This window comes from Segatella copri, from assembly GCF_015074785.1.
Taxonomy (GTDB): Bacteria; Bacteroidota; Bacteroidia; order Bacteroidales; family Bacteroidaceae; genus Prevotella.
The window spans coordinates 1,499,459-1,960,831 of the sequence record NZ_CP042464.1; the positions used below are offsets into that span (position 1 = coordinate 1,499,459).

Consider the following 461,373-nt stretch of genomic DNA (forward strand, 5'->3'; position numbering starts at 1 on the left):
CCGACCCGCAACGGCCGCAACGCCATGCTCTTCACCTATCAGGGCACGATGAATATGCGCAACAAGAAGTGGGAGAAAGATTTCAGTCCGGTAGATCCAGACGGCTGCGACATCGACCTCGTAACCACGAAGGCCTACCTCCACCACCTCTTCAAGGCCCAGGAGCTGCTGGCGATGCAGATAGCCAGCATCCACAACCTCTCTTTCTATCTGCGCCTCGTGACCGATGCCCGCCATCATATCGAGCAGGGCGATTTCGTGGCATGGAAGAATTCCATCATCGACCAGCTTGGCCGAAGAATTTAAGTAAGCAAGCATCATGAAAGATTTTAAGAAAATAAGAAAACACCGCCGGCTCTACCGCACCGGCCGATGGGCTTCCCGCAAGTTCGGGTGGCTCATCAGGGCTGTGCGCTGGCTGGCTCACAAGCTCCGGTTCCTGCGCATATTCCGGTTTCTTAACCCGTTCAGGTACATCAAGAAGCTCGACTGGTACATTATCAAGAAGTTTCTGGGCTACTATTTCTTCTCCATCGCCCTGATCATCTCCATCGCCATCGTCTTCGACTTCAACGAGAACCTGTCAAAATTCACAGAGCACCATGCACCGGCGCGCGCAATCATCTTCGATTACTACGCCAACTTCGTGCCCTATTTTGCCAACCTCTTCAGTGCGCTGTTCGTGTTCGTGGCGGTCATTCTCTTCACCACCAAGCTGGCAAGCAATTCCGAAATCATCGCCATCCTGGCGTCGGGAGTATCCTTCAAGCGTCTCCTTCGCCCATACATGATTACCTGCGTGCTGCTCTCAGCCCTCTCCTTCGGGCTCTCAGCCTACGTCATTCCCCACGGAACCGTCATCAGGCAGAACTTCGAGACGATGTACAAGAACAAGAAGAAGAATACCAGTGCCGAGAATGTACAGCTGCAGGTAGACAAGGGAGTGATTGCCTATATGCAGCATTACGACAACAGCATGAAACGCGGCTACGGATTCTGCCTCGACAAGTTCCAGGACAAGAAACTCGTAAGCCACCTTACAGCGATGGACATCCAGTACGACACCATTTCCGACAGCAAGTATCACTGGAAGCTGAGCAACTGGAAAATCCGCAAGCTCCAGGGCATGAAGGAGCATATTACGAGCGGAGCCCAGAAGGACACCATCATCGCGATGGAACCTACCGACCTGGTCTATTCCAAGGGTCAGCAGGAAACCTTCACCAGTCCTGAGCTCCGCGATTACATCTCCAAGCAGATCAACCGCGGTTCGGGCAACGTAGTGCAGTACAAGGTAGAATACCACAAGCGCATCGCCGCTTCCTTCGCCTCGTTCATCCTCACCATCATCGGCGTCTCCCTCTCAGCCCGCAAGCGCAAGGGCGGCATGGGAGCAGCATTGGGCGTTGGTCTTGCGCTGAGTTTCGGCTACATCATGCTGCAGACGGTTTCTGCCACCTTCGCCATCCAGGCCAACTTCCCGCCTGTTCTGGCAGCGTGGCTTCCAAACTTCCTCTTCGCCATCGTAGCCTACTTCTGCTACCGCAAGGCACCGAGGTAATTATCAATTAATAATTAAGAGTTTATAGTTTATAGCAGCCGTGCCCCCCCTATAAACTATAAACCGTAAACTATAAACTATAGAAGAATGTATTTCGACGAATTAGATTTAAACGACAACGTGCTCGACGCATTATATGACATGCGCTTCGACACATGCACTCCAGTACAGGAAAAGTGCATTCCAGAGATATTAGAAGGTAACGATGTCTTGGGCGTAGCCCAGACCGGAACCGGCAAAACCGCAGCCTATCTGCTCCCAGTATTGAGCAAACTCGATGACGGCGGTTATCCTAAAGACGCCATCAACTGCGTCATCATGTCACCAACCCGCGAACTCGCCCAGCAGATAGACCAGGCGATGCAAGGCTTCGGCTATTACCTGCAGGGCGTGAGCAGCGTAGCCGTATACGGCGGCAACGACGGCAACCGTTACGATCAGGAGTTGCGCAGCCTCCGCATGGGCGCCGATGTAGTCATCGCCACCCCGGGCCGTCTCATCTCCCATATCTCTCTGGGCAATGTAGACCTCAGCAAGGTAAGCTTCTTCATCCTCGACGAGGCCGACCGCATGCTTGACATGGGTTTCTCTGACGACATCAAGACCATCGCGGCAAAACTGCCAAAGACCTGCCAGACCATCATGTTCTCGGCAACCATGCCTGAGAAGATAGAAGAACTGGCTAAGACCCTGCTCAAGAATCCGGTAGAAATCAAACTTGCCGTCAGCAAGCCAGCCGAGAAAATCAAGCAGGAAGCATACGTATGCTACGAAACCCAGAAGATGACCATCATCAAGGATATCTTCAAGGCGGGCGACCTGAAGCGTGTCATCGTCTTCAGCGGCAGCAAATTCAAGGTGAAGCAACTCGCAGCTTCCCTCCAGCAGATTGGAGTAAACTGCGGAGCCATGCACAGTGACCTGGAACAGGCTGAACGCGATGATGTGATGTTCAAGTTCAAGAGCGGACAGTATGATGTTCTCGTAGCTACCGACATTGTGGCGCGCGGAATCGACATCGATGATATTGAGATGGTCATCAATTACGATGTTCCTCACGATACAGAAGATTACGTTCACCGCATCGGCCGTACAGCCCGTGCCAACCGCGATGGTAGAGCCATCACCTTCGTAAGCGAAGAAGACCAGTACTGGTTCCAGCAGATAGAGAAGTTCCTGGAGAAGGTGGTAGACAAGATGCCTCTCCCTGAAGGATGCGGCGAAGGTCCTGAATACATCAAGCTCAACAAGCCGAAGAAGAAAGGCGCAAACGGAAGAAACAACAGACGCGGTAACGGCGGAAACGGCGAGGCCGGAAAGAACAGCGCCAAGAACCGCCGACAGAAAGACCGCGACCAGACTTCTCACAAGCGCAAGCCGAACAAGCCAAACGAGCGTCAGGAAAAAGCGCCACGCAACAACGAGCAGCAGCCTCAGCAGGGCAACAGGCAGCAGAACGCAAAGCAGCAGCCTCAGCAGGGCAACAAGCAGCAGAACGCAAAGCAGCAGCCACAGCAGGGCAACAGGCAGCAGAACGCAAAGCAGCAGAACAGAAAGCCAGCCCAGCCAGGCGAGCAGCCAAAGAACAGCAACAGCCAGAAGCACCGCAATAACAGCAATAACAGCAACCAGCAGCGCCCAGGCACCGAGAACAATGTTCGTCCGGGCAGCAACGGCCGTGGCAGAGGCGTAGCCCAGAAAAAGGGCGACAAGCCGGCTGCACGCAAGCACACCCCTATCGTAAATCCACAGAAGAAAGAAAACGCTGTGAAGACATTCATCAAGCGCATCTTCGGATTCAAGAAATAGGAAATAAATTATCTTTTAAAAGGAAAGAGGAATGATGAAAGAGCTACCCCTCACCCCGCTCATGACCATCAGCCTCACACTGACGATCGGAATCATCATAGCCAAATGGGGCTATGATGATTTCAACATGCGCTTCTGGCTCATCATCTCCATCATTTCATGCGCCCTTGGCAGCATCATCTTTTTCCTTACTGAGTTCTTAAGCCAAAAAACTTACTTCAGTAGGAGCCACCAGTTTCTCATCTTCTCCCAATGCGTGATGATTCATTTATGCATTCTGAGCCTTGGGGCTTTTCTTACCTGTAAGCAAATAGCTGATTCCCAAACCTCTACACAACTGAAAAACTGGCAGGAACTGTCTTACCTCACACGGGCAAAAATCAATACCGAACGCTATAAAAGCAATATTGAAAGCAAACTGGTTTCCCTTCACGTAAAACAGCAAGACTATGCAGTCATCGCAGCCATGGCGCTGGGCGACAAGAGCGCACTCGACTCGAACACCCGAAACAGTTACTCCATTTCCGGAGCCAGTCACATCCTGGCAGTAAGCGGACTTCATATAGGCATAATCTTCCAGCTTTTCATCTTTCTGCTAGGCGGCAGAAAGTACTCAGTTTACACCATCATCCTGTCCCTCATCTCCATCTGGACCTACGTTTTTCTCATAGGATTGCCGGCAAGTGCAGTCCGTTCAGCCATCATGCTTTCAGCCTACAGCTTAAGTTTAGCTTTCCATCGTACCGGTCTGCCGCTCAACACCTTAGCCTCAGCTTATATATTGATGCTCTTCATCAGTCCGCTCTACCTTTTCGAGTTGAGTTTCCAGCTTTCGTTCCTTGCCGTAGCCTCCATTCTGCTGTTCTTCTCACCCCTTTACTCCCTCCTCCCCATCCGCAGCCGTTTCATCCGTTGGGCATGGGGACTCCTTTGCGTTTCACTGGCAGCCCAGATAGGAACCCTTCCGGTCATCGTCTACACCTTCGGCAGAATATCGTGCTATTCACTTCTCACCAATTACATCGCCATTCCCGCAGCAACCCTCATCCTATATCTTGGAGCAGCATTAATCCTGTTCTCCCCACTCACGTTATGGGCGCCCATAGCACCGGTTGTCGCCCCACTCATCAGCCTTACATCAGGCGCCCTTACCAGCATCACCCAGTTTCTGAATACAGCCATAAAACTAATCAGCATGCTGCCTGGAGCAAGCATCGAAAACGTAAGAATCAGCCTGCCTCAGGTAATCGGTCTCTACGCTATCATCCTGCTCATTTATGCCCTATGGCGCAGGATAGATAAACAGAAGTCGTCAGAATGCAAAATTCCCAAAACAGAAATAAAGGCTTAACCCCGAAAAACGGCTCTTATATAATAAGGTGTGCGTACACAAAAGCGCTACAAAACGTGGCTAAAAATGTTAAAAAATGACTTTTTTCTACTTTTTCTGCATTTTTTCTTTCTTTTTGTTGGTGTTTTCAAGAAAAACATGTACCTTTGCAAGCAGAAATAAAAAATAAGAATTTAAACACAATAAAAGATTAAAGATTATGAAAGCATCTGAAGTAATCGCGAATCTCCAAAGAAGATTCCCAAACGAGCCTGAGTACATTCAGGCAGTTAGTCAGGTTCTCGGTACTATCGAGGAAGAGTACAACAAGCACCCAGAGTTTGAGAAGGCAAACCTCATCGAGCGTCTCTGCATTCCAGACCGCATCATCCAGTTCCGCGTATCTTGGGTAGATGATAAGGGCAACATACAGACTAACATGGGTTACCGCGTACAGCACAACAACGCGATTGGCCCTTACAAGGGAGGTCTTCGCTACCACAAGTCAGTAAACTTGGGTATTTTGAAGTTCTTGGCTTTCGAGCAGACATTCAAGAACTCTCTTACTACTCTCCCAATGGGTGGTGCTAAGGGTGGTTCCGACTTCTCTCCACGTGGCAAGAGCAACAACGAGGTAATGCGTTTCTGCCAGGCTTTCATGACAGAGCTTTACCGTCACATGGGTCCAGACGAGGATGTTCCAGCTGGTGACATCGGTGTAGGTGGCCGTGAGGTAGGTTACCTCTTCGGAATGTACAAGAAGTTGACACACCAGTTCCAGGGCGTCTTGACCGGTAAGGGTCAGGAGTTCGGCGGTTCATTGATCCGTCCTGAGGCTACAGGTTACGGTAACGTATACTTCCTCTGCAACATGCTCGCTACCAAGGGTATTGACATCAAGGGCAAGACCGTTTTGGTTTCAGGTTCAGGTAATGTAGCCCAGTACACTATGGAGAAGTTGCTCCAGTTGGGTGCTAAGCCAGTTACATGTTCAGATTCAGACGGTTACATCTACGACCCAGACGGAATCGACCGCGAGAAGCTCGATTACATCATGGAGCTCAAGAACGTAGAGCGTGGTCGTATCAAGGAGTATGCAGAGAAGTATGGTGTAAAATATGTTGCAGGTGCTAAGCCTTGGTTTGAGAAGGCAGACATCGCTCTCCCATCAGCTACTCAGAACGAAATCAACGAGGAGGCAGCCAAGGCTCTCATCGCCAACGGCGTAATCGCAGTAAGCGAGGGTGCCAACATGCCTACTACTCCAGAGGCTATCAAGGTATTCCAGGATGCTAAGATTCTCTACTCTCCAGGTAAGGCAGCCAACGCAGGTGGTGTTGCCGTATCAGGTCTTGAGATGAGCCAGAACTCAGAGCGTCTGAAGTGGTCTCGTGAGGAGGTTGATGCTAAGCTCCACGACATCATGAACGATATTCACGCTAACTGCGTGAAGTATGGTACTGAGCCAGATGGTTACGTAAATTACGTAAAGGGTGCAAACGTAGCCGGCTTCCTGAAGGTAGCTAAGGCTATGATGGCTCAGGGCATTGTATAAGGCAAGAAAATTAACAATAAACATTGTTTAAAAATTTTAAATGATAGGAAATAGCGGGTCTGTGACAGATCCGCTATTTTTGTGTTTACTCCTTCCCCCACTCCTTCTTTACATTAAAGCAGGGACAGGCTTTGTTGGCAAATTCATTATGACCATGAATCGTGGCTAATGGATATTCCTCCTTCAGCTGCTCGATGAGCGAGCGCATTGCCGCTTTCTGGTCTCGGGTTCTTGTATCCTTCGGCTTACCTTTCTTTGATAAGCCGCCGATGTAGCAAATGCCTATACTGATGGAATTATGGCCCTTGCAATGGGCGCCGACCTCCTCTATCGCACGACCTACATGAATGCTGCCGTCACGATAAATCACGAAATGATAACCTATGCAGCGCAGTCCGCGCTCCCGGTGCCAGCGGTCAATATCCGCTACGGTGAAGTTGCGACCTTCCTTGGTCGCACTGCAATGAATGATGATTTCCTTTATCTTACGCATGATATTGAATATTAATTATTGAAAAATAAGCAGATAATTAAGGGGGATTTCGTCAACACCCCAATCCCTGATAAACAGATTGATTCTGCACGGTAGATGCTTTTTCTTCATCCTCTTGAATTCCTCATCCAACAACTGGCAAAATTCATTATAGCATTCTTCTGATTGCGTAACGATTCCGGTATAATGAGACTTGCCCAGAATGATACTCTTGTTTCTCAGACGTAGCGGACCGTTGCCAGGCACGAAGCGAGCTCTGCGCCTAACAGTACGAGGCACGTAATGGGATCTTAACAGAATAACAGGCTTGATAACAATTTCATATTTTCCTCTTTCATACTTATTTTTCTTCTTTGTCTCCGACACCTTCTTTTGCTTGGTAGGAATGAGAGAAATCTTATAACGTCCTGCTGGCAAATGACGGTTAGGACGTTCTAAGGTGTCACAGAAAATCTTGCCACCTATAACCATTGTGCCATCCACACTCCATGGAGTGAAGCGACGGCGGAATATATTGATGTTCATGATAATTTACAATTAATAATTGATAATGAATAATTGGGTCAAGGCCGGCCATTAAGCCTGATTTAAGCACCGAAAAACTTAATGACACTTAGTGACCTTGACCCTTAATAACCCCCAAAAATTATATGGTAGGCGAAACTTTCTGATAATGTCTGTCTGGCAATACGCTGATTAAACCCTGGCGTTTCCAGTTTTTCAGCATCTGTTTCACTGATTCATGAGTGGCACTTGCCCCCTTAACAGCAACGCTCTGCTGCTCAGCCTGTTCGAAGGTGAAGGTTACGTCCAGACGTTCGAAGATGGAATCATTCTTACCCCGACGACATCGGTCCCAAGCAGATTGGCAGCAATAATCCTTTGATGAGAAAGCCTCTTCGATTCGGCTACGAAAGAAGTAGAGCGCATTATCCAACTGATAATCAGCCAGCACATCAAAGACATTCAGCATAGCTGGTGTCTGCGTCTTTACGAGCATTCCCTTCCACAAATCAGGCGACTCCTTCAGCTGTTTCTCGGCTCCATTGAAACCATGCTTCTGAATCAGCGTTTCCAGAACCTTGCAGAGCATGATGCAGGTCATCATTCTCATGGTGGTTGGACAGATACGGAAACGCTGGCGGGCTTTCACCTTGTCGTCATTTTTCATCGTCTCCAGTCTGATCTGTTCCAGCCATTCCCTACCCTTATCCTCCAGCTTCGGCAGAACCACCTCACCGGTCAGCAAAGGCAGAAGATGAGCAATCTGAATAATGCGGTCGCGCTGACGTTCGTTCATCACATACATGTTGTCAGAAAGAGGAGTGAAGGTATTATCGGGCGTTTTTGCCACGATGATACGGCTTTGGAAACCATCCGTATAATTGCTTACCACACGATAGAGCGCATCAGGCGTTCCACACATCACAACGTTCCATAACAGTCTGTCTATATGAACATTCACTGCATCCGCACTTCTTGCTTCACGCTCATAGCTTGTTCCGTCGTAAGCCTGTCTCAACATGACTGAAAAGTCGCTCATTGCCGATTTCCACTTCTGCGCTACGGTGTCAGCTTCCGGAGTAAACGAGAAGGCATGCTTGCCTTCTGTGTTCGCCAGTCGTTCAGCCAGATTTGCCACCGTATTGTTCAGTGTCAAGCATCTTACAGGCAGTTTCGGCTCTTCCGGCTGCTCCTTCTTGTTCTTGGCTGCACGTTTCTTGGCTCGCCATTCATCCTCCTTCTGCTGATACATTTTGTCCATTTCCTTCACTTCCGAAGTCCATGCGTCAATCACGGGGTCAATACTACCCTTGCCAGATGCAAAATCTCCGGCGATGTAGGAGATGAGGTTCAGCGAGTTCATCTTGCCATGAACGGAAACCTTCACGCCCGTTGCGAGCATTCCGATGGCAGGACAGATGGCTGTGATTACAGGCAGTGCCAGTGCCGGACCTACTGCGATGATGGAATCCCGAATGCCTTGCGGCAACTTAGGCAGCGCATTATAATAGAACAGATCATCCTTGGCGTTAGCTTCGTCCAGCGCATTTACCAGCGCCTCATTGTCAGCCGCCGAACCACCACCTGCATTTCCTTGCTTCATACGTTCCTGACGGATGGCAGAGAGCACATCCTTCAGTCGCTTAGGCATTTGCGTGATTTTCTCGTTCAATGCCGAGTTGATGCAAGCCATCTTTTCCTGCTCGGGAAAACCATCGTAGCAGGGAATAATCTGAGCCAGCAGATTGCGGTCAAAACCACAGATGTGGCGCAGGTTCACAGCCAGTTCAAAAGTCAGCGTATTGCGGTTAGAGCGCATCGGCTCCTGCCCATCATTATACAGTTGCCACCACTTCTTAATGATTTCCCCATAAGGAATCCCAAGATAATTGTCCTGAGCAGCAGAAGTGGATGAAGCAGCAGAAGTTGAAGCAGCAGAAGTAGAATTTCTCGAATTCTTAAATTCCTGACCCTTAAAAACCCCTTGAGAATCCTTCTTGAATTCTTCCTTCCAGGGCTCATAATGCTTGTTTGCCTTGTGCGCCCCTTCCGGCAGTTCCTCCTGTCCGTATCTTTCACGTTCTTCCAGGACCTTCCCTTCAGCAGCCACAGCAGCCTCATCATATTCATCCTTGAAGAGTCGTGGCGAAAGGAATAGCAGATCTTCGTCATCCGATGTGGTCGTGAAATAAACCCGGTTAATGTCGTGAGCCGAAGTATCCATTTCACACTTGAGCATCGTAGCAATCCTCACCTGATTCTCCAGAACCGTCTTTCCCTTTTCGCGTTCAAACACCGCATGTCCGCCTTGTCGTGCACTGCGTTCCAGCATCAGAAGTCCGTACTTGTCCGGTTCCTTCAGCAGTAGCTTGGCAGCCTTGGCAAAAGCCTCCGGCTCATCCATATCAAATCCGAAAGCACCGCTTGGCAGTTTCATTCCCTTCACTACCCCTTGCGGATAGTGGCCGGAGTAGTTAAACTGTACCAGTCTCCGTTTCGCAGCATCGTTTCCAGCACGAGCCAGGCGAAGATTCGCCTTCTGCTCGTTGCTTCCACGCAGCTGCTTATACTCCTCTTCCGAGGTGATGGAGCGGGCAACCTTGTGCCCGTTCTCCACCTTAATTAAATAACAACTCATCTATCTGTTTCTACTTATCGTTTTAAGTTGAATACAAAAATCCTAATGTTTCAGTTGGTAGTCCAATACCGCCTCAGCCCCTTCTTCTGCCTCAACAGCCAGCGTTTGGGCGATGTTGATTCCCTCATGGCAAAACACCTTCAAGGTGAGCTGAATAGCACCGTCCTTGGTCTTGCTCACACGACCATGAGCCAGTTTCTTAATCAGTTCCGACTGAGTTCTGAGGCGGTGCTGAACCACGAAATCAAACGTTCCGTCTGGCATTTGCTGAGCCACGCCCATCGAACGGAATCGAGGAACCTTATTCACCCCCGATTCCTGAGGACTGAAGAGGAAATACTGCTTAGCATCATAGTAAGCCATTCCACCCAACTGCACATGCTGGCAGTCATTATTATTCACCTGCTGGTTCTGAACATTATTCTGAGCATTGTTCTGAACCTTGTTTACTTTCTTAACCATAATCTGAATTGAATTTTTAGGAGAAGAAACATCCGGATTGTTGCGCGCTTTACCATGGAAAATCCTCCTCTGTTTCAACTCAGTTAATAACTAAGAATCTCCGCAATAAGTCTCCAAGCGAAGCCTCCCTTTTTACCTTTTTACTTTTTTACCCTTTATGGTAACGTGATTGCAAAGGGTTAAGGTTCTTTTTACCTTTTTACCCTTTTACCTTTTTACCTTTAAAAAGCTTTTTCAATGTCCGTAACCAGAATATCCTGATAAACCTGACCATTGTGCTCATGGGTAGTAAAGCGGAGCGTAACCGCCACCAGCTCGCCCGGAGCATACTTACATTGCGCCATATTGCCCAACATTGCCGCAGCGTACTGGTTCTCATACTTGCCGCCCATCTCCTGGAGAACGATGTTGCATTTCATCATCTGTCCGTTCTCACTTTTCTGACTCTGCACAGCGAAAGTCTCGCCCTGCTGCACTACTCTCATAATCTGAGTATACATAATATATAATGTACGAAGAGGTTTTCAAGAGCACCAAACCATTTCAGCGTTGTCTTGTTTCTTCGACGCTGCAAAAGTACTGCGAAAACAAAGGCAAAACAATCCCTTTCCCACAACTCCCCCGAAAAAACCACGTATTTGGGAAAAATCGGGCATTTCTTGGGAAAAAGTAAGAAGAAGAAGAAAACGAGAGCCAAAAGTAAAGAAAAAGAGAAAATCATTCCCCTTTTCCTAATAAAAAAAACTCATTTTTCCCATCGTTGGGAAAAATCGTAGGAATCTTGGGAAAAATCACCCCCACAACCAACATTTTAACACTCCAAATATTTATAATTCGAAAAAAATGCTTATTTTTGCACTACAATTCAGTTAAACGTTTTAATAGGAAATGGATATGAAACGGATAGAAGAACGTTATATTAGCTTGCTTACCGATTTTGGTTTGAAGGCGTATCGTGATGTCAAGAACTCTATAGATACGGCTTTGGAAAAAGGGCGTGAGGAAGGTAAAAACTCGAAAGCTCTCCAAATAGCAAAAAAGATGTTGGATGCTGGCATGGATATAGAAACAGTTATGCAAATAACAGATTTGCCAAAAAATAAGATTGATAAACTAAAATGATAAATCTCTATTCATACTTGAATTGATAAACTGAGTCCGAAATGCTTATTTTGCATTCATTATAGCTTTCACTTCATGTTGATGCTATTATACAACTAACAAGAACGACGTATAGGGAAACTCTCCCAATCATCACACTTGGAGTTGGAAAACGAAAATAATAATATAACAAGGTATGAATTATGAAAAAGCTAGATATTAAAAGAACATTGGCTGATCATAATATGACCCAAGTTCAACTTGGCGAAAAATTAAACGTCTTTCCTCAAAGTTTGACATCAATAATAAAAGGCAATCCTACCGTGAAAAAGCTGGAGGATATTGCGGTGGCCATCGGCTGCGACATTACAGATCTTTTCTATTCTGAAACAGAAGACACTGCAGAAGAATTACCGGCAAATGATAATAAAGCTGAACCAATACAAGAGGTTGAGTTGGAGAACCCTATCATTCAAACAGAAACTTTCTGCCCACATTGTGGTAAAAGAGTGAAGGTTGGAGTCGTATTGATGGCAGAATAATAATCCTGCCATCATTTAAATTTTCCCTTCAATAGAGGTAAAAAGAAAATAGCCAAGCCTATAAACAATATTCCAAGAAAAGCAATTAGAACTGAAACGACAATCAGAATAGTTAATGCCAACAAAGTATTTTTAGAGAATACTTCCTTCTTAAAAAGCCCCCATGTTGTTAACTCATCTTTTTCTTTTGCCCTCTTGAGACAATCCACAAAAGTAACAATCAACCATGTTATTATAGCCAATACTATCCCCGTAACCAAACTACTTGTAAAGACGGTTTCCATAGGCAACTTTTCATGAATGCTTTCATAGCCGTCATGCACAGCTTCTTCGTAACTACCTATCCCAATGCAGGAAATAAAAAATACTATAGTACCGACTGCTGAAGAAATTTCAAATTTTCTATCGTCATCCATATTAAAATACGTTTATTTACAATTGCAACCTTATGTTGTAGAAATTTTAAAAATTAACCGATTGAAAGCTCTAGAAGCAGTTAATAAACCACCCTACAAAGCTCACTGCAAAGGTAATTCATTTTTTGAAAATCAAGCTAGTTTGATAGAAAAAATGTTCCATAACGTTTCAACTTAACATTATTAAACACAGACTAGTTATAATGTAACTACCCATAAAAAGCCACACAAAATAGCATAAGCATATAAATAAAGTTAAAATGCATTGATAACGACGCTATCATTTGCATTGTTGTGGATTTTTTATATATCTTTGCAAGCAAATAATTATCTTTGATAAAATAAAAAATATAGAGATATGGCAAGAAAGTGGACAAGGGAAAATGTATTTGAAGAAAGCAAAAAGTATTCTTCTAGATCAGAATTCAAAAAGGGGAGTTCTGGCGCATTCCATATTGCATATATAAATGGTTGGTTAGACGAAATGACTTGGTTGGTTCACCCTGCACCAAAACCAAACAAATGGACGAAAGATGCAGTTTTTGAAGAATCAAAAAAATATTCGTTCTTTAGTGATTTCAACCGCAAAAATGCGTCAGCATATGCAGTTGCAAGAAAAAAAGGGTGGCTTGACGAAATGACTTGGCTTAAAAGAACAAGGGTTGTACGTGGTTTTTGGCAATCAAGAGAGAATATCTTTAATGAATCTCATAAGTATAAAACTTTAAAAGAATTCAGAGAAGCATGTTATACTGCTTATAATTTAGCTAAGGAAAACGGATGGCTGGATGAAATGACTTGGCTTGCGAAAGCAGAACGCAAACCTGATGGATATTGGAAAATCAAAGAAAATGTCTTTGAGGAATCCCATAATTATGAATCAGTAAAAGAGTTTTGTGATGCAAATTACCTTGCCTACAAGACAGCAAGCGATAACAATTGGCTAGATCAAATGACTTGGCTAAAGAAAGCAAATCGTATAAAAAAAGGGCATTGGAAAAATAAGGAGACAGTCTTCAAAGAAGCCAAAAAATATAAGTATAAAAGTGATTTTCGCCGTAAGGCTCCTTCTGCTTATGCTACCGCATGGAAAAACGGGTGGCTTATAGAAATGACGTGGTTCCAGCCAAAGGGGTATGAACGTGCCATACAAGGACCTATACATAAGATTTATGTTTATATTGATGAGGACCAGAAATATGCTTATGTAGGAGCCACCAACAATATTGACCGCAGGGATTACGAACACAGAAATAATAGTAATGATTCTGTGTTTAAATATTTCGCAAACGAAGGTAAAGATGTCCCTAAATATAAAATATTGAGAGAAGGACTTACTATCATAGAAAGACAGCGTGAAGAGCGAATACAATCCCTTTATTACAGAGATATTCTCCATTATACATTGCTTAATAATATCAATGCTACTGGTGAGAACATTGGCTCTTTGGGCAGTCTCGTATATAAGTGGACAAGAAACAAAGTAATAAAAGAAGCAGAAAAATATAAAACGCCTACAGAATTTTTTACAAAAGCTGCAGGTGCTTATGATGCAGCTCTTAAATACAAGATGATGAATGAAGAAACTTTTCCTTGGTTCTACAGCAAAAGAAAACCGCCTCGTTGGTGGAATGTAAAAGAACATGTCTTTGAAGAATCGAAGAAATATAAAACTTGGAATGAATTCTTTTGGAAGTCATCTGCTGCTCATTATTCTGCAAGGAAACATAAATGGGAATCTGAAATGACATGGCTAGCTCATGATCAAGCCGTTCAAGGTTATTGGCAAAATGAAGAACATGTCATAGAAGAATCTAAAAAGTATTCAACGAGAACTGATTTCCGCAAAGGTTGTCATGCTGCGTATGATTATGCATTAAAACACAATCTATGGGAAAAAATGCCTTGGACCTCAAATCCGCAACCTATAGGGTTTAGTGGGATTTTGCTTGCAAAGCGACAAAATTCATTTTATTGTACATATTTCTTGCACAACAGAAATGTCGCAGACACAAAATCCCCTTACCCCATAAAGCGACTTGAGGTAATACGCTGGTTTAACCAGAAAAGCATGGTCTTTAACCAAAGTCTGTCTTGAACAGGTTGGCATAAGCATTGTTGTCTGAGTAAATGTTCAATACATGCCTACGTGATGTCTTAATCCATTTCGCAGGAACAGAGATGAACTTGAAAACAAAGGTCTTGATTCTGCTGGTGGCACGCAATCCAAATTCATGGGTTTTCAATCTCTGCATAATAGCTTTGTAGAAGTTTCTGATGAGAGCTGTCATAAGCAGGAATACAGTATTCTGTGCCATGAACGATTTTGGCAATCGATTCCAGCCAAAGCCATTGTTCATGTCATCGAAGATGCGTTCCTTGCCACCACGAAGATTGTAGAATTCCACGATGTCTCTTGCACTCGACTTGTAATCGTTAGTCAGTATACATCTGTAGGTATATTCGCCTTCCCAAATGTCAAGGTCTCCATCTATTCGCCTTTGTCTCTGTATGACAAGACGATACGGTTTTCCTTTCCATTTCTCAACAAGGATAGAATTCAACTCAAACTCAATACCGTTGATTTCAACAGTTTTCCATCCAGTTAAGGCAAACATGGAATCGTAGAAAGAAGAGCATCTGTTGGCACGAATATAAAAATGCCTGCAATGAGCCTCTACCATATCTACGATTTCCTCCGAACATGAGCCGCAATCCATGCGGGCACGAGAAATATATATTTCCGAAGCCTCCAATCGCTTGAAGATTCTTTCCAAAGTTTCTTTTTGGTTGAAGCGTACGTTTGTGTTGCCGTCTCTATTTTCAATACCAACAATCATGTCGTTAATGACAGCTACGCCTGGACTATAGCCCAAGAACTTCTTGTAGGTTGGTTTTGCATCATACTTCTCTGTTTCAATGAACTGATGGTCAAAGTCAAAATCATACTCTTGACCGGATTTCAATTGACCAGTAGCAAGCAGGGCATTGACCAGTAAGCAGTTCATCTTGTCTGCAGTATTGAAATCATAGGATTTGCCAGAAGCAGACTTATAGGTGATGCTCTTAAAAGTCAGTTCTTCGATAGCACGTAATATGGTGTCTGCGCTGCAAGTGCGAAGAGTTGGATGAAGAGACAAATGTTTCATCAGGTGAGTTGTAACATCCTCAATGCATGAGCCACCACAAAGATATACGCACATCAGAGAGCGTAGAATCTCGCTATATTGATAACCAAACATAGTGCATCTCAATCCCAAGGTGGAATCTATGGTTTGAGCTAAAAGAGCATCAAATTGCTCCATAATCGAAAAAATTCCCCCAAAAGGAGTGAGTTTCTCAGATTTTATTTGTATCTTTGCCATGTCATATTAGAGTTTTGCTTGTCTTCTTTTCGCAACACTAAGGTAAGTGAAAATTCTGACATGGCAAAATCCTGGGTAACTTTTTTGTTGCTCAGGCACTTATAAATAATATTAAACTATAGTGTTGCGGAATTAAGGTTGGATAAAAACTAAAGTGAGAGAACAAGGCTATTGGACAAAAGAACGTGTATTCGAAGAAGGTGCCAAATATTCAACTAAAATGGAATTTAAAAAGATGGCGCCAACTGCATATTCAAAAGCTGTAAAATACAAATGGATAGAAGAGATGAATTGGTTCGTTTCTAATGTAAAGCCTAAGGGCTATTGGCAAAATAAGCAGAATACATTGAATGAATCTCATAAATACTCTTCACGCAGCGAGTTCAGATGGGGGAATTCTGGTGCCTATAGGGCTTCTATAGATAATGGGTGGATAGAAGAAATGACATGGCTAAAGCGCCCAAAGAGCTATAATTATAAATGGTCACGTGAAAATGTATTCATAGAATCACATAAGTATGAGTCTCGTGGTGCTTTTAAAAGGGGTTGCCCTGGTGCATACAAAGTTGCATCACAGAATGGATGGTTAGCAATAATGGTGTGGCTTAAAAAGTAAGAGTCCTATATATAGAAAGATTTTATCATTATGTATAATCATAGCTAATTAATGGTTAACATAATACAATAGTTCGTTAAAATTTGAGATAATGGCTAAGCAGCTTTACGTTGCCAGCCAAAGAGTTCTTTGATAGTATGACTAATTAACTTTCGGTTCGGTATTCTCCGACACTTGTTGAAAATTAATTTAGCGATGTATGTGCTTGCCATAATCTCCTTGAAAGAAGCCATGGAATACGGCAATTCATTTTCCTTCATCATCACTTTCGCAACATTCTGTGATGCGAATGATGCATTATAGGAAAAGTCCAACTGGTTCTTGTGTCTTGCTTGGCAATGCGTAAGACCAGTATATTGCTTTGCATCGCGAAAACAAAACTCTATTTGGAATCTTGAGCGGTATGTGCGCAACACTTCCTCACCCGACATGGATGTCTTTGTTGAGAAGAAAAGCTTGTGTTTTCCGTTCGGCATAACCCAAATGACAAGGCGCACTTTCTGCTTCAATGCCTTTGAATAGGCTATGAGTGTGTAGGCTGTGCCTTCAAGTCCTTCAATATGCAACTCTGCCATACGTGTGAGGTCAAGTTTCTTGTAGTTGATTTTTCCGTCAAGTGTCTTGGGACGTCCAGGCTTATTGGAACGAGGTCCCGTATACACATAATATAGGCTCGCAGTATCCCTGAAGCGGCTGACAAGATGGAAACCGCACTCTTTGATTCCGTCCACAAACGGACGGATAGAGAAGAAAGCGTCAGCGACAACAATATCGGTGACCTTCAACAAATCCTTCTTATAACGCTTGATGACCGCTATGTAATGTTGCACGAGAGTCATGTTACGCATTTTCAATTCTCCAGTAGATGGAGTCTGATGGGCGCGCAGCATCATGCAACTGTTGGCATGGACATCGACAAGTGCAAGCCCCATGATTTCAAGCCCATGCTTCATGGAACTTGCACAACCGGACCAGAAAGTACCGATATGCGGAGTCTTCTTACCCGACTTGCTGATGTAGCTCGGATCGATGGCTATAGCCAATAGACCATCCATATTCAAGTAACGTCGGCATAGGGCAAGGTTGAACTTCACCCAGTCTATGCATTTAGCACGACCACGGTTGAAGTTCGTTCTGTAGGTCTGCTCACAATGGGTGCCGTAACGCTCCATTTGAGTGAAATTTATCTTTCTTTGTATCGTCATGTACAATAAAAGTATTTCCAAGAGTAGACTCTCGAAAGTTTTGCTTAACTTTGCAGATGAACTTTTGATAGCATCTCTGCATATTTCCGTATATTGGTTGAGTGGTTCTGATGTCATATAACTTTGAGCTTAGAGAACTATAAAGTTACTGATAATCAGCCACTTAACCAAATTTTATTAGTTGTATTACGTTAATTAACTCTCTCATTTTCAATCGATTACATAAGAATTAACAGAGTATTGATAATAAGTATAAATAATATTTTAAATTAATAATTTACAATGGAATACAAACTGAAATGGCCTGATGTAAAAGGCCGCAAAGAGATTAAAGCTATTGACGTTAAATATGGTGACGTAGTGGCAGTTGCTGAATTTTGTAGAAACTCGTTTACAAACGGAATTGAGTTTGGAAGAACAGGCTTAGCCGTTATGGAAAGTCCTGATTGGGCAATATGGTACATTAACCTATGCAAAGAAGAAGGGCGAGAATGGGTTAATGACCCACTTCCAGACGATGTAATGTTATTTGAACCAACCGAAGAAGAAGAATATTTCGGTAAATTAATTTTGTTACAAGAATTATTTAATACATATTCAAATCCATATTTTAATGGTCAAGTAATAACAGATGCGACTATAGATAAATATCTAAAACTAGAATTTTCTAGTGTAATCGAATACATAAAAAAATATTCTGAAAAATGGGGATATAGATTTTGGGATGATGCTATTGACGCTATTGCTGAAGCTAAAAAAGAGAGAACGGCACAATTAGCAAATCTAAAATTAATCAAGAAGAGGGTGTAACTGCACACTATAATGAAATGACTATCTCTAAATGAGGATAGCGTAATGTAATAAGAATTAGTTTAGATTACGTTTCCATTGGAGAGAGGTTGGGGAATGCCCCACCTCTCTCTAAGTAAGATAGTCTTCCCCTCTCTCAAATACTTCTCATATAACCATCCCTTTTCGCCAGCTTATAATACAGATCCTGGGCGGTATGATAATCGGGATCGGAGCCTTCAAGCCACTCCGAGAAATGGTGGTTGTGGTTCTTCTGCGTTTCCTGCTTGCGAGACGACTCCACAACGCACTACTTTCCCCAATATCTTTCAGCCATAGGCTGCAACCTTTCCTTTATTACTTCCATAACAGTCTTGAAATCAAGAGATTCTTTCCATTGAATCTTTTTCAGAAATGCTTTCCAGCGAACTATACGTGCTGCGTCTGTCGCAAAACTTTCTGTAAACAACTGCAATTCGGGATTGTATGTAAGTCCCCTATTGTCGAAAGTCGCCTTGATTGCATCATATAATGTGTCATCAGACAAGTCTCTCTTTGTCAGGAGTAGGTAACAGTCGAAGAAATCTTTCATGCGACTGTTAAGCACATCACGGTCTATCATCGTATGGAATTTCTCGGCAACAACAGTTTCCAAGGAATATGCCTGTATGTTCACAGATGGAATGTCAGGCAAAAGCAATGGGAAGTCAATAGTTGTTGGATTCGGAGTTACAACATCACCAAAGCCAATGTCAACAGACATGTTGTAAGAGATAGTATCCATGTGGGCCGTAAAGTAAAATCTTGTGCCAGGATACTTCTTTTCAACAGTTATAGGCTCCAACTTAATGCTGTTAACATCAAACGATACTCCATCCTCATCGCATACAATGCCCAAAATTTCCTGGAACACGTGCGCAAGGAAATCCCTATCACGGCTAATTCTATCTGCCATGAAATCAACATCTACTGTAGGACGTGCCTCAAGTCCGTTCATAGCATAAAGCAAAGAGCCACCTTTCAGCAAAAAATTGTCCTTATATTGGCTTACAGATACTCTGTAAAGCAACCTCTCGTTGAAATATCTTGCCAAGAGATACATATATTTATAGCCTGTCTCATTCATCAGATTGAGCAAGCGGGTCTTAACAGACTTACCGTAGTTTTTCTTTCCCATCTTATTCTATAGCTATTTCAACATAATTTTTCAATGTATTGTACACTCTGAGGCGTTTGGCGTAATCCTGCAAAAGAGTGAGATTGCGATTGGGCTTTCTCAGATAAGATCGAATCACTTCCGCACAAACATCCAGCCCCAATTTGTTTCTGTATTTCACTGCATCACAAACACTTCGCTCCAAGTCGGTTATGCGAACATGAAAACCGGATATTTCTGCTTCCATAATGCCAAACTCCAGATTCTCCTTCTTCCAATAATACAATTCTATCGGAAGCGTTTCAGGAATCTCTACTTTCCTTTTATTGGCGATGGCAATGCAAAAAGCTGGTGGAACAGTTGTCGAAAGCTGATGATAAGCCCAGGCATTGTATAGACACACAACACCTTTAGGTACAATCCGCTCCACATCTATCATTGTATTCAGCAGGGCTTCCGGAACAGCATAAATGCCCTGGCGCAACTTGATCAAGTCGCCACGTTCCTTAGCTCTCAACAATCGCTTATACTCTGCCATATGAGGAATATCAGTAGTAGAGATTGTGCCTCCTAGTGCTTCCACTTTACAAACTATATTGTCCATATCACATTTATATTAATATCATTTCGCTGCAAAAATACAATATTTTTTTGAAAAGCGGTAATATTCTACGGAATATTTTCAAAAACGCCGTAGAATATTACCGGATTTATCCTTGTTTTTATACCCGGGGACGATAGTTATCTCTAAATCTTCCTCTCTACTTTCCTATACAAACTCAAATACTTCTCATATAACCATCCCTTTTCGCCAGCTTATAATACAGATCCTGGGCGGTATGATAATCGGGATCGGAGCCTTCAAGCCACTCCGAAAAATGGTGGTTGTGGTTCTTCTGCGTTTCCTGCTTGCGGAACGACTCCACCACACATTTCTTTTCTGCATCCGGAAACATCAGGTTCATGCGGGCGGCAAAGGCTGCCTTGTCCTGATTATCACGCACCATGTGGAACGTATATTTCATCAGGCACCAGACTATGTACCAACTTTGCTGAGACGTAATGTTGCCTTTTATCCAGAACTTCAACTTCTCCTCCAACTTTATGGAATCTACCCAGTTCACAAAGAACGAGTCGCTGTTACGCTCAAAATCATCAGCCCTGGCAATTTCTGCCTCCCACAACTTATGCTCACCCTGATACTTGAACAGCGTTTCAAAATCCTCGGGCGAAGCCTGCTCCCTGACTAGCGTACGGACAAGTTCTTCTTCCTCATCCTCCTCTCGCTCAAACCAGTCAGAACAAAGCGTATAATTGTTGTATTTATCCTCAACCCCATCCATCACTTTCTGTAAGCTGTCGTTGGTAATGGCTATTCTCCTGCTTTCCATGCGATGCTTCTTTACCTTTACCTCATGTTTCAGATGGTCAGGTAGCGTGCGCTCGTCGAAAATTCGCTTGATATAATGGTAAATAATCACAGCCTCATGGTCGGTGCGGAAAAGGCGGGTTCTGTATAAGGCTAGGAAATCGGCACAAATAGTACTTACTGTGGAGATGGTTTCAGCCAAAGACATCTGCAAACCGGTAGAGACAAAGTTTCTGTAATGGGAATCAAACTGTGGGAAATCGTCTCCGGCAGGAACTTTAAGCTTCTCGCATTGCTCGAAAATAGCCTTGGCATAGGGAATCTGACCATACTCCTCTTCCTTATCGAGCAAATAGTCTGAATGCTTCCGGGCGATGGTCTGAATTTCCTGGAGCACCTTCTCTAAAACATCAGTATAAATCCCCATGAATTCATCATCATAGCTCTTGTAAATGGAAATGTAGACTTTCTTATGGAGCGTATGAATATATTTAAGAAAATCTGTCAACTGCTCGGCAAGGTTCTGGTAAATATGAAAATAACAGGTAAGACCTTTATGCTTTCCTGCATTCCATCTAAATACATCTTTAGCATGCTGAATCTCCTTATACAAATGTTCTGCCTCTCTCTTAAACTGACCCACATCAGTAGTTGTTACTGGAGTGTATTTCTTGACTCCTGTTACTTCATCTTCCACAAAAAGATCTTCTTCTGATGAAATCTTCAGAAGAGAATTGTAGTTATTGTCAGTATTTGGTATTTCCTCTGTCTGCATATTACTTTTCTAGGTTTGTTTGTTATGTTGTTTAAATAAGCGGCATGGGGTTCCCTGTAAGTACCAGTATTAAGGTACCTGCAAGAACCTACGACAAGGTACAAACAAGTACTGCCCACGCCGTAGAGGAGTGGACGCCTTGCTGTCACCTTCTTCTTACCGAATTTCTGAATTGCAGGTTCTGAATACCGTAGAAGTGTCAGATAATCAGCGTCTATATTCTATATGTTATATTCTATTTTACTATCTGTTTCTTATTATTCTATTTTAAAGACTCGGGGGCACTTTTAAAAGTGACTTCGATTCTAATTAAACAAATGTCTTGGCTGACAACCAGCCTTGACGATAACTAACACCTGCACATTAAATGCAAAATTGCCCCAAAATTATAAAATAATTGCGAAAACATCTATATTTTATTGCAAATATTAACAGAAAATAGCAGAAAACTCAGTAAAAAGGGATTTTAAACCTCTAGACAACGAGATGGGGAAAAAGCTGATTATGTAAATAATGGTTACCATACTACGGGCTGAAGGTCCCAAAGTTCCTAGCCCAGGGCATCGATCTGGGTATGATAGCAATCAGCAAGGCGCCCTGTAGGGGCAAAAGCTTTGTAAGCTGAAAAATGTAAATCTTCCTTACTCTTATATGCAGGAAATGAAAATCAGCAGTTTTTGAGTTTTAGAAGATAAGAAGCAAAAATTAGAGGGTTAGGAAGGAGTCTTACCCCCTCTACTAGGGGTGAAAAATGCCCCTCCTCAGACATAAATCTGTCTCAGACTTGACGTATTTTTGACAAATTCGAGGGGTAAATAAGGGGTAGAATGAGGTAAAGAGAGGAGAAAAAGCAATGCAAGAACTCATTTCCGGCACTAGAGGATGTAGATTATACTTATACATAAAAACATTAATAGCAACTTTAATATACTGGTATAAATGTTTAATAAACAACTAATTACGATGCGTTACCTTATTTACTGCAAGTCTTTAAAACAGAAATATTCTATCCGGTCATTAAGGTCAAGGTCATTAAGGTCATTAAGGTTTCGGGGAAAAAACATTTTCCTATAGTATATATATAAATAATATTTATATATACTATAGCTCAAAATGACCGATTCCCATTTTCTTAATGACCTTAATGACCTTGACCTTAATGACCGCTTTTCACGGTTCTTCGGCTACCTTCAATGCGTATTTTCCTGTTTTACTATGTTTCTGCAATAAACTTCTGATAGAAAACGATAGAAAGTATTATCTATCAGCTACTTACGTCATTTTCAGCATAGAAAGTTAGGGTAAAAGCTTGCATTCTGTCCCGAAATGTTGTATCTTTGCACCGGCAATCGAAAGAACAGCCTTTTGTGCCTTGCTCGGGTCTTCTATTAAGACCAACACGGGTCATAAATGATGGCAGGCGCCGGTCATCAATGAAGACCCCGAAAACAGCAGGAACGGGGCGTTCTGGGGAGTTGCAAAACAAAGGACTCTAAACATACTACAAACAACTATGATTAATTACAGCATCGTAATGCGTAGCGTGAACGCAAATCTTCTGGAAATCAACCAGGCGAAGTCACGCATCAACCAGGCTAAGAAGGAGGGCAAGACCTCTGACCCAAAGGACCTGGAACTCGTGAAGACCGAGAAGCAGAACGCTTTCGCCATCTCGCAGTACACCGACATCATGACCATCGAGAAGTTTGCCAAGCACATCACCTCTCATGGTAGTGTTTATTCGAGAGCTGACATCAGCGCCATCCTCTACATCGCCGTAGACTGCATGCGAGAGATGTTGCTTGAGGGCAAGAAAATCCGTCTGGGCGATCTTGGTGATTTCTCTCTCCTTCTCACCTCGAAGGGTGCCGAGGATGCTGACAAGTTCACCGCTCAGAACATCACCGGTGTGAAGGTTCAGTGGGAGCCTGGTCAGGAGTTTAAGAACCTTCGCGATGACGCCGAGTTCAACCTCGTAGCCAGCCGCAGCGCTCAGGCAGCCGTTATCAAGGCGATTAAGGAGGGTAAGACCAACGTTGACCTCAACGCGCCAACTACTCCGGATAATACGCCAGGCGGTTCTACCCCAGGCGGTTCAAACACCGGTCAGACCGGCAGCGATGGCCAAGGCTCTGAATCAGGCGGCGGCACTACCGGCAAGGACGATACTGGCGACGGCCTTGAATAGCCCAAGGATAGACTGGCTAGGGTGCTAGCCCCTAGCCCAACCTATCCGCCCACAAAAAATTCAACATTCAACACTCAACATTCAACATTCAACATTCAAAAAAAATGAAAGCGAACACTTGGAAAACAATTCTTCAGATAGCCATCAGCATACTGACCGCTATCGCTACTACGCTCGGAGTAACGAGCTGCATGGGATAAAAACAAAAGAATGTGTCATAAGTCTAAATAATGGTAGCCGAAGACGGGCTGAAAGCCCAAAAGCTCCTAGCCCAGGGCAGCGCCCTGGGTTTTTAAATAGATACAACAAAGTCGCCCTGTAAGGGCAAAAGCCTTCAATTTCAAAGCTTTTGCCCTTACAGGGCGACTTGTTTGCGTCCGTATTTACCCAGGGTGCTACCCTGGGCTAGGAGCTTCTGCCCCTTCAGGGCGTGTGGGGCAAAACATGTTAAAGTTTAGCTACTACTGTAGCCGGTCATGAAGGGTCAAAGTCATTAAGGGTCATTTTCATTTTCTTATGCCTTGCCCCTAGAGAAAAATCAAACCGGTGTATCGGTGGCTGAATCCTTGAAGAGGTCATCGGCTGATGGAATCTCATCTTCATCAAACCACTTCTTCAACTTGTCCTGAGCCTTTGACTTTACATCATCTGAAACCTCACCCCAAACTTTCTTGAGCACAAACAGCAATACGGCCAGGTCATCGCCCAAACCGGCAATAGGGATGGCGTCTGGAATCACATCGAGCGGACTGATGAGATAACCCAAGGCTCCTACGATCAGAGCCTTGTCCTTCAGCGAAACCTTGTCACTCTCTAACGTATAATAGAGAATGAGCGCTGTATAAACCATCTTGGCACCGGCACGTTTGGCAACATGCGAAATCTTCTCGACAAATGCACGCTGGGTGAACTTGTCCTTATAGTCCATAAAGTCTGGTAATGTCATACTACTTATAGTTTATAGTTTATAGTTTATTATTTATAGTTTACAGTTACGACCGCTTCTCGTAGAAGAGGACTGCCTTGATGTAGGTCTCCATCTTAGGCTCCTTATGATGGTTCACGCGATAGGCGATGATCATCTGGAGAAGTGCCTTGACAAAACACGCCAGCAGCAGACCGATGATGACGGCTATGACCGTGGCGAGCATCTTGCCGTTGTCGTAGACGGGTGACTTATCCGGGAAACAGGACAGCACCAGTACGGGGAGGACGGTGATGAAACCGCCGATGGTGAGCTGGCTGCGCTTGGAACCACCCATGTCGAGTATCGACTGCTTATCGAAAAGATAATCATCCAGCTCCATACGGGTAATGCCGTAGTTCTCAAACTTTGGGAAATCGGGTTCATTGCCATATTTCGCTATCTTGCCCGTTACCTTATGTTCGAAATCATCTAATATCTGCTTTTCCGGTTCTCTGAGTTTCATAATCTTGCTAGTTTTTAAAATCGTTTAAAAATGAATGCATCTTATACCTTATTATATATAGCGGCTGCGATGCTGAAAAAAAGAAAGCAGTGCCCCTGTAAGCCGAGTTCTGTGTTCCTATATCAGATATGCTGTTATGCTGTGTTCATATCAGATATAAGAATGTCTGTCATTTATCTAGTCCCAAAGTCACCCTTGGGCTCAAGCACTCTACCCTCCACAGCAGCCCTAAGGCAATCGGACGAGCCGCCCTCAATCTGCGGTATACATGAGCTTACAGCTCCCAGATGGCACAGCCTGGCGATCACCCGCCAGCTGGTGGTCTCTTACGCCACCTTCTCACCCTTACTCTCACCACCCCAGACTGGACAAACGGGATAAGTGAAAGCGGTTATTTTCTTCTACCGACACCTACTGTCACCAATAGCTTCTAGTTTCGGAAGTGGGATGCTCTATGCTGCCCGGACTTTCCTCTCGCACCTGAAAGATGCCAGCGACAGACCGGAGCACTGCTTTCGACATGCAAAAGTACAAAAAACTTTTGATACTATCGCACGATTCCCCACTTTTTTATACATCATTAACTGAGCTTTCGCATATCGGGAAGTTAAAGGAGTTAAGGAGTTAAAGGAGTTAAGACGTATGTCTTGCTGCTTAAAAACTACGCCAAAAGACTATTGTCTTAACTCCTCAGCGACCGTAGGGAGCGATAACTCCTTAACTCCTTATTGTTTTAACAGATATTTACCAATTAGCAAAAGATAGTTACGTATACAAAACTAAGATTTTCGTGCTTACATTCAAATATTTGTGAATTTAGGGCATTTCTTGTTTAATAGCCGTTAAAGTGTTAATTTGAAATGTTAAAACGGAATAAATTTATGCAGAGAATGAAGCGTATCTCAAAAAATGACCCTATATTTGCAACCGGAAAACAGAGCGGTGCATGACAAGCTGACTTTTGGCATGATATTAGCTGCTGCCGTTCCAAGGAAAAGAAAAGTAAACAATAAAAATAAAGAAACATGAAAAAATTAAGTAATTATGTTGTGGCTGTGCTCTGCGTTGGTTCGCTCGCATTTTCAGCCGGTGCTTTCATGAAAGTAAATGCTACACCTGCAGTTACCGCTGCGCCAGCAGGTCAGCCTGTAGACTTAACCTATGCTGCCGAGAAGGCGCTGCCTGCAGTAGTACATATTAAATACGTACAGAACTCGAAGGTGAAGACGGTAGATGTGCAGGACGACCCATTCGGAGGATTCTTCGACCCGTTCGGCTTCTTCGGCAACCCGGGACAGGGCAACGGAGGAACACGCAAGCAGAAGGTGCAGACTCCGAAGAGAGAGGCTACAGGTTCGGGCGTCATCATCAGTCAGGACGGTTACATCGTTACCAACAACCACGTGGTAGAAGGTGCTGACGAGCTGACCGTAACACTGAACGACAACCGTGAATTCTCCGCTCGCATCATCGGAACCGACAAGAGTACCGACCTCGCCCTCATCAAGGTAGACGGCAAGAACCTGCCTACCCTGCCTATCGCCGACAGCGACAAGGTGAAGGTGGGTGAATGGGTCATCGCAGTGGGCAACCCATTCGGACTGAACAATACGGTTACAGCCGGCATTATCTCTGCCAAGGCACGTTCACTCGGTGCCAACGGCGTAGAGAGCTTCATCCAGACCGATGCTGCCATCAACGCAGGTAACTCGGGCGGTGCACTCGTCAACACCCAGGGCGAACTGGTAGGCATCAACGCCATGCTCTATTCCCAGACCGGTTCTTACTCCGGCTACGGTTTCGCCATCCCTACCTCTATCATGAACAAGGTGGTAGACGACCTGAAGAAATACGGCAGCGTACAGCGCGTGATGCTGAGCATACAGGGAAGCGATGTGCTGAACTATATCAACGCCCAGAAGGAGAACGGCAAGGATGTGAACCTGGGAACCAACGAGGGTGTTTACATTGCCAAGGTAGATGAAGACGGCAACGGTGCTGAGGCAGGACTGAAGGAAGGTGACGTGATTACCAAGGTTGACGGCAAGAAGGTGACCAAGATGGCTGAGCTGCAGGAAATCCTGAACGGCAAGCGCCCTGGCGACAAGATGAGCATCACCTACCTGCGCAACAAGAAGGCAAGCACCAAGACCATCACGCTGAAGAATGCCCAGGGTAATACTTCGGTTATCAAGAGTGCAGACCTCGACGTGCTCGGCGGCAGCTTCCGCCCTATTACTGAGAGCCAGAAGAACCAGCTCAACATCAAGTATGGTGTAGAGGTAATGAAGGTGAACAGCGGCGCCCTGAAGGATGGTGGCATTTCACGCGGTTTCATCATCCAGCGCATCAACGACAACAACATCACATCGCTCGACGACCTGCAGAAGGCTGTAAAGAGTGCTTCTACCAGCAAGGACCCAGTGCTCTACATCCAGGGTATATGGCCAACAGGCAAGAAGGCTTACTTCGCTGTTCCGCTGCAGAAAGACTAAGGGTAAGCGTTTGAAGAGAAACGTCTCATGATTGAGTAGTGAAAAGGCTTTTTTACTGCCAAAAAACTCAAGAAACAGACAAAAATCAATAAAATAGTAGGTATTTCTGAAAAATATCTACTATTTTTTTTGGTATTTAAACAAAAAAGTGTATTTTTGCAACTACTTAAAATTTGATGCCAGCATGAGACAATTAAAAATTACTCAGTCAATTACGAATCGCGCAAGCGCATCGTTGGAAAAATATCTTCAAGATATTGCTCATGAGGAGCTGCTCTCTACAGATGAGGAGGTGGAGCTCGCTCAGCGTATAAGAAAAGGTGACCGTAGGGCATTGGAGAGATTAACAAAAGCCAATCTCCGTTTCGTGGTGTCTGTTGCCAAACAGTACCAGAACCAGGGGCTCAGCTTGCCTGATCTTATCAACGAAGGAAACGTGGGGCTTATCAAAGCCGCACAGAAGTTTGATGAAACCCGAGGCTTTAAGTTCATCTCTTACGCCGTATGGTGGATTCGCCAGAGCATTCTGCAGGCAATAGCCGAGCAGAGCAGAATTGTGCGCCTTCCGCTCAACCAGGTGGGAAGCGTTAACAAGCTTAACAGAGAGATGAGTAAGTTCGAACAGGAATTTGAACGCAAACCGAGTGTAGACGAAATGGTTGACCGCGTAGACTTGCCGGAAGACAAGATTCAGGACGCCATGAAGGCTACGTCAACAAGCCGCCACCTGAGCGTGGATGCTCCTTTTTCTGATGATGAAGAAGGCAGCATGCTCGACCTGCTGGCCAATTCGGATGATCCGACCGACAATGAACTGCTGACAGAGTCGCTGAGAGTTGAAATAGAAAGACTGCTCGGCACGCTGCCGGACAAAGACCAGAAAATCATTGCTGCCTTCTATGGCATAGGAACACCGGAACTGACGCTCGAAGAAATCGGAACCAAGTATCATCTCACCAGGGAAAGAGTACGCCAGATCAAGGAAAAAACGATCAGGCGACTCCGGAACAAAACGACAGATAAACTGCTGAAGTCCTATCTGGGATAAGGAAAGATCCTGCATGACTGATGGGGCAGACAGCACAAAACAAAATAAGACAGAAAAAGAAATGAAAATTACAAAAATTGCATTAGCATCTATTGCATTAGCATGTTTCAGCTCGCTCTCTGCATCAGCCAAGAACGAAGTTAAGACTGCATACATCTTTGGATTTGCCTCGTCGTTTAATGACTCTACAGTCTATTTCACAGACGTTCAGAAGGTTGATTCTGCCTATTTCACCCGCAAGAACAAGTTTCTGATAAGCCGCGAGAACTATTCATACCAGTTGCGCGACTATCTGGAGCAGAAAGGTGCCGGCAACCGCACGTGTATCGTGATGTTTGACTTCAACCAGAAGAAGGCTGAAAAGAAATGGAACAAGCTCTATGCAAGATACATTCAGAAGCCAAAGGCTAAGAAGGCAAAGAACGGACAGCAGATGAACGATGCGCCTAGCCCTTATCAGGTGAAGACCATCAACTCTACAGATTTTCATTTTTCATCTGTTCAGCCAAACGATGAAGAGGTTGAAGAGGTAAAAGTGAAGAAGGCCAAAAAAGCCAAGAAAGAAAAGCGCAGAAAAGGCGCTAAAAATGAATAAGAAATCAAACATTCCTTACTCTACAAAGTAAATAAGTTAATACTTAAATTAAGAAGCCATTCCCGTTTCAACCGGGAATGGCTTCACTTTTTTATATCATATCATTTTCTACTTCAGATTCTGCTTGAACCAGTTTGCTATCTGGCGAAGCAGATGGTTGCGGGTATTGCCACCCGAAATGCCATGATTGCGGTTCGTGTACCACAGGGTCTTGAAGTCCTTGTCTGCCTGAACCAAAGCCTCAGCATATTCGAAGGTATTCTGCGGATGCACATTGTCATCTGCCAATCCGTGACAGATAAGCAACGCACCATGCTGTTGCTTTACACGCTCGATAGGGTTCACCTTGTAACCCTCTTCGTTCTCCTTAGGAGTGCGCATGTAGCGCTCAGTATAAACCGAATCATAGAAGCGGTAGCAGGTAGGAGGAGCCACAGCCACACCTGCCTTGAACACAGGACGACCCTCGCTCATACTCATCAGCGTATTGAAACCACCATAGCTCCAGCCCCAAATGCCGATATTATCCTTGTCTACATAAGGCAGAGAACCCATGTAGAGAGCTGTCTCAACCTGATCTTTCGACTCTAAATCGCCCAGACGGAGATAGGTAGACTTCTCAAACTCAGCTCCTCTACCGCCTGTTCCACGACCATCTACGCAGGCAATGATGAATCCTTCCTGTGCAAGATAATAATCGAAAGCACCGCCATTGCCCATACTGCCCGTACTCCATGAATCGAGCACCTGCTGGTTGCCCGGACCGGAATACTGGAAGAGGATGACAGGATATTTCTTGCTGGCGTCGAAATCTACAGGCTTCACCATCCAGCCGTCCAGTTTCACACCTTCGGAAGTGGTGAAAGAGAAAGTCTCGCGCTTGCCCCAATTATACTTCCGGGTCTTTTCGAGCAGCTGCTTGTTGTCTTCCAATGTCTTGATGAGCTTGCCCTTGTTGCTGCGTACGGTGAAGACATAAGGATGGCTGTAGCTGCTCCAGGTATTGACGAAATAGCGGTAATCGCCCGAGAAGTAAGCCGAGTTGGAACCAGCCGCATCGGTAAGGCGCTCCACCTTTCCGTTCTTATGAGCCACGTAAACCTGGCGGTCGTGCGCATTGAGCTTGGCAGCCTGGAAATAAACATCGCCCGTCTTCTCATCCATTCCGTAGATAGAGGTAACATCATAGTTGCCCTTCTCTACCTGGCGCAGGAGCTTGCCGTTCATATCATAGAGATAGAGATGCATGAAGCCGTCGCGGTCGCTAGGCAGCAGGATGTTCTTCTTGCCCACGATGCTGTTTTCAATCACCTCTTCCTTTACAAACTTAGGCACACTCTCCTTGATGAGCATCCTGCTCTTGCCGGTGAAAGGATTGACTGCATAGAGGCGCATGTCGTCCTGATGGCGGTTCATCGTATAAACAATCAGACTGTTGGCGTCTGGCGATGTCTTGATGCGTGGATAATAGCCGTCGGAATCTACAGGCACATCGAGCGCCACGGTCTTGCCGTTCTTCATATCATAGCTCCAGAGGCTCACCTTAGAGTTGTCCTGTCCTGCCTTAGGATATTTATAGGAATACTCTCCCGGATAGTCGTGATACTCGCTACGGGTAGGATGAGAACCTTCGAACATCTGCAGAGAATAAGTCTTTACGTGCGATTCGTCGAAGCGTATCCAGCCGATGGCAGTTCCATCCGCATTCCATGCAAAGGCGCGGTTAAAGCTGAACTCCTCTTCGTAAACCCAATCAGGAATACCATTGATTACCTCGTTGAACTTACCGTCGCGGGTAATCTGGGTTTCCTTATCTCCATCGGTAACAAAGAGATTGTTATCCTTTACGAAGGCGATGTGGCGTGAATCAGGCGACCAGGTAGCCACCTGCTGGTTAACGCCCTGAGAAAGTTTCTTCAAACTCTTCTTAGCAATATCATATATGAAATACTCTGCCTTGAACGAGCGGCGGTAGATAGCCTCGCGATGGGTCATGATAAGCAATTTCTTGCCATCAGGACTGATTACATAACCCTCAATCTGTTCGAAGGGAGCCTTGGCTGCGTTCACATCGAAGAGGATGCTCATCTGCTTGCCCGTCTTGAACGAATAACTGATAACCTGCTTGCCATCATTGCTGACAGAAGCGTACAAATCGGTGCCATCAATAGGGTTAATACCGGTAACATAAGAGGCAGCAAACTCGCCGGAGGTAATGGCCTTCAGGTCGAGTTTATCTGCAGCTTGCATTGCTGAAACCATCATGACAGTTGCAATAAAAACTGGAAATCTTTTCATGTGTTAATCTTTATGTAATGCCTCAATAGGCGAATAATCTTCGTCCTTGAGCAGTTGTTCTACTGTTACTTTAGGGTTGCGCTTTACATAAGCGTTGATTGTATTCACATACTTGGTCTTGAAAATCTCCTTGCCCATCGCCTTGTTTACAGCCCACATAATCTTGCCCATGTGCAGATCGCGGTCGAGCTGCGGACGGGTGTCGAACTGATCCATCGGATAGATGCTCAGCAGATAGAAGGTAAGGCAATCAGGCACAATATACTGGCGCGACATGGTGCTGCGCTGCTGCGGTGTATAGAATTTCTTGTAGAGCGGATAGTTTTCGCCCATGTATTTATCGAGCGAAATTCCTACTGAGTGCTGTCCTACCACGATGCTCTGGTCGAGAGCACCAATCTGGGCATAGAAACAAGGCTGCTGGAGCTCCGGAATCCAACTGTTCAGACGTGAGAAGGCAGATTTCAGCTGCTCGTTGATGTCTTCCATATTGGCAAATTCTGCCTCAGCATCGGCAATAAGTGACTGCAGGGTAGAATCCTGATAGAACATGAGGAAACGGTTGCTGATATTGGCGTCGGTAATGGTGCCAAGCTGGAGCATTTTCTCTATCAGCGTACGGGTTTCTATCGGGTAATCGGTGTTCATCTGCTGCAGGGCTGAGAAATCACCGGTAGTAAGATATCTGCTTTCCAATCGGTCGTAACGCTGTACTGACAGGGGCACAGCCTCTCCTTCCTCGTTCGGCTTGAACTTAAACTCGCAGGCCGAACAGAGAAGCACGATTGCTAATATGACTATATAATTAAAAAACCTTTTCACGATAATTTACAAATCTTCGAGTTACGACTGCAAAAATACTAAAAATTATTTAAATTACCAAGCTTTTTTGCTAAAAAATCATACGCATTCGCAAAAAAAATGGGTTTTTCTCTTAAATTTGTTTGCAAAATAGCCAGCAATGAGCAAAACGTAAGGCTTTTTTGCTCATTACTGGCTATTTGCGCAGTTTTTCTGCTTATCGGATGATAAAAAAGAAACTGCTTATCGGATAATGACAGAAACTGAAACCTGAACCGGCTCTTCTATCTGCTTCTTCCAGGCTTTCAACCACTCATACCACTCCTTCTCGCCCTTGAAGCCATAGGTTTCGTTGGCACTAGTATAAGCAAGCTTATAACTGAGCTGGCTGCCTGCAGGTTTCACCACCTGAGTATAGCAATCCTTATTGGCTGGCTGCTGACTTACCAGGGCTGACTGTGGCACATAAATGCCCAAGCCTACGGTCTCCAGCTTGTGCTTTCCATCGTCCTTGCCTGTTGGCCAGTCGCTGCCGTAACAGCCTCGCAATCCCTTGCCATCAGCAAATTCGCTGGAACCCTTTACGTTGATGAGTCCTGTAGCAAACTGATAATCAGAAACATCCTTGTTGAAGAATACATCTACATCGAAATCGCGATGACCGGCATAGATGGTGTAACGGATGGTGGCATTGACAGGCTGCAAGCCCGGAGCCGGAACCCAACCCTTATCCACAACTTCGACGATGGCACGGAGCGGACCTTCTGAAATGACGCGCTGCTCCTGGTATTTCACGTTGTTGAACAGCACCTGGTCTTTACCATCCCAGCCACGGAGCGCACCCAGTCCGTAGGTATTGCCTACCCAGAGGCAATCATCGCCCGAACCAGCCTGAATCTGCTCTTCTGAAGGATAGAACTGCGTATCCTGAACCACCAGTCCCTTGTTGATTTTTCCATAAAGGTCGATGGTCTGACGATGGTCGAAATAAACACGCATGGCAATCAGTTCACTTTCGAAGCAGATGCCATGAGAATGGACGTAGTGATAAGGGTCCTTGGTCTTCTTATCAAACGAGATGCTGCGCAGATAAATATCCTGCCTATTCTTAGCCAGCTTCCTGTTTCTGCTAGGCAGACAGAGTTCGGCAAAGGTACGAGCCGGATACTGTGCCTGCTCGCCCTCACGATAGAGATGCACCTGATAGGTCTTGGTTTCTTTCTTGCCCAAATCAGCAAGGAAACAGAGTTCATCGTTGGTACAATCGCGGTTGGTGTCGTCGAGCTGGGAAGGAATCTCCTTGCCGTCAACGGTTACTACAGCGCGCTGAATGTTGCCGATTGCGCCCAACTTACTGAGATCTACCACCACCGGAGCATCGGTTCTTGCCACCTTGGAAGGATTGGAAACCGACACCTGGAAATTAGCCTGCGCCTGGGCTGACAGAACCATCAGCGAAACCAGCGCCATCATCATTTGTTTTTTCTTCATAGATTTTTATTTTTAAGTTTTGTTCTATTATTGTCTACAACTGCGAGAAGAGTTTCTTGCCCTTGGCGTAATATTGCCAGATGATAGAGAGATTGTAAACCTGCGGAATCTCCTCCTTCACCCTACTCGCCTGTATCTTTCTGCGATCTTCGTCAAACTCATGTTTCCATGCCTTGAAAGCCCTGCGCGCCTTGAAGATGGCCTTGAAGTCGCCCCAGTTGCGTTTCAGAACCAATGTTTCGAAAGCAGCAAGATAATCCAGGAATCTGCGCATACGCATTACATGAGTCAACTCCGTATCACTCAGATTCTTATAAAGCATGGTTAAATTATTTCTGAAATTCAGATAAGTCTTCATCGGATTGCTTTTCGGCAGGGTTCCACCACCCACATGATAAACCTCACTCTCAGGAATGCAATAGATTTTTCTGCCCATCAGACGCAAGCGCCAGCAAAGATCTATCTCTTCATTATGAGCAAAGAAACGACCGTCTAAACCGCCGGCAGTCCAATAATCCTTTGAGCGGATCATCATACAGGCACCCGTAGCCCACAAGATTTCCTGCTGGTAATCATACTGCCCGTTATCGCGCTCTACCGTATCAAAGATGCGGCCGCGACAGAACGGATAACCGTATTTGTCGAGGAATCCGCCGCAAGCACCAGCATACTCAAAACTGTCCTTATCGTATTCCGCAAGCAGCTTAGGCTGACAGGCCGCCACCTGCTGATGCGAATCCATAAACTCGATGAGCGGTGTAAGCCAATGATGCGAAACCTCCACATCGCTATTCAGGAGCACGTAATATTCTGCATCTATCTGCTTCAAGGCACGGTTATAGCCTTCTGCAAAGCCGAAATTCTGCTCCAGCACGATGGTCTTCACCTGAGGAAACTGAGTCTCCAGAAGGTGCATCGAACCATCAGAAGAAGAATTGTCTGCCACCCAGATTTCAGCATCCTGACGGGAATATTCGATGACATTCGGAAGATACTTTGCCAGCATCTTCTGACCATTCCAGTTTAATATAACGATTGCTACTTTTGCCATATTTATTGTAAACTCTTTAATCTGTTATTCAGGAGATTGGTAAACTCATAGTTCTTGAGTCCCCATTTGGGAGCAATCAGCAGTTCTTTGGGCGACTGACTGACGAAGCGCTCCAGCACCAAATCCTTTCTGAGCAGACGGATGTATTTCACGATGACATCAATATATTCCTCTACCGTGTAAACATGGAAGGGATGCTCAGCATATTCCTGTGCCAGCCGGGTGCCCCTGATAATCTGCATCTGATGAATCTTGAGAATATCAAGCGGCAAGGAAGAGATGAGAGGAGCCTGGCGCAGACTTTCTTCCGCATCTTCTCCCGGCAAACCGATGATGATGTGGCCGCCCGTAAGGATTCCCCTGGCATGAGTACGCTCCACGGCACTACGGCAACAGGCAAAATCATGTCCGCGGTTGATGCGCTTCAAGGTTTCATCATTGGCACTCTCAATGCCGTATTCCACCAGCACGAAGGTGCGGCGGTTCAGTTCTTCCAGATAATCGAGCAATTCATCGCTCACACAATCCGGACGGGTTCCGATAACGATTCCCACCACATCTTCCACCTCAAGAGCCTCTTCATACATCTGCCTCAGTTGCTCCACCCTGGCGTATGTATTGGTATAAGCCTGGAAATAAGCCAGATATTTCATATCAGGATACTTCCTGCTGAAGAAAGCCTTTCCCTCCTCCAGCTGTTCAGTAATCGACTTTTTCCGGTCGCAATAGCTGGGATTGAAGGTGCGGTTGTCGCAATACGTACATCCGCCACTCGAAATCCTCCCATCTCTGTTAGGACAGGAGAATCCCGCGTCTATCGAAATCTTCTGAACACGGAAATCAGGAAACTGCTTCCGAATCCATGTTCCAAAATCGTTGTAATACATTGGACTTTGAACTTTGAGCTTTGAACTTTGAACTTTATGATTAGCCCTTTTTACTATAAACTATAAACTATTAACTATCAACTAAAGAAGCTCTGCCTTCAGCGCCGTCTTATCGTGATTGAAATCACCGAGGCGAACCTTGATAAGCTGGTTGTCGTATTCTTCCTTGGCGAGAGCCGGCGAAAGTTCTACGCGGATATAGTTCTTGGTGAATCCATGCATTGCCTTGCCTCTTGGCGCCTTTTCGAAGAGAACCTCAGCCTCTGTACCGATGTATTGAGCATAGAATTCCTGCGTCTTCTGATCGCTCAACTCCAACAGTCGCTTGGAGCGCTTCTTCTTCTCCTTCTCGTCAACCACATACGGAATCTTCAAGGCAGCCGTGCCCGGACGCTCAGAATAAGGGAAGACGTGAAGCTGGGTAACAGGCAGACTCTTCAGGAACTCATAGCATTCTTCAAAACACTCCGGAGTTTCGCCGCGACAGCCCACCATCACATCAACACCGATAAACGCATCAGGCATCTTCTCCTTGATAAGATTCACCTTGTGGGCGAAGAGCGCCTTGTCGTAACGGCGGTGCATCAGCTTGAGCACCTCATCGCTTCCGCTCTGCAGAGGAATGTGGAAATGAGGCATAAAGGCACGGCTCTGGGCACAATACTCTATGAGATCATCATCGCAGAGATCAGGCTCCAGACTCGAGATGCGGTAACGCTTGATTCCTTCTACCTGATCCATCGCCTTGACAAGGTCGATGAATCGCTCGTGGGTAGTCTGACCGAAATCACCGATATTCACACCGGTAATGACGATTTCCTTACCGCCTTCTGCAGCCGCCTGCTCACATTGAGCCACAAGCGACTGGATGCTCGGGTTGCGCGAATTGCCTCGGGCAAATGGAATGGTACAATAGGTGCAATAATAATTGCAGCCGTCCTGCACCTTCAGGAAATAACGGGTACGGTTGCCACGCGAGCAAGAAGGCTGGAAGGTCTTGATTTCCTTCGTCTTCACGCTATAATGCTGATGAAGAGCCGCAGCATCGCCGTTCTGAGGAGCCAGAGCAGTCAATCCGTTTTCCTGAGCAAATTTCTGCGCCCATGCATCGCTGAGATATTGAATCAAGTGCGCCTTCTCATTAGCACCCAACACGAGGTCTACACCCTCTATCTTGCTGACATTCTCAGATTCGAGCTGCGCATAACAGCCCGTCACGATAACGAATGCGCCCGGATTGTTTCTCACCATCCGGTGGATAGCCTGACGGCATTTATGATCGGCAACTTCTGTTACCGAGCAGGTGTTAATAAGACAAATATCAGCTTTCTCCCCCTTTTTAGCAGTAATGACGCCCATGTCTTCGAGCATTTTGCCAAAAGTGGAAGTTTCAGAGAAGTTGAGTTTGCAGCCTAGCGTATAGTAAGCTGCCTTTTTACCTTGAAAGGCACTTGAATCTATCATAAATTATCTTTTCTAATATTCTAAAAGGTAACCTAAAAAAATGAAACATAGTCTCTATAAAACGAAAAAGCCGCTAGACCGAAGTCCAGCGGTTGTTTCTCTCATTTTTTCGTTCGCAAGTAATTTCAAATTACTTAGCAGAATCAGCAGCAGCTGTATCAGCAGCAGCAGTGTCAGCAGCAGTTGTATCTACCTGAGCTGTGTCAGAATCAGCAGAAGCTGTGTTCTGAGCTGTTTTGTTACCACATGATGCGAAAGAGATAGCTGCGATAGCTACGAACATAAAAACTAATTTCTTCATTTTCTTTGCTTTTTTAAAATCTGTAAAACAATCATTTGTTCTTTTGAACGATGCAAAGGTAAGCATTTTTTTGATACGTTGTTCTTTTTTTTGCGACTTTTTTTTAGGTGATTTTGTAACAAAATTACAAATTGCTATAAATCAGCTACTTACAAAGTGCTAACAAAGGTTAAAGTTTTTGATGTGCTCGGAAACAGCCTAATTTTAACACTTTTCGGTGTTTTTTAGCGTAACAAGGGTGCGCGCCAACACCTCTTCAGAGCAGCACTATATACATATAATAAGGTACGCGCGCGAGGGAAAGAACAGAAAGTTTTTCTGCCTGAGGAAGAAGATTTTCCCAAGAAATCGTCCCCAAAAACTTTGATTGCCGGGAATTTTTTCGTAACTTTGCACTCAAAACAAAGAAACAAACAGACAGAAAATGATACAGCTAAAAGAAAATCAGGGCATTCCCCGCAGCATTCTCCTGATGATGGCTATCGTCGCAGGACTCACCGTAGCCAACTGCTACTACAATCAGCCGCTTCTCGAACTCATCCGCCACGACCTGGATATTACCGAGCAGAAGGCTAACCTCATCACCGTCATTACCCAGATAGGTTATGCGCTGGGCTTATTCTTCCTCATCCCCTTGGGCGACATGCTTTCGCGCAAGAAACTCATCCTTGTCAATATGACCATTGCTGCATTGATGGCAATTGTGATGGCTGCAGCGCAAAACGTATGGATGCTCTGGGGAGCTTCACTGCTGATTGGCGCCTGTTCGGTGATTCCGCAGTTCTTCATTCCGATAGCCGGACAGTTTTCGGAGCCCAAGAACAAGAGCAGGAATATGGGCATTGTACTCTCCGGACTGCTGACGGGCATTCTTGCCTCACGAGTAATCAGCGGTTACATCGGCGAATGGCTGGGATGGCGGGAGATGTTTATCATAGCTGCCTTCGTGATGGTGGTTTGCATGGGAATCATGCTGCTGATGATGCCTGAAATGAAGCGCAACTATGTAGGAACCTACAGAGGGCTGATGACCACGATAGCAGAAATTTTCGTTTTCCATCCTTCTATCCGCATCTATTCCATCCGTGCAGCCTTCGGGTTCGGCAGTATGATGGCAATATGGTCTTGTCTGGCGTTCCATCTGGCGCAGCCACCTTTCAGCGCAGGAAGTGATATGGTAGGAATGCTCGGACTTTGCGGAATCATGGGAGCCGTTGCTGCCAGTGGTGTGGGAAAACTAGTTCCTAGGTTTGGCATTCGAAAATTCAATCTGTTCGGCGCAGGAATGCAGATCATCGCATGGGCAATAGCCTTGCTTTTCGGCGACACTTACGCCGGACTCATCGCAGCCATCATCCTGGTTGACATCGGTCTGCAATGTCAGCAGCTCAGCAATCAGAGTGGTTGTCTGCAGGAGGTTCCGCAGGCAGCCAACCGCGCCAACACCATCTTCATGACCAGCTATTTCATCGGTGGTTCGCTAGGCACTTTCTGTGCCGGTTACGTCTGGAAGCAAGCCGACTGGCTCGGTGTCTGCATCGTAGGAATCGCCTTCGCCATGATTTCCCTGCTTATCACGCTAAGCAGCAAGAAATAAACATCTACATCTTTTCATCACCATACATTTCCGTCCACCAGGAAGCATCGTCCTGCAACCACTTGGCAAACCAGGCAAAGATGGTGTTCTGTCATTTCAGTCGCTTCTCGTAGTCGATGATGTGATGATCCTGACCATCTACCAATACCATCGCCGTAGGACGGCCAAGGAGTTTCAGCGCTGTATAGAGCTGGATGCTCTCGCCCACAGGCACATTATTATCTGCCGTGCCGTGAACAAACAGCAGCGGAGTATGAATCTTGTCGGCATTATAGAGCGGACTCTGATCTACAAAGAGATGCTTGTTGGTCCAAGGATATTCGTTCGCCATAGAAACTTCGCTGTAGCTGTAGCCCCAATAGCCCTCACCCCAATAGCTGGTGTGGTCGCTGATGCCTGCATGCGAGATGGCAGCTGCAAAGAGGTCGGTCTTGGTCTGAAGATACTGAGTCATGAATCCGCCGTAGCTGGCGCCGATGCAGCCTATCTTCTTGCGGTTTACGAAAGCATGCTCATCGCAGAAAGCCTGGGTGCTGGAGATGATGTCTTCAGCCACTCCCTCGCCTGCCGTATCTACATGGCGGGCAGAGAATTTCTGACCGAATCCGGTGGCTCCACTAGGATTCACAACCAGCACTACATAGCCCATTGCCGCATAAACATGATGAGGATAACGGCTCTGGAACATGCGGCTCGTAGGACTGCATCCGCCATAATAATTCACAACCATCGGATACTTCTTGGCAGCATCAAAATGAGGTGGCAGATAGTAACGGCAACAAAGGGTGTCGCCCCTTGAATTGACATAATTCCAAGCCTTGCATTCGCCCAGTTCAACATCCTTCAGTTCGCGCGCACTCAAATCGTCAACCAATTGCGATTTCAGCGCCTTTGTATTCATCTTATAGAGTCGGTCGGCATTGGATGCACTCTGACCGGAGAAAGCCATTTCTGCTGCCGAAGATGCAAGCGAGAAACTCTTGATGTACTCTTCAGGAGTCTTGAGAAGCGTAAACTTGCCCGATTTCGGATTGAGTTGGAAGAGGTGCACGCAGTCTTTATCTTCGGCTGTAAAATAGATGTTTCCATCTGCCTTACTCCAATTCACACTCTGCACGTTCGGATTGAAATCCTTGGTCAGCGGACGAACCTTCTTATCCGACAAGGTCATCAGATAGAGCTGGGTGTCAATCATGCTAGGTGTCTGTCCTTCTTCCACATTCTTTCCAATGCCGTTGAAAGCTTCAGGCGAAGCACTCACGAGAATGCTCTTGCCATCAGGTGAGAACTGGGCGCTGTTCAGAAATTCGCCCTTTTCTATCAGGGTTTCTACCTTTGGCGTTGTGGCTCCAGATGCATTCATACTGCCCAAATCCAGGCGATAGAATGAAGTCAGGGTTGTAGGACGCTTGGTGAGTCGCTCCTCTCCCTTTCCTATCAGCAGATAACGCGAATCGGCAGAAATATCCATCAGATAGATGTTGTGGTAACCGAAGGTAAGCGGCTGGAGAATGCCCGATGCAAGGTCGTATTTGGCGAGATTGCTGCGCTCGCGCCAACCAGGCTGTCTGTCTTCCGGTTCTTTTACATCATAAACTTGCGGATCCTTTTTTCTGCCTTCAGTAGTGAGCGTATAGATGAGCGTTTTTTCATCGGGTGTAAACTGGAACCAGCCTTCAGGAAGATGGCTTGCCAGCACTTCGCGCTCCATCGTCAGCGGATTGATGGTGATGAGCTGCAATGTGCCATCCTGCTTTTCTTCGCCAGCGATACTGCTATCGCTCGCCTTCTGGGTGAAATACAGTTTATTGCTTGAAGGCATCCATTTTACACTCTCCTCAAATGTAGCCATCACTCTGTTAGTCTGAGCGTTGCGCAATTCACTAATGCTATGGTTATTACCTTTTCTATCTACCCAGGTTTTCCGAACAACGATAAACTTTCCGTTTGGCGAGATAGAAACACTCGGATAGTTGGGCGCACAAATCACATCATAGATGTTATAGGCGCGCTTGGCTGCCGCATCGCCTACAGAAAGCGGAGCGCCGTTGGCTGCGGTTACGGTCAACTTGATAGATTTCTTATCAGAAGATGCATTCTTCCGGGTAAGATATTTGATGACAACTGTATGCTGTGAAGGAGTCAGGATGGTTTCAGCCTTATCGCCGTTCACCGCTACCTGTTCGCCATCAACGAACAGGCGGTATTGCTCCAATCCTTCTACCGCGATGGTTGCTTTAGTGCGCTGGGTGTTAGATACGCAGAAAGAAGCCAGATGGAGCGCATCCTGCTTGTCGGCAAGGAGTTGGGCTGCACTCACCTCCTTACCCTTATTTAATAAGGTGAAAGACAGCGGCGAATCGAGCAGCTGCTTAAGGTCGAACGCTTCGCCCTTGATGTTCACACTGTCAGCCATCCAAGGCTGTGCTACGGCATAGGGGCCTGCATATTTCAGCGTTTTCACCTCTATGGTTTCGGCACTGGCAGAGATTGAAGCCATCAGGGCAGCTGCCAGCAGTCCACTTTTTGTTGTTTTCAGAATCAGTTTATTCATAAATATCCTTTTTTTGATTTTGGTGCGAAATTACAAATAAAATTCGAGATAAACGAATGTTTGTATTACAAATTGCTCTTTTTACTGCATTTTTGCCATACAAATGTTATCTTTAAGTTAATCGGATGAGCCAGTAGGTTATTGTTGGGTTAACCCCCTCTCCAACGAGTTGCAATGCATAAAAAGCATTCGCAACTCGTTTTTTTCTATGCGATTTATTGTCTATTTGATTTCTTTTTTGTACTTTTGCACGCAAAATATCACATAAAATAACAGAATAATGAAGAAACAGACTCAAGCTATTCATTTGGAATATGAGCGCCGCGATGCATACGACTCGCTGAGCGTGCCAGTATATAACACCCTTGCCTACGAATTCGACAATGCTGCCGTCATGGCTGAAGCATTCACCGACAAGATCAAGGCTCCAGATTATTCGCGCGTAGAGAACCCTACGGTGACCAACCTGGAGCGCCGTGTGGCAGCCCTTACCGATGCTGCTCATGCCACCGCCTTCAACTCAGGAATGGCGGCCATCAGCAACACCCTCATGGCGCTGGCAGCACAAGGCAAAAATATTGTTACATCCAAGCATCTCTTCGGCAATACTTACGCCCTGCTCGTAGCCACTCTGCGCCGTTTTGGTGTAAAGGTGCGTTTGCGCGATTTGACCAATATCGAAGCCGTGCGCGAAGCCATTGATGATGACACCTGCTGCGTATTTCTCGAAATCCTGACCAATCCGCAGCTGGAGGTTGCCGATCTGAAAGCCATTTCGGAAGTGGCTCACGAAAAGAATGTTCCGCTGGTAGTGGATTCTACCGTGATTCCTTTCACACAGTTCTCGGCTAAGAGTCTGGGAGTAGATATTGAGGTGGTTTCCAGCTCTAAATATGTAAGCGGCGGTGCTACTTCGCTCGGCGGTCTGGTTATCGACTACGGTACTCCTTACAACGGCGATTTCGCCAAGCGTCTTTATGGAGAAATGCTCTTCAATTTCGGAGCCTATATGACCCCACAGGTAGCTTATATGCAAACCATCGGACTTGAAACGCTCGATGCTCGCTATCGTGTGCAGAGCAGCAATGCCCTGGAGCTTGCCAAGAAACTGCGCTCTCTGCCTCAGATAAAATATGTAAACTATGTTGGTCTGGAGGATAATCCTTATCACGAGTTGGCGCAGCGCCAGTTTGGAAAAACTGCGGGAGCCATGCTCTGCATCGACCTGGAGAGCAAGGAAGCCTGCTTCAGTTTTCTGAACAATCTGAAGCTCATCCATCGCGCTACCAACCTCTTCGACAACCGTTCGCTCGCCATCCATCCGGCAAGCACCATCTTCGGAGCATTCTCTGAGAGCATGCGCAAGTCGATGGACGTGAAAGACACCACAATCCGATTGAGCATCGGCTTGGAAGATGTGGATGATCTCTTCGAAGACATCAAGCAGGCGGTTGATAGTTTATAAAGGACTAATCATAAAGTTCAATGTTCAAAGTTCAAAGTAAAATGTACAATTTCGATAAAGTCATAGACCGTTCGGGCAGCGACGACCTGAAGCATGGCGCCCTGTTGCCTCGTTGGGGGCGAGATGATTTGCTGCCACTCTGGGTAGCTGATATGGATTTCGAGACCCCTTCTTTCATTACAGATGCCCTCAAGGCACGTCTGGAACACTCTCTTTTCGGCTACACGATGGAGCCGGAAGATTACCTACCTAGCATCATCGACTGGGTTCGCGACCACCACCAGTGGGATGTGAAGCGAGAGTGGATAAGATTCATTCCTGGTATTGTTAAAGGCATCGGACTCGTGGTGAATGTCTTCACCCAGCCTGACGAAAAAGTCATCATCCAGCCTCCCGTTTATCACCCATTCCGCCTCACCCCAGAGGGTAATGGCAGAGAGGTGGTCTTCAATCCGCTGAAGATGAGGGAAGACGGATATTACGAGATGGATTTCGAAAACCTCGAGAAGGTTTGCGATGAGAAATGCAAGATTCTCATTCTCTGCAATCCCCATAATCCGGGCGGTATTACCTGGAGCAAGGAAACTCTGCAGCAGCTTGCCGACTTCTGCTATGAGCACCATCTGCTCGTTATCAGCGATGAGATTCACGCGGATATGGCGCTCTTCGGACACAAGCACATCCCGTTTGCTTCGGTTTCAGACAAGGCACGCAACATCAGCATCACCTTCCAGGCTCCTTCCAAGACCTTCAATATAGCTGGAATTGTGAGCAGCTACGCCATTATTCCAAACGAAGAAATTCGCAGGAAATTCTATCCTTGGCTGAGTGCCAACGAACTGGATGAGCCAACCCTCTTCGCTCCAATCGCCACCATCGCCGCTTTCCGCAAGGGTGAGGAATGGAGAAAGAAGATGCTTGCCTATATTGAGGACAATATCCGATTCGTAGAGGATTACTGCCGCGAGCATATTCCGGGCATTCGTCCGTTGCGTCCACAGGCTTCCTTCCTCGTATGGCTCAACTGCCGTGATCTGCATCTTTCTCACGATGCACTTCTCGACCTATTCATCGACAAGGCGCATCTGGCATTGAATGATGGAGAGATGTTCGGTCCTGGCGGAGAAGGATTCATGCGATTGAATGTGGCTGCCCCAAGAAGTATTATCAAACAGGCTTTGCAGCAGCTGGAAGAGGCTGTGAGCCAACTCTAGATATTTTTAAAAAAAATAGCCGTAACTACTGCAAATATAGTTACGGCTATTATTATAATATGGTGAAAGAATGCTTTATTCCCCCTCCATCAAATCATGAACCAGTTTGATTTCGTAATATTCAATACCAGCTCCCAAAGCTTCCTTTATTTCGCTAAAATGCTCCAATTCAGGATGAGCCTTCATGAAATCACGGATTTTCTTTTCATGGGCACTTGAAATCAGCGCCCGCAGTCCAATCTTTCCTTCTTTCACATAAGGAGTAAGATGACCAATAATGGTACCTTTGGTATAACCCCGCTTAGCAGCAATCTGATCTACCGTCATTCCCTGCATATAGAAATCATAACTTACCTCCTTCGAAGCGACTTTCGGCATCTTCGGTTCATTCGGTTTCTTCTGTCTCCTTGACTTTCTGCCCGAACCGCTATCTGATGAGGCATCTGCATCCAACAGCAAGAACTGCGCCTTCTTTTTCAGATAATCTGTTACCGTGAATTCTGCACTACATTCATACTTCAAAAGCCGTTCTTTTAATTTTACATCCTCTGAGAAAACAGAGAAGCGGTCTTCAAACTGTTTCCTAGCCACCTTGTTGTCTGTATCAAGATTCGACTTTCTGATTAAATCACTCAGAATGCCGATTTTGTCAAGAAAATACATAGCTCCCTTATGAATACGGTCTTGCAGCTCATCCTGTCTTACATCAGGATTTCGGGCAAGCATACCCGTATACTGCACACGGAATTTATCCGACACGGCTATCAGACTCTTCAACACCACCTGCAGCTTCTGATACTCGCTTACCACGCGCGGATATTTACCATTAAAAAACTCTACCAGGCAACGCATCAGATGCTCATAGCTGGCTCTGATGGAATAAAAATCGAAGAGTTCGCTGATGCAATAAATGATGTATTGCAGCTCCAGACTGCTGATTTGCTCCTGACTAGGCGCAGCAAGCTGGCTGGTGAATGCATCCACCGTCTGACTGCTGATAATGGCTCCGCGAGAAAGCGGTTCGCTGAGCACCATACCCTCCAAAGTCTTGCAGCGGCTCAGCGCCACATAGGTCTGACCATGGGTAAAAGAATGAGAAGCATCGATGATGGCATGTTCGAAAGTAAGTCCCTGACTCTTGTGGATAGTTATTGCCCACGCCAGACGCAGAGGATACTGCATGAATTTTCCTTCCACCGTCTCCTCTATCTCCTTGGTTTTCTCGTTCAGCGTATATTTCGCATTGGTCCACTCCATTTTCTCCAGGTCAAACTCCTCGTCCGAATCCTTACTGCGAACGGTAATCTTGCTGCCGTCTTCATCGGTCCTAACCCCTATTACCTCGCCTATCATACCATTATAAAAACGGTGCTGCGGGTCGTTCTTGATGAACATCACCTGTGCTCCCGGCTTCAATGTGAGCTTGAAATCGGCCGGATAAGATGTTTCAGGGAAATCGCCCTCTATATCTGCTGTAAAAGAAAATGACTGCGCAGGCAAGGCAGCAAGCTGCTGTTCGTTGATATACTGGGCAGGTGCATTATGGGTGGTAAGCCGGATATAATTGCCCTCCTTAGGTGGTACAAAATTTGGAATATAGCGCTGGTTCAGAGCCTGCAGCGTAGCTTCAGAAGCCTTGTTCTCCCTAATCTGGTTGAGCAGCGAGATAAACTGTTCATCCTGCTGCCTGTACACCTTTTTAAGTTCGATGGTGAGATAACCCACCTGCTTCAGAGCGTTGCTGCTGAAGAAGAAAGGAGTATCATAATGCTGCCCTAAAAGATGCTCTTCCTGTGGCGTAACCACGGGTGCCAGCTGCTGCAAATCGCCTATCATCAGGAGCTGCACACCACCGAAAGGCAAATCGTGGCGCTTGCGATACTGGCGAAGCACAGAATCTACAGCATCGAGCAGATCGCTGCGCACCATACTGATTTCGTCGATAACGAGCAGGTCGATACTGCGGATGATATTGCGCTTGAGCTTGCTGAACTGATAGCGTTTCTGTTCGCCGCTGCCAAAGGTCGTGCCCGGCACGTATGGCGAGAAGGGAAGCTGGAAGAACGAATGGATGGTCATTCCTCCGGCGTTGATGGCTGCAATGCCCGTAGGAGCAAGCACAATCATTCGTTTTGGCGACTGTTCTTTCAATCGCTTGAGAAAGGTCGTCTTACCTGTGCCCGCCTTTCCGGTAAGGAAGAGGTTGGCACTTGTCTTTTCTATGATATTCCATGCCAGGATGGATTCTTCGTTCATTTCCATACAGCTTCGTTTTATACCAGTTTTTATACCAGAACTAGATTTCTTCTTATATTCAGATCTAGATTTCTTCCGTGATTTCGCTCATCTCCTTACGCTTTTTCTCAGCGCGTGGACAGTCTTCGGCAATATGACCTACAGGGATGACGACCACCGCCTCATAGCCCTCACGCGGAAAGAACTGCTGCATCTTCGCCGTATCGTAATTGCAGACCCAGCAGGTACCCAGTCCCTTTTCGGTGGCAGCCAGACAGAGATGCTCTGCCGCTATCGCCACATCAATATCGCCATGCGGTTTCTCATCATATCTGCGCACCCAGTTCTCATTCACGTTTTTCATACCTATAATATACATAGGAGCCGTCTTGAACCATTCGCGGTCGTAGCAATCCTGCAGTTTCTTCTTCGCCTTTTCTGAGCGCACAATGAGCCAGCGCCAAGGCTGCCTGTTCACTGCTGATGGTGCCAGTCGCACACACTCCATGATATAGTCCAGTTCCTCCTGGCTAACTGCCTCTGGAGTAAACTTGCGAGCCGAAAAACGCTCCTGGCTCAATGCCAACATGTTATTCTTATCATTCATATCGTTCAGTTTTATGATGTTTCAATACCAGCTTATGACCACAAAGGTAAGAATAAATTACGAAACGACAAAAAACTTGAATGAAAAACTATCTTTTTCGGATTATTTTTTGTATTTTTGCACATCATACCAGGATTTCTGGTGATAACAAGAGGTGTTAATGATAAGATATGATAGGACTGGCAGACTGCAACAACTTCTACTGTTCGTGCGAGCGAGTGTTTCGCCCCGACCTGACAGGAAAGCCCGTGGTTGTATTGAGCAACAATGACGGGTGCGTCATCGCACGCTCTGAAGAAGCCAAGGCATTGGGCTATAAGATGGGCGACCCGTTCTATCAGGTGAAGGAAAAACTGGAGGCTGAAGGAGTGGCTATCTTCTCCAGCAACTATACGCTCTACGGTTCGCTCTCCAACCGCGTGATGTCGATGCTATCCCATTATTCCCCACGCATCGACCAATACTCTATTGATGAGAGTTTCTTCGAGGCAGACGAATCAATTGCGAAAGTTTTCTTTCGGGAGCATGCGGAAGACCATCCTACTTTGTTCAATAAAATGACAATAGACGAGCCATCAGAAAAGCCCGATAGCCTGCTCCATCGCTATGGCTCCAAAATATCGGCAGATGTACTTCGGGCTGTTGGAATCCCGATATCCGTAGGCATTGCAGAAACGAAGACATTGGCGAAAATCGGCTCTAAATTCGCCAAGAAATACAAGGGCTTCCAAGGCTGCTGCCTCATCGACACGGATGAACGGAGACACAAGGCGCTGTCTCTCTTCCCCATAGAAGATATATGGGGAATAGGCAGACAGATAGCCCGAAAGCTCGATTATATGGGCATCAGGACCGCCGCTCAGTTTGCCGACAAGAAAGAAAGTTGGGTCCGCAGCCATTTCAATATCACCACCCTAAGAACATGGAAAGAACTGAATGGCGAAAGCTGCATCAGCATCGAGGAATTGCCACAGAAGAAGAGCATCTGCACCAGCAGGAGTTTTGCCAACGAGGGCATTACCGACAAAAATGTGATAGAAGAAGCCGTGGCTAATTTCGCTGTACGTTGTACAGAAAAATTAAGGAGACAAGGTAGCGTATGTCAGGGCATCACAGTGTTCGCATGGACTTCCCGTTTTAACGAGCATGTGCCTGAATACACCATCCACGATTCCCTTACCCTGCCCATCGCCACTAATGCACAGGAAGAAATAGTAGGTGCTGCCCTCAGCATTCTCCGGGCTAAATACCCGAAACCGATGGCAGACAGCAGGCCCGATCGCCCCGACATGTCGTGTCACTTCAAGAAAGCTGGCGTTATCCTGTGGCAAATCTCACCCGACCATCCTCGCCAGCAAGACCTCTTCGACCCCATCGACCGAAGCAAGCAAAAAAAGCTGATGGAGGCTATCGACGCCATCAACCGGAAGAATGGTTATGGCACCATACGCCAGGCCATACAAGGAACAGACTGCCGATTCGACCTGAAACGCGAGTACATGTCGAAGCAGTTTACCACGAACATCCATGATATTCTGAAAGTAAATACTCAATGAGAGGCAGAATAAGCCCATTCTAAAACAGAATAAGCCCATTTTAAAAATGAGCTCCATAAATTAAGAAATACAAGATGAATAAGAATAACGATAACAAGATAAAACTGACATTTCACCCTGCGGAATTCGGAGCCAAGACGCCTATTCCGCTGGCAGAGCAAAGCGTAAAAGCAGGCTTCCCTTCGCCGGCACAAGACTATATGGAGGGAGAGATAGACCTCAACGATATTCTGGTTCGCCATCGTGAGGCCACCTTCTACGTGCGCATATCTGGCGACAGCATGCAGGATGCAGGCATTCTGGACGGTGATCTCGCTGTAGTTGACCGGCAGATAGAACCCTCAAACGGCAATTTCGTCATCGCCTTCGTAGATGGCGAATTCACCATCAAGCAGTTCAAGATGGATGAGAGCGGCACCTTCGGCTGGCTCATTCCATGGAACAAGAACTTCTCTCCTATCCGGGTAGATGAAACCAACCGATTCATGATTTGGGGCGTGGTTACCTATGTGATTCATCAAATTGCAGAATAATTCATCTTTTTCTACTCATCTTCCTTTGCCACATCATCAAAAAGTTGTACCTTTGCAGTCGAATTTTCAGCAAGAACCAGGCATTACGCCTTATAGAGAACAGAATTTTCAGCAAATATATGTAATTAATATGTAAAAACAGCAGTAGTTATGAGCATTAATATCAAGAGAAATCAGTTGAAGAGAGTAGTTATCGTAGGTGGCGGACTCGGTGGTCTTCGTTTGGCAGAAGACCTCTGCAATTCAAACCTGCAGGTGGTGTTGATCGATAAGAACAATTTCCATCAGTTCCCTCCGCTTATCTATCAGATAGCTTCGGCAGGTATCGACCCAAGTTCCATCTCCTTCCCTTTCCGCCAGATTTTCCGCAAGCGCAAGAACTTCTACTTCCGCATGGCAGAAGCGAGAGCCGTATTCCCAGACAAGAAGATTCTGCAGACTTCCATCGGTAAGATTGAGTACGATTACCTGGTGTTCGCAGCAGGAACCACTACCAATTTCTATGGCAATGCCAACATCGAGAAGTGGGCGATTCCGATGAAGACCGTTTCAGAGGCAATGGGATTGCGCAACGCTGTGCTGAGTAACCTGGAGCGTGCATTGACCTGTGCCACAGAAGAGGAGCGCCAGGAACTCCTGAACGTGGTCATTGTGGGCGGTGGTGCCACAGGTGTGGAGATTGCCGGAGCCCTCTCAGAAATGAAGCGCTACGTGATTCCTTATGATTATCCTGATATGGACTCATCTCTGATGCACATCTATCTCCTGGAAGCTGGCGACAGACTGCTCGCCGGAATGTCACAGGACTCTTCTAAGAAAGCATACGAATTCCTTACCAGTATGGGTGTGGATGTACAGTTTGGCAAAATGGTAACCGACTACAAGGACCACAAGGTTCTGATGAAGGATGGTCAGGAGATTCCTACCCGCACCTTCCTCTGGGTATCCGGTGTAAAGGCACAGCCTATCACAGGTATCGATGGCGACCATCTGGGCCGTGGTTTCCGAATCGTAGTAGATGAATTCAACCGCATCCCTGGCATGGACGGTCTCTTCGCTATCGGCGACCAGTGTATCCAGACCACAGACCCAGTTTATCCTGGCGGTCATCCACAGTTGGCGCAGGTAGCCATTCAGCAGGCAGCACTCCTGGCTAAGAATATCCAGAAGATTGCCGAGGGAGCCACTGATTCCCAGCTCAAGCCTTTCCGCTACAAGAACCTGGGTTCTATGGCTACCATCGGAAGAAACAAGGCAGTGGTAGAACTTGGCAAGTTCCACAGCCAGGGCTTCTTTGCCTGGGTATTGTGGCTGGTAGTTCACCTCCGTTCTATCCTTGGCGTAAAGAACAAGATGATGGTAATGCTCAACTGGCTCTGGAAGTACGTAAGCTATAACGATTCTATCCGAATGATTACCTACGCCACCAAGCCTAAGGAGGTGCGCGATCGATTGAAGCGTGAACAGACCACTCATCTCGGCACCGACTTGCTGGAGAATGAAGAAGAGGAAGAGGAAGCTTAGGATAAGGAGACAGATTAAGTTTAAATGCTTAAGATAACGAGATAGGAAACGGGTGTATCATTCAATAATATAGATGATACACCCGTTTCTTTTATGCAGATTCCAGAAGTCGATACCTTTATTAAGTAGATTCCCTTATCACGGTTTCACCTCTCAATGCTATTTCCTCTATCCTTCTATAACCATCGGCAATATGCTCCAGCAGCAGTCGGCAACTTTCCTGCGCCATTTTCTCAATAGGCTGCTCCACTACCGTCAACTGAGGATGAACCAAGGTAGCCAAGGCTGTACCCGACATGCAGCAGAGCGCCACATCCTCCGGAATGCGCAAGCCACGCTTCTGGATAGCACTCTTGGCTCCCAACACAGCAGTCTCCGTAAAGCCAAAGACCGCATCAAAGGGCACATTCTTCTCCAAGAAACGATCCATCACCCAACTACCCTCTTCAGCCGACAAGGCTGGCGACAAGACATCTTGCGCCTGATACTCTATGTGAAACTTTTCCAGCGCATCCCGATAGCCCCTCAATCGTTCATAGCTGTTTCGGATATAAGCAGGTCCCGGAATATGAATAATATGCTTATACCCCTTGCGCAACAAAGCCTCCACCATGAAAAACGACATGATATAATCGTCCATGTGCACCTGTGAAGCCTTTACCTTCTCCACCGTTCTATCGAAAAACACGATGGGAATGCCCCTTTCTATCACCTTATTATATAGGTCCACATTATGCTCCTTATCGCATGCACTCATCAGGATGCCATCCACACGCAGTTGCTCCATCATCAGAATATTCTCTCTCTCCTGCTCAGGATTCTCGTTAGAGATGGCAATCATCACCTTATATCCCTGCTTGCGCAGGATGGCTTGAGCATCATTGATAAAGGTCATATAGAACGTTGTAACGATTTCGGGGATGATGATGCCGATGTTGTGAGTACTCTGCTGGCGAAAGTTCACAGCCAGTTCGTTGCGATGATAGCCCATCCGCTCGGCAGTCGCCAATATCTTCTGCAAGGTTTCCGCCTTCACATTACCCGTATCTCCCGAAAGAGCACGGGAAACGGTGGACTTGGAAATCCCCAGTTCCCTTGCAATATCCATAATGGTTACATATTTTGCCATATCTCTTTTTCTTTCTTGTTGAATGTGCCTGCAAAGATACTTATTTTCCATGAAAGCAACAACAAAAAACAGAGAAATCTTTTTGGGAACGGTTGCGAAAAATGGGAACGGTTGCGGGAACGGTTGCGAAAAAAGAGTCGTTTTTTTTCTTGATTTTCCAGCAAAATCGTTCTATCTTTGCAGCGTGAAAAGGAAAAACGATTTTTCTAATCGCTCCATTCCTTCGCAAAACAAAGAATAAACAACATTAAGTATCACAATCAAACCTAAGAAAAAAGAATATGGAACAAGATTCTAAATTTCAAGCGAACAATTCGCTAGAGAACAATTCGCAGGGAAAGGTTCCCTTCATCAGTAAGCTCGCCTATGGCATGGGCGATGTGGGCTGCAACTTCAGTTGGATGTTCGTGGGCAACTTCCTTATGATATTCTATACCGATGTGTTCGGAATCAGCATGAGTGCCGTAGCAACCCTGATGCTTGTTTCCCGATTCTGGGATGCCATCAACGACCCCATCATCGGCACACTTACCGATAAGACCCACACCCGATGGGGACGATTCCGCCCATGGCTGCTCTTCGGAGCTCCTATCACGGCACTGGTACTGATACTCACTTTCTGGGCCCATCCGGAATGGAGCCAGACCGCCAAGATTATCTATATGGCAGTAACCTACTGCATCCTGGTGTTGGGATATACCTGCGTGAACCTGCCTTACGGCACACTCTGCGGAGCCATGACACAAGACATTGATGAGAGAGCCAAGCTCAACACCAGCCGTTCGGTGAGCGCCATGATGGCCATCGGAGTAATCAACATCGTAACCGTTCCGCTCATCAGCTGGTTTGGCGCAGGCGATACCAAATATGGTTATCTGGCTGTGGCTGTACTCTACGGCATCATCTTCGCTGCCTGCCATCTGTTCTGCTTCCACAAGACCAAGGAAGTGGTAGAAGTTCCTGTGGGACAGAAGCTCCCTCTAAAGGTGCAGCTTCGCTCCGTGATGAAGAACAAGCCCTATCTGCTCGCCCTCTTAGGACAGTTGCTCTTCGGTTTCATCCATTACGGACGCAACGCCGACATGCTCTACTATTTTACTTATGTAGAAGGTTCGGCAACGCTCTTCTCCTACTATTCCATGGCTATCATCGTGCCAAGCATCATAGGTGCAGCCTGCTTCCCTCTGGTATTCAGAAAAACGGGCAACAAGGGTTTCACGGCAGCCATCTTCGCTTTCCTCACCGGTATTACGATGATAGGTCTGTACTTCTTCAGCCCTAACGGCAGCGCCATCATGTTCTATCTGTTCTCAGCTTTGTCGTGGTTCTTCTTCTCAGGCTTCAATACAGCCATCTATGCCATCATCCCCGACTGTGTGGAGTATGGCGAGTGGAAGACGGGCATCAGAAACGACGGATTCCAATACGCCTTCATCTCGCTGGGCAACAAGATAGGAATGGCACTCGGCACATCGCTTCTCGCCATTGCTCTGGGCAATGCAGGATACGTAAGCAACGCCATGCAGAATCCAGAAGTATTAAGCATCATGCACCACGCCTTCAGCACCATTCCTGGAGTATTGTGGATTATCACCGCAGGATGCCTCTGCTTCTACAAGCTCAACAAGAAGCAATACAAGCAGATTATGGAAGATTTGGAAAACAAAAAGAAATAAAGATAAACCGGGATCTTTTATCCCACCAACATAACAATAACAATTTCAAAACATTATAATTATGAGACAGGCAATATTGGTAGAACCAAAGCATATCGAATTCAAGGAAGTAGCAGAACCAAAGGCAGCAGACTTAACTGCTCATCAGGTTCTCGTCAACATCAAGCGCATCGGCATCTGCGGTAGCGAGATTCACTCTTACCACGGTCTTCACCCAGCCACCTTCTACCCAGTGGTTCAGGGACATGAGTACTCAGGAGTGGTTATGGCTGTAGGCAGCGAAGTTACCGTCTGCAAGCCTGGCGACCATATCACCGCTCGCCCACAGTTGGTTTGCGGCAAGTGCAACCCTTGCAAGCGCGGACAGTATAATGTTTGTGAGCACCTGCGTGTTCAGGCTTTCCAGGCAGACGGTGCTGCACAGGATTTCTTTGTTGTAGATGACGACCGCGTGGCTAAGTTGCCGGAAGGCATGAGCCTTGACTATGGTGCCATGATTGAGCCTTCAGCCGTTGGTGCCCATGCCAGCAACCGCACCGACGTAAAGGGTAAGAATGTAGTAGTGAGCGGTGCAGGAACCATCGGCAACCTCATAGCCCAGTTCTGCATTGCCCGTGGCGCCAAGAATGTACTCATTACCGATGTAAGCGACCTTCGCCTGGCTAAGGCTCGCGAATGCGGCATCAAGCACACCCTCAACATCACCAAGAAGACCTTGAAGGAGGCAGCCCAGGAACTCTTCGGTGAGGAAGGCTATCAGGTAGGTTTCGAGGTAGCAGGTGTAGAAGTTTCCATCCGTTCGCTGATGGAGACCATCGAGAAAGGTAGCGACATCGTGGTTGTGGCAGTCTTTGCCAAGGACCCAGCCCTCAGCATGTTCTATCTGGGCGAACATGAGTTGAGACTCATCGGTTCAATGATGTATCGCCACGAAGATTATCTCACAGCCATCGATTACGTAAGCAAGGGCATCGTCAACCTCAAGCCACTCGTAAGCAACCGTTTTGCCTTCGAAGAATACGATGATGCCTACAAGTTTATCGACGCTCATCGCGAAACAAGCATGAAGGTTCTCATCGATTTCGAACAGAAACCTGGAGAGAAGAAGTAAAGAGATAGAAGAGAAGAAATATACTGCAAACGATTGCAGAAATTGGAAACGATTGCGGGAACGTTTGCAGAAAGTTTAGATGATTTTTCTTTGCGAAGGTAGCTGAAAAATGCTACCTTTGCAACAGAAATCAAGTAACATCTCTAACATTCTTAAAGTAAAAATGACAATGGAAAAGAAACAATCAGTAATAGGTATCGGTGAGGCACTCTTCGATGTGCTTCCAGAAGGAAAGAAGCTAGGTGGTGCTCCAGCCAACTTTGCTTACCACGTTTCGCAGTTCGGACTCGAGAGCTGTGCAGTTAGTGCAATGGGCGATGATGAGCTGGGCAAGGAGCTGGAGAAGGAACTCAACGATCACCATCTCAACTATCAGATAGACAAGGTAGCCTACCCTACAGGCACCGTTCAGGTTTCGCTCGATGCCAACGGCATTCCTTGTTACGACATCAAAGAGGGAGCAGCCTGGGACAACATCCCCTACACGTCAGCCCTGGAGAAGTTGGCAAAGAATTGCACCGCAGCCTGCTTCGGTTCGCTAGCTCAACGCAACGAGGTTTCCCGTAACACCATCTACCGCTTCCTCGATAACATGCCAAAGGAAGAAGGAATCCTCAAAATCTTCGACATCAATCTCCGTCAGGGATTCTATAATAAGGAAATTATCACCGAGAGCATCAAGCGATGCAACATCCTCAAGATCAATGATGAGGAATTGATTACCGTAAGCCGCATCTTCGGCTATCCGGGCATCGACCTGGAGAACAAATGCTGGCTCCTCTTGGGCAAGTACAATCTGAAGATGCTCATCCTTACCTGCGGTGTAAACGGCAGCTACGTATTCACCCCTGGCGAAGTTTCGTTTATAGAGACACCGAAGGTAGAAGTGGCAGACACAGTGGGTGCCGGTGATTCATTCACAGGCGCATTCGTGGCAAGCATCTTGAAGGGTAAGAGCGTAAAGGAAGCTCATGAATTGGCAGTAAAGGTTTCGGCATTCGTCTGTACACAGAACGGAGCCATGCCGATCTTGCCAAAGGAATTTACAAGATAAGCCCTTATTTGCCCAAATTATATGCAAATTATAATTATCAGTAATATATGGTTTAAGTAATTAGTTAACGTTTATAAGGTTCATAGTTAATTAGGTTTATTAGTTTATTTTGTAGTAAAACCATGAAAAGAATTGTAGTTATTGTTTTGATGATGGCTGCTTGCCTGGGAAACGCCCAGGCACAGCTCCATCTGAAAGCCAACGTGCAGAACAATCATCTGTGGCGTGGCATGGAAGTTTCCGACGGCATCGTCCTCCTCACCGACCTGAGCTATACGATGGTCAACGACCACGTTACCGTGGGACTTTGGGGAGGCTGCAACTCGGAAGGCTCCTACAAGGAGTTTAACCATTATCTGAATCTGAAGGCTGGCGGTTGGGGATTCGCCCTGTGGGACACCTACAACTTCTCCCCTGGTGCCACCTATAATAATAAGGAATACTGGAACTATTCTGCCCATACCACCGGCCGATTCCTCGATGCTACATTGAGTTACCGGTTCCAGGACGAGAAGTTTCCACTGCTCCTAAGCTGGTCAACGGTAGTATTCGGACGCGACCGCAACAGCGACAATACCGAGCAGAAATATTCCACCTTCGCCTATGCGGAATACCCTATCTACCAGAAGGATGGCTGGAAGGTTGATGCAGGAGTAGGTGGAGCCTTCGCCCTGAACAGAGCTGGCGAGGATGCCCACTTCTTCGGAACCACGGCAGGCATCGTTCACGTATCGCTGCAAGCCACCCACGACCTCAAGCTCGGCAACTACACCATTCCGGTTTACGCCAAGGGCATGTGGAATCCGCAGAGCAACCAGAGTTATTTCCAGATTGGAGCAGAAATCATCCGCTTCTAAATCTTCAAAAAACACAGAAAGTTTTATCATAACAATCATCTAAACACAAATTCATTATGAAGATTAAAGATTTTACAACAGGCGTGCAGCACATCGGCATTCCTACCAACGACATCAACAAGACCATTGAGTTTTATCATGCCCTGGGCTTCGAGACTGCCCTCCGCACAGTAAACGGCACCGAGGAAGTAGCCTTCCTCCAGCTCCACAATCTCATCATCGAGACCTATCAGAACCATCAGGCTAAGATGGAATATGGAGCCGTTGACCACATCGCCATCGATGTAAAGAACATAGACGATCTCTTCCAGGTTGTGAAGGAAGCCGGAACATTCAAAATGTTGGATCAGCAGGTAAATGGTCTTCCTTTCTGGGAGAATGGTGTAAAGTTCTTCACCATCGAGGGTCCTAACAAGGAGAAAATCGAGTTCTGCGAGAAACTCTAATCCGCAGCTGACTTTTAGATAAACACAGATTAGCATAGCAATACAAGAGAAAGAGATAAAAATGACGAAAGTCCAGCTTGGAGCCTTTCAGAGAGAGACATCCGAGTTGGACTTTCTTTTTACATTTTCCTCAGGAGGAATATGATATGGTTTTCCCTGATACTTCAGGGATATTAATGATGCTCAGGCACAATGGCGAGATACACCAGATCATGGTCGGTGAGGTTCTCCATATAATGAGCATGGTTCATAGGGCAATAATGCACCTGTCCCTGTCGAACCTCCTCCACGGTATCATCATAATGGAAAGTAGCAGTGCCGCTTACCACATAGATAATCTCGCAGTTGCCCTCGTGAGTATGAAGACCAGTTGATGCACCCGGACGCAAGGTAGAATACATAATCTTCACCTTGTCATCCACATAGTTACGGGTGTCGAGTTTACCCTGTCCACCCTTGAAGCCCTCCAAATGAGCCTCAGCAATCTTTTCGAAATCTATTACCATCTTTATAATGTTTATTGTTTAATATCTATTGCTTACAGTCTATTGTCTGCTGTTTACTTGGCTTTTATGAATGAAGCCCTGCAGCTTACTTTGCTTTCGCAAAATACTTCCATAGCGGAGCCGCCATCAGGCTTTGCCAGATTTCTCCCTTCTCCAGCATTTCCATCACTTCTTCTCTTGAGAAGAGGCGAATCTCGATATCCTCAGCCTGGTCTAGATGCTGAACATCCATGCGCTCCACATCCGTAGCCAGATAGCAATGGGTAAGATTGGTATGAGTGCTCGGATTAGCCGAAATCGTCATCCACTTCTGCCAGTTTCCGCCTCCGAATCCAGTCTCTTCCATCAGCTCTCGCTTGGCAGCCGCCATCGGGTCCTCGCCCTTCTCTATCACTCCTGCGCAGAGTTCATTCACCGTCTTACCTATCGCATAGCGATACTGGCGCACAAATACGAACATTCCGTCCTTCGTGATGGCAATGGTGTTCACCCAATCGGGATATTCCAGCACGTAATATTCATCGATAATGGCTCCCGTAGGCAATTCCACCTTATCCACTCGTGCCGTGAGCCAAGGCTTCTCTATCAGATACTTCTGCGAGAGCGTCTTCCATTTCATATCTTTATCAGCCATTTTCTTACTTCATTTAAAAAACTGGATTTTCTTTATTTTAATTGATGGTGCAAAAGTACGAAAAAAGATTGAAAGGATAGAAATATTTCTATGAAAATGACAGTTTTTCATTTTTTTTGCCGTACTGGATATTGACAGCGAACACCTCAGCACCTTCGATGATATTGATAAGAATTGGCTGGAGAAGGTAGCAGAACTGTTCACCTGATTCCTTAATATTCATTTCCCTCTTGCTTGATCACACTCGGACCATCGATGAGTTCAGGCTGAGGGGCATTTCTGTTCACATCACCATATGCTCTGCCCAGATCACTCATCGTAATACTTATGTTGCGGTTCACGGGTCTGTCCTTATCTGAAAGGCTGTGAGAGAAGAGCCACTGATAGGTTTTCTTCAGATAAAACACGCGGGCAGGGGTACCGTGATTGGCACCCTTCCACCAGTCGTATATCAATCGGGTATCCTTGCCATCCTTCACAAGTTTATCAACCACAACCTTCGATTGCTTGACCGGTACTGCCCTATCTGCTGTGCCATGGATAATCCAGAAAGGCAAATTGCCCAATCCACTCACATCCTTATACGAACAGCCGCCACACAGCGCCATGCCGGCAGCTATCCTATCGGGATAAGTAGCACAGACATCCATGGTGCCATAACCGCCCAAACTCATACCCAAGACATAAACCCTATTAGAATCGCATGGGTAATTCTTTTTCACCCAGTCGAGCATATCCATGATTTTCTTCGGATTCCAGGCTCCTCCCGGATTCTGCGGAACGATGGTCAGCGCATCGATATCGCGCCCCTTGACGATGGCATCAAGCGGTCCGTATCTTCTCACCTTATTCAGATTCTTGCCGCAAAGACTGGCACCATGCAGAAAGATGATGACCGGTGTCTGTTCTTGCGAATAAAAATAATCTACCGGCGTATAAACCCAGAAGTTGTAACCTCCCGGAATCTCATCTTTCACAGCTCGCAGAAAGTCGTAAGCCGACATGCTGCATACGGAAAGACAGAATAATATAAACAAAAATATCTTCTTCATTTTCTTCCTTTTTTACCTGTTTAGTATCACGCTCCCTGTTTCATACCATGAACGTTCATCACACAAAAGTAAGTAAATATCAGCATATTACCAAATATCCTCCCTATATTTTTCTTTTTTTTATCCAAAAGAAAGATTCGTTTAAACTTCCAGGTAGAAAGATAAACAACGATTATTTGTGTTAAAAATCATAAGAATCACATCGGTTCGCATTATTTTTATTATCTTTGCATCATAACAAGACGTATAATAAATAAATATAGAATTATGAATGTAGGAGATAAAATACCAGAGATTCTTGGCATTGACCAGGACGGACGTGAGATAAAGGCAAGCGACTACCGTGGTCGCAAGATTGTGCTCTACAGTTATCCGAAGGCTAACACCAGCGGATGCACTGCCGAAGCCTGCTCCCTGCAGGCACATAAGGAGGAACTGGCAGCAGCCGGTTATGAGATTATCGGCGTGAGCAAGGACAAGCAGGCGCTGCAGAAGAAGTTTGCCGAAACCAAGGGTTTGCAGTTCCCTCTTATTGCCGATACCGAGACCACCCTTTTGCAGGAACTCGGCTGCTGGGGCGAGAAGGTAACCTGCGGCAGAAAGTCCATCGGCATCCTCCGCACCACCTATCTTGTCAACGAAGAAGGCGTCATTGAGAAGATCTTCACTCCTAAAGAGATTAAGACCAAGATTCATGCAGAGCAGATTCTGGATTATATTCATCAATAAAGAACAAAACGAACGAAGTGGGAAAAAGAGTATGTTAGAACACATTGCAGATTTCACAGCGTGGCCAATCCTTACTGGAATTTTCATTGGCTATATTGCCAACCGCATCATGAGCGGCGAAGGCAAAGGATGTTGTATGAACCTATTCATAGGTATTGTGGGCAGTTATGCCGGCGCCATCATCAGCAATCTGCTGAACATAGAATTGTTTGGCAAGGGTTATCTTACCAACTTCGTCTTCTGCGTCATTGGCGCCATAGCGGTATTGTGGATTTGGAAGAAACTCTTCGATTAACATCTTAAGCAGATATAAATATTGATTAAAAAAAACATAAAATGATGACAAACAAGGAATTGATACTCGCCCAACTGATGAGGGCGATGATTAAGTACGATGGTGGCGATGCGCCTCGCATCCAGCATTTCGTAAAGGTACACGACTTTGCCCGTATGATTGCGATAGCAGAGGGAATGACCGGAGAAGACCTCTTCGTGCTCGAAGCAGCAGCCATTCTTCACGATGTAGGCATTCACGTTTCAGAAGCCAGATACGGCAACTGCGATGGCAAGCACCAGGAAGAACTGGGTCCTGACGAGGCAAGAAAAGTACTATCAGAAGTAGATGGATTCACAGCCGCACAGATAGAAAGAATCTGCTGGCTCATTGCCCATCATCATACTTATCAAGATGTTACCAGCCTCGACCACCGCATTCTGCTCGAAGCTGATTTCCTGGTGAATTCCTTCGAAGCCCACCTTGCTCCCGAAGGCATCATCACCTTCCGCGACCATGTATTCCGCTCGGAATCAGCTATCAGTATGCTGAATGATATGTGGGGGCTGTAACGAAAGTTACTTTCTTGGAAAGAGCATCATAGAGGGAAGGTGAAAGTACAACAAACTGCTGTTATGTGTTTTAATTAAAATAATACCTTTATTCTATTTCACTTCTGTCAGTTTGCCCGTCTGTGAGTCAATGATATAACCATGAAGATTGACGTCTTTTGGTACGAGAGGGTGTGTACGGATCGTATTGATGGTATTCCTTACAGAATCCTCTGTGTCGTGGAATCCCTCCAGCCAATGGTCGAGGTCGATGCCGCAAAGCCCGATGGTATCGATAACATTCTGATGGATGCCACGTTTGAGCATCAATTTCTTCATCTGCTGTCCGTTCATGTGGCATGCACCGCAGTTGGAGTGGGCGATGACCATGATTTCCTCTACACCCAATTCGTAGATGGCTACAAGGAGACTACGCATGGCTGAGTCGAAAGGGCTGATAACCAGTCCACCGGCGTTCTTGATGAGCTTGGCATCTCCGTTCTTCAGGCCTAAAGCTGCTGGCAGAAGCTCAGTGAGGCGGGTGTCCATACAGGAAAGAATGGCAAGTTTCTTGTCTGGATATTTACTCGTAAGATACTTTTCGTAAGCCTTACTGGCTACGAAGTTTTCATTATACTTGATGATTTCTTCTATAATCATAGTCGTGTAAATTGAAATGTGAAACTAAATTTTCCTATTTTTCAGGGGTTGGCTTGAGGTAAGCCATGAATTTCTCTGGCTGATAGTTGAGAACCAGCTCATCCGGGAACTCTGCTTTTTCTACCAGTGGCATAATGTTGCTGTAGTCGGCAATCATCGCAGAGAAGTGGGCATCACTTCCGAAGATGACTGGAGTTTCATACTTCTTGGCAAGTTCCAGCAGTTCCAGATTATTGGGAGCAGCCACAGTCTTGTGGCGGATGGGAGCCATGGAATGGTTGTTGATTTCAAGCAAGGTATGCGTCTCCCTGGAAACTTTCATGAGTTCCTCGAAATCCAGTTCTGCCGTACCATCGCCGGGATGAGAGATAATCTGCACGAAGGGATTGCGCATGGCATTGATGACACCCTGCGTATTCTCCTCCTTACTTCCTCCCTGCCAGCAAAGGCTATGGATGCCTGCTATTCGGATATCCAGCATACGCCAGTAATCCTCGTCGAGATCGATATCTCCCTTCGTATTGAGGATGTTGAGTTCTGCTCCAAGCATCAGTTTGATTCCATAGAGCTGGCGTGGAACACAATGAAGGTTTCTGAAATAGATAGGATCACAGGTACCCGGGATATTGGGACCGTGCTCTGTGATTCCCAAGATATCCAACCCTTTCTCCTTTGCTGTCAAGGTCATTTCCTGCAAACTGCTGAAGGCATGACCTGATGCTATTGTATGTGTATGAACGTCTAATAATGTTTTCATGGTGCAAAGGTAATGATATTTACTAAGAATGTAAGAGAAACAACTATTAATTAATCAAAATTTGTTTTTACGGATATTTAAATTAATAATAAATCACCATTTTATGTTGGTTTTATTCAGCTTCAAGCTCCAATAGCTTTCTCTTTGCGTCCAATCCTCCGGCAAAACCTGTAAGGGAATGATTGCTTCCGATAACTCGATGGCAGGGAACGAAAATGCTGATGCCATTAGCTCCGATGGCACTTGCCACGGCTCTGATGCCGTTAGGTTTGCCTATACTTATAGCTATTTCCTTATAGCTTCTTGTCTCTCCATAGGGTATTTCGAGCAATGCATGCCATACTTTTTTCTGAAAATCAGTTCCTACAGGATGCAACGGAATATCAAATATCTTGCGGTTACCGGCAAAATATTCATCCAATTGCTTTTTGGTCTGATCCAGGATTGGGGATGTTTCTATCTTGAAATCAGCCTTCATATACCGCAAAAGCCGATGCTTATTGCGCTCTGCACATGGCATTTCATTCCAATCACAAAGGCACAGTTCGTCACCCATCGATGCCAAGATGATTTCTCCGCAAGGCGAATTGTAATATTGAATGTTTACTTGCTTCATTGTCTTAAACTGATATTTTTTGTTCATAAATCATACAGGTAAAAGAGGTATGAGAAAACTGTTTGACGAATCTCATATTTAACCGCCATACTAAGTAGTGTATTATATTGTTCTTTTCACGCAAAGGTAACAAATATTTATAGATTACACAAGAAAAAGTACTATATAATGCTCGTTTTATAAAAAATTTTAATTTTATGGGATTTTTCTTGGCTATTTAGCATTGTATATTGATTTTTTCTTATCTTTGCAAGTACAATTCAAAAGATTGATTATTATGCAGATATTATTGGCAAATGCCAAAATCATGTTTGAGAAGGCAGACAGGAAGCCTATCTCCGTGCCACTATTCCAATCAGTTGCCAATGACTTGGCCAAAGAAATGGCAATGATGAATGTAGAGGAATTGGCTAAGCAACTTGATTGCAGCAGCAAGATTGCTATGACGAACTGGAAGCGATATCATGATTTTATGGCTGCAGAGAAGATGCCTGCTATCCTGGCTTACAATGGTCAGGCATACAAACATTTGCGTGCCAGTTCTTTGAGCGAGGAGTCGTTAGAGTATGCCCAGAAACATCTCTGGATTACCTGCTTCCTTTATGGATTGCTTCGACCGTTGGATGGCATTGTACCTTATCGTATGGAGCATTGCGTATCGCTCGAAGCAACAAACGACAAGCCTATCAATCAGTTCTGGAAAGACAAACTGACAGATGTTCTCATCGATAGTGTGAAAGCTGACGATGGTATACTCATCCATCTTTCTACAGAGGAATATGAACATCTGTTTGATTGGAAGAGAGTATGTAAAGAGATAAAGGTCATTCAGCCACTCTTTTATGTCCGCCAGAAAGACGGCAGATTGAAGATGCAGGCTGTATGGGCTAAATCTTGCCGTGGAGCCATGGTGAGATATATCTTGAATAATCAGCTTCTTACTCCAGAGGAACTGGCAGGCTTCAGTTACGAAGGTTTTGAATATGAGCCAGAATTAGGAGAAGCTGCTTTTCCTCATTTCGTTTGTTGAAATAGAACAAAAGCAAACGAACGTTATAAAAGGAAGATGCTGTATGTTTGGATTGAATGAGAGCACCCAATATATCTCATAGAAGTATCATCATTTTACGATTGTACAACTAAAGAGGTTATTGCTGTACGACTAAAGAGGTTATAGTTGTACGACTAAAGGGTATACTGTTGTACAACTAAACAGGTTATAGCTGTACGACTAAAAAGTGTTGTCACTAGGCTCAGCAGAGGTGCTGACTGCAGTCAGCAGACCTGCTGACTAGGCTCGGCAGAGCTACTGAGCCTAGTGGCAATGTCTGAGAAGGTATATGCTTGTACTCTAAAAGACGCTTGTTCTGACTCCTGGAAACGCTTCTTTTAACTCTCGGATACGCATCCTTCAACGAGAAGAGACGCTTCATTCAAGTTAAGGAAACGATTAATTCAACGAGAAGAGACACTTCATTCAAGTTAAGGAACCGATTCCGTCAACCTAAAGAGCCGTTTCAACAACTACGTCTTAGTTACTCCTTCTTCCACAAACGATAGAGCGTTATTGGACCTTCCTTGGTAGCATACATTCTGGCAGCCGGTTCCTCACAGAGGTCATTCAACACCTTATTGGCGTGATAGCGGGTGACACCGAATTCACGAATCATATCCTTCACCGTGATATAACCCTGCTGCTGACAAATCTCTACAATATCAGCAAACTCCTTATCCGCCTCTTTTGGAGTAGATTTCACACTCCAATACTGTCGGCTGCAACCATTAGAGTGGCGCTTCAGCCTCTCCAGAAACTCCTTCGTGGGCTGAATTTCCAAGCCGCAGATATCCACCTCATTGGCTGGAATCAGATCCCCCTCATGATAGGTCCTTTTCCATTCGATTCCATTCTTGTCCTTATGCTTCACCATCCCCAGCTTAGGCTTGACGATAAACATATCGCCTACCCTCACCTCGTTGCCATCCGCCAGGGCATAAAGCGTCTCATCCTCCAGCGTTTCCAATGCGGAGATAAAGGACGAAACGTTCATCGCACAATGATCGCGAACACGCTTCTCCATCTTCTCCCTGTCAACGACATCCTGTTTCACGAACATCGGATGTATCTGATACTTACCGCTTTCGTCCTTCAAGGGCGTGCGATGCTCCAAATAATTGATTGAACCTGTTGCTCTAGCCATATTCTTAGTTTTTTGATCCTTTAAAAGATTATGCGCAAAAATACTGATTATTAGCGAGATAAGCAATTATTTTGTGTTAACTTTGTTAAAAGATAGAGATATAAATGGGTGTTTTGTGATAAAAGATAGAGTTATAAATGGGCATTTTATGATAAAAGATAGAGTTATAAACCCTATCTTTTACTCTATTTCCTCTATCCTTGCCAACTCCCAGCCCTTGAACTGCATGATAATCTTATGAAGCGTTGTGCCCTGGCGAAGAGACTCAACCCTCGGAGCATCGGCATATCGCCTAATCTGTTCCACAGCATCCAACCATTGCTTCTCCGACTTCTTCATAGGGCAACCATCTTCCTTCAAGACATCCTTCAACTCTTCATCAAACTCTTTTCTGGAGAGAACCTTGAGTTCGAGGATATAGCTGTGCTGACTGGCATAATGGGTATGATCAGGCAACAGGAAGAAATCACAATAGCCATGATTCAGCTCCAATTCGGGAGCCGTGATGTAATAATCGTTGAGGTTCAAGTATGCCATAAAGAAACCTTGCAGATTTCGCTCCGATTCTATTCCGTCACGCACAGAAGAAACCTTAGCGTAGGCATCAGCCATGAAACGCAGTCCTTCCTCCCATACTCCTTCATAAGCCATGTCGTAATAGTAATCCGTCAATCTGTTGGTATCCACATACGACTTTGCCTGATACTCTTCTTCCAAATATCCGTAATACTGCTTGCGAACATTATTATTAGGAATGCCCAAAATCAACTTAGAACCACGTGTACCCTTGATAGTCAACATACCATAATAAAAAAGCAAACTTGGGAAGATTTCAGCCTTCGGTATCTGATAGGCCGAGAACTGTTCCTCCAGCTGGGCAACAATCTGTCCCTCTTCCGCAATTTTACGGATGATACCCTTGCGCTCGCCATCCAACTTATCGAATTGCAAGAGTTTCTTCATCTTGCCATAATCGGTCTTGGTATTCGGGTCTATCATCTGCCGAGGAGAGCGTCCGTAATCCATATAATTGCGAAGATAGTAGAGCACCATATCGCAATTAAACATTCTGACACTCTTATTCAATGCTTCTTCTGCAAAGCAATAGTTGTCGTACCAAGGCTTCATATCGTTGACGATGGCTTCCACATCGCTATCTGCAGGAATGCTTCCCATCTCCTTATAATAAGTGAACATCTCGACTACATCCTTGGTAGAGAAGCCCAGCATCTCGTCGAACTCTGGCTTTACAGAGATATTCCATCCCACATTATACCCACTTGTCACATCATCCAGGGTTACAGGACTGACACCCATCATGAAGATGCGCTCGAAGTTTCCCTTGAACTTCTTGAAGACATCACGATAGAAACCATCGGCATGAGTAATGGCATGATACACTTTCTCACCATGTTCATTGAGCACTACATTAGTAAAATTATCATACTCGTCGATGATAAGATAAAGCTGAAAATGATTTGCCTTGGCTGCATCAAAGATTATCTGCATCTTATCAGCATACTGTGTCTTTGTTTTGATTTCCTGAACCTTCTTATCACCATAATATGCAGCATACTGCTCTGCAAAACTATCCAACTTGATACAGAGATAGGCGTTGAATCTTTCCTCCAAAACTTCTATCTTACCTGTAATTTGAGAAAAATCCAGGAACAGTACCTGGTAAATTCCTTGCAGGGATGTAGGATGCTGGCCTATCCACAAATTACCGAAGAGTTTTTCGAAACTCTCCTTCTGGTTACAGTCATAGTAAGAGTAGAGCATACTAAGAAATATGCTCTTTCCAAAACGCCGGGGACGGATGAAGAAGAGATTGCGAGGCTGCTTCTCCAGCTCTGGCAAAAACATCGTCTTATCGACATAATATAGATTCTGACTCATCACCGTGGCGAAATCAGACACTCCGTATGGTACTTGTTTTACTTGCTGTTTCATCATGCTATGAAATTTAACCAGTTTACATATGCAAAGTTACGGCTTTATTTTGAAACAACCAAAGTTTTCACTGCTTTTTTGTTCAAATAAGAAATCCCTGCCATAGGAAGCCTTTCCTACAGCAGGGATTTTTCTATTTGGGAATCATCAAGAATGACTTAACTGTCAATTCTTAATCACTAATAAATAATCACTAAACATTATTTATACTCTCCCCAAGCCTTGATATCGATATCCTCGAGCTTGGTGGTGCAGAATGCATAGATGAACGCACTCGCCAGACGGCTGTTGGTAATCAATGGCACGTTCAGGTCGATGGCTGCACGGCGAATCTTATAACCATTGCTCAACTCACTGCTGGTCAAGTTCTTTGGAATATTCACTACCATATCAATCTCGTGATTGTGGAGCATCTCCAAAGCCTTTGGTGCACCGCCTTCTGCCTCCTCTGATGGCCAGAGCACACGGGTGTTCTCGATGCCATTCTCGGTGAGGAACTTGCTACTACCACCGGTTGCATACAGCTTGTAACCATGCTTAACCAGCATCTGGGCTGCATCGAGCAAATCTACCTTCTGCTTAGCAGAACCTGTAGAAAGCAGGATGTTCTTGGCTGGAATGCGATGACCCACAGAAAGCATACTCTTCAGAAGTGCGGTAGATGTATCGTCGCCCAAGCAACCTACCTCACCCGTACTGCTCATATCCACACCCAATACTGGGTCTGCCTTCTGCAAACGGTTGAAGCTGAACTGAGATGCCTTGATACCTACATAGTCGAGATCGAAGAGGTTCTTGTGTGGCTTCTCTACTGGCAAACCGAGCATTACGCGGGTAGCCAACTCGATGAGGTTGATCTTCAATACCTTGCTTACGAATGGGAACGAACGGCTGGCACGCAAGTTACACTCGATAACGAGAATATCATTGTCACGAGCCATGAACTGGATGTTGAACGGACCGTTGATGTGCAACTCCTTGGCAATCTGACGACCTACTCGCTTCACACGACGAACTGTCTCAACATACAACTTCTGAGGAGGGAACTGAATGGTAGCATCGCCTGAGTGAACACCGGCAAACTCGATGTGCTCAGAAATCGCATAGGCAATCACCTCGCCATTCTTTGCCACAGCATCCATCTCAATCTCCTTGGCATGTTCGATAAACTTACTTACTACCACTGGGTGATCCTCACTCACGTTGGCAGCCAACTGCAGGAATCGCTTCAGCTCTTCCTCGTTAGAACATACGTTCATCGCAGCACCAGAAAGAACGTAACTTGGACGAACCAATACAGGGAAGCCTACACGCTCGATGAAGTTGTCGATGTCCTCCATAGAGGTCAGGGCGCTCCACTCTGGCTGGTTGATGCCGTTGTTGGTCAACATCTGAGAGAACTTGGCACGGTCCTCAGCGTTATCGATGTCCTTGGCAGCAGTACCCAGGATTGGCACGTTCTGTGCATCCAGGTGCATAGCCAGGTTGTTTGGAATCTGACCACCGGTAGATACGATGACGCCATGAGGCTGCTCCATCTCGATGATATCCATCACACGCTCGAAGGTCAACTCGTCGAAGTAGAGACGGTCGCACATATCGTAGTCGGTAGATACGGTCTCTGGGTTGTAGTTGATCATCACTGAGCGCCAGCCTTCCTTGCGGATGGTGTTCAATGCCTGAACGCCACACCAGTCGAACTCTACGGAAGAACCGATGCGGTAAGCACCCGAACCGAGTACGATGATAGAACGGTGGTCGTTCTCGAAGGTGATGTCGCTCTTCACACCTGCATAAGTTACATAGAGGTAGTTGGTCTGGGCAGGATACTCTGCTGCCAGGGTATCAATCTGCTTTACTACAGGCAGGATGCCATAGCTCTTGCGCTTGTTGCGAACCAGCAGGGCTGCCTTGTGCATGTTGCCCAACTCCTGCTCCAAGCCCACGGCACGAGCAACCTGGAAGTCGGTGAAACCGTAAACCTTAGCAGAACGGAGCAGAGCCTGACCGATGGTATTGATGTTGCACTTCTTCATCGCCTCGTCGATGTCGATGATGTGCTTCAACTTCTCAAGGAACCACTTGTCAATCTTGGTCAAGTCGTGAATCTGATCTACGGTATAACCCTTGTGCATTGCCTTTGAAATCACGAACACACGCTTATCTGTTGGCTCGCGCAAAGCTGCATCGATATCATCGATTTCAAGCTCCTTGTTCTCTACGAAACCGTGCATGCCCTGACCAATCATACGAAGACCCTTCTGGATGGCCTCCTCGAAGTTGCGGCCGATGGCCATTACCTCACCTACTGACTTCATAGATGAACCCAACTCCTTATCTACGCCACGGAACTTAGACAAGTCCCAACGAGGAATCTTACAAACTACGTAGTCCAATGCTGGCTCGAAGAAGGCAGATGTGGTCTTGGTTACTGAGTTCTTCAACTCGAACAGACCGTAGCCCATACCGAGCTTGGCTGCAACGAAGGCAAGAGGATAACCAGTAGCCTTAGATGCCAAGGCTGATGAACGGCTCAAACGGGCATTCACCTCGATTACACGATAATCCTCGCTCTTAGGGTCGAAGGCATACTGCACGTTACACTCACCCACGATTCCGATGTGACGGATAATCTTGATGGCGAGGGCACGGAGCTTATGATACTCAGCATTGCTCAGGGTCTGAGATGGAGCGATGACGATACTCTCACCAGTATGGATTCCCAGTGGGTCGAAGTTCTCCATGTTACAAACTGTGATACAGTTGTCGTAACGGTCGCGAACCACCTCATACTCAATCTCTTTCCAGCCCTTCAAACTCTTCTCTACCAATACCTGTGGAGAGAAAGAGAAAGCCTTCTCAGCGAGTTTGTTCAGCTCCTCCTCGTTGTCTGCGAAACCGGAACCGAGACCACCCAAGGCGTAAGCAGCACGGATGATGACAGGATAACCGAGCTCAGCAGCAGCCTTGCGGGTCTGCTCGATGTTCTCGCAAGCCTCACTCTTGATGGTCTTCACGTTGATTTCATCCAGCTTCTCTACGAAGAGCTCACGGTCCTCAGTATCCATGATAGCCTGTACTGGAGTACCCAATACCTTGACATTATATTTCTCCAGGATGCCCTGGCGATAGAGTTCCACACCACAGTTGAGGGCTGTCTGACCACCGAAGCTGAGGAGGATTCCGTCTGGCTTCTCCTTCTGGATGACACGCTCTACGAAGTATGGCTGCACTGGCAGGAAGTAAATCTGGTCGGCAACACCTTCTGATGTCTGTACGGTTGCGATATTCGGGTTGATGAGCACAGTCTCGATACCTTCCTCGCGCAATGCCTTCAGGGCCTGCGAACCTGAGTAGTCGAACTCACCTGCTTCACCGATCTTCAAGGCTCCAGAACCTAAGAGGAGCACCTTCTTTATATTTTCGTCTTTCATCTTTATTCCTAATTATTTAAGTGTTTCTACAAACTTATCAAACATGAACTCTGTATCCACAGGACCTGAGCAAGCCTCTGGGTGGAACTGGCTTGAGAACCAAGGGTTCACCTTGTGGCGGATACCCTCGTTAGAGCCATCATTCATATTTACAAAAAGCTCCTCCCAGTCGTTGCCCAATGTCTTGGCATCAACGGCATAACCGTGGTTCTGAGAGGTGATGTAGCAATTGTTGGTTCCTACCATGCGCACAGGCTGGTTGTGTGAACGGTGACCATACTTCAACTTGTAGATAGTAGCACCGGCTGCCTTAGAAAGCAACTGGTTACCCATACAGATACCGCAGATAGGCTTGCGGCTCTGACTGATCTGCTTGCGAATAATGTTTACTGCATCCTCACACATATCCGGGTCACCAGGACCATTTGCCAGGAACAGGCCGTCGAAGTCCATATCGGTGTAATCGTAATTCCATGGCACACGGATCACCTCTACGCCTCTGTTGATGAGGCAACGGATGATGTTTGCCTTCACACCGCAGTCAACGAGAACCACCTTCTTGCCGGCACCCTCGTTGTAACGGATAATCTCCTTGCAGCTCACCTGGTCAACGAAGTTTACACCCTCGTAGTTTGCCTCAGGGATGTTGTCTGGTTCATCATCAAAGAGAATCTTACCCATCATCACACCATGCTCACGAAGCACCTTAGTCAACTCACGGGTGTCGATGCCTGTGATTCCTGGCACCTTTTCGCGCTTCAACCAGTCGGCAAGACTCTCCACTGCATTCCAGTGGCTGTACTGCTCGCTGTAATCATTCACGATGATGGCAGAAGCATAAATCTTGTCACTCTCCATGAAGGTTGGCAAACCATTCTCCTCAAAAGTAAATGGTGGCACACCATAGTTGCCCACGAGAGGGAATGTAAGTGTCATCAACTGACCGGCGTAAGAAGGGTCGGTCAAACTCTCTGGATATCCCATCATGGCTGTGTTGAACACAACCTCGCCCGCTACAGGAGCGTCATATCCAAAAGATTTGCCATGGAACTTGGTTCCATCGCTCAAAACTAAGGTTACTTTTTTCATATCTGACATTTGATTCTTTTATTTCATACTTATAAGAGCAAATGAATTCTTCACTCTTCGCTCTTCTCTATTCACTTATTTATGATAAACGTTTTCGATGTAGTTTACAAACGACTGGTTGCAGAGCTTCGTGCCGCCTGGGGTTGGATAATGACCGGTGAAATACCAGTCGCCCTTGTGGTTTGGAATCGCCTCGCGCAAGCCCTCGATGCTTTGGAATACGAGTTGGATAGGAGTAGTCATGCCCTCTGGGCGAAGCATCTCTACTATCTTCTCGTTGATTTCCTCGGTGCTGAATGGCTTATAGATGGAGCGTACCGGATTGATCTGCTCCTCCTTTGGCTTTGCCAGTTCTGCCTTGCAAGCCTCATAGGTCTGCTCGATAAGGTCTTCCATCTTGCGCTCTTTCAAAAGCTGGATGGCAGCACGGAACACGCAGAACTCTTCCAGTCTTGCCATATCGATACCGTAATAATCCGGATAACGGATCTGAGGGGCACTGGAAACCACTACGATCTTTTTAGGATGCAGACGGTCGAGGATGCGGAGAATACTCTCCTTCAGGGTTGTACCGCGCACGATACTATCATCGATAATGACAAGATTATCCACATTCGGCTCAATGCTTCCATAGGTTACATCATACACATGGCTCGCCAGGTCGTTACGACTGTTGCCCTCAGTGATAAAGGTACGGAGTTTGATATCCTTCCATGCTATCTTTTCTGAGCGGACGAAGTCGCCGAGGATTTCGTATAATTCTTCTTTTGAAGGAACATGGTCGAGGTTGGCAATCTGCTCAATCTTGGTCTCATTAAGATACTTCTTGAAACCGCTCAACATGCCATAGTAAGCCACCTCGGCAGTGTTCGGGATATAGCTGAACACGGTGTGGTCTACATCATAATCCACAGCCTTCAGGATAGGCTGGGTCAACTGCTCCCCCAACTGCTTACGCTCCTTATAGATATCCTTGTCGGAACCACGACTGAAGTAGATGCGCTCGAATGAGCAGGCTGAATCGCCCTTCTGCTCCATGATGCGCTCGATGCTGCACTCTCCGTTCTTCTTCACGAGAAGCGCCGTGCCCGGCATCAGTTCCTGCACTTCCTCTGCCTCCAGGTCGAAGGTGGTCTGGAGTACAGGGCGCTCGCTGGCTACTACCACGATTTCATCGTTCTTGTAATAGAACGCAGGACGGATGCCCCAAGGGTCGCGCATAGAGAACATTTCACCCGAACCGGTGATACCGCAAACCACATAACCGCCATCAAAGTTCTTCATCGTGGTCTTGAGTACATTGCTCATCTTCACGTGGTCTTCTATATAGTTGGTGATATCGGTATTCTGCATCTCCATCGCCTTTGCAGCTACGAAGTTGCGCTCCACCTCTCTGTCCAGACGGTGCCCCATCAGTTCAAGCATGATGTAGGTGTCGCTGTAGATGCGAGGACTCTGGCCCTGCTTGGTCAGTTCCTCGAAGATTTCATCTACGTTGGTCATGTTGAAGTTACCACAAAGGCAGAGGTTCTTCGCCTTCCAGTTGTTACGTCGCAGGAATGGGTGCACATACTGAATACCACTCTTTCCGGTGGTACTGTAGCGCAGGTGTCCCATATAAAGTTCGCCTGCAAAAGGCAGTTCCTCTTTAGCGAACTTTGCATCAGCAAGCTGCTCGGGAGTCAGGCTCTTGAAGTTGGCATTCGCCTTGCCGAAGATTTCGGTCACGGCATTCTTGCCCTCTGCACGCTCACGGAACATATACTCATGACCAGGCTTACCGCCCAGTTTGACACAAGCCATACCAGCACCCTCCTGGCCACGGTTGTGCTGCTTCTCCATCATCAGATAGAGTTTGTTGAGTGCGTACATCCAAGTACCATACTTCTGCTGGTAATACTCCAGTGGCTTGAGCAATCTGATCATTGCTACACCACACTCATGTTTCAATGGTTCCATCTCTCTATTATCCTTATCTTATTTAGTTAAATTTGAATATACCTATCCGAGGGATTCCCCTCCAAAAAAAGGGAAACGTCAAGAAATGACGAATCCCTTTATATATTATTCTACAGTAACTGACTTGGCCAAGTTTCTAGGTTGGTCAACGTCCTTGCCCTTACATACAGCTACATGGTAAGCCAAGAGCTGCAAAGGAATGGTAGCCAATAATGGCTCCAAGCACTCCAAGGTCTCAGGGAGTTCAATCACTTCGTCGGCAATCTTGGAAATGATTTCATCGCCATTGCTGACAATAGCAATAACACGACCCTGACGGGCTTTAATCTCCTGAATATTAGACAAGACCTTCTCGTACATGAAGTTGTGGGTAGCAATAACTACCACTGGCATATCGCTGTCAATCAATGCGATAGGACCATGCTTCATCTCCGCTGCAGGATAACCCTCAGCGTGGATGTAGCTAATCTCCTTCAACTTCAATGCACCCTCAAGGGCCACAGGATACTGGAATCCACGGCCCAGATAGATGAAATTGCGAGCGTATGTAAACGTACGGCTCAAGTCAGCTATCTTATTGTTGAGCTTCAACACTTCCTTCATCTTGGCAGGAATGTTCCAAAGCTGTTCTGTAATCTTCTGATATTCATTTTCGCTGATGGTTCCCCTCTCCTTACCGATGGCAAGTGCCAGAAGGATAAGGACGGTAACCTGACCAGTGAACGCCTTGGTAGAGGCAACACCAATCTCCGGACCTACGTGAATATAGGTACCTGTATCTGTTTCTCGGGCAATGGAAGAACCTATCGAGTTACAGATACCATAGATAAACGCACCGCTCTCCTTGGCAAGCTTGATGGCAGCCAGGGTATCAGCGGTTTCACCACTCTGGGAAATGGCGATGACGACATCGTCCTTCGTTACCACAGGATTACGGTAACGGAATTCAGATGCATATTCCACTTCTACAGGGATGCGGCAATAGTTCTCTATCATCTGCTTGCCGATAAGTCCGGCATGCCATGATGTACCACAAGCCACGATGATGATTCGCTTGGCATTGAGAAGCTGCTGGCGATGGTCGGTAATGGAGCTGAGCACGACACCCATCTCTGTCTCCTTCTTGCTGGTTGTATCGTCGCCATCAGTCATTACGCGAGTTTCCACTGTGCGGCTAACTACACGGCCACGCATACAGTTACGAAGGCACTCTGGCTGCTCAAAAATTTCCTTCAACATAAAGTGAGGGAAACCACCCTTCTCTATCTGACCGAGATCAATGTCTACGGTCTGTACTTCAGGGTTGAGTTTAACGTTCTGGATGTTCACCACCTGCAATTCCTCACCGAGGCGCATCACAGCGATGTTACCATCCTCCAGATAAACCACCTTATCTGTATATTCGATGATAGGACTGGCATCAGAACCGAGATAAAACTCACCATCCTTTCCGATACCTACAACCAACGGACTCTGCTTACGGGCAGCAATGATCTGATTAGGGTTACGCTTATCAAGAATAGCGATAGCGTAGGCTCCGATTACCTGACGGAGAGCCACCTGAACGGCAGTCAGCAAGTCGAGATTTTTCTTTATCTGAATATATTCAATCAGCTGAACGAGAACCTCAGTATCCGTCTCGCTCTTAAACTCTACTCCCTTAGCAATGAGATTCTTCTTGATATCGGCATAGTTTTCTATGATTCCATTATGAATCATGGCAAGGTTCTTGCTAGAGGAATAATGCGGGTGAGCATTTACAGCTGAAGGCTCTCCATGGGTAGCCCAACGAGTATGAGCAATACCCACATGTCCCGAAATATCCTTATCAGAGCAGAACGCTTCAAGATCTGCCACCTTACCCTTTGCTTTGTAAACGTTCAAAGCACCATCATTACTGATAAGAGCCACGCCTGCACTATCATATCCACGATATTCCAGACGCTTTAAACCTTTGATAAGAGCAGGATAAGCCTCACCCTTACCTAAATATCCTACAATGCCACACATATATATTATTATTTTTGTAGTATCCTGATTTTACTCCCACCTATTACCTGCTATCGCAAGATATTGACAATCAATGATGCAATAGAAATCAATGTTCCAACGGCAGAGAACCACAATGTAGTAGATGAACCGATAGATGAGTTTTGAGCTTTCACCTTATTTGGTTCTACATAGATAATATCATTCTGCTGCAGATAATAGAATGGTGAATTAATAATATTTGCATCATTCAAGTTCATACGATAAGTATGCTTCTCTCCTGCTGCATCCTGACGAATCAATAATACATTGTCACGCTTACCATAGATGGTTAAGTCGCCACACTGTGCCAAAGCTTCAAGAATACTCATCTTCTCCTGTGGAGCATAAATAATTCCTGGCTTTTCTACTTCACCTAATACAGATACATGGTAACTGCCCATGCGAACCGTAACAATAGGATTTTCTTTTTCTGCCAGATAAGGCTTCACCTTATTCTTGATGAGATCTTCAGCCTGCTTCTTGGTCAAACCACCGACATGCAAGGTTCCAACAACAGGAAACTCAATATTACCATCATTATCAACCAGATATCCTTGCAGGGAACCACTACCATAACTCAGCTGTCCGCCTGTACCCAATGTTTGAGAGACAGAGAGGTTGAAAGGCATGGCAGCCTTTGGATCTGTTGTAATTACTGTAATTGTAAGTTCGTCCTTAGGCATAATCTTGGCTTCATAAAGCATTCTTGAAGCAGCCAAGCTGATAGAATCTGCATTTTGGAAATAAGCTACATTCTTAGTACTTCCACAACTGCCAAGTACTAAGAGTATAGTCAAAGCGACTAAAACTGAACTAACGAGTTTTTTCATTTTCTAAAATTTTCGTTTTAAAATATTGGTGCAAAATTACGGTATTTTTTTGAATACTGCAAATTTTTGCACCAATAATTCTATTTACGTCTATTTTTTTTTGAAATAATAGCCTTTTTTACTTATCTTCGATGCCATTTGATGGCAAATTAAAGCTATAACTGTTATCGAAAATCTTCTTCACTTTATTAATCTCAACGAAGGTTGTGCCTCCCCCCTCTCCAAAGCTACCGCTCAGATAAGCAATTTTATCCTCCTCACCTAAGTAGCCTTTCTGGCGAAGCATACGTACCGCTGCGGTAAACATAGCCTTGGTAGAAACCTGATCCTTCTGATGAATTGGAATAATACCATAGCTCAGATTCAACCAGCGCTGGAGTTTCTCCTTATAGCAGATTGCCAATACCGGATTTGGGCCACGGAAGGCTGCCAGGTCGCGTGCAGTCTGACCAGTCTCACCATCGGTAATAATACCGGCAACACCCAACTTCTTAGTAGCCTCAATGGCAGCATGAGCCAGGAAGAGCTTCTGGTCAATCTTACCATCTTCCATTGGGTCAATATCATTCAGTGGAGACTTATCCTTCTCTGCCTGCTCAGCAATACGGGCCATGGTCTGCACAGCCTCTACAGGATACTTTCCGCTTGCTGTTTCACCAGAAAGCATCAGCGCATCGGTGCGATAGAAGATAGCATTGGCAATATCGGTTACCTCTGCACGGGTAGGACGTGGATTCTTAATCATGGTATGCAACATCTGTGTAGCAACGATTACCGGTTTCTGCGCCTTCACACACTTAGAGATGATGCGGCGCTGGATGCCTGGAATTCTCTCGATTGGCACCTCGATACCCAGGTCACCACGGGCAACCATGATACCATAGCAGGCATCAATAATCTCGTCAATATTATCAACACCTTCCTGATTTTCTATCTTTGAGATAATCTTGATATCACTGTTGTGAGCGTCCAAGATATCCTGAACTGCCTTCACATCGGCTGCATTGCGCACAAAAGAGTGAGCGATGAAATCAATATCCAACTCGATAGCGAGTTCAATATTCCGGCGGTCTTTCTCTGTCAGTGCAGGCAGGTCGATATGCTCTCCCGGCACATTCACGCTCTTGTGAGCCCCGAGCACTCCCTCGTTCTGAACCTCGGCAACCAGCATAGGCCCCTGGCTGTCGATAATCTTCATATCGAGTTCACCATCATCGAAGAGCAAATCATCACCTACCTTAACATCGGCTGCGATGTCAGGATAGCTCACATTCACAATATCATGAGAAGACTCCATTTCCGGACGTCCAAAGATTTTCACTACATCACCAACATTGTAGTGGATAGGTTCCTTCACATCTGTAGTTCGCACCTCAGGACCTTTGGTATCAATCATAATACCAATATGTGGAGACACGGCTCTTACATTCTTTACGATGGTGCGTATACCCTCTTCTGTGGCATGAGCAGTATTCATACGAACAACGTTCATACCGGCGAAAAACAGTTTTCGGATAAAATTCTGATCACATCTACGATCACTGATGGAAGCGACAATCTTTGTTTGTTTCATATTTGTAATTTACCTTATTGAAATTTCAATGTTTGCGGTATTTCTACCATATTTCTTAAATTGCGTGCAAAGATACAAAGAATTTCTGAAATAAAAAGCATCTGAAATACAAAATATATATAAAATATTAAGTTACTTTCAAATTGAAAGCGCATAAAACAGAAAATCTAGCCAATGGGACACTTCTCGTTCCCATTGACTAGATAACAAATCTATTAATCCCGTTGAAAAACAGGATTTTTAATGATCAATTCTAAATTAGATATCCAAGTCTGGCGCCTTCTCAGCTCCTGCAGCTGCCTCAAACTTAGGCATCACATTGAAATTGAAGAGGCCGGCGATAAGGGCACTAGGCATTTTCCTAACCGTCTGGTTATAGTTCTGGACGGCTTCGTTATATTTGCGACGTGCCTCACTGATGCGGTTTTCCGTACCCTCTTCCTGAACCTGAAGAGCCTTGAAGTTCTCGCTGGCTTTCAACTCAGGATATTTCTCGGCTACTACCATCAGTTTGGAGAATGCATTCGCCAACTCGCCCTGTGCTGCAGCATACTTCTTCAGGCTAGCCTCAGTAAGATTATTGGCATCCAGCTTTACCTGACCAACAGCAGCACGAGCCTTGGTTACCTCGGCAAAGGTTTCTTTCTCATGCTTGGCATAAGCCTTTACGATCTTTGCCAACTGTGGCATCATGTCTGCACGACGCTGATACTGAGTCTGAACATTAGCCAACTCTGTGGTAGCCAACTCCTGTTTCTCTACCAATCCGTTATAACCACTGAACATCCATAGTACCAGCACAACTATGATGCCCAGGATAATCCAACTTTTCTTTATACCTCTTTTTGCCGGTTGCATGTTTGAATTCATTGTCTGTTCCATTGTCATTATTATTAATTATTAATTCTAAACTATAAACTATTAACTATCAAAGGCATCACCATCCTCCGCCAGAGCCGCCTCCGCTAAAGGAGCCTCCGCCAAAAGAACCGCCCGAGAAACCGCCGCCGGAAGAACCGCCACCTCCCATAAAGAAAGGAGGTATCCAGTCATCGTCATTGTTTCTCCTACGAGACTGGTTTCTCTGATTGCTCTTCGGTCTTGGCTTCACAATGCCGAGCATCTCCAGAATATACCTGATAAACAGATAGATAGGAATACCGAAGAAGATAAGGAACAGGATAATGACCAGGAACCAGTCCTCTTCGTCATTAACCGAACCTTCATCAACATCCGCAATTCCCGTCCGTCCACTTTTCACCTTATTATATATAGCACGGCTCACAGATGCTACTGCCTCGCCCGGATTGCCTTCACGCATATACTTCACGATGCAAGCCCGGGCAATATCATCGCAGTCCACATCGGTCAACTCCCCCTCCAGTCCACTTCCTGGAGCAATAAAGTACTTATGGTCCTCCACCGCGATGACGATAACCAGTCCTCTCCGGCTCTTCTTGTAACCGATACCATATTGGTTGCCCACATCCTGCGCCATCCGGAAGGCATCCTGGTTGTCAACCTTTCCCACAATGATGAGCACATTCTGTACGCCACACTCCAACTTCAGTTTCTGAAGATAGAAATTGGCAGAATCCTTCTGAGCCTTATCAACATATCCATCCGGGTCGGAAACATATTGCGTAGAATCCCTGAGGAAAGGAATCGGTACATTTTTCGCCGTCCAGACCTCCCCAGCCGTCAACGCCAATGCATGAAAGGCAACCATCATCAAAGCCAAAAAATATCTCTTAAATCTCATAATTTCTCTATTTTGGTGCAAAAATACGCAATAAAAACCTTATATGCAAATACTTAGAGCATTATTTTTGCAAAAAAAGCCTTAAGTATTTTGTTATATCATAAAAAACTTGTATCTTTGCACACCGAAATAAAGATTAACAAGTAAAATTAGTAAAAAATAAAGAAATGACCAAAGCAGATATCATTAATGAGGTAGCTATCGCTACTGGTATGCCTAAGAAAGAAGTAGGTACTGTAGTAGAGGCTTTTATGGAAGAGGTTAAGAAGTGCCTCATCGAAAAGAAGGACAATGTATACTTGCGTGGCTTCGGCAGCTTCAACATCAAGCATCGTGCTGCTAAGACTGCCCGTAACATCTCTAAGAATACAACCATCACCATTCCAGCTCACGACTTGCCAAGCTTCAAGCCATCAAAGAGCTTCATCGAGGAGATGCAGAACGCTCAGTAATACTGCTGGACAGGAAGAGAGAAATATCATTTTTTATAATAACAATATTTTAAAATTTTAAAATCATGCCAAACGGAAAGAAAAAGAAGGGCCACAAGATGGCTACTCACAAGCGTAAAAAGAGATTACGTAAGAACAGACATAAGAGCAAGTAAGCTAGCATTGTAGCTAGTCTACTATAGCTCTCGGTCAGTTCGTGACTGAGGGGGTGTGTCAGTTCAGATATGGAATGACATACCCTTTTTTTGTATTAATTTAAAGTAAAAAGATTATTGAAGATATGACAAGCGAAGTTGTAATTGATGTCCAACAGAAAGACATCTCTATCGCACTCATGGAGGACAAGCAGCTGGTGGAATACCAGAACGAACCTCGTGAAGCATCGTTCTCTGTGGGCAACATCTACATCGCAAAGGTAAAAAAACTGATGCCGGGTCTTAACGCCTGCTTCGTGGATGTAGGTTATGAACGCGACGCCTTTCTTCATTATCTTGACCTAGGAAGTCATTTTAATTCCTACCAGAAGTACCTTAAACAAGTACAGAGCGACAGAAAGAAACTTTTCCCATTCTCTAAAGCCAGCAAAATGCCTGAATTGGAAAAGGACGGCAGCATACAGAATGTACTCAAAGCAGGACAGGAAGTGCTGGTACAAATCGTAAAGGAACCAATCTCTACCAAGGGACCTCGACTCACAGGCGAAATCTCATTCGCGGGCCGATACCTGGTACTCATGCCATTCGGTGATAAAGTTTCTGTCTCGTCGAAAATTAAAAGCGGTGAAGAACGCTCCCGACTCAAACAACTCATTCACAGCATCAAACCAAAGAATTGCGGCGTTATCGTCCGCACTGTGGCTGAGGGTAAGAAGGTCGCTGAGCTCGATGCTGAGCTGAAAGTCCTGGTGAAGCGATGGGAGGATGCTATCGCCAAGGTACAGAAGACCCAGCAGCGCCCGCAACTTGCATTCGAGGAGACCGGAAGAGCCGTTGCTCTCTTGCGTGACTTGTTTAACCCATCTTACGAGAACATCTACGTGAACAACGAAGATGTGATGAACGAGGTGAAGAACTATGTTTCTCTAATAGCCCCTGAAAAGGCGGGCATAGTTAAGCTCTACACCGGTAAGGTGCCTATCTTCGACAATTTCAGCATTACCAAGCAGATTAAAGCTGGCTTTGGTCGTGTTGTTAACTACAAGCATGGTGCTTATCTCATCATCGAGCACACCGAGGCCTTGCATGTTGTCGATGTAAACAGTGGTAACAGAACTCGTGAGAAAGGTCAGGAAGCAAATGCACTGGATGTTAACCTCGGTGCTGCTGATGAGTTGGCTAGACAATTGCGCCTCCGAGATATGGGAGGTATCATTGTTGTCGACTTCATCGACATGAATCTTGCCGAAGACCGACAGTTGCTCTATGAGCGCATGTGTAAGAACATGCAGAAGGACCGTGCCAAGCACAACATCCTGCCATTGAGCAAGTTCGGGCTGATGCAGATTACACGCCAGCGTGTACGTCCGGCTATGGATGTGAATGTAGATGAAACCTGCCCTACCTGTTTCGGTACGGGCAAGATTAAGTCTAGCATCCTCTTTACCGACCAGTTGGAAAGAAAAATCGACCGCCTAGTCAACAAGATCGGCGTCAAGAAATTCACTTTGTATGTGAATCCTTACGTGGCTGCCTTCATCAACAAGGGCTTCATTTCCCTGAAGCGCAGATGGCAGTTTAAGTATGGTTTCGGCTTCAATGTGATTCCTTCCCAGAAACTGGCATTCCTCCAGTACGAATTCTACGACAAGGACAACCAGTATCTGGACATGCAGGAAGAACAGGAAACAAAGTAAGTTTTTAATTATCAGAAAAAAGCTCCATTCGTATCAGTTTGCGAATGGAGCTTTTTTATTTTGGTTTTCTACACCTTATTATATATAGGGCATCTTAGTAATCTATCTCATTATTCACCATTTTCTCTGTGTCCCAAGGTGCAGAAGCACCGCCAAGATAACGATGGAACCAGTCGAGGTGCGCGTTGTAATAGAGCGGCATCGACTTCAGGTTGCTTGGCCAGTGACCATCATACTTCAAGACTATCAGTCGCGAAGGAATGTTCAGGGTCTGCAAAGCTGTGAAATATTGCAAACTCTGGGTATACGGTACACGATAGTCCAGCTCGCCCGTCATCACGAGGGTTGGTGTTGAGAAGTTCTTGATGTATGAGGATGGCGACCACTTCTCGTAAAGATCGGAATTATAAGGCTGTCCCTCTAACTCAAAGTTAGGAAACCATACTTCCTCAGTACTGCCCCACATAGAGCGCAAGTCATATACACCCATCATGGAAGCCAGACACTTGAATCGCTTGGTATGTCCCTGCAGCCAGTTCATCATGTAACCGCCATACGACCATCCCATCGCTCCCATCCTCGTGGAGTCAACATATTCCAGAGTTGCCATCTTATCGGTAACCTTCATCACATCCTCAAATACCTTTCCGCCCCAATCACCGGAAATGGCACGGGTGAAAGCCTGACCATATCCCGTAGAACCGTGAGGATTAGGATAAGCCACCACATAACCGGCAGCAGGATAAACCTGCCAGTCGCCACGGAAGGAATTCATCCACTGCATCTGTGGTCCGCCATGCACATTGATGATAAGCGGATATTTCTTGCTGGCATCAAAGTTGTGTGGCTTCACGATGAATACCTGTACCTTGTCGCCACCAGCACCCTCTACCCAGATACTCTCAGATGGACGGATATCCACCTCATCCTCCAACTTCTGGTTGAGGAAGGTTATCTGCTGTTCCTTGCCGCTGGCTACAGGAGTTCCATTCCACTTCTTCATCTGCTGGCGATAGAGAGCCGATGGCTTGCCTGTCGTGCTATAGGTATAATATACCATACCCTTATTGTCGAAATCAAACTCAGAGATGGCCTTGCCCGTCAATACCGGCGAGATGGTCTTTCTGGCTATATCGAGCTTGTAGAGCGGCTCAGCGCCCTGTACCTGCCCGAGGAAGAAGATACTCTTGCTGTCGGGAGCCCATTTGTAATCATCTACCCAGTTGTCAAACTTCTCTGTCAGGATGGTAGACTTCTTTGCAGCCCGGTCGTAGATAGCAAGACGGAAGCGATCAGACTCATAACCAGGCACTTGCTGCAAGCGGTAAGCGATATACTTGCCGTCAGGCGAATAGGCTGGAGTACCATCCCAAGCCTTGTTCTCCTTCGTGATGCAGACCGGTTCTCCCCCATTCACAGATACCGTCCACAGGTCGGCATTGGTGCTAGCCTCCTGATGCTCATCATGATTGGATACGAAACAGATTTCCTTGCTGTCAGGAGAGAATTGATAGGTGATTCCACCCCCAACCACGAATATCAGCGAATAATTACCCGGAGTCAGATCCTTGTAAGTCTTCGTCTGTGTGTCGAAAAGGATAAGGTGATTGCATCTGCCATCATTATAGCTCGTCCAATGACGGTAGAGCAACTTGTCGGCGATATGCGCCTGCACAGGTCCCTGCTCCTTTTTCTCCATCCGGGCCTTGTTAGCCTTGGCATCAGCTCCCAGGTCGGGATATACTTCTGCGGTAAAGGCAATGTATCGCTCATCCGGAGAGATGACAGGACTACCGATACCCAACTCATAATCTGTTATCTGTTCCGTCTCGCAGGTAGTCAGATCCATGCGAAAGATTTGAGCCGTCCCTTTCTCATAATTAGTAAAAAAGATACTCTTTCCATCCTTGCTCCATACGGCAGAACTGCTCTTTCCATCCTCGGTAAGAGCCTTGGCGTGAGAGCCATCCGCATTCATGATGTAGATGTCGGAGCCAGACTTCTGGTTCTTCAGGTCAGAAGAACTGGCGGTATAGCAAACCGTCTTACCATCAGGCGAAAGGCTCACCGAAGATACGCCCTTCACCCTGTACAAATCCTCGATGGTAAACGCCCTTTTCTGAGCGTTTGCCGAAAGCAGCGCCATCACGAGTGCTGCCGAAAACATCAATCTCTTGTTCATATAACCTATTAATATTTATATTTACGATGCAAAAATAGCAATTATTTTTGGATTTTCTGCAACCTTTTCACTACTTTTATCGTCTAAGCTATAAATAACATTGATAATAACATAAAAAAGAAAGGAAAAGATTATGATTTTAAGTACAACTCCAACCATAGAAGGCCACCCTATCCGTGAATACCGTGGCGTAGTGACCGGCGAAACCATCATCGGTACCAACTTTGTAAAGGATTTCTTTGCCAGTGTCCGTGATGTAATCGGCGGCAGAAGCGGTTCTTACGAAAGCACCCTCCGCGAGGCTAAGGATACAGCCCTCAGAGAGATGGCCGACCGTGCCGCATCCCTGGGCTGCAACGCCATCGTGGGCATCGACCTGGATTACGAAACCGTGGGAAAGAGCGGCTCCATGCTGATGGTAACATGCAGCGGAACGGCGGTGATTATATAAGTTCTGCTACTGTACAAAAGAACAAAACATGCTTGAATTGGGGTGGTAACTACCTAAAAAATCGAGTTACCGCCCCTGTTCAGATATATTTTTATCTATATAGTGTGGTGACATACACCTGATGAAGGTCACCAACTTTCTTCTATTTCATTTATTCTATCACCCAATCCTCTATACTTCGCTGGTTTTCCGAGAAGTTAATACCCACTTTCACAACCTTTCGCTCATCATCGGCAAAAGCCTTGGCATAGTTCTTATCGCTGATTTGCGCCATGGCGATGTCGGCAGACTTCTTATATTTCAACTCAAAGATAAAGATACTCTTATCCGTCTTGAGAACAAGGTCTATTCTTCCATCCGAAGTGGTATGCTCCACCTTTACATCTTCGCCAAGCATGGTGAAGATGGTGAATATCACGGCTTGATAGTGACGCTCATTATTGTTGATAATCGTATATGGGAACTTATCATAGAATGCCTTCAAATGAGGCATAAAAGCTTCCATGTCATCATTGATGAGCACATTCTTGGAATAAGCATACACGATGGCATCATATCTGTTCATGTCTTGCGCAGTATAATACCTGACGAGACTTTTCGAGAAGCCTTGTCTTACTTCTTGATTTGGGAAACAGAGATGATACAATTTTCCCCTTCGCTCATATCCTTTAATGGTAAGATAACCACTCTGGAAAAGAACAGGAATCGGGTCTGTAAGTTTTTCAGTAGGGGTATCAAAACGATCGTCATTAACCCACAGATCATCCAGATTGAGCATATCCAAATTCTTCTGCTGCAACAACTCCACCAGGAACGTAGGCGTACCAGATGTAAACCAATAGCTATTAAACTCCTTATCATCCAAAGCATTGATAATGCTGTAAGGATTGAAGATATCCTCGCTATTGATACTGAAGTGGTAGCCATCATAATGCTGCTTGAGTTGCTGCAAGGTCTCCTCATAAGTGAGTCCATTATGCTCAGCCATCTCCTCGATTCCCTCACGGAAATACTGAGTCAATTCACTCTTGGTAATACCACAACAGCTACTGTATTCATCCTTCAACGTGAGAATCTTGAGATTGTTCAACTCGCTAAAGATGCTGAGCTGGCTAAACTTGGAGATGCCTGTGATGAATACAAAGCGGATGTTTCCCTCTTGCTGCTTCAAGGGGCTGAAGAAATCTCGCATGATATTGCGGATGGTCTTCTGCAAGTCTTCGTCACTGACAGAATCATGCATTGGAGCATCATATTCGTCGATGAGAACAACAACTTGTTTACCTGTTTGAGCAGCTGCTGCAAGCAAGATGTTCTTAAGACGACCTCCAAAAGACTTCTCATCTATTGGATTAACTTTTAAACCATATTTTTTCTCTTCCACTTCTAGTATTCCGTTTAGAATTGAATATGTATTCTCCAAACTATAATATTTACCACAGCTCAGATCCAGGTGGATGACAGGATATGCCGTCCATTCCTTCTCCATCTGTTCGATGGCAAGGCCCTTAAACAGTTCTTTCTTACCCTCGAAATAAGCCTGGAGGGTAGATACAAACAAGGATTTTCCGAATCGACGTGGGCGACTCAGAAAATGAAATTTGGCATAATGAGCCAACTGATAGACGATAGCCGTCTTGTCAGCATAGAAGTAATTCCCCTTCACGATTTCGGAGAACGTTTGTATTCCCAAAGGATATCTCTTTGAAGCCATAATCTTACTCTTAATAATTAATGTACAAAGATACAGATAATATTTCAGAAAACAAGCATTTTTCTGATTATTAACAATATATCACTGCAAAAATAGAACCGCAATTCAACAAAACATGCTTGAAACGGGGCGGTAACGGCCTTAAAAAACGAGTTACCGCCCCTGTTCAAGCATATTTTTATCTAAAATCCTTTACGGTATTCAATATCTTTGTAGCCAATTATCAGAGCCTTAGGGCTAATTGTTATCATAAAATAAGACTTTACAGACTAGACTACCAGAGTCTATTTCAAGAAAATAGGGAACGTTATGAAATATCAACGCTCCCTATTTTTGTATATCAATACCCTGGGTTTTGAGTCAAATTTGGATTCATATCTATTCCATTTTGAGGAATAGGTAAAAGCAACTGATATTTTTCTAATCCGAGTTCTTTCATCGCCAAACCATTTCTTTTCAAGAAAGCAAAATAGTCTTGCAATTTAAGAGACTTCCTCAGTTGTTTAATTCCTTCAACAGAAACACTTGTTCCGGAAATACCATTCACATTATCTACTTCTGAAATATATTTTGAAGACTTTGCATTGTTACCCAAGTGAATTTCGCATTCAGCATATAAAAGCTTGACATCCGTAGTAGTCATAATAGGTACTACCTCTTCAGGACTTCCGTCTACATTTACCCTAGAGGCTCTTGACTCATTGCCAACCTTCAAAGCCAATATCAAATCTTTGCTTTCAGATGTATATTTTGTTGGAACTTTTTCCATAGAGTATATATTTTTGTCAACAACTTGTTGGAGAAGATTACTAGCTGCAGCCCATTTTTGCTGATACATATATACTTTCGCCAAAAGAATACGAGCCACATCCTTCGATACAAACAAAGCATCATTGGCGTTGGTTGCAAAAGCTACACATTTCTTTTCATCCAAATTTCTTATTGCTTCTACCAGTTCTTCTTCCAGCATTTGTAAAATACTAGATTCGGATGTTCTTGGAACATAAGAATCTGCATAACCTTCAAAACCTGCATTAGGCATCACAACTACACCACCCCACCAAATCAACATTTGATAGTAGCACAAATCTCGATAAACATTCAGATAAGGAGAATATACTGCCCTATACATGGCATCTGCTCTATACAACCTTGCAATCATATTCAGCGCTTGGTATGAATCATTCCAACACTTACGGATATTCGGTTCACTGCTACTAATAGGAGCAACAAAACGAAAATCATTTATTATCTTTGTATAACGATAATTCATCCCCGCCTCAAGGTTTACAGCTTCAGACAAACTACTCATAAAATCAGAAACCAAACTGATACCAACACTTCCGAGGCGAGGTACTATGATTTCTGCATTAGGATTAGCTTGCTGAGTTAAGTTCAAGCAAGCTACTTCATTACCCATACCATCATATAAAGGAATTGAAACAGCTTGTTCCTTTCTAAAAGAGGCAGCCTTTACAACCACCTTTAAGATATTATTATTCAATTCTTTAGAATAGTTGATACAAGGTTCACTTCCACTTCCGGTCTCATAAATTTTCATTCCCAAAACAGAAGTCGAATTATCGTATATATCATCACCAGGAATACTTGGTCGCTCTAAGTAAACAGGTACAGTTGTATTTACCTTTACCTCATAGCTTCCACCTTCCATAGGTACATTGATATTATTTGTTTCCAAACTGACAGGATGATTTTCAGGCGCAATTTCATTTCCTGCAGTTCCATCTCCATCCCAATCGAAAAAATAGATAAGATTCTTAACGGCAACCTCTTTACCCATCTCTTGATAGCGTTTCTTGATATTCTCTGCTATTTGAGGCAATTTGCTTTCCAAAGAGAACATATCTTTACGAATTTGTAGTTTGGTAGTTTCTGAGAAATTACCATCCTCAGCAAACTCTTCTGAAAGTTGAGATAAATATTCAGTAATTTGTGCTTCAGAACGATTGTACAGAATTAAAGATGACACGGCAATAAGAGCTGCTGCTTCATCAGTACCAGAAGTAATCGAGAAATGATTAACATCAGTCTTGGCATACTTTTCGAGACCAAAAGTCTTGAGAACTTCTTCTTGTGCCTGATTGTTTGCTTCCTTAAATGACTTACCATCCTTAGCTACCAAATCCATAACTCTCTGATACTTAAGATGTGAAAGAATATTCAAATTCACATCAGCTGCATTTTGAAGATTAGCAACAGCATTTAAAGCCAAGGTTCCTTTAGAAAGTTCGCCAGTTACTTCATTAAAATAATATCCAGAAGCAGACAGTTTTACATAGGGAGACTTTAACAATTTAGATCCAAAAGTAAAAGTACCCTCATTATCTGTAATCGTAGAAGTAAAAGATTCACCTGTTTCATCTAGGTCAGCATCTAAAGGCTGCATTTGAATGGCTGTACCTCTAACAAAAGGACCTTTTTCTACTTTACCAGCTACATTAAAATTAGTAGGAGTGTAACCATCCAGGTCGTCATTACTAGAACAAGACTGTAGCATTGCCATCATTCCTATGGTAACAACCACAACGGCTTTCTTTAAAATTACTTTCATAATCTCATTATTTATTAGTTAAACTTTCATATACAAGAAGCGTGGTCTACATATACCACACCTAACTTTGGAGGTCCTGAGAAAACCCTGAGATACAGATATAGTAATAGTAGCCCACGCTATGCGTGAGAACCACTATGCTACCATTGTATCTCTTTTTGAAAATTTCTCAGGTTTCCAAAGTTACAAGATAAGCATAACGCCTCTTTATATTCTAATATGTCTTGGAGATGGCATACACCAAATCCGCTTCAAAATTACAAAACTTTCCCGACATAGCCACAAGTTTTGGGGGAAAATTTGCATATAAGCCTCACTTTTCTTTCCTTTTTTCTATTTTTAATCACTTTTCTTCTATCTTACCAGAAATTTCGCGACCAAATCTCTGAGCATCGACTCCGAAAGATTGGATACTGAGCGTTGATAGCCGACTCTATGGAACTGATCTATCTATCATCGTTTTGTATGACGTATTCTCTGCGCTTTCTTCTCATCCTTTCTCATCAAATAAGGTGAAGGGGGTAGTTCTGGAAGCACATCATTTATAGCATCAATCTGCCCCACCACCTTCAGTAAGAGGAGAAAAGTGGCTAGCGAAAGATTGCCCGCAGTGCCATTCTCAAACTTATGGATGGTGGTCAAGCCAAGCCCAGTAAGCTCGGCTACCTCTTTCTGGGTGAGATTGCATCGCATTCTATATTCCTTGAATCTCATTCCCAGCAAGCGTACCAACTCAGGAGTAGAATATTCATATAAATCTGCCATAATCTTCTATTAGTTTATCTATCACTATAATGATATTTACCTATCATATCAGCCTTTATCTTCAACATACTGATATTTACGGATGCAAATATAACAAAAAGAAATGAGACAGACAGGCTTTCAAGAGATTATTTTCTAACTTACTATTATTTTTTAGGAAAATGACATGTTTTTCCCTTTTGTTTATTCTCACACATAAAAGTTTTTTCGCGAAAAAAGTCTCAAAGTCTCATTTTTCAGCTAATTTGCCACTTATATTACTGATATACAACACATTACAAGAATGATACTTTTCTGTTTATTTTACAAAGAAGTATCATCGAAGTATCATTATTTTTGTAGAAGTATCATTAAATCACCATGATGCATCATAAAAAACACGAAATTATAGTCAACTAAATATAGAAAAACTACAATTTGCTTGCTCAAAATAGTGCCCCAAAATTACCCCATGAAATGGGCATTCAATGCCCGCAGTACGGGCAATGAGTACCCAACACTTGGTCTATCGATACCCGTCACTTGATCCCTTAGTGCCCGTGTGACGGGCACTAAGAGACCAACCTATGTGCTTATTCCTAACTACAGTTGTCCGTGTTTTCCATCTTATTCCTAGTTAATATTGGCATACTTTATAAACTAGAAAGGTAGACACTATCAATTTTATAAAACGGAAATAGTAGACATTATCAATTCTATAAAACTGAAATACTAGACATTTCTTAGTTTTTGTGCCTGTATTTCTAGACATAAATCCTCAAAAAAGGCTTTTTTGCAAGCAACTTACCTGAATTTTATGATACTTCTATTGAATTTATGATACTTCTATGATACTTCTTTGTAAAATAAACAGAAAAGTCTCATTTTTATAAACCATTACATATCAATCATATACATCGGTTTTAGCCACAAATAATGAGACTTTGATACTTTTTTCGAGAAAAAACTTTTATGTGCACGAAAGAAAAGGAAAGAAGAAAGCAGTAATTATAAAAGAAAAAAGCAGCAATGGCTACTACTCCATTGCTGCTTATTTTATTTACTGAACAATCTTGAAGCGGATACGCAAAGAATGCGCATGCTCATCCCAATTGGTACCAAGCAATACGAACTTGCCAATCTGGGCTGTAGAACGGACATGCTTGCCGATACATGGACAAACATCATAATCACCGATACGAACCAGACGCAAGGTCTCGCTCGCATCATCCGGCAGACGGTCTAACTTGACGTTAGCCGGAATATGGTCACGATCCACAAACTCGTAAGTAACAGGCATATCAAGCTCTATCAGACGATTCATCTCCGTCTCAATCTCCTTCTCCTCCTGACGTGTAGGCTTGTGATCGACTACGAAGGTCATCTTACTCTTCTTGCGCTCAATATGTGCATTGCGGCTGCGCTCACAGCCAAACAGGCGAACCATCAACTGATTGAGCAGATGCTCAGCCGTATGAGCAGGAGGGAACTCCTCCTTATGATGCTCATTCAATATGATATCACTTTCCTCCATCTTGACATTGAATTTATAGATTCTTACTCCGTTAGCATCCATTGATATCGGGAACACGCCATCCTTCTTCAACTCAACCTTCTTCTTACCACCCGAGAACAGTTCTGTTACCAGCACCTCCTCTTCAGCAATATGGAAGAAATCGAAAGCATGACCAGGGATGCAAACCTGCAACTGGCGCGCCTCCTGAGCAAAGTTAAGCACGATGAGCATGGCTTCATCATCCTTCTTGCGAAGGAAGGCGAAATTGGTACGGGGATCGAAATTCTCAGAACCCGGATTCACATACATCAAATCGAAGGTCTCACCCTCGCGGATGGCTTTCTCTTCATTGGCGAAGCGAAGAAGCTGGCGATAAGTGGCTGCCAGATACTTCTGCTCCTGACTCAATGCCGAGTCAGATGAATCCTGATAGGCATGCGCCAGAGTTTCCAGACTCCAATAGTCGAATATCGTGGTACGGCCATCCGTGCCGCTGAATCCTTCCTTATCCATTCCCTTCTCGCCGAATTCCTGACCGCTGTAAAGCATGAAAGGATTCTTCTGGAAGAAGAGACTCATGGCTGCAGCAGGAATCGCCTTCATAGCTGAGCCACAGAAGAAATCGCTGGCGATGCGCTGCTCATCATGATTCTCAAGGAAATAGAGCATGTGATCGCGGATATCATCCACTACCTGCCACTCGTGAGTGATACTGGCTGCCGGACGCTCACCACGAACCACGCCACGCAGGCAATCATACATTCCTACTTTGTCATAAAGATAATCGAAACCAGCCTTTACAAAGTTGCGGTACTGGTTAGGATCGTAAACCTCACCGATAACGACGATATGAGGATACTTCGCCTTCAATATTCCTGTAGCGTATGCCCAGAAGGCCGTTGGCACCATTTCTGCCATATCACAGCGGAAGCCATCTACACCCTTGCTTGCCCAGAAGAGGAGGATACCTGTCATCTTACCCCATGTGTTTGGCACTGGTTCATAATGATAGCTTCTGCCTCCTGCATCACAGTAATCTACACCGTAATTGAGTTTCACGGTCTCATACCAGTCGTTACAGCCAGGATGGTTATCAAACCGATCGTTTCCTGTAGCTTTGGCTGGACTCTCGGTATAGGGTTCATAAATCTTGGCATCTTTCGCAGAAAAAGCCTTGAACTCTGGTTTGGAACGACGGATTTCATTCAAATCCAAATCGCCCCATGCATAATAGAAATTATTCCTAGTAGAGAAGTGCATGTTCGGATCATCATCTTCTCCCAAATCCCGTACACCTGTTGGTTTGCAAATGGAATGATACTCTCGGGCTACATGGTTCGGAACGAAATCCATGATTACTTTCATACCAGCCTTGTGAGTACGCTCTATCAGCTGCTCCCACTCTTTCATTCTCATACTGACATTCACAGCCAAGTCTGGATCGATATCATAGTAGTCGGTAATAGCATATGGCGAACCTGCTTTTCCCTTCACTACCTCTGCATGCTGAGTAGGAATTCCATAAGAAGAGTAGTTTGTCTGAGTGGCATGACGAATCACACCCGTATACCAAATATGTGTAAATCCCATATCGTGGATGCTAGCCAAAACTTTATCAGAGAAATTATTCAGCTTTCCACAACCATTCTCTTCGATGGTACCATTTTCCTTACAGGTTGTATTCTGATTTCCGAAGAGTCGTGGGAGAACCTGGTATATAATAACTTTTTCCTTCACTTAGCGGCTTTACTAAAAAAATGAAACGTTTTACCTTTCCAACAACGCCTTTGCTGAAAAGATAAAACGTTGAATAGTGTCATTGTTGATTAAGCAATACCATGAGCGGCAACATTCTTGTCGATGCGGCCAATCATACCCTGCAATGCCTTGCCAGGGCCACACTCTGTGAAGTCATCAGCACCATCAGCAATCATAGCCTGTACAGATGAAGTCCAACGTACAGAGCTTGTAAGCTGTGCGATGAGGTTCTGCTGAATCTCAGCTGGATCAGTATGAGGCTTACCATCTACATTCTGGTAAACCGGGCACTTAGGAGCTGAGAATGTAGTCTTCTCGATGGCAGCCTGAAGTTCATCCTTAGCTGGCTGCATCAATGGAGAGTGGAAAGCACCACCAACCTTCAAAGGCAATGCACGCTTAGCACCAGCAGCCTTCAGCTTCTCGCAAGCAGCATTGATAGCATCTACGTTACCTGAGATAACGAGCTGACCAGGGCAGTTGTAGTTAGCAGCAACTACCACGTTGCCTTCTGTGCTCACCTCAGCGCAGACTTCCTCAACCTTCTCATCTGGCAAACCGATGATGGCAGCCATGGTACCAGGGTTAGCCTCGCAAGCCTTCTGCATAGCATTGGCACGGGCAGCAACAAGTTTCAAACCATCCTCGAAAGCCATAGCACCGGCAGCAACCAATGCAGAGAACTCACCGAGAGAGTGACCAGCAACCATAGCTGGCTTGAACTCCTCACCCAGGCAAAGAGCAGAGATAACAGAATGGAGGAATACAGCAGGCTGGGTAACCTTGGTTTCCTTCAACTGATCGTCGGTACCGGCGAACATGATATCAGTAATCTTGAAGCCGAGAATCTCGTCGGCCTTATCAAAAAGTTCTTTTGCCAATGCGTTGTTATCGTAGAGATCCTTACCCATACCTACGAACTGAGAACCCTGTCCAGGGAAAACAAATGCTTTCATTTTATCCTTATATTTTTTAGTTTATAAATAATATTCTGTAATAAATATGAATTCTCTGAATTCGACTGCAAAGGTACAATAAAATTCTGAGAATCAGCAGAGAATATTAAAAAATAAAGTTATATATTCTAAATTACTACAAGAATGGTAAAAACTTTCCATTCTGAATGCGGAACAGGCATAAAAAAATCCCTAATGCCTTGCGGCAAAAGGGATCTTTATATTAATTTGCTTTACAGTGCGAAAAATATCGTACTTCATACAAATTGATTGAGCAGGATTATTCAGCTGCTGGAGCCTCTTCCTCAGCTGCAGCCTCAGCAGGTGCCTCAACTGGAGCCTCCTCAGCAGCAGGAGCTGCAACAGGAGCGTTCTCAGCAACAACGTTAACTGGAACCTTAACCTCAACCTCCTTGTGGTAGTGTACAGTAGCCTCGTACTCACCAACCTTCTTAGCATCCTTCATAGTGATGATCTTGCGATCAACCTCGATGCCCTTCTTAGCGAGTTCCTCAGCAACAGTTGCAGCGTTAACTGAGCCATAGAGCTGACCAGTAGCGCTCACCTTAGCAGCGATAGTAAGAACAATGCCCTCGAGAGCCTCGCCCTTCTTAACAGCCTCAGCCTTGATAGCCTCAAGCTTGTGAGCCTGCTGCTTCAAATCCTCAGCCAACTGCTTCTTAGCAGATGGAGATGCGATAACAGCCTTACCTGTAGGGATAAGGAAGTTACGACCATAACCACTCTTTACATTTACGATATCGTTCTTATATCCAAGACCGATAATATCTTGCTTCAAAATAATTTCCATTCTTCTTTATCCTCCTTAAATTACTTCATCAAATCGGTTACGTAAGGAAGCAAAGCGATCTGGCGAGCACGCTTTACAGCCTGTGCTACACGGCGCTGATACTTCAAAGATGTACCTGTGATACGACGTGGAAGGATTTTACCCTGCTCGTTCAAGAACTTCTTCAAGAACTCTGGATCCTTGTAGTCGATGTACTTAATACCGCTCTTCTTGAAACGGCAATACTTCTTCTTCTTTGTGTCGATAGAAGGAGCAGTCAAATAACGGATTTCTGATTTCTGATCTGCCATGATTAAGCCTCCTCTTTTTTACCAAGCTTTGCACGACGCTTCTCTGCGTAAGCGGCAGCATACTTGTCAAGTTTAACAGTCATGTAACGAATTACTTTCTCGTCGCGGCGATAAGCTGTTTCGAGCTTAGCGATAACAGTTGGCTCAGCCTTGAACTCAACCAAGCTGTAGAAGCCTGATGTCTTCTTCTCGATGTTGTAAGCCAACTTCTTCAAACCCCAAGCCTCTTTGTTCAGAATCTCAGCACCATTATCGGTGAGTACCTTCTCGAACTTAGCGACCGTTTCCTTCATCTGTTCATCAGACAAAACGGGAGTCAAAATGAAAACGGTTTCGTATTGATTCATACTACTTTAAATGATTAAATATTAATATAAAAATTCTCATGCAAACCGGAAAATGTGTGCGAAAACACAGCCTTTTCACGAATTGCGGTGCAAAATTACGACTTTTTCTTGAATTAACCAAATATTTTTCGTACTTTTGCACAAAATAATTGTTAATAGTATAAAAACAACCTCTAAATTGTAAAGAATATGGCAAAAATGAATAAGAAACTGATTACTCTGCTCCATACCCTACCATCTATGGGCATGGCTTTCATCGTTTTAGGCGTCCTGCTGATGGTGGCCAGCTTTGCGTTTTCCATTCAGGGAAATAGCGTACTCTTCGCTGGCCTCTTTTTCATTCTGGCGGGAGTAGCCGGATTTGTATATTCATTAAAAAAAGGATAAGCCGGTCATCGACTTATCCTTTTTATATCTTTGGGAATCTTTTCCCAATTACAGAATCATTTAATCTTCGTTAGGAACTATCAGTTTGTATCCCTTACCATGGATATTGATGATTTCAATCTGAGGATCGTCCTTCAAATGCTTACGGAGTTTGGTGATATAAACATCCATTGAGCGTGCATTGAAGTAATTGTCATCAATCCAGATGGTCTTCAAAGCAAAATCGCGCTGCAGAATTTCATTAGAGTGAGCACAGAGCAAAGCAAGAAGTTCATTCTCCTTGGTGGTAAGCTTGGTCTGCTTTTCACCAATGGTAAGAAGCTGCTTCTGTGTATCGAAGGTAAAGTCACCGATGTGATACATGGTAGACTCCTTGCTCTTCTTGCCACGTACGCGGCGGAGAATAGCCTCTACACGGAATACCAATTCTTCCATAGAGAATGGTTTGGTGATATAATCATCAGCACCAATCTTGAAACCTTCAAGGATATCTTCCTTCAATGTCTTGGCTGTAAGGAAGATGATAGGGAGGTCGGCATTGGTCTGACGAATTTCCTGTGCCAGGGTAAAGCCGTCCTTCTTTGGCATCATCACGTCGAGTACTGCAATATCAAACTTATTCTTATTGAATTCCTTATAACCTACCTCGCCATCAGGGCACAGAACTGTGGTAAATCCCTTTGCCTGCAAATATTCGCGAAGCAACATACCTAAATTTTCATCGTCCTCGCAAAGCAAGATTTTAATTTTCTCTTCCATATCTTTATTCTTTAAAATTATTAATATTCTTTTAATTCTTTATTCTGTTTCTTCAAGTCTTAACTGTGAATCACCGGCAACTTGATGGTAAAGGTTGTGCCCTTTCCCAATTCGCTATCTACCTTAATTTCACCATCATGAAGATCTACTATCTTCTTGACATAAGCCAGTCCCAGTCCGAATCCCTTCACATCATGGACATTGCCCGTATGTACGCGGTAGAACTTGTCGAATATCTTCTTCAGATTCTCCTTCTTCATACCCAGACCGGTATCCGTAATCGAGAGATACAGATGTTCTTCATCATTCCAGGTCTTCATCGTAATGTTAAGCGGCTCGTCTGGCTTGCGGTATTTCACTGCATTGTCCATCAGATTGAAGATGACATTCTGGAAATGCACCTCGTCAACATAGAGTCCCGAATCGATGGCTTCGATATCGGTATAGACCTTACCACCTGTATGCTCAACGCGGAGCGAGAAGGAATTGGCAATATTCTCAACCATCTCGTTCAGATCGAGTTCTTTCTTCTTGAACACCGCCTTCTTGCGGTCGAACATACTCATCTGCAATACCTTTTCTACCAGGAAACGAAGACGCTTCGATTCATCGTTGATCACGTTACCCAAATGTTTCTGCATCTGTTCACTCTTTGCCACCGAAGTATCATTGAGCATCTGCGCTGCCAGACTGATACTGGCTATCGGCGTCTTCAGTTCGTGGGTCATATTATTGATGAAGTCGTTCTTTATCTCAGTATATCTCTTTTGTCTGAAGATAACCACAATGGTAAAGATGAAGGTAATCAGCAGTACCAGCGTGAAGATGACACTAGGAATCATGAAGCGCACACTGGAGAAGATATAGCTGTTCATATCCGGAAAATGTACCCTTACCACACCCATCTTCGACTGTGGGTCGTTGCGGAAGAGCACCTGTGAGTAGCTGTATTCCTCACCCTCGTCCGTATAGTCTGGACAGCGGTAAACCTCTCGTCCATCCTGGGTAGTCACGGTGAAATGATAAGGTATGTTGATACCATTATTCATCATCTCAGCCTTGAGGTCCTGATCGAGCTGCTTGAAGTTGATTCTCTCCTTCAGCGGCTTGTCTGATGCCGAATAAAGGATAGAATATACCACCTCATCCAGCAACGCTTTCTGATAGACATAGCGGTTCTTCACGATTTCCTGAAGCGACTTCTGTGTTTCTGTCAGCGAATTCTTATCGCTACGCAGTATCATCGCCTTCGGCATATTGCCAGGATGTGTGGCATTTGTCTTCAGCTCGAAAGTTGAATAAACTGCCGTTCCCTTGTTCTTATCTTTATTGGCCTTACGTTCTGTCTCGTTGACATTCTTTTCGAGATAGCGCAGAGTTTCATTAAGCTCCAAATTTCTTGAAGCTTGATACAGGGCTCTATTGACCGACTCGTCAAACTGTTCCTTCTTCATGTTTACCATCTCCTGGATGTAACTGAGCTGCAAGTACAGCAGCGCAAGGAACGAAAAGCCCATGATAATGGCTATGGTCCAAATCGTTTTCTTCTTCATGGGGGCAAAGATAAGAAATTTCTTAATCAGTTAACTTAAAATCGTTAATTAATTATTCACTCTTTCTAGTTTTTAACATTTTTCGGTATTTTTAGTTTCGTATATAAAACTATATTTTCGTTTTCCATAAAAAAAGAGAGGAAGTATACATATCACATGCACACTTCCCCATATTGGTCATATCAACATAAAATTTTAATTTATATAAGAGAGATTTTTCTCTAACCTAACAATTGCTATTCAGCATCCTTCTCCAATTCTGCCTCATGATCCGCAATCAGCTTACTCTGAATGTCGGAAGGAACCAACTCGTAGCTGGCAAACTTGGTAGTGAATGAAGCACGTCCACCTGTCAATGAACTCAGAGAGATGGAATAGCTGGCAAGTTCCTTCAGAGGAATCTTGGCACTCAACTTCTGGTAACCGGCCTCGCTGTCCATACCCATAATGAGAGCACGACGTCCCTGGAGATCACTCATCACATCACCCATGAAATCAGCAGGCACATAAACCTCAAGATCATAGATAGGCTCCAGAATCTTCGGACCAGCCTGTTTGAAGGCATCGCTGAACGCATGGCGGGCAGCAAGCATGAACGAAAGTTCATTACTATCTACTGGGTGCATCTTACCATCATAAACGATGACACGTACATCACGTGCATAACTGCCCGTCAACGGACCATGTTCCATACAGTCCATAACACCCTTCAGAATAGCTGGCATGAAGCGGGCATCAATGGCACCACCAACCACAGAGTTGAGGAATACCAGCTTACCACCCCATGGCAAACTAACCTCTTCACGGCTCTTGATATTCATCTTGAACTCCTGACCGTTGAAGGTAAATGACGTAGGATCAGGCATACCTTCTGCGTATGGTTCAACAATGAGATGCACCTCACCAAACTGACCAGAGCCACCACTCTGTTTCTTATGGCGGTAGTCAGCACGAGCCTTCTTGGTAATAGTCTCACGATAAGGAATACGTGGCTCTTCGAAAGTCACATTGAGTTTTTCGTTGTTTTCCAGACGCCACTTCAGCGTGCGGAGATGGAACTCACCCTGTCCTCTTACGATTACCTGGCGCAATTCCTTGCTCTGATCAACAATCCAAGTAGGGTCTTCCTGGCGCATCTTCAGGAGTGCAGCCATCAGTTTCTCTGTATCCTGAACATTGGCAGCCTTGATAGCACGTGAATACTTAGGATTAGGATATTTAATGAAGTCGAAACGCCACTCAGCCCCCTTACCATTAAGGGTATTGCCGGTCTTCACGTCCTTCATCTTCACGGTACAGCCAATATCACCGGCATTCAACTGTTCTACAGGCACACGGTTGGCACCCGCACAGGCATAAATCTGTCCGATACGCTCCTTGGAGCCACGATCTGCATTAGTCAGGTCGTCACCATTCTTGATAGAGCCGCTCATCACCTTGAAGTAGCTTACCTCACCGATATGAGGTTCCATACCAGTCTTGAAGAAATAAACACTCTCAGGACCATTGCTGTCTGGCGTAATTTCCTCACCACGTGTATTATGCAGTTTCGGCATCTCGCTTACGAAAGGAACCACATTGCCCAGGAATTCCATCAGGCGGTGAACGCCCATCGACTTACCTGCACAAACGCAGAACACAGGGAAGATGCTACGGCTAACCAATCCCTTGCGGATGCCCTCGCGAAGTTCATCTTCTGTCAGACTCTCGCTCTCGAAGAATTTCTCCATCAGTCCCTCATCGTTCTCGGCTGCAGCCTCAACAAGAGCCGTATGAAGTTCCATGGCTTTCTCCATTTCCTCTTCTGGAATATCTTCAATAATAGGAGCACCGCCCTCAGGCTTCCAAGAATATTTTTTCATCAATAAGACGTCAATGAGAGCATTGAAGCCTGAACCGGTCTCGATAGGATATTGTATCTGCACACACTTAGAACCGTAAATGTCCTTCATGGTGGCTATGATATTATCAAAGTCGCACTTGTCTGAGTCGAGCTGGTTTACCAGAAAGATGACAGGTTTGCCCAACTTCTCTGTATAACGGAAGTTGTTCTGTGTACCTACTTCTGGACCATACTGACCATTGATAAGGATAACTGCCTGATCGGTAACATTGAGAGATGTAATGGCACCTCCCACGAAATCATCGCTACCTGGGCAATCTATAATGTTAAGCTTCTTGTTGTTCCACTCTACATGAAAAACTGTAGGGAACACAGAGTAGCCGTATTCCAACTCAACTGGGAAGTAGTCGCTCACCGTATTTTTCGCTTCTACAGAGCCTTTACGCTTGATAACGCCTGCTTCAAATAACATACTCTCGGCAAGTGTAGTCTTGCCGCTACCCGCACTGCCCAACAGCGCAATGTTTTTAATCTCATTTGTCTGATAAACTCTCATGACGCTTATAGATTTTTAAGGGTTATACTTAAATTTGCTAGTTGAAATCCACAGTCAAACCACCGGTTTTTCTGTTTCATGCTACTAAAGTACAAAAAAAATCGCACTTTGCCAAAAGTTTTGGGCAAAAAACTTCTGTTTTTTAAAACATATTAGTACTTTTGCACTTTGTTTAGACATGTTTTTGTCTTTACACCTTATTATATATAGAAAAAGAAGTTCAGAAATATGGCAGGACTATACATACATATCCCCTTTTGTGAAAGCCGGTGCATCTACTGCGGTTTTTACAGTACCACCTCCCTCAAGTTAAGGGATGATTACACTGATGCTCTCTGCCGGGAGATGCAGATGCGCCCGGCAAAAGCCGCTCTCGGAAGCAATGAAACTATCGAAACCATCTATCTGGGCGGTGGAACCCCGAGTCAGCTCAACGGCTCCCAACTCAACCAGATTTTCTCTGCTATCAGAAAAAACTATACGCTGGCAGAGAATATGGAGATCACGATGGAATGCAATCCGGACGATGTAACCGGTGATTTCTGTGAAACGCTGAAGCAACTCCCCATCAACCGCATCAGCATGGGGGCACAGACCTTCTGTAACGAGCGTTTACGCTTTCTGCATCGCCGTCATAATGCCGGAGAGGTAGAAGAAGCCGTCACCCGACTCCGTAACATCGGCATCCGCAATATCAGTATCGACCTGATGTTCGGATTCCCCGAAGAATCTCTTTCCCAATGGATGAGCGATATCAGGCACGCCATACAGCTGGATGTGGAACACATATCTGCTTACAGTCTGATGTACGAAGAGGGAACTCCCCTCTACCATATGCTGAAACAGGGAAAGATTAGCGAAATAGATGAAGAAACCAGTCGCAAGATGTATGAAGCCCTGATAGACCAGCTTACTGGAGCAGGCTACGAACATTATGAAATCAGCAATTTTGCCCGTCCGGGGTTCCGTTCACGCCACAACAGCAGTTACTGGCACGAGGTACCATATATCGGAATAGGAGCAGCCGCCCACTCCTACAATAGGAAGCAGCGCAGCTGGAATATCGAAAATATCCAGACTTATATTCGAAGCATCGGCGATGGCATTCTGCCTTCTGAGAGTGAACAGCTAGATATTTTCACCCGATACAACGATCTGATAACAACCGCCTTGCGAACAAGCGACGGAATAAACCTCATGAAGATGGAGCAGGAATTCGGAAAAGAACTGGCAGACAGACTGCTCCAGGAAGCCCAGTCGCATATCAGCCGGGGGCTGATGAAAATAAAGAACGGCAGGCTCTCCCTCACTCGGGAAGGTCTTTACATATCGGATGATGTGATGAGTGATTTCATGATTATATAATGGTTTCAACAAACAAAAAAGCCTTGGAATCTAATTCCAAGGCTCTAATTTCTTTAAACCATTTTTCTTGTATACTTCATAATAAAAAGCTTTAATGCTCTTGACCACTTGTATGGTAGATTTCTTTTTCTGCAACATAGGCTTAACCAGCTGCATCACAGCAAAACAAACTACCACAATAAGCAATACTACTGCCCAAGAGAGAATCTCACTCTGAATATTCAAAATTGGCTGGAGGCCAATGCCCAAAGCCACAGGCAGGATAAAACAGACCCAATCTATCGGGCTGTCAAGCTTGGTTGATTCGAAATATTCATCGCGTAATGCTTTTGGAGCATTCAAGATTACCTTAATTCCGCAACACTATAGTTTAATATTATTTATAAGTGCCTGAGCAACAAAAAAGTTACCCAGGATTTTGCCATGTCAGAATTTTCACTTACCTTAGTGTTGCGAAAAGAAGACAAGCAAAACTCTAATATGACATGGCAAAGATACAAATAAAATCTGAGAAACTCACTCCTTTTGGGGGAATTTTTTCGATTATGGAGCAATTTGATGCTCTTTTAGCTCAAACCATAGATTCCACCTTGGGATTGAGATGCACTATGTTTGGTTATCAATATAGCGAGATTCTACGCTCTCTGATGTGCGTATATCTTTGTGGTGGCTCATGCATTGAGGATGTTACAACTCACCTGATGAAACATTTGTCTCTTCATCCAACTCTTCGCACTTGCAGCGCAGACACCATATTACGTGCTATCGAAGAACTGACTTTTAAGAGCATCACCTATAAGTCTGCTTCTGGCAAATCCTATGATTTCAATACTGCAGACAAGATGAACTGCTTACTGGTCAATGCCCTGCTTGCTACTGGTCAATTGAAATCCGGTCAAGAGTATGATTTTGACTTTGACCATCAGTTCATTGAAACAGAGAAGTATGATGCAAAACCAACCTACAAGAAGTTCCTGGGCTATAGTCCAGGTGTGGCAGTCATTAACGACATGATTGTCGGTATTGAAAATAGAGACGGCAACACAAACGTGCGCTTCAACCAAAGAGAGACTTTGGAAAGAATCTTCAAGCGACTGGAGGCATCAGAAGTATATATATCCCGTGCCCGCATGGATTGCGGCTCATGCTCGGAGGAAATCGTAGATATGGTAGAGGCTCATTGCAGGCATTTTTATATTCGTGCCAACAGATGCTCTTCCTTCTACGATTCCATGTTTGCCTTGACTGGATGGAAAACTGTTGAAATCAACGGTATTGAATTTGAGCTGAATTCCATCCTTGTTGAGAAATGGAAAGGAAAACCGTATCGTCTTGTCATACAGAGACAAAGGCGAATAGATGGAGACCTTGACATTTGGGAAGGCGAATATACCTACAGATGTATACTGACTAACGATTACAAGTCGAGTGCAAGAGACATCGTGGAATTCTACAATCTTCGTGGTGGCAAGGAACGCATCTTCGATGACATGAACAATGGCTTTGGCTGGAATCGATTGCCAAAATCGTTCATGGCACAGAATACTGTATTCCTGCTTATGACAGCTCTCATCAGAAACTTCTACAAAGCTATTATGCAGAGATTGAAAACCCATGAATTTGGATTGCGTGCCACCAGCAGAATCAAGACCTTTGTTTTCAAGTTCATCTCTGTTCCTGCGAAATGGATTAAGACATCACGTAGGCATGTATTGAACATTTACTCAGACAACAATGCTTATGCCAACCTGTTCAAGACAGACTTTGGTTAAAGACCATGCTTTTCTGGTTAAACCAGCGTATTACCTCAAGTCGCTTTATGGGGTAAGGGGATTTTGTGTCTGCGACATTTCTGTTGTGCAAGAAATATGTACAATAAAATGAATTTTGTCGCTTTGCAAGCAAAATCCCACTAAACCCTATAGGTTGCGGATTTGAGGGATTAATCTTTTCTGGTGCTTATTCCAGTAATCTTCAAATTCTTTTTCCATGCAATCCATTTACTGTTTTGTATTAAAACTAGACGGTTAAAACTTCAATACTTATACTTTTCGTTATACTTTTCGGCTACAAAGATAAGAATAATTATTCATTTCTCCAAAATTACAACATACTACTTTGAATATTTAACGTATATTAGTTCTAATGGTCAAAACAAAAACTTCACTGCATCACTTGACAATAGCCTGCTTGTATATAGACTGGAAAAGGCAACACCCAACGACGGGCATTGCCTTTCTTGTATAATAACAAAGAGGAATTTTATCTCTCATTCAGTGGCTTATATTCCAGTTCGCCAAGAATATTCTTATATGCAGGACGGATAATACGACGGCCTTCGAAATTGAGTTCTTCAATACGATGGGCTGTCCAACCCACGATACGTGCCATGGCGAAAATAGGTGTATAGATTTCCTGTGGCAAACCAATCATTTCATAGATAAAGCCACTGTAGAAATCAAGATTTGCACACGCTGGCTTGCTGCCTCCACGGTGTTCCTGCAGACATTTGATACCTTCCTGCTCTATCAGCTTCAGGAAATTATACTCGTCTTCTCTACCCTTTTCCTTGGCAAGTTCACCTGCCAGGCGCTTCAGTTCAACGGCACGTGGGTCACTCAAAGTATAGACCGCATGACCGATACCATAAATGAGACCTGTCTTGTCATAAGCCTCCTTGTTGAGCATTCGCTTAAGGTAAGTATCAAGTTCAGTTACATTACCCCAATCCTTGATAGCTTCTTTCAAGTGGTGGAACATATTGATAACCTTGATATTGGCACCACCATGCAAAGGACCCTTCAAACTACCGATACCAGCAGCAATAGAACTGTAAGTATCTGTACGGGTAGAAGATGTTACACGTACTGTAAAGGTTGAGTTGTTACCACCACCATGTTCTGCCTGGATAATCAGGAGAAGGTCGAGCATACGGGCATCCAGTTCGGAATAGTTTTCATGCTTCATCATATAAAGAAAGTTCTCTGCAATAGAGAGATTCTCACGAGGATGACGAATATGTAGACTTCTACCCTGAACAGAGTGACGGTAGATATTGTATGCATAAGCAATGATGGTTGGGAACTTGGCAATCAATTCAATACTCTGGCGCATCAGATTGTCACGGCTGATGTCATCCGGATTCGGATCGAAGGTGTACATTTCGAGCACACAACGGGCCAGGATGTTCATGATGTTGCTGCCTTCCAGCTCGATGATATGGGTAATCGTACGATGATCAAGCGGCATATTATCGTTCAGGAGTTCTCTGAAAGCATCCAATTCCTCCTTATCAGGCAACTGGCCCGAGAGCAGCAGGAAGGCTACTTCCTCGAATCCGAAACGCTTCTCCTTCAAGAGAGGAGTTACCAGATCATCAAGTTCATAACCACGATAATAAAGTTTACCTTCTGTAGGAGTCAACTTACCTTCTGCATCGCGCTCATAACCCACTACATTACCGATATTGGTCAGTCCGACCAACACACCAGAGCCATCCTCATTACGAAGTCCACGCTTCACATTGAACTTCTTGAATGCATCCTTATCAATCTTGCATGAGTTTTTTACCTCATCGCTTAATTTATATATTAAATATTCTTTATTCATAACTGTTACTATTTTAGCTGCATGGCTACAACTATTATTTCTTTGCAGCAAAGTTCAATGCAGAACCAGCCTTAAACCATGCAATCTGTGTATCATTATAAGTATGCTCAACCTCGAAACTATCCTCAGAACCATCCTTGTGCTTCAGGGTGACGGTGAGTTTAGAACCTGGCGCAAACTCCTTCAAACCTGTCAAAGAGATGCGGTCGTCCTCCTGCACCTTATTATAATCATCCTTGTTGCAGAATGTGAGGGCAAGCATACCCTGCTTCTTCAGGTTGGTTTCGTGGATGCGGGCGAAACTCTTGGCGAGAATCACCTTCACGTTGAGGAAACGAGGCTCCATAGCTGCATGCTCACGGGAAGAACCTTCACCATAGTTATCCTCTGCCACCACGATGCTGCTGATGCCTTTTGCCTTGTAAGCCTTGGCAGCGGTAGAAACCTCGACATAAGCACCATCCAACTGGTTCTTCACCTTATTGCTCTCACCGTTAAAGACATTAACGGCACCCATTAAAAGGTTGTCGGAGATGTTCTGCAAATGTCCACGGAACTTCAGCCAAGGACCCGCCATAGAGATGTGGTCGGTGGTACATTTGCCCTCGGTTTTGATAAGAAGCGGCATATCTGTCAGGTCTTTTCCATCCCATGGAGCAAACGGAGCAAGTTTCTGGAGTCGGTTGCTGTCAGGCGCAATAACTACCTCTACATTGGCATTTTCTTCGCTTGGAGCAATGAATCCCTTATCCTCTACGGCAAAACCCTTAGGTGGGAAGGTGAAACCTGTAGGCGCATCGAGCATCACGCTGTTGCCCTCCTTATCCAACAAGGTATCGGTAGCCGGATTGAAGTCGAGACGGCCCGCAATGGTGAGAGCCACGGTGAGCTCTGGACTGCCGATGAAGGCAAACGTATTAGGGTTGCCATCAGCACGGCGGCGGAAGTTTCGGTTGAAAGAAGTGACGATGGCATTCTTGCGCGTATTATCATCGGTATGACGCTTCCACTGTCCGATGCAAGGACCGCAGGCATTGGTCATGATGAGGGCTCCAATCTTCTTGAAATCATCAAGGATGCCATCACGCTCGGCTGTATAGCGAATCTGCTCTGAACCCGGGTTGATGATAAGCTGTCCCTTCACCTCAATACCTTTCTCATAAGCCTGACGGGCAATGCTGGCAGCACGGGCCAAGTCCTGATAAGAAGAGTTGGTACAGCTACCTACCAATCCGACTTCTACTACCATCGGATAATCGTTGGCAGGACCTTTTGCCTTCATGTGAGAGATTGGTGTGGCTGCATCTGGAGTGAACGGACCGTTAAGATGAGGTTCAACCTTAGAAAGGTCGATTTCAACAATCTGGTCGTAGAAAGCAGACGGATCTGCCAACACCTCATCATCAGCACGGAGTTCGGCTGCATTCATCTGTGCGAGAGATGCAATTTCTTCACGGCCTGTCTTGCGGAGATACTCGCTGGCATTCTGGTCGAATGGGAAGATAGAGCATGTGGCACCCAATTCGGCTCCCATGTTACAGATGGTAGCCTTGCCGGTAGTCGAGATACTGTCCAATCCCTCGCCGAAGTATTCGAGGATGGCGTTGGTTCCGCCCTTTACGGTAAGAATGCCGAGGATTTCGAGAATCACATCCTTAGGAGTGGCCCAGCCAGAGAGTTTACCTGTGAGATGCACACCAATGAGACGTGGCATCTTGAGTTCCCAAGGCTGACCGGTCAACACATCTACGGCATCAGCACCACCTACACCTACTGCCACCATGCCGAGACCGCCGGCATTAGGAGTATGAGAATCAGTACCCACCATCATACCTCCAGGGAATGCATAGTTTTCGAGCACTACCTGATGGATGATTCCGGCACCAGGTCCCCAGAATCCGATATGATATTTCTGAGAAACAGATTTCAGGAAGTCATATACCTCCTTATTGGTCTTGCAAGCCTCAGGAAGATCTTGTGTTGCGCCCACATCGGCACGAATCAAGTGATCACAATGTACGGAAGCAGGTACGGCCACCTTGTCCTTACCCGCATTCATGAACTGCAAGAGTGCCATTTGCGCAGTCGCATCCTGCATCGCCACGCGATTAGGACGGAAGTCAACATATTCTATACCTCTTTTATATGGTCGCAACTGTGTAGGGTCGAAAAGATGCGCAAAGAGCACCTTCTCGGCATAAGTAAGAGGTCGTTTCACCGTAGCCTTAGCCTGGGCTACACTTTCCGAATACGAAGCGTAAAAGCTTCTCAGCATTTCAATGTCCAATATCATCTTGTTCACAATTTTAATTAATTATACACTCTTTCGAGCAATTCTGTTTGCAAAAATACAACTTTTTCTACAAATAGTAGCATGTTTTATCGAAAATTTATCATTTTGATATGATTTTTCTGTTTTTTGATAATTTTGTTGCATATTTATACGTTAATCACTCTCTTTCTCCAGAAAAGCAGGATTATGATATGAAAAGACAAGAATGGCTACGGAAAGGCAGGAAAACAGAGAAAAAAGAAAGGAAAGTGAAGAAAAGAGAAGTAAAAATGAAAGAAAAAGCAAAAATTTTTGGTGCTCTCCGCATTATTTATTATTTTTGCAGATGTTATGAGAATAGACATTATTACAGTATTACCAGAGATGCTGGAGGGATTCTTCAATGAGTCCATTCTGGCACGTGCGCAGAAGAAGGGGCTAGCGGAGATTCATCTGCACAACCTGCGTGACTACACATTAGATAAATGGAAACGTGTGGACGACTATCCATACGGCGGAAGTGCCGGCATGGTGATGCAATGTGAACCAATAGACCGCTGCATAGCTGCGCTGAAGGCAGAGCACGAGTATGATGACGTGATTTACGTTTCGCCAGATGGTGAAACTTTCAACCAGAAGATAGCCAACGAAATGTCGATGCAGGGTAACCTCATCATCCTCTGCGGTCACTACAAGGGTATTGACCAGCGTGTGCGCGACCATCTCATTACCCGCGAAATCAGTGTAGGTGATTATGTGCTGACGGGTGGCGAACTTGCTGCAGCCATCATCTCAGATGCCGTCATCCGACTGGTTCCGGGTGTTATCAGCGACGAACAGAGTGCACTTTCCGACTGTTTCCAGGACGACATTCTTGCTGCCCCTATCTACACCCGTCCTGCCGACTACAAGGGATGGAAGGTTCCGGAGATTCTGCTCAGTGGCAACGAAGCCAAGATTCGCCAGTGGGAATTCGACCAGGCCATGGAAAGAACAAAGCGCCTGCGCCCTGACCTGCTGAAATAAGAAGAAATCATTGCTGATTACTATCATACCCAGAACGGTGATTTTTAGGCACGGTGTAATCCGTTCCTAAAAATCACCGTTCTACTCATTCTCAAGCCATATACTAAAACTCTACACCTTATTTATCAACTACACCTTATTAATATTATTCTTTTTCTACGCATTTTTCGCAGAAAGCCTCACCCAGCATGAAACCTTCTTCGTAGAGGCGTTCCAGTTTATCGGTATCCTTCTCTATTCTGCCAACTTCCAACGGACGGATTGGACGGATACAGGTAATCTTACCCGCAGCCTCCAGATCATCTACAAGCTGGATCTGTTCGTTATAAGCCCGATGACGGTGACTCAGAGCCACACGCAGGCGAGGATAGTTCTTATATAAATAAGGTATCTTATGGTCTTTGCCCATATCACGCCATCCTTTGTTGCGAGTCAGGACAACCACATTGTGTTGCCACCCCATGTCAATGGCGTGCTGTACCGGAATACTGTCCGCAATACCACCATCCAACATCGGAATGCCATCCACTTCCACAATCTTGCTCACATATGGCAAACTGCTGGAAGCACGCACAACATCCAGTGCACGCTGCCTGTCATGATTCTCGGAAAGATACATAGCCTTGCCCGTAAGACAATTGGTAGTAACCATCTCGAAACCATCGGCATACTTAAAATAGGTATCAAAATCGAAAGGCAAGAGCTGGTTCGGAAACTTATCGTAGAGCAATTTGCGGTCGAAGATACACCCCTGAGTCACCAGATGGCGAATACCGATATACTGGTATCGGGCCAGATAATCGATGTTAGAGATACGGGCACGCCGAGGTTGGCGGCTCATATACGACATGCCATTACATGCCCCAGCCGATACAGCCACCGTATAAGGGAAATGAACATCATGCTTCATGAAGGCATCCAGTACCCCACTGGTGAAGACCCCTCGCATGCCTCCTCCCTCAAGAACCAAACCTGTTGTTTTCAAATTCAATTTCATAACACACTCTCTGCTTTTAAAATTCTGAAAATAATTATATTTTGCTCGCTGCATAGACAATTTTCTTACATTTTGTCTAGCAAAAAGCCGTTTTTATATTAATTATTTATAAATTTACGCGTTTTATTCAATTTTGCTTGCAAAGATACGTATTTTTTGGGAAATAATTGCTAACTTTGCAAGCAAAATAATGTAAAATACTAAAAATATGTTCAGCAAAGAGACTTACATCAGCCGCAGACAGGAGTTGAAGAAGCTTGTGAAAAGCGGCGTAATTATACTTTTCGGAAACAACAATTCACCATGTAATTTCCCTAATAACGGATATTACCCTTTCCGTCAGGACTCGACATTCCTCTATTATTTCGGATTGCAGCGAGACGGTCTGGTAGGTGTGATAGATATAGACAACGATATTGAAACCCTAATTGGCGATGACATCGACCTCGTAGACATCGTATGGTACGGAAGCGTTGACAGTGTTCACGATCTTGCAGCGCAGGTAGGCGTTCACAACTCAGCACCTATGAAAACGCTCAAGACTATCTGCAACGACGCCATGTCGAAGAAGCGCAAGATTCATTTCCTGCCACCTTACCGCTACGACATCAAGCTGCAGGTATTCGACCTTCTGGGCATCCATCCTAACCAGCAGAAAGAAGAGGCCAGCATGGACCTCATCAAGGCTGTTGTGAAGATGCGTTCAACTAAGACCCAGGAAGAAATCGAGGAATTGGAGCGTGCTGCTGTCATCGGATACAAGATGCATACCACAGCGATGAAGCTCGTACGTCCGGGTGTGACAGAAAAATATGTTGCAGGTCAGGTAAGCGGCATTGCCCACTCTTACGGAGCCATGGTCAGTTTCCCAACCATCTTCAGTCAGCACGGTGAAATTCAGCATGGTTATCCATCTATGAATGTACTGGAAGAAGGCAGACTGGCACTCTGTGATGCAGGTGCAGAAACTATGAACAACTACTGTTCAGACAACACCCGCACCATGCCGGTAAGCGGAAAGTTCAGCCAGCGCCAGTTGGAAATCTACTCTATTGTAGAAGAATGCCACGACCATGCACTGGATGTAGCCAAGCCAGGCGTAAAATGGGCTGACGTACACTTCTCTGTTTGCCGCCTGCTCTTCGACCGCATGAAGGAACTCGGACTTGCAAAGGGTGATACAGAAGAGGCTGTAAAGGCTGGAGCACACGCCATGTTCCTGCCTCATGGTTTGGGCCACATGATGGGAATGGATGTTCACGACATGGAAAACCTCGACCAGATTAACGTTGGTTTCGACGAAGAGGTACGCCCTAATCTGGAGCAATTCGGTACCAACTGCCTGCGTATGGGTCGCCGTCTGCAGGAAGGTTTCGTGGTAACCGACGAGCCGGGAGTTTACTTCATCCCTGCCCTCATCGACGACTGGAAGGCATCCGGTCACTGTGCAGAATTCCTCAACTTCGACAAGATTGAGACCTATAAAGATTTCGGTGGTATCCGAATTGAGGACGATGTACTCATCACCAAAGATGGTTGCAGATTCCTGGGCAAAGACCGCATACCTTATCATCCAAAAGATGTTGAGGAGTTCATGGCAGCCAACAAGGAATAAAATTCCTGAAAGAGAAATCATTTCAGAAAAAGGAATCAGAGAGAAGATATAACAAGAACATTAATATAAAGAGAAAAGAATTCATGAAGAAAACTATGATTGTTGCAGCCTTGATGGCTTTGGTAGCCACAGGAGCAAATGCGAAGAAAGCTGCAGACTCTGCAGAAGTAGCAAAGAACAAACCTGTATTTACTGTAGTAAAGCAGAATCCTATCACTAGCATCAAGGACCAGAACCGCAGTGGTACGTGCTGGGCTTACTCTACCCTCAGCTACTTCGAGAGCGAAATCTTGAAGAAGACAGGTAAGACCTACGACCTCAGCGAAATGTTCGTAGCCAACAAGACTTATATGGACCGCGCCACAGTGGCAGTAAGAATGCACGGCGACGTGAGCTTCTCTGAGGGTGGTAGCGCCTACGATGTACTCTATGCTTTGCAGCACTATGGTATTGTACCTGAGTCTGCCATGCCTGCACCAGGTTCATTGACAGGTGACTCTTTGGCTAACTTCGGTGAGTTCTTCAACGTAATGACTCCATACGTAGAGGCAGTAGCAAAGAGCACAGCTAAGAAGCTTTCTCCAGCCTGGAAGAGCGGTCTTCAGGGCATCATCGACTCTTACATCGGTAAGGCTCCTGAGAAGTTTACATACGAGGGCAAGCAGTATACTCCACAGAGTTTCTGCCAGAGCCTCGGTTTGAATCTTGATGATTATGTAACCATTACCAGCTACACCCACCACCCAATGTGGAGCAAGTTTGCTGTTGAGGTACAGGATAACTGGCGCTGGCCTTTGAGTTACAACGTTCCTATGGAAGACATCTGCAAGATCATCGACAACGCTGTAAACAACGGTTACACAGTAGCTTGGGGTGGTGACGTAACAGAAGACGGTTTCACTCGCAAGGGTCTCGGTATCGCTTACGACGTAAAGAAGGTTCGCTCTATGGCCGGTACAGATGCTGACCATTGGTTCAAGCTCTCTAAGGACGAGAAGAAGGAGAAGTTTGATTCTCTCGGCGTAAATGCTCCTGAGATTGTTCCTACACAGGCTATGCGTCAGGAAGCATTCGACAATTGGGAGACAACTGATGACCACGGTATGCACATCTACGGTATCGCTAAGGATCAGAACGGCAAGGAGTACTACATGGTTAAGAACTCTTGGGGCGAGTATGGTGACTACAAGGGAACCTGGTACATGACCAAGGCTTTCGTAGCCTACAAGACTATGGACTTCATGGTTAACAAGAACGCCCTTCCTAAGGACATCCGCAAGAAGCTCGGAATCTAGGAGAGTTTTAATAGTTAAAAGTTATAGTTAACAGTCTATAGGTTTTCTATGGACATTCTCCTAAACAAAAATATTCAAGGGGCAGCAAACCGATGAGTTTGCTGCCTTTTTTGTTGCCAAGAAAATCTCTTATTCACTTATTTTGGGTTGCCAACAAGTCTTATTTTTACTTATTTCTAGGTAATTTAATAAAATTCCTCCCTAAACATTTCCTTTTGTCATTTTATTTTCGTAACTTTGGGGGCAGAAATAAAAAATAATTAAAATGCATTTTAAATGGAATTACGAATCACCAACACCTGAACAGCAAAAAGCAGCTGAAGAATTAGGCGCCAAGCTAAATATGAGCCCAGTTCTTGCCCATTTGCTCATCAAGCGCGAGATTACGACAGAGTCTGCAGCCAAACGGTTCTTCCGTCCACAACTCTCAGATCTCATCAATCCATTCCTGATGAAAGACATGGATATTGCCGTAGACCGCCTGAACGATGCTATGGGTAGAAAGGAACGTATCCTTGTTTACGGAGACTATGACGTAGACGGATGCACCGCCGTTGCCCTGGTGTACAAATTCTTGCAGCAATTCTATTCAAACATCGACTACTACATTCCCGACCGCTACGACGAAGGTTACGGAGTGAGTAAGAAAGGAATAGATTTTGCTCATCAGACTGGTGTAAAACTGATTATTATTCTAGACTGCGGAATCAAGGCTATTCAGGAGATAGAATATGCCAAGAGTCTGGGAATAGACTTCATCATCTGCGACCATCACGTTCCTGACGATGTGATGCCACCTGCTGTGGCCATACTCAATCCGAAGCGTCCTGACGATCCATTCCCATTCAAGCATCTCTGCGGATGCGGTGTAGGATTCAAGTTTATGCAGGCTTTTGCCAAGAACAACAACATTCCGTTCTCCAGGCTCATTCCTCTGCTCGACTTCTGCGCCGTGAGTATTGCTGCCGACATTGTGCCGGTGGTAGATGAGAACAGAATACTCGCCTTCCATGGCCTTAAGTTGCTGAATACCAACCCAAGTATCGGTCTGAAATCCATCATCGACATCTGCGGACTGAACGGACGCGAACTCTCTATGAGCGATATTGTGTTCAAGATTGGTCCCCGCATCAATGCTTCAGGCAGAATGGAGAACGGCAAGCTGAGCGTAGATCTGCTGGTAGAAAGAGACTATTCCTCAGCCCTGCGCATGGCCAGACACATCAATGAGTACAATGAGCAGCGCAAAGACATAGACAAGCAGATGACTGAAGAAGCCAACGGCATCGTATCGCGTCTGGAAAGCATGAAACACAATTCCAGCATAGTGCTCTATGATGAAGGCTGGAAAAAGGGAGTCATTGGCATTGTTGCTTCCCGACTCACCGAAATCTACTTCCGCCCTACCATTGTTCTGACCCGGGATGGTGATATGGCTACAGGTTCAGCACGTAGCGTAACGGGATTTGACATCTACTCAGCCATCAAGAGTTGCCGCGACCTCCTGCTCAATTTCGGTGGTCATACCTATGCTGCCGGACTTACCTTGAAGTGGGATAAGGTTAGAGAGTTCAGAGACAGGTTCCAGCATTATGTAGAAGAGCATATTTCGCCTCAACAGACAGAACCGGTGCTCAACATAGATGCTGAAATAGACTTTAAAGACATTACCAAGCATCTGCAGGCCGACTTGAAGCGCTTCTCTCCTTTCGGTCCATGTAACCAGAAACCTATTTTCTGCACCAACCGGGTATATGATTATGGTACCAGCAAGGTGGTGGGCAGAGAACAGGAACACATCAAGTTGGAACTGGTAGACTCAAAATCGAGCACGGTCTTAAACGGCATCGCTTTCGGTCAGAGTGCAGCTGCCCGCTACATCAAGAGTAAGCGAAGTTTCGACATAGCCTTCACCATAGAAGAGAATATTTTTAAGAAAAACCAAGTTCAACTTCAGATAGAAGACATCCGTCCAAACGAAGGATGAGGTACTTAGCCCTATGCATGGATTAGGCACTGATTACTCGGATTACACGGATTTGTAGAGCAAAATCCGTCAGGACGCAAAAGCATCGAAATCTGCAAGGGCAAAAGTTTCAAAAAATGGCAGATAAATATCAAGAAATACTACGTACATATTGGGGGTATCCTGACTTTCGCGGCATACAACGAGACATCATCGAGAGTATAGCCCGAGGTGAGGATACCCTCGGTCTTATGCCTACAGGTGGCGGTAAATCCATCACCTTCCAGGTTCCAGCCCTTGCCCAAAAGGGCGTCTGTATTGTGGTAACTCCACTCATTGCGCTGATGAAGGATCAGGTACAGCATCTCAAGGCCCGCAACATCCTGGCTGAAGCCATCTACACAGGATTGTCGCGCCAAGAGATTCTCCGAATATTGGAAAATTGTATTTTCGGTGAAATCAAGTTTCTGTATGTTTCACCAGAACGTCTTTCTTCAGAATTGTTCCAAACTAAACTGCGCCACATTCCGGTGAGTTTCATCACGGTAGATGAAGCTCACTGCATCAGCCAGTGGGGTTACGATTTCCGCCCGTCTTATCTCGAAATTGCAAAAATAAGAGATATGAAGCCCGGTGTACCAGTCCTTGCTCTTACGGCTACGGCCACTCCCGATGTAGTAGAAGATATCCAGAACCAGCTTCACTTCAAGAAGCAAAACGTATTTAAAATGAGTTTTGCCCGCAAGAATCTTGCCTATGTGGTGCGCACCACCAACGACAAGTTGACCGAAATGGTTCATATCCTACAGTGTACCCAAGGCTCAGCAATCATTTACGCGAGAAGCCGAAAACGAACCAAGGAGATGGCAGAACTTCTGAACAAACAAGGTATTTCTGCTACATTTTACCATGCCGGACTGGATTCCGACGTGAAGGATATCCGACAGAAGAACTGGCAAAATGACGAGATAAGGGTAATGGTAGCAACCAATGCTTTCGGCATGGGAATAGACAAGTCAGATGTGAGAATGGTAATTCATATAGATTGTCCAGACTCACTGGAAGCCTATTTTCAAGAGGCGGGACGAGGCGGAAGAGACGGCGAAAAGGCTTATGCTGTGCTGCTCTACAACCAGAGCGATGAAAACAAACTCATGAAACGCATAGACGAAACCTTCCCAGACAAAGAATTCATCAAAGACGTTTACGAGCATCTTGCTTACTTTTTCCAGGTGGCAGTTGGAAGCGGAATGGAACAGACTTTCATGTTCGAGATAGAGAAGTTCTGCTTCACCTACAAGTACTTCCCTACTCGCGTAGACTCGGCTCTGCGCATTCTGGAGCGCTCAGGCTATATCCACTACGAGGACAATCCTGACGGAAAAGCAAGAATCAGATTTAACATCAGCCGAAATGATCTCTATCTGCTAGAGAATGTTTCGGAGAAGGAAGAGTCTGTTATTACGGGGCTTCTGCGTAATTACGGCGGTCTGTTTACCGACTATGTTTACATTGATGAGTCGCTGATAGAGCGTGTAAGCGAACTAAACCGTCAGCAGGTATACATGATTCTGAAAAATCTGAGTGCCCGCCACATCATCGACTTCATTCCCCGCCGCAAGACACCTTATATCAGCTACACGCGTCCTAGGGAAGATGGTTTCAGAGTTATCATCCCTGAGGAGGTATGGGAAGTACGCAAGAAACAGTTTACTGCCCACATCAAGAGCATTATCAGTTATGCAAAGAACGACAGCATCTGCCGTTCGCGCCAGCTTCTGAGTTATTTTGGCGAAAAAACGAAAATGAAGGACGACTGCGGGATATGTGATGTCTGCATAGACCACAAAATACCCCAGAAGCAAACTATTATATCAGAAATTCTAGACTTGCTGAAAGACGGAAAGCCACATGACATTACAGAACTAAACCAACTGAAATATGATTCAGAAGATATGGCTGCAGTTCTTGAAGAAATGGTTGCAGAGAATATGTTTTATGTCGAGGGAGACAAAATCGTTCATGACCCATAAATGAAATAGCAGAAAGGTGTATCATAAGTTATACTTTATGAGCCCGCTCCCATATGAAATCACTAAAGCCCCTTATAAACAGAAAAAAGGGAACGACACCTCTCGGGCCATTCCCTTTTCAACATTATGTACGAGAAAAAAATTAGTTATTCTCAGGGCGAAGTTTACGAACTGTAACACCAGCCTGCCACATTTCCTTGTTGCGCATAGCCTCGAGTTCAGCGTTCAACTTCTCGCGGTAATCAGCCTGAGAGTTCTTGTCGATAGAAATCTGAGCCTCGTTACCAGTCTTTACAGAGTAGTACAACCACTCCATTACAGGCTTGATAGCCTCACGGAAACGAGGAGCCCAGTCAAGAGCACCACGCTGAGCTGTTGTTGAACAGTTAGCATACATCCAATCCATACCCTTAGCACCGAAGAGAGGGCCAAGGCTCTGTGTGAGCTCCTCAACAGTCTCGTTGAAAGCCTCAGATGGTGAGTGACCATTCTCGCGGAGCACGTCATACTGTGCCTCCAACAATCCCTCAATTGCACCCATCAATGAGCCACGCTCACCTGTGAGGTCAGAAGTAGCCTCACGCTGGAATGTTGTCTTGAACAAATAACCGGCACCGATACCGATACCGAAGGCAATAGTCTTCTCCTCTGCCTTGCCAGATGCATCCTGATATACAGCGTAAGAGCAGTTCAAACCACGACCCTCGCAGAACATAGTGCGGAGAGAAGTACCAGAACCCTTAGGAGCAACCATGATTACATCAATATCCTTTGGTGGAACAACGCCTGTGCGGTCGCTCCAGTTGATAGCGAAACCATGTGAATAATACAAAGTCTTACCTGCTGTGAGGTGTGGCTTAATCTTTGGCCAGCATGCAATCTGACCGGCATCAGAAAGCAACATACAGATGATAGTACCCTTTTCAGCAGCTTCCTCGATAGAGAACAATGTCTTACCAGGAACCCAACCATCCTTCAGACACTTCTCGTAGGTCTTACCCTGACGCTGTCCGACGATGACGTTGAAACCATTATCGCGAAGGTTACAAGCCTGACCAGGACCCTGGATACCATAACCGATAACTGCGATTGTTTCGTTCTTCAATACTTCACGTGCTTTCTCCAATGAAAATTCATGACTGGTGACAACAGTTTCCATTACGCCACCGAAATTCATTTCTGCCATAATTTTTATTTTTTTTGTGCGGCTTGCCGTTTGTGGAGCCGCGGGTTATACTTGTCCATACGGATGCGAGCTGTATTCTTATCCAAAGAGAGCCTGTTTGATCCGTCCACCCCCTATCCAAGAAGGCGGCTCTGGGTTTATTCTTATTTTCTGAGTGCAAAGGTAAGCAAATAAAATGAAACCACCAAATTTTTCTTTCAATTTTTAATAAATTTAGCCTTACTTCTTACAACTTCCACCTCATTTACGTCATTTTTGTCGGTTTTTGTTATCTTTATGCAGTATTCTTGCATTTTTTCTGCCTCACTTGTTTCTTCCAAATAGAAATGAAGTTGGTCTCCCTGGTGACTTTCTGCTACATAAGCTATCTCAAATCTTTGCAAAAAGTGATTTTTGTAATAATCCAGATCAAAGAGGTCGAGGATATGTTCGATGTATTTCACCGAGTTGATGTGCCCGTTAACATCTACATCATGATAATAGGTGTCAATGGTTCTCACCAGCTTGGCATCCTTGCCCATTTTCACTCTCGAACTTGCCTGGATAGGACAAGGTTTTTCCGAATCAATATATTCTTTGATGAGTCCGTCGTGAATTTCAAAAATATCAACAGGCTGTCGGGTTTCCGTATCAATCATTGCCCACACGCTCTTGCCGTAGCCGTAAACCTTGGCTTCTTCGGATGATGATGTCTTGCCGCAGATTTTGAAATCTCGGGATGTGAAATATTTCATGGCACTCTCGCACCAGGTTTCTACCACAAAGCGGTCGTAAGACTTCGGCATCTCTGTCATCTCAATGGCCAGTCGGCTGAGAACCCATGTCTTGTGTCGGGGCATGAGGTAGTTCATACCGAACCCGCGGTCGTTGCTGTGAAAATCGGCAGCATTGAGCAGATGATTTCCGAGATGCCCCATAAAGAGGTGGCTGCTGAAATCGCAGTGGAAAGGCTCCGATAGGAATTCGTAACGCCCTACCTTATCTAATATTTTCTGTTCCATAATATCTGTCTCGTCCTTTTATCTTGTTGTTTGTCTTGTTGTTTTAAACCGAAAAAGCCCCCTGCTCCGCTAGTTTGAAGCCAGGGGAACAAAGGGCATCAAAATATGAAAGAAATCTAATCTTCTGAATTCTGCTTGAGATAATCAGAGATGGGTTCGTCAAAACTTCTCGTTACAGCGATTCTGCCGCTTCGGGTATACTGAAGCAGGCAGTTGTAGCTGTTGAGCTGCTGGAAGAGGTCGGCGATGTCTTCGGTAAGTCCTGCCAGAAGCACGGTGCTGTAGGTAGGATTCACCTCCATCATGCGGGCATCATGCTTGCGGATGGTGCGCGAAACCTCTGGATTTTCTAGCAATACCGGAGTGGAAATCTTGAAGAGAGCCACTTCATGGATGAAGATCTGGTCGTCGGAGTAGTAATCGCTCTTCACCACGTCAATCTTCTTCTCTATTGCCTTGTTGATTTTCTCAATCTGCTCTTCATCACTCCAAACCGTGATGGTATACTTGTGTATATTCTTGATACTGCTGGCCGAAACATTCAAGCTCTCGATGTTTACCTGTCTGCGAGTAAACACGGCGGTAATCTGATTCAGGATACCGGCAATGTTTTCTGAGTAAACAAGCAATGTATATAATTTCTTTTCGTTGTTATTCTCCATTTTTCCAAATTTTAAAATAATCGGTTACTTTTCGGAGGATGCTTCCTCATGAAGGAATTTACACCTTATTATATATAGCCGAAAGCTTTTAATAATTCAACTCGAGTTGCATCTCATCTACACTCTTGCCCGGCAGCGTCATCGGAACGATGTCTTCATTCTCCTTGATGGCGCACTCCAACAGGTAAGGACCCTTGGTGCTGATCATCTTCTCCACCTTAGCCTGAAGGTCCTTGCGGTCTATTACCACATCGTATGGTATGCCGTAGGCCTTGGCAATCTCTGCATAATGAGGATTCATCATGTGGGTGAAGGAGTGACGGCCGCCGAACATCAGGTCTTGCCACTGGCGAACGTTGCCCAGATAGTTGTTGTTCAGCAGAATCATCTTTACCGGTGCCTGCTGCTCCATGATGGTGCCCAGTTCCTGGATGTTCATCTGGAAACCGCCGTCGCCGAAGAAACAGCAGATGGTGCGATCGGGAGCTCCGAAGGTGGCACCGATGGCTGCCGGAAGGCCGAAGCCCATGGTTCCGAAACCACCACTGGTTACGATGCTCAGCTTCTTGGTAAACTTGAAGTAGCGGCTACTGATCATCTGGTTCTGACCTACGTCGTTTACGAGAACAGCCTCATTATGAGTAGCTTCCGTTACCACGTTGGTCACCTCGCCCATAAGCAGCGGTCCCTCTGTAGGGTGGATATCCTTCTCTATTACCTTTTCCTGTTCCTGCTGGCGGTATTCCTCGAAGGAATCTCTCCACTCGCGGTGAACATTCTTGTTCAGCAGACGGGTAATGGCTGGCAGACTCTGCTTGCAGTCGCCCACCACAGCCACATCTGTCTTGATAACCTTATCAATCTCAGCCTTGTCAATGTCCAGGTGAATAATCTTGGCCTGGGGAGCATACTTAGAAGGCACGCCTGTGATACGGTCGCTGAAACGCATACCGATGGCGATGAGCACATCACACTCCTGGGTCTTCATGTTGGTAGCATAAGAACCGTGCATGCCGAGCATACCCATGTTGAGCGGGTGATTGCTAGGCAGGGCAGAAAGGCCGAGCAGGGTTCTGCCGGCAGGGATATCTGCCTTCTCGAGGAATTCGATGAGTTCATTATGTGCACCGCCAAGCTCTACTCCATGACCCACGAGGGCGAATGGTTTCTTGGCATTGTTGATGAGTTCGGCAGCTTCAGCCACCGCCTTTTCATCTATCGTAGGATAAGGGTTGTAAGATGTAACCTTCTCACATTTCACTGGTTCCCACTCGCATGTAGCCACCTGCGCATTCTTTGTAAAGTCGAGCACCACAGGTCCCGGACGTCCGCTGCGGGCGATGTAGAAAGCACGGCTCACAGCCCATGCCACATCCTCGGCACGGCGTATCTGGTAAGACCACTTGGAGATTGGCTGGGTAACACCCACGAGGTCTACCTCCTGGAAGGCATCGGTACCCAGGGCACCTACGCCTACCTGTCCGGCGATGACTACGATTGGTGTAGAATCCATCATGGCATCAGCGATGCCGGTCAATGTATTTGTAGCTCCAGGACCACTAGTGACAAGAGTGACGCCCACTTCGCCGCTGACTCGGGCATAACCCTGTGCAGCGTGAGCAGCAGCCTGCTCGTGACGTACCAAGATGTGGTCAAACATCTTCTTTTCACCTCTCGTGTAACCGTACAGTGCATCAAACACTGGCATGATGCTGCCGCCCGGATATCCGAAGATGGTTTTAACATCCTCGTTTTTCAGGGAGCGCATCAGTGCTTCGGCTCCTGTTATTACTTCTTTTGCCATTTATATGTTATTATTCTGAATAATTCAAAAACTTTTCTTTTCTCAAAGACTCTAAAAACTGTCTTTTCAAAGACTCTCGAAGATTAGTCGATGATTCTCACACCGCCCTTATCTGCCGAACTTACGCTCTGGGCATAAGCGCGCAGTGCCTTGCTAACCACGCGGTTGCGCTTCAGCGGCTGCTGTGGGCGTGCTGCGAGTTCCTCGTCAGAGAGCTTCACATTGATGGAGCGGCTAGGGATATCAATGACGATGATGTCGCCATCCTTAATCTTGCCGATGTTACCACCTGCTGCAGCCTCAGGACTGATGTGACCGATGCTCAAGCCTGATGTACCGCCTGAGAAGCGGCCGTCGGTGATGAGGGCACATTCCTTGCCCAGGTGACGGCTCTTGATGTAAGAGGTTGGGTAGAGCATCTCCTGCATGCCAGGGCCACCCTTCGGACCCTCGTGGGTGATGACTACGCAGTCGCCTGAGTTAACCTTTCCACCGAGGATGCCTTCGCATGCATCTTCCTGAGAATCAAAGCATACGGCTGGACCCTCAAAATGCCAGAGCACTGGGTCTACGCCGGCTGTCTTTACTACGCAACCGTTCTGGGCGATGTTGCCGAAGAGCACTGCCAGTCCGCCATCCTTGGTGTAGGCATGCTCGAGGTCGCGGATACAACCCTCGGCGCGGTCGGTGTCAAGACTCTCCCACTGAGCGTCCTGACTACCCATCTGGGTAGAGAACTTTCTGCCCGGTGCTGAATGATAGATTCTGTCAGCCTCGGCATCAATCTCTGTGCCGGTAATATCGTATTTCTTCATCTGCTCATCGAGTGTTTTGCCGTCAACACGCTTTACGGCGCCGTTGATCAGACCGCCCTTGTTCAGCTCGTTCAGGATACCGAGGATACCACCTGCGCGGTTGCACTCCTGTACACTGTATTTCTGGGTGTTAGGGCTCAACTTGCAGAGGCAAGGCACCTTGCGGCTCAACTGGTCGATGTCTTCCATCTTGAAGTCTGCGCCAGCTTCCTGAGCTACTGCCAGCAAGTGGAGCACGGTGTTGGTGCTTCCGCCCATGGCGATGTCCAGGGTCATGGCATTGAGGAATGCGTCGCGGGTAGCTATATTGCGTGGCAATACGCTCTCGTCGCCGTCCTCATAATATGCATAAGCGTTCTTAACTATCTGGCGTGCTGCATCTTTAAAAAGTTGGATGCGGTTTTTGTGGGTAGCAAGAATGGTTCCGTTGCCTGGCAAGCTCAGACCGATGGCCTCGGTGAGTGAGTTCATTGAGTTGGCGGTAAACATACCTGAGCAGCTACCGCAACCTGGGCAGGCGCACTGCTCAATCTGCGTCATCTCCTCGTCAGAAACGCTTGTATCAGCACCCTTAATCATAGCTGTAATCAAGTCGGCGTTCTCACCCTTCCAGCGTCCGGCTTCCATAGGTCCACCTGAGCAGAACACTGTAGGAATGTTCAGTCGCATAGATGCCATGAGCATACCTGGGGTTACCTTGTCGCAGTTTGAGATGCAGATCATGGCGTCGGCTTTGTGAGCATTGACCATGTATTCTACAGAGTCGGCAATGATGTCACGGCTTGGGAGGGAATAGAGCATTCCGTCGTGTCCCATTGCGATACCGTCGTCAACGGCGATGGTATTGAATTCGGCTGCGTAGCACCCCATAGCTTCGATTTCCTTCTTGACGATCTGACCGATTTCATGAAGATGGGTATGACCTGGCACAAACTGAGTAAAGCTGTTCACGATAGCAATGATTGGTTTACCAAACTGCTCGTGTTTCATACCTGCAGCTACCCAGAGTGCTCGGGCACCTGCCATTCTTCTGCCTTCAGTGCAGACGCTACTTCTTAATGGATGTTTCATATCTTTTTTTCTTTTATTTCCTTGCTTAAAAGGGCTCTTTCGAGCCCATTTGTTATAATTTGCCTGCAAAGATACAGAGAATTTATGTAATAGCCAACTAATTTCGTATAAAATTTCAGAAAACTTCGTTTTTTTGTTAGAAAAACAAATAAAATGCTTACAATTTATCACGATAGATACTCATTTCTGCTGATTTTGTGCAAAAAAACAAGAAAGAGCTTATTAACCACACTGAACTCTTATCTTATTAAGATAACCTGACGAAAAAGTATAAAGCGAGGCGGCCAGACATGTAAGAAAGGTAAGAAGAAAAAAAATCCTCCTAAACCGAAGTTTAGGAGGACCTGGTCACAAGACCAAATATCTGAAACTACTTATTTCTTTATTCAGCTGCATTGTTATCATTGAATGTAGCAACACGGTTGAACTCAACCTGCTTGAAGAGCTTGTCAGTAGCACCCATACCCTTAGCCTGAAGACGATTTGCGCTAATCTTGTAAGTCTTAACGAGAATGTTCTTTACAGCATTGGCACGAGCCTCAGAAAGTTTCTGGTTAAGTTCCTTAGAACCCTCTGGAGATGCATAACCCTTAATTTCAACCTTAGCATTTGGATGATTCTTCATATACTGAGCAATCATCTCGATGTTTGGCATCTGGCTACGCTCTACTTTTGACTTACCTACAGTAAACAATACTGTTGGCTGCAAATTGGTAGCAGTAGCTGGCTTTACATACTTAGGAGCCTTCTGGCACTCATTGAGCGCATTCTGGAGATCCTTGATCTGCTTGTCCTTAGCTGCGAGTTCAGAATCCTTGCTATTCAAGTCGTTGCGGAGGTTGTTGATCTGACCATTCAAACCATCAATCTCGTTCTGGTCGCGTGGAGTTACGATAGTGAAGTTGTGAGAGTTGTTAGAACCCTTGAACTTGTAGTTAACACCCACCTTAACCTGAAAAGCAGACTTGTTAACATCAAACTGGCAACCATTGCAAGCACTCTTGTTGTCGTGAAGGAACCAATTCATAGATGGCTCTACATATACCTGCCAAGCCTTGTTTGCGCCAAGGTTGAATGCGAAGTCAACACCTGCGTTAGCTGTGAGGGCATTGAGGTTGCCATTATGAAGGTTGAAAGAGTGGTAACCACCGATGCCTGCCAATGGGATGATTTCGAATTTACGTGGCTCACCCTTGTAACCCAAGAAGAGGTTTGTTGCATTGATAGTACCGATGAACTTACCGCTTGCACCACGAACCAAAGTCTTATGTGTAAAAGGCAGGTTGCGGTTACGAGCATAGAGGTCAGCCTCTACAGCAGCACCCCAAACTGGAGTAAACCACTTTCCGAGACGTACACCTACTGAAGGATTTACGTTCTTGAACCATGCATTGTGAGTAGTCTTTGTAGCAGCTCCAACGTTTACACCAAGATACCAATTGTCAAAGAACTTGCTCTCCTGTGTAGTCTGAGCAGATGCAGATACTGCCATTACGGCAGCAGCAAACATTAATACTAACTTTTTCATTTTCTCTCTAAAATTTGATTTTATATAAATTACTTAAAACTTCATTTTCAGGGTGCAAAATAATAAAAAAAATTATTAACTACCAAATTTTTGGCCATATTTTATGCTGTAAAACATAAAAAATGGAGAAAAAGAACATTTTAATATCCTATTTCTCCATTCTATTTTACTCAAAATGAATAATCTGAGCCATTATTGGTTCTATCCGTTTCTATCAGAAAACATCTTCTAAAGAAAGCTAAAGTTCGAAAACCTGAGCGCTTCTGCCTGCGATGGTTACCTGCTTGTTGCCCAAGCCAGAAACCGAGAGTTTCAGCGTGCGAGGCAAGGCATTCACCACTTTAAGCCAGGTTTTGCCCGATTTAGAATCCTTCACTACACTGGTGCCCACATATTTCTTCAGCGCATCCGGCAGACTGAGCACGGATGAAATGTAGAGGTCACCGGCATGCTGACCGAACATCTTCTGCATCTTGTAGCTCTCGCTCGCGCGTACATTATTATTATCAAAGTAAATCATGTCCGGCTGCCAGTTGCTGTATCCGTCCTTACACAAGAGAGGAGCATAGGATGTCATTTCTACCACATCGCCGTTGCGCTCCACATTGCAGAGGTGGATGCCCTCAGCCAGCGCATTGTCTACCGCATTGGCACCGCGAGATGCATATTCGCCCAGATAAACCTTAGGAGCCTTGCGGTCGTAATGGTCGTAATAATCCTGATGGTTCAGGAACCAGCCCGGCTGCTCATAATAATGCTCGTCTACGGCATCAATCCAGCGCTTGTTTTCGCGGGCAATCTTCCAACCCTCAATATAATCGGAAGACGGGAAGTGGAACGGACCTACGGTACCTACCACCTCGAGCTGAGGATACTTCTGCTTCACTGCCTTGCAGATCATCAGGTAGCGCTGCTCGAAATCGGTAGAGATGAGGTCTTCGTTGCCGATGCCTATCATCTTGAGGTTGAACGGAGCCGGATGACCCGCATCGGCTCTCATCTTAGCCCACTTAGAGGTGGCAGGATCGCCATTCGCCCATTCTACCAGGTCTAGCACGTCCTGAATATACTGCGGCATCTCGCTCATCGGGATTCCGCCCTGCTGACCAGCCACTCCGCGCTCATCTGCCACAGAGTTCTGACAAGGAACACCTGCCGCCAATACAGGCAGCGGCTCGGCTCCCATATCCTCGCACCACTGGAAATACTCATAGAAACCCAGCTGGCGGGTCTGATGGTACCCCCAGATGTTGTAGGCTGGCTTGCGATCTTTCTGCGGACCCACGCTCTCCTTCCAGTGGTAAATGTTCTTGAGCCCCTGACCGTGGAGCATGCAGCCGCCCGGGAAGCGCACGAAGCGAGGCTTCAGGTCGGCAATGGCCTCGGCAAGGTCTTTACGCAGTCCATGACCCTTGTAAGTATCTTGTGGTTTGAGACTTACCAAATCTACCGCCACTTTCTGCTCGCCCTTAGGCAAGATGGCAAACCGGATGTTCTTGCCCAGTTTGCCCTCCTTGGTGGTGGCTTCGCTGGCGAGTTCGCCCTCATATTTATCGGTCACGATGAGCTGCGCCTTATATTCCTTCCAGTCTGCGTCCTGCACCTTGATCTTGGTCTGGCATACAGGCAATCCCTCCTGGTTTACGAGCGCCAGGGTGAGGTCTTTCTTCTTGGCATCGATGCAGCGGGCATGCAGGCTCACCTCGTAAATGGCTGGCTGATGCTTACCCTCCTTGCCCTCAACGGCAGCTCCGCGACGTATGGCGATGCCGTCCCAACCTATATTATAAATAGGTGTAGCGCCCAGAACGGCATAATGGGCATTGTTCTGGCTCACCCCGTTTTCGGTGGCGATGCCCTCTTTCTCTACCCCCACCCATGCCGTGGTGGCATTCCACTGGTGGCGGTGGTCTTCCTTGTTATACTCAAAGTCACCGTTCTGCAACATTTCTGCAGAGAGTCCTCCGTCGGCAGCGCGGCTGATGTCTTCGAAGAAGATACCCATCAGCTTGTTGGAGATGCGGTGGGATTTCTGTGGATTGATGCTGAGGTTGGCAGGGATTTCCGAATCTTTCGGCAGGTCGATGTGGTTGTCCTTGGCATAAGCTGCGAGGTCGGCATCGGTCTTCGGTATCGGCTGGGCGTTGAGTTTTGCCTCTTCAGAGAGGGCGTGGAACCAGGAACGGATGTAGTTGAGATGTACGGCCGGCACCTCGAAATCGCAGCCCTGGAAGAGTTTTCCGCCTATGGTTGCGGTGTCGCGCTGCCAGAGTATCTCATCAGCTGAAGCCTCCAGAGTATCTTCCTTGAAGGTACGGAAATCGTTGCTTGCCTGTACGTATCGTTTGCCTTTGGATGTCTTGAGATAGATGTCGAAGTTGCCGTCATCCATCTGATAGGCAGCCACATCCTTCACGCCCTTTTCGCGGATGATGGGATAATCCTGCGGGCGCCAGGTGATGAGGTCTTCAGAATAGGCTACGGCAAACTGCGGTGCATGCTGGTTCACGCTCCAAAGTGCGCGCCATGTGCCGTCGTTAGCTTTTACCACGAAGGGGTTATACATCTTCTTTTCAGCTCCCCACGGACCGTAGTCGCTGGCGCAGAGCTGTCCTACATCCACCCAACGCTCATCGTCGGTGAAATAAGCCAGATGCAAGCCCTGGTTGGGTGCTGGCGAATAGATGAATATCTGGCAGATGGAGTCCTTGCCCTGTATGGTGTATGCAGGGGCATCCTTGTCTATTTGCTTCTGCATCTGCTGACTGCTGACTGCCTGACTGGCACTGGCAGCTGCCACGAGCAGCGCTGATGTAAATATGTACTTTAGTTTTATCATGTTTCTATATTTTTAGATTAATATTGTTTGTTCATTTTACACTATTTCTCTCGGCTTGATAAAAAGGCAGAGTGCATCACTGCACCCTGCCCCACAAATTAGAGAGTTATAAAAAATCAAGTATGCAGTGACTTAAGCACTGCTTCTTTCTGAAATAATTATCTTCTTTCTAGCTGTAATATTCCTTCTTGCCGGCAGCCAGCGTATTCTTCATCAGCGAACAGATGGTCATCGGACCAACGCCTCCCGGAACAGGAGTGATGAAGGAGCACTTCTCTGCCACCTCGTCGAATTTCACATCACCGTTCAGGCGGAAACCACTTTTCTTCGTAGCATCAGGCACGCGGGTGGTACCCACATCAATGACTACGGCTCCCGGCTTCACCATATCGGCTGTCACGAAATCAGGACGGCCTATGGCTGCGATGATGATATCTGCCTCCTGACACTCTTTCTTCAAATTCTTGGAATGGGAGTGGCATACGGTGACGGTAGCATCGCCATACTGCTTCTGCATCATCAGCTGAGCCATTGGCTTGCCTACGATGTTGCTTCTGCCCAGAATGACGCATTTCTTACCACTGGTCTCAATATTGTAATGCTGCAGCAGGGTGAGGATACCGAGCGGAGTGGCAGAGATGAAACAAGGCATGCCGAGCGACATTCTGCCCACGTTTACTGGGTGGAATCCGTCTACATCCTTGCGGTAATCTATTGCCATGGTCACCTTCTGCTCATCGATGTGCTTAGGAAGAGGAAGCTGAACGATGAATCCGTCAACATCATCATCCTGGTTCAACTTGTCTACGCACTGCAGGAGCTCTTCTTCGGTAACATCCTCCTCATAACGGATGAGGGTCGACTTGAATCCACACTTCTCGCAGGCCAGCACCTTGTTTTTCACATAGGTTTCGCTGCCTCCGTCGTGCCCTACGAGCACGGCTACCAGGTGTGGCTGCTTGCCTCCGTCGGCAACAATCTGTGCCACCTCCTGGGCTATCTGTTCCTTGATGGCGGCTGCCGTCGCCTTTCCGTCTATAAGCTGCATTTTTATTCTTATTTTAACGTTTATACTTTTCTTACATGCCCGGCATCTTAGGCATGCCAGGCATACCCTTCATGCGGCTCATCATCTGCGCCATTTTGTTGCCGGTCATCATCTGCATCATCTTGCGGGTCTGGTCAAACTGCTTAATGAGTTTGTTCACCTCCTGGATGTTGGTACCCGAACCCTTAGCGATGCGCTGGCGGCGTGACGTGTTGAGGATGGCCGGATTGGTGCGCTCCTTAGGAGTCATACTCTGGATGATGGCCTCTACGCCCTTGAATGCATCCTCTGGGATATCTACGTCGCGGATTGCCTTGCCCACGCCCGGAATCATCGCTGCCAGATCCTTGATGTTACCCATCTTCTTGATCTGCTGAATCTGGTTGTAGAAATCGTTGAAGTCGAACTGGTTCTTTCTGATCTTCTTCTCCAGTTTCTTGGCCTCTTCCAGGTCGAACTGCTCCTGTGCGCGCTCTACGAGGGATACCACGTCACCCATGCCGAGGATTCGGTCTGCCATACGAGCTGGGTGGAACACGTCAATGGCGTCCATCTTCTCGCCGGTACCTATAAACTTGATTGGCTTGGTTACCACGGTACGGATACTGAGGGCAGCACCACCGCGGGTATCACCGTCGAGCTTGGTGAGAACAACGCCGTTGAAGTCGAGGCGGTCGTTGAATTCCTTGGCTGTGTTTACGGCATCCTGACCGGTCATGGAGTCAACCACGAAGAGGGTTTCGTCTGGACGGAGATGATTCTTGAGATTGCTGATCTCGTTCATCATCTGCTCATCAATGGCGAGACGTCCGGCTGTATCGACGATTACCACATCGTTGCCGTTAGTCTTAGCCTGCTGGATGGCATGGTCGGCGATACTGAGCACATCCTTGTTCTCAGGCTCGCTGTATACCGGAACACCCACCTGCTCACCCACTACATGGAGCTGCTGGATAGCTGCCGGACGGTAAACGTCGCAGGCCACGAGCAATGGCTTCTTGCCTTTCTTGGTCTTGAGCATGTTGGCAAGCTTGCCACTGAAGGTAGTCTTACCCGAACCCTGCAGACCGCTCATGAGGATGACGGCCGGATGACTTTCGAGCTTCAATGGGGCTTCTTCGCCGCCCATGAGTTCTTCCAGTTCATCGTGCACCAACTTGATCATCAACTGTCCCGGCTTTACGGCAGTAAGTACATTCATGCCGAGTGCTTTCTCCTTCACCTTGTTGGTGAATTCCTTAGCCACTTTATAGTTTACGTCGGCGTCGAGGAGTGCACGGCGCACATCCTTCATGGTTTCCGCCACGTTGATTTCTGTAATTTTTCCCTCGCCCTTCAAGATTTTGAACGAGCGTTCCAGTCTATCACTTAAATTTTCAAACATTTTTCTTTCTTTATATTTTTGGCTACAAAGATACGACTTTTTTTCGAGAAAGCCAACTTGTTTATGTTTTTTTTTATCCCGTCGGCTAAAATAGATGTCGCTCTGCCTTTCCCGAGTTCATTTCTTCAGTTTACTCTTGTGCTTATTTTTCAGGATTCTCCTTCTTTTTCGATTTTGATTCAGCATCAGAAGTTGCTTTTTTCTCTTCTGTAGCCATTTCAGAAGGAGGATCTTTCTTAAAAGCCGAGACATCATACGGATTAGTCAATTCATACTTTTTCCCCGTTGCTTTTTCATAAGCAGCTACCACAGGATCCTTATGTTCCATTTTTTCAAATACCTTTTTAGCCTGTTGCAGATGCTTCTTATCACGTTTACCCTGTTTATCCATCCAGCCGAAAGCATCAAACCCGATGCCAGCAGATGAAGTTGGCAAAGAGTTTATCTTCTCCTGAATATCCTCTTCCATGTTTTTGATGCCTTCCTGATTCTTGCCCCAAACTGTCACTTCGCCTAATTGTTTGGCATCCGGCAAGAGAAACAGAGTATCCGGCAGTTCCTTGTACCGGATAGTTGCCTTCATAAAACCAGGTTTCGATACGGTTGCTGAATCAAACTGATAGCGCATCGTCCAATAGCCCCGATAATCTGTTCTTGCCCAATGATTGTTATTGGTATGAATAAGCGCTTCACGAATAGGCACATGATTTTCTGCCGATGCGATGACACACGTTTTCTGCGCATAGGCTACCTGCCCTAACATGGCAAGCAATACTGTTAAAACCAATATGATACGCTTCATGCTTTTTCTCTGATTTATATCTTTTCTTTGTACCAGACAAATTACTTCTTCTTAATATGAATCTGATACAAAAGTAATGATTAAATCTGATACTTCATTAAATTTCCCAAGAAGTTTAAGTTCATTTAAAGAGTAATGTAAAAAAATTAAGCGTCTATAACAGTTGGTTTATTTATATAGTATCATTCAAAGGTATATAGTATCATTCAAAGGAAAGATATGGTGTTTTCAAACTAAGAAATATTTTTATAAGTAAAAGCATATAGCCTTTAGAGTTCTTGCATATAGTCTTTTTAGTCAAAACACATAGTTTCCCAGATATTACCACTAGGCTCAGCAGCTCTGCCGAGCCTAGTCAGCAGGTCTGCCGACTGCAGTCAGCACATCTGCCGAGCCTAGTGACAAATCCCAGTAAAAGCAGTTCCGTTACTGCAGAAATAATTCACTTAATTCAATTGAATTCATTTGATTATTCTACTATTCCACGTTGCTCGATTCTCTTAGCCTCTTCAAGAAGCTTGATGGCATCTACATATTGGGCGATGCCCTGAGCCACCTCCTTGGCAGCCTTCATCGCCAGGACTACAGTCTGCGGACGGTGTACCACATCACCTCCGGCGAACACACCGCGACGGGTGGTCATACCGAACGGACGTTCAACAACTTTAACATATCCCTTCTCATCCACCTCGATTCCGGCTGTGGTAGAAACGATACGGTTGGCTGGTCTTGAACCGATGGCGAGATAGATTCTGTCGAATTTTTCTACCCTTTCACCCTCAGGAGTGTTCAGAACACAGCTTCCCAGACGGCCGTTTTTGCCCTTCAGGAAGGCCTCAACGGTAGTTTTCCACTCAAATTTCACGCCTTCCTTCACCGCATCTTCATATTCGCTCTTGATGGCAGGCATCTCTTCCTGGGTCTTACGGTACAGCACGGTAACGTCGGCACCCAGACGGATAGCAGTACGGGCAGCATCCATGGCCACGTTTCCGCCGCCAATGACACCCACCTTCTCGCCATCGCGCAGCGGAACCATGTCGCGGGTCAAAGCGCCTTCGTTATAGGCATTCACGTTATGCAGAAAGTATGTACTCTGGCTCACACCGTGGAGCTTTGAGCCCGGTGTAGAGTCCATGTTCTGAGGCACGCTGGTACCTGTGCCCATAAAGATGGCGTCGTAGCCTGCACGGAACAGACTGTCGATGGTTACATTGTTCTCGCCCACCATGCAGTTGGTGATAAACTGCACGCCGAGGGCAGCAATCTTAGCCACCTCATCGCGCACTACCGACTTAGGCAAGCGATACTCAGGAATACCATACATCAACACGCCTCCCGGCTCAGCCTGGCCCTCGAAAATGGTGACGTTGAAGCCCTGACGCGCCAGATCGCCGGCTACGGTCAAGCCCGCTGGACCCGAACCGATGACTGCCACACGGCCACGTGTTTTCTGTGGCAACATCTCGCGCGAAAGGTTCATTTTGGTATCAAAATCGGCAATAAACTGCTCCAGTTTGCCAATCTGTACCGGTTTGCCTTTCTTTCCGAGCACGCAGTTGCCCTGACACTGTTTCTCATGAGGGCATACACGGCCGCAGATGGCCGGCAGGTTGCTCTTGGCATTGATGATGCTCATCGCCGCACCCATGTTACCCATAGAGAGTTCGTGTACGAAATCAGGTATGTCGTTGCCTATCGGGCATCCCTTCTTGCACTGCGGAATCTTGCAGTGTAGGCAGCGTTTAGCCTCCTCAATGGCCTCACGGGTAGAAAAACCCTCGTTCACTACCTGGAAGGCAGCAGCATCCGCCTGCTGTTCTGTTGTATCAGCCTGCTTAGCATCCTCATTCTGCTTAGCTGCTGTTTCTGTTGTATTCTGCTCAGGGACCTGCGCCTCAGCAGCATTCTTCATATTCTTTGTTTCTTTCTGTTCGCTCATAATAGAACTGCTCTCTTTTTACTGATTCTACAATCTGTTTATTGATTCTACAATCTTTTTTACTGATTCTACAATCTATCCTTTGATTTGTGGGTGCAAAGGTACAAATAATATTTCAGAAATCGCCCCTATCTCCTTACATATTTTCATTTTGCCCCCTTTTTTCCTTATTATCCACCTGCTGGCGCCTTACCGGGGACGCACGCCTGCCTAATCACTAATCACTAATCATTAATCATTAATCACTAATCGGGGGTGGTCATTAAGGTCATTGGTCATTAAGGTCATTAAGCTTTTCCGCTTCCGGCAACATATAAAAAAGACCCTACATTCACATGCAAGGCCTTTAAACAACTTAAATGTTCTGCATTCACATGCAAAACACCAACAACTGGAGGGGGAACATAATAATAAGGGCTCCCCCATTAAATCAACATTTTTATTTTTCTTTAATCTCAATATCTTCCTTCACATGATTACGTATCTTGGTGAGGAAGAGTTTCATACGCTTCGCATCCTTGTGGTCAATGATGTCGATGAGCTCAGCAAGCTCCTCTCTGATCTGTGCCACCTGACCCGATGTGTATGGGTTGAAGAGGATTTCCTGCAGCAGGTAATCATCTTCGTTGAGCACGCCCTTGGCTATCTGCATGTGGCGCTTGAAGGTGGTGCCCGGAGCATCCTGGTGCTTCATCACTGCTGCAAAGGCAAAGGTGCTCACGAAAGGAATACTCAGCGAGTAGGCCACCGTCTGGTCGTGCTCATCAAATGTATACTCATGCAGACTCAACCCCAACTTCTGGTAGAGGTCCTTGAAGAATATCTTGCCCATGTAGTCACCCTCCTTGATGATGACTGCATTCTCCTCTGAAAGCTGGTTCAGATTGGCAAAGGTCGGGCCGAACATAGGGTGCGTGCTCACGAAGCGGAAACCGCTCTTCTCGTAAAACTCCTGCAGTCCGGTCTTTACCGAAGCTATGTCGCTGATAATGCAGTCGTGAGAGAGATGTGGCAACACCTCTTCGAAGGCTGGTAGCGTATATTTTACCGTCACCGCATTGATAACCAGTTCGGGGCGGAACATCTCTATTTCTTCCATCTTGGTGAAGCGGTAACAGTTGTAGGTGAAGCGCAGTCGCTTGGCATCCTTCTCGTAAACCGCCACCTCGTGGTCGAAACTGAGCAGGTCGATGAAGAAACTTCCCATCTTACCTGCTCCCATAATTAATATTCTCATAGCCAGTATCCTTTACTTCTGGTTTAGGATTTCCAACTGCTGGCGGACACTCTCCTCATGGATGTGCTCGAAAATCTGAGCGGCAAACTCAGGGCTCATGCCGCAGAGGGCTGCCTGGGCTCCACGCTTGTCGAGAATCTCGTTGTAACGGCTGGTCTGAACGATGGTCATGTTGTGCTCCTTCTTGTAGGTACCAATCTCGCGGCAAACGCGCATACGCTTAGCCAGGAGATCCATCAGCTGGTTGTCGCACTCGTCAATCTGACCGCGCAGCTGGTGCAGACCCTCTGTAGAATAATGCTCATCGCGCACTACGAGGAGGCTGAGGATGTAATCCAGCACCTCTGGGGTAACCTGCTGCTTGGCATCGCTCCATGCATCGTCTGGGCTGCAGTGGCTCTCAACGATGAGTCCGTCGAAACCTAAGTCCATTGCCTGCTGGCAGAGAGGGGCGATGAGGTCGCGTCGGCCGCCGATGTGGCTAGGGTCGCAGATGATTGGCAACTGTGGTATGCGGCGGTGCAACTCGATAGGAATCTGCCACATAGGAAGGTTGCGGTAAATCTTCTTATCGAAGCTGGAGAATCCGCGGTGGATGGCACCGAGCTTCTTGATGCCTGCCTGGTTGATGCGCTGCAGGGCACCGATCCAAAGCTCGAGGTCTGGGTTTACCGGGTTCTTAACGAGCACAGGCACGTCTACGCCCTGAAGACTGTCGGCAAGTGCCTGCATGGCGAATGGGTTGGCAGATGTACGTGCACCTACCCAGAGAATGTCGATTCCATATTTCAGTGCGAGCTCTACATGCTCTGGGGTAGCCACCTCAGTAGCTGTCAGCATGCCTGTTTCTTCCTTCACCTGCTTCATCCAAGGCAAGGCTGTTTCACCGTTACCCTCGAAGCCTCCCGGTTTGGTGCGTGGCTTCCACACACCTGCGCGGAACATGTGGCAACCTTTGGCAGCCAACTGCTTAGCGGTAGTCATAACCTGCTCTTCTGTCTCTGCCGAGCAAGGGCCGGCAATGACGCAAGGGCGTTCCTGATCACTAGGAAAATTCAATGGTTCTAATTCTAATTCCATAGTCGTATATTTTTATTTTTTACTTTTTACTTTTTTACTTTTCAAAAACCTTCTTGATTCTCTCCAGGGCCTCTTTCATCTTCTCATCCTTGGCACAGAGGCTGATACGGATGTAACGCTTGCCGTTGGTTCCGAAGATGAAGCCAGGGGTGATAAAGACGCGAGCCTCATGCAGAATCTTCTCTGTCAGGTCTTCTACATCAGCATATTTCTCAGGTATCTTGCCCCAAAGGAACATGCCTACCTGGTTAGGGTCAAACTGGCAGTCGAGCACCTTCATGATCTCCTCGGCAATGTCGCGGCGGCGGCGGTAGTTCTGGATGTTGTTCTCGCGGTGCCATTCATCCGTGTTGTTCAACATCGCCTCGGCAGCTGCCAACTGTATGCCTCGGAAGCTTCCGTTGTCAATGTTGCTCTTCACCTTCAGAATCCATGAGATGAAGGTCTTGTTGCTCGAAATCATCGCCACACGCCAGCCTGGCATGTTGTGGCTCTTGCTCAAGGAATTGAACTCGATGCAGCAGTCCTTAGCTCCCGGCACCTGCATGATGCTCATAGGGTGCTCGTTGAGGATGAGCGAATATGGGTTGTCGTTCACCACCACGATGTTGTGCTTCTGGGCGAATGCCACCAGCTTTTCGTAGGTTTCGCGCTTTGCCACACCGCCTGTCGGCATGTTAGGATAGTTGGTCCACATCAGTTTTACGTGGCTCAGGTCCATCTTCTCCAGGGCGTCGAAATCGGGCTGCCATCCGTTATCCTCTCTCAGATCGTAGTAGGTAATCTTGGTACCCAGAATCTTGTTGATGGCGGTGTAGGTAGGGTATCCCGGGTTCGGGATAAGCACCTCATCGCCAGGGTTGCAGAAGGCGAGCGTTACGTGCAGAATGCCTTCCTTGCTACCTATGAGGGGCTGGATTTCGGTAGCCCAGTCGAGGTCTACATCATACCAGCGCTTATAGAAACCAGCCATTGCTTTGCGCAACTCTGGTATGCCCACCGTAGGCTGATATCCGTGTGCGTTTGGATTGTTGGCTACCTCGCAGAGCTTGTCAATGGTCTGCTTAGAAGGCGGCATGTCTGGACTTCCGATGGCCAGACTGATAATGTCTTTGCCCTCGGCATTAAGCTTAGCCACTTCCTTCAGCTTGCGGCTGAAGTAGTATTCCTGTATTTCCGTTACTCTATTGGCTGGTTGTATCATAATTCTTATTTTTAACTGTTAACTATAAACTATCAACTACTCCTTCTCCTCATATTCGCCCAACACCTTTATTTTCTTCACGAGCGGCGTAATGGCGTCGATGCTCTGGCGGTATCGGGTCAGGTTGTCGAAGGTGAGGTCTACGTAGAAGAGGTATTCCCACTCATGTCCGATGTTTGGCAGCGACTGGATCTTGGTGAGATTGATGTCGTAGAAACTCAGGATGGTGAGCACCTTGGAGAGCGATCCCTTATCGTGAGCCAGACTGAAGACGATGCTCGCCTTGTTGGCCTTTTCGATGGGACGGAGCAGGGCTGCCTTCTGCGGATTGCAGACCACGAGGAATCGGGTGTAGTTGTGCGGATTGTCGTGGATGTCTTCCTGCAGCACCTTCATACCGTACATGTGGGCAGCGTAAGAAGAGCAGATGGCTGCCCATCCCCTTACCTTATGCTGGGCGATGTAGGCTGCCGAGCCTGCGGTATCTTCTGCCTCCACCGCCTTGAGGTCGGGATGGTTGGCTAGGAATTTGCCGCACTGCATGAGGGCTACCGGATGGGAGTGAACCTCCTGCAGGGTGCTCCAGTCGTCTTCTGGCAGACAGCAGATGCTGTGCTCTATATGGAGCTTGTGTTCGCCTACCACGGTGGTTCCGCTCTGCCGGAGCAGTTCGTAATTGTGGAGCAGGCTGCCCGCAATGGTGTTTTCTATGGCGCAGATGCCTACTACAGTAGGGTCACGCTTGATGTTTTCGAACACCTCTTCGAAGGTAGCACAACAGATGATTTCAATCTGTTCGCCCTCGAAATACTGGTGGGCGGTAATGTCGTGGAAAGATCCCAGCTCTCCTTGAATTGCTATTCTCTTCATGTTTCTTTTATCTTGTCTAATGTTACGAAAAACGGTCCTACTCAATAAGAGCGGGACCGTTTCGATGATTTCAAGAATCTAATATCCTAAGTTGAAATTTACACGCAACTTCCCGCTTTACAATTATTTGCAAAGTAAAAGTAATAGCTAAAAAAGAATGCGTTAAACTTCTTCATTGTCTTTACATTTTATATGTTACTCACTTTTGTTCTTTCCGAGCCCGTTTCTCCTTTATTATATAAGGAACTTATCTGTGCTCAGATTTTCCCGAGTTCTTCTCTACACCTCTTTTATATATAAGGAGCAGGCAGTGCTCAGATTTCGAGTCTCGACTTGCTAAAATCTCAACTCGACTGCAAAAGTAACATTTTTCTTTGATATTGCCAAACAATTTGATATATTTTTCTTCATTTTCCTTATATTTTATGCTAAAAAACATATTTTCGCCCGATTTTTATCATCAGAATACGGAAAAATGCAGAAAAATGTACTCAAAAGCCAGGCGCTAGGGAGAGACGCAAACGCCGGAATCCGTGAGGCAAGCCCCTTCCTTTATCTGCAATGTTCTCTGCCTTCAGCCTTGAATTCTCCTGTCAGCTCCCCTACTTTCTCCGGGTTCAGCTCCAGGTAGCGCTTCATGTCCTTTCCGGCACCATCCTTGTCGCCCATCTGCATCAGCAGATTGCCGCGCTTCAGGAGATTCGCGCTCAGAGAGGCTTTTACAGACGAGTGTTCCGCAGAATCCTTCTGTTCTGCCAATTCTTTCTCCTGCTCTACAATCTGCTGCGTCAGCGTAGCAAGCAACAGAACAGGGTTTATCTGATTCAAATCCATAACCTTATATTTTTACGAAAAGTTATTCTGTTGTATATCAAGGAGTTAACCCACTTGACGCCCTAAAACAGGGCGTCAAAGTATGAGCCACTCCTTTTATAATAAGGTGTAATTTACTTGATGGCCCCGATAATCTCAGTCACACTCTTGCATCCGTGAGCATCAAGCCACTCATTGATTCCATCCTTCACCTTCTTCGTAACCGCAGGATCAATGAAGTTGGCCGTACCAATCTCAATGGCCGTAGCACCGCACATCAGGAACTCAATGGCATCCTTGGCAGAAGAAATGCCGCCCAGACCAACAACCGGAATGTTTACGGCATGAGCCACATCCCAAACCATGCGCAGGGCAACAGGCTTAACGCAAGGACCACTCAAACCACCCGTACGGATGCTCAAGAGAGGCTGGCGCTTCTCAATGTCCACCGCCATACCCATCAGCGTGTTGATGAGCGAAACAGAATCGGCGCCCTCAGCCTCCACGGCACGGGCGATGTCGGCAATGCTGGTAACATTAGGCGAAAGCTTCACGATGAGGGTCTTCTTATAAACCTTTCTCACCGCCTTCACCACGCTGGCTGCACCCTCGCAGGTTACACCGAAGGCCATGCCGCCATCCTTCACGTTAGGACAGGAGATGTTCAGCTCTATGGCCGGAATCTTATCCAGCTCGTTGATGCGCGCAGCACACTCAGCATAACTCTCAGGCGAATGTCCGCTCACATTGACAATCATATTGGTATCAATGTCCTTGATCTGAGGATAAATGTGAGAGCAGAAATACTCCACACCCTTGTTCTGCAAACCTACGCAGTTGAGCATGCCCTGAGGCGTTTCAGCCATGCGCGGATAGTCGTTTCCCTCGCGCGGTTCCAGGGTAGTGCCCTTCACGATAATACCGCCAATCTCCTCCAGAGGAACGAAATCGGCAAATTCCAATCCGTAGCCGAAAGTACCCGATGCCGTCATCACAGGGTTCTTCAACTCCAAATCCTTTATCTTTACACTTAAATCAGCCATAATCTTCTGTTTTTACTTAAAAATGTTTTTACAAGAAATTAAATTTCCCAAGTAAGTTTCTTGATGTTGATGACAGGTCCATCCTTGCAGACGCACTGGTTACCCTCGGTAGTTTTCTCTACGCAGCAGAGGCAGGCGCCCACGCCGCACGCCATCTTGTTCTCGAGAGAAACCTCACACTCCACGCCAGCCTTCTTGGCAAAGCGAGCCACGCTCACCATCATCGGCTTAGGTCCGCAGGTAGAAATCATATCAAACTTCTCGTTCTCCAAAACAGAGTGGTTGGTAACGAAACCTACCTCGCCAGCCGAGCCATCCTCGGTAGTGATGCATACCTTTCCGATTTTGGCAAACTCATCCAGTTCGAGCAGATCTGTAGCCTTGCGTGCACCCAGCAGGAAAGTAACTTCAGCCCCGAAATCCTTGATGAGTTTTCCGAAATAGAGGAGCGGAGCCACACCTACGCCACCACCTACGAGCAGATATTTCTGGCTCTTCCCGGTAGGCATGGTGAAGCCGTTGCCGAGAGGCAGCATACAGTTGAGCACGTCGCCCTCCTTGAGCTGTCCGAGCTGACGGGTACCATCGCCCACCATTGCTACGAGCAGCCAGAGCTGATTATTTTCACGATCCACGAAATTGATGGAGATAGGACGGCGAAGCATGGTAGTAGGCGAATGGTCTACTCTTACTTCTACGAATTGGCCAGGCAAGATTTCAGGCAAAGGTTTCTCATCGGTAAGCTTAATCAAAACATGCTTATCGCTAAGCGCCTCTACAGAAACCACCTTGAGGTCGAGAACATATTTTTTCATCTTATTGCTAATTTTTAATATGCTTATTATATAATGTACGTATATTATAAAATAGGTACGCGTAGCTTCCGGTTACGCCCACCTACGTTTCTACGATGCAAAGGTACATCAAAAATCCGAATTTACGAAAAGAAAAGAGATATTTTTTCTTTATCGCCGCTCCTATGTGTTTGTTTTAGGGTTCTCCAATCCCTACTTTATTTCTTAGGAACGAAGGTTTCCCAGGTCTGATCATCGTAGAAAATACGGATTTCGTTGATCTTTCTTTGCGGTTTGTCTACATATTTTACCGCCGCTTGGGCGATATTTTTAGGTGTACGATTTACACCCTGCATTTGAGGCTGGTCAAAGAGCGAAGGAGAAGTAGGGGAGGCTGCGGCTCCTTCGGCTCCAAAATCGAGCATAGGCTCGGCAGAGGCGGCTCCAGAAGGCTGACTGCCCTGCTTCATTCCCTCAGCACCACCGGCTGCTCCATCCGTAATGCCCTGATACATGTCTGCAGCACCCTCTTCGCTGCCACCCTGGGAAGCCTGGTTCTGATACATAGGAGGAGTACCGTAGAGTACCCAATAAACGTTTACCTGAGGAAAACTCTTATGGATGCCATCCACAATGCTGAGCGATGGATTGGTCTTCCCGTTGAAAATATTGCTCAGTGTAGCGGTCGAGATTCCGATCATCTGAGCGAAGTTTTGCTGAGTGAGGTGCTGGTCCTCCATCAGCTGTCTGATTCTATCTTTCATGCTCTAAAAATTTTAGCGTTCATTTTTCTACTGATACGATGTTTTATTTCCGAACAAGCCACTTTTAGGCCCTTTTTCGGTTGATTTTACAAAGATAAAGCAAAAATTTAGAATAACCAAACATTTCTGAATAAATTTAGATTTTTAAACTTTAGGTTTCTGTTTATAAATTTGAATTCTACTCACTCCAGTGTTCGGTTTTTTAGGTTTAGTTTTATAAATATAAACCTATCAATCAAAATATATGACGAACCTTTTCTTTATAGATTTAGGCTAAATCACTGGTTATTCATACCATAAACTGCCTAAATAAAGGCATATAGAGCGGTTTATGCAATGTTTACCCAACACCTATGTAAAAGTCTATGGTTTATAAAACAACTAAAATACATAACTAACTGAGTTTCCGTTACTTACAAATTCAAAATATAGTATGAATATTTATTCATTCATAACCATAAACACCCTGTTTTACCTTTATTTTTATAAATATAAAACATAAATTCGTGTATTTAGTTTTCTTGCATTTATGCTTATAAATCAAAATCACCCGTTTTGATTTGTGAATTTAAAAACATAAACTTAGGAAACATAAACCTTAACAAATGCAAACGACCGATTTCAGACAACAGGAAATGGCTAATTTTTCCATTTCTAGCGTATTCCAGCCCATCGGCAAGGAAACGGGCAAATTCGCGAGTAATGAAGAGGGTTAATTTATGTAAGTTACTGATAACCAATAAAGTTAAGTCTATTTTCAGGCGAAACAGGAAAATGGGCATCTAGCTCGAAAAATCGCTTAAATCCCCCATTTTTGCCCAAAAATCGCCCAAAATGAGCCCAGGAAAGCGCCCTAAAAAGAGCCGAAAATCACCTATTTTGGGCAAATTTATAATGCTAAACGCTAGTTGGCTGCTTTCTGGAAACAGGCGGCAAAGAAGGCCGAAAACGGAAACGAGCTCCTGCCGAGAGAAAACTCTCAGCAGGAGCTCGCCTACTCTCCCCCACCTCGCTCTTCAGCATCAGTGAAGGATAAAAAAGATGAGTTCTTTCATCAGTTCACCCACCGGAGTGGATGGATTATCCAGTCCCTTTATCTTCGCATCCACCTCCTTAAACTTCTCAATAATCGCCATCACTTTCACGCCCGTATAGTTCCTCATTCCTGTAATATATTCGCGCGCCGCCCAAGCTCCGCGCAAATCCAGGAATTTTGCGAGCTCATTTTCGTTCTGCCTGTTGGGTGCATAATAAGCAATCATCAGGTTTTGGAAATAAGTAAAGAGCATCGGGAGAAGCGTGAAGAGAGAACCACTCTTCGGATTGCTGTCAAAATAATTTATTATCTGATTTGCCTTGAACACATCGCGGTTGACGATGGCACTTCTCAGCTCGAAGGCATTGAAGTCTTTGCTCACCCCTATTTCTCGCTCCACAATCTCCGGAGTAACACGCCGGTCATTCTCTGGAAGAGAAATGAGCAGTTTGTCGAGCTCGGAAGTGAGTCGGTGCAAATCTGCTCCCACATGATCAGCCACCATCTGAGTAGCCTTGGGTTCTATGGTTGCCTTGCGGGTCTTGAGATATGTCTCGATGAAGCCCGGCAGATTTCGATCGTAGAGTTTCTTGCTCTCAAAAACCACACCCGCCTTGGCAGCGAGGGCAGAAAACTTTTTACGACTGTCGAGCTTGCCGTTTTTATGACAGAAAACAAGGATGGTTGTTTTTACCGGATTTTCGAGGTACTTCTCGAGCGCTTCCAAATTCCGCAAATTCTGAGCCTCTTTCACAACCACCACTCTATACTCCGCCATCATCGGGTAGCCCTTGCACAAATCTGCCACTTGCGCACCCGTAACATCAGCTCCGAAAACCACCGTCTGATTGAAGTCACGCTCCTCGGGCTGGAGCACATTTTCAGAAATGTAGTCGCAGATCTTATCTATATAAAAAGGTTCCTCGCCCATCAGAACATAGACGGGAGAATACTTCCGAGCCTTCAAATCTTTCATGATTGACTCGTAACTTATTGCACTTTTCTTTTCTACCATTGGATTATTTTTTGTAACTTTGCACCCAGCAAACTCTGGGGGTGCGGACAAGCATTTGCTCCGCCTCCAGGTTCGCAGTTTTCTGAGGTGCAGTTTTCAGCTGCACTTCGACTGCAAAGTTACAAAAAATAAATTGAACTGCCTATATAAAAGAGGTAGTTTTTGAAAATGAGGTATGGTTAAAAGAAGAAAAGAAACCATATCGAAAACAGAAAAGAAAGAAATATAACCCCTATATATAATAAGGTATAGAAAAATGATTCGCTTAAATTTGCCATCTTTCGACATCAAGGTTTCGGGCTCAAAACAGCATCCCCAGATACTGGATGTGTTGCGCCGGAAGTTCATCACGCTCACTCCCGAAGAGTGGGTGCGCCAGCATTTCGTTCATTTTCTCATCGAGCACAAGGGGTATCCTGCCTCGCTGCTCGCCAACGAAATCCAGCTGAAATGTGGCGACAAGGTGCTGCGCGCCGACAGTGTACTCTACTCCCGTGAGCTGCAGCCCCGCATGATTATCGAGTACAAAGCCCCTCACATCCCCATCACGCAGAAAGTGTTCGACCAGATTTCGGTCTACAATCTTCTGCTCCATGTCGACTTTCTGGTGGTGAGCAACGGGCTGGAGCATTACATCTGCAAGATGGATTATAAAAGCCTTAATTCCGCAACACTATAGTTTAATATTATTTATAAGTGCCTGAGCAACAAAAAAGTTACCCAGGATTTTGCCATGTCAGAATTTTCACTTACCTTAGTGTTGCGAAAAGAAGACAAGCAAAACTCTAATATGACATGGCAAAGATACAAATAAAATCTGAGAAACTCACTCCTTTTGGGGGAATTTTTTCGATTATGGAGCAATTTGATGCTCTTTTAGCTCAAACCATAGATTCCACCTTGGGATTGAGATGCACTATGTTTGGTTATCAATATAGCGAGATTCTACGCTCTCTGATGTGCGTATATCTTTGTGGTGGCTCATGCATTGAGGATGTTACAACTCACCTGATGAAACATTTGTCTCTTCATCCAACTCTTCGCACTTGCAGCGCAGACACCATATTACGTGCTATCGAAGAACTGACTTTTAAGAGCATCACCTATAAGTCTGCTTCTGGCAAATCCTATGATTTCAATACTGCAGACAAGATGAACTGCTTACTGGTCAATGCCCTGCTTGCTACTGGTCAATTGAAATCCGGTCAAGAGTATGATTTTGACTTTGACCATCAGTTCATTGAAACAGAGAAGTATGATGCAAAACCAACCTACAAGAAGTTCTTGGGCTATAGTCCAGGCGTAGCTGTCATTAACGACATGATTGTTGGTATTGAAAATAGAGACGGCAACACAAACGTACGCTTCAACCAAAAAGAAACTTTGGAAAGAATCTTCAAGCGATTGGAGGCTTCGGAAATATATATTTCTCGTGCCCGCATGGATTGCGGCTCATGTTCGGAGGAAATCGTAGATATGGTAGAGGCTCATTGCAGGCATTTTTATATTCGTGCCAACAGATGCTCTTCTTTCTACGATTCCATGTTTGCCTTAACTGGATGGAAAACTGTTGAAATCAACGGTATTGAGTTTGAGTTGAATTCTATCCTTGTTGAGAAATGGAAAGGAAAACCGTATCGTCTTGTCATACAGAGACAAAGGCGAATAGATGGAGACCTTGACATTTGGGAAGGCGAATATACCTACAGATGTATACTGACTAACGATTACAAGTCGAGTGCAAGAGACATCGTGGAATTCTACAATCTTCGTGGTGGCAAGGAACGCATCTTCGATGACATGAACAATGGCTTTGGCTGGAATCGATTGCCAAAATCGTTCATGGCACAGAATACTGTATTCCTGCTTATGACAGCTCTCATCAGAAACTTCTACAAAGCTATTATGCAGAGATTGAAAACCCATGAATTTGGATTGCGTGCCACCAGCAGAATCAAGACCTTTGTTTTCAAGTTCATCTCTGTTCCTGCGAAATGGATTAAGACATCACGTAGGCATGTATTGAACATTTACTCAGACAACAATGCTTATGCCAACCTGTTCAAGACAGACTTTGGTTAAAGACCATGCTTTTCTGGTTAAACCAGCGTATTACCTCAAGTCGCTTTATGGGGTAAGGGGATTTTGTGTCTGCGACATTTCTGTTGTGCAAGAAATATGTACAATAAAATGAATTTTGTCGCTTTGCAAGCAAAATCCCACTAAACCCTATAGGTTGCGGATTTGAGGAAAAGTAAAAAATATGTATTTTTAGAGACTATTCCCGATTATTCCGATTTATTGACATTATGAGAGTGTCGGGAGATAGTTCGGAAGTTTTTAAACAGAGTTTCCCCAGCCTTCAAAATTTGCGAATTTCCGCCCAACCGGCCATTCGTTTTAGAATTCGCGAATTTTGGAGGCCTTTTTCTGCCTCCTTTTCCTCTCCCTTTTTGAGTACTCCTTTTCCTCTCCCTTTTTGAGCACTCCTTTTCCTCCCATCCCCTTTCTCGCGTTATTTTTTAATAAAAAAACCATTTTCATTTTGTAGTCTCCTCCTTTTATACTATCTTTGCATAAGATAAGCTGCACTCGGCAATTTGAAAGCAAGCTTTCATTGCTCTCGTTTGCATTATCTTTGCAACTAATATATATATATATTAAGGTATAGACTGCCTAAAAGAACAGAAAGAAATGGAGAATAAAAAGATAAAAATAGCCGTAGCCGGAACAGGATATGTAGGCCTGAGCATCGCTACCCTGCTGAGCCAGCATCATGAGGTGGTGGCCGTAGACGTGATACCCGAAAAGGTGGAGCTCATCAACTCGCGCCGCTCGCCTATCCAGGACGAATACATAGAGAAATATCTGGCTGAAAAGGAACTCAACCTCAAAGCCACAACCGATGGAGAAGAAGCCTATAAGGATGCCGACTTCGTAGTGATTGCCACACCAACCAACTATGATCCGGTGAAAAACTACTTCGATACCTCGCATGTAGAAGAAGTCATCCGTCTGGTGATGCAGGTGAATCCCGATGCCATCATGGTCATCAAGAGCACCATTCCGGTAGGCTACACCGAAAGCATCCGCCAGAAGACGGGCAGCAAGAACATCATCTTCGCTCCTGAATTCCTGCGCGAGAGCAAGGCTCTCTACGACAACCTCTACCCGAGCCGCATCATCGTGGGCAGACCGAACGGTGACGAGCGACTGGACCAGGCAGCCCGCACCTTTGCAGAACTGCTGAAAGAGGGAGCCATCAAGCAAGACATAGAAACCCTGTTCATGGGACTTACCGAGGCAGAGGCGGTGAAACTCTTCGCCAACACCTACCTCGCCCTGCGCGTGAGCTACTTCAACGAGCTGGATACCTACGCCGAAATGAAGGGCCTCGACACCAAGGCGATTATCGACGGAGTGGGTCTGGACCCTCGCATCGGCACCTTCTACAACAACCCTTCCTTCGGATACGGCGGCTACTGTCTGCCGAAAGATACCAAGCAGCTGCTCGCCAACTACGCCGATGTGCCTGAGAACCTGATTCAGGCGATTGTGGAGAGCAACCGCACCCGCAAGGATTTCATCGCCGACCGCGTGCTGAACATGGCCGGCTACTACGATTATGCCAACCAGAACAACTTCAGCGAGGAGGAAGAGAAGCCTTGCACCATCGGCGTATACCGCCTCACGATGAAGAGCAACAGCGACAACTTCCGCCAGAGCAGCATACAGGGCGTGATGAAGCGCATCAAGGCAAAGGGCGCGCAGGTTATCATCTACGAACCTACGCTGAAAGACGGAACCACCTTCTTCGGAAGCCGCATCGTAAACAACCTGGATGCCTTCAAGCAGCAGAGCCAGGCCATCATCGCCAACCGGTATGACAAGTGTCTGGATGATGTAGAAGAGAAGGTTTACACCCGCGATATTTTCAGAAGAGACTGATCTGAACAGAAAGTTAATAGTTAAAAGTTAACAGTTGAAAGCTGAAAGCTGAAGACGGAAAATAGGAAAACAATAATATTTATAATAAAGAGAAAAATAAGAAATGGCAAAATTAGTAATCAATTCCTACGAGGAATTTGCATCTCACCTCGGTGAGAAGTTAGGAGAATCAGACTGGTTGCAGATTGACCAGGACCGTATCAACAAGTTCGCAGACGCTACACTCGACCCACAGTGGATCCACGTAGACGTAGAGCGCGCCAAGGTAGAGAGCCCTTACCACAGCACCATTGCTCACGGTTACCTCACCCTCTCAGTACTCCCATACCTCTGGCAGCAGATTATCGAGGTAAACAACCTCAAGATGCTCGTAAACTACGGCATGGACAAGATGAAGTTCGGTCAGCCAGTCATCACCGGTTCACGCGTGCGCCTGGTAGCCACTCTCCACGACATCCAGAACATCCGTGGCATCTGCAAGACCAGCATCAAGTTTGACATCGAAATAGAAGGTCAGCGCAAGCCAGCCCTCTCAGGCATCGCTTCTTTCCTCTACTATTTCAACAACTAAAAGATGGCAGCAGGTAAATGGATTGGTGGTGTGCTCGGTTTCATCACAGCCGGTCCGCTGGGAGCCCTGGCAGGTTATGCCCTCGGTTCGCTCTTTGAGCACGGACTGGATGCGGTAAACCGCGACGGCGACCACCGTTACAACAACGCCTACGATGCCTACAGCGGCAACCAGAGCTACGGCAACCAGAGCTACGGCAACCAGAGCTACGGCCGCCAGCAGAGCTATGAGGGAGAGCGAAACTCCTTCATGTTTTCGCTGCTGGTGCTCAGCTCCTACATCATCAATGCAGATGGCAAGATCATGCATTCCGAGATGGAGATGGTGCGCCGCTTCCTGCGTCAGAATTTCGGCGAGGCAGCCAAGCAGCAGGGCGAGGAAATCCTCCTCAAACTCTTCGAACAGCAGAAGCAGATGGGCATGCAGCAGTACCGTTCGGTGATACAGGACAGCTGTCATCAGATACGTTCCAACATGATGTATGAGCAGCGCCTGCAGTTGCTCAATTTCCTCGTCATGATAGCCCAGGCCGATGGAGTTGTGAATTCTCAGGAGATTCAGGCGCTCAAGGAGATGGCCATCCACATGGGTCTTTCTGCCGAGGATGTAGACCAGATGTTGAATCTGGAGAGCGGGGCTTCTTCAGCAGGCAGTCTGGATGATGCCTACCGTGTTCTGGGTATCAGTCCTGACGCCTCAAACGATGAGGTGAAGGCCGCATACCGCAAGATGGCACTCAAGCATCATCCTGACAAGGTAGCAGCCCTAGGCGAAGATGTGCGCCGTGCAGCCGAGAAGAAATTCCAGGAAATCAACGACGCCAAAGACCGCATCTACAAGGCAAGAGGAATCTAAAAAAGAGAGGAATCTAGAAAAAAAGACAGATTTCTCATCTGCCTGAAACGGAAAAAAATAAAGGCTCGCCAAGCAATTTTGGCGAGCCTTCATTGTATCTTTTAATCCTCATCCTCAGTCTTTCTTCTGCGGATAGCGCGCTTGCGCTTTGGCTTCTCCTCAGTCTTAGGAGACTCAATCTTAACACCAGCCAATTCTGGGTCGATGAGGATACGGCCACAATACTCACAAGGGATAATCTTCTTGTGCATCTTGATATCGAGCTGGCGCTGAGGTGGAATCTTGTTGAAGCAACCGCCACATGCATCACGCTGCACGTAAACGATACCCAAACCGTTGCGGGCACCATTACGGATGCGCTTGAAGCTCTGGAGCAAACGTGGCTCAATCTTCTTCTCGAGCTCGAATGCCTTCTCCTTCAAATTCTCCTCTTCCTCACGGGTTTCAGCCATGATAGACTCAAGCTCAGAACGCTTCATTACCAAGCCCTTCTCGCGGTCTGCCTTCTGGTCCTCAGCCTTGTGAAGGTCGTACAGGCGCTCGTTGATTGTCTGCTGCGCCTCGCGGATCTTCTTGCTGCAAAGTTCGATTTCCAGCTCCTGGAACTCGATTTCCTTGCTCAAAGTATCATACTCGCGGTTGTTGCTAACCATTTCGAGCTGCTTCTTATAACGCTCCACGCTAGCCTGAGCCTCCTCAATCTCGTGCTGCTTCTGATCGATGGCGCGGTCAAACTGCTCAATATCGGTCTGGATTTTCTCGATACGGGTGGTAAGACCAGCAATATCGTCTTCCAAATCCTGAACTTCGAGAGGCAACTCACCTCTCAACGCACGCTTTTCATCAATTGCAGACAAGGTGGTCTGAAGCTGATAGAGAGCCTTCAACTTCTCTTCCACTGTCAAATCTGTAGGATCTTTCTTTGCCATAACTTTATTTTTTTTAATGTTGAATGTTAAATGTTGAATGTTGAATGAGGCTTGCGCCCTTCCAACCTATAAATACAATATCGGATTCGTATTTATCTCCGAGATGCAGCATTTGGCATCAGGGAAATTCTCCTGGATGATGCTGCGGAAGATTTCGCCCGTAAACTGCTCACTCTGATAGTGGCCGATGACGCAGATCTGAATCTCCTGCTCGTGGCCGAAATACTCGTGATAACTCATCTCGCCCGTGATGAAGGCATCGGCACCTGCCTTGATGGCTGCGTCGAGCAAGAAAGCACCTGCTCCACCGCAGAGTGCCACCTTCCTGATAGGACGTCGAAGCAACTGGTTGCACTGCACGCACTCCACGCCAAACCGCTCCTTGAGCATCAGCACCAAGTCGTCGGCTGCCAGGTCCTCAGCCACCTCTCCGATGACGCCCTCGCCGCCCTTCACGCCGTCCACTTCCTTCTCGCCAGCAAAGAACTGCACGTTTCGCAGTCCCAGTTTCTCGGCAATCTTGAAGTTCACGCCGCCCGCAGCCGCATCCATGTTGGTATGCATTGCCACGATGGTAATATCATTCTTAATCGCCTTGCGCACGGTACGCTGCACGTAGTTCTCGTCCGAGATTCTCGCCAGTTTGCGGAATATCAGCGGATGATGGCTCACGATGAGGTTACATCCCTTCTGGATGGCCTCTTCAACCACAGCTTCAGTAACGTCAAGACACAACAATGCCCCTGACATTTCTACCGCCTCTGTCAATCCAACTTGCAGGCCGGCATTATCATATCCTTCCTGCAAGGGCAGAGGCGCGTAATGTTCAAGGGCATCAACTACCTGTTTAATTTTCACGCTCCTATTCAATATTTTATTTTTAGACTGCAAAGTTACTCATTTTTCCCCGATTTTATCTCCATACAGCCCTCTGTTTAAACTTTTTTAATACAAAGTTTCGCTTTTGCGCAAAATATTTCACAAAAACAGCCGATAGTTGTAGATTTTTTATTAATTTTGCAAGCATACTTCATAAAAGCAGAACGGAGCCCGTCCCCAAGGAAAGGTTCCCGATGAAGAACAGAGTATAATAAATTGGTTTAGAACATCGTATCATAAAAATAGTATAGCTTATGCATCAATCTACATTACCCTGCGATTTCGCACTCCCTGCCGAATGGGAGCCACAGAGCGCCATCATGCTCACCTGGCCACATGCCGGCACCGACTGGAAGCCGTATCTGCCTGAAATTACAGATACTTATCTCGAACTGGCAGATATCATCACGCGCTACGAGCAGCTGCTTGTGGCTACACCTGATGTGCCCGCCACCCGATACCAGCTCAAGAAAAAGCTCTCTGCCGAGCAGATGAGCCGCGTGCTGCTCTACGAGGTAGAAAGCAATGATACCTGGGTGCGCGACCACGGCCCCCTCACCATGGTGCTGCGCAGAAAGCAGAACACCTGGATGGTGCCTTACCGCATACTCGACTTCAAGTTCAACGGCTGGGGCGAAAAGTTCAGATGGGAGAAGGATAATGCCATCACCCTGCAACTATACTATCAGGCAGCCTTCAATGCCGATATAGAGAACCACCAGGGCTTCGTGCTCGAAGGAGGAAGCATCGAGAGCGACGGAAAGGGTACACTCTTCACCACCTCTCAGTGCCTGCAGGCGCCTCACCGCAACCAGCCGCTCGACCACGACAGCATCGACCATCTGCTGCAGACTTTCTTCCAGCTCAAGCGAGTCGTCTGGCTGGATCACGGCAATCTGATAGGCGATGATACCGACGGCCACATCGACACCATCGTGAGAGTGGCTCCACACGACACCTTATTATATGTAGGCTGCGATAATCCGGAAGATGAGCAGTATGAAGACTTCCAGGCGCTGGAAAAGCAGCTCAAGGGCCTCTTCACCTGGGAGGGATACCCTTACCGCTTGCTCAAACTGCCGATGCCCGACCCTATCTATGATGAGGGCGACTGCCTCACCACCAACCCGGAGAGCGAGGGCGACCGCCTGCCTGCCACCTATGCCAACTTCCTGATACTCAACAAGGCTGTGATTTATCCAACCTATAATCAGCCGGAAAAGGACGAGGAGGCACGCAAGCAGATTCAGCTCGCCTTCCCCGACCGCGAAATCATCGGTGTAGATTCGCAGACCATCATCCGCCAGCATGGCAGTATCCACTGCATCACCATGCAGTTGCCCGAGGGAGCCCTCAGAGACTCAACATTCCACATTTAACATTCAACATTTAACATTAAAAGCAAAAAATGAAAGTCGGTTTATTACAACTTCATAATACGGCAGATATCGCCAACAACAAGCAGCGCCTGGCAGAAGGCATCATCGACCTCGCCCATCGCGGCGCAGAGCTCATCGTGCTTCAGGAGCTTCATAACTCCCTCTATTTCTGTCAGGTAGAGGATGTTGACCTCTTCGACCTGGCAGAGCCTATTCCGGGTCCTTCGACCGATTTCTACGGCAAGCTTGCCAAGGATCTCGGCGTCGTCATCGTCACCTCCCTCTTCGAGCGCCGCGCTCCGGGGCTCTACCACAATACGGCGGTAGTGATGGAGAAGGATGGAAGCATTGCCGGAAAATACCGCAAGATGCACATCCCCGACGATCCTGCCTACTACGAGAAGTTCTATTTCACTCCGGGCGACCTCGGTTTTCACCCTATCCAGACCTCTGTAGGCAAGCTCGGCGTGCTGGTTTGCTGGGACCAGTGGTATCCCGAAGCAGCCCGTCTGATGGCGCTGCAGGGAGCCGAAATGCTCATCTATCCTACCGCCATCGGCTATGCCACCTATGATACCGAGGAGGAGCAGCAGCGCCAGCGCGAGGCGTGGACTACCGTGATGCGAGGCCATGCCGTAGCCAACGGATTGCCGGTCATCGCCGTAAACCGCGTAGGTTTCGAGCCTGATCCTAGCGGTCAGACCGAGGGCATCCAGTTCTGGGGCAGCAGTTTCATTGCCGGTCCTCAGGGCGAGCTCTACTACCGTGCCAGCGATCAGGAAGAAGAGAGCCTGGTAGTAGATATCGACCTGAAGCACAGCGAGAATGTGCGCCGCTGGTGGCCATTCCTCCGCGACCGCCGCATCGAGAACTACGGAGATATTACCAGGCGATTTATCGATTAAACCATTTTTTTTGCCGGAAATTCCGAGAGAAAATCGGGATTCCGGCATACATATATATATAAGGTATAGATTTTCAGGATAAATGGAGAATTTGGAAGTGATGGTGATACTTTTCATCATCGTGATTTTAGGTTACGTCGCCTGCAAGTTGGGATATATGGGCGACAAGTTTGACAAGAAGTTATCCAGCATGGTGGTAGATATCACCTGTCCTCTGTTGGTGCTCTCGTCAGTAATGGGCGATGAGCTGCCCGACCGCACGCTCATCCTCCCCCTTCTGGGCGTAGGTTTTCTTACCTACATCCTTTTGCTGGTATTCGGTTTCTGGGTGCCGCGTCTCATCACTCGCAATCATGATGACCAGGGCATGATAGGTTTTGCGCTGATGTTTGCCAACGTAGGTTTCATCGGCTACCCTATCGTTTCGAGCATATTCGGTCCGAAGGCCATTTTTTATGCCGCCTTGCTCAACATGCCGAACACCTTTTTTATTTTTACGGCAGGTGTCATGCTCATCAAGGGCGAGTACAGCGTCAAACAGTTCAATCCTAAGGTACTGTTTTCTCCGGCTCTTCTGGGTGCCTTCGTTGCCGCCCTCCTGGTAGCTTTCGGGGTTCATACGCCGGATATCATTGCGCGTCCGGTAACGATGGTGGGAAATGTTACGGTTCCTGCCGCCCTGATGATTATTGGTTCCTCGATGGCTAAGTTGCCGGTGAAGGAGATTATCGGCAGTCCTAAGGTATACCTCTCCTCGTTCTTGCGTCTTGTGGTAGTTCCTCTGAGCATTTATTTCCTGTTCAAGGTATGTGGTGTAAGCGATCAGGTCAACGACATCAATACGGTTGTCATTGCGATGCCCGTAGCGAGTTTCGGCACGATGTTCTGTCTGAAATACGGCCGCAATCCTTCGCTCATCACCGAGATGACGTTCATCACCACGGTTGGCAGCATCATCACCATCCCGCTCATCACCCTCCTCTTTTCGTAACGAGAAAAAAATCCCCTGATGCCACAAAGTCACCAGGGGATTTTTATATAATTCATTAATCACTAATCACTAATCACTAATCATTAATCACTAATCATTAATCACTAATCACTAATCATTAATCACTAATCATTAATCACTAATCATTATCTCACGCAGAATTTCTTGCCATTCTTGATGTATATACCCTTCTTCATAGCCCCCGTAATGCGGCGGCCGCTCAGGTCATAAATGGCAGCATTGTCTGGCTCCTGATCCGATGTTACAGAATGGATGCCGGTAGACTCCAGGTTGCGGTAAGTCCTTACCTCGAGTTCATAAACCGGTTCAAGACCTCTTACGCTGTTCACGCTTCCAGCACCAAACACGATGTTTTCAGCCAATTTACCATCCACCAGTGCATAATACTTTGATACGCCTTCATCCACCGTCAGATAATAGTAATAAGTGGAGCCGATGACAGGTTTGCCATTATAGAAATTGCGGGAAGGATTATACTGGCTTCCTGCTTCCTCGAATGTTACACCTTCTCCTATTTTGGTTCTCACCTCAAATGTGCGAGGTTCGTATCCGGTTGCCGGCAGACGCAGTCTCTCAAAGTCCTGACCATACAGTTCCATATACTCCTCCGAGCCATTTCTCTTAGCCACAACAGCCAGATAATCACCCGGTTCTGCATCTACAGTACTCAGAACCGTAAAGACCAATTTAGGACAGGGCAAACGCATTAAATTGCGCTGCCCTCCAAAAGTTTTGACAGGTACTCTTCATCCCAGCCTGCCTTCAATCTTTTCAGGTTGAGACTTCCCTTGGTCGTCTTGTCATTTTTCAAGATGGAGAGGACCATTTTGCTTATGGTAGAGAAGTTCCTCGCTGCATTTTTGACTTTCTTACTTTCGTCTTCTCTGAAAGTAATGTCCAATTGCCAATGCAAGTTGTTTTCTATGGACCAATGTTGCCTAATGGCGCTTGCTATCTTTTCGGGGTCTTCATTACTTAAGGAAGTTATATAGTATCTTGTTTCCTCAGATGTTTCACCAGATGTCGCAACAGATCTTCTTGAGGTAATCCCGACAACAGACCTTAACCCAACAAACCTGTTCTTAAACATTCTCTGCATTATGTCCCCATAGCTTACAACAATGCAGGTTCTTTCTTCCTGACGACCATGTCCCTCATTAAAGGAATAATGTTTTGTCACTACATTACAATTGCCTCTATACTCATGCTCGTAAATCATGTCCTTAGCAAATTCGTAACTTTTCTTCTGATTTTCCTTCAAGGCGATAATATAGTCCCCCTTGCCTTCTATGATTTTCTCTGTTATAGAAGTTTGGCATCCCATAGCATCTATTGTCACAATGGCATTTGACACGTCTATAGCACTAAGCAACTTGGGAACGACCGTGATTTCATTTGTTTTTTCACCGACTTTCTCTTGCCCAAGTGATATGCTGTTGTCTGCTGACCAAGCAGATACGATCCATGTGCGGAAGTCAGCTTGACCAATAGTGTGCTCGGCATCACACTTGCTTGATCCACGCATAAGCTTGCCATCAATGGCAACAACACCTTTGACTTCCCCTACAATTTCTCTAACCCAGTTTCTGAAGATCTCTTCAAATCCTTTTGGATCAAAGATAGAAAAGAAACGATTGAAGGTGTCATGGCTTGGAATAGTCTCCAACCCCTGCAAACGCTTTTTGAAGAAGTCTAACTTACTTTTTCCAAACTCTGCAATTTCGTTCCAAGATTGAGCTCCTGCAATTACCGCAGCGATTGTAATGTAAATGATATGTTCCATTTTATGGACAGTTCGACCCGCAACTCGTGGGTCGGCTATTTGTTTAGATAACTTAATAATGCTCATTTTGTACCTTTTATTTGTTAATTATTTCTTTACAAAGGTACAAAAAATATTTCATATATACAAATATATAATGTTAATATTCAGTAAGTTACAACTGCACAACGCAGATGTTAACGAATAAAATATTTAATGCGTCTGCCCTGCAATTTAGGATAGATGTAGCCCCGTCCAAAATCTTTAATCGTCTTGGTGCTGGATGATATAATCTCCCGAATCTCGCCCTTAGCATTCATCAGAGCCATGGCAAGTACTCCGTCAAAGTTCTGTTTTCCTTCATTTTTGATTGGTACTGAAAAGACGATACATTTCTGTCCCTTCTTCACATCAGTAACATTCATATTCATTTCCTGAAGATAGTCAGTCATCTTCGTGAATCTCATATCAGAGATTTTTTCCTTTCCGTCAGATGGCTCCATGCCGAATACTGCCATCTGGCCAACGTTATACCGACTGGCAACTGGCTTTCCTTCTTCGTTTTGCGGATTGAGGGCTCCTATATGGTAGAACCCGTTGCAAAGACCGCCCCAGCCCCAGTTTACGCTGAAGCTATCGTCCTTGTAACCATCTATCACGAAGGCATGACCGCCACCAATAGAGTCGAATGCAGCATAGAGCACAGGACGGTTGGCATCAATCTCTCCGCGCAACTTTTCGTTCCATTCCTCTGCGCTCCCAGCTTCTATTGACATCTGATGCGAAATCTTGCTGTAGCCGAAATACTTCTGCATGGCGGCCACCAGATCGCTTATATACGAACCGCTACCGTCTTCAGCATACTGCATATCCACAGCCACACCGAGGTCTGACATGAGCCTTGCCACGCCGTCGAAGTCAGCAGCGTTGGTTCCGTCATATCGCGCAGGCATGTTTGCCCAATCATATTCGTGCTCGAATTGGGCAGTCAGGGTCTTGCCGTCCCATTTATAGGAATGGCTTCCGGTGCCCTTGGCAGGATAACCGTGATACTGCATCACGATGGCACCAGCCGTAGCCGCACAGCCAACCGGATATTTGTTTGGCGTGTACTTGTTGAATGGAGCCATCTGGTCCCATTTCGCGGTATTGAGCAGCTTTTCGCCGCTGAAACCGGTTCTTGTGGCAGTCTGGTTCGCCTGATTGCTGTTAGCCAGCGCTGCTATCTGCCGTTCATAACTCTTGAGCAGGTCCTTCAATCCGTCGGGCAGATTTCCTGCATCAAATGTTCCTGTTGAGGTATACCCCAAAACTGGCGCTACTGCGTCGTCACCTGCTATAATGACGAATCCGCCTGCGTCATTGTTGAAAACATAATAAGCATCAGAGCGCGATGCGGTATTAGCCGTTCTGCTCTTGGCTCTAGCTTTCTGCGGCATCTGTTTTCCCCAGAAGCTATAAGCCTGCTGCTGTGCCTGCCATTGAGTTATCCGCTTAGCCTCCGAAGGAGAATATACCAGCAGCAGCAACAATGCCAATATGTTTTTAAAGTGTAATTTTCGTTTCATTAGTTCTTGTTGTTTAATAATTTACTAAATATTCTCTATATATCCTAATATATATCCTGATATAAGTTCACTTGTATAAATCCACCTGAATAAGCCCAGCCTGAATATCGGGCTTCTGTAGTTTTTTAAATACTTTGTTCTGCTGCAAATATACGAAAAATATTCGTACCAAACAAGTTTTTTCGCACTTTTTTTCGTCCCTACCCTCATTTTTTATGTATTGCCCCCCTCTTTTTACGTATTAAGCGAAAAAAAATCCCCTGATGCCACAGAAAGCACCAGGGGATTCCTATCTTTTAATTGTAATATTCAACACACAACATTCAACACTCAACACTCAACATTACTTCGCGCTTATTTTCTTTCCATTCTGGATATAGATACCCCTAGATGGAACATTTTGTATTCTGCGGCCATTCAGGTCGTAAATGGCCTTAGGGACGGTATTCTCATCCAACGTTACAGAATGGATGCCGGTAGGCTCCAGATCCTCTACCACATTATCAAAGTATTTAATCCAGTTCTTGGTATACTGATGAGCATCATACTTCGCCTTGCTGCCCGGATAGAGATGCAGCGTGCGATACAACTTACTGCTCTTGCCAGCAAATACACACCAGCTTATCCAGTAAGGTGCCTCTTTATGACGCATATATACATCCTTCAATTCGAAGCAGGCATAGAATGTGTTGCGGCCGAACTCCTCTATCGTCTCAGGCAAATCAATCTCCTTCAGATTGGTTGCCCTGAAAGCATTGAAGCCTAACTCCCTGACGCCGGCTGGCATCTTGAAATGCTCCAGATAAGTGTTGCTGTAGAATGCATAGCCAGGAACCATATCAGCCTTGTAACCTTCATAAGCCACCACCTTGGCACCGCTCAGGTCGATGCTCTTGAAATAATGACTCGCCAGCTCATCAAAGTCGCGCTTGTCTATCTCGCCGTTCACCTTAATATTTCTGTATACTAAATAGTCTGGGGTTTCCTTGGCAAATGTTTCCTTCAGCTGTCCAGCCTTCTCCAGGTTGATTACCAACTCCTTCTCCTGATAGTCGCGATAAGTGTTCACCACGAGGTCATAAACCGGTTCAATACCTCTGAAATAATTCAGCTGGTCAGTACCCGTTTTAACATCATCTATCAGCTTTCCGTTCAATTCTGCGAAATACTTTGAGATGCCTTCATCTACGGTCAGATAATAATAGTACCATGAACCGATAACCGGCTTGCCATTATAGAAATGATTATACCTCGTTTCTGCTTGCTTGAATGTAGCCCCCTCGCCCATTTTCGTGTTTACCTCAAATGTACGAGGCTCATATCCGGTTGCCGGCAGACGCAATCTCTCGAAGCTCTGATCATACAGCTCTATATATTCCGAAGAGCCTTTTTCCTTTGCCACAATAGCCAGATAATCACCCGGTTCTGCATCTACTGTACTCACAAAATTGAAAGACAGAGACGGATAATACGAGCCACTGCTCAAATTATTAAAAGTCTGAGAACTGGATGATACGATTTCCCGCATCTCGCCCTTCGCATTCATCAGCGCTACGGCTACTTCTCCGGTATACGGCTGGTCTCCCGTATTGCCGATTGGCGCACAGAAGATGACACCATTCTGCCCCTTCTTCACATCGGTGATATTCATATTCAACATCTTCAACCCACCTACATTTGTCAAGAATCCCATGCCAGAGATTTTCTCCGTTCCATCGGATGGCTGCAGACCGATTACCGCCGTCTGTCCCAGGTTATATTTATCGCCCGTTGGCTTTCCTGCGCTTTCCGGATTCAGGGCTCCTATCTGGTAGAAGCCATTACAATAGCCGCCCCAGCCCCAGTTTACGCTGAAGCTTTCGTTCTTGTATCCGTCAATGATGAAGGAATGGCCGCCAGCCGAAGCATCGGAAGCGGAATAGAGAATCGGACGGTTGGCATCAATCTCGCCACGCAGTTTCGCATTCCATGCCTCAGCCTCCATATCATCTATTGACTCCAGATGCGTAAGCTTGCTGTAGCCGAAATACGTCTGCAGGGCAGATATCATATCACCGATATACGCACCGCTTCCGTTCTTAGCATACTGCATCTCCACAGCCACACCGAGGTCTGCCATCAGTCTTGCCACGCCGTCGAAAGCAGCATCGTTGGTGCCGTCATATTTAGCAGGCATGCTTGCCCAGTCGTAGGTATGCTCGAAATTGGCTGAGAGGGTCTTGCCGTTCCAGGTATAAGAATGGCTTCCGGTGCCCTTGGCAGGATAGCCGTGGTGCTTCATTACGATGGCACCAGCCGTTGCCACACAGCCTGTTACATAGTTGTTTGGCGTATACTTATTGAATGGATTGCCCTGGTTCCATTTTGCGGTATTGAGCAGGTTTTCGCCTGTAAAACCGGCTCTCGTGGCAGTCTGGTTCGCTACATAGTTGTCGCCCAGCGCCGCAATCTGCCGCTCATAGCTCTTCAGCAGATCCTTCAGTCCATCAGGCAGATTTTCTGCATCAAATGATCCCGTTGAGGTATAGCCCAAGACTGGCGTTACGGCATCATCACCAGCGATAATGACGAATCCGCCTGCGTCGTTATTAAATACATAGTAAGCATCAGAGCGCGATGCGGTAGTAGCCGCCCTGCTCTTCGCCCTTGCCTTCTGCGGCATCTGTTTTCCCCAGAAGCTGTAAGCCTGCTGCTGAGCCTGCCATTGTGTGATTCGCTTAGCTTGCAGAGAAGAGTATCCCAGCGCCAGCAACAATACCAATAGGAATTGAATGTGTAATAGTCGCTTCATAAGTTCTTATCTTTTTAAGGGTTATTATATAATATGTATAGTTCTTAGAAAATTCTTTGTTCTTTTGCAAAGATAATGTTTTTTTTAATACCACGCAAGTTTTACGCCCTCTTTTTTGCCCCGTTCTCCACTTTTTTACGCAATGACACCCCTTTTTACGCATTGAACGAAAAAAAAATCATCCAATTTTCGTTATTCCCCGATTTTTGCCTTATCTTTGCAAGTAAATTTGGCACGAAGCAATCCTTTTTACCAATAATATAAATTAGAAGAAAATGAAGATAAACAACAGTACGAAGAAAAGCCTGCTCGTCATCGCACTCGCGATGGCCAGCACTACTTACCAGACTCAGGCCGCCCCGATAGAACATATCGGCGACAGATACATCATGCATATTCCAGAAATGGAACTCACAGGCGAAGAATCACTCCTCGATGTGCTCATGATGTGCCCGGAAGTCATCTCACTCGACGGCAACAACATCATCGGCGGAGATCCATTCTCCAACCTCTACGGCAAGTTCGTCATCCGTATCGACAACCAGGAATACGGACTCGATTACGCCACCTTCCTCCACCATTTCAAGGCGCGCGAGATTGAAACCATCAAGGTGTGCCAGAACGCCGAAGTGATGAAGGGATGCAGCAGTCTGAAGAAAGTCATCGACATCACACTGCGCAAGAAGGAGAACGGAACTACCGGCAGATGGGGACTCTTCGGTGATACCTACGGCGGCGCAAAAGGCATCGTCAGCGTCATCAGCCAGCAGGATAAACTCCGTGTGCTCAGTCATGTAGAAGGCAACTTCCAGCGCACCTCCAGCAGCGATAAGGATGCCTACCAGGGCTTCTCAGGAACCACCGTGAACCACTACTCCCACGAGGGTGCCAAACTCAATCTGCTCTGGACGCCTACCGCGAAGGATGTGCTCGAAATAGATGCGATGCAGACCTACACCCGCAACCATTTCACCCACACCCCAGCCGATTACGTGCGCGCCTATCATCTGCAGGCCGACTATACCCGCACGCTCGCCGACAACGGCTCCAGCATCCTCTTTACCCTGGGTGCCGAGCATATCAGCGACAACGGCCGTACACAGGAAGAAACCCAGACTGCGCCCTACCAGAACCACTCTACCTACCCCTTCATGGTGGTAGAATACGCCACTCCGGTCATCACCCCTGATCTCTGGATTACGGCAGGTTTCGAGGGCGGACTCTCCATCGAGAAGAACTGCATCGCCGATTACATCAACCATTCCAACTACCAGGATTTCTACGCCCAGCTGGATTACAACATCGGCAAGTGGGGATTCATGGCAGGCGACCGCTTCCGCATCATCAACTTCCGTCCTAAGCAGATTGCGCCGGAAGAGCACTGGAAGCATACCACGCGCAACCATATCTACTCGGCGAGCGCCTATTACAGCTTCACGCCGGGTCATACCCTGCAGGCCACCTACTGCCGCCGCATCTTCAATCCCGAGTTTGGCGATTTCGTTACCGCGGGCGATATGGAGGGCGCCTGGCAGCCGGTATACAGTGCCGATATCGGCAACAGCATGGCGAATGTGGTAGAGCTCAAGCATACCTACAGCCGCCCTGCCTTCGTGCTCAGCACCTCGGTAAAGAACATCCACCAGCACCAGCTCAGCACCATCCACGACAATACGCTCGGCATCGGCTCCACCGCCTTCTGGCACAAGGGCATCCTTCGCCTCACAGCCGGTGTCAACTACTTCTGGCAGCGCAGCGAAACCCCTTCAGAGGAGGCTCAGCAGCGCAATGCAGAATACAACCATTTTGCCGTGTTCAAGTTGGCACCGCAGCTCACAATGGCCGATGGCTGGCGCTTTACGGGCAATCTCATCTGGTGCACCCGCCGCCGCAGCGATGCCTACACCCCGGCTAATCTCTATGCCGAGGTAGGGGTATACAAGAATCTGGGCAAGCACTGGACGCTCGAAGGCCGCTTCCACGATATGGCGAGCCAGCACTTCGGCAACCGCGCTGCCACCATCGGCTGCACGTATTATTTTTAATTGAGCTTTTAACAATCTTTTTCTAAATCAGAAGCAAGATTTCTGTTCCTTTCTTATTTTATTATCAGAAAGTGAAACAATAAAAAGAAAGGAACATTATATATGAGAAAAATTGATTTCAAGAAGATCGGGCTGGCAGCGATGATGCTCCTGTCGGCCCTCACATTCCAGTCGTGCGATAACGATAACGATACCGATTGGGACCGCGTTTTCCCTAACGCACTGGTAACCGTGAAGAAGAGTGGCGATGCCTGCTATCTGCAGCTCGACGACAACACCACGCTGCTCGCCAAGAACCTGAAACCTACCATCTTTGACGGTAAGGAGGTTCGCGCCCTGGTCAACTACACGCAGACCTCGGAGAAGAGCGAGAAGTATAACCAGGTGATTCACGTCAACTGGATAGACAGCATCCTGACCAAGAAGCCAGTTCCTTCGCTCGGTTCTGATACCGAGAACCGCGAGAAGTATGGCGACGACATGGTCGACATCGTGCGCGACTGGGTAACGGTGGCAGAAGATGGCTATCTCACCCTCCGTTTCCGTGCTCTCTGGGGCGGTCAGAAGGTGCATTACATCAACCTCGTTACGGGTGTGAATCCAGAGAATCCTTACGAGGTAGAGCTGCGCCACAATGCCAATGGCGACCCTCAGAACTACTGGCGCGATGCCCTCGTAGCGTTCAATCTGAACGATGCCGTGCCTGATACCGAAGGCAAGACGGTGAAGCTTACCATCCGCTGGCGTTCCAGCCAGGGCTACAAGAAGGTAGATTTCGACTACTGTTCGCGCAAGCCTATCAGCAGCCCGAAGATGCTCGAAGGATACAGCCAGGCAGGAAGAGATATCCGATAAACGAAGAAAAAGCAGATAAAAGCAGATAAAGCAAAAGCCCCGATGCGTGATGCATCGGGGCTTTTTTTTACTTTTTTACCTTTTTACTTTTTTACCTTTAAAAGCTGCTGCAGCTTGTTATACCGAGGGTGGTAGCGATGGCTGTGAGAAATGAGATTGCAATTTGCAAAATTGTTTTCCAGGTACTTGCTTTCATAATGTTGAATGTTGAATGTTGAATGTTGAATGTTGACTTGGTGGGGGTTGGCCTCAGGCGAGGGCTTTATTCAAGCCCGTCGCCGCCTTCCTGAGAGCCGCCGCCGGTAGTTCCGGAGCCGCCCTGGCTGGTACCGCCACCTTGTTCAGTGCCGCCTGAGGTACCACCAGAGGTGCCACCTGAGGTACCGCCTGAAGTACCACCTGAGGTGCCACCCTCGTCGGTGCCAGTATAGCCGCCGTACTCCTGAATCTTGCACTTCTTGCGCAGCTCAGAGTTGCTCCAGCTTTTTGTGTTTCTCACAATCAGGTGTACACCCTCTACGCTGGCAGCCGTTACCTTCTCCTTGGTATCCTCCGCCTTCGAAGTCATACCGATAGAGAACAGACCGAGGTCAGAGAGACGCACGCTCTTGCCGTCGAGAATCAACTCCTGCAGATGGTCGAGTGCATCCATCAGCACACCGTGGATAGTACCTCGGGAGTAAGGCGAACCGTGGTCAGAGATGTGGGATACGAATCCCTCGAAATCCACCTCGCGGTCGGTTACCGCAGTGGCATACCACTTTTTCTTACCAGCGTTCTCGCCGCTCTGTGGTGTACGCTGCAACTTACGATACTTCAATGTTCCTTTCTGTTCCATGATCTTAAATTATTAAAGGGTTAATATAAATGTTGAATGTTGAGTGTTGAATGTTAACTTGGTGGGGTGCGTTTTGTCGAGTGCATCCTTTCTTGAATCACGATGCAAAGAAAGTGCAAACGAGAACAGAGCTAAGCTTGCTTAAGCTTTGTCGAGTGCAGCCTTTCTTCTAACGACAGTGCAAAGGTACGGCAATTTTCTAATACTACCAAATTTCACCCTGCAGAGTTATGTTAAACGGATTTAACACTTCGAACACATCCGGTTAATCTTGCCAACTCATAATTTATCGTGCGAGAAAACTATATTTTGTAAAAAGTTTCTCTATGCTTTCTTACTCCGAAAACAGTAGGAAGCAAGAAATCCATCATCAACAACCGAACCCATTTCCACCTCCCAAGCGTGACAGTTGTGACAGTTGTGACAGTTTTCAGCGCCTACCCCCACCTCCCTCTCTTTAGAGGTAACTTATTATATATATAAATATATATATAATAAGTTAAATATAATAATAACAATTTGAAAGCAGCCCGATTTCATATACCCCTCCCCTGAAAACTGTCACAACTGTCACAACTGTAACAACTGTAACGCCTCTCTCAATCCTTCTCCTCTCCTTCTCCCTCCATCCTTTTTGTAAAGAAAAAAGGAATCACCCTACCCCCCTGGAGGTTATTAGGGAGATACGCTCATGCCCATAGGGGGTGCTGCTGAGTAGATACTTCATTTCATCCTTTAAAATCAGTTAAAAAATGGGTGTTCCCCCATAAAATGTGCAAAAACATGATAGGATTCCCTCATAAAATGTGTATATTTGCAGCGTTATTCCCTCATAAAATGTGGGATAACAAGTGATTATTCCCTCATAAAATGTGATTTTAAGATACGGATTATGGAAAGATTAGCTATCAATGAACTTCTGAAATGGAAGAATAAACAATATCGTAAACCTCTTATTATAGAGGGCGCCAGACAGGTGGGAAAGACTTGGCTGGTGAAGGAGTTTGCCCGCCAGAATTACAAGCAGCTGGCATATGTGAACTTTGAAGAGATGAAGATCCTGCAGAATCTATTTGAACAGGATTTCAGTATTCCTAGAATTCTTACAGCTATTGGGGCTGCAACGAATGTAACCTGCACAGAGGGCGAAACGCTGATATTCCTGGATGAGATTCAGGCTGCCCCTCATGCTGTTACTTCTCTCAAATATTTTGCAGAGAATGCGCCGGGCTATCATGTCATAGCTGCAGGTTCTCTTCTGGGTATCGAACTGCATCAGGGGGAATCTTTTCCTGTGGGTAAGGTGGAATTTCTCTCTCTGTATCCAATGAACTTTATCGAGTTCGTGATGGCTATGGGGGAGAAGAATCTGGCGCAGCTGCTTCAGACGAAGGATTGGAATATGATAACGATGTTTGCTCCCAAGTTTCAGGAACTCTTGAAGTATTATTACTACGTGGGAGGCATGCCTGAAGCCGTATTGAGCTTTAGCCAGAATCGTGACTGGAAAGAGGTGAGAACCATACAGAAGGACATTCTGAACAGTTATCAGAGAGATATGTCGAAGCATGCTCCATCGGAGATTATTCCCCGTATTACTGATTTGTGGAAATCCTTGCCCGCCCAGTTGAGCAAGGAAAACAGGAAGTTTATCTATGGAGTGGTGCGCGAGGGGGCAAGAGCCCGGGAGTATGAGTTGGCCTTGCAGTGGCTGCTGGATGCCGGACTGATATATAAGGTATATAATGTGAAGGCTCCCCGACTGCCGCTTGCCAGTTATGAAGACCGGGCGGCCTTCAAGATCTTTGTCCTGGATGTCGGGCTTCTAGGTGCGATGTCTAATCTCAAGGCTGCGACAATAGTGGCTGGCAACAGTATTTTTACCGAGTTTAAAGGGGCATTGACGGAGCAGTATGTTTTGCAGCAGCTCATTCTCAGGTATGAACCGTATTATTATGCCAAAACCAACAGTACTCAGGAGATTGATTTTCTGCTCCAGGATGAGGAGGATGAGATTGTTCCGCTGGAGGTGAAAGCCGAGACGAATGTCAAGGCAAAGAGCCTGCGCCAGTTTGTTGCAGACAACCAGTCAAAGAAGGCCTATCGCATCTCCATGAATGATTATCTGCAGGAAGATTGGGTTACTAACGTACCGCTCTATGCGGTAAATGGTCTCGAATTTTATTCGATACAAAATTAATCTTTCTCACGAAAACACAAAAGAAATCCCCCAAAAACTTGCAGAAAAGAGAAATATTGCTTATTTTTGCATTATCTTTGCAGGAAAGGACGAAAATATGAAACAAGAAAACAACAGAATACAATTACCCCTAGAAGAAATCAAGCTCGCATTCGCTGCTTCATGCGTTGAGGGAGCTGCAAGAAAGCTCGGGGTACCATATATTGAAATATACGAAAGAATGAGAAAGGTTGATTTAATCAACAAGTTCATTCTGCCCCACTACGATACGCTCCACACCGAAAGTCGAGAGTATCTTATAGAAGATATCATTGAGTGTCTAACTAATTGGGAGAAGAAAGACAGATGAAAATAACTGTTTATCATGGAGCTACAGAAATTATAGAAGCTCCACTTAATCATGTTGTAAGACCAAGGTTAGACTTTGGCCAAGGCTTCTATGTAACCGATTTAAAGAATCAGGCAATCAAATGGGCTAAAACCATAGCCGAAAAAAGAGCAGCACAACCCCTACTCAATATCTACACTCTAGATAGGGATGCTATTCTTGCAGAAGCTCGCTGCAAGATATTTACCGCATACGATAAAGACTGGCTAGACTTCATCGTGGGCAACAGACGGGGCGAAAACCCTGCCAGAGATTACGATTATGTAGAAGGAGGTATCGCTAACGACCGAGTAATCGATACCGTAAACCTATACATGACAGGTTTTTACGATGCAGAATCAGCCCTACAGCAGTTAATATTTCATAAGCCCAACAATCAGATTTGCTTACTCAATCAAACTCTCATCAATAAATACTTAGTATATAATGGAACAGAAAAAATATAAACAGATCAACACAAAGACACCTGAGATTCAAGAAATGATTCTCAGCTATCAGATAGGTGGCGTAGCATACGAACTGTCACAACGCCTGGAAATATCTCCAGCTCTGGCTCTTGATCTTTTCTATCGCAGCAAGACCTGTGCCCAACTCCACGATAAGCGCACCGGCCTGTATCTCATGAGCAATGGCTACATCGCCGATGATTTCATTTACGAGAAGCAGAGAGGGTACTAAGCCGCAGTTTGCGGAACTTTTCTCGGATTCATTGTAAAACCAAAAATCGTCAGCAGGTTGCTGACGATTTCAAATTATTGGTTCCTAACTCAACTTTGTTAATTTTATTGTTCCAATTTCTTAATCTCTTCGATAGATAAGTCGGTGAGATCGGCAATATCATCTAATGGAGTATTGCGCGCTAACAACTTCAAAGCAATCTCTTTGCTTTTCTTTTTGGCTTCTTTTTCCACAGCATGCTTAAATACCGCATAATTGTCCCACATGACCATCATGCTGTTGTCGTATTTCTCCTGTTCCTCTTTGGTCAGAGTCTTGGAGTCGGCGATTTCTGCCAGTCTTTTGAATATCTTATGCTGAGCCTCGAAAGGCATTTTTTCTAAAGTCTCCATATGCTTCAAATTATAAATCCAACAATCTAAAAACGTAGTACACTCTTCCTTATGTACTCACGTTGCAAAGATACGCTTTTCTTTCGTAACTTCCAAGAAATTAACTAAGAAAAATTCTCTAATTCTTGACGAAAAACGAATCAAGCACTTGGTATAATTTTAAGAATCAAGAATTTAAGAATTTAAGAATTTTCATTCTTGCTTGATGAATTTTGAACTGACAAATCATCACCATAACCCGTCAAATACTCGTTTTAATACTAAAAAGAATAAAATAACCAGCTAAATATTTGGAAGTTACAGGAATATTGCTTATTTTTGCAGAAGAAAAGCTGCACTCGGCAATTTGAAAGCAAGCTTTCATTGCGCACGTTTGCATCACAAACATTTTAAATTATATAATTATGTTAGGAATAAATGCACCAAAAGTTTTAGCTAAAGGCAAATACGCACAAGCCGTTCGTAAAGCCGCTCTTGCATCCATCGGTGCAAAAGCAAAGAAAGACGATGCCACAAAAACATCAAATTATCCATATAAATTTGAGTGGAATTTAGAATGAATTTAGAAGAATATAAAATAGAACTTTTATCAGACTTTGAAGAGTTGATAAATTTCTATACAGGAAAAGACAAAATGGATGACTTTCTTCATAATCACTTACAAGATTGTGAAGAGAGTCATTATTGTAAGACATTTTGTGTCCGCTTAAAAGCAAACAACACGATTGTTGCAATTTTCGCCTTAGCATTCGACTCTGTTGACATTGATTCAGATGATTTTGATGATATGCGTATGGGGGCAGCAGGAACCGATTTGCCAGCAGTAAAAGAAACATTCCGAGAACAATTCGAACAAAAATATACTTATCCCGCTTTAGAAATTGCCTACTTAGCTATTGAACAAAAATTTCAAAGTTTACACCTAGGTTCAGCCTTAATTGAAGAAATAGCTTCGATGGCTAGAAACCAAAGATATGCCGGTTGCGTCTTCTTGACTGTAAGAGCTTGGCATACCTCTGATTATAGCGCAGTAGGTTTCTATGAAAAAAATCAATTTGCAAAATTGACTCCAGTTCCCCAAATGGATGTTTGGCCAATGTACAAAACAATTTGGCCGGAGGAATAACCCCCTACACGCCCTGAACCAACGGGCACCGGACGAAGGGAATTGAAAATCACCACAATTTCCAGGCCCACTCCATAGAAGATCTTCCAGAGGATTATCTCCCTACCGAAGATTCTTATTATGAATTTGAGCCAGAAGATGTGAACAAAGAGAACTTATCCATAGCAGAAATGAGCGGCAAGAAACTCGACTGGTTCCGCAAGGTCTGTGCATCGGTACTTTAGATACCTTGCCCCCCTACACGCCCTGAAGGGGCAGAAGCACCTAGCCCAGGGTAACACCCTGGGTATAAGCGCAATCTGCCTTGCGCCCTGTAAGGGCAAAAGCTTTATGTTTTGTCTGGAGTTTTAAAGCTTTTGCCCTTACAGACCGAAAAGATTTGCGTATTTTCCAAGATTTTAGCTAAAAAGATTTGCGTATTTTCCAAGATTTTAGCTAAAAAGATTTGCGTATTTTCTAATATTTTTGTATTTTTGCACCGCCAAAAGGCATAAAATCAAGAAGTTAAAGATTTCGTAAACAATAGAAAATAAATACTCTAAGGTGGTGTCACAACGCTACTTATTGTATACTAAGGATTTGACGAACGATGGCAATACCTTATTGCCGCCATATTGTTGTGGCGCTGTTCTATGGTTAAACGGTCTGACATATTACTCTATCTTTTTTAAAAAGGGATTTCTTCAATCCCATCATAACTTTTCATCCGCAAAATTATTTTTTTCTTATGAACCCCCAAAAAGAAAAAGCCCAAAAACTTGCATAAAAGAGAAATATTGCTTATTTTGTAGAAAAAAAGATGGCAAAGGAAATATAAGCTTATCAGTAATTTCTCATAAATCGTGTAATAATTCATAAAAAAGAAGGCTTTAATTTGGAAGTTTCAGGTTTTTATTTTATCTTTGCAGAAGATAGGCTGCATCTCGGCAAAACATTCAAGCAAGCTTGATGTTCTGCACTCGATTTGCACTATCTTTGCGGTAGAAACAAAAACGATAATTATGAAGTCAAGGGAATATTATATATCACTCATCACTTCTCATGCCGAAGAGCTAAAAAAGAACTTCGGCATTAAATCATTACGCCTTTTCGGTTCTGTGTCTAGAAACGAACAGAAAGAAGGTAGTGACGTTGATATATGCGTAGATATGGAACCGAAAATGTTCCTTGTAGTAAGACTGAAACGTTTTCTAGAAAACCTGCTGGAATGTTCTGTTGACATTGTAAGATTGCACAAGCATATCAATCCATTCCTCCTTAAAGAAATAGAACATGACGGAATATACATCATCAAATAGAATTATTGGAACCTTAATACAAATTAAGGAAGCCATAAAACAATTGCAAGATTGGAACAAAGATGTACAGACTGTTGACGATTACTATTGTACACCAGAAGGAATGAAGAATCTTGCAGCTAGCTGTATGCTTATCGAAGCAATTGGAGAGGGAGTTAAACAAATTGACAGATTAACTCAATCTCGCCTACTAAATGAGCGCCCAGAAATACCATGGCAAGATGTTATTGGCATTCGCAACCATATAGCACATGGCTATTTTGATATTGATGGAGACATCGTGTTCGACGTCATCAAGAATAATCTCGATGACTTACTAGCAGCTATAAATTATTTTATATCAAAATTCTGAGATCTGTGCTGCTCTAGTCACTTCCCCCCTTACGGGCTGAAGGCCCAGAAGCACCTAGCCCAGGGTAACACCCTGGGTATAAGCACAATCCGCCTTGCGCCCTGTAAGGGCAAAAGCCTTAAAAAATCCGTGAAATCCCTGCCTATTCCTCTCGTCTTTCCGCCTCCGGCTCCGCCACCATTTCCGGCACTTCTTCCGGCAATTCATATCTTCTGATATGATGATCTTCCAGATAGATATGGTTCAGCGTAAAGGCGAGCGACTCCAGCGTCTTCTCCCTTACCGCCGGCTTCAGTTCACATTCCCATATCACGATGGTATGCCATCCCATTTCAGCCAGCCGGTGCAGCACCTCATGGTCCCTCTCCCGGTTCCTCCTGATCTTCTCCATCCAGAATCCGGTGTTCGATTTCGGCACCACATAATATTTGCACCCCTCATGTCCGTGCCAGAAGCACCCGTTCACCAGAATACAGGTGCGATATTTCCTCAGCACGATGTCCGGCTTGCCCGGCAACCGCGGGTGATTGAGCCGATACCTGAATCCCCTACTCCACAGAAATTTCCTGACAAGAATCTCCGGTTTGGTATCCCTGCCCCTTATTGCCGCCATATTGTTGTAGCGCTGTTCTATGGTCAAACGGTCCGACATACTCTTTATTTACAAAGACTTCTTTTAACGTAACTTAGAAATAAAAACGAGGTCACACTTACCAGCAACATCGTTCAAATATTAGTTGAGTTTTAAAATATCCTCCTTGGCAAGCCCTGTATATCTTGCGATTTTATCAATAGGCTCGTTTTCCATCAGCATATTCTTAGCTACTTCAATTTTAGCCTCTATGATAGCTCCTTTATAAGCTGCAATATGGTCACGCATCACCTTGATTGCATCATCATATTTCTCTTGATCTTCCTTGCAGAGTGCAGTAATGTCCTCTATCGCAGCAAGTTTCTGGAAGAGTTCATTTCCTGCCAAAGAAGGTATTTTGTCCAATATACTCATATTATTTAATTCTATTAAAAGAAACAATTCTTATATCAATTAACACCATTCATTGGCAAAATTAATCTTTTCTCATGAAAACACAAAAGAAAAAGCCCAAAAACTTGCATAAAGGAGAAATATTTCTTATTTTGCAGAAAAAAAGATGGCAAAGGAAATATAAGCTTATCAGTAATTTCTCATAAATCGTGTAATAATTCATAAAAAAGAAGGTTTTTACTTGGTAGTTTCAGGTTTTTATTTTATCTTTGCAATATGAAGAAGGAACAAGAACTTACATTGACAGCCATCCGTGAATGCCTGGCAAAGAATATGCCACCATACGGGAAAGCGATACTTTTTGGCTCACAAGCTAGAGGTACCGCTAGAGATGATAGCGACTGGGACATTCTTGTTATCTTAGACAAGGAACAGCTTCTTCCTTCTGATTATGACAAAGTTACCTATCCTCTTACCGAACTAGGTTGGGATTTAGGAAAAGAAATAAACCCAGTAATGTATTCCGCTAAGGAGTGGCAGAAATATAAGATTACACCATTTTATAAAAATGTAGAAAAGGAAGGAGTAAGTTTATGGGGCTAACAAACGATGAAAGAAGTTCTTTAGTAGAACTTCGTCTGGAAAAAGCAAAAAGATTTATAGCAGAAGCAGAGCAAATGCTTTCTATGGGATTATGGGATTTGGCAGCTAATAGGTTTTACTATTCTTGTTTCCATGCTGCTCAGGCACTATTAATACATTATGGGCTTTCGGCACATACTCATGCTGGTACTTTAGGCGTATTTGGTATGAATTTCGTTAAGACAGGTAAAATTGACAAAGAACTTGGTGCATTTTTCTCCAGGATGGAACAATTAAGAATGAAAGCTGATTATAACTGTGAATATGATGTTAGTAATTCTGACGTAGAAAATATGCTACACCCCGCTCATGACTTTTTAAATAGCATCATCAAACTTATCAAGGAAAAACAATAGAAGTCAAAACAACATGGAAGATTACGATAAACTTATGGTTGGCGACCAATCTACTGACGGGCGCATTATAATTGCTGATAAAGACAGACTTTGCTATCTGGTAAAATCAGGGAGCAAAGGCAGCTTTAGTATTCGTACCATATCCAAGCAATTGCTGGGAGAATTTATAGACTACTATAGAAAAAACCCCAACAAAAAGGCTGAGGATGCCAGAGTAGAACTCAAAGAACTGTCTGACATTGATAAATATGAATATGGCTACAACGCTACGTTGACAGCGATGGCTAAGATGGTTCTTGACCCAAAGAACGAACTCGTCAGAAAAGGGAATCCAGCAGAATCTTCTCGTGCAGAAAACCATTTGCTTAAGACTACAGGCCTTCAGCAGATTTACTATGGTGCTCCTGGCACAGGCAAATCAAAGACCATCAAGGACTTGACTTTCGGAGAGAGCGTGATTCGTACTACATTCCATCCAGACTCTGATTACGCCTCTTTTGTAGGTACTTATAAACCTATTACAGAAGAAGTTGATCTCCGAGATTGCTATGGGAAAAAGGTCATCGATGACGATACAAAGGAAGTCGTAAAGGAAGAAAGAATTGCCTATAAGTTCATTCCTCAGGCTTTTCTCGAAGCCTATGTTGAAGCGTGGAAGAAACTTGGTAGCAAAAAGAGTGAAAAGAGCGATAAAAGCTATAATAGAATCCACCCAGCACTTCTCGATACTCCAGAAATTTTCACTAAGAATAAGGCATCAAAGAAGCAATTTCTTATTATCGAAGAAATAAACCGAGGCAATTGTGCCCAAATCTTTGGTGATCTGTTCCAATTGCTCGATCGCAACGAATATGGCTTTTCTGATTATCCTATCGTTGCAGATAAGGATATGCAGAAGTATCTCGAAAAGGAATTTGCGGGATGGGAGATTACGAATAAAGACGAAATCAACCAGCTCTATGGCGAAGCCAATATGGTAAACCTCATCATGAAGGGAGAGCGCCTTGTTCTGCCTTCAAACCTCTATATTTGGGCTACAATGAACACCAGCGACCAGAGTCTCTTCCCTATTGACTCAGCCTTTAAGCGCCGCTGGGATTGGAAGTATGTGCCTATTCGTGAAGGTCGTGACAAAGAAACCAACGCTCCTCTCAACTGGTACATCAACACGGGTGATAAGCAATACAATTGGTGGTCATTTATCAGCAAGGTTAATGAGCTGATTGGTTCACTTACCAATTCAGAAGACAAGAAGCTCGGCTATTTCTTCTGCAAGGCAAAGGATGGCGAAATCGATGCCGACTTGTTCGTTAGTAAGGTTATTTTCTATCTCTGGAATGATGTGTTCAAGGACTATGGATTCGATGATAAGGACTTTCAGGATGAAGAAGGCAAGATTCTGTCTTTCGACCGATTCTATGAGGATAAGAACGGCAAAACTAACGTTGATATAGCTATCGTTGAGCAGTTCTTGGCGAATTTGGGAGTGGAGGAATACATTTCAGAAGAAGAAGGAGAAGAAGAGGAAAAAATTGATGCTGTCCCAAGCAACAATGAAACTAAAGGCAACGATAAAACAAAATATAGTTTCAATGGCTCTGAACCGCTTGGCAAAGGTGACTTAGGTATTTCCATCATTAAACAATATCTGAAGGAACATCCCGAGATGAAATATTCTAAAATCAAAGAAACCTTCCCAGACTCGATGCTTGGAAAGGAACTGAAACTCATAGGATTAATAGTCACTCGTCAGGAAATAGAAAACGCTATAGATAGTTACAAGAAAAGAGCCTATGGCTTTTATAAAAAAAGAAAATTCTATTCTTCTGATGGAGTCGAGTTTTATGTAAGCAATTGGTGGAATATAACAAACATTGATTCTATTATCCAATTTGCAAAAGAACAAGGCTGGACAGTAGAACCAACAAAATAAAGACATTATGAGAATCCTCATAGAAGAACATCAGTATCAGGCTGAACAGATTAGGGATGTTCTGCACGGCATCGACGCCATGCAGGACATTGATGGCAACGTCAGCATCAACTACGTTGGGTATTACTACAATACCCAGCTCAACGATTGCGTCTTTATTTTGCCGAAAGTACTGCTCGAAGACACCCCAGAGGGCGAAAGAGTATTCGGCAAATACGCCCCGGAAACCATCGTCAACCTGAACCAGAACAACCCACTCTCTCAACAGGAGAAAGACTTCATCTATGAGTTCTCTGTCTGGATTTACCGCACCATCGAAGTTTACAACAATACCACCAGAAACGGCATTGTCTATCACCAGAAAATAGCGTGCCTCGGTAAAAGTAACAGACAAATCAACAACACATTTCTCGATATTCTGCTGGCTCTCATCGACTTCAACAAGCATAACCAGGATTTCATCTTCTTCATCCTGAAGAACATCCATTCCGGTTACAACCGCATTCATTGGTCAAAGACCATAGCCACCACGAGAGCCATCATCAGCAAAAACAGCCCTGTTTATCCCCATCCTGTCAACAGGAAAAAGCAGATTAATTTTGATGAAGAACTCCTGATTATCTTCTATTCCATACTGAATTATATCAGCGAAAGATACGGCTTCGCCAATCATATCAACTGCAATTTCCAGCTGATAACAGGCTATCGTTTCAAGACCTATCTGGATGGATTAGGGAAGACTAGACTGCTCCAGATTAAGTATAAATACTTCTCAGACAAGGCTTTACACCTCTGGCAACTATGCTATGATTTCTTTGACAACGCCAAGCGCATGAACATCCAGCAGGAACGCAAGGAGTATCTTCTGGTTAAGAGTTTCAATATCGTTTTCGAGGCCATTATTGATGAACTTCTAGGCGAGAAGAACATTCCAGCCGGACTGAAAGAACAGGCTGACGGCAAGCGCATAGACCATTTGTACAGCTACCAGAACCTGATTACAACAAGAAATCAGGAGCCAGTTTATTACATCGGCGACAGCAAATATTACAAGCTAGGTCATTCCATCGGCAAAGAATCTGTGTATAAGCAGTTTACGTACGCCAGAAACATCATCCAGTGGAACCTGAACCTCTTTATGAACGACGATAAGGACGATGAAGAACTGCAATACGACAAGCGTAATTTTGGCAACGTACCCAAGCTTCGCGATGACCTGACGGAAGGCTACAACATCATTCCGAACTTCTTCATCAGCGCAAAGATGGCAGAGAATCTCTCTTTCTCAGACCAGATTTCGTCAACCGACAGGGAACATAAGTGCTTCAACACCCAGCATTTCAACGACCGCCTGTTCGACCGCGACACCCTTCTCGTCTTCCACTACGATGTCAACTTCCTCTATGTAGTATCTCTGTATGCCCGTCATAACGAGCACCAGAAATTCGCCTGGAAAAACCGGGTTCGCAAGATGTTCCGTGATGAAATCCAGAAGATGCTGGACGAAAGATACGACTTCTATCGCCTCACGCCGAAAGAAGATACGCAAGTAGAAGAATTCGTCAGCCGGAATTTCAGAAAGCTTATCGGCAAGATATTCTCGCCAACGAAATCCAATGATTATCTGATACTTGCGTTCGAGAAAGAAGACTCCAACGAGGAGCAGAAAGAAGCTATCATAAACGATGTTAAGGAGAAATTCTATATAGAGGGATTTGCCTTATCGGATGATGACAGGATAGGCTAATATATTATAAGATACTTGCCACTATCCCTACATCCGCTGCAGCCCAGTCGAGCCCTTTCAGCTCTTCTTTGCTGCACCACTTGCTATCAGCGTGCTCACGCCTCCTGAACCCATCAGCATCGCCTTTTGGCGTACACAGAAAGGCAGTCATGGTTATCGAGAAATCGGCTCAGGGGAGATTGTCCGTGGATAGACAACCTCCCCTGAGCCGTAATTTTTCTAATTCCAAATCTACGAATGTATTCAATTTTATATGCGTCCAAAGAAATCCGTATATTCTTCATCGAGAATTTTCCACGAACCATTTATTCTACTTCCTTCTTTCACAATCAGATTTTGTTCTATCAATCGTTTGAGGTATTTTTGTACCTGGCGTGTTGATACGTTTAGTTTTTCTGCTATTTGCGCAGTTGTCACCTTTGGATTAGAAGTGATAAGTTTGTAGATGGCTCTTTTAGCCTTCACGAACTCTTTTCTTTGCTTGACTTCTTTGGCTGTTTCTTTCTTTTCGTTGGCGAACTCTTTGGTGTCGTTGGCGAACTGTTTTTCTGAGTTGGCGAACTCTTTTGTGTCGTTGGCGAACTGTTTTTCTGAGTTGGCGAACTCTTTTGAGTCGTTGGCGAACTGTTTTCCTGAGTTGGCGAACTGTTTCTCGTCATAATTGAGATTCCATAGAGTCACATGAAATTCTCCAGAGTTAGATTTGAATTCTGGTGCTTTGTACCCAGGGAACTTTTCAAAATGTTTGTATTCCTTGACAATCTTCTTCATGCCACTCCCTCTGCGTTCCATCAATTCAAGTCGATTGAAGAAATCTGCAAGGAGAGGATTACGACGTTTAGAAGGTACGTTCATTGGATCAAGATGTTGGATAAGACTTCCGTCCATCATACCACCTGGTGAATATACTTCCATTCGATTATCATATATGTCAATGTGGATTTCACTGCCAAGTTCTAAATAATTGCGATGAATGATGGCGTTACTTATCACTTCTGTTACGGCACGTTCAGGATAGTCTGGAAGTTCTTCTCTGTAAGTAGCTTCTTTCCACCATTTCTTATGCGAGTTATTTCTGACAAATGCTACGGCATCTTGCAATTGTCCAATGACACTTCCTTCAAACTCTGCGTCATCCAAAGCTTCGCCCAATCCACTTGTCATATCAAGCCCATTCCATCTTGTACAGAATATTCTTGATTGACGGATAGGAGAGTCATCTGCTATTAGTGCGCCTGCGTTGGTAAGTTTTCCTTGTGTGTCGATGATACCCCATGATGTGAACTCAGAATCCTCAAAAGAGCGTCCCAAGCGTTTGAAATGTACTGATTTCAATTTGGTAAATGACATATCATCAAATCTGTATGGTGCGGCAAGACTGTCGTAGTTCTTGCCAGTTCCTTTAAGAACAAGATTTCTCAATTGGATGCGGTCTGCTACAACTGATTCGTTTCCTATGCGGATGAAGGCGACACGTTGTTTGTCACCTATATAATAATAAGGAGTCTCATCACCAGAGGCTATATGCAATAAAATCAGTTTTTTCCCCTCAATTTCCTGAAATTCCAAATTGATGGTTGGGATAGGATCCAACTTAGACTTGATGGCTTCGCTGATGAGTTCAGCATCTTGTTCCGCATTTTCAAGTCCTACTACTTGGTCGTCATCAGTAATGCCAAATACAAGCGTGCCACCTTCACCATTAGCAAAGGCAGATACACTTTTGAGCCAACTCTTAGGTCGTTTGGCTTCTATCTGTTGTTTCTTGTCGTAGGCTGTCGCCTCGCCAATCAATGTATGTATGTCAAATCTCATTTCTATTCTTTATTTTAATTAATTGCTACACGACTTGTAAATAGTCTTTGTAATAGCGATATAAAAACATGTCTATTCGTCCTAATAGTGCTAGATGTCATCAAGAACAATCTCGATGACTTGTTAGCTGCCATCGAGTATTTTATAGCAAAATTCTAACTATCCCAACATCCGCTGCAGCCCAGTTGAGCCCTTTCAGCTCATCTTTGCTGCACCACTTGCTACCAGCGTGCTCACGCCTCCTGAACCCATTAGCATCGCCTTTTGGCGTACACAGAAAGGCAGTCATGGTTATCGAGAAATCAGGATACTCGTGATTCACAGTTACCAACTCCTCTCCTACTTCTACCGGATATTCCATCTCCTCCATCAGCTCACGAGCCAGCGCTTGTTGAGGAGTTTCACCAGGCTCTATCTTGCCACCAGGAAATTCCCATTTATAGCTGGTATAATCAAACTTTGTCTTGTCTTTCTGCATGCAGAGATACTTGCCATCATGGCAAACCACGGCTGCTACTACATTATAATGTTTCATTGTTCTTATCTGCTATTAAAATATCATTTACTCCATCCACTGGAAGTCTTCCTGCAATTCCTGCGACAACGGATTGTCCATGTGGATATCATACAATATAGAACCATTCGTCGTTACATTCTTTCTCGGATTCTCCAAATGACCCGTTCCTACATAGGTGTACGGCAGGGTGATACCATTCTCCATATTTACCTTCCTCACAAACACAAAGACTCTCTTAGCGGCTTTCTGTTTAGCTTCGTCCTTGTCTGAAATATCATTAATACTTTCCCACTGGAAAACATCTGGCGACAAGAACTTGTCATTATACTTCAAATGTTCATCCAGCGAGGCATCCTTCTTTAAACCAGCAAATACATACATATTGCCATCCTTATAGTAAGTGCCATACTGATTGTGCTTCGGATTCTCCAGGATTTTCAAGAGCACCTGGTCCTGACGATAATCCTGCCACAACAGGAAATCTTCTTTCGTGTCAGCATATCTTGCCTCATATTGCGTCAAACCATAGTTAAGCAAATCTTGCAGATATGCCTCATATTCTTCTTCTCTTTCGCCACACAAATGCACTTCATCCGCTTCTATCTTCACAGCAAATCCCTCTTGCAGGAATCGCAAAGCGTGCTCCAGTTGCTCATGCTTGAAACCAGGAATCTCCTCCTGGATATTGGCTTCAATACGAGATAAAGAAGACTCTCCGTTCAGTAAATTCTTGATTACCAAATACTCATGCTCTCTTACCAAAGGCAAAAGACTAGACAGATAATTGATACAAGCAATCTGCTCTTCTGAGAATACCGGCAAGCCCTCTTCTTCTATACCCTTCAAGAAACCATAATAAGAATTGGTTTTCTTGGAGCCAATCTTTATCTTCATGAATTTCAAGAGATTAGGAGCATAATCACTATTCATATAATCCATGTGCGATGGATAAGACGGAGTTTTCAGATATGCCTTGAAGTTCTGATAATCCATCTTCAGATAGTTGATGCGGTTGAAATTCTCGCTCTCAATCTTGTCGATGATTTCCTCTTTGGAAAGGTCATCGATGTGTACCTCAACGCCATATTTATCCAAGCCCAAGCTCTTGAAATCATTCCTTACCATGAACTTTAAGAGTTTCTTTTCCAAAATAGAATTGCGGGAAAGACTGCCTAGCGCCAAGGCTATATGAACGCTACGCTTATAGCTGTTGCCAATGAAATCGAGTATCGTAACATAAGGCTTGTTTGTATACTTACGAAGACCTCGACCCAATTGCTGCAAGAAGATGGTACTCGATTCCGTTGGGCGCAGAAAGAGCACCATGTTGACACCAGGAATATCCACACCCTCGTTCAGGATATCTACAGCAAACAAGATTTCCAAATCCCGGTTTTCATCCTGTAAATCATTGTAAGCACGAATACGTTCACCGGTCTTGTTCTTACCGCTCAAGGAAGCTGTATGGTAATAATCACCCAGATTATCAGCCATCATTCTGGCATGCTGGATGTTTCTACAGAAAGCCAGCGCCTTCAGCTTCTGGTCTCCCATTCGATGCTTCTCTATCTGCTGGTGGATAAACTCGCAGTTTTCAGGTGTAGAAATTTGCGAAATCAAACGGCGTTCGCCAGATGCTGTCAACCCATAATCAACCAGTTCGTCACGAATACCATAATAGTGGAAAGGCACAATCAGATCATTGATGATGGCATCACGAAGCCGCAACTCGTATGGGATATTATTGCCGAAAATCTCTACTACATCCTGATTATCCATTCGGTTCTCGGTAGCTGTCAAGCCCAGCAGGAACTCCGGCTCAAAATAGTCGATGATTTTCCGATAACTGTCTGCTACAGCATGGTGACACTCATCGATGATGATATAATTGAATTCCTTCTTATCAAAGAGTTCGAGCGAACGGCACATCGAAACATTGGTAGAGAACAGGAAATCCTCACCTGTTTCCTTTGCCTCCGCATTATACAGACCGCAGGTTTTAGAGCCGCCAAAGACCTTTTGGAATGTCTCCAGGGATTTCTTCAAGATAGAGCCTTCATGTACGATGTAGAGCAATCTGTCGGGGTTAAAATTGAGCGCATCGAATGCTGCCAGATACGTCTTTCCTGAACCTGTGGCAGAAATCACCAAAGCCCTTTCCTGACCGATGGCACGATACCTGTTCAATTCCCTAAGTGCTTTGCGCTGCATATAATTAGGTTTGATTTCAGAATCCGCCATATCATAATCCATATCCCAATGCTCAATAGCAAAACTGAGTTTGGTAGAATATTCTTTAATTCTATCCTGCGATAATTCATACGTCTGATTCCATAGGCTTTCAAACTCATTCATTGCATCAAGATAAGCCTCGGTATCATGCTCGCAATTCACCACCAAATCCCACTCTATGTTTTTCAGCAAAGCATAGCGTGTGATATTAGAAGAACCTACAACCATTTCTATACCATTTTCCAGTTCGAAAATATAGCCTTTAGAATGGAAACCATTAGTAAAATAGTTCTTCTCATCGTGGAAACATTCATCGTCCAGATGACACTCAAAATTAGGATGTTGTGCCAAACTCAAAAAGTAGTTTAACGATTCTACATCGGTAAAATTCTGATAAGTAGAAGTGATAATTCTTCCTTTAGCTCCACGCTCTATAGCAGCACTAATGTCTTTAGCCAAGAGTACCAGGCCGGCTTTCTTGATAAAGCTGACTGAAAAAGCAAATGACTTGCAGCGGCGCAAGTTCATCTGAATGGTAGACAGGAAGGTTGTCTCTGTATAATTGGTCAAGAATCTAGATTCCATAAGTCTTGCATTTCTTTAATTGCGTACAAAAGTACAAAAAAGAATCCATTTACATCATCTTTTCTCCTATTTTTTTCGGCTTATTTATTACAATAGTTCGTTAATAATTCAATAATGTGCTAAGCAGCTATACGCTGTAAGCACGAGAGATCTTTGAAAATCTTGCTAATTAAAGTTCGGTTCGGGGTGTACCCGCTTGCTTTAAAAATTCGTTTCACCAGATAAATGTTGGTCATCAGTGACTTGAATGAAGACATAGAATATTCCATTCCCAGCTCCTTCATAGTTACCTTGGCAACATTTAGTGATGTGAACGAAGCATTGAAAGCAAAATCGAGTTTCCACTTATTGCGAGCCTGGCAGTCCATAAGACCAGTATAGCCTTTGGCGTCACGAAAGCAAAATTCGATCTGGAACCTGGTTCTATAATAAAGAAGTACCTCTTCACCCGAAAGTGAGGGGTCTGTAGAGAAGAATAGTTTCTTCTTGCCATTCGGCATCTGCCAGATGACAAGTCTAACTTTACACCTGAGTGCCTTGGAATAGGCTATCAAAGTATAAGCTGTTCCTTCTATATCTTTCATCTCCATCTTCCCTGTTTACCAAAGAAGCGCTTGGCAAGTGAGACATTAAGTTTGAGCCAGTCAATGCTTTTCGACTTTTTTAAGCCGAATGCGTTGCGATAGGTTTGCTCAACATGCGAGCCATACCTCCCCATTTGGGTGAAATTTATCTTTCTTGGTATTACCATGAACAAAATTATCACCTCGATGAGTATTTTCTCGAAACTTTTTGTTAACTTTGCAGCCGAATCTTCAACTGCATCTTTAAAGATATCCATATATTGGTCAAGTCCTGTATTCATATAATTTTGCGTTTGTCGTGATTTGCAAAGTTACTGAAAATCAGCGACTTGACCAACTTTTTATAGTTAAGCTTTCATAAGCATTTCTCAATATAAGTTATTGATTTACAGACGATTAAATGTTAATTTAACGCAGCATTGTAGAATAATAATATATAAAAAACAAAATAAAAAAAAGAGGAAGACTTTCCGTCTCCCTCTTTTCATTTATTTCTTTACATAGAGCTTGAATGCCTTCACGCTGCCTGGAGCACCCTGCTCGGCACGTGGCAAGTACTCGAAGGCAGAGATGGTAACTTCCTTGCCCATATCCACGATGCCGAGATGTGGGAAGTTGGCACCCTTCTCGGTCTGCCAGTAAGTGCTCTCCTGCAAGTCAAACATCTTGTCGAGTGTTGAGTTGCCCTTCTCGCTGTCGGCATAGAAGGCTACCCAGTTGTTGCGGTCGATGCGGTTGCCCTGTGCATCCTGCAGATAAACCTCGGCGATGGCAATCTGGCTGTCACCGCTCTGGCTGCTTTCTGCCTGGATGGCGAAGTAGCGACCGGTTACAGGCTTGTCGAGCTTGATGGTCTGCCAGCCGTTGCCAGCCTTGAACTCGCCCTTCAATACAGGAGTCTCTGAATTGAGATCCATGCGATGACCTGGCTCGTTATGCTTGTTGCTCTTTTCGAGATTCAGCTTGTCGAGCTCCGGATGATCCTGGCAGAAAGCGGTAGGAGCCACGGTAGAACCTGGCTTTCCTGCTTCACCCTTAGGACCTACAACGTCGAGAACAATCACCTCGTTCTTGCCCTTCTTCAACCAGCAGCCTGGAAGATATAAGGTCTGCTGAGGACCAATCTGCCAGAAGCGACCGAGGGCATGTCCGTTGACGTAAACCTGACCCTTGCCGAATGCCTCCATATTAATAAAGGTGTCGCCCACCTTCTTCAGGTTGAAGTAGCCGCGATAGTAACCCGCCTTGGTCTGGAGACCGCGCATCTTGTTGGTTGGCATGGTGAGTGCCTTGACTGCAGTCTGGTAATCATCAGCAATGCTGCTGTTGTTCCAACGGGTAGAGGTGAGGGCAAGTTCGCAATCCTCTTTCTGTGTAGTGATGGTTACGTTGCCGATGATACCCTTGTAGTCCTTGATAGCACGACCGAAGTTGATTCTTCCCATACCTTCTACTACGATGGTGAGCTGTGCACCCTGTGGCATGGCTGGCAATTCGAGTGATTTCTCATTCTTTACACGGTCAATCTTGCCTACATACTTTCCGTTCACATATACCTGGGCAAAATCGTGGAACTCGCCGGTAAGGGTTGATGTACTTTCGATGGCTGGAACCTGGGTCTCGTAAACCATGGTTCCCCATCCCATATCCATATCCTCGAAGCACTGAGGAGCGTTGCTTTCTTTCTCCTTTCCGATACCATAGCTCAATGGCTTGTATTCGGTAAACTTGAACTCTGGTACCTTGATGATCTGCATCGGAGCCTTAGGTACGGCTGGCAACTTCTTGCCGTCGTTGTATTTCGCCATCATCTTCTGCAGTTCATAGAACTTAGGCGTAGCCAATCCCCATTCGTTGATAGGGGCATCGTAATCATAGCTGGTTACGTCTGGCTGGAAACCAGGAGAGTTGGCACCTGCCCAATGGCCGAAGCTGGTTCCGCCGTGGGTCATATAGAGAGAGAAGCTGATGCCTTTGCTCAGCATCTCGTCCATTCCTTCTACCATATCCTTGGCAGGACGGGTCTCGTGGCGGGCTCCCCACTTGTCGAACCAGCCACTCCAGAACTCTGAACACATCTTGGGAGCATTCGGACGAACCTCGCCGAGACGCTTAAACTGCTGGTCGATGTTGGCACCCGTACCGAAGTTCATGGTCCAAGTCAGGTCATCGAGACCATTGTTCAGGAAGTTGGATGACCAGTCGCATTGGAAGAGGCTTACCTTATCAAATCCGCTCTTGCGGACGATGTCGCGGATGGCACTTACGTATGGCTTGTCCTTGCCGTAAGAACCATATTCGTTCTCCACCTGAACCATGATGATAGGACCACCATTCTGGATGGTGAGTGGAGCCAGCTGCTTGCCCACTTCCTTCTCGAAGATTTCTACTCGCTGCATGAAGTAAGGATCCTGCTCACGCAGACGGATATCCTTCTTCTTGAGGAGCCACCAAGGCAGACCACCCATTTCCCATTCTGCACAAACGTATGGACCCGGGCGAACGATGACATACATGCCGTTCTTCTGAGCGAGGCGGCAGAAAGCAGCCACATCGTTATTGCCAGTGAAGTCGAATTTGCCTTCCTCCTGCTCATGGATATTCCAGAACACATAGAGGCAGACGGTATTCATGCCAAGAGCCTTGCACATCTTGATGCGATGCTCCCAGTAGGCACGAGGAATACGAGGATAGTGTAACTCGGCAGCTTTAACCACGAAAGGTTTGCCATTGAGAAGGAATGTCTTGTCGCCGGTAGTGAAGGTGCCACCTTTTTGTGCCGCCATCATCTGAGCCGGTGCCAGTGCCAATAGTGAGGCAAAGGCTAATGTCTTGATTGAAGTTGTTACTGTCATTATACTTATTTTTTAGTATTCTTGATAAAACATTTGCAAAGATAACGGAAAATCTCCTTTATGAAGGATAAAAATCGTTCAATAAAGGGGATTTTTCGTTAAAAAGGGACTATTTCAATCATTTTTGCATAAAAGTCGTAATGCTTCGTGGAGCCAACTGCGTGGTTCCATCGCAACTTCCAATAGGCGCTAAACTCTCGGAAGAGATGTCACTGGTACGATACATCTGCCAGTTTTTCTGCTCATGATTATCGAGTTGGAAGTTGACAGGCTTCACATCCTCAGAATAGTTGATTGCCACAATCACCCATTTGCCGTTGGCATTCTGATAGGCAGAACACATTACTCCGTAAGGGTCGTTGTAGCCTTCCTCTATCTGCTTTCCGTCGGCAGAAGTTGTAGCGATATCGAAGCGCTGGGCACCTGGACGGATAAAGCGGGAATAGTTGCCGAGTACCCACATCAACTTGGAATCTACTGCCCAGCCGCTCTTCCATCCATCCTTGCTGTATATGCGGATGAGTCCATCGCGGTAGTCACCGCCTGCAGAACGCCACCAGCTCCAGCTCTCGGCATTGGCATATACCAGGTCATGATGGATGACACGAGCCACATAGAGGGCTGTCTTCATCGAGAAGTCGTAAGGAGTTCCGCCGCCAATCTCCTCGTCGTTGCCCATGATGCAGAGTTCTGTTTGCCAGAACTTGATGTTCTTCTGCTTACATGCTTCCCTAATCTTCATTCTGATTTCTCTCATGTATGGGATAGGGGTATTGGTCCAGTAGCTATGAGCACCGATGAGAGGGAGGAGTTGCTTGGTCTTGCCCAGATAGGTCTGCGTACTGTCCTTGGTGAAGAAGGAGTTGATTTCGTAGCCTCGCTGCCAGTCGGCCATGTGGGTGCCAAGCATGCAGCGATAGTCGCTCGACTCATTGATGAGAATCTCGGTGTTGAGCTTGTTTTTTACCAATGCTTTGCTTACCTCCTTTGCCACCTTGGCAAACTCGCGGTTGGTGGCTGGGGTTCCTTCCTGCTTCGGTCCTGTCCAGTTCCAATGTCCATCCGGCTCGTTGATAGGGCTGATGTAGTTGAAGTGGATGCCATCGTGCTCTTCGATGCCTTTGAGAGATGTGGCGATGAACTTTCCGAATTTGCCGTAGCAATCATCCTTCAGATTGATGGTGCCGCCGCGCCCTGTGTTGGTTGCGAGTCCGTTCTTGGTATAGAACACGGGTGCTGAGTTGCAGAAGGCGAGGAAATAAGGCACACCTCTCTGCTTGGCGAGCTTGAGAAACTTGCGCTGTCCAGCCTGTTTGCTCCAGTCGTAGGTGCCGTCAGCATTGAGAAAGCATTGGGTTCTTGTGCCCGGCTGAATCTGCGAAGCCTCTCCCTGTTCCTCGCTTCCGGCTCCCAGATTGAATCGCCAGATAGACAAGCCGATGCCTTTAGGTTTGCCTAAGGCATCATTCTCGGTAGAGAAGAGCCAGTCGGCAATCTGCTCCTGCTGTTTCTCTGACCATAGACCGAGAAACTGCATACTCCATGCATCGCTGGCACCGAAGTGCTGGATGTGCTGCTCCGGGCTTTGGGTAAGGATGGTATAACGGGTTGTTCCTTCCTGTGCTGCCTGCATGTTGATGCTGGCGATGAGCAATGCAGATAAAGCACCGTATTTCATATAATTATGTGCCATAATAGAATTTTATGTTTGATGAGTTGTTCAAAAGCAGATGGATGCCCTTGCTGTTATTTTATCACGAATTTCTTTCCGTTTTGGATATAGATACCCTTGGCGAGTCCTTCTGTAGAATCTGCATGTTTGCGAACCAATTTGCCCTCGATGCTGTAGATGTCATTGCTACCGGCCTTATCTGCCTTGATATGGCTAATGCCAGTATTGATGGCATCTTCGAAATCAATCACGATGGTTACAACGCTCTTGGTTGGGATGGCAATCAGCTTATCCAGACTGAAACTGCTCTTGATGTGCTTCAGGTTTTCTTTCGCAGATGTGCGGTAAACGTTGATATCCTTGGCTGCCTTCTGTCCCTCAATGTTGATGCGTACACTGTTTTGTGATGCCATCATGTTTACATATACTAAAACGATTCGTTTGCCATCTGGAGAAAGATAGGCAGATCCCAGAAGCTTATTGAGATTTTCTTCCTTATTGGTGATATGGTCGATACGCTTGTAACCAGGGCGGATGAAACGGCTGTAGTTGCCGAGTACCCAGAGGTTACTGTTGTCGGTGATGGTACCGCCGTTCTGGATATCACCATAGCTCTCGTTGTTGTTATCGCCCTGGGTATTCATTCGCAAGAGATAGAAGCGGTTCTTCTGTCCCCATTTCTCTTGTGCGAAAGAGGTCCAGTAGCTCCATGATGCCATATTGCCGTAGGTGAGATCGCAGTGGATAAGCTTACCCATATAGAGCGAGATGTCCATATAGCTGGCTGCATCGTAACTGGAAGGGAAACCTGCTGAAGTGGATGGCTCCTTATCGAGCATGCTCCATTCGGTTTGATATACATCGAGATTGTATTCCTGAGCCTTGTTCCATACGTTCTGACGGATGTCCTTCAGGTCGGCATTCGTGCCGAAGGTCCAGTAGCTATGACCAGCGATGGCTCTTTTCAGGTTTTTCAAGTCGCCAATGTAGGTGCTGCTGTTGCTGGTATTGAAGAAAGCCTCTATCTGGTTGTTGGCTCTCTTCTCGGTTCCGTCTTGATAGAGTGCCTTCCATTGGCAGGCTTCCGGCAGGAGTATCTGGGCAGAGAGTCCCTGGTCGGTAATGCTTTTGTCCAACTCTCGGGCGAGCTTGGCGATGCACTCGTTGGTCCATGGTGAACCTTCCTGACCTTCAGTCCAATCGTATTGTGGCTCGTTTACCGGATCAATGAGGGTTATGTTGTAGCCTTTGTCGGTGAAGTGTTTGGTTGTTGTCGTGAGGAATTTGGCAAAGTCGGCATAGTGATTGTCTGCGAGATTGCTTCCGCTCACACCCTTGTTGGCGCATGCCTTGCCGTTTTTGGTAAACTGTACTGGGGCTGAATTGGAGAAGAGCAGAAAATGATCTACTCCATATTTCTTGGCTTGCTGCATGAAGTATTGTTGACCTGCCGACTTGGTCCAGTCGTAGTTGCCATTGGCATCTAGATAGCAGTAGCCACGTCGGGTGATGTCTTCGATGCCGCTTTGGCTGCCTTGTTCTGCTGAACCGGCACCCAGGTTTACGCGCCACATTGAGAGACCGATGCCTTCTGGGTTACCATCGGCATCCATTTCCTGGCTGAAGAGCCATTTCGCCGATTTCTCTTTTTCTGCATCACTGAAATATTTGCCCACAAAATCGGCTGTCCAACAGTCGCTTGATCCGAAGTCTGCTATGGTCTGATAGCAGATGTTGGGGTTTACGGTGACCTTATATGATGATTGCGCATATAAGTTGGCAGTCATCATCAAGGCAGCTGTGAGGCTGAAGATGGATGTTTTTTTCATTTGCTGAGGCTTTATATATAATTAAAGTGTATGGATAACAATATTTTTATGAAAGAAAAGGGGCAGGACAAGAGATTTGTCCTGCCCCTTTGATATTTTAGTTGTAACCTTCGTTCTGCTTGATGGTTCCGTTACTCATGGTAATTTCTGAGTTAGGGATGGCGAAGAGAAGGTCGCGAGGTGCCTGGAAGTTGATACCCTCGTTGCTGTTCTCCTGCTGGTTGGTGGTCTCGTATGGGTCGGTAGATTCCTCCATGTTGTACTTCACGAAAGTACCGTTAGGACCGAATACGTGTTCCATCATTGTCTTTCCATCATCCATCTTCCAGCGGCGCAGGTCGTCGAGGCGGGTCCCCTCAAGTGCCAGCTCCAGACGGCGCTCGGTGCGGATAGCATCACGAAGGGCTGTACCTGTGGCGGTAACTTCTGGAAGTTGAACACGCTGGCGTACCTTGTTGAGTGCCCACTGTGCCTCACTGTCGTGATTGAGAGCATTCTCTGTCTCTGCATACATCAGCAATACCTCTGCATAGCGGAGCAAGCGGATGTTCAATGGATTGTGAGGTGCATCGTATGGACTAGGGCGCCTGTTCACTGGGATGAAGAGCTTCATGTTGCAACGGCCAGACTTATGCTTGCTGGCTGAAATCACGTATGGGTTGTCCTCATTCCATGTTGGGTCACCAGGAACTTCTGTCTGTCCATCGTGAAGGATGGTATAGCGAAGTCGAATCTCGTCTCCTGCATCCTTGAAAGCCTTTTCCAGGTTGCTGGTAGGAAGACCCCATGCCCAACCAGCGTCGTCACGTGAACCAACCAAGACAGAGTAGCGCTCACCCAGAGAATACTGGGTATCATCACTGGTCTGAATCTCGAAGAGACTCTCCTTGCCATTGTTATAGTCGATGTTCCAAACCTGGCTAAAGTCATCCATCAGTTCATATTCCGGTGTTCCGCTGGCATGAGAGCCACGGCAGGTGAGTTCCTGCAGGATAGGCTCAGCTTCAGCATACTTACCCTGGTAGAGATATGCCTTTGCCAACATACCCTTGGCAGCACCGCTGGTAGCACGACCGATGTCGTTGGCAGATAGCTCTGCCTTCTTTGGAAGATCGGCGAGGGCATCCTTGAAGTCCTGCTCAATCTGAGCGTAGGTTTCTGCGCTGGTAGCTCGGGTGATACCCTGAACCTCAGAAGGCATCTTGAGTGACATTACCAATGGTACACCGCCAAAGTTCTTCACCAGTTCGAAGTAGTAGAAACCGCGGAGGAACTTAGCCTCGGCAATCAGTCGCTTCTGATACTTCTCGTCGTTGAATTTCAGTTGTGCAATCTTTTCGATGGCGATGTTGCACTGGGTGATACCCTTGTAGCGATACTGCCAGAAGTTCTGTACAGCATTACCCAAGTCGATGGTGTTGCCGGTAAACATGGCTGCTGCTCTATATTCACCCGGGTCCTGTGTGGTGTTACCCATCCAGCAATCATCGGTGGTAATGTTGCAGAGGTTGTAGAATTTGTAAATCTGCCACCAGTCATCACATGCGATGAAGTTGTAGCAACCGGTAATCTGCTTTTCACATTCTTCCTCGGTGGTGAAGTAGTTCTCCATATCCTGCTGACCGCGGATAGGCTCCTCAAGGAAGTCGGAGCAAGATGTCAAGCCCATAGTCAAGGCAGAAGCCAAGGTCAAACCTATGATATATCTTTTCATAATCTTGTTTCTTATTTTAATGATTACATATATTATAATAATGTATATTCCCTGCGATTAGAAGCTCATGTTCAAACCGAAGAGGAAGGTACGTGGGTTAGGATAACCTGTGTAGTCGATACCTGCCTCTGTTACACTTTTACCCATTGATGCTGCTTCTGGATCTGCACCAGAGTAGTTGGTGATGGTAAAGAGGTTCTGAGCTGAGAATGACAAACGCAAGTTCAGCTTGTTGTTGAACCACTGCTTAGGCAAGGTGTAACCAATCTGGAGCAACTTGCAGCGGAAGTAAGAACCATCCTCTACGAAGAAGTCGCTTACTCGCTTGTAGTTCATGTTGGAATCGTTGACAGAGAGGCGAGGGTATTCTGCACCTGTGTTGTCGGTTCTCCAGGTCTTGTCGTAAGTGCCGGCATATACATTCTGACCGTCGGTTCCTGCATAGCGACCGATGTTCTTGTTGAAGATGTCGTTGCCGAAGGTTCCGTAGAAGTTGGCTACGAGGTCGAAGCCCTTGTATGCCGCATTCAGGTTCAAACCTACCATGAGGTCTGGGAATGGATTACCGATATGAGTCTTATCGTTGCTGTCGATAACGCCATCATTATTCAAATCCACGAAGCGGAGGTCACCTGGCTTGGCATTTGGCTGCAATGACTCGCCATGCTCGTTGGTGTATGACTTCACTTCTGTCTCGTTCTGGAAGATACCTGCTGTCTTGTAACCCCAGAACTGGCTGAGAGATTCGCCCTCGGCATTGCGAACGATGTAGTCGCCACTGAATCCACCTGTCCAGATGTAGTCACCATTCAGTTTCACTGCCTTGTTCTTCACCTGAGAAAGATTCAGACCTACGCCGTAGGTGAAGTCCTGGATTTGGTCGTTCCAATTGATACCAAGTTCCCAACCAGATGCCTTCATTTTACCTACGTTCTCCCACATCTGTCCGTTCCACATTGGGTAACCGAGGATGAGGAGGTTGTCTTTCTTCATCAGCATATCGTGAGATGTCTTCTCGAAGTAATCCGCTGTAATCTTCAGGCGGCTCTGGAGAAGAGCGAGGTCAAGCCCCACGTTCCAGTCCTCCACGGTTTCCCACTTCAGGTTAGTGTTTCCGATACCGCTCACAGTAGAACCGATGATGCGGTTTGGAGTTCCACCGAATACATAGGTTGTTGTACCGATAGAGCTGAGATATGCCGAGTTGTCGATGTTCTGGTTACCAACCTTACCCCAACCAGCACGGATCTTGATGTCATCAAACACCTTCTGGTTCTTCATGAACTCCTCGCTGGTAAGGCGATAAGCTCCAGATACAGATGGGAAGGTAGCCCATTTGTTGTCCTTGGAGAACTTGGAAGAACCATCCACACGGATAGATGCTGTGAGGTAGTACTTCTCTGCGTAGTTGTACATTACACGTCCCAGGTAAGATACCAGCGAAGTGAAGCTGTCGGTACCCGTAGCTGCCGGGTTCTTGGTTCCTGAACTAGGGTAGCGCAGAGACTCATCATTATTTGGAATGTTCTCTGAGTAAGCATTAGCCCAGTAGTCCTGGAAGCGCTCCATAGTGTAACCGCCCATCAAGTTGATGTTGTGTTTCTTGTTGAGGGTTGTCATGTAGTTCACGGTGTTGGTCCAGTTCCAGTCCACCCAGTTCTCCATCTTTCTGGTAGCATTGTTGTTCTGGTTCTGCTCCAGGTTGTCGATGAAGAAGTTAACGTTGAACGAATCGGTTCTGCGGAAGCGGGCGTTCAAGCCGAATGCTGATTTGATGGTCAATCCCTTGATTGGGGTGAGACTTACGTATGGAGTTGCGAGCAATCCATATTCGCTAGCACCAGAGTCCATACGTGCCATAGAAGCCACTGGGTTCCATTCCTGGTTGTTGTGCGAACGGTCATAGTTGCTGTATGGATTGCTGGTCCATTCGCTTTTTGGTCGCATCACTGGAGTAGTTGGATCCATCGCCATGATGGCACTCATCAGTCCTGGGGTGTCATCCCACTGCTCGTAGCGAGGAGTGAAGTCAACACCAGCCTTGACAATCTTATTGAAATTGTATTCGGTAGAGAAACGTGCAGAGAGTTTCTGCCACTGACCTACCTTGTACTGAGAGTCCTGCTTGTAGTAACCGATGCTTCCAGAGTAAATCATCTTGTCGTTACCGCCAGAGAAAGAGATGTCGTAGTTCTGCTGTACGGCTACATCGTTGATACATTCTTTCCACCAGTCTGTATAGGTATCAGCGCTTCCCTTGAAAGGAGAAACGTTGCCATCATTGGTATAACGAGCATCAAACACTTTCTTGTATTCCTGAGAGTCTGCCATATTCTGCTTCTTCAATGTTTGGAGACCTACGGTGGCTGTGACATTGAATTTGGCATCTCCCTTCTTGCCTTTTTTTGTGGTGATCAAAATCACACCATTCGAAGCACGGGTACCATAGATAGCTGATGCAGAGGCATCCTTCAATACCTGCATGCTCTCGATGTCGTTCTGGTTGAGGAAGTTGATGTTGGTACCTACAGGCATACCATCTACAACGTAGAGAGGATCAGAACCATTCACGGTAGTGACACCACGGATGATGACACGAGGAGAAGCACCAGGACCACCGGCGCCACTGATCTGTACACCGTTCACCTGACCCTGAAGGGCGTTCATCACGTTACCGGTAGAGAGCTTTTCCAGCTTGTCGCCCTTGATGGCTGAGATAGAACTGGTGAGGTCGCCCTTCTTTACCTGACCATAACCGATGACAACCACCTCGTTCAAGTCGTTGGCATCGTCCTTCAGCACAAAGTTGATCTGTGAACGGTTGCCAACCTTTTCTTCCTGGTTTGCCATACCTACGTATGAGATAACAAGGGTAGCGTTCTTGTCGGCATCGATGGTATAATGACCATCCAGGTCGGTAACAGCACCTCTGTTGCTACCTTTCACCTTGATGTATGCTCCAATAACTGGTTCGTTGTTGCTGTCCACGACATTACCCGTCACTTTCACGCTCTGAGCGTTCATATTGAGGGCGAAACTGGTTGCCATGGCTGCTATGATATATTTCTTGTTCATATTACAATGTTTCTAATATTCTAGATGACTGTTCTTTCACACGTGTTATACTATTTGATAGGGATGATGCGAGAACGCAAGAGAGCGTAGTCGAACTCGAAGAGATACTTTCCTGTAGCAGGAACCTTTACCTTCTTCATGTTGTCACCGCCGTTGAGCTTGTTGGCCTCGTTCTCATCGGAACCATCGAAGCGCCAGTAAGGCTCTGGCCACCAACCCCACCAGTGAGTCTGGCTGATGGTGAATTCGATTTCATCACCTGCCTTGAGGTTCATTTCGCGATAGAGGCGATATGGGTTGTTCTCGTCCTGATTCAAGATGAATGCACCTGCGTTCTGATTGGTTGTCCATTCGCCGGCTCCCTCTGGCAAGTAACCCTTACCTGCTAGACAAATCTGTGCAGGCTGTGCGCCAGAACCGTCGTTGAAGTCAATCGTGGTAGAACCGTTGAGGGTCATCTTCTTGGTTGTAGGAGTATATTCCTCTACCTTGTATTCACCTGTGATGATATTGAAGTTGATTTCGTAGTAACCCACCTTTTCCAAGATGATAGGCTTTGCATCGCTAGCCTTGCGGGTGAGCAAACCTGTCTTCTCGTCAACACCGAAGCAGAGAGGAACGAAATCGGTCTTCTGTGGAATGAAGCGTATGCCTGTGCCTGGCTTCTGGTTGTAGTAGCGGGCACGATACTGGAATTCGCCCACGTGATCAACCAGCATTGGTACACCATAAACATCGCTTGTCAGTTCTGCTGCAGAGTTGACATCTGCAAGATACATCTTCTCAAAGTCAACCAAGTCGCTGACGATGATGGTGCTCTTCTGCTCGGTCATGTTGTCCATACTGTCATACACCTTGATGCTCATCTCGTAATCGGCATCTTCTGATGGGAATGTATATTCCTCGCTGTATTCGTACTCGGTACCAGAGAGTGTTACCTCGTCGTGCTTGTTGATGCCAGGAATATCAATGACCAACTTCTTCAACGACTTGTTGTCGGATACGGCAACATTGAGCAGGAATGTTGGGTCTTCCTTCATCACGTTCACCTTATTAGATGGTGCTACTGTGAATACCGGGAAGGTAAAGTCGCCGTCACCCTTGATGGTGATGTTGGCTGTTGATACTTTTCCCACCACGTCTTCAACGGTCACTTCCAATGGGAAGCTGGAGTTGTCGGTCCAGTCGTCTGCAGGAGTATAAGCATAGTCGAGATTATACTCATGGAGCAGGGAATCTTTGTAGATGTCGAGCAGGTTGATGGTCTTGTCGAGGAGCATTCCCTCGTTCTTGAGTCGGATAGACTTGATACCGTCGGCATCGCTAATCTTACCTGTGATGTTGAAGGTACGTCCTGGTTCGGCATGAATCAGGTCTGATGTTAATGAAATCGTTGGATTCTGACCATCCACTGTAGGATAATCATCATCGCTACTGCATGCCTGGAATGTGAATCCACCCAAAGCAATTGCAGCCCATAAAAGGGCATTCTTTAGATTAAATGGTTGATGTGCCATAAGACATTCTTTTTAGTTCTTTATATTTTGTTGTTTTGTTTATTATGCGTTAGTTGAGTAACTTTGCGTTAGTTGAACAACTTTCGTGTTGTTTATTCGGTTGCAAATGTACGGCGATTATTGAGAATCAATGGAGAAAAATCATTCAAATGGGGGTATAAATCGTGCACTGAAAGATTTGTGCCGCTGTTTTTGATGTTTTTTAGCTTGTTTCTTGCCTGATTTAAGGAGCTTTTTGCTAATTTTGCAGCAAATTGAAAATTAAAAACCATATACCTTCGATGAATATGATAGAAATAAAAAAGACACTTTGGGTGGTCTTCATCTGTTTGATGGGGCATATTGTTGCCTTGGCTCAGAAGTATCAAGTCAGACCATTGGATTTGGAGCAGGGCTTATCGTGCAATTATGTTGTAAGCATAGCGCAAGATAAATATGGCTTTCTTTGGTTTGCTACCGAAGAAGGCTTGAATCGGTTTGATGGTAATAGCTTCTTTACTTATTACAAGCAAAGAGACAGAAAGGGCATCTCCAGCAGTGAATTGAACTGTGTGATTGATGATGCCAAGGAACCTGTAGTCTGGATTGGAACCAAGAATGATGGTCTCAATTCCTTTAACTATCAAACAGAAGAATGGCATAGCTATAAGCATGACGGCAAGAATCCTTCCAGCATTGCAACGAATGATATTACGCATATCACCCCCTCTGCCAATGGTAAACTCTGGATTACCACCTATTGGAAAGGTGTAGAACTGTTTGATCCCGAAACCGGCAGGTTTGTGCATTTTGATAAAGATAGAGTGCAAGGTTTGCCTGATAACCAATTGTGGTGTGTGCTCGATTTGGGAAATGGCAATCTTTTGGTGGGACATGTCAAGAGTGGATTATCCATCATAGATACCCAACATTTAACTGCCCGGAATTTTAAGCACAACGCCCAAGACATCTACTCTATTTCGGGTAATGAGGTGATTTGTCTGTATCGCGACAAAAAAGGAACGATATGGATCGGTACTAATATGGGTATAGATATTTACGACCCACTTAGCCAGCGATTTCTGCATGTGGCAGATCAAACCATCAAGAATCATCGTATTTTTGATTTCTGTGAATTGCCGAATGGTAATATGCTTGTAGCAACCGAGCAGATGGGTATAGCTGTATTGGATGTTGCCAACAAATCATTTACTGCAAGTACTCAGATTCCATGTTCTTTCATCAGCGAGGGGTTGGAAGATTTTAATCTTACGGGTAATAGTGTGCGAAGCCTATTGCTAGATAAATATAATAATGTATGGGCAGGATTTTATGGTAGCGGCATCAATTTCCTGACTCAATCTGTTGCGTCATTCAGTACCATCCGGGCTGGTGTTCCTGATCAGCTGCAACGACTTACGGAGAAATCTGTGATGGGATTGGTTTTCGATAAGAATGGGCAGCTATGGGTAGGTACTGATGGTAAAGGACTGAATGTCTTCTCGCCAGAAAGAAAACGATTGGCTACCTATGAACATGAAGGTGGCAGTATCGTGACAGCTGCAACTCGAGATAGCAATGGTAATTTGTGGTTTGGATCTTTCTATCAGGGTGCTACCGTAAAGATGGCGGGTGGAGGTTTCCGCAAGGTTTCGCCAGATGCGCATGAAGATGTCAGATGTTTCTATGAAGATGACAAGCAGCAGATGTGGATAGGTACCGCTCATGGCATCTATGTGGTTGATATCAAGCGGATGAAGGTGGTAAATAATTATCATCTTGGCAATGATATGGTACGTGCCATCTGTATGGATGCACAGCATAGAGTCTGGGTGGGCTATTTCGGCATTGGCATTGAGGTGTTTTCGCCTCAAATGAAGCGGATCAAGTCGTTTAATTCAACTAAGGGTGAAAAGGAATATATTCCTTCCAATGCGGTGAATCATCTGATGCGTGATTCCCAAGGTCGTATTTGGGCAGCTACCAACGAGGGAGCCATCTGCTTTGATGTAAAGCATCAGGATAGACACGTGATTTATGACCAGAGACAGGGAATGAGCAATATCCATGTGCGTGCCATTATAGAAGATGAGATGCACAACATCTGGATGAGCACCAATCGTGGTATCAGTTGCTTAAAGGCAGGAAAAGCTGGTAGGTTTATCAATTTTAATGAGAAAGATAATGTCGTTAAGGCTAATTTCAACGATGGTAGTGTGGCTCGTTCCGAACAGGGTATTATCTATTTTGGTTCGGCTCAGGGATTATGCTGTTTCCAGCCAAGACAAGTCTTGTCTGTCAGTCGGGCTCCTGAACCGATAATTACTTCGTTGCGGCTGATTCGTGGTATAGAGCAAACTGATAGTGTCATCAATCTTGCCATACGCAACCATATCTCGTTGGCGTATGATGAAAATTCCTTTGCGGTAAATTTTACCGTACGGAACTTTGCCATGGAGAACCATGTGGAGTATAGCTATATGCTCTCTGGTTTGCAGAATGATTGGATTACTGCTCAGTATGGAACGATTACTTTACGCGATATTCCACCAGGAACCTATCAGTTGCAGGTACGAGCTCGCTTTCATAACCAGCCATGGTCTTCTGAAATAGCCGAGTTTACCATCATCGTTCGGCCTCCGTTCTGGCTTTCATGGTGGGCTAAGTTGTGCTATACCTTATTCGTTTTGGCGATAGTGTATCTGGCTTTGAGAATATATCAGCGTCATCTCCGCTTGAAATTCGAGTTGAAAGCAGAAAAGGTGCACCATGAGAAGGAACAGAAACTTAACGAGGAACGCCTGCGCTTCTTTACCAATATCACTCACGAACTTCGCACGCCACTTACGCTGATTCTCGGTCCGCTCGATGACATCTCGCATTCGTCGGATATTACGAAGGCCGTGAAGCATAAGCTGGCGGTGATACATCAGAGTGCGGTGAGATTGAACGAACTGATTACGCAGATATTGGAATTCAGAAAGACGGAGACCGATAACCGTCAGCTTCGTGTGGTGAAGGCAAACGTGGTGGATGCCGTGCATGAGGTTTCTTTGAAGTACGAGGAATTGGCACAGAAGCCTGACGTCGCCATTAAGTTTGTGGCTCCAGAGAATCCGATCATGATGTATATCGACAAGGAGGTCATCGCCATTATCTTGGATAATCTGGTATCGAATGCTATCAAATATACCGATCAGGGTAATATTGATATCAGTGTGGAGCGTCGTCGCAGCGGGGAACATCATTTGGTGGATATCACGGTGAGTGATACGGGCCATGGCATCTCTGCAAAGGCATTGCCGCATATTTTCGATCGTTATTATCAGGAGAATGGAACCCATCAGGCTTCCGGCACAGGTATTGGTCTCTCGCTGGTCAAGAAGTTAGTGACCCTGCATCATGGTGAGGTGAAGGTAGAAAGCAATCTGGAGCAGGGTACCAGTTTCATCGTCACTCTGGATGAGAATGAAATTTATCCCGATGCCTTGCGAGGTGATGAGAATGCTTCTGCTAAATTGCAGGGTAATGATGCTGCATCTGGTGTCCTCAATTTGGAGGAAGCTGTGCTCAGTGTGGAGAATGGCAAGCCGTTGCTCCTCGTGGTAGAGGACAATAGGGAGATACTCGACTATGTGGCAGAATCGTTTATTGACGAGTTTGATGTGTTGAAGGCTGGTGATGGTCGGGAAGGATTGGCTTTGGCATTGAATAAGGTGCCTGATGTAATCATTTCAGATGTCATGATGCCAAATATGGATGGCAATGCCATGTGCAGGGCCTTGAAGAAAGATATACGCACGAGTCATATTCCTATCATTCTTCTTACGGCGAAGGATTCTTTCGAAGCCAAGGAGAAGGGCTATGACTCGGGTGCCGATTCGTATATCACCAAACCTTTCACGCATTCGCTCTTGCGTAGCCGAATCCTTAACCTCTTGCAGCAGCGTCGGCGTGACAAGATGCTGATACAGGAATCGAAGGAAACCAATTTGGCACAGAAGAAAGAGCAGTTGAGGGAATCGCTCAATAAGGTAGATCAGGAATTCTTTGACAAGTTGAATAAGCTGATAGAAGAGAATATCAGTGGTGATGTGGATGTTAACTTGATTGCCAGTAACTTGGCGGTAAGTACCAGTACGCTCTATCGCAAGATGAAGGCGCTCACGGGTATATCTACCAACGAATATATCCGCAAGTATAAGATGCAGTATGCCGAGCATTTGCTTCTGGAGGGTAAGTATAGCATCAGTGAGATCTCCTTTATGGTAGGTATGAATAGCGTGGCTTATTTCCGCCGGTGTTTCAAGGCTGAATATGGGGAGATTCCTTCTGAATATCTCAAGAAATTGCAGAAAATGTAATATTGGTATAGCAATAGTTCGTTAATAATTCAATAATGTGCTAAGCAGCTATACGCTGTAAGCACGAGAGATCTTTGAAAATCTTGCTAATTAAAGTTCGGTTCGGGGTGTACCCGCTTGCTTTAAAAATTCGTTTCACCAGATAAATGTTGGTCATCAGTGACTTGAATGAAGACATAGAATATTCCATTCCCAGCTCCTTCATAGTTACCTTGGCAACATTTAGTGATGTGAATGAAGCATTGAAAGCAAAATCGAGTTTCCACTTATCGCGAGCCTGGTAGTCCATAAGACCAGTATAGCCTTTGGCGTCACGAAAGCAAAATTCGATATGGAACCTGGTTCTATAATAAAGAAGTACCTCTTCACCCGAAAGTAAGGGGTCTGTAGAGAAGAATAGTTTCTTCTTGCCATTCGGCATCTGCCAGATGACAAGTCTAACTTTACACCTGAGTGCCTTGGAATAGGCTATCAAAGTATAAGCTGTTCCTTCTATATCTTTCATCTCCATCTTCCCTGTTTACCAAAGAAGCGCTTGGCAAGTGAGACATTAAGTTTGAGCCAGTCAATGCTTTTCGACTTTTTTAAGCCGAATGCGTTGCGATAGGTTTGCTCAACATGCGAGCCATACCTCCCCATTTGGGTGAAATTTATCTTTCTTGGTATTACCATGAACAAAATTATCACCTCGATGAGTATTTTCTCGAAACTTTTTGTTAACTTTGCAGCCGAATCTTCAACTGCATCTTTAAAGATATCCATATATTGGTCAAGTCCTGTATTCATATAATTTTGCGTTTGTCGTGATTTGCAAAGTTACTGAAAAATCAGTGACTTGACCAACTTTTTATAGTTAAGTTTTCATAAGTATTTCTTAATATAAGTTATTGATTTACAGACGATTAAATGTTAATTTAACGCTGTATTGTATCATATTCGGGTCGCCATACAAAGCTTTTGCCCCTACAGGGCGCCAGGCGTGGGGACATGAATACCCAGGGCGAATGCCCTGGGCTAGGAGCTTCTGCCCTTTCAGGGCGTGAGGGAAATTGCAGGGGGCGTGAAAGGAATTGCAGGGATGCGTGAGGGAGAATGGCGTTTAATCTGTTAAAAACATCACACGTATTATAATAAACATTAAATTAAAGTGAGCGTCATAACGCTCAATTTTTATTTGGTTATTTGAATGTTTTTTATTACCTTTGCACGAAATTTTGAAATTATGAAAAAAATGAAGCATATTAACAGCAATCACCTCGACTTTATGAAGAAAAGGTGTTTCGGAAGCTTAGGAGAACTCCTAAGCGAGCTGTGGTATGCTATAATTACAAACAATCGGTCGAGATGCCAGGTATCTGCGACCAAGTATCAACTTAATGCCATATCAACAACCAGAAAGTAAACACAACCCTACCCGCCCCCACACCTTACGGATAGTAGGCGCTCGGCAGTTCTCCAGCGGCTTACGCTAAAAACGTTAGCGCAAACACACGTCTCTCTACTAAAATGAGGAGGAAACAGTTAACAATCAACATAAAAACAATAAAAGAAGATGAAACTTTTTTTTTATAGGAAATTTATTCGCTTCGTAATAAAGCACTTTACCATCGTTATCAACAATACCATACAGATGAATGGCGGTCAGTATATCGAACACATGAACAACTATCAGGGAAAGGAGGATGAGAAATGTCTGGACAAAGAATGATCATCATGAACGCTGGTAGCTCGTACTTCGAGCATGTGGAAAACTATTATGGCAGCAATGCCTGTGAGCAAAACTCATGCAGAAATGCTGAGATGCCGGAAGAGCTGAAAACGGAAAAGGCTCAGAGGATAAAGAACAACCTGATAGAGATAGGCTTGGTAACCGAAAATTTCATGCCATCAGGACTGTCTTCATCCGAAGCTGCCATCCTTGCCAACCAGATAGGTATAGAGTTGGAAATCAAGAATATATGGAGCGTATTCGGCAATTATTGGGGTCCTAATCCGAACTCGATGAGAGCCGCCTGCAACCGAGGAATGGATCAGAAGAAAACGACTGCCTTCCTCGAAAAAGTGATGCCTGCTATCAGAGGTTAATCTGGCAGGTAGTACTAGTACGCGTACATAGTACGTACTAGGTAGAAGCGAGAAATTTGCCTTACCTTTGCCCCCGGAATTCAGAACCAATGCGGTCTGAGTTTCGGGGGCTTTTGTGTATCTGCACATCAACCATGGTGGGAGCCTCCAATCTTCTAAATTATTTAAAATGATGGAAGTGAAAGCGTATGTGTTCAGTCCTCCTCCTTACAGACGACTGAGAGTAGTGAAAACGGAAGAGGGCATTACCCCACAAACCAATCTTTTATTAACGAAATAACATGACAGAAACACAACATGTAATTGCACTGAACCCTTACCGCAAGGGCAATAAGGGGAAGGTGTTTTCCAACAGTCTGGCGGTGTATGACAAGGTGATTGCATCGCCGGAAATCAGGAAGATGATTCAGCAGATTAGGGGCGAACTGCCTATCCCGAAGGTGAATGCCAACGATGAGAAGGCGGTGAAGAAGGCGCAGGACAGGCTGAAGAGCGAACTGCCTTTCTTCTGTCCCCACTACGGCATTTTCAAGAACAATGTGCGCAGACAGGAGAATGCCCAGCCTGAGAGCTTCATGTTCCAGACTATCATCGACGTGGATGACAGGGAGTATGTAGACAAGGCTATCGAGAAGGCAAGGGAGCTGAACTGCTCTGACAGCATCTGGAACGGCTCGCTGCTGCACCTCTGCTACAGTGCCCGGAAGAAACTGCACATCGGTATCAGACTGCCGGTGGGAATGACCATCGAGGAGACGCAGAAGGCGTATTGCGAGGCGCTGGGGGTGCCGTATGACGAGAGCTGCATCACACCCGAGAGAATGATTTATCTCACGGATAAGGACTCGGAAATCTACAGGTCGAAGATGTGGTGCGCCGTGCTGAGCGAGAAGGAGATTCTGATGCGAAGGCAGGCGTATCTGGACCGCGGACTGACCGTGGACGGAAGAGGAGATGCAAAAGTTAATAGTTTACAGTTTAAAGTTAATAGCAATAGTAATGACAATGTTGAAAATAATAGACTATCGGGCAACGACGGCAATCCTGCTGTTTCTGCTGGCTCTGCTGTTCAGCCTGCCCAACCTGGTAATAGCCATGGTGCTGATGCTCCTCATATCGGGGATTCTGGAGGCAATCAGGATGCTGGCGGACTGGGAGCCAGGGAGAAGAACCTGATTGCGTTTGACCTCTTTACGCAGGCTGCCGGACTCGGGGGCATGGAGATTGATACCGTGGGGTCGAGACACTCCTCGCTGCTGGCTATCATGAGCGCCGGTGCTTCGAGGGTGATGGAGGAAGAGGAACTGATGAAGGTGGTGAGGGTGAAAATGCCGAGCTACTATCAGGAGAACGACTGCCATCAGCTGATTCATGACTTCTATGCGAAATATGCTGACAATACGAAGCCGATGTCGAGGGAAGTGATGAGGGTGAATGCGCTTGCGGAGCAGAAGGCCAGCCAGCAAGTTAACAGTTTACAGTTGAAAGTTAATAGGGCTGAGCAAGTTAATAATTTACAGTTAACAGTTGATAGGGGTAATCAACAAGTTAATAGTTTACAGTTAACAGGTAATAGGGCTGATGAGGATTATCCTGACCCGCCGGAGATGCCGAAGAAACTGCCGAAGCTGGTGGAGCTGCTGATATCGAGGACGCCGGAAATTTATAAGCCGGCTGTGGCGCACGCTATCTTCCCGCCGCTGGCTACGCATCTCTGGAAGACGAGGTTCCGGTATATTGACAACGTGGAGCACGAGGCGAGACTGATGACGCTGCTGCTTGCGGGTACCGGAGCGGGTAAGAGCAGCGTGAACAGGCCTATCGATTTCATTATGGAGGATATCAGGCTGAGGGATGCTGAAAACCTGAAGCGCGAAAAGGCGTGGAAGGATGAGATGCTGCGCAAGGGTGCCAACAAGGATAAGCGCAAGAGACCTGAAAACCTGATTATCCAGGAGATTGATGCGGATATGACAAACCCGGCTTTCGTGATGAGAACGGCCGAAGCGCAGGAACATTTCCTCTATACTTCGCTCAATGAGCTAGACCAGTTTGATGCGCTCAAGGGTAGCGGAAGTCAGCAGTTCCGCATCATGTGTCTGGCAGCCGACCCGGGTAATAAATATGGACAAACTCGCGTAGGAACGATGAGTGTTACGGAGCGTGTTACCATCCGGTTCAACTGGAATGCATCTACCACCATCCAGAAGGGGCAGCGTTACTTCTCTAAGGTTCTTACCGATGGTCCTATCAGCCGTATCAACTTCTGTACCATCCCCGAAAGGGAAATCGGCGAAGATATGCCTGTTTACGGAACTTATGATGAATCGTACCGTGAGGCGCTCAGGCCTTACATCGAAAATCTGAACAAAGTAACGGGCTTGATTGAGTGTAAGGAGGCGTTTCAGCTTGCCCTCAAACTGAAGGATGAGAATGCTGAGTTTGCCCGGCTGTCGCAGGACAGGACGTTTGAGAATCTCTCGTTCCGTGCCAATGTCATCGCTTATCTGAAGGCGTGTGTGCTGTATGTAGCCAATGGTTGCAAGTGGGAGCCGGAGATTGACGAGTTTATCCGCTGGAGCGAGCAGTATGACCTGTACTGCAAGATGCGGTTCTTCGGCGACATGATTGCGAAGGAGAACTATACGGCGGAGAGGAGTTCGAAGCGTGGGCCTCAGAATCTTTTACAGATACTGCCCGATAACTTTACGGCTGCGCAGTTGCTTGCCATCCGTCTGGAGCATGGACTGGATGCGAAGGGTACCGACATGATGATCAGGCAGTGGCTGCACCGGAATTACATCAGGCGGGCGTATCAGTATACGGGCAAGCGTGACAGTTGTGACAGTTGTGACAGTTTTGAGAAGCTTAAGTACCGCCACGACGGTATGGTTATTAAATCTTAAATTTATTTTGACTTATGCAGATAGTTTTAAAACGTATAGCGAAGAAGAAGACCTACACGATAGGTCGCCTTTACATCCTGAAGGATGAGGATGTAAAGAAGCGCACGATTGAGAGTGTGAACAAGTGCAGGGGGCTGAAGACGGTGTGCGAGGTGCCTGCGGAGAAACTGAATGCGGACTCGTATTTCTGTGATACGATGGAGCCGTGCTGGCGCAACCTTCTGGGTGTGGAGCTAAGTCCTGCCGAGGAGAATGTGCGGTTGGGGCGTGTATCGGGCAAGAAGGCGCAGAAGATGAAGGGCACGACGGCGATACCTGAGGGCACTTATCCGGTGGTGATCAGTAAGTCGCCGAGTTTTAAGATGTGGTTGCCGCTGCTGCTGGGTGTCCCCAATTTTGAGGGCATCCGCATTCATGCCGGCAATTATCCCGATGATACGCAGGGCTGCATCCTGGTGGGTGAGAACCGTGTAAAAGGCATGGTTGTGAACTCCCGCATCTGGCTCCACCGGCTCATCAATGCCATTACCGCTGCGAGAGACAGGGATGAGAGCATTTGGATTACGATTTTGTAATGTTGAATGTTGAGTGTTGAATGTTGAATTAGGCTAGCGCCCTTGAGTCCGTTAGGCAAAAAATCAACATTCAACATTCAACACTCAACATTCAATTTAACATTCAACATTCAACATTAATAATTAAACATTTTTATATCATGGAAAAAAATTATAAAACAAAAAAGGAAGAGATGAAGAATGAAAAGACAGCGGGTAATGCTGTCGTGTTTGAAAACCCTGAATTCGGTAAGATTCTTACTCAGATAGATGAAAACGGGGAACCTTTGTTCTGCGCGAAAGATGTCTGCAATGCGCTGGGGTATAAGAACCTGTGGGCTGCCATTCAGCGACATGTTGATGACCCATACATCGCGAAACGCGATGTATGGGTAGTGACTGGCAAAAAGAAGGATGGAGTTGCTGCAAAACGACTACAGCAGATGCTCTTCGTCAACGAGAGCGGATTCTATGCTTTGGTACTCGGCTCTAAGCTTCCTACGGCGGTGAAGTTCAAAAACTGGGTTACTTCCGAGGTGCTGCCACAGATTCGCAAGACGGGCGGTTATATTCCGGTACAGCAGGGCGAGAGTGATGAGGAGACGATTCGGCATGCTGAAGAGATTCTCAGAGCTACACTCAAGGAGAAGGAGAATCTGCTGAAAAACCAGCAGGTGCAGATTGATCAGCAGAAGAAACTCATCGGAGAACAGGATACGGAGATTCGTCGGCTGAACGGTGTGGTGGACGAACAGGTGGTTTGCATCGCCAAGAACGGTGAGAACATCATCCAGTTGGAGAATCAGGTGGATCATCTTCTGCCGAAGGCGCTCTACACCGACAATGTGCTCAACTCAGTTTCCTGCTATACCACCACGCAGATTGCGAAGGAACTGGGTATCACGGCACAGGAGTTGAACCGCCAGCTCTGTGCCCTTCATATCCAGTACTACCAGAGCGGCCAGTATCTGCTCTATGCTGATTATGCCCACATGGGACTGGCGAAGAGCCGCACCCGCTACTCTACCCACCCCGACCCTCACTGCGATGGGGTACAGGAGAAACTGGGCACCGCCTATACCCACACCTACCTCGTATGGACAGAAAGAGGAAGGAAGTTCATACATCTTTTAAAGGTAAAAAAGTAAAAAGGTAAAAAAGTAAAAAGAAGCTTTAACCCCTTCCTGTCCCCGTTCCCAGCGATTCTATCGCTGGTCCCCTAAAAAAGGTAAAAAGAGCCCCCTAGCTAGCTTGCCCCCGCTAGGCTCTTTTTTACCTTTTTACCCTTTTACCTTTTTACCTTTAAATCCCCCCTAGCTAGCTTACCCCCGCTAGGCTCTTTTTACCTTTTTACTTTTTTACTTTTTTACCTTTTAAAATTTGGTAGTTAGTGAATAAAGCCGTAACTTTGCATGCTCTTAAGCAGAATAAAGGAAATAGATTAGTAATTAAAAGCAAATATGAATAATCATACAACATCAATAACGACGAACAGGAAACATCACTACCGGGAACTGCTGGCTATCGGCATTCCTATCATCATCGGACAGCTGGGTACCATCATCCTGGGATTTGCTGATACGCTGATGATAGGCCATCACAGTACACCCGAACTGGCGGCTGCCGGACTGGTGAACAATATCTTCGGTCTCGTTTTCGTATCCTATATGGGATTCACCTACGGACTCACTCCTATCATCGGACGGCTCTACGGCGAGGAACGGACTGACTGCATCGGACAGAAAGTGCGCAACGCCTTCTGTGCCAACATGCTGACGGGCATCATCTTCACCCTCGCCCTCATTGTGCTCTACCTGAATCTGGGGCACATCGGACAGCCTGAAGAACTGCTCTCGCTCATCCGTCCTTACTTTCTGGTAAACCTCGCCTCGGTGCTCTTCATGGGCATCTTCTTCACGATGAAGCAATTTCTTGACGGACTCGGACAGACCAAGGTGGCGATGTGGGCGATGATTGGCGGCAACGTAATCAATATCCTGGGCAACTGGGTACTGATTTACGGTGTGGCGGGGTTCCCGGAACTGGGTTTGCTGGGAGCCGGTATTTCGACGCTGGTGAGCCGTATTCTGATGGCGCTGGCGATGGTGGGCATGCTGATGACGGGCAAGAATTTCGGGGAATACAGACGCGATATTCTGCACAGTTCTCTGACCAAGGCTGATTTTAAGGAGATGAACCGGTTGGGCTGGCCTGTGGCGCTGCAGCTGGGCATGGAATCGGCTGCCTTCACGCTGAGTTGTGTGATGGTGGGCTGGCTGGGAACCATTCCGCTGGCGGCTCATCAGGTGATGATTACCCTCTCGCAGCTCTTCTATCTCGTGCTTTCGGGCATGGCGGCTGCGCTGGCTATCCGCGTGAGCCATTTTATGGGTCAGAAGGACTACGGGGCTGTTCGCCGCAATGCCTACGACGGATTCCGGCTGAACCTGCTGTTCTCACTGTGTATGGGTTTGCCGGTGTTCCTGCTTCGCCATCAGATAGGTGGCTGGTTTAATGATAATGTGGAGGTGCAGGCGTATGTGGCTACGCTGATTATCCTGTTGATGGTATATCAGTTTGGCGACGGACTGCAGTATACCTTTGCCAATGCGCTGCGTGGCATCGCCTGTGTGAAGCCGATGGTGCTCTATGCCTTCATCGCCTATTTCGTCATCTCCTTGCCTCTGGGCTACACCCTGGGGTTCCCTTGCGGCTTGGGCATTCTGGGCATCTGGTTAGCCTTCCCGTTCGGTCTGACCATAGCGGGAGAAATGTATCGCAGGAGATTTGAAAAGGAACTGAAAAAGATTGAAAAAGAAAAGTAAAAAAAGAAAGAAAAGAGAGAAAGAAGATTGAAAAAGAAATAAATGTACGAAAAAGGCTCCTGCAAGTATTGCAGAAGCCTTTTTTATTGTTATATGCTAACTCTGATAAATGATTCTTATTCAGCAGTTTGCTCAGCACGATCATCTACGTTCTCACCCTCTGTAGGAGCGAGAGTAGCCTTGAAATCGGTGATGCCGTACTTAGCAAGAATGTTGTACCACTGGAGGAGCTTCTTGATATCGCTGTCGTGAACACGGTCGCGATCGTAGTTAGGAAGAACCTCAGCAAAATAAGCGTGGAGCTCAGCAACAGGCGCCTTCTTGTAGTTGAAAGTGCTAGGCTTGCCCTCTTCCTTCTTGCTTACGCTGTCGAGCACTTCCCAGAGTGGCACCTCATCAGCGTCTGTATACATAGCGATGTCACCAAGGCTTGTTACGCGGTCGGTAGCGAAAGCTGGGATACGCTTGTGAGTCTCATCGAGTGTTTCTACGATGAGGTTTCTGTTGCCTCTTGAAACCAATTTATAAAGGCCTGGTTTGCCTGCAATTGAAAGGATTGTTTCCATTGTCTTTTCTATTATTCTTTATTATTAATGATATCTAATAATTTCCTTACCTGTGCATCGATATCCTGCTCGCCATCGTTCACGATTTCGAAATCGGAGCGGGCTGCAAGCTCTTCCTGCGGCATGACGGCATCTATCCACTGCTGTGCCTTCTCTGCCGGGATATGATCACGCTGCATGATGCGCTGGATGCGGACCGGGACGGGAGCCGTTACGCAGACCACGAAATCGAGGTGGATACGGCGGTAGAAACCGCTATCGAAGAGGATGGCACTCTCCATCCACTCATAGCTGCTCTGCTCGAAATCGCGCGCCACAGCCGGATGAACTACATCGTTGACAGCCTGCTTGTTAGCCTCGCCAGCCAGCAGAAACTGAGCCAGCACGGGCTTCTGCAAAACGCCCTCTGCACTGTAAACCTGCTCGCCCACCAGCTTCTTCAAGCCAGCCTGCAAGCGGGCATCGGTACGCATGAGCCGCTTGGCCTCAGCATCGCAGTCGTAGACCCTGATGCCCTGTTTCTCCAATATCCGGCACACATAGCTCTTTCCGCTACCTATACCACCCGTTATCGCTATCTTCATCATAGTAGAAAAACTATCAACTATAAACTATCAATTATCAACTATCATTGCTGTTCCAGCAGATAATCTACCGTTTCCAGGTCGAGATGCGCCTTGCTCACCGAGCGCGGCACGCTGCGCAACTGGAGTTTGCACTTGTCAGAAGGGTTGTTAGCCAGATCGTTATAATCTACTACCACCTTAAACTGGCTCGGCTTGATGGTTCTGAAGAGGCTGGCTCCGATGGTGAATCTTACCGCCACTTTAGATGGGAAGGTACGGAGCACCATGTTATCAGGCATGTTGATGGCCGTAACAGGCACCTCGACCGACTCTTCGGTAAGCACATCAGGATATACCGCCAGACGCACCATCTGAGGCACAATCTTCATGCCACGTATCTTCTTGATAGGTACGTTGCGATGAATGGTATCCTGCAGGTTGCGCATGTTGAACGGCTCGATTTCTACCGATTCCAACTCATCGAGCTGCTTCTTGTTGGCATAAACCGTAACCGTAGACGGCAGGAATTCGGTATGTGCCAGATAATAGCTCTTGCTGGTTGTAATCTTACCTCTGAACACCACAGGCACTCGCTTGGAAGAGCCGTAGGTGAAGAAGAAATCGTATTTTGCCGGCTTGATGGAGAGCAGTTTGGTAGAGCCATAGAGCTGGGATGCCACCTGTTTCTGCACATCAGCCATCGGAATCTGTCCCGTTCCCGTTTCCTCGTCGGCATAATTGGCAAACCGGAATGTGAGCGGATGAATCTTGCCTCCGTAAGCATAGGTAACGAGTGTGAATCCCTTATCGCGCACCGTAATATGCACGGTATCAGGGAGTTCGCCGGTTATCACCGCATTGCGGGGCACGCCCGTTAACTGCACAGGAATATTGAATTCTCTCTCGGTAGTCTCATTGAGCGTCATCATCAGCCAGAAGATGCCGCTGAGAGCGAGAAAGAACAAAAAAATCAGAAACTCCTTATTCAGACCACTGAACAGGAAGTTTCTGACAGCTTTTAATATGCTCTTGATACTATGCATTAGGTGTCTGACTAGCTGCATCAGCAAACACGTAGCCCTTAGCTACAGTGATTACCACGCCACGAGCTATCTCAACATCAACGGTATTAGCCTCGAGGTTAACACGCTTAACAGTGCCGTAAACACCGCCGCCTGTAACCACCTTGGTACCCTCTGCCAAAGCATTCTGGAACTTGCGGATTTCCTTCTGCTTCTTCTGCTGAGGACGGATCATAAAGAACCACATGATAGCGAAGATAGCTACCATCATGATGAGAAAACTCATGCTGCTACCACCGGCAGCTGCTTGCAATACTAAATTTGTCATGTCGTTAAAGTATTATCTATTATTATTTTATGTTCTATATATAAATAAGGTGTGACCTGTAAGAAAGGCCTCCGTTATTTACTCACCCTTGCCCGGAGCGCGATGAATGCGCGGACGATGGCCGGCTGGGTGCTGGTTGTCTGGGCGCTGTTTGCCGGCATGTTCGCCGTGCTGTGCATGCTGATGCTGCTTGCGCTCAGGCATCTCCTTCTGGATGAGGTTGCGGCTGATGAGCTCGCGGCAGATGCTGTCGAGCATACCGTTAACATAACCGCCGCTGCGAGGAGTGCTGTATGCCTTGGCGAGGTCTACATACTCGTTGATAGTGACGGTAGCCGGAATGCCAGGGAAGTTCATCACCTCAGCGATGGCAATCTGCATGATAATCACATCCATATAGGCAAGACGTGAGAAATCCCAGTTGCGCAAAGCCTCGCTCATATAGCGCTGGTAGGTATCGCAGTTGAGGATGGTAGCACGGAAGAGCTTGCGTGCAAACTCTCTGTCTTCAGCATCCTTGTATTCTGGCAGCAATTCCTGCTTGGCCTTAGCTTCTGGGTCGAAACGCTTGATAGTCTTCAATACGAAAGTATCTATGATATCCTTGTCATCGTTCCAGTAGAGGCTCTTCTCCTCGAGGAATGCATCAAGATCTTCATTATTCTGGATGAACTGCTTGTAGATGCGGCGCCATACCTCGCGGTCGCGGCTGTACTCGTCGAGATCGGCGAGTTCCTCATCAATAGCACCGCTGACATAATCAGCATAGAGATCGCTAGACGTAATAGCAGTATACACTTTGCGCACCATTTCGATATCCTCATCCCAGTTGGAATGCTTAACATCTATCCATTCGAGCAGCATCTTGTTCTCTTCGAGCTGCAGAGCGAACTTATTGAATGCGAAACGTGGTGAAGGTTCCTGCTCACCCTCTCTCTTGGCACGAGCTACATCTACATCGTAGCGCTTGCGTGCCTCCTGGGTGATGGCAACGATGAGCTGCAACATGTAGTTGTACAAATCGTATGACTTGGAGAGACTAAACATCAGCTCCTTCTCAGCGTTCTCCATGTTATGATCGCTGTTTTGATAGTATGCGTAGGTTAACTGCACAATCTTACGTCTTATCAAATCCCTATTAATCATTCTCTAATGTTTTTAAAAGATTCATTTATTAAATTACCTAATACGCTTGCAAAAATACACATTAAATAGGTAATAGACAAGAAAACGGGCAAAAATTTCAGTTTATTTAAGCAAAAAATTGTATTTTCCTTAATTTTTCTGCATGTAGGACATGTTTTTCTATAAAAAGTTTGCTCATTCCAAATAATTTTCGTAATTTTGCACCCGCTTTAAGCAAAGCTAATCCGTGTGATGGCGAGTTAAGGCACATTTTTTATTAATAACTTAATTTAGAGTAACACAAAATGAAAGAGATTAATGTAACAGGTCAGAAGCGTACAGACCTTGGCAAGAAAGCTTCTAAGACATTGCGTAAGGAAGGTTTGATTCCATGTAACCTTTATGGTGAGAAGAAGGGCGAGAACGGTGCTCCTGAGGCTTTGTCATTCGCAGTTCCATTCGCTGAGTTGCGTAAAATCATCTACACTCCTCATGTATACGTTATCAACCTCATCATCGACGGTGAGAGCCACACAGCTATCATGAAGGAGATTCAGTTCCACCCAACAACAGACGCTCCTCTGCACGTTGACTTCTACGAGGTTAACGACAAGAAGCCTATCACTATCGGTATTCCAGTTAAGTTGACAGGTCTTGCACAGGGTGTACGTGATGGTGGTCGTATGAACCTCTCTATCCGTAAGATCAACGTTACAGCTCCTTACCAGGTTATCCCTGAGCACCTCGATATCGATGTTACAGAGTTGAAGATCGGTAAGAGCATCAAGGTAGGTGACCTCTCATTCGAGGGTCTCGAGTTGGCTACAAGCAAGGCTGTTGTAGTTTGCTCTATCAAGATGACACGTAACGCTCAGCTCGCAGCTCAGACTGCTGATGATGCAGAGGCTTAATCACTGAGTCATCTAGAGATTTTACGAACCTGAGTAAAGCATTATCAAACATTGGATAAATATTTGATTTGTGGGCTTGGTAACCCTGGCGATGAATACGCCGGCACCAGGCACAACACAGGATTTATGGTATTGGACGCTTTTGCTAAAGCGTCCAATATTCATTTTGAGGATAAGCGATATGGCTTCGTAGCCGAGACTACGCTCAAGGGAAGAAAGATTTTCCTGCTCAAACCTACCACATTCATGAACCTCAGCGGTAATGCGGTAAGATATTGGCTGAATCAGGAAAAGATTGACCAGAGCCGACTGCTCGTTATCAGCGATGAGCTAGCCCTGCCTCTGGGTGCTTTCCGACTGAAGGCGAACGGCAGCAACGGCGGCCATAACGGATTGGGACATATCCAGCAGCTTATCGGTCAGAATTATGCCCGCCTGCGCATGGGCATCGGCAACGATTATCCGCGTGGCGGCCAGATAGACTGGGTGCTGGGCAAATATACTGAGGAAGACATGAAGCAGCTGCAGCCGGCCATCGACCTGGGTGTAGAGATCATCAAGAGCTTCGTATTGGCTGGTATCGACATCACCATGAACCAATACAATAAGCTAGGAAAGAAGTAATCATGAAAGAATCAGCAAGAATAGACAAGTGGCTCTGGGCTGCCCGCATTTACAAGACCCGCAGCATTGCTGCCGATGCCTGTAAGAATGGCCGCGTCATGGTGGGAGGTGTAACGAGAAAGCCTTCCTTCATCATCAAGCGTGGCGATGTGGTGAGCGTAAAGAAAGCCCCTATCACCTACTCTTTCGAGGTTCTCGACTGCATAGAGCAGCGCGTAGGCGCCAAGATGCTGTATGGTGTCTATAAAAACGTAACCGACCCTAAGCAATACGAGCTCCTGGAGATGAGCCGCATCAGCGGATTCGTAGATAGAGCAAGAGGCACTGGTCGCCCTACAAAGAAAGAACGCCGAGCCCTGGACGCCTTCGTAGATCCCGCCATGTTTGGATTTGACGAAGAAGACTGGGACGAGGATGAAGAATAAAATAAAACTCCCCCTACACTTCAAAGAGTATAGGGGGAGTTTTCTTGTGTAGTCATAATTATTTTCCTTTTAAGCCGAAAGGCTTTTTTCTTTCTTTTGCTTCATTGTATCATAGATACCGATTCCTAATCCTACCAAACAAAGCAAGAAAAGGGTTCCTAATATAAGCCAAGTATTAAGTTCATGAGCATCCATATTTATTTTCCTTTCTCTTTTTATTATTATTACTTGATTTCTTTACCAGCCACAATCCGATGCCAAGCATTCCTAACATCAAAACTATAGAAGCTATAATAGTACCTGCGGAATTCATATCCCCCAGAAAAGTCGCAAGCAAGAGCGCCGTCAGTATATATTTGGCAACGTCCATTAACCATTTTCCAAATTCTAATCCCATACGCTATTCATTTTACTTTGCAAAGATACAACTTTTTATGAAACAATGCAAGAAAACGGGGATAAAAAAAATCTAAAAACATTCTATTTGGTAACAATTTCGTATTTTTTCGCCCGATTTTAGCAAATAATCATTAATTTGTTTGGACTCTATTGTAAAAAATCCTATCTTTGCACCCGAAAGATGATGGTAAGGCATGATAAATGGCTACCTCATTTTCAGCTTTATAGTAACATACTATTTCAAAAGCTACGAGAATATTAACAGTTTTAAATTTATAAATTGAAAGAGTTATGAAAAAATTATTCGTTATGGCAGCTATGGTGCTGTCTTCAGTAGGTGCTTTCGCACAGTACAATGCAGGTGACATCACCATTCAGCCTAAGGTAGGTTTGAGCATCGCAGACATGACTGACCTCGATGATTCAAAGACTCGCGCAGGTGTAGTGGCAGGTGCAGAGTTGGAGTATCACGTTTCTCCTATGTTCGGTCTTAGTGCTGGTTTGCTCTACTCTATGCAGGGAACTAAGGGCGATGCAGAAGAAGAGGGTGTTAAAGCTTCAGCAACTATCAAGAACGATTATCTCAACATTCCAATCCTCGCTAATGTTTACGTAGCTCCGGGTTTGGCTCTCAAGGCTGGTCTTCAGCCAGGTTTCAAGGTAAGCAGCAAGGTTACAGCCAAGGCTGGTGGGGTTTCTGTTTCTGAAAACCTCGATGATACATTCAAGTCATTCGACCTCTCAGTTCCTGTAGGTATCTCTTACGAGTACATGAACGTTTGTCTGGATGCTCGCTACAACATCGGTGTAACAAAGGTTATGGACGGCACTGATAGCAAGAACTCTGTATTCCAGGTTACATTGGGTTACAAGTTCAAGCTCTAATCAAGACTCTTGACAAGACAAAATAACAATCCCCGTTCTTCATTACGAAGAGCGGGGATTTCTTTTTTTCTCGTCATACCTATTTGAAATGAGTCTCACGTAAACATTAAGTGAGGCTTACTATCGTTTTAAATGAAGCTTACTTCAAAGGCAAATGAAGCCTGTTTCATACGCAGATGAAGCTTACTTCAATGCCCAATGAAGCTTACTTCGTTTTCAAGAGAAGTTTTCTAGAACATTCTGCCGCCTGGACGACCACCGCCAAAACCGCCATTGAATGGACGGCCATGGAAGTTTGGACGGCCACCAGGACCACCGGGACCACCAGGACCTTCAGGTCCACCCCTACGGGCATCCTTGCCTCCGAAGAGATTCAGACGGTAAATCACGTGCAGCATCGCATAGCTGTTGATGGCGTTATACTCCGTATCCGTACGGGATGTAGCAGAAATGGCACGAGAGAAGGTGCTCTGCTGGCGGAGAATATCGTAGAACTGCAGCATGATAGTAAGAGGCTTGCCCTTCAGGAAACCCTGAGAGAGCTGCGCATTCCATACAAACTCATCCGTATTCATGCTGCTGTCGCTATAACCGCGGCGGCTGCTGATAGAGAGGCTTGAGTTCAAGCTGGTTCCCCAAGGCGCTGTAAGCGTCATGCTAGGACCATAAGAGAACTGCCAGGTATTGAGGTTGCTGTTAGGCTGCAACTTGTTTGTAGCATGGTTATAATTCAATGTTCCATCGAGCGAAAGCTCCAGCCAGTTGTTGCGATAGCTGAAAGAGAGGCGCTCTCTCCAAGTAGTACTGCGGGTGGTATTCTTCTGGGAATCAGACTGCTTGTCGAGACTCAGATAACTTACATAGTTGTTGTAACCCAAGTAGGTATCGGTATTCAAGTTCCATACACCAGCACTATCGATAGAGCAGTTGAACATAAAGGCTCCCATCACATTCCAGTTGCCATTGATATTCTCAGGTCGGGTGATTCTACCACCAGTCTTCTCATCGTAGGTCACCTTGTTGCTGATGCTATTGTTGGTGGTAGAGAAGTGGATGAAGGTCATGACACCCTTGTTATGGTTCTGCACGAAGTTGTTGTAGAACAACCGGAAGTTCTGGGTGAACGATGGCTTCAAGCCAGGGTTACCCTTCGAGATGTTCAGCGGGTCGCTGTTATCTGTGATATCAAGCAACTGAGAGATGCTTGGCTGCGAGGTAGTACCACGATAGTTCACGCGCAGGTTGCTCATCTTTGAGAAGCGATAGCGGAAATCGAGCGTTGGACTCACATTCACCACATTGCGAACGGTATCTACATGCACGCCCTGATAATCCTGAATATACTTCGACTGCTGTGGCTGAACCATCACACCGAAGTTCAAGTTATACTTCTGACGGACGAATCGCATCATCACCTGGATATCGTGATTGTAATTGCGATACTCAGAGAAACGGCTCTGATCATCATCCTTGTAATCTTCGAGATGACCGGCAAACGGATTCAGGTAACTATCCCAACCACGGTACTCCTGATCACCACTCATAGCATACTTGCTGAAATCGTAGGTGCTGCGGTCGCTCTTGGAGTAGCTGTAAGTAAACTTATAGCTGAACTGCAGGAAGGTTGCCTTCCAGAGTGGCTCACTATAGGTCAACTGGCCCGCATAGCTGTAATTCTTCGAAGGAGTCAGGTTATAGCGGTTGGTCTGATAAGTAGAATCCTTACCCTCCGCTGTCTGTACGAGATAGAGTTTGGCATTGTTGAGCGAGATGCTCTTGCTGTCATTATCCGTATATTTGGCATCCACACGGAAGGTGATGTTACGTCCCTTGTTGCCCAACTTGCGGTTCACCTGCAGCATACCCCTGATATTGTTATTATCAGAATAGGTGATTCCGTTAGTCAACTGACTGTTCACCATAGCCTCAGCCTTGTCCAACTCCTCAATACCTTCTTCAGAAAGAGGGTCTTTGGTGGTAATGGTATAAGGATCCTTGTTGTAAGAAGCCGACTGGCTGCCACTCAATCCATCGCTGGTACTCCAGGAGATGGAAGGACGGAAGAGGATATTGGTCATGGAATCAGGCATCCACTCCAAGCGGATGTTACCATTCCAGCTGTTGCTGCGAGAGAAATTCTGAGTCAAGCTGTTGCTGAACGAAGAGCTGCTACCCATGAAGTTCTCGCTGGAACGACGGCTCCAAATATCGCCATCGCTGTGATTCCAGCGAAGTGAAGTATTGAACTTGAATTTATCCTTCAGTTCGTAATTGTAGTTGGCGGCTATCATCTTACTGGCATTCAAACCGTTAGCACCTCCGAAACCTCTGCCAGGGCCACCGCCTCCGAAACCACGGTCGCTGGTGTTATTGGCATTGGCAAAGAGCATGAATCGGTTGTTATCATTGAAATAACCGCCCATGCCACGCATATTGTAGCGGCTCTTGTTGCCCACGCCCAGGTCGATGTTGGAAATCAAACCCTTGTTCATACCCTTCTTCACACCGAAGTCGAGCACGGTCTGCTCCTCACCATCATCAATACCGGTCACCTTAGAGAGATCACTCTTCTCATCGTATGCCTTGATTTTCTCGATGATGCTGGTAGGCAGGTTTTTCAAGGCAGTCTTGGTATCGCCGGTCATAAACTCCTTGCCGTCTACCAGAATCTTCTTTACCTCCTTACCATTAATCTTGATAGTACCATCATCGCTCACCTCTGCACCCGGCAGACGCTTTACGAGTTCCTCTACTACAGAACCTTCCGGTGTGCGATAGGCAGAAGAATTGTACACGAAAGTATCCTCCTTCAGGGTTACCTTCTGAGCCATGGCTGTTACCACTGCGCCTTTCAGCATGATAGCCTCAGCACCCAGCACAATCTTACCCATAGCCAGATTCTTGTTATCAGAAATTTGGATACGCTTCACGGTAGACTTATATCCTACACTCGAAATCTTGAGCAGATATTTGCCATTTGCCGGAGCAGCGACATGAAAGAGTCCGTTCTCATTGCTGATGGCACCAGCTACATACGTGCTGTCGCTCTTAAGCAATTGAACAGTTACCTGCTCAATGGCCTCCTTGGTATCGCGGTCGGTAATCTGACCGGATATCAGTCGCTGTTGAGCAAAGGATGCTATTGCCATCAACAGCAGCAGCATCGTCAGAATCGATTTTTTCATTCTATTTTTAATTTGTTATTATTTCCAACTATGAGTGTTTTCACACATAATCGCTATGATATTCTATTATCATTTTTGTTACTCGATTGTTTTGACGCGTTAAATACACCAAGGTTTAATGCATTCTGAGATAAAAAACGCAAATTTAGCAACTTTTTTTTTGTATTGTCTCCATTTTAGTGTATCTTTGCACAAAAATTAATACGTTAGAATGTTATGGAACAAAGAGTAATCATATCAACCCAACTGGAAAGCGAACTGGTAAGTGCACTTTCTGAGTGTGAGCACGACAAGCTTTTTGTGCTTACAGATACTACGACATTGGAACTATGCATGCCTGTATTGCAGAATTTTTACTGCATGAAGGAAGCCCATATCATCACTATTCCGGCTACCGACAGCCATAAAGACATCGAAAGTCTGATGATGGTATGGAAAGGACTGCAGGAGGGAGGTGCTTCACGCCACTCCTGTATGATTAATCTGGGCGGCGGTATGGTAACCGACCTGGGTGGCTTTGCTGCCAGCACTTTTAAGAGAGGTATCAACTTTATCAATATCCCTACCACCCTGCTGGCTATGGTAGACGCATCGGTAGGTGGAAAGACAGGTATCAACTTCGGCGGACTGAAGAACGAAGTAGGTGTGTTCAACGATTCTAAGTTCGTTATTCTCGATACAGAGTTCCTGAAGACGCTCGATGCAGAAAACATCTGTTCGGGCTATGCAGAGATGTTGAAACACGGTCTGATTTCTACAGAAGCCATGTGGGAAGAACTGGTAAGTTTCGACCTCGACAAGCCTGATTTGAAGCAGTTGCAGCGCATGGTAGGCGACAGCGTGAAGGTAAAGGAGCGCATTGTAGAGCAGGATCCTCACGAGCAGGGCATCCGCAAGGCGCTGAACCTGGGCCATACTTTCGGTCATGCATTCGAGAGCTGGGCTTTGAAGCGCAAGCCTATCCTGCATGGTTACGCGGTGGCATTCGGTCTGATTCCAGAACTCTATCTGAGTGTTGCCAAAACCGGATTCCCTACAGAGAAGATGCGCCAGACCGTAAACTTCATCAAGGAATTCTATGGTACACTGGATATTACCTGCGATGACTATGATGAGCTCATCGAGCTGATGCATCATGACAAGAAGAACCAGAATGGCATCATCAACTTCACGATGCTGGGCGGCATAGGCGATATCCGTATCAACCAGACAGCTACGACAGAAGAGATCAAGGAAGCACTCGATTTCTTCAGAGAAGGATAATTCAGCTAAAGAATCTTTCTTCAGAGAATCCCTTTAAAGAAAGATAGAGCGCTTCGGCTTTCCGGTTTCGGTAAGCGGGAGCTGGTTTACATGAAGGTATTCTCTAGGAATCCAATATTTATGATCAGATAAGAGGCGGCGAACAGTCGCCTCTATTTTTTCCATATCCTCATCTTCCGTCAAGAGGACAGCAATTTCTCCAAACTTCCCGTCTTTCTTCTTGGCTATCATGAAAGGTTTTTCGAGATAAGGCTTCAAAAGGGTTTCAACCTCTTCTATCTGAATCTTGATGCCTCCGCTGCAAATCACATTGTCTTTTCTGCCTTTGATGCGAAAACGGAGTTTTTCCACCTTATTATATATATAGGATTCTATTTCCACAATATCGTTCGTTACCAGGGGTTCAGCACAGACTTGCGGAGCATCTATCACCAGACATTCTTCATCGGTCTGACTGATTTTCACACTATCGAAAGGCTGGTACCATTCGCTGGCCTCATCACCATTAATTCTTCTCAGGGCAATATGCGAGAGCGTTTCGGTCATTCCGTAGGTACTCCAGATGGCAATATCGCCGGGAAGAGCTTTCAGTTTCTGTTCGAGAGCCTCATCTATGGCTCCGCCACCGATAATAAGATGCCTGATACGGCAGAGACGAGCCCGCTCTTCAGGAACCTGTAGGGTGTTATAAACCTGCATCGGGACCATCGCAGCGAAGGTAATCTCTTCATTTACATCTTTCAAAGGATGCCCACTTGGGCAAACAGAAATAAGATGGAGATGGCGCTCTATACTCCGCACCACCACCATCTTACCTGCAATATAATCGAGCGGCATGCACAACAGGGCTCTGTCGCCAGGCTTCAAACCCAAGAAATCACAAGTGATGCGGGCTGAGTTGAGCATTCGCTTCTTCTCTACCATCATCGGCTTGGGCTTTCCCGTGGAGCCACTGGTATGAACAAGCACCCGGTCGCTACCGTTATTCCATTCTGAAAGAAAATCTTCTAAAGTCATTTTACTACAAACAGTTTGTCACCACGAATCTCCAAAGGCATCGGTATATTATCAGTAAAGAGCTGTCCGGTGCCCAAGCCTTGCGGCATCTTGACATTAGGACCATATACTTTAGCTGCATAATGAGCAATAGCATTCAGACCGATATTACTCTCAAGAGCAGAAGTAATCCAACTGCCGATACCACGCTGGTTAGCCAGTTCTATCCACTCGTTGCATCCATAGATTCCACCATGAAGTGAAGGCTTGAGGATGATATACTGAGGACGGACGGTATCGAGCAAAGCCTGCTTCATACTCCGGACATTCACACCAATCAGTTCCTCGTCTAGGGCGATAGGAAGCGGTGTTTCGCGACAAAGTTGAGCCATCTTAGGCCACTGATGCTGCTTGATAGGCTGCTCAATCGAATGAATGTCATATTTAGCCAAAGCCTCCAGCTGGCTCATTGCATTCTCCGGCAAGAAGCCACCATTGGCATCTACACGCAATTCAACCTGCTCCTTGGTATACACATCACGGATGCGCTTGATGAGATCGAGTTCCTTGAAGAAATCGATGGCACCAATCTTCAGTTTCACGCAATGAAAACCCGCCTGGAGTTTTTCCTCCAACCGAGCCAGCATCTCCTCATAGGTTCCCATCCACACCAAACCATTGATTGTGATACCTTCTTCACCTCTTCCGAAAGGAGAATCGAAAAGATTGACAAGATTCTCCATTCCCATAGGAACAGAGACTCCCTCCTCCTTCAGTATTTCGACAGAAGTCTTTCCCTCAGACAGATTCATTGCCCCCAGCTTCTTCTTTGCTGCATCAAAGAACGAAGCGAAGGCGGTTTCGAGGCCGAAAGTGATGCTTGGATAAGCACGAATCATATCGTAAGGAATGCGTCCCATCTGCTCTACCATCTGACAAACCTGTCGCAGGGTCATCTCATATTCCGGTTTGGCATCGCAACTGAGATCAGGGAGCGTAGCACACTCTCCCACTCCCTCTACCCCCGGCATTTCGTCAGAGGTGAGAGTGAGATAATAACTGTGTCTCGTGGTATAAACCCCACGAGACGTGCCTGCCGGCTGCTTGAAGTGGAGCGTGCGCTCCGAGATTTCTATCTTATACACTTTATTTAAATGTTAAGTGTTGAATGTTAAATGTTAAATTTTTCTTGCCACTTACTTCTTCTGTTTCAATTCATACAGATCCTTGCGGCGGTCGCGAAGATTTCTTACAGCACCGTAGGTATGAAGCTCATTCAAGAGGTTCAAGTCAACATCCGATACGAGAATCATCTCGGTATTAGGTGTTGCCTCAGAACGCTTGCCATCGTTAGGGAAAGCAAAGTCGCAAGGGGTGAATACGGCACTCTGGGCATACTGGATATCCATGTTGTGAACACGTGGCAAGTTGCCCACACTACCCGCAATGGCTACATAGCACTCGTTCTCGATAGCACGCGCCTGGGCACAGACTCTTACTCGAGAGTAAGCATTCTGGGTATCGGTCATGAATGGAACGAAGAGAATCTGCATGCCATCCTCAGCCATTAATCTTGACAACTCAGGGAACTCCACATCATAGCAGATAACGATACCAATCTTACCGCAATCGGTATCGAAGGTCTGGATATGGCTACCGCCACTCAATCCCCAGCACTTCTGCTCATCTGGTGTAACATGAATCTTTTCATACATATCCACGCTACCATCTCTGCGGCAGAGGAAGCCCACATTATAGAGGGAATCGTCCTTGAGATAAGGCATACTACCCGTGATGATATTGATGTTGTAACTGATGGCAAGTTCGCGGAAACGGTCACGGATTTCTTCGGTATACTGCGCCATCTTTCGGATGCTCTGCGCCTCACCCAAGTCGTTGAAACGAGCCATCAAAGGCGCATTGAAATACTCAGGGAAGAGAATGAAATCGCTCTTGTAATCGCTCACGGAATCTACGAAGAACTCAACCTGTTCGAAGAGGTCATCCACCGAAGCATATGGGCGCATCTGCCACTGTACCAATCCGATTCTTACGGTTGGCTTGCGGTCTACATAAGAATCCGTAGGTGGCTGATAATAGATGTTATCCCACTGCAAGAGGGTGGCGCAGTGTTCGCTCTCCTCATCGCTAGGAAGATAGTTGCGGATCACACGGCGTACATGGAAGTCGTTGGAAAGCTGGAAGGTAAGAACCGGGTCATAGATTTCACGGTTTCTTACATGCTCGATATACTCCTTAGGGCGCATCTTATCGGCATACTTGTGATAGTTTGGTATACGACCGCCAAACATGATAGCCTTCAAGTTGAGCTTCTCGCAGAGTTCCTTGCGATACTCATACATACGGCGAGCCAGGCGCAAACCACGATAATCAGGGTGGATAAATACCTCGATGCCGTAAAGAATGTTTCCATTAGGATCGTGGGTATTGAAGGTTTCATTACCCGTAACCTGAGCATAGGTATGATCGCCCTTCACCATATTATAATTGACGATGATAGAGAGCGCACAGCCCACAATCTTATCATCAACGATAATAACCACCTGTCCCTCAGGAAAGATAGTAATGAGTTTCTTAATCTGTTCTTTTGTCCAGAATACATCTGAGTCTGCGTAAATACGCTTAAACGACTTGGCAAGCTGATCGTAATCCTCCATGCGAAGGTTGCGCATGCCTACCTTTTCGATTTTTCGAGTTGGTTCCATAACAACTGTATTTTTATTATTATCTAAATCCGGCTGCAAAGATACAGCAAATTATAGATACGACAAAGAGTTTTCGCAAATAATTGACATTTACGAAAACTCTTTTCATGTATTTTACACAAAGAGCGCGTTTACGCTTAAAATCAGATGCTAATATTTGGCATCTTCCTGTGGAATCGCTTCATCATGATCATCCAGATAAAGCAACTTCACAGGATGATACTTCTCACTTGCCACAGAATATTCATCCTGGCGATAACGGGTCAGGATGCCTCCTATCCCCAACATCGTATGAAAAGCCGAAAGACTCGTCTGTACCTGTTGGGTACGATGACCAGACAAAGTTTTCAGTATTCCCGGATATTGTTTTCCATAACCATCTGATGTCCAGATGATGAAAGGAACATGCAGCTCATAATCAGATGCCTTCGGGGCGGCGTGCAGAAAGAGACGACGGTCATCATCAAAGATATTCTCTCCATGGTCGCTGGTATAGAGCATCGCTGATGTAGGTTGGCTATATACCCCATCCGTCCTTGCCTGAGTCTTCTCCCATTTCTGCAGACGTTCTACGATACCATGCAGGATATAATCGGTATACCGGATGGTATTATCGTATGCATTCAGCAGGTCACGCCGGTTCCCCGGCTTCGCTTCGCTCTTACTGTCAGGTTTAAAGAAAGCGAAATTACGGGGATAGCGCTCCTGGTAATTAAAGTGAGAACCATAAGTATGAAGTACCACGAAGAGTTTCCGATAACGGTATTGCTTGGATGAAGAAGCATCTGCCGCAGGCAATATCCCATCCAACTTCTGCAACAAATCACTATCATAATGATTATCTTTTGCAGAAGCACCTTCCTTCAGGAAGTAATGTTCATCAGCCTGTTCGCCAAGGAAATCAATAAAAGAATGATTAGGCAGCTGATTGCTGATAAATACGGTATGAAATCCCGCCTCCCTGAAAGCAGCCAGGATACCTTTCTCATGAAAGAGACGTTCGAAATCCTCTGCTGATGCAGCCGACAGGAGCATAGGAACACTCTTATGCGTAGTATTACTCTGGGTTGTAGCATCGGGAAAAGCTATGATTCCAGGAGTCTTGGAAAGCAAAGGATTGGTATCGCGCGGATAGCCATAGAGACTGAAATTGTGGGCTCTCGCCGTCTCTCCCACCACCATCACATACACCTCGGGAGCCTCAGCATCGTGCTCGCTCCTGGCATCAAACCTGAAATTCCTGCTTGCCTCCCTGTAATTCTCTGAAGCCGCATCACGCTCGAAAGCAAGATAGAGATTATAGCAAACGTTAACAGGATAAAGCTGGTTGCGCAAGCGATAATCATCTACAGCCACATAGCAAGCCAGCAGACAGAATAAACCGACAGCAGCTATCTCCAAAGCCCAACGACGCACTCGATGCTGGAGTTGAACCACTATCATCCCTTTCTTGCTGATATTGACAATAGCCAGAACCAGCAAAGGAAGATAAACCACAAAAACACCCACCACAGCAGGCAACAGATTACCAAGCAGTTCCTTCACCTCGCCAGGATTGGTAGTTACAAGATTCAGAAACATATCTACCGCTATCACTCCCGTCCCGAAGAGATAAAGCAATACCAGTTGGAAGGCAGCGAAAAAAACAAAAAGAAAAGCCCACCAGATCATCTTACCCGGGCATCTGGTTAACGAAAAGAACCACATGTAGAGTGCCAAAGGCAGCAACACATTGGCACCACAAGCCCAAGGAGCCAGACATTCGGTATAGCACAGAGCTATATTAGGCAACAACAATGCTACCACAGCATACCCGTAAAGGAATGCGCCCGATGACACCTTATTATATATAGGCAACACCACCTTATTATATATATCCGTAAAACTGTTCATTCTACTTATTCATTAACACTTTAAAGAGCATTATCAAACTACATAAAGAGCATTATTACTAAAACGCTTCATTGATATTGAAGAGAAAACCAGACTGACCCGACTTACCGAATCCATAATCCAGACGTACATTCACATTCTTCTTAAATTCCCAGCGATAACCTACACCGGCATTCGGCAAAATCTGTTTAGAGCGCAATGCCGAGAATTTTGGGAAGATGGTTCCTGCTCCAACCCACACTACGATGCCATTACGCTTCCATACATGTTGGCGCAACTCAACCGTAGCTTCCAGAGAATGTTTATCGCGATAACGGCCTTCATAATAGCCACGCATGGAATGAGTACCACCCAATTCAGCCATCATTCCCCACGAAGGATTACCAAAGTTGAGGTTAGCCCCAATGTCCTCGGCAAGAACCGTTCCCTTACCCAGTCGCTGATAGGCATCAAAACGAAATGCAGTCGTACTGAAAGCATAATCATTTCCCATAAATCCAGGTCTGAACATCTGATTGATATTCAGATAGATACCACGATGTGGATTTGTAAGATTATCTCTGTTATCATATACCAGAGAAACACCAGCTCCAACATTCCAAGTATGCTGATCCATGCCTTGCAGTAATTCCGGATGCTCAATATGTTTACCTATTACATAGTCATAACTCGCCATCGGTCCGATATAGAAATTATCTGCTACACGAAACAGGAAGCTAACTTCAGCCTGAGCCTGCCAACGCTTCATGTCACTCTTATTGGCATCGTTATCGCCCATCTCATAGCCTATTCCCCAAAAATCAGAGGGAAAAGAATAGAAATAAAGGTGATAATCGATGCGATATCTTCCTTTAGGAGCAATATGGTTACCACGGACACCCAACATATAGAAACCTACAGAACTGACATCACCATAAAGCGAGACATTAGAAGGAGGAAGAATACTGTCATTCGGATCAGTACGGTATAGTCCTGCTGCCACCAATCCCAATCCAAACTTGGTATCAGAGGCATAATGAGGACCACCTATCACACTAAAATCGAAACGCTTATGCTTCTTGTTTTTGTTGGAATCATTAAAGTAGTCAAGAATCCGGTTCACCCATGATTTTCCGGCATGTAAAGCCATCGTATCCACCTTCTCTGCAGATGAGATACTATCGGTTACAGAAGGCTCAGAGGCATAGCTGCCCAATGCCAACATCATAATAAGTATTGTCAGAATATGCTTCATTTTGTCGATTTTATTATTTTAATACACCAATGCTACATTATCAATCCACAAGGTATTGCCTGGAGTTCCGATATAGGCTCCACCATCGGATGAGGAGAACTGAAGAATCAGATGAGTAGGTGTTTCGTTAGCACTCGCCCATCCTACTTCTTTTACCGGCACGCTCTTACCCTTGCTGTTACGGGCATAGTCAGTGGATCGCAGTCCCATAGTAGCAGCCTGATAACCTGCCATGTGGCGGATATCGCCATAATGGATTGTATAGGTAGCATCTTCCACCCATCTATCGGTACTCTTTCCGAATCTGACTACCATCGTACCCACACGTTTAGCTGTTATATTTCCCTTAGCATCTTCATGCCGTTTCTGCAGATAGAGCACAGCTATAGCATGATCTCGACCTGCAACCGTAGAGGCTCCGCTAAATCCATTCTGCTTGATACGATTGGCTGCATTAGGAAAAGAAGTCTTATAATCAAAGCGCAAAGCCTTAGGACGTGCGGTGAATGGTATACCCCAATTGATGGCTTTAGGACCATCCTTAGTACTTGTTATCGGCTCACGAACATCACCCAGAAAGAGAGAACCGGCAGCCAAGACCTTGATATTGATGAGTCCCAGCACTTTTACTTTCTCAATATGGGTTACCAGTTTGGCACAATATCCACTACCATGTTTATCACGAAACACAGAGTTATTCGTCTTATAGATGCCCGATACATGTGCCAGGACATTAGAGGAACCCCAAGGCGAACCACCCTTATTGGTATAAGGAATATTACCATTGATAGTCATATTAGGTCCAACGGCATAAACTTTTTTCTGATTTCCTCCAATAATGCCTGATTCTTTGATATTCCTGATTACCCAGTGGTCCATATTACCATATTTAAAAGGAACCACCTTTTCCTGTCCCTTAACGGGAAGGCACGACAAAGTAGCAACCGCCATAACGATGCCTGATTTTATTATTTTCTTCATATCTGTTTCTTTTATATATCATTAAGGCTGCAAAGATAGAAAAATATTTTCTAGTTTTCAGTTTTCTTCGACATAAAGCATAAAAAATTAAGAAATAATAATATATTTACTGCATTTTAATTGCCATAAAACCAAAAAAGTCCTGCATTTGCTGTTATAAACAAATACAGGACTCCTGATTCAATATACAAAACAGAATCTCTTGCACCGGTTACAATAGAGACATGCACCGGTTACAATAAAAACATGTTCCGATTACTCCAAAAGCTATTATCGGTTTGAATACATATTATCGTAATACTTCTGGTAATCACCCGATGTTACGTTATCCATCCATTCCTGGTTATCGAGATACCATTTCACGGTTTCCTCGATACCCTCCTCAAACTGGAGAGATGGCTCCCAGCCGAGTTCCTTCTGCAACTTTCTAGAGTCGATGGCATAACGCATATCGTGACCCTTTCTGTCTGTTACATAAGTGATGAGATCCATATCCTCGCCTTCCTTTCTGCCGAGCAATCTATCAACAGTCTTGATTACCACCTTGATGATGTCAATGTTCTTCCACTCGTTGAAACCGCCGATGTTATAGGTCTCGGCTATCTTACCCTTGTGAAAAATCATATCGATGGCACGGGCATGATCTACTACATACAACCAGTCGCGCACATTCTCACCCTTACCATATACTGGCAATGGCTTGCGATGACGGATATTGTTGATGAACAACGGAATCAACTTCTCAGGGAACTGGTATGGACCGTAGTTGTTAGAGCAGTTGGTCACGATGGTAGGCATACCGTATGTATCGTGGAAAGCACGGACGAAGTGGTCTGAGCTTGCCTTAGATGCTGAGTATGGAGAGTGAGGATTGTACTTGGTAGTCTCTACGAAGAACTCCTCGCCGTAAGCCTCGTGGTTCTTACCGCTTGATGCCTTGGTGGTGAAAGGAGCAGGAATACCCTCAGGATGAGTCATCTTCAATGCACCGTAAACCTCATCAGTAGAGATGTGGTAGAAGCGCTTGCCCTCGTAAACCTCAGGAAGACTCTCCCAGTAAATCTTGGCAGCCTGGAGCAGAGACAGGGTACCCATCACGTTGGTATGAGCAAAAGTGAATGGATCCTTGATACTTCTATCTACATGGCTCTCGGCAGCGAGATGAATGATGCCATCCACCTTGTAGTCCTGCATCAGTTTCAACATCAGGTCGAAATCGCAGATATCACCCTTAACGAAAGTATAGTTAGGCTTGTCCTCGATGTCCTTGAGGTTAGCCAGGTTGCCTGCGTATGTCAACTTGTCGAGGTTGATGATGTGATACTCAGGATATTTGTTCACGAAAAGTCTTACTACGTGTGAGCCAATGAAACCAGCACCGCCCGTGATAATGATATTCTTCATTTCAATTAATAATTTATAATTTATAATTAATAATTATTTTGCTGCCGCCAATTCAGCGATGCACTTCTTCAAACTGTCAGTCCAGTATGGCACCTTGAATCCGAAAGTCTGCTTCAGCTTACTCTTGTCAAGTACAGAGAAGTGAGGACGCTTCACTGGACTAGGGAACTCCTCGCTGTAGCAAGGCTGTATATCGCAGGTATTTCCGCTCAGTTCGCAGATAATCTTAGCGAAATCAAACCAAGAGCAGACACCCTCATTAGAGAAGTGGTAGATGCCCGTCTTATCCAACTGGTCAGTTTCGATGATATGTGAGATGACAGCAGCCAGGTCGCCAGCGTAAGTTGGAGTACCCACCTGGTCGAAGACCACCTTCAGGGTGTCGTGGCTTGCCGTGAGACTCTGCATGGTCTTCACGAAGTTCTTACCCCACTGCGAGTAGAGCCATGCTGTACGGATGATGATATGCTTGCATCCAGTAGCTTCAATACTCTTTTCGCCTGCAAGTTTCGTTTTACCATATACCCCCAAAGGATTCGTTTCCCAATCTTCACGGCAAGGTATATTCTTATCGCCCTGAAAAACATAGTCGGTAGATACATGAATCAAAGTACCATCTACCTCCTTCATAGCCTGTGCCAAATTTCCCGCAGCAGTGTTGTTGAGCAGATTAGCCAGATCGTAATCTGTTTCAGCCTTATCTACGTTGGTATAAGCAGCGCAGTTAACAATTACCTGAATATCATTCTCCCTCACCTTTTCTCGGATAGCGTCAAGATTGGTGATATCCAGTTTTTCATAGCCTTCAGCCACATCGGTGAAGACAAACTTGTGATTGCTTTTTTGGGCACAGATTTGCATTTCATGTCCCAATTGACCATTAGCGCCTGTTACTAATATATTCATTGTTTTAATATTTTATTCAATATAATATTTTAAAGTCTACTTACCATTTCCCTCTACACATGAAGAAAACTGATATTTTCTCTCGAAATCTATTTCCTACTACCTATATATATAAATCCATTCATCTATATATAAATATGTGGCAAAGGTAAAAAAATAATTTGAGTTGACCAAAGAAAAGAAAAAGAAAAGAGAAGAAACTAACATATATTAAACAAAGACCGCCACACTTTTTCACAAAAGCATGGCGGTTTTCCCTAAAACATAATAGATAAGCTTTGCCTTTAAGGGCAAACTTGAATCATCAAGTAGCCTAGTCTATTACCAATCCTTTTTTCCCTAATATAAACTAAACCTGTTTTCCTATTTAAATCAACATACTAAATCAACAAAAGGAATTTTCTTATCATTAAATACTTTTAGAAGACTTGAAGTGGTAATTAAACCATTAAAACTACTGTTTTCTGATTTCGTTTGCAAAGTTATATCATTTTTTTCAAAGTTGTATATCTAAGTAGTATTTTGGTAAAAAATCAGCCTACCAAAGAAACAGATAACTCATTAAGAATCAGACGCTTTAATATATTAACTATTTTTATCTAAAGTAAATGGCATTATATGAAAGGAAATTTGTATCTTTGCACCACAAAACGGACAAAAGGACAAAAATAACATTTAAAAGACAATTTTATTATAATTATAAAGAAGCATTAAAGATGAAACTACTTATATATTTACTTCTTTTGCTTACTATGCCATTGGCTGCTCAAGGCAAAACGGACGAGAAGACTTTATTGGATCGTATTGACAAGATGATTGAAAACGACCAATATTATCAGGGAATCAAGGAAAAGGAATTGAAACATCTGAAGCGGCAAGCTTATGAAGCTGAAGACAACCAAACCCGACTACTGTTTCTTGACAGCATATATCATGCCTATAGCGCTTACCGCTACGATTCAGCATACGCATATATGAAACAGGGGCTTGAATTGGCAGAAAAATGTCATAACACCTATTATATCTTACGCAACCAGATAAACCAGGCGTCAATACTTTCGGTAAGGGGTTTTTATAGCAAAGCAGAAAACATACTCAAATCTCTCAATCCTGATGAGATGCCATACCAGTTGAAGCTATACTATTACTTCACATACGCCTGGCTCTACAGCTATTGGGAATCATACTCCAAGAACTCAGATTACGCCGAAGAATTCCGTGCCCAGAAGAAACATTATATGACCCTTCTGATACAGAGTTTCAACGAAAACAATAAGCATAACGTCTTCTATCAGTATCTCATGGGCGAATACGCCTATCTCCACAACCCTACCAGCAAGGAATCGCTCAACTATTATCTGAAGGCACTGAAGATGTCGCCAGCCAAATCCCGTATCCATGCCATGTCAGCTTATGGTATAGCCAGATATTACAAAAAAACCGGCAAATTCGACCTTTACGAGGAATTTCTCGTAGAGGCATCCGTGAGCGATGGATTGTGCCAACTCAAAGAAACTGTTGCGCTTCAAAAGCTAGCCTACTACATCTTTAAAAAGGATGCGAGCAACAGTAAGAGAGCTGCCAAATATATCCAGCACACGATGGAAGATGCACAGTTCTTCAACAACCAACTGCGCATGATGGAGATTTCGAACATCCTTCCAGTCATCGCTTCAGCCAACCAGCAGGCTGCCGAGCGCTCTCGTACCCGCTTTCTTTGGGGGTTCATTGGTGTAAGCATAGCGCTGGTCATCATCCTCATTCTCTCCTTAGTCAACAACCGACAGAAGAACAGGCTGAAGAAAAACAAGGCTGAGATTGAAGAACAGAACGAGAAGCAGAAAGAGATGAATGCACAGCTCACCGAACTGAACCAGCAGCTGATAGAGACCAATATCAAGCGAGAGACCTACATGCGCCTCTTTATGGACATCAGTGCGGCTTATATCAGCAAGTTATCAGATTATCGCAAACTGGTAAGCCGTAAGATCAAGGCAAACCAGACCGCCGATTTGCTGAAGAGTCTCAACACCCATAAATTGGAAGAAGAGGAATCACAGATGTTCTACAACCGGTTCGACAAGGCATTCATGGAGTTGTATCCGGGTTTCGTTACTGAGTTGAACAAGCTCCTGCTGCCAGAATGTCAAATGGAAGTTCCTACTACGCACGACCTGACTACTGAGATTCGCATCTTTGCCCTGATGCGACTGGGTGTAACCGACAGCCAGGAGATTGCCACCCTGCTGCATTACTCCACCCAGACCATCTATAACTACAAGTCTGGAATGCGGGCAAAAGCAATCAATCGCGATTCATTCGAATCTGATATCAATCAGCTTTGCCACATCATTAATAATAGTTAATAATTAATAGTTTATAGTTTATAGCATAAACCGCTTTGACAATCTTGTTCAACGGCGCAGCCTCTATAAACTATAAACTATCAACTGTAAACTATAAACTATCAACTGTAAACTATAAACTATCAACTATAAACTAGTCACGGTGTATCACGGTTCCGTTAGCCTGATGCGTAGCAAGAACCAGGACCTCAGCTATTTGCACGTGTTCTGGAGCGCTTGCAGCATAGAAGGCTACATCAGCTATATCATCGCCATTTAGAGGTTCTATACCGCGGTAAACGTTGTCTGCGCGGTTCTGGTCACCATGGAAACGGATGTTAGAGAAGTTGGTTTCAACCAAGCCCGGTTTCACATTGGTAACACGCACTTTCGTATGTGCCACATCAATGCGCAAGCCGTCTGTAATAGCCTTTACAGCCGCTTTGGTAGCACAATATACATTACCTCCCGCATAAGCAGCATCACCCGCCACACTACCTATATTGATTACATGACCATGATTACGCTCCACCATACCAGGTACAATCAGGCGCGTCATGGTTAAGAGTCCCTTGATATTGGTATCAATCATCTGGTCCCAATCTTCAAAATCGCCCTCATATTCAGGTTCCAATCCACGTGCGAGTCCCGCATTATTGATAAGCACATCCACATTGCGCCACTCCTCAGGGATGTAATCCACCGCTTTCTTGGCAGCTTCACGGTTACGCACATCGAAAGCCAAGGCAAGCACCTCAACGCCCTCAGCCTCGAGTTCTTTCTTCAGGATTTCCAACTTTCCCGTGTTTCTACCTGTAAGAATCAGGTTATAGCCGCCACGGGCAAAACGACGTGCACAACCTTCGCCAATACCGCTTGTTGCGCCTGTAATAAGAGCAATTTTATTCATATTCTTTGATACTTTGAATTATACTTAGAACTTTTGATACTTTGAACTTTATGATTAGCGAAGCAATTGAATTCTTCACTCTTCACTTAAAGAATAAGGACTCTGACCTCAGCATTCGCCATTTTCTCTATCTGGTTCATCGGACGTTTATAATAAACACTCTGGATAGCCTTGTTGATGATGCCATGCCCCACAGCAAGAACGGTCTGATCAGGATAAGTAACCTTGAGCCAGGTAAGGAAATTCTGGGCTCTTGATTTCATCTTTTCCAGCGTCTCTATGTTGTCCGGCCAATCCTTTGGATCCTTCGGCAGGTCAGGGATGAATTTACCCGTAAAATCGCCCCAATCACGCTCTCTGAGCAAGGGAGTGGTGACAACGGGATGCGAGCCGGCGATAATTTCACAGGTCTGTATACTGCGATAGAGATCGCTCGATACGAAAACATCGATAGGCGTACCCTCCATTTTCCTGGCCACTTCCTCAGCCTGCTCAATACCTTTCATATTGAGTTTTCCCGGTGTTTGTCCCTGCATAATTTGCGCCTTGTTATCCACCGTTTCACCATGGCGCACCAAATATAATTTTGTCATTGTCTTTACTTTTTCCGTCTATATCAAAAATGAGTTTTTACTTTTCCTAAGTCTATACTCCAGACATAGTTTTTACTTTCACTAAGTCTCTTTCCAAGACATCATGATTCTTATTTTGCTTACAAAATTACGGCTTTCTATCGAGACCAACAAATAATTTGCGTTAAATATAGCAATAATTAGCGTTAAATATAGCAATAATTTAAGTTTATATAAAAAACTTCTTGCTAGTTTCGGATTTCTTTCGTAACTTTGCCCCGAAATAACAAAATCAGTTTTAGTATGAAGGTAATACACAGTTCAATATTCCGCGCAGTATGCGCCATCATCGTAGGAGTCCTGCTCATCCAATATCGTGAGCAGACTGTCACCTGGATAACCATCGCCATCGGTGTTTTGTTTTTCCTTTCAGGTGTCATCTCCCTTGCCAGTTATTGGGCAGCCAAGCGCAATGCAGAGAAGATGCAGGGCCAGATTCTGTCTGATTCCAATGGTAAGCCTATCATGGGCATGATGCCTAAATTCCCGCTTGTGAGCGTAGGCAGTCTTATTCTGGGATTGCTGCTTGCCCTGATGCCTCAGGTGTTTATCGCCTGGCTGATGTTCATCCTGGCGTTCATCCTGATTTTGGGCGCTCTGACCCAGTTTGTCAATCTGGCTTCAGCAGCTAAGATGGGACGCGTAGGCATTCTCTTCTGGCTCTTCCCTTCAGCCCTTCTTCTGCTGGGGCTGCTCGCCATCATCAAGCCTTCAGCCATCGCCTCTGCTCCTCTTTTCATCATCGGTTGGGGTATGCTCATCTATGGAGTAGTAGAGCTTCTCAACGCCTTTAAAATCTCCAATAACAAGAGAATCTGGCTGAAAAACCAGCAGCAGCAGAAACAGGATTCAAAGGAGATTTATGTGGATGTAGAGGAAGTGAAGAACGAAGAGTAAAACAACGAAATCATTATATCATCATATATGAATAAAATTAAGTCTCTCTTTGCCTGGTTATGGCAAAAGTTTCGCGCATTCTGTACCTGGTACAAAGGATTGTATCAGGGCAGGGCGTGGTATACCAAGACCCTCGTTGCCTTGGCAAGTTGTATAGTCGCCTTCATCTTGTATCTGGGCGCAGTAGATATCAACTTCTTATGGCTCTTCGGCAAGTCACCTGGCTATTTCTCAGGCATCCTGGACCCACAGACCTCAGAGGCCTCTGAAATCTATTCGGCTGATGGAAAGCTCATCGGCAAGTATTTCAACGAAAACCGTACTCCGGTAGAATATGATGAGGTAACACCTGATTTCTTCAAGGCACTGGTAGATACCGAGGATGAACGATTCTACAAGCATATCGGTATCGACCCTATCGGTGTGTTTGCTGCTGCCAAGGATGCACTCCTCCATCATAACGGGCGCGGTGCTTCTACCATCACACAGCAGCTGGCGAAGAACATGTTCCGTGTACGTTCGCAATATTCTACCGGTTTGCTGGGCAAGATTCCTGTACTCCGCCTGCTCATCATCAAGAGCAAGGAGTGGATCATCGCGGTAAAACTTGAAACGGTGTTCAGCAAGAAGGAAATCATCACCATGTATGCCAATACGGTAGATTTCGGTAGCAATTCCTATGGTATCAAAACCGCAGCGAAGACCTACTTCAACACCACCCCTAAGGAGTTGACCACCGGTCAGGCTGCCGTGCTCGTAGGCATGCTCAAGGCTACCACCTACTACAACCCACGCACCAACCCGGAGAACAGTCTTGCACGCCGCAACACCGTATTATATAATATGGTGACACATGGCGATCTCTCAAAAGACAGATACAATGAACTGAAAGATGAGCCTATCAAGCTCGATTTCAAGGTAGAAGAAAACTACGACGGACAGGCTAAATACTTCCGTGAGGCAGTAGCCAACTACCTGAAAGACTGGTGTAAAGACGAAGGTTACGACCTCTATACCAGCGGTTTGAAGATTTATACCACCATCGATACCCGCATGCAGAAGTATGCAGAAGATGCAGCCCGCAAGCAGATGAAACAGGTACAGCAGAACTTCAACAATCACTGGAGCATCCGACGTACAAAGGCAGGCAAAGGCAACTGGATGGGTCAGGATCCTTGGCAGGATGAGAATCACAACGTGATACCAAACTTCATCCAGGGCATCGCCGAGCGCCAGCCATTCTACAAGGCATTGATAGCCCGTTTCCCTAACAATCCCGACTCTGTAAACTATTACTATAAGGAATGGGTTCACCCGGTTAAGGTATTCGATTATGACAAGGGCAGCATCACGATGAACATGACATCAGAAGACTCCATCAAGTATATGACCACCTTCATGCACTGCGCCTTTGTAGCCATGGAGCCACAGACCGGAGCAGTAAAGGCATGGGTGGGCGATATCGACTTCGACCACTGGAAGTATGACAAGGTAACAGCCGAGCGCCAGCCTGGTTCTACCTTCAAGCTCTTTGTTTATACCGAGGCGATGAATCAGGGTTTAACCCCTTGTGACAAGCGTCGCGACGAATATATCTCTATGGAGGTATACGATAAGAAGAAGCACGAGATGACCACTTGGCGCCCATCCAACGCCAATGGTTCGTTCTCGGGCGACAGCATCCCATTGAAGAGTGCCTTTGCCAAGAGTATCAACTCTGTGGCTGTAAGATTAGGACAGGAGATGGGCATCAAGCGCATCATCGAGACAGCTAAGAAGATGGGTATCAACAGTCCGCTGGATGACACCCCATCTCTCGCCCTCGGTTCCAGCGATGTCAACCTTCTGGAGATGGCATGCGCCTACAGCACCATTGCCAACAATGGCAAGCACCACGACCCGGTATTGGTTACCAAGATTGTAGACCACGACGGTAAGGTGGTTTACGAGGGTCCTACCGATTCCGAGCAGGTGATACCTTACAAGAGTGCCTTCCTCATGCAGCAGCTCTTACAGGGCGGTATGAAGGAGCCGGGAGGTACATCCCAGAGTCTCTGGGGCTATGTAGGCAACTACCGTGATACTGAGTTCGGTGGCAAGACAGGTACCACCAATAACCACTCCGATGCCTGGTTCATGTGTGTGAGCCCTAAGCTCGTAGTTGGTGCCTGGGTAGGAGGCGAATACCGCTGTCTCCACTTCCGCACCGGAGCCTTGGGTCAGGGATCCAGAACCGCTCTTCCTGTGTGCGGTTACTTCCTCCAGAGTGTCTTTGGCGACCCAGCCTTCCAGCAGTATCACGGCAAGTTTGACAAGCCACAGGACAGCGATATCACCCGCGATATGTACATCTGTGCAAGCTATGCACCAAAGCCAAAGGTAGATACCACCAAGGTAGACAGTACCGCCTTCCAGGAAGAGATCGTTCTCGATGACGAAGGCAACCCTATCATCCGCGAAGTTCCTGCCAAGAAGGCTGAAAGCGAATCTGCCAACGGTACAGCCACCACAGAAGAAAAGAAAGAGAAGAAGAAGGCCAAGCCAACGGAGCAGCCTGTCAACTTCGATGACCTTTAAATTTAGTTAATAATTTATAGTTTATAGCGGCTACACCGTTTAGCAAGAAGGCGATTTAATATGGCTTATGCTATAAACTATAAATTATAAACTATAAATTAAATACAATGATTGATCTCGACAACCCGGAGTTGCAGAATGCACTCCAAATCATACAGTTTACCCGTCGTTCGCTTTTCCTTACCGGAAAGGCGGGGACGGGTAAATCTACTTTTTTACGTTATATAGCCGCCAATACCAAGAAGAAACATATCATTCTTGCCCCAACAGGCATTGCGGCCATCAACGCCGGAGGAAGCACGCTCCACAGCTTTTTCAAGCTTCCTTTCCACCCGCTGCTGCCCAACGACAGCATGTATTCCGTCCGCAACATCCGCAACACCCTGAAGTATAATTCAGAGAAGATAAAGATTATCCGCGAGGTAGAGCTCATCATCATCGATGAGATCAGTATGGTTCGTGCCGATATCATCGATTTCCTGGACAAGGTATTGCGGGTATATTGCCGCAACATGCGAGAGCCTTTCGGGGGCAAGCAGCTGCTTCTGGTGGGCGATATCTTCCAGCTGGAGCCTGTGGTGAGGGAAGACGACCGTCGTCTGCTCAGTCCCTTCTACCGCAGCAGTTTCTTCTTCGATGCCAAGGTGTTCGAATACTTCAAACTCGTGAGCATCGAACTCAAGAAGGTATACCGTCAGAGCGATCCCGTTTTCATCAGCATCCTCGACCATATCCGCACGTCTCAGGTGCCCATGCAGGATCTCCAGCGCCTCAACCAGCGCGTGGGAGCCCAGCTCGATGAGAGCGATTCCAAACTTGCCATCACCCTCTCTACACGCCGCGATACGGTAGATTACATCAACGACAGCCAGCTCCAGTGTCTTCCGGGAGAGCCTTGCCTCTTCCGTGGCCACATACAGGGCGAGTTTCCGGAGAGCAGTCTCCCTACCCCTATCGAGCTTTACCTCAAGACGGGGGCTCAGGTTATCTTCATCAAGAATGATATCGAGCATCAGTGGGTGAATGGCACGCTGGGCACCATCATTGGTTTTGATGAGGATGAGGATGCCAAGATTTATGTGCGCACCGAGGAAGGCAAGGATGTGATGGTGGAGCCTGCGGCATGGAGCAACATGAGATACCATTTCAATGAGATTGAGAAAAAGATTGAGGAGGAAGAGATTGGCAGATACGAGCAGTACCCCATCCGTCTGGCGTGGGCGATAACGGTTCATAAGAGCCAGGGCCTCACCTTCAACCAGGTGAAGATTGATTTCACGGGTGGTGTCTTTGCGGGCGGACAGACGTATGTTGCCTTGTCCCGCTGCACCAGTCTCGAGGGCATCAGTCTTCAGGAGCCGTTGCGTCAGAGTGATGTTTTCGTGCGCAATGATGTCAAGCAGTTTGCCCGTCATTATAACGACCAGAGCACCATCAACACTGCGCTTACCCAGAGTAAGGCCGACAAGCAGTATCATGATGCCGTCAAGGCCTTTGACAGGGGCGATATGCAGTCGGCTCTCGACAACTTCTTCCTTGCCATCCACAGCCGTTATGACATCGAGCAGCCGCTTGCCAAGCGTTTCATCCGCAAAAAGCTGAACAGGGTGAACGAGCTTCAGGCAGAGAACGAGCGGTTGCGCGAAGAAATAAGAAAGAAGGATGAAGAGAAGGAGAAGCAGCAGAAGTTCCTCAAGCGCCTTGCCACGGAGTATGTGATTATGGGGAAGGAGTGCGAAAAAGAGGGCATGAAAGAGGCTGCCATCATGAATTACCGCAAGGCCCTCACCCTTTATCCTGAGCACCCGGAGGCGAAAAAAAGGCTTTTAAAGGTAAAAAAGTAAAAGGGTAAAAAAGTAAAAAAGATAAAACAAAAAAAAACAGGCAAAATGATTTTGCCTGTTTTTTTTATTATCTATAAGCTGAAAAGCTCTATTAACTATAAACTTTCAACTATAAACTATCATCTAGTACCATTGTACAGCGTTCGAATAACCGCTGCGCTTGTCGTATTTCAGCGCATCTGTCAGGGTGGCTGCGTTACAACGGAAGGTGAAGTTGTAGCTCGTATATGGAGCGAGAACCACAGAACAGCTCATGTTAAAACAGTGAAGATCACGAGCCAGACTGGCGGTGGTCATACTGATCTTGTGGTTGTCAAAATCATAACCGGATGAGAAACTGATGTTCCAGCCATCACTGATTCTTACGTTACCACTCATGTTCAGAGTCTGGGTAAACTTGTATGCATAGCGCATCGTCTTCTCATTGAACTTCTCTCTTCGCGTATCCTCGCGCATCGTTACACCATAACCGAAGGTCAGCGACCATGGCATCTTAAACGCCATATAACCATCTGAATCCGTTTCAGCCTTGCCGCCCTTCTTGGCTGCCGTCTTACCCTTCTCCATGCTGTCGTCTACGTTGCTCTCGATGTCGGTATCCAGACCTTCATCGTCATCATCATTGCGCTGGCTGTTCTTCTTGTCGTCCTCATCATCGCCCCCGCCAAAGAGTTTCTTCAGCTTCTCCGGGTTCAGTGTGAACGAGAAGTTCTGCGACATACCCTGGAATCGTCCGAACCTGCCCTTGCCCCACTCCGTATGGGTACCCACATAAACATTGTTCTGGTCGTCCAGCTCGTAGGCATAGGTGGCAAACACAGCGTTCATGTTGAAGGTATAGTTCTTCCACCATTTCAGTCTGAGGTTGATGTTCATATCGCTCCAAGGGCGAACCTTGGCTGCGGTATTGTAACTCATGTTGATGTCGAACGCATCGATGATACTGAGTTTCTTGTATCCGGTAGAGTCCTTATCGCTCTTCACCTTCATCTCGATGTTGTTGCCCAGGGTAAACGAGATATTACCGCTCTTACCCTTGCCCGGCGCACCATAAAGGGCATTGGCATACTTCGAGTAGCTCACCAGCGATACGTTTCCGTCAGCATCGGTCTTCTGGTAGGTGTCCCAGTAGCCGTAGCGTGAAGCTCCGAAGTCTGGGGCATAACTGAAGCTCACCGTAGGCGTAAACACGTGGCGCACAGCCTGTATCTTATCTCCGAAGAGTTTGCGGTTTGGTATGTAGAAACCATAGAGCTTGGTAGAGAGACCTACGCTCATGTTCCAGTTATACACGTTGTTGAAACCGTAGATGGTATCACATTTCTCCGTTTGGCTGGCTTCATCCCATGATCTCTCCACCTTGTTGGTATACATACGGTCGGTGAAATTGAACGATGGGTTCACGTTGAGATATTTGAAGAGCGTGAATGTAGCGCTCACCGGTATCTGATGCTGCCATCCGTTGCGCCAGTCCTTGATGAGTGAACTGTGCATCAGCTTATCCTCTTTGGTATTGATGCTGTTAGAGATGTGTCCCGTATAGCTCATGGCTATCTTCTCGTACCATTTCTCGTCGCCCACCATCTTCTTTCTGCGGAACGGATAGAAGCGCGAGATGCTGATGTTGAGGTCGGGCAGCGTCATGGCGATGGATGAATCGCGCATGTTCTGCGAGAGGTTGGCGGTGGAACTGAGCGTCATACCGATGCTTGAGAACGAGGTGCTCCAGTTGACAGATGAGGTTCGCGTACTCTGCGTCATCGTCTGCGGATTGTAGAGCGAATTGAGGTTGTTGCGTTCGTAGCTCGATGTGGCGAAGTTCACACTTGCCGAAAGCGAACTGTATGGGTTTGCCTTGCTGTCCTGGCGGTGGCTCCATTGCAGTTTGAAGCTCTCCTGCTCGGTAAAGTCTGGCATTCCCTTGTCGCCGTTCTTCGTATCCTGGTAACTGAAGAAGAAGGAACCCGAGTATTTGTATCTCTTTCGGTAGTTGCTGGCTGCCGAGAGTCCCCACGATCCCTTGGTATAAATCTCGCCCAGCAGCTTCAGGTCCCATTTATCGTTCATGGCGAAATAATATCCGCCATCTCTGAGATAGAATCCTCGTGCCGTTTCATCGCCGTAGGTTGGCATGATGAAACCGCTGCTGTAGCTCTTGGTGAACGGGAAGAAGCCGTAAGGGATGGCAAGCGGCATAGGCACATCGCACACCACGAGATAGGCTGGTCCGAATACCACATCCTTGCCCGGCCTTACCTTGGCTCGGGAGAGCGAGATGTAGAAGTCGGGATGCGGATCATCGCAGGTGGTATACCTTCCGTGCTGCAGATAGATGACTCCCGATGAGTCGCGTTTCGACTTCATACCGGTCAGGAATCCGTCTTGCTGTTCTGTATATACATTATTAATAAGGGCCTTCTTGCTCTTGAAGTTGAATTTGATGGTGTCGGTATCATAGGTATCGCTACCCATCTTGAAGACAGGTTTGCCCTTGATGCCTCCCTCCGCCGTACTATCGGGTGTACCCATCGCCTTCACGTTGCTCTTGTCCATATCCATGGAGATGCGGTCGGAACTGAGGTCCATGTTGGTATACTTCACGTTGGAGTTTCCGTAGAGATATGCCACCTTGTTCTTGGCATCGTATACGAGAGAGTCGTCCGCCTGATAGTTAACCGGTGCGTCTACTCCACCCTGTTTCTTTCTGGCGATACTGTCGAGGCGGATACTGTCATCCACCACTTTATTATGTTTCCATATAGCTTTCTGCAGCGAGTCCATCTGCGTGGTGTCGTCAGCCTGTTTCAGTTTGGGATTTATTTCGTTGCCCAGCGAGTCTACGAACACACTGTCACCCACGCTGTCCACGGTTTCCGTCTTCTCCGTTTTCTTCTTTTTCTTTTTCGAATCGGGCGTACCTGGGTTAGCCACCATCATACACGAGATGGCAGCGAGCAGCAGCATAGCTATCGTCGATTGTTTTCTCATTCAATAAATTAGAATTCTATTCAAACATGCGTTCCCATTGCTGGAAGCGTTTTACTCCTTCCTCTCCGAACTTCATGAGACTTTTTTCTGCTTTCTCAATTGTTTTTTCCCGGTCGAGGTGAGTTTTGCTGAAGAATTTATCAGCGTAGCAAATCACCTTCTCTTCCATGGTTTCCGGCAGGAAATCCTGATGTGGCAGGGGCAGGTTCTGTGCTATGATCTGTGCCTCTGTAATGCCTGCACCGGTATGGCGCTCACATACGCGGGCATGTCGCTCATATCCTTCCTTGCGCAGGATTTCTGCTCCCAGTCGTCCATGGCAGATGTAGGGCTGCGAGCCGAAACACTGTATGCCTGGGGCATCGGTCATGAAGATGCCGAGGTCGTGGAGCATAGCTGCTTCTTCGATAAACTGGGCATCGAGTTGCAATTCGGGATGATACGAAACAATCTGTAGCGCTTTTCGCGCTACAGATTGGCTATGTGTGATGAGGATATGCCGAAGCTCATTATCCTCAGGATAATACTTATCAATAATAGCTTGATAATTCATCGTTTTTATAGTTTATAATTTATAGTTTATAGGACATTCCTGCTCCAAGCAAGTTTGCTCAACGGCGCAGCCTCTATAAACTATAAACTTTTAACTATTAACTATTTTCCCGCTCGATGTAAGCGATAACATCGCCCTTGCGCACCTTGCTGCTCTGCTTGGCATTGATTTCTACGAGCTTGCCGCCCAATGCAGCTGGGATGGTTTCAAACTCGCCCCAAGGAGCCTGGATATAGCAGAAGGCATCACCTTCTTTATATTCCTTGCCGATGTATGGCTCTACAGCTGGCTGGCACTCGCCCTCGCCCTGGAATTCCCAGAAGAGCTGGCCGGCTACTGGTGCCACGATGGCATCTGCCTTGGCGTGCTTGAACTCTGCAAGCTGTGCAGGAGTAAGGGTTGTACCGAGCTTGGCATCCTTTGCCTTCTGAAGGTCGGCCAGGAAGTTCTTCTTTGCCTGTCCGCTCTTGTAGTTGCGATACTGCTCTGGGTGCATAGCGAGCTCGAAGAGTTCCTCGTCGTCCTGACCGTAATCCCAACCGTTCTCGTCCATCTCCTTCTTGAAGTCGTCGAGGGCATTAGTAAGCAATGTGTGAGCATCTACGTCGGTAAACTCGCGGCCCTGCTTCTTGGCGAGCTCTACGAGTTCTGGGTCGATAGTTCCAGGAATCTTACCGCTCTTACCGAGAATCATACCCCACATAGAGTCGTCCATCATTACGAAGCGGCCCTTGCCCTGCTCCATGGTGAGGAGGTTCATCAGTGAGATGTTCTTTACATACTGGCTGAATGGGGTTACCAATGGAGGATAACCTACGCGTGGCCATACATACTCTACCTCGTCGAAGAGCTTGATGAGCAGGTCGTCCATAGACAACTCTTCCTCACCCTTCTTCTTGCGGATGTTGTTGATGGTCTGACGCATACCGCCGAGGTCTGCCATCATAGAACCCATCATACCGCCAGGGAGACCGCAACCGAGCAACAATGAAGACATGATCTTGTTACCTGGGTTGATGAAGTAGCCAAGCCACTCGTCGATGAACTCCTGAGTCATAGCACGAGCCTTCATATAAGCACTCATGTTGATTTCAGGTACCTCGAAGCCCTCGTTCTTCAGCATGCTGATAACTGAGATTACGTCTGGGTGAACCTTACCCCATGACAATGGCTCGATGGCTGTATCGATGATGTCGGCACCATTGTTGCAGACCTCGAGGATAGAAGCCATAGAGAGACCAGGACCTGAGTGGCCGTGATACTGGATGATGATCTCAGGATACTTGTCCTTAATCATCTTGGTGAGTTTGCCGAGGAATGCTGGCTGGCCGATACCTGCCATATCCTTCAAGCAGATTTCCTCTGCACCGGCAGCGATGAGCTGGTCGGCGATGTTCATGTAATATTCCAGGGTATGAACAGGAGAGTTGGTGATACAGAGTGCACACTGTGGAGTCATGCCGCCCTCCTTGGCCCACTTGATAGAAGGAATGATGTTGCGCACATCGTTCAGTCCGTCGAAGATACGTGTGATGTTGGTACCCTGCTTAGCCTTTACCTTATACATAAGGGCGCGCACGTCGTCAGGCACAGGATACATACGAAGAGCGTTCAATCCGCGGTCGAGCATGTGAGTCTTGATACCCACCTCGTTGAAAGGTTTGCAGAATGCGCGTACGGCATCGTTAGGGTTTTCACCTGCCAGCAGGTTAACCTGTTCGAAGGCACCGCCGTTAGTCTCTACACGGCTAAAGCATCCCATTTCAATGATAACTGGGGCAATTTTAGCCAACTGATCCTTGCGTGGCTGGAACTTACCAGAGCTCTGCCACATGTCTCGATAAACGAGACTGAACTGAATTTTCTTCTTCATTATTCTTGTTCTTTTTCTTTATATTCGATGTATGAATTAAATTCCAAGGTGCAAAATTAGACAAAAAAATCGAGAAATCGTCCTATTCGCCTCTTTTTTTATATTTATTATGTAATTTACTTCAATATTTCCTTCTTCATCTTACTGTTCAGCTTCTCGGCTGCAGCATGGGCCTTGGCGTTGGCCTTCATCGCATTGAGCGAGCGGTGGAAACCCTGGATGCGGCCCTCACGATCAGAGAGGGCCAGACTGTCGCCCTTCATATATACAAAGGTGAAGGTATCGCGCTTCGTCTTTTCGTTGATCACCACGCCATCCAGCTCGCGGTGGCCCTGCACCAGAATCAGTTTGCCGTTATAGGCATGCCATTCCGTATACTGAGGCACATCAGGATATTCTACCGGGCTGTCGTCGTCCACATCTTTATTTATCATCACCCTGCCCACGGCCATCGCCTCGCTCATTCGCTTCAGGGTGAAGCCATACTGGCGCGGCACCATATAGGTTTCTACGATGCTGTCGGGCATATTGGCAAGGATTCTCGCCTGCTGGCGCTTGCTCAGATGCGATACATCGCGCAGCTTCGGCATCACCGGATAGGTCCAGGTGGCCTTCAGCTGGTCCAGGTCTATCACCATGTCGGCACGGTTCTTCTCATCCTTCTCCTCGCATGGCATCACGCAAACCCAGTCGCCCACCTCTATATCTCCAAACACCTGATGGTTGCGAGTGGCATCCAGAATGTTGTATCTTACGGGGTCGCCGCCTCCGTTGGGCAGCAGCACCAGCGCGGTATCCGAGCAGCCCAGGCAGGCAAGTCCGTAGATAGCCCTGTCGCCCTTTGCCGGTTTCGAGAGGCTGATGGCGAGTTTCGAATTGTCCATACGTGGTGGTTTCTTTCCCCGGTGACATGCTGCGAGGGTTGTGGCGGCCAGCGCCAGTGTGAGTATTGTCTTGACTTTCATCTTTCTATTCATTATTTCAGATGCAAAACTACAACTATTTTTTGGAAGAGCCAAATATTGAATCGTAAAATAATTAAAAAAATAGGTGATATATTTTGTAGTGTCTCGATTTTGCATTACCTTTGCAACCGTTTTTTGGGATCAACATCCCCCTCGTCCTGCCACACACGCCGGATGATGAAAAGAAATAGGACCAACTCAAGAATTATATGCAACAAGAGAATATGACAGACAAGACAAATACACACGCTCTCCCGGCATGGACCGAGGTAGAGTATACCGCATTATGCAAAAACCCGTACCTGTTAACCCCATTCTTCATCCCTAAGGAGGCGAAGTGCTTCACGTGCCGCGAAGATGGCACGAGGGAAGAAGAAAGAATGGTTTTCCTCGTTTTCAAATCTACTGCAGCCCCTGCTGATGCCGAATGGGAAGATGATCCTGTTCCGGGCGAGATGTGGGTGCGCGCGCTGGGCGATGACGATGAGGAGATTGAGCCTGCCAAGGTGATTTACCTGGGTCAGGACATCGAGGATTTCATCCGTGTAGCCGCTGAGGACGACCAGACCATCACCTTCGATTTCTGGTGGCGCCACGGCGAGGTGAAGGTGGAGAAGGCTGAGAAGACGGATGACGGATTCGTATGCCGCAAGGATGATTTCGGCGATGACGGACTGGCTGTTACCCTGATTCCTGAGGACGGCGGCAATCCGGTTGTCCTCCGTCTTCAGATTCCTTACATAGGTTTCTCGCTCTACGATGCCGAGGGCAACAAGGTGCATGGCGAGCTGAGCATTCCGCAGGACAAGGTGGATGACTACACCTACGAATTTGTGGGCGATGACAGCAACGACCGTTTCACCCTTCAGCTCGACAGCAACAGGCTGGTTTACATGTGTGTATTGCGCCATGAGGACCATCAGCTGGTGGTTCGCAACCAGCGCGACCGTCTTTCGGTAGTAGATCAGATTCCTACCGAGGGCAAGCTTTCTGAGTTGCTGATGAACACGAATTCTGCGCTCATCAAGAACAGGAATCACCGTTGGCGCATTCAGATTGAGGGCACCACGCTGTCTCACGAGGTTGAGTTGAATGTGGATGCAGCCTCTCTGGTAGCGTTTGCTGAGGAGCAGATGCAGAAGGGCATGGAGATTGACGAGCTGGGGCAGCATCTGATGGCATTGGAGCAGAAGTATCATTTCCAGTGGTTCTGGCTGAATGAGGATGACTGGAGTCATGACAATCCGGTGTTCGACATGTTCATGAAGCAGCTTTGTGCCTTTTCGTATGTCAGTCAGAATCCTGTTCAGGCAGATGCGTTGATGGCAAGGAACTACAAGCGTAAGATTCGCCGTTACAGCAGTATGCTGAAGGCTCACAAGCGTGGCGAGTTGAATCTTTTTGAGGAGAGTGATGAGGTGCGAGCCGAGTATCTCCGCATCTTCCAGGGTTTCCACCAGCCTTTCGTAGAGGCTTTTGAGAAGGAGGAAGAGGAATAATCTTTAAAGTTTTATCCCTCACATCCCTCACTTTTTCTCTTCTCAAAATGTTAATCATCTGATAATAAGAGAATTATCTATTTAGGAAAGCGTGATGGATGGATAAAATGTTTACAATATCCATCACGCTATCCATCACTAATAGCCTTCATCTATCACGTTTTTCAGCTTATCTTCTTGCAAAAAGCAAGAAGATCTTTGCAGAATATGGTTATGGGACCTGGCGAAAACGGACCACACGTTGTGCTGCGCTGACTCACAGATATTACTGCGTCGGGGTACAGATATTACTGCGTCGGGATACAGATATTACTGCGTCGGGATACAGATATTACTGCGTCGGGATGCAGATATTACTGCGTCGGGGTACAGATATTACTGCGTCGGGGTACGGATATTACTGCGTCGGGGTACGGATATTACTGCGTCGGGGTACGGATATTACTGCGTCGGCTAGCGCAGACGTATCCGTAGGCTTATTGAGACGGCTGAATTCGCTGACTGAACTACTTGAGTTAGCAAACTGAACTACTTGAATAGCCCGACCGGGATAAAAACAAAGCGGGCGGACCTCTTTTCACGAAGAAGGCCGCCCTGTTTCCTAATTAAACTTTGTTTTGCATTAAAGAAATGCAATGCTTGAGCAAAAATATTTTTATTTCTCTATCAGTCCCTCTACATACTTGCAGAGGATACCGATGCCCTTGAGGTTTTCGCCACCCTGAGGAATGATGATGTCAGCATAGCGCTTGGTGGGTTCGATAAACTGCTCGTGCATCGGCTTCAGGACCTTGAGGTATCGGTCTACCACCATCGATACGGTGCGACCCCTGTCGATGGTATCACGCTGAATGTTGCGTATCAGGCGCTCATCAGCATCGGTATCCACGAACACCTTCAGGTCCATCAGGTCTCTCAACTTCTTGTCCACCAGCGTCATGATGCCTTCGATGATCACAACCGGCTTGGGGTCAACGTGAACCGTTTCCGGTTCACGGTTGCATTTGATATAACTATAGGTGGGTTGCTCTATCGCTTTGCCAGCACGCAGATCAGCGAGCTGCTGGTGCAAAAGCTTCCAATCGAATGCCGACGGGTGGTCGAAGTTGATCTGATGACGTTCTTCCTCGGTCATCTGCGAGGTATCGTTATAATATGAATCGAGGGGCACCACAGCCACATAATGAGGCGGCAGCACTTCTACGAGTTTTTTCACCACAGTGGTCTTGCCGGAGCCTGTACCTCCCGCAATGCCAATAACGGTCACTTTATCTTTCATATTCTTTCTTCTTTCTATAAAATTTCATCAAACATCTTGCGGTAAAATTCAGCTTTCTTCTCCACTGCCATAGGATAGGCACGGGAACTGGAGGGCATGCGGTACAGACGGAGTCTGCGGCCCTCGAACTGGAATTCTGCATAGCCTCCCATCTCAGGCTTTTCCTTGATACCGAAGTGTTCTGAAAATACCTTCGTGGCAAGCTGGCCGGCTGTGAGCACCGCCCTGCAATGGGGCAGCTGGCGGAGCATGCCGTCGAGATTGGCGGGCTGCACTATCTGCAGATCCTTATCGGATGCCGTATTCTTGGTGCGTATCACCTGCTGTGCGGTATCATAGATGGCGACGCCCTTCTCCCCGAGAAATTTCTTAATAGCATCGAGGCGGTAGGTCTTCTTCTCTACATCCACGAAATGGAACTTATCCTGGAAGTAGATAATTCCGAATATCCTCCACATATCATTCTGGAAGTTGGGATAATACCAGGGCATGCACCACCGCTTCTCTGCAGGCGGAAACGTGCCGAGCATCAGCAACTTGGCATTGCCCGGCAGCCACGGCTCAAAAGGATGATTCTCAACCATTCAACTGTTAACTATAAACTCTTAACTATCAACTAAATCAAAGCTTTTCCTTCACCAGGTACATCACTACCGGCAGGTGATCGCTGTAGCCGTTAAGCCATCTGCCGCCTGCCTTGGTACGCAAAGGAGCACCCTTGTACTGACCCTCCTGCTGAATGAGGTAATCGCGGCGGAAGATGTGGTTCTTCCAGAACTTCAGAGAACTGTAGTCCTTGTTCTTACTATCCCTGTTCAGGAGATTAGGCGTGATGACAATCTGGTCGAAGAGATTCCATGAACCGCTGTAGAACAGGGTTCCCTTGCCCTCCTTAGCCAGGATGTTGTACCATGGATTGTACATATCATCGGCACCCACCTCGCTGATTTCAGCCTTCGCCTTCAGCACCTTGTGCATGCTGGCGTTGGTAGGATCATCGTTCATATCACCCATCACGAACACTTTCATCGCCGGGTTCAACTTCAGCAAACTGTCTTTTACCACCTTAGTCTGGCGCGCTCCGCTCTCGCGATAGAACGAACTGGAGAAACGGCTTGGCCAGTGGCATACGATAACCGCCACATCCTCGCCCGCCAGCTCACCACGTACGGTGAAGAAACCACGGGTCTTGTAGGCAGAATCCTTGGCGAGTTCCTGTACGTAAGGCACCAATCGGGTATTCTTCACCGTGAAGAGTGCCGGATTATAGAGCAGCGCACAGTCGATGCCTCGCTTATCGGGACCCTCGATATGGCAGAACTGCATATTTCTTGCCTTGAGAGGTGGCTGCGCGGTGAGATCTTTCAGCACGTTGGCATTTTCAACCTCAGACAGACCGATGAAGGCACAGCCCACGTTAGGCAGCACATCGGTACCCATGTCGGCAAGTGCACGCGACATATTCTTGAGTTTATTGGTATATTTCATACCATTCCATCCCTTAGCAGGGAGATACTCATAATCATTCTTACCGGCATCATGACAGGTATCGAAGAGGTTCTCCTGATTGTAGAAACCTACAGCATACACTTGAAACTGCCTGTTGCCTGAAGTCTGCGACTTTTTTTTCTGTGCTGTAGCGCCCAGCCCTATCATGAGGAGGGCAGCCAGCAAGAGCAATTGTTTTCTCATACAATATTAATTATTAATGTATACCTTATTATATATGTATTTCTTAAATTCATAAGGAAATACGCAGCAAAGATACCTAAAAAACCGGAAATATCTCCATAAAAACGAATAATTTTTCAGTTTTCATGCATTTTTAACATAAATAACTTCTCTTTTAAAAAAAATTTTTGTTACTTTGCAGCACTAATAATTATTTTTGATCGGGACAGAAGACACAAGACCAGAAACCATGATAAGTCCCCCTTACAGTTTACCTAAACAAAATCCAACGGGACTATAAATATATCATCACTGCTCAAAGAAATCACTGTTGCCGATCTATTAATATTTAAAACATATAAACTATGCAGAAGAAAGTAAACTTAGCAATGTTAGCGCTCTTCTCGTGTTCATTGGCTATGGCTCAGAACGAAAAGACTGACCAGAACGTAGCACAGGGACTTGACGAGAATGCTTTCACCTTCTCCGAGGCACAGTTGGGCGAGGACGATGACATGTCATCCAATGTCACCATCCTCAATTCTACCAGCAACGTATACGCGAGCCAGGCAGGTTATCTGTTCTCGCCTGCACGTTTCCGCTACCGTGCCTTCAACCAGAAGTACAACGATGTCTATATCAACGGTGCTTCCATGAACGACATGGAGACCGGACAGTTCCGTTTCTCCAACATCGGCGGTTTGAACCGATTCTCCAGGAACGTAGACTTCGCCCTGCCTTTCGAAGCCAACGGCTATTCGATGACGGGCATGGCAGGCTCCAACAACTATGATTTCCGTGCCGGAAGCATGCAGGAAGGACAGTATGCCAGCGTAGGTGTTGCCAACCGCAACTATACCCTGCGCGGACTCTACTCCTACTCCAGCGGTTTCAACGAGAAGGGATGGGCCATTACAGCCGGTCTCACCTACCGCTGGGCTAACCAGGGATACGTAGAGGGAACCATTTACAACGCCCTCTCCTATTTCTTCGGTGTACAGAAGAAGTGGATGAACGGCCACTCGCTGAGCTTCTCTACATGGGGTAACCCGACAGAAAGAAGCACCCAGGGAGCATCTACCGACGAGGCTTACTGGCTGGCAAACGACTACCAGTATAACCCATACTGGGGATACCAGAACGGACACAAGAGAAACTCACGCGTAGTGAACGACTTTGCCCCTTCTGCCATCGCTACATGGGACTGGGAAATCAACGACCAGATGAAGCTCACCACATCGGTGTTCGGAAAATACTCTATGTACAAGAGCACCAAGCTCAACTACAACAACGCAGAGAATCCACAGCCAGACTACTGGAAGAACATGCCATCTGCCAACTACTATGTATGGGGCGACTACAAGAACGGCAACAACATGTATACCTGGGAAAACTGGAACAACGCCGTAAACTACTGGCAGGCAAGCAAGCAGAACCGACAGATTAACTGGGACCGCCTGTACTATGCCAACCAGCAGGCAGCCAAGAACGGACAAGATCTGCTCTACTATGTTCAGGCTAAGCACAACGACAACCTGACCCTGACCCTCTCGTCCGTGCTGAACACCAAGCTGACCAAGAAATCGAACCTGGCTACGGGTATCATGCTCGGAAAGAGTACCAACCAGCACTATCAGACACTGGAAGACATGCTGGGCGGTGCCATCTTCCACAACATCAACACCTATGCCCTGGGCGATTATCCTAAGACCGACCCACGTGTGCAGTACGACCTGAACACAGCCGGTCCTAACAACACAGGCAAGCTGGTTTACGAGGGTGACAAGTTCGGTTACGACTATCGCATCGACGTGAACAAGGCAAACGCATGGAGCACCTATACAGCCGAATTCTACAACATGAAGGCGATGCTGAGCGGACGTATCGGATATACCGGAATGAACCGCCGCGGCTACATGCGCAACGGTATGGCACCGAACAACAGCCAGGGCAAGAGCGGCACAGCCAACTTCCTGGACGGTGGCGTAAAGGGAAGCCTGAACGTGGATATGGGCAGAGGTCATGCCTTCAGCATCGGAGCCGGATACGAGCTGCGTGCGCCGATGGCAAGCACAGCCTTCATCTCGCCTGAAATCAGCAACGACTTCGTGACTAACCTCAAGAACGAGCGCATCTTCAGCTCTGAATTCAGCTACCTGTATCGCAACGCATGGCTGAGTGCCAACGTGAGCGGTTACTACAGCCGACTGGAGAACGTTACGGAATGGCAGAACTTCTACAACGATGATGAGAACTCATTCACCTACGTGAGCATGACCGGACTGAAGAAGGAATACTATGGTGTAGAGGTGGGCGCTAAGTTCAAGCTCACATCATGGCTCGACCTGAAGACTCTGGGCGCTATGAGCGAGGCGAAGAACATCAACAATGTAAACGCCGTATACATGCTCTCAAAGAGTGCTGAGGTTTACCAGGACAAGGCTTACGTGATGAATATGCGCGAGAGTGGCACACCGCTCACAGTGGGAAGCATCGGTCTCGATGCCCACGTAAACGGATGGTTCGTCAACCTCAATGCCAACTACTACGACCGCATCTACCTCTCTTATTCTCCAAGCTACAGATATGAGAAGGTGCTGACCAACCGCCAGGCTGCCTACAAGGCATTCCCTGAAATCTTTGCTCCTACTACACTCGACGGTATGAGCTGGACTGAGGATGCTGTAGCCCAGGAGAAGGGTCACGGAGGATGGATGGTTGACCTGAGCATAGGCAAGAGCGTGAGACTGAAGAAGGGATCTCTCAACTTTAACCTCATGATTACCAACCTGCTGAACAACCAGACCATCGTAACAGGCGGATATGAGCAGAACTCTCGTTCAAGCTATACACTGGATGCTAACGGCAACGTGAAGAATCCACGCCTCTACCAGTTCTCTAAGAATCCTAAGAAGTATTACACCTGGGGTACCAACGGCATGTTCCAGGTATCTTACAGATTCTAAAGAGCAGTTTCTCTATAACAATAAAAAGAAAGAACAATGAAAAAGATAAAATTCATAGCATTGGCATTCCTGGCACTGACCCTGGGGTCGTGTATGGGCGACGGTTATGCTGACCCAGACCTGACCGAGAAGGTGCCTGCAGCTCCATGGGGCAACAACAGCCTGAGGGAGAAGAATGTGATCAGCATAGCAGATTTGAAGACCCAGTTTGCTACGGTTATCAACAGCGACAATGGCTACAAGCAGATTGAGAAGGACATGATGATCAAGGCGGTAGTGACGGGCAATGATGTCAGTGGCAATATCTACAACCAGGTGAGCGTACAGGATGCATCCGGCGCTATCATCATAGCCATCAACGGAAGTGGTCTGTCGGGTTATCTTCCTGTTGGTCAGGAGATTCTCGTAAACCTGAAGGGTCTCTATATCGGAAGTTACAAGAAGTTGCCTCAGATTGGCGGTGTGAATACCAAGCTCTCAGACGGAAGTCTGGGTATGGGAAAGATAGAGCGTGCTATCTGGAACGAGCACTTCAAGATTCTGAACCCTGGCGAGGCTGATGCAAGCACGGTAGTGCCAGAGGAGTTTGACCTGACAAAGCTTACTGATACAGACTATATGAATGCTAACGTGGGCAAGCTGATGACCCTGAAGAAGGTGAAGTTTGCCTCTGCCAACGGTACTAACGTATGGGCACCAGATGATACCAATACAAGCCTGGAACTGATCGATGCCGAAACGGGCAAGAGAATCAGCAGCAGCAATCTGGTAGTGCGCAACTCGGGTTATTCTAAGTTTGCCAACGAGGTGGTTCCACAGGGTGTATTCGATATCACCGGTATCTTCACCCGTTACAATAACACCTGGCAGATTGTGATTCGCAGCACAGATGATCTGAAGGCATCAGAAACAGGCGGTACATTGGAGAAGCCTTACACTGTGGCTCAGGCACTGGAGAAGATCAATGCCGGTACAGCAGGCGATGCTAAGGTTTATGCTACCGGTATCATCGTAAAGGTGAAAGATGTAGATACTGGCACGTATGGTAACGGTACATTCGTTATCTCTGACGACGGTAAGGATACAGAAGGCAAGACTCTCGAGGTATTCCGTTGCTACAACATCGATGGTGCAAAGTGGACAGAGGAAACCAAGAAAATCCTTGTACCAGGCAAGAAGGTGGTTGTATCAGGCACCCTGCTTGATTATAACGGCACCAAAGAGATTAAGGGTGGCAATCTCATCTCTATCAAGTAATTACTGATTATCAAAATAGTAACAATATTTAAAAAGACAATAATATGAAAAAGTATATATTTTCAGTTTTGATGGCGGCTATGGCTGCCTTCACATTCAGCAGCTGCGAGGATGTACCAGAGCCTTACACACAGCCTACCAAGCCTGATGCCGGTGGCACCACAGAGGGCGAGCCAAAGGGTACAGGTACTGCTGCCGACCCATTCAACAGCATTGCAGCTATCAACTATTGCAAGACCCTGGAGGCAGGCGTGGAGTCTGACAAAGAGGTCTATATCAAGGGCAAGGTAGTGAGCATCAAGGAGCAGTTCTCTACCAACTTCGGCAACGGTTCGTTCTACATCGCCGATGACGAGAGCAGCGAGAAGTTCTACATCTTCCGCTCACTCTATCTGGGCAACAAGAAATGGACCGCCAGCGACCCTGAACTCAAGGAAGGCGACGAGGTGGTAGTTTGCGCCAAGGTGATGAACTACATGGGCAACACCCCAGAGACCGTAGCCAACAAAACCTATCTGGTTTCCCTGAACGGCAAGACAGCCGATGGCTCAGGCAGTGGCGACATCACAGGCACGGCAAAGGGCGATGGTTCTGCAGCCAACCCATTCAACAGCGTGGCAGCGCAGAAGTACACCGCAGCCCTGGCATCGGGCGTGGTTTCAGACAAGGAGTTCTACATCAAGGGTAAGGTACAGAGCATCAAGGAGCAGTTCTCTGCAGGCTACGGCAACGGTTCATTCTATATTGCCGATGATGCCAACAGCACCCAGTTCTACATCTTCCGCATCTACTACTTCGGTGGCGAGAAGTGGAAGGAGGGCGATATGACCCTGAAGGAAGGCGATGAGATCGTGGTTTGCGCTAAGCTCATCAACTACATGGGCAACACCCCAGAGACCAACCAGGGCGGTAAGCTCATCTCTGTAAATGGCAAGACCAGCGGCGAGGGCGGCGGCACCGTAACTCCGAAACCAGATCCAAACCCAGGCGAGGTAACAACAGGTGAGAATGGCGGCTTCGAGAACTGGACAGACAGCAAGCCAACCAACTGGAACACCAACTCTGCCGGCAACGCAAGCCTCACCAAGAGCGAGGATGCCCACAGCGGCAAGTACTCAGTGCAGGTAGCTGGAACTAGCAACGCCAACAAGCGTCTCGGTTACAAGGAGATGAGTCTGAAGGCAGGTAAATATACTATCAAGTTCTACGCCAAGGCAGCCACAGCCACAGGTGCATCCGTATGCCCAGGTTATGTAGCCGTTAATGATGGCACCGTAGATTCACAGAACTACAATTATACCAAGCAGTATGTGAAGGTATCCAACACTGAGTGGACTTTGGTAGAGCAGGAAATAACCATAGAGAAAGATGGCACCTACAGCATCGTTATCATGAATGCCAAGAAGCCAGGTGCAGCCGTTCTCATCGACGACTTCACATTCTCACTGGGCAGCACAGCGATTATCAAGTAATTCCCTAAGTAGATATTATGTATTAGAAAAAATACTGATCCCCTCGTCCTCTACGCAAACAGAGGCGATGGGGATTTCTTTTTCTTATCCATCGAAAACATAGTTGGCAGGAGGAAACGCGAACCTACGTATTATGCTCTTTTCCAAAATATTTCTTAAAAAGAAGAAGAAATATTTGGTGGTTTCAGGAAAAAAGCGTAACTTTGCAGCCTGAAATTGATAACAGGCTATAATGGGCATGCCCCGATAAGGGACACGAAATGATGCAACAAGCATCCCCATGACGTCTAATTTTAATAACCCAATAAAAATAAAAAAGAAAAATGAAAAAAGGTATTCATCCAGAGAATTATCGTCCTGTAGTATTCAAGGATATGTCTAACGGCGATATGTTCCTCTCTCAGTCTACATGCAAGACTAACGACACTGTTGAGTTCGAAGGCGAGACTTATCCAGTTGTTAAGATTGAAATCTCTAGCACATCTCACCCATTCTACACAGGTAAGAGCAAGCTCGTTGATACAGCGGGTCGCGTAGACCGCTTCATGAACCGTTACGGCAAATTGAAGAAGTAATAATATACCTTTTTTATAAGGATATATTTATTATCGCAAAGATACTGAGTGCATTCCAGCGTAGTTGCATATACGTAGGAATGCACTTTTTTTCTCTATTCTATCCTCATGCAATCGATTTCTACATACATTATTATATAGAAAGCACTTAATCTTTAACTTCAAAACATTATCGAGAATTATGAAGCATACTAAGTTTTTTATCTTCGCGCTCGTTGCTGCGATGACGTTCTCTGCCTGCGGCACTGACGATACCCTGCAGTTCTATTTTCCTGAAAATGGCGGTAATACGGGTGGCGGTAATACGGGTGGTGGAAGCACGGGTGGCAATACCGGTGGTGAATCAACCGACAAGAACAATACAAACAAGAATGTGGCTACTGCCAACATGCCACAAGTGGTAAGAAACGCTATCGGCGGTCTGGAGTTTCCAAAGCTCAAGAACAATGGCAGCAGCTATGCCATCGTTCACATGGATAATACAACAGGTATGTTGAACTATTCTACAGAATGGGATGACAACATGAAGAGCCAGAGATGGAGCTGCTATACTTTCCATACAGGAAACACAGCATCGAACGTTGACAGATGGAAACCTGGTCAGGGCGAGCGCAAGTATCCATGGGATACGGATCTGAAAGAACAATGGGGAATTACAGATTTTACAGAAGACCCTACTCCTACAGCTCAAGGCTTTGACCATGGTCATATCTGCCCTTCTGCTGACCGCAAACTCAATCTGACACAGCAGAAACAGACATTCTTCATGACCAACATGCAGCCTCAATATGCCAATTTCAACCAGCGTGGAACATGGTATAAAATGGAGGAAGATCTTCGTACCAAAGCTCCAAAGATTGATTCTGACACCCTGTTTATCGTAAAGGGTGGAACTATCGACCCGGTAGGCAGCGAGAGTAATCTCCTGGGCTGGAAGAAGAATGGTGCTTCTAGCGAAACCCAGAAGCCAGGCTATATCCCAATACCAAAGTATTTCTTTGTAGCTGTACTGAAAAAGGAGCTAAACAAGAGCACCAACCAGTATACATACAGCGCTTTCGGCTACTGGTTCCCTCACGAGAACAAGGCATTTGAAAAAGGCGACCAGCTCGGCAACTATGTCGTAAACATCAAGACGCTGGAAGACAAAACCGGTATCGACTTCTTCTGTAATCTCCCTGATGAAATAGAGAAGGAAGTGGAAAACGTAGATGCAGAAGCTCTCAAGAAACTTTGGGGCTTTAAATAAATCAGGCTATATACAAACAAAGAATCCGCTCTCTCAAATCAATGAGAGAGCGGATTCTTGGGTTTATATCATCATCTTCTCGGCAACTTCTTGATAGCATGTGGCATGAATGCCCTGCCGGTAGCCTTACCGAAGCTAGGAGCTACGGAATCGGTTGCAGCAGAACGGGTCTTCTTACGGGCTCCACTCGGATCGTAACGCTCCAAATCGATATACATCACATCACCCTTAGCCTTACCTGTTCCTATCATATAACCATAGAACACATCCTGGCCCTTTTCATCACCCAGATAGAAACCATACTGCTTAGCACCTGCATCCATCACATAGGTAGCACCAGAATCATTATAACGGATATAAATATCACCATTCTTATCGATGTACCAGGTAAACTTCAGAGTCTGGGATTCATTGCTACCATCATCGGCATAATCCACTTCTACACCATTACCACTGAGCGAGTTAACCTTATCACCCGCCTGATAGAACGTCATCTCGGCATTGAAACTGTAGTTATTGCGAGACTGACCGTCCTCAGCAAGTTCAGAGAGCATCACAGAGCCTCTCCAGTCGCCAGTAAGAGTCTGAGCTTCCAACAGCAGGTCATCATCCTGAGAGCCGTTAGAACCGTTGTTCCAGTCGCCCTGGTTCCATCCCCAGCCACCATGATTATAGTCATCATACCAGTAATAATCATCATGCCAGTAATAATCATCATCACATGAGGTAAATGAGAAAGATGCTGCAGCTATCGCCATCCACATCCATATCCTATTAAACTTTTTCATATCTTGTTTCCTTTCTTCAAACTAAATTCCTTATTGCCTTACTTCACTACAAAACGGCGAACAGGCTTCTGATTATCATCTGCCACCTTAACATACTCTACAGAATCCTTAGCTCCGCGAGAAACAATCTGGGTGTTCTCCAAGCCCGAATGCTGCTTGCTGTAGCCCCAGCCATCATCGTAGTCCCAATCGTAGCCCCAGTCATAATCGCGCCAGTTATAGCTGTAAGAATCACGATAAAGTTCGAAATAAGCACGGTTGCCGTTATCAGCCTCTACATATCCAGAGAACTTGCGGTCGCCCAGAGCATAGTCGTAAATCACAACATCGCTACCCTCATCGAGAAGAGAGATATAGATGTTTCTGTTGCGAACTGTCCAGTTAATACGGTTTGCTATATAATTGTTGCCATGCCAGTAATTTCTATCAAAGTAATCGATCCAATAGCCTGTACCGGAATAGATGCCATCATTCTGGTCGAATCGGATTACCGAGTAGAGGGCATTGTGATTACCATATTCTACCAACATATTACCCTTCCATGTACCATCGAGGGTGTATGCAATATCAGAATCATCATCACATGAGGTGAATGAGATACTCATCAAAGCTATGAAAGCCATTGTGAGAAGAGTAGTAAACTTTTTCATATCAATTTATCAGTTAAGTTATTTATATTCTTATATCTTCTAATTATTGAGCTCTCGAAGAACAGCATTCTTTCTTAAACTCGATGCAAAGGTAGTGGATTTTTCGTCTGCATCAAAGGGGAAAAGGATACAAACTGAGGGGGAAATCCCTATTCTTTCAAAAACAACCGCCTTTTTTGATGGTGTTTCTTTCAGTTTTGATGATATTTCTTTCTCTGTATCAAAGATTTAACACCTTCTTAACACATTGTATCGATATTTTTCGTATCTTTGCATCATAAATAAGTAATTATTCAAAGAACATGCTTTTAGCACAAAGCAAATTCTAAGAATGCGCTCACAAAATGAGTTTCAACAGTTTATTAATTATACGTTAAACCTTTAAAATTATTAAGTTATGAACAAATTTTTACGCTATTCATTATCATTGGTTCTGGCGTTCGTAGCTAGCGTTACGTTTGCACAGGAAGTAACTTTTGACTTTGACAATAATTACAAAACACTCTTCCCAGAACTGACAGGTACATCTTCTTCAGATTCTAAAGATGGAGATATCACCAAAGCCATGACATGTACAACTAATGGCATTTCTGTAACAGTTTCTGCAAAAACTTCTGGTTCGAATGAAAACCGAATCTGGAGTACTTCACCACGTCTCAGAATGTACAGTGGAACGCTTACGATTCAAGCACCTGCAGACAAGAAGATTGCTTCTATCGACATTATTAATGGAAAATGGAATGATAAGAACAAAGCTGACGTAGGTACTAACAATAAAGGTTCTTGGACAGGTGATGCAAACAAAGTTGTATTTACAATTGCTGGCAATACCCAAGTCAAGTCTATCAAAGTTACACTCGCTGGTACCAAGATCGAGTACACCGATGCAGCAAGTGTAAAGGAACTCTTGGCTAACAATAAAGACGCTAAGGATTACATCAACCTCAAACTCACAAACGCAAAGGTATTATACGTAAACAGCTACAAGGGAACTGTAAATACTTACGTACGTGAAGGTGACACTGCTATCGAAATGAGAACTTTAGGAATCGATATGCCTGTAAACAGCATCATTAGCGGTACTGTTAAGGTAAATTTGGCTTATGACGCAGGAATTCCTTATCTGTCAGCAAGCAAGGAAACAAACGGCGAAAATCTCAAAATCACAGAGAGCAACGAAGCTGCTGAACCTGTTATTGCAACTGTAAAGGACATCCTTGATGGCAAATACACCAACGACCTTATCAAGATTAAGGAGTTCACATTCAGCAAAGAAGAGTATACTGCAGGTAAATTCAACTACTATGCTAATGATGGTGAAAACAAGATTATGATTTACGATAAGTTTAGCGGTATTGGTGGTGTTTCAAAATTAACAGAAGGAGAGAAATATACCTTAACCGGTATTTTCGGTGTAATATTCAGAAACATCCCTGAAGTTCTCCCTATCAAGGCTGTAGAAAAGTTTGAACCTACCGGCATCACTAACATAACAACAGATGAAGCTGCAAAGAACGCTCCTGTTTACGACCTCGCAGGCCAGAAGGTAACCAAGGCTTACAAGGGTGTAGTCATCAAGAACGGAAAGAAGATGATTCAGAAGTAATCAAATTCAAAACAACATATCCCTACTGCTCCTCCGATATTCATTTATCGGGGGAGTTTTTTGTTAGGCATAACATAAGAAGGAACCACCAGCAAATCAACCAAATATTACCCCTATAACACGAAAAGTGGAATAATTTAATGCAATAACATAAAAAAATACACCTAAAACTACGATATCTCATTTATTTTCACTACCTTTGTTGCGATTAATAAACGTATACGAATAAAAAATGATGAAAAGAAAATTATATATCACCTTATTAGGACTGCTCTCTACTATCATGACAGCAGCAGTACCCTACTGCGATGTGAGAAAATTCTCTATCACAGACGGACTCGCAGCCAATACCATCTCAGACCTGAAACAAGGTAAAGACAACCTCATGTGGTTCAGTACATGGAACGGACTGTCGTTCTATGACGGCTACAGCTTCCATACATTCAGAGATAACCCCGATGATATTGATGTCCTGTCAACCAATCGTATACTGAAAATAGAACCATCCTATAACAACAGCGTATGGTGTATCACATACGACCACCAGCTCTACATATACGATACCCACTTCTGCCAGTTCTTTGCTGTAGGACAGAAATTCAGCGAACTGTTCAACATCGACCTGCGCGTGAGCCAGGTATACCCATTGAAAAACGGAGCTACATGGTTTACTTCAGAAGATGGAAAATACATCATCCGATCAACAGGCAGAACCTTTGATGAACGGAATATAGAACTCATAAAAGAAGGAGAAAAGGGACTCAGAAGCGGAAATGTATGGGACATCCATCGAGATATACACGGAAGAGAATGGGTGCTTACCGACAAAGGCGCATACATATACAACTCGAAATTCCCAAGCCAGCTGCCTTTCAAATGGCTCAGAGGGGTGGGAGAAGATGAGTTCCTGGCAACTGAAGATGGTAAACTGGCAAAATATGACCTGCAGAACCGACTCACCATGATACCAATGCCAGAAGGCGTAACCCGTATCAACCAACTGAAAAATACAGGTTACCAGCTCCTGATAGCAACCAATCTGGGTGTGATCATCTATAACCCGCGCACCTTCAAGTTTGATGTCATCAACGTACAGAGCCCGAGTCAGCCTCTGGCAGAGGTAAAGAAGATTTATACCGATGATTTCGGCATGGTATGGGCATTCACTGACGGCATGGGAGTAACCCTCGTCAATCCGAAGACCGGACAGAAACAGTGGCTCTTTGCCGACCAGGACGACCCGATGGACCGCACAACCTGCGAAAGCAATTTCATCACACAAGATGAACACAAGACCCTCTGGGTAGTGCCAAGAGGAGGAACCTTCAGTTATTTTGACCGCAAGGCAGGAAAACTGGTGCCTTATCTGCTGAAAAGCAATTCATCGGGCAACTACCGCATACCGAAGATTACGAAATATGTACTCTCAGACCAGGGAATCCTCTGGCTGACAGGCTCTCACGACCTGACACAGGTAGTCTTCAAATATCACCCTTACATTATCAACAAGCTGGATGTGGGCGAAGACGAAGTGTTCTCGGTGAATGCATCGCCAGACGGACATATCTGGGCAGGCTATCACAATGGAGTAATCCAGGTACTCAACGCCACCTACCAGCGTATCGGATACCTTTCGCCAAGCGGACAGATTGTGCCACAGCAGGTAAACTTCGCCGAAACGGGCATCTTCGCCATCCACTTCGATATCAAGGGAAGAACATGGATAGGAACCAACGGAAACGGTGTATATCTGATAGACAAAATGCAGGTAAGACACTTTACCTACGATGCAAACAACCCCGCTTCACTGCCATTCGACAAGGTATTCGACATCGTAGCCGACCGCACCGGACGCATCTGGATAGGTACCTATGGTGGCGGTATTGCCCTGGTAAATGAGGCGGCAGACGGCAGTATCAGCTTCATCAGTAAACGAAACGGACTGCCTTGGGAGAAGCAGCATTACGACTGCGTACGCCGCATCTGCTGCACCACTTCGGGAACCATTCTCGTAGGTACTACAGATGGTCTCATCACCTTCAGTGATGCCTTTACAAACGCAAGGAAGATTAATTATTACAAGACCTATTACATACCGAACGATACAACAAGTCTGGCTGCAAACGATGTAAACAGCATCATGGAGCATACCAGCGGCAAGATGTATATCTCGCAACAGGGCGGTATGATGGAAGAGATTGTGAGCAAATCGCTCCTGCAAGACAACCTGAAGATGAAATACTTCCATGCCATCGATGTTAACGAAGGCATCGTACAGGGCATGGTAGAAGACAACCAGGGAAGAATCTGGGTAATCAGAGAATCGAGTATCGACTGCGTAAACCCGAAAACGGGCCAGTGCAACGTGTTCGGACCTAACGACTTCGACTTCAACATGTCGTTCTCGCAAAGCCGCCCTTACCACGATCCGGCAAGCAACAACATATCGGTAGGTAGCCCTATGGGACTGATTACCTTCAATCCGGCTACGCTGAAGAAGAGCAACTACCAGCCTAAAGTCATCTTCAGTTCCCTCCATTATAGCGGAGAGAAGGAGTCGGAACCTATCCTGCACAAGGAAAAAGTGGTGATTCCAGCCAACAAACGAAATCTGACCATCACCTTCGCATCACTCGACTATCAGCGCAAGTATCAGACCAGATACCTCTATCGCATAGATGGTTATACAGCTCCAGGCGAGTGGATATCGAACGGAAGCAGCAATGTCATCGGCTTCAACCGTATCAATCATGGCGATTACGTACTCAAGGTGAGAGCCACCAACTCGCATGGTGTATGGAGCAAGTATGTGGCAGAACTGCCTATCGAAGTGCGCCCTACCTTCTGGGAAAGCATCTGGGGCAAGTTTCTCATGCTGCTCCTGCTCTTCGGTATCGTAGGCGCAATCTTCTATACCTACAACCAGCGCCAACGCGAGAACATAACCCACGAGATGAGCGTGCTGAAGAACGAACTCTACAACGATGCTGCCAACCGTCTGAGAACCCCACTAACGCTCATCGGAGCCCCGGTAAGAACCATTCTGGATACCGAGCCGGGTATCACCCGAAAGGGCAAGGAACTGCTGAGAATGATAGCAGACAATGCTAACGAGATGCTGGTAATGCTGGACAAGGTTCAGAGATACGGCAACAAGGCAGACTTCCATACGAACAGCGGTCTGACCGAGGAAGATTACGACCTGGCAGAAAGAGAAAAAGCGAATGGCCAGATTGACGACCACAATGCATCTGACTATCTGGAAGGAACCAACAAACAGAAAGAAGAAAAGGATGCAGAGGCTGAACGCCTGGAAGAAATGGGCAAGGAACAGGAAACTGCACAGGAAGAAGCGGAACAAAAAGACCAGACGATACTGGTAGTAGAAGACAATGCCGACCTGCGCAAGTTCCTCTACAGCATCCTCTCGCCTACCTATAACGTGCTGCTCGCAGAGAACGGAAAGGCTGGTTTAGTGATGGTCCGCAAGGAGATACCAGACTTTATCCTCACGGACGTTACCATGCCTGTGATGGATGGTTTGTCGATGATTCACGAGATCAAGCAGGATACCACCCTCAACAACATCCCAGTGATGATTCTCTCGGCCAAGGCAAGCGTAGAAGACCAGCAGCGAGGCTTTGATGAAGGTATTGTTGCCTATATCACCAAGCCATTCTCTACCCCTTATCTGCTCGGCAGAATAGAGGCTATCCTCACCCAGCGCCGCAACATTCAGATGGATGTCATCAGAAAACTGAAGGAAACTGGCGATAAAGATGCCATAGCAGCCCTACGAATACTGCCTACAGCAGCTCCTCTGCCTGCTCTTAACCAGGCTGAAACTAGTGCCGAGAACAAAGCGGTTGACCCAAGCAGCGAACTGGCATTTATGGCGGCACAGATTCAAGACAGAACCATGATGCGTGTCTTCTGGTTTGTTGTTGAAAATGCAGGCAACCCGGGACTCAAGATTGATGACATCTCGAACGAAATCGGTATGAGCCGAAGCGTACTATATAATAAGGTGAAAGCAACAACTGGAATGACACCGGTAGACTTCGTTCGCCATATACGTATCAAGAAGGCATGCGAGATGTTGCGCAATACAGACAATACTCTGACCAGTATCTCCTTCGCAGTAGGTTTCACCGACCCTAAGTATTTCTCGAAGGTATTCAAGAAAGAAACGGGTATCGTGCCTACTGAATACCGAAACAGAACGCAGGGATAGCCCGCATAATTACAGATGAAAGCAGTCATCATTACTGATGGCTGCTTTTATCTGTTTTGACAAAAAATAATACATATTACAGAACATATCTTCAGTTGTTGTCGGGCACAGCCTTCTTCGTTATCGTACACAGCAAAACGTTCAAGCAAGGAAAAAAGCAGAATAGTCATAAAATTGAGCCGTTTTGCTTAGTTTTTTGACCGAATATTGCAAAAAAGTATAAAAATGGGGGGGTATTTGATTAATTTTCCCTTTTTACTGAAAAAAAGCTGAGAAAAAGTTTGGTGTTACAAGAAAATGTAGTACCTTTGCAACAAGTTCTTAGAAAAGTTAAATGATAGATTAATCGTAAACCTCTTTTTCTTTGTTTTTTTGAGGAAAAAGAGGTAAAGAAAAAGGAATGCAGGGTTTGTGAAAATCCTGCATTTTTTATTTTTCCATCTTTCATGCAGGCCGTTATGTAGTCTTATAATCTACACACCTTTCTATTCACAAACCCAATTATCTACGGAATCTATATACTCTTAACTGCGATACTATCTACATTATATATATTACGCTCATTCCTTCATCTATGATTTTGTTCGATTTTTAGAATTTTTAAAAAAACTATTGAAGTATTCTAAGAGAAAAGTAGTATCTTTGCACTCTAGATCATATAAGTTGAGATCGGAAATATAGATAACACATACATAAAGATAAAAAAAATGAGAACTGTTTACGAATTTTCTGTTAAAGACAGAAAGGGAAAGGATGTTTCCCTCAAGGAGTATGCCAACGAAGTGCTGCTCATCGTTAACACCGCCACAAAGTGTGGTTTCACACCTCAGTATGAGGAACTGGAGAAACTTTATGAGACCTATCATTCTCAAGGTTTCGAAATACTTGATTTTCCTTGCAACCAGTTTGGTCAGCAAGCCCCTGGTACAGATGAAAGCATTCATCAGTTCTGCAAGCTTACATACGGCACAGAGTTCCAGCGCTACAAGAAGATCAAGGTAAACGGAGACGATGCTGCCCCTCTCTTCAAATTTCTGAAAGAATGTAAGGGCTTTGCTGGTTGGGACGAGAGCCACCCTCTCTACCCTGTTCTCGACAAGATGTTGAGCGAGGCTGATCCTAACTACAAGGAGAGTGCCGATATCAAGTGGAACTTCACCAAGTTCCTCGTTAACAAGAAGGGTCAGGTTGTAGCCCGCTTCGAGCCTACCACAAGCTTCGATGTCATCGCTAAGGCTATCGAAGAGTGGTTGAACTTCTAATGAAAGATAGAAGTCTCGAACTGAGAATAGAATTTCTAAAAAAAGAGAATAGAATCTCTAAATAAAAAGCCAGGTTGCTTTTCGCAGCCTGGCTTCTTTTATATGTGATATCGTTATTTCAATATATCGCAAGGAATAATTGTCAACTGTTTGCTATAAACTATAAACTATTAACTGTTAACTATTAGTCAACCTTTGGCACATCCTTGAGGAACTGCTGGATTTCTTCATCACTTACTGAATAATTGTGCAAATCGCCATTAATATAGCTATCGTAAGACGGCATATCGATAAGACCATGGCCTGAGAGGCAGAACAGGATAACCTTCTCCTTGCCCTCTTCCTTAGCCTTCAGAGCCTCACGTATAGTGGCTGCAATCGCATGACAGCTCTCTGGAGCAGGAATGATACCCTCGGTCTGTGCAAAGAGCATACCCGCCTTGAATGACTCCAGCTGAGGGATATCTACACCATGCAGGTAACCATCCTTCAGAAGCTGGGAGATAATCATGCCCGCACCATGATAACGGAGACCACCTGCATGAATGTTGGCTGGCTTGAAATCATGACCCAAAGTAAACATTGGCAGCAATGGAGTATAACCTGCCTCATCACCGAAATCATACTCAAACTTACCGCGAGTCAGCTTAGGACAGCTCTCCGGCTCTGCAGCAATAAACTCAGTATGGCGCTCGCCTGTGAAGTTGTGACGGAGGAATGGGAAGGCAATACCACCAAAGTTACTACCACCACCGAAACAAGCAATCACCTGATCAGGATACTCACCTGCCATCGCCATCTGCTTCTCTGCCTCTAGACCGATGATGGTCTGGTGAAGTGCCACATGATTGAGCACGGAACCCAGTGTATATTTACAGCCTGGTGTTGTAGTAGCCAGCTCAACAGCCTCACTGATAGCCGTACCGAGCGAACCAGGATGATGAGGATCACGTGTGATGATATTTTTACCGGCACGTGTACTCATGGAAGGAGAACCCTCTACTGTGGCTCCAAACGTACGCATGATGCTGGAACGGTATGGTTTCTGCTGCATGGTAATCTTTACCTGATAAACTGCTGCCTCCAGGCCGTAGAGTTTTGCTGCATAAGAGAGGGCTGCACCCCACTGTCCTGCACCAGTCTCTGTAGTGACGTTGGTATCACCCTCCTGCTTACAGTAGTAGCACTGAGGTATGGCTGAATTGATTTTATGAGAGCCTAACGGATTGGTACTCTCATTCTTGAAGTAGATATGCGCCGGAGTACCGAGTGCCTCCTCAAGGGCATAAGCACGTACAAGAGGGGTTGAACGGTAGAAGGTGTACTTCTCCAGCACATCTTCCGGAATATCAATCCAAGCGTGCTCTGTATCAAGTTCTTGCTTTGAGCACTCCTTATTAAATACGTGTGACAAATCATCAGCATTCATTGGCTGGTGTGTCTGAGGGTTCAATGGTGGCAATGGCTTGTTAGGCATATCTGCCTGAATGTTGTACCACTGAGTAGGAAGTTCCTGCTCGCTTAAGATGTACTTTTTCTGTCTCATGTTTATATATATGTTTAAAATTGTTGTATGCCTGAACAAAGGTACAAATAAAAAATGAAATAAAGAACTTTTTTATGTGTTTTTCCACTATTTTTTATTTTTATCCAATAAAATAGTTCATTCTACAGGTATTATTTGTTACATAAGTGTATTTTCAGTGTCATTTTTATAAATTTAATCAAATATTACCCCACAAAATACCAAATATTACACCCAATATTATAATGAAAAATAGTATCTTTGCAACAGAAAAATTCAACATGCGTTGTGAAACGCTTATCATCATCTTTTACTTATACAAAAAATAAAACATTGGAACTCAATAGGGATATTGGGATTCCAATGTTTTTTTATGCAATAAACTGATTACTTTTCATTACCTAAATCTATCTGCGATATCTGATTCAGCAGGTTTACAGCCTGCCCTACTGTCTTCACATCATTGATGCGAAGCATTCGCTTGTTGAATTTTTCCTTCAGAACACAATCTTGAATATGACTGGTAACGTAAGCGAGTATGCGGTTAAACATCTGACTTCTGTAGAACGGACTGTTTACATTGCTTACAAACTGCATCTGCATATAGCCCTGCTTGAGAATAATCTTCTCGCAACCTAGCTTCTTGCCTACCCTACGCAGACCTACCACATGCATCAGTTCGTCTGCTTCATGAGGCACAGGACCAAAACGGTCTATCATACGCTTGCGGTAAGCTTCTACTTCATCATCGCTCTCCAGGCGGTCCAGTTCACGATAAAGAAGCATGCGCTCACTGTCACCAGGCACATAAGTCTGAGGGAAATACATCTCCAGATCGCTCTCTATGCCACAATCGTCAACGAAATCATCACCCGTAAGCTGGGCACCTTCATCCATCTTCTCCTGATAAAGATCACAGAACTCCTCGTTCTTCAACTCTGTGACAGCCTGAGAGAGAATCTTCTGGTAGGTTTCATAACCCAGATCTTCCATAAAACCGCTCTGCTCAGAGCCCAGCAGATTACCCGCACCGCGGATATCCAGGTCCTGCATGGCGAGATTGAAGCCGCTACCCAGTTCGCTGAACGTCTCCAGCGCCTCCAGACGGCGACGCGCCTCAGGAGTAAGTGCACTCTTAGGTGGCGCCATCAGATAGCAGAAAGCCTTCTTGTTGCTTCTTCCTACGCGTCCACGCATCTGATGCAGGTCACTCAATCCGAAGTGATGAGCATCGCTCACGATAATCGTATTGGCATTGGAAATGTCGATACCATTCTCTACAATAGTGGTAGAAAGCAGTACATCATAATCGTAATTGATAAAGCCCATGATGATTTTCTCCAAATCCTCAGGCTTCATCTGTCCGTGACCGATTGCTACCCTACAGTCTGGGATATGCTTCTCGATGAGCATCTTGAGCTCCGGAAGCTTGGATATTCTGTCGCATACGAAATAAACCTGTCCGTTTCGGCTCATCTCGAAATTGATGGCATCGCAGATAACTTCACTACTAAACGTTACCAGTTCGGTATGAATCGGATAACGGTTAGGTGGCGGAGTGCGCATGATACTCATATCCCGGGCGCCCATCAGAGAGAACTGGAGGGTTCGCGGAATCGGAGTGGCACTCATCGTGAGTGTATCGACATTTACCTTGAGCTGACGGAGTTTCTCTTTGGTAGACACACCGAACTTCTGCTCTTCATCGATGACGAGCAGTCCCAGGTCATGCCATTTCACGGTCTTTGATATCAGCTTATGCGTACCTATGAGGATATCAATCTTACCCCCTTTCAGGGCGTCAAGCACCTCTCTGGTTTCCTTCGTTGTACGGGCTCTACTGAGATAGTCTACCCTTACAGGCATGCCTTCCAGACGCTTTTTGAAAGTCTGATAGTGCTGGAAAGCCAGAACGGTAGTAGGCACCAGCACCGCAACCTGCTTGCTGTCGCACGCTGCCTTGAAGGCTGCACGGATGGCAACCTCAGTCTTGCCGAAGCCCACATCGCCACAAACCAGACGGTCCATCGGTCTGCCGCTCTCCATATCCTTCTTTACCTCCTGAGTAGCCTTATTCTGGTCTGGCGTATCTTCATACAGGAAGGAAGCCTCCAGCGTATGCTGCAGATAATTGTCGGCACTGAAGGCGAATCCCTTCTCCCGTCGGCGCTGGGCATAGAGTTTGATGAGGTCGCGCGCAATGTCCTTGATTCGCTTCTTAGCCTTGTCCTTGAGTTTATCCCAGGCACCTGTACCCAGTGTAGACAGGCGAGGCGGAGTACCGGTATCGCTGCGGCGATATTTGCTGATTTTATAAAGCGAGTGGATAGAAACATCCACCTTGTCATTGTTCGTATAGACGATGCGGATCATTTCCTGATAGCTGTTGCCCGTAGGAACCCTAACCAGACCGCCGAACTTGCCGATACCGAAGTCTACATGCACGATAAAATCTCCCACTTCCATCTCCTGCAGTTCCTTCATGGTGAGTGCCATCTTGCCGGCTCTCGCTTTATCTGAGCGCAGGTTATATTTATGAAAACGGTCAAAAATCTGATGATCGGTAAAGAAACAGCACTTCTTGTCATGGTCAGTAAAGCCTTCATGAAGCGTCTTGTCTACCGGTGTAAAACGGATGGCGTAGCGCTTCAGCTCTTCGCTTTCAAAGATATCCTTCAGGCGCTGTTGCTGCTTCTGGCTATCTGCCAATATATATAAGGTGTAACCCTGGAGCAGGAAATCCTCCAGAGTCTGGCAAAGCAAATTGAAATTCTTATGGAAAAGAGGCTGTGGAGCGATATTGAAAGGTATCACTGCCGAACTCTCTGACGGAGCGACCTTGCCGAACTCGATGCGGAGATGAGCCGCTACTGCCTTCTTGAAATCGAGCGGAGAAACGAGGTTGAGCTCGGTCTTCATGTCATGTCTGATGCGCTCTGCCTCTACCTCAGTAGCTCCCTCCAGCTGCTCGGTAAGGCTCTGCGATGAGAAGCCTTCAGTATAGATCTGACCGATGCGGTCGCAAACGAAAGAAAGGTCTTTCGCCACGACTGGCGTACTTTCGGAGAGGAAATTGAGGAAACACTGCTTGTTGCTCTCGATATGGGCGAGTTCGGGCACGATTTCTATCTCTGTGCGCTTCACCTGCGAGAGCTGGGTCTCTACATCAAAGGTACGGATGGTGTCAATCTCATCGCCGAAGAAGTCGATACGGAACGGATATTCGCAGCTGTAGGAATAGACATCGAGGATGCTTCCACGCACGGCAAACTGGCCCGGTTCATAAACATAATCGGTTTCTTTGAGTTCGAAATCGCGCAGGGTATGAACTACATCGGTCTGGGCAATCTGCTGGCCTACAGCCAGTTTCATTATCCGTTCATCCAGATTCTGCTTAGCCACAACGAGTTCTGCCAGTGCATCGGGATAAGTGACTACCAGGAAATGTCCTCCCGAAGAGAGGCGCGCCAGCACCTCTGTACGTAGGATTTCGTTCGCTGCATCACGCTGCCCGTATTTCACGGCACGCCGATAGCTGGAAGGAAAGAAGAAGACCTTCTCCTGCCCCATCATCTGAGTGAGATCGTGATAAAAATAGCCTGCTTCATCGGCATCATCCAGCACGAAGAGTACCGAACGCCTCTTCTTCCCCTGCAGAGAAGCAAAGAACATCGGAGCCGAAGAGCACAGCAAACCCTGGAGAAAAATGGAATGAACCGACTTCTTCCCCATCAAATCAAAGAGGGCATCCGCCTGTGGCGAACGCCCGTATGTTTTTTCTATCTTTTGGATTTCCATCCAAGTACTGATTAGTGATTACTGATTACTGAGTAGTGATTACAGAGTATTAATCCTTCTTCGGATATTTCTTGAACCAGCCATCCAGGCGCAGTCGCATCACGCCAAAGAAAGCCTCACCGAAGATGCCACCACTCATCTTGCTCACACCTTCACGACGGTTAACAAAGATGACAGGCACCTCCTTGATCTTGAAACCTATTCGATGAGCCGTATATTTCATCTCTATCTGGAAAGCATAGCCCTTGAAGCGGATAGCATCCAAATCTATGGTTTCCAACACCTTACGTCGGTAGCAGACGAATCCAGCTGTGGTATCATTCACCTTAAATCCGGTTACGATACGTACGTATTTAGAAGCGAAATAGCTCATCAATACGCGCCCGATAGGCCAGTTGACCACGTTCACACCCGAAATATATCTTGAACCTACAGCCACATCATACCCCTCATCGTGAGTTGCCGCATAGAGACGAGGCAAATCATTAGGATCATGACTGAAGTCGGCATCCATCTCGAAGATGAAGTCATAGCCCTGCTTCAATGACCATTTGAAGCCCATGATATAGGCTGTACCCAAACCGAGCTTACCCGAACGCTCCAGGATATGCAGACGACCGGCAAACTCATTAGCCATCAAGCCCTTAACAATGGCAGCTGTACCGTCAGGACTTCCGTCATCGATAACGAGGATATCAAACTGCTTTTCGAGACCGAAGACAGCACGGATGATTTTCTCGATGTTTTCCTTCTCATTATATGTAGGAATGATTACTATGCTATCACTCATAACTTCTTATAATTTTAATGATTCTGATTCTATATAATGTAATACAGATGCAAAATTACAACTTATTTTTGAAATAACAAGCGAAAATCCGAAATTATTGGTCCGGATTCTCTACAAAACCCTGATATTTCTTGTCAAGTCCGTTCATGATCGCCTCATAGCTCTTATTCATCTGGTTCTTGATATTGTCAGCTCCCTTGCCAATCGGCTCGATAGGCTCATGAATGGTGAGCTTCAGAGGATGCCAGAAAGCCCAGTAGATGTCCTTCATGCGAGGCTTCACATCAAAACTGCCATTAATGGTAAGCGGACATACCGGCAACTGCAGTTCATCGGCAAGCATGAAAGCGCCGCGGCGGAACACGCCCATGTGCCCCGTAAACGAACGGGCACCCTCTGGGAATACCACCAGCGACATGCCCTCTTTGAGCACCTCGCGAGCACGGTCATAAGAAGCACGGATCTTCGAAGGTCCGCTCTTGTCTACAAAGATGTGGTGCGCATACTCACAGGCAATACCGATGAGAGGCACTTTGCGCAAGCCCTTCTTCATCATCCACTTGAAGTTTCTGCCCAGGAAGCCGTAAATCAGGAAGATATCGAAAGCGCCCTGATGATTGGCCACGAAAACATAACTCTGGTTCTTCTTGAGATGCTCACGTCCCTCTACTTTTACAGGCAGAAGGAGGATGCGGACCCAAAGCCAGGACCAATACTTACCAGGATAATAGCCCCAGAAATGCCCATTACCCAGCATGCATCCCAAAACAGTAGTTAAACTGGTTAAAACACTAGCTACCAACAGGATAGGCAAGCATATTACAAGTTGATACAGACGATATAAGTACTTCATTTTTTATTTAAGAATGAATAATTTAACACTCAACATTTAACATTCAACACTCCTTATTTTCTCTTCAGTGTGATGACCACGATTTCTGCCGTAGCCCCTATGCGGATTGGAACGGTACCGCCCAGCCCCGATGTGGTATAGAGCTGGCAACCCTCCTCTTCGAAGAGGCCGTAATCATAAGGAGTAAACATCAACGGACGCAAGCCCAGGATACTGATCTGCCCCGCATGCGTATGACCGCTCAGCGTAAGCTGCGGTGCTACGACCAGCGAATCCTTCCTGTCAGGTCCTATCACATCGCCATCCTCATCCTTCTCCTTATTAATAGTAGAAGGCCAGGTCTCGCGCCATTGCTTCGGAATATGCTGCAGCATCAGCACGAAAGAGCCCGGTCTGATGCCATACAGCGCCTTCCTTACGTTGGTGCGCTTTGGTTTGTCATAGTTCTCTGTACCAGCTACATAGATGCTGTCAGCGCCTCTATGCACCTCCACATGTTCATTCATCAGCAGGCGCCATCCGCAACTCCGCTGGAAGTCCTGCATCCGCTTCTCTAATGCAGCTATCTCCTGCTCATCATCTACATCCATATAATAGGTGTAATCGTGATTGCCCAGCACACTCATCACGCCGTCTCTGGCTTTCAGACTGCTGAGCAGCGCCTGATACTTAGGCAGTTCATCGGGTGTAACATTCTGTAAATCACCCGTAAAGCAAATCAGATCAGGTTTTTCGGCATTAATACTGTCGATATCGCGCTGAGGCAGATGACCACGCCAGCCATAGTATGACCCGAGATGGATGTCGCTGAACTGAACGATGCGATAGCCCTCGAAAGACTTCGGCAGATTGGGTACATAGATGGTGATACGCTTGACCTGCATCTTAGGAAATCCTTCGGTAAATCCGTAGATAAAGCAGATGAACGCCACCGCTCCCACTACCAGTCCGAGGAGCTTACCCCAGTTGCGATGTCCGTGAAGGAGCCGCATACAGCACCAACCGAAGACACTGAACAGGCTGAAGACAAACTGCGGAACCGCACATACTGCCATCATCACAAACCAGATGTCGATGAGCACCGGATTGCGTGGCAGGAAGTTGGGCTGCATCGTGATATACGCGCTGTAGGCGATAACCACGAAAGCCGGCAACCAGAAGAGCACCCGCTGCCAGAGACTCTTCAGCCGTAACTTGCCATACCTTTTATATATCCACAGATACGGCAACAGGGTGAATACCACTACGGGTATCAATATTCTTGCTATCATTTCTTGATCAAACTTGATTGAAGATACGTTTTCATTGCCTGCACGGGCACTCCTCTGCGCTGTGCATAGTCGCGAAGCTGGTCGTCTCCTATCCGTCCCAGTTCGAAATACCGCGACTTGGGATGTGCAAACATCAGCCCCGAAACACTGGCATGAGGCGTCATCATACCGCTTGTGGTGAGCCGGATGCCCACCTGACTCATATCGATGAGCTGGTCGATGATGAAGTTGGCACTGGTATCGGGCAGCGAAGGATATCCGATAGCCGGACGGATGCCCTGATAGCGCTCCAGATGCTGGTCTTCGATACTCAGCTGCTCGTCGGGAGCATAGCCCCAGATGCTGCGTCTCACCTCTTCGTGCAACTTCTCTGCCGTGGCTTCAGCCAACCGGTCGCAGAGTGTCTGTGCCATCATATTGAGGTAGTCGTCCGAGCGATATTTCTTCTCCAGACCGCCATCTACCGTCGTGCAGAAGATACCCAGCCGGTCTGTTATTCCGCAGCCCAGAGGGCGGATGAAATCAGCCAGACAGAGATTGGGTTCTCCCTGAGCCGCCGGATGCTGCTGACGGAGCATCGGGAAGCGTACTTTCTGCCCTTCCAGCCAGATATCATCCCCCTCGCTGTTCGCCTCGAAGAGTCCGAAGACGGCATAGGTATGATATTCGCCTTCCCATGAATGGAGCATATCGAGCGCCTCAGCCTTCATTTTTTCCTTTTCCTCTCGAGGTTTGCCGCTCAATCCCCAGGCATGATAGAAATATAGCCAGTTGATATATGGCTCAATTTCGCTTATATTGTATACTATTCTTCGCATCCGATACGATATTTTATTTTACAATCCCCGTAAGATTTCTCTTTTTTCAGGAATTGTTTCTGAACTCCAGTTCCTCTCCTCTGCTGGCGGCATCAAACACGCCTTTGTCGTAGATCAGACGACCGTTACAGAAAGTCTGTTCCACTTTCCATGCAAACTCGTCACCCTCTACAGGGCTCCATTTACACTTGCTCTGAATCACCTCTTCGGTCACCTTCCAAGGCTCTCCCTTGCGCACCACAACGACATCTGCCTTATAACCCGGACGCAGGAAACCGCGCTGACTGATATGGAACAGACGGGCTGGATTATGGCACATCAGTTCAACCAGGCGCTCGATACTGATTACCTTTTCGTCAACAAGTTTCAGCATGCTTACCAATGAGAACTGTACCATTGGCATACCTGATGCAGCCTTGGCACAACCGCCCTGTTTATCCTTCAACTGATGAGGAGCGTGATCGGTTCCTACTACAGTTATCTTGTCATTACTCAGTGCCTTACGCAAAGCTTCGCGGTCAGCAGCGGTCTTTACTGCAGGGTTGCATTTGATGCGTGCGCCCTTCACAGCGTAATCTTTATCCGAGAACATGAGATGAGCCACAACAGCCTCTCCTGTAATATTTTCATCCTTACCGAAGAACTCCAGTTCCTTAGCCGTAGTAACGTGAGCGATATGGAGATGCGCCCCGCTTTCCTTAGCCAGCTGCACTGCCAGACGGCTGCTTTCATAGCAAGCCTCCTCGCTGCGTATTTCCGGATGATGTTCTACGGCAGGGTCCTCACCCCATTTCTGCTTAGCCAGCTGCATGTTGCGGTTGATGATTTCGGTATCCTCACAGTGGGTCATCACCGGCAAATCCAGCTCTTTCGCCTTCTTGAAGATAGCCTGCAGTGCCTCATATTTATCCACCAGCATATTACCCGTACTGGAGCCCATAAAGAGCTTGATGCCCGGTACACGATGCGTATCGAGCTGTTCAAAATCATTTACATTATCATTGGTAGCACCAAAGAAGAAACTGTAGTTCACATGACTCTTCTCAGCGCCCAGCTGCCGCTTTGCCAGCCAAGCCTCCAGAGTGGTAGTCTGAGGCACCGTATTAGGCATCTCAAAATAACTGGTCACACCACCAAAGGCAGCTGCACGGCTTTCGCTCTCGATGTCAGCCTTCTGCGTAAGTCCCGGCTCACGAAAGTGAACATGATCATCAATCACACCCGGCAAAACAAAACACCCCGAGGCATCGATGACTTCATCGTAATTGCCACGGGGTGCCTCGCCTTCATATATCTCCTTGATAAATTCACCATCCAACAAGAGGTCACCCACAAAAGAGCGACCCTCATTTATAATGGTTCCATTCTTGATTAATTTCATATTACTAAACTTATAAAATGAAGAGTTTTACAAGATGTTAATGCCCAAGACCTTGAAAGAGCCCTGTTTCTACTCCTGACCTTCCTGTTTTTCAGGAATCGTAGGCGCAGCCAGTTCGTTGGCTGTAGGTGCCGGAGCCGCATCAGGATTTACCTGTGGAGCCGCCTCCATCTCTGGCTGCATGCCGCTCTGAGCATCTCGTGTACCGTTCATAATCTCCTGATTTTCTTGAGCTTTCTTATAATAGTCCTTTACATAAGGATCATTCTTGAAATAGTCGGTAGCCTTGCTCATGATATCCTCAATCCAAGGAGAGAGCATCGGATACTGGTTGCCCATCGTAACGAGGAAGAAGACGCCCGGTCCCAGCACATTGTTGAAGTTGTCGGTAACAAACGAAGTGATGAGCTTGTCTTCCTGCTCAGAGAGGCGGATGGATTCCTCGTTCAGATGCTTGTTGACAGCCACCATATCGCTACCGTTCATGATAGCCTGGTCGTGCTTGTGTACCAGTTCGCGCAACTGATTCTGAATCTGCTGGTATTTCTTGAAGAATCCGAAGAGTTTATCGTTCATAGGAGTACCGCTTACCACCTGCTGTGTATCATCGAGCTTCACCGTAATGCTTCCACTCTCCAGCACCAACGGCAGCACAGGGTCATCATCCATGAAGATATTCGCCATCTTCATAGAGTCGACAGAACCCTGAAAATGGAACTGTCCGTGCACTACATCGCAAGAATCCACGTTCTTGAAATCGTTGTTTTCCAGTATCTTAAGGTACAGCATGCGTCCGTCCAGAGTACTTACGTTAGAAGTACCCGAGATATCGTAACTGTTGGCACAAGATGCAAGTGCCATCAAGGCAATGAATGCGTAAAATATTCTATTCATAAGCTATCTATATCACTTTCGGTGAACAAAAGTACAATCTTAATTTGAACTGACGAAATAAATTGCAGCAATTTAATTCATTCTTACAAGATTTATGTTTTGTTTGCACTCCTATTGGCCACCGAAAGCTTTTTTCTCGTCCTTTCTATATTACTGATTGTTTTCCTTCTTCAGTTCATGAGAGATGCGATGCGTGGTATACAGTTCCAGCAGGGCTGCGATGAGAAGGAAGACTACCCACTTATTATAGAAATAGGTGATATAGGTCTCATAATTCTCAAACCAGCGGCGCAGGAAAGCATACACCGTATCTACCATCGAGATGCCTGAGAGCACGAAGAAGATGTCTGCCACATACTGCATGCGCTTCAGGCGGTGGATAACCAGCGAAGGTCCCTCATAGAACTGCATCGCCTGCATCACGCTGAAGAGTATGGTGCCCAGCAGGAACCCCCAGCTCGTTACCTGCACCAGCTGCGGATGTGAAAAACCAAATGCGAAGCAAGCCGCACCGACAACCATCAGCACGCCGCCCAGCAAGAAAATAGCACTTTCCAGTTTACTCAATTGTTTCATTTTCGTCTTGTTCGTTAGTTTTTTCCGGAATATCCGAACTCAATACAAAGATGTCTTCATCATCAGCCTTCATGAAATAACGCTGGCGGGCTATCTTCTCAAATGCCCGCACACCATGCTGCATATCACGCAGGGTATGCTTGTCGCTTTCATACTGCTCACGATATTTTTCTATCTCCGAACGGAGCGTAGCTATCTCTATCTGGTACTTAATGTGCTGTCTTACACTGTTGTCGTCAACCACACCAACTACCAGAACACCCGCTACAATCACTATAAGATACTTATAATGAGCGAGATAATTCCATATAATACCAAGTTTTTTACTCATTTCTTCCGAATTTGTTTGCAAAGATAATATTTTTTTGTTATCTTTGCATCATCAATTAAGAAAAAATAATGGAAGAGTATATAGTTTCTGCAAGAAAGTACCGTCCGATGACCTTCGATTCGGTTGTCGGACAGAGTGCATTGACCACCACTTTGAAGAATGCAGTGAAGAGCGGCAAGCTGGCGCACGCCTATCTTTTCTGCGGTCCGAGAGGTGTGGGCAAAACCACTTGTGCCCGCATTTTTGCGAAGGCAATCAACTGCGAGCACCCTCGCGAAGACGGCGAAGCATGCAACGAATGTGAGAGCTGCCGTGCCTTCAATGAGCAGCGTTCCTACAACATCTTCGAGCTGGATGCTGCCAGCAACAACGGTGTTGACCAGATTAAAGTTCTGATGGAGCAGACCCGCATCCCGCCCCAGGTGGGCAAGTATAAGGTGTTTATCATCGACGAGGTCCACATGCTCTCTACAGCCGCCTTCAACGCTTTTCTCAAGACACTGGAGGAGCCGCCTCAGCATGTCATCTTTATCCTCGCCACTACCGAGAAGCACAAGATTCTGCCTACCATCCTGAGCCGATGCCAGATTTACGACTTCGAGCGAATGACGGTAGCCAATACCATCAACCACCTGAAGATGGTGGCTGAGAAGGAAGGCATACAATATGAAGAGCAGGCGCTCGCCGTGATAGCCGAAAAGGCTGACGGAGGTATGCGCGATGCCCTCTCTATCTTCGACCAGGCTGCCAGCTTCTGCATGGGCAACATCACTTACCAGAAGGTAATCGAGGACCTGAACGTGCTCGACAGCGACAACTATTTCCGTCTGGTAGATCTGGCTTTGGAGAATAAGGTGCCCGAGATGATGGTAACGCTCGACGGCATTCTGAGCCGCGGTTTCGATGGCGGCAACATGATACAGGGGCTTGCCCAGCATGTGCGCAATGTGATGATGGCGAAGGACCCTCAGACCATGCCTCTGCTCGAAACCAGCGACGACCAGAAAGCCAAGTTCCAGGCTCAGGCCCAGAAGGCTCCTACACCTTTCTTATATAAGGCGCTGGAACTGATGAACCAGTGCGATATCCATTACCGCGCCAGCAGTAACAAGCGATTACTGGTAGAGCTCACCCTGATACAGATAGGCCAGATTACGCAGCCCGAGGATCAGGATGTGCCTAGTGCGGGGCGTACGCCCAATAGATTAAAATCCCTGTTTCAGAAACTCCTGGCTCAGTCTAAGCTTGCCTCTCAGGGTGCAGGTTCTGAGCCTTCCGGCAGCAGCGAAAACCGGTCTTCACAGCCGGGAACGTCTGCTGCTACAGCTACTGCTGTGCCTTCGTCAGGGGCACCGACAGCCGCTTCTGCAGCCTCTAATGCTGCATCTTATTCTGCATCTGCCACCGCAGCCGCATCTGCCTCTCCAGAAGGCTCAGCCGCTGCCGGAGCTGCTACTGATGCTGCATCGCCTCACAAGCCACGACTCAAGAATATCAAGCTGGGCGGCATAGGCATGACTTTCTCTAACCTGAAGAAGAGGGAGGAGAACCAGCGCCGCCTGCACAGTCCGTATGATGATACCAATGAGGAAAAAGCGACCATCACGGGCGACCAGAACGAGTTCACCCAGGAGCAGGTGGAAGCAACATGGTTCAGTATGTGCATGAGAATGCAGAACAAGCTGGATTTCATAGGCTTAGCCAACCGTATGAAGAGTATTGTACCGAAGATAACCAACTATCCGCAGATAGAGGTTATCATCAACAACCAGCTCTTATTAGACGACGTTTTGAACATCAAGAACCGCATTCTCAAGACTTTCGTCTTAGGTCTTCACAACAGCGAACTGAGCATCACCTACCGCCTTGCCGACCAGGAAGAGGTGGGCAAGGTTCTGACCAAGAATGAAGTTCTGGAACTTCTTATGGAGAAGAACCCTGCGATGAAAAAACTCACAAAGGACCTGGATCTGGTCATGACATAGAATGATGCCCAAGAGGTTATTCAGTATTCAGTATTCAGTTTTTTTCGCGATAGCTACCTTTTATATGGTTACAAATTGTAAGTAATTATTTTATATTATATATATATATTATATATATAATATACTATCTATACAGAGAGTGGTAACAACAGCGAAAAAAACTGAATACTGAATACTGAATACGTTCTACGTAATCGGTTATTACTTTGTAATATACTGGTTTATAGCGCAAAACATAGTTTTCTACACCGCAAAACATAGAGATGCGTTCCATGAAACATAGAGTTATTTCTCTTTACTAAGTTTCAAATCGTAAGCTGCTGAAAATCGTTCCTTATCACATGCCTAAATTTGGTAGATACCAGAAATCTTCGTATCTTTGCACCGGCAATCGAAAGAACAGTCTTTTGTGCCTCGCTCGAGTCTTCTATTAAGACCAACACGGGTTATAAATGATGGCAGACGCCGGTCATCAATGAAGACCCCGAAAACGGCAGAAACGGGGCGTTCTGGGGAATTTGAACCAGCTAGGTTAGAGTCATACCGACACACAACAAAAAAGCCCCCGATGCAGAAAAGCACCGGGAGCCTTCGTAAGCAAATTATTATTATCTTAAAAAGATCAACTGAATATGCAGCACATCACAGTACACACCATGACGCACCGACAGAAAGGCCTAGATGAGGTTCATGCCCGCTTCCTCAGCCTCCTTGCGCATCTCCTCAGGCCAGATGCTAGCCTGAATCTCACCAATGTGAGCCTTATGAAGCAATACCATGCACAGACGGCTCTGACCGATACCGCCACCAATGCTCAGAGGCAACTTGTCGTTCAGGAGCTGCTGATGGAAGTAAAGCTTCTCTCTATCCTCCTTGCCCTCCAGCTTAAGCTGACGCAGCAGACTCTCCTTGTCAACACGGATACCCATAGAACTGAGCTCGAAACTGCGACCCAGAACAGGATACCAGATGAGAATATCACCATTCAGTCCCATCTTGCCGTTCTCAGCCACGGTGCTCCAGTCATCATAGTCAGGAGCTCGGCCATCATGCTTCTTGCCATCGCTCAACTTGCCGCCAATGCCCTCTACAAATACAGCGCCATACTTCTTGCAGATAGCATCCTCACGCTCCTTAGGAGAAAGGTCTGGATACATATCGAGCAAATCCTGCGCATGAATGAAATGAATCTCCTTAGGCAGGAAAGGCTTCAGCTGAGGATAATGCTCGCAAGCCAGAAACTCGGTACGCAAGATGGCACCATAGATGCGGCGCACGATATTTTCGAGGAAGGCGATGGTACGGTCTTCCTTGGTAATCACAGCCTCCCAGTCCCATTGGTCAACATAGAGCGAATGAAGATTATCCAGCTCCTCGTCAGCACGGATGGCGTTCATATCAGTATATACGCCATAAGCAGGCTCAATCTCATACTCGGCAAGCGTCAGTCGCTTCCATTTGGCAAGAGAATGAACCACCTCAGCCTGAGCATCACCCAAATCCTTGATAGGGAAAGTTACAGGGCGCTCCACTCCATTCAGGTCATCATTGATACCCAAACCCTTCAATACGAAGAGAGGGGCGGTAACACGACACAGACGGAGCTCGGTGCTCAGGTTTTGCTGGAAGAATTCTTTTATCATTTTAATACCCATTTCGGTCTGGCGCATATCCAGCAGCGCCTTGTACCCTTCAGGTTTTATCAAATTGCTCATTTTTATTTCATATTTAGTATTTGCGCTGCAAAGGTACAAAATAATAATTAATCTGCAAGCATTTTTCCGTATTTTTTCGCAAAATGATAGCATTTTTAAGTTTTTTAGTAGCATTTTGTAGAACAATTCACAAATACACATTATATATATGAAAAAATCTGCCCCAAATATTTGGTTATTTCAAATAAAAGCAGTAATTTTGCAGTCGACTTCCCGATTCGATGTCATTCAGGCGGAGAAACGGGCGGCAGAAAAGAGGGTCTCGTAGCTTAGCTGAATAGAGCGTCAGATTCCGGTTCTGAAGGTCGTGGGTTTGAATCCCACCGAGATCACCCGAAACAACAGAAATGATTAATAATTGAAAACATGGATTTAGTAGAACGATTTATAAACTATACGAAATTCGACACACAGTCGAGCGAAGAATCGACCAGCGTGCCTAGTACGGCAAAACAGCTCGAATTTGCCAAGTACCTGAAGAAGGAACTTGAGGACGAAGGACTGAGCGATGTCGAAATGGATGACATGGGCTATATCTATGCCACCCTGAAGAGCAATACCAAGAAAAAGACTCCTACCATCGGATTTATTTCACACATGGATACATCGCCTGATGCCAGCGGAAAGGATGTAAAGGCGCGCGTCATCAAAAACTATGACGGCAACGACATCGAGCTGAGCCCGGGCATCATCTCAAGCGTTGAGACTTTCCCAGAGCTGAAGGCTCACAAGGGAGAGGATATCATCGTGACAGACGGTACTACCCTGCTGGGTGCTGACGACAAGGCGGGCATCGCTGAAATCGTACAGGCTATGTGCTATCTGCGCGACCACGACGAAATCAAGCACGGAGATATCCGCGTAGGTTTCAATCCTGACGAGGAAATCGGTATGGGTGCACATCATTTCGATGTAGAGAAGTTTGGCTGCGACTGGGCTTACACCGTAGATGGCGGCGACCTGGGCGACCTGGAATACGAGAACTTCAATGCTGCCGGAGCCAAGATCGTCATCAAGGGCGTGAGCGTTCATACAGGCTATGCCAAGGGCAAGATGGTGAATGCAAGCCGACTGGCTGTGGAATTCCAGAACATGATTCCTGAGAACGAGACTCCTGAGCAGACTGAAGGCTACCAGGGTTTCTACCACCTCATCGGCATCGAGAGCCGCTGCGAGGAGGCAAAACTCAGCTACATCATCCGAGATCACGACCGCAACAGGTTTGAAAACCGCAAGGATTTCATCGAGGACTGCGTGAACAAGATGAACGAGAAGTATGGCGACGGAACCGTAAAGGCGGTTATCTACGACCAGTACTATAACATGAAGGAGAAGATTGATCCTAACATGCATGTCATCGACATCGTGCTCAGAGCGATGCAGGAGAGCGGCGTTCCACCTCGCGTAGAACCTATCCGCGGCGGTACCGACGGAGCCCAGCTGAGCTTCAAGGGTCTGCCTTGTCCTAACATCTTCGCCGGCGGTGTCAACTTCCACGGCCCTCACGAGTTTGTGAGCATCCAGGTAATGGAGAAGGTAGTGAAGACCATCGTGAAGATAGCGGAAATCACAGAAGAATTTAATGACTAATACAGATATGGGGAATTTAGACACATCTAAATTCCCCTTTTTCATAAACAGAAAAATATGGCTGAAATTCCATTCTTAGTAAAAGACCTCGCCCTCATCCTGATGGTAGCAGGCATCGTAACCCTCATCTTCAAAAGGCTCAAGCAGCCGCTGGTGCTGGGATACATCATGGCGGGATTCCTGGTTTCGCCACACATGTCCTACACCATGTCGGTAGTCGACGAGACGGATATCCAGACCTGGGCCGACATCGGTGTCATCTTCACCCTCTTCTCGCTCGGTCTTGACTTCTCGTTCAAGAAAATCGTGAAGATGGGTGCCTCTCCCATCATCGCCACCGTGGTCATCGTGTTCTGCATGATGATGCTGGGCATCAGCGTAGGCCACAGTTTCGGCTGGGGAAGGATGGACTGCATCTTCCTGGGCGGTATGCTCGCCATGAGTTCCACCACTATTATATACAAGGCATTCGATGATATGCGGCTGCGCACCCAGAAGTTTGCCTCGATGGTGATGAGCGTACTGATACTGGAAGATATCCTGGCTATCGTGATGATGGTGATGCTGTCGGCGATAGCGAGCGGAAGCAGTCCCGACGGCGGGCAGATGCTTGCCTCCATCGTGAAGATAGGCTTCTTCCTGGGCGTGTGGTTTATCGTGGGCATCTTCGCCATTCCGTGGTTCCTTCGTTCGGTGAGGAAACTTATCAATGCCGAAACCCTGCTCATCGTTTCGCTGGGTCTGTGCTGCGGCATGGCGGTACTGAGCACCAAGGTGGGGTTCAGCAGCGCCTTCGGAGCCTTCGTCATGGGCAGCATATTGGCAGAAACCATTGAGGCAGAGAAGATTATCAAACTCGTAGAACCGGTAAAGAATCTCTTCGGAGCCATCTTCTTCGTATCGGTAGGTATGCTGGTAGACCCGAAGATTCTGGTAGAATATGCCGTTCCTATCCTCGCCCTGGTCGGTACGATACTGATAGGTCAGGCGATATTCGGCACCTTCGGATTCATGCTCGGAGGCGAGTCGCTGAAGTCGGCGATGCGCTGCGGTTTCTCGATGGCCCAGATCGGTGAGTTTTCTTTCATCATCGCCTCGCTGGGTCTGTCGCTCGGCGTCATCAGCAAGTTCCTCTATCCGGTAGTGGTAGCAGTGAGCGTCATCACCACCTTCCTCACACCTTATATGATCCGTCTTGCCACACCTACCTATCAGGTGATGGAGAAACATCTGCCCGACAAACTCATCCATATTCTGAACCATTTCGCGATGAGTCATCCCCAGACGCAGCAGCAGAGCAAGTGGAAATCGCTGATCCGACAGATGCTGGTCAACACCACCGCCTACTCCATCCTCTCGGCAGCCGTCATCGCCCTGATGTTCACCTTCGTGCTGCCGCTGATGCGCAATCTGCTGCCCGGCTGGCATCTCCACTGGTACGCCAACGCCATCACCGGTCTGCTCACCGTCCTGTTCATCTCACCGTTCCTGCGCGCCATCGTGATGAAGAAGAACCACAGTGCCGAGTGGAAACGCCTCTGGGTGGAGAGCAGCATCAACCGCGTGCCGCTGCTCTTTACGGTGTTCGTGCGCTTTATGATAGCACTGGCTTTCATCTTCTACATCATCAATTTCCTCTCGCGCTTTACCAATGCGCTGATTGTCTGCATCGGTGCAGCAGTAGTGATGCTGATGATAACCTCCCGCCACATCAAGAAGCGTAGCATCGTGATGGAGCGCGTCTTCGTTCACAACCTCCGCTCGCGCGATATTGCGGCTCAGGTGAATGGCGAAAAGCGGCCGCTCTACGAGGGCAGACTGCTAGACCGGGATATCCACATCAGCGAATTTGAAGTGCCAGAGGACAGCAGTTGGACGGGCAAATCGCTGCGAGAGCTGCATCTGCGCCAGCGGTTCGGTGTAGACCTGAGCAGCATTCACCGCGGCTCTCACCGGCTGAACATCCCGAACGGCGACATGATCATCTTCCCGGGCGACAAACTGCAGGTAATCGGCAACGACGACCAGCTGCAGAAATTCAACACCGCCCTGCAGAGCGACCTGCTGCCTGAGGAGGCTGAAATAGAAAAGCGCGAGATGAAGCTCAGCCAGCTCATCATCAGCGGCGGCAGCGAATTCCTGGGAAAGACGCTGATAGAAAGCGGAATAAGGGATAAATACAACTGTATGGTGGTAGGACTGGAAGAGGGCCGGGAAAATCTGACGCACGTATCCCCTACACGAGTCTTCAAGAAGGGAGACATCATCTGGATAGTGGGAGAAGAAGCAGATTTGAAGAGAATCAAAAATTAAATGAAACACCACTACTTCACGGTGATATGGAAGCAACCCTGGTTCACCTCATATTTAATATAGCAGCGGTTCTTGTTGCGGAAATCGCGGAGCACCTCGGAGAACACCCATTTCAGGGTATCATTCTGCACCTGGCGGCGAGGCTGCTCACGGGTCTGAATCTGCTTGTAGCGGTTGTAGCAGATATCGAAGGTAGTACCATAGAGATGACACGAATTCTCGGTAGCATTGCCGTTTCGGGTACGCAGTTTAGCCACATCATCCTTGGTGCGCAGAATGCTCGTCACGATAATCTTATGCAGCGGAATGCCCTTGATCTGCAGCGAATCAAAATAGGCACGGCCGATATCCTGGAGCAGCACAGAGGCGCGAGGCACCAGGTAAGGAATACTGTTGTTCAGCTTGTCAACATAAAAGAAAGGATTGCTGCCCACATACACCAGCTTGCCCTTGCTGTTCTCCGCCTCCAGACGGTTCTGTACCGGTTTCACGCCGTGCTTAGTAGCCGCTAAAATCTGCACATCCTGCTGGTCGGGGAAAGTATTGCCGAAATGAGGCACCGAGAAGATACGATGCTTCACCTCCTTGCCATCCTTGTCGAAGAAGATAGAAGGCTTGCCGCTCTGTGCCGTATCAGGCATAACAGAGAGTTCATCCTTCTTCTGGTCCTCAGCCACATTTCCATCAGCACCAGCGGGAGCATCAGAAATCTCAGCAGAAGAAGCATCAGAAGCAGCCGAATCCTTCGCAGCCACGAGCGTAGAATCAGCCGCACCAGCAGCCGCAACCTTCGGTTTTGCTACCCCCGGGAAGATGACTCTTACCAGCGCCAGAAGCAAAACCACAATACCAAAACCCTGTAAATATCTATTCTTACTAATCTTCATAATTATCTAATTTTCACGAAATAACTTTCTATAGTCTTCAGGCAAAACGGGAACCGTATCGCCAAATTTAGCTGCAAAGGTAACAAAATCTCTCGAAAAAATAGCTTTTTTAATATTTAAAGAATGTTTTATTCGCCGAAATTTGCTCATTTCATGGAAAAGTAGTAATTTTGCAGCGTTATATAACAAAATATTAGATAGGATAGTTTAAACTTTATAGAATTAAGACATTTTGATAGAGAAACATATTGTACTCGAAGATATCGATCCAGTGATGTTCTACGGTGTGAACAATGCCCACCTGCAGATGATTAAATCGCTGTATCCTAAGTTGCGTATCGTAGCACGCGACAACGTGATTCGTGTGCTCGGCGACGAAGAGGAAATGGCAAAGGTGGAAGAGGATATTGAGCAGATGCGCAAGCACTTGCTTAAATACAACATGCTCAATGATGAAGACATCCTGGACATCGTGAAAGGAAAACAGACCAAGGCGGACAGCGTGAAAGGCGTGCTGGTATACAGCATCAGTGGCCGACCTATCAAGAGCCGCAGCGAAAACCAGCAGCAGCTGATAGATGCTTACGAGAAGAACGACATGATATTTGCCGTGGGACCAGCCGGTACCGGCAAGACCTATCTCAGCATCGCCCTTGCCGTAAAGGCCCTCAAGGAGAAAGCCATCAAGAAAATCATCCTCTCACGACCAGCCGTAGAAGCCGGCGAAAAACTCGGTTTCCTGCCTGGCGATATGAAAGACAAAATTGACCCATACCTCCAGCCGCTCTACGATGCGCTGGAAGACATGATACCTGCCGTAAAGCTGCAGGATATGATGGAAAAGCACATTATCCAGATTGCTCCGCTCGCCTTTATGCGCGGACGCACACTCAGCGATGCCGTCGTCATCCTCGACGAGGCACAGAACACTACCTCCCAACAGATTCGCATGTTCCTAACCCGTATGGGCATGAACACCAAGATGATCATCACCGGCGACCTGACACAGATAGACCTGCCACGCGAACAGCGAAGCGGACTGAAGGAGGCGCTCAAGATTCTGGACGGCGTGGAAGGCATCGGAGTGGTGAAGCTGGGACAGAAGGACATCGTGCGCCACAAACTCGTAACCCGCATCGTCAACGCATACGATAAGTATGACAAGGAGAGAGCGGAAGCACGGGAAGCTCAGAAAGCAGAAAAAGATAATTCAAAATAATCAGAATGAAGAATGAACTGAATGATTCTTTAAAAATAGATTTCATCAAGAATGCAGATCATAAATAAAGCATATCATAAAGTTCAAAGTTCAAAATTCAAAGTTCAAAGTAAAATGAAAGCATTAACAAAGACAGATTTCCATTTTGATGGACAGAAGAGTGTTTACCACGGTAAAGTACGTGATGTGTATGACATTAACGACGACCTCCTCGTGATGGTCGCTACCGACAGAATCTCAGCGTTCGACGTTGTTCTGCCTAAGGGTATCCCATTCAAGGGACAGGTGCTCAATCAGATTGCAGCTAAGTTCCTGGACACAACTACAGACATCTGTCCAAACTGGAAGTTGGCTACTCCAGACCCAATGGTTACCGTAGGTTTGAAGTGCGAAGGTTTCCGCGTGGAGATGATCATCCGTTCTATCCTCACCGGTAGTGCATGGCGCGAGTATCAGAAGGGCTGCCGCGAAATCTGCGGTGTGAAGTTGCCAGACGGTATGCGCGAGAACCAGCGTTTCCCAGAACCTATCATCACCCCTACTACAAAGGCTGACGAGGGTCACGACATGAATATCTCTAAGGAAGAGATTATCGCCCAGGGTATTGTTAGTGCAGAGGATTACGCTGTGATGGAGGACTACACACGCCGTATCTTCGCCCGCGGTCAGGAAATCGCAGCCAAGCAGGGATTGATTCTCGTAGATACCAAGTACGAGTTCGGCAAGCGCGACGGCAAGGTTTATCTCATCGACGAGATCCACACTCCAGACTCTAGCCGCTACTTCTATGCTGATGGTTACGAGGAGAAGTTTGAGAAGGGTGAGCCACAGCGCCAGCTCTCTAAGGAGTTCGTTCGTCAGTGGCTTATCGAGCACAACTTCATGAACGAGCCAGGCCAGACTATGCCAGAGATTACCGACGAGTATGCAGAGAGCGTATCAGACCGCTACATCGAACTCTACGAGCACATCACCGGCGAGAAGTTTGACAAGGCTGCTGAGGAAGGCGACATCGCTGCCCGCATCGAGAAGAACGTAAGCGAGTGGCTTGCTGCACACAAGTAGTTTTTAGTTAATAGTTAATAGTTTACAGTTAATAGAGGCTACGCCGTTGAGCAACAAAGCGGTTCATGCTATAAACTATAAACTATAAATTATATACTATATATAATGTATAAGCAAGAACAGATAAAGCCCTACGAGGGCACAGGAGACAAGGGCAAGCTGGTAGAGGAGATGTTCGACAACATCGCCCCTACCTACGATACCCTGAACCACCGTCTCTCGTGGGATATCGATAAGGGATGGCGCAAGAAGGCAATCAGGCGTCTTGCGCCCTTCTCTCCTAAAAAGATGCTCGACATCGCTACCGGTACCGGCGATTTCGCCATCCTAGCCGCACAGATGCTACATCCCGACCAGCTGATCGGAGCAGACATCTCGGAAGGCATGATGGAGATAGGCAGACAGAAGGTAAAGCAGCTGGGACTGGAAAACACCATCTCCTTTGCCAAGGAAGACTGCCTTAACCTCTCGTTCCAGGACGAGAGCTTCGACGCTGTAACCGCAGCTTTCGGTATCAGGAACTTCCAGAACCTGGATCAGGGACTGAAGGAAATGTGCCGGGTACTGAAAAAGGGCGGACATCTCTGCATCGTAGAGCTCACCACACCGGTCAGTTTCCCGATGAAGCAGCTGTTCAGCATCTACACCAACACTGTCTTGCCGATGTATGGCAAACTCATCAGCAAAGACCAGAGCGCCTACAGTTATCTCAACAAGACCATCGAGGCATTCCCTCAGGGCGAGGTCATGATGGAGGTGTTCAAAAAGGCAGGATTCGCAAAGGCAGAGTTCAAGCGACTCACCTTCGGCATCTGCACACTCTATTTCGCAACCAAATAAAACAAAAATATTATGGACAAGTATGGACTCATAGGTTACCCTCTGGGGCATTCGTTCTCAAAGAACTATTTCAACGAAAAGTTTGAGAACGAGGGCATCGATGCCCAATACATCAACTTCGAGATACCTTCTATCGAAAATCTTACCGAGATTCTCGACTCAAATCCTGAGCTTAAGGGTCTCAACGTCACCATTCCTTACAAGGAGAAAGTGATCAGCTATCTCGACGTGGTAAGCCCTGAGGCGAATGCTATCGGAGCCGTCAACGTGATCAAGGTAGAGCACAGAGGCGAAGATGTTTATCTGAAAGGATATAACAGCGACGTAATCGGTTTTACCAAGAGCATCGAACCTTATATCGAGCCTTATCACAAGAAGGCTCTCATCCTGGGTACAGGCGGAGCTTCAAAGGCTATCAACTTCGGTCTGAAATCGCTCGGACTGGAAACAGCCTTCGTGAGTCGATACGAGCGTCCGGGTACTATCCAGTACGAAAAAATCACTCCTGAGGTTATCAAGGAGTATAACGTCATCGTAAACTGTACCCCAGTGGGCATGTACCCACACGTAGACGAGTGTCCTGCGCTGCCTTACGAGGCAATGGACAGCCACACTCTGCTCTACGACCTCATCTACAATCCCGACGAAACCCTCTTCATGAAGAAGGGCAAAGAACATGGAGCCACAGTAAAGAATGGCTTGGAGATGCTCTTGTTGCAAGCCTTTGCATCATGGGATTTCTGGCACCAGGAAAAATAAGCATATCATAAAGTTCAAAGATCAAAGTTCAAAGTAAGAATATGAGTAACAATAGATATATGATGCGCGGTGTTAGCGCAGCAAAGGAAGATGTTCACAACGCTATCAAGAACATCGACAAGGGTATCTTCCCACAGGCTTTCTGCAAGATCATACCTGATATCTTGGGCGGCGACCCAGAGTATTGTAACATTATGCATGCCGACGGTGCAGGTACCAAGTCGAGCTTGGCCTACATGTACTGGAAAGAGACTGGCGACCTCTCTGTATGGAAAGGTATCGCTCAGGATGCTATCGTGATGAATACCGACGACCTGCTCTGCGTGGGCGCCGTAGATAACATCCTCGTAAGCTCTACCATCGGCCGCAACAAGATGCTCATCCCAGGCGAGGTTATCTCTGCTATCATCAACGGTACTGACGACCTGCTCCACGAGATGCGCGAGATGGGTATCGGCATCTATCCTACAGGCGGTGAGACTGCCGATGTAGGCGACCTGGTTCGTACCATCATCGTTGACTCTACCGTTACCTGCCGCATGAAGCGCAGCGATGTCATCAACAACGCCAACATCCGTCCAGGCGATGTTATCGTAGGTCTTTCTTCTACAGGTCAGGCTACTTACGAGAAGAAGTACAACGGCGGTATGGGCAGCAACGGACTTACTTCTGCCCGCCACGATGTATTCGCCAAGTATCTCGCAGAGAACTATCCTGAAAGCTACGACCACGCCGTGCCAGACGAGTTGGTTTACAGCGGTAAGTATAAGTTGACTGATGAGATAGAGGGTTCTCCTATCAACGCCGGAGAACTGGTACTCTCTCCTACCCGTACCTACGCTCCTGTCATCAAGAAGATTCTCGATGAGCTCCGCCCAGAGATTCACGGTATGGTTCACTGCACCGGTGGTGCCCAGACCAAGGTTCTGCACTTCGTAGGCGAGAACTGTAAGGTAGTGAAGGACAACATGTTCCCTGTGCCTCCACTCTTCAAGGCTATCCACGACTGCTCAGAGACCGACTGGAAGGAGATGTATCAGGTATTCAACATGGGTCACCGTATGGAGATTTACGTTCGTCCTGAGGTTGCCGAGAAGGTTATCGCCATCAGCAAGAGCTTCAACATCGATGCCCAGATTGTGGGCCACATCGAAGAAGGCAAGCGCAGCCTGACCATCAAGAGCGAATTCGGAACATTCGAATACTAAAAACAATGTTAGTGTCAACTCAACATTCAACACTCAACATTCAACATTAAAATCAATGGATAATAACAACATATTACAGAAGCTAGAAGGCTTAGAGAGCCGATACGAGGAAGTAAGCACCCTCATTACCGACCCTGATGTCATCGCCGACCAGACACGCTACGTGAAGCTCACCAAGGAATGGAAAGACCTGGGTGATATCATGGACGCACGCAAGCGATACATCAACTGCCTGAACAGCATCAAAGAGGCAAAGGATATCCTTGCCAACGAGAGCGATCCGGAAATGAAGGAGATGGCTCGCGAAGAACTCAACGAGAACGAGGCGCTGCAGCCTAAACTCGAAGAAGAAATCAAGATTGCGCTGGTACCTAAGGACCCAGAAGACGCCAAAAACGTACAGATGGAAATCCGAGGCGGTGCCGGAGGCGACGAGGCTGCCCTCTTTGCAGGCGACCTATTTAATATGTATAAGAAATACTGCGAATCTAAGGGATGGACCGTCAGCGTGACTTCTGTTTCTGAAGGCGCAGTAGGTGGATACAAGGAAATAGACTTCGCCGTCAGCGGTACTGACGTTTACGGCACATTGAAGTATGAATCAGGTGTTCACCGTGTTCAGCGTGTGCCTGCTACTGAAACACAGGGCCGTATGCACACCTCTGCTGCTACCGTGGCTGTATTGCCAGAAGCAGACAAGTTTGAGGTGAACATCAACGAAGGTGATATCAAGTGGGATACCTTCCGAAGCTCAGGTGCCGGTGGTCAGAACGTGAACAAGGTGGAGTCTGGTGTACGTCTCCGCTATCCTTGGAAGAACCCTAACACAGGCGAGGTAGAGGAAATCCTCATCGAGTGTACCGAGACCCGTGACCAGCCAAAGAACAAGGAGCGTGCCTTGAGCCGCCTCTATACATTCATCCACGACCGTGAGCACCAGAAGTATGTTGACGATATTGCCAGCCGCCGCAAGAGCCTCGTATCTACCGGCGACCGCAGTGCGAAAATCCGTACCTACAACTTCCCACAGGGCCGTGTTACCGACCACCGTATCGGTTACACCACTCACGATCTCAACGGTTTCCTGGCAGGTGATATTCAGGACATGATTGATGCCCTGACCGTAGCCGAGAACGCTGAGAAACTGAAAGAAACAGAATTGTAAAACCCCGATTCATCGTTCCGTACTTCGGGGCGATGAATCATCATATCAATCCATTATGAACAGAAAAGAACTCGTAGAGCAGATTTTCGCCAAGAAGAGTTTCTTGTGCGTAGGTCTTGACACAGATATCAACAAGTTGCCTAAGTGCATCACCGAGAGTGAAGACATCCAGGGCGCAGAAGCCGAAATGATATTCAGATTCAACAAGGCTATCATCGACGCAACAGCCCCTTACTGTGTGGCTTACAAGCCAAACCTGGCTTTCTATGAGAGCCGCGGCATCGATGGCATGATTGCCTTCGAGAACACCATCAAGTATCTCCACAGCCACTATCCTAACCACTTCATCATCGCAGATGCCAAGCGCGGCGATATCGGCAACACCAGCAAGATGTATGCCCAGACATTCTTCGAGGAATACAATATCGACTCTGTAACCGTAGCACCTTATATGGGTGAGGATTCAGTCAAGCCATTCCTCGAGTATGACGGCAAGTGGGTTATCCTTCTGGCACTGACCAGCAACAAGGGTAGTCACGACTTCCAGCTCACCGAGGATAAGGAGGGTGAGCGCCTCTTCGAGAAGGTTCTCAAGAAGAGCCAGGAATGGGGCAACGATGAGAACATGATGTACGTAGTAGGCGCTACACAGGGCAAGATGTTCGAAGACATCCGCAAGGTGGCTCCTAACCACTTCCTCCTCGTACCGGGCGTAGGTGCACAGGGCGGCAGCCTGCAGGAGGTTTGCAAGTATGGCATCATCAAGGATTGCGGCTTGCTCGTAAACTCTTCCCGCGGCATCATCTATGCCAGCAACGGCGATGACTTTGCTGAGGTAGCAGGTCAGAAAGCTAAGGAGTTGCAGGCTGAAATGGCAGCAGAACTTGCTAAGTTATAAAAACTCAATTTAGGCGCAAAGTATCTTAAAAAAGAGGCTTTGCGCCTAAAAAATACCCTTTTATGGGGCGAAAAAGCAAAATATTACAAAATAAAGTCGAGAATCTAAATCTTTTTTGCTATTTTTGCAAACAAAATTGCGGTTACCTAAAGGTAATGATGCCTTGGGAACCTAAATAAACAAACTAGAAGACAGATAAATTATGGAATTTACCGCTCAACAAATAGCCCAGTTCGTTCAGGGCCGTGTGGAAGGTGATGAGAACGCAACAGTCAACACCTTCGCAAAAATCGAAGAAGGTAAGGAAGGCGCCATCTCGTTCCTTTCTAACCCTAAATACACTCATTATGTTTACGAAACCAAGTCAAGTATCGTACTCATTGATGAGAACGTAGAATTGGAACACCCTGTCAGCACAACCCTCATCCGTGTGAAGAATGCATACGAGTGTGTGGCTAAGCTCCTGCAGATGTACGAATCTATGAAGCCTAAGAAGACCGGCATCGATCCGCTGGCTTTCGTTTCTCCAAAGGCTAAGGTGGCTGAAGGCGTATATGTAGGTGCATTCGCATATATCAGCGATGGTGCAGAGGTAGGCGAAGGTAGCCAGATTTATCCTCATGCCTACATCGGAGAGGGTGTGAAGATTGGCAAGAATGCACTCATCTATCCGAACGTTACCGTATATCACGGTTGTAAGTTAGGCAACAACGTTACGCTTCATGCAGGTTGTGTGATCGGTGCCGACGGATTCGGATTTGCTCCTGGTCCTGAAGGATACGACAAGATTCCTCAGATTGGTATCGTTACCATCGAAGACGATGTAGAGATTGGTGCCAACACTTGTGTTGACCGTTCTACAATGGGTTCTACCTACGTACGCAAGGGCGTGAAACTCGACAACCTCGTACAGATTGCCCACAATACCGACATCGGTGCCAACACCGTGATGTCTTCTCAGGTAGGTGTAGCAGGCAGTACGAAGGTAGGCGAATGGTGTATGTTTGGCGGACAGGTGGGTATTGCCGGCCACATCACTATCGGCGACAAGGTGTTCCTCGGTGCCCAGAGCGGTGTTCCTGGCAGCCTCAAGAGCGGCCAGCAGCTCATCGGAACTCCTCCTATGGAGCAGCGCGCTTACTTCAAGTCACAGGCAATCTTCCGTCGCCTGCCTGATATGTACAAGGAACTCAACGACCTGAAGAAGCAGATTGAAGAATTAAAGAAAAAGTAATTTTTTTCAATGTTAAATGTAAAGTGTTAAATGTTAAATGAGCGAATGCCCCAACAAGTTAACACTTAACATTTAACACCTAACATTAAAATAAATCGTTATGTCAAAACAGAAGACACTGAAAGGTAGCTTCTCTCTTTGCGGAAAGGGTTTGCATACAGGCTTGAGCCTCACCGTAACATTCAATCCAGCACCAGAGAACACCGGTTATAAAATACAGCGCATCGACCTTGAAGGCGAGCCTGTCATCCAGGCTGTAGCTGAAAACGTTGTTGAAACACAGCGCGGTACCGTACTCGGTAAGGGCGACATCCGCGTTTCTACCATCGAACATGGTATGTCAGCACTCTATGCCCTCGGCATCGACAACTGTCTCATCCAGGTAAATGGTCCTGAGTTCCCTATCCTCGACGGTTCTGCTGCTCCTTATGTAGAGAAGATTCAGAGCGTAGGCATCCAGGAACAGAATGCAGAGAAAGATTACTACATCATCCGTCATAAGATTGAGGTGAAAGATAATAACGGGTCTGTTATCACCATTCTTCCAGACGAGGACTTCAGCATCACAGCCATGTGTTCTTTCGAGAGCAAATTCATCAACAGCCAGTTTGCTACCCTCGAAAAGATGGAGACATACGCAGAGGAGATTGCTTCTGCCCGTACCTTCGTTTTCGTACGCGATATCATGCCTCTGCTCCAGGCTAACCTCATCAAGGGTGGTGACCTGGACAATGCCATCGTTATCTACGAGCGCCAGGTAGAACAGGCTCAGCTCGACCAGCTCGCCGACCATCTCAAGGTGCCTCACATGGATGCCAACAAGTTGGGTTATATACAGCACCGCCCATTGCAGTGGGAGAACGAGTGTACACGTCATAAACTGCTCGATATCATCGGCGATATGGCACTCATCGGCAAGCCTATCAAGGGTCGCATCATCGCTACCCGTCCTGGCCATACCGTAAACAACAAGTTCGCCCGCCTCATGCGCAAGGAGATTCGCAAGCACGAGATTCAGGCTCCTATCTACGATCCTAACGAGGAGCCAATCATGGATAATATCCGCATCCGCCAGCTCCTGCCTCACCGCTACCCTATGCAGCTGGTCGACAAGGTCATCGCTATGGGTCCTAGCAGCATCGTGGGCGTAAAGAATGTAACCAGCAACGAGCCTTTCTTCACCGGTCACTTCCCAGAGGAGCCGGTTATGCCAGGTGTTCTCCAGGTAGAGGCTATGGCACAGTGTGGCGGTCTGCTCGTCCTCAACCAGTTGGAGGAGCCTGAGCGCTGGAGTACTTACTTCATGAAGCTCGATGATGTGAAGTTCCGCAAGAAGGTGGTTCCGGGCGATACCCTCCTCTTCCGTGTAGAACTCCTCGCACCTGTACGTCATGGCATCAGCTCTATGAAAGGCTATATGTTCGTAGGCGACCAGGTGGTGGCTGAGGCTACTTTCACAGCACAGATTGTTAAGAACAAGTAAAAATCAGTTAATAGTTAATAGTTTATAGCGGCTGCGCCGTTTAGCAAGATTGCTTAGGTGGTTCAGGCTATAAACTATAAATTATAAACTTTAAACTAAATAGAAATGAATCAGATTAGTCCATTAGCGTTCGTTCACCCAGAGGCAAAACTCGGTGATAACAACATCATCGGCCCTTTCTGCTATATTGATAAGGATACCGTTTTGGGCGACAACAATGTATTACAGAACAGCGTCACCATCCATGTAGGTGCCCGCATCGGAAACAACAATGAGTTCTTCCCAGGTGCCAGCATCTCTACCAAGCCTCAGGATTTGAAGTTCAAGGGCGAGCAGACAACATGCGAGGTTGGCGATAACAACAGTATCCGTGAGAACGTTACTATCTCTCGTGGTACAGCCTCTAAGGGCAAGACCGTAGTAGGCAGCAACAACCTCCTGATGGAAACCGTTCACGTGGCTCACGACTGCGTGCTTGGCAGCGGCTTGATTATCGGCAACTCTACCAAGTTTGCCGGTGAGGTGGTAGTAGATGACAACGCCATCGTCAGCGCCAACGTTCTCGTTCACCAGTTCTGCCATATCGCAGGTTACGTGATGATCCAGGGCGGTTGCCGTTTCTCTCAGGATATTCCTCCTTATATCATTGCCGGCAAGGAACCAACCCGCTATTGCAGCATCAACCTCATCGGTTTGCGTCGCCGTGGTTTCAGCAACGAGACCATCCAGAACATCCACGAGGCTTATCGCCTGCTCTACAGCAAGGGTATATTGAAGGAAGGTATCGAGGAAATCAAGAAGAATCTTGAGGTTACCAAGGAGATTCAGTATATTATCGACTTCGTAGAGAGTTCTCAGCGAGGCATTATCCGATAAAAGTAAAAGGGTAAAAAAGTAAAAAGGTAAAAAGAGCATCCTTGCATAGGTTTATGAAACGAGCAAGGATGCTTTTTTCTTGAATATAAGGAATAATATATGAAAACATTGATTGTGGTCTTAGGTCCTACCGGTGTAGGTAAAACGGAGCTTTGCCTTTCACTGGCAGAGCATCTCGCTATACCTATCATCAATGCCGACTCCCGCCAGATCTTCGCCGAACTCCCTATCGGAACCGCAGCCCCTACTGCCGAACAGCAGCAGCGGGTAAAGCATTATTTCGTAGGAAACCACCACATCGAAGATTATTACAGTGCTGCCCAATACGAGGCTGATGTGATGAATCTCCTGCAGGAAGATATCTTCAAGAATCACGATGTGGCTCTGCTTACAGGTGGCAGCATGATGTATATCGATGCTGTATGCAAGGGAATCGACGACATCCCTACTGTTCGTGACGACATACGCACTTGGATGAAACAGCGTCTGGAAGAGGAAGGGCTGGAGGCACTGGTAGAAGAACTTCACAAGATGGACCCGGAGCATTGGGCGATAGTAGACAGGAAGAATCCTCGCCGCGTGGTTCATGCCCTGGAAATCTGCCATCAGACCGGCAAGACTTATACTTCTTTCCGCACAGCCGAAAAGAAGCAGCGCCCTTTCCGCATCATCAAGATAGGTCTGAACCGCGACAGAACTGAACTCTACGACCGCATCAACCAGCGTGTACTGATGATGATGGACGAAGGTCTGGAGGCAGAAGCCCGCAGCGTATACCCACAGAAGGGTCTCACCGCCTTGAGAACCGTGGGCTACAAAGAAATGTTCTCCTACTTTGACGGCGAAATAGACCGCGATGAAGCTATCAGACAAATCCAGTCGCACAGCCGTGAATACATGCGCAAGCAGCTTACCTGGTTTAAGCGGGATACCACTATCCAATGGTTCCATCCAGAACAGCAAGAAGAAATCCTTGCGTATATTGATAAAGAAATAGGATAACTCTTAGTCCCTTTTTACTAAGAGTTATCCTAAAGTAAGGCTTGCCCCCTTATTTTAAGGGGTCAAGTGGGTAAACTTATTGTTTTTCAAACACTTAACATACATGATACGGTAAAGCACCGTAACAAGGTAGTAAACTAGCTGATTTTCAAACATTTAACGCACATAAAACCGTAAAACACGGTAGATGGATATCAGCAGATAAAGAGAAAAGATCGATATTCTCCCCCTTTATATCCAATCAAGAATTTCCTTGAAATATGAGATGCGGCGGAGTTTCGGGTGTTCATACTCTTCAGTCTTCTCATGCGCCCAAATAGATTGGGCAGGAATATGGATGGCAGAACAGCCGATGCTCAGCGCAGGAGCAATATCACTTTTGAAACTGTTACCCACCATCACGAGTTCTGAAGGCTGGACATCCAACTCCCTACAGAGGCGGCGGTAAGCTTCAGGCTTTTTATCGCTCACAATACTTACCACATCAAAATAACGCTGCAAACCCGAGCGCCATAATTTATTCTCCTGATCCTGCAACTCTCCCTTCGTAAAGACGGCAAGTTTCAATTTCCTGCCCTCTTTCTTCTTTTCATGCAGCAGAGCCAGCGTCTCCTCTACCCCCTCCAGCGGTTTGGCATCAAGATGCAGCAGACTCTTTCCCAGCCCTATAATCTGAGCAATCACATAGGCAGAAACCTTGCCCTTACTTACCTTCACGGCATTCTCTACCAGCGAAATGGTGAAAGCCTTGCAGCCATACCCCAAGTCAGCCATATTACCACTTTCCGTCTCCAGAAGAGCGGCAGAGATTTCTTTCTCTTTTCCGTATTCAGAAAGAAGTTCGCAATATTCATGCTCCACCTCTTCGAAATATTCCTGTAATGCCCAGAGCGTATCATCGGCATCGAAGGCTATCGCCTTGATATCTTTAAATCTATCCATTTTCATGTTTGTTATGTTTTACACCTTATTATATATAGGCGTTCTGACTGCAAAGATAACTACTTTCTTTCAGAAAAACAGAAGAAAAATCGTTTTTAACAAGAATGTAACATCTGTTTAAATAGCCTGTAACATTTCCTACGTACTTTTGCTGCCGAAAAGAAGGAGAAAATGGATAACTCCCGCAAATAAGGGAAAGAAATGTCCCCCACAAAGTAAACAATAACAATAAACATTAAGATAATAATGGGTACAATTTATTTATGTATTGTGATCTTCCTGCTCTGTTTAGCAGTGTTCGATCTCTTCGTAGGAGTCAGCAACGATGCTGTCAACTTCCTGCAATCTGCCATCGGAGCTAAGGTGGCTAAGTTTCGCACGGTGCTGATTATCGCATCCTGCGGTGTGGTTCTGGGAGCCATTATGTCTTCAGGAATGATGGATATCGCCAGACATGGTATCATGAGTCCTGACCACTTTACATTCGAAGAGGTAATGACGCTCTTCCTGGCGGTCATGGTGACTGATGTCATCATCCTGGATGTGTTCAACACCTTAGGTATGCCAACCTCAACTACTGTCTCTCTGGTATTCGAGTTACTGGGTGGTGCTTTCATTCTCGCTACATTGAAGATGTATGGCGACGACAGCCTCAACTATGGCGTATTGCTGAACAGTAACAAGGCATTGGAGGTAATCATGGGTATCTTCTCATCTGTCATCATCGCCTTCGTGTTTGGTGCCTTTGTGATGTGGCTTTCCCGTATCATTTTCACCTTCAACTACCGCAAGCACAGCCGCTACAGTATCGCTATCTTCGGCGGTATCGCCTTTACAGCCCTCTCTTACTTCATCTTCATGAAGGGTTTGGGCAAGAGTCCTTACCTGCCTGCTGAGGTGCGCGATTACATCGACCAGAATCTCGGTTTCCTCATCTGCATCACCTTCGTGGTATCTGCTGTTGTAATGGAATTCCTGCACCTCTGCCGTGTCAACATCTTCAAGTTTACGGTGCTGATGGGTACTTTCGCCCTGGCTATGGCTTTCGCAGGTAACGACCTGGTAAACTTCATCGGTGTGCCTCTGGCAGGTCTCTCTTCTTATCAGGACTATATGGCAAATGCCAACGGTGCAGCGCCAGACCAGTTTATGATGACTTCATTGATGGAGAGTGCCAAGACCACTCCAGGCTTTCTGCTTGCTGCCGGTGCCGTGATGATTATCGCCATGGCGACATCCAAGAAGGCACAGAACGTAATCAAGACTTCTGTTGACTTGAGCCGTCAGGACGAGGGTGATGAGATGTTCGGAAGTTCTTCTGCAGCCCGCGTGATTGTACGCAACTGCCAGGCTACAGATTCATGGTTGAAGCAGTTTATGCCAAAGGCACTGATGAACTGGATCAACAGCCGTTTCGACAAGAATGATGTTGAACTCGAGGAGAGTGCTGCTTTCGACGTGGTTCGTGCAGCCGTTAACCTGGTACTTGCTTCCATGCTGATCACCATCGGTACCAACCTCAAGTTGCCTCTCTCTACCACCTACGTTACCTTCATGGTAGCTATGGGTTCTTCACTTGCTGATAGAGCATGGAGCCGCGAGAGTGCCGTATTCCGTGTAACAGGTGTATTGAGTGTAATCGGTGGTTGGTTCATCACAGCCGGTGTAGCTTTCGCAGCCTGTGCCATTGTCTGTATCATCATGCACTTTGGTGGTGTGGGCATCCAGGCTTGCTTCATGGGTTTGGTTATCTACCTGCTCATCCGCAGCAACATCCAGTATAACAAGAAGGCTAAGGAAGAGGGCAAGAGTAGTACCTTCCAGCTGATGATGCGTTCTCGCGACCCGGAGATTGTATGGGATTTGCTTCGCCGTCAGGTTTCACGCACCCAGTCTTACGTCTGCCACTTCGCCCTGAACGAGTTCAACCAGATTATGGATGGTCTTGCCAACGAGAATACCCGCGACCTTCGTCATGCCAACAAGGATCTGAAGAAGGAACAGGATATGCTGAAGAAGTTCCGCCGTCAGGAGATGCTCGGTTTGAAGAAATCGCCTATCGAGATTGCCATCGAGCGCAACACCTGGTTCCATCTGGGTGCCAACAGCAACCAGCAGTTTATCTACTCTCTGCGCCGTATGCTCGACCCAATCAAGGAACATGTTGACAACAACTTCAATCCGCTTCCTGCTGAATACATCAAGGAGTTTACTCCTGTACGCCAGAAGATCAACGACCTGATGCGCATGAGCTGCGAACTGATAGAGACCGGCAGATATGACAGCTATCGCGAGATTCTTGCCGAGGCAGATGCCTGCAAAGACGAGCTCTCTGTTCTCCGCAAGAAGCATATCGACCGCATCCAGCACATGACTGACAATACGCTGATGCAGATTTCTCTGGTTTATCTCAACGTACTGCAGGAGAGTCAGGAATTCCTGAGTGTGATGAGACATCAGTTAAGAGCTGCAAAGAAGTTTATGGAAAAGTAAATCTTCTCTGACATCTTGTCATGAAACAACTTTTTGGTATATCTGTTGCTTGATGACAGATGACAGCGGATAACAAGAGTGTTATTTCGCTATCACAATATAATCTGAAAAGGTTAGTTTCTCATAGGTTAAGATTGTTAGGTTTAGTTTTTAGAAAAAAGTTTTAGGTTTTTAGTTAGATAAGGGCTCCAAGTGCTAGTGATTAGTATTTGGAGCCATTTTTTTTGCCCAAATATTTGGCTATTAAGAAGAAATGTTGTAATTTTGCAGCCGATTTCTGAAAAGAATCATCATATTCAATAACCCGAGTGCTTGGTAAACCTCGTAAAAAACAAGAAAATGGACAAGAAAAAAACTCAAGTGAGCGTGCTGTTTATGCTTTTCAGCATCCTCTTCTGCGTTTGCCTGATTGCAGCAAACGTACTCGAAACAAAGCAAATCGCCTTCGGGCCAGTTTCCCTTACCGGTGGACTTATCGTATTCCCTGTAAGCTACATCATCAACGATGTGGTATGTGAAGTATGGGGCTATCAGAAAGCGCGTCTGTTGATCTGGACCGGCTTTGCGATGAACTTCTTCTTCGTGGCGCTGGGTGCTATCTGCGATGCCATTCCTGCAGCGCCTTATTGGACCAACGATGCCGGTTTTCATGCCATCTTCGGTCTGGCACCCCGCATTGCAGCAGCCTCTTTCGTAGCCTTCATCATCGGTTCGTTTGCCAATGCCTATGTGATGAGCGTGATGAAAATCCGCGATGGCGGCAAGCATTTCTCTGCCCGTGCCATCCTCAGTACCATTGCCGGTGAGAGTTGCGACAGTCTTATCTTCTTCCCACTTGCCTTAGGCGGTGTGGTGCCTACATCAGAATTGCCTTGGCTCATGCTCTGGCAGGTGATACTGAAGACTGCCTACGAGATTGTGGTACTGCCTCTGACCATCCGTGTAGTGAAATACGTGAAGAAGCATGAAGGTGAAGATGCATACGACAATAACATCTCCTACAATGTATTCAAGATCTTCAGCCTCGGCTAAAAGACATCAGTAAATATCAAACATTAAAACATTACCAAGCGTGGATAGAAAAGAAGACGGTCTTCAGGCATTAGGTGCCAAGACTACATATAGAATGGATTATGCGCCAGAGGTGCTCGAAACTTTCGTGAACAAGCATCCTGGCAATGATTACTGGGTACGTTTCAACTGCCCTGAGTTTACATCGCTCTGCCCTATTACGGGTCAGCCAGATTTCGCAGAGATTCGCATCAGCTATATTCCTGACGTAAAGATGGTAGAGAGCAAGAGTCTGAAACTTTATCTCTTCAGTTTCCGCAATCATGGCGATTTCCATGAAGACTGCGTAAACATCATCATGAAGGATCTCATCAAGCTGATGGACCCTAAATATATAGAGGTAACAGGCATCTTTACTCCTCGTGGCGGCATCAGCATCTGGCCGTATGCCAACTATGGCAAGCCAGGCACCAAATACGAGAAACTGGCAGAGCAGAGATTCGCTACTCACGAATAAAAAACAAGAAACCTCGGAAGATTGCTTTTATGCATCTTCCGAGGTTTTTATTGTTTATAGATGATGAATTTATGGGAACTGAGGATAATCCTCGAAGCGAGGCTTGCGCTTCTCAAGGAACGCCTTGCCACCCTCCTGAGCCTCATCCATCGTATAATAGAGCATCGTGGCATCGCCAGCCAACTCCTGAATACCAGCCTGACCATCCAGTTCGGCATTCAAGCCAGCCTTGATCATACGGAGTGCCAGAGGCGAACGTTCCATCATGATTTCAGCCCACTCTACACAGGTATCTTCCAACTTTTCGAGAGGCACCACCTTGTTCACCATTCCCATCTCTTCAGCCTCCTTGGCAGAATACTGCTTGCAAAGGAACCAAATTTCGCGAGCCTTCTTCTGACCCACCATTCTTGCCAGATAAGAAGAACCGAAACCGGCATCGAAGCTTCCCACCTTAGGACCAGTCTGTCCAAAGATGGCATTCTCTGAAGCGATGGTCAGGTCGCACATCACATGAAGCACATGACCGCCACCGATGGCATAACCATTCACCATAGCGATAACCGGCTTTGGCAGACGGCGAATCTGCATCTGCACATCGAGCACATTCAGGCGAGGCACACCGTCATTACCTACATAACCGCCGCGGCCCTTCACATGCATGTCACCTCCTGCACAGAATGCCTTATCACCGGCACCCGTCAGAATGACCACACGGATATCCAGACAGTCGCGGCAATAGTTGAACGCCTGTGCCATCTCCCAAGTGGTCAACGGTGTGAAGGCATTACGGTAGCGCTCACGATTGATGGTAATCTTAGCGATATGATTATACTCCTCGAAGATGATTTCCTTGAAATCAAAACCTTCTATCTTTTTCCATTCTCTCATTTTATTACTTTGAACTTTGAATTTTGAACTTTATGATTACTATTTATCTTATTCTTTTGAAAGAACTATCAGTTATAGTTCCTTACAGGTCCTCTATCAGCACTTCTGAACGGCTTCCAGCATCTCATTATCTACATCCATATCGGTGAAAACCTCCAGAAGCATCGGGCGCTCGCTCTCGGCATGAATCAATTGGCAGATGCCCTGTTCCATCTCTTCCATCGTATGAGCTGCGAGATATTTTACCTCATTCTGACTACAGATTCCTTCAGCCGTTGCATGATGCTTTGCCATTATTATTTCTTCACGAGCCTGACTCTCCTTTAATCCCTGGAACTTGCCAAAGATGGCACCGCCACCATTATTGAGCACGATGATACGGAGCTTGCCGTTCAGATTTCTATTCCAGAGCGCATTCTGGTCATAGAAGAAACTCAGATCGCCGAGAACGCAGTATACATGCTTATCAGACTTGTTCTTGCACATCGAGAAACCTACAGCCGTAGAAAGAGAACCTTCTATGCCGTTCACCCCACGATTGCAGTAAACATGGCGGTCGGCATACTGATTCATCAACCGGATGGCAGAACTGTTGCCCGAGATGACGCTGCTCATCATACCTGGAAGGAATGTATCGAATTCGCGGTCATAGATACCATCGTCCTGAGCATCTTTACCGCCTAAGGTGAACGCTTTGAAATCCTGAGGCTCAACTTTCTGAAGCTGGCTGAAGAATTCCTTTACGGTAGCCAGACTGCTGAACTCAGGCTTGAAGTTCTCTTTGCGTTCATAGCTTTTAGCCAACGCATCCATCCACAATTTGCGATAATCCTCCCAGTGGTTGTGCCAGCCAAAATTACCCAACCATGACATGGCATCACTGTTTGGCAAATCCATCACTTTAGTAAGATGCATGAACGTATCTTCGATATCAGCCTCTTGCGAGATTCTTATCTGCTCAACTCCTTTAAGCGAACGCAGATAAGATTTCAACTTCTTGCTCACAATATGTCCACCTATATAAACCACCAGGTCAGGACGGAATCTTTCATCGTCCTTTATTTCATCCAGCAAATTCTCGAAAGCGCCATACAAGGTGGTTTTATTCCAATCTTCTCCCAGTTCTTCCTGAACCTTATATAGATAAGGTGGCATTGCCAGAGATTCCCATAATATAGGCATCCGGTCAATATAAGCCAACAAGTCTACATATTTTTCGGTATTGTCCAACTGTCCTATTACCAACAAAGGACGTTTGGCTTTTAACACACATTCAAAAGGGGTTCCATCAAATGTGTCAATATTTGCCCTGCAGTAAGCAACCTCTATCTTGCGCTCAACGGGCAAAGCTTCTTTCGTAAACGAATAGAAAGGCTCAGAGATAGGTACATTGATGTGTACAGGACCCTTTACCCGCCCCATGCTTTTCAACAGCGCTTCGTTGACCAGCCGGTTGCAATACCAATGCATCTCTTCCTGCTGCTCACCTTCGAACACTTCTGGCAGAGATACTGCTTTTCTTACCATCTGCCCCAAAGCATCAGGCTGAGGAAGCGTCTGACCATCCAGCTGGTTAATCCACTGTGCCGGTCTGTCGGCAGAAATCACGATGAGCGGGATTTGCTGATAATAAGCCTCAGCTACTGCCGGATAAAGATTGAGCAATGCAGAACCCGAAGTCACACACACTACAACAGGCTGATAACCTTCAGCCATAGAAAGTCCAAGAGCTTGGAAGCCGGCGCTACGTTCGTCGGTTACAGGATAGCAAGTAATGTCTTCACACTCGTTGAGATTATGAACTATAGCTGCATTTCTGCTGCCCGGACACACTACAGCATGGCGAACACCATGCGCTACCAGTAAACTTGTCAAAATATTGACGTTTTCTTTATTGCTATACATTTCACCTTATTTTTTAGGTTGTTTTTATGTTTTCAGATTCTTGAAGAGCTTTTGTCTTTTAGCATTATAAAATCAGAATGAATCCCTATCATTTCTCTGCAAGACCTTTACAGGACCGACAGGATGGTCTGCATCTTAGCTTCAGTTTCCTTCCACTCCTTCTCCATCTCGCTTTCCTTCAGCAATCCGCCTCCGGCATAGAGTTCGCAGGAGCCGTCATCCAGAATGTTCATGCAGCGCAGGGAAACATAGAGATGCGTCTTTCCTTTCGGCGAAATCGGTCCCACAAAACCACTATAATATTTGCGCGACTGATGTTCATACTGCAGGATAAACCGGCGAGCTTCATCCTTCGGTATTCCGCAGACGGCAGGCGTAGGATATAAGGCATCGAGCACATCGCCCAGACGCCCCGTATCATGCAGACGGAAAGCAATGTCTGTACGGAGATGATAGAGATTGGCAGCCATCGTGGTATAAGGTCCCTTCTTCTGATATTCATCCGAAAAGACCTTGATGCAATCCTCGATATAATCGGTTACATACTGCTGTTCCTCTCTGTTCTTCTCCGACCATTCTATCCCTTCTACAGGATAATCGGCTACGGTCTTGGAAGGTTCAGCCTTTTGGGTGCCTGCCAGCGACATGGTTGCCATCTGATTCTGTTCACCTTTGAGCAGAATTTCAGGTGTAGCCATCAGCCATAAACCCGATTGGGGTGTATAAACCAAGGCTACAAAAAGACGGGGATACATCCGGCAGGTCTTCAGAAACAGAGCCTTTAAAGAGTCTGAATCCTGCACAACTGAAGCATTGGCTGTATTCTGCACAGCTGAAGTCTTGCCGGCATCTTGCACAACTGAAGTCTGTACAGATTCAAAAGGCTGCCGATTGCTCTGAATACGCAGTTTTCTTGCCAGAACTATCTTGCTGAATTTACCTTCAGAGAGCTGCCGGTGAAAGCATTCAAACTCCCTTGCATAGGCTTCAAAATTACGTCCCGACGTAGATTTTGCTGCGTCCCGATGTAAATCCTGCTGCATCCCGACGTAGGAAGTGCCGCATCGCGATGCATTTTCAGCCCCCTCGGCAGAGAGTAGTTTGCTTTCATCCGGATGCATCAGCACCACGGGACATTCGCTGGATGGCGCGAAAGGAGCTATCACGAAACCTTCCTTGCCATTCAGTTCTGCCACAGAAGAGAGTACCTCAGGTTCTCCCTCATGCTGAGCCACATAGGTAGCATGGTGCAGATAAGGAAGACGATAATACGCAAAAGCTATCATACCTTTGTTTCTGCCCCCTTTTTCTGATTGTCTTTCTTTGGAGTGAACACATAGTTGGTTACCTGTACAGTACAGATTACCTCACCAGCCGTATTCTTGATATCCACCTGCCAGGTATGCAAGGTTCTGCCCTTGTGCACAATCTTGGCAAAGGCAGTAACCGTATCGCCCTCGCTGACCGCCTGAACATGAGTACCGCTCACGTTGATACCCACGGCAATCTGTCCCGGGCAGAGCGCCAGGGAACCGATACCCGCCACATTCTCGGCAAGAGCCAGGGAAGCACCTCCACTCAAGAAGCCGAAAGGTTGGCGATTACGCTCATCTACCTTCATCGTTGCCTGAAGCGTATCAGGCTCAGGGGTAGAAATGAAATGCATTCCGAGGGTCTTGGATAATCCATCAGTCTTGCTGATTCTTTTTACTAATTCATCTATGTTCATCTTATGATCTCCTATTTTTCGTATTTTGTTATTGATTCAGAGCTATTCGTTTTCTCTTCGCTCCAAAGTATGTTTCTGATAAACTCAACGCAAAGGTAAGACTTTCTTTAGAGAAAACAAAATTTATCGCACTTTTTATTTGATGAAGGGCAAACTTTACATACCTTTTCCTTTCTTTAATAATAAAAAACATAAAAAACGGCATATAGTTCAGATTTATTTTGTATTTTTGCACCAAAAATAAGAAAATAAAAGATATATCTGAATAGAATATGAACATTTTAGAGCTAAGCGAACAGGAAATCGTTCGCAGACAGAGTCTTCAGACATTGCGCGAGATGGGTATCGACCCATACCCAGCAGCAGAGTTTCCAACCAATGCATTCAGCACTGATATCAAGGCTGAATTCAAGGACGAGAACGAGCCACGCCAGGTAGTTATCGCCGGACGTATGATGGGTCGCCGCGTAATGGGTAAAGCTAGCTTCGCTGAGTTGCAGGACTCAAAGGGAAGAATCCAGGTTTATATCGCCCGCGACGAGATTTGTCCAGACGAGAACAAGGACCTTTATAATACTGTTTTCAAGAAACTCCTCGATATCGGTGACTTCATCGGTGTAAAGGGTTTCGTATTCCGCACACAGACTGGCGAGATTTCCGTTCACGCCAAGGAACTGTGCCTGCTCTCTAAGAGCTTGAAGCCACTCCCTATCGTGAAGTATAAGGATGGCGTGGCTTACGACAAGTTCGATGATCCAGAGTTGCGTTACCGCCAGCGCTACGTTGACCTCATCGTTAATGATGGCGTAAAGGATACTTTCCTACAGCGTGCTACCGTACTCCGCACTCTCCGCAGCGTACTCGACAACGCAGGTTATACTGAGGTAGAGACTCCTACCCTGCAGAGCATTGCCGGTGGTGCTTCTGCCCGCCCATTCATCACCCACTTCAATGCGCTCGATCAGGATATGTACATGCGTATCGCTACCGAGCTCTACCTGAAGCGCCTCATCGTAGGTGGTTTCGAGGGTGTTTATGAAATCGGCAAGAACTTCCGCAACGAGGGTATGGACCGCAACCACAACCCTGAGTTTACCTGTATGGAGCTTTATGTTCAGTACAAGGACTACAACTGGATGATGGCTTTCACAGAGAAGTTGCTCGAAACAATCTGTATCGCCGTAAACGGCAAGCCAGAGCGCGAGATTGATGGCAACATCATCAGCTTCAAGGCTCCATATCGCCGTCTGCCTATCCTCGATGCCATCAAGGAAAAGACCGGTTTCGACTGCAACGGCAAGACCGAGGAAGAGATCCGCGCATTCTGCAAGGAGAAGGGCATGGACGTAGATGAGACCATGGGTAAGGGTAAGTTGATTGATGAGCTCTTCGGCGAGTTCTGCGAGGGCACTTTCCTCCAGCCAACCTTCATCACCGACTATCCTGTAGAGATGTCTCCATTGACCAAGATGCACCGTTCTAAGCCAGGCTTGACCGAGCGTTTCGAGTTGATGGTAAACGGTAAGGAGCTTGCCAATGCATACTCTGAGCTCAACGACCCAATTGACCAGGAAGAGCGTTTCATCGACCAGATGAAGCTTGCTGACAAGGGTGATGACGAGGCGATGATCATCGATCAGGACTTCCTCCGTGCCCTCCAGTACGGTATGCCTCCAACATCAGGTATCGGTATCGGTATCGACCGCTTGGTCATGTTGATGACAGGCAAGACCTTCATTCAGGAGGTACTGTTCTTCCCACAGATGAAGCCAGAGAAGAAGATGCCACAGAGTACCATCAAGGAATGGGAAGAGATTGGCGTGCCAGAGGATTGGGCATACGTGCTCCGCAAGGCAGGCTTCAACCTCATCTCTGATATCCGTGAAGAAAAAGCACAAGGCTTGCAGCAGAAGATTGGAGAAATCAACAAGAAGTACAAGCTCGGCTACGAGAAGCCTTCTGTTGACGACATCCAGGGCTGGATTAATGCAGCAAATGCTTAATTGATAATGCATAATTAATTATAAATTCATTCGAAGTGTTCAACTGCGGTAAAATAGCGATAATTGGCGGCGGTAGCTGGGCTACGGCAATAGCCAAGATTGTGGTGGGTCATACTCATCACATAGGCTGGTATATGCGTCGCGATGACCGCATCGAGGACTTCAAGCGCATGGGGCACAACCCTGCCTATCTGATGTCGGCACGATTCAATGTAGATGAGATTTTCTTCTCTTCCGACATCAACAAGATAGTGCAGAATTACGATACACTCGTGTTCGTCACCCCGTCGCCTTATCTGAAGAATCATCTCAAAAAGCTCAAGACGCGACTCAGCGACAAGTTCATCATCACAGCCATCAAAGGTATTGTACCTGATGAAAACCTCGTTTGCTCAGAGTATTTCCATCAGGTTTACGATGTGCCTTACGAGAACCTCGCCTGCATCGGAGGTCCTTCTCATGCCGAGGAAGTGGCACTGGAGCGACTGAGCTATCTCACCGTGGGCTGTAGCGATACCGAAAAGGCGCGTGCCTTCGCCAACGATTGTCTGGCGAGCGAATTCATCAAGACCAAGACTTCGAGCGATGTCATCGGTATCGAATACTCTTCGGTTCTGAAGAACGTATACGCCATCGCAGCAGGTATCTGTGGCGGTCTGAAGTATGGTGACAACTTCCAGGCGGTACTCATGTCAAATGCCGTTCAGGAGATGCACCGCTTCCTGACAGCCGTCCACCCTATCGACCGAAGCATGTACGACTCAGTTTATCTGGGCGACTTGCTCGTAACAGGTTACAGCAACTTTTCCCGCAACCGCACATTCGGAACCATGATAGGCAAGGGCTACAGCGTGAAGAGTGCGCAGATAGAGATGGAGATGATTGCAGAAGGATATTTCGGCACCAAGTGTATGAAGGAAATCAACCGCCACATGCACGTCAATATGCCGATTCTCGATGCTGTATATAATATATTGTACGAGCGCATCAGTCCGCAAATAGAAATCAAACTCTTGACCGACTCGTTCAGATAGGCACATCCTATCCTTCGGTTTCGGCAGAAGAGTTTGTCTTCAAGTAGTAACATTAACACATTCATTTAGATATTAAAAGAAAAAATGAAAAGTATCAGCTTAAACATTACAAAGGCTGCATCATTCCTTGCAGAAGGTGCAGTAAAGGCTTACGAGCCTAAGGTTAAGGCCGCTCAGGAAGCTCTTGAGAACGGCACTTGTGAAGGTAACGATTTCTTGGGATGGTTGCATTTGCCATCTTCTATCACTCCTGAGTTCCTCAATGAGATTCAGGCTGTTGCCAATACTTTGCGCGAAAAGTGTGAGGTGGTTGTTGTAGCAGGTATCGGTGGTAGCTACCTCGGTGCACGCGCCGTTATCGAAGGCCTCGGCAACTCTTTCGCTTGGCTCGTAAACGACAAGAAGAACCCTACTATCCTCTTCGCAGGTAACAATATCGGTGAGGACTACCTCTTCGAGTTGACTTCTTTCTTGAAGGACAAGAAGTTTGGTGTCATCAATATCTCTAAATCTGGTACCACTACTGAGACTGCTCTCGCTTTCCGTCTTCTGAAGAAGCAATGCGAGGATCAGCGCGGTAAGGAAGAGGCTAAGGATGTTATCGTAGCTGTAACCGACGCCAAGAAGGGTGCTGCACGTACTTGTGCTGACAAGGAGGGCTACAAGAGCTTCATCATCCCTGACAATGTAGGTGGCCGTTTCTCTGTTTTGACTCCAGTAGGTTTGTTGCCTATCGCAGTAGCTGGTTTCGATGTAAAGCAGCTCGTAGCTGGTGCGGCTGACATGGAGAAGGCTTGCGGCAAGGACGTAGCTTTCGAGGAGAATCCTGCAGCTATCTATGCAGCTACACGTCAGGCTCTCTATACTCAGGCTGGCAAGAAGATTGAGATTGTATGCAACTTCCAGCCTAAACTTCACTACTTCGCTGAGTGGTGGAAGCAGCTCTATGGTGAGAGCGAGGGTAAGGACCAGAAGGGTATCTTCCCAGCAGCTTGCGACTTCACTACCGACCTTCACTCTATGGGCCAGTGGATTCAGGAGGGCGAGCGCTCTATCTTCGAGACAGTTATCAGCGTAGAGACTCCTAACGAGAAGTTGCTCTTCCCTCACGATGATGAGAACCTCGACGGTTTGAACTTCCTCGAGGGCAAGCGTGTTGACGAGGTGAACAAGATGGCTGAGCTCGGTACACGTCTGGCTCACGTTGACGGTGGTGTTCCTAACATCCTGGTTAACGTACCTGAGTTGAACGCTTACTACCTCGGTCAGCTGATCTACTTCTTCGAGAAGGCTTGCGGTATCAGCGGTCTCTTGGAAGAGGTGAATCCATTCAACCAGCCTGGTGTTGAGGCATACAAGAAGAATATGTTCGCATTGCTCAACAAGCCAGGTTATGAGGCAGAGAGCAAAGCTATCCAGGAGCGCTTGAAGAATGAATAATTGATGAAGGAAATTATTTTTAAATATATGAAAGAACACGGCTTTGGGGAATTCAACCCTAAAGCCGTGCTTTTTGATATGGACGGCGTGCTGTACAACAGTATGCCAAATCATGCTGTGGCATGGCAGGAATCGATGAAACAGTTTGATATCCACATGACAGCAGCCGATGCTTATGCCACCGAAGGAGCCCGAGGCATTGACACCATCCAGATGATGGTGAAGAAGCAGAAGGGCATCGACATCACGCTGGACGAAGCACAGAAGATGTATGATGTGAAGACCGAAATATTCCACTCGATGCCTACTGCCGAAATATTTCCTGGCGTAAAGGAAATCATGCAGAAGATTAAAGATGCCGGCATGCAGGTAGGAGTGGTAACAGGAAGCGGACAGCGCCCGCTCATCATGCGACTGCTCAACGACTTCGGCGATTTTCTGGATGAAGCACATATCGTAACCGCCTATGATGTAAAGCGCGGCAAACCAAATCCTGACCCATATCTCATGGGATTGCAGAAGGCAGGAAACCTGAAACCCTGGGAAGGCATCGTGGTAGAGAATGCTCCTTTGGGCGTCCGTGCCGGCGTGGCAGCCAACATTTTTACGGTAGCAATTAACAGCGGTCCGCTACCAGATGAAGAATTATCCAATAAGGGTTGCAATCTACTCTATCACCAGATGACTGAATTCTGTGATGACTTTGAAAACCTGATTGCTAAGGCTTAATCCGGTTCACCCACAGATATTCTGACTTATTCAATAAAAAGACATCATTAAAAACATATAATGACATGAATAGAAAAGTAGCTTTAATTACAGGTATTACAGGCCAGGATGGTTCATACTTGGCTGAATTATTGTTGGAAAAAGGGTATGATGTTCACGGAACTATCCGCCGGTCATCTACCGACTACCGCGAAAGAATTGCCCATTTGGAGGGTACGCCTAATTTCCATCTTCACTATGCTGACCTCGGTGACTCTATGAGTATCATCCAGGTAATGAACAAGGTGAAACCTACTGAGGTATATAATCTGGCAGCACAGAGCCACGTACAGGTGAGCTTCGACTCCCCTGAGTTTACAGCAGATGTAGATGCTACCGGTGTGCTCCGTATCCTGGAGGCTATCCGCCAATGCGGTCTGGAGAAGACCTGCCGTATGTATCAGGCTTCAACATCTGAGCTCTACGGTAAGGTAGAAGAGGTTCCTCAGAACGAGAACACTCCATTCCACCCTTATTCTCCATACGCTGTTGCCAAGCAGTATGGTTTCTGGATTGTCAAGGAGTATCGTGAGGCTTATGATATGTTCTGCTGCTCTGGTATCCTCTTCAATCATGAAAGTGAGCGCCGTGGCGAGACTTTCGTTACCCGCAAGATTACTTTGGCAGCGGCACGCATCAAGCAGGGCAAGCAAGACAAGCTCTATCTCGGTAACCTGGATTCGCTCCGCGACTGGGGGTATGCCAAGGATTATGTAGAGTGTATGTGGCTGATTCTCCAGGCTGAGAAACCAGAGGACTTCGTGATTGCAACAGGTAAGCAGCACTCTGTCCGTGAGTTCGCCCAGCTGGCGTTCCACTATGTAGGAATCGAACTGAAATGGGAAGGCAAGGATGAGAACGAGAAGGGTATCTGCGTTGAGGGTCCTGAGGAACTCATCGGCAAGACACTCGTTGAGGTTTCTCCTGATTTCTACCGCCCTACCGACGTGGTGAACCTCTGGGGTGACCCAACAAAGGCTAAGGCTAAGCTCAACTGGAATCCTAACACCACCTCTTTCGAGGATCTCGTAAAGATCATGGTAGAGAGCGATATGGCGAAGGTAGCTGCCGAGGATGCCGGTCAGAAGGTTCGCTGCAATCTTGCAGAATATTTGGAAAAGGGAATTGTTAAGTAATTATGTTGGATAAGAATTCTAAGATTTATATTGCAGGACACCACGGACTCGTGGGTTCTGCTATCTGGAATAACCTCAAGAAGAGAGGTTATAACAACCTGGTAGGTAGTTCTCACAAAGAACTCGACTTGACCGACCAGTATGCAGTAGAGAAGTTCTTTGACGAGGAAAAGCCGGATGCAGTAGTATTGGCTGCTGCCTTCGTGGGCGGTATCATGGCGAATTCATTGTATCGTGCAGACTTCATCATGCAGAACATGAAGATGCAATGCAACGTAATCAGCAACGCTTATTCTCATGGCGTGAAGAAGCTCCTCTTCCTGGGCTCTACCTGCATCTATCCTAAGAATGCACCACAGCCAATGAGTGAAGATGTGCTCCTTACTTCTCCGCTGGAATATACCAACGAGGAATATGCCATCGCCAAGATTGCCGGACTGAAGATGTGCGAGAGCTACAACCTTCAGTATGGTACCAACTATATCGCTGTGATGCCAACCAACCTCTATGGCCCTAACGATAACTTCCATCTGGAGAACAGCCACGTAATGCCTGCGATGATGCGCAAGATTTATCTTGCCAAACTCATCCACGATGGCGACTGGCACAGCATAGAGGTGGATATGAACAAGCGCCCTATCAATCCTACTGATAAGCTCCGCGAAATCATCGGCGAGGGTAACGTAGACGGCAGCAACTCTCACGAGCGCATTCTGAAGGCGCTGGAGTTCTATGGCATCTACGACAACAAGGTAGTGCTTTGGGGAACAGGCAAACCATTGCGTGAATTCCTCTGGAGCGAGGATATGGCAGATGCCAGCGTTCACGTGCTCCTGAATGTAGATTTCAAGGACATCATCGGTATCGAGAAGTACAGTTCTGTATTCTATGGTGCCAAGGTAGATGGTGCTGTGGATAGAAACAACTCTGAGGGCCGTGGTGGCGCTATCCCTTCTCTCGGTGAGATTCGCAACTGCCACATCAACGTGGGTACCGGCAAGGAGCTCACCATCCGTGAACTTTCTGAGCTTGTAGTAAAGGCAGTAGGTTTCGAAGGCGAGGTAGAGTTTGACGCTAGCAAGCCAGATGGAACCATGCGCAAGCTCATCTCTGTAGATAAGCTCCACAGCCTCGGCTGGACGCATAAGGTAGAGATTGAGGATGGTGTGAAGAAACTCTTCGCCTGGTATCAGGAGAGTCTGAAAGACTAATAAAGAATATCGACTATGGATACAGAACAACTTTCTATGACCAAGAAAACCCTTGTGGGAGTACAATTCCTGTTTGTGGCTTTCGGTGCAACGGTTCTGGTGCCTCTTCTGATAGGCATCGATCCGGCAACGGCTCTCTTCACCGCTGGTGTAGGAACCTTTCTTTTTCACTTCATCACCAAGGGTAAGGTGCCTATCTTTCTGGGCAGTTCCTTCGCCTTTATCGCCCCTATCATCGCTGCAACCAAGCAATGGGGACTGCCGGGAACAATCGCCGGACTAACCAGCGTTTCTCTGGTGTATTTCGTCATGAGCGCCCTAGTGAAATGGCAGGGCAAGAAACTGCTGGACAGGATTTTTCCTCCGGTAGTCATCGGTCCCGCCATCATCCTCATCGGTCTCTCCCTTTCGGGCAGCGCTGTGGATATGGCAAAGACCAACTGGATTCTCGCCTTTGCATCGCTCATCACCGCTATCCTGGTGCTTACCTTCTGCAAGGGCTTGATGAAGCTGGTTCCTATCATTTCGGGGGTTATCGTGGGCTATGTCATCGCCATCTGCATGGGCGAGGTAGATTTCTCGGGCGTGGCAGCGGCATCATGGTTCTCCTGTCCTGTATCCTTCGATACCATCACCCATTTCTCCTGGGCTCCATTCCTCTATATGTTGCCCGTGGCAATAGCTCCGGTGCTGGAGCATATCGGCGATGTGTATGTGGTGAGTGCCGTAGCCAAGAAGGATTTCGTGGCAGATCCGGGATTGCATCGCACGATGTTGGGCGATGGACTGGCATGTCTCTGTTCAGCCTTTCTGGGCGGACCTCCTGAGACCACTTATTCAGAGGTAACAGGTGCGATGTCTATCACCAAGGTAACGAGTCCTGCCGTGATTCGCATATCCGCAGCCACCGCCATCTGTTTCTCCATCGTGGGCAAGTTGAGTGCTTTGTTGCAGAGCATTCCTCAGGCGGTTTTAGGTGGCATCATGCTGCTGCTTTTCGGAACCATCGCAAGTGTGGGCGTTCAGAATCTGATGCAGAACAAGGTAGACATGAATGAAACCCGCAATGTCATCATCATCTCTGTGATGCTGACGATGGGCTTGGGTGGCGCCGTTCTCTCATCCGGTTCCTTCGCCATTTCCGGCATCGGTCTTTCCGCCGTCATCGGCGTAGTACTCAACCTCGTTCTTCCTAAGACGAAGAAGAAAGAGGCATAAATAAGGAAAAAGCTTTGAAAACGAGATTGTTTTCAAAGCTTTTTTCTTTTTTATTAGAACAAGAAGAGGGGTAAAACAAGGATTTTAACCTACTAAAACAGTTCTTTCAACTAAGAATAAAAGCATTTATAACTAGATAAAATCTCCGTTCATAGACGTTGAATGTCCGTTCAAAGACGTTGAACCGCCGTTCAACGTCTATGAACGGAGATTTCAATAAGGTTAAAGAACATTTTATCCTATAATCAACCAAGACTTTTCCCGAGATTAACACATTATTAATACTGGAAAGAGGGAGAAAGGAAATAAGAGGAGGAGAGTCCGAATCTTGCGCTTGGCAATGGAGCGGCAAAGTAATAGTTCTGGTCGTTATTCTTATCCAGGAAATTCACCTGCTTCATACCGAAGAATGGCAGACCACTAGGGAAGAGCGGAGTAAAATCGGTTACACCTCCTGAGAGAGCAGGACTGCCTGCCTGATAATCGAAATTCCAACTCTTGTCGAATGCTAATGGAGCACCATTCTCCACTTTATCAATCTCACAGTTGATATTCATCTTCTCGCTCTGTTTGAAGTTTTTGAAGAGTGGATTGAGCTGACCAGCCACGCTACTCTTAATGTCGGTATCAAACCAGATGCCGAGCTCTGCAGCCTTCGCCATCTGTGCTACGCCAGTCTCTGTAGATGCAAAGTAGTAGTTTGGTGTAAGACGACTGTGCTCCATATCTACACCATCCTTCTTTGGCTGCTTCAGACCGAAACGGGAATCGTAGATGAGGTTGTTCACGAAGACTGGCTTCGCTGCCTTCTCTACCCAGACAGAACCACCCTTCTTGTTTTTGGAACGGCGCCAGCCGCAGTTGACGATGGTGTTGTTATAGACGGTCATCTCAGAGAGAGGGATTACCTCGCTATTGCCGGCATTCGAAAGCTTAAAGGCGTTGGTGCAGGCGTTGTAGATGATGTTGTTGGCTACATCGAGCTTGCAACCCGCCTTCACGTTGATGGTCTCACCGCCATCGGCTGCATTTCCGCTATCGGCAAAGATATTGTTGATAATCACACCGTTACCACCGGTAAAGTAAGTCTGATCGTTGTAGTTGTCATGGAAGAAACTGTTTGCCATCACAAACTTGCCGTTTACATTACAGAAGTGAAAGGCTGGCACACCGCCATCGATGGTGGTCTTGAAAAGCTTGTTCTGGAAAGAAGCTGAACTCTCGGTAGGAGTAGCGCCGGCATAGCCCACATCCACGTGGTTGAGCACCACCTCCTCAGAATTATATCCGCAGATGATGCCGCCCCAATCAGCAGGCTTCCTGGTATCAGAAGTAAAGACTACCGGTTTTTCGGCAGTTCCCAGGCAATAAAGATTGCCCAATACCACGATTTCTACTGGCACCTGAACCTCTGACTTGCAGGTAACGGTTACGCCCGGCTCAATGTAGAGCGATGCTCCTACAGGAATCTCAACGCTCTGGCTCAGGGTAGTATCCTTGGTCCAAACCACAGAACCGGCAGGATATTCTGCCACCTTCGTTGTAAAGGCATTTTCTGAACCCTGGTTCCCATTGCTTCCATTACCATTACCATTTCCATTACCGCCATTATTCACGTAATCGTATGGATTGATATTATCGTTCTCGCAAGATGTGGAGAACATTGCAGCTGCTGCCATCAACAGCAAAGCAGCAAAAGTACTTATCTTTTTCATTTCTTTTTTTTTAACCTTTTTACTTTTTTACCTTTTAAAGTTTGTATCTTACTCCCAGAAGGAAGGTTCTGCCATACTGATAAGTTCCCACGATGGTCTTATCGCTCTTCTGACCCTCATACTCCAGGTTGCTCTTGTTCACGGTCTTCAAGTATCTCTCGCGCTTGGCATCGAGCAGATTGTTTGCCTTGAAGAAGACGGAGATGCCGTTCTTGAATTGCTTCTCGGCACTCAGGTCGAGACCGAACATCGCCTTATCCCACTGGTCGGCATCCTTGAAAGGAGAAACCAGGGCAAGCTTGGTGCCCGTGAAGGAAGAGGCAAGCTGCGCATTCCAGCCATTCTCCGTATCCTTATATAATAAGGAGATGTTGGCGGTATGAGGGGCCTGGTTAACCAGCGGACGGGTCTGGGTTACGCCCGTCTTATACTCGGCACTACCCTCCTTGTACTCACGCTTCGAGGTGGTGATTTCAGAATGGGTGTAAGTATAATTCGCCTTTACTCCGAAGTGGCGGATGTACTTGATCACATCAATTTCGAAGCCCATGTTCCTGGCATTACCCAGGTTATCCGGCATGTAGTAGGCATCGGTTCCGGCGCCAATCTTGCCATCCGACGTTACGAACACCTGCTCTATAGGGTCTTTCAGATACTTATAGAATACGCCGGCAAGTATCTGTTCGGTCTTGCTTGGGAACCACTCCCAGCGCAGGTCGATGTTGTCGATGCGGGCACGCTTCAGGTTTGGATTACCTTTTTCCTGATACTCCTCGCCCTGAATCTGATAAGGCACTATCTCGTAGAAGCCCGGACGGTTGATGGAGCGATAGTAAGAGAGACGCACGTTCATCTTCTTGGTTGGCGTCCACTTGACGGATGCCGATGGCAGATAATCCCAGTAGCTCTGCTCGCCCACCTGTCCCATGTTGCGGAAGTGCTGGAGCATGGTGTAAATCTGGTTGGTGTGCTCGGCACGAAAACCGGCATTCAGTTCGCCCATCTCGCTCTTCAGGGTTACCATGGCGTAGGCTCCGCCGATGTGCTCCTTGGAATCGTAGTTGAGCTGCGAAGCCTGAGAATAAGGAGTCTTGCAAACCCAATCGATGTGAGCAAACTGGTCTATTCCGTTGCCATCCAATCGCTGCGAGATGTCGGCAGGATTGAAGATGTAAGAATAATATCTGTTGCTGCGTTCCTTTCTGCGATACTGCGCACCCGCCTTCCAGAGAGCCTCCACAGAGTTGGCGAAATGGGTTTCGTAAGAGAGGTTGATGTAACCCGCCCAGTCGGTATCCTTGTTGTGCTGGAATCGGCGTTCGGCACTCTTTGGCAGGGTCTTGGTGATGTTCTTGTCGCCTTCCCAGATGGAACCCGAAACGGCATCGCCGCCATTCTCGGCTTTTCTGCTCACGGTATTCGTCAGGGTAACGTAAGTTCTATCTGGATCTTCCTCCTTAGCCTGCGAGAATACGCCCGACCAATCTATGGTAAAATCCTTGGTAAGATGATGCGTACCCTTCAGATTGGTGGCGAAGATGCTCTGGGTGGTTGAGAGAGAGCGCACCTCATCATCCTGGGTGTAGCTGTCGGCTCCGATGTATTCGGTGTTGACGCTATTGTTGTATCTGGTGCCCTTGGAATTGGTGCGCACATACATGTTGTACCATTCTAGCTTGTGGCCAGGCAGGGTTAAGTCGAACTTGGCATGAGCACCCGCAGTAAGGTCGTGGATGCTATAGTAGCGATGCTGCAGATTGGAAATGTACATGGCCTGCTCGCCCGAAGCCATCTTCACGGAATTGTAGGTGCGCTCGGTGCCACGGAAAACATTCTGCACACTTCCGGCAAGCATCACGCCCAGGCGGTCGTTCCAGAAGCGGTTGCCGATGCTCAGACCTCCTATGAAGTTAGGAGCAGGAAGAGAATGGCTCTTCAACTGAACAGGACCGTTCTTGAAATCGCTCATCTGCGCCTTGTAGTCTTTTCCGAAAGCCTCGTAAGGAGATTTCTTTGTATAATCAGAGCGGTTGCTGGAAAGATAATCTCTGCCATCCTTCCAGAAATAATCACTTGCTCCGATGGCAGCATTCGCCTGAATCTGGAAGCGGGATGGGGCATCCTTCATCACCATATCCACCACGCCGCCGGCTGCATCGCCTTCCATATCGGCAGTCAGAGACTTGGAAACCACGAGGCGGTCCATCAGATCTGAAGGGAAGATATTCAATGGGATGTAACGGTTTTTATCATCCGGACTTGGAATCTTCACGCCGTTTACCAGGGTGTAGTTGTATCGCTTGTCCATGCCTCGGAGGATGGCGTAGGAAGCCTCGCCCGATGCATCACGCTCCATGGTTACACCCGATACACGCTGCAGAACGCTCGCCACGTTGACATCAGGCGAAAGCTGGATGCTCTGCTGGCTCATCACGTTGAGCACGTTGCCGGCATTCTTCACGGTTTCTATGGCGCTGCGGTCGCTGCGGTATTCACGATGACCGGTAACCACCACTTCGCCCAACTGCTTCAGGTCTTCATCCATCGGAATATCCACCTTGTTTTTCTTAGCTACATCCACTACCATCTCCCTGGTCTTGTACGACATGTAGGAAACGATGATGGTAAACTTGCCTTTATCAGGCAATTCATGCAGGGTGAACGTACCATCAAGTCCGGTGGTGGTACTCACGTTGGGCAGCTCCTTTACCCGGATTACGGTTCCGATGAGGGGTTCGCCCGTTTTGTTATCCTTGACTATACCATCCAGCGTATGAGCCTGGATAGCGGAAGTTGCAGCGGCAAGAAGCGCCGCACTCAGCAAAAATCTTTTCATCTATATCGCTATTGAAATCTTCATTCGTTTCTTTTCGCAAAAAAGCTCCTTTTACCTTTAATATAAAAGCTTGGGGACCAGCGATAGAATCGCTGGGAACGGGGGCGCAAAGGGGGTAAGGCGCTTTTTACTTTTTTACCTTTTTACTTTTTTACCTTTAAAACCGTGTGAATGATTTTTCCATCCTTGTCAATCATCGACATTCTCAGCTGCTTCTTATCTGCTGTAAATACAGAGAAGCCATCGGCAGGACTGCAGAACACGGTGCCATCAATAGGCTTCACAGGACGAGCCAGAGATGAAGAGGAATTGACTACGTAGTCGATGTTATCGCCCTTCTTCTGGATGTGCTGGAAGTTGTGGATGTGACCGCAGGCATAAATCGCCACATTATTATATTTATGGAGGACAGGAAGGAGGCGCTTCTGCATGTCGAGGCGCTCATTCTCCTTCTTCGTGGTGTAGGCGTAGATAGGATGATGACCTACCACGATGACCCAGTCTTCCTTGGCATTCTTCAGAGTTTCGTCAAGCCAGGAGAGCTGAGCCTCTGCATCCTGCTTGCAGGCATCAGGATAGATTTCCGGATTCTTGCGGTAAGAATCGATGAGGGGTGTGGTATCGAGGAAGATGACGCGCACGGTGGTTCCCTTGTGGTCGAACACCTTGGTGTAATATTTGGCTGACATCATCCAGCGGCGACTCACCTTGCCGTATTCCATAAAAGCCTGGGTATCACCACGATACTCATGGTTTCCGCAAACCGGGAACCAGTTGAGCATCAGGTCGGGATGAGAATAAACCCATTCGTAATTGGTAAGCCACAGAGGGTCCTGGGTAGAAGCCACGCCATTGAAATGGTGGATGTCGCCCACGGCAAGTACACATTCCGGATCTACTGTGCCCGCCATCTCGCCCATCAGTTCGGCGATAGGCTTCTGGTCGTAGTAGCCGTTGCGACCCATATCATTGGTCATGTAGAGGGTGATTTCACCCTTCAGTTTCTGCCATTCGGCAGCATTCGCCTTCCAGTTAGGATTCTGCGGAATGGCGGTTGCTGCACTCTGAGAACAGGTTGTTAATGCTGCGTTTTGAGCCTGTGCAGTCAAGCCTCCACCCAACAATAAAGCCGAAGCCAAAACTACATTAGCTACTCTACCTTTCATCATAGCAAAGCCATTCATGCTGCTATGCTTACCCGATACTTTCTTTTCCATTTTTTCTTTATCTTACTATAATACCTTTATTAAAGATTTCCCCTTTCGGGGTAATTCCTGTTAAATTTCGGGTGCAAAGGTAAGGATATTATGTGTCAATGAGGTTACAAGGATTTTAATTAGCAGATAAAAGATACTACAATCTTATTACGGGAGTTTCCCCGATGCTTTTAGGGAAAATCATACATCAGATTATGGTTTTCCCCTTGTTGTTTTCAGCTATTCTCTCTATCTTTGCACCATCAAAAAGTTGATAGCGGCACCAAGTAGCCTCTTCAATTAAAATAAATGCAGTAATAACCCTTTAAAGAGAAGATAGTTATGAAAAGAATGATTATGACATTGGTAGCAGCATGGATGATGATAACATCTATGAATGCTCAGAGACTGACAGACATTCAGGCAGAAGCCCGTTTTATCACAGATAAGATGGTGGTGGAACTAGGATTGAGCAGCGCCCAGCGCAACAATCTGCTGAACATCAACTTCACCTACCTGGACGGCATCCGCAGCTATCGCGACATTGATGCCTACGGCTGGCATTACCGCAACAAGCAGCTCAAGCGCATGATGACCGCCAGACAATGGAAGAAATTTAAGAACTCATACTATTTCTATCGCCCTATCGGCTGGCAGAATCATGTGTATGTTCACCATATTTACACCAAGTATCCAAAGCATAACTGGGGACACGACAAGCGCCGCCCTCGCCCTGAGTGCAGCTACGGAAGACCGGGATGGCCAGGCGGAACCCATGTAACTTATGGACCAGGAAAGCCGTGCAAGCATCACAAGCACGATAAGAAGTGGAAGCACGACAAGAAGAAGTGGAAGCACGATAGAGATTGGGATGATGATGATGACGATGATGATGATGATGATTGAGATAATGACTGGGATGATGACTGAGATTAAGACAAACATTCGATGATAAAACAGAAGAAATCCAAGCTAGAGATGATTCTCCGGCTTGGATTTCTCGTTAAATAAAAACTAACTATGCCGACTAACTAATCATTAATTACTGACAAAACGTCTTCCACAATCTGCTCATCGAGCAGGCGATTATCCGAAAGCAACTCCTTCACATCGTATCTGTCGTAGAGTCCCTTCCTGATGCCGCCCACCATCACCTTCATTTCTGAAGTGCCATAGTAAGAGGCGATGCGCTCTCCGAATCCGCCATCCTTCGAGCCATCCTCCAGGGTTACCACCAGCTGATGATTTGCCTTCAGGCTATCCAGCACTTCGGCATCCACCTCATTCAGATAACGGGGGTTGATGAGCGTAGCATCGATGCCCTTATCAGCCAACAGGCGGACTACATTCTCGCCCTTCTGATAGAACGAACCGGCGGCGATGACTGCCACCTTCTCGCCCTGGTGCATCACCTTGTACTTTGCCTCGTAGCCATACTCAGCATCAACGGCTTCTGACGTATGAACCACGCCATTGCTTGGCACACGGATGGCGATAGGTTTCTTATCCTGCAGAATGCTCCAGCGGAGCATGGAGAAATACTCCTCGCAGGTGGTTGGAGCCAGATAGATGAGCCCCGGAATGCTGCAGAGCATCGGAATATCGAAAAGGCAGATGTGGGTGATGTCGTTCATCGAGTTCACTCCGCCTCCTACCACGTTGATTACGGCTGGGTTGGAATTGATGCAGAGGTCTTGCGCTATCTGGTCGTAGGTGCGCTGGATGAAGGTGCTGTAAACCGTCCATACCGGATGCAGTCCGCCCTTCGCCATTCCCGAAATCATGGCCACAGCCTGCTCCTCGGCTATTCCCATATCGATGTGCTGATTGCCAGCCAGTTGGCGCTTATCGGCAGTAAAGCCGCCTGCGGTAGGAGTACCGGCGGTTACGGCGATGAGGGTCTTATCCTGTTTCATCTCGCTGAGCATCCAGTCAGAGAATAAAGTGCCGTAATCCTCTGTTGGAGCAACTTCCGGGAGGGTTCCATCGGCATTCTTTCTTGGTCGGCTGCCATCTTCCAGGTTGAAAGGCAATCCCCAATGCCAAGCCTCCTTGTTGGCTACGGCTGGCGCAAATCCATGACCTTTTTCTGTGTGGATGTGAACCACGGTAGGCTTATCCGTATCCTTCACGCTCTCGAAAACCTGGATGAGTTTTTCGATGTCGTTACCCTCTTCCAGATACTTGTATTCAAAGCCCCACGCCTTGAACCAGTTGTGCTCGCAGGTGCCGTTGCTCTGGCGCAAGGCACGCAGGTTCTTATAGATTCCGCCATGATTTTCGGCGATAGACATTTCGTTGTCGTTCACCACGATGATGATGCCCGTGCCGAGTTCCGAAGCCTCATCCAGTCCCTCGAAAGCCTCGCCGCCCGAAAGGGAGCCGTCACCGATAATGGCGATGATGTTCTCATCGGTACCCTTGACGTCGCGCGCCTTCTGCAAACCGGTGGCAAGACTCACGGAAGTGGAAGTATGCCCCACCTCAAAGTTATCATATTCCGGACATTCGGCAGGAGAAGAATAGCCCGAAATGGCATTCATGTCATCCACATCGCCGAGGAATCCCGCAGCTCGTCCGGTGAGCACCTTATGCGGATAGCATTGGTGGCTTACGTCAAACACGAGCTCATCCTTTGGCGCATCAAACACGTAGTGAAGCGCCACGGTAGCCTCCACGAATCCGAGGTTTGGTCCCACATGACCGCCATACTTGCTTACACGGTTCAGCACAGCCTGTCTGGTTTCATCAGCCACCACCTGCAGCTCCTTCAAATCCAGCTTCTTCAAGTCGGCTGGCGACTTTATTTTCTCAATATACATATTTTTATACTTATAGTTATAATTCTATGATGATTATATGATGATTATAATCATGATTATATGAGGATCATGATTTCCGGGTGCAAAGATACGAAGATTCCCGAAAACACGCATTACCCCAACTACAGAAAAAATGAATGATTTTCCGGAAAACTCATCTTGGAAATCAGCCTACAGCCTTATCCCTATCCTTCAGAATCACAGCCATGTTATCCAGCGCCCATTTTATCAGATGATCCATAATAGGAATAAGGGTTTCAGCACGAGGTGTGAGAGAATACTCCACTCTTGGCGGCACTTCGGCATAAGCCTTGCGGGTAACGTAGCCATCAGCCTCCAGCGATTTTAACGTGCTGGTAAGCATTTTCTGCGAAATATCCGGAATCAGCTTACGCAGGGCATTAAACCGGAGGGGACCATCCTGATGATATTTCAGGGTGTAGATTACCAGTAGCGACCACTTGTCGCAAACACGCGCCAGGACGTTACGGATGGGACAGTCCTGCACTACCATTTCTTTTATCATTTTTGCCATAATCTATCTTCTTTATATTCTACTATAATATTCTGCAATAATGTTCTGCAAAACTCTATAATATTCTGCAATAGGCTACAAAAGTAACTAATATCCGAAAAGAAACCAAACATACCAAGTTAATCTAAGTTAACGCTTCATTTTTCTTTCTCCCATTCCCACGCAATAGTTACCTCCCGGTAACCATCTTACCCCCAAGTTCCCTCTTGCAGGAACCAGTTTTTCGCAGTATCTTTGCAGCGCAATTCAGAAATAAAAAGAGAAATATAAACATTTAAAAATAACAGAAAAGATGAAAGAAACAAAGCTTATTGCAAAGGCTGAGAACTTCACAGCCACAGATTTTGGTAAGATGAGTGAAATCAAGGATTACACCTTAGAGTTGGGTCCTAAGATTAAGATTCCCGGAAAGGTATTCGGAGGTCAGAGCGTAAACGCTACTGGTGGCGAGTTCTCATTCCAGAACTTTGCTCCTGGCACAGAGACTGGTTTCCTCCATACTCACAAGAACCACGAGGAACTGTATTTCTTCCTCAGCGGCAAGGGCGAATTCCAGGTGGATGGCAAGGTATTCCCAGTTCAGGAGGGAAGCGTGGTGAGAGTAGCACCAGACGGCAAGCGCTCCGTTCGCAACAATGGTACAGAACCACTCGTGATGCTCTGCGTGCAGTATAAGGGCGAAACCTTTACAGCCGAAGATGCAACCGACGGCGTGATTCTGAATGATAAGGTGGAGTGGTAGGAACTACTCCACCACCATGGATTGTCCTTGAGAACGCCGATGGCAAGAAGTCATATAGGTATTTCAAGAAGGAGCATGTGGACAAGGCTGAGGTCAGACGCAAAGTTGAGTCCATACCGTTTGAAGAACGGAAGAAACGCAACAACGTAGAAGCAGCAATGTTCCAGTATGGCTTCCATACAAGAAACAACAAGACCAGATATCGCACACTCTTTAAGCACGGCTTGCAAGCAATTGCAAGATGCGCTTGGATGAACATGCGCCGTCTTTTCTGGTTTGACTGCCAATTAAGTCTCCAAATTGCAAAATAAGTAGTTCAAAGAGCGAATAGCCCCATTTTGAGGCATTTTTAAGGCTGTAGTTGCGTACTAAAGTTGTTTGACCAACTAATGAACACTAACTATTCGCCAGAGTTAGTTAAAGCCAAGGGAAGAATATAACAGTCCAAGGCTATTGTTTAATTTAAATAGAATCCACTTTTTCAAGTGGACTCATACAACAAATTATGAAGAGAAAAAATGTTACAATTCGACTGATTCGCAATGCAACTTTGCGAATTCATTATGCTGGAAAAGAGATACTTGTTGACCCCATGCTTGCCGAAAAAGGCACTTTGCAGTCGGCCCTCGGAGTATATAAGACACCAAGAGTACATCTTACGATGCCGATGAATGAAATTACGGATGGTCTGGATATGGTATTGCTGACACACAACCATATTGACCATTACGACCCGACAGTGAAACAGCATTTAGCGACGAACATCCTGTTCCTGACACAACCGCAGGATAAAGAGGAGATTATGCAGGATGGTTTTACCAATGTAGAAAGCATTGAAAAAGACAAAACCATTGGAGATTTAACCATTCATCGCATCCAAGGGCACCATGGCTTCGGACAGATTGGAGAAATGATGGGGCCGGTATCCGGCTATGTGCTTACCGCGTCTGGTTTCCCTACCGTATATATAATGAGTGACTGCAAGTGGGAGGAGTGTATCCGTCAGACCATAGAACAGTTTGCTCCCGATTACATCATAGTGAACAGTGGAGGTGCAATATTCCCTGAATTTTCTCGAACAGAAGGTTCTATTATTCCCGACGAACAGGAAGTTATGACCATGCTTGATGAACTTCCTGCTCACATCAAACTAATAGCAGTCCACATGGAAGCTACTGATCATGGGCAGACCACACGCGCAATTCTGCGTAACGAGGCCATGCATCACGAAATAGAAATGAGTCGCCTGATTATTCCTGAAGATGGAGAAACAATAATATTATGAGCGTCTGTATCAAATCACTTATAACGATGAAAACGTATGGATGGGAGTTACTGTGACTAGGGCTTCCAAGAAGAAACGGCTGAAGGAATTAAAAGGTCACATTCGCTCTAAACATTATCATGCCACTTTTGAACCTCTCTTTGAGGATGTGGGTGAGATAGATTTGGAGGGTTACGAATGGATTGTTATAGGGACGGAAACAGGCAAAAGGAAAGGGAAAGTAGATGCCAATCCTGAATGGGTACTTCATATTGTAGAACAGGCGAAAAGAAATCACATTCCGGTATTTATGAAAGAAGACCTTTTGCCTATCATGGGAGAAGACCGAATGATTCAAGAGCTACCAGAACAATTTATAGAAAAAATATGGAAAAGGAAATAATCAAAGAAATAGATGTACAGAGTGTCATGACCAAATCTTCGCTGCCGGTCGGCGGGTATTCGGTCAATCCCTATGTAGGCTGTCCACACGCCTGCAAATATTGCTACGCCTCGTTCATGAAACGTTTCACTGGACATACCGAACCGTGGGGAGCATTCCTGGACGTGAAGAATTGGAAACCGATAAAGAATCCACACAAATATGATGGCGAGCGTATTGTGATAGGTTCTGTGACGGATGGTTACAATCCGTATGAAGAATCTTTCCGTCGTACGCGTAAATTGCTCGAAGAACTACATGGAAGTAATGCCGAGATTATGGTTTGTACGAAATCCGACCTCGTCCTGCGTGACCTCGATCTATTGAAAGGTTTTCCTAAAGTAACGGTATCGTGGTCGGTCAATACGCTTGATGAGCGGTTCCGCACGGATATGGACAATGCCGTGAGCATAGAACGTCGCCTGAAAGCGATGCGTCAAGTCTATGAGGCAGGCATCCGTACCGTATGTTTCGTTTCACCCATATTTCCGGGAATAACCGATGTGAAGGCGATTATTGGGGAGGTGAAAAATTATGCCGATTTGATATGGCTTGAAAATCTGAACCTGCGTGGACAATTCAAAGGAGGAATAATGACGTATATTCGTGAGAAATATCCCGAGCTCTTTCCGTTGTACGAAGAGATATACAACAAGAAAAAACTTGATTACTGGCAGGCTTTGGAACAGGACATATCCCAGTATGCACAAACACAAGGCTTTCCCTATCGGGTGAACGATTTGCCTTACGGACGCTCCGAAAAAGGTAAACCTGTCATCGTGAACTATTTCTATCATGAGAAAATCAGGCTCAAAAACAAAGGGTGAATGCCGTAAAAGGATAATGGATATGGTCAAAGATGAGCCCGGACCTGATGATATCTCACATCAGGTATGAACAAAAATCCGCGATAAGGACAACCCACGCCGATTGACATTGTCGCCAACAATGACAGTGGTTTATCGGGGATTATTCTCCAAAAGGAGTAAGTTTCTCAGATTTTATTTGTACTTTTGCCATGTCATTTATCGAATTCTCTTGTTTTTTTTGCAACACTAATATAAGTGAATTCTTTGACATGACAAAATCCTAAGCAACTTTTTGTTGCTCAGGTACTTAAAAAATATTATAAACTATAGTGTTGCGGAATTAAGGGATGCTCAAGCTTTTCCTTTTTCTTGAGCTTCTTCACCACTTCGGAATAGCTGTGGCGAATCAGGGACTGGATGAAATCATCTTCCAGCGTGCCATAGAGGTTTACCTGATTCCAGTATTTCTTATTCCAATGCCATGCGCCTTCTATTTCGGGATGCACTTCCCGGAGTTCGAGGGCGTAATCGGCATTACATTTCATCGTAACCCACTCGGGGCGCTCCAGGTCAACACAGGCAAAAATCTTGCCCGAGATGCGAAACACCAAGGTCTGCTCATCAAAAGGAAAATCCTCGGTTACGAGGGGAAGCGAGAGGCAATACTCTCTAACAGATTCTATATTCATAATTTCTTCTGATTATTTCTGATTAAAATGTTTTCTATGTTTTAGGGGACAAAGATAATAAATTCTGATGAAACGGCAAGATTTATTCCATAAAAAAACATCAGATTTTCCAGCACAACGAATTCTACGATGTTTTCTCTTTAAAGCACAAAGATTATTAGAACTTTTTTTTTGTAATGAGACTGCAAAGATAGGCGATTTTTAGGGAGAAGATTTTAACATAAAGGAATAAAACGAGAGTTTTTAGAGAAGATAGATTACTTTTTGATGGATAAACAGATAACATTAAAAAGAAAAACTTTAAAATAACTCCCTTATGGGATATCTAAAAACAACCTTTTTTGTAATTTTTTCAAGAAAATATTTGGTAATTACATAATTTTATTGTAGATTTGCAGCAGATTTTCAAAAGAAGGAGTGCTTATGCAGAAGAAAAAAGATAAAAACCTGATGAAAACGGATGTGAAGCCGATGAAAAAAGGACTGCTATTCCAAATATTCCATCTCTATTACGATGGTTTCAGGAAGATGACCCTGGGCAAGACGCTCTGGACCATCATCCTCATCAAGCTTGCCATCATCTTTCTGGTGCTCAAGCTCTTTTTCTTTCCTGATTTTATCAATACAAATGCAAAGAATGGAGACAAGGCAGGCTTCGTTTCCAAGGAAATTCTGAACAGATAAAGCTCTGGATTTCAATCCCATATTATCGAAAGAATTAAAATAATAAATTAAACAATTAACAAAATACAAAAACATTATATAATAACATTTTTAAAACCATTCAACTATGATGACAAATCTATTGTTAGACATTACATCAGCCACCATCGACTGGTCGAGAGCGCAATTCGCACTCACGGCCATCTACCATTGGCTGTTCGTCCCGCTCACCCTGGGACTGGCAGTAATCATGGGCATTGCCGAAACATGCTACTACCGCACCAACAAGCCGTTCTGGAAGCACGTAACCCGTTTCTGGCAAAAACTCTTTGGCGTGAACTTCGCCATGGGCGTTGCCACAGGCATCATCCTGGAGTTTGAATTCGGCACCAACTGGAGCAACTACTCCTGGTTTGTGGGCGACGTGTTCGGCGCTCCCCTTGCCATCGAAGGCATCCTGGCATTCTTCATGGAGAGCACCTTCGTGGCGGTGATGTTCTTCGGCTGGGATAAGGTGAGCCGGGGCTTCCATCTAGCCTCCACCTGGCTCACGGGTCTTGGTGCCACCATTTCTGCCTGGTGGATTCTCGTAGCCAACGCCTGGATGCAATATCCGGTGGGGCAGGAATTCAATCCCGACACCATGCGCTTCGAGATGACCTCGTTCCTGGATGTGGCACTCTCGCCATTCGCCATCAACAAGTTCACCCATACCGTCACCTCTTCCTGGATCATCGGCGCCACCTTCGTGGTAGCCGTAAGCTGCTGGTATCTACTGAAAAAGAGAGAAACCCAACTTGCCAAGGCGAGCATCAAGATGGGTGCCGGAGTAGGACTCATCGCCACCCTGCTGGCTGCGATGACCGGCGACAGCTCTGCCTATCAGGTGGCACAGGTGCAGCCGATGAAACTGGCTGCGATGGAAGCATTATATAATGGTGGAAACGGCGAAAGCCTTACGGCGATAGCAGCCGTTCACCCATTCCAGCAGCCCGATTATGAAAACGAGCAGGAGCCAGCCATGCGCATCGCCATCCCTAACATGCTCTCGTTCTTAGCCACCCGCACAGCCGATGGCTACGTGCCAGGCGTAAACGATATTCTCAAGGGTTACACCCACGAGGATGGCACCCGGGAACCATCTGCACAGGAAAAGATAACCCGGGGCAAGAAGGCGATTGTTGCCCTGAAAACCTATCGCGAAACCAAGGCGCAAGACCAGCTTCCTATCCTCAGGGAGAACATGAAATACTTCGGATATGGTTACATCAAGGACGCCAGGGAACTGGTGCCGAGCATCCCGATCTGCTTCTACGCCTTCCGCCTGATGGTGGGAGTAGGCTGCCTGCTCATCCTCTTCTTCGCCCTCAGCCTATTCCTGGTCTATAAGAAGGAAATCGCCCAATACCGATGGTTCCTCATTTCTGCCATCATCATGATTCCGCTGGCTTACATCGCCTCAGAATCGGGCTGGATAGTAGCAGAAATCGGTCGACAGCCTTGGACCATTCAAGACCTGCTGCCGGTTAGCGCCGCCATCTCCGACATCGAGGCAGGCAGCGTGGCCACCACCTTCTTCATCTTCCTGGCACTCTTCACCACCATGCTCGCCGTGGAAATCAGCATCCTGGTGAAGCAGATTAAGAAAGGACCGGAATATGAATAAAAACTTAAGATTATGAATTAACTTTATGACATTAGCATTATGACATACGAATTTTTGCAATCATACTGGTGGTTCCTCGTATCATTATTAGGAGCCTTGCTGGTGTTTCTCATGTTTGTACAGGGAGCCAACACCTTGATTTTCTGTTTGGGAAAAACGGAAGAAGAGCGTCGCCTCATCATCAACTCCACGGGCAGAAAGTGGGAATTCACCTTCACCACGCTCGTCACCTTCGGCGGAGCCTTCTTCGCCTCGTTCCCACTGTTCTACAGCACCAGTTTCGGCGGAGCCTACTGGCTGTGGATGATCATCCTGTTCTCGTTTGTGATTCAAGCCGTGAGCTATGAATTCCAGAACAAGATAGGTAATTTTCTTGGACCAAAAACCTTTCAGATTTGCCTCATTATCAACGGCATCGTGGGTCCGCTGCTTCTTGGCGGAGCCGTAGCCACCTTCTTCAACGGCAGCAATTTTCTGATAGACAAGGGCTATATTACCAACAGTCTGCAACCCGTCATCAGCCGCTGGGCAAACGCCAGTCATGGTCTTGATGCCCTGCTCGACCCATGGAACGTGGTGCTGGGACTTGCAGTATTGATGTTAGCCCGCATCCTGGGCATGCTCTACATCAAGAACAACATCGAGCACCAGCAGATTCAGGAGCGCTGCACCCGCCAGTTGCCATGGAATGCCCTGATTTTCCTATTGTTCTTCCTGCCATTTCTCATCAGATTAATGGTAAAGGACGGCTTCAGCACGGCTGCAGAGGCAGGAATGAGCGCAGCATCTGCGGGCGGCATTACGATAGAGAGCATGAAGTATCTTCACAATCTTCTGGAGATGCCAATCCTATCAGCCATATTGATAATAGGAATAGTGCTCGTACTCTTCGGCATTTTCAAGTCGTCGAGAAGCGTGCAGTATAGAAAGGGAATCTGGTTTACGGGCATCGGAACCGTGCTCACCGTGCTGGTTCTGCTGCTGATAGCCGGCTGGAACAATACCGCCTACTATCCATCCAACATCGACCTTCAGAGTTCGCTCACCCTCGCCAACAGCTGCAGCAGCGAGTTCACGCTCCGCACCATGGCGATAGTTTCTCTCCTCATCCCGTTCGTCCTCGCCTACATCGTCTTTGCCTGGCGCGCCATCGACCGCAAGCGCATTACGCAGGAAGAGATAGAGCAGGGAGAAGCGTATTAAATATGCGCCACACGCCCTAACAGGGCAGAAGGTGCTGTGGTATAAGTCCGTAATACTGGTTTGCAAGTCCGCTAGGCGTATCTCCCTAACGCCTAGCGGTACAAACGAATAAACATTAATTTCTCACACTTTACAATAGGATTTTGCCTATTAAGATACTTAAAATGCTTTTAACTCTGCAAGGCATAGGTTACTTGAAAACTCCAGAAGAGGAATGTTGGTACTACTACCACTATTAAGAGATGACAGAGAACCGCAAACGAACTTTTGATGATTGCGAGGGTGAAAAGAGATAAAACGGAGTTGAGGCTTTCTAGAGGAAATGGGGACTTCGGGGAGGCTGGTAACAGGATTAATACAGAAATGATTTTCGGGCAAGCGTTCCAGTTGTTCCAGTTGTTCCAATTGTTCCAATTGTTCCAAATAAGTTTTCATAGGACAATATCCCTTTATAGAGTGTCTATAACTACTTAATATATAGATAGTTATATATATAAGAAGGTAGAATGGAACGCTCAAAAAATTAATTGGAACAACTGGAACTGGAACGCTCCACCCAACCCCACTTCTCTCTAAAAGGCTCATAATCAATAAATTATATAGAAATATAGACTAAGAATTTGAGGTACAATATCCCCATTTCAACCGCTCCAACGATGAAAAAGCTGGGAAAAGGCACCGAATAGGTGCAACTTTTGCTCTCTCAGGCATCAAAAGACATGCAGGAAACCTTATTTCCGATGCTCTTCCCAATACTCGAAGTGGAGATAAATGGGGCTATTTTTCAGCATTCCGACCTCAATTAGGAGAAATCATGCCGTATGAAGACCTATCTTGTTGCCAATTCGGGCTATCATAAGTAACAACTGTCCAACATCGCTGAAACTATCTGTCCCAACTTCCGTGAACACGAAGAAAAGAGATTGGAGAAAAATGTTCCGATATCGCACGGCATCGCACGCTATCGCACAACCGACAAATCGGGATTCCGTATCTTTGCATCGTGATTCAGAAAGCGCGCAAAATTACTTGCCCAGTTGGAGAAAAAAATCTCCCTAATTGGGAAAATAAAAAGGCCTGATTTAACCCGATAAAAAAAGAGCCCCCAATGCGGGAAAAACATCGGGGGCTTTTATTTTGATATCAAAAATCCTTAGTAAGGAAAAAGGAGCGGAAGAACGAAGGTCATCACAACGCCGATGATAATCTGCAACGGCAAACCTACCTTCACGTAATCCATAAACGTATAGCCACCCGCCTTCATCACCAGCGCATTAGGAGGCGTGGAGAACGGAGAGGCAAAGCACATGCTGGCACCCAACGTAACCGCAAAGAGGAAAGAATAAGGACTCACACCTACCTGCCGGGCCGCCACCAGGGCAATAGGAGCCATCAGCACAGCCGTGGCAGTATTGCTGATAAACATCGTCATCAGAGAAGTGGTAAAGTAGATACCTGCCAAGAGAGCCGTAGGTCCCATCGAACCCAAACTCTCAACCAGCCCCTGAGATACCAAGGCAGAAGCACCCGTCTTCTCAAGCGCCGTAGACATCGGCATCATGGCGGCTATCAGCACGATGCTCTCCCAGTTGATGGTCTTGTAAGCCGCCTCTACATTCCGGAAACATCCGGCAAAGACGGTCAGCAGTCCGGCGATGATGACCGCCGTGACCGGAGCCACAGGAATGAAATCGAACACCATCATCGCTATCATCAGCAGCATGATGGCAGCCGCCACAGGCGCCTTGTAATCCAAGAGCACCTTGTCGGCAGTCTTCTCTGGCTGGTCGATAACCACCCAGTTGCTCGTATCGGTAGCCAGATGAGCCAGATTGGTCCATTCGCCCTGCACCAGGAGCATATCGCCCACATGCAGTTTGGCGGCTATCAGATTGTCGGTAATATATTCATCGCCACGCTTTACGCCCAGCACGTTGATGCCGAAACGCTTGCGCAGGTTGGCATCGCCTATGCGCAGACCGGCAAAATTAGACGTAGGCATCACCACGATTTCGGTCAGTCCCAGGTCGTAGAAATCAATCTTTACATCCTTCATCTTCCTGAGGCCGTAATCGCTGGCAAAGCGTTTCATCTTCTCCTCCTCACCTATTATATATAAGGTATCGTGAACCTGAATGGTGCTGCTGCTCTTCGCCATGTTCTGGCTCACATCCTTCACCAGTCCCAGTCGTGATTTCTTCTCGTTTCTTATCTCGATGATACTCACGCCATATTTCTTCTGGATGCTCAGATCCTTCAGGGTTTTGCCCACGATATCCATCTGCTCGCCATTCTCGTCGAGGGCGGCAGAAGGGCGGCGGCTAGGCACGATGTAGCGATGCAGATTATCGAGCAGCTGATATTCGTCTACCAGGTCATCAAGCGATTTGCCCTGCTTCTTTTTCTTACCGCTCTGCTTTTTGCTGAGGAAGATTTTGCTGAGCGGCATGAGCACGATAATGCCGATGGCGATGACGATGATGCCCACAGGGAAGAAGCTGAAGAAGGCAAGCGGCTGATAACCGCCCTCGGTCAATACTTCATCGATAACCAGGTTGGGCGGCGTACCGATGAGAGTGAGCATTCCACCCAGACTTCCGGCAAAGGCGAGCGGCATGAGGAAACGCGACGACTGCATGCCCGAGCCCGCAGCTATGCTCATGATGATAGGCATCATGAGGGCCACCGTTCCGGTATTGCTCACGAAGGCGCCGATAAAGGAGGTTACGAGCATCACCAGCAGGAAGGTGATGGTTTCGTTGCCGCGCGAGAGCGCCATGAGCTTATTGCCCGTAAGCTTGGCAAGTCCGGTCTGCATGATAGCTCCACCCACCACGAAGAGTCCTATCATCATGATGACGATGGGCGAAGAGAAGCCCGCCAGCGCCTCGGCAGGCGTCAGGATACCCAGAACCAGGAGTGCAGCCAGGGCGGTAAGCGCCACGATGTCGGCCCTCACCCTGCCCCAGATGAATAGGGCTACCGTAATAACCAATATGATAAGTGTTGTTGTCATGTTTTAAAATTTTTATGTTATAATTACTGTATTTATTCTCTCACCTGCTGCGGCGTCATTCCGGTATGTTTCTTGAAATAGCGGCAGAAGAAGCTGGCATCAGCAAAATGATATTCCCATGCCATCTCCTTGATGCTCTGGGCGGAGCGCTTGAGCTGCATCTTCAGCTGGAGCACCACATACTGGTCGATGATGATTTTGGGTGTATGCCCCGTTACCTGTCTCACGATATTCGAAAGATACTTGGAGGTGATGTTCATCTGCTCGGCATAATAGTTGACATCTCTCGATTTCTTGTAATCGCGTTCCATGAGCATCATGAAGCGGTTGAAGAGTTCCCTCACCCTGTAAGATTTCACCTCGTCGGGGCAGTTCTGCGGATTGCGTTGCAGATATTCGTGGAACCCTATGAAGAAGGCCTTGAGCTGATAGAGTACCAGCTGCGAGATGCAGGTACAGTCGTGCTGCTCGAAATAGAGTCTGAGGAGGGCAAACATGCTGTCGATGATATGGGTAACCACAGGCGAATCCTGCCGGCATCGGTCCTCGCGCAGGGCAGAATAAACCGTCTGTTCGAGTTGCAGACTGGCTTCGCGCAGCAGAGATGGATTATATTTCAGCATCTCCACTTCGAAGGCAGAAGCATTCATTCCGGCACAAGTATCCCCCTCGCAGAAAGCGGAAGACTCCACCTTCTTCACCTCTACCACATCATTCGGAAACAGGGTGATGACAGCTCCCTCATAGAGATCCCAATCCTTATAATTCACATTCAGCACGGCCCTGCCCTTGCGGCAAAGGAGAATGGCTCCATAGGTCAATACCTGCGGCCCCTCCTGCCATCCGCTCAAATCAGAGCAGAAAAGACTGGCCTCCTGATAACTGTTCAGTTCAGATAATTCTATCATAAATACCTTTTATTCGCTTTTTGCGTGCAAATATACGGAAATAATGTGAGAAAAAAGAACTTTTGTTCCGAAAAAAATCCATGCGGCACGAAAAATTTAAAACGGATATTCGCCAAAATCGCCGTACCTTTGCACCCGAATTCATGAGATAACTGATTTATAAAAAAAATAATAACAGATTTTTGAATGATAAAGAAAATGATGATTGCAGGCCTTCTCATCTGGGGAGGCTCTCTATGGGCTGTGGCTCAAAACAGGATGACCATCGCCCAACTCTTCGAAAGAATCGAAGAAAACAGCAAGTCGCTACGAACCTCGAAATCGGGCGTAGAAGCTGCCAGCATCGGTATCGAATCAGCTAAAAGCAAGAAACTGCCCGACCTCGATGCGTCCCTCTCCTTCAGTTACATCGGAAACGCCCTGATGACCGACCGCGACTTCAGCAACGCCCAAGGTTTGAAATCGCCCCACTTCGGCAATAATTTCGCCTTCCAGGCACAGCAGGTGGTTTATGCTGGTGGCGCCATCAACGCAGGCATCCGCCTCGCCGAACTGGGCAAGCAGCAGGCAGAGGTGGGCGTGAAACTCACCCGTCAGCAGGTTCGCTTCATCGCCCTGGGACAGTATCTGGACCTCTACAAGATAGACAACCGTATCAAGGTATATGAAAAAAACATCGAGCTCACCCGCCAGCTCATCGCCGACATCAAGGCGAAACAAACCCAGGGAATGGCGCTCAAGAACGACATCACCCGATACGAACTGCAGATGGAGAGCCTGAAACTGGGACTCACTTCGCTACGCAACAACCGCAGTATCCTGAACCACCAGCTCCTGAATACGCTCGGCATGAACCAGGAAGATAAAGGGGAACAGGAGATGCAGATTATTCCGGACGCTACGATTGCAGACAAGGCTTACGCCAAGGATGGAGAAGCTTACTGGCAGACGGCAAGCACGATGAATTCGCCCCTGCTGGAACAGAGCAGCAACGCCATCAGGATAGCGGAACAGAAGGAGAAGATTGCCAAGAGCGACCTGCTGCCGAAAGTGGCTCTGGTGGCTGCCGAGAATTTTGACGGACCTATCCTCTTCGAGTTGCCGCCGATAGACAAGAATCTGAACGTATGGTATGTGGGCGTAGGCGTGAAATACAGCCTCAGTTCGCTCTTCAAGAGCAACAAGCGCATCAGACAGGCTGCCGTAGAAACCCGACAGGCAAAGGAAAGCCATGCCCTGCAGGCTGAACAGCTGAACAATAGCGTACAGGCTGCCTACGTGCAATATCAGCAAACCTACGTAGAACTGGAAACGCAACGCAAGAGCGTAGAACTGGCGCAGCAGAACTACGAGGTGATGAACGCTCGCTATCTCAGTCAGCTGGCGCTGGTAACCGACATGGTGGATGCATCGAACCTGAAGCTCAACGCCGAACTGAACGAGGTAGATGCCCGCATCAACATCGTATACGCTTATTACCGCATGAAATACGTAGCGGGAGAAATTTAGGAAGTGAAGAGTGAAGAGTGAAGAACGAAGAAACAACGTTCGGCGTCCGAAGGGAAAGCCAATTCATCTGCTCTTTTTCAAACAATAAAACAAACATAAATTATGAATAAGAAGATTATCAAGAGAATATATAATGTAGTTATCATCCTCTGTTTTATAGGAGCCATCGGCTGGTGCTTCAGCCATTTTTATCATGGTAGCGACGTGGTTTATACCGATGATGCCCAGGTGAACCGCCACATTACGCCTATCAACACGCGCGTATCAGGATTTATCAAGGAAATCCGTTTCTCCGACTATCAGCACGTGAAGAAGGGCGATACACTCGTCATTATCGAAGATTCAGAATTTCGCCTGCATGTGGCTCAGGCAGAGGCTGGTCTACGCGGTTCTAAGGCCGGTTCTTCGGTTGTATCTGCCAGCATGGGAACCACCACTACCAACGTGCAGACGGCTTCGGCAGGTATCGAAGAGGCACGTGTAGACATGATGAACGCCAAGCAGGATTTCGACCGTTTTGCAGCCCTGATGAAGAAGGATGCGGTAACCCGCCAGCAATATGATAATGCCTACGCCCGCTATCTGGGAGCCAAGGCACGTTATGAGCAGGCAAGCAGCCGGAAGGCAAGTGCCGCCTCGGTTCGTAACGTACAGACCCAGCAGCTGGGCGGTTCGCGTGCAGGCGAGAGTGTGGCAGAGGCTCAGCTCAATCTGGCTCGTCTGAACCTTTCTTATACCGTAATCGTGGCTACCTGCGACGGCGTGATGGGCAGGAAAGATATCCACGAGGGACAGCTGGTTCAGCCAGGACAGATGTTGGCACGCATCGTGGATGACAACGATGTATGGGTAGTAGCCAACTATCGTGAAACCCAAATGGACGGCATCCAGGTGGGCAAGGCGGTAGATTTTACAGCCGATGCCATTCCGGGTGTCGTATTCCACGGCAAGGTAGAGGCGCTCTCAGCAGCTGCCGGCAACGCCTACTCCATGATTCCGGTAGATAATGCCACCGGCAACTTCGTTAAGGTAGAGCAACGCGTACCGGTTCGCATCGCCCTCACCCCAGACAACGACCCAAAACAGGTAGCCCTGCTCCGTGCCGGTCTGAACGTAGAAACCAAGGTTCGCCTCAAATAGAATGTTCTATAAACTATAGATAGAATGTTCTATAAACTATTAATTATTAATTATTAATTTAAAAAAATGCCAGGACCTCCTATGTTACAGGGACCCTTCCGCGTCCCTTCGTTCAACGGATATATTCCTCGCCGGTTGCAGCCTTGGATTTATCTCCTCTTCGCCTTCATCTTCCTGATGTCGGGCGGAATTTATGGAGGAGCCATGAGCCAGGTTATGGGCGAGTACAGTTTGATGAGAGAAGACGTGCTCATGATCATCATGTTCAACGTGGTGGGCGTGGCGATGCCATTCCCCTTCCTCTTCAAGATGAAGTTCCATTTTACCAACCGCCAGCTTCTGCTGAATGCGGCGTTGGTAGTGGCGGCTTGCAATTTTCTCATCATGTGGACCGATTCGGTTCCCGTGATGTGCATTCTCGCCTACATCGCAGGTTTCTTCAAACTCTGCGGCACCTTCGAGTGTATGAGTACCATCCAGCTATGGATGACCTCCAAGCGCGATTTTACCATCTTCTTCCCCCTGCTCTACTGCATCGTGCTGGGAAATATGTTCCTCTCGCCTTGGGTTACCGAACACCTTATTTATATATACCAGGATTGGCGCATCATCAACTGGACGATGACAGGCGCCCTGCTGCTGGTAGCACTCATCGTGTATGTCACCACCCACGACTTCCGCTTCATGAAGCCCCTGCCCTTCATCAGCCTTGATTATCTGGGGTGCATTCTCTGGTCGGCATGGATGCTGGAGTTCATCTTCTTCTTCACCTACGGCGAGCATTACAACTGGCTCGATTCGAGGATTATGCAGATGGATGTAGTACTCTTTATTTTTACAGGCTATTTCTGCATCCAGCGCATGCTCCACATCCGTCACCCTTACATCGCCCCAGCAGCATGGAAGTATAAACGGCTCATCCCGCTACTCATCCTCTTCGCCTTCGTAGAGTTCATGGGCAGTACGCCAAAGGTGCTGCAGACTGCCTTTACGGGCGGCGTGCTTCATTTCGGCACGTTTACCACCAATGTGCTCAACTTCGTAGAATGGGTGGGGGCCATCGCCGGATGCCTCTTCTGCCTGTTCTGGTGCAAGGTGCTCCATCAGAAATATACCCGACTGCTCACGATAGGCGTGGCAACGATGGTATGTTATCCCGTAATGATGTATTTCCTCATCGACCCGGGACTCAACATCGAGGCACTCTATCTGCCCATCTTCCTCAGAAGCATCGGCAACGCCATCTTCTTCTGCATGTTGACCATCTATCTGGAAGAGCTGATGCCGTTTGAGCATTTCTTCATGGGACTGACGATGGCAGGCATCATCCGCAACGGCCCTGTTTCGGCGATGTGCTCCGGACTCTACAGCTACGGACTTCGCCATCAGATGGCAGAAAACATGTCGCGCGGACTGCCTTATGATGCCGGCAACCTGCTGATGATCAGCATCCGCGAGCTCTACGGACTAACCTGTCTCATCGGCATCGGCGTGCTCATCATCTTCCTGCTCTGGGACATCCAGCCTATCCGCAGCACCCTGAAGAAGATGCCTGCCTGGAACTTTGTGGGAAGAAAAATGAAGAAAAATCTTGCATAATACAGAGATTTATGCTAACTTTGCAAACAAAAAAAAGTTAGCAACATGACAAAGAAAGATAAACATACCATATTATTCATCTGCCTGGGCAACATCTGCCGCTCTCCGGCAGCCGAGGAAATCATGAAGAGTCTTGTAGAAAAAGCAGGGTTTCAGGATGAGTTTGAAATCGATTCTGCGGGCATCGGGGGCTGGCACATAGGTCAGTTGCCCGACAGCCGCATGCGCAAATGTGGCGCCGAGCATGGCTACAATTTCAACAGCCATGCCCGCCAGTTTCAGAAGTCTGACTTCGCCCGTTTCGAAACCATCGTGGTAATGGACAACGAAAACTACCGTGCCATTACCTCCATGGCTTCTTCAGAGTCTGATAGGAAGAAAGTAGTGCGCATGGCCGATTTCCTGACCCATCATCGTGAATACACCACCGTTCCCGATCCGTATTATGGCGACTATAGCGACTTCGAGCTCGTCATCACGCTTCTCGAAGATGCCTGCCAGGAATTGCTGGACAGCATTATCGGGAAAGGGTAAAAACAGATAAAACAAAAAGGGATGAATCATCAAAATATCAGATTGATGACTCATCCCTTTTTTCAATTTAAAATATTTATACCGTAATCTCGCCCGAGCCATAGCAACGATGATGATGCTCATCATAAACTACACAGAACTGGCCGGGAGCCACACCATGAATCGCCTCTTCTGAATGAATCATCCAGCGGCCGTCTTCCAGCTTTTCTATCGTAGCAGGATGATACTCCGGCGTATGGCGAATCTTGAAAGTTACCTTCTGTATAGCAACCTCGCGTGTGAGGAAATGGAAATCATGGAGAGGAAAATCCTTCTTGTATGCCGACTGCGGATCATAACCATGACTCACATACAGGATGTTGTTCTCTACATCCTTCTTAATCACGAACCAGGGACCGCCGCCAAAGCCCAAGCCCTTGCGCTGGCCGATGGTATGAAACCACAAACCCTTGTGCTCGCCTATGCGCTTGCCCGTCTCCATCTCTATGACATCGCCCGGCTTCTCGCCCAGATAACGGCGGATATAATCATTATAATTTATCTGTCCCAGGAAGCAAATTCCCTGGCTGTCCTTGCGCTTGGCATTTATCAGATGCTCCTCTTCGGCTATCTCGCGAACCTCATTCTTGATATGATGGCCGATAGGGAAAATCGCTTTTTTCAATTGCCAGCTCTCTATCTGAGCCAGGAAATCAGTCTGGTCTTTTACAGGATCAGGACTCGTGACAAGCCATTTGTCGCCATTTTCATCCGTTTCGGTCTGCGCATAATGCCCCGTGGCGATGAGGTCGTAGTTGTGACCCATCTTCTCATCGAAGGCACCAAACTTAATCAGGCGGTTGCACATTACATCCGGATTAGGCGTAAAACCCGCCTTCACCTTCTCCATCGTATAACGGGTTACCTCGTTCCAATATTCATGATGACAGTCAACCACTTGCAGCTTGCACCCATACTTTCTAGCCACAGCCGTAGCCATCTCCAGGTCCTCCTCCGAAGAGCAGTCCCACTCCTCTTTCTCCTCAGGACCAATCTTGATGTAGAAGCAATCAGGATGCAGGCCCAGCTGGGCAAACTCCCAAACCACAACCGAACTGTCGACGCCTCCCGAAAGGAGCACGGCAATTCTCTTATCCTTTATTTCGTCAATATTCAGCATATTCTTTCCTGTTTATAATAATCCGGTTGCAAAATTACGAAAAAAAACTGATATAATGAGCAAAGAAAGGGCTAGAAATGCATGAGAAAGAGAAAAGAAAAGCCCGCAAAGCCTATTTTCGCTATAGAAAATACTTATAGCCGTATTCATAGCTTTTAAACATAAAACGAGTTTTGCTTTCGTATTTATCTATACCTTTGCAATCGATTTCAGAAATCGATAAGAAAGAATGTTTTTGAAAATTCAGTATTTACATTAATAGATAAAGAAAAATGGAGATTTTAAAAAATCTATTTTATGGCTTCCCAGACCTTTGGGGAGGCGGAGTAGCCCACTCTGTGATGATTCTTTCGCTGGTCATCGCCTTGGGTTTGTGTTTAGGTAAGCTCAGAGTAAAAGGTGTTTCCCTGGGCTTGGCTTGGATTCTGTTCATCGGTCTTATCTTTGGACATTTCTCTCTCAACCTTGACGAGCATCTGCTCCACTTCCTCAAGGAATTTGGCTTGATTCTCTTTGTCTACTCTATCGGTCTGGAGGTAGGTCCGGGCTTCTTCGCTTCGTTCAAGAACGGCGGCAAGAGTCTCAACCTGCTCAGTATGATTGTTGTGGCCCTGAGTATCATTACTACCTTAGTCATCTTCTCATTTTCGGGAACATCCATCACCTCTATGGCAGGTATCCTTTCGGGTGCCGTAACCAACACTCCTGGATTGGGTGCAGCCCAGCAGGCATTCAGCGACCTGCGCCACATCGACGCCCCATCCATCGCAGCCGGCTATGCCATCGCCTATCCTATGGGTGTGCTCGGCGTTATCCTCAGCTTCATTATATTAAGGTTCGCGCTACGCGTAGACAAGCAGAAGGAAGAGGATGAAGCTAAGCGAGGCAAGGGACATCTTGAGGCGATGACCCTGAACACCTTCGCCGTAAAGGTTTCTAACCAGATGGTTTTCAAAGATACCGTCAAGCAGATTCGCTATCTCCTGAAGCGCGACTTCATGGTTTCCAAGATTATTCGTAACAACGGCGAACGCCAGGACGAGGTGGTTAACGGACAGACCATGATAGAAGAGGGCGACATTCTGCAGATTGTGGCTCATCCTACCGTAGAAGAACCTATCATCGCCCTGCTCGGCGAGAAGGTTGACGTAAAGGACGAGGAATTCAGCAGCGAGCTCATCAACCGCCGAATCCTGATTACCAAGCCGGGCATCAACGGCAAGAGCATCAGCCAGTTGCAGATTAGAAGCAACCTTGGCGCCAACATTACCCGCGTGAACAGAAATGGTGTAGACCTCATCGCAACCCCAGACCTGAAACTCCAGTTGGGCGACCGCGTAACCGTAGTGGGCAAGGAACTCGCCATCGCTCATACCGAGAAGGTGCTGGGTAACCAGATGAAGCGTCTGAACTACCCTAACCTCATCCCAATCTTCCTGGGCATCATGCTGGGTTGTATCGTAGCCAACATTCCGTTCTTCATCCCAGGCATCAACGAGAATCTGCGTCTCGGACTTACCGGCGGCCCATTGGTAGTAGCCATCCTGATAGGTTATTTCGGACCGAAATACAACCTCGTTACCTACAATACCATTTCAGCCAACCTGATGCTGCGCGAAATCGGCATCTGCATCTTCCTGGCTTGCGTGGGTCTCGGCACAGGCGAACAGTTTATCCAGACCGTAGCATCAGAAAGCGGACTGACCTGGATACTCTACGGCATCGCCATCACCATGATACCAATCATTCTGGGCGGCATCATCGGCAAGCTCGTGTTCCACATCAATTATTATACATTACTCGGCGTATTGGCAGGTGCCAACACCAACCCATCTGCCCTGGCTTACGTACGTGAGCAGACTTCGGCTGATGCGCCAACAGTAGGCTATGCGAATGTATATCCATTCGCCATGTTCCTCAGAATTGTAACCATTCAGATTATTATTTTTGTATTCGGATAAACATATATGACAGAAAAAGAATTGAAAACCTGCGCTTGCGGAGAGGATAACTGCAACTGCAAGGAAATAGCAGAATCAGAACTCAGAAGAAAACTCGACTTATTATTACGTACCGGTAGCATTCTCATGGAGAGTGCTGCCGACACATCCCGCATCATGCGAACCATGAAGCGTGCAGCAGCTTTCCTCGGTCTCGACGAGCGATACATGCATCTTTACATCAACTGGAACGTGCTGATGGTAAACTATAGCGACGAGGAGCATTCCTTCTCCAAGTTCCAGAGATGCGAGAAGCACGGTATCAACCTCACCTCTATTTCCCAGGTAAGTAAGCTCACCTGGAAGGCCATCAAGGATAACTATTCGCTCGAACAGTATGAGCAGGCTCTGAACGACATCAAGGCCACCCCACGCAGCTTCACCCCTTGGCAGGTAGCCATCGGCGGCGGTTTTGCCTGCGGCGGATTCTGCATCCAGTTCGGTTGCGACTGGCCAGCCTTCTTCTTCTGTTCGCTTGCAGCCATTCTGGGTTTCCGCCTGAGAATGTTCCTGCCAACCAAGGGCTGCAACAACTATGTAGCCATCGGTATTTCGGCTTTCGTAGCCACTCTGATAGCCTGGTTGACCTCATTCCTTTCGCTCAACCCATCGATTGCCGAAGCGCTTCCAGCCTTCATGCATTCAGATACCCCTTGGCATCCGCTGATGGCATGTGCCCTCTTCATCGTGCCGGGAGTTCCACTCATCAACTTTGTGTGCGATATGCTCGACGGGTATATTGAGGTGGGAATGGTTCGTGCCCTGAACACCCTGCTGATGCTCTTCGCGATGGCTTTCGGTATCGCCTTCGCCATCCAGGTTTGCCACATCGACAACTTTGTGAAGGATCTTACGATGACTCCTCATCACGAATACTGGGAGTTTGCCATCGCAGCTGCCGTATCGGCCATGGGCTTCTCTACCATCTTCAGCATACCTCGCCGTCTGTTGCCGGTTGTAGCTGTGGGCGGTATCATCGCCGTATGCTTCCGCAATTTCGTCAATCTGGGTCCATCTAACGGCAACATCGGTCTCGACATGGGTCTGAGCATCGGTTCGCTTGCCGGTTCTGCGCTCATCAGCATCATCGTGATCAAGGCGCGCCATTGGTTCCATACCCCTCACCAATGCATCACCATTCCTAGCGTTATCCCAATGGTACCGGGAGTTCTGATGTATCGCGCCCTGTTCGCCTTCATCGACATGCATGGCGTGGTAGGCGAAGTAACCGTAGGTATGAACAACCTCATCAAGGCTTCGCTCGCCATCATCTGCATCGCCCTGGGTGTGGCAATTCCAAACGTATTCTTCCGCCGTTTCATCGCCGACAACCGCAAGCGCAAGCTGCTTGCCATGCTGGTAGAAAGAAAGAAGAAGAATGGCGAATTCGTAGATTTGCACGAAGTAGAAATCAAATAATCATCTGGTTGGAAATCTGATTTTCATCGGATGATAACCGGATAAAAAGAAGTAGAGATGCGATAAAACATCATTTTATTCTTCAAAAAAAGAGGATATTAAAATAAATGTTTTATCTTTGCACCCAAATTTAGCTATCGGTTATTTCTATAGCCGATAGCTTCAATAAAGGAACAATATGGAAATACGACAACTGAAATATTTCTTGAAGGTAGCCGAGACGCTCAACTTCTCAGAAGCTTCGCGCAAGTTATACATCACCCAGAGCACCCTCTCACAACAGATTTCGCATCTGGAACAGGAGATAGGTCTGCCCCTCTTCGAGCGCAATTCCCATGAAGTTTACCTCACAGAGGCGGGCAAGGAATTGAGACCTTACGCCCAAAATGCGGTCAATTCTGCCGAAGCCTGTGTAGACCACATGAACGATCTGAAGGAAATGCTTACAGGCGAACTGAACATCGGCGTAACGTTCTCCTTCAGCAACATCATGTCCGAGACGCTCATCGCCTTTCTCCACGCCTATCCTCATGTAAAGCTCAACATCCAATACCGCACCATGCAGGAACTGATGGACGGACTGAAGAAGCGCGAACTCGACCTCGTTCTGGCTTTCAAGCCTCTGAAGAACGAGAAGGCGGTAGACAGCCGAGCTATTTTCAGCAACCGTCTTGCCGCCATCGTGAACGTGAATCATCCGCTGGCGCGCCTTTCATCGGTCAAGCTTTCCGATCTGGAGCGTTACGACCTCATCCTTCCTTGCAAGGGTCTGCAGGCACGCAACGCCTTTGATCACATGGTAGAGGGCAAAGATTTGAACTACAAGATTATGGTAGAGGTGAATAATGTAAACATCATTTTCGACCTTCTGAGCCGCAGCAATCTGGTGACCATTCTCTCCGAATCGACCACCATTCTGCAGAACGGCATGAAGGCGATTCCTATCGATGCTGCCGATAACGAAATGGATGGCTGCATCCACATTCTGAAAGATGCTTACATGAAAAACTCAGCCCAGGAGTTCATCCGCATGCTGAGCCAATCAACATCCATCCTTGCCAATTTTGCGCTGAAGGATATCCTGAGATAATCATCTTAACGCCTGGCGGCTTGCGAGCCTATTTGCTTGCGGCTAGAACAGATAAAAAAAATCCTCGTTCGAGTTCTTTTTCGAGCGAGGATTTTTTCTTCTTTTTACCTTTATGGAGACCAGCGATGGAATCGCTGGGAACGGGAACCAGAGGGATGACACGCAACCCCGCTAGGCTTTTTTACCTTTTTACCCTTTTACCCTTTTACCTTTAAACAGCCTTTTTACCCTTTCTTTCTTGCGATAATAATCGTTACGCCAGCCAGGATAGCGAGGATGCCTATCGCCAGCTGCAGAGAGAAACTCTCGCCGAAGACGCATACGCCGATGATGACGGCTGTTACTGGCTCCAAGGCTCCCATGATGGCGGCTGGAGTACTGCCGATAAGATTGATGGAAACCGTCATGAAGAAAAGCGACAATACCGTTGGCAACAAAGCCAGCTGGGCAGCACAGAGCCATTGTTTAGGCGTTTGAAGCATCTGTATCGGCTCGCCTGCAATAAACGAATAGATGAGCATCGTGATGAGTCCGAACACCAGAATGTAGAAGGTAAACTTGATGTTCGACATGCCCGGATTCTTCCATTGGTTGATGGAGATGATGTAAAGGGCATAGAGCAGGGATGAACACATGACGAGGGCAAAACCCGCCGTGCTCAACTTATCGTTTCCATCGCCCTGATAGAGCAATCCTACTCCCGATACCGCCAGAAGAATGGCAAGCGAGGTAGACCACGTTACCTTCTCGTGGAAGAAGACCGTCATCAGGATAGCCGTCATAATAGGATAAACGAAGAGGATGGTGCTGGCAATACCTGCCGCCATATAATGGAAACTGACATAAAGCGTAGCTGATGAGAGCGAAAACATGCAGCCCAGCACGCCAAGACGAACCAGATGTCCCCACTTCACCTTGAAACTCTCCTTGCGGAACAGCATCACCACGGCAAACATCAGTACCGCCAAGAGATAACGATAGATGAGTACAGAACTGGAATTGAATCCGTCGCCATAGAGTTCGAGCGTGCCCAAAGGATTGGTACCATAACATACTGCGGCAACAATACCCGCCGCAAAGCCTTTAACTTTATTACTGCTTGTCATTAGATTAAATACTATTTTTTTCTTATACTTCTTGTTATCTATCTATTTCGGGCTACAAAGTTACAGCAAATATTCGAGATAAGCTAACAAAATCGTATAAATATATTGTAATATCTGAGAAAAAACGCTCTTTTCTTGTGCTTTACGAAAATAAATTGTACCTTTGCAATATCTTTGAAAAAAGATAATCAGATGAAACATTAAAAACTAAACAAAAGAATTAATAACAATGGAACAGATTAAGAATGATCAGCTCACACTTGAGATTTCATCTCTCGGAGCAGAACTTCAGAGCATCAAGGATGCTAATGGTAATGAATATCTCTGGAATGGCGACGAGAAATACTGGAACCGCCACTCTCCTATCCTCTTCCCTATAGTATGCGGATTGTGGAAAGACACTTATCGCACAGAGGGCAAGGAGTATCACCTTCCTCGCCATGGTTTCGCACGCGATACAGAGTTCAAACTCGTTGGCAAAACTGCCGACCGCCTCACCTTCGCGCTCATCGACAACGAAGAGACTCAGAAGAACTATCCTTACCACTTCAACCTTGCCATCTCTTACCGCCTGCAGGGCAACGAAATTCATGTCATCTGGCACGTAGAGAATACCGACGACAAGGAAATCTTCTTCCAGATTGGCGGTCACCCAGCATTCATGGTTCCTGGCTGCAAGAAGGGCGAAGAAATGAAGGCTACCCTGAAACTCGACAACGAGGCTCCTGTTCGTCTCTATGGTAACGTAGGCGGATGCATCGACCGTCAGGCTAAGGAAACCGTAGAAACCGACAAGGGTATCTGGGAAGTAAACGAGGAGACTTTCGCAGAAGATGCTGTTATCTTCGACAAGAGTCAGGTTAAGCAGGTGAGCATTCTCAACGAGCAGGGCGAACCTCATGTAACCCTCGAGTTCAAGGCTCCAGCCGTAGGTATCTGGAACCCAACAGGCAAGCACGCTCCATTCATCTGCATCGAGCCATGGTATGGTTTGAGCGACTGGGCTGAATATGATGGCGAGTTTAAGGACAAGTATCTGATGAACCGTCTGCAGCCAGGTGCAAGTTTCATGAGTGAGTATATCATCAGAATTGAGAAATAATGGAAGAAAAAGACAATTTGCAACTCCCCGAGAACGCATTCCGCGAACTGAAAGACGGGGAGGAATATAAGCCGCTGATGTCGCCTGACAAGGTTTATCCTGAGGTGAACGGATGGTCAGTTACATGGGGAATCGTGATGGCAGTCATCTTCTCTGCCGCCGCAGCTTATCTGGGCTTGAAGGTGGGTCAGGTGTTCGAAGCAGCCATCCCAATCGCCATCATCGCCGTGGGCGTAAGTACCGCTACCAAGCGTAGCAAGGCACTGGGCGAGAATGTCATCATCCAGAGCATCGGAGCCTGTTCGGGTGCTGTGGTGGCAGGAGCCATCTTTACCCTGCCAGCCATCTACATCCTGCAGGCTAAATATCCGGAGATGACTACTTCGTTTATGAAGATCTTCATGGCTTCAGCCTTGGGAGGAGTCTTGGGAATCCTTTTCCTCATTCCTTTCCGCAAGTACTTCGTAAGCGATATGCACGGCAAGTATCCGTTCCCTGAGGCTACGGCTACCACGCAGGTACTGGTGAGCGGAGCCAAGGGTGGCGACCAGGCTAAGCCGCTGCTCATAGCCGGACTGGTGGGTGGTCTTTACGACTTTATCGTAGCCAGCCTGGGATGGTGGAACGAGAACTTCACTTCCCGTGTGGTAAGTCTGGGATGCGACCTTGCCGACAAGGCAAAGCTCGTGTTCAAGGTGAACACAGGTGCAGCCGTATTAGGTCTGGGTTACATCATCGGATTGAAATATGCCTTCTTCACCTGTCTGGGTTCGCTCGTTGTATGGTGGCTGATTGTTCCGGGCATGAGCGTTATCTTCCATGATAGCGTGCTGAGCGCCTGGGATCCTAGCATCGTGAAAACTGTAGGAGCCATGAGTCCGGAGGAAATCTTCCGTGCCTACGCCCGCAGCATCGGTATCGGCGGTATCGCCATGGCAGGTATCATCGGCATCATCAAGAGCTGGGGCATCATCAAGAGTGCCGTAGGTCTGGCTGCCAAGGAGCTGAAGGGCAAGAGCGATGTGGATGAGAATGTGAAGCGTACCCAGCGCGACATCTCTTTCAAGATTATCGCTATCGGTTCACTTGTTACTATCCTCGTAACCTTCCTCTTCTTCTGGTTTGGCGTGATGGAGGGCAACCTTCTCTTCGCCATTATCGCCATTCTGCTCGTGGCTGCCATCGCCTTCCTCTTTACTACCGTAGCGGCTAATGCCATCGCTATCGTGGGTTCAAACCCTGTTTCGGGAATGACCCTGATGACGCTCATCTTCGCCTCTGTGGTGATGGTGGCTGTAGGCCTGAAAGGTCCTGGCGGCATGCTGGCTGCCCTGATTATGGGTGGTGTGGTTTGTACAGCCCTCTCGGTAGCAGGTTCGTTTATTACCGACCTGAAGATTGGTTACTGGCTGGGAACAACTCCTAAGAAACAGGAGGGATGGAAATTCCTCGGTACCCTGGTGAGTGCGGCTACCGTGGGCGGCGTGATGATGCTGCTGAACGAGACTTACGGTTTCGCATCGGGTTCGCTTGCAGCTCCTCAGGCTAATGCGATGGCTGCGGTTATCGACCCTTTGATGAATGGCGTGGGAGCTCCTTGGGTGCTCTATGGCATCGGAGCCGTGATAGCCATCGTGCTGACTTATTTCAAGATTCCTGCCCTGGCTTTCGCTCTGGGTATGTTTATTCCGCTGGAACTGAACGTTCCTCTGCTCGTGGGTGGAGCCATCAACTGGTATGTTACTTCGCGCAGCAAGGATGCCAAGGTGAACAGCGAACGTGGTGAGAAGGGAACGCTCATCGCCAGCGGCTTCATCGCCGGTGGAGCCCTGATGGGTGTGGTTAGCGCCCTTCTGAAGTTTGGCGGCATCGAGGTAAGTATCGCCGACAGCTGGTGGGTTAATCCGATGTCTGAGGTTTGTTCGCTCCTGGCTTACATCTGCCTCATCGGTTTCTTTATCAGAGCCACAAAGAAATAAAAAAATAGGCTTTTTACAAATAAGACAATCGCCTGGATGCATCTGAGCACCCAGGCGATTTTTTATTCTATCCGAATAGTTTTTCTATCCTACGATTCCGCAGCCACGAAATCCATCGGCTTGACGCCAAACTGCTTCTGGAAGCACTTGGCAAAATAGCTAGGACTGCTGAAACCTACCATATAGCTGATTTCGCTGATGCGGTAGTTTCCTTCTTTCAGGAGTTGTGCGCCCTTCTTAAGTTTCACGAGCTGGATCATCTCGTTTGGCGTAACATCGGCAAGACCGCGAATCTTATTAAAGAGCGAAGAGCGGCTCATGCCCATCTTTTCGGCAAGGAACGCCACGTTGAGTTCCGGATTCGCCACATTCTCTTCGATGATGCGAGACATTCGTTCCAGGAACGCATTATCAACCTGAGTTGGAGCTATCTCTGCTATCGGCTCAAGCGGAGTATGAGAGAACTTACTCCTCAACAGACGGCGCATCTCAAGAAGCTGTCTTACGCTTGCCTCAAGATACTTCATCGAGAACGGCTTTTCTATGTAGACATCGGCTCCACAGTTCATACTCTCCGTCTTCGCCGCATCATCGGTCTTTGCCGTGAGCATCACGAACGGGAGATGAGAATATTCAGAATTTTCACGCACCCTACGGCAGAACTCCGGACCGTCCATCTCCGGCATCATCCAGTCGCTTATGATGAGCGAAACCGGATGTTTCTCCAGTTTACGGAGCGCATTCTTTCCGTTGTCGGCGGTATAAACCGTATACATCTTTTCGAAATGAGCCTTCACAAACTGGCGCATGTCTTCATCATCATCCACAATCAGCATCGCCGGTTTTGCCGGTTCACGAAGCGGACTGGCAACAGCAACGCCTGCCTTTTGAGAACCTTGCTCAACTGAAGTTTCATCTGTCAGCAGATTTTCCTCAGCAACAGTTTCTTCTTCCTTCACCATTTCATCCGCCTTCTCTACCACAGCATCCATCTGGTTGAGCGGCAAGGTTACGATAAAGGTAGATCCCTTACCTACTGCAGATTCTACTTCAACCATACCATGATGAGCCTCAACGAGATTCTTCACGATGTTGAGACCGATTCCGGTTCCCGGTTTGTTGTCGCGTGCCTGATAGAAGGCTCCGAAGATTTTCTCCTTTTCATCAGGACTGATTCCCACTCCGTTGTCTTCTACCTCTATGCGGAAATGTATTCCATTCTCCAGCAGGCGACAGGACAAGCGTACATAATCCTCGGTATATTTCAAGGCATTGGTCATCAGATTGCTGATAACCTTGGTAATGGCCTCCTGATCTATCATCGCCACGAGATCATCAGCAGGATAATCTACCTCAAAACGGATGCTTCTCTGCTCGAAGGTAGGAGCAAAGCGCTCTGCCACAGCATGCATCAGCTTCGAAATGTTGTTCAAACGGAAATGAACCTGCATGCCCTTCTGCTGCACTTTGTTGAAATCGAGCAGCTGATTGACGAGCAGGAGCAACCGCTGGGCATTACGGTCGATAACAGAAAGCGTCTGCGTGATAGTTTCACCATCGGCCAGTTTTCCGGAAACCTGTTTCCAATGCTCTTTCAGACTCTCCAAAGGTCCGATGATAAGCGTTACCGGCGTACGGATTTCATGGGCAATCATCGTGAAGAACTGCAGGCGGGCATCTCTCATCTCCTGATCCTGCTTGAGTTCCAACTGGTCGAGTTCTTCCTGATGACGGAGTTTCTCACGTTTCAACCGGCTCTGCATGAACCAGTAGATTGCGTAACCGATGAGCAGAAGATACAGAATCTTGGCTGGCAGAGACCACCAGAACGGCGGATGAACCACAATCTGGAGTCTTGCCTCATTCTTCGACCATACACCATCATTATTGGTTGCCTTAACCAAGAAGGTATAGGTTCCGGCAGGAAGATTGGTATAGTTGGCACGATGCTCGTGGGTATAAATCCAATCCTTGTCTACTCCCTCAAGTTTGTAAGCATACTGGTTCTTCTCAGGCGATACATAACTTAGGGCGGCAAACGAGATATTGATGGTATTCTCGTTATGAGACAGATTGAGTTCTGCTGCATGACTCAGAGATTTCTCCAGCTGGTCGCTCCCCGCCTCTATCGGCTGACCGAAGAGTTCTACCGAGGTGATTGCTACAGGAGGAGCTACCTGGTTGATCTTGACGAGATATGGATAGAAACAGTTGAAACCTCTTGTTGAACCGAAATAGATTCTGCCATCAGAAGCCAGGAGTCCGGCGTTTGGCATAAACTGATCGCAAGTGAGTCCGTCATATTTATTGAACAGCTGGACAGGTTCACCCGGCGTATATTTCACAATACCCTTGCTGGTAGAAATCCACATTACTCCCTGCGAAATGACAAGACTTGCGAAATCCAGGCTAGGCGCATCGATGGAGATGCGTCGGAATATACCTTTTGAAGGCAGAAATTCGCAAAGCCCATCGCCGGTTGCCGCATAAAGCTGTCCCTTTTCGCCGATAACCAGGCAGTTTACCTGATCACTCACCAGCGAAGTAGAATCATTCTCAACATGCTTATACTGTTTCCAGACATTATTCTTGTCCAAGCGCCACAAGCCACCTCCCTGGGTAGCAAACCATACGTTGCCCTGAGGATCTTCCTTGATATCGATGGTAAGCGACTTGAACGACTTGATTTTACTAAACTTCTGCTGCCCCTCATCGAAAAGGCTGGCTCCATCCATCGAAGCCGCCCACAGCCGGTTCTTCCGGTCACGATAAATACAATAGGCATTACTTCCCGAAACCATTCCATCGGTCTGGAAAATCTGCTGCGCTCCGGTAGACATGTTCATTCTGATGACACCATTACCATAGGTTCCCACCCACAGATCATTACCATTGGCAAAGAGAGCATGAACATTATACTTGCCCATAGCCGCCTTGCCCGGATAAGAAACAAAACTGTTGGTCTGGGGATTGAAGCAGTCAAGTCCGGCATCATCGGTAGCTATCCAGATGCGATGCTGCTGGTCTTCGAAGAATCTTCCTACCACATTACCGCGCAATCCCCCCTGTCGAGCTGAGTAAGCACGGAAACGTTCTTCAACACTCGTAGAAGGAAGATAACTTACGCCACCATAGAAAGTTGTTACCCAGATGCCGCCTTCATTATCGCCAGCAATACCATAAACAAAACGCTCGTTGGTACTCCGGCTCGGATCGTTTACTTCCGACAGCATACTCCAAGAGCGGTTCTGGATGTCATACTGCACCAATCCATCATCGCTGGCTATGAGAATATACTTGTTGCTGTTGTTGTAAAGCTGGTGGATATGATGAACAGCATTACTCAAGGTTCCGCTGATGAGCTGTTCGGCACTACCATCGGCGTTGAGCTTGTAAAGTCCGTTTTCCCAGGTTCCGACATAAAGATTGCCATCGGGAGCAGCCAGCATCGCCATGCCGTAAAACATGGTTGCATCGCCCTTCAGAGGGAATGCTTCAAACTGGTCGGTCGACTTGTTGAGATGATAGATGCTGGCTCCACCATGGTTACAGAGCATCCATACCTGGTTGTTGGCATCAACCAGCGTACTTTGCACTTTACCCTGAATATTCTTCATCGGATACTGATGCAGTTCGTGAGTAGTCCGATTGTATCTGAACACGCCCTGTCCGTTGGTAGAAATCCAAATATTCTGATCGCCGTCAAGCGAAAAATTAAGGACAGGCGCCGTAATCTTATCACTCAGTTTCTGGAATCGGTCGGTTGCATTACAGAACAGATAGGCTCCATTATTGCAACCTACCAGCAGGCCTTCTTCGCAAGCAGTAAGGGCGCTCACAAACTGGTCTACAGTCGTAAAGGGATTATAATAGGTTTTGACATCGTATCCGTCAAAACGGCACAATCCGTTGTCTGTACCAAACCACATGTATCCCTTGGAACCCTGAACCACGCTACGCACAGAATTACTCGGCAAACCATCATCCATCGTGATAGAGCGCACCATAGGGTCGATAGGAGCCCATTGTGCACCCGAGTTGGTTTGCGTTATCGTATGTGGCTGCGCCTGAATATCCGTAGCCCCTTTCGAGACAAAAGCGGTTGGCACCTGCGCCTCAGCCCCTACAGGCATCATCATGCAGAGCACAGAAACCATTAGAGTAGATATCTTTCTCATTATATGGGTCTTTATTTTCTGTTGTTAGATAAAATAATGCCGCAAAATTACAAAAATATAACGAGAAATACAACAAAAAGAACAAAAAAAGCCCTGAAACAAACAAATAGCTACTTTTTTAAAGTAAGACTATCCGTTTGCTTCAGGGCAAAACTTAAATAATGATTCAAGTGAGAAGTTTCACTATCAACAGATTGAAACCTGAATTACTTGCTCTTTACATCACTCCATTTAGGCGGTTTCACACCCAGCAGATTCTTCACGAAGAAATCGTAACGCTTGTGCTCGCCATAGAGTTCGCCCATGGTATGATGGGCTCCAGGAATCACCACGAGTTCGAAATCCTTGTTCGCCTTTTCCAGGGCATTCACTACCTGATAGGTGCTCGAAGGATCTACGTTGTCATCTATCTCGCCTACCACCAGCATCAACGGGCGCTCCAGCTTGTGGGCATTCTCCACGTTGCTGCACTCCACGTAACTGGAATCGATAGGCCAGCTCATCCATTGCTCGTTCCACCAGATTTTATCCATCCGGTTGTCGTGACAGCCGCAGGCGCTATAGGCAGCCTTGTAGAAATCGCCATGCAGCAATACGGCTGTGGTACTCTCCTGTCCGCCTGCCGAACAGCCATAGATTGCCACATTATCAGCATCCATATAAGGATACTTCTTGGCTGCAGCCTTGATCCAGAGTTCACGGTCTGGGAATCCGGCATCCTTCAGATTCTTGTAGCAAACCTCCTCAAACTTCTTGCCGCGATAGGAAGTGCCCATCGCATCGAGCTGGACTACGATGAAACCTAGTTCGGCAAGCGAAGTGGTGTACCAGTTGTATGGCATGAAACTCTTCGGAGTATAGGCATCGCCCGGACCCGCATAGATGTATTCGATGACCGGATATTTCTTATTAGGATCGAAATTGGTAGGGCGCTGGATGATGCCCCACATATCGGTCTTGCCATCACGCCCCTTAGCCACAAACACCTCAGGAGCAACCCATCCGTGCTTCTTCAAAGTAGTAATATTAGCCGTTTCCAGAGTCTTGACGAGCTTACCGGTCTGCGCATCTCTGAGCACGGTAACAGGAGCGGCATCCACCTTAGAATAGGTATCCAGGAGATAATGGTAATCATAGGTATATTGGACACTATGATTTCCCTCTTCAGGAGTGAGCGCCACCATATTCTTGCCGTCGATACCTATTTTATAATAATGTACCAGATATGGGTCCTCATTCCTGTTCACGCCACTAGCCGAGAAATAGATTTCTCCCTTCTCTTCATCTACACGCTGGATGCCGCGAACAAACCAGTCGCCCTTTGTAATCTGTCGGATAACCTTCGATTTCTGCACATCGTAGAGATAGAGATGATTCCAGTTGTCGCGCTCGCTCATCCAGAGCAGTTGCTTGCCATCCTTGATAAACTGACGCCACAGACGACCATAGTTCACAAAGGTATTGGCACGCTCCTCTACCACGGTACGAAGCTTGCCGGTTTCGGCATTCATCGCCAGCATCTGATAGAGATGATGCCCACGCTGGTTATACTCCATTGTCACCTCCTTGCTGTCAGGTGTCCATTGCATCCATTCCAGTTCATACTGGTTTTCTATCTGATGCCTGTCAGCCTCCACCTTCTTTCCGGTAGCCACATCGATGATGACCGGATAGTGCTGTGGCAGGACATCGCCCGGCTTGGCATACTCCTGCTTGTGGAGGATAGGCTGCAGCTGGTCGGCAGGCGAAGATTCTACGTAGTAGGCATAGCGCTTCTCTACCGGAACACGCTTGCATACGAAGATGTGCTTGCCGTCTGGGCTCCATTGGATGCGGTTGCTGTAATAGCATCCGATGGTACCATCCTGAGTGAGGATTCGCTTGGCTTCGGTATAAGGTTTTCCTGCCTCATGAACCACCACGTTGTAACCTTCGATGTAGGCTTCCATCTTGCCGTCGGGCGAAAGTACCGGATAAGCCTCCTTCTCCTCATCTACCTCCATCCAATGGCGCTCGTGGCGTCTGCCAAACTGAGGTTTGTTGGCAGGACGAGGCTTGATGCCCAGCGCCTTTTCCATCGCATCCTGCGAATCATAGGTCTTCATTTCATCCTTGTCGGCATCATAGGAAACAAACTTCTTGCCCTGAGGAGTAGAAATCTGATAATGCAATACATGGGTGGAATCGCACCAAGCCGACGAGCGTGCCCAATGGAACACGGAATCGGCTGAAAACTGATGACGCAGCGCATAGGCTCTGTTGTAATTTTCTAATGTGCCCTGTGCTGAAGCTGTAGCTGCCGGCATCGCCATCATCAGAACGAGAGATGCCGATAATAAAGTCTTATTCTTCATAAGCTATGATATTTTTTATTCGATTCGTACTTCACTCTTACTTCACTCTTACCTCATAAGGGAAACGGCGGGAAGATGGATCGAGCGAATGATTCGAAAGAGCTCCCATCACCACGAGATAATAAGATTTTCTTCATATCAATTTTAATCATGTTAGTTTCAGCCCACAAAATAACAAAATCTTTCTGATATAAGCGAGCAAAATAGTCCAAAAGAATGAAAAAATCGTAGTAATTCCCAATTTTATGGCATTTTCCTTTGATATTTCAAACAAAAGCTCTATATTTGCACCTTAGAAAGTGCACGAAAGGCATAAATTTGCACCTTGAAAGGTGCACGAAAGCTATAAATCTGCACCTTGGAAGGTGCATTTAATAAAAAAGCGTATGGATATTACATTGATAAATTACATGAAAGAGCAGCTTGAACTCGTATCTTTGGCGTTCAAGAGATATAATTATGACAAGCTTCCGTGGGAGGCTCGTCTAGTAGGTTTGATGGGACCAAGAGGTGTCGGCAAGTCTACCTTGATATTGCAACACATCAAGAGCAATAGTCTAGAAGAGCAAGCTAAGTCGCTCTATGTTTCAGCCGATCACAGCTATTTCACCACCAACACGCTCATCGAAACAGCCAACCAGTTTGTGCGTGAAGGGGGCGAATGGCTCTATATAGATGAGGTACACAAATATGAAGGATGGTCGCAGGAGCTCAAGCAGATATACGATTCCCACCCTGGGCTTCATGTATTCTTTACAGGCTCTTCCATCCTCGACATCATAGATGGCGAAGCCGACTTGAGTCGCAGAGCCATCTTGTTTGACATGCAGGGTTTATCATTCCGTGAATACCTGGAAATGTTTCATGGCATCAAGACTCCTATCAGAAGCCTAGAGGATATCCTCAATGGGAAAACAGAGATAGAAGGTCTCCAGCATCCGATACCGCTCTTCAACCAATATCTGCGCGTGGGGTATTATCCATTCTCCAAAGAAGGATTTTTCCAGCAAAGATTGCAGCAAGTGATACGCCTCACGATGGAAGTGGACATCCCACAGTATGCCAACATGTCGCCAGCCACAGGTAAGAAACTGCGCCGTATGTTATCCATCATAGCCAGCAATGTGCCTTACAAGCCAGAGGCCACAGGATTGGCTAATGAGATCAAGGTGAGCCGCAACGACATACCTACCTATTTATTATATATGGAGAAGGCAGGCATGATAGGACAACTACGTGATGAGACAGGCGGCATGCGAGGACTTGGCAAGACCGAAAAGGTATATCTAGACAATACCAACATCATCTATGCCCTCTCTGGCGAGAATGCCAACATAGGCAATGTGAGGGAGACATTCTTCTACAACCAAACTCGCCTAGCTCTAGATGTAACCTCTTCCAAGGTTTCCGACTTTTCCATTGGCAAATATACCTTTGAGATAGGCGGAGCCAAAAAGAGCCATCGCCAGATAAAAGACGTAGCCGATTCCTTCATTGTGCGTGATGATACGGAGTATGCCAATGGCGATATTCTCCCACTTTGGGCCTTCGGATTGCTCTATTAGTCATTTTCCAAAAACGATTCACGATTTCAATTCTCCTTTCACCATTCGCCAAAAATGAAGACCATCAGAAACTTATAATTATTTCCCAGTATAGAAATCTGTGATGCGTCGGATGGCACGCTGGCAAACCGGACAGAAATCATCCACTTCGTTGATTCGCATACGGCAAACCTGCGCCGGACGGTAACATCCCTTGCTTTGGTTGCCCGCACCCTCGAACACACCAATCTTGAAGACGGCTTCGTTGAGTTTCTTCTGCTCCTTTGCGTTCTTGATATTCTTATGATCCGGTAGTTTGGCAAGCGGCGTAGGAATCTTCACGCCCTTCGGCATCATATCCGCCCACTTGCTCTGGAAATCCTTCAGCGTGGTGAGGTTAGGCTCCCAAGGCTCGGTATCACTAGGATACATCGGGTCATACTCATCGGTACTGTACTCATCACCCAAGCCCGCATAGCCATGACCGAACTCATGTACCAGCACCTTCTTGAACGTAGGATGATCAGAGGTAGAAAGCGTTACCTGGTTATAGATGCCGCCGCCACCATACGTAGGAGAATTCACCAATACGATGATCTGCTCGAAAGGCACATTACTCAAGGCATCATAGATGCGATGAATCTTGCTCGTAGTGAGATAACGGTTCGAATAAAAAGTATCGTAATGAGAGCAAGCCATCGTGTTCTTCCATTTCCCTTCGTGCGGAATACTTGGTCCCTCATCGAGCGATGGAGCCGCAACAGCCACCACGTTGAATCTCGACTTGAGCAAAGCGAAAGGTTCGCGCTCGAAGATGGCATCGGCTGCCCGCTGCGCATCCTGATAAAACTTATCCATCTGTTCCTGGCGATAGCCCTCGGCAATGATGGCGAGGTCAACACAGTCGGCAGTCTCTCCGCTCTTCACGATGTAGCGGTAAGGGATGCCATTCTCGCCCAATGGTCGGATGAGTATATCCTGTGGATTGATGGTATGGCGCAGTTCTGCGGTCACCTTCTGATGCGTATCGCTCAGGGTGATGCTTACATCCACCGGTCTCTTTGGGAACGGCACGAGGAAACTGCTCTCGAATGATTTCTGCAGATGCTTTGCCTCCTGTGTAAGCTGCCATTCCTGGAAGAGTGTTGAGAAAGTATTTACATAGAGCACCTTGTTGGTACCATGCTCATACACGGTCACCTGTCCGTTGCCGTTCAGGAATTTCTCATCCAGTCTTGTCTTTCTGCCCGCCCAGGTAGGGTTGCTGTAAGCCTGTTCGAAATAGATAGCCTGGTTCACGCTATCGCCCGCCACGATGTAATCCAGTCGCAGCGTCTTATCTTCGAAGTTATCTTCAAAGCGCTGTGCCTGCATCGGCAACACCATCATCAAGGCGAGGGATGCAGTCAATAAAGTCTTATTCTTTATAAAAGTCTTATTCTTCATAAGCTATGATATTTTTTATGTAGATGATTTTTATTCGATTCGTACTTGATTCTTATTCGATTCGTACTTCACTCTTACTTCACTCTTACCTCATAAGGGAAACGGCGGGAAGATGGATTGAGCGAATGATTCGAAGGAGCTCCCATCACCACGAGATAGAGCGCCTTGAGAGGCTGGGACTTTGGAGCCACAAGCGAAACCTTTCCATTCATCGCTTCGCCCATCGGGCTGTAGATGCATTCATCGGTATCGGCGGTTACTCCCACCAAACCATAACGGTAACCGATGGTTCGTGCCATCTTGTCCTTGGATGTCTTGAATGCCTTACCCTCGGCATCGAGAGCTCTGAAATCTACAGTAACCTTCTTACCAGCCTTCGGGATTTCCAACTTGATGGCATTGAAACCATAGTTCTCAGGAACCGAAGCTGTATCCGGACGAAGATAACCATTCTTCTGCTTCAGCATCCTGGTATCGAAGGTGCAGGCATAAGGACGGGTCTCCTTGCGGGCATAACCGAAATCGAAGTTCACGAGATGACGGTAGCAGTCGAACATCTCATCATTAAACTGCTTCTGGCTCATCTTATACTTCCGCTTGTAGGTAACAACCGGGTCCTCTCCTACTTTTCCCTCCCGATAGAGCTGGGCGATGCTTTCCAAACCATGCTTCTCAGCCCACCACTCTATCACGTATGGCGAATGATAGATGTTGTCCAGATGCAGATAACCCTTATGGGTAAGCTGTCTGAAGGCATCAAAATGATACTTCTCATCTGTTAGCCAGTCGGGATTCACTCTCCAGAGCATCCATTGGGATGTCATCTCGAAGAAACCGCTGCCACCCCATGCCTCGCCAGCACGGTCGGCCATAATCTGGAGTTGGAAACTGTGTCCCAACTCGTGAGCCAGACAATTGAGTTTTTGATCCTGAATACGGTTAGGCGTTACCCAAAGCGCTCCGATAAAGTCATCATAAGTTCCGCCGTACGCGGTTCCTTCCAGCGAATAGTTCACCATCACCATCATCTTGTATTGGTCGCAGATGCTGCCCGGCAGAGAGAACTTCAGGGTGTCACGGAAGAAACGATAGAACCGTTCTACCTGAGTCTGTAGATTACCCAGGTCAAATTTCATGGGCTTACCTTCGAGCGAAGGAGGATTCTGCGGATTGTCTCCGAATGACTTTTCCCAGAAATACACGATATTCTGGGTCTGTGCACTATGTCGCCAGCACCATCTCTCATCATCCTTGTTGAAATCATAGGGTTTCAGAGAGTCCGGTACGAAGATGAGTTTCTGTGGTGCAGAAACAGGATTTACGGGTCTGGTGGCAGGAGCCTCAGATGGGTCCTGCTGTGCCAGGACTGCAGTAGCCCAAGGAAAGGTTGCCGCTGTGAGTATCAGCGATAAAAAGATTCGTTTCATTTCGGTTATGATTTTTGCGTTATTTATTATTTCGCCACAAAAGTACTGATAATCTTGCAAAAACGCTCGCAATATCGTCTAAAATGATACAAATATCGTATCTTCTCAAAGAACATCTTAGAGATTTGTCAAAAATTACATCAAAATGATAGATTTGTGCAAAAAAACTTGGGAGATATTATAAAAAGTCGTATCTTTGCCAAAAGAATTCTATAAAAAGAACAGATTATGAGATTATCAGAAGAACGATATATTAGCTTACTTACCGACTTTGGTTTCAAACGTATATTTGGAACAAAGCCAAATAAAGACTTGCTCATCAACTTTCTGAATTCACTTTTCGATGGAGAGCAAGTCGTTAAGGATGTCCGCTACCTCAATAGCGAGCACGTTGGTGATGTTTTCGCAGAGCGCAAAGCTATCTTTGACGTGTATTGTGAAAATGAGAAAGGAGAAAAGTTCATCGTTGAAATGCAGAACGCTTTTCAGAAATACTTCAAAGACCGTTCTCTCTTCTACTCTACATTTCCTATCAGAGAGCAAGCCCCAAAAGGACAGGATTGGAATTTCAAGCTAGACCACGTTTATACAGTAGCATTGCTCAATTTTGATTTTAAGGAAGAAGCTTTCGACCAAAAAGAAATCAATCACGATGTTGGTCTGCTAGACAAAAAGACATTCAAGGTCTTTAACGACAAGCTTTCTTTCAAGTATATTGAGATTGCCAAATTCAACAAAAGCGAGACTGAGCTAGAAACTCTGTATGACAAATGGCTCTATGTTCTCAAGAATTTACCCAAGCTTGACAAACGACCGAAAGCTTTAAAAGAGAGAATTTTCACGAAATTGTTTGAAGAAGCTGAAATCGCTAAATTCAGTCAACAAGAATTACGAGAATACGAGGATAGTCTTAAGGCCTATCGAGACATAAAAAATTCAATCGATACTGCGAAGGAAGAAGGCAGAAAAGAAGGCAGAAAAGAAGGTAGAGAAGAAGGCAGAGTAGAAGGCATTGCCAAAGAAAAGTTGGCCACCGCAAAACGTCTTCTCGGCATGGGGCTCACACAAGAGCAAGTTGCCAAAGGTACAGACCTTTCAATAGAAGATATAGAGAGACTTGTTTAAACAACAGAACTTTCGCATGTGGTTCAAGAACGGGCTGAAGGCCCAAAAGCTCCTAGCTCAGGGCAGCGCCCTGGGTATAATAGCAATCAGCAAGGCGCCCTGTAAGGGCGACAAGTTTGCGTCCATAATAAGTAGCTGTATCACACTTCTGTCAAGCAATTCAAGCTGTTCAGCCAAGCACCTCAAGTAGTTCAGTAAGTGAGTTCAGACGTCTCAGTTAGCTGATGCAGACGTCTCGATAAGCCTACGGATACGGCTCCGTTAGCTTACGCAGTAATATCTGTACCCCGATGCAGTCATATCTGTAACCCGATGCAGTCATATCTGTAACCCAATGCAGTCATATCTGTAACCCGATGCAGTCATATCAGTTACCCAGCGCAGTCTTCATATGAACAAATTTTATGTAATAATCTATCATCCATCACGATTTATATGTATTACACATCTTAATATACTAATATACAGACACTTGAATAGCGTGATAGATACTTCGAAAACGGAAATATCCATCACGCTATCCATCACGATTTGGGGGTATCCCTCACGATTTTCTCACTACACTCTATCAGATACTGCATATCATTGTTGAAAAGCTTGCGATAGATGGCATCAGACCTTAAAGAATTAGATCCGTGTGATTGCCGGCATATGGCAGCAACCACACAAATCAAGATGTTCAAGCCAAATAAACGTGGAAGTATGACTGTTAAAGTAATGAGCTATAGGGTATTAAGACAACACATCTTACGCTTCGGATATGTACGTATAAAACAATGACAGTATCCAAACTACCAGCCAAATAAGTTTAGTACATTTCATTTCGTTTATATTTAAATAAGTTCATGTTAAGTTCCGCTTGCAAAATAACTATTTTTTTCATGAGACTAAGTGAAAAAAATCGTCCAAAATACCATTAAAATAATAGATTTACGCAAAAATACTTGGAAGATATTATAAAAAGTCGTATTTTTGCCAAAAGAATTCTATAAAAAGAACAGATTATGAGATTATCAGAAGAACGATATGACAATCCTGCCTATCGAGACATAAAAAATTCGATTGATACTGCAAAGGAAGAAGGCAGAGAAGAAGGTGTTGCCAAAGAAAAGTTGGCCACCGCAAAGCGTCTTCTCGGCATGGGGCTCACACAAGAACAAGTTGCCAAAGGTACAGGTCTTTCTATTAAAGAGATTGAAAAACTTATTTAAGTTTAAAAGAAAACAAAGCCCCCGATAGCATTGTTACTATCGGGGGCTTTTATATATATTCCCTTGTCTTATCTCTAAAGATCTCAAGGGAAATTGAAATTCAAGATTTACTGCTCTGCAGCCTCATCTGGTTCCATAGGCCAGTATGGATTCTGGTACAATGGAGAGTCTGCATAGGTCTTATGGTCAGGAGCTGTAAGCATAAACTGACGCAAAGGCATTGGCTGCAGGTACTGAGCCATAGACCAGGTCATACCATTGTAAAGCATATTGGTAGAAACAATCTGGTATGGACGGAAATACTCAGTTAACTTACGAGAAGATACTGTAGCAGTAACAGAACCATCATCAACCAACTGCTTTTCTGTATACCATTTCTCCATTGGAGTATTCCAAAGATGGAAGCCCTCAAGCTGATAAGGCTGCTTCATCAACTGATCGAGTGAACGCCAGCGAATCAAATCCATCCAACGAAGACCTTCAGCCATCAACTCTGTACGACGCTCACGACGAATGCTATACAAAGTAGGATCTGTCAATGCCTTGCCTGCAGAAAATGCACCCCAATCATATTGTGTACCAGAACCATCGGTATAACCCTTTAACTCCTGTGCCATATCTGTGGCAGCAATAGTTGTCTGAGGGTCAGCAGCCTCACCAGTAAAGCCAGCAGCCTCACGGATAGCCTTCCAATATGAAATGCTCTTCGCATTTAAATTGTGGTCGAGCATATATTGAGCTTCAATATAGTTGAGCAAAGCCTCTGTGGCACGGAAGGTGATAGATGCAGTATAACCAGCCTGGTTTTCTGCCAAGTTCTGATTAAACGTACCACCCTTTCGAATAGCATAACCAGTAGTATAAGTTACGTCAAATGAGCGAGTAAACACTTGAGGAACTGGCTCGATAGGACGAACCTGCTCAGCAGCAATATTATTATCCTCACCCTGAAGAACGTTCTTCTGACCAGGACGCTTCAAGAAGATAAACAAACGTGGGTCACGATTGCGAACTACTGCATGAGTCGTTGTATCTTCATAAACATATCCATCATGGTGTGCATAAGTAGGCTTACCATCCTTCATCAGAAAGGCATCAATCATACCACGGGTAAAACCAGTATAGGTATTACCACGGTTTACAGCTACCTCAATGTTATCAGTCACACCTTTACCCTTATTATAGGCCTTCCAGAGAAGAACCTCAGGATAGGCAGACATGTCGGTATTACCAAACTTATAGAAATAAGGATTGGTATCAGATAAAGACTGAGGTACGATACCTGTATTCTTATCCAATTTGCCTACATAAGCATCACCTACAATGGCAGCCTCATCAACCGCCTTCTGGAAGAAGTACTTAGCTTCAGCCTCAACGCTACCTGTAGGATACTGATAATTTGCATTATAGTCTTTTGCCTTTCCTGGCCATCCCTCACCATTAGGAACGAACGGAGTACCAGCGAAGTTGGTCAACCAAGAACCTTCAAACAAGGCTACACGTGATGCAAACAGATGAGCAACTGCAGGAGAGATACGTGTGGTTGCTTCCCAACCATCAGGCTCCATATAGGTTACAGCAGAATCCAGGTCGGCAAGAATGAAACGAGCAACCTCGTTGCGAGGACTACGCTTATTAGCTGCTACAAGGATAGCCTCATTGTCAGGCATGGCCTCTGTCACAATAGGTAAGTCACCGAAGCTCTTGTACAAACTGAAATAGGCATAGGCACGGAAGAAGTGTAACTCGCCGATATATTGACGAATCTTATTTTCATTACCCGCAATCAATCCATTCTCATAGTTAGACTGTGCTATATTCAACTGATAGTTGATATCACGAATATTGTTCCAGCTCCATGAAGAGTTGTCGTTACTAGTCTTCCAACTACCTTTCTTATACTTAGAATCGCCATCAGAACCAGTCTGATTATCTGTACCATTATCGTATGCGAATGTACCATAGCCTGCACCACTATGATATGGCAAAACAGTCTGATAGAATGCATTAGCTACGGCTTGAAGCTGAGTAGCATCCTTGCAATAGTCGGTAGGAGTAATATCTGTAAGAGGCTCTTGCTTCAGGAAATCATTACAAGAAGCCATCAACATACCGCATGCCAACAAAGGAAGTACCTTTAAAGATATATTGAATTTCATATCATTCTAATATTTATAATGTTAAACTTAAACCAAAAGAGAAGGTTGTGTTCAATGGATATCCATTGCCATACCATGTACCGATGGTCTCTGGGTCATACTGCTTGCGGAGAGATGTTCCTGTCCAGAGGTTCTCACCCGAGAAGTAAACACGAAGTTTCTCAATAGGAAAGTACATATAAAAAGTGTTTGAGAGAAGAATGAGGAAAGTTTACTGGTTATCAGTTACTTTCCTCATTTTGGTTAAAAGTGGCGAGGACAGACGAAGACGGGAATACGACAAGATGAGACAGAGGAACGTTACCTATCCGTAACCTATACCCCAAATGAGGAATGTTAAGGTTCGGAAGAATGAGGAAGGTTACGAATTGAATTTGAATACTCTGATTTATAGTGAGTTACTGATGAGTAACGTAAGATTTTTGGTTACGAACCAAATTTGCCGTGTTCTGCCGTGAAATGCGTAGCAAGAAAAGACTCTTCATGTATTAATTTTGAACGCAAAAAAGAATGACGTTATGAAGAGTACATTTTCAATTATCTTCTACCTCAAAAGACAGGTAGTAAAGAAAGATGGTACTGTTCCAGTTATGGGACGTATCACAGTGGACGGAACACAGGCGCAGTTCAGTTGCAAGACAACTGCCAATTCTGATTTGTGGGACACCAAGGGCGGACGCATGATAGGTAAGAGTATGCAGGCTTTGGAGGTGAACCGTAAATTGGACAAGATGCGTGTGAGTATCAGCAAGCATTATCAGGAGATTATGGACAGGGACAACTTCGTCACTGCCGACAAGGTGAAGAACGCCTTTCTTGGCTTGGAGTATCGTTGCCATACACTGATGAAAGTCTATTCCCAAAGCCGTGATGAAATGGAAAAGCAATATAAGGCTGGCATGAAATCTTTGAGTACATACACGAAGTATAGAATCGGGTGTGCCTATGTGGGCGAGTTCTTGCAGGCGCATTACCATGTGAAGGATATTGCTCTGAAAGAGTTGTCGCTGCCTTTTATCACGGACTACGAGACTTTTCTCAGAACCGACAAGCATCTGAAAATCAATTCTGCAATGGTGTTTGTCCGCAATCTCCGTGCAATGGTATTCCGTGCCATAGATAATGAATGGCTCGTAAAAGACCCATTCAGACGATATGAGTACAAGGAAGAAGAGACCACAAGAGAGTTTCTGAGCAAAGAAGAGATTCACCTGTTGATGGAGACACCTATCACAAGAAAGAAGATGAGCATGGTGCGTGACTTGTTCCTGTTCTGTTGTTTTACAGGTCTCGCTTTCATTGATCTGTACAACTTGAAGGAAGAGAACATCAAGGAATTTTTCGATGAAGGTGAATGGATTGTTATCCATCGACAGAAGACTGGAACGGAAGCCAACATCAAGTTGCTTGACTATCCCAAGCAAATTATGGAAAAATACCGTGGATTGTGTGAAGACGGCAGGGTGTTTCCAGTACCCAACTACCAAAGTTGTATGGATTCGCTCAAAAGACTGGGCAAAAAATGTGGTATCACCAAGCCGCTGTCCTGGCACATGAGCCGTCATTCGTTCGCAACCTCGGTTTGCCTCTCCAACGGAGTTCCAATAGAAACCGTGAGTTCAATGCTTGGTCACAAGGACATAAAGACAACCCAGGTGTATGCCAAGATTACCAAGGAGAAATTGAGCAAAGACGTGGAAAAGTTGTCTCAGCAGATTAATAACATTGAGGAATTCACGTTTGGAAATGTTTGCAACGATAATACTAACACTATAAATGGCAGAGTATGAAACGACAAGTGATAACAATACAAGAAGAAATGGTCATCTACGCCCCACATCATGGTGAGGTGTGGATGACAGTTTGGGAGATTGCCGAACTGTTGAATGTAACAGGGACAGCAGTGAAGAATACCATCAAGCGCATTTGGAAACAAAGTGTGCTGAAAGATTTCCAGCTTTCTCAATACATCAAACTTGAAAATGGATATTCTGCGCATGTCTATGATATGGAAGTGATTATCGCCATAGCACTTCAAATGGATACATACCAAGCCTTGTTGTTCAGACAATGGTTTATCAGTAAGGTTGTAAACCGCAAGGATTGCCATGCAGAGCAAGTAAAACACGAGTATCCGATGATTATTGTGATGAACGGAACGATGCCAAGAGGTGCAAGTTAGAATCTCTCATCTTTTAATAAGATTCCTACACCTTTATAAATAATAGCGTACAGAGGAAACGATTTTTGTCGTTGTACCCTGTACGCTATTTTTGTTTCACTATTATGAAGCAGTACCCTCCTCTTATGAAACAGTGCCGTCGATTATCGGCTTGCGGTAATTACCAGTGAGAAGTGCTTGTATCTCGGATTCCGGATAGAGGGTTTTGCCACATAATATAATGTAGGGCAAAATGCCTTGCTTGCGATATTCCTGCAAGGTGCGGCGACTAAGCTTCAAATGCTCGGAGAGTTCCTTGTCGGTGAGGTATCGCTCCCCGTCCAAAGGTGGGCTGTAGGACTCGATGAATGAGGATAGCCAGTTGTTGGCTTTCTTCAAGGATTGCATGGCGGTGTCTATCGACTTGCTCTCATGCGTAAGAAGTTGGTTCATGTTCATTGTTTACAATTTGGATTAAGTGGTGAATATAAAATGTGTTGGCTCGCCCAGGGTGAAGTTTTCGGCTTTGCCTTGGGCGAGTTTGGCTTTATGCTATACCGATTTGATTCTGGCGATAAGCGGAACGATGGCTTTGACCTCTTCGGGGCAGTAATAGAATTGGCGACCTATCTGGGTATGCCCCAAGAAACGGCGGTCACGAAGTTTTTGTAAGGTGCGCTGGCTGATGCGAAGTTGCTGGCAGACCTCTTGACCTGTAAGCCATTTGTTCAGACGCTTGCCGTTAGCCTTATGCTTCAGCAACTCAACTTTCTTTACCAAGGCATCGTATCTTGCCATCATCAAGTCGAATGCCTTCTTTTCCATTGTTACTACTTCCATATTCTCTGTTTTATTGGTTCAACAAATTCGGATGCAAAGTTAATGTGTGTATGTAGAAAAACAATGAAAATGAATAACTGTGGCAGTGCTTTTCTGGGGTTTGCCGACCGCTTGGCAAGAAAAATCAAGAAAATTATACGTGGGTCATTAATGAGTTGTTAAACGGGTATTTCGCAAATGGTTAATTTTGCCGCCGAGAAATAAAAACAACGAATTATATAACAATACTCTGTTAATTCTTATGTAATCGATTGAAAATGAGAGAGTTAATTAACGTAATACAACTAATAAAATTTGGTTAAGTGGCTGATTATCAGTAACTTTATAGTTCTCTAAGCTCAAAGTTATATGACATCAGAACCACTCAACCAATATACGGAAATATGCAGAGATGCTATCAAAAGTTCATCTGCAAAGTTAAGCAAAACTTTCGAGAGTCTACTCTTGGAAATACTTTTATTGTACATGACGATACAAAGAAAGATAAATTTCACTCAAATGGAGCGTTACGGCACCCATTGTGAGCAGACCTACAGAACGAACTTCAACCGTGGTCGTGCTAAATGCATAGACTGGGTGAAGTTCAACCTTGCCCTATGCCGACGTTACTTGAATATGGATGGTCTATTGGCTATAGCCATCGATCCGAGCTACATCAGCAAGTCGGGTAAGAAGACTCCGCATATCGGTACTTTCTGGTCCGGTTGTGCAAGTTCCATGAAGCATGGGCTTGAAATCATGGGGCTTGCACTTGTCGATGTCCATGCCAACAGTTGCATGATGCTGCGCGCCCATCAGACTCCATCTACTGGAGAATTGAAAATGCGTAACATGACTCTCGTGCAACATTACATAGCGGTCATCAAGCGTTATAAGAAGGATTTGTTGAAGGTCACCGATATTGTTGTCGCTGACGCTTTCTTCTCTATCCGTCCGTTTGTGGACGGAATCAAAGAGTGCGGTTTCCATCTTGTCAGCCGCTTCAGGGATACTGCGAGCCTATATTATGTGTATACGGGACCTCGTTCCAATAAGCCTGGACGTCCCAAGACACTTGACGGAAAAATCAACTACAAGAAACTTGACCTCACACGTATGGCAGAGTTGCATATTGAAGGACTTGAAGGCACAGCCTACACACTCATAGCCTATTCAAAGGCATTGAAGCAGAAAGTGCGCCTTGTCATTTGGGTTATGCCGAACGGAAAACACAAGCTTTTCTTCTCAACAAAGACATCCATGTCGGGTGAGGAAGTGTTGCGCACATACCGCTCAAGATTCCAAATAGAGTTTTGTTTTCGCGATGCAAAGCAATATACTGGTCTTACGCATTGCCAAGCAAGACACAAGAACCAGTTGGACTTTTCCTATAATGCATCATTCGCATCACAGAATGTTGCGAAAGTGATGATGAAGGAAAATGAATTGCCGTATTCCATGGCTTCTTTCAAGGAGATTATGGCAAGCACATACATCGCTAAATTAATTTTCAACAAGTGTCGGAGAATACCGAACCGAAAGTTAATTAGTCATACTATCAAAGAACTCTTTGGCTGGCAACGTAAAGCTGCTTAGCCATTATCTCAAATTTTAACGAACTATTGATATAACATTTCAAACGGAATTAGAATGGAAGTAATAACAATGGAAAGTGCAGCCTTCAAAAAGCTGACAGAACAGTTGACAGAAATAGTCCAGTACGTGCGATTGGCAAAAATGGCATTTCAAGAGAACCTGACGGGTAAGGGATTGAAGCCGATGTTGACCAATGACGATGCAGCCAAGATGCTTGGTGTGAGCAAGCGCACCTTGCAGCGAATGCGCTCAGAGAACCGCATTGATTTTATTAAAATTGGTAATCAATGCCGATACCAAGTTGAAGCCATTGAAAGAATGGTTGAGGAACGAACAATAGCAAAGGAAACATGAGCATGGAAGATGGAACATTGAGAAAACTGGAGTTATATCTCCATGACCTACACAAAAAGATAGACGGCATCTACGACATGCTGATGTTGAGACACGAACGAGAGACGGAGCAAAAAGGAAGTTCTGCCATCAATGAAAAATTGCTTGACAACCAAGACCTCTGCCTCTTATTTCAAATCTCCCCTCGTTCCCTTCAACGCTATCGCAGTCTGGGAGTGCTTCCCTACAAGCGTTTGGGGCAGAAAACCTACTACACGGAAGAGGATGTGATGCAGTTTGTAGAGAATAATGTCAAAGAATTCAAGAAAGAGAATGTGGAGCATTACTTGACTCGCATTCATCAGAAATTCAAATAACAACAGTATTCACCATTAAAAATTTACAATTATGGTACAAAAGAAAAAGAGTGATGAACAGGACGTGCTGGTAGTCCGTGACGAAAAGACGGGCGAGATCAGCGTCGTCGCCGGACTCAGCAGGGACGGCACACCGAAGCGAGCACCCGCCAAGGCGGAGAACACGTCCGACTTCCTGCGTTTTGACCGCAACAGCGACCTGATGGACAGTTTCTTTAGAAACTTCTTCCGCCAGTGCAAGAAGCCAAGCCGATTCGGATTCTACCGCATAGCGGCAGACCAGGTGGAAAACCTGCTTGGCGTGATGAAGGAGTTGCTGAAAGATCCGGAGGCTAACAAGGAGATTCTTTCCGCCCACAAGGTTGACACCTCCAATTATGAGAAAGAGGCAAAGCAATCGGAAGGTCAGGCGAAAGAAACCGCATCATCGGACGATGCGTCCAAGACGCAAGCTAACACAGAAAAAGAGAATGTATCATCTGAACAAACCAACGAAAAAGAGAACGACATGGAACAGAAACCAGAACAGACCGCAGCCGAACAGCAGGCACAGACCGCTCCGGGTGTAAAGCAGAACCTCATCAGTGGTAACGATGTGAACCTGCAGGAACTTGGTGCCAAATATGGCATAGACTTCAACAGTATGAATGAGAAGGATATGAAAACCCTGCTCAACTACGGCAAGACGGGGCTTGTGATTGTGAAGCCGACCTTCGGCGGTGAACAGATAGAGATACAGGCCCGTCTGTCATTCCGCAAGGACGATAACGACCAGTTGCAACTCGTGCCGCATTTCGTGCGCAACGAGCCTAAACTCGATGTCGCTTACAAAGGCTATACCTTCACTCCAGAGGACAAGAAGAACCTGTTGCAGAACGGCAACCTCGGAAAGGTTGTGGATTTCCCCGACAAGAATACAGGTGAGCTGCGTCCTCATTTCATCAGTATCGACCGTCTCACCAATGAGATTGTTGACATCCCGACCAACAAGGTGCGCATACCCGATACCATCGGCAAGACACCTATTACCAAGGACGACAAGAGAGTGCTCTACTCAGGTATTCCGCTTCGCAAGGAGATTGAGCTTGCCAACGGGCGCAAGTTTACACCGCTGCTGCAGGTGAATGTGGAACAGCGTGGCGTGGAGTTCGTGCCTGGCAGCACAAGACAGGCGCAAGGTCAGAAACAGAATGGCGACAAGAAGCAAACCGCTGACAAGCAGGAGCAGAAGGCAGAAGGTGATACGGGCGGTCAGAAGAAACAGCAAGATCCCAACCACTGGCTCAATGAGGACGGAACCATCCGCCGACTCAACACCTATTTCAAGAAGGAACTGACCGAGCAGCAGAAGGACGACTATGTGGCAGGCAAGACCATCGAGATCAAGGAAGTGCCCAATAAGAACGGCAGCGGTACCTATACCGCCTACGTGAAGTTCGATTTCGACAAGATGCAGCCACGTTCCTACCGCAACAATCCAGACCTCAAACAGGCGAAGGAACAGATTCCGACCAACGAGAACAAGGTACAAGTCGCCGTCAACGAGCAGGGCAAGACCCATGAGGCGACCAAGCACACCAAGGATCCGCTGAGTCCGGGACAGTCTGCGCCAAAGAACGAAAAGCAGCAGAAGGAACAGAACGCCGAGGAACAGAAGCCAAAGAGAAAGGCAAGAAGCGTGAAGATGTAGTTGCCGCCACTTGATCCACAGAGTTAATCATCCATTATAACAACCGACATCTGCGACCGTCTATCCCACGGTTGCGGATGTCACAAAAACAACAGACAATGAAGACAATCATCGCAGAGAAACCAAGCGTAGCCAAGGAAATCGCCCACATTGTGGGAGCTGACAAGCGTGAGGAAGGCTATATGCAGGGCAATGGCTATTATGTGACATGGGCATTCGGACATTTAGTGCAGCCAGCCATGCCGGAAACCTACGGCATGAAGGGATTCCATGCAGAGAATCTGCCTGTGATTCCCGACCCGTTCGTTCTTGTTCCCCGACAAGTCAAGACAGAGAACGGCTACAAACCAGATGCAGGTGTGCTTGCCCAGATTAAAATTATCGGCAAGCTGTTTGACAGCAGTGAGCGCATCATCGTAGCAACCGATGCCGGACGTGAGGGAGAGTTGATTTTCCGATACCTCTATGTGTATCTCGGTTGCCAGAAACCTTTCGACCGTCTCTGGATCAGTTCGCTTACGGACACCGCCATCCGTGAGGGACTTCAGAACCTCAGGGATGGCAAGGAGTATGACAATCTCTATCATGCAGCCAAGGCACGAAGTGAGGCAGACTGGCTCGTCGGCATCAACGGCACACAAGCCCTGACGATAGCCGCAGGACGTGGTACCTATTCCGTAGGTCGTGTGCAGACTCCGACCCTTGGTATGGTATGCGAACGCTATTGGGAAAACAAGCGTTTCGAGTCGAAACCGTTCTGGCAGGTACACTTCGGTGTGGTTGATGCAGACAGTGGCAATATACTGAAGTTCACATCTGCCAACCGATGGGCAGACAAAGGCTCCGCAACCGATATATATAATAAGGTGAAAGATACCGGTTCTGCCATCATCACAAAGGTAGTAACCAAGCGAAAGGTGGAGAAGGCACCGCTCCTTTACGACCTCACCACCTTGCAGAAAGAAGCCAACTCCCAGCATGGCTTCACGGCAGAGCATACACTCTCCATCGCCCAGAAACTCTACGAGGCAAAGTTCATCACCTATCCAAGAACATCAAGCCGCTATATCTCGGATGATGTATTTGCCACCCTTCCCAAACTCTTCAAGAATCTGGAGAATCATTCGGAATATGGAGAGAAAGTGAAACTCTTGCCTGGCAGTGAGGACTACAGCAAGAACAGCGTGAATGCCGCCAAGGTGACCGATCACCATGCCCTGCTCATCACAGAAAATGCAGCCATTGGTCTTTTCAAGGACGAGAAGATCGTTTATGACATGATATTGTGCCGGATGATTGAAGCGTTCTCGGCAGACTGCATCAAGGACATCACATCAGTATCGGCGCAAGTGGATCATGACGTCGAATTTGGCATCAGTGGCTCCATCATCCGACAGACTGGCTGGCGAGCGTTGTCGCTCAAGGAAAAGAACAACAGGCTGGACAAGGATGCAGACGCAACAGACAATGAGGTCAAGGAGCAAGTCATTCCCAACTGGCAAGAAGGACAGCATATCACTCTTTCTGGCTGCACCATCACGGAGGGCAAGACCAAACCGAAGCCTTTGCATACGGAATCCACATTGCTTGCAGCAATGGAGACCGCAGGCAAAGAGATAGAAGATGATACGATGCGCCAGGCAATGAAGGACAGCGGTATTGGCACACCTGCCACACGTGCCGCCATCATCGAAACCCTGCTCAAACGAGAGTATATGGTGCGCCAGCAGAAGAAACTTGTGCCGACGGAAAAAGGACTCGCCCTGCATTCCGTGGTGAAGAACATGGCGATTGCCAATGTGGAGATGACGGGCAAATGGGAGGCGGAACTTGCCAAGATTGAACGAGGTGAAGCAAGTGCAGACGGGTTCACCCATAGTATCGAAGGCTATACCCGTGAAATCACTGCGGAGCTGTTAGGTTGTGACAGACTTTTCAGCCACAAGGATTCCGGCTGCCAGTGTCCTAAATGCAAGCAAGGTACCATGCAGTTCTTCGGAAAGGTAGTAAGATGCAGCAACAAGGAGTGCGGTATGCCAGTGTTCAAGCAGGTAGCAGGAAAGTTGCTCACTGATGCCGACATCACCGACTTGCTTACCAAGGGCAAGACCAGAACGCTCAATGGTTTCACCAGCAAGCAAGGCAAACCATTCTCCGCAGCCATAGCCTTTGACGAGAATTTCAACACGAAATTCGTCTTTGCAGAGCGCAAAACAGCAGAAAAGCGAGGAAATGTGAAGAGATACAAGAAATAGTTTGTACCTTTGCCACCGAAACATGGTTCATAAATGGTGTCTTTATTCAGGATGCTTTTATTTACTGTGGATTAAGTGGCGGCACTCGGAGGGATACCGAGTGCCTTTTTCTTGCTTTCACACCAACCGCCATCCACGGTTTATTATTCACCACTTAATCCATTCAACAGACAAATGAACAGAAAGAAACAGGCACAGACAGAGCTGTCCTATTACGGACTGTACCTCTTGAACCACCTCAGAGAGAACCGTTTTCCACAAGCCAACGATGCAGACTTTATCCGCGAACGTGCAGACCATGCCGCAGAAGTATATGAGCAGGCACGGCGTGATGCCCTCTTTGCCGATGCAGCACAAGAGCTTGCCATGTCAGCATTGCTGAAAGGTCTCCGCTTTTCCAAGTACAGCATCCTGTATGATGTTGTTGACAGTGAGTTTCCCCTGGAGGTAGCAGTAGAAGATCAGGAAGCGTTTGTCAAGCACCTCCTGCCTTTGGTTGACAACGTGTATTCCATTTACGACCTCACCGATGATGATTTTGCCCAGTCACCGGACTACGACCAGCTCTATACAGAGTTGACGGGAGCCGTAGCCCTTTTCATAGAGTCAAATGGCGTACAATAGAAAACAACGTCTGAACGACAACATCAAGGCTATAGAGACGGCATTCATCCTTGACAGGGAACAGCGCACGCCGACCGCCCGTGAGCGTCTCCTTCTGGAGCGTTATTGCGGATTCGGTGGATTGAAGTGCATCCTGAACCCTGCCAGGGAACTGGCGGATGCCGTCCATTGGGCAAAGTCAGACCTTGAATTGTTTGCTCCAACAGTGGAGCTGCATAGACTTATCTGTAAAAACAGCAAGAATGAAAGCGAGTACAAACAGTTGATGGACAGTCTGAAACAGTCTGTCCTCACGGCATTCTACACGCCGTCAGCCATTACGGAGGCTCTGACGGATGTGTTGAAAGAGCATCAGATTATCCCCGAAAAGGTACTTGAACCCTCGGCAGGCATCGGTGCCTTTGTCGATTCCGTCTTGGATAACAATCCCAAGGCAGACATTATGGCATTTGAAAAAGACCTGCTTACAGGAAAGATACTCCGCCATCTGCACCCGGAGCAGAAAGTGCGCATAGAGGGATTCGAGAAGATAGAAAAGCCTTTCAATGACTACTTCGACCTCGCCATCTCAAATATTCCCTTTGGCGATGTTGCCGTGTTTGATCCGTCCTATACAGCCATGAAAGGCATGAGGGCACTTGTCACCAGACGCATACACAACTACTTCTTTGTCAAGGCTCTTGATACGGTAAGGGACGGCGGGTTGGTTGCCTTCATCACCTCACAAGGCGTATTGAATGCCAAAAACAACAGTGCCGCGCGTTTTATGATGCTCTATCATGCTGATCTCGTGTCAGCGATTCGTCTTCCCAACAACCTGTTCACGGAAAATGCCAATACGGAAGTGGGCAGTGACCTCATCATCCTCCAGAAAAACAGCCAAAAGGAGTCGCTGCGAGGAGACGACAACCTGCTTGATACCGTCTATAATGACGAGAACCGCATTCCGACAAACAACTACTTTCTGGAGCATCCGGAACGCATTATCCATACAACAGCAAAGTTGGATACTGACCCGTTCGGCAAACCTGCAATGATATACACGCATGAGGATGGCGTGGAAGGCATTGCAGAGGATTTGCGAAAGATGCTCCATGAAGACTTTAAGAAGAACCTCAATTTGAACCGATACTTGGGGATAGAGGAAACAAAGGCTGAGGAAGTTAAGGAGGTTGAAGAAACAGAAAAGATAGAAAAAACAGAGAAGATAAAGCCTTCCATTGAGGAAAAGCAGAGCGATACGGTAGTATCCTTGCAAAAGCAGGAAAAGCCTACTGATGATGCAGAGCTATCCCAAAAGTCCAATCATCATCAGCCACCAGTGCAAATGACGCTGTTTGACCTTTGGGGAATGGAAGAAGAAAACCGTCTGACTGTCCATGCTACAAAGAAGAAAGCAGAGGTAACAGTGGGTGCTGTCGCCAAGAAAGTGTCAAGGAAGAAAGCAAGTCCGTTGGTAAAAAGCGTAAATCCGACTTTTGAAGTTGTGACAAAGCCTGTGGAAAAAGAAGAAAAGCCTTCGTTGACAGATGCAAAAGAGCAGGAAACAGCACAGGAGACAAAACCAATCCTGCTTGGGGATGAGCCATACGCAAGCATCTCTTGGGAAGAGAATCCGCCAATCAACGGCTTTTACGAGATGATGATGACCATGGCTCCCGAAGACAGGGTGCTGCTGCGCCAAAAGGCGGAACTGCACCGTCAGGAACAACTCAAGGCTTTGGGCGTTGAAGATACGCTTGATCCGAAGTTCAAGCCGCCGATGGAACCGATAGAAGTTCTCAAAGCTCAAATCGGGTATGGACAGTCGAAAGGGAATGAGCCAAAAGAAGATTCCAAGACTCAGAACACATTGGAAGAAACAGATCATGAGCGGGAACAACAAAAAGGGCAAGAAAGAAAGCGGGAAGAGCTGGCAAAGAAGAAAGAGGATGCTATGAAGCCCCGTCCATTTGATGAGAAACTGGATAGTTTTCATCGTGAGGGTTCTATGGTGCTCGACTCTGCCAGAAATATCGGTGTATTGAAAGACCTTACCAAGTATGGTGCTACCTTCATGCCGTTGGATCTGAATATGGAGCAGAAAGAAAAGGCTGTCCTGTATATCGCCCTCCGTGATGCCTATCAGAAACTTTACACCTATGAAGCGGAAGAACAGACGGAAAACAAGCAGATGCGTGAGAGTCTGAATGTCTATTATGACGCTTTCTTCATTCGCTTCGGCAACCTCAATGCCAAGCAGAACGTGAAGTTCATCCTCATGGATGCCTCAGGGCGCGACATGCTGTCATTGGAACGGGTGGAAAACGGACAGTTCATAAAGTCAGACATCTTCGACCACCCGGTCTCTTTTTCGCTTGACGAGGTCAGTCATGTCGATTCTCCAGAGGAAGCGCTCACCGCCTCGCTCAACAAGTTCGGCCGTATCGACTTGCCGTATATGACTGAATTATCGGATATGCTGGAACCGGAACTGACGGAAGCGCTTAAAGGGCGCATCTATTACAATCCGCTCATAGACGGCTACGAGATAGCCGACCGCTTCATTGCTGGCAATGTCATAGAGAAAGCGGAGCGTATAGAAGAATGGCTGAAGGAAAATCCCGACCATGCAATCGTGAGGGAGTCGTTGGAAGCCTTGAAGGCAAGCATTCCCGAACCGATAGCCTTTGAGGACCTGGACTTCAACTTCGGTGAGCGTTGGATACCTACAGGTGTGTATTCCGCTTACATGAGCCACCTCTTCAATACACAGGTCAGCATCGTCTATTCCGACAGCATGGACGAATATTCGGCAAAATGCAGTATGAAGACCATGGCCATCACGGATGAGTATATGGTGAAGGGCTATTACCGCAACTATGACGGCATGAGTCTTCTGAAACATGCCCTGCACAACACTTGTCCCGACATGATGAAGAGCATCGGTGAGGATGAACACGGCAACGACATCAAGGTGCGTGACAGCGAGGGCATACAGCTTGCCAATGCCAAGATTGACGAAATCCGCAACGGGTTCACTGAATGGCTGGAGGAGCAGTCTGACTCCTTTAAGGAACGCTTGACCACAATGTACAACCGGAAGTTCAACTGCTTCGTGCGTCCGAAGTATGACGGTTCTCACCAGACCTTCCCCGGCTTGGACTTGAAAGCCCTTGGCGGAAAGTATGGCATCAAGAGTGTGTATCCAAGTCAGAAGGACTGTGTTTGGATGCTTTTGCAGAACGGCGGCGGGATATGTGACCACGCCGTAGGTACAGGCAAAACCCTCATCATGTGCATGGCTGCGCATGAGATGAAACGCCTCGGTATGGCTCACAAGCCGATGATTATCGGGCTGAAAGCCAATGTCGCGGAGATAGCTGCCACCTATCAGACAGCTTATCCCCATGCGAGGATACTCTATGCCTCGGAGAAGGATTTTTCCACCAAGAACCGTGTCAGTTTCTTCAACAACATCAAGAACAACGACTATGACTGTGTAATCATGTCGCATGACCAGTTCGGGAAGATACCGCAATCGCCAGAACTCCAGCGGCAGATATTGCAGGCTGAGCTTGATACCGTGGAGGAAAACTTGGAAGTGATACGCACGCAGGGCAAAGACGTGTCGAGGGGAATGCTCAAAGGCTTGGAAAAGCGAAAGCAGAATCTGGAGGTGAAGTTGCAGAAGATAGCCTACAGCATCGAGCAGCGTACCGATGATGTGGTGGACTTCCGCATGATGGGCATCGACCACTTGTTTGTGGACGAGAGCCACCAGTTCAAGAACCTCATGTTCAACACCCGTCACGACCGTGTGGCAGGACTCGGCAACAGCGAGGGGAGCCAGAAGGCACTCAATATGCTCTTTGCCATCCGAACCATACAGGAGCGGACAGGCAGAGACTTGGGAGCGACATTTCTGTCGGGAACAACTATCAGTAACTCACTGACTGAGTTGTATCTGCTTTTCAAGTACCTGCGCCCCAAGGAACTGGAGCGTCAGGACATCCGCTGTTTCGATGCGTGGGCGGCAATCTTCGCCAAGAAAACTACCGACTTCGAGTTTAACGTCACCAACAACATCGTACAGAAGGAACGTTTCAGATACTTCATCAAGGTACCGGAGCTTGCTGCTTTCTACAACGAGATAACCGACTATCGCACGGCGGAGGCGGTTGGCGTGGACAGACCACAGAAGAACGAGATCCTTCATAACATACCACCGACACCCGAGCAGGAGGACTTCATCCAAAAACTGATGGAGTTTGCCAAGACGGGCGATGCTACCATCCTCGGCAGACTTCCACTGTCAGAAACGGAAGAGAAGGCAAAGATGCTCATTGCCACGGACTATGCCCGAAAGATGGCTCTCGATATGCGCATGATAGACCCGACTTGTGAGGATCATCCCGACAATAAGGCGAGCCATTGTGCCAAGATGATAGCGGACTATTACAAACGCTATGACAATCACAAGGGCACGCAGTTCGTATTCTCAGATCTTGGCACATACAGACCTGGGGAATTCAACGTGTATTCTGAAATCAAGCGTAAGCTGATAGAGGATTATGGAATACCCTCGTCAGAGATTCGCTTCATTCAGGAGTGCAAGAACGAGAGGGCAAGAAAGGCGGTGATAGCAGCCATGAACGAGGGTTCGGTACGAGTATTGTTCGGCTCCACATCCATGTTAGGTACAGGCGTAAATGCACAAAAAAGGTGTGTTGCTATTCATCATTTGGACACACCGTGGGTGCGACATGAAGTCGCATAGATAATTGTTGGAATGATACTTTAAGTATCAGTTTTAACCCGCTGTTCCGTCAGCGGTAGCCTACCGACCGATGCACCTTAATGTTGTATTAAGCGGTCGGGACAAAGTACACTTTCACAAGACAAGACAGAACCGTGAGGGGAAGTCAAGTATGGTTAGTATCATACCGTAGAGTGGCGAGGCTGGATAGTATGGTTAGCGTAAGCGAACTGTTAGTAAACTTCGTAATGTCGTAAAAGAGTGCAAGATACTGATACACTCTACCCAAAATGGGATGCGGTCAGATAATCCTCTCCATGGTAGGATTACACGGATGTAAAGACCGTCGGAGGATGAGACAGAACCTAACCTATCCGTTAGTTATCTATGTGGAACATGGTAAGCCTGTACATCTCCTGTCAGACAAAAGACAGGTAAGCTGAAAGTAATGGATGCTGAATGATGTGCAGGTATAAGATAACAGAGAAAGCGAATGCCGTTCTGTAATGGGACGGATAGGGTTTGAGCCACTTATCACGAGTTGACAAGGGACAACATCAACCTACCACGAAAGTGGGCAGACTTCTGTGGTAATGTTTGGGAGGCAAATACCCAACATTAGCCAAATGGTAATTCTTTACAATAAACTTTTAGAACTTTTTAAAGTAGGAATGCAAATGAACGATAAAATCAAAGAAAATCTCCTCGACCAATCGTGTGCGCCGACTGACAACCTGCAATCAAATTGGGACAGAATAGACTGGACTAAGGCGGAGCAAGCTGTTAAGAAGCTTCAAGCTCGTATTGTAAAGGCTCAGAAGGAAGGCAGACATAACAAGGTGAAAGCCTTGCAATGGACGCTTACCCACTCTTTTTACGCAAAAGCCTTAGCCGTAAAGAGGGTTACTTCTAACGGGGGTGGTTGTACTCCTGGGGTTGACAAAGAAATATGGGATACCCCTAAAGCTAAAATGCAAGCAATAACCCAACTCAAACGCAGAGGCTACCAGCCAATGCCGCTGAGAAGAGTTCATATCAAGAAGAGCAACGGCAAACTGCGACCGTTGGGAATACCGACAATGAAAGACAGAGCCATGCAAGCACTCTATCTTATGGCATTGGAGCCTGTATCAGAAACTACAGCTGATACTCGTTCATACGGTTTCCGCAAGGAACGCTGCTGTATGGATGCAATACAGCAATGTCATAACATTCTCCGAAAGGGATATTCTCCCGAATGGATTTTGGAGGGTGACATAAAAGGGTGTTTTGACCATATCAGCCATGAGTGGTTACTTGCCAATATCCCAATGGATAAGGCAATACTCCGAAAATGGTTGAAATGTGGCTATGTTTTCAACAAGCAAATGTTCCCGACCGAGGAAGGAACACCGCAAGGTGGTATAATTTCTCCGACACTTGCCAATATGACTTTGGACGGATTGCAGAAAGCTCTTGCAGATAGATATAAGCGCCATCATGTTAATGGTAAGTTGTATTCACCAATGGTGAACCTTGTACGTTATGCGGATGATTTTATCATCACTTGCGAGAACAAGGAAACTCTTGAAAATGAAATCAAGCCATTGGTTGCTGAATTTATGTCTGAAAGAGGTCTGACCTTATCAGAGGAAAAGACGGTGATAACCAACGTGCATGACGGTTTTGATTTTCTTGGCTTTAATATCCGCAAATACGGCAAGGACATATTGACCAAGCCGACAAAGAAATCCGAGAAACGCTTTATGGAGAATATCCGTAAGGTAATTAAGGAGAACAAGGGTTGCAGACAGGAGTCGTTAATCAGAATGTTGAACTCTAAAATCCGAGGATGGGGAGGTTATTATCAGCATGGGGCGACACGTGATTCATTTCACAGAATCGACCATCAGATATTCCTCTCACTATGGCAATGGGCAAAACGCCGTCATTCCAAGAAAGGGAAACGGTGGATAAAAGACCGATATTGGCATGACATTCGAGGGAACAAATGGACTTTCGCTTCAAAATTCAAGAAACCAAACGGAAAGGAAGACCAATTGACATTATTGTCTCTGACTTCATCGTTTCCATTCCTGCAATACACGCAGATTAAAGGAGACATGAACCCGTTTGATGCAGACTGTCGTCTGTACTTCTATAAAAGAAAGAAGTCGAAAATGCTTGTTACGCTAAAAGGACGCAAGTCACTGCTGTACCTATGGGAAAAGCAAGGACGCAAATGTCCTATATGCGGTGAGCCTATTGATACGCACAAGGCATGGAATGTCATGCCAACCGTTCAAAACGGAAAGAAATGCAATCTGTTGGTTCATGATGAATGTTTTAAATTATCCCGCAAATCAAATGGAAACAAGAAGTAGTTTGAGCCGGTCTCTGCATACAAACAGAGGCTTAGAAAAGCTTGAGCCGTATGAGGGGAAACTCTCATGTACGGTTCTTAGGGGGGAAGAGGGCAGCAATGCCCTTGACCTACCCGATCGACCGTCAGACTTGGCACAGCGTGACGGTCGAGGTGTGCGTGCTGGTAACGAGATTGCCAAGCTGTATGCCGACAATAAGGTGGATGTCATCATCTATGCGGTGGAAAAGTCGCTTGACTCTTACAAGTTCAACCTCCTGCACTGCAAGCAGACTTTTATCTCGCAGTTGAAAAGCGGAGCCTTGGGAGCGAGAACCATTGACGAGGGAGCGATGGACGAGAAATCGGGCATGAATTTTTCAGAGTATATGGCTATTCTCTCCGGAAATACCGACTTGCTTGACAAGGCGAAGCTGGAGAAGAAGGTTGCTTCTCTGGAGGGTGAGCGCAAATCGTTTAACAGGGGCAAGCGTGATTCGGAACTGAAACTGAAGTCAAAGTCAGAAGAGCTGGACGGCAATCGGACTATACTCAAAGGCATGACAGCGGACTATGACAAGTTTATGAGTCAGGCAAAGAAGGATATGGACGGGAATATTCTCAATCTCATCACCCTTAACGGTCTCGAGTCCAATAATCTGGAAGTGATAGGCAAACAGCTTCAAAGGATGGCAAAAACAGAAAGGACAGATGGGGAATACAAGGAAATAGGTGCTATTTATGGATTTCCTATCAAGGTCGTAAGCGAGACAAACTTTGAGAGCGGTCTTCCCTTCGTTGATAACCGCTTTGTTGTTGAGGGCCATTACAAGTATCAGTACAACAACGGACATCTCGCCAAGTCGGACCCGATAGCTGCAGCAAACAACTTTGTGAATGCCCTGCAGAAGATACAAGGGTACATTGAACAGTATGATTCAAGATGCAAGGCTTTGGAAAAGGAAATACCGCAACTGGAAGAGATAGCTGGCAAGACTTGGAAGAAAGAGGATGAGCTGAAAGGTCTAAAAGCTGAGTTGGCGGCGTTGGACAGGAAAATACAGCTTGAACTTGCTCCATCTACTCCAGAGATAGATAAACCAGAAAAGTCTCATGAAATAGAGGAACAACATAAACCCAAAAACGACCATACAGAATCAACTGTTGCTCAAAACAGGATGTTTCGAGTAGGTCTTTAAAATATTATAATAGGTGACAGACATATATATAATATGTTTGCCACCTATTATGATGCAATTATTATATATAATTTCAGAGATATTCAAGCAAATAGATTTAAATTGTCTTAAATTTGCTGCAAAAGATAGACTTTTTCAATTGTTGTTGCTGTTTTCTCAATTATTTTTCGTACTTTTGCAATCGGACTGTATTTGCTTGACCGCAGTTGTCACTGTTAGACGTGTTCTTTCAAGATAACCGAGTCGGCAGCCTACGCCGTGCTGAGTGTAGTGAAGTCACTTATCTGACATATCTATACAAAAGCGGACATTGGGTGGGATGACAGTCCAGACATATTGAAGGCGTTTATCGACGCTTTGTTCTTGACACATCGAAATCTTGCAAACTTCCGATATTATAGTCATGAACATAGCCAACGGTAGATGTCCCGGGTGTGATTATATCTATCCGTGGAGTACTGTGTATACTCATATTGTATCTTATTGGGTGCGATGTTGATGTGTACATCTGTTTCTGCATGGAGTTTATATATTCATATCGGCGTGGGCTCTGACGTTGTCTGTTCAACTATAATAGGCAATGCAAGAGCCTCGATGTGTGGGATGGACAACAGGACGATCTCACGCTTTTTTATGTCGGAATTTAACGGATTTCTGTCTAGAAAAAAGTTAGCACCGATATGAAAGTCGATGAATGGACATCAACAGATGTACACACCCCAGGAGGCGGTGAACTCCCTCCTTGCGCTGGACTTACCTCCAACGCCCTCCCCGAAGCTCAAAGCACTATTTCCGCAGAGAGTTCACAAACAGGGGTGTCCACCAGAAATGCACATATAGCAAGTAAGTCAAAAGCTCAAAAAGAGATAGACGTTCCCCATTGGTATGCCTTACGCACCACTTATGGTAGAGAAAAAAAGGCATACGACTATATGACAGCCAAAGGCATTACGGCTTTCTATCCAACTACCAGTGTTGTAAAACTTATAAAAGGTAAGCGCAAAGTTGTTACCGTATCACGTTTGCCGAACATTTTCTTTGCATACGGTACAGAAGAAGAAGTCAAAACTTTTGTTTACGACAACGTAAATCTCCCATTCCTTCGTTTTTATTATCGGCACATCCATATTGGTCGCAAGATAGAAAAGACACCAATGATAGTTCCCAACTATCAGATGGATAGTCTTAAAATTATCTGTGCTGCTGATGTGGACAATACCATCGTGACATTAGATGAAGTACCAAAGTTTGAAAAAGGACAATTGGTGAGAGTTATTGATGGCGCATTCAAAGGAGTTATTGGGAGGGTCGCAAGATGGCAAGGGCAACAGAGAGTAGGTGTTGTGGTGGATGAATTGGTAACTGTTTGTACAGCTTATGTGCCAAGTGCCTTTTTGGAAATTGTAGAATGATTATTCATATTCAACGCAGAAATGATGAACAAAAAAATTGCACCTAAAATCCGCAACGATCATCCAATACACGATTAAGGGTAGATTTATGAGTCGTTAGTAGCAGCTTTCAGTAAAAAGCAACAGCACAACATCAATATGTAGCCACCATCCCCTTACCCCACGATGCGACTTGAGGTAATACGCAGATTCAAACCGGAAAGAAAGGATTCTTATCCGAATTCTGTTTTGAAGGGTTTTGCATAAGCGCGGTTCTCTGTGTAGATATTCAGCACGTATTGCCTTGCAGTCATGATCCACTTGGCAGGTACGGAGATGAATCTGAAGACAAAAGCCTTTATGCGACTCGTTTTCTTGAGCCCAAAAGCCTTGGTGTCAAGCCTGCTCATGATGGTCTTGTAGAAATTGTGTATCAATGCAGTAAGCAGAAGAAAGACAGTATTCTCCGCCATGAATGACTTGGGGAGCCTGCTCCAACCGAATCCGTTGTTCATGTCGTCAAAGATACGTTCCTTGCCGCCACGCAGATTGTAGAATTCAACAATGTCCCTTGTCGATGACTTGTAATCGTTGGTCAGAATACAACGGTAAGTGTATTCGCCTTCCCATAGGTCAAGGTCGCCACTGTTGCGTCTTTGTCTCTGGATGACAAGACGATAGCACTTGCCTTCCCATTTCTCAACGAGAATGGAATTGAGTTCGAACTGGATGCCGTTAATCTCCTCCGTCTTCCATCCTCTCAGAGCAAAGATGTCATTGTAGAGCGAACTGCATCGGTTGGCACGGATGTAGAAATGTTTGCAATGCTTCTCTATCTCACTGACGATTTCCTTCGAGCAGGAACCGCAGTCTGCCCTGAAGCGATTTACACGGATGTTCTGGGATTCCAGAAGAGCGAAGAATCTCTTATGGGTGTCTGCCTGATGAAAACGCACATTCGTGTTGCCATCGCTGTTCTCGATATAGACTATCTTGTCACCGATAACATATACGCCAGGCCTGTAGCCGAGGAACTTTTTGTAGGTCGGTTTTGCATCATACCTAAAATCCGCAACTATCATCCAATACACGATTAAGGGTAGATTTATGAGTCGTTAGTAGCAGCTTTCAGTAAAAAGCAACAGCACAACATCAATATGTAGCCACCATCCCCTTACCCCACGATGCGACTTGAGGTAATACGCAGATTCAAACCGGAAAGAAAGGATTCTTATCCGAATTCTGTTTTGAAGGGTTTTGCATAAGCTCGGTTCTCTGTGTAGATATTCAGCACGTATTGCCTTGCAGTCATGATCCACTTGGCAGGTACGGAGATGAATCTGAAGACAAAAGCCTTTATGCGACTCGTTTTCTTGAGCCCAAAAGCCTTGGTGTCAAGCCTGCTCATGATGGTCTTGTAGAAATTGTGTATCAATGCAGTAAGCAGAAGAAAGACAGTATTCTCCGCCATGAATGACTTGGGGAGCCTGCTCCAACCGAATCCGTTGTTCATGTCGTCAAAGATACGTTCCTTGCCGCCACGCAGATTGTAGAATTCAACAATGTCCCTTGTCGATGACTTGTAATCGTTGGTCAGAATACAACGGTAAGTGTATTCGCCTTCCCACAGGTCAAGGTCGCCACTGTTGCGTCTTTGTCTCTGGATGACAAGACGATAGCACTTGCCTTCCCATTTCTCAACGAGAATGGAATTGAGTTCGAACTGGATGCCGTTAATCTCCTCCGTCTTCCATCCTCTCAGAGCAAAGATGTCATTGTAGAGCGAACTGCATCGGTTGGCACGGATGTAGAAATGTTTGCAATGCTTCTCTATCTCACTGACGATTTCCTTCGAGCAGGAACCGCAGTCTGCCCTGAAGCGATTTACACGGATGTTCTGGGATTCCAGAAGAGCGAAGAATCTCTTATGGGTGTCTGCCTGATGAAAACGCACATTCGTGTTACCATCGCTGTTCTCGATATAGACTATCTTGTCACCGATAACATATACGCCAGGCCTGTAGCCGAGGAACTTTTTGTAGGTCGGTTTTGCATCATACTTCTCCGTTTCAAGGAACTGATGGTCAAAGTCAACATCGTATTCCTCAATTTCCTTCAACTCGCCTGTAGAAACCAAAGCGTTTATAAGCAATGTGTTGAGTTTGTCTGCAGTATTGAAATCATAGGTCTTGCCTTGGTCGGAAGTATAGGAGATGTTTTCCTGTGTCAGTTCCTTGATGGCTCTGAGGATGGTATCAGAGCTGCATGTACGAAGGGTAGGATGATACGAGAGATGGCGCATCAGTTGTGACGTTACATCTTCCACGCATGAGCCGCCACAGAAATAAACGCTCATCAGCGAACGGACTATCTCGCTGAACTGATATCCGAAGATACTGCTGCATCTCTGACCCAGTGTTGAGTCGATAACGGGTGAAAGCATGGAGTCAAATTTCTCCATGATTGAAAAAATTCCTCCAAAAGGTGTGAGTTTCTCAGATTTAATTTGTATTTTTGCCATGTCATATTAGAGTTTTGCTTGTTTTCTTTTTGCAACACTAAGATAAGTGAAAATTCTGACATGGCAAAATCCTGGGCAACTTTTTGTTGCTCAGGAACTTATAAATAAAGTTAAATTATAGTGTTGCGGAATTAAGGATAAATTAAGCTATTTTATGTAAATTATTCCAATATAGCGATTGTTATTTCGTGTAGTTATTGTATCTTTACTGCAGAGAAGAGTTGTTTGACAGCAAACGTATGCATATTGCAGAAATTGGGACTGTTGCCAAATCATTATCTCTATTGAGGTAAAAGACTCATAATTCGCTCATTTTAAGCTATTCAGCAGATTTCAGCGTATTTTTTGAGAAAAACACAGAAAGTATTGAGCAAAAAAGCATTTTTTCGGTTCAATGCTTGGGGATTTCAATCTTTTTTCGTAACTTCGCCATCGATGCGGAAGGAATTACGTCCCGACGTAGCATCTGATACATCGCGACGTAACAACAACTGCGTCACGACGCAGCATCAGATACGTCGCGACGCAGTTTCAGATACATCCTGGCTTAGCAAGTAATGCTTTCCGAAATCCAAGTGAGCCTCTTTTGCCCCCAAATGAGTCTCTTTTGAAATTCAAATGAGCCTCTTTTGAACTCCAAGTAAGCTCTACTCAAACATTACGTAAGCCTCACTCGAAAAAGAAATAACTTTAATAACAGGACAGATGAGAATAACAGTCATCAGAACCAATCGGCAACACCAGCTTTGCGTTACCAACAGAAGTATCGGACACCTTTTGGAGCGTATGCTCAAAGATGATTCCAAGTTTACCATCCAGAAATTCAGAGATGTGGTTCCTTCCATGAATTTCGGTTACGATGGGTATAAAGACATGCCCACCTGGCACCGGGTATACCCTGCCGCCGAGTTTCAGAAAGAGGAGAACGGGAATCTCAGGATGAAGGCATTCAACGGCCTCTTGCTCCTATCGTTTAGGAATATACTGAAACCAGAAGACGTCCTGCTCGTGAAGAAACAAGCTGCCTTTCTCCCCTCCACCCTTATTGCCGTGACCGGAGCCGATGGCAGAAGCGTGGAAATACTGGTGAAATTCTCCGATGAAAAGGGTGAACTGCCTACAGATGAAGAACATGCCAACCAACTCTACCAAAATGCATACCGACACATCCTGCCCATCTACCAGTCTGTCATCCATGCCGAGATAGCCAGCCAAAAGCCTTCGATAAGAAGCTATTTCCTCCTTACGCTCGATACCCAACCCTATTATAATCCTCAGGCTGTCGCCTTGAAAGTAGACGAGAAACTGATGCTTCAGGAACCAACCCCATCCATACCTGAGGCTAAAAGCGACCCGACTGACAAGAAAGAAAAAGGCATGAAAGGCTCGAAAGAGAACATCGAGAAGATGATGAAATATCTGAACGAGAAGTATGACCTGAGATACAACATGGTGATGAAATATACCGAATATGTACCGAAGGACAAGGAATGGATTGGATTTCAAGCCGTGGAACCGAGAGTACAGAAGAGTCTGACACTAGAAGTGCAACTGGCAGGTATCAACGTCAGCATCAAGGACGTTAGAAATTTCCTGGAATCCAATTTCATCAAGAACTATAATCCAGTAGAGGATTTTCTGTTCACCTGTTATGACAACTGGGACGGCAAGGACCATATACGTGCCTTGGCACGTACCGTGTCTACCAACAACCCGCACTGGGAAGACTGGTTCTACACCTGGTTTCTAGCCATGGTGGAGCAATGGCACAACCGCACCGGCAGACAGTATGGCAACAGCGTGGCTCCCCTGCTCATATCCAAACAGGGCTACAACAAGAGTACTTTCTGCCGCCGACTGATTCCACCCCAGCTGCAATGGGGCTACACCGACAATCTGATTCTCTCGGAGAAGAGACAGGTGTTGCAGGCTATGAGCCAGTGCCTACTTATCAATCTGGATGAATTCAACCAGATTTCAGCCAAGGTACAACAGGGATTCCTGAAAAATCTCATCCAGTTGCCAAACGTGAAATACAAGCCACCCTATGGCAGCCATGTACAGGAGTTCCCCCGCACCGCCTCCTTCATCGCCACAAGCAATATGGACGACATCCTGACCGATCCTTCCGGCAACCGCCGATTCATCGGTATCGAACTGACGGGCCCTATTGATGTAAGCGTGCGCCCCAACTATCAGCAACTCTTTGCCCAAGCAGAAAAGGCAATCTGGAATGGAGAAAAGACCTATTTTGATGCAGAACAGACGGCTCTCATCATGGAGAACAACAGGCGATACCAACAAATAGATCCAGTCATGCAATGCTTCAGCGAGAGTTTTACGCCAACAGAAGACGAAAATGAGGGTACTTTCATGACTGCCGCCGCCATTTTTAGCGAGTTAAAGGCGAAATATGGGGCATCATTGGAAGCTAAAAGCCTTCTTTCGTTCGGTCGATGCCTGAAGAACATCGATGGGCTGAAGAGAAAAAGAACAATGAAAGGTACTGAGTATCTGGTTATTAGACGAAAATAGCATTAAATTCTCACAATGGCAATATATGGCAATTCCCGGCGCTTTTCCGAGAATTGCCATACGTACTTTTACACTGATTATCAACCATTTGCACATACAATATGGCAATATGGCAATTAAAACAACGCATTCAAACTTTTTTTTATTTTTTCTTCACCAGCCTAATGACATACCCAGACCAAAGACACCATACGGCAAGTATTCCCATCACGAAGATAAATATATATGTAGCAATACTACCTATGAAGATTCTACCGCTATGAGCCTCCAGAGCCACATTCCATAATGACATGGGCAGTTGGTTCATATAAGCGGGTTGTGGCGCAAAGTCGGTTCCATCATTATACTCAGCAATGACAGGCGTATCAGAGAAATCCTGGCTCATACCTGCTATCGCCTTTTTTCCGAATGGTGCGCCAGCGTTCTTTAAAGCAGCTTTCCCGGTAGAATAATCAACGGTTGTCCCCTTTACTCTATCCCAAACAAAGAGACCACTAAACGAACCGCAATACCATTTACCATCTTTGTTTTTCTGAAGGACATTCAATCCCATAACACTGACTGGTGGAGTATTGGAGATGGACTCCAACTTTCCTGTCTGGAAATTCACGGAAAAGAAACCATCCGAAGTTGACAAGAGCCAGTCACCGAACTTTTCATCATAACGCACCACACGGAGTTTGTCATTCCAAGGGTTCTTGCTATGAAGCGTCGTCCCAGGAATAGACGGCATCTTGTTCAACACCAAGGCTATCATCACAGGTGGACGAAGGCACCAACCTGTCAGGGCTATCAACAAGGTAAGCATGATGGTGTATCGGCCTATTTTGTCATGCCATTGTAGCGAAAAGCGAAGCAATCTCTTCTGTTTAGGCTTTAACCAGAAGATAAGACCTGAGATGCAGAGCAACACCAGGATGATGGCAATGCCATCTACGATAAGTTTACCAATGCTGCCAAACAACTCTCCACTGTGAAGCAGCCATATCGTACGAAAGACTGTAACCTTCCCATCATACTCCTTTGGCATAGGCAATTCTATCCGGTGGAAGTTCTGATAAGGTGGCAAGGAAACATAAGCATAGGAGCGGCTGAGAACCAAAAGCGTATCTCCATGAGCAGAAATGTCGCTCAACTTCTCTTCCGGCTCTGTTGGAAGAGTTACGCTTTTCCATATTTTGTGACTCCCCAACCGGTAGAGTGAAAATGGAGATACCGACCAGACAGAACCATCATCCGTTCTGATAACATTTCTTATCTGTCGGCAGTCTGCTCCTGCTGGAATCCCCTTATTAAAGTCCCTGAATGTGGAAGCTGTAGAATCCGTTTGCCAGATTCCCCCGTTTCCATACAGCAATATGGCATCATCCAAAGCAAGCGTTCCCCTCAGCAACCCGCCATTCCAATTCTTGAATTCATAGCGGCTTGGCAGATATTTCCTGCTCACGTCCACATCTTTGATAAGCGAACGGTGGTTGAGCAAAATACCCGACAAGCAGAACATCAGCATGAAAAAGCTCATACCGATACCTAACCATTTATGTTGTTTTCTCCAAGTTATTTTTTTATTTAGCATATTCATAATCATTATTACTATCTTAAATCAGGCTGCAAAGGTACATATTTCTAAGAAGGTATGCAATACCTAAAAATAATGAAAATGAGGATGCTGGCAGTTTTTTCCCTAAAAATATTTGGTAATTTCAAATTTTCGCCTTATCTTTGCACCCAATATCAGAAAAATCTCGGGGTTGACTGGATTTGACGGCGAGATGAAATGGTACGTAAGCATGCGGAGGCTCGTTGGCTACCTCCTTAATCCTAGTGAACAAAAAATTAATTGGCGAAAATAACTACGCTCTCGCTGCCTAGTCGAAGTATAGTAAACTAGCTTTATTCCAGCACAGGGTGCTGGAACGAGACATCGCTCAACGGATGTTGTTCCGAATCTTGTTGATCAAGCGGTGCAGGTAAATCGGAAATAGTTCATGTACGCCTCGTTGCATGGATGAAATTTTAGAGGATAAGGGTATGATTGGTGGTCCAGGTCCTGTCATGCCTCGAAAACCGAAGGCTGGAATAAGCATGTAGAAAGCGTATGGTTTCCTTGTGCGGACGAGGGTTCGAATCCCTCCAGCTCCACCCTATTTGATAGAAACAAAAAACTCGCAGATTCTTTCTTTAGAATTTGCGAGTTTTTATTTTGCTGTTATTGTTTTCTCAAACTTTCACGATACTTCAGAGGTGACATGTGCAGATGCTCTCTTACATATTTACCGAAGAATGAGGTATTAGAAAAGCCCAGTATACCTGAAATCTCCTTGATTGTTTTCGTTGTAGAACGGAGATAATAGGTGATATCAGCAAGCGTATACTCCGTAATCCACTCTATGGCCGTCTTGCCGGAATGGCGCTTGCAGATGATGGAGAGATATTTTGGCGTGATGCAAAGCTGCTGCGCAAAATATTCTACAGGCTGATGCTTGATTTCGCTCTGCTGCAACATCTCCAGGAACTTATCAAAGAAATCGCTGGCACTGGTTCCCAAAGTTTCTTTCGGGAGATCTGTCAGCAAAAGATTGCTCACAGCAAGAAGAGCACTCTTCAGGAGCGTCTCCACAATCTCACGGCGATATGGTTTCCACGAACTGCGGTCGTTGAACTTCGGATCCAAACAGAGGCGCACCAAGTCGGTAAACTTAGAATAGAATACCATATCCACCTCGTTCATCTTCAACACCGAAACCTTGCTCACATACATGGCACGATTCCATACCGAGATATGAGAACGAAGAATACCAAGCAAGCCGTGATTGCTGACACACATGGCAGTGCATGCAAAATCTTCCGACACCTCTTTGATGTCGAGAATAGAGTTAGGCGGACTGATAAATATATCGCCCTTCTCCACGATGATTTCCCGCCCGTTGAGTTCAGCTCTCAGGCTGCCTCTCTGACAAGATGCAATCATGTTCATCTGGAATCTCATAGGGTCGGGGTTCTGCAACACCTTGACATTATCTATAATCAAGATGTCCTCATCCAGATAGCTCGCACTGATTTCTGCACTCTGTGCGAACTCACCTTCTTCGATACGCTGCCTGACGTCCTTCTGTTCTTTCATTAATATGTTTTTTTTAAAATTCTTCGTTCTTCACTCTTCCCTATCAAAAAGCCTCTCTGTATTTATTTTCGTCCTTATCCTCCAACATTGAGAGATAACTCTGGTAGCGGCTAGCTGCTATATAATGTTCCTCAACCGCCTTGATTACCGCGCACCCCGGTTCGTGGGTATGGGTACAGTCAGAGAACTTACAATCCTGAGAGAACTTGAAGATTTCCTTAAAATAGCTGGTCAGCTCTTCCTTTTCGATATCAAAGGTACCAAAGCCCTTGATGCCCGGAGTATCAATGAGATAACCACCTTCCGGCAGTTCCAGCATCTCACTGAAGGTTGTGGTATGCATTCCGCTATTATGCGCCTCGCTGATTTCGGCGGTACGCTGCTCTGCATCAGGAATGAGCTGGTTGATGAGGGTTGACTTTCCTACCCCGCTGTTGCCACTCAACAAAGATTTCTTATCCTTGATAAGAGGTCGCAACTGTTCAACTCCTTCTCCTGTAGCTGCCGACAATTCGATACATTTATATCCGATGGTTTCATAGAGCGTACACATCATCTTCTCGTAATGCAATTCTTCTTCTGAAAGTATGTCACTTTTATTGAAGATGATGATAACAGGCACTCTATAGGCCTCAGCGCCAGCCAGGAATCGGTCGATGAAGGTAGTAGATGTCTGCGGATAATTCACCGTTACCACAAGCAGCGCCTGGTCTACATTAGCAGCCAGAATATGACTCTGCTTACTGAGGTTAGGTGATTTACGAATGATATAGTTTTGGCGGTCTTCGATAGAAGAGATAAATGCCGTACCCTCCTGGTTGGTAATAAGCTGCACATAATCGCCTACAGCCACAGGATTGGTGCTGCGGATGCCCTTCAATCTGAAATTGCCCTTGATTTTACTTTCAATCAGCTGGCCATCGTCTGTCTTGACGGTGTACCAGCTGCCTGTATTTTTAATAACGAGTCCTCTCATTATCACTTATTAAATAATGTAAGTCCAGAATGATTTAGACTGTCATGATTTCCTTCTCCTTCTCGTCCATCAGGTTTTCGAGCTGCTTGATGTACTTGTCGTGGAGTTTCTGCAAATCGTTCTCAGCATCCTTTTCCAAGTCTTCAGAAAGTCCATCCTTGATAGCTTTCTTCAACTTCTCCTTGATTTCCTGGCGCACGTTGCGCACCTCAATCTTAGCACGCTCAGCAATCTTATTACACTGCTTTACGAGTTCCTTACGGCGTTCACCTGTTGGCTGAGGAATACCCAGACGTACGATTTCGCCATTGTTCTCTGGAGTGATACCTACACCACTATCCATAATAGCCTTTTCGATATCCTTGATAGCCTTTTTGTCCCAAGGGCGGATAGCGATAGTACGGGCATCAGGGGTTGTAACTGTAGCTACCTGGTTCAGAGGAACCATACTGCCATAACTATTTACGCGCACACCATCGAGGATGGCTACATTAGCACGACCAGCACGAACATGAGAGAGTTCCTCTGCGAGATACATTGCTGCCATCTCCATACGCTCTGCTGCAGAATTCAAAGTTTCTTTAACGTCTATCATAATTATTTCAATTTATAATTTACAATTTATAGTTTATAGGGCATTCTAGCTATATAGCGTAGCCCCCTATCAACTTTTAACTATTAACTATTAACTCTTAACTATCCCCAATCTCTTGAGTTCTTCGCCCACATAGTTGGTGAGTTCTACAAACTGCTGGATAGTGAGCTGTTCAGGGCGCTTGGTCATAATGTCGGTGGTATAGAAATCCTCGCGTGGGGTTACACCCGGGAACATCTGCTTGAGGCTTACACGGAGCATCTTGCGACGCTGGTTGAAGACAGTCTTTACCAGACGCTTAAACAGTTTTTCATCACAGCCAAGGTCAGTCACCTTGTTACGAGTCATACGGATTACCGCACTCTTTACCTTTGGTGGTGGGTTGAACACATTCTCATCTACCGTAAAGAGATATTCCACATCATACCATGCCTGGATGAGCACACTGAGGATACCATAGGCTTTGTTACCTGGTTCTGATGCCATACGCAATGCCACCTCGCGCTGAATCATTCCGGTACAGCAAGGAATGAGATCCTTGTAATCGAGCATCTTGAAGAATATCTGCGATGAGATATCGTATGGATAATTACCTGTCAGTACAAACTGCTTTCCATCGAATATCTGGTTCAAATCCATTCTCAGGAAGTCTTCACCGATAATATTATCCTTGAGTGTCGGGAAATTCTCATGAAGATACGCCACCGACTCCGAGTCGATTTCCACTGCCTTGACGGGTCTTGGTTTCTCTACGAGATATTGGGTAAGAACGCCCATACCTGGTCCGATTTCGAGAACAGGTATATCCGGGCAGGCATCCACCGTATCGGCGATGCGCTTTGCTATATTGAGGTCGGTCAAGAAGTGCTGACCGAGATTCTTCTTAGGCTTTACAGCTTTCATATCTTATCTTTATATTATATATTTTGCAAAAATACGATTATTTTTTGAGAATCCACACGAAGTATGCATTTTTTTTTATCTTTTTGGGTAAAAAAGGGAAAGTGTCACTTGTTTCTTAAAAAAAAGGCTATACTTTTAGCCATAAATGGCGCCCAAGCGTTTATTTATGCTAAAAATATGCAGATTCGAACGATATTGTCAATAAAAGTATTATCTTTGCATCTAATTATGGATATAAAGAAGATAGCAAACAACATATGGAAGGTGGCTTTGTCGCTCATTCTGGGTGGCGCCATCCTTTATTGGATGTATCGCGGATTCGACTTCAAGCAAGTAGAAGATGTTCTGCTTCACAAGATGAGTTGGACCTGGATGCTGCTGTCGTTCCCTTTTGGCATCTCTGCCCAGGTGTTCAGAGGATGGAGATGGAAACAGTCGCTGGAACCATTAGGCGAGAAGGCCCGCTCCAGTATCAGCATCTACTCCATCTTCCTGTCCTATGCTCTGAGTCTTGTAATTCCTCGTGCGGGCGAGTTTGCCAGATGCGGCGTATTGAAGAAATGGGATGATGTTTCGTTTCCGAAAGCCTTGGGTACCGTCGTTACTGAAAGAGCCATCGATTCACTCCTCGTGCTGCTAATTACGGCGCTGGTCTTTGTGATGCAGATTCCGGTATTCCTCAATTTCTTTGAGAAAACAGGTACGAGCATGGACAGTTTACTCTGCCAGTTTACAGCCACAGGTTACATTGTGACCGCTATCTGTGGCATAGCAGTACTCATCCTGGCTCACTATCTGCTCAAGCGACTCGCTATATATAATAAGGTGAAAGCAACACTGGGAGGACTCTGGCAAGGTATCATCTCGCTGAAAGGTGTCAGAAATGTACCGCTCTACATCGCCCTTACACTGGGCATCTGGTTGAGCTATTTCTTCCACTACTATCTCACCTTCCAATGCTTCGAGGCAACCTCCCATCTCAATCTGATGTGCGGTCTGGTAACATTTATCGTGGGCAGCATAGCGGTCATCGTACCAACGCCTAACGGAGCCGGACCTTGGCATTTTGCCGTCAAGACAATGCTCATACTCTATGGCATTCAGGCAAACGATGCCCTCTTCTTCGTTCTCATCGTACACTCCGTGCAAACCCTGCTTGTAGTCCTTTTGGGAATCTATGCCTGGATAGCACTGGCGTTTACCGGGAAAGTTAAAAGATAAAAGTTAAGAGTTAAAAGTTAATAGTTGATAGCGGCTACGCCGTATAGCGAGAATGCCCTATAAACTATTAACTATAAATTTTAAATTAAATAAATATGGCTGACATTAAGAATTTGAACCCAGTTGAAATCTGGCGTAACTTTGACAAGTTAACACAAGTTCCACGTCCATCAGGACATTTGGAAAAGATTCAGGCTTATTTGCTCGATTGGGCAAAAGAAGCAGGTGTAGAGGCATTCCAAGACCCAGCAGGCAACATCGTGATGCGCAAACCTGCTACTCCAGGTATGGAGAACCGCAAAGGCGTTATTATGCAGGCGCACATGGACATGGTTCCTCAGAAAGCACCAGACAGCAAGCATAATTTTGAAACTGACCCTATCGAAACCATCATCGATGGCGACTGGGTACGTGCTAATCATACAACACTCGGTAGCGACGACGGACTTGGCGTAGCTACCATCATGGCAGTAATGGAGTCAAAAGATTTGCAGCACGGTCCTATCGAGGGCTTGATTACCGCCGACGAAGAGACAGGCATGTATGGTGCCAACGATCTCCCAGCAGGCGAACTGAACGGCGACATTCTCTTGAACTTCGATACCGAGGTTTGGGGCGAGTTCGTTATCGGTAGCGCTGGCGGTATCGACATCACAGCAACTCTCGATTATAAAGAGGTAGAAACCGACAAGGAAGATGCTGCCGTTAAGGTAACCCTCAAGGGATTGAAGGGCGGTCACTCCGGTATCGAAATCAACGAAGGCAGAGCGAATGCCAACAAATGCATGGTTCGTTTCGTGCGTGAAGCTATTTCAGAACTCGATGCCCGTCTAGCTTCATGGCAGGGCGGCAACATGCGCAATGCCATCCCATTCCAGGCTGAGGTTGTTCTGACCCTGCCTAAGGAGAACATTGAAGCTTTGAATGACCTGGTAGCAGACTGGAAGGACGAAATCTGTGATGAGTTCGAAGGCATTGAAACAACTGAGAACATCGAGTTCTTCACTGAGAATGTAGAGACTCCTAAGATGCAGGTTCCTGCCGAAATCCAGGATAATCTTGTAGATGCAATCTACGCTTGCCACGATGGTGTATTGCGTATGGCTCCATCTATGCCTGAAATCGTAGAGACCTCTTCAAACCTCGCAATCGTTGAGATTGGTGAAGGCAAGGCTGCCATCAAGATTCTGGCCCGTTCCAGCCACGAATACTACAAGATGTATCTTGCCACAATGGTAGAAAGCTGTTTCAACATGGCAGGCATGAAGGTTGAATTCAGCGGCAGCTACATGGGATGGAACCCTAACCCTAAGAGCGACATTCTGGAACATGTATTGAAGGTTTACAAAGAGCAGAACGGCACAGACGGTAAGGTACAGGCTGTTCACGCAGGTCTGGAGTGCTCTATCATCCTGAGCAAGTATCCTAACCTCGATGTCGTATCATTCGGCCCTACTCTTCTTAGTCCTCACACAGCCAATGAGCGTTGCCAGATCAGTTGCGTAGCTCCTTTCTGGAACCTCGTCAAGCAGCTCCTGACAGAGATTCCTGCAAAGTAAAAAATGGGGAACGAAATTACAAAAAGATAAAAAAAGAAAGCCGAGAGTGAAAATTCTCGGCTTTTTTGTTCCAGTTTTCAAAAGAAATCATTACCTTTGCAGTCGATTTCGCAAGTCTTGTAAAATCTCTGTAGCAGATTATACAAATTCACTTGCATAAGTTTCATTAAAATAACACCAAAATGGACGATTATCACGCGGAGAACAATAATGAATTGTAAGGCGTGGAGATTCAGCAACGATGAAGCCTTTCAGTAGGCCGTACCCAAGCGCTAGTCTCCATACCCCAAACTTTTATTATGTGGAGATTAGCAAACTATGAAGACTTATTGGAATATAGACAAGAATCTGACTGTACTCAATGAGTGGCAGCCAAACTGCTGGATACAAGTAACATGTCCAACTGATGAAGACCAGCGCTTGCTGGAAGAAGAATTCAAGATCCCTGATTATTTCCTCTCGGATATCAGCGATACTGATGAGCGTGCCCGCTATGAATATGACGATGGCTGGATGCTCATCATCCTCCGTATCCCTTATGTCAAGGAAATACGCAGCCGTACCCCATACACCACCGTGCCTCTGGGTATCATCCATAAGCGCGATGTTACCATCACCGTATGCTATTATGAAACCAATATGATGATTGATTTCGTAAGCTACCAGCAGAAGCGCAGCGAGGGGTTCACCGACTATGTAGACATGACCTTCCGTCTCTTCCTTTCATCAGCGGTTTGGTATCTGAAGCGATTGAAACAGATCAATTCGCTCATAGAAAAGGCAAAACGAAACCTCGATCATGGTGTGAACAATGAGAGCCTGATTGGCCTGAGCCGCCTACAGGACTCCCTTACCTACTTCATCACCTCTATCCGAGGCAACGAGAATCTCCTGTCTAAGTTGAAGTTCAAGCTGCAGGTGGACGAACTTGATGCCGACCTCATCGAAGACGTAAACATCGAGATGACACAGGCACGCGAAACCACAAGCATCTACTCCGACATTCTGGAGTCGACGATGGATACCTATTCGAGCATCATCAACAACAACATGAATACCACGATGCGTACCCTGACCAGTATCAGTATCGTCATGATGTTGCCTACGCTGATTTCCTCATTGTTCGGTATGAACTTAATCAACGGTATGGAAGACAGCCATTACGGATTTGCCATTGCCCTGGTTATCTCCGTGCTCGTTTCTGCACTTTCATGGGGCTTCCTCAGATACAAGCGCCTGCTCTAAGCATATACCACTCTGATATGCATTAAGGAGCCTGAAAGAGCACATAAAACGATGATTAGCAAGAAAAAGGCTATTATAAATACAAAAAAAATTAAAAAATCGAATATCATGGCATGATATTCGATTTTTTTTTTTAAGTTTGCAACTTATTAATAATATAATTTTGTATGGGGCCGAATTGCGGATAAGCGACTACCGGCCCAAGAAACTCGAATCATAAACTAAACAAAGTGACATGATGGACTCTCAAGAAAAAGCTCTGTTGCAGCAGAGCACCCTGGAAGACCCTGCCAAGAAGGCTTATGCCACCAAGCAGGAAGTGCTCGAAAGAGTAAAGGAAATCGCTCATAGCAGCGAAAATCCAAACAAGGAGGAACTCGACCTACTCAAGACTACTTTCTACAAGATTCATCTCGCAGAAAGAGACGCACAGATGAAAGAGTATCTCGCAAAAGGCGGTGACCCAGAGAAGTATATCCTTCTACCGGATGACACCGAAGAAGCCTTCAAGGCTGAGATGCAACTCATCAAGGAGAAAAGAGCCAAAATCTTCCTGGCACAAGAAGAAGAAAAACAAGATAATCTCCGCAAAAAAGAGGAAATTATCGAAAAGATAAAGGCCATGACCACCTCACCGGAGGAGGCCAACAAATCATATCAGGACTTCAAGGCCTTGCAGCAGGAATGGAAGGAAATCAAAAACATCCCTGCAGACAAGGCAAACGAGGTATGGAAGAACTATCAGCTCTATGTAGAGCAGTTCTACGACATGCTCAAGTTGAACAGCGAAGCTCGCGAATATGACTTCAAGAAGAATCTTGAAGCCAAGACCCAACTCTGCGAGGCTGCAGAGAAGCTCAATGAAGAAGAGGATGTTATTTCTGCCTTCCACCAGCTTCAGGACCTCCACCAGCAATATCGCGAAATCGGTCCTGTTGCCAAGGAGTTGAGAGAGCAGATTTGGGAACGCTTCAAGGCTGCCAGCACTGTTATCAACAAGAAGCACCAGCAGCACTTCGAAGACCTGCGTGCCAAGGAAGAGGAAAACCTCGCCAAGAAGACTGCCCTCTGCGAAAAGGTAGAGGCTGCCAACCAAGGAGAATACAAGACTGCCAAGGACTGGGAAAAGGTTACCCAGGAAATCATAGAGATTCAGAAAGAGTGGCGCACTATCGGTTTTGCCCCTCAGAAGATGAACGTCAAGATTTTCGAGCGTTTCCGCATCGCCAACGATGAATTCTTCAACAAGAAGGCAGAATTCTTCAAAGGACTGAAAGATACCTACTCTACCAATCTCGAAAAGAAACAGCAACTCGTAAACAAGGCAAAGGAACTGGCTGACAGTACAGACTGGAAGAAAACTGGCGACAAACTCATCGCTCTCCAGAAAGAATGGAAGAAGGTGGGTACCGTACCTCATAAACAAGGCGAATTGCTCTGGAAGGAATTTCTGGATACCTGCAACAAGTTCTTCGAAGCCCGCAACAAGCAGAATGCCGGTTCACGCAGCGAGGAACATGCCAATCTGGACAAGAAGCGCAACATTATTGCCCAGCTCAAGGAACTTGTAGTTGCAGAGATTTCAGACAACGATTTCCAAAAGAAGCTCAAAGATCTTGCCAAGCAATACAGTGCAATCGGACACGTTCCTTTCAAAGAGAAAGACAAGGTCTATAAAGAGTATCATGAGGCTATCGATGCAGCCTACGAGAAACTTCACGCCACCAACGCAAAGCGCCACTTCGACAACTTCAAGAACAACTTGAAGAATGTTGCCAAGGAAGGCGGCAATGCACTCGGCAATGAGCGTGGTAAACTCTTGCGCCGCTACGACCAGTTGCGCAGCGAGATTACTACCTACGAGAACAACCTCGGTTTCTTCAATACGGCCAGCAAGAAGGGCAACAGCCTGGTAGAAGAAATGAACCGTAAGATTGAGAAACTCAAGGCTGACCTCGAAATGGTAAAGCAGAAAATCAAGGCTATTGATGCCGAGAAGAAATAAATACAATAAACCCCAGGGCTTTCGCCCTGGGGTTTATTGTTATGAATACTCCATAAAACAGAATTCCTATAAACAAAAAAAAAACACCTTTCATTACTGAAAGATGCCTTACCGTATGAGTTGGGATACCCGGACTCGAACCAGGAATGACAGGACCAGAATCTGTAGTGTTACCATTACACCATATCCCAAACTTAAAATAGAACTTTTTGATTGTTGGGATACCCGGACTCGAACCAGGAATGACAGGACCAGAATCTGTAGTGTTACCATTACACCATATCCCAATATCAGCAAAAGAGATGTTCATTTCTCAATTGCGAGTGCAAAGGTACTAGTTTTTTTTGAACCTACAAAATTTTTCGGCACTTTTTTCTAAAAAAAACGCAATTTCTTTAATTTTCCACATTTTTTTTGCCTTTTAAGTCGATTTTCCATTATAATAATGTATCTTTGCAGAAAAATAGAGAATATAAATTAAGTAAGAAAGAAAAGATAAATGAACACAGTTAAACAACTCGTAGAGACTATTAAAGAAGGTATACAAGAAAAGAAAGGTCAAGACATTGTTATCGCCGACCTGACAGAAATTGATGGAAGCATTGCCAAGTACTTCATCATCTGCCAGGGAGGAAGCCCTACTCAGGTTGAAGCTATCGCAGGTTCTGTGGGAGACATCGTGCGCAAGAATCTGAAAGAAAAACCTGTAAATGTAGCAGGTCTCGGCAACGACCAGTGGGTGGCAATGGACTTTGTCGACGTATTAGTACACATTTTTCTTCCGGAAGTACGTGCTTATTACGACCTCGAACATTTATGGGAGGATGCAAAACTTACCCATATACCTAATCTCGACTAGTCAGTCTCTCCCATCCTACATGATGGATCAGACAATGTTTTTCGACTAAAAGTTATACATATAAAATAAAATGGAACAAAGCAATAATATGAAGCCTCGTGGCAATGGCGGACCAAAGATGCCACGATTTAATATGACCTGGCTTTTCACCATCTGCCTCATCACCATGATTATCCTCTTCTTTACAGGAGGAGGCGATGCGATTGGAGGCAGCGCTGCCAAGGAAGCCACATACACCCAGTTCAAACAGTATGTAGACAAGGGTTATGTGCTCAGTGTTGTGGCCAATAAAACAGAAAGCACCCTCAAAATATACATCAACCCGAAATATACGCGCGATGTATACAATATGCCGGCAAAGTCTGTAGGTCCTAACCCATACGTAAAAGTACAGTTCGGCTCGGTTGACGAAGTGGAACGCTATGCCAACCAGATGTTGAAGGAAAAGAAGATACGCTCCTTCAGCTACGACAACCAGAAGGATAACGACTTCTTAAGCACGCTCTTCAATCTGGCACCTCTGCTCTTCTTCGTATTCTTCATCCTTTGGATGTCTGGAAGATTCAGCGGCGGTATGGGCAGCGGCGGTATGGGCGGCGGCATCTTCAGCGTGGGCAAAAGCAAAGCTAAGATGTACGAAAAGGGAAATGCCATCGGCATCACCTTTAAGGATGTGGCCGGACAGGAAGGTGCCAAGCAGGAAGTGAAGGAAATTGTAGACTTCCTGAAAAACCCACAAAAATATACCGACTTGGGTGGTAAGATTCCAAAGGGAGCCCTTCTCGTAGGCCCTCCGGGAACTGGTAAGACCCTCTTGGCTAAGGCTGTTGCCGGCGAGGCTGGCGTACCTTTCTTCTCCATGAGCGGTTCCGACTTCGTTGAAATGTTCGTAGGTGTAGGTGCCTCACGTGTACGCGACCTGTTCCGCCAGGCTAAAGAGAAATCACCTTGTATCATCTTTATCGATGAGATTGATGCTGTAGGCCGTGCCCGCAGCAAGAACCCAGCCATGGGTGGTAATGATGAGCGCGAGAACACCTTGAACGCTCTCCTTACAGAGATGGATGGTTTCGGCACCAACAGTGGTGTCATCATCCTTGCTGCTACCAACCGTGTAGACATGCTCGACAGCGCCTTGCTCCGTGCCGGACGTTTCGACCGCGAAATTCACGTAGATCTCCCTGGTTTGAACGAACGTAAGGCAATCTTCCTGGTTCATCTCAAACCTATCAAGATAGACGAAACAGTAGATGTTGATCTACTGGCCCGTCAGACTCCAGGATTCTCGGGTGCAGATATTGCCAACGTTTGTAACGAGGCAGCCCTTATTGCTGCACGCCACGACAAGAAGGCTGTTTGCAAACAGGATTTCCTCGATGCAGTAGACCGTATTGTAGGCGGTTTAGAGAAGAAGACTAAGGTGATGACTGCCGACGAAAAGCGTAGCATCGCTCTCCACGAAGCAGGCCACGCAACCATCTCATGGTTCTGCCAGTATGCCAACCCTCTCATCAAGGTTACCATCGTACCTCGTGGTCAGGCTCTCGGTGCTGCATGGTATCTGCCAGAAGAGCGCCAGATAACCACCAAGGAACAGATGCTCGACGAGATGTGTTCATTAATGGGTGGACGTGCCGCAGAAGAACTCTTCACCGGTCATATTTCATCAGGAGCCATGAACGACCTGGAGCGCGCCACAAAGAGTGCTTATGGTATGGTAGCTTATCTCGGTATGAGCAAGACGTTGCCAAACATCTGCTTTTACAACCGGAACGAATATGCATTCCAGCGTCCGTACTCTGAGTCTACAGCCCGCGAGATAGACCAGGAAGTTCTGAAGATTGTCAACGAGCAGTATACCCGTGCCAAGAACATTCTGATGGAGCACAAGGAAGGCCACAATGCCTTAGCAGAGCTCCTGATCAAGAAAGAGGTGATTATGGCAGAAGACGTAGAACATATCTTTGGCAAGCGCCCTTGGTTGAGCCGTTCGCAGGAAATCATGGAAGACGAACAGCCTAAGATTGACGATGACGCCGTAAAGGAACTTCCTGAAGTTCAGGCTGCCATCAAGGAGCATGAAGAGAACCAGAAGAAGAATGCAGATTCTGATGAGACTTCCAAGAAGGATGAAGGTTCGGAAGAAAACAAGAACGAATAAAACAAACCGATATGACTGACAAACAGAAGAATCTAGTGATAAGATCCATCACAGGCGTATTTTTCGTGGTGTGTATGGTATCTTGCTTTCTCAATCCCAGGGCAATGGTTATCCTGTTCGCCCTCATTACAGGATTGAGCATCTGGGAGTATTGCGGATTAGTTAACCAGAAGGAGAATGTTACGGTAAACCGTTTCATCAGCACCGTGGCGGGTGTTTACTTCTTCCTTGCCGTGGCTGGTTTCCGCATGGGCATTGTGGGCAATTTCGTGGTTTTCGTACCTTATCTGCTCACCATCCTCTATCTCTTCATCAGTGAACTGTATACGGGCAATAAGGATGCCATCAACGATTGGGCTTACACTATGCTCTCTCAGTTGTACATCGCCTTGCCTTTCTCGATGATCAATGTATTGAGTTTCGAGACATCAGCCTTCGATGGTCAGATACATTACGACATGCTGTTGCCTTTGAGCATTTTCATTTTCCTCTGGACCAATGATACCGGTGCCTATTGCAGCGGTTCGCTTTTCGGCAAGCATAAGCTCTTTCCTCGCATCAGTCCAGCCAAGAGTTGGGAAGGCAGCATAGGCGGAGGCATATTCGTACTGATAGCAGCAGGCATTATCGGCTATATTGCCAATGATGGGGAAGCCCACCGTCTCAGCATTCTCGGTTGGGAAGGTTTAGGTCTGGTTGTGGTATTCTTCGGCACATGGGGCGATTTGGTAGAAAGCCTCTTCAAGCGTACCCTCGGAGTAAAGGATAGTGGCAACATCCTGCCAGGACATGGAGGCATGCTCGACCGCTTCGACTCTTCGCTCATGGCGATACCGGCAGCAGTAATCTACCTATACACCATCCAGTTGTTTGGATAATACATCTTTTATGAGATAAAGGCCAAGCCTATAGTTTGGTCAAGCACAAAGAAAGGCAGGGATTCCTCAAAGAACCCCTGCCTTTCTTTTTCATATACCATAAAAACGCAAGTAGCTCCGATGGATCACGTAAGTACTTGCGATGACCCATGAAAAAGCTATACACCTTTTTCCTGTTCTTCTTCAAAGCGTTCACCCTTCTGGGCTTCCCACGCCTCATGCTGCGCCTGGGCAGCACGCTGCTGAGCCTCACGTGCCTTAGCCTCAGCAGCCAGTCGGGCTTTTTCTGCCCTTATTCTTGCCAGTTCAGCCTCTTCTTCTGCCCGTTTCTGCGCCGCCAAAGCTTCCTCTTCGGCACGTTTCTTAGCAGCCTCGGCTTCAGCTATCGCCTTCTGTCGCGCACGTTCTGCAGCCTCAGCTGCAGCTTTGGCTTCAGCTTCAGCACGCTCACGAGCCATACGGAGAAGCATTTCCCTACGCTTAACCAGAAGATCAAACATGATGCCCGCAGCCTCATCCGGCGCAACCTTATCGCCTAACTGAGTTCGAACTTCCTGATATTCTGCCAACATCTTATCCCTGCCAGGTTCTCCCGGAAGAATCTGATAAAGTTCGTTGGCAATACCATCAACCGTAAAGCGGTCGGCAAGCATCTCCGGCACAATCTCCTTATTGGCGATAAGATTCACCAGCGAGATAAACTTCACCTTGATGATATGCTTGAAACCGAAACGGATGAGATGAGGTACAGGCGTTTCATAACATACCACCTGAGGCACATCGAAAAGAGCCGTCTCTAAAGTTGCAGTACCACTGGTAACAAGAGCTGCCGTAGCATGCGACAAGAGCGGATAAGTCTTGTTACGCACCAGTTTGACAGGTGTACCTTTGATAAACTTCTCATAGTAAGCATCGTCTATCGAAGGAGCACCGGCAAGCACCATCTGATAATCTTCAAAACGCTCAGCCACCTCAATCATCGCCGGCAGATTGTCTTTGATTTCCTGCAGACGGCTTCCTGCCAGCAAAGCGATAACAGGACGATAGGTGTCAAGATTATTCTCCTGACAGAATTCCGTAAAACTCTGATGATATCCCGACCTGAACTCCCCTACTTCCTGAGCCGTAGGATTACCTACATAGTGAATAGGATAACGGTGCTTCTTTTCGAAGAACGGCACCTCGAATGGCAAGATTGAGAAGAGTTCAGCAATATCACGTTTAATGCTGCGGATCCGCCACTCCTTCCATGCCCATATCTTAGGAGAAATGTAATAACAGGCAGGGATATTGGTGTTCTTTTTCAAGAACTTAGCTATCTTGAGATTAAATCCCGGATAATCTACCAGTATCACTACATCCGGTTTCCATTTCACAATATCTTCCTTGCATCTCTTCATGTTCGAAAAGATGGTACCCAAATGTAGCAGTACAGGCACAAAACCCATATAAGCCAACTCCTTAAAATGCTTGACGCGAGTGCCACCTTCAGCAGCCATCAAATCACCACCGAAGAAACGGAATTCAGCAAACTCGTCTATTTTTTTCAACGAGCGCATCAATCTGCTGGCATGCAAATCTCCACTAGCCTCGCCTACTATCAGGTAATACTTCATAATTCAAAATTCTTTAACCAATCATAATCCGTTACATCAATCTTAGTTGGGGTAATAGCGATGTAACCATGATTCACAGCCCACTGGTCGGTATCCGTTGCCTCCGGTTCGTCATTACGGTATTCACCCACCATCCAATAATAATCATATCCATGCGGATGAGTGCGATGATCCACCTCATTGATCCAGGAGCCATGAGTCATCCGGCAACCCTTGAAACCCTTGAACGGAGGCAAAGCCGGGAAGTTGACATTCAGACAGGTATATTCTGGCAATCCCTTCTCCAGCACCATCTTAACAACCTTCAGCACCCCATCGCGCAAAGGAGTGAGATCAGCATTTTCATCATAATTGCAACTGCTGAAGGCTATGCTTGGAATATGCTGCATACAGCCCTCCTTAGCTACGCCCATAGTTCCCGAATAATGATTATTCACGCTCGAATTGTCACCATGATTGATACCGCCGATAATCAGATCAGGCTTGCGATCTGCAAGAAACTGATCCAACGCCAGTTTCACACAGTCAACCGGTGTGCCGCTACATGACCAAACCTCAACATCATTCCCCATATTGTGGCGACGCTTCAGGCGCAAGGGAGTAGTAGCCGAGAAGGCACAGGCGAATCCCGAACGGGCACTTTCCGGTGCTACAACCAGCAGGTCGCACCAGTCTTTCAGAAAGTTCACCAGGGTCTTGATTCCATTGGCATGATAGCCATCATCATTCGAAATTAATACTAACGGTTTCTTATTTTCCATAAAAATATCTTTCTTTTTGGTGCAAAAGTACGAAAAAACCTTTAAAGATAGCGACTTTCTCACAATATTTTTGTATCTTTGCCGAAAATTTACTAAGAAAATGGGAAAAATCATCGCATTAGCTAACCAAAAAGGCGGTGTAGGAAAGACTACTACCACCATTAACTTGGCAGCATCGCTTGCCACGCTAGAGAAAACTGTACTCGTAGTGGACGCCGACCCACAGGCAAACGCTTCCAGTGGATTGGGCGTGGACATCAGCGAGGTAGACTGCTCGCTCTACGAATGCATCATCGACCATGCAGACGTGCGCGATGCCATCTACACCACCGACATTGATGGACTCGACATCATTCCTAGTCATATCGACCTGGTAGGTGCCGAGATAGAAATGCTGAATCTCAAAAATCGCGAAAAGGTGATTAAGACATTACTGCAGCCTATCCGTGACGAATACGACTACATCCTGATAGACTGTTCGCCTTCGCTCGGCCTCATCACCGTCAATTCGTTGACGGCAGCTGACAGTGTCATCATCCCAGTCCAATGTGAATATTTCGCTCTTGAAGGTATCAGCAAATTACTCAACACCATCAAGATCATCAAGAGCAAGCTGAATCCGAAACTCGAGATAGAAGGTTTCCTGCTCACCATGTATGATAGTCGTCTACGCCTTGCCAACCAGATATACGACGAGGTGAAACGCCACTTCCAGGAATTGGTGTTCAAGACCGTAATCCAGCGCAACGTGAAGCTGAGCGAGAGTCCGAGCCATGGTCTCCCAGTTATCCTTTACGATGCAGAAAGCAATGGAGCCAAGAACCATCTGGCCTTGGCAAAGGAGATTATCAACAAGAATAGTTAAGATTTGGAAATTGAACCCTTTTAGAAAGTTCAATGTCCAAAATTAAAAGTAAAAAAATGGCAGTACACAAGAAATACAACAACGGTACAAAGAGTAACGCTTTAGGACGCGGACTCGATGCCCTCATCTCTACCGAGGGAGTGCGCACCCAGGGCAGCAGTACCATCAATGAAATTCCTCTCGACCAGATTGAGGCGAATCCCAATCAGCCACGCCGGGAGTTTGACGACGAAGCCCTACATGAGCTCGCCGAAAGCATCAAGGCCATAGGCATCATCCAGCCTATCACCTTAAGACAGGTTTCAGAAAACAGATTCCAGATTATCGCCGGTGAACGCCGCTGGCGCGCTTCACAACTTGCGGGGCTGACAGCTATCCCTGCATACATCCGCACCATCAGCGATGAGAACGTAATGGAAATGGCGCTCGTAGAGAATATCCAGCGCCAAGACCTCAACGCCATAGAAATAGCACTCGCCTACGAACACCTTCTGGAAAACGAGGGTATGACACAGGAGAAAATTTCAGAACGTGTGGGCAAGAGCCGTGCAGCTATCGCCAACTATCTGCGACTGCTCAAACTCCCTGCCCAGGTGCAGATGGCACTACAGAAGAAAGAAATCGACATGGGTCATTGCCGTGCCCTACTGGCCCTCGACTCACCTTCGCTGCAAATCAAGTTGTTCAAGGAGATACAGAAGAACGGCTACTCAGTAAGAAAGGTTGAAGAGATGGTACAGCGACTCAAGAGCGGAGAAGACATCGAGAGCGGTAAGAAAACCATCACGGCTAAGGCTCAGATGCCTGAGGAATTTACACAACTCAAAAACCGCCTGTCACAGTTTCTCAATACCAAAGTGCAGTTCACCTGCTCTGCTAAGGGCAAGGGAAAAATCAGCATTCCATTCGCCAACGAAGAGGAGCTGGAGCACATCATGAATGTTTTCGATCAGTTAAAGCAAGAATAAAAGTGAAACTCAGTATATCACAAATCTGTTTGGCAACCCTGCTGCTTCTGGCACCGATGGGCGCACAGGCACAGAAGTCGAAACAAAAAAAACAAGTGACCGATGTGCCAACCATTGCATCAGCCGACTCGGCAAAAATAGCCATCGACTCGATGCTTACCGCACAAGACAGCAGCAAACTGGCAAGCCTCACCCAACCAGCAAAGCCTGTACGCAAAAAGCGCAACTGGGCAACCTGGCGACCTGATACCAAGCGTGCCATGTGGTTGGCACTTGTATTACCTGGTGCCGGACAGATATACAATCGCAAATATTGGAAACTGCCTTTCATCTATGGCGGTTTCGTAGGCTGTACATACGCCATCACCTGGAACAACCAGATGTATCACGACTATTCGCAAGCCTACATGGATATTATGGACGATGACCCCAACACCCAGAGCTACAATCAGTTTCTGCACTTGGGCGCCCAGATCAACGAATCGAACATAGAACGCTATAAGGAAATCTTCCGCAAGCGAAAAGATAAATATCGCCGTTGGAGAGACTTGGGAACCTTCGTCATGATAGGCATCTATGCCTTCTCTGTGATTGATGCCTACGTAGATGCATCGCTCTCGGAATTTGACATCTCCGATGATCTCTCGCTCAGAATAGAGCCTACCATGCTGAATAACGGCAACAAGACTGCCAATCCGCTGCGGTCTGGAAGCCTCGGCGTAAGTTGCTCACTCACATTTTAATGAGTGAGGAGTTAGAATACACCTATATATATTATAACGCAAAATAGAAATTAGAAACATAGACGAGATAAAACATCAATATGAAGAAAATACTAGTCATGGCAGCAGCGATGCTGTTCAGCTTACAAGGCATTCATGCCCAAACCGACGTTACAGAAGAAACAGATAACGATGATATCATCACCGTTACCGACAAAGACGGAAAGCAGGAGGAAATCGAAGTACCTGAGGGAATGGAAGATAACCTCGACAGCCTGCTCCACCTTTACAATGCACAGACTTACATGATGGCAGATACAACCTGCAAATACCGCGATGTAAACCCTGTCTTCGAGAAGGAAGTGTATATCGACCGTCTGAAGAGAATGCCTACCATCATCGAAATGCCATACAATGAGGTTGTACAGAAATTCATAGACCGATACAGCGGCAAACTACGCCGTTCGGTAAGTTTTATGTTGGGAGCAAGTAACTTCTACATGCCTATCTTCGAAGAGGCATTAGAGGCTTACAACCTGCCACTGGAATTGAAATATCTGCCAGTTATCGAATCGGCACTCAACCCTAAAGCAGTATCACGCGTTGGTGCCACAGGTTTATGGCAGTTTATGCTGCCTACCGGCAAGCGATATGGACTGGAAGTAAACTCACTCATCGATGAACGCCGCGACCCGGTAAAAGCATCCTATGCAGCCGCTCACTATCTGAGCGACCTGTACAAAATATTCGACGATTGGAGTCTCGTGATTGCAGCTTACAACTGCGGTCCAACCAATATCAACAAGGCCATCCATCGTGCAAAAGGCAACGCCGACTACTGGAACATCTATCCATATCTGCCAAAGGAAACACGTGGATATGTACCAGCTTTCATCGCTGCCAACTACATCATGAACTACTACTGCGATCATAACATCTGCCCTATGGTAAGCGAACTGCCAGTAAAGACAGACACTATCGTAGTATCAAAAGATATCCACCTGGAGCAGATTTCCAAAGTGCTGAACATCAACATCGAGCACCTGCGCAATCTGAATCCACAGTATCGTCATGATATCATCAACGGATTGAACCATCCGATGGTATTACGTCTTCCATCTACCCTCATCGGTAGTTTCATCGACCAGCAGGACAGCATCTGTGCTTACAGAGCCGATGAACTCTTCCTGAAGCGCGCTACAGTAGATGTCAACGATGCACAGCCTACCTATAGCCGCCCACGAAGCAGCTACAGTCGCCACAGCGCTTCTTCACGCAGCAAGAAGAGCAGTAAGCGAGGCAGAAACAGAAAACAAGGCAGCAAGAGTGTAACCATCAAGAATGGTGATACCCTTTCTGAAATAGCAGCACGCCACGGAACAACCGTTAAGAAACTGCGCAAACTGAACGGCATCAAGGGTAACAGTATCCGTGCCGGAAAGAAAATCAAAGTGAAATAAAAGAACTACGTACGCTGTAGTTTTTTCAGTCTAATTAAGAACATTATTTATTGGAGGGACCCACTATGGATGACCAGAACTTGAAAGACCTCGAAAGAGAGCAGGCTGATAACCAGTTGATTGGCGATGCCTTTCAACACCTGCTTGACACCTACCTGAGTTCACGACACCGCAAGAAGGTAGATATAGTGACCAAGGCATTCAACTTCGCCCGACAGGCGCACAAAGGTGTGCGCCGCCTCTCGGGCGAACCATATATCATGCACCCTATCGCCGTGGCTCAGATAGCCTGCGAGGAGATGGGGCTCGGCTCAACGAGCATCTGTGCCGCACTGCTTCATGATGTGGTAGAAGATACCGACTACACAGTAGAAGATATCTCAAACATCTTTGGAGCCAAGGTGGCACAAATCGTTGATGGACTCACCAAGATCAGTGGTGGAATCTTCGGCGATAAGGCATCCGCACAGGCAGAAAACTTCAAAAAGCTATTGCTCACTATGAGCGATGACATCCGTGTTATCCTTATCAAGATTTGCGACCGCCTGCACAACATGCGCACGCTGGAATCGCAACCGGCCAACAAACAATACAAGATTGCGGGCGAAACCTTGTATATTTATGCACCTCTCGCCAACCGATTGGGCTTGAACAAAATCAAGACCGAACTCGAAGACCTCAGCTTCCGCTACGACCATCCACAGGAGTATGCCAATATTGAGCACAAGCTTGCCGATACCGAATCGCAGCGCGATACCCTCTTCGAGAGTTTTACTGCACCTATCCGCGAAGAACTCGACAAGTTAGGCGTAGAATACAAAATCAAAGCACGCGTGAAGAGCCCTTATTCTATTTGGAACAAGATGCAGAACAAGCACGTTACCTTCGATGAGATTTACGACATTCTTGCTGTGCGCATCATCTTTACGCCAAAGGTGAGAGCAAACGAAGTAAACGAATGCTTCAATATCTACGTAGCCATCAGCAAAATCTACAAGAGCCATCCAGACCGTCTGCGCGACTGGTTGAACCATCCGAAAGCAAACGGTTATCAGGCACTCCACGTTACCCTGATGAGTAAGCAGGGAAGATGGATAGAAGTGCAGATCCGTTCCGACCGTATGGACGAGGTAGCAGAAAAGGGATTTGCTGCCCACTGGAAATACAAAGAAGGAAACGAAGGTGAATATACAGAAGATGAGAACGAGCTGAACGACTGGCTCAGCACCATCAAGGAGATTCTGGACGATCCGCAGCCGGATGCCATGGACTTCCTCGATGCCATCAAGCTGAACCTCTATGCTTCAGAAATCTTCGTCTTCACACCAAAGGGAGAAATCAAGACGATGCCGGCAGGCTGTACTGCCCTCGACTTCGCCTTCCAGATTCATACCTTCCTGGGCAGCCACTGCATTGGAGCCAAGGTAAACCATAAGCTGGTTCCGCTGAGCCATAAGCTGCAAAGTGGCGACCAGGTTGAGATTCTTACTTCCAAGAGCCAGCATGTACAGGAAGAATGGGTCAACTTCGTCAGTTCGGCCAAGGCAAAGAGCAAGATTCTTGCCATCCTGCGCCGCGATTCACGAGAGGTTCAGAAGAAGGGAGAAAACATACTCACCGAATGGCTCAAGAAGAACAGCATCGAGATGAGTGCGTCGGTGGTAGACCGCCTATGCGATTTTCATAATATCCAGAAGCCTGAAACCCTCTTCCAGTCATTGGGAGACCATCAGATTATCCTGGGCGATAAAGACTTCGATGAGTTGCAGGGCAAGCCTAAGAAACAGCAGGCCAGCAGCTGGCGCAATTATATCCCATTCCTGGGCAAGAGCAAGGAGAAGGCTCCAGAAAAAGGCATCGTAAAACCTCAGGATCTTTTCGTGGTGGGCAAAGACTTCAACAAGAAGAAGCCACTCATCCTGACCGAGGAGAATATCAACCAGTTTATCTTCCCTAGCTGCTGCCATGCGATTCCTGGCGATGACGTTATGGGCTTTATCGACAACAAGAACCGCATCGAAATACATAAGCGCTCTTGCAGCATAGCAGCCAAACTGAAGTCCAGTTTCGGCAACCGCATCGTAGATGCCAAATGGGATATGCACAAGCAGATACTCTTCGATGCTACCATCGAAATCAAGGGTATCGATCGTAAGGGCATGCTGCTGGATGTAAGTAAGGTGATTAGCGACCAGTTGGGTATCAATATCCACAAGATAACAATCAGTAGTGATAACGGCATCTTCGACGGAACAATCGAACTCCGTATTCACGACCGCGAAGAAGTCAAAACCATTATGAATCAACTCCGAAATATTGATGATCTGCAGGAAGTACAGAGAATCCTATAAGTTAGGAGTTTATGATAATAAAGAAAAGATAAATAATAGAGAATCGCCGGATTTTAAACCTGGCGATTCTCTATGAAATCATACAGATTTCAACATCTTATAAAACAGATTCAAAACAACAAGCTTAAAAACAATATGAAAAAATTATTCTTATCATTTTTAATGATGTTGACCCTGTTGCCTCTGGCAGCAGCCAACAAGTATGACAACCCAGATACCCTGGTAGTATCCCGTGACGGAACAGGCGAATTCCGCACCATCGACGAGGCCATCGAAGTGTGCCGCGCCTTCATGGACTACACCAAGGTAATCTATGTAAAGAAGGGAGTTTACAAGGAGAAGCTCATCATCCCAACCTGGCTCACCAACATCACCATCTGCGGTGAAGACCGTGACCAGACTATCATCACCTGGGATGACCACGCCAACATCCTGATGCCTATCGGCGGTCTTGACTCCGAGGCAGCAGCCAAAGGCAAGAAGATGGGCACCTTCCGCACTTACACCCTCAAGGTGCAGGGCAACTATATCACGCTGAAGAATATCACTATCGAGAACAATGCCGCCAAACTGGGACAGGCAGTGGCTCTCCACATCGAAGGCGACCATATTCTGGTACAGAACTGCCGACTCTTGGGAAATCAGGACACCGTATATACAGGCAGAGCAGGCTCTCGCATCGCCTTCTACGACTGCTACATCGAGGGTACCACCGATTTCATCTTCGGTCCTAGTCTGGCATGGTTTGAGAATTGTGAGATTCACAGCAAGGCCGACAGCTACATTACAGCCGCATCAAGCCCAGCCGGTCAGAAATACGGCTATGTGTTCAACAAGTGCAGATTAACAGCAGCCGATGGTGTAAAGAAAGTATATCTGGGTCGTCCTTGGCGTCCGTTCGCCAAGACTCTCTTCATGAATTGCGAGATGGGCAGCCACATCCGTCCTGAGGGTTGGCACAACTGGAACAACTCTAAGAACGAAGAAACGACAGAATATAGCGAGTACAAGAACCATGGTCCAGGTGCCGCCACCAAGGGCAGAGTAGCCTGGAGCCATCAGCTGAGCAAGAAAGAAGCTGCTAAAGTTACCATCAAGAATGTCTTCGGCGAAGAAGCGTGGTAACCCACCATCCCCTAACCTTTCAACTAATCATAAAGTTCAAAGCTCAAAGTTCAAAGCTCAAAGTCTTAAACCAGTCCATCGAGCTGCTTTTTGAGTTCTTTGAGCTGGTCTCTTACAGAAATAAGGGTGTCGAGAACTTCAGAAGATTTCTCGGCACCCGTTCTGTTTTGGTTCAGATACTTACGGGCAGCCGCAATCTTCAATCCCTTCACCTTGATAAGGTTGTAGATGAGCCTTACCTGCTCAATATCCTTATCGGTATACTGGCGCACTTTGTTGCCAGCAACCTTCGGTTTGAGAAAAGGAAACTCCTTTTCCCAATATCTCAACGTAGAGTCGTTTAGACCAAACATTTCACCTACTTCCTTGATAGAATAGTACAATTTCGTTGTTTTATCTGGAATTATTGCCATTTTTTCCGTCTTTAATTTCAAAAATAATTAATTTAGTTGCAAAATTAAACAATTCTTCTTATCTTTGCAAAGATTTTCGGAAGAAAATGCCCTAAAGGGCAAAAATATTTTCTGAGAGGACTCTCAATCCCCTCTCCAAAACAGGAAAAAGAAATTAAAGATAAATATAAAAAAGATATGATGACAGCTAATGAAGTGCGCGAATCCTTCAAGAAATTCTTCGAAGGTAAAGGCCACAAGATTGTTCCATCAGCACCTATGGTTATCAAGGATGACCCAACGCTGATGTTTACAAACGCTGGTATGAACCAGTGGAAAGACATCATCCTCGGTACAAAAGACCCAGGCAAGGATGTTCGTCGTGTTGATACTCAGAAATGTCTCCGTGTAAGCGGTAAGCACAACGACCTCGAAGAGGTGGGTCACGATACTTACCACCACACCATGTTCGAGATGCTCGGTAACTGGAGCTTCGGTGACTACTTTAAGGAGGGTGCCATTGATTTGGCATGGGAGTATCTTACTGAAGTTTTGAAGCTCAACCCTGCCGATCTCTATGTTACCGTATTCGAGGGTAGCAAGGAGGAAGGTCTGGAACGCGACAACGAGGCTGCAGGTTACTGGGCTAAGCACGTGCCAGCCGACCACATCATCAACGGTAACAAGCACGACAACTTCTGGGAGATGGGCGAAACAGGTCCTTGCGGTCCTTGCTCAGAGATTCACGTGGATTCTCGTACTCCAGAGGAGAAGGCTCAGGTGCCAGGCCGTGAGTTGGTAAACAAGGATAACCCTCAGGTCATCGAAATCTGGAACATCGTGTTCATGCAGTACAACCGCAAGGCTGATGGTTCTCTCGAACCTCTCCCAATGCACGTTATCGATACAGGTATGGGCTTCGAGCGCTTGGTTCGCATGTTGCAGGACAAGCACTCTAACTATGATACAGATATCTTCCAGCCAATCATCAAGGAAATCGAGGCTATCTCTGGCAAGAAGTATGGCTTCACTACTCCTACTGGTGAGAATGGCGAGGGCAAGGATGAGCAGGAGAAGATTGATATCGCTATGCGTGTCTGCGCCGACCACCTCCGTGCCGTAGCCTTCTCTATCGCCGATGGTCAGTTGCCAAGCAACGCCAAGGCAGGTTACGTAATCCGACGCATCTTGCGCCGTGCCGTACGTTACGCTTACACATTCCTCGGCCAGAAGCAGGCATTCATGTACAAGCTCGTCAATGTATTGGTAGAGCAGATGGGTGCAGCCTTCCCAGAGTTGCCAGCTCAGCAGGAGCTCATCACCCGCGTGATGAAAGAGGAAGAGGATTCATTCCTCCGCACCTTGGAGAAGGGTATCAACCTCCTCAATGGCGATATGGACGAGCTCAAGGCTCATGGCGAGACTCAGCTTGACGGCGTGAGCGCATTCCGCCTCTTCGATACATACGGTTTCCCTCTCGACCTGACAGAGCTTATCTGCCGTGAGAATGGTTACACCGTAGATGCTGCAGGCTTCGACGAGGAGATGAAGAAGCAGAAAGAGCGTGCCCGCAATGCTGCTGCCGTAGAGAATGGCGACTGGGAGGTTTTGAAGGAAGGTGACCAGAACTTCGTAGGTTACGACTATACAGAATATGAGTGCCACATCCTGCGCTACCGCAAGGTGACTCAGAAGAAGAACTCTTTCTATGAGTTGGTACTCGACAACACTCCATTCTATGGTGAGATGGGTGGACAGGTTGGCGACAAGGGTGTACTCGTTAGCGAGAATGAGACCATCCAGGTTATCGACACCAAGCGCGAGAACAACCAGAGTATCCACATCGTAAAGGAGTTGCCAAAGGATGTAAACGCTGATTTCATGGCTTGCGTAGATATCGAGAACCGCGAGGGAAGTGCAGCCAACCATACAGCTACCCACTTGCTCGACTACTGCCTGAAGCAGGTTTTGGGCGAGCACGTAGAGCAGAAGGGTTCTTATGTAGATAAGGACACCTTGCGTTTCGACTTCTCTCACTTCCAGAAGGTAACTGATGAGGAGCTCCGCAAGGTAGAGCACATGGTAAACAAGATGATCCGTGCCGACTATCCATTGGATGAGCACCGCGATACTCCTATCGAGGAGGCTAAGGAGCTTGGCGCTATCGCCCTCTTCGGCGAGAAGTATGGCGACAAGGTTCGTGTGGTTCGCTTCGGTCCATCTGCTGAGTTCTGTGGTGGTATTCATGCCAAGAGCACAGGTAAGATTGGTTTCTTCAAGATTATCTCTGAGAGCAGCGTAGCAGCCGGCATCCGCCGTATCGAGGCTTTGACAGGCAAGGCTTGCGAGGAGGCTATCTACGGCTTACAGGATACCATCGTAGCCTTGAAGGGTTTGTTCAACAACGCCAAGGATCTCGAAGGTGTCATCAGAAAGTACATCGACGAGCACGATGCCTTGAAGAAGGATGTTGAGAAGTTCCAGGCTCAGGCTGTAGAGCGTGCCAAGGATAAGCTTGTAGAGAATGCAAAAGAAATCAATGGTGTGAAGGTTGTTACAGCCGTATTGCCAATGGAGCCAGCAGCTGCCAAGGATTTGGTATTCAAGGTTCGTGAGGCATTGCCAGAGAACATGATCTGCGTGGTAGGTTCTGTTTATAACGACAAGCCTATGCTCAGCGTAATGTTCAGCGATGATATGGTTAAGGATCACGGTTTGAACGCAGGTAAGATGATTCGCGAAGCTGCCAAGTTGATTCAGGGCGGCGGTGGCGGTCAGCCTCACTATGCTCAGGCTGGCGGTAAGAACAAGGACGGCTTGAGCGCTGCAGTAGATAAGGTTGTAGAGTTGGCTCAGCTGTAATCAGCTTCCACAAATGAATATATGATAGAGTTATCTTAACTCTTATATATAATAAGGTATAAAGGGTTGCAATCCATCTTTTCGAGGATTACAACCCTTTTTCTGTATAAATGCTGCGTATGATTTCAATATTTTTGCTACCTTTGCACCCAAATTTAAATATATATTCAATATGGCTATTATAAAGACAGTAGAGGGAAAGACTCCTCAATGGGGAAAGAATTGTTTTATCGCTGAGAATGCCGTACTGACCGGCGACTGTATCCTTGGTGATGACTGCAGCATCTGGTATAGTGCGGTATTGCGCTCTGACGTGGATGCCATCAGATGTGGAAACAGGGTAAATGTGCAGGATTGCGCCTGCATCCATCAAACCGGTACGATGCCTTGCATTCTGGAGGATGATGTATCAGTGGGACATGGTGCCATCGTTCATGGAGCTACCGTTAGAAAAGGTGCTCTCATCGGTATGAATGCCACCGTGCTAGATAAGGCTGATATCGGTGAAGGAGCTATCATTGCTGCAGGTGCTGTAGTTACCCATGGCACCAAGGTTCCTGCACATGAGATTTGGGCGGGTATTCCAGCCAGGAAAGTAAAGGTCTGCGCTCCAGGACAAGCCGAGGAGTTTGCCAAGCATTATTCCGGCTACATCAAAGACTGGTATCTTAAGGAAGATAAATAATCACTTTATGATTATCATAAAATGAGAATAAAACGTCATTTTTTATCTTTTATAGAAGATAAAAGCAAAATATTTAGGATTTTCATCCATTATAAAAGATAAAAATCGTATATTTGCAGAAAATTTCATTTATAAATGATAAAAATATGGCAACTATTATTCGTCAATCATATATCGACAAGATAGAAAGGTATCTTGGAAAGGAGACCATCATCGTATTAGTAGGTCAACGTCGTGTAGGTAAAAGCTGCATGATGAAAATGATTCGTGACCGCAAGAAGGCAGATGACTGCAACAATATCATCTTTATAGATAAGGAGAAAAGAGAGTTTGACAACATTCAGACCTATCAGGATCTCAACGACTATATCGGAGAGCACTTTTTATCCGATAAACATAACTATATCCTTATCGATGAGATACAAGACATCAGGGAATTTGAACGCTCCATCCGAAGTTATCGCACAGAACCCAACACCGACATTATCATCACAGGTAGCAATGCTCGCATGCTGAGCAATGAACTGAGCACACTCATCGGTGGCAGATATAAGGAAATCTATATCCAATCGCTGAGCTATAACGAGTTTCTGGAATTTCATCAACTATCAGATAATGACGAAGCACTTGCTCTGTACATTCAGTATGGTGGTCTGCCTGGTCTGGCAAAGATAGGTCTTGAAGAGGATGATGCACGTGAATATCAAATGGATATTTACCATACCGTCTTACTTAAGGATGTCATTATGCGCAACCAGATAAGAAACGTGCCATTCTTAGAGAATTTAGTACGTTTTCTCGCAGACAACACCGGTAAGTTGATTTCCGCCAACAGTATCGCCAAATATATGAAATCACAAGGCGAATCTATAACGTCCACGGCTATCATCAATTACATTTCCTTCCTTTGTGAAGCCTATATCCTACACAAGGTGAACCGCTATGACATCCACGGCAAACGTATCTTTGAAACCAACGATAAGTTTTATTTTGAAGACAACGGCATTAGAAATGCCATTGCCGGGGGAACACGTGAAGGAGACATCGAGAAAGTGATAGAGAATATCATCTATCAGAACCTCATACGCTTGGGCTATCAAGTTTATGTAGGCCAACTGCAAGCTGGAGAAATCGACTTTGTTTGTACCAAGCCAGGAGGCGAACGCATCTACGTGCAAGCTTCCTATATCATAGCCGACGATGCAACCAGAGAGCGTGAGTTTGGCAATCTCCGTGCCATCAAGGACAACTACCCGAAGTACGTTATCTCCATGACCCCTCTGCTCACCAAAAATGATGATGACGGCATCACGCACCTGCATCTTCGCAAATTCCTGACAGAAGGAATATAAAAACGATAGAGCAAAACTATTACATAGCCATTGCCATAACCTTCGGGGCACTCTCAACGGTAATCAATTGCGCACACAGTGTATTCGCATTTTGAACCCCCAAAAATCCTTAATGACCGAAAATGACCGTGACCTTAATGACCGGAATTCTCGGTAGAACGAAAACGACCGCTCTCCTCGTATTGAAGTGAGCGGTCGTTTTTCATTTATGATTGAGTCTGCTTATTATAATAAGGTAGACTCCATGTTCTTTATCCCATGCAGCTCGTTACTCCGAGCGTAGTAGCGATAGCGGTCAGTATGCTGATGGCTATCTGAAGAATTGTTTTCCAAGTGTTCGCTTTCATTTTTTTGAATGTTGAGTGTTGAATGTTGAATTTTTGGGGGCGGATAGGCTGGGCTAGGGGCTAGCACCCTAGCCAGTCTATCCTTGGGCTATTCAAGGCCGTCGCCAGTATCGTCCTTGCCGGTAGTGCCGCCGCTTGATTCAGAGCCTTGGCCGTCGCTGCCGGTCTGACCGGTGTTTGAACCGCCTGGGGTAGAACCGCCTGGCGTATTATCCGGAGTGGTTGGGGCGTTGAGGTCAACGTTGGTCTTACCCTCCTTAATCGCCTTGATAACGGCTGCCTGAGCACTGCGGCTGGCTACGAGGTTGAACTCGGCGTCATCGCGAAGGTTCTTGAACTCCTGACCTGGCTCCCACTGAACCTTCACGCCGGTGATGTTCTGCGAGGTAAACTTGTCAGCATCCTCAGCACCCTTTGAGGTGAGAAGGGTAGAGAAATCACCGAGGTCGCCCAGACGAATCTTCTTGCCCTCAAGCAACATCTCACGCATGCAGTCTACGGCGATGTAGAGGATGGCGCTGATGTCGGCTCTCGAATAAACACTACCATGTGAAGTGATGTGCTTGGCAAACTTCTCGATGGTCATGATGTCAGTGTACTGCGAGATGGCGAAAGCATTCTGCTTCTCAGTCTTCACGAGTTCCAGGTCCTTTGGATCAGGAGTTGTACCCTCCTTCTTAGCCTGGTTGATGCGTGACTTAGCCTGGTTGATTTCCAGAAGATTTGCGTTCACGCTACGCATTACGATGCTGTAATTAATCATAGTCGTTTGTAGTATGTTTAGAGTCCTTTGTTTTGCAACTCCCCAGAACGCCCCGTTCCTGCCGTTTTCGGGGTCTTCATTGATGACCGGCGCCTGCCATCATTTATGACCCGTGTTGGTCTTAATAGAAGACCGCCTTCAGGCACCTAAGGCATTTCCTTCGATTGCTGGTGCAAAGATACGAATAAATCTGGTATCTACCAAATTTAGACATGTGATAAGGAGCGATTTTCAGCAAACTTACGATTTGAAAGTTAGCTTAAAAAACAAACTCTATGTTTATGCGGTGCATCTCTATGTTTTGTGGCATAGAAAACTATGTTTTGCTGTATAAATCAGCATATTACAAAGTAATAACCTATTTGCAGGAAACGTGTTCAGTATTCAGTATTCAGTTTTTTTCGCTGTTGTTACCACTCTCTGTATAGATAGTATATTATATATAAATATATATATAATATAAAATAATTACTTACAATTTATAACCATGAAAAAGGTAACTATCGCGAAAAAAACTGAATACTGAATATTGAATAACCTTTTAGGCATTATAAGCCCTGGTTATAATCGCAATCAGCAAGTCCATCATAACCCTTGCCAAAAAACGGCATAAAGCAGAGATTATTTTCGTGAAATATAAACATTTAAAACAGGTCTTTCTTTTTCAAGTGGTCTCAGCTATAGAAATATGATGTTCTTTGGAAGACAAAACGAAATAAAAGAATTGGCTCAGGAGAGATTATCCATGGCTAGACAACCTCTCCTAACCAAAGCAGCAGGAATTACATCAAATCACACTTCTCCCCAGTGTTCTTCTCAACCTTCTCGCCATCTTTCAGGATGCGAGCCTTATAGCCAAACTTCTCAAAACCTTTCTGGAGCTTCTCTGGGGTTGTCTTGTCGGCATTATACTGTACTGTGACAGTCTGGTCTGGCACAGAAGTCTCAATGCTCTTGATTCCCTTCTCAAAGCGAAGGTTGCTCTTGATTTTATTCTCACAAGCCTCACAGTGCATCTGTGGGGTTGTGGTGAACACTACAGTCTTGATGTCCTTGGCAAAGGTTACCATTGCCACCATCATCATTGTGAACATTACTAAAATTTTCTTCATAACTTTTCTATTTGCTTTAATCATTCTACTTTAAACATTTTCAATTAAAAGTGTACTCTCACTCCTGCGTAGAACATCCTGCCCTCTACAGGTCCCCAAACCAAGGTTGGCTCGAAATCGCTTCCCCATGGATTGCCGGCACCATAGATAGGAGTTTTCTGCTTGAAACCAGTCAGATTTTCGCCTCCCACATAGATACTCCAATGGCGGAACCATCTCGTAACCTGCGCACTCACTTGCCCGAAGCTATGGAAACGAGGAGACCATGACTGGCTTCCATCTGCCAACTGGTAAGGCTCAGGATTTCTGCCTCCACCATTCAACTGCACGGTGGCATCAAATTGCCATAGGCCAAGTGGAGTCTTATAGGATGCCGTGAAGAGCGCCTTATACTTACTGGTCAATGGCTTTTCTTTCAAGGTTTTGCCATAATCGTAGGTACACTTCACATCGTTCAGACGATAAGCCGCTGTTATCTCCAAGCCCTTCAGCAATGGATAAGAGGCATCTATCTGGAAGGTGTGCGAATAAGACTTGCCCATCAGATTGCAGATGGAGATAAGCCCCTTGTTGGCATCATAATCCACCACCGCTTGATTCTTGAAGTCGGTATAGTAATACTCAGCGTTCAGTTTCAGTGTCTTGCCAAACATCGGGATGTAGAAAGCGGTACTTATACCATAGTTCCAAGCCTCCTCTTGCTTAAGTCCATCACCCGTAATCTGAAACTCCCTGCCGCTCGCCAAGAGATAGTTGTACTCTGCTAAGCCAAATACCGTGCGATAGCCCTTACCTGCTGATAAGCGGATGCTGATGGCATCGACAGGCGAATACTTCACGTGGAAACGAGGGGTGAAGAAATTGCCATAAAGCGAACTATGGTCGAAACGGACACCTGCCATCGCTGTCAACTTCGTGCCTAACGTATAGGTGTATTGGGCGTATGCTCCTGGAGTCGTCTCCTTCTCGTTCATTCTCTGCATCTCCGACAAAAGATAAGGAGAGTTTTCTTGCCCTACTGTCGGTCTTGGAGAAACATTCACATTGGCGCGCTGTCCCAGGTAATCATGGTTGACGCTCAAACCTACCGACAAATTGTGCTGATGAGTAAAATTGGTCTCAAAAATCAGTGAGCCATAGAGATTCTTCTCATTGAGGTCGTAGAACCTGTTGCCATACTGGGCATCGAGCTGGTGCATCGAAGCTGAGGACATGAAGGCAATATTGGTACCATGCTCGTGATTGAGGATGAAGGCATGTTTCATATAACCCTCATAACGGTTGGTATGGAGCTTGATTCGATAAATATCATCACTATGAACATGTTCCTCATCCTGCCCACTGGTACGAATCTCCTTCAAAGCCCCAAGTCCACCATGAAAGATGTAGTGCTTGCCTTTATACAGCCAACGGTTCTGTACATTATATTGTTCTCTGCCTGGCATATCATAGAAACCATCGCCATTGTCATCATGGTTTTTGAGGATATTCTCATGATGCAACAATATCTCCGTTGCCCACTTATCCGACAGATGAACGTTGGCATCGGCGTTTGCTTCGATTCGGCTCTTGGTATCACCAAAGAGGTTTACCTCCACCTGTTGCTCATCCTCTGGCTTCAAGTAATCCACATTGATTTGACCTGTAATCGACTCATAGCCATTCTTCACCGAAGCACTACCCTTGGATACTTGAATGCCTTTCATCCAAGGTCCCGGCACATAGCCCAGGGCGTAAGGGATGGCTGCACCACGGAAATTCGGCAGATTCTCGGTGAGCATCTGTACGTAAGTGCCCGAAAGACCGAGGAGTTTGATTTGTCTTGCGCCCGTCGTGGCATCATTATAAGCCACATCCACCGAAGGGTTGGTCGTAAAACTCTCGCCCAGGTTGCAACAAGCCGCCTTGAAGAGCTCATCCTTGTTCACAGCGATGCCATTCACGGCACCAGCCAATCGGGAAGTGCCCGACTTACGAGCCACCACCTTCACCTCCTGCAAGGTCTTGTCCTTAAAAATGGAATCCTGAGTGGAGGAATCTACAGAGTTATTTTCTACAGAATTATTATATGATGATGACAGAGACACAACCTCTGTCTTATTGTTTTTTGCATAAGTCTCAGCACCAATAACCAGCAAGGCACTGAGCAATATATATCTTGAATACATAAATATATTTCCTTTTATCCGAATCTTAAATCTTCGCTCCGGATGATTTTACCATTTTATATATGTATGCAACCCTAAGATTTTACTGATAGGGATAGGCATACGACAATCTTGGCTGCAAAAGTACAGAAAAACTTTTGCAACCTATTTGCAAATATGGAAAAATCAAATAATCAGGAAGTTAAGGAGGGCAAGATAAGCCCTTGGAGGCGAATGCGGAACATTCAGATTCCAATATCTTGCCTTCTGAATGCTACAGATAACAGGACGAGGCAACGTCTGCCAAAGGGCTGGCGCGATGCCTGCAAACACTGGTGCTGCATCGAAATCCAAGTGTTGGATAGAGACCGTAGGCGATAGTTTCACCAGCTCCACTTCCATGCAATGTTTGTTCACCTGTGCGCCCAGCTTACCTCGGCAACAATCATGGTGCATGCTACGTTTCACGCAACAGTCAGTCACCATACCCACCATCACCTTGTCATAATGAAGGCAGTGCATGACGGTAGTACCCACGCTCAAGTAAACCACCATGAGCGAGAGCATCAAAGCCATCAATATGTTGAGCGAACGTTTCATACCTATTTTTTGCACCTTTCTTTTCTCAAGTTGCAAAATTAAGCATTTCCATCAGAATATGAAGCTAATACCCCCATAAATTAATTACCTTTAACGGTTTTTCTTTTTTGCAAGTCTTTACTCCTCCCCATTCAGGCATTCGCCGGTTTCATAACTCTTCGTTATATCCTTTAAGATACCAATCATCTCCTGCCTCAGACTCTCGGGTTTCAGTACGCAATGAGTATGTGTAGAAGAAACGTAGTTTAGCATCATAATATCTTTTATTCGCAACAATCTTGCTCACAGGATCATTTTTACTTTCGAAACCGCCATTTCGGAAAAACAAGAAGCACACAAACAAATAAAAAAACTTAAATTAGCAAACAAGCAAGCTGATATTCAGGCATTTTTATTACCTTTGCATTCGAAACCGCCATTTCCGAAACAGCGGTTTCGAAAAATAACATCAAAAAAAACTGTAAAATTATAGAAATATGAAGTTCTTTGGAAGACAAAACGAAATAAAAGAATTGCAAGAGATAAGAAATCTATCTTTGCAAACGGCCCGTTTTACAATCGTAACCGGACGCCGACGTAGCGGTAAGACATCCTTATTGATAAAAGCATACGAGGATGTTCAGGATATGCTGTATTTCTTTGTTGCAAGAAAATCAGAAGCAGAACTCTGCAGAGATTTTATCGAAGAGATGACGAGCAAATTTCAGCTTCCTATTCTCGGTGAAGTAACACGCTTTGCTGACATCTTTAAATATCTGCTTCAACTATCCAAGATTCGCCCTATCACTCTCATCATTGATGAGTTTCAGGATTTCAAGCGGGTTAATCCATCTATCTTTTCAGATATGCAAAAGATATGGGACCTTAACAAACAGGAAGCTCACATCAATCTCGTGGTTTGCGGTTCTGTTTATTCACTTATGAACATCATCTTTAAAAATAACAAGCAACCTCTTTATGGTAGGCAGACTGGAGAAATAAAAGTCACTCCATTTCCTCCTTCTGTCATTAAGGAAATTCTCTCTACATATAATTCTGCCTATACCAATGATGACCTACTGGCTCTCTACAGTTATACAGGCGGAGTAGCAGAATATGTAGAAATGATGATGGATGCAGGAGCCACGACCAAGGAACAGATGACAGAGCGGTTTATTGCAAAAAACTCTTATTTCATCTACGAAGGAAAAAATATGCTGATAGAAGAATTTGGCAAAGACTATGCCCGCTATTTCGAGATACTGCAACTTATCGCTTCAGGCTACACAACCCGTGGTGAAATAGAAAGCATCATGAAAATAGAACTTTCGGGCTATCTCACCAAACTGGAGAACGACTATAGCTTGATCTCCCGTTATATACCGATGTTCCAAAAGACCAATCGCAACATTCGCTATCAGATAGAAGACAACTTCCTTCGCGTCTGGTTTCGCTACATCTACAAATATGGCTACATGATAGAGGTTGGCGCCAATAAAAAACTAAAAATGGTCATGGATAAGAGCTACACCACATACACCGGCAAGGTTCTGGAAAGATATTTTATTGCCAAGATGATAGAGAGCGAAGAATATACCCAGATAGCCTCCTGGTGGGACAGAAAGGGAGAGAATGAAATCGATATTATCGCTGCCGATGAACTGGAGCAGAAAGTTATTTGGCTCTTCGCAAATTTTGGTGCACATAATGCCCAACTGCAGAATTCTTTAAGAAAGTTTTACATAAAATGTTAGCGATTGTCCGACAAAAAATGTAAGTTTATTAGTGTTCAAAAAATAAGACTTACAATGGAGACAATCGCTAACATTTGCAAAGGTACAGAAAATTTAGGAAACAACCAAACGGATTTAAAATTAAATGCTTTTGAAGTGGGAGAAAACCTCGTTGCTTTCCTCATCCCCCACTTTGCTAATTTCGTTATAATCAACTATACCATCACAGAGGATGAAGTGGCACTGACGCTAAAAAGCAAGTCTACTTGCGCTTGCTGTGATCGTTGCCATATCGAGACACATCATACCCGTGGCTGGCAAAAAAGGAAAGTAACCATGCCTCCGCTCGGTGGAAAACGTTTTACACTGATTTTGTATATGCGTAAATTTCACTGTAAGGCCGATGGTCATTTCTTTACAGAGCAACAGCCCGATTGGCTCAACAAGTATGCTAGATTTTCCATTGACTGTACAAGACTAATGAACCAAGTGCACTTACAGATGTCATCAGTCTCAGCTTCCAGAATATTGTCGGATATGGGAATACATTGCTGCCCCAACACATGTATCAATCATCTCAAGAATATAAAACTAGCTTCAGATAGGACGGCAACCAACATTGGTATAGACGATTTTGCTAAAAGGAAAGGCTATTCGTATGGTAGTGCCATCGTCAATCATGACACTGGTCAAGTGTTGGAATTGATTGATTCTAGAGACTCCGAAAAGGTCGCTGAAGTCCTGAGCCTCTATCATCATGTGTCCACCATCACTCGCGATAGGGGCAAGTGTTACATCAAGGCTATAAAGAAGGCTCTTCCTGCAGCAACTGTTGTCGCAGACAAATTCCATATTATGGAAAATTTGACGAAAGCACTTTTCCCACAAGTCCAAAGCCGCTTCTTGCATGAAAGAAAACGTTTGTTGGACAAAAGTGAAATTGGTCCCAAACCTCCAGTCTTAGATCAATCCTGGGTGCTACAAGGTATTTATGCATCTTTGGACTCAATGAGTAAAGACGTGGAAAAAGCTAAAACATTGGCTAAGCGGAAGTTGTGTCTTCAAATGCATGTAAATCAAGAGCTCTCTATAAAGGATATCCATGACAAAACAGGCTATAGCAGTTGCGAGATTAAGAAACTGCTAGATGCAACTTATGAGAGTTTTCTCAACCCTAGCCAACTATGGGTATATAAAAATGTGAAGTACATATCAGATAGAATCTTAGAGAAAAAGACTTTGGAATACTCAGGTGTGGTCAAGGGCGTTCATGGTTCGGGGAAAAAGTATGCAATGAAAATGTTGCTGTCCATTCTGAGGGAGAAATGGAAAAATGAATATGGGGAGTACAAAGAAAGAATGAGGAAATTTCTATCAAAAGAAAGCATACGAATGGAAGAGCATGATCTTTGGAACGCAATTGTACACTTTAATTCAAGACCAAAGACGGAATCTGTCAAGATTTTCATGCAACAAAAAAACATGTATGATTTGAAATACTTTGTCTCCACATTTCAAGGGATATTGAGTGGAGAGAACAAAATGGGACTATACAAATGGATAAATATGGCCATTGGATGTGGGGTGGATGGAATAGAAAAGTTTGCCATGGGTTTGCTTGACGACTACCAGGCCATCAAGAATTCCATTACCAGCAAATGGAACAATGGAATTCTTGAAGGAACGGTATGCAAGATAAAAACAGTAAAACGAATTATGGCAGGACGAGCCTCCATCACCTTGTTGGAGAAAAAGGTTGCGCTTAAGCTTTAGCACTATGTGCACCAAAATTTGCGAAGAGCCAGTTATTTTTTATGAGGTAAAACGCCAAGCTAAGGATATAAATATCGGCATTTTAAAAGATAAAGCCGAGCATTTCTTCCAGGCTACAGGAAAATTCAAGAAATTCGATATCGGATACCAAGGATTGTCGATGGAGGATATGTAAAAAAGGCTTAAGAAATTGTCTTACAAAGACATAAAATAAGAGAGAAACTATTTTTTAAGGATAATATTGACTCATAAGAACAAATGAAAAAAGGACTATTTGCACTCGCGCTGGGTACCTTTACCTTGGGCATCGCTGAATTCATCATCGAGGGCATCATCACAGACATCGCCCACAACATGAACGTTTCTATCCCAGAAGCAGGACATCTCATCTCCATCTATGCACTCGGCGTCTGCGCCGGAGCTTTCTCGTTGATTCTCATGCATAAATACAGACCCAAGAATATCCTGATGTTCCTGGCTTCGCTCATCACCTTCGGAGCTGTCATCGCCTCAGTAGCACCTAACTACTGGCTCTTGCTCTGCGCCCGCTTTATAGAAGGTCTGCCTCATGGCGCCTACTTCGGAACGGGTACCATCGTGGCGGTGAAGATTGCCAAAGAGGGTAAGGGAACCAATGCCGTGGCGATGATGTGTGCAGGTATGCCGGTGGCCAACCTACTGGGTGTGCCGGTGGGAACCTTCCTGAGTCACATGTTCAGCTGGCGAGTACCTTTTGTCAGCTGTATCGTGCTCGGACTCATCACCTTATACATGATTCACAGATGGGTTCCGGATGTAGAAGCACTGCCAAACAACGGTATGAAGGCACAGTTCCATTTTCTCCGCAACAAGGCTCCGTGGCTCATCATCGCAGCTACCTTCCTGGGCAATGGTGGCATTCTCTGCTGGTTCAGTTATATCTCGCCGCTGCTTCAGATGGAGGGCGGATTCAGCGCAGCCAGCATCTCTCTGCTGATGATTCTTGCAGGCGGCGGAATGGTAGTAGGCAATCAGGTGAGTGCCTTGCTTGCCGACCGCTTCAAGCCGGGTCGCTTTACCTGTTATCTCCAGTTTCTGGCAGCAGCGGCACTTCTGCTCACCTTCTTCCTCGCCCCTTTCGGCTGGGTATCTGTGGTGCTGATGTTCATCTGCTGCGCCTGTCTTTTCGGCATAGGATCGCCTGAGCAATTCCTCATCGTGAAGCATGCCAAGGGTGGCGAAATGCTGGGCGGCTGCTGCATTCAGGGTGCCTTCAATCTGGGTAACGCCATGGGAGCTTTCCTCGGTGGTATTCCTGTTGCGATGGGATTAGGATACAACTTCCCTGCCCTTATCGGTGTGCCGATGGCATTGGCAGGAGCCATCTGTCTGCTGATTTTCCATAAGAAATATGAATAAAAATGCGATAATCCGAAATAAATCACTATCTTTGCAGAAGAATTTCAAATAAACAAAGAAACATGATGAAACTTAACAAGACTTTCCTTACCCTGGGTCTGGCAGCACTCCTGCAGATGCCAGCCTCATCGTTCGCACAGACTGCGGGCGGTAACCGTCAGAATCCTCTTTTAACAAAGAGCAGTCTTCCATTCGGTGCTCCTGACTTCAGCAAGATTCAGGAGAGCGACTACCTGCCAGCCATCGAAGCGGCTATCAAAGAGCAGCGTACCAACATACAGAAGATTGTAAACAACAAGAAGAAGCCTAACTTCCAGAACACCATCCTCGCCTATGAGGAGAGCGGTGCACTGCTCGAAAAGGTGACTAACATCTTCTTCGGTCTCACCAGTGCCCACAAAACTCCGGGCATCGCCGAAACCGAAAAGAAGGCTACCCCATTGCTGACCGAACTCGATAATGAGATTTCGTTCAACAAGAAACTCTTCGAACGCATCAAGTATGTTTACGACAACGAATATAAGAAACTCAAGGGCGAAGACAAGCGCCTTACTGAGGTTATCTATAAGAGTTTTGTACGTTCAGGCGCCCTTCTTTCTGCCGAGAAGATGGAGCGCATGAAGCAGATCAACTCCCGCATCTCTGAATTGCAGCAGGAATGGGGCAATCTTCTTCCTGCCGCTACCAACAACGCCGTGGTTTGGGTGAACAGCAAGGAAGAACTCGCCGGATTGAGCGATGCAGACATTGCACAATGCAAGAAAGATGCTGAGAGCCGCGGAGGCAAGGCGCCTTACTGCATCGTCATCATCAACACCACCCAGCAGCCTATCCTCACCAATCTCCAGAACCGCGAACTGCGCAAGAAGGTGTATATGGCAAGCATCCACCGTGCCGATGGTACTAACCCAAAATTCAACACCTTCCCTATCGTAACCGAGATTGCCAAGTTGCGTGCCGAGAAGGGCAAGCTGATGGGATATGACAACTATGCCGACTATTCGCTCGAAAAGACAATGGCTAAGAACAGCAAGAATGTGGATGATTTCCTGAAGCAGCTCATCAAGGAATATGCTCCTAAGGCTGATGCTGAAACCAAGGCGATAGAAGCGTATGCACAGAAGACTGAAGGCAAGGACTTCAAGCTGCAGCCATACGACCGCTTCTATTATTCTGCAAAGATGAAGAAGGAGATGCTCAACATTACCGATGATGAGATTAAGCCATACTTCAACATCGACAGCGTACAGGTGAATGGTGTGTTCTATGCCGCCCATCGTGTATACGGACTGAACTTCAAGCAGCGCAAGGATATTCCTACTTATCACCCTGACATGAAGGTATTCGAGGTAAGCGATAAGAACGGCAAGCCTATCGCCCTCTTCTACAGCGATTACTTCCGCCGTCCTACCAAGCGTGGCGGTGCATGGATGAGCGCCTTTGCCAAGCAGAGCAAGCAGCGCGGCCAGTTGCCTATAATATATAATGTATGCAACAATGCCAAGGCACCGGAGGGTCAGCCATCTCTCATCACATGGGATGAGGTTACTACCCTGTTCCATGAGTTCGGTCATGCGCTTCACGGAATCCTTTCCGACTGCAAATACAATACCCTTTCAGGAACAGCCGTTGCCCGCGATTTCGTAGAGATGCCATCCCAGTTTAACGAATCGTTTGCATCTATTCCGGAGATATTCGACCATTACGCCCGTCATACCGAGACCGGTGCTGCGATGCCAGCCGATCTGAAAGAGCGCATGCTGAAGAGCATCAGCTTCCAGACCGCCTATTCACTGGGCGAGAATCTGGCTGCAACCTGTCTTGACCTGGCATGGCACAAGATTAGCGAGGAAGAGGTACCTTCACCTTATATGGCAGGCGCCTTCGAGAAGGAAGAGCTCCACAACATCGGTTTGCTCAACACCCAGATTCCTCCTCGCTACAGCACATCATACTTCAACCATGTATGGAGCGGCGGTTATGCAGCAGGCTATTACAGCTATCTCTGGACAGAGGTGCTGGCTGTGAACATCGCCGACTACTTTGCAAAGCATGGTGCCTTAGATCCAGCCGTTGGTCAGGCATTCCGCGATAAGATTCTGAGCCGTGGCAACACAAAGGACCAGATGGAAATGTTTACCGACTTTACAGGTATGGAGAAGCCAGATGCTTCCGGATTCCTGAAAGCAAGAGGTTTGTAATGCATAAAATTACAATATGAAACAGACCAGCTTTCATTCAGTAAAGTTGAAGATAAAGCGTACGGCACTACTGGTAGTAGGCCTTACGCTTTTTCAGATTAAAGGGTGTGTCATAAGTTAATGACACACCCTCTTTCTTTATCCTTTTACTGCCTGAGGTGTCCAGCTCTTCAGGAATCTGAGCACCTTTTCTTCGTTATATCCCTTCCCCTCTTCCAGAAAACTGGAATCCTGGATATGGAGAACCTTTCCGGTTTCATCGAGCACCACAAAGACCGGGAATCCGAAACGCTGAGGATTGTTCAGTCGTTTCATCAGCTGCTCAGCCTTCTTCACCGCCGCATCACCGGCAGTTTTTCTGCGATTGTAGTTCACATGAATATATTCAAAATGATCATTCACCATCTTGTTGACCGCAGCATTTTTCTCTACAAAATCGGCAAACTTCAAGCACCATGGGCACCAGTTACCACCTACCTGACAGATAACAAACTTGCCATTCTTCTTGGCTTTAGCCAAAGCCTCATCAATCTGAGCCATCGGATCGATCCTTTCATTATACACCTTCTTGAGAGCAGTCTGCACCTGAGCAGGTTTCAATGCTCCTGCCTGGTCGAGCGAATCCAGTTTCTTCATCATCTCCTCCGCCTTCACGGTAGAGAATGCAACCTTACCTTCCGGATTGATCAGATAAGAGGTAGGAATCCATGAGATGTGATAATCCTTGGAAATCTTAGTTTCCTTCCATTTCTTAAACTCACAGTATTGCAACCAGGTATACTGATTATCGCCCAGATATTTCTTCATCTTCGCCTCGTCGGTATCAAAAGAAACACCCACTACCTGGATCTTGGTATTGTATTTGTCATAGATAGCCTTCACCATCGGCATGTCTCTTCTGCAGTCTGGACACCAGGAAGCCCAGAAATCGAGCATGGTCCAGACACCCGGAACCGTCTTTCCATCTTTATCCTTCTGAGTCTTCTTATCTGAAAGCTGGAAGATTTTCTTCCCCGTCTTACTGTCAGTAATCGTGAAATCGGGAGCCTCGGTGCCTACAGGCAGTAAGTCAAGCAATGTCTGTGCTCTACCGACGACAGCCGTCGTCAGGAGCAAAAAGAATAATAGTTTCTTCATACAATTTTTCTGTTTTGTCTGTTACTTCAAATATATATTAATATTAACCATCGAAACTAGAACTGATAATAAATGAACGGCTGCACACTCTCCTGGGAAACCTCCACCACCATCTGCAGACAGATGATGAAGAGCAGCAGTTTAGCCACCCAAGGCAGGAGGATGAACCGCGCCTGAAGACGGTGATACTGGCGCTCGGTAAAGAGATAGCTCAGCATGACACCGATGATGCAAAGCGTCCAGGCAGGACGGGCATGGAAGAAAGGCACCAGATAATCGATACTGAAATCATTTGCCACCTTATCATACATCTTCCCCAACACACCCAAATCCTTGGCACGGAAGAACGACCAAGCAAAGCATATATATAAATAGGTGATGAGCCAGCTGAGGGAATTGCCTGCCAGCGTACGAGGAATGCTTATGCCCAACTGACGGCTGAAGAACTTATGCACCACAAGTCCGAAACCATGAAGAGCCCCCCAGATGACGAACATCCAGGAAGAGCCATGCCATAAACCTGCCACCAGCATGGTGAGGAAGTTGTTGAAATACATGCGCACCTTTCCCTTCCGGTTTCCACCCAGCGGAATATACACATAATCGCGGAACCAGAAGGAAAGCGAGATGTGCCAGCGACGCCAGAACTCGGTAACCGAGAGTGAGCGGTAAGGGAAATAGAAGTTGTCGGGCAAATAGAAACCCAGGATGGCTGCCACACCGATACTCATATCGCTGTATCCCGAGAAATCGAGGAAGATCTGGACTGGATATCCGAAGAGCGCTGCCAGATTCTCGAAACCCGAGAAGGTTTGCGGCGCATCAAACACCCAGTTGTTGAACTGTGCGATATAATCGCTCAGCATATTCTTCTTGACCAGTCCCAGCATGATGAGGAAAAGTCCCGTCCACAGCATTCTGCTGGAAGCCTGTTCGTTTCGTTTCAGTCTGGGTATCAGGTTGGCGGCACAGGTGATAGGACCCGCCATCAGCAGCGGAAAGAAGGTGAGATAGAAGCAATACTCCAGGAGCGTTACCTCCATGTCAAACTTGCGCTTATAGGTATCTACCGCATAGCTGATAGCCTGGAAGGTATAGAACGAGATACCTACAGGCAGAGCGATAGACTGCAGGGAGAAGTTGGTGCTGAACATCTCGTTGACTACATCGCCAATGATGAAATTGGTATATTTGAAATAGCACAGCAGAGCCAGGTCTACAAGCACCACGAAGGTGAGCAGCGCCTTGCGTGCCTTTCCCTCATGCAGTCTCATTTCCTGGGTTACGGCATAATTGATGCAAGCCGTAAGCGGCAGCATCCACATCACCATTCCGTTCACCTTATAGGCAAAGAAAAGGCTGAAGCAGATGACATACATCATCATGGCTGTGCGCGAATAGCTCTTGAGCAGGGTATAAATGGCAAGGAAGAAGATGAAGAGCAACGCAAACGGAATGCTGCCCATCATCAGCGGAGAATCTGCCTGATAAACAAACAGCCGCTCTATCCAATGCCACAAGGCACTTATTTCGAATGTTGAATAATTCATTTGTCTGTTCTGAAGATATTATTTATTGAACTCTTTCTTATATGGAGTCTTTATGGTTTACATGCTTTACCGCTGGAACCGTCTTGTCAGCAGCAGCCGAAGACGTTTTTCCTGCAGTTGCAGGTTCCTTGGTTGCAGCAGGACTTTCTGTGGTTTCAGGCACAGTTCCCTCTACAGGCCGAGAAAGAGAATCCTTCTTCACAGCCGTACTGTCAGCCCTGCGTTTGGTTCCAGGAGGCAAGATGGTAATCTGTCTGTATCTGCGGTCACGCTTATCCGGCTTTTCCAATCGGAACGGATGCACACAATGTCCGCTATTCATCCACTCTACAATCTTATCCATCCACATGGCAGATGAAGCCATAGTCGGATGCCGGCCGTCTTTCTGGCGTTCGAAGGTAAGTTTATAGCTAGGATAATAGCCTCGTGGTCCCATCACCTCACGGAGGAGTTTGTTATATCCATTATCCTCACACCAGTTTGGCGGACCGATCCATATCGTCGGAATATTACCAATCTTGCTCAGGATGGCACGGATGCGTTTTTCACATCCCTTCATATCAGCCGTATACAGTTCGTTGCTGCCCAGACATACAAAGACATGGGTAGGTTTGATACGTTGGATATAATGCTGCAGGGTATCGGTAGCAGCCCAGTTTCTGGTGCCCGAACTCACCCAGGTAATACAGGTGAGTTTATGACCGTTCTTGTTGGCATAGTCAGCCAGTCGCAGACCGAGATATTCCGACATCGAGTCGCCGAAGATCAGTACTCGCTGCGCCGCCGTATCCACGGGTTCCTTTATCATGCTGTCAGCCTTTTCCTCTTCAGCAAGTTCTGCCTCGCTTTTACTGGTGAGCGCATCCATTCCAATCTGTTTCAGCGGAATGTTTTCAGCCACTTGCTCTGGAATAAAGGCATAAGCCAGCAGTCCTCCAATGGCTATTGCCAGCAGGGCTATCATTTTCCAGGTTTCTTTCATTTTATATTTTTAATGAGTTTTGGTTATTCTTTTTCTTATACATTCGCCCGACATTACAGCTGAAAGGGAGTGAGCACATTAAGCAACTTTCCGAAATCGGCCTTCGAGATGCGCCTTCCTCTCAAACTGCGCACCTGCGGATAGTCTTCGAAATAGTTCTCCATCGTAGTATACCACTGATGAGAAACCACTTCCCTGACCGTCTTTAGCTGATTTTCGATGCGATGGGCAAAACTCGGATTCACTCTCGAGAGATAATGTCTTCCATCATTCATCTCGATGGCAAGCATCAGATAAATTTGCGGTCCCTTCTTCTCTTTCCTGCTTTTTACGGTTTCGCTTACCTTCCACCCCTTGGTGGATGTCGATACTCTGATATCCCAGCCATACTGGCTGTTGAGCTTATCCATCAGTCCCTTGAACACAACCCCGTGAGCCGAGGTATCTTTCAGTCCCGTATAACCGATGATGTAATGTATCATCTCGTGGAGCAAGACACTCTTTGCCTGCTTGTCGGTCATATCGTAATAAGTAGACATGGAGAGTTTGAAATCGTAGAGTTTGGTGCGTCCCCATCTGGAGGCCCGCTTATAGGCAAGTTGCCCCAAGCGAGTCTTGGCATGAGTAAGTCCGAGTTCAGGAACAGGCAGTTTTCCCCCGAAATATTCGTGGTCGAAACGCCTGAACCACTCCTCCATCCATTCTATTGTAACAATCATGTATGTATATTTATTCAATAATTATTCAGTTCTGTATATCAGATACTACAAAACGTTTGCAAAGATACAACTTTTTCTTTGTTTCTTTCAATATTTATCGAAAAATGCGTAACTTTGCACGCAAATTTACAACAAAAATGAACAAGACAGCACAACATATCATAGATATTAAGAATGTGTCGAAAAGATTTGGCGAGAAAACAGCCCTCAACAACATCAATCTCTATGTGAGAAAGGGCGAATTTATGACCATTCTGGGTCCTTCGGGATGCGGAAAAACGACATTATTAAGACTTTTGGCAGGGTTTGAAACCGCCAGCGAAGGCATCATTACCATCGCCGGCAACGATATTACTAACCTTCCTCCTTACAAGCGAAATGTAAACACGGTATTCCAAAAATACGCTCTGTTCCCTCATCTCAACGTTTACGACAATATCGCCTTCGGTCTGAAACTCAAGAACACACCGAAGGAAGAGATTTTGCCAAAGGTGAAACGTGCCCTGAAGATGGTAAACATGAGTGATTATGAATATCGTGATGTCAACTCGCTTTCGGGCGGTCAGCAGCAGCGTATCGCCATCGCCCGTGCCATCGTCAACGAACCGGAAGTTCTTCTCCTTGATGAACCGCTTGCAGCACTCGACCTCAAGATGCGTAAAGACATGCAGCTGGAGCTGAAGCAGATGCACGAACGCCTGGGCATTACCTTCGTATACGTTACCCACGACCAGGAAGAAGCCCTCACCCTGAGCAATACCATCGTGGTGATGAGCGAGGGAGAGATACAGCAGATAGGTACGCCTACCGATATCTACAACGAACCAGCCAATGCTTTTGTTGCTGACTTTATCGGCGAGAGCAATATTCTCTGCGGAACGATGGTCCACGACTGTCTGGTGAATGTGGCAGGTACTGAACTGCCTTGTGTAGACAAGGGCTTCGGCTGCAATCAGGAAGTGGATGTCGTGATACGTCCTGAGGATATCGAAGTTTCCACCGATACCGCCCATGCCCAGTTTGTGGGCAAGATAACCTCTTCTATCTTCAAGGGAGTACACTACGAGATGCTGGCAGAAAACGAGAAGGGCTACGAATTTCTCATCCAGAACTACAAGCATTTCGAAGTAGGACAGACGATAGGAATGAGCGTGATACCCGACAATATTCACATCATGAAGAAGGAGCGCATCACCAATACCTTCGATGCAAAGATAAACGGCGACGGAACGATAGAATTCCTGGGCTGCGAATACCAGATGGAGATTCCGGCAGAAATGAAGGACAAGATTCAGACCGATGAAAACGGAAACGAAACCATCCGGGTGAACGTGCCTTTCAACAAGATAGACCTCTTCGACAACGAGAGCGAAGGAACCTTTACAGGCGACATCAGCTTCATTCTCTACAAGGGCGACCACTATCATCTCACCATCGATACCGACTGGGGCGAGAAGCTCTATGTAGATACACAGGATGTATGGGATTTGGGCGATCATGTGGCCATCACCATTCCTCAGGAGAATATTTCGTTTGAATAAAAATTATTAATTCCTAATTATCAATTATAAATTGAACATTATCAAGTTTATCTCTTCGCGACAAAGCTGGTCGATACCTTACGCCATCTTTGCTGCGATATTTGTGGTACTGCCATTGCTTCTCATCGTAGTGTTCGCATTTACCGATGAGAACGGAGCCCTGACGCTCTACAACTTCCAGAAGTTTCTGGCACACCCCGAAGCCATCAACACCTTTGTGTATTCGATAGGCATCGCCTTTCTCAACACCCTGCTCTGCATTCTGCTGGGCTATCCGGCCGCCTATATTCTGACACAAACCAGAATGAAGTATGCCAACACCATCATCATGCTCTTCATTCTGCCGATGTGGGTAAACATCCTGGTGCGCACACTTGCCACCGTGGCCCTCTTCGATTTTGCCGACCTTCCGCTGGGTGAGGGCGCCCTCCTGTTCGGTATGGTCTACAACTTCATCCCATTCATGATTTACCCTATCTACAACACCCTGCAGAAGATGGACCGCAGCTATATCGAAGCAGCCGAAGACCTGGGCGCATCACCTTGGCAGCAGTTCTATAAGGTCATCCTGCCCCTCTCCATGCCGGGCGTAGCAAGTGGCATCCTGATGGTATTCATGCCAACCATCTCTACCTTCGCTATCTCCGAACTGCTGACGATGAACAACATCAAGCTCTTCGGTACCACCATCCAGGAGAACATCAACAATTCGATGTGGAACTACGGTGCAGCCCTCTCGCTCATCATGCTCTTCCTCATCGGCGCCTCTACCCTCATCGCAGGTGATGGCAGTAAACAGGAAGGAGGTATCAGATGATGCAGTCATTATTCAGTAAGGATATGATGAAAAAAGTATTCTGCCAAGGCTATCTCTGGTTGCTCCTGCTGCTACTCTACTCCCCTATCTTCATCATCATCATCTTCTCGTTTACCGAAGCCAAGGTGATGGGCAACTGGACAGGTTTCTCGCTGCAGCTCTACAAGAATCTCTTTGCCGAAGGTACACACCATTCGCTCACAGCGGCACTGGTCAATACCGTAACCATCGCCCTGATTACCGCAACCGTATCCACGCTCTTCGGAACCCTGACTGCCATCGGCATCTACAACCTGCGCAACCGCTATGCACGTAATGCCATCCAGTTTGTCAACAACATTCCGATACTCAACGGCGACATCATCATCGGTATCTCGCTCTTCCTGCTCTTCATCACGCTGGGCATTCCGCAGGGCTATACTACCGTGGTACTCTCACATATCACCTTCTGTCTGCCATACGTTATCCTGAGTGTGATGCCAAGACTGAAGCAGATGAATCCGAACCTCTATGAGGCGGCACTCGATCTGGGCGCCTCTCCGATGCAGGCACTTCGCAAGGTCATTATCCCAGAGATATTGCCGGGTATGATTTCCGGTTTCATGCTTGCCATCACGATGAGTATCGATGACTTCGCCGTCACCATCTTCACGATAGGTAACGAAGGTCTGGAAACCCTCTCCACATTCATCTATGCCGATGCCAGAAAGGGAGGACTGACCCCAGAACTTCGTCCGCTGAGTACCATCATCTTCGTACTGGTACTGGTGATGCTGATTATCATCAACAAACGTTCTGAGAAAAATAAGAAGAAATGAGAATGAAGAACAAGATATTTTTAGGAGTCAGTGGAGTAAAAGGAGTTAAGGCCATCGTCTTTCTCTTTCTTTGCCTGCTGATGATTCTGCCGCTCTCTTCCTGTTACAACAAAGAGAACCGCGAGGAGATTCTGAAGGTTTACAACTGGGCTGATTATATAGATGAAGACGTTCTTGCCAACTTCCCGAAATGGTATGAACAGCAGACCGGCAAGAAGATCCGAGTCATCTACCAGACCTTCGACATCAATGAGGTGATGCTTACCAAGATAGAGCGAGGTCATGAAGACTACGACGTGGTATGCCCGTCAGAATATATCATCGAGCGCATGCTCCGCAAAGACCTTCTCCTACCTATCGACACCGCCTTCGGCAAGACGCCCAACTATATCTGCAACGTATCACCATACATTGTTGAGCAGATAGATGCCACCTCCAACAATGGCCGCATCGCCCACCATTATGCCGTACCTTACATGTGGGGAACCTGTGGCATCCTATATAATAAGGTGCACGTACCTATAAATGATGCACAGACCTGGGGAACATTATGGGACAGAAAATATCAGGGCAAACTCCTGATGAAGGATTCCTACCGCGACTCCTATGGCACCGCCCTCATCTGGGCACACCGTAAAGACCTGGAAACAGGCAAGGTGACCGTACCACAGCTGATGAACGACTATTCACCCGCTGCCATAGCCGCAGTAGAGAAAGAGTTGAAAGCTCTGAAGCCAAACATTGAAGGATGGGAAGCCGACTTCGGCAAGGAGACCATGACCAAAGGCAAAGCCTATCTCAATATGACCTGGAGCGGTGATGCCGTCTGGGCTATTGAAGAAGCCGGAAAAGTAGGTGTAGAACTGGGATATGAGGTACCGAAAGAAGGAAGCAATGTATGGTTCGACGGTTGGGTAATCCCTAAATATTCCCGCAATCCGAAGGCTGCCGCCTATTTCATCAACTATCTCTGTCAGGAAGACGTGGCACTCGCTAATATGGAGACTACAGGATATGTGAGCAGCGTGGCAGGCCAAAAGGTATTAGAAGCTATGAGCGATACTGAGGTTTATCCCCAACCTGTAAATCTAGCCTACTTCTTTGGCGAGGAAGGCAGGAATGCCCATCTCAACCCTATCATGTATCCAGACAGCAGCATAGTAGCCCGATGCGCCATGATTCATGATGCCGGCGATCATACTCCCGAGGTATTGGATATGTGGTCGAAGGTGAAGGGCGACAATCTGGGCGGCGGCATCGTTATCTTCCTGCTGGCCGTAGTCCTTGCCCTCACGGTATTCGTTGCCATCAAGAAGTATGAACATTACAAGCACAGAAGGCTGTCGAGGAAACACCGCAGAAGACATGTGGTAAAGGTAAAAGGGTAAAAAGGTAAAAAAGTAAAAGGGGAAAAAAGTAAAAGAGAGGGGGAAAACCTATTTTATAGGGGAAAAAGAACATTTTTTGAAGGAAAAGAGAAAAAAGTGTCGAAAAAATTTGGTAATATCAAATAAAAGCATTACCTTTGCACTCGCTTTTGAGATATAAAGCTTTTGGGTAGTTACCAGAGTGGCCAAATGGGGCAGACTGTAAATCTGCTGGCTATGCCTTCGGTGGTTCGAATCCATCACTACCCACTTTTCCCAAAAAATAACTCAAAAATTTAAGAGTCCGACTTTCGAGAGAGAGCCGGACTTTTTCTTTTCATACAAATTCTGAACAAAAGAAGAAGAGTAATATCACTCTCCTTCTATCTGCGTATTTGGCCAATTCACCAGATATAGCATTTCTGTGGCTCGGGTAAATGCAGTATAGAGCCAGTGGATATAATCGGGAGTAAGCATATCATCCGTCATATAGCCCTGGTCTACATAGACATGCGACCACTGTCCTCCCTGCGCTTTATGACAGGTAACGGCATAGGCAAACTTCACTTGCAGAGCATTGAAATACGGATCCTGCCGGATTGCCTTCATACGGTCTGCCTTCAGGGGTATGTCCTGATAATCTTCCTCTATCTTATGGAAAAGCTGCTCTTGCTGATCATGGGTCAAAGCAGGAGCCTCACTCGTCAATGTATCCAGCAATACCGTAGCCTCCAGTTCATAATTGTCATAATCGGGGAATTTCAACAGAAGGGTGGCAAAATGGAAACCATAGAGGTCGATGCGACGGCTCACCTTCATCACCTTCGCCCTATCTCCATTAGCCAGGAAAGCAGGAAGTTCGTTACTTTGAACTTCTTTACTTTGAACTTTGAACTTGGAACTCGGAACTTTATGATTAGTTAAACTATTAAATTGGCTTTCTATTCGGCCGCCGAACGCAGTTTCTTCACTCTTCACTCTTCGTTCTTCACTTAATTCCCTTTCCTTTATCTTCTTTCTTTCTTCCTCCATCCAATAATAATTGTTCTTCACAATCATCAGCATGTCGCCACTCTCCAGTTCCTCTTCCCTATCAAGAACCATGTTGCGGATGCCCTGGTTGAAGATGTTGGCGCGCTTGTTGCTACGAGTCACAACAATGGTATCGTCCAGTCCTACATGATGATAACTGTCGCCAAGAGCCTCGATGAGTTCTGCACCCGGCATCTCCCTGATATCCGAGAAACCGGAGAAACGGATTTTAGGCAGTTGGGTAATGTCATCGTGGGTAATCATCTGACGGATGCGGGTAGCATTAAAGAGGATGCCCGACTGCTGACTCTGACGGACTACTTCGTTCAAATCGCACTCATAAACCGACAGTCCATACCCCTGGAGCATCGCTGCAGAAAGAGCTGGTGATTCTTCCTCACCAACAGGAGGCAACTGTGCCTTATCGCCAATCAGCAAGAGGCGGTCGTTACGTCCCTGATACACAAAATGAATCAGATCATCTAGCAGACAGCCGCTACCAAAGGTGGTTCCGCCCAATCCCAGATTGGCAATCATCGAAGCCTCATCCAGCATGAAAAGCGTATCAGTATAGAGATTATCATTGAGATTGAACTGTCCATCCACTCCGGCAAACGCCTTTTCGCGATAGATGCGGCGATGAATGGTATAGGCAGGCATCCCGCTGTTCAGAGAGAAGACCTTAGCCGCCCTACCCGTAGGAGCAAGGAGCATCACCTTCTGGCGAACAGCACGGAGCGTACGGACGATAGCACCCGAGAGTGATGTCTTACCGGTACCCGCACTACCCCGGAGAATCATCACAGCATGAGGATTACTATCCGTCATAAACTGCACGAAAACATCGAGCGCCTGAGCCTGTTCTGGGGTTGGCGGAAAGCCAAATTGCTGTAATATCTGATATTTTAACTCTTCAATGTTCATATTTCGAAAACTTTTAGTATCTTTGCAGAAAATTTACTGCACCTATTTGCTGTGCAAAAGTAATAATACTTTTTGAAATGAGAAAAAGAATAAAGAATAATTATATTTTGGGAGCATGCGTCATCATCATGATGCTACTCTGTATTCTGAGTGTGAGCCAGCCCATCCGCTTCCAGAAAGCCATGGCTAGCAGAGAAGCAGAGGTGAAGGAGAAACTGATGCAGATACGTCAGGCTGAAGAGAAATACAAGGCGAAACACGGCGTATATACAGGCGATTTTCCGACACTGGTAAAAGGCAAGTACTTACAGGAAGATGCCCAATACATTCCCTATGCCGACGGTAAGAAGTTTACACTCGCTGCCACGGTTATCGTAGGAAAAAGCGGTAAGCAGATTCCGGTGATGGAATGTGGGGCCGGTTATGAAACCTTCCTCGACGGACTCGATGAAGGTTCCATCCAGCAGAAGATAGAGGAGGCCAACTATGCCGGCAGCTATCCCGGACTCAAGATAGGCGATTTAACGACAGATAATAACAACGCAGGTAATTGGTAACAGATATGCAAATAAAAGGTAACAACATTCAGCAAGCACGACTCACCATCCGCGTGAGCAGAAACACCCTCAGTTTTTCGGTAGTTGACCGTGAAGCTGAGCATCAGCTCATCTATGAACCTTATACAGTAAAGAGTGGTGTTTCGATGGCAGCCAACTTGCGTCAGGCTTTCAAGGAGAGTGCTCTCCTGCAGCGGGGATACCAGAAGGTACGCGTATATCTCGATTCGCCTATCCTGCTGGTTCCTATCGAAGAATTTCATGAAGAGGATATCGATGTGCTCTATCAGCATGCCTTCAACAGTCATAACAGCGATGCCATTCTCTACAGAGTGCAGCCGGAACTGAATGCGGTAGCGGTATTCCCTATCAACAAGGATTTGAAGATGGTGGTAGAAGACAACTTCAAGGATGTCCGCTTCACACCTATCATGCAACCGATGTGGCACTATCTGCATCATCGCAGTTTCACCGGTATTCACCGCAAGCTCTATGTTTATTTCCACGACAAAAAGCTGGACGTTTTCGGTTTCGAGAAGAACCGTTTCAAATTCTTCAACTCGTTCAATGCCGAGCATGCCAAGGATGCCCTCTATTTCATTCTCTATGTATGGAAGCAGTTAGGATTCAACCAGATGCAGGATGAGTTGCATGTATCAGGCAATGTTCCTGATAAGGATTGGTTCCTCTACAACACGAAACTCTACATCAAGAAGACCTTCATTCTGAATCCTGCCGCCGAATTCAACCGTGCGCCTATCACAGAGATTAAAGGTCTGCCATTCGATTTAATGGCACTGTACTTAAGTAAGTAAGACAAGAGTTGATAGTTAAAAGTTGATAGTTAAGAATTCAACAGAATAGCTTATCATAAAGTTCAATGTTCAACATTCAAAGTTCAAAATAAATATGAGAATCATAACAGGACAATATAAGGGACGCCATTTCGACATTCCACGTTCGTTTAAGGCACGTCCGACAACAGATTTTGCAAAGGAGAACATCTTTAATGTGCTGCAGGGATATATTGATTTCGAAGATACCTCTGCCCTCGACCTTTTTGCCGGTACGGGCAGCATTTCGCTCGAACTGGTATCACGAGGCTGCAGCCGGGTAATCAGCGTAGAGGCCGACCGCGATCATGCCAACTTCATACGCCAATGTTTCCAGAAGTTGGGCGAAGACAAGGATATTCTGATTCGTGGTGATGTATTCCGTTTTCTGAAGACCTGCAAGCAGAAGTTTGACTTTATCTTTGCCGATCCTCCATACGCCCTAAAGGAGTTGCCGCAGATTCCAGACCTCGTTCTGAATGGCGACTATCTCAACGAAGGAGGCATCTTCGTCTTTGAGCATGGCAAAGACTATGATTTCTCCGAGCATCCACGATTCCTGGAGCACAGAAGTTACGGAAGCGTAAACTTCTCAATATTCAGATAGAAAAAAATCCCCGTTTGCACCAGACAAGATGCAAACGGGGATTTATTCGTTACAACAGCGGCGAGAGTAATCTTACCGTACTCTCGAAAAGGCGCTGCAGGAACGGACGTTTTACGAAATAAGATACATCATCTACCAGGATGCTCTTCGCCTCATCTCGCAGATAGACAGCCTTCACGCGCTGTGCCATCCCCTCATCAAAGAAGAATGCATTCGCTTCGAAATTATTCTCAAAACTTCGGAAGTCGATATTCGTACTGCCTATCGTACAGAGATTATCATCACTTACGAGCAATTTACTATGATTAAAGCCTGCCGTATAGAGATAAACCTTTACGCCAGCCTCTATCGCCTCCATCACATACGAACGTGATGCCCACTCAACCAGTTTGGCATCAGCATGACGGGGCAACATCAGACGGATATCCACACCCGCCAGAGCTGCTGTTCGCATGGCAAACAAAACCGGTTCAGTTGGCAGGAAATAAGGCGTTTCCATATACACATACTTCTGGGCCTGAAGCAGGATGCGGACATAGCCCTGCATGATATCAGGCCAAGGACTGATAGGACTGCTCGTAACTATCTGTACGAGACAATTGTTGCGGATATGCGCACTGACCGGCGGATAATACTGACGATTGGTAACCAACGTACGATCTACGAAATACCAGTCTACCAGAAAGGCTCTCTGAATGGCGTAAACGCCACCGCCCTCAATACGGAGATGCGTATCGCGCCAAGCCTGTTTCTTATCACCCTTCACATAGCGCAGAGCTATATTCATGCCACCGATAAAGCCCACTTTACCATCTATGACACAGAGTTTGCGGTGGTTACGATAGTTTACCTTACTCGTAAAAGCCGGAAAGCGGACTGGCATGAACGAATGTACATCAATGCCTGCATCACGCATACGTTCAAAGAATTCATCCTTCACCTTCCAGCAGCCTACATCATCATAAATCAGTCGCACCTCCACTCCCTGCTCTGCCTTATCAATCAAGGCATCAGCTATCAGATATCCCAAGGCATCGGCTTCGAAGATATAGGTATCGAGATGAATATGATGCTTTGCCTGTCCTATATTATATAATAAGGTAAGGAAGAAATCGTAGCCATCAGTATAAATATCCACCTGATTATCTTTAAAAGGCAGCGCCCAACTCTGGTTGGCAAAGAGATTCATCAGCGGTTTATTGCTGTCTGGCAGGTGAAGATTCTCCTGCTCTACGAACTCGAGCATGGAGCGCTTGGTGAGCTGGTCCATGCTGCGGTCGCTGATAAGCCGTTCCTTGCGGGTATTCTGTCCGAAGAAGAAATAAAAGATGATACCCACAAAGGGGATGAAGAAGAAGACCAATATCCATGCCATCGTCTTGGCGGGCTGACGATTGTCCATCAAGACGGTAATGATAGCCGGAACGGTTATCACGACATAAAGCAACAGATATATCCAGTGAAAATAAATCATATAGCATTTCTCCTTTTAAATCTCTAATACTTCATTACAGAGTTCCTCCCCACAGGACAGGAGTTCCGGTTAATTGAAGATATTGTTTGCCTGGCTCGCCAGAAGCGTGTTCATCTGCTTGAGTTTCATAAACTCCTGCAGAAGTTCACGATTGGTCGGATTCTTGGCAAACTCCTGCTGAACCTCAATAATACGCTGAGCAATATAATGAGTACGGAAGCTCAAGATGTCTTTAAAGACAAACTGACGGAGTTTATCGGCGCTCATCTTCATCTGCAGACTAGCCGTAGATACCTCCTGGGCACCTGTAGGCAAACCAGCCAACCTGCTGATTTCCGGATTCGGATGATTGGCAAAATAAGTTTCGGCGACAAAATCATCTTCTTTTTCCAGATGCTCCACAGCCTCCTGCATAATCTGATTATATAAATCATTATGAAACTTAAAGCCATCTCCACCCAAATCAAGACTGATATACTGGGCCACAGCTACCTCCACATCATTTCCGTCTACATCCTGTACCGTGATGAGCTGGTCGCCATGATGAATAATCAACTGTACCAGAAGTCCTTCTACCTCCAGGAGTTTATCCAGTGGGGTAACCGCTCTCATCGCTGATTGCGCCTGCTGCGCTGCCGCTACAGGCGAATCTTTCAATCCCGCTGCACGTCGCTCTGCCTTTACCTGCTCACTCATACCGTTGCGCACAAAATTGTTCAAGGCATTCACGATGATTGCCTCATTCACGCCCAAACGGTGAGAACAGTCTGTGATATAAGAAGCGCGCGTTATCTGATTCTTGATTTTAGAGATGCTCTCTACAATCGAATTGATAGCCTGGCTTCGCTTTACAGGGTCTGTCACGCCGCGTAGCAGAATATCGGTTTTAAACTGTATGAAGTCGGTCTGATTCTCCTGAATATATCTTCTGAAATCCTCTGCCGAATGACTGCGGGCGAAACTGTCAGGGTCATTACCATCAGGGAGAAAGAGCACCTTTACGTTCATCTCTTCTTCAAGCAGCATATCGGTACCTCTCAGCGCAGCATGAATACCCGCTTTATCGCCATCATAGAGAAGAACGATATTACTGGTAAAGCGGTGCAGCAGTCTAATCTGATGCACGCTCAGCGCTGTACCCGAGTTGGCCACTACATTTTCGATGCCACACTGATGCATCGAGATAACATCGGTGTATCCTTCCACCATAAAGACACAATCCTCCTTGGCTATCGCCTTCTTGGCCTGATAGAGTCCATAGAGTTCGCGCTCCTTATGATAGATAACGCTATCAGGCGAGTTGACATATTTCTGGCTGATGCCCTTGGTTCTGCTGTCGAGCACTCGTCCGCCAAAAGCCACCACCTTGCCGCTCACGCTGAACCAGGGGAAGATGGCTCTGCCCGAGAAACGGTCAAGAATCTTATCCTCACCCGACTTATTGCCGGCTTCGTCCTTATCCACCTTGAAGCAGAGTCCCGTATCAACCAGATATTTCGGATTATAGCCAGCCGCCTTAGCCGCTTCAGCAAGAGCAGTACGCTTAGGGAGCGCAAAACCCAACTGGAATTTTCTGATGATATCATCTCTGAAACCTCTTCCTCGGAAATAGGCCATACCGATAGCGATGCCATCCACATCATGCAGGAGGATATCCTGAAAATATTTCGCCGCCCAATCGTTGACGATAAACATGGATTCCCTTTCGCTCTCGCGCTGTTTTTCTTCATTGGTCAGTTCCCGCTCCTGAATCTCAATTTTATATTTCTTGGCGAGCCAGCGAAGGGCATCGGGATAGGTCATCTGTTCCAGTTCCATCAGAAAGTTGATTGCATTGCCTCCCTTTCCGCAGGTAAAACAATGACAGATACCTCTTGTAGGAGATACTGAGAAAGATGGATTGGAATCGTTATGAAAAGGACACAAGCCGACATAATTGATGCCACGCTTCTTGAGCGTAACAAATTCAGATACCACCTCTTCTATCTTGGTGGCATCCATAATTTTTGCTATCGTCGGTCTGTCTATCATTATATATATTCTTTTTTCTGTTTTTACTATGCAAAATTACTATTTTTCTTTGAAAACACAAAGAGAAACGGACAGAAAAGTAAAAATGAAACATATTAAAATCTAAAGGTTACATAAAATAAAGTACATTCGGATAGTTTTGACTACCTTTGCAACCGGCAAAAATACATTGCTGACAATCGGAAAATAACAACAAGATAAATAAACATGAAACTAAACAACATCAAGCGAACATTCCTGGCAAGCGCTGCCCTGCTCTCAACTATCAGCATGAGCGCAGCCGACAGATTTGTGAATTTCAAGCAAGGAGACTTGCTACTGAATGCCAACAACCGAGTAGAAATCTACATGGATACCAACGACTGCAAGGGAGTGAGCTATGCTGCTCATGCCCTGCTGAAAGATATCAAAAGTGTGAGTGGAGCCACAGCCACCCTCACCTCGGATGCCGGTTTTCTGAAAAAAGCCGACACTGTCCGACCAGCTATCCTCGTAGGTACCATCGGCCATTCAGCAGCCATCGACCAACTGGTGAAACAGAAGCGCATCAACGGAAATCTGCTGAAAGGCAAACGTGAAAAGTTTATCATCACGCTCATAGATGGTCAGCTCGTCATTGCTGGCAGCGACCGACGAGGCACCATCTACGGCATCTACGAACTCTCGCAGCAGATGGGCGTTTCGCCTTGGTACGACTGGGCAGACGTACCTATAGAGCACCACGATTCCATTTTCGTAAACAAAGGAATCTATACAGATGGCGAACCAGCCGTACGTTATCGCGGCATCTTCCTCAACGATGAGGCACCTTGCCTAACGTCATGGGTAAAGAACACCTACGGCATCGGATATGGCGACCACCGTTTCTATCAACGCGTCTTCGAACTGGTATTGCGACTGAGAGGTAACATGATGTGGCCTGCCATGTGGGGCTGGGCTTTCTATGCCGATGACCCTGAAAACGAGAAGACGGCAGATGAGATGGGCGTAGTAATGAGCACCTCCCATCATGAGCCGATGGCACGCAACCATCAGGAATACGCCCGCAACCGAAAGGGATGGGGACCTTGGAACTATCAGAAGAACAAGGCTAACCTGCAGAAGTTCTTCCGTGAGGGAATAGAGCGCATGAAAGGAACTGAACAGATTGTAACCATCGGAATGCGCGGCGACGGCGATGAAGCGATGAGCGAAGAGGCAGATACGAAGCTGATGACCAACATCATCAATGACCAGCGTAATATTATCGCTGACGTAACCGGCAGGAAGGCTAGCGAAACCCCACAGGTTTGGGCACTATATAAAGAGGTATTGGATTACTACGACAAGGGCATGAAGGTGCCTGATGACGTAACCCTCCTGCTCTGCGATGACAACTGGGGTAACGTGCGCCGTGTGCCGAATGCCAAGGAACGCAAGCACAAAGGCGGTTGGGGATTGTACTATCACGTAGATTACGTAGGTGCTCCAAGAAACTCAAAGATGCTCAACGTTACTCCTGTGCAGAATCCTTGGGAGCAGTTGACGCTTGCTTACGAGAATGGCATCGACCGTCTCTGGATTCTCAATGTTGGCGATCTCAAGCCGATGGAATATCCTATCAGCCAGTTTATGGACATGGCTTGGAATCCACGTAAATACGATGTAAACAACATCACCCGCCATACCCGCGACTGGTGCGCACAGCAGTTTGGTGAATCGCAGGCCGATGAAGCTGCCCGCATTCTGAACCTCATCTGCAAGTACAACGGCCGCTGCACCCCTGAGATGCTCGACAAGAACACCTACAGTCTGGAAAATGGAGAATGGCAGGAGGTGGTAAATCAGTATCTCCAGCTCGAAGCCGATGCGCTGCGCCAGTACAACAGTCTGCCGGCATCCTATCACGATGCCTATCGCCAGATCATCCTCTTCCCTATCGAGATGATGAGCAATCTGCACCAGATGTACTTTGCCCAGGCACAGAACCATGCCCTCTACAAGCAGGGCAATCCAAAGGCGAATGTATGGGCTGATGAATGCGAGCGCCTCTTCAAGCGCGATTCACTCATCTGCGACTATTACAATCATAAGATGGCTGGCGGCAAGTGGAACGGAATGATGACCCAGAAGCATATCGGCTATAAGAGTTGGAATGATGATTTCGAGAAGGATACCTGTCCGGAGCTCTTCCGGATATCAGCTTCCGAGGCTCCCGTTATCGCCGAACACAACGGTGTGGTGGAAATCGAAGCACCTTTCTTCGCATCGAAAACCGATGCTACTCCTCAAGGCAAGGAGAAGGAGGGCGCCAAGTGGGTCCAGATTCCGTTCATGGGCAAGAGCCTTGCCGGAATGACGCTTATGCCATACACCAAGGGCGTGAAGGGCGCCAGCATCACCTATCAGTTCAAGATGAATGCCCTGGCACGAAATGCCGCTTCATCCAACACCGCAGACAGCAAGAAGGTGCGCATCCACGTCATCATCAAGTCAACCCTGGATTATCAGAACAAGGGCGGCATGACCTATGGAGTAAGCGTAGATGGAGCCGAGCCGGTCATCGTCAACTTCAATCATGATCTGAACGAGAAGCCGGAGAATATCTACGACATCTACTACCCTACGGTAGCCACCCGCATCATCGACAAGGTGATAGAAGTAGAGCTACCAGCCACCGGCGACGGTATCCATACGCTCACCCTGACGCCTAACAACCCAGCCATCATCTTCGAGAAGATCGTGATAGACGGAAGAGGAGGGAAAGGGAGAGTCAAGGTAATATAAAGGTATAATATAATAATAAGGTTATAGGCACGCCCCCGAAAGGATGCGTGCCTATTTTTATAAAAAAAATGGTTAATTCATTTGGTAATTAGAAAGTTTCCTCGTATATTTGCAAAAATTATCAAGAGAAATCGCTTATGTGTAAATTTGAAGAAATAGAAGGTTGGCGTCTTTCCAATGGCAAGACCATCCGAGAGATCAAAAATGCCGTACATGAGAAGATAAATTTGGGGCGAATATATCTCATCATTAGCATTTTGCTTGCTTATATGGGAACTATTAGCATGCAAGCTCAATCATGCGAGGGTCGAGTGTACCTAAAGAATGGTATCCAGCAACTCTATGAAAGTAATGACCGAATAGACTTGCCACGCAAGAAAAAGGATGTTCAAGTTTATAGAAACTTCTTTTCTCGCCAATGCACTAGCGATGTGATTCCTTTCGCCAACATTGATTCTGTAGTGGTGTGGAATGCCACCTCCAAGCAAAACGTACGCACACTTGTTCCTTTGGAAAATGTGGGATGGAGTTGGCTATATATCAACCACCCACGATTGCAAGTCTATATTTATGCCTCCCAAGGTTATTCCGTGACGGACATGGGAGGAATGAAAGCTAGGCAATGTAACACAGCAGCAGCAATGTTTTTCATCCCAAGCAAGACGGCTTGCGACTTCTATGTCAGACAGACTGATGGCAAGCTTATATGTCTGGGAGATACCTATAAGAAATGCGACAAATCCTTTATCCGAGAACTTTGCCACTGTGTAGAACTTTCGCAGGAATGGGAAAAGAAACTCATTGGACTAGGTGAACACAACCGAAGTTCTATGATACAACGAGTGATAGAAGTATTAGATGACAAACAATAAATAACAACTAAAAGGAAACAATATGAAAGCAATGAAGTTTTGGCTGCTCATGGCAGTAATGGTGGTAGCGATAGCTGCACACGCTCGCAAGAATGACGACCCAGAAATGCGTCATGTTCGCCTCACTATGATGGATGGCAAACAGATAGAGGGCTACATTCCTAAGAAGTACATGGGGTGGGCGCTAGAATATCAAGTAAGACTTGCCGAGAATCCAGATGGCAAAAAAGCCAAGAAGTACGATGCTGAGAAAGTAAGCAAGATGGAATGGCTTGCACTCACCGAGGAACACCCTGAAGGCGAAGTGTGGGAACATTGCCAAACGATAGCACGTAATTCGATTAGGGCTGTAAAAGAGGATCGCCTTATGGAACTCCTTTACCGCGGCAAGAATGCATCTGTCTATCAAGTTCACGTATTTCTGCCTGGCAATGGCATAAACACAGGAAACTCTTGGGCTACTTGGTATGCACTGAAGCCTAATGGACAGGAAAGGGCATTTATTCTTTACAATGCAACGCTTGGCAAAATGGGAAGTCTGGATAGACAATTCAAGGATCAAAAGGAATATGAGGGACTGAAGGATTACATTCTTGAATGGTGGAACAAAGATAAGTCTTTAGCTAGGAAGCAACTGAATGATGGTGTAGCTATCTTTAGCCATATCTATGATGAATGGAAAGCAGCTTCCAGTAAACAATAATAGTTCCTGCGGAGGGCACTTTCGTGCCCTCCGCAGGAACTATTCAGAACGTTACATTAATGATTTTCCCCCGATTGTCTTCCCTTGCGCTTTGCAATTTTTCCCAAAGCATTGATGGATTCAAGATAAGCCTCCTCTACTGGAGTTAATACCTTTACCTGATATTTTCGATACTCAGCTATAGCTTTGTCCATTGCTTCTTCATGGCTGATACTTCCCGATCCCTTCAACAAAGGTCGCCCTGTGGATTGCAGGATAGTATCAAGTTGTTTCACATAATCCATCATATAGACTGGGCGATGCTCCATTGCCATAATCTCGGCAAAATCAAAATAACCGGAAACAAGATTATTGAGTATCTTCAGCTCATTTTCTTTCAGATAGTTCTTGGCTATTTTGATGTCTTTGATAGCTGGCAGTTCGCCCTCAAATGTCGTCAAGCCCATAAATGGTTTGTCGGCATCCGCACGCTCATAGATAACTTCTGCCGCTGTATGCCCATGAGCAGCATAGTGCAACTTATTTTGCACGATTTTAAAGAAAAGCTTTGAGGCATCAGTTCGAGGGTCATAGTCAACACTTGTGGCATAGATATCCAGAACTTGTCGATAGAGCACCTTTTCTGACGAACGAATATCACGGATACGGTCAAGCAACTCTTTCCAATAGTTGCCACCACCAAGATTTTTGAGTCGTTCATCGTCCATCGTAAACCCTTTTACGATATACCTCAAATCCGCAACCTATAGGGTTTAGTGGGATTTTGCTTGCAAAGCGACAAAATTCATTTTATTGTACATATTTCTTGCACAACAGAAATGTCGCAGACACAAAATCCCCTTACCCCATAAAGCGACTTGAGGTAATACGCTGGTTTAACCAGAAAAGCATGGTCTTTAACCAAAGTCTGTCTTGAACAGGTTGGCATAAGCATTGTTGTCTGAGTAAATATTCAATACATGCCTACGTGATGTCTTAATCCATTTCGCAGGAACAGAGATGAACTTGAAAACAAAGGTCTTGATTCTGCTGGTGGCACGCAATCCAAATTCATGGGTTTTCAATCTCTGCATAATAGCTTTGTAGAAGTTTCTGATGAGAGCTGTCATAAGCAGGAATACAGTATTCTGTGCCATGAACGATTTTGGCAATCGATTCCAGCCAAAGCCATTGTTCATGTCATCGAAGATGCGTTCCTTGCCACCACGAAGATTGTAGAATTCCACGATGTCTCTTGCACTCGACTTGTAATCGTTAGTCAGTATACATCTGTAGGTATATTCGCCTTCCCAAATGTCAAGGTCTCCATCTATTCGCCTTTGTCTCTGTATGACAAGACGATACGGTTTTCCTTTCCATTTCTCAACAAGGATGGAATTCAGCTCAAATTCAATACCGTTGATTTCAACAGTTTTCCATCCAGTCAAGGCAAACATGGAATCGTAGAAGGAAGAGCATCTGTTGGCACGAATATAAAAATGCCTGCAATGAGCCTCTACCATATCTACGATTTCCTCCGAGCATGAGCCGCAATCCATGCGGGCACGGGATATATATACTTCTGATGCCTCCAGTCGCTTGAAGATTCTTTCCAAAGTCTCTCTTTGGTTGAAGCGCACGTTTGTGTTGCCGTCTCTATTTTCAATACCGACAATCATGTCGTTAATGACTGCCACACCTGGACTATAGCCCAGGAACTTCTTGTAGGTTGGTTTTGCATCATGCTTCTCTGTTTCAATGAACTGATGGTCAAAGTCAAAATCATACTCTTGACCGGATTTCAATTGACCAGTAGCAAGCAGGGCTTTGATCAATAAGCAGTTCATCTTGTCTGCAGTATTGAAATCATAGGAGTTGCCAGAAGCAGATTTATAGGTGATGTTCTTACAAGTCAGTTCTTCGATAGCACGCAATATGGTGTCTGCGCTGCAAGTGCGAAGAGTTGGATGAAGAGACAAATGTTTCATCAAGTGAGTTGTAACATCCTCAATACATGAGCCGCCACAAAGATATACGCACATCAGAGAGCGTAGAATTTCGCTATATTGATAACCAAACATAGTGCATCTCAATCCCAAGGTGGAATCTATGGTTTGAGCTAAAAGAGCATCAAATTGCTCCATAATAGAAAAAATTCCTCCAAAAGGAGTGAGTTTCTCAGATTTTATTTGTATCTTTGCCATGTCATATTAGAGTTTTGCTTGTCTTCTTTTCGCAACACTAAGGTAAGTGAAAATTCTGACATGGCAAAATCCTGGGCAACTTTTTGTTGCTCAGGCACTTATAAATAATGTTAAACTATAGTGTTGCGGAATTAAGGATATACTCATTCAGTCGCTCTGTAGCCCATTGACGGAAACGTGTGCCTTGAATAGATTTTACACGATAGCCCACAGATATGATAACATCAAGGTTGTAGAACTTCACTTCTTTGCTTTGGGTTTTTCCTGCCATAGCACCATGCTGAGTGGTTATTCGGAATTTCCGAACAACCACTTTTTCATCAAGTTCTCCCTCTTTAAAAATATTTGATATATGTTCTACTATCGTAGACTTACTCTTATTAAACAAGGAGGCGATTTGATCTTGGTTTAGCCAAACCGTCTTATTCTCCAATCTCACATCAAGCTTCACGCCATCATCAGATTGGTAGATGATCATTTCTCCCAAATCAGTTTGGGGTGCGTCCTCCCATTTATAGCCACAATCCAAGCAAAGATGCAGTACACCCTCTGTCTGCACATTGTCAGAATTGCACTTGGACATTTTATATTATTATTCATCATTGTTTCGTCTTTGTTATTATCTAAGTCAAAAAATGATATTCTTGTATGACTTATGCTTAGACATTATTATTTTTCCATTTCCTTTCTTTGAAAGCAGGATGTCACCCTTCTGATAAGCAACAACAGTCCCGACATTAGGATCACTTTTTTCTATTTCACTTCTCTCTCAACATCCATTCCCACGTAGGAAGAACATGAACCTGCTTGCCATCTATCTCAAGTTCTTCCTTCTCCTCCATCGTAAGAATATATCCCTCAGCCAAGCCATAAGCATTCATGGCTTCCATCAGCCCCTCGATTTCCCACTTGCGAGTTTTCTCGTCATTCATCACTATCGTTACTTGATAAGCCTTCATGATTCTCATGCCCTCTCTACAACAAAGTCGCACTCCTTCTTATCTGCATGATAAAAAACATCATATCCGCGGCGTTTCAACTCGATGAATACGATGTTTTCCAACTTCACTCCCATATTGTCGGTGGCATTGAAGCCAATGCGACTCACGATGGCATTGTCGATGAAGTAAATCTTCTTCGGGTTCAGCATCTGCACCTTTACCGATGGCGAATACTTCATGAGCTGGAATATCATATAGGTTTGCTCGATGTACTCCAATAGTTTTTGACAGTTTCGGAATGACGAATGCCCACTATCTTACCCAGTGAGGTATAGGTAATGCGCTTCGTGGCATTGCTGGCGAGATAAAAGATGAGTTCCTGCATCTCCTTATCATTGGTCAACCCATTACGAGCCATCACATCACGGAAGATGATGCTATCGTAGAGTGACGAGAGGTAAACGAGTGGATGGCGACTGGAGATACTTAGGAAATCCACCTTTCTCCAAATATTCCTTGAAATGCCCCAAGAGGATGGCACGCTTGCTGGTTAGATAAAAGTCCTTGGCTTCCAGCTGCACCTTTGCCAACTGCAAGTATTCTTGAAAGGAAAAAGGGAAAATCTCCACTGCGATATAACGCCCCGTGAGATGAGTGCCAAGCTCTCTACTCAGCATCCGGGCATTTGATCCAGTTACAATCACCTTATTGCCTTCGTTGTAGAGACGGCGCACAAAGGTCTCCCAGCCCTTCACATTCTGTATCTCATCAAAATAATAGGTATGCTGCTCACCAAAGAGTTCGAAGAAACATTCTTGTAATGTTTGGAAATCTGCCACAGTAAAGTTGACCAGTCGCTCATCATCAAAATTGAAAAGAAGTCTTGCTCCGGCAATTTACTGCGCATTTGCTGGAGCAAAACAGACTTTCCACAACGTCTTATACCAGTAATAATTAGTATCTCCGTTGTGGTAAGCCACTCTTCCTCAATAGTTCTCGGAACCGTATCTTGTGCTATATTCTTGCAGTATTCCTGCTGCTCAATATGATTTTCTTCAATAACTCTTTCATGTTCAAACATTTAACTCGCCTACAAAGATACAATATTTTATGATAAACACCAAGAATATTCTCCTTTTATTCATTCCGAATGAGCAATTTCTATTTTTTTCGCTCATTCAGAATGAGTAATTCAGGGCAAAACCGCTCATTCCGAATGAGTATTTCTTGAAACAGACAAGGGTAAGATGGTAATAATATTGTGACTTATATGATGCAAGGAAGCAACCATAACGATGCTAGGAAGCAATTATAACGATGCAAGAAAGCAATTATAACGATGCAAGAAACCCTTATTTGTGATTGCATGACATTTGGCATGTGATTATACGACACTTATCATACGGTCGGATGACAATGCCGTATAATCACATGACATTATACCAATGTTAAATAAACCTAATAGTTCAGGGCAGACGCATTAAATATTTATTCGTTAACATCTGCGTTGTGCAGTTGTAACTTACTGAATATTAACATTATATATTTGTATATATGAAATATTTTTGTACCTTTGTAAAGAAATAATTAACAAATAAAAGGTACAAAATGAGCATTATTAAGTTATCTAAACAAATAGCCGACCCACGAGTTCGGGTCGAACTGTCCATAAAATGGAACATATCATTTACATTACAATCGCTGCGGTAATTGCAGGAGCTCAATCTTGGAACGAAATTGCAGAGTTTGGAAAAAGTAAGTTAGACTTCTTCAAAAGCGTTTGCAGGGGTTGGAGACTATTCCAAGCCATGACACCTTCAATCGTTTCTTTTTATCTTTGATCCAAAAGGATTTGAAGAGATCTTCAGAAACCGGGTTAGAGAAATTGTAGGGGAAGTCAAAGGTGTTGTTGCCATTGATGGCAAGCTTATGCGTGGATCAAGCAAGTGTGATGCCGAGCACACTATTGGTCAAGCTGACTTCCGCACATGGATCGTATCTGCTTGGTCAGCAGACAACAGCATATCACTTGGGCAAGAGAAAGTCGGTGAAAAAACAAATGAAAACGGTCGTTCCCAAGTTGCTTAGTGCTATAGACGTGTCAAATGCCATTGTGACAATAGATGCTATGGGATGCCAAACTTCTATAACAGAGAAAATCATAGAAGGCAAGGGGGACTATATTATCGCCTTGAAGGAAAATCAGAAGAAAAGTTACGAATTTGCTAAGGACATGATTTACGAGCATGAGTATAGAGGCAATTGTAATGTAGTGACAAAACATTATTCCTTTATGAGGGACATGGTCGTCAGGAAGAAAGAACCTGCATTGTTGTAAGCTATGGGGACATAATGCAGAGAATGTTTAAGAACAGGTTTGTTGGGTTAAGGTGTTGTCGGGATTACCTCAAGAATCTGTTGCGACATCTGGTGAAACATCTGAGGAAACAAGATACTATATAACTTCCTTAAGTAATGAAGACCCCGAAAAGATAGCAAGCGCCATTAGGCAACATTGGTCCATAGAAAACAACTTGCATTGGCAATTGGACATTACTTTCAGAGAAGACGAAAGTAAGAAAGTCAAAAATGCAGCGAGGAACTTCTCTACCATAAGCAAAATGGTCCTCTCCATCTTGAAAAATGACAAGACGACCAAGGGAAGTCTCAACCTGAAAAGATTGAAGGCAGGCTGGGATGAAGAGTACCTGTCAAAACTTTTGGAGGGCAGCGCAATTTAATGCGTTTGCCCTGCCTAATAGTTTCAGGGCAGACGCATTAAATATTTTATTCGTTAACATCTGCGTTGTGCAGTTGTAACTTACTGAATATTAACATTATATATTTGTATATATGAAATATTTTTGTACCTTTGTAAGAAATAATTAACAAATAAAAGGTACAAAATGAGCATTATTAAGTTATCTAAACAAATAGCCGACCCACGAGTTGCGGGTCGAACTGTCCATAAAATGGAACATATCATTTACATTACAATCGCTGCGGTAATTGCAGGAGCTCAATCTTGGAACGAAATTGCAGAGTTTGGAAAAAGTAAGTTAGACTTCTTCAAAAAGCGTTTGCAGGGGTTGGAGACTATTCCAAGCCATGACACCTTCAATCGTTTCTTTTCTATCTTTGATCCAAAAGGATTTGAAGAGATCTTCAGAAACTGGGTTAGAGAAATTGTAGGGGAAGTCAAAGGTGTTGTTGCCATTGATGGCAAGCTTATGCGTGGATCAAGCAAGTGTGATGCCGAGCACACTATTGGTCAAGCTGACTTCCGCACATGGATCGTATCTGCTTGGTCAGCAGACAACAGCATATCACTTGGGCAAAGAAAGTCGGTGAAAAAACAAATGAAATCACGGTCGTTCCCAAGTTGCTTAGTGCTATAGACGTGTCAAATGCCATTGTGACAATAGATGCTATGGGATGCCAAACTTCTATAACAGAGAAAATCATAGAAGGCAAGGGGGACTATATTATCGCCTTGAAGGAAAATCAGAAGAAAAGTTACGAATTTGCTAAGGACATGATTTACGAGCATGAGTATAGAGGCAATTGTAATGTAGTGACAAAACATTATTCCTTTAATGAGGGACATGGTCGTCAGGAAGAAAGAACCTGCATTGTTGTAAGCTATGGGGACATAATGCAGAGAATGTTTAAGAACAGGTTTGTTGGGTTAAGGTCTGTTGTCGGGGATTACCTCAAGAAGATCTGTTGCGACATCTGGTGAAACATCTGAGGAAACAAGATACTATATAACTTCCTTAAGTAATGAAGACCCCGAAAAGATAGCAAGCGCCATTAGGCAACATTGGTCCATAGAAAACAACTTGCATTGGCAATTGGACATTACTTTCAGAGAAGACGAAAGTAAGAAAGTCAAAAATGCAGCGAGGAACTTCTCTACCATAAGCAAAATGGTCCTCTCCATCTTGAAAAATGACAAGACGACCAAGGGAAGTCTCAACCTGAAAAGATTGAAGGCAGGCTGGGATGAAGAGTACCTGTCAAAACTTTTGGAGGGCAGCGCAATTTAATGCGTTGCCCTGCCTAATAGTTTACACCAAAAGATACAAGTTATCACATTATATTATATTTGCATCATCTTTCATAGAAGACAAAGAATATAGAAAACAACGAACCATCAAACAACAAGAAATATGGAACTGAAATACGACATTTACATGCTCAACAATGCCCAGGGCACAGGAGAGAAGCGCCAATACGTTCGTATCGTGCAACATGAACCTATGACCGAGAAGCAACTGCAAGAGAAAATCCAGAACCGCTGCTCACTCACCAAGGGAGATGTGGCTGCGGTGTTGGCAGAGCTTCACGACCTTATGGTGGAAGAATTCTCCCTGGGACACCGCTTTTACATCCCAGAGATAGGCTACTTTCTCCATGTCGGCTAGCCTAGAGATGCCTGAAGAAAATCCCGACAAGAAGATTACGGGCAAGGAAGTACGCATCACTGGCATCAACTTCCGTCCAGAGGCTAAAAACTGATGGAGGAGGTACAGCGCAACGTCCATTTCGTCCGCTCTCGCTATTCCAACCAATCCACAAAATACTCTGAGGAAAAGCTATTGGCGAAAATCAAGGAGTACCTCCAGGAGAATCGTTACATCACAACTCGCATCATGCGCATCCACTTCGGCTTGACTCCATACATGGCTCAGAAGTGGCTCAACCATTTCTGCGAGAAAGGCATCATGGAGAAGGAAGGCACCCAGCATGCTCCTATCTATTTCTTGAAGTGAAGGGAGGAAGAAAATCTATATTTCAATTTAATCATCATTATTATGACAAAGGAAGAGCTGATAGACAGAATCAACGACATCGAATGGGAGGACTTCGAGGCCAAGGAAGCCAAGAGCGAACTACCCAAGAATATATGGGAGACCGTAAGTGCATTCGCCAACACTTCTGGCGGATGGATAGTGCTTGGAGTGAAGCAGAATGGCAAGAAGTTTGAAATCTTCGGAGTTGACA

General features: G+C 46.2%; 366 protein-coding genes, 4 tRNA genes, 2 other RNA genes and 11 pseudogenes (2 of these 383 only partly in view). 188 read left to right on the plus strand and 195 right to left on the minus strand.

Translation table 11 applies throughout. The features are described 5' to 3' along the window. From tgt to FO447_RS06680, 5 genes are all read left to right on the plus strand, one after another. Nucleotides 1-306, plus strand: partial view of a tRNA guanosine(34) transglycosylase Tgt gene (tgt, locus tag FO447_RS06660; protein ID WP_006849113.1) — the 3' end only. It extends 822 nt beyond the left edge of the window; only the last 306 of its 1,128 coding nucleotides appear in the window; the start codon falls outside the window, past its left edge; it ends in the stop codon at nt 304-306. Nucleotides 307-319: 13 nt separating this feature from the next. Next, nucleotides 320-1,561, plus strand: coding sequence for an LptF/LptG family permease (locus FO447_RS06665; protein ID WP_200758186.1), 1,242 nt, complete (start codon nt 320-322; stop codon nt 1,559-1,561). A gap of 87 nt (nt 1,562-1,648) precedes the next feature. Next, entirely contained in the window at nt 1,649-3,370 is a 1,722-nt protein-coding gene (locus FO447_RS06670) for a DEAD/DEAH box helicase (protein ID WP_200758187.1), read from the plus strand. A gap of 31 nt (nt 3,371-3,401) precedes the next feature. Continuing rightward, complete coding sequence (locus tag FO447_RS06675; RefSeq protein WP_200758188.1) at nt 3,402-4,721, plus strand: ComEC/Rec2 family competence protein; 1,320 nt, start codon at nt 3,402-3,404, stop codon at nt 4,719-4,721. 199 nt (nt 4,722-4,920) lie between these two features. Continuing rightward, nucleotides 4,921-6,255, plus strand: coding sequence for an NADP-specific glutamate dehydrogenase (locus FO447_RS06680; protein ID WP_200758189.1), 1,335 nt, complete (start codon nt 4,921-4,923; stop codon nt 6,253-6,255). Between the two features lie 85 nt (nt 6,256-6,340). Here FO447_RS06680 and FO447_RS06685 read toward each other — a convergent pair whose 3' ends face one another. From FO447_RS06685 to FO447_RS06705, 5 genes are all read right to left on the minus strand, one after another. Continuing rightward, a complete protein-coding gene (locus tag FO447_RS06685) occupies nt 6,341-6,748 on the minus strand; it encodes an N-acetylmuramoyl-L-alanine amidase (protein ID WP_200758190.1) in 408 nt (135 codons plus the stop codon). Between the two features lie 15 nt (nt 6,749-6,763). Continuing rightward, nucleotides 6,764-7,273, minus strand: a complete 510-nt coding sequence (locus FO447_RS06690; RefSeq protein ID WP_118063871.1) for a DUF5675 family protein — start codon at nt 7,271-7,273, stop codon at nt 6,764-6,766. Nucleotides 7,274-7,394: 121 nt separating this feature from the next. Further along, nucleotides 7,395-9,890, minus strand: a complete 2,496-nt coding sequence (locus tag FO447_RS06695; protein WP_200758191.1) for a DUF3987 domain-containing protein — start codon at nt 9,888-9,890, stop codon at nt 7,395-7,397. Between the two features lie 42 nt (nt 9,891-9,932). Next, nucleotides 9,933-10,352, minus strand: a complete 420-nt coding sequence (locus FO447_RS06700; protein ID WP_234699082.1) for a hypothetical protein — start codon at nt 10,350-10,352, stop codon at nt 9,933-9,935. Nucleotides 10,353-10,573: 221 nt separating this feature from the next. Next, nucleotides 10,574-10,852, minus strand: a complete 279-nt coding sequence (locus tag FO447_RS06705; RefSeq protein WP_117695255.1) for a DUF3127 domain-containing protein — start codon at nt 10,850-10,852, stop codon at nt 10,574-10,576. Between the two features lie 394 nt (nt 10,853-11,246). Here FO447_RS06705 and FO447_RS06710 point away from each other — a divergent pair, with 394 nt between their 5' ends. Both FO447_RS06710 and FO447_RS06715 read left to right on the plus strand, forming a co-directional pair. Then, nucleotides 11,247-11,474 carry a hypothetical protein gene (locus FO447_RS06710; protein WP_200758192.1) on the plus strand — a complete coding sequence of 76 codons (228 nt, stop codon included), beginning with the start codon at nt 11,247-11,249 and terminating at the stop codon, nt 11,472-11,474. Between the two features lie 182 nt (nt 11,475-11,656). Then, entirely contained in the window at nt 11,657-11,995 is a 339-nt protein-coding gene (locus tag FO447_RS06715) for a helix-turn-helix transcriptional regulator (protein ID WP_200758194.1), read from the plus strand. A gap of 11 nt (nt 11,996-12,006) precedes the next feature. On the opposite strand, the gene FO447_RS06720 is transcribed toward FO447_RS06715, so the two are convergent. Further along, nucleotides 12,007-12,411: a hypothetical protein gene (locus FO447_RS06720; RefSeq protein WP_200758196.1), complete on the minus strand. Its 405-nt coding sequence runs from the start codon at nt 12,409-12,411 to the stop codon at nt 12,007-12,009. A 358-nt stretch (nt 12,412-12,769) separates the two neighbouring features. Between FO447_RS06720 and FO447_RS06725 the strand changes: the two genes are divergently transcribed. Further along, on the plus strand, nt 12,770-14,509 hold the full coding sequence (locus FO447_RS06725) for a GIY-YIG nuclease family protein (RefSeq protein ID WP_200758198.1): 1,740 nt from the start codon (nt 12,770-12,772) through the stop codon (nt 14,507-14,509). Here FO447_RS06725 and FO447_RS06730 read toward each other — a convergent pair. Then, nucleotides 14,490-15,776, minus strand: a complete 1,287-nt coding sequence (locus tag FO447_RS06730) for an IS1380 family transposase (RefSeq protein WP_200756500.1) — start codon at nt 15,774-15,776, stop codon at nt 14,490-14,492. The two genes, FO447_RS06725 and FO447_RS06730, sit on opposite strands and share 20 nt — an antisense overlap. 154 nt (nt 15,777-15,930) lie before the next feature. Here FO447_RS06730 and FO447_RS06735 point away from each other — a divergent pair, with 154 nt between their 5' ends. Continuing rightward, nucleotides 15,931-16,392 carry a hypothetical protein gene (locus FO447_RS06735; RefSeq protein WP_200758200.1) on the plus strand — a complete coding sequence of 154 codons (462 nt, stop codon included), beginning with the start codon at nt 15,931-15,933 and terminating at the stop codon, nt 16,390-16,392. A gap of 95 nt (nt 16,393-16,487) precedes the next feature. Here FO447_RS06735 and FO447_RS06740 read toward each other — a convergent pair whose 3' ends face one another. Beyond that, on the minus strand, nt 16,488-17,714 hold the full coding sequence (locus FO447_RS06740; protein ID WP_117664388.1) for a transposase: 1,227 nt from the start codon (nt 17,712-17,714) through the stop codon (nt 16,488-16,490). 165 nt (nt 17,715-17,879) lie between these two features. Between FO447_RS06740 and FO447_RS06745 the strand changes: the two genes are divergently transcribed. Next, entirely contained in the window at nt 17,880-18,407 is a 528-nt protein-coding gene (locus FO447_RS06745; protein WP_200758201.1) for a hypothetical protein, read from the plus strand. A gap of 289 nt (nt 18,408-18,696) precedes the next feature. On the opposite strand, the gene FO447_RS06750 is transcribed toward FO447_RS06745, so the two are convergent. From FO447_RS06750 to FO447_RS06760, 3 genes are all read right to left on the minus strand, one after another. Then, nucleotides 18,697-19,563 carry a nucleotidyl transferase AbiEii/AbiGii toxin family protein gene (locus FO447_RS06750; RefSeq protein ID WP_200758202.1) on the minus strand — a complete coding sequence of 289 codons (867 nt, stop codon included), beginning with the start codon at nt 19,561-19,563 and terminating at the stop codon, nt 18,697-18,699. 1 nt (nt 19,564) lies between these two features. Continuing rightward, nucleotides 19,565-20,146 (minus strand): type IV toxin-antitoxin system AbiEi family antitoxin domain-containing protein, encoded by a 582-nt coding sequence (locus FO447_RS06755; RefSeq protein WP_200758203.1) that lies wholly within the window; start codon nt 20,144-20,146, stop codon nt 19,565-19,567. A gap of 175 nt (nt 20,147-20,321) precedes the next feature. Continuing rightward, nucleotides 20,322-21,686 carry a hypothetical protein gene (locus FO447_RS06760; RefSeq protein WP_200758204.1) on the minus strand — a complete coding sequence of 455 codons (1,365 nt, stop codon included), beginning with the start codon at nt 21,684-21,686 and terminating at the stop codon, nt 20,322-20,324. Between the two features lie 1,513 nt (nt 21,687-23,199). Between FO447_RS06760 and FO447_RS06765 the strand changes: the two genes are divergently transcribed. Then, nucleotides 23,200-23,874, plus strand: a complete 675-nt coding sequence (locus FO447_RS06765; RefSeq protein WP_200758205.1) for an HU family DNA-binding protein — start codon at nt 23,200-23,202, stop codon at nt 23,872-23,874. A gap of 104 nt (nt 23,875-23,978) precedes the next feature. Beyond that, nucleotides 23,979-24,074 carry a smalltalk protein gene (locus FO447_RS06770; protein ID WP_153072405.1) on the plus strand — a complete coding sequence of 32 codons (96 nt, stop codon included), beginning with the start codon at nt 23,979-23,981 and terminating at the stop codon, nt 24,072-24,074. Between the two features lie 338 nt (nt 24,075-24,412). On the opposite strand, the gene FO447_RS06775 is transcribed toward FO447_RS06770, so the two are convergent. The 3 genes from FO447_RS06775 to rnpB form a co-directional block, all read right to left on the minus strand. Next, the gene (locus FO447_RS06775) at nt 24,413-24,820 is read right to left on the minus strand and encodes a YkvA family protein (protein ID WP_117728888.1); all 408 of its coding nucleotides are present in this window, start codon (nt 24,818-24,820) and stop codon (nt 24,413-24,415) included. Between the two features lie 46 nt (nt 24,821-24,866). Beyond that, nucleotides 24,867-25,304, minus strand: a complete 438-nt coding sequence (locus tag FO447_RS06780) for a hypothetical protein (protein ID WP_200758206.1) — start codon at nt 25,302-25,304, stop codon at nt 24,867-24,869. An 82-nt stretch (nt 25,305-25,386) separates the two neighbouring features. Further along, an RNA gene (gene rnpB / locus FO447_RS06785) (RNase P RNA component class A) lies at nt 25,387-25,817 on the minus strand. A 512-nt stretch (nt 25,818-26,329) separates the two neighbouring features. Between rnpB and FO447_RS06790 the strand changes: the two genes are divergently transcribed. From FO447_RS06790 to FO447_RS06800, 3 genes are all read left to right on the plus strand, one after another. Continuing rightward, nucleotides 26,330-27,799, plus strand: coding sequence for a Do family serine endopeptidase (locus FO447_RS06790; protein ID WP_200758208.1), 1,470 nt, complete (start codon nt 26,330-26,332; stop codon nt 27,797-27,799). A gap of 184 nt (nt 27,800-27,983) precedes the next feature. Continuing rightward, complete coding sequence (locus FO447_RS06795) at nt 27,984-28,847, plus strand: sigma-70 family RNA polymerase sigma factor (protein WP_117692345.1); 864 nt, start codon at nt 27,984-27,986, stop codon at nt 28,845-28,847. Nucleotides 28,848-28,908: 61 nt separating this feature from the next. Beyond that, nucleotides 28,909-29,442: a hypothetical protein gene (locus FO447_RS06800; protein ID WP_147381715.1), complete on the plus strand. Its 534-nt coding sequence runs from the start codon at nt 28,909-28,911 to the stop codon at nt 29,440-29,442. 108 nt (nt 29,443-29,550) lie between these two features. Here the strand turns inward: FO447_RS06800 and FO447_RS06805 are convergent, their stop codons facing one another. The 7 genes from FO447_RS06805 to FO447_RS06835 all read right to left on the minus strand — a co-directional run bounded on the left by FO447_RS06805 (nt 29,551) and on the right by FO447_RS06835 (nt 37,735). Continuing rightward, nucleotides 29,551-31,740 (minus strand): S9 family peptidase, encoded by a 2,190-nt coding sequence (locus FO447_RS06805; RefSeq protein ID WP_200758210.1) that lies wholly within the window; start codon nt 31,738-31,740, stop codon nt 29,551-29,553. 3 nt (nt 31,741-31,743) lie between these two features. Continuing rightward, complete coding sequence (locus tag FO447_RS06810) at nt 31,744-32,562, minus strand: gliding motility protein GldB (protein WP_200758212.1); 819 nt, start codon at nt 32,560-32,562, stop codon at nt 31,744-31,746. A 222-nt stretch (nt 32,563-32,784) separates the two neighbouring features. Continuing rightward, the gene (locus FO447_RS06815; protein ID WP_118416766.1) at nt 32,785-34,032 is read right to left on the minus strand and encodes a DUF4861 domain-containing protein; all 1,248 of its coding nucleotides are present in this window, start codon (nt 34,030-34,032) and stop codon (nt 32,785-32,787) included. A 34-nt stretch (nt 34,033-34,066) separates the two neighbouring features. Then, nucleotides 34,067-35,083 carry a glycosyltransferase family 2 protein gene (locus FO447_RS06820; protein ID WP_119227856.1) on the minus strand — a complete coding sequence of 339 codons (1,017 nt, stop codon included), beginning with the start codon at nt 35,081-35,083 and terminating at the stop codon, nt 34,067-34,069. A 2-nt stretch (nt 35,084-35,085) separates the two neighbouring features. Further along, nucleotides 35,086-35,970, minus strand: coding sequence for a TIGR01212 family radical SAM protein (locus tag FO447_RS06825; RefSeq protein ID WP_022122033.1), 885 nt, complete (start codon nt 35,968-35,970; stop codon nt 35,086-35,088). An 81-nt stretch (nt 35,971-36,051) separates the two neighbouring features. Next, complete coding sequence (gene mtaB / locus FO447_RS06830; protein WP_200758214.1) at nt 36,052-37,434, minus strand: tRNA (N(6)-L-threonylcarbamoyladenosine(37)-C(2))-methylthiotransferase MtaB; 1,383 nt, start codon at nt 37,432-37,434, stop codon at nt 36,052-36,054. A 130-nt stretch (nt 37,435-37,564) separates the two neighbouring features. Then, entirely contained in the window at nt 37,565-37,735 is a 171-nt protein-coding gene (locus tag FO447_RS06835) for a PG1828 family lipoprotein (protein WP_022122035.1), read from the minus strand. A gap of 424 nt (nt 37,736-38,159) precedes the next feature. Here FO447_RS06835 and FO447_RS06840 point away from each other — a divergent pair, with 424 nt between their 5' ends. Further along, nucleotides 38,160-39,332, plus strand: a complete 1,173-nt coding sequence (locus FO447_RS06840) for an MFS transporter (RefSeq protein WP_200758216.1) — start codon at nt 38,160-38,162, stop codon at nt 39,330-39,332. Nucleotides 39,333-39,336: 4 nt separating this feature from the next. Here the strand turns inward: FO447_RS06840 and FO447_RS06845 are convergent. Beyond that, nucleotides 39,337-41,886 (minus strand): annotated as a pseudogene (locus FO447_RS06845) (S9 family peptidase). 280 nt (nt 41,887-42,166) lie between these two features. Between FO447_RS06845 and FO447_RS06850 the strand changes: the two are divergent. Next, nucleotides 42,167-43,351 carry an aminotransferase class V-fold PLP-dependent enzyme gene (locus FO447_RS06850; protein ID WP_118063833.1) on the plus strand — a complete coding sequence of 395 codons (1,185 nt, stop codon included), beginning with the start codon at nt 42,167-42,169 and terminating at the stop codon, nt 43,349-43,351. A 41-nt stretch (nt 43,352-43,392) separates the two neighbouring features. Next, nucleotides 43,393-44,565, plus strand: coding sequence for a MalY/PatB family protein (locus FO447_RS06855; protein WP_234699083.1), 1,173 nt, complete (start codon nt 43,393-43,395; stop codon nt 44,563-44,565). 75 nt (nt 44,566-44,640) lie between these two features. Here the strand turns inward: FO447_RS06855 and FO447_RS06860 are convergent, their stop codons facing one another. Continuing rightward, entirely contained in the window at nt 44,641-46,827 is a 2,187-nt protein-coding gene (locus tag FO447_RS06860; RefSeq protein WP_200758220.1) for a helix-turn-helix domain-containing protein, read from the minus strand. 58 nt (nt 46,828-46,885) lie between these two features. Beyond that, nucleotides 46,886-47,407 (minus strand): nitroreductase family protein, encoded by a 522-nt coding sequence (locus FO447_RS06865; RefSeq protein WP_118063827.1) that lies wholly within the window; start codon nt 47,405-47,407, stop codon nt 46,886-46,888. A 170-nt stretch (nt 47,408-47,577) separates the two neighbouring features. Here FO447_RS06865 and FO447_RS06870 point away from each other — a divergent pair, with 170 nt between their 5' ends. The 3 genes from FO447_RS06870 (at nt 47,578) to FO447_RS06880 (ending at nt 51,020) form a co-directional block, all read left to right on the plus strand. Next, nucleotides 47,578-48,963: a Y-family DNA polymerase gene (locus FO447_RS06870; protein WP_118063826.1), complete on the plus strand. Its 1,386-nt coding sequence runs from the start codon at nt 47,578-47,580 to the stop codon at nt 48,961-48,963. A gap of 74 nt (nt 48,964-49,037) precedes the next feature. After that, a complete protein-coding gene (locus tag FO447_RS06875) occupies nt 49,038-49,496 on the plus strand; it encodes a LexA family protein (RefSeq protein WP_181993570.1) in 459 nt (152 codons plus the stop codon). Nucleotides 49,497-49,646: 150 nt separating this feature from the next. After that, nucleotides 49,647-51,020 carry an NAD(P)/FAD-dependent oxidoreductase gene (locus FO447_RS06880; RefSeq protein WP_200758222.1) on the plus strand — a complete coding sequence of 458 codons (1,374 nt, stop codon included), beginning with the start codon at nt 49,647-49,649 and terminating at the stop codon, nt 51,018-51,020. Nucleotides 51,021-51,141: 121 nt separating this feature from the next. On the opposite strand, the gene FO447_RS06885 is transcribed toward FO447_RS06880, so the two are convergent. Further along, on the minus strand, nt 51,142-52,149 hold the full coding sequence (locus FO447_RS06885; RefSeq protein ID WP_200758225.1) for a LacI family DNA-binding transcriptional regulator: 1,008 nt from the start codon (nt 52,147-52,149) through the stop codon (nt 51,142-51,144). Between the two features lie 49 nt (nt 52,150-52,198). Between FO447_RS06885 and FO447_RS06890 the strand changes: the two genes are divergently transcribed. The 6 genes from FO447_RS06890 to FO447_RS06915 all read left to right on the plus strand — a co-directional run bounded on the left by FO447_RS06890 (nt 52,199) and on the right by FO447_RS06915 (nt 57,293). Further along, the gene (locus FO447_RS06890) at nt 52,199-52,390 is read left to right on the plus strand and encodes a hypothetical protein (RefSeq protein WP_118417067.1); all 192 of its coding nucleotides are present in this window, start codon (nt 52,199-52,201) and stop codon (nt 52,388-52,390) included. 40 nt (nt 52,391-52,430) lie between these two features. After that, complete coding sequence (locus tag FO447_RS06895) at nt 52,431-53,825, plus strand: MFS transporter (protein ID WP_200758227.1); 1,395 nt, start codon at nt 52,431-52,433, stop codon at nt 53,823-53,825. 61 nt (nt 53,826-53,886) lie between these two features. Continuing rightward, entirely contained in the window at nt 53,887-54,936 is a 1,050-nt protein-coding gene (locus FO447_RS06900) for a zinc-dependent alcohol dehydrogenase (RefSeq protein WP_117663466.1), read from the plus strand. 169 nt (nt 54,937-55,105) lie between these two features. Next, on the plus strand, nt 55,106-55,990 hold the full coding sequence (locus FO447_RS06905; RefSeq protein WP_200758229.1) for a carbohydrate kinase family protein: 885 nt from the start codon (nt 55,106-55,108) through the stop codon (nt 55,988-55,990). A gap of 122 nt (nt 55,991-56,112) precedes the next feature. After that, nucleotides 56,113-56,847 (plus strand): hypothetical protein, encoded by a 735-nt coding sequence (locus FO447_RS06910; protein ID WP_200758231.1) that lies wholly within the window; start codon nt 56,113-56,115, stop codon nt 56,845-56,847. 56 nt (nt 56,848-56,903) lie between these two features. Then, nucleotides 56,904-57,293: a VOC family protein gene (locus tag FO447_RS06915; RefSeq protein ID WP_117692306.1), complete on the plus strand. Its 390-nt coding sequence runs from the start codon at nt 56,904-56,906 to the stop codon at nt 57,291-57,293. A 173-nt stretch (nt 57,294-57,466) separates the two neighbouring features. Here FO447_RS06915 and FO447_RS06920 read toward each other — a convergent pair whose 3' ends face one another. The 4 genes from FO447_RS06920 to FO447_RS06930 form a co-directional block, all read right to left on the minus strand. Further along, nucleotides 57,467-57,799 carry a cupin domain-containing protein gene (locus FO447_RS06920; protein ID WP_022122055.1) on the minus strand — a complete coding sequence of 111 codons (333 nt, stop codon included), beginning with the start codon at nt 57,797-57,799 and terminating at the stop codon, nt 57,467-57,469. Between the two features lie 85 nt (nt 57,800-57,884). Then, nucleotides 57,885-58,433: an NUDIX hydrolase gene (locus FO447_RS06925; protein WP_117727862.1), complete on the minus strand. Its 549-nt coding sequence runs from the start codon at nt 58,431-58,433 to the stop codon at nt 57,885-57,887. An 88-nt stretch (nt 58,434-58,521) separates the two neighbouring features. Then, entirely contained in the window at nt 58,522-58,656 is a 135-nt protein-coding gene (locus FO447_RS16200; protein WP_254954897.1) for a hypothetical protein, read from the minus strand. Further along, nucleotides 58,646-59,485, minus strand: coding sequence for a phospholipase (locus FO447_RS06930; protein ID WP_418330390.1), 840 nt, complete (start codon nt 59,483-59,485; stop codon nt 58,646-58,648). Before FO447_RS06930 ends, FO447_RS16200 begins: the two co-directional genes overlap by 11 nt. Nucleotides 59,486-59,752: 267 nt before the next feature. Here FO447_RS06930 and FO447_RS06935 point away from each other — a divergent pair, with 267 nt between their 5' ends. From FO447_RS06935 to FO447_RS06945, 3 genes are read left to right on the plus strand one after another with little or no spacing between them, the layout of a single operon-like run. Beyond that, a complete protein-coding gene (locus FO447_RS06935; protein ID WP_118139131.1) occupies nt 59,753-60,214 on the plus strand; it encodes a peroxiredoxin in 462 nt (153 codons plus the stop codon). Nucleotides 60,215-60,245: 31 nt separating this feature from the next. Continuing rightward, a complete protein-coding gene (locus FO447_RS06940; protein WP_022120864.1) occupies nt 60,246-60,509 on the plus strand; it encodes a GlsB/YeaQ/YmgE family stress response membrane protein in 264 nt (87 codons plus the stop codon). A gap of 41 nt (nt 60,510-60,550) precedes the next feature. After that, nucleotides 60,551-61,060, plus strand: coding sequence for an HD domain-containing protein (locus FO447_RS06945; RefSeq protein ID WP_234699084.1), 510 nt, complete (start codon nt 60,551-60,553; stop codon nt 61,058-61,060). Nucleotides 61,061-61,153: 93 nt separating this feature from the next. On the opposite strand, the gene FO447_RS06950 is transcribed toward FO447_RS06945, so the two are convergent. From FO447_RS06950 to FO447_RS06960, 3 genes are all read right to left on the minus strand, one after another. After that, complete coding sequence (locus tag FO447_RS06950) at nt 61,154-61,696, minus strand: beta-class carbonic anhydrase (protein ID WP_117587733.1); 543 nt, start codon at nt 61,694-61,696, stop codon at nt 61,154-61,156. A gap of 37 nt (nt 61,697-61,733) precedes the next feature. Next, on the minus strand, nt 61,734-62,456 hold the full coding sequence (locus FO447_RS06955) for a phosphatase (protein WP_117727866.1): 723 nt from the start codon (nt 62,454-62,456) through the stop codon (nt 61,734-61,736). Between the two features lie 112 nt (nt 62,457-62,568). Beyond that, nucleotides 62,569-63,072 (minus strand): methylated-DNA--[protein]-cysteine S-methyltransferase, encoded by a 504-nt coding sequence (locus FO447_RS06960; protein ID WP_200758233.1) that lies wholly within the window; start codon nt 63,070-63,072, stop codon nt 62,569-62,571. A 277-nt stretch (nt 63,073-63,349) separates the two neighbouring features. On the opposite strand from FO447_RS06960, the gene FO447_RS06965 reads away from it, so the two are divergent. Beyond that, complete coding sequence (locus FO447_RS06965) at nt 63,350-64,102, plus strand: YaaA family protein (protein WP_117692292.1); 753 nt, start codon at nt 63,350-63,352, stop codon at nt 64,100-64,102. 505 nt (nt 64,103-64,607) lie between these two features. Here FO447_RS06965 and FO447_RS06970 read toward each other — a convergent pair. The 10 genes from FO447_RS06970 to FO447_RS07015 all read right to left on the minus strand — a co-directional run bounded on the left by FO447_RS06970 (nt 64,608) and on the right by FO447_RS07015 (nt 79,901). After that, the gene (locus FO447_RS06970) at nt 64,608-65,270 is read right to left on the minus strand and encodes a hypothetical protein (RefSeq protein ID WP_117727869.1); all 663 of its coding nucleotides are present in this window, start codon (nt 65,268-65,270) and stop codon (nt 64,608-64,610) included. A gap of 180 nt (nt 65,271-65,450) precedes the next feature. Then, complete coding sequence (locus FO447_RS06975; RefSeq protein WP_200758491.1) at nt 65,451-67,223, minus strand: ATP-binding protein; 1,773 nt, start codon at nt 67,221-67,223, stop codon at nt 65,451-65,453. 200 nt (nt 67,224-67,423) lie between these two features. Continuing rightward, nucleotides 67,424-70,657, minus strand: coding sequence for a carbamoyl-phosphate synthase (glutamine-hydrolyzing) large subunit (gene carB, locus FO447_RS06980; protein WP_200758235.1), 3,234 nt, complete (start codon nt 70,655-70,657; stop codon nt 67,424-67,426). A 12-nt stretch (nt 70,658-70,669) separates the two neighbouring features. After that, nucleotides 70,670-71,746, minus strand: coding sequence for a glutamine-hydrolyzing carbamoyl-phosphate synthase small subunit (gene carA / locus FO447_RS06985; protein ID WP_040553026.1), 1,077 nt, complete (start codon nt 71,744-71,746; stop codon nt 70,670-70,672). A 75-nt stretch (nt 71,747-71,821) separates the two neighbouring features. Further along, on the minus strand, nt 71,822-73,705 hold the full coding sequence (locus tag FO447_RS06990; protein WP_006847423.1) for an amidophosphoribosyltransferase: 1,884 nt from the start codon (nt 73,703-73,705) through the stop codon (nt 71,822-71,824). 105 nt (nt 73,706-73,810) lie between these two features. Beyond that, nucleotides 73,811-75,715 (minus strand): glutamine--fructose-6-phosphate transaminase (isomerizing), encoded by a 1,905-nt coding sequence (glmS, locus tag FO447_RS06995; RefSeq protein WP_200758237.1) that lies wholly within the window; start codon nt 75,713-75,715, stop codon nt 73,811-73,813. Between the two features lie 50 nt (nt 75,716-75,765). Next, nucleotides 75,766-76,566, minus strand: a complete 801-nt coding sequence (locus tag FO447_RS07000; protein ID WP_117692284.1) for a polysaccharide biosynthesis/export family protein — start codon at nt 76,564-76,566, stop codon at nt 75,766-75,768. A 118-nt stretch (nt 76,567-76,684) separates the two neighbouring features. Next, nucleotides 76,685-78,139: a pyruvate kinase gene (pyk, locus tag FO447_RS07005; protein WP_200758240.1), complete on the minus strand. Its 1,455-nt coding sequence runs from the start codon at nt 78,137-78,139 to the stop codon at nt 76,685-76,687. A 258-nt stretch (nt 78,140-78,397) separates the two neighbouring features. Further along, nucleotides 78,398-79,021, minus strand: a complete 624-nt coding sequence (locus FO447_RS07010; protein WP_228114265.1) for a LemA family protein — start codon at nt 79,019-79,021, stop codon at nt 78,398-78,400. Between the two features lie 55 nt (nt 79,022-79,076). After that, nucleotides 79,077-79,901, minus strand: a complete 825-nt coding sequence (locus FO447_RS07015) for a TPM domain-containing protein (protein ID WP_118063790.1) — start codon at nt 79,899-79,901, stop codon at nt 79,077-79,079. Between the two features lie 155 nt (nt 79,902-80,056). Between FO447_RS07015 and FO447_RS07020 the strand changes: the two are divergent. Both FO447_RS07020 and FO447_RS07025 read left to right on the plus strand, forming a co-directional pair. Beyond that, nucleotides 80,057-80,353: pseudogene (locus FO447_RS07020) on the plus strand (HU family DNA-binding protein); the annotation flags it as partial. Between the two features lie 280 nt (nt 80,354-80,633). Beyond that, complete coding sequence (locus tag FO447_RS07025) at nt 80,634-82,205, plus strand: Rne/Rng family ribonuclease (protein WP_117692278.1); 1,572 nt, start codon at nt 80,634-80,636, stop codon at nt 82,203-82,205. Between the two features lie 94 nt (nt 82,206-82,299). Here the strand turns inward: FO447_RS07025 and FO447_RS07030 are convergent, their stop codons facing one another. Beyond that, a complete protein-coding gene (locus tag FO447_RS07030) occupies nt 82,300-84,387 on the minus strand; it encodes a S9 family peptidase (protein ID WP_200758242.1) in 2,088 nt (695 codons plus the stop codon). A 133-nt stretch (nt 84,388-84,520) separates the two neighbouring features. On the opposite strand from FO447_RS07030, the gene FO447_RS07035 reads away from it, so the two are divergent. Further along, nucleotides 84,521-84,838 (plus strand): heavy metal-binding domain-containing protein, encoded by a 318-nt coding sequence (locus FO447_RS07035; protein ID WP_117587376.1) that lies wholly within the window; start codon nt 84,521-84,523, stop codon nt 84,836-84,838. A 151-nt stretch (nt 84,839-84,989) separates the two neighbouring features. Here FO447_RS07035 and FO447_RS07040 read toward each other — a convergent pair whose 3' ends face one another. From FO447_RS07040 to rpsF, 8 genes are all read right to left on the minus strand, one after another. Beyond that, nucleotides 84,990-86,552, minus strand: coding sequence for an ATP-binding protein (locus FO447_RS07040; RefSeq protein ID WP_200758244.1), 1,563 nt, complete (start codon nt 86,550-86,552; stop codon nt 84,990-84,992). A 340-nt stretch (nt 86,553-86,892) separates the two neighbouring features. Next, nucleotides 86,893-89,124: a RagB/SusD family nutrient uptake outer membrane protein gene (locus FO447_RS07045; RefSeq protein ID WP_200758246.1), complete on the minus strand. Its 2,232-nt coding sequence runs from the start codon at nt 89,122-89,124 to the stop codon at nt 86,893-86,895. Nucleotides 89,125-89,577: 453 nt separating this feature from the next. Further along, nucleotides 89,578-89,889, minus strand: coding sequence for a helix-turn-helix domain-containing protein (locus FO447_RS07050; protein ID WP_117727878.1), 312 nt, complete (start codon nt 89,887-89,889; stop codon nt 89,578-89,580). Nucleotides 89,890-90,928: 1,039 nt separating this feature from the next. Further along, a complete protein-coding gene (locus FO447_RS07055; protein WP_200758248.1) occupies nt 90,929-93,121 on the minus strand; it encodes an alpha-amylase family glycosyl hydrolase in 2,193 nt (730 codons plus the stop codon). Nucleotides 93,122-93,210: 89 nt separating this feature from the next. Further along, nucleotides 93,211-94,098 (minus strand): ACP S-malonyltransferase, encoded by an 888-nt coding sequence (gene fabD / locus FO447_RS07060; protein WP_118153978.1) that lies wholly within the window; start codon nt 94,096-94,098, stop codon nt 93,211-93,213. A gap of 280 nt (nt 94,099-94,378) precedes the next feature. Next, a complete protein-coding gene (gene rplI, locus FO447_RS07065; protein WP_006847400.1) occupies nt 94,379-94,909 on the minus strand; it encodes a 50S ribosomal protein L9 in 531 nt (176 codons plus the stop codon). A 20-nt stretch (nt 94,910-94,929) separates the two neighbouring features. Then, the gene (rpsR, locus tag FO447_RS07070; protein ID WP_006847399.1) at nt 94,930-95,199 is read right to left on the minus strand and encodes a 30S ribosomal protein S18; all 270 of its coding nucleotides are present in this window, start codon (nt 95,197-95,199) and stop codon (nt 94,930-94,932) included. Nucleotides 95,200-95,201: 2 nt separating this feature from the next. Next, complete coding sequence (rpsF, locus tag FO447_RS07075; protein ID WP_006847398.1) at nt 95,202-95,546, minus strand: 30S ribosomal protein S6; 345 nt, start codon at nt 95,544-95,546, stop codon at nt 95,202-95,204. A gap of 189 nt (nt 95,547-95,735) precedes the next feature. Between rpsF and FO447_RS07080 the strand changes: the two genes are divergently transcribed. Beyond that, on the plus strand, nt 95,736-95,933 hold the full coding sequence (locus FO447_RS07080; RefSeq protein ID WP_118139066.1) for a hypothetical protein: 198 nt from the start codon (nt 95,736-95,738) through the stop codon (nt 95,931-95,933). A 60-nt stretch (nt 95,934-95,993) separates the two neighbouring features. Here the strand turns inward: FO447_RS07080 and rprY are convergent, their stop codons facing one another. From rprY to FO447_RS07095, 3 genes are all read right to left on the minus strand, one after another. Then, nucleotides 95,994-96,692 (minus strand): response regulator transcription factor RprY, encoded by a 699-nt coding sequence (gene rprY, locus FO447_RS07085; RefSeq protein ID WP_006847396.1) that lies wholly within the window; start codon nt 96,690-96,692, stop codon nt 95,994-95,996. A 59-nt stretch (nt 96,693-96,751) separates the two neighbouring features. Continuing rightward, nucleotides 96,752-98,245, minus strand: coding sequence for a sensor histidine kinase (locus FO447_RS07090; protein ID WP_006847395.1), 1,494 nt, complete (start codon nt 98,243-98,245; stop codon nt 96,752-96,754). Between the two features lie 236 nt (nt 98,246-98,481). After that, nucleotides 98,482-100,644 carry an elongation factor G gene (locus FO447_RS07095; RefSeq protein ID WP_118065207.1) on the minus strand — a complete coding sequence of 721 codons (2,163 nt, stop codon included), beginning with the start codon at nt 100,642-100,644 and terminating at the stop codon, nt 98,482-98,484. A gap of 228 nt (nt 100,645-100,872) precedes the next feature. Here FO447_RS07095 and hemW point away from each other — a divergent pair, with 228 nt between their 5' ends. Beyond that, nucleotides 100,873-102,009 (plus strand): radical SAM family heme chaperone HemW, encoded by a 1,137-nt coding sequence (gene hemW / locus FO447_RS07100; RefSeq protein WP_200758250.1) that lies wholly within the window; start codon nt 100,873-100,875, stop codon nt 102,007-102,009. Nucleotides 102,010-102,039: 30 nt separating this feature from the next. Here hemW and FO447_RS07105 read toward each other — a convergent pair whose 3' ends face one another. Then, a complete protein-coding gene (locus tag FO447_RS07105) occupies nt 102,040-102,351 on the minus strand; it encodes a hypothetical protein (protein WP_200758251.1) in 312 nt (103 codons plus the stop codon). 143 nt (nt 102,352-102,494) lie between these two features. Between FO447_RS07105 and FO447_RS07110 the strand changes: the two genes are divergently transcribed. Next, nucleotides 102,495-103,781 (plus strand): IS1380 family transposase, encoded by a 1,287-nt coding sequence (locus FO447_RS07110; protein WP_200758252.1) that lies wholly within the window; start codon nt 102,495-102,497, stop codon nt 103,779-103,781. Nucleotides 103,782-104,271: 490 nt separating this feature from the next. Here the strand turns inward: FO447_RS07110 and FO447_RS07115 are convergent, their stop codons facing one another. Together FO447_RS07115 and FO447_RS07120 are read right to left on the minus strand one after the other, a co-directional pair. After that, nucleotides 104,272-105,618 carry a citrate/2-methylcitrate synthase gene (locus tag FO447_RS07115; protein WP_117727882.1) on the minus strand — a complete coding sequence of 449 codons (1,347 nt, stop codon included), beginning with the start codon at nt 105,616-105,618 and terminating at the stop codon, nt 104,272-104,274. Nucleotides 105,619-105,652: 34 nt separating this feature from the next. Further along, the gene (locus tag FO447_RS07120) at nt 105,653-107,911 is read right to left on the minus strand and encodes an aconitate hydratase (RefSeq protein WP_200758493.1); all 2,259 of its coding nucleotides are present in this window, start codon (nt 107,909-107,911) and stop codon (nt 105,653-105,655) included. A 330-nt stretch (nt 107,912-108,241) separates the two neighbouring features. Between FO447_RS07120 and trmD the strand changes: the two genes are divergently transcribed. Further along, nucleotides 108,242-108,916: a tRNA (guanosine(37)-N1)-methyltransferase TrmD gene (gene trmD, locus FO447_RS07125; protein ID WP_117692255.1), complete on the plus strand. Its 675-nt coding sequence runs from the start codon at nt 108,242-108,244 to the stop codon at nt 108,914-108,916. Between the two features lie 145 nt (nt 108,917-109,061). On the opposite strand, the gene FO447_RS07130 is transcribed toward trmD, so the two are convergent. Further along, the gene (locus FO447_RS07130) at nt 109,062-109,913 is read right to left on the minus strand and encodes a patatin-like phospholipase family protein (protein WP_117727884.1); all 852 of its coding nucleotides are present in this window, start codon (nt 109,911-109,913) and stop codon (nt 109,062-109,064) included. Between the two features lie 208 nt (nt 109,914-110,121). Between FO447_RS07130 and FO447_RS07135 the strand changes: the two genes are divergently transcribed. The 4 genes from FO447_RS07135 (at nt 110,122) to FO447_RS07150 (ending at nt 116,822) form a co-directional block, all read left to right on the plus strand. Continuing rightward, complete coding sequence (locus FO447_RS07135; RefSeq protein ID WP_118065211.1) at nt 110,122-111,528, plus strand: aminopeptidase P family protein; 1,407 nt, start codon at nt 110,122-110,124, stop codon at nt 111,526-111,528. 83 nt (nt 111,529-111,611) lie between these two features. Beyond that, a complete protein-coding gene (locus FO447_RS07140; protein ID WP_022121917.1) occupies nt 111,612-112,823 on the plus strand; it encodes an aminopeptidase C in 1,212 nt (403 codons plus the stop codon). 265 nt (nt 112,824-113,088) lie between these two features. Next, entirely contained in the window at nt 113,089-114,810 is a 1,722-nt protein-coding gene (recJ, locus tag FO447_RS07145) for a single-stranded-DNA-specific exonuclease RecJ (protein WP_117692251.1), read from the plus strand. A gap of 116 nt (nt 114,811-114,926) precedes the next feature. Continuing rightward, a complete protein-coding gene (locus FO447_RS07150; RefSeq protein ID WP_200758254.1) occupies nt 114,927-116,822 on the plus strand; it encodes a RecQ family ATP-dependent DNA helicase in 1,896 nt (631 codons plus the stop codon). Nucleotides 116,823-116,964: 142 nt separating this feature from the next. On the opposite strand, the gene ilvC is transcribed toward FO447_RS07150, so the two are convergent. The 20 genes from ilvC to holA all read right to left on the minus strand — a co-directional run bounded on the left by ilvC (nt 116,965) and on the right by holA (nt 142,760). Further along, on the minus strand, nt 116,965-118,008 hold the full coding sequence (ilvC, locus tag FO447_RS07155) for a ketol-acid reductoisomerase (RefSeq protein WP_089543564.1): 1,044 nt from the start codon (nt 118,006-118,008) through the stop codon (nt 116,965-116,967). Nucleotides 118,009-118,205: 197 nt separating this feature from the next. After that, nucleotides 118,206-119,009, minus strand: coding sequence for an acyl-[acyl-carrier-protein] thioesterase (locus tag FO447_RS07160; protein WP_118416404.1), 804 nt, complete (start codon nt 119,007-119,009; stop codon nt 118,206-118,208). 116 nt (nt 119,010-119,125) lie between these two features. Then, entirely contained in the window at nt 119,126-119,671 is a 546-nt protein-coding gene (ilvN, locus tag FO447_RS07165; RefSeq protein WP_117692246.1) for an acetolactate synthase small subunit, read from the minus strand. Nucleotides 119,672-119,759: 88 nt separating this feature from the next. Further along, nucleotides 119,760-121,475: a biosynthetic-type acetolactate synthase large subunit gene (gene ilvB / locus FO447_RS07170; protein WP_117692244.1), complete on the minus strand. Its 1,716-nt coding sequence runs from the start codon at nt 121,473-121,475 to the stop codon at nt 119,760-119,762. An 83-nt stretch (nt 121,476-121,558) separates the two neighbouring features. Continuing rightward, the gene (ilvD, locus tag FO447_RS07175; protein ID WP_040552905.1) at nt 121,559-123,361 is read right to left on the minus strand and encodes a dihydroxy-acid dehydratase; all 1,803 of its coding nucleotides are present in this window, start codon (nt 123,359-123,361) and stop codon (nt 121,559-121,561) included. 382 nt (nt 123,362-123,743) lie between these two features. Then, the gene (locus FO447_RS07180) at nt 123,744-124,889 is read right to left on the minus strand and encodes an OmpA family protein (RefSeq protein ID WP_117728068.1); all 1,146 of its coding nucleotides are present in this window, start codon (nt 124,887-124,889) and stop codon (nt 123,744-123,746) included. Nucleotides 124,890-125,127: 238 nt separating this feature from the next. Continuing rightward, nucleotides 125,128-127,728 (minus strand): alpha-L-arabinofuranosidase C-terminal domain-containing protein, encoded by a 2,601-nt coding sequence (locus FO447_RS07185; protein WP_200758256.1) that lies wholly within the window; start codon nt 127,726-127,728, stop codon nt 125,128-125,130. Nucleotides 127,729-127,897: 169 nt separating this feature from the next. Then, nucleotides 127,898-128,776 (minus strand): bifunctional methylenetetrahydrofolate dehydrogenase/methenyltetrahydrofolate cyclohydrolase FolD, encoded by an 879-nt coding sequence (gene folD, locus FO447_RS07190; protein ID WP_118200032.1) that lies wholly within the window; start codon nt 128,774-128,776, stop codon nt 127,898-127,900. A 31-nt stretch (nt 128,777-128,807) separates the two neighbouring features. Further along, nucleotides 128,808-130,160, minus strand: a complete 1,353-nt coding sequence (gene ffh, locus FO447_RS07195; protein ID WP_006847372.1) for a signal recognition particle protein — start codon at nt 130,158-130,160, stop codon at nt 128,808-128,810. Between the two features lie 142 nt (nt 130,161-130,302). Further along, a complete protein-coding gene (locus FO447_RS07200; RefSeq protein WP_147347019.1) occupies nt 130,303-130,962 on the minus strand; it encodes a hypothetical protein in 660 nt (219 codons plus the stop codon). Nucleotides 130,963-131,431: 469 nt separating this feature from the next. Further along, complete coding sequence (locus tag FO447_RS07205) at nt 131,432-132,904, minus strand: NAD(P)-dependent oxidoreductase (RefSeq protein WP_233338401.1); 1,473 nt, start codon at nt 132,902-132,904, stop codon at nt 131,432-131,434. A gap of 439 nt (nt 132,905-133,343) precedes the next feature. Continuing rightward, complete coding sequence (locus FO447_RS07210) at nt 133,344-134,141, minus strand: prephenate dehydrogenase/arogenate dehydrogenase family protein (RefSeq protein ID WP_022120890.1); 798 nt, start codon at nt 134,139-134,141, stop codon at nt 133,344-133,346. A gap of 12 nt (nt 134,142-134,153) precedes the next feature. After that, nucleotides 134,154-135,221 carry a bifunctional 3-deoxy-7-phosphoheptulonate synthase/chorismate mutase type II gene (locus tag FO447_RS07215; RefSeq protein WP_117728074.1) on the minus strand — a complete coding sequence of 356 codons (1,068 nt, stop codon included), beginning with the start codon at nt 135,219-135,221 and terminating at the stop codon, nt 134,154-134,156. A 34-nt stretch (nt 135,222-135,255) separates the two neighbouring features. Then, nucleotides 135,256-136,425, minus strand: coding sequence for a pyridoxal phosphate-dependent aminotransferase (locus tag FO447_RS07220; protein ID WP_022120892.1), 1,170 nt, complete (start codon nt 136,423-136,425; stop codon nt 135,256-135,258). A gap of 36 nt (nt 136,426-136,461) precedes the next feature. After that, a complete protein-coding gene (locus FO447_RS07225; RefSeq protein WP_006847366.1) occupies nt 136,462-137,295 on the minus strand; it encodes a prephenate dehydratase in 834 nt (277 codons plus the stop codon). A 552-nt stretch (nt 137,296-137,847) separates the two neighbouring features. After that, complete coding sequence (locus tag FO447_RS07230) at nt 137,848-138,129, minus strand: hypothetical protein (protein WP_006847364.1); 282 nt, start codon at nt 138,127-138,129, stop codon at nt 137,848-137,850. 113 nt (nt 138,130-138,242) lie between these two features. Next, nucleotides 138,243-139,151 (minus strand): dihydroorotate dehydrogenase, encoded by a 909-nt coding sequence (locus FO447_RS07235; RefSeq protein ID WP_117692223.1) that lies wholly within the window; start codon nt 139,149-139,151, stop codon nt 138,243-138,245. Nucleotides 139,152-139,189: 38 nt separating this feature from the next. Continuing rightward, nucleotides 139,190-139,966 (minus strand): dihydroorotate dehydrogenase electron transfer subunit, encoded by a 777-nt coding sequence (locus FO447_RS07240; RefSeq protein ID WP_006847362.1) that lies wholly within the window; start codon nt 139,964-139,966, stop codon nt 139,190-139,192. Nucleotides 139,967-140,163: 197 nt separating this feature from the next. Beyond that, a complete protein-coding gene (locus FO447_RS07245) occupies nt 140,164-140,709 on the minus strand; it encodes a helix-turn-helix transcriptional regulator (protein WP_200758258.1) in 546 nt (181 codons plus the stop codon). A 1,022-nt stretch (nt 140,710-141,731) separates the two neighbouring features. Continuing rightward, nucleotides 141,732-142,760 (minus strand): DNA polymerase III subunit delta, encoded by a 1,029-nt coding sequence (holA, locus tag FO447_RS07250; protein WP_022120898.1) that lies wholly within the window; start codon nt 142,758-142,760, stop codon nt 141,732-141,734. A gap of 256 nt (nt 142,761-143,016) precedes the next feature. Between holA and FO447_RS07255 the strand changes: the two genes are divergently transcribed. Beyond that, a complete protein-coding gene (locus FO447_RS07255; RefSeq protein WP_200758260.1) occupies nt 143,017-143,439 on the plus strand; it encodes a type I restriction enzyme HsdR N-terminal domain-containing protein in 423 nt (140 codons plus the stop codon). Between the two features lie 116 nt (nt 143,440-143,555). Beyond that, a complete protein-coding gene (locus tag FO447_RS07260) occupies nt 143,556-144,842 on the plus strand; it encodes an IS1380 family transposase (protein ID WP_200756500.1) in 1,287 nt (428 codons plus the stop codon). Between the two features lie 318 nt (nt 144,843-145,160). Here the strand turns inward: FO447_RS07260 and FO447_RS07265 are convergent, their stop codons facing one another. After that, on the minus strand, nt 145,161-145,304 hold the full coding sequence (locus FO447_RS07265) for a hypothetical protein (RefSeq protein ID WP_200758262.1): 144 nt from the start codon (nt 145,302-145,304) through the stop codon (nt 145,161-145,163). Nucleotides 145,305-145,454: 150 nt separating this feature from the next. Between FO447_RS07265 and FO447_RS07270 the strand changes: the two genes are divergently transcribed. The 3 genes from FO447_RS07270 (at nt 145,455) to FO447_RS07280 (ending at nt 148,134) form a co-directional block, all read left to right on the plus strand. After that, nucleotides 145,455-146,708 carry a nucleotide sugar dehydrogenase gene (locus FO447_RS07270; RefSeq protein WP_117728078.1) on the plus strand — a complete coding sequence of 418 codons (1,254 nt, stop codon included), beginning with the start codon at nt 145,455-145,457 and terminating at the stop codon, nt 146,706-146,708. A 103-nt stretch (nt 146,709-146,811) separates the two neighbouring features. Further along, entirely contained in the window at nt 146,812-147,279 is a 468-nt protein-coding gene (locus FO447_RS07275; RefSeq protein WP_006847353.1) for a MaoC family dehydratase, read from the plus strand. A 3-nt stretch (nt 147,280-147,282) separates the two neighbouring features. Beyond that, complete coding sequence (locus FO447_RS07280) at nt 147,283-148,134, plus strand: TerB family tellurite resistance protein (protein WP_200758264.1); 852 nt, start codon at nt 147,283-147,285, stop codon at nt 148,132-148,134. 101 nt (nt 148,135-148,235) lie between these two features. Here FO447_RS07280 and FO447_RS07285 read toward each other — a convergent pair whose 3' ends face one another. Beyond that, nucleotides 148,236-149,063, minus strand: coding sequence for a zinc ribbon domain-containing protein (locus FO447_RS07285; protein WP_117728080.1), 828 nt, complete (start codon nt 149,061-149,063; stop codon nt 148,236-148,238). A 66-nt stretch (nt 149,064-149,129) separates the two neighbouring features. Further along, nucleotides 149,130-149,921, minus strand: coding sequence for a Nif3-like dinuclear metal center hexameric protein (locus FO447_RS07290; protein WP_200758269.1), 792 nt, complete (start codon nt 149,919-149,921; stop codon nt 149,130-149,132). 275 nt (nt 149,922-150,196) lie between these two features. Between FO447_RS07290 and FO447_RS07295 the strand changes: the two genes are divergently transcribed. The 3 genes from FO447_RS07295 to FO447_RS07305 all read left to right on the plus strand — a co-directional run bounded on the left by FO447_RS07295 (nt 150,197) and on the right by FO447_RS07305 (nt 153,217). After that, nucleotides 150,197-151,321 carry an agmatine deiminase family protein gene (locus FO447_RS07295; protein ID WP_200758270.1) on the plus strand — a complete coding sequence of 375 codons (1,125 nt, stop codon included), beginning with the start codon at nt 150,197-150,199 and terminating at the stop codon, nt 151,319-151,321. Nucleotides 151,322-151,350: 29 nt separating this feature from the next. Then, nucleotides 151,351-152,226: a carbon-nitrogen hydrolase gene (locus FO447_RS07300; RefSeq protein WP_117692210.1), complete on the plus strand. Its 876-nt coding sequence runs from the start codon at nt 151,351-151,353 to the stop codon at nt 152,224-152,226. 82 nt (nt 152,227-152,308) lie between these two features. Further along, on the plus strand, nt 152,309-153,217 hold the full coding sequence (locus tag FO447_RS07305) for an AEC family transporter (RefSeq protein WP_200758271.1): 909 nt from the start codon (nt 152,309-152,311) through the stop codon (nt 153,215-153,217). A gap of 146 nt (nt 153,218-153,363) precedes the next feature. Here the strand turns inward: FO447_RS07305 and FO447_RS07310 are convergent, their stop codons facing one another. From FO447_RS07310 to FO447_RS07325, 4 genes are all read right to left on the minus strand, one after another. Continuing rightward, complete coding sequence (locus FO447_RS07310; RefSeq protein ID WP_200758272.1) at nt 153,364-153,945, minus strand: hypothetical protein; 582 nt, start codon at nt 153,943-153,945, stop codon at nt 153,364-153,366. Further along, nucleotides 153,945-155,087 (minus strand): ISAs1 family transposase, encoded by a 1,143-nt coding sequence (locus FO447_RS07315; protein WP_118139234.1) that lies wholly within the window; start codon nt 155,085-155,087, stop codon nt 153,945-153,947. The genes FO447_RS07310 and FO447_RS07315 overlap by 1 nt, the downstream gene beginning before the upstream one ends. A gap of 110 nt (nt 155,088-155,197) precedes the next feature. Beyond that, nucleotides 155,198-156,568: a C10 family peptidase gene (locus tag FO447_RS07320; RefSeq protein ID WP_200758273.1), complete on the minus strand. Its 1,371-nt coding sequence runs from the start codon at nt 156,566-156,568 to the stop codon at nt 155,198-155,200. Nucleotides 156,569-156,911: 343 nt separating this feature from the next. Beyond that, a complete protein-coding gene (locus FO447_RS07325) occupies nt 156,912-159,359 on the minus strand; it encodes a C10 family peptidase (RefSeq protein WP_200758275.1) in 2,448 nt (815 codons plus the stop codon). 275 nt (nt 159,360-159,634) lie between these two features. Here FO447_RS07325 and FO447_RS07330 point away from each other — a divergent pair, with 275 nt between their 5' ends. Next, nucleotides 159,635-161,404 carry a hypothetical protein gene (locus FO447_RS07330; RefSeq protein WP_200758277.1) on the plus strand — a complete coding sequence of 590 codons (1,770 nt, stop codon included), beginning with the start codon at nt 159,635-159,637 and terminating at the stop codon, nt 161,402-161,404. Nucleotides 161,405-161,506: 102 nt separating this feature from the next. Then, a complete protein-coding gene (locus FO447_RS07335; RefSeq protein ID WP_200758279.1) occupies nt 161,507-162,259 on the plus strand; it encodes a NigD1/NigD2 family lipoprotein in 753 nt (250 codons plus the stop codon). A 97-nt stretch (nt 162,260-162,356) separates the two neighbouring features. On the opposite strand, the gene FO447_RS07340 is transcribed toward FO447_RS07335, so the two are convergent. Continuing rightward, nucleotides 162,357-162,455: a smalltalk protein gene (locus FO447_RS07340; RefSeq protein ID WP_171487676.1), complete on the minus strand. Its 99-nt coding sequence runs from the start codon at nt 162,453-162,455 to the stop codon at nt 162,357-162,359. A gap of 66 nt (nt 162,456-162,521) precedes the next feature. Then, the gene (locus FO447_RS07345) at nt 162,522-163,097 is read right to left on the minus strand and encodes an HU family DNA-binding protein (protein ID WP_200758281.1); all 576 of its coding nucleotides are present in this window, start codon (nt 163,095-163,097) and stop codon (nt 162,522-162,524) included. An 892-nt stretch (nt 163,098-163,989) separates the two neighbouring features. On the opposite strand from FO447_RS07345, the gene FO447_RS07350 reads away from it, so the two are divergent. The 4 genes from FO447_RS07350 to FO447_RS07365 all read left to right on the plus strand — a co-directional run bounded on the left by FO447_RS07350 (nt 163,990) and on the right by FO447_RS07365 (nt 166,363). Beyond that, nucleotides 163,990-165,297 (plus strand): ATP-binding protein, encoded by a 1,308-nt coding sequence (locus FO447_RS07350; RefSeq protein WP_118065263.1) that lies wholly within the window; start codon nt 163,990-163,992, stop codon nt 165,295-165,297. Nucleotides 165,298-165,394: 97 nt separating this feature from the next. Next, complete coding sequence (locus FO447_RS07355; RefSeq protein WP_117728104.1) at nt 165,395-165,646, plus strand: DUF3791 domain-containing protein; 252 nt, start codon at nt 165,395-165,397, stop codon at nt 165,644-165,646. Next, complete coding sequence (locus FO447_RS07360) at nt 165,643-166,131, plus strand: DUF3990 domain-containing protein (protein WP_117692194.1); 489 nt, start codon at nt 165,643-165,645, stop codon at nt 166,129-166,131. Before FO447_RS07355 ends, FO447_RS07360 begins: the two co-directional genes overlap by 4 nt. Further along, entirely contained in the window at nt 166,112-166,363 is a 252-nt protein-coding gene (locus tag FO447_RS07365) for a hypothetical protein (RefSeq protein ID WP_117588197.1), read from the plus strand. The genes FO447_RS07360 and FO447_RS07365 overlap by 20 nt, the downstream gene beginning before the upstream one ends. A 104-nt stretch (nt 166,364-166,467) precedes the next feature. On the opposite strand, the pseudogene FO447_RS07370 reads toward FO447_RS07365, so the two are convergent. Continuing rightward, nucleotides 166,468-166,794 (minus strand): annotated as a pseudogene (locus FO447_RS07370) (PD-(D/E)XK nuclease family transposase); the annotation flags it as partial. A 365-nt stretch (nt 166,795-167,159) separates the two neighbouring features. On the opposite strand from FO447_RS07370, the gene FO447_RS07375 reads away from it, so the two are divergent. From FO447_RS07375 to FO447_RS07390, 4 genes are all read left to right on the plus strand, one after another. Beyond that, nucleotides 167,160-167,315, plus strand: a complete 156-nt coding sequence (locus FO447_RS07375; RefSeq protein ID WP_153113850.1) for a hypothetical protein — start codon at nt 167,160-167,162, stop codon at nt 167,313-167,315. Beyond that, nucleotides 167,312-167,881: a GNAT family N-acetyltransferase gene (locus FO447_RS07380; protein ID WP_117728093.1), complete on the plus strand. Its 570-nt coding sequence runs from the start codon at nt 167,312-167,314 to the stop codon at nt 167,879-167,881. Before FO447_RS07375 ends, FO447_RS07380 begins: the two co-directional genes overlap by 4 nt. A 1,001-nt stretch (nt 167,882-168,882) precedes the next feature. Further along, nucleotides 168,883-169,179 (plus strand): nucleotidyltransferase family protein, encoded by a 297-nt coding sequence (locus tag FO447_RS07385; RefSeq protein ID WP_022121250.1) that lies wholly within the window; start codon nt 168,883-168,885, stop codon nt 169,177-169,179. Further along, complete coding sequence (locus tag FO447_RS07390) at nt 169,154-169,531, plus strand: HepT-like ribonuclease domain-containing protein (RefSeq protein WP_117588196.1); 378 nt, start codon at nt 169,154-169,156, stop codon at nt 169,529-169,531. Before FO447_RS07385 ends, FO447_RS07390 begins: the two co-directional genes overlap by 26 nt. 142 nt (nt 169,532-169,673) lie before the next feature. On the opposite strand, the gene FO447_RS07395 is transcribed toward FO447_RS07390, so the two are convergent. Together FO447_RS07395 and FO447_RS07400 are read right to left on the minus strand one after the other, a co-directional pair. After that, nucleotides 169,674-170,183 (minus strand): very short patch repair endonuclease, encoded by a 510-nt coding sequence (locus tag FO447_RS07395; RefSeq protein ID WP_200758283.1) that lies wholly within the window; start codon nt 170,181-170,183, stop codon nt 169,674-169,676. Nucleotides 170,184-170,264: 81 nt separating this feature from the next. Next, nucleotides 170,265-170,537, minus strand: coding sequence for a hypothetical protein (locus tag FO447_RS07400; RefSeq protein WP_118192440.1), 273 nt, complete (start codon nt 170,535-170,537; stop codon nt 170,265-170,267). 255 nt (nt 170,538-170,792) lie between these two features. Between FO447_RS07400 and FO447_RS07405 the strand changes: the two genes are divergently transcribed. The 4 genes from FO447_RS07405 to FO447_RS07420 are packed head-to-tail and all read left to right on the plus strand — an operon-like array spanning nt 170,793 to nt 175,194. Next, entirely contained in the window at nt 170,793-171,119 is a 327-nt protein-coding gene (locus FO447_RS07405; RefSeq protein WP_117587986.1) for a nucleotidyltransferase domain-containing protein, read from the plus strand. After that, nucleotides 171,110-171,514: a HEPN domain-containing protein gene (locus FO447_RS07410; protein WP_200758285.1), complete on the plus strand. Its 405-nt coding sequence runs from the start codon at nt 171,110-171,112 to the stop codon at nt 171,512-171,514. The genes FO447_RS07405 and FO447_RS07410 overlap by 10 nt, the downstream gene beginning before the upstream one ends. 13 nt (nt 171,515-171,527) lie before the next feature. After that, nucleotides 171,528-173,447, plus strand: a complete 1,920-nt coding sequence (locus FO447_RS07415; protein ID WP_200758287.1) for an AAA family ATPase — start codon at nt 171,528-171,530, stop codon at nt 173,445-173,447. Nucleotides 173,448-173,454: 7 nt separating this feature from the next. Beyond that, on the plus strand, nt 173,455-175,194 hold the full coding sequence (locus tag FO447_RS07420; protein ID WP_200758289.1) for an LlaJI family restriction endonuclease: 1,740 nt from the start codon (nt 173,455-173,457) through the stop codon (nt 175,192-175,194). Nucleotides 175,195-175,443: 249 nt separating this feature from the next. On the opposite strand, the gene FO447_RS07425 is transcribed toward FO447_RS07420, so the two are convergent. From FO447_RS07425 to FO447_RS07470, 11 genes are all read right to left on the minus strand, one after another. Further along, the gene (locus FO447_RS07425; protein ID WP_200758291.1) at nt 175,444-177,009 is read right to left on the minus strand and encodes an ATP-binding protein; all 1,566 of its coding nucleotides are present in this window, start codon (nt 177,007-177,009) and stop codon (nt 175,444-175,446) included. A gap of 142 nt (nt 177,010-177,151) precedes the next feature. Continuing rightward, on the minus strand, nt 177,152-177,544 hold the full coding sequence (locus tag FO447_RS07430) for a (deoxy)nucleoside triphosphate pyrophosphohydrolase (RefSeq protein WP_200758292.1): 393 nt from the start codon (nt 177,542-177,544) through the stop codon (nt 177,152-177,154). Between the two features lie 27 nt (nt 177,545-177,571). Continuing rightward, nucleotides 177,572-180,343, minus strand: a complete 2,772-nt coding sequence (locus tag FO447_RS07435) for a DUF3427 domain-containing protein (RefSeq protein WP_200758294.1) — start codon at nt 180,341-180,343, stop codon at nt 177,572-177,574. 119 nt (nt 180,344-180,462) lie between these two features. Next, nucleotides 180,463-180,927, minus strand: coding sequence for a hypothetical protein (locus FO447_RS15995; protein ID WP_234699085.1), 465 nt, complete (start codon nt 180,925-180,927; stop codon nt 180,463-180,465). After that, the gene (locus FO447_RS16000) at nt 180,924-181,208 is read right to left on the minus strand and encodes a hypothetical protein (protein WP_228112419.1); all 285 of its coding nucleotides are present in this window, start codon (nt 181,206-181,208) and stop codon (nt 180,924-180,926) included. The genes FO447_RS15995 and FO447_RS16000 overlap by 4 nt, the downstream gene beginning before the upstream one ends. A 207-nt stretch (nt 181,209-181,415) precedes the next feature. Further along, nucleotides 181,416-183,782, minus strand: a complete 2,367-nt coding sequence (locus tag FO447_RS07445; RefSeq protein WP_200758296.1) for a beta-galactosidase — start codon at nt 183,780-183,782, stop codon at nt 181,416-181,418. Between the two features lie 118 nt (nt 183,783-183,900). Beyond that, entirely contained in the window at nt 183,901-185,460 is a 1,560-nt protein-coding gene (locus tag FO447_RS07450) for a glycoside hydrolase (protein WP_181975380.1), read from the minus strand. Nucleotides 185,461-185,528: 68 nt separating this feature from the next. Beyond that, on the minus strand, nt 185,529-187,283 hold the full coding sequence (locus tag FO447_RS07455) for a glycoside hydrolase (RefSeq protein ID WP_118200802.1): 1,755 nt from the start codon (nt 187,281-187,283) through the stop codon (nt 185,529-185,531). A gap of 97 nt (nt 187,284-187,380) precedes the next feature. Further along, entirely contained in the window at nt 187,381-188,997 is a 1,617-nt protein-coding gene (locus tag FO447_RS07460) for a RagB/SusD family nutrient uptake outer membrane protein (RefSeq protein ID WP_117729487.1), read from the minus strand. Between the two features lie 57 nt (nt 188,998-189,054). Then, nucleotides 189,055-192,072, minus strand: a complete 3,018-nt coding sequence (locus tag FO447_RS07465; RefSeq protein ID WP_200758298.1) for a SusC/RagA family TonB-linked outer membrane protein — start codon at nt 192,070-192,072, stop codon at nt 189,055-189,057. Nucleotides 192,073-192,122: 50 nt separating this feature from the next. Beyond that, nucleotides 192,123-193,589, minus strand: coding sequence for a hypothetical protein (locus FO447_RS07470; protein WP_234699086.1), 1,467 nt, complete (start codon nt 193,587-193,589; stop codon nt 192,123-192,125). Between the two features lie 287 nt (nt 193,590-193,876). Here FO447_RS07470 and FO447_RS07475 point away from each other — a divergent pair, with 287 nt between their 5' ends. Further along, complete coding sequence (locus tag FO447_RS07475) at nt 193,877-197,932, plus strand: hybrid sensor histidine kinase/response regulator transcription factor (RefSeq protein ID WP_234699087.1); 4,056 nt, start codon at nt 193,877-193,879, stop codon at nt 197,930-197,932. A gap of 40 nt (nt 197,933-197,972) precedes the next feature. Here FO447_RS07475 and FO447_RS16005 read toward each other — a convergent pair whose 3' ends face one another. Continuing rightward, nucleotides 197,973-198,437 (minus strand): hypothetical protein, encoded by a 465-nt coding sequence (locus FO447_RS16005; protein ID WP_234699088.1) that lies wholly within the window; start codon nt 198,435-198,437, stop codon nt 197,973-197,975. Further along, nucleotides 198,434-198,718 carry a hypothetical protein gene (locus FO447_RS16010; protein ID WP_228112419.1) on the minus strand — a complete coding sequence of 95 codons (285 nt, stop codon included), beginning with the start codon at nt 198,716-198,718 and terminating at the stop codon, nt 198,434-198,436. Before FO447_RS16010 ends, FO447_RS16005 begins: the two co-directional genes overlap by 4 nt. Before the next feature lie 766 nt (nt 198,719-199,484). Here FO447_RS16010 and FO447_RS07485 point away from each other — a divergent pair. From FO447_RS07485 to FO447_RS07510, 6 genes are all read left to right on the plus strand, one after another. Further along, nucleotides 199,485-199,640 carry a hypothetical protein gene (locus FO447_RS07485; RefSeq protein ID WP_022120246.1) on the plus strand — a complete coding sequence of 52 codons (156 nt, stop codon included), beginning with the start codon at nt 199,485-199,487 and terminating at the stop codon, nt 199,638-199,640. Continuing rightward, the gene (locus FO447_RS07490) at nt 199,622-200,017 is read left to right on the plus strand and encodes a hypothetical protein (RefSeq protein ID WP_200758300.1); all 396 of its coding nucleotides are present in this window, start codon (nt 199,622-199,624) and stop codon (nt 200,015-200,017) included. The genes FO447_RS07485 and FO447_RS07490 overlap by 19 nt, the downstream gene beginning before the upstream one ends. Before the next feature lie 281 nt (nt 200,018-200,298). Next, entirely contained in the window at nt 200,299-202,923 is a 2,625-nt protein-coding gene (locus FO447_RS07495; RefSeq protein WP_200758302.1) for a hypothetical protein, read from the plus strand. A 14-nt stretch (nt 202,924-202,937) separates the two neighbouring features. Beyond that, nucleotides 202,938-203,498 (plus strand): DUF5675 family protein, encoded by a 561-nt coding sequence (locus FO447_RS07500; protein ID WP_200758304.1) that lies wholly within the window; start codon nt 202,938-202,940, stop codon nt 203,496-203,498. A gap of 173 nt (nt 203,499-203,671) precedes the next feature. Next, nucleotides 203,672-204,625, plus strand: a complete 954-nt coding sequence (locus FO447_RS07505) for a phage antirepressor (RefSeq protein ID WP_234699089.1) — start codon at nt 203,672-203,674, stop codon at nt 204,623-204,625. A 312-nt stretch (nt 204,626-204,937) separates the two neighbouring features. Beyond that, entirely contained in the window at nt 204,938-206,302 is a 1,365-nt protein-coding gene (locus FO447_RS07510) for an MATE family efflux transporter (protein ID WP_200758307.1), read from the plus strand. A gap of 116 nt (nt 206,303-206,418) precedes the next feature. On the opposite strand, the gene FO447_RS07515 is transcribed toward FO447_RS07510, so the two are convergent. The 5 genes from FO447_RS07515 to nusB form a co-directional block, all read right to left on the minus strand. Beyond that, complete coding sequence (locus tag FO447_RS07515; RefSeq protein ID WP_117692165.1) at nt 206,419-206,868, minus strand: DUF5606 family protein; 450 nt, start codon at nt 206,866-206,868, stop codon at nt 206,419-206,421. An 11-nt stretch (nt 206,869-206,879) separates the two neighbouring features. Continuing rightward, nucleotides 206,880-207,452, minus strand: coding sequence for a dephospho-CoA kinase (gene coaE, locus FO447_RS07520; RefSeq protein WP_022121572.1), 573 nt, complete (start codon nt 207,450-207,452; stop codon nt 206,880-206,882). A gap of 44 nt (nt 207,453-207,496) precedes the next feature. Then, nucleotides 207,497-208,477, minus strand: a complete 981-nt coding sequence (locus FO447_RS07525) for a CdaR family protein (RefSeq protein WP_200758308.1) — start codon at nt 208,475-208,477, stop codon at nt 207,497-207,499. Then, on the minus strand, nt 208,470-208,784 hold the full coding sequence (gene yajC, locus FO447_RS07530; protein WP_117587171.1) for a preprotein translocase subunit YajC: 315 nt from the start codon (nt 208,782-208,784) through the stop codon (nt 208,470-208,472). The genes FO447_RS07525 and yajC overlap by 8 nt, the downstream gene beginning before the upstream one ends. 78 nt (nt 208,785-208,862) lie before the next feature. After that, entirely contained in the window at nt 208,863-209,930 is a 1,068-nt protein-coding gene (nusB, locus tag FO447_RS07535; protein WP_200758309.1) for a transcription antitermination factor NusB, read from the minus strand. A gap of 284 nt (nt 209,931-210,214) precedes the next feature. Here nusB and FO447_RS07540 point away from each other — a divergent pair, with 284 nt between their 5' ends. From FO447_RS07540 to FO447_RS07550, 3 genes are read left to right on the plus strand one after another with little or no spacing between them, the layout of a single operon-like run. After that, nucleotides 210,215-210,820, plus strand: a complete 606-nt coding sequence (locus FO447_RS07540) for a 50S ribosomal protein L25/general stress protein Ctc (RefSeq protein WP_119228162.1) — start codon at nt 210,215-210,217, stop codon at nt 210,818-210,820. Nucleotides 210,821-210,871: 51 nt separating this feature from the next. Further along, nucleotides 210,872-211,444, plus strand: coding sequence for an aminoacyl-tRNA hydrolase (pth, locus tag FO447_RS07545; protein ID WP_006847297.1), 573 nt, complete (start codon nt 210,872-210,874; stop codon nt 211,442-211,444). Between the two features lie 2 nt (nt 211,445-211,446). After that, nucleotides 211,447-211,869: an RNA-binding S4 domain-containing protein gene (locus FO447_RS07550; RefSeq protein ID WP_022121567.1), complete on the plus strand. Its 423-nt coding sequence runs from the start codon at nt 211,447-211,449 to the stop codon at nt 211,867-211,869. 181 nt (nt 211,870-212,050) lie between these two features. Here FO447_RS07550 and FO447_RS07555 read toward each other — a convergent pair whose 3' ends face one another. Continuing rightward, complete coding sequence (locus tag FO447_RS07555) at nt 212,051-212,266, minus strand: DUF6722 family protein (RefSeq protein ID WP_200758310.1); 216 nt, start codon at nt 212,264-212,266, stop codon at nt 212,051-212,053. A 293-nt stretch (nt 212,267-212,559) separates the two neighbouring features. Between FO447_RS07555 and FO447_RS07560 the strand changes: the two genes are divergently transcribed. Beyond that, complete coding sequence (locus tag FO447_RS07560) at nt 212,560-213,153, plus strand: porin family protein (RefSeq protein ID WP_200758311.1); 594 nt, start codon at nt 212,560-212,562, stop codon at nt 213,151-213,153. Between the two features lie 230 nt (nt 213,154-213,383). Here FO447_RS07560 and FO447_RS07565 read toward each other — a convergent pair whose 3' ends face one another. Continuing rightward, entirely contained in the window at nt 213,384-216,338 is a 2,955-nt protein-coding gene (locus tag FO447_RS07565; protein ID WP_200758312.1) for a TonB-dependent receptor, read from the minus strand. A 216-nt stretch (nt 216,339-216,554) separates the two neighbouring features. Between FO447_RS07565 and aroB the strand changes: the two genes are divergently transcribed. Next, nucleotides 216,555-217,601: a 3-dehydroquinate synthase gene (aroB, locus tag FO447_RS07570; protein ID WP_006847291.1), complete on the plus strand. Its 1,047-nt coding sequence runs from the start codon at nt 216,555-216,557 to the stop codon at nt 217,599-217,601. 33 nt (nt 217,602-217,634) lie between these two features. Here aroB and FO447_RS07575 read toward each other — a convergent pair whose 3' ends face one another. The 8 genes from FO447_RS07575 to rfbD form a co-directional block, all read right to left on the minus strand. Continuing rightward, on the minus strand, nt 217,635-218,618 hold the full coding sequence (locus FO447_RS07575) for an AMP-binding protein (protein ID WP_200758313.1): 984 nt from the start codon (nt 218,616-218,618) through the stop codon (nt 217,635-217,637). After that, nucleotides 218,615-219,742 carry an o-succinylbenzoate synthase gene (locus FO447_RS07580; RefSeq protein ID WP_200758314.1) on the minus strand — a complete coding sequence of 376 codons (1,128 nt, stop codon included), beginning with the start codon at nt 219,740-219,742 and terminating at the stop codon, nt 218,615-218,617. The genes FO447_RS07575 and FO447_RS07580 overlap by 4 nt, the downstream gene beginning before the upstream one ends. Before the next feature lie 51 nt (nt 219,743-219,793). Further along, entirely contained in the window at nt 219,794-221,323 is a 1,530-nt protein-coding gene (locus FO447_RS07585; RefSeq protein WP_117587178.1) for a carbon-nitrogen hydrolase family protein, read from the minus strand. 150 nt (nt 221,324-221,473) lie between these two features. Further along, the gene (locus tag FO447_RS07590; protein ID WP_200758316.1) at nt 221,474-223,216 is read right to left on the minus strand and encodes a phosphoethanolamine transferase; all 1,743 of its coding nucleotides are present in this window, start codon (nt 223,214-223,216) and stop codon (nt 221,474-221,476) included. Between the two features lie 58 nt (nt 223,217-223,274). Next, the gene (locus FO447_RS07595) at nt 223,275-224,450 is read right to left on the minus strand and encodes a BamA/TamA family outer membrane protein (protein ID WP_200758318.1); all 1,176 of its coding nucleotides are present in this window, start codon (nt 224,448-224,450) and stop codon (nt 223,275-223,277) included. An 18-nt stretch (nt 224,451-224,468) separates the two neighbouring features. Continuing rightward, nucleotides 224,469-225,431: a PCMD domain-containing protein gene (locus tag FO447_RS07600; RefSeq protein ID WP_234699090.1), complete on the minus strand. Its 963-nt coding sequence runs from the start codon at nt 225,429-225,431 to the stop codon at nt 224,469-224,471. Between the two features lie 270 nt (nt 225,432-225,701). Beyond that, nucleotides 225,702-226,835: a dTDP-glucose 4,6-dehydratase gene (locus FO447_RS07605; protein WP_200758320.1), complete on the minus strand. Its 1,134-nt coding sequence runs from the start codon at nt 226,833-226,835 to the stop codon at nt 225,702-225,704. A gap of 33 nt (nt 226,836-226,868) precedes the next feature. Further along, complete coding sequence (gene rfbD / locus FO447_RS07610; RefSeq protein WP_117691527.1) at nt 226,869-227,741, minus strand: dTDP-4-dehydrorhamnose reductase; 873 nt, start codon at nt 227,739-227,741, stop codon at nt 226,869-226,871. 716 nt (nt 227,742-228,457) lie between these two features. Here rfbD and FO447_RS07615 point away from each other — a divergent pair. Next, on the plus strand, nt 228,458-230,107 hold the full coding sequence (locus FO447_RS07615) for a DUF6377 domain-containing protein (RefSeq protein ID WP_200758322.1): 1,650 nt from the start codon (nt 228,458-228,460) through the stop codon (nt 230,105-230,107). Between the two features lie 133 nt (nt 230,108-230,240). Here FO447_RS07615 and FO447_RS07620 read toward each other — a convergent pair whose 3' ends face one another. Further along, nucleotides 230,241-230,996 carry an SDR family oxidoreductase gene (locus tag FO447_RS07620; RefSeq protein ID WP_200758324.1) on the minus strand — a complete coding sequence of 252 codons (756 nt, stop codon included), beginning with the start codon at nt 230,994-230,996 and terminating at the stop codon, nt 230,241-230,243. A gap of 86 nt (nt 230,997-231,082) precedes the next feature. Beyond that, nucleotides 231,083-231,589 (minus strand): histidine phosphatase family protein, encoded by a 507-nt coding sequence (locus FO447_RS07625; RefSeq protein WP_118067246.1) that lies wholly within the window; start codon nt 231,587-231,589, stop codon nt 231,083-231,085. 282 nt (nt 231,590-231,871) lie between these two features. On the opposite strand from FO447_RS07625, the gene FO447_RS07630 reads away from it, so the two are divergent. The 3 genes from FO447_RS07630 (at nt 231,872) to FO447_RS07640 (ending at nt 236,946) form a co-directional block, all read left to right on the plus strand. After that, nucleotides 231,872-232,525 carry a DUF308 domain-containing protein gene (locus FO447_RS07630; protein ID WP_200758326.1) on the plus strand — a complete coding sequence of 218 codons (654 nt, stop codon included), beginning with the start codon at nt 231,872-231,874 and terminating at the stop codon, nt 232,523-232,525. Nucleotides 232,526-232,552: 27 nt separating this feature from the next. Then, nucleotides 232,553-235,102 (plus strand): transglycosylase domain-containing protein, encoded by a 2,550-nt coding sequence (locus FO447_RS07635; RefSeq protein WP_200758328.1) that lies wholly within the window; start codon nt 232,553-232,555, stop codon nt 235,100-235,102. 107 nt (nt 235,103-235,209) lie between these two features. Further along, the gene (locus FO447_RS07640; RefSeq protein WP_200758330.1) at nt 235,210-236,946 is read left to right on the plus strand and encodes an AAA family ATPase; all 1,737 of its coding nucleotides are present in this window, start codon (nt 235,210-235,212) and stop codon (nt 236,944-236,946) included. 123 nt (nt 236,947-237,069) lie between these two features. Here the strand turns inward: FO447_RS07640 and FO447_RS07645 are convergent, their stop codons facing one another. From FO447_RS07645 to FO447_RS07660, 4 genes are all read right to left on the minus strand, one after another. Beyond that, complete coding sequence (locus FO447_RS07645) at nt 237,070-239,934, minus strand: putative LPS assembly protein LptD (protein WP_200758332.1); 2,865 nt, start codon at nt 239,932-239,934, stop codon at nt 237,070-237,072. Between the two features lie 16 nt (nt 239,935-239,950). Beyond that, a complete protein-coding gene (locus FO447_RS07650; protein WP_006847274.1) occupies nt 239,951-240,487 on the minus strand; it encodes an HDIG domain-containing metalloprotein in 537 nt (178 codons plus the stop codon). Nucleotides 240,488-240,584: 97 nt separating this feature from the next. After that, entirely contained in the window at nt 240,585-242,360 is a 1,776-nt protein-coding gene (locus tag FO447_RS07655; RefSeq protein WP_200758333.1) for an oxaloacetate decarboxylase, read from the minus strand. Nucleotides 242,361-242,476: 116 nt separating this feature from the next. Further along, nucleotides 242,477-243,325 (minus strand): hypothetical protein, encoded by an 849-nt coding sequence (locus FO447_RS07660; RefSeq protein ID WP_234699091.1) that lies wholly within the window; start codon nt 243,323-243,325, stop codon nt 242,477-242,479. 224 nt (nt 243,326-243,549) lie between these two features. Here FO447_RS07660 and FO447_RS07665 point away from each other — a divergent pair, with 224 nt between their 5' ends. Then, nucleotides 243,550-244,824 carry a hypothetical protein gene (locus FO447_RS07665; protein WP_200758335.1) on the plus strand — a complete coding sequence of 425 codons (1,275 nt, stop codon included), beginning with the start codon at nt 243,550-243,552 and terminating at the stop codon, nt 244,822-244,824. A 655-nt stretch (nt 244,825-245,479) separates the two neighbouring features. Here FO447_RS07665 and udk read toward each other — a convergent pair. From udk to FO447_RS07680, 3 genes are read right to left on the minus strand one after another with little or no spacing between them, the layout of a single operon-like run. Continuing rightward, nucleotides 245,480-246,103, minus strand: coding sequence for a uridine kinase (gene udk, locus FO447_RS07670; RefSeq protein WP_117691549.1), 624 nt, complete (start codon nt 246,101-246,103; stop codon nt 245,480-245,482). Nucleotides 246,104-246,117: 14 nt separating this feature from the next. After that, nucleotides 246,118-246,687, minus strand: coding sequence for a uracil-DNA glycosylase family protein (locus FO447_RS07675; RefSeq protein ID WP_200758336.1), 570 nt, complete (start codon nt 246,685-246,687; stop codon nt 246,118-246,120). 37 nt (nt 246,688-246,724) lie between these two features. Beyond that, nucleotides 246,725-247,795: an endonuclease/exonuclease/phosphatase family protein gene (locus tag FO447_RS07680; RefSeq protein ID WP_200758337.1), complete on the minus strand. Its 1,071-nt coding sequence runs from the start codon at nt 247,793-247,795 to the stop codon at nt 246,725-246,727. A 344-nt stretch (nt 247,796-248,139) separates the two neighbouring features. Between FO447_RS07680 and FO447_RS07685 the strand changes: the two genes are divergently transcribed. The 5 genes from FO447_RS07685 to FO447_RS07705 all read left to right on the plus strand — a co-directional run bounded on the left by FO447_RS07685 (nt 248,140) and on the right by FO447_RS07705 (nt 255,293). After that, nucleotides 248,140-250,740 carry a TonB-dependent receptor gene (locus FO447_RS07685; protein WP_200758338.1) on the plus strand — a complete coding sequence of 867 codons (2,601 nt, stop codon included), beginning with the start codon at nt 248,140-248,142 and terminating at the stop codon, nt 250,738-250,740. 36 nt (nt 250,741-250,776) lie between these two features. Continuing rightward, a complete protein-coding gene (locus FO447_RS07690; RefSeq protein ID WP_200758340.1) occupies nt 250,777-251,997 on the plus strand; it encodes a DUF5689 domain-containing protein in 1,221 nt (406 codons plus the stop codon). A gap of 44 nt (nt 251,998-252,041) precedes the next feature. Beyond that, nucleotides 252,042-253,469 carry a carbohydrate binding domain-containing protein gene (locus FO447_RS07695; protein WP_200758342.1) on the plus strand — a complete coding sequence of 476 codons (1,428 nt, stop codon included), beginning with the start codon at nt 252,042-252,044 and terminating at the stop codon, nt 253,467-253,469. Between the two features lie 323 nt (nt 253,470-253,792). Continuing rightward, complete coding sequence (locus FO447_RS07700) at nt 253,793-254,044, plus strand: type B 50S ribosomal protein L31 (protein ID WP_006847266.1); 252 nt, start codon at nt 253,793-253,795, stop codon at nt 254,042-254,044. Nucleotides 254,045-254,225: 181 nt separating this feature from the next. After that, nucleotides 254,226-255,293, plus strand: a complete 1,068-nt coding sequence (locus FO447_RS07705) for a DNA/RNA non-specific endonuclease (protein WP_200758344.1) — start codon at nt 254,226-254,228, stop codon at nt 255,291-255,293. Between the two features lie 71 nt (nt 255,294-255,364). Here the strand turns inward: FO447_RS07705 and FO447_RS07710 are convergent, their stop codons facing one another. Beyond that, nucleotides 255,365-256,081: a hypothetical protein gene (locus FO447_RS07710; RefSeq protein WP_200758346.1), complete on the minus strand. Its 717-nt coding sequence runs from the start codon at nt 256,079-256,081 to the stop codon at nt 255,365-255,367. A gap of 38 nt (nt 256,082-256,119) precedes the next feature. Further along, nucleotides 256,120-256,731 (minus strand): hypothetical protein, encoded by a 612-nt coding sequence (locus FO447_RS07715; RefSeq protein ID WP_200758348.1) that lies wholly within the window; start codon nt 256,729-256,731, stop codon nt 256,120-256,122. A 397-nt stretch (nt 256,732-257,128) separates the two neighbouring features. On the opposite strand from FO447_RS07715, the gene FO447_RS07720 reads away from it, so the two are divergent. From FO447_RS07720 to FO447_RS07730, 3 genes are all read left to right on the plus strand, one after another. Continuing rightward, complete coding sequence (locus FO447_RS07720) at nt 257,129-258,337, plus strand: hypothetical protein (protein WP_200758622.1); 1,209 nt, start codon at nt 257,129-257,131, stop codon at nt 258,335-258,337. A 232-nt stretch (nt 258,338-258,569) separates the two neighbouring features. Then, the gene (locus tag FO447_RS07725) at nt 258,570-262,571 is read left to right on the plus strand and encodes a hybrid sensor histidine kinase/response regulator transcription factor (protein ID WP_200758350.1); all 4,002 of its coding nucleotides are present in this window, start codon (nt 258,570-258,572) and stop codon (nt 262,569-262,571) included. 707 nt (nt 262,572-263,278) lie between these two features. Next, entirely contained in the window at nt 263,279-263,833 is a 555-nt protein-coding gene (locus FO447_RS07730) for a glutathione peroxidase (protein WP_006847257.1), read from the plus strand. Between the two features lie 184 nt (nt 263,834-264,017). On the opposite strand, the gene FO447_RS07735 is transcribed toward FO447_RS07730, so the two are convergent. The 10 genes from FO447_RS07735 to FO447_RS07780 form a co-directional block, all read right to left on the minus strand. Further along, on the minus strand, nt 264,018-265,379 hold the full coding sequence (locus FO447_RS07735; protein WP_117691571.1) for a TrpB-like pyridoxal phosphate-dependent enzyme: 1,362 nt from the start codon (nt 265,377-265,379) through the stop codon (nt 264,018-264,020). A 366-nt stretch (nt 265,380-265,745) separates the two neighbouring features. Continuing rightward, complete coding sequence (gene mfd / locus FO447_RS07740; RefSeq protein ID WP_200758352.1) at nt 265,746-269,156, minus strand: transcription-repair coupling factor; 3,411 nt, start codon at nt 269,154-269,156, stop codon at nt 265,746-265,748. Nucleotides 269,157-269,205: 49 nt separating this feature from the next. Next, on the minus strand, nt 269,206-269,946 hold the full coding sequence (locus FO447_RS07745; protein ID WP_006847253.1) for a polyprenol monophosphomannose synthase: 741 nt from the start codon (nt 269,944-269,946) through the stop codon (nt 269,206-269,208). 94 nt (nt 269,947-270,040) lie between these two features. Beyond that, nucleotides 270,041-270,799 (minus strand): lysophospholipid acyltransferase family protein, encoded by a 759-nt coding sequence (locus FO447_RS07750; protein WP_118085475.1) that lies wholly within the window; start codon nt 270,797-270,799, stop codon nt 270,041-270,043. Nucleotides 270,800-270,852: 53 nt separating this feature from the next. Further along, entirely contained in the window at nt 270,853-272,070 is a 1,218-nt protein-coding gene (locus FO447_RS07755) for a metallophosphoesterase (protein WP_200758354.1), read from the minus strand. Beyond that, nucleotides 272,067-272,888, minus strand: coding sequence for a vitamin B12 dependent-methionine synthase activation domain-containing protein (locus FO447_RS07760; protein WP_118415627.1), 822 nt, complete (start codon nt 272,886-272,888; stop codon nt 272,067-272,069). Before FO447_RS07760 ends, FO447_RS07755 begins: the two co-directional genes overlap by 4 nt. Before the next feature lie 46 nt (nt 272,889-272,934). Then, nucleotides 272,935-274,269 (minus strand): dihydroorotase, encoded by a 1,335-nt coding sequence (locus FO447_RS07765; RefSeq protein ID WP_118064646.1) that lies wholly within the window; start codon nt 274,267-274,269, stop codon nt 272,935-272,937. Between the two features lie 69 nt (nt 274,270-274,338). After that, entirely contained in the window at nt 274,339-275,163 is an 825-nt protein-coding gene (locus FO447_RS07770; RefSeq protein WP_022120844.1) for a DUF4369 domain-containing protein, read from the minus strand. Between the two features lie 150 nt (nt 275,164-275,313). Next, nucleotides 275,314-275,739 carry a hypothetical protein gene (locus tag FO447_RS07775; RefSeq protein ID WP_006847247.1) on the minus strand — a complete coding sequence of 142 codons (426 nt, stop codon included), beginning with the start codon at nt 275,737-275,739 and terminating at the stop codon, nt 275,314-275,316. After that, nucleotides 275,723-276,070, minus strand: coding sequence for an FtsB family cell division protein (locus FO447_RS07780; protein WP_118415625.1), 348 nt, complete (start codon nt 276,068-276,070; stop codon nt 275,723-275,725). The genes FO447_RS07775 and FO447_RS07780 overlap by 17 nt, the downstream gene beginning before the upstream one ends. A 68-nt stretch (nt 276,071-276,138) precedes the next feature. On the opposite strand from FO447_RS07780, the gene FO447_RS07785 reads away from it, so the two are divergent. After that, nucleotides 276,139-278,055: a DNA polymerase III subunit gamma/tau gene (locus FO447_RS07785; RefSeq protein WP_200758355.1), complete on the plus strand. Its 1,917-nt coding sequence runs from the start codon at nt 276,139-276,141 to the stop codon at nt 278,053-278,055. 677 nt (nt 278,056-278,732) lie between these two features. On the opposite strand, the gene asnA is transcribed toward FO447_RS07785, so the two are convergent. Further along, the gene (asnA, locus tag FO447_RS07790; protein WP_118140184.1) at nt 278,733-279,770 is read right to left on the minus strand and encodes an aspartate--ammonia ligase; all 1,038 of its coding nucleotides are present in this window, start codon (nt 279,768-279,770) and stop codon (nt 278,733-278,735) included. A 258-nt stretch (nt 279,771-280,028) separates the two neighbouring features. Here asnA and FO447_RS07795 point away from each other — a divergent pair. The 3 genes from FO447_RS07795 to FO447_RS07805 all read left to right on the plus strand — a co-directional run bounded on the left by FO447_RS07795 (nt 280,029) and on the right by FO447_RS07805 (nt 283,673). After that, a tRNA-Arg gene (locus FO447_RS07795) sits at nt 280,029-280,102 on the plus strand. 34 nt (nt 280,103-280,136) lie between these two features. After that, a complete protein-coding gene (gene pepT / locus FO447_RS07800; RefSeq protein WP_118078678.1) occupies nt 280,137-281,360 on the plus strand; it encodes a peptidase T in 1,224 nt (407 codons plus the stop codon). A gap of 57 nt (nt 281,361-281,417) precedes the next feature. Next, the gene (locus FO447_RS07805; RefSeq protein ID WP_200758356.1) at nt 281,418-283,673 is read left to right on the plus strand and encodes a cation:proton antiporter; all 2,256 of its coding nucleotides are present in this window, start codon (nt 281,418-281,420) and stop codon (nt 283,671-283,673) included. Between the two features lie 11 nt (nt 283,674-283,684). On the opposite strand, the gene FO447_RS07810 is transcribed toward FO447_RS07805, so the two are convergent. Then, complete coding sequence (locus FO447_RS07810; RefSeq protein WP_200758357.1) at nt 283,685-284,560, minus strand: DUF5715 family protein; 876 nt, start codon at nt 284,558-284,560, stop codon at nt 283,685-283,687. 232 nt (nt 284,561-284,792) lie between these two features. Between FO447_RS07810 and FO447_RS07815 the strand changes: the two genes are divergently transcribed. The 11 genes from FO447_RS07815 to miaA all read left to right on the plus strand — a co-directional run bounded on the left by FO447_RS07815 (nt 284,793) and on the right by miaA (nt 296,309). Beyond that, nucleotides 284,793-285,779 (plus strand): PhoH family protein, encoded by a 987-nt coding sequence (locus tag FO447_RS07815; RefSeq protein WP_118078681.1) that lies wholly within the window; start codon nt 284,793-284,795, stop codon nt 285,777-285,779. Nucleotides 285,780-285,893: 114 nt separating this feature from the next. Beyond that, complete coding sequence (locus FO447_RS07820; RefSeq protein ID WP_006847238.1) at nt 285,894-286,844, plus strand: phosphoribosylaminoimidazolesuccinocarboxamide synthase; 951 nt, start codon at nt 285,894-285,896, stop codon at nt 286,842-286,844. Nucleotides 286,845-286,949: 105 nt separating this feature from the next. Then, nucleotides 286,950-287,684, plus strand: coding sequence for a bifunctional demethylmenaquinone methyltransferase/2-methoxy-6-polyprenyl-1,4-benzoquinol methylase UbiE (ubiE, locus tag FO447_RS07825; protein WP_200758359.1), 735 nt, complete (start codon nt 286,950-286,952; stop codon nt 287,682-287,684). Nucleotides 287,685-287,696: 12 nt separating this feature from the next. Beyond that, nucleotides 287,697-288,443: a shikimate dehydrogenase family protein gene (locus FO447_RS07830; RefSeq protein WP_006847236.1), complete on the plus strand. Its 747-nt coding sequence runs from the start codon at nt 287,697-287,699 to the stop codon at nt 288,441-288,443. 59 nt (nt 288,444-288,502) lie between these two features. Beyond that, entirely contained in the window at nt 288,503-289,651 is a 1,149-nt protein-coding gene (locus tag FO447_RS07835) for an AIR synthase-related protein (RefSeq protein ID WP_200758498.1), read from the plus strand. A gap of 55 nt (nt 289,652-289,706) precedes the next feature. Then, entirely contained in the window at nt 289,707-290,816 is a 1,110-nt protein-coding gene (prfA, locus tag FO447_RS07840; protein WP_118151070.1) for a peptide chain release factor 1, read from the plus strand. Nucleotides 290,817-290,871: 55 nt separating this feature from the next. Next, entirely contained in the window at nt 290,872-291,714 is an 843-nt protein-coding gene (pyrF, locus tag FO447_RS07845) for an orotidine-5'-phosphate decarboxylase (RefSeq protein WP_006847232.1), read from the plus strand. A 202-nt stretch (nt 291,715-291,916) separates the two neighbouring features. Beyond that, nucleotides 291,917-292,948 (plus strand): UDP-3-O-(3-hydroxymyristoyl)glucosamine N-acyltransferase, encoded by a 1,032-nt coding sequence (lpxD, locus tag FO447_RS07850; protein WP_117587652.1) that lies wholly within the window; start codon nt 291,917-291,919, stop codon nt 292,946-292,948. Nucleotides 292,949-293,048: 100 nt separating this feature from the next. Beyond that, a complete protein-coding gene (locus FO447_RS07855) occupies nt 293,049-294,431 on the plus strand; it encodes a bifunctional UDP-3-O-[3-hydroxymyristoyl] N-acetylglucosamine deacetylase/3-hydroxyacyl-ACP dehydratase (RefSeq protein WP_238406082.1) in 1,383 nt (460 codons plus the stop codon). Nucleotides 294,432-294,536: 105 nt separating this feature from the next. After that, nucleotides 294,537-295,307 (plus strand): acyl-ACP--UDP-N-acetylglucosamine O-acyltransferase, encoded by a 771-nt coding sequence (gene lpxA, locus FO447_RS07860; RefSeq protein WP_022120462.1) that lies wholly within the window; start codon nt 294,537-294,539, stop codon nt 295,305-295,307. A gap of 99 nt (nt 295,308-295,406) precedes the next feature. Next, on the plus strand, nt 295,407-296,309 hold the full coding sequence (gene miaA, locus FO447_RS07865) for a tRNA (adenosine(37)-N6)-dimethylallyltransferase MiaA (RefSeq protein WP_200758361.1): 903 nt from the start codon (nt 295,407-295,409) through the stop codon (nt 296,307-296,309). Between the two features lie 231 nt (nt 296,310-296,540). On the opposite strand, the gene FO447_RS07870 is transcribed toward miaA, so the two are convergent. Continuing rightward, on the minus strand, nt 296,541-297,257 hold the full coding sequence (locus tag FO447_RS07870; RefSeq protein ID WP_200758363.1) for an HAD family hydrolase: 717 nt from the start codon (nt 297,255-297,257) through the stop codon (nt 296,541-296,543). Nucleotides 297,258-297,497: 240 nt separating this feature from the next. Here FO447_RS07870 and FO447_RS07875 point away from each other — a divergent pair, with 240 nt between their 5' ends. From FO447_RS07875 to queF, 3 genes are all read left to right on the plus strand, one after another. After that, nucleotides 297,498-299,744: an inorganic phosphate transporter gene (locus FO447_RS07875; RefSeq protein ID WP_200758365.1), complete on the plus strand. Its 2,247-nt coding sequence runs from the start codon at nt 297,498-297,500 to the stop codon at nt 299,742-299,744. Nucleotides 299,745-300,083: 339 nt separating this feature from the next. Further along, nucleotides 300,084-300,776: a queuosine precursor transporter gene (locus FO447_RS07880; RefSeq protein WP_200758367.1), complete on the plus strand. Its 693-nt coding sequence runs from the start codon at nt 300,084-300,086 to the stop codon at nt 300,774-300,776. 40 nt (nt 300,777-300,816) lie between these two features. After that, a complete protein-coding gene (gene queF / locus FO447_RS07885) occupies nt 300,817-301,272 on the plus strand; it encodes a preQ(1) synthase (protein ID WP_006847219.1) in 456 nt (151 codons plus the stop codon). 69 nt (nt 301,273-301,341) lie between these two features. Here the strand turns inward: queF and menB are convergent, their stop codons facing one another. The 4 genes from menB to FO447_RS07905 form a co-directional block, all read right to left on the minus strand. Continuing rightward, the gene (menB, locus tag FO447_RS07890; RefSeq protein WP_022121706.1) at nt 301,342-302,163 is read right to left on the minus strand and encodes a 1,4-dihydroxy-2-naphthoyl-CoA synthase; all 822 of its coding nucleotides are present in this window, start codon (nt 302,161-302,163) and stop codon (nt 301,342-301,344) included. A 96-nt stretch (nt 302,164-302,259) separates the two neighbouring features. After that, nucleotides 302,260-304,038 carry a 2-succinyl-5-enolpyruvyl-6-hydroxy-3-cyclohexene-1-carboxylic-acid synthase gene (gene menD / locus FO447_RS07895; RefSeq protein WP_234699092.1) on the minus strand — a complete coding sequence of 593 codons (1,779 nt, stop codon included), beginning with the start codon at nt 304,036-304,038 and terminating at the stop codon, nt 302,260-302,262. A 137-nt stretch (nt 304,039-304,175) separates the two neighbouring features. Beyond that, the gene (locus FO447_RS07900; protein ID WP_200758371.1) at nt 304,176-305,354 is read right to left on the minus strand and encodes a chorismate-binding protein; all 1,179 of its coding nucleotides are present in this window, start codon (nt 305,352-305,354) and stop codon (nt 304,176-304,178) included. Beyond that, nucleotides 305,351-305,797, minus strand: a complete 447-nt coding sequence (locus FO447_RS07905) for a PaaI family thioesterase (protein WP_118255541.1) — start codon at nt 305,795-305,797, stop codon at nt 305,351-305,353. The genes FO447_RS07900 and FO447_RS07905 overlap by 4 nt, the downstream gene beginning before the upstream one ends. Before the next feature lie 272 nt (nt 305,798-306,069). Between FO447_RS07905 and lysS the strand changes: the two genes are divergently transcribed. From lysS to FO447_RS07940, 7 genes are all read left to right on the plus strand, one after another. Continuing rightward, complete coding sequence (gene lysS / locus FO447_RS07910; protein WP_200758373.1) at nt 306,070-307,800, plus strand: lysine--tRNA ligase; 1,731 nt, start codon at nt 306,070-306,072, stop codon at nt 307,798-307,800. A gap of 35 nt (nt 307,801-307,835) precedes the next feature. Then, entirely contained in the window at nt 307,836-308,834 is a 999-nt protein-coding gene (locus FO447_RS07915; protein ID WP_006847212.1) for an NAD(P)H-dependent glycerol-3-phosphate dehydrogenase, read from the plus strand. A gap of 84 nt (nt 308,835-308,918) precedes the next feature. After that, nucleotides 308,919-310,274 (plus strand): glucose-6-phosphate isomerase, encoded by a 1,356-nt coding sequence (locus FO447_RS07920; RefSeq protein WP_200758375.1) that lies wholly within the window; start codon nt 308,919-308,921, stop codon nt 310,272-310,274. A 3-nt stretch (nt 310,275-310,277) separates the two neighbouring features. After that, complete coding sequence (locus FO447_RS07925; RefSeq protein ID WP_117691754.1) at nt 310,278-311,003, plus strand: HAD family hydrolase; 726 nt, start codon at nt 310,278-310,280, stop codon at nt 311,001-311,003. Nucleotides 311,004-311,068: 65 nt separating this feature from the next. Continuing rightward, complete coding sequence (gene gmd / locus FO447_RS07930; RefSeq protein ID WP_022121697.1) at nt 311,069-312,178, plus strand: GDP-mannose 4,6-dehydratase; 1,110 nt, start codon at nt 311,069-311,071, stop codon at nt 312,176-312,178. A gap of 5 nt (nt 312,179-312,183) precedes the next feature. Then, nucleotides 312,184-313,389, plus strand: coding sequence for a GDP-L-fucose synthase family protein (locus FO447_RS07935; RefSeq protein WP_200758500.1), 1,206 nt, complete (start codon nt 312,184-312,186; stop codon nt 313,387-313,389). Between the two features lie 15 nt (nt 313,390-313,404). Continuing rightward, nucleotides 313,405-314,607, plus strand: a complete 1,203-nt coding sequence (locus FO447_RS07940) for a uracil-xanthine permease family protein (RefSeq protein ID WP_117691623.1) — start codon at nt 313,405-313,407, stop codon at nt 314,605-314,607. A 278-nt stretch (nt 314,608-314,885) separates the two neighbouring features. Here FO447_RS07940 and FO447_RS07945 read toward each other — a convergent pair whose 3' ends face one another. The 3 genes from FO447_RS07945 to FO447_RS07955 form a co-directional block, all read right to left on the minus strand. Further along, complete coding sequence (locus tag FO447_RS07945; RefSeq protein ID WP_200758377.1) at nt 314,886-316,322, minus strand: hypothetical protein; 1,437 nt, start codon at nt 316,320-316,322, stop codon at nt 314,886-314,888. 34 nt (nt 316,323-316,356) lie between these two features. Next, nucleotides 316,357-319,158, minus strand: a complete 2,802-nt coding sequence (locus FO447_RS07950) for a TonB-dependent receptor (RefSeq protein ID WP_200758379.1) — start codon at nt 319,156-319,158, stop codon at nt 316,357-316,359. A gap of 143 nt (nt 319,159-319,301) precedes the next feature. Beyond that, entirely contained in the window at nt 319,302-320,375 is a 1,074-nt protein-coding gene (locus FO447_RS07955; RefSeq protein WP_200758381.1) for a metallophosphoesterase, read from the minus strand. Nucleotides 320,376-320,696: 321 nt separating this feature from the next. On the opposite strand from FO447_RS07955, the gene FO447_RS07960 reads away from it, so the two are divergent. Beyond that, nucleotides 320,697-321,260, plus strand: a complete 564-nt coding sequence (locus FO447_RS07960) for a hypothetical protein (protein WP_200758383.1) — start codon at nt 320,697-320,699, stop codon at nt 321,258-321,260. A gap of 125 nt (nt 321,261-321,385) precedes the next feature. Here FO447_RS07960 and FO447_RS07965 read toward each other — a convergent pair whose 3' ends face one another. Continuing rightward, on the minus strand, nt 321,386-323,176 hold the full coding sequence (locus tag FO447_RS07965) for a 1-deoxy-D-xylulose-5-phosphate synthase (RefSeq protein ID WP_200758385.1): 1,791 nt from the start codon (nt 323,174-323,176) through the stop codon (nt 321,386-321,388). Nucleotides 323,177-323,342: 166 nt separating this feature from the next. Then, complete coding sequence (locus tag FO447_RS07970) at nt 323,343-323,711, minus strand: winged helix-turn-helix transcriptional regulator (protein ID WP_200758387.1); 369 nt, start codon at nt 323,709-323,711, stop codon at nt 323,343-323,345. Nucleotides 323,712-324,003: 292 nt separating this feature from the next. Between FO447_RS07970 and FO447_RS07975 the strand changes: the two genes are divergently transcribed. From FO447_RS07975 to FO447_RS07995, 5 genes are all read left to right on the plus strand, one after another. Next, on the plus strand, nt 324,004-324,453 hold the full coding sequence (locus FO447_RS07975) for a cupin domain-containing protein (RefSeq protein ID WP_200758389.1): 450 nt from the start codon (nt 324,004-324,006) through the stop codon (nt 324,451-324,453). Beyond that, the gene (locus FO447_RS07980) at nt 324,447-324,764 is read left to right on the plus strand and encodes a hypothetical protein (protein ID WP_118078704.1); all 318 of its coding nucleotides are present in this window, start codon (nt 324,447-324,449) and stop codon (nt 324,762-324,764) included. The genes FO447_RS07975 and FO447_RS07980 overlap by 7 nt, the downstream gene beginning before the upstream one ends. A gap of 194 nt (nt 324,765-324,958) precedes the next feature. Continuing rightward, entirely contained in the window at nt 324,959-325,738 is a 780-nt protein-coding gene (locus tag FO447_RS07985; protein WP_200758391.1) for an MBL fold metallo-hydrolase, read from the plus strand. Nucleotides 325,739-325,751: 13 nt separating this feature from the next. Beyond that, nucleotides 325,752-326,120, plus strand: coding sequence for a DUF5131 family protein (locus tag FO447_RS07990; protein ID WP_262893235.1), 369 nt, complete (start codon nt 325,752-325,754; stop codon nt 326,118-326,120). Next, nucleotides 326,105-326,986, plus strand: a complete 882-nt coding sequence (locus FO447_RS07995; RefSeq protein ID WP_119238218.1) for a radical SAM mobile pair protein B — start codon at nt 326,105-326,107, stop codon at nt 326,984-326,986. Before FO447_RS07990 ends, FO447_RS07995 begins: the two co-directional genes overlap by 16 nt. A 299-nt stretch (nt 326,987-327,285) precedes the next feature. Here the strand turns inward: FO447_RS07995 and FO447_RS08000 are convergent, their stop codons facing one another. Next, nucleotides 327,286-327,657 (minus strand): MmcQ/YjbR family DNA-binding protein, encoded by a 372-nt coding sequence (locus FO447_RS08000; RefSeq protein WP_200758395.1) that lies wholly within the window; start codon nt 327,655-327,657, stop codon nt 327,286-327,288. Nucleotides 327,658-328,080: 423 nt separating this feature from the next. On the opposite strand from FO447_RS08000, the gene FO447_RS08005 reads away from it, so the two are divergent. The 3 genes from FO447_RS08005 (at nt 328,081) to cydB (ending at nt 331,189) form a co-directional block, all read left to right on the plus strand. Beyond that, entirely contained in the window at nt 328,081-328,341 is a 261-nt protein-coding gene (locus tag FO447_RS08005) for a DUF4492 domain-containing protein (RefSeq protein ID WP_234699093.1), read from the plus strand. Between the two features lie 109 nt (nt 328,342-328,450). Continuing rightward, nucleotides 328,451-329,986, plus strand: a complete 1,536-nt coding sequence (locus FO447_RS08010) for a cytochrome ubiquinol oxidase subunit I (protein ID WP_200758502.1) — start codon at nt 328,451-328,453, stop codon at nt 329,984-329,986. A 39-nt stretch (nt 329,987-330,025) separates the two neighbouring features. After that, nucleotides 330,026-331,189, plus strand: a complete 1,164-nt coding sequence (gene cydB / locus FO447_RS08015; protein WP_200758397.1) for a cytochrome d ubiquinol oxidase subunit II — start codon at nt 330,026-330,028, stop codon at nt 331,187-331,189. A gap of 1,153 nt (nt 331,190-332,342) precedes the next feature. On the opposite strand, the gene FO447_RS08020 is transcribed toward cydB, so the two are convergent. Together FO447_RS08020 and FO447_RS08025 are read right to left on the minus strand one after the other, a co-directional pair. After that, complete coding sequence (locus FO447_RS08020; protein WP_200758399.1) at nt 332,343-334,205, minus strand: SLC13 family permease; 1,863 nt, start codon at nt 334,203-334,205, stop codon at nt 332,343-332,345. Between the two features lie 32 nt (nt 334,206-334,237). Continuing rightward, nucleotides 334,238-335,113 (minus strand): helix-turn-helix domain-containing protein, encoded by an 876-nt coding sequence (locus tag FO447_RS08025; RefSeq protein ID WP_200758401.1) that lies wholly within the window; start codon nt 335,111-335,113, stop codon nt 334,238-334,240. A 198-nt stretch (nt 335,114-335,311) separates the two neighbouring features. Between FO447_RS08025 and FO447_RS08030 the strand changes: the two genes are divergently transcribed. From FO447_RS08030 to FO447_RS08045, 4 genes are all read left to right on the plus strand, one after another. Then, complete coding sequence (locus FO447_RS08030; protein WP_234699094.1) at nt 335,312-336,622, plus strand: TolC family protein; 1,311 nt, start codon at nt 335,312-335,314, stop codon at nt 336,620-336,622. Between the two features lie 99 nt (nt 336,623-336,721). Then, on the plus strand, nt 336,722-337,762 hold the full coding sequence (locus FO447_RS08035) for an HlyD family secretion protein (RefSeq protein ID WP_200758504.1): 1,041 nt from the start codon (nt 336,722-336,724) through the stop codon (nt 337,760-337,762). Between the two features lie 81 nt (nt 337,763-337,843). After that, nucleotides 337,844-339,361 carry a hypothetical protein gene (locus FO447_RS08040; RefSeq protein WP_234699095.1) on the plus strand — a complete coding sequence of 506 codons (1,518 nt, stop codon included), beginning with the start codon at nt 337,844-337,846 and terminating at the stop codon, nt 339,359-339,361. 45 nt (nt 339,362-339,406) lie between these two features. Beyond that, nucleotides 339,407-339,895 carry a low molecular weight protein-tyrosine-phosphatase gene (locus FO447_RS08045; protein WP_200758407.1) on the plus strand — a complete coding sequence of 163 codons (489 nt, stop codon included), beginning with the start codon at nt 339,407-339,409 and terminating at the stop codon, nt 339,893-339,895. Between the two features lie 76 nt (nt 339,896-339,971). On the opposite strand, the gene mnmA is transcribed toward FO447_RS08045, so the two are convergent. Further along, a complete protein-coding gene (gene mnmA / locus FO447_RS08050; RefSeq protein ID WP_200758506.1) occupies nt 339,972-341,051 on the minus strand; it encodes a tRNA 2-thiouridine(34) synthase MnmA in 1,080 nt (359 codons plus the stop codon). Between the two features lie 275 nt (nt 341,052-341,326). Here mnmA and FO447_RS08055 point away from each other — a divergent pair, with 275 nt between their 5' ends. From FO447_RS08055 to FO447_RS08065, 3 genes are all read left to right on the plus strand, one after another. Further along, nucleotides 341,327-343,015: a putative transporter gene (locus FO447_RS08055; protein ID WP_118415576.1), complete on the plus strand. Its 1,689-nt coding sequence runs from the start codon at nt 341,327-341,329 to the stop codon at nt 343,013-343,015. Between the two features lie 6 nt (nt 343,016-343,021). Next, entirely contained in the window at nt 343,022-344,473 is a 1,452-nt protein-coding gene (locus tag FO447_RS08060) for a threonine/serine ThrE exporter family protein (RefSeq protein WP_234699096.1), read from the plus strand. A gap of 178 nt (nt 344,474-344,651) precedes the next feature. Beyond that, on the plus strand, nt 344,652-345,563 hold the full coding sequence (locus FO447_RS08065) for a LysR family transcriptional regulator (protein ID WP_117586008.1): 912 nt from the start codon (nt 344,652-344,654) through the stop codon (nt 345,561-345,563). Between the two features lie 224 nt (nt 345,564-345,787). On the opposite strand, the gene FO447_RS08070 is transcribed toward FO447_RS08065, so the two are convergent. Beyond that, a complete protein-coding gene (locus FO447_RS08070) occupies nt 345,788-346,669 on the minus strand; it encodes a DMT family transporter (protein ID WP_200758409.1) in 882 nt (293 codons plus the stop codon). Nucleotides 346,670-346,898: 229 nt separating this feature from the next. Here FO447_RS08070 and FO447_RS08075 point away from each other — a divergent pair, with 229 nt between their 5' ends. After that, nucleotides 346,899-347,771: an aldose 1-epimerase family protein gene (locus FO447_RS08075; RefSeq protein ID WP_200758411.1), complete on the plus strand. Its 873-nt coding sequence runs from the start codon at nt 346,899-346,901 to the stop codon at nt 347,769-347,771. After that, nucleotides 347,771-349,750, plus strand: a complete 1,980-nt coding sequence (locus tag FO447_RS08080; RefSeq protein ID WP_006847168.1) for an OPT family oligopeptide transporter — start codon at nt 347,771-347,773, stop codon at nt 349,748-349,750. The genes FO447_RS08075 and FO447_RS08080 overlap by 1 nt, the downstream gene beginning before the upstream one ends. A gap of 89 nt (nt 349,751-349,839) precedes the next feature. Here the strand turns inward: FO447_RS08080 and FO447_RS08085 are convergent, their stop codons facing one another. Beyond that, on the minus strand, nt 349,840-353,928 hold the full coding sequence (locus FO447_RS08085; RefSeq protein WP_234699097.1) for a hybrid sensor histidine kinase/response regulator transcription factor: 4,089 nt from the start codon (nt 353,926-353,928) through the stop codon (nt 349,840-349,842). Between the two features lie 206 nt (nt 353,929-354,134). Next, a complete protein-coding gene (locus FO447_RS08090; RefSeq protein WP_200758413.1) occupies nt 354,135-356,282 on the minus strand; it encodes a DPP IV N-terminal domain-containing protein in 2,148 nt (715 codons plus the stop codon). A gap of 386 nt (nt 356,283-356,668) precedes the next feature. Here FO447_RS08090 and FO447_RS08095 point away from each other — a divergent pair, with 386 nt between their 5' ends. Continuing rightward, nucleotides 356,669-357,847, plus strand: a complete 1,179-nt coding sequence (locus tag FO447_RS08095; RefSeq protein WP_200758415.1) for an ATP-binding protein — start codon at nt 356,669-356,671, stop codon at nt 357,845-357,847. A gap of 78 nt (nt 357,848-357,925) precedes the next feature. Here FO447_RS08095 and FO447_RS08100 read toward each other — a convergent pair whose 3' ends face one another. Then, the gene (locus FO447_RS08100; RefSeq protein ID WP_200758510.1) at nt 357,926-359,215 is read right to left on the minus strand and encodes a M64 family metallopeptidase; all 1,290 of its coding nucleotides are present in this window, start codon (nt 359,213-359,215) and stop codon (nt 357,926-357,928) included. Between the two features lie 131 nt (nt 359,216-359,346). Further along, on the minus strand, nt 359,347-360,699 hold the full coding sequence (locus FO447_RS08105) for a DUF6055 domain-containing protein (protein WP_200758417.1): 1,353 nt from the start codon (nt 360,697-360,699) through the stop codon (nt 359,347-359,349). A 228-nt stretch (nt 360,700-360,927) separates the two neighbouring features. Between FO447_RS08105 and FO447_RS08110 the strand changes: the two genes are divergently transcribed. Continuing rightward, the gene (locus tag FO447_RS08110; RefSeq protein WP_200758419.1) at nt 360,928-361,824 is read left to right on the plus strand and encodes an Rpn family recombination-promoting nuclease/putative transposase; all 897 of its coding nucleotides are present in this window, start codon (nt 360,928-360,930) and stop codon (nt 361,822-361,824) included. 1,004 nt (nt 361,825-362,828) lie between these two features. Continuing rightward, complete coding sequence (locus FO447_RS08115) at nt 362,829-363,035, plus strand: hypothetical protein (RefSeq protein WP_119228959.1); 207 nt, start codon at nt 362,829-362,831, stop codon at nt 363,033-363,035. A gap of 107 nt (nt 363,036-363,142) precedes the next feature. On the opposite strand, the gene FO447_RS08120 is transcribed toward FO447_RS08115, so the two are convergent. Beyond that, nucleotides 363,143-365,194: a RagB/SusD family nutrient uptake outer membrane protein gene (locus FO447_RS08120; protein WP_200758420.1), complete on the minus strand. Its 2,052-nt coding sequence runs from the start codon at nt 365,192-365,194 to the stop codon at nt 363,143-363,145. A gap of 13 nt (nt 365,195-365,207) precedes the next feature. Beyond that, nucleotides 365,208-365,372, minus strand: a complete 165-nt coding sequence (locus FO447_RS08125; protein ID WP_200758421.1) for a hypothetical protein — start codon at nt 365,370-365,372, stop codon at nt 365,208-365,210. A 340-nt stretch (nt 365,373-365,712) separates the two neighbouring features. Between FO447_RS08125 and FO447_RS08130 the strand changes: the two genes are divergently transcribed. Together FO447_RS08130 and FO447_RS08135 are read left to right on the plus strand one after the other, a co-directional pair. Further along, on the plus strand, nt 365,713-366,984 hold the full coding sequence (locus tag FO447_RS08130) for a site-specific integrase (RefSeq protein WP_118190183.1): 1,272 nt from the start codon (nt 365,713-365,715) through the stop codon (nt 366,982-366,984). Between the two features lie 8 nt (nt 366,985-366,992). Beyond that, nucleotides 366,993-367,376, plus strand: coding sequence for a hypothetical protein (locus FO447_RS08135; RefSeq protein ID WP_233524747.1), 384 nt, complete (start codon nt 366,993-366,995; stop codon nt 367,374-367,376). 123 nt (nt 367,377-367,499) lie between these two features. Here FO447_RS08135 and FO447_RS08140 read toward each other — a convergent pair whose 3' ends face one another. Together FO447_RS08140 and FO447_RS08145 are read right to left on the minus strand one after the other, a co-directional pair. After that, nucleotides 367,500-367,814: a helix-turn-helix domain-containing protein gene (locus FO447_RS08140; RefSeq protein ID WP_118141758.1), complete on the minus strand. Its 315-nt coding sequence runs from the start codon at nt 367,812-367,814 to the stop codon at nt 367,500-367,502. A gap of 93 nt (nt 367,815-367,907) precedes the next feature. Further along, nucleotides 367,908-368,195, minus strand: coding sequence for a helix-turn-helix domain-containing protein (locus FO447_RS08145; protein WP_117664200.1), 288 nt, complete (start codon nt 368,193-368,195; stop codon nt 367,908-367,910). Between the two features lie 348 nt (nt 368,196-368,543). Here FO447_RS08145 and FO447_RS08150 point away from each other — a divergent pair, with 348 nt between their 5' ends. The 10 genes and pseudogenes from FO447_RS08150 to FO447_RS08195 all read left to right on the plus strand — a co-directional run bounded on the left by FO447_RS08150 (nt 368,544) and on the right by FO447_RS08195 (nt 384,739). After that, the gene (locus FO447_RS08150) at nt 368,544-369,770 is read left to right on the plus strand and encodes a transposase (RefSeq protein ID WP_117664388.1); all 1,227 of its coding nucleotides are present in this window, start codon (nt 368,544-368,546) and stop codon (nt 369,768-369,770) included. 54 nt (nt 369,771-369,824) lie between these two features. Beyond that, complete coding sequence (locus FO447_RS08155) at nt 369,825-370,124, plus strand: helix-turn-helix domain-containing protein (RefSeq protein WP_068856520.1); 300 nt, start codon at nt 369,825-369,827, stop codon at nt 370,122-370,124. A 77-nt stretch (nt 370,125-370,201) separates the two neighbouring features. Further along, nucleotides 370,202-370,480, plus strand: coding sequence for a helix-turn-helix domain-containing protein (locus FO447_RS08160; RefSeq protein ID WP_081978971.1), 279 nt, complete (start codon nt 370,202-370,204; stop codon nt 370,478-370,480). 31 nt (nt 370,481-370,511) lie between these two features. After that, nucleotides 370,512-372,170: a DUF4099 domain-containing protein gene (locus FO447_RS08165; RefSeq protein WP_200758422.1), complete on the plus strand. Its 1,659-nt coding sequence runs from the start codon at nt 370,512-370,514 to the stop codon at nt 372,168-372,170. Between the two features lie 98 nt (nt 372,171-372,268). Beyond that, nucleotides 372,269-374,425 (plus strand): type IA DNA topoisomerase, encoded by a 2,157-nt coding sequence (locus FO447_RS08170; protein WP_117664203.1) that lies wholly within the window; start codon nt 372,269-372,271, stop codon nt 374,423-374,425. A 174-nt stretch (nt 374,426-374,599) separates the two neighbouring features. Continuing rightward, the gene (locus FO447_RS08175; RefSeq protein ID WP_200758423.1) at nt 374,600-375,049 is read left to right on the plus strand and encodes a DUF1896 domain-containing protein; all 450 of its coding nucleotides are present in this window, start codon (nt 374,600-374,602) and stop codon (nt 375,047-375,049) included. Further along, nucleotides 375,036-379,787: pseudogene (locus FO447_RS08180) on the plus strand (DNA methylase); the annotation flags it as partial. The gene FO447_RS08175 and the pseudogene FO447_RS08180, both read left to right, overlap by 14 nt. Nucleotides 379,788-380,464: 677 nt before the next feature. Further along, complete coding sequence (gene ltrA / locus FO447_RS08185) at nt 380,465-382,150, plus strand: group II intron reverse transcriptase/maturase (RefSeq protein ID WP_049702337.1); 1,686 nt, start codon at nt 380,465-380,467, stop codon at nt 382,148-382,150. Next, nucleotides 382,134-383,327, plus strand: coding sequence for a DNA methylase (locus FO447_RS08190; protein ID WP_367379670.1), 1,194 nt, complete (start codon nt 382,134-382,136; stop codon nt 383,325-383,327). Before ltrA ends, FO447_RS08190 begins: the two co-directional genes overlap by 17 nt. A gap of 680 nt (nt 383,328-384,007) precedes the next feature. Beyond that, nucleotides 384,008-384,739 (plus strand): UpxY family transcription antiterminator, encoded by a 732-nt coding sequence (locus FO447_RS08195; protein WP_117695445.1) that lies wholly within the window; start codon nt 384,008-384,010, stop codon nt 384,737-384,739. A 212-nt stretch (nt 384,740-384,951) separates the two neighbouring features. Here the strand turns inward: FO447_RS08195 and FO447_RS08200 are convergent. Beyond that, nucleotides 384,952-385,782: pseudogene (locus FO447_RS08200) on the minus strand (IS1380-like element IS612 family transposase); the annotation flags it as partial. 167 nt (nt 385,783-385,949) lie between these two features. Beyond that, nucleotides 385,950-387,239, minus strand: coding sequence for an IS1380-like element IS612 family transposase (locus tag FO447_RS08205; protein ID WP_005814044.1), 1,290 nt, complete (start codon nt 387,237-387,239; stop codon nt 385,950-385,952). 705 nt (nt 387,240-387,944) lie between these two features. On the opposite strand from FO447_RS08205, the gene FO447_RS08210 reads away from it, so the two are divergent. Further along, the gene (locus FO447_RS08210; protein WP_234698953.1) at nt 387,945-389,774 is read left to right on the plus strand and encodes a VapE domain-containing protein; all 1,830 of its coding nucleotides are present in this window, start codon (nt 387,945-387,947) and stop codon (nt 389,772-389,774) included. Between the two features lie 142 nt (nt 389,775-389,916). On the opposite strand, the gene FO447_RS08215 is transcribed toward FO447_RS08210, so the two are convergent. Further along, entirely contained in the window at nt 389,917-391,350 is a 1,434-nt protein-coding gene (locus tag FO447_RS08215) for a PepSY domain-containing protein (RefSeq protein WP_234698954.1), read from the minus strand. A 171-nt stretch (nt 391,351-391,521) separates the two neighbouring features. Between FO447_RS08215 and ssrA the strand changes: the two genes are divergently transcribed. After that, nucleotides 391,522-391,919: a transfer-messenger RNA gene (gene ssrA, locus FO447_RS08220) on the plus strand. Nucleotides 391,920-391,983: 64 nt separating this feature from the next. Here ssrA and FO447_RS08225 read toward each other — a convergent pair. The 4 genes from FO447_RS08225 to rsmA form a co-directional block, all read right to left on the minus strand. Then, nucleotides 391,984-392,898: a helix-turn-helix domain-containing protein gene (locus FO447_RS08225; RefSeq protein WP_200756029.1), complete on the minus strand. Its 915-nt coding sequence runs from the start codon at nt 392,896-392,898 to the stop codon at nt 391,984-391,986. A 43-nt stretch (nt 392,899-392,941) separates the two neighbouring features. Next, nucleotides 392,942-393,874 carry a ribosome small subunit-dependent GTPase A gene (gene rsgA / locus FO447_RS08230; RefSeq protein WP_144153446.1) on the minus strand — a complete coding sequence of 311 codons (933 nt, stop codon included), beginning with the start codon at nt 393,872-393,874 and terminating at the stop codon, nt 392,942-392,944. 34 nt (nt 393,875-393,908) lie between these two features. Further along, nucleotides 393,909-394,469 (minus strand): ribosome recycling factor, encoded by a 561-nt coding sequence (gene frr / locus FO447_RS08235; RefSeq protein ID WP_006847159.1) that lies wholly within the window; start codon nt 394,467-394,469, stop codon nt 393,909-393,911. Between the two features lie 90 nt (nt 394,470-394,559). Beyond that, complete coding sequence (rsmA, locus tag FO447_RS08240; RefSeq protein ID WP_117691713.1) at nt 394,560-395,372, minus strand: 16S rRNA (adenine(1518)-N(6)/adenine(1519)-N(6))-dimethyltransferase RsmA; 813 nt, start codon at nt 395,370-395,372, stop codon at nt 394,560-394,562. A gap of 228 nt (nt 395,373-395,600) precedes the next feature. Here rsmA and FO447_RS08245 point away from each other — a divergent pair, with 228 nt between their 5' ends. From FO447_RS08245 to FO447_RS08260, 4 genes are all read left to right on the plus strand, one after another. Continuing rightward, nucleotides 395,601-396,593, plus strand: a complete 993-nt coding sequence (locus tag FO447_RS08245) for a lysylphosphatidylglycerol synthase transmembrane domain-containing protein (protein ID WP_006847157.1) — start codon at nt 395,601-395,603, stop codon at nt 396,591-396,593. A gap of 95 nt (nt 396,594-396,688) precedes the next feature. Further along, a complete protein-coding gene (locus tag FO447_RS08250) occupies nt 396,689-398,152 on the plus strand; it encodes an aminoacyl-histidine dipeptidase (RefSeq protein WP_117727448.1) in 1,464 nt (487 codons plus the stop codon). Between the two features lie 318 nt (nt 398,153-398,470). After that, nucleotides 398,471-399,397 carry a magnesium transporter CorA family protein gene (locus tag FO447_RS08255; protein WP_022121433.1) on the plus strand — a complete coding sequence of 309 codons (927 nt, stop codon included), beginning with the start codon at nt 398,471-398,473 and terminating at the stop codon, nt 399,395-399,397. A gap of 235 nt (nt 399,398-399,632) precedes the next feature. Then, a complete protein-coding gene (locus FO447_RS08260) occupies nt 399,633-401,402 on the plus strand; it encodes a DUF349 domain-containing protein (protein ID WP_200756030.1) in 1,770 nt (589 codons plus the stop codon). Nucleotides 401,403-401,522: 120 nt separating this feature from the next. Here FO447_RS08260 and FO447_RS08265 read toward each other — a convergent pair. Further along, nucleotides 401,523-401,593 (minus strand) — tRNA-Gln (locus FO447_RS08265). Between the two features lie 25 nt (nt 401,594-401,618). Next, nucleotides 401,619-401,689: transfer RNA gene (locus FO447_RS08270), tRNA-Gln, on the minus strand. Nucleotides 401,690-401,901: 212 nt separating this feature from the next. Between FO447_RS08270 and rsfS the strand changes: the two genes are divergently transcribed. The 3 genes from rsfS (at nt 401,902) to FO447_RS08285 (ending at nt 405,300) form a co-directional block, all read left to right on the plus strand. Next, nucleotides 401,902-402,261 carry a ribosome silencing factor gene (gene rsfS / locus FO447_RS08275; RefSeq protein WP_117586022.1) on the plus strand — a complete coding sequence of 120 codons (360 nt, stop codon included), beginning with the start codon at nt 401,902-401,904 and terminating at the stop codon, nt 402,259-402,261. Between the two features lie 70 nt (nt 402,262-402,331). After that, nucleotides 402,332-404,422, plus strand: a complete 2,091-nt coding sequence (ftsH, locus tag FO447_RS08280) for an ATP-dependent zinc metalloprotease FtsH (protein WP_117691719.1) — start codon at nt 402,332-402,334, stop codon at nt 404,420-404,422. A gap of 11 nt (nt 404,423-404,433) precedes the next feature. Further along, nucleotides 404,434-405,300 carry a phosphatidate cytidylyltransferase gene (locus tag FO447_RS08285; protein ID WP_022121429.1) on the plus strand — a complete coding sequence of 289 codons (867 nt, stop codon included), beginning with the start codon at nt 404,434-404,436 and terminating at the stop codon, nt 405,298-405,300. Nucleotides 405,301-405,776: 476 nt separating this feature from the next. Here FO447_RS08285 and lpxB read toward each other — a convergent pair. Both lpxB and surE read right to left on the minus strand, forming a co-directional pair. Then, nucleotides 405,777-406,916: pseudogene (lpxB, locus tag FO447_RS08290) on the minus strand (lipid-A-disaccharide synthase); the annotation flags it as partial. After that, nucleotides 406,913-407,677, minus strand: coding sequence for a 5'/3'-nucleotidase SurE (surE, locus tag FO447_RS08295; RefSeq protein ID WP_153114148.1), 765 nt, complete (start codon nt 407,675-407,677; stop codon nt 406,913-406,915). The gene surE and the pseudogene lpxB, both read right to left, overlap by 4 nt. 100 nt (nt 407,678-407,777) lie before the next feature. On the opposite strand from surE, the gene FO447_RS08300 reads away from it, so the two are divergent. The 6 genes from FO447_RS08300 (at nt 407,778) to FO447_RS08325 (ending at nt 415,168) form a co-directional block, all read left to right on the plus strand. After that, complete coding sequence (locus FO447_RS08300; protein ID WP_117586026.1) at nt 407,778-408,542, plus strand: ParA family protein; 765 nt, start codon at nt 407,778-407,780, stop codon at nt 408,540-408,542. A gap of 56 nt (nt 408,543-408,598) precedes the next feature. After that, a complete protein-coding gene (locus FO447_RS08305; protein WP_022121424.1) occupies nt 408,599-409,510 on the plus strand; it encodes a ParB/RepB/Spo0J family partition protein in 912 nt (303 codons plus the stop codon). 56 nt (nt 409,511-409,566) lie between these two features. After that, the gene (locus FO447_RS08310) at nt 409,567-410,253 is read left to right on the plus strand and encodes a DUF5683 domain-containing protein (protein WP_117691774.1); all 687 of its coding nucleotides are present in this window, start codon (nt 409,567-409,569) and stop codon (nt 410,251-410,253) included. 80 nt (nt 410,254-410,333) lie between these two features. After that, the gene (locus FO447_RS08315) at nt 410,334-411,692 is read left to right on the plus strand and encodes a lytic transglycosylase domain-containing protein (protein ID WP_118078744.1); all 1,359 of its coding nucleotides are present in this window, start codon (nt 410,334-410,336) and stop codon (nt 411,690-411,692) included. 65 nt (nt 411,693-411,757) lie between these two features. Further along, the gene (locus FO447_RS08320) at nt 411,758-414,043 is read left to right on the plus strand and encodes a RelA/SpoT family protein (protein ID WP_118066048.1); all 2,286 of its coding nucleotides are present in this window, start codon (nt 411,758-411,760) and stop codon (nt 414,041-414,043) included. Nucleotides 414,044-414,178: 135 nt separating this feature from the next. After that, nucleotides 414,179-415,168 carry a pectinesterase family protein gene (locus FO447_RS08325; RefSeq protein WP_200756032.1) on the plus strand — a complete coding sequence of 330 codons (990 nt, stop codon included), beginning with the start codon at nt 414,179-414,181 and terminating at the stop codon, nt 415,166-415,168. Nucleotides 415,169-415,233: 65 nt separating this feature from the next. Here the strand turns inward: FO447_RS08325 and FO447_RS08330 are convergent, their stop codons facing one another. Further along, nucleotides 415,234-415,581, minus strand: a complete 348-nt coding sequence (locus FO447_RS08330; RefSeq protein WP_022121419.1) for a MerR family transcriptional regulator — start codon at nt 415,579-415,581, stop codon at nt 415,234-415,236. 177 nt (nt 415,582-415,758) lie between these two features. Between FO447_RS08330 and alaS the strand changes: the two genes are divergently transcribed. From alaS to FO447_RS08345, 3 genes are all read left to right on the plus strand, one after another. Then, nucleotides 415,759-418,422 carry an alanine--tRNA ligase gene (gene alaS, locus FO447_RS08335; RefSeq protein ID WP_200756033.1) on the plus strand — a complete coding sequence of 888 codons (2,664 nt, stop codon included), beginning with the start codon at nt 415,759-415,761 and terminating at the stop codon, nt 418,420-418,422. 172 nt (nt 418,423-418,594) lie between these two features. Continuing rightward, complete coding sequence (locus FO447_RS08340; RefSeq protein ID WP_117691729.1) at nt 418,595-419,107, plus strand: gamma carbonic anhydrase family protein; 513 nt, start codon at nt 418,595-418,597, stop codon at nt 419,105-419,107. A gap of 146 nt (nt 419,108-419,253) precedes the next feature. Then, the gene (locus FO447_RS08345; RefSeq protein ID WP_117691731.1) at nt 419,254-420,459 is read left to right on the plus strand and encodes an ATP-binding protein; all 1,206 of its coding nucleotides are present in this window, start codon (nt 419,254-419,256) and stop codon (nt 420,457-420,459) included. A 251-nt stretch (nt 420,460-420,710) separates the two neighbouring features. Here FO447_RS08345 and FO447_RS08350 read toward each other — a convergent pair whose 3' ends face one another. The 5 genes from FO447_RS08350 to FO447_RS08370 all read right to left on the minus strand — a co-directional run bounded on the left by FO447_RS08350 (nt 420,711) and on the right by FO447_RS08370 (nt 425,428). Then, the gene (locus FO447_RS08350) at nt 420,711-420,806 is read right to left on the minus strand and encodes a smalltalk protein (protein ID WP_153072405.1); all 96 of its coding nucleotides are present in this window, start codon (nt 420,804-420,806) and stop codon (nt 420,711-420,713) included. Nucleotides 420,807-420,894: 88 nt separating this feature from the next. Next, nucleotides 420,895-421,569, minus strand: a complete 675-nt coding sequence (locus tag FO447_RS08355) for a DNA-binding protein (protein WP_200756034.1) — start codon at nt 421,567-421,569, stop codon at nt 420,895-420,897. A gap of 782 nt (nt 421,570-422,351) precedes the next feature. Then, nucleotides 422,352-422,681, minus strand: a complete 330-nt coding sequence (locus FO447_RS08360; RefSeq protein WP_117693922.1) for a heavy-metal-associated domain-containing protein — start codon at nt 422,679-422,681, stop codon at nt 422,352-422,354. Nucleotides 422,682-422,725: 44 nt separating this feature from the next. Beyond that, nucleotides 422,726-424,849, minus strand: a complete 2,124-nt coding sequence (locus FO447_RS08365; protein WP_200756035.1) for a TonB-dependent receptor plug domain-containing protein — start codon at nt 424,847-424,849, stop codon at nt 422,726-422,728. Between the two features lie 165 nt (nt 424,850-425,014). Then, a complete protein-coding gene (locus FO447_RS08370; protein WP_118417108.1) occupies nt 425,015-425,428 on the minus strand; it encodes a hypothetical protein in 414 nt (137 codons plus the stop codon). Between the two features lie 476 nt (nt 425,429-425,904). On the opposite strand from FO447_RS08370, the gene FO447_RS08375 reads away from it, so the two are divergent. The 4 genes from FO447_RS08375 (at nt 425,905) to FO447_RS08390 (ending at nt 432,512) form a co-directional block, all read left to right on the plus strand. Continuing rightward, nucleotides 425,905-427,161 carry an ATP-binding protein gene (locus FO447_RS08375; protein WP_200756036.1) on the plus strand — a complete coding sequence of 419 codons (1,257 nt, stop codon included), beginning with the start codon at nt 425,905-425,907 and terminating at the stop codon, nt 427,159-427,161. Nucleotides 427,162-427,215: 54 nt separating this feature from the next. Beyond that, nucleotides 427,216-428,913, plus strand: coding sequence for an ISL3 family transposase (locus tag FO447_RS08380; protein ID WP_118082171.1), 1,698 nt, complete (start codon nt 427,216-427,218; stop codon nt 428,911-428,913). A 258-nt stretch (nt 428,914-429,171) separates the two neighbouring features. Then, nucleotides 429,172-430,311 (plus strand): MFS transporter, encoded by a 1,140-nt coding sequence (locus tag FO447_RS08385; protein ID WP_117728933.1) that lies wholly within the window; start codon nt 429,172-429,174, stop codon nt 430,309-430,311. Between the two features lie 62 nt (nt 430,312-430,373). Further along, on the plus strand, nt 430,374-432,512 hold the full coding sequence (locus FO447_RS08390; RefSeq protein WP_437182723.1) for a M3 family metallopeptidase: 2,139 nt from the start codon (nt 430,374-430,376) through the stop codon (nt 432,510-432,512). Nucleotides 432,513-432,650: 138 nt separating this feature from the next. Here the strand turns inward: FO447_RS08390 and FO447_RS08395 are convergent, their stop codons facing one another. The 4 genes from FO447_RS08395 to FO447_RS08410 are packed head-to-tail and all read right to left on the minus strand — an operon-like array spanning nt 432,651 to nt 436,900. Further along, nucleotides 432,651-433,649 carry a thioredoxin-like domain-containing protein gene (locus tag FO447_RS08395; RefSeq protein ID WP_200756037.1) on the minus strand — a complete coding sequence of 333 codons (999 nt, stop codon included), beginning with the start codon at nt 433,647-433,649 and terminating at the stop codon, nt 432,651-432,653. A 56-nt stretch (nt 433,650-433,705) separates the two neighbouring features. After that, the gene (locus FO447_RS08400) at nt 433,706-435,199 is read right to left on the minus strand and encodes an MBOAT family O-acyltransferase (protein ID WP_200756038.1); all 1,494 of its coding nucleotides are present in this window, start codon (nt 435,197-435,199) and stop codon (nt 433,706-433,708) included. Between the two features lie 37 nt (nt 435,200-435,236). After that, nucleotides 435,237-436,181, minus strand: a complete 945-nt coding sequence (locus tag FO447_RS08405; RefSeq protein ID WP_200756039.1) for a hypothetical protein — start codon at nt 436,179-436,181, stop codon at nt 435,237-435,239. 53 nt (nt 436,182-436,234) lie between these two features. Beyond that, entirely contained in the window at nt 436,235-436,900 is a 666-nt protein-coding gene (locus FO447_RS08410; RefSeq protein WP_200756040.1) for a SprT-like domain-containing protein, read from the minus strand. Between the two features lie 137 nt (nt 436,901-437,037). On the opposite strand from FO447_RS08410, the gene potA reads away from it, so the two are divergent. The 5 genes from potA to FO447_RS08435 all read left to right on the plus strand — a co-directional run bounded on the left by potA (nt 437,038) and on the right by FO447_RS08435 (nt 441,713). Beyond that, nucleotides 437,038-438,441 carry a polyamine ABC transporter ATP-binding protein gene (gene potA, locus FO447_RS08415; RefSeq protein ID WP_200756041.1) on the plus strand — a complete coding sequence of 468 codons (1,404 nt, stop codon included), beginning with the start codon at nt 437,038-437,040 and terminating at the stop codon, nt 438,439-438,441. 31 nt (nt 438,442-438,472) lie between these two features. Next, the gene (locus FO447_RS08420) at nt 438,473-439,258 is read left to right on the plus strand and encodes an ABC transporter permease (protein WP_234698956.1); all 786 of its coding nucleotides are present in this window, start codon (nt 438,473-438,475) and stop codon (nt 439,256-439,258) included. Nucleotides 439,259-439,281: 23 nt separating this feature from the next. Beyond that, complete coding sequence (locus tag FO447_RS08425; protein ID WP_118201306.1) at nt 439,282-440,076, plus strand: ABC transporter permease; 795 nt, start codon at nt 439,282-439,284, stop codon at nt 440,074-440,076. 80 nt (nt 440,077-440,156) lie between these two features. After that, nucleotides 440,157-441,464: an ABC transporter substrate-binding protein gene (locus FO447_RS08430; protein ID WP_200758518.1), complete on the plus strand. Its 1,308-nt coding sequence runs from the start codon at nt 440,157-440,159 to the stop codon at nt 441,462-441,464. 167 nt (nt 441,465-441,631) lie between these two features. Next, nucleotides 441,632-441,713 (plus strand) — tRNA-Tyr (locus FO447_RS08435). Between the two features lie 102 nt (nt 441,714-441,815). Here the strand turns inward: FO447_RS08435 and FO447_RS08440 are convergent. Then, nucleotides 441,816-443,399, minus strand: a complete 1,584-nt coding sequence (locus tag FO447_RS08440) for an ATP-dependent DNA helicase (RefSeq protein WP_200756042.1) — start codon at nt 443,397-443,399, stop codon at nt 441,816-441,818. 77 nt (nt 443,400-443,476) lie between these two features. Here FO447_RS08440 and FO447_RS08445 point away from each other — a divergent pair, with 77 nt between their 5' ends. From FO447_RS08445 to rsmD, 3 genes are all read left to right on the plus strand, one after another. Next, entirely contained in the window at nt 443,477-443,956 is a 480-nt protein-coding gene (locus FO447_RS08445; protein ID WP_117693798.1) for a hypothetical protein, read from the plus strand. Nucleotides 443,957-443,961: 5 nt separating this feature from the next. After that, nucleotides 443,962-444,771, plus strand: a complete 810-nt coding sequence (locus tag FO447_RS08450; protein WP_117693931.1) for a DUF3822 family protein — start codon at nt 443,962-443,964, stop codon at nt 444,769-444,771. Between the two features lie 88 nt (nt 444,772-444,859). Beyond that, nucleotides 444,860-445,396, plus strand: coding sequence for a 16S rRNA (guanine(966)-N(2))-methyltransferase RsmD (rsmD, locus tag FO447_RS08455; RefSeq protein ID WP_259299706.1), 537 nt, complete (start codon nt 444,860-444,862; stop codon nt 445,394-445,396). A 49-nt stretch (nt 445,397-445,445) separates the two neighbouring features. On the opposite strand, the gene cls is transcribed toward rsmD, so the two are convergent. Further along, nucleotides 445,446-446,870, minus strand: a complete 1,425-nt coding sequence (gene cls, locus FO447_RS08460; protein WP_117693800.1) for a cardiolipin synthase — start codon at nt 446,868-446,870, stop codon at nt 445,446-445,448. Nucleotides 446,871-446,939: 69 nt separating this feature from the next. Next, nucleotides 446,940-448,901, minus strand: a complete 1,962-nt coding sequence (gene dnaG, locus FO447_RS08465) for a DNA primase (RefSeq protein WP_200756043.1) — start codon at nt 448,899-448,901, stop codon at nt 446,940-446,942. Nucleotides 448,902-449,108: 207 nt separating this feature from the next. On the opposite strand from dnaG, the gene FO447_RS08470 reads away from it, so the two are divergent. The 3 genes from FO447_RS08470 to FO447_RS08480 all read left to right on the plus strand — a co-directional run bounded on the left by FO447_RS08470 (nt 449,109) and on the right by FO447_RS08480 (nt 453,242). Continuing rightward, nucleotides 449,109-451,667: a glycosyl hydrolase 115 family protein gene (locus FO447_RS08470; RefSeq protein ID WP_200756044.1), complete on the plus strand. Its 2,559-nt coding sequence runs from the start codon at nt 449,109-449,111 to the stop codon at nt 451,665-451,667. Nucleotides 451,668-451,804: 137 nt separating this feature from the next. Further along, nucleotides 451,805-452,539 (plus strand): hypothetical protein, encoded by a 735-nt coding sequence (locus tag FO447_RS08475; RefSeq protein WP_200756045.1) that lies wholly within the window; start codon nt 451,805-451,807, stop codon nt 452,537-452,539. A gap of 22 nt (nt 452,540-452,561) precedes the next feature. Then, on the plus strand, nt 452,562-453,242 hold the full coding sequence (locus FO447_RS08480) for a hypothetical protein (protein ID WP_117663774.1): 681 nt from the start codon (nt 452,562-452,564) through the stop codon (nt 453,240-453,242). Nucleotides 453,243-453,298: 56 nt separating this feature from the next. Here FO447_RS08480 and rhuM read toward each other — a convergent pair. The 7 genes and pseudogenes from rhuM to FO447_RS16280 form a co-directional block, all read right to left on the minus strand. After that, nucleotides 453,299-453,970 (minus strand): annotated as a pseudogene (gene rhuM, locus FO447_RS08485) (RhuM family protein); the annotation flags it as partial. Nucleotides 453,971-454,138: 168 nt separating this feature from the next. After that, complete coding sequence (locus FO447_RS08490) at nt 454,139-455,425, minus strand: IS1380-like element IS942 family transposase (RefSeq protein ID WP_055235773.1); 1,287 nt, start codon at nt 455,423-455,425, stop codon at nt 454,139-454,141. 115 nt (nt 455,426-455,540) lie between these two features. After that, complete coding sequence (locus FO447_RS08495) at nt 455,541-455,903, minus strand: virulence RhuM family protein (protein ID WP_200758520.1); 363 nt, start codon at nt 455,901-455,903, stop codon at nt 455,541-455,543. A 280-nt stretch (nt 455,904-456,183) separates the two neighbouring features. Beyond that, the gene (locus tag FO447_RS16015; RefSeq protein ID WP_234698957.1) at nt 456,184-456,393 is read right to left on the minus strand and encodes a hypothetical protein; all 210 of its coding nucleotides are present in this window, start codon (nt 456,391-456,393) and stop codon (nt 456,184-456,186) included. Next, a complete protein-coding gene (locus FO447_RS16020; RefSeq protein ID WP_234698958.1) occupies nt 456,390-456,620 on the minus strand; it encodes a DUF4143 domain-containing protein in 231 nt (76 codons plus the stop codon). The genes FO447_RS16015 and FO447_RS16020 overlap by 4 nt, the downstream gene beginning before the upstream one ends. Next, complete coding sequence (locus FO447_RS16025) at nt 456,617-456,865, minus strand: hypothetical protein (RefSeq protein WP_234698959.1); 249 nt, start codon at nt 456,863-456,865, stop codon at nt 456,617-456,619. The genes FO447_RS16020 and FO447_RS16025 overlap by 4 nt, the downstream gene beginning before the upstream one ends. After that, nucleotides 456,804-457,447, minus strand: a pseudogene (locus FO447_RS16280) (ATP-binding protein). The gene FO447_RS16025 and the pseudogene FO447_RS16280 overlap by 62 nt, the downstream one beginning before the upstream one ends. 592 nt (nt 457,448-458,039) lie before the next feature. On the opposite strand from FO447_RS16280, the gene FO447_RS16040 reads away from it, so the two are divergent. The 8 genes and pseudogenes from FO447_RS16040 to FO447_RS08525 all read left to right on the plus strand — a co-directional run. After that, nucleotides 458,040-458,207 (plus strand): transposase family protein, encoded by a 168-nt coding sequence (locus FO447_RS16040; protein WP_234698962.1) that lies wholly within the window; start codon nt 458,040-458,042, stop codon nt 458,205-458,207. 218 nt (nt 458,208-458,425) lie between these two features. Beyond that, nucleotides 458,426-458,704, plus strand: a complete 279-nt coding sequence (locus FO447_RS16045) for an ISAs1 family transposase (protein ID WP_234698963.1) — start codon at nt 458,426-458,428, stop codon at nt 458,702-458,704. A gap of 52 nt (nt 458,705-458,756) precedes the next feature. Beyond that, a pseudogene (locus FO447_RS16050) lies at nt 458,757-458,945 on the plus strand (ISAs1 family transposase); the annotation flags it as partial. Between the two features lie 327 nt (nt 458,946-459,272). After that, a pseudogene (locus FO447_RS08510) lies at nt 459,273-460,108 on the plus strand (ISAs1 family transposase). After that, nucleotides 460,065-460,253 (plus strand): annotated as a pseudogene (locus FO447_RS16205) (ISAs1 family transposase); the annotation flags it as partial. The pseudogenes FO447_RS08510 and FO447_RS16205, both read left to right, overlap by 44 nt. A 285-nt stretch (nt 460,254-460,538) precedes the next feature. Then, nucleotides 460,539-460,793 carry an HU family DNA-binding protein gene (locus FO447_RS08515; protein WP_200756047.1) on the plus strand — a complete coding sequence of 85 codons (255 nt, stop codon included), beginning with the start codon at nt 460,539-460,541 and terminating at the stop codon, nt 460,791-460,793. Nucleotides 460,794-460,886: 93 nt separating this feature from the next. Continuing rightward, nucleotides 460,887-461,141, plus strand: a complete 255-nt coding sequence (locus FO447_RS08520; protein WP_200756048.1) for a hypothetical protein — start codon at nt 460,887-460,889, stop codon at nt 461,139-461,141. Nucleotides 461,142-461,183: 42 nt separating this feature from the next. After that, nucleotides 461,184-461,373, plus strand: the 5' end (the start) of a protein-coding gene (locus FO447_RS08525) for an RNA-binding domain-containing protein (RefSeq protein WP_200756049.1). The gene runs 917 nt beyond the window's last position; the window shows 190 of its 1,107 coding nt (coding positions 1-190); its start codon is at nt 461,184-461,186; its stop codon lies off the right edge, out of view.

Excerpts from the sequence above, each read along its gene's own strand:
- FO447_RS07420 (WP_200758289.1), top strand. The coding sequence starts at position 173,455 with ATGAGAATCCTCATAGAAGAACATCAGTATCAGGCTGAACAGATTAGG.
- lpxD (WP_117587652.1), top strand. The coding sequence starts at position 291,917 with ATGGAATTTACCGCTCAACAAATAGCCCAGTTCGTTCAGGGCCGTGTG.
- FO447_RS08430 (WP_200758518.1), top strand. The coding sequence starts at position 440,157 with ATGATTCTGCCGCTCTCTTCCTGTTACAACAAAGAGAACCGCGAGGAG.
- FO447_RS07465 (WP_200758298.1), bottom strand. The coding sequence starts at position 192,072 with ATGAACAAGAAATATATCATAGCAGCCATGGCAACCAGTTTCGCCCTC.
- FO447_RS06755 (WP_200758203.1), bottom strand. The coding sequence starts at position 20,146 with ATGGACAATATAGTTTGTAAAGTGGAAGCACTAGGAGGCACAATCTCT.
- FO447_RS06835 (WP_022122035.1), bottom strand. The coding sequence starts at position 37,735 with ATGAAGAAATTAGTTTTTATGTTCGTAGCTATCGCAGCTATCTCTTTC.
- FO447_RS06915 (WP_117692306.1), top strand. The coding sequence starts at position 56,904 with ATGAAGATTAAAGATTTTACAACAGGCGTGCAGCACATCGGCATTCCT.
- FO447_RS08495 (WP_200758520.1), bottom strand. The coding sequence starts at position 455,903 with ATGATCATCTACCAATCTGATGATGGCGTGAAGCTTGATGTGAGATTG.
- rpsF (WP_006847398.1), bottom strand. The coding sequence starts at position 95,546 with ATGAATCAATACGAAACCGTTTTCATTTTGACTCCCGTTTTGTCTGAT.
- FO447_RS06710 (WP_200758192.1), top strand. The coding sequence starts at position 11,247 with ATGAAACGGATAGAAGAACGTTATATTAGCTTGCTTACCGATTTTGGT.
- FO447_RS06865 (WP_118063827.1), bottom strand. The coding sequence starts at position 47,407 with ATGAATGATAAGAATAACATGTTGGCATTGAGCCAGGAGCGTTTTTCG.
- carA (WP_040553026.1), bottom strand. The coding sequence starts at position 71,746 with ATGAAAAAAGTAACCTTAGTTTTGAGCGATGGAACCAAGTTCCATGGC.
- FO447_RS06795 (WP_117692345.1), top strand. The coding sequence starts at position 27,984 with ATGAGACAATTAAAAATTACTCAGTCAATTACGAATCGCGCAAGCGCA.
- FO447_RS08115 (WP_119228959.1), top strand. The coding sequence starts at position 362,829 with ATGAGATTATCAGAAGAACGATATGACAATCCTGCCTATCGAGACATA.
- yajC (WP_117587171.1), bottom strand. The coding sequence starts at position 208,784 with ATGACAAATTTAGTATTGCAAGCAGCTGCCGGTGGTAGCAGCATGAGT.
- FO447_RS06970 (WP_117727869.1), bottom strand. The coding sequence starts at position 65,270 with ATGGCTAGAGCAACAGGTTCAATCAATTATTTGGAGCATCGCACGCCC.
- FO447_RS07940 (WP_117691623.1), top strand. The coding sequence starts at position 313,405 with ATGGATACAGAACAACTTTCTATGACCAAGAAAACCCTTGTGGGAGTA.
- FO447_RS07010 (WP_228114265.1), bottom strand. The coding sequence starts at position 79,021 with ATGGAACAGACAATGAATTCAAACATGCAACCGGCAAAAAGAGGTATA.
- FO447_RS07180 (WP_117728068.1), bottom strand. The coding sequence starts at position 124,889 with ATGAAAAAGTTAGTATTAATGTTTGCTGCTGCCGTAATGGCAGTATCT.
- FO447_RS07295 (WP_200758270.1), top strand. The coding sequence starts at position 150,197 with ATGCATCAATCTACATTACCCTGCGATTTCGCACTCCCTGCCGAATGG.
- FO447_RS08140 (WP_118141758.1), bottom strand. The coding sequence starts at position 367,814 with ATGAACATGAACCAACTTCTTACGCATGAGAGCAAGTCGATAGACACC.
- FO447_RS07785 (WP_200758355.1), top strand. The coding sequence starts at position 276,139 with ATGGAAGAGTATATAGTTTCTGCAAGAAAGTACCGTCCGATGACCTTC.
- FO447_RS15995 (WP_234699085.1), bottom strand. The coding sequence starts at position 180,927 with ATGAAAGATATAGAAGGAACAGCTTATACTTTGATAGCCTATTCCAAG.
- FO447_RS07015 (WP_118063790.1), bottom strand. The coding sequence starts at position 79,901 with ATGAGATTTAAGAGATATTTTTTGGCTTTGATGATGGTTGCCTTTCAT.
- FO447_RS07275 (WP_006847353.1), top strand. The coding sequence starts at position 146,812 with ATGGCAAAATTAGTAATCAATTCCTACGAGGAATTTGCATCTCACCTC.
- FO447_RS08155 (WP_068856520.1), top strand. The coding sequence starts at position 369,825 with ATGGAAGTAATAACAATGGAAAGTGCAGCCTTCAAAAAGCTGACAGAA.
- mtaB (WP_200758214.1), bottom strand. The coding sequence starts at position 37,434 with ATGATAGATTCAAGTGCCTTTCAAGGTAAAAAGGCAGCTTACTATACG.
- coaE (WP_022121572.1), bottom strand. The coding sequence starts at position 207,452 with ATGAAGATAGCGATAACGGGTGGTATAGGTAGCGGAAAGAGCTATGTG.
- FO447_RS07475 (WP_234699087.1), top strand. The coding sequence starts at position 193,877 with ATGATAGAAATAAAAAAGACACTTTGGGTGGTCTTCATCTGTTTGATG.
- FO447_RS16000 (WP_228112419.1), bottom strand. The coding sequence starts at position 181,208 with ATGAATACAGGACTTGACCAATATATGGATATCTTTAAAGATGCAGTT.
- FO447_RS06945 (WP_234699084.1), top strand. The coding sequence starts at position 60,551 with ATGATGACAAACAAGGAATTGATACTCGCCCAACTGATGAGGGCGATG.
- FO447_RS07225 (WP_006847366.1), bottom strand. The coding sequence starts at position 137,295 with ATGAAGAGAATAGCAATTCAAGGAGAGCTGGGATCTTTCCACGACATT.
- FO447_RS07470 (WP_234699086.1), bottom strand. The coding sequence starts at position 193,589 with ATGGCACATCAACCATTTAATCTAAAGAATGCCCTTTTATGGGCTGCA.
- FO447_RS07485 (WP_022120246.1), top strand. The coding sequence starts at position 199,485 with ATGAAACTTTTTTTTTATAGGAAATTTATTCGCTTCGTAATAAAGCAC.
- FO447_RS07040 (WP_200758244.1), bottom strand. The coding sequence starts at position 86,552 with ATGGCTTCAAAGAGATATCCTTTGGGAATACAAACGTTCTCCGAAATC.
- FO447_RS07640 (WP_200758330.1), top strand. The coding sequence starts at position 235,210 with ATGATTGATCTCGACAACCCGGAGTTGCAGAATGCACTCCAAATCATA.
- potA (WP_200756041.1), top strand. The coding sequence starts at position 437,038 with ATGAACAAGACAGCACAACATATCATAGATATTAAGAATGTGTCGAAA.
- FO447_RS07715 (WP_200758348.1), bottom strand. The coding sequence starts at position 256,731 with ATGAAAAAGTTTACTACTCTTCTCACAATGGCTTTCATAGCTTTGATG.
- lpxA (WP_022120462.1), top strand. The coding sequence starts at position 294,537 with ATGAATCAGATTAGTCCATTAGCGTTCGTTCACCCAGAGGCAAAACTC.
- FO447_RS07620 (WP_200758324.1), bottom strand. The coding sequence starts at position 230,996 with ATGAATAAAATTGCTCTTATTACAGGCGCAACAAGCGGTATTGGCGAA.
- FO447_RS16005 (WP_234699088.1), bottom strand. The coding sequence starts at position 198,437 with ATGAAAGATATAGAAGGAACAGCTTATACTTTGATAGCCTATTCCAAG.
- FO447_RS06730 (WP_200756500.1), bottom strand. The coding sequence starts at position 15,776 with ATGGCAAAGATACAAATAAAATCTGAGAAACTCACTCCTTTTGGGGGA.
- rsfS (WP_117586022.1), top strand. The coding sequence starts at position 401,902 with ATGAACACAGTTAAACAACTCGTAGAGACTATTAAAGAAGGTATACAA.
- FO447_RS08195 (WP_117695445.1), top strand. The coding sequence starts at position 384,008 with ATGAAAGTCGATGAATGGACATCAACAGATGTACACACCCCAGGAGGC.
- ubiE (WP_200758359.1), top strand. The coding sequence starts at position 286,950 with ATGTATAAGCAAGAACAGATAAAGCCCTACGAGGGCACAGGAGACAAG.
- FO447_RS08210 (WP_234698953.1), top strand. The coding sequence starts at position 387,945 with ATGAGAATAACAGTCATCAGAACCAATCGGCAACACCAGCTTTGCGTT.
- FO447_RS07650 (WP_006847274.1), bottom strand. The coding sequence starts at position 240,487 with ATGAATTATCAAGCTATTATTGATAAGTATTATCCTGAGGATAATGAG.
- FO447_RS07665 (WP_200758335.1), top strand. The coding sequence starts at position 243,550 with ATGACAGACAAGACAAATACACACGCTCTCCCGGCATGGACCGAGGTA.
- FO447_RS07390 (WP_117588196.1), top strand. The coding sequence starts at position 169,154 with ATGACGGAATATACATCATCAAATAGAATTATTGGAACCTTAATACAA.
- FO447_RS08130 (WP_118190183.1), top strand. The coding sequence starts at position 365,713 with ATGAAGAGTACATTTTCAATTATCTTCTACCTCAAAAGACAGGTAGTA.
- FO447_RS07820 (WP_006847238.1), top strand. The coding sequence starts at position 285,894 with ATGAAAGCATTAACAAAGACAGATTTCCATTTTGATGGACAGAAGAGT.
- FO447_RS07435 (WP_200758294.1), bottom strand. The coding sequence starts at position 180,343 with ATGGAATCTAGATTCTTGACCAATTATACAGAGACAACCTTCCTGTCT.
- FO447_RS07405 (WP_117587986.1), top strand. The coding sequence starts at position 170,793 with ATGAAGAAGGAACAAGAACTTACATTGACAGCCATCCGTGAATGCCTG.
- FO447_RS07455 (WP_118200802.1), bottom strand. The coding sequence starts at position 187,283 with ATGAAAAAAACATCCATCTTCAGCCTCACAGCTGCCTTGATGATGACT.
- FO447_RS08380 (WP_118082171.1), top strand. The coding sequence starts at position 427,216 with ATGGAGACAATCGCTAACATTTGCAAAGGTACAGAAAATTTAGGAAAC.
- FO447_RS08065 (WP_117586008.1), top strand. The coding sequence starts at position 344,652 with ATGGAAATACGACAACTGAAATATTTCTTGAAGGTAGCCGAGACGCTC.
- FO447_RS07110 (WP_200758252.1), top strand. The coding sequence starts at position 102,495 with ATGGCAAAGATACAAATAAAATCTGAGAAACTCACTCCTTTTGGGGGA.
- miaA (WP_200758361.1), top strand. The coding sequence starts at position 295,407 with ATGAAAACATTGATTGTGGTCTTAGGTCCTACCGGTGTAGGTAAAACG.
- ltrA (WP_049702337.1), top strand. The coding sequence starts at position 380,465 with ATGAACGATAAAATCAAAGAAAATCTCCTCGACCAATCGTGTGCGCCG.
- FO447_RS08225 (WP_200756029.1), bottom strand. The coding sequence starts at position 392,898 with ATGAAAGAACAGAAGGACGTCAGGCAGCGTATCGAAGAAGGTGAGTTC.
- FO447_RS07810 (WP_200758357.1), bottom strand. The coding sequence starts at position 284,560 with ATGAAGATTAGTAAGAATAGATATTTACAGGGTTTTGGTATTGTGGTT.
- FO447_RS07245 (WP_200758258.1), bottom strand. The coding sequence starts at position 140,709 with ATGAAAGATAGAATCAGACAGCTGATGGAGGACCAGCACCTCACTCAG.
- FO447_RS06705 (WP_117695255.1), bottom strand. The coding sequence starts at position 10,852 with ATGTATACTCAGATTATGAGAGTAGTGCAGCAGGGCGAGACTTTCGCT.
- FO447_RS07515 (WP_117692165.1), bottom strand. The coding sequence starts at position 206,868 with ATGGAAACAATCCTTTCAATTGCAGGCAAACCAGGCCTTTATAAATTG.
- FO447_RS08020 (WP_200758399.1), bottom strand. The coding sequence starts at position 334,205 with ATGACAACAACACTTATCATATTGGTTATTACGGTAGCCCTATTCATC.
- FO447_RS08340 (WP_117691729.1), top strand. The coding sequence starts at position 418,595 with ATGGCTATTATAAAGACAGTAGAGGGAAAGACTCCTCAATGGGGAAAG.
- FO447_RS07955 (WP_200758381.1), bottom strand. The coding sequence starts at position 320,375 with ATGGAAAAGAAAGTATCGGGTAAGCATAGCAGCATGAATGGCTTTGCT.
- FO447_RS07330 (WP_200758277.1), top strand. The coding sequence starts at position 159,635 with ATGAAGATAAACAACAGTACGAAGAAAAGCCTGCTCGTCATCGCACTC.
- FO447_RS07430 (WP_200758292.1), bottom strand. The coding sequence starts at position 177,544 with ATGAAACATTATAATGTAGTAGCAGCCGTGGTTTGCCATGATGGCAAG.
- FO447_RS07450 (WP_181975380.1), bottom strand. The coding sequence starts at position 185,460 with ATGAAATACGGTGCTTTATCTGCATTGCTCATCGCCAGCATCAACATG.
- FO447_RS08215 (WP_234698954.1), bottom strand. The coding sequence starts at position 391,350 with ATGCTAAATAAAAAAATAACTTGGAGAAAACAACATAAATGGTTAGGT.
- FO447_RS07230 (WP_006847364.1), bottom strand. The coding sequence starts at position 138,129 with ATGGATTTGAATCAGATAAACCCTGTTCTGTTGCTTGCTACGCTGACG.
- FO447_RS08350 (WP_153072405.1), bottom strand. The coding sequence starts at position 420,806 with ATGAAAGCGAACACTTGGAAAACAATTCTTCAGATAGCCATCAGCATA.
- FO447_RS06935 (WP_118139131.1), top strand. The coding sequence starts at position 59,753 with ATGAATGTAGGAGATAAAATACCAGAGATTCTTGGCATTGACCAGGAC.
- FO447_RS08440 (WP_200756042.1), bottom strand. The coding sequence starts at position 443,399 with ATGAACATTGAAGAGTTAAAATATCAGATATTACAGCAATTTGGCTTT.
- FO447_RS07830 (WP_006847236.1), top strand. The coding sequence starts at position 287,697 with ATGGACAAGTATGGACTCATAGGTTACCCTCTGGGGCATTCGTTCTCA.
- FO447_RS08175 (WP_200758423.1), top strand. The coding sequence starts at position 374,600 with ATGAACAGAAAGAAACAGGCACAGACAGAGCTGTCCTATTACGGACTG.
- FO447_RS08515 (WP_200756047.1), top strand. The coding sequence starts at position 460,539 with ATGGAACTGAAATACGACATTTACATGCTCAACAATGCCCAGGGCACA.
- glmS (WP_200758237.1), bottom strand. The coding sequence starts at position 75,715 with ATGTGTGGCATTGTAGGATATTTAGGTAAGGGTGAGGCTTATCCTGCT.
- FO447_RS08400 (WP_200756038.1), bottom strand. The coding sequence starts at position 435,199 with ATGAATTATTCAACATTCGAAATAAGTGCCTTGTGGCATTGGATAGAG.
- rsgA (WP_144153446.1), bottom strand. The coding sequence starts at position 393,874 with ATGAGAGGACTCGTTATTAAAAATACAGGCAGCTGGTACACCGTCAAG.
- FO447_RS06875 (WP_181993570.1), top strand. The coding sequence starts at position 49,038 with ATGAATAAGAATAACGATAACAAGATAAAACTGACATTTCACCCTGCG.
- FO447_RS08255 (WP_022121433.1), top strand. The coding sequence starts at position 398,471 with ATGAAGACTTATTGGAATATAGACAAGAATCTGACTGTACTCAATGAG.
- FO447_RS08085 (WP_234699097.1), bottom strand. The coding sequence starts at position 353,928 with ATGAGAAAGATATCTACTCTAATGGTTTCTGTGCTCTGCATGATGATG.
- FO447_RS07300 (WP_117692210.1), top strand. The coding sequence starts at position 151,351 with ATGAAAGTCGGTTTATTACAACTTCATAATACGGCAGATATCGCCAAC.
- rpsR (WP_006847399.1), bottom strand. The coding sequence starts at position 95,199 with ATGGCAGATCAGAAATCAGAAATCCGTTATTTGACTGCTCCTTCTATC.
- FO447_RS06790 (WP_200758208.1), top strand. The coding sequence starts at position 26,330 with ATGAAAAAATTAAGTAATTATGTTGTGGCTGTGCTCTGCGTTGGTTCG.
- FO447_RS08450 (WP_117693931.1), top strand. The coding sequence starts at position 443,962 with ATGCAAATAAAAGGTAACAACATTCAGCAAGCACGACTCACCATCCGC.
- FO447_RS06990 (WP_006847423.1), bottom strand. The coding sequence starts at position 73,705 with ATGGAACCATTGAAACATGAGTGTGGTGTAGCAATGATCAGATTGCTC.
- cls (WP_117693800.1), bottom strand. The coding sequence starts at position 446,870 with ATGATTTATTTTCACTGGATATATCTGTTGCTTTATGTCGTGATAACC.
- FO447_RS07625 (WP_118067246.1), bottom strand. The coding sequence starts at position 231,589 with ATGACAAAATTATATTTGGTGCGCCATGGTGAAACGGTGGATAACAAG.
- folD (WP_118200032.1), bottom strand. The coding sequence starts at position 128,776 with ATGCAGCTTATAGACGGAAAGGCGACGGCAGCCGCCATCAAGGAACAG.
- frr (WP_006847159.1), bottom strand. The coding sequence starts at position 394,469 with ATGATAGACGTTAAAGAAACTTTGAATTCTGCAGCAGAGCGTATGGAG.
- FO447_RS07400 (WP_118192440.1), bottom strand. The coding sequence starts at position 170,537 with ATGAGTATATTGGACAAAATACCTTCTTTGGCAGGAAATGAACTCTTC.
- FO447_RS08345 (WP_117691731.1), top strand. The coding sequence starts at position 419,254 with ATGGCAACTATTATTCGTCAATCATATATCGACAAGATAGAAAGGTAT.
- FO447_RS07760 (WP_118415627.1), bottom strand. The coding sequence starts at position 272,888 with ATGCGAAGAATAGTATACAATATAAGCGAAATTGAGCCATATATCAAC.
- FO447_RS06675 (WP_200758188.1), top strand. The coding sequence starts at position 3,402 with ATGATGAAAGAGCTACCCCTCACCCCGCTCATGACCATCAGCCTCACA.
- pyk (WP_200758240.1), bottom strand. The coding sequence starts at position 78,139 with ATGAAACAAACAAAGATTGTCGCTTCCATCAGTGATCGTAGATGTGAT.
- FO447_RS07140 (WP_022121917.1), top strand. The coding sequence starts at position 111,612 with ATGAAGAAAACTATGATTGTTGCAGCCTTGATGGCTTTGGTAGCCACA.
- FO447_RS08305 (WP_022121424.1), top strand. The coding sequence starts at position 408,599 with ATGGCAGTACACAAGAAATACAACAACGGTACAAAGAGTAACGCTTTA.
- ffh (WP_006847372.1), bottom strand. The coding sequence starts at position 130,160 with ATGTTTGAAAATTTAAGTGATAGACTGGAACGCTCGTTCAAAATCTTG.
- FO447_RS07700 (WP_006847266.1), top strand. The coding sequence starts at position 253,793 with ATGAAAAAAGGTATTCATCCAGAGAATTATCGTCCTGTAGTATTCAAG.
- FO447_RS06815 (WP_118416766.1), bottom strand. The coding sequence starts at position 34,032 with ATGAAGAAAAAACAAATGATGATGGCGCTGGTTTCGCTGATGGTTCTG.
- FO447_RS07735 (WP_117691571.1), bottom strand. The coding sequence starts at position 265,379 with ATGAGACAGAAAAAGTACATCTTAAGCGAGCAGGAACTTCCTACTCAG.
- FO447_RS07345 (WP_200758281.1), bottom strand. The coding sequence starts at position 163,097 with ATGGAACAGAAAGGAACATTGAAGTATCGTAAGTTGCAGCGTACACCA.
- FO447_RS06745 (WP_200758201.1), top strand. The coding sequence starts at position 17,880 with ATGGAATACAAACTGAAATGGCCTGATGTAAAAGGCCGCAAAGAGATT.
- FO447_RS07035 (WP_117587376.1), top strand. The coding sequence starts at position 84,521 with ATGATTTTAAGTACAACTCCAACCATAGAAGGCCACCCTATCCGTGAA.
- FO447_RS06910 (WP_200758231.1), top strand. The coding sequence starts at position 56,113 with ATGAAAAGAATTGTAGTTATTGTTTTGATGATGGCTGCTTGCCTGGGA.
- FO447_RS07675 (WP_200758336.1), bottom strand. The coding sequence starts at position 246,687 with ATGGTTGAGAATCATCCTTTTGAGCCGTGGCTGCCGGGCAATGCCAAG.
- FO447_RS07960 (WP_200758383.1), top strand. The coding sequence starts at position 320,697 with ATGAAAAGAATGATTATGACATTGGTAGCAGCATGGATGATGATAACA.
- FO447_RS07630 (WP_200758326.1), top strand. The coding sequence starts at position 231,872 with ATGAAGGTAATACACAGTTCAATATTCCGCGCAGTATGCGCCATCATC.
- aroB (WP_006847291.1), top strand. The coding sequence starts at position 216,555 with ATGGAACAAAGAGTAATCATATCAACCCAACTGGAAAGCGAACTGGTA.
- FO447_RS07925 (WP_117691754.1), top strand. The coding sequence starts at position 310,278 with ATGAAGGAAATTATTTTTAAATATATGAAAGAACACGGCTTTGGGGAA.
- FO447_RS08410 (WP_200756040.1), bottom strand. The coding sequence starts at position 436,900 with ATGATTGTTACAATAGAATGGATGGAGGAGTGGTTCAGGCGTTTCGAC.
- FO447_RS08370 (WP_118417108.1), bottom strand. The coding sequence starts at position 425,428 with ATGAAACGTTCGCTCAACATATTGATGGCTTTGATGCTCTCGCTCATG.
- rsmA (WP_117691713.1), bottom strand. The coding sequence starts at position 395,372 with ATGAAAGCTGTAAAGCCTAAGAAGAATCTCGGTCAGCACTTCTTGACC.
- FO447_RS07995 (WP_119238218.1), top strand. The coding sequence starts at position 326,105 with ATGGAAAAGGAAATAATCAAAGAAATAGATGTACAGAGTGTCATGACC.
- FO447_RS06905 (WP_200758229.1), top strand. The coding sequence starts at position 55,106 with ATGGAAAAGAAACAATCAGTAATAGGTATCGGTGAGGCACTCTTCGAT.
- FO447_RS07730 (WP_006847257.1), top strand. The coding sequence starts at position 263,279 with ATGAGAACTGTTTACGAATTTTCTGTTAAAGACAGAAAGGGAAAGGAT.
- FO447_RS08390 (WP_437182723.1), top strand. The coding sequence starts at position 430,374 with ATGATGAAACTTAACAAGACTTTCCTTACCCTGGGTCTGGCAGCACTC.
- FO447_RS07655 (WP_200758333.1), bottom strand. The coding sequence starts at position 242,360 with ATGAAGAAGAAAATTCAGTTCAGTCTCGTTTATCGAGACATGTGGCAG.
- FO447_RS07090 (WP_006847395.1), bottom strand. The coding sequence starts at position 98,245 with ATGAAGAAGAAAACGATTTGGACCATAGCCATTATCATGGGCTTTTCG.
- FO447_RS07555 (WP_200758310.1), bottom strand. The coding sequence starts at position 212,266 with ATGGGATTAGAATTTGGAAAATGGTTAATGGACGTTGCCAAATATATA.
- holA (WP_022120898.1), bottom strand. The coding sequence starts at position 142,760 with ATGGTAGAAAAGAAAAGTGCAATAAGTTACGAGTCAATCATGAAAGAT.
- FO447_RS08095 (WP_200758415.1), top strand. The coding sequence starts at position 356,669 with ATGGATATTACATTGATAAATTACATGAAAGAGCAGCTTGAACTCGTA.
- FO447_RS07525 (WP_200758308.1), bottom strand. The coding sequence starts at position 208,477 with ATGCATAGTATCAAGAGCATATTAAAAGCTGTCAGAAACTTCCTGTTC.
- FO447_RS06895 (WP_200758227.1), top strand. The coding sequence starts at position 52,431 with ATGGAACAAGATTCTAAATTTCAAGCGAACAATTCGCTAGAGAACAAT.
- FO447_RS07965 (WP_200758385.1), bottom strand. The coding sequence starts at position 323,176 with ATGTATATTGAGAAAATAAAGTCGCCAGCCGACTTGAAGAAGCTGGAT.
- FO447_RS07425 (WP_200758291.1), bottom strand. The coding sequence starts at position 177,009 with ATGAGATTTGACATACATACATTGATTGGCGAGGCGACAGCCTACGAC.
- FO447_RS07765 (WP_118064646.1), bottom strand. The coding sequence starts at position 274,269 with ATGAAATTAATCAAGAATGGAACCATTATAAATGAGGGTCGCTCTTTT.
- FO447_RS07770 (WP_022120844.1), bottom strand. The coding sequence starts at position 275,163 with ATGAATAGAATATTTTACGCATTCATTGCCTTGATGGCACTTGCATCT.
- FO447_RS07270 (WP_117728078.1), top strand. The coding sequence starts at position 145,455 with ATGGAGAATAAAAAGATAAAAATAGCCGTAGCCGGAACAGGATATGTA.
- FO447_RS06890 (WP_118417067.1), top strand. The coding sequence starts at position 52,199 with ATGAAAGCAACAACAAAAAACAGAGAAATCTTTTTGGGAACGGTTGCG.
- FO447_RS08475 (WP_200756045.1), top strand. The coding sequence starts at position 451,805 with ATGTGTAAATTTGAAGAAATAGAAGGTTGGCGTCTTTCCAATGGCAAG.
- hemW (WP_200758250.1), top strand. The coding sequence starts at position 100,873 with ATGGCAGGACTATACATACATATCCCCTTTTGTGAAAGCCGGTGCATC.
- FO447_RS06725 (WP_200758198.1), top strand. The coding sequence starts at position 12,770 with ATGGCAAGAAAGTGGACAAGGGAAAATGTATTTGAAGAAAGCAAAAAG.
- FO447_RS07265 (WP_200758262.1), bottom strand. The coding sequence starts at position 145,304 with ATGAAAATGGTTTTTTTATTAAAAAATAACGCGAGAAAGGGGATGGGA.
- FO447_RS08125 (WP_200758421.1), bottom strand. The coding sequence starts at position 365,372 with ATGTACTTTCCTATTGAGAAACTTCGTGTTTACTTCTCGGGTGAGAAC.
- FO447_RS07050 (WP_117727878.1), bottom strand. The coding sequence starts at position 89,889 with ATGGCAGATTTATATGAATATTCTACTCCTGAGTTGGTACGCTTGCTG.
- FO447_RS06715 (WP_200758194.1), top strand. The coding sequence starts at position 11,657 with ATGAAAAAGCTAGATATTAAAAGAACATTGGCTGATCATAATATGACC.
- gmd (WP_022121697.1), top strand. The coding sequence starts at position 311,069 with ATGAATAGAAAAGTAGCTTTAATTACAGGTATTACAGGCCAGGATGGT.
- FO447_RS07365 (WP_117588197.1), top strand. The coding sequence starts at position 166,112 with ATGGAACAGAAAAAATATAAACAGATCAACACAAAGACACCTGAGATT.
- carB (WP_200758235.1), bottom strand. The coding sequence starts at position 70,657 with ATGAAAGACGAAAATATAAAGAAGGTGCTCCTCTTAGGTTCTGGAGCC.
- FO447_RS06850 (WP_118063833.1), top strand. The coding sequence starts at position 42,167 with ATGAAGAAACAGACTCAAGCTATTCATTTGGAATATGAGCGCCGCGAT.
- FO447_RS08355 (WP_200756034.1), bottom strand. The coding sequence starts at position 421,569 with ATGATTAATTACAGCATCGTAATGCGTAGCGTGAACGCAAATCTTCTG.
- FO447_RS07540 (WP_119228162.1), top strand. The coding sequence starts at position 210,215 with ATGAAAGAGATTAATGTAACAGGTCAGAAGCGTACAGACCTTGGCAAG.
- FO447_RS07605 (WP_200758320.1), bottom strand. The coding sequence starts at position 226,835 with ATGAAGAATATCATTATCACGGGCGGTGCTGGTTTCATTGGCTCACAC.
- FO447_RS08480 (WP_117663774.1), top strand. The coding sequence starts at position 452,562 with ATGAAAGCAATGAAGTTTTGGCTGCTCATGGCAGTAATGGTGGTAGCG.
- cydB (WP_200758397.1), top strand. The coding sequence starts at position 330,026 with ATGACATACGAATTTTTGCAATCATACTGGTGGTTCCTCGTATCATTA.
- FO447_RS07240 (WP_006847362.1), bottom strand. The coding sequence starts at position 139,966 with ATGAAAAAATATGTTCTCGACCTCAAGGTGGTTTCTGTAGAGGCGCTT.
- FO447_RS07985 (WP_200758391.1), top strand. The coding sequence starts at position 324,959 with ATGAAGAGAAAAAATGTTACAATTCGACTGATTCGCAATGCAACTTTG.
- asnA (WP_118140184.1), bottom strand. The coding sequence starts at position 279,770 with ATGAGCAATTTGATAAAACCTGAAGGGTACAAGGCGCTGCTGGATATG.
- FO447_RS07695 (WP_200758342.1), top strand. The coding sequence starts at position 252,042 with ATGAAAAAGTATATATTTTCAGTTTTGATGGCGGCTATGGCTGCCTTC.
- FO447_RS07095 (WP_118065207.1), bottom strand. The coding sequence starts at position 100,644 with ATGAGAGTTTATCAGACAAATGAGATTAAAAACATTGCGCTGTTGGGC.
- FO447_RS07855 (WP_238406082.1), top strand. The coding sequence starts at position 293,049 with ATGTCAAAACAGAAGACACTGAAAGGTAGCTTCTCTCTTTGCGGAAAG.
- FO447_RS08395 (WP_200756037.1), bottom strand. The coding sequence starts at position 433,649 with ATGAAGAAACTATTATTCTTTTTGCTCCTGACGACGGCTGTCGTCGGT.
- FO447_RS07645 (WP_200758332.1), bottom strand. The coding sequence starts at position 239,934 with ATGAGAAAACAATCGACGATAGCTATGCTGCTGCTCGCTGCCATCTCG.
- FO447_RS07725 (WP_200758350.1), top strand. The coding sequence starts at position 258,570 with ATGATGAAAAGAAAATTATATATCACCTTATTAGGACTGCTCTCTACT.
- rprY (WP_006847396.1), bottom strand. The coding sequence starts at position 96,692 with ATGGAAGAGAAAATTAAAATCTTGCTTTGCGAGGACGATGAAAATTTA.
- FO447_RS07660 (WP_234699091.1), bottom strand. The coding sequence starts at position 243,325 with ATGAAAGTCAAGACAATACTCACACTGGCGCTGGCCGCCACAACCCTC.
- FO447_RS08330 (WP_022121419.1), bottom strand. The coding sequence starts at position 415,581 with ATGGCAATAATTCCAGATAAAACAACGAAATTGTACTATTCTATCAAG.
- FO447_RS07780 (WP_118415625.1), bottom strand. The coding sequence starts at position 276,070 with ATGAGTAAAAAACTTGGTATTATATGGAATTATCTCGCTCATTATAAG.
- FO447_RS07115 (WP_117727882.1), bottom strand. The coding sequence starts at position 105,618 with ATGAATAAAGAATATTTAATATATAAATTAAGCGATGAGGTAAAAAAC.
- FO447_RS07135 (WP_118065211.1), top strand. The coding sequence starts at position 110,122 with ATGTTCAGCAAAGAGACTTACATCAGCCGCAGACAGGAGTTGAAGAAG.
- FO447_RS08375 (WP_200756036.1), top strand. The coding sequence starts at position 425,905 with ATGAAGTTCTTTGGAAGACAAAACGAAATAAAAGAATTGCAAGAGATA.
- FO447_RS07775 (WP_006847247.1), bottom strand. The coding sequence starts at position 275,739 with ATGAAACAATTGAGTAAACTGGAAAGTGCTATTTTCTTGCTGGGCGGC.
- FO447_RS07705 (WP_200758344.1), top strand. The coding sequence starts at position 254,226 with ATGAAGCATACTAAGTTTTTTATCTTCGCGCTCGTTGCTGCGATGACG.
- FO447_RS07835 (WP_200758498.1), top strand. The coding sequence starts at position 288,503 with ATGATGCGCGGTGTTAGCGCAGCAAAGGAAGATGTTCACAACGCTATC.
- FO447_RS08310 (WP_117691774.1), top strand. The coding sequence starts at position 409,567 with ATGGGCGCACAGGCACAGAAGTCGAAACAAAAAAAACAAGTGACCGAT.
- rfbD (WP_117691527.1), bottom strand. The coding sequence starts at position 227,741 with ATGAATATATTAGTAACAGGCGCTAATGGTCAATTGGGACATGAAATG.
- surE (WP_153114148.1), bottom strand. The coding sequence starts at position 407,677 with ATGGAAAATAAGAAACCGTTAGTATTAATTTCGAATGATGATGGCTAT.
- FO447_RS08030 (WP_234699094.1), top strand. The coding sequence starts at position 335,312 with ATGATGATTGCAGGCCTTCTCATCTGGGGAGGCTCTCTATGGGCTGTG.
- FO447_RS06720 (WP_200758196.1), bottom strand. The coding sequence starts at position 12,411 with ATGGATGACGATAGAAAATTTGAAATTTCTTCAGCAGTCGGTACTATA.
- FO447_RS07595 (WP_200758318.1), bottom strand. The coding sequence starts at position 224,450 with ATGAAGCATATTCTGACAATACTTATTATGATGTTGGCATTGGGCAGC.
- FO447_RS07335 (WP_200758279.1), top strand. The coding sequence starts at position 161,507 with ATGAGAAAAATTGATTTCAAGAAGATCGGGCTGGCAGCGATGATGCTC.
- FO447_RS07755 (WP_200758354.1), bottom strand. The coding sequence starts at position 272,070 with ATGATAGCAAGAATATTGATACCCGTAGTGGTATTCACCCTGTTGCCG.
- FO447_RS07315 (WP_118139234.1), bottom strand. The coding sequence starts at position 155,087 with ATGAGCATTATTAAGTTATCTAAACAAATAGCCGACCCACGAGTTGCG.
- FO447_RS06780 (WP_200758206.1), bottom strand. The coding sequence starts at position 25,304 with ATGAAACTCAGAGAACCGGAAAAGCAGATATTAGATGATTTCGAACAT.
- FO447_RS07445 (WP_200758296.1), bottom strand. The coding sequence starts at position 183,782 with ATGACAGTAACAACTTCAATCAAGACATTAGCCTTTGCCTCACTATTG.
- alaS (WP_200756033.1), top strand. The coding sequence starts at position 415,759 with ATGATGACAGCTAATGAAGTGCGCGAATCCTTCAAGAAATTCTTCGAA.
- FO447_RS08090 (WP_200758413.1), bottom strand. The coding sequence starts at position 356,282 with ATGAAGAATAAGACTTTATTATCGGCATCTCTCGTTCTGATGATGGCG.
- FO447_RS08110 (WP_200758419.1), top strand. The coding sequence starts at position 360,928 with ATGAGATTATCAGAAGAACGATATATTAGCTTACTTACCGACTTTGGT.
- FO447_RS07950 (WP_200758379.1), bottom strand. The coding sequence starts at position 319,158 with ATGAAAAGATTTTTGCTGAGTGCGGCGCTTCTTGCCGCTGCAACTTCC.
- FO447_RS08260 (WP_200756030.1), top strand. The coding sequence starts at position 399,633 with ATGATGGACTCTCAAGAAAAAGCTCTGTTGCAGCAGAGCACCCTGGAA.
- FO447_RS08190 (WP_367379670.1), top strand. The coding sequence starts at position 382,134 with ATGGAAACAAGAAGTAGTTTGAGCCGGTCTCTGCATACAAACAGAGGC.
- FO447_RS07380 (WP_117728093.1), top strand. The coding sequence starts at position 167,312 with ATGAATTTAGAAGAATATAAAATAGAACTTTTATCAGACTTTGAAGAG.
- FO447_RS06665 (WP_200758186.1), top strand. The coding sequence starts at position 320 with ATGAAAGATTTTAAGAAAATAAGAAAACACCGCCGGCTCTACCGCACC.
- FO447_RS08010 (WP_200758502.1), top strand. The coding sequence starts at position 328,451 with ATGACAAATCTATTGTTAGACATTACATCAGCCACCATCGACTGGTCG.
- FO447_RS08150 (WP_117664388.1), top strand. The coding sequence starts at position 368,544 with ATGACATCAGAACCACTCAACCAATATACGGAAATATGCAGAGATGCT.
- FO447_RS07120 (WP_200758493.1), bottom strand. The coding sequence starts at position 107,911 with ATGATATTGGACATTGAAATGCTGAGAAGCTTTTACGCTTCGTATTCG.
- FO447_RS07000 (WP_117692284.1), bottom strand. The coding sequence starts at position 76,566 with ATGAAAAAACTCGTTAGTTCAGTTTTAGTCGCTTTGACTATACTCTTA.
- FO447_RS07905 (WP_118255541.1), bottom strand. The coding sequence starts at position 305,797 with ATGAACATAGATGAATTAGTAAAAAGAATCAGCAAGACTGATGGATTA.
- FO447_RS07200 (WP_147347019.1), bottom strand. The coding sequence starts at position 130,962 with ATGAAGCGTATCATATTGGTTTTAACAGTATTGCTTGCCATGTTAGGG.
- FO447_RS07375 (WP_153113850.1), top strand. The coding sequence starts at position 167,160 with ATGTTAGGAATAAATGCACCAAAAGTTTTAGCTAAAGGCAAATACGCA.
- rplI (WP_006847400.1), bottom strand. The coding sequence starts at position 94,909 with ATGGAAATTATTTTGAAGCAAGATATTATCGGTCTTGGATATAAGAAC.
- FO447_RS07385 (WP_022121250.1), top strand. The coding sequence starts at position 168,883 with ATGAAGTCAAGGGAATATTATATATCACTCATCACTTCTCATGCCGAA.
- FO447_RS07500 (WP_200758304.1), top strand. The coding sequence starts at position 202,938 with ATGCAGATAGTTTTAAAACGTATAGCGAAGAAGAAGACCTACACGATA.
- FO447_RS07495 (WP_200758302.1), top strand. The coding sequence starts at position 200,299 with ATGACAGAAACACAACATGTAATTGCACTGAACCCTTACCGCAAGGGC.
- recJ (WP_117692251.1), top strand. The coding sequence starts at position 113,089 with ATGCATTTTAAATGGAATTACGAATCACCAACACCTGAACAGCAAAAA.
- FO447_RS07210 (WP_022120890.1), bottom strand. The coding sequence starts at position 134,141 with ATGAGAATATTAATTATGGGAGCAGGTAAGATGGGAAGTTTCTTCATC.
- FO447_RS07805 (WP_200758356.1), top strand. The coding sequence starts at position 281,418 with ATGGCTGAAATTCCATTCTTAGTAAAAGACCTCGCCCTCATCCTGATG.
- FO447_RS08405 (WP_200756039.1), bottom strand. The coding sequence starts at position 436,181 with ATGAAAGAAACCTGGAAAATGATAGCCCTGCTGGCAATAGCCATTGGA.
- FO447_RS16010 (WP_228112419.1), bottom strand. The coding sequence starts at position 198,718 with ATGAATACAGGACTTGACCAATATATGGATATCTTTAAAGATGCAGTT.
- FO447_RS07325 (WP_200758275.1), bottom strand. The coding sequence starts at position 159,359 with ATGAAGCGACTATTACACATTCAATTCCTATTGGTATTGTTGCTGGCG.
- FO447_RS06920 (WP_022122055.1), bottom strand. The coding sequence starts at position 57,799 with ATGGTAATAGATTTCGAAAAGATTGCTGAGGCTCATTTGGAGGGCTTC.
- FO447_RS07150 (WP_200758254.1), top strand. The coding sequence starts at position 114,927 with ATGGCAGATAAATATCAAGAAATACTACGTACATATTGGGGGTATCCT.
- FO447_RS07510 (WP_200758307.1), top strand. The coding sequence starts at position 204,938 with ATGAATAATCATACAACATCAATAACGACGAACAGGAAACATCACTAC.
- FO447_RS07575 (WP_200758313.1), bottom strand. The coding sequence starts at position 218,618 with ATGACTTTAGAAGATTTTCTTTCAGAATGGAATAACGGTAGCGACCGG.
- FO447_RS07360 (WP_117692194.1), top strand. The coding sequence starts at position 165,643 with ATGAAAATAACTGTTTATCATGGAGCTACAGAAATTATAGAAGCTCCA.
- FO447_RS06940 (WP_022120864.1), top strand. The coding sequence starts at position 60,246 with ATGTTAGAACACATTGCAGATTTCACAGCGTGGCCAATCCTTACTGGA.
- FO447_RS07205 (WP_233338401.1), bottom strand. The coding sequence starts at position 132,904 with ATGAGCGAACAGAAAGAAACAAAGAATATGAAGAATGCTGCTGAGGCG.
- ilvD (WP_040552905.1), bottom strand. The coding sequence starts at position 123,361 with ATGAAACATCCATTAAGAAGTAGCGTCTGCACTGAAGGCAGAAGAATG.
- FO447_RS06925 (WP_117727862.1), bottom strand. The coding sequence starts at position 58,433 with ATGGCTGATAAAGATATGAAATGGAAGACGCTCTCGCAGAAGTATCTG.
- ftsH (WP_117691719.1), top strand. The coding sequence starts at position 402,332 with ATGGAACAAAGCAATAATATGAAGCCTCGTGGCAATGGCGGACCAAAG.
- FO447_RS06880 (WP_200758222.1), top strand. The coding sequence starts at position 49,647 with ATGAGCATTAATATCAAGAGAAATCAGTTGAAGAGAGTAGTTATCGTA.
- FO447_RS07505 (WP_234699089.1), top strand. The coding sequence starts at position 203,672 with ATGAAGAATGAAAAGACAGCGGGTAATGCTGTCGTGTTTGAAAACCCT.
- FO447_RS07565 (WP_200758312.1), bottom strand. The coding sequence starts at position 216,338 with ATGAAAAAATCGATTCTGACGATGCTGCTGCTGTTGATGGCAATAGCA.
- FO447_RS06885 (WP_200758225.1), bottom strand. The coding sequence starts at position 52,149 with ATGGCAAAATATGTAACCATTATGGATATTGCAAGGGAACTGGGGATT.
- FO447_RS07745 (WP_006847253.1), bottom strand. The coding sequence starts at position 269,946 with ATGAGTGATAGCATAGTAATCATTCCTACATATAATGAGAAGGAAAAC.
- FO447_RS08300 (WP_117586026.1), top strand. The coding sequence starts at position 407,778 with ATGGGAAAAATCATCGCATTAGCTAACCAAAAAGGCGGTGTAGGAAAG.
- FO447_RS06770 (WP_153072405.1), top strand. The coding sequence starts at position 23,979 with ATGAAAGCGAACACTTGGAAAACAATTCTTCAGATAGCCATCAGCATA.
- FO447_RS07490 (WP_200758300.1), top strand. The coding sequence starts at position 199,622 with ATGTCTGGACAAAGAATGATCATCATGAACGCTGGTAGCTCGTACTTC.
- nusB (WP_200758309.1), bottom strand. The coding sequence starts at position 209,930 with ATGATTAATAGGGATTTGATAAGACGTAAGATTGTGCAGTTAACCTAC.
- FO447_RS07880 (WP_200758367.1), top strand. The coding sequence starts at position 300,084 with ATGGACAAGAAAAAAACTCAAGTGAGCGTGCTGTTTATGCTTTTCAGC.
- FO447_RS16020 (WP_234698958.1), bottom strand. The coding sequence starts at position 456,620 with ATGATATTCCAGCTCATGAAGTATTCGCCATCGGTAAAGGTGCAGATG.
- FO447_RS08145 (WP_117664200.1), bottom strand. The coding sequence starts at position 368,195 with ATGGAAGTAGTAACAATGGAAAAGAAGGCATTCGACTTGATGATGGCA.
- ilvN (WP_117692246.1), bottom strand. The coding sequence starts at position 119,671 with ATGGAGAATAACAACGAAAAGAAATTATATACATTGCTTGTTTACTCA.
- FO447_RS06855 (WP_234699083.1), top strand. The coding sequence starts at position 43,393 with ATGTACAATTTCGATAAAGTCATAGACCGTTCGGGCAGCGACGACCTG.
- FO447_RS07900 (WP_200758371.1), bottom strand. The coding sequence starts at position 305,354 with ATGATAGCTTTTGCGTATTATCGTCTTCCTTATCTGCACCATGCTACC.
- FO447_RS08100 (WP_200758510.1), bottom strand. The coding sequence starts at position 359,215 with ATGATGGTGTTGCCGATGCAGGCACAGCGCTTTGAAGATAACTTCGAA.
- FO447_RS08205 (WP_005814044.1), bottom strand. The coding sequence starts at position 387,239 with ATGGCAAAAATACAAATTAAATCTGAGAAACTCACACCTTTTGGAGGA.
- FO447_RS07305 (WP_200758271.1), top strand. The coding sequence starts at position 152,309 with ATGGAGAATTTGGAAGTGATGGTGATACTTTTCATCATCGTGATTTTA.
- FO447_RS07410 (WP_200758285.1), top strand. The coding sequence starts at position 171,110 with ATGGGGCTAACAAACGATGAAAGAAGTTCTTTAGTAGAACTTCGTCTG.
- FO447_RS06805 (WP_200758210.1), bottom strand. The coding sequence starts at position 31,740 with ATGAAAAGATTTCCAGTTTTTATTGCAACTGTCATGATGGTTTCAGCA.
- FO447_RS06740 (WP_117664388.1), bottom strand. The coding sequence starts at position 17,714 with ATGACATCAGAACCACTCAACCAATATACGGAAATATGCAGAGATGCT.
- FO447_RS06930 (WP_418330390.1), bottom strand. The coding sequence starts at position 59,485 with ATGAAGAAGATATTTTTGTTTATATTATTCTGTCTTTCCGTATGCAGC.
- FO447_RS07280 (WP_200758264.1), top strand. The coding sequence starts at position 147,283 with ATGGCAGCAGGTAAATGGATTGGTGGTGTGCTCGGTTTCATCACAGCC.
- pyrF (WP_006847232.1), top strand. The coding sequence starts at position 290,872 with ATGAACAGAAAAGAACTCGTAGAGCAGATTTTCGCCAAGAAGAGTTTC.
- FO447_RS07550 (WP_022121567.1), top strand. The coding sequence starts at position 211,447 with ATGAAAGAATCAGCAAGAATAGACAAGTGGCTCTGGGCTGCCCGCATT.
- FO447_RS08365 (WP_200756035.1), bottom strand. The coding sequence starts at position 424,849 with ATGTATTCAAGATATATATTGCTCAGTGCCTTGCTGGTTATTGGTGCT.
- FO447_RS08160 (WP_081978971.1), top strand. The coding sequence starts at position 370,202 with ATGCTGATGTTGAGACACGAACGAGAGACGGAGCAAAAAGGAAGTTCT.
- FO447_RS07560 (WP_200758311.1), top strand. The coding sequence starts at position 212,560 with ATGAAAAAATTATTCGTTATGGCAGCTATGGTGCTGTCTTCAGTAGGT.
- FO447_RS08320 (WP_118066048.1), top strand. The coding sequence starts at position 411,758 with ATGGATGACCAGAACTTGAAAGACCTCGAAAGAGAGCAGGCTGATAAC.
- FO447_RS07750 (WP_118085475.1), bottom strand. The coding sequence starts at position 270,799 with ATGAAGTACTTATATCGTCTGTATCAACTTGTAATATGCTTGCCTATC.
- FO447_RS16015 (WP_234698957.1), bottom strand. The coding sequence starts at position 456,393 with ATGAGAATCATGAAGGCTTATCAAGTAACGATAGTGATGAATGACGAG.
- FO447_RS08250 (WP_117727448.1), top strand. The coding sequence starts at position 396,689 with ATGGCTGACATTAAGAATTTGAACCCAGTTGAAATCTGGCGTAACTTT.
- fabD (WP_118153978.1), bottom strand. The coding sequence starts at position 94,098 with ATGAAAGCATTTGTTTTCCCTGGACAGGGTTCTCAGTTCGTAGGTATG.
- FO447_RS08470 (WP_200756044.1), top strand. The coding sequence starts at position 449,109 with ATGAAACTAAACAACATCAAGCGAACATTCCTGGCAAGCGCTGCCCTG.
- FO447_RS16045 (WP_234698963.1), top strand. The coding sequence starts at position 458,426 with ATGAAAACGGTCGTTCCCAAGTTGCTTAGTGCTATAGACGTGTCAAAT.
- FO447_RS07975 (WP_200758389.1), top strand. The coding sequence starts at position 324,004 with ATGAAAGAAACAAAGCTTATTGCAAAGGCTGAGAACTTCACAGCCACA.
- FO447_RS08165 (WP_200758422.1), top strand. The coding sequence starts at position 370,512 with ATGGTACAAAAGAAAAAGAGTGATGAACAGGACGTGCTGGTAGTCCGT.
- FO447_RS08105 (WP_200758417.1), bottom strand. The coding sequence starts at position 360,699 with ATGAAACGAATCTTTTTATCGCTGATACTCACAGCGGCAACCTTTCCT.
- FO447_RS16040 (WP_234698962.1), top strand. The coding sequence starts at position 458,040 with ATGGAACATATCATTTACATTACAATCGCTGCGGTAATTGCAGGAGCT.
- FO447_RS07870 (WP_200758363.1), bottom strand. The coding sequence starts at position 297,257 with ATGAAAATGGATAGATTTAAAGATATCAAGGCGATAGCCTTCGATGCC.
- FO447_RS08170 (WP_117664203.1), top strand. The coding sequence starts at position 372,269 with ATGAAGACAATCATCGCAGAGAAACCAAGCGTAGCCAAGGAAATCGCC.
- FO447_RS08025 (WP_200758401.1), bottom strand. The coding sequence starts at position 335,113 with ATGATAGAATTATCTGAACTGAACAGTTATCAGGAGGCCAGTCTTTTC.
- FO447_RS08315 (WP_118078744.1), top strand. The coding sequence starts at position 410,334 with ATGAAGAAAATACTAGTCATGGCAGCAGCGATGCTGTTCAGCTTACAA.
- FO447_RS06750 (WP_200758202.1), bottom strand. The coding sequence starts at position 19,563 with ATGGGAAAGAAAAACTACGGTAAGTCTGTTAAGACCCGCTTGCTCAAT.
- FO447_RS07355 (WP_117728104.1), top strand. The coding sequence starts at position 165,395 with ATGAAACAAGAAAACAACAGAATACAATTACCCCTAGAAGAAATCAAG.
- FO447_RS06820 (WP_119227856.1), bottom strand. The coding sequence starts at position 35,083 with ATGGCAAAAGTAGCAATCGTTATATTAAACTGGAATGGTCAGAAGATG.
- pepT (WP_118078678.1), top strand. The coding sequence starts at position 280,137 with ATGGATTTAGTAGAACGATTTATAAACTATACGAAATTCGACACACAG.
- FO447_RS06825 (WP_022122033.1), bottom strand. The coding sequence starts at position 35,970 with ATGTATTACAACGATTTTGGAACATGGATTCGGAAGCAGTTTCCTGAT.
- FO447_RS07635 (WP_200758328.1), top strand. The coding sequence starts at position 232,553 with ATGAATAAAATTAAGTCTCTCTTTGCCTGGTTATGGCAAAAGTTTCGC.
- FO447_RS06960 (WP_200758233.1), bottom strand. The coding sequence starts at position 63,072 with ATGAAGCAAGTAAACATTCAATATTACAATTCGCCTTGCGGAGAAATC.
- FO447_RS06760 (WP_200758204.1), bottom strand. The coding sequence starts at position 21,686 with ATGCAGACAGAGGAAATACCAAATACTGACAATAACTACAATTCTCTT.
- lysS (WP_200758373.1), top strand. The coding sequence starts at position 306,070 with ATGAACATTTTAGAGCTAAGCGAACAGGAAATCGTTCGCAGACAGAGT.
- FO447_RS07340 (WP_171487676.1), bottom strand. The coding sequence starts at position 162,455 with ATGAAAGCAAGTACCTGGAAAACAATTTTGCAAATTGCAATCTCATTT.
- FO447_RS07875 (WP_200758365.1), top strand. The coding sequence starts at position 297,498 with ATGGGTACAATTTATTTATGTATTGTGATCTTCCTGCTCTGTTTAGCA.
- FO447_RS08325 (WP_200756032.1), top strand. The coding sequence starts at position 414,179 with ATGAAAAAATTATTCTTATCATTTTTAATGATGTTGACCCTGTTGCCT.
- FO447_RS06690 (WP_118063871.1), bottom strand. The coding sequence starts at position 7,273 with ATGAACATCAATATATTCCGCCGTCGCTTCACTCCATGGAGTGTGGAT.
- FO447_RS08385 (WP_117728933.1), top strand. The coding sequence starts at position 429,172 with ATGAAAAAAGGACTATTTGCACTCGCGCTGGGTACCTTTACCTTGGGC.
- FO447_RS07585 (WP_117587178.1), bottom strand. The coding sequence starts at position 221,323 with ATGGAACCAACTCGAAAAATCGAAAAGGTAGGCATGCGCAACCTTCGC.
- FO447_RS07690 (WP_200758340.1), top strand. The coding sequence starts at position 250,777 with ATGAAAAAGATAAAATTCATAGCATTGGCATTCCTGGCACTGACCCTG.
- FO447_RS08285 (WP_022121429.1), top strand. The coding sequence starts at position 404,434 with ATGACTGACAAACAGAAGAATCTAGTGATAAGATCCATCACAGGCGTA.
- FO447_RS06975 (WP_200758491.1), bottom strand. The coding sequence starts at position 67,223 with ATGAAACAGCAAGTAAAACAAGTACCATACGGAGTGTCTGATTTCGCC.
- FO447_RS07680 (WP_200758337.1), bottom strand. The coding sequence starts at position 247,795 with ATGAGAAAACAATTGCTCTTGCTGGCTGCCCTCCTCATGATAGGGCTG.
- mfd (WP_200758352.1), bottom strand. The coding sequence starts at position 269,156 with ATGGAAATCCAAAAGATAGAAAAAACATACGGGCGTTCGCCACAGGCG.
- ilvC (WP_089543564.1), bottom strand. The coding sequence starts at position 118,008 with ATGGCAGAAATGAATTTCGGTGGCGTAATGGAAACTGTTGTCACCAGT.
- FO447_RS07590 (WP_200758316.1), bottom strand. The coding sequence starts at position 223,216 with ATGAACAGTTTTACGGATATATATAATAAGGTGGTGTTGCCTATATAT.
- FO447_RS08040 (WP_234699095.1), top strand. The coding sequence starts at position 337,844 with ATGTTACAGGGACCCTTCCGCGTCCCTTCGTTCAACGGATATATTCCT.
- FO447_RS08055 (WP_118415576.1), top strand. The coding sequence starts at position 341,327 with ATGGAGATTTTAAAAAATCTATTTTATGGCTTCCCAGACCTTTGGGGA.
- FO447_RS07685 (WP_200758338.1), top strand. The coding sequence starts at position 248,140 with ATGCAGAAGAAAGTAAACTTAGCAATGTTAGCGCTCTTCTCGTGTTCA.
- FO447_RS08005 (WP_234699093.1), top strand. The coding sequence starts at position 328,081 with ATGCAGAAGAAAAAAGATAAAAACCTGATGAAAACGGATGTGAAGCCG.
- prfA (WP_118151070.1), top strand. The coding sequence starts at position 289,707 with ATGGATAATAACAACATATTACAGAAGCTAGAAGGCTTAGAGAGCCGA.
- FO447_RS08425 (WP_118201306.1), top strand. The coding sequence starts at position 439,282 with ATGATGAAAAAAGTATTCTGCCAAGGCTATCTCTGGTTGCTCCTGCTG.
- FO447_RS07310 (WP_200758272.1), bottom strand. The coding sequence starts at position 153,945 with ATGCGTTTGCCCTGTCCTAAATTGGTCTTTACGGTTCTGAGTACTGTA.
- udk (WP_117691549.1), bottom strand. The coding sequence starts at position 246,103 with ATGAAAGATAAAGTGACCGTTATTGGCATTGCGGGAGGTACAGGCTCC.
- FO447_RS08075 (WP_200758411.1), top strand. The coding sequence starts at position 346,899 with ATGGAACAGATTAAGAATGATCAGCTCACACTTGAGATTTCATCTCTC.
- FO447_RS06955 (WP_117727866.1), bottom strand. The coding sequence starts at position 62,456 with ATGAAAACATTATTAGACGTTCATACACATACAATAGCATCAGGTCAT.
- dnaG (WP_200756043.1), bottom strand. The coding sequence starts at position 448,901 with ATGATAGACAGACCGACGATAGCAAAAATTATGGATGCCACCAAGATA.
- FO447_RS07350 (WP_118065263.1), top strand. The coding sequence starts at position 163,990 with ATGGAAAGATTAGCTATCAATGAACTTCTGAAATGGAAGAATAAACAA.
- FO447_RS07160 (WP_118416404.1), bottom strand. The coding sequence starts at position 119,009 with ATGGAACAGAAAATATTAGATAAGGTAGGGCGTTACGAATTCCTATCG.
- FO447_RS08245 (WP_006847157.1), top strand. The coding sequence starts at position 395,601 with ATGGATATAAAGAAGATAGCAAACAACATATGGAAGGTGGCTTTGTCG.
- FO447_RS06685 (WP_200758190.1), bottom strand. The coding sequence starts at position 6,748 with ATGCGTAAGATAAAGGAAATCATCATTCATTGCAGTGCGACCAAGGAA.
- FO447_RS07080 (WP_118139066.1), top strand. The coding sequence starts at position 95,736 with ATGGCAAAAATGAATAAGAAACTGATTACTCTGCTCCATACCCTACCA.
- FO447_RS07970 (WP_200758387.1), bottom strand. The coding sequence starts at position 323,711 with ATGGCAAAAATGATAAAAGAAATGGTAGTGCAGGACTGTCCCATCCGT.
- FO447_RS07710 (WP_200758346.1), bottom strand. The coding sequence starts at position 256,081 with ATGAAAAAGTTTAATAGGATATGGATGTGGATGGCGATAGCTGCAGCA.
- menB (WP_022121706.1), bottom strand. The coding sequence starts at position 302,163 with ATGAGAGAATGGAAAAAGATAGAAGGTTTTGATTTCAAGGAAATCATC.
- FO447_RS08520 (WP_200756048.1), top strand. The coding sequence starts at position 460,887 with ATGGAGGAGGTACAGCGCAACGTCCATTTCGTCCGCTCTCGCTATTCC.
- FO447_RS06765 (WP_200758205.1), top strand. The coding sequence starts at position 23,200 with ATGATTAATTACAGCATCGTAATGCGTAGCGTGAACGCAAATCTTCTG.
- FO447_RS07025 (WP_117692278.1), top strand. The coding sequence starts at position 80,634 with ATGACAAGCGAAGTTGTAATTGATGTCCAACAGAAAGACATCTCTATC.
- FO447_RS06900 (WP_117663466.1), top strand. The coding sequence starts at position 53,887 with ATGAGACAGGCAATATTGGTAGAACCAAAGCATATCGAATTCAAGGAA.
- FO447_RS07460 (WP_117729487.1), bottom strand. The coding sequence starts at position 188,997 with ATGAAAAGATATATCATAGGTTTGACCTTGGCTTCTGCCTTGACTATG.
- FO447_RS08060 (WP_234699096.1), top strand. The coding sequence starts at position 343,022 with ATGACAGAAAAAGAATTGAAAACCTGCGCTTGCGGAGAGGATAACTGC.
- FO447_RS07235 (WP_117692223.1), bottom strand. The coding sequence starts at position 139,151 with ATGGCTGATTTAAGTGTAAAGATAAAGGATTTGGAGTTGAAGAACCCT.
- FO447_RS07415 (WP_200758287.1), top strand. The coding sequence starts at position 171,528 with ATGGAAGATTACGATAAACTTATGGTTGGCGACCAATCTACTGACGGG.
- FO447_RS07720 (WP_200758622.1), top strand. The coding sequence starts at position 257,129 with ATGAACAAATTTTTACGCTATTCATTATCATTGGTTCTGGCGTTCGTA.
- FO447_RS07945 (WP_200758377.1), bottom strand. The coding sequence starts at position 316,322 with ATGAAAAAGATAAGTACTTTTGCTGCTTTGCTGTTGATGGCAGCAGCT.
- FO447_RS08120 (WP_200758420.1), bottom strand. The coding sequence starts at position 365,194 with ATGAAATTCAATATATCTTTAAAGGTACTTCCTTTGTTGGCATGCGGT.
- FO447_RS07030 (WP_200758242.1), bottom strand. The coding sequence starts at position 84,387 with ATGAACAAGAGATTGATGTTTTCGGCAGCACTCGTGATGGCGCTGCTT.
- FO447_RS07260 (WP_200756500.1), top strand. The coding sequence starts at position 143,556 with ATGGCAAAGATACAAATAAAATCTGAGAAACTCACTCCTTTTGGGGGA.
- FO447_RS07920 (WP_200758375.1), top strand. The coding sequence starts at position 308,919 with ATGAAAAGTATCAGCTTAAACATTACAAAGGCTGCATCATTCCTTGCA.
- FO447_RS07395 (WP_200758283.1), bottom strand. The coding sequence starts at position 170,183 with ATGTCGGACCGTTTGACCATAGAACAGCGCTACAACAATATGGCGGCA.
- ilvB (WP_117692244.1), bottom strand. The coding sequence starts at position 121,475 with ATGGCAAAAGAAGTAATAACAGGAGCCGAAGCACTGATGCGCTCCCTG.
- FO447_RS07255 (WP_200758260.1), top strand. The coding sequence starts at position 143,017 with ATGATTCGCTTAAATTTGCCATCTTTCGACATCAAGGTTTCGGGCTCA.
- FO447_RS08070 (WP_200758409.1), bottom strand. The coding sequence starts at position 346,669 with ATGACAAGCAGTAATAAAGTTAAAGGCTTTGCGGCGGGTATTGTTGCC.
- FO447_RS07615 (WP_200758322.1), top strand. The coding sequence starts at position 228,458 with ATGAAACTACTTATATATTTACTTCTTTTGCTTACTATGCCATTGGCT.
- FO447_RS07600 (WP_234699090.1), bottom strand. The coding sequence starts at position 225,431 with ATGAAGAAAATAATAAAATCAGGCATCGTTATGGCGGTTGCTACTTTG.
- FO447_RS06800 (WP_147381715.1), top strand. The coding sequence starts at position 28,909 with ATGAAAATTACAAAAATTGCATTAGCATCTATTGCATTAGCATGTTTC.
- FO447_RS08045 (WP_200758407.1), top strand. The coding sequence starts at position 339,407 with ATGACAAAGAAAGATAAACATACCATATTATTCATCTGCCTGGGCAAC.
- FO447_RS06670 (WP_200758187.1), top strand. The coding sequence starts at position 1,649 with ATGTATTTCGACGAATTAGATTTAAACGACAACGTGCTCGACGCATTA.
- FO447_RS06775 (WP_117728888.1), bottom strand. The coding sequence starts at position 24,820 with ATGACATTACCAGACTTTATGGACTATAAGGACAAGTTCACCCAGCGT.
- FO447_RS08360 (WP_117693922.1), bottom strand. The coding sequence starts at position 422,681 with ATGAAGAAAATTTTAGTAATGTTCACAATGATGATGGTGGCAATGGTA.
- FO447_RS07285 (WP_117728080.1), bottom strand. The coding sequence starts at position 149,063 with ATGGCAAAGAAAGATCCTACAGATTTGACAGTGGAAGAGAAGTTGAAG.
- FO447_RS16200 (WP_254954897.1), bottom strand. The coding sequence starts at position 58,656 with ATGAATATTAAGGAATCAGGTGAACAGTTCTGCTACCTTCTCCAGCCA.
- trmD (WP_117692255.1), top strand. The coding sequence starts at position 108,242 with ATGAGAATAGACATTATTACAGTATTACCAGAGATGCTGGAGGGATTC.
- FO447_RS06860 (WP_200758220.1), bottom strand. The coding sequence starts at position 46,827 with ATGGAAATGAACGAAGAATCCATCCTGGCATGGAATATCATAGAAAAG.
- FO447_RS07185 (WP_200758256.1), bottom strand. The coding sequence starts at position 127,728 with ATGATAAAACTAAAGTACATATTTACATCAGCGCTGCTCGTGGCAGCT.
- FO447_RS06840 (WP_200758216.1), top strand. The coding sequence starts at position 38,160 with ATGATACAGCTAAAAGAAAATCAGGGCATTCCCCGCAGCATTCTCCTG.
- FO447_RS07215 (WP_117728074.1), bottom strand. The coding sequence starts at position 135,221 with ATGGAATTAGAATTAGAACCATTGAATTTTCCTAGTGATCAGGAACGC.
- FO447_RS06965 (WP_117692292.1), top strand. The coding sequence starts at position 63,350 with ATGCAGATATTATTGGCAAATGCCAAAATCATGTTTGAGAAGGCAGAC.
- FO447_RS06700 (WP_234699082.1), bottom strand. The coding sequence starts at position 10,352 with ATGGTTAAGAAAGTAAACAAGGTTCAGAACAATGCTCAGAATAATGTT.
- FO447_RS08080 (WP_006847168.1), top strand. The coding sequence starts at position 347,771 with ATGGAAGAAAAAGACAATTTGCAACTCCCCGAGAACGCATTCCGCGAA.
- FO447_RS07320 (WP_200758273.1), bottom strand. The coding sequence starts at position 156,568 with ATGAAACGAAAATTACACTTTAAAAACATATTGGCATTGTTGCTGCTG.
- FO447_RS07220 (WP_022120892.1), bottom strand. The coding sequence starts at position 136,425 with ATGATACAACCAGCCAATAGAGTAACGGAAATACAGGAATACTACTTC.
- FO447_RS07130 (WP_117727884.1), bottom strand. The coding sequence starts at position 109,913 with ATGAAATTGAATTTGAAAACAACAGGTTTGGTTCTTGAGGGAGGAGGC.
- FO447_RS08445 (WP_117693798.1), top strand. The coding sequence starts at position 443,477 with ATGAGAAAAAGAATAAAGAATAATTATATTTTGGGAGCATGCGTCATC.
- FO447_RS08490 (WP_055235773.1), bottom strand. The coding sequence starts at position 455,425 with ATGGCAAAGATACAAATAAAATCTGAGAAACTCACTCCTTTTGGAGGA.
- FO447_RS08000 (WP_200758395.1), bottom strand. The coding sequence starts at position 327,657 with ATGAATATAGAATCTGTTAGAGAGTATTGCCTCTCGCTTCCCCTCGTA.
- FO447_RS06870 (WP_118063826.1), top strand. The coding sequence starts at position 47,578 with ATGATAGGACTGGCAGACTGCAACAACTTCTACTGTTCGTGCGAGCGA.
- FO447_RS06680 (WP_200758189.1), top strand. The coding sequence starts at position 4,921 with ATGAAAGCATCTGAAGTAATCGCGAATCTCCAAAGAAGATTCCCAAAC.
- FO447_RS07045 (WP_200758246.1), bottom strand. The coding sequence starts at position 89,124 with ATGAAAGTAATTTTAAAGAAAGCCGTTGTGGTTGTTACCATAGGAATG.
- FO447_RS06695 (WP_200758191.1), bottom strand. The coding sequence starts at position 9,890 with ATGAGTTGTTATTTAATTAAGGTGGAGAACGGGCACAAGGTTGCCCGC.